428 protein-coding genes, 25 tRNA genes, 6 rRNA genes, 1 other RNA gene, 8 pseudogenes, 2 riboswitches and 2 other annotated features (2 of these 472 running past the window's edge) are annotated in these 461,373 nt (G+C 39.6%); of the genes and pseudogenes, 275 read left to right on the top strand and 193 right to left on the bottom strand.

Going from position 1 to position 461,373, the window contains the following annotated elements; genetic code table 11:
- The 3 genes from HV560_RS03120 to HV560_RS03130 all read left to right on the top strand — a co-directional run.
- A protein-coding gene (locus HV560_RS03120; protein WP_176812127.1) for an alpha-L-fucosidase crosses the window boundary here: on the top strand, nt 1-465 show its end. The gene continues 876 nt to the left of window position 1, outside the view; the window shows 465 of its 1,341 coding nt (coding positions 877-1,341); the start codon falls outside the window, past its left edge; its stop codon occupies nt 463-465.
- Between the two features lie 2 nt (nt 466-467).
- Complete coding sequence (locus tag HV560_RS03125) at nt 468-1,808, top strand: PTS sugar transporter subunit IIC (protein ID WP_176812128.1); 1,341 nt, start codon at nt 468-470, stop codon at nt 1,806-1,808.
- Between the two features lie 137 nt (nt 1,809-1,945).
- The gene (locus HV560_RS03130; protein ID WP_176807911.1) at nt 1,946-2,767 is read left to right on the top strand and encodes a MurR/RpiR family transcriptional regulator; all 822 of its coding nucleotides are present in this window, start codon (nt 1,946-1,948) and stop codon (nt 2,765-2,767) included.
- A gap of 47 nt (nt 2,768-2,814) precedes the next feature.
- Here the strand turns inward: HV560_RS03130 and HV560_RS03135 are convergent, their stop codons facing one another.
- The 3 genes from HV560_RS03135 to def are packed head-to-tail and all read right to left on the bottom strand — an operon-like array spanning nt 2,815 to nt 4,598.
- Nucleotides 2,815-3,057 carry a PTS sugar transporter subunit IIB gene (locus HV560_RS03135; RefSeq protein WP_159628937.1) on the bottom strand — a complete coding sequence of 81 codons (243 nt, stop codon included), beginning with the start codon at nt 3,055-3,057 and terminating at the stop codon, nt 2,815-2,817.
- Nucleotides 3,058-3,092: 35 nt separating this feature from the next.
- Nucleotides 3,093-4,019, bottom strand: a complete 927-nt coding sequence (gene rfaD / locus HV560_RS03140; protein WP_176809347.1) for an ADP-glyceromanno-heptose 6-epimerase — start codon at nt 4,017-4,019, stop codon at nt 3,093-3,095.
- Between the two features lie 39 nt (nt 4,020-4,058).
- Nucleotides 4,059-4,598 carry a peptide deformylase gene (def, locus tag HV560_RS03145; protein WP_176812129.1) on the bottom strand — a complete coding sequence of 180 codons (540 nt, stop codon included), beginning with the start codon at nt 4,596-4,598 and terminating at the stop codon, nt 4,059-4,061.
- A gap of 88 nt (nt 4,599-4,686) precedes the next feature.
- Here def and dprA point away from each other — a divergent pair, with 88 nt between their 5' ends.
- From dprA to HV560_RS03190, 9 genes are all read left to right on the top strand, one after another.
- Nucleotides 4,687-5,826 (top strand): DNA-processing protein DprA, encoded by a 1,140-nt coding sequence (gene dprA, locus HV560_RS03150; RefSeq protein WP_176812130.1) that lies wholly within the window; start codon nt 4,687-4,689, stop codon nt 5,824-5,826.
- 122 nt (nt 5,827-5,948) lie between these two features.
- A complete protein-coding gene (gene secE, locus HV560_RS03155; protein WP_176807919.1) occupies nt 5,949-6,362 on the top strand; it encodes a preprotein translocase subunit SecE in 414 nt (137 codons plus the stop codon).
- Nucleotide 6,363: 1 nt separating this feature from the next.
- The gene (gene nusG, locus HV560_RS03160) at nt 6,364-6,927 is read left to right on the top strand and encodes a transcription termination/antitermination protein NusG (RefSeq protein WP_176807920.1); all 564 of its coding nucleotides are present in this window, start codon (nt 6,364-6,366) and stop codon (nt 6,925-6,927) included.
- A gap of 145 nt (nt 6,928-7,072) precedes the next feature.
- Nucleotides 7,073-7,501, top strand: coding sequence for a 50S ribosomal protein L11 (gene rplK, locus HV560_RS03165; RefSeq protein ID WP_159628945.1), 429 nt, complete (start codon nt 7,073-7,075; stop codon nt 7,499-7,501).
- 4 nt (nt 7,502-7,505) lie between these two features.
- Complete coding sequence (gene rplA, locus HV560_RS03170; RefSeq protein WP_176807921.1) at nt 7,506-8,195, top strand: 50S ribosomal protein L1; 690 nt, start codon at nt 7,506-7,508, stop codon at nt 8,193-8,195.
- A 279-nt stretch (nt 8,196-8,474) separates the two neighbouring features.
- Nucleotides 8,475-8,966 (top strand): 50S ribosomal protein L10, encoded by a 492-nt coding sequence (gene rplJ / locus HV560_RS03175; protein ID WP_159628947.1) that lies wholly within the window; start codon nt 8,475-8,477, stop codon nt 8,964-8,966.
- A 58-nt stretch (nt 8,967-9,024) separates the two neighbouring features.
- Nucleotides 9,025-9,390, top strand: coding sequence for a 50S ribosomal protein L7/L12 (gene rplL / locus HV560_RS03180; protein WP_005621166.1), 366 nt, complete (start codon nt 9,025-9,027; stop codon nt 9,388-9,390).
- Between the two features lie 254 nt (nt 9,391-9,644).
- A complete protein-coding gene (locus HV560_RS03185; RefSeq protein WP_025235144.1) occupies nt 9,645-9,884 on the top strand; it encodes an antitoxin in 240 nt (79 codons plus the stop codon).
- Entirely contained in the window at nt 9,881-10,285 is a 405-nt protein-coding gene (locus HV560_RS03190; RefSeq protein WP_176809344.1) for a type II toxin-antitoxin system VapC family toxin, read from the top strand. Before HV560_RS03185 ends, HV560_RS03190 begins: the two co-directional genes overlap by 4 nt.
- 176 nt (nt 10,286-10,461) lie before the next feature.
- Here HV560_RS03190 and HV560_RS03195 read toward each other — a convergent pair whose 3' ends face one another.
- Entirely contained in the window at nt 10,462-10,722 is a 261-nt protein-coding gene (locus HV560_RS03195; protein ID WP_176807923.1) for a helix-turn-helix domain-containing protein, read from the bottom strand.
- 214 nt (nt 10,723-10,936) lie between these two features.
- On the opposite strand from HV560_RS03195, the gene HV560_RS03200 reads away from it, so the two are divergent.
- The 4 genes from HV560_RS03200 to rpoC all read left to right on the top strand — a co-directional run bounded on the left by HV560_RS03200 (nt 10,937) and on the right by rpoC (nt 20,501).
- Nucleotides 10,937-11,374 carry a hypothetical protein gene (locus tag HV560_RS03200; protein WP_176812131.1) on the top strand — a complete coding sequence of 146 codons (438 nt, stop codon included), beginning with the start codon at nt 10,937-10,939 and terminating at the stop codon, nt 11,372-11,374.
- Between the two features lie 14 nt (nt 11,375-11,388).
- Nucleotides 11,389-11,691, top strand: coding sequence for a hypothetical protein (locus HV560_RS03205; protein WP_176812132.1), 303 nt, complete (start codon nt 11,389-11,391; stop codon nt 11,689-11,691).
- A 326-nt stretch (nt 11,692-12,017) separates the two neighbouring features.
- On the top strand, nt 12,018-16,043 hold the full coding sequence (gene rpoB / locus HV560_RS03210) for a DNA-directed RNA polymerase subunit beta (RefSeq protein WP_176812133.1): 4,026 nt from the start codon (nt 12,018-12,020) through the stop codon (nt 16,041-16,043).
- Nucleotides 16,044-16,217: 174 nt separating this feature from the next.
- Nucleotides 16,218-20,501 (top strand): DNA-directed RNA polymerase subunit beta', encoded by a 4,284-nt coding sequence (gene rpoC, locus HV560_RS03215; RefSeq protein ID WP_176812824.1) that lies wholly within the window; start codon nt 16,218-16,220, stop codon nt 20,499-20,501.
- A gap of 57 nt (nt 20,502-20,558) precedes the next feature.
- Here the strand turns inward: rpoC and HV560_RS03220 are convergent, their stop codons facing one another.
- On the bottom strand, nt 20,559-22,142 hold the full coding sequence (locus tag HV560_RS03220; protein WP_176812134.1) for a DUF6119 family protein: 1,584 nt from the start codon (nt 22,140-22,142) through the stop codon (nt 20,559-20,561).
- A gap of 237 nt (nt 22,143-22,379) precedes the next feature.
- A complete protein-coding gene (gene hemL, locus HV560_RS03225; protein ID WP_176812135.1) occupies nt 22,380-23,660 on the bottom strand; it encodes a glutamate-1-semialdehyde 2,1-aminomutase in 1,281 nt (426 codons plus the stop codon).
- Between the two features lie 141 nt (nt 23,661-23,801).
- On the opposite strand from hemL, the gene wecA reads away from it, so the two are divergent.
- Nucleotides 23,802-24,884, top strand: a complete 1,083-nt coding sequence (wecA, locus tag HV560_RS03230; RefSeq protein ID WP_176812136.1) for a UDP-N-acetylglucosamine--undecaprenyl-phosphate N-acetylglucosaminephosphotransferase — start codon at nt 23,802-23,804, stop codon at nt 24,882-24,884.
- 105 nt (nt 24,885-24,989) lie between these two features.
- Here the strand turns inward: wecA and glnA are convergent, their stop codons facing one another.
- A complete protein-coding gene (gene glnA, locus HV560_RS03235) occupies nt 24,990-26,411 on the bottom strand; it encodes a type I glutamate--ammonia ligase (RefSeq protein ID WP_159628951.1) in 1,422 nt (473 codons plus the stop codon).
- 389 nt (nt 26,412-26,800) lie between these two features.
- On the opposite strand from glnA, the gene HV560_RS03240 reads away from it, so the two are divergent.
- The 8 genes from HV560_RS03240 (at nt 26,801) to rrf (HV560_RS03275) (ending at nt 32,629) form a co-directional block, all read left to right on the top strand.
- Nucleotides 26,801-26,877, top strand: a tRNA-Arg gene (locus HV560_RS03240).
- A gap of 28 nt (nt 26,878-26,905) precedes the next feature.
- A tRNA-His gene (locus HV560_RS03245) sits at nt 26,906-26,981 on the top strand.
- Nucleotides 26,982-27,008: 27 nt separating this feature from the next.
- A tRNA-Pro gene (locus HV560_RS03250) sits at nt 27,009-27,085 on the top strand.
- 201 nt (nt 27,086-27,286) lie between these two features.
- Nucleotides 27,287-28,827 (top strand): 16S ribosomal RNA (locus HV560_RS03255).
- Between the two features lie 106 nt (nt 28,828-28,933).
- Nucleotides 28,934-29,010 (top strand) — tRNA-Ile (locus tag HV560_RS03260).
- A 79-nt stretch (nt 29,011-29,089) separates the two neighbouring features.
- Nucleotides 29,090-29,165 (top strand) — tRNA-Ala (locus HV560_RS03265).
- Nucleotides 29,166-29,486: 321 nt separating this feature from the next.
- Nucleotides 29,487-32,387, top strand: a 23S ribosomal RNA gene (locus tag HV560_RS03270).
- Nucleotides 32,388-32,513: 126 nt separating this feature from the next.
- Nucleotides 32,514-32,629, top strand: a 5S ribosomal RNA gene (rrf, locus tag HV560_RS03275).
- Together the 16S, 23S and 5S rRNA genes with 5 tRNA genes alongside form the textbook arrangement of a ribosomal RNA operon.
- A 179-nt stretch (nt 32,630-32,808) precedes the next feature.
- Here the strand turns inward: rrf (HV560_RS03275) and lpxH are convergent.
- The 9 genes from lpxH to HV560_RS03320 form a co-directional block, all read right to left on the bottom strand.
- Complete coding sequence (lpxH, locus tag HV560_RS03280) at nt 32,809-33,510, bottom strand: UDP-2,3-diacylglucosamine diphosphatase (protein WP_176807661.1); 702 nt, start codon at nt 33,508-33,510, stop codon at nt 32,809-32,811.
- Nucleotides 33,511-33,585: 75 nt separating this feature from the next.
- Nucleotides 33,586-34,107 (bottom strand): DUF1523 family protein, encoded by a 522-nt coding sequence (locus tag HV560_RS03285; RefSeq protein ID WP_176812137.1) that lies wholly within the window; start codon nt 34,105-34,107, stop codon nt 33,586-33,588.
- A gap of 10 nt (nt 34,108-34,117) precedes the next feature.
- Nucleotides 34,118-34,906 (bottom strand): TatD family hydrolase, encoded by a 789-nt coding sequence (locus tag HV560_RS03290; protein ID WP_176812138.1) that lies wholly within the window; start codon nt 34,904-34,906, stop codon nt 34,118-34,120.
- 16 nt (nt 34,907-34,922) lie between these two features.
- Entirely contained in the window at nt 34,923-35,900 is a 978-nt protein-coding gene (locus tag HV560_RS03295) for a DNA polymerase III subunit delta' (protein ID WP_176812139.1), read from the bottom strand.
- Nucleotides 35,900-36,520, bottom strand: coding sequence for a dTMP kinase (tmk, locus tag HV560_RS03300; RefSeq protein ID WP_159628956.1), 621 nt, complete (start codon nt 36,518-36,520; stop codon nt 35,900-35,902). The genes HV560_RS03295 and tmk overlap by 1 nt, the downstream gene beginning before the upstream one ends.
- 10 nt (nt 36,521-36,530) lie before the next feature.
- Nucleotides 36,531-37,580, bottom strand: coding sequence for an endolytic transglycosylase MltG (mltG, locus tag HV560_RS03305; protein ID WP_176812140.1), 1,050 nt, complete (start codon nt 37,578-37,580; stop codon nt 36,531-36,533).
- Between the two features lie 88 nt (nt 37,581-37,668).
- Nucleotides 37,669-37,744: transfer RNA gene (locus tag HV560_RS03310), tRNA-Lys, on the bottom strand.
- A gap of 23 nt (nt 37,745-37,767) precedes the next feature.
- A tRNA-Lys gene (locus HV560_RS03315) sits at nt 37,768-37,843 on the bottom strand.
- 22 nt (nt 37,844-37,865) lie between these two features.
- Nucleotides 37,866-37,941, bottom strand: a tRNA-Lys gene (locus HV560_RS03320).
- A gap of 215 nt (nt 37,942-38,156) precedes the next feature.
- On the opposite strand from HV560_RS03320, the gene ppa reads away from it, so the two are divergent.
- Nucleotides 38,157-38,684: an inorganic diphosphatase gene (gene ppa, locus HV560_RS03325; RefSeq protein WP_159628958.1), complete on the top strand. Its 528-nt coding sequence runs from the start codon at nt 38,157-38,159 to the stop codon at nt 38,682-38,684.
- A 55-nt stretch (nt 38,685-38,739) separates the two neighbouring features.
- The gene (locus HV560_RS03330) at nt 38,740-39,495 is read left to right on the top strand and encodes a M48 family metallopeptidase (protein ID WP_176812141.1); all 756 of its coding nucleotides are present in this window, start codon (nt 38,740-38,742) and stop codon (nt 39,493-39,495) included.
- Nucleotides 39,496-39,583: 88 nt separating this feature from the next.
- On the opposite strand, the gene trpS is transcribed toward HV560_RS03330, so the two are convergent.
- From trpS to HV560_RS03360, 6 genes are all read right to left on the bottom strand, one after another.
- Nucleotides 39,584-40,615: a tryptophan--tRNA ligase gene (trpS, locus tag HV560_RS03335; RefSeq protein ID WP_176807655.1), complete on the bottom strand. Its 1,032-nt coding sequence runs from the start codon at nt 40,613-40,615 to the stop codon at nt 39,584-39,586.
- 54 nt (nt 40,616-40,669) lie between these two features.
- Nucleotides 40,670-41,338, bottom strand: coding sequence for a phosphoglycolate phosphatase (locus HV560_RS03340; RefSeq protein ID WP_176807654.1), 669 nt, complete (start codon nt 41,336-41,338; stop codon nt 40,670-40,672).
- Nucleotides 41,339-41,407: 69 nt separating this feature from the next.
- Nucleotides 41,408-42,205 carry a prolipoprotein diacylglyceryl transferase gene (gene lgt / locus HV560_RS03345; RefSeq protein ID WP_176807653.1) on the bottom strand — a complete coding sequence of 266 codons (798 nt, stop codon included), beginning with the start codon at nt 42,203-42,205 and terminating at the stop codon, nt 41,408-41,410.
- Nucleotides 42,206-42,212: 7 nt separating this feature from the next.
- Complete coding sequence (locus HV560_RS03350) at nt 42,213-43,001, bottom strand: sulfite exporter TauE/SafE family protein (protein ID WP_176807652.1); 789 nt, start codon at nt 42,999-43,001, stop codon at nt 42,213-42,215.
- Nucleotides 43,001-43,636 (bottom strand): RNA pyrophosphohydrolase, encoded by a 636-nt coding sequence (gene rppH, locus HV560_RS03355; protein ID WP_176812142.1) that lies wholly within the window; start codon nt 43,634-43,636, stop codon nt 43,001-43,003. Before rppH ends, HV560_RS03350 begins: the two co-directional genes overlap by 1 nt.
- Nucleotides 43,637-44,160: 524 nt before the next feature.
- Complete coding sequence (locus HV560_RS03360; RefSeq protein WP_176807650.1) at nt 44,161-44,712, bottom strand: NADPH-dependent FMN reductase; 552 nt, start codon at nt 44,710-44,712, stop codon at nt 44,161-44,163.
- A 179-nt stretch (nt 44,713-44,891) separates the two neighbouring features.
- Here HV560_RS03360 and menB point away from each other — a divergent pair, with 179 nt between their 5' ends.
- From menB to HV560_RS03380, 4 genes are all read left to right on the top strand, one after another.
- Nucleotides 44,892-45,749 carry a 1,4-dihydroxy-2-naphthoyl-CoA synthase gene (menB, locus tag HV560_RS03365; RefSeq protein WP_176812143.1) on the top strand — a complete coding sequence of 286 codons (858 nt, stop codon included), beginning with the start codon at nt 44,892-44,894 and terminating at the stop codon, nt 45,747-45,749.
- A 107-nt stretch (nt 45,750-45,856) separates the two neighbouring features.
- Nucleotides 45,857-48,259, top strand: coding sequence for a penicillin-binding protein 1B (gene mrcB, locus HV560_RS03370; RefSeq protein ID WP_176812144.1), 2,403 nt, complete (start codon nt 45,857-45,859; stop codon nt 48,257-48,259).
- A 175-nt stretch (nt 48,260-48,434) separates the two neighbouring features.
- Nucleotides 48,435-48,944 (top strand): Dps family protein, encoded by a 510-nt coding sequence (locus HV560_RS03375; RefSeq protein ID WP_176807647.1) that lies wholly within the window; start codon nt 48,435-48,437, stop codon nt 48,942-48,944.
- 48 nt (nt 48,945-48,992) lie between these two features.
- The gene (locus tag HV560_RS03380; protein WP_176812825.1) at nt 48,993-49,706 is read left to right on the top strand and encodes a tRNA1(Val) (adenine(37)-N6)-methyltransferase; all 714 of its coding nucleotides are present in this window, start codon (nt 48,993-48,995) and stop codon (nt 49,704-49,706) included.
- 58 nt (nt 49,707-49,764) lie between these two features.
- Here the strand turns inward: HV560_RS03380 and rraA are convergent, their stop codons facing one another.
- Together rraA and HV560_RS03390 are read right to left on the bottom strand one after the other, a co-directional pair.
- Nucleotides 49,765-50,262 (bottom strand): ribonuclease E activity regulator RraA, encoded by a 498-nt coding sequence (gene rraA, locus HV560_RS03385; RefSeq protein WP_176807646.1) that lies wholly within the window; start codon nt 50,260-50,262, stop codon nt 49,765-49,767.
- An 83-nt stretch (nt 50,263-50,345) separates the two neighbouring features.
- Nucleotides 50,346-51,263 carry a mechanosensitive ion channel family protein gene (locus HV560_RS03390; protein ID WP_176812145.1) on the bottom strand — a complete coding sequence of 306 codons (918 nt, stop codon included), beginning with the start codon at nt 51,261-51,263 and terminating at the stop codon, nt 50,346-50,348.
- A 107-nt stretch (nt 51,264-51,370) separates the two neighbouring features.
- Here HV560_RS03390 and rluC point away from each other — a divergent pair, with 107 nt between their 5' ends.
- From rluC to HV560_RS10445, 6 genes are all read left to right on the top strand, one after another.
- Nucleotides 51,371-52,333 (top strand): 23S rRNA pseudouridine(955/2504/2580) synthase RluC, encoded by a 963-nt coding sequence (gene rluC / locus HV560_RS03395; protein WP_176812146.1) that lies wholly within the window; start codon nt 51,371-51,373, stop codon nt 52,331-52,333.
- Nucleotide 52,334: 1 nt separating this feature from the next.
- A complete protein-coding gene (gene folP / locus HV560_RS03400; RefSeq protein ID WP_176812147.1) occupies nt 52,335-53,183 on the top strand; it encodes a dihydropteroate synthase in 849 nt (282 codons plus the stop codon).
- A gap of 15 nt (nt 53,184-53,198) precedes the next feature.
- The gene (locus HV560_RS03405; protein ID WP_159628974.1) at nt 53,199-53,555 is read left to right on the top strand and encodes an ArsC family reductase; all 357 of its coding nucleotides are present in this window, start codon (nt 53,199-53,201) and stop codon (nt 53,553-53,555) included.
- 21 nt (nt 53,556-53,576) lie between these two features.
- Entirely contained in the window at nt 53,577-54,719 is a 1,143-nt protein-coding gene (gene dapE / locus HV560_RS03410; RefSeq protein ID WP_176807641.1) for a succinyl-diaminopimelate desuccinylase, read from the top strand.
- A 120-nt stretch (nt 54,720-54,839) separates the two neighbouring features.
- Complete coding sequence (locus tag HV560_RS03415; protein WP_159628976.1) at nt 54,840-56,174, top strand: cation:proton antiporter; 1,335 nt, start codon at nt 54,840-54,842, stop codon at nt 56,172-56,174.
- A 103-nt stretch (nt 56,175-56,277) separates the two neighbouring features.
- A complete protein-coding gene (locus HV560_RS10445) occupies nt 56,278-56,403 on the top strand; it encodes a hypothetical protein (protein ID WP_272955347.1) in 126 nt (41 codons plus the stop codon).
- A gap of 3 nt (nt 56,404-56,406) precedes the next feature.
- Here HV560_RS10445 and HV560_RS03420 read toward each other — a convergent pair whose 3' ends face one another.
- The 6 genes from HV560_RS03420 to dnaK form a co-directional block, all read right to left on the bottom strand.
- On the bottom strand, nt 56,407-57,915 hold the full coding sequence (locus tag HV560_RS03420) for a catalase (protein WP_176807640.1): 1,509 nt from the start codon (nt 57,913-57,915) through the stop codon (nt 56,407-56,409).
- A gap of 249 nt (nt 57,916-58,164) precedes the next feature.
- Nucleotides 58,165-59,304: a molecular chaperone DnaJ gene (gene dnaJ, locus HV560_RS03425; RefSeq protein WP_176812148.1), complete on the bottom strand. Its 1,140-nt coding sequence runs from the start codon at nt 59,302-59,304 to the stop codon at nt 58,165-58,167.
- 93 nt (nt 59,305-59,397) lie between these two features.
- Complete coding sequence (locus HV560_RS03430) at nt 59,398-59,700, bottom strand: hypothetical protein (RefSeq protein WP_159628979.1); 303 nt, start codon at nt 59,698-59,700, stop codon at nt 59,398-59,400.
- A gap of 31 nt (nt 59,701-59,731) precedes the next feature.
- A complete protein-coding gene (locus tag HV560_RS03435) occupies nt 59,732-60,157 on the bottom strand; it encodes a VapD (RefSeq protein ID WP_176809559.1) in 426 nt (141 codons plus the stop codon).
- A gap of 18 nt (nt 60,158-60,175) precedes the next feature.
- Nucleotides 60,176-60,703, bottom strand: a complete 528-nt coding sequence (locus HV560_RS03440) for a hypothetical protein (RefSeq protein WP_238348729.1) — start codon at nt 60,701-60,703, stop codon at nt 60,176-60,178.
- 49 nt (nt 60,704-60,752) lie between these two features.
- Complete coding sequence (gene dnaK, locus HV560_RS03445; RefSeq protein WP_176812150.1) at nt 60,753-62,651, bottom strand: molecular chaperone DnaK; 1,899 nt, start codon at nt 62,649-62,651, stop codon at nt 60,753-60,755.
- A 231-nt stretch (nt 62,652-62,882) separates the two neighbouring features.
- Between dnaK and HV560_RS03450 the strand changes: the two genes are divergently transcribed.
- A complete protein-coding gene (locus HV560_RS03450) occupies nt 62,883-63,221 on the top strand; it encodes a P-II family nitrogen regulator (RefSeq protein WP_159628982.1) in 339 nt (112 codons plus the stop codon).
- Nucleotides 63,222-63,302: 81 nt separating this feature from the next.
- On the opposite strand, the gene panF is transcribed toward HV560_RS03450, so the two are convergent.
- The 3 genes from panF to metJ are packed head-to-tail and all read right to left on the bottom strand — an operon-like array spanning nt 63,303 to nt 65,331.
- Nucleotides 63,303-64,736: a sodium/pantothenate symporter gene (gene panF, locus HV560_RS03455; RefSeq protein WP_176812151.1), complete on the bottom strand. Its 1,434-nt coding sequence runs from the start codon at nt 64,734-64,736 to the stop codon at nt 63,303-63,305.
- Complete coding sequence (locus HV560_RS03460; protein WP_371739913.1) at nt 64,733-64,960, bottom strand: YhdT family protein; 228 nt, start codon at nt 64,958-64,960, stop codon at nt 64,733-64,735. The genes panF and HV560_RS03460 overlap by 4 nt, the downstream gene beginning before the upstream one ends.
- 53 nt (nt 64,961-65,013) lie before the next feature.
- The gene (gene metJ, locus HV560_RS03465; protein ID WP_159628985.1) at nt 65,014-65,331 is read right to left on the bottom strand and encodes a met regulon transcriptional regulator MetJ; all 318 of its coding nucleotides are present in this window, start codon (nt 65,329-65,331) and stop codon (nt 65,014-65,016) included.
- 157 nt (nt 65,332-65,488) lie between these two features.
- Between metJ and HV560_RS03470 the strand changes: the two genes are divergently transcribed.
- From HV560_RS03470 to HV560_RS03485, 4 genes are all read left to right on the top strand, one after another.
- Nucleotides 65,489-66,247 carry an MlaA family lipoprotein gene (locus HV560_RS03470; protein WP_159628986.1) on the top strand — a complete coding sequence of 253 codons (759 nt, stop codon included), beginning with the start codon at nt 65,489-65,491 and terminating at the stop codon, nt 66,245-66,247.
- Between the two features lie 71 nt (nt 66,248-66,318).
- Nucleotides 66,319-67,686: a UDP-N-acetylmuramate:L-alanyl-gamma-D-glutamyl-meso-diaminopimelate ligase gene (gene mpl, locus HV560_RS03475; protein WP_176812152.1), complete on the top strand. Its 1,368-nt coding sequence runs from the start codon at nt 66,319-66,321 to the stop codon at nt 67,684-67,686.
- A gap of 270 nt (nt 67,687-67,956) precedes the next feature.
- Nucleotides 67,957-73,377 carry a YadA-like family protein gene (locus HV560_RS03480; RefSeq protein WP_176812153.1) on the top strand — a complete coding sequence of 1,807 codons (5,421 nt, stop codon included), beginning with the start codon at nt 67,957-67,959 and terminating at the stop codon, nt 73,375-73,377.
- A 153-nt stretch (nt 73,378-73,530) separates the two neighbouring features.
- Nucleotides 73,531-73,830 (top strand): DUF4298 domain-containing protein, encoded by a 300-nt coding sequence (locus HV560_RS03485; RefSeq protein WP_176807633.1) that lies wholly within the window; start codon nt 73,531-73,533, stop codon nt 73,828-73,830.
- A 33-nt stretch (nt 73,831-73,863) separates the two neighbouring features.
- Here HV560_RS03485 and fabR read toward each other — a convergent pair whose 3' ends face one another.
- The 3 genes from fabR to thrC form a co-directional block, all read right to left on the bottom strand.
- Nucleotides 73,864-74,496 (bottom strand): HTH-type transcriptional repressor FabR, encoded by a 633-nt coding sequence (gene fabR, locus HV560_RS03490; protein ID WP_176812154.1) that lies wholly within the window; start codon nt 74,494-74,496, stop codon nt 73,864-73,866.
- Between the two features lies 1 nt (nt 74,497).
- Nucleotides 74,498-75,382 carry a DNA-binding transcriptional regulator OxyR gene (oxyR, locus tag HV560_RS03495; RefSeq protein ID WP_176807631.1) on the bottom strand — a complete coding sequence of 295 codons (885 nt, stop codon included), beginning with the start codon at nt 75,380-75,382 and terminating at the stop codon, nt 74,498-74,500.
- Nucleotides 75,383-75,597: 215 nt separating this feature from the next.
- A complete protein-coding gene (gene thrC / locus HV560_RS03500) occupies nt 75,598-76,872 on the bottom strand; it encodes a threonine synthase (RefSeq protein WP_176807630.1) in 1,275 nt (424 codons plus the stop codon).
- Nucleotides 76,873-76,993: 121 nt separating this feature from the next.
- On the opposite strand from thrC, the gene HV560_RS03505 reads away from it, so the two are divergent.
- Entirely contained in the window at nt 76,994-77,452 is a 459-nt protein-coding gene (locus HV560_RS03505) for a methylglyoxal synthase (protein WP_159628992.1), read from the top strand.
- Between the two features lie 83 nt (nt 77,453-77,535).
- Here HV560_RS03505 and HV560_RS03510 read toward each other — a convergent pair whose 3' ends face one another.
- Nucleotides 77,536-78,780 carry a paraquat-inducible protein A gene (locus HV560_RS03510; protein ID WP_176809567.1) on the bottom strand — a complete coding sequence of 415 codons (1,245 nt, stop codon included), beginning with the start codon at nt 78,778-78,780 and terminating at the stop codon, nt 77,536-77,538.
- 270 nt (nt 78,781-79,050) lie between these two features.
- Here HV560_RS03510 and ilvC point away from each other — a divergent pair, with 270 nt between their 5' ends.
- Complete coding sequence (gene ilvC, locus HV560_RS03515) at nt 79,051-80,532, top strand: ketol-acid reductoisomerase (protein ID WP_176807628.1); 1,482 nt, start codon at nt 79,051-79,053, stop codon at nt 80,530-80,532.
- Nucleotides 80,533-80,668: 136 nt separating this feature from the next.
- Here the strand turns inward: ilvC and HV560_RS03520 are convergent, their stop codons facing one another.
- Nucleotides 80,669-81,526 (bottom strand): phosphoribosylaminoimidazolesuccinocarboxamide synthase, encoded by an 858-nt coding sequence (locus HV560_RS03520; RefSeq protein WP_176809569.1) that lies wholly within the window; start codon nt 81,524-81,526, stop codon nt 80,669-80,671.
- 198 nt (nt 81,527-81,724) lie between these two features.
- Nucleotides 81,725-81,850 (top strand) — a sequence feature (His leader region).
- Between the two features lie 21 nt (nt 81,851-81,871).
- On the opposite strand from HV560_RS03520, the gene hisG reads away from it, so the two are divergent.
- Nucleotides 81,872-82,771, top strand: coding sequence for an ATP phosphoribosyltransferase (hisG, locus tag HV560_RS03525; RefSeq protein ID WP_176812155.1), 900 nt, complete (start codon nt 81,872-81,874; stop codon nt 82,769-82,771).
- 126 nt (nt 82,772-82,897) lie between these two features.
- The gene (hisD, locus tag HV560_RS03530; protein ID WP_176812156.1) at nt 82,898-84,181 is read left to right on the top strand and encodes a histidinol dehydrogenase; all 1,284 of its coding nucleotides are present in this window, start codon (nt 82,898-82,900) and stop codon (nt 84,179-84,181) included.
- 26 nt (nt 84,182-84,207) lie between these two features.
- On the opposite strand, the gene plsX is transcribed toward hisD, so the two are convergent.
- From plsX to yceD, 3 genes are read right to left on the bottom strand one after another with little or no spacing between them, the layout of a single operon-like run.
- Nucleotides 84,208-85,239: a phosphate acyltransferase PlsX gene (plsX, locus tag HV560_RS03535; RefSeq protein ID WP_176807624.1), complete on the bottom strand. Its 1,032-nt coding sequence runs from the start codon at nt 85,237-85,239 to the stop codon at nt 84,208-84,210.
- 19 nt (nt 85,240-85,258) lie between these two features.
- Entirely contained in the window at nt 85,259-85,429 is a 171-nt protein-coding gene (rpmF, locus tag HV560_RS03540; RefSeq protein WP_159628999.1) for a 50S ribosomal protein L32, read from the bottom strand.
- Between the two features lie 16 nt (nt 85,430-85,445).
- Nucleotides 85,446-85,970, bottom strand: a complete 525-nt coding sequence (gene yceD / locus HV560_RS03545) for a 23S rRNA accumulation protein YceD (RefSeq protein ID WP_176812157.1) — start codon at nt 85,968-85,970, stop codon at nt 85,446-85,448.
- 210 nt (nt 85,971-86,180) lie between these two features.
- Between yceD and HV560_RS03550 the strand changes: the two genes are divergently transcribed.
- The 4 genes from HV560_RS03550 to HV560_RS03565 all read left to right on the top strand — a co-directional run bounded on the left by HV560_RS03550 (nt 86,181) and on the right by HV560_RS03565 (nt 90,334).
- Nucleotides 86,181-86,978 carry a cytochrome C assembly family protein gene (locus tag HV560_RS03550; protein WP_176807623.1) on the top strand — a complete coding sequence of 266 codons (798 nt, stop codon included), beginning with the start codon at nt 86,181-86,183 and terminating at the stop codon, nt 86,976-86,978.
- A gap of 120 nt (nt 86,979-87,098) precedes the next feature.
- Nucleotides 87,099-88,394: an HlyC/CorC family transporter gene (locus HV560_RS03555; protein ID WP_176812158.1), complete on the top strand. Its 1,296-nt coding sequence runs from the start codon at nt 87,099-87,101 to the stop codon at nt 88,392-88,394.
- Nucleotides 88,395-88,787: 393 nt separating this feature from the next.
- On the top strand, nt 88,788-90,233 hold the full coding sequence (locus tag HV560_RS03560; protein WP_420371385.1) for a sodium-dependent transporter: 1,446 nt from the start codon (nt 88,788-88,790) through the stop codon (nt 90,231-90,233).
- The gene (locus tag HV560_RS03565) at nt 90,233-90,334 is read left to right on the top strand and encodes a methionine/alanine import family NSS transporter small subunit (protein ID WP_176809572.1); all 102 of its coding nucleotides are present in this window, start codon (nt 90,233-90,235) and stop codon (nt 90,332-90,334) included. Before HV560_RS03560 ends, HV560_RS03565 begins: the two co-directional genes overlap by 1 nt.
- 36 nt (nt 90,335-90,370) lie before the next feature.
- Here the strand turns inward: HV560_RS03565 and HV560_RS03570 are convergent, their stop codons facing one another.
- Complete coding sequence (locus tag HV560_RS03570) at nt 90,371-90,631, bottom strand: GrxA family glutaredoxin (protein WP_176807620.1); 261 nt, start codon at nt 90,629-90,631, stop codon at nt 90,371-90,373.
- Between the two features lie 148 nt (nt 90,632-90,779).
- On the opposite strand from HV560_RS03570, the gene srmB reads away from it, so the two are divergent.
- Nucleotides 90,780-92,102, top strand: a complete 1,323-nt coding sequence (srmB, locus tag HV560_RS03575; protein ID WP_176812159.1) for an ATP-dependent RNA helicase SrmB — start codon at nt 90,780-90,782, stop codon at nt 92,100-92,102.
- Nucleotides 92,103-92,184: 82 nt separating this feature from the next.
- On the opposite strand, the gene dsbA is transcribed toward srmB, so the two are convergent.
- Both dsbA and HV560_RS03585 read right to left on the bottom strand, forming a co-directional pair.
- Nucleotides 92,185-92,823, bottom strand: coding sequence for a thiol:disulfide interchange protein DsbA (gene dsbA / locus HV560_RS03580; RefSeq protein WP_176812160.1), 639 nt, complete (start codon nt 92,821-92,823; stop codon nt 92,185-92,187).
- Between the two features lie 63 nt (nt 92,824-92,886).
- On the bottom strand, nt 92,887-93,156 hold the full coding sequence (locus HV560_RS03585) for a YihD family protein (protein ID WP_159629008.1): 270 nt from the start codon (nt 93,154-93,156) through the stop codon (nt 92,887-92,889).
- An 84-nt stretch (nt 93,157-93,240) separates the two neighbouring features.
- Here HV560_RS03585 and mobA point away from each other — a divergent pair, with 84 nt between their 5' ends.
- Nucleotides 93,241-94,323, top strand: coding sequence for a molybdenum cofactor guanylyltransferase MobA (gene mobA, locus HV560_RS03590; protein ID WP_176812161.1), 1,083 nt, complete (start codon nt 93,241-93,243; stop codon nt 94,321-94,323).
- A gap of 55 nt (nt 94,324-94,378) precedes the next feature.
- Here mobA and HV560_RS03595 read toward each other — a convergent pair whose 3' ends face one another.
- A complete protein-coding gene (locus HV560_RS03595) occupies nt 94,379-98,575 on the bottom strand; it encodes a S6 family peptidase (protein WP_176809575.1) in 4,197 nt (1,398 codons plus the stop codon).
- A 158-nt stretch (nt 98,576-98,733) separates the two neighbouring features.
- On the opposite strand from HV560_RS03595, the gene HV560_RS03600 reads away from it, so the two are divergent.
- From HV560_RS03600 to HV560_RS03620, 5 genes are all read left to right on the top strand, one after another.
- Nucleotides 98,734-99,507 carry a D-hexose-6-phosphate mutarotase gene (locus tag HV560_RS03600; protein ID WP_176812162.1) on the top strand — a complete coding sequence of 258 codons (774 nt, stop codon included), beginning with the start codon at nt 98,734-98,736 and terminating at the stop codon, nt 99,505-99,507.
- Between the two features lie 127 nt (nt 99,508-99,634).
- Complete coding sequence (locus HV560_RS03605; protein ID WP_176812163.1) at nt 99,635-100,585, top strand: beta-ketoacyl-ACP synthase III; 951 nt, start codon at nt 99,635-99,637, stop codon at nt 100,583-100,585.
- 9 nt (nt 100,586-100,594) lie between these two features.
- The gene (gene trmB / locus HV560_RS03610) at nt 100,595-101,344 is read left to right on the top strand and encodes a tRNA (guanosine(46)-N7)-methyltransferase TrmB (RefSeq protein ID WP_176812164.1); all 750 of its coding nucleotides are present in this window, start codon (nt 100,595-100,597) and stop codon (nt 101,342-101,344) included.
- A 27-nt stretch (nt 101,345-101,371) separates the two neighbouring features.
- Nucleotides 101,372-101,713: a YggL family protein gene (locus HV560_RS03615; protein ID WP_159629014.1), complete on the top strand. Its 342-nt coding sequence runs from the start codon at nt 101,372-101,374 to the stop codon at nt 101,711-101,713.
- Between the two features lie 105 nt (nt 101,714-101,818).
- Complete coding sequence (locus HV560_RS03620; protein WP_176812165.1) at nt 101,819-102,352, top strand: YggT family protein; 534 nt, start codon at nt 101,819-101,821, stop codon at nt 102,350-102,352.
- A gap of 134 nt (nt 102,353-102,486) precedes the next feature.
- Here HV560_RS03620 and HV560_RS03625 read toward each other — a convergent pair whose 3' ends face one another.
- From HV560_RS03625 to HV560_RS03645, 5 genes are all read right to left on the bottom strand, one after another.
- Nucleotides 102,487-103,239, bottom strand: a complete 753-nt coding sequence (locus HV560_RS03625) for an amino acid ABC transporter ATP-binding protein (protein WP_176807611.1) — start codon at nt 103,237-103,239, stop codon at nt 102,487-102,489.
- Between the two features lie 24 nt (nt 103,240-103,263).
- Nucleotides 103,264-103,980: an amino acid ABC transporter permease gene (locus tag HV560_RS03630; protein WP_176812166.1), complete on the bottom strand. Its 717-nt coding sequence runs from the start codon at nt 103,978-103,980 to the stop codon at nt 103,264-103,266.
- Between the two features lie 101 nt (nt 103,981-104,081).
- The gene (locus tag HV560_RS03635; RefSeq protein ID WP_159629018.1) at nt 104,082-104,855 is read right to left on the bottom strand and encodes an amino acid ABC transporter substrate-binding protein; all 774 of its coding nucleotides are present in this window, start codon (nt 104,853-104,855) and stop codon (nt 104,082-104,084) included.
- A 236-nt stretch (nt 104,856-105,091) separates the two neighbouring features.
- A complete protein-coding gene (ykgO, locus tag HV560_RS03640; RefSeq protein WP_025218041.1) occupies nt 105,092-105,217 on the bottom strand; it encodes a type B 50S ribosomal protein L36 in 126 nt (41 codons plus the stop codon).
- Between the two features lie 11 nt (nt 105,218-105,228).
- Nucleotides 105,229-105,501, bottom strand: coding sequence for a type B 50S ribosomal protein L31 (locus tag HV560_RS03645; protein WP_159629019.1), 273 nt, complete (start codon nt 105,499-105,501; stop codon nt 105,229-105,231).
- Nucleotides 105,502-105,720: 219 nt separating this feature from the next.
- On the opposite strand from HV560_RS03645, the gene rpe reads away from it, so the two are divergent.
- Together rpe and acpP are read left to right on the top strand one after the other, a co-directional pair.
- Nucleotides 105,721-106,398: a ribulose-phosphate 3-epimerase gene (rpe, locus tag HV560_RS03650; RefSeq protein WP_176807608.1), complete on the top strand. Its 678-nt coding sequence runs from the start codon at nt 105,721-105,723 to the stop codon at nt 106,396-106,398.
- 195 nt (nt 106,399-106,593) lie between these two features.
- Nucleotides 106,594-106,824, top strand: a complete 231-nt coding sequence (acpP, locus tag HV560_RS03655; RefSeq protein ID WP_159629021.1) for an acyl carrier protein — start codon at nt 106,594-106,596, stop codon at nt 106,822-106,824.
- Nucleotides 106,825-106,855: 31 nt separating this feature from the next.
- Here acpP and HV560_RS03660 read toward each other — a convergent pair whose 3' ends face one another.
- The 8 genes from HV560_RS03660 to HV560_RS03695 form a co-directional block, all read right to left on the bottom strand.
- On the bottom strand, nt 106,856-107,431 hold the full coding sequence (locus HV560_RS03660) for a DNA-3-methyladenine glycosylase I (RefSeq protein ID WP_176812167.1): 576 nt from the start codon (nt 107,429-107,431) through the stop codon (nt 106,856-106,858).
- Between the two features lie 79 nt (nt 107,432-107,510).
- A complete protein-coding gene (locus HV560_RS03665; RefSeq protein ID WP_176807606.1) occupies nt 107,511-108,734 on the bottom strand; it encodes a peptidoglycan DD-metalloendopeptidase family protein in 1,224 nt (407 codons plus the stop codon).
- Between the two features lie 18 nt (nt 108,735-108,752).
- Nucleotides 108,753-108,956: a hypothetical protein gene (locus tag HV560_RS03670; protein WP_159629024.1), complete on the bottom strand. Its 204-nt coding sequence runs from the start codon at nt 108,954-108,956 to the stop codon at nt 108,753-108,755.
- A 12-nt stretch (nt 108,957-108,968) separates the two neighbouring features.
- Complete coding sequence (locus tag HV560_RS03675; protein WP_176812168.1) at nt 108,969-109,460, bottom strand: LysM peptidoglycan-binding domain-containing protein; 492 nt, start codon at nt 109,458-109,460, stop codon at nt 108,969-108,971.
- A gap of 19 nt (nt 109,461-109,479) precedes the next feature.
- On the bottom strand, nt 109,480-110,064 hold the full coding sequence (locus HV560_RS03680; protein ID WP_176812169.1) for a YqaA family protein: 585 nt from the start codon (nt 110,062-110,064) through the stop codon (nt 109,480-109,482).
- Nucleotides 110,051-110,839: a 5'/3'-nucleotidase SurE gene (surE, locus tag HV560_RS03685; protein WP_176812170.1), complete on the bottom strand. Its 789-nt coding sequence runs from the start codon at nt 110,837-110,839 to the stop codon at nt 110,051-110,053. The genes HV560_RS03680 and surE overlap by 14 nt, the downstream gene beginning before the upstream one ends.
- Nucleotides 110,840-110,998: 159 nt before the next feature.
- Nucleotides 110,999-112,018, bottom strand: coding sequence for a tRNA pseudouridine(13) synthase TruD (truD, locus tag HV560_RS03690; RefSeq protein WP_176812171.1), 1,020 nt, complete (start codon nt 112,016-112,018; stop codon nt 110,999-111,001).
- Between the two features lie 18 nt (nt 112,019-112,036).
- The gene (locus HV560_RS03695; protein ID WP_176812172.1) at nt 112,037-117,058 is read right to left on the bottom strand and encodes a S6 family peptidase; all 5,022 of its coding nucleotides are present in this window, start codon (nt 117,056-117,058) and stop codon (nt 112,037-112,039) included.
- Between the two features lie 185 nt (nt 117,059-117,243).
- Between HV560_RS03695 and tpiA the strand changes: the two genes are divergently transcribed.
- Complete coding sequence (tpiA, locus tag HV560_RS03700) at nt 117,244-118,035, top strand: triose-phosphate isomerase (RefSeq protein ID WP_159629030.1); 792 nt, start codon at nt 117,244-117,246, stop codon at nt 118,033-118,035.
- A 107-nt stretch (nt 118,036-118,142) separates the two neighbouring features.
- Here tpiA and HV560_RS03705 read toward each other — a convergent pair whose 3' ends face one another.
- The 5 genes from HV560_RS03705 to gshAB form a co-directional block, all read right to left on the bottom strand.
- Nucleotides 118,143-118,604, bottom strand: coding sequence for a DUF986 family protein (locus HV560_RS03705; RefSeq protein WP_176812173.1), 462 nt, complete (start codon nt 118,602-118,604; stop codon nt 118,143-118,145).
- An 89-nt stretch (nt 118,605-118,693) separates the two neighbouring features.
- Nucleotides 118,694-119,530 (bottom strand): PTS mannose transporter subunit IID, encoded by an 837-nt coding sequence (locus tag HV560_RS03710; RefSeq protein ID WP_176812174.1) that lies wholly within the window; start codon nt 119,528-119,530, stop codon nt 118,694-118,696.
- Between the two features lie 13 nt (nt 119,531-119,543).
- Nucleotides 119,544-120,344: a PTS mannose/fructose/sorbose transporter subunit IIC gene (locus HV560_RS03715; RefSeq protein ID WP_176807598.1), complete on the bottom strand. Its 801-nt coding sequence runs from the start codon at nt 120,342-120,344 to the stop codon at nt 119,544-119,546.
- A gap of 11 nt (nt 120,345-120,355) precedes the next feature.
- Nucleotides 120,356-121,333, bottom strand: a complete 978-nt coding sequence (gene manX / locus HV560_RS03720; protein WP_176807597.1) for a PTS mannose transporter subunit IIAB — start codon at nt 121,331-121,333, stop codon at nt 120,356-120,358.
- A 249-nt stretch (nt 121,334-121,582) separates the two neighbouring features.
- Nucleotides 121,583-123,859 carry a bifunctional glutamate--cysteine ligase GshA/glutathione synthetase GshB gene (gene gshAB, locus HV560_RS03725; RefSeq protein WP_176812175.1) on the bottom strand — a complete coding sequence of 759 codons (2,277 nt, stop codon included), beginning with the start codon at nt 123,857-123,859 and terminating at the stop codon, nt 121,583-121,585.
- A gap of 206 nt (nt 123,860-124,065) precedes the next feature.
- On the opposite strand from gshAB, the gene HV560_RS03730 reads away from it, so the two are divergent.
- A complete protein-coding gene (locus HV560_RS03730) occupies nt 124,066-124,869 on the top strand; it encodes a tyrosine-type recombinase/integrase (RefSeq protein ID WP_176807595.1) in 804 nt (267 codons plus the stop codon).
- A 59-nt stretch (nt 124,870-124,928) separates the two neighbouring features.
- Here HV560_RS03730 and asd read toward each other — a convergent pair whose 3' ends face one another.
- Together asd and HV560_RS03740 are read right to left on the bottom strand one after the other, a co-directional pair.
- Nucleotides 124,929-125,825, bottom strand: coding sequence for an archaetidylserine decarboxylase (gene asd, locus HV560_RS03735; RefSeq protein ID WP_176809588.1), 897 nt, complete (start codon nt 125,823-125,825; stop codon nt 124,929-124,931).
- 161 nt (nt 125,826-125,986) lie between these two features.
- Nucleotides 125,987-126,313, bottom strand: coding sequence for a ComEA family DNA-binding protein (locus HV560_RS03740; protein WP_176812176.1), 327 nt, complete (start codon nt 126,311-126,313; stop codon nt 125,987-125,989).
- Between the two features lie 279 nt (nt 126,314-126,592).
- On the opposite strand from HV560_RS03740, the gene HV560_RS03745 reads away from it, so the two are divergent.
- From HV560_RS03745 to HV560_RS03810, 14 genes and pseudogenes are all read left to right on the top strand, one after another.
- On the top strand, nt 126,593-127,765 hold the full coding sequence (locus HV560_RS03745) for a LysM-like peptidoglycan-binding domain-containing protein (protein ID WP_176809589.1): 1,173 nt from the start codon (nt 126,593-126,595) through the stop codon (nt 127,763-127,765).
- A gap of 61 nt (nt 127,766-127,826) precedes the next feature.
- Nucleotides 127,827-128,246, top strand: coding sequence for an MliC family protein (locus HV560_RS03750; protein ID WP_176807593.1), 420 nt, complete (start codon nt 127,827-127,829; stop codon nt 128,244-128,246).
- Nucleotides 128,247-128,314: 68 nt separating this feature from the next.
- Nucleotides 128,315-129,352 (top strand): lipopolysaccharide heptosyltransferase II, encoded by a 1,038-nt coding sequence (gene waaF, locus HV560_RS03755; RefSeq protein ID WP_176812177.1) that lies wholly within the window; start codon nt 128,315-128,317, stop codon nt 129,350-129,352.
- 62 nt (nt 129,353-129,414) lie between these two features.
- Nucleotides 129,415-130,374 carry a lipopolysaccharide heptosyltransferase RfaC gene (rfaC, locus tag HV560_RS03760; RefSeq protein WP_176807591.1) on the top strand — a complete coding sequence of 320 codons (960 nt, stop codon included), beginning with the start codon at nt 129,415-129,417 and terminating at the stop codon, nt 130,372-130,374.
- A gap of 119 nt (nt 130,375-130,493) precedes the next feature.
- Nucleotides 130,494-130,868 carry a 30S ribosomal protein S12 gene (gene rpsL / locus HV560_RS03765; protein WP_005708967.1) on the top strand — a complete coding sequence of 125 codons (375 nt, stop codon included), beginning with the start codon at nt 130,494-130,496 and terminating at the stop codon, nt 130,866-130,868.
- Nucleotides 130,869-130,997: 129 nt separating this feature from the next.
- The gene (gene rpsG, locus HV560_RS03770) at nt 130,998-131,468 is read left to right on the top strand and encodes a 30S ribosomal protein S7 (RefSeq protein WP_159629043.1); all 471 of its coding nucleotides are present in this window, start codon (nt 130,998-131,000) and stop codon (nt 131,466-131,468) included.
- Between the two features lie 93 nt (nt 131,469-131,561).
- Complete coding sequence (fusA, locus tag HV560_RS03775) at nt 131,562-133,664, top strand: elongation factor G (protein WP_176807590.1); 2,103 nt, start codon at nt 131,562-131,564, stop codon at nt 133,662-133,664.
- 59 nt (nt 133,665-133,723) lie between these two features.
- Nucleotides 133,724-134,908 (top strand): elongation factor Tu, encoded by a 1,185-nt coding sequence (tuf, locus tag HV560_RS03780; protein WP_176807589.1) that lies wholly within the window; start codon nt 133,724-133,726, stop codon nt 134,906-134,908.
- A 278-nt stretch (nt 134,909-135,186) separates the two neighbouring features.
- Entirely contained in the window at nt 135,187-136,485 is a 1,299-nt protein-coding gene (gene tig / locus HV560_RS03785) for a trigger factor (RefSeq protein ID WP_176807588.1), read from the top strand.
- 94 nt (nt 136,486-136,579) lie between these two features.
- Nucleotides 136,580-137,032 carry a rhodanese-like domain-containing protein gene (locus tag HV560_RS03790; RefSeq protein WP_159629047.1) on the top strand — a complete coding sequence of 151 codons (453 nt, stop codon included), beginning with the start codon at nt 136,580-136,582 and terminating at the stop codon, nt 137,030-137,032.
- Nucleotides 137,033-137,053: 21 nt separating this feature from the next.
- Complete coding sequence (gene secB, locus HV560_RS03795) at nt 137,054-137,557, top strand: protein-export chaperone SecB (RefSeq protein ID WP_159629048.1); 504 nt, start codon at nt 137,054-137,056, stop codon at nt 137,555-137,557.
- Between the two features lie 107 nt (nt 137,558-137,664).
- The gene (gene gpsA / locus HV560_RS03800; RefSeq protein ID WP_176812178.1) at nt 137,665-138,675 is read left to right on the top strand and encodes an NAD(P)H-dependent glycerol-3-phosphate dehydrogenase; all 1,011 of its coding nucleotides are present in this window, start codon (nt 137,665-137,667) and stop codon (nt 138,673-138,675) included.
- A gap of 1 nt (nt 138,676) precedes the next feature.
- A complete protein-coding gene (cysE, locus tag HV560_RS03805; RefSeq protein WP_176812179.1) occupies nt 138,677-139,492 on the top strand; it encodes a serine O-acetyltransferase in 816 nt (271 codons plus the stop codon).
- Between the two features lie 115 nt (nt 139,493-139,607).
- Nucleotides 139,608-140,929 (top strand): annotated as a pseudogene (locus HV560_RS03810) (IS3 family transposase).
- 475 nt (nt 140,930-141,404) lie between these two features.
- Here the strand turns inward: HV560_RS03810 and HV560_RS03815 are convergent.
- The 18 genes from HV560_RS03815 to HV560_RS03900 all read right to left on the bottom strand — a co-directional run bounded on the left by HV560_RS03815 (nt 141,405) and on the right by HV560_RS03900 (nt 151,642).
- Nucleotides 141,405-141,803, bottom strand: a complete 399-nt coding sequence (locus HV560_RS03815) for a helix-turn-helix domain-containing protein (RefSeq protein WP_176812180.1) — start codon at nt 141,801-141,803, stop codon at nt 141,405-141,407.
- 42 nt (nt 141,804-141,845) lie between these two features.
- On the bottom strand, nt 141,846-142,112 hold the full coding sequence (locus tag HV560_RS03820; RefSeq protein ID WP_176812181.1) for a type II toxin-antitoxin system RelE family toxin: 267 nt from the start codon (nt 142,110-142,112) through the stop codon (nt 141,846-141,848).
- 134 nt (nt 142,113-142,246) lie between these two features.
- Nucleotides 142,247-144,010 carry a DNA primase family protein gene (locus tag HV560_RS03825; RefSeq protein ID WP_176812182.1) on the bottom strand — a complete coding sequence of 588 codons (1,764 nt, stop codon included), beginning with the start codon at nt 144,008-144,010 and terminating at the stop codon, nt 142,247-142,249.
- On the bottom strand, nt 144,003-144,272 hold the full coding sequence (locus tag HV560_RS03830) for a hypothetical protein (RefSeq protein ID WP_238348730.1): 270 nt from the start codon (nt 144,270-144,272) through the stop codon (nt 144,003-144,005). The genes HV560_RS03825 and HV560_RS03830 overlap by 8 nt, the downstream gene beginning before the upstream one ends.
- A 10-nt stretch (nt 144,273-144,282) precedes the next feature.
- Complete coding sequence (locus tag HV560_RS03835; RefSeq protein WP_176812183.1) at nt 144,283-144,483, bottom strand: hypothetical protein; 201 nt, start codon at nt 144,481-144,483, stop codon at nt 144,283-144,285.
- Nucleotides 144,476-145,405 (bottom strand): ash family protein, encoded by a 930-nt coding sequence (locus tag HV560_RS03840; RefSeq protein WP_176812826.1) that lies wholly within the window; start codon nt 145,403-145,405, stop codon nt 144,476-144,478. The genes HV560_RS03835 and HV560_RS03840 overlap by 8 nt, the downstream gene beginning before the upstream one ends.
- Before the next feature lie 316 nt (nt 145,406-145,721).
- On the bottom strand, nt 145,722-146,336 hold the full coding sequence (locus HV560_RS03845; protein WP_176812184.1) for a hypothetical protein: 615 nt from the start codon (nt 146,334-146,336) through the stop codon (nt 145,722-145,724).
- A 10-nt stretch (nt 146,337-146,346) separates the two neighbouring features.
- Nucleotides 146,347-146,793 carry a hypothetical protein gene (locus HV560_RS03850; protein ID WP_176812185.1) on the bottom strand — a complete coding sequence of 149 codons (447 nt, stop codon included), beginning with the start codon at nt 146,791-146,793 and terminating at the stop codon, nt 146,347-146,349.
- Between the two features lie 47 nt (nt 146,794-146,840).
- Complete coding sequence (locus HV560_RS03855) at nt 146,841-147,194, bottom strand: hypothetical protein (RefSeq protein WP_176812186.1); 354 nt, start codon at nt 147,192-147,194, stop codon at nt 146,841-146,843.
- Nucleotides 147,195-147,477: 283 nt separating this feature from the next.
- Complete coding sequence (locus HV560_RS03860; RefSeq protein ID WP_176812187.1) at nt 147,478-147,768, bottom strand: terminase small subunit; 291 nt, start codon at nt 147,766-147,768, stop codon at nt 147,478-147,480.
- 52 nt (nt 147,769-147,820) lie between these two features.
- Nucleotides 147,821-148,153 (bottom strand): hypothetical protein, encoded by a 333-nt coding sequence (locus tag HV560_RS03865; protein WP_176812188.1) that lies wholly within the window; start codon nt 148,151-148,153, stop codon nt 147,821-147,823.
- Nucleotides 148,150-148,512 (bottom strand): hypothetical protein, encoded by a 363-nt coding sequence (locus tag HV560_RS03870; protein ID WP_238348731.1) that lies wholly within the window; start codon nt 148,510-148,512, stop codon nt 148,150-148,152. Before HV560_RS03870 ends, HV560_RS03865 begins: the two co-directional genes overlap by 4 nt.
- A 5-nt stretch (nt 148,513-148,517) precedes the next feature.
- A complete protein-coding gene (locus HV560_RS03875; RefSeq protein ID WP_176812189.1) occupies nt 148,518-148,937 on the bottom strand; it encodes a terminase small subunit in 420 nt (139 codons plus the stop codon).
- Nucleotides 148,934-149,377: a hypothetical protein gene (locus HV560_RS03880; RefSeq protein WP_176812190.1), complete on the bottom strand. Its 444-nt coding sequence runs from the start codon at nt 149,375-149,377 to the stop codon at nt 148,934-148,936. The genes HV560_RS03875 and HV560_RS03880 overlap by 4 nt, the downstream gene beginning before the upstream one ends.
- Before the next feature lie 5 nt (nt 149,378-149,382).
- The gene (locus HV560_RS03885; protein WP_238348732.1) at nt 149,383-149,670 is read right to left on the bottom strand and encodes a hypothetical protein; all 288 of its coding nucleotides are present in this window, start codon (nt 149,668-149,670) and stop codon (nt 149,383-149,385) included.
- Entirely contained in the window at nt 149,667-150,419 is a 753-nt protein-coding gene (locus HV560_RS03890) for an antA/AntB antirepressor family protein (protein ID WP_176812191.1), read from the bottom strand. Before HV560_RS03890 ends, HV560_RS03885 begins: the two co-directional genes overlap by 4 nt.
- Nucleotides 150,420-150,430: 11 nt before the next feature.
- Nucleotides 150,431-150,667, bottom strand: coding sequence for a helix-turn-helix transcriptional regulator (locus HV560_RS03895; protein ID WP_238348733.1), 237 nt, complete (start codon nt 150,665-150,667; stop codon nt 150,431-150,433).
- A gap of 222 nt (nt 150,668-150,889) precedes the next feature.
- Complete coding sequence (locus HV560_RS03900; protein WP_176812192.1) at nt 150,890-151,642, bottom strand: hypothetical protein; 753 nt, start codon at nt 151,640-151,642, stop codon at nt 150,890-150,892.
- A gap of 246 nt (nt 151,643-151,888) precedes the next feature.
- Between HV560_RS03900 and HV560_RS03905 the strand changes: the two genes are divergently transcribed.
- The 24 genes and pseudogenes from HV560_RS03905 to qatD all read left to right on the top strand — a co-directional run bounded on the left by HV560_RS03905 (nt 151,889) and on the right by qatD (nt 191,403).
- Nucleotides 151,889-153,637: a ShlB/FhaC/HecB family hemolysin secretion/activation protein gene (locus HV560_RS03905; protein ID WP_176812193.1), complete on the top strand. Its 1,749-nt coding sequence runs from the start codon at nt 151,889-151,891 to the stop codon at nt 153,635-153,637.
- A 69-nt stretch (nt 153,638-153,706) separates the two neighbouring features.
- Nucleotides 153,707-163,549, top strand: coding sequence for a two-partner secretion domain-containing protein (locus tag HV560_RS03910; protein WP_238348734.1), 9,843 nt, complete (start codon nt 153,707-153,709; stop codon nt 163,547-163,549).
- Nucleotides 163,549-163,932 (top strand): hypothetical protein, encoded by a 384-nt coding sequence (locus HV560_RS03915; RefSeq protein ID WP_176812194.1) that lies wholly within the window; start codon nt 163,549-163,551, stop codon nt 163,930-163,932. The genes HV560_RS03910 and HV560_RS03915 overlap by 1 nt, the downstream gene beginning before the upstream one ends.
- A gap of 64 nt (nt 163,933-163,996) precedes the next feature.
- Nucleotides 163,997-166,780, top strand: a complete 2,784-nt coding sequence (locus HV560_RS10340; RefSeq protein ID WP_238348735.1) for a hemagglutinin repeat-containing protein — start codon at nt 163,997-163,999, stop codon at nt 166,778-166,780.
- 7 nt (nt 166,781-166,787) lie between these two features.
- On the top strand, nt 166,788-167,141 hold the full coding sequence (locus HV560_RS03925; protein WP_176812195.1) for a hypothetical protein: 354 nt from the start codon (nt 166,788-166,790) through the stop codon (nt 167,139-167,141).
- Nucleotides 167,142-167,346: 205 nt separating this feature from the next.
- Nucleotides 167,347-168,942, top strand: coding sequence for a VENN motif pre-toxin domain-containing protein (locus HV560_RS10345; protein WP_238348736.1), 1,596 nt, complete (start codon nt 167,347-167,349; stop codon nt 168,940-168,942).
- A complete protein-coding gene (locus HV560_RS03935; RefSeq protein WP_176808843.1) occupies nt 168,926-169,183 on the top strand; it encodes a hypothetical protein in 258 nt (85 codons plus the stop codon). The genes HV560_RS10345 and HV560_RS03935 overlap by 17 nt, the downstream gene beginning before the upstream one ends.
- 105 nt (nt 169,184-169,288) lie before the next feature.
- Complete coding sequence (locus tag HV560_RS03945; RefSeq protein WP_176812196.1) at nt 169,289-175,162, top strand: hemagglutinin repeat-containing protein; 5,874 nt, start codon at nt 169,289-169,291, stop codon at nt 175,160-175,162.
- Nucleotides 175,163-175,174: 12 nt separating this feature from the next.
- Nucleotides 175,175-175,564, top strand: a complete 390-nt coding sequence (locus HV560_RS03950; RefSeq protein ID WP_176812197.1) for a CDI toxin immunity protein — start codon at nt 175,175-175,177, stop codon at nt 175,562-175,564.
- 41 nt (nt 175,565-175,605) lie between these two features.
- Nucleotides 175,606-175,698 (top strand): annotated as a pseudogene (locus tag HV560_RS10495) (hypothetical protein); the annotation flags it as partial.
- A gap of 31 nt (nt 175,699-175,729) precedes the next feature.
- A complete protein-coding gene (locus HV560_RS10470) occupies nt 175,730-175,891 on the top strand; it encodes a hypothetical protein (RefSeq protein WP_337790814.1) in 162 nt (53 codons plus the stop codon).
- Between the two features lie 21 nt (nt 175,892-175,912).
- A complete protein-coding gene (locus HV560_RS03960) occupies nt 175,913-176,254 on the top strand; it encodes an ankyrin repeat domain-containing protein (protein WP_337790815.1) in 342 nt (113 codons plus the stop codon).
- 86 nt (nt 176,255-176,340) lie between these two features.
- A complete protein-coding gene (locus HV560_RS03965) occupies nt 176,341-179,907 on the top strand; it encodes an endonuclease toxin domain-containing protein (RefSeq protein WP_272955348.1) in 3,567 nt (1,188 codons plus the stop codon).
- A gap of 2 nt (nt 179,908-179,909) precedes the next feature.
- Nucleotides 179,910-180,416, top strand: a complete 507-nt coding sequence (locus HV560_RS03970; protein WP_176812199.1) for a contact-dependent growth inhibition system immunity protein — start codon at nt 179,910-179,912, stop codon at nt 180,414-180,416.
- A gap of 62 nt (nt 180,417-180,478) precedes the next feature.
- The gene (locus HV560_RS03975; protein ID WP_176812200.1) at nt 180,479-183,814 is read left to right on the top strand and encodes a hemagglutinin repeat-containing protein; all 3,336 of its coding nucleotides are present in this window, start codon (nt 180,479-180,481) and stop codon (nt 183,812-183,814) included.
- The gene (locus HV560_RS03980) at nt 183,811-184,023 is read left to right on the top strand and encodes a hypothetical protein (RefSeq protein WP_176812201.1); all 213 of its coding nucleotides are present in this window, start codon (nt 183,811-183,813) and stop codon (nt 184,021-184,023) included. Before HV560_RS03975 ends, HV560_RS03980 begins: the two co-directional genes overlap by 4 nt.
- A 150-nt stretch (nt 184,024-184,173) precedes the next feature.
- Nucleotides 184,174-185,106 (top strand): VENN motif pre-toxin domain-containing protein, encoded by a 933-nt coding sequence (locus HV560_RS03985; RefSeq protein ID WP_272955349.1) that lies wholly within the window; start codon nt 184,174-184,176, stop codon nt 185,104-185,106.
- Entirely contained in the window at nt 185,075-185,662 is a 588-nt protein-coding gene (locus tag HV560_RS03990) for a hypothetical protein (protein WP_176808836.1), read from the top strand. Before HV560_RS03985 ends, HV560_RS03990 begins: the two co-directional genes overlap by 32 nt.
- A gap of 203 nt (nt 185,663-185,865) precedes the next feature.
- Nucleotides 185,866-186,105: a hypothetical protein gene (locus tag HV560_RS03995; RefSeq protein WP_176808835.1), complete on the top strand. Its 240-nt coding sequence runs from the start codon at nt 185,866-185,868 to the stop codon at nt 186,103-186,105.
- A 328-nt stretch (nt 186,106-186,433) separates the two neighbouring features.
- Complete coding sequence (locus tag HV560_RS04000; RefSeq protein WP_176808834.1) at nt 186,434-186,640, top strand: hypothetical protein; 207 nt, start codon at nt 186,434-186,436, stop codon at nt 186,638-186,640.
- 208 nt (nt 186,641-186,848) lie between these two features.
- On the top strand, nt 186,849-188,615 hold the full coding sequence (locus HV560_RS04005) for a KAP family P-loop NTPase fold protein (RefSeq protein ID WP_176812203.1): 1,767 nt from the start codon (nt 186,849-186,851) through the stop codon (nt 188,613-188,615).
- A gap of 3 nt (nt 188,616-188,618) precedes the next feature.
- Nucleotides 188,619-189,359, top strand: coding sequence for a hypothetical protein (locus HV560_RS04010; protein ID WP_040080882.1), 741 nt, complete (start codon nt 188,619-188,621; stop codon nt 189,357-189,359).
- Complete coding sequence (gene qatC / locus HV560_RS04015; RefSeq protein ID WP_176808832.1) at nt 189,359-190,675, top strand: Qat anti-phage system QueC-like protein QatC; 1,317 nt, start codon at nt 189,359-189,361, stop codon at nt 190,673-190,675. The genes HV560_RS04010 and qatC overlap by 1 nt, the downstream gene beginning before the upstream one ends.
- Nucleotides 190,672-191,403, top strand: coding sequence for a Qat anti-phage system TatD family nuclease QatD (gene qatD / locus HV560_RS04020; protein WP_176812204.1), 732 nt, complete (start codon nt 190,672-190,674; stop codon nt 191,401-191,403). The genes qatC and qatD overlap by 4 nt, the downstream gene beginning before the upstream one ends.
- A gap of 59 nt (nt 191,404-191,462) precedes the next feature.
- Here qatD and HV560_RS04025 read toward each other — a convergent pair.
- Together HV560_RS04025 and HV560_RS04030 are read right to left on the bottom strand one after the other, a co-directional pair.
- Nucleotides 191,463-192,545, bottom strand: a pseudogene (locus HV560_RS04025) (IS481 family transposase).
- Nucleotides 192,546-192,588: 43 nt separating this feature from the next.
- Nucleotides 192,589-193,005, bottom strand: coding sequence for a helix-turn-helix domain-containing protein (locus HV560_RS04030; RefSeq protein ID WP_111313030.1), 417 nt, complete (start codon nt 193,003-193,005; stop codon nt 192,589-192,591).
- Between the two features lie 154 nt (nt 193,006-193,159).
- On the opposite strand from HV560_RS04030, the gene HV560_RS04035 reads away from it, so the two are divergent.
- From HV560_RS04035 to HV560_RS04045, 3 genes are all read left to right on the top strand, one after another.
- The gene (locus HV560_RS04035; RefSeq protein WP_176812205.1) at nt 193,160-193,804 is read left to right on the top strand and encodes a hypothetical protein; all 645 of its coding nucleotides are present in this window, start codon (nt 193,160-193,162) and stop codon (nt 193,802-193,804) included.
- Nucleotides 193,805-193,891: 87 nt separating this feature from the next.
- Complete coding sequence (locus HV560_RS04040) at nt 193,892-194,521, top strand: hypothetical protein (RefSeq protein ID WP_176812206.1); 630 nt, start codon at nt 193,892-193,894, stop codon at nt 194,519-194,521.
- Between the two features lie 32 nt (nt 194,522-194,553).
- On the top strand, nt 194,554-194,997 hold the full coding sequence (locus HV560_RS04045; protein WP_176669973.1) for a hypothetical protein: 444 nt from the start codon (nt 194,554-194,556) through the stop codon (nt 194,995-194,997).
- 59 nt (nt 194,998-195,056) lie between these two features.
- Here HV560_RS04045 and HV560_RS04050 read toward each other — a convergent pair whose 3' ends face one another.
- The 11 genes and pseudogenes from HV560_RS04050 to ssrA form a co-directional block, all read right to left on the bottom strand.
- Nucleotides 195,057-195,461 carry a hypothetical protein gene (locus HV560_RS04050; RefSeq protein ID WP_040080879.1) on the bottom strand — a complete coding sequence of 135 codons (405 nt, stop codon included), beginning with the start codon at nt 195,459-195,461 and terminating at the stop codon, nt 195,057-195,059.
- Nucleotide 195,462: 1 nt separating this feature from the next.
- On the bottom strand, nt 195,463-197,502 hold the full coding sequence (locus tag HV560_RS04055; protein WP_176812207.1) for an integrase: 2,040 nt from the start codon (nt 197,500-197,502) through the stop codon (nt 195,463-195,465).
- Between the two features lies 1 nt (nt 197,503).
- On the bottom strand, nt 197,504-199,024 hold the full coding sequence (locus tag HV560_RS04060) for a site-specific integrase (protein WP_176812208.1): 1,521 nt from the start codon (nt 199,022-199,024) through the stop codon (nt 197,504-197,506).
- Complete coding sequence (locus tag HV560_RS04065) at nt 199,017-200,288, bottom strand: site-specific integrase (RefSeq protein WP_176812209.1); 1,272 nt, start codon at nt 200,286-200,288, stop codon at nt 199,017-199,019. Before HV560_RS04065 ends, HV560_RS04060 begins: the two co-directional genes overlap by 8 nt.
- A gap of 150 nt (nt 200,289-200,438) precedes the next feature.
- Nucleotides 200,439-201,125: a hypothetical protein gene (locus HV560_RS04070; RefSeq protein ID WP_176812210.1), complete on the bottom strand. Its 687-nt coding sequence runs from the start codon at nt 201,123-201,125 to the stop codon at nt 200,439-200,441.
- Nucleotides 201,126-201,439: 314 nt separating this feature from the next.
- The gene (locus tag HV560_RS04075) at nt 201,440-201,895 is read right to left on the bottom strand and encodes a terminase (RefSeq protein ID WP_176812211.1); all 456 of its coding nucleotides are present in this window, start codon (nt 201,893-201,895) and stop codon (nt 201,440-201,442) included.
- Complete coding sequence (locus HV560_RS04080) at nt 201,888-202,475, bottom strand: Panacea domain-containing protein (RefSeq protein ID WP_176812212.1); 588 nt, start codon at nt 202,473-202,475, stop codon at nt 201,888-201,890. Before HV560_RS04080 ends, HV560_RS04075 begins: the two co-directional genes overlap by 8 nt.
- Nucleotides 202,476-202,637: 162 nt before the next feature.
- The gene (locus HV560_RS04085) at nt 202,638-202,943 is read right to left on the bottom strand and encodes a helix-turn-helix domain-containing protein (RefSeq protein WP_176812213.1); all 306 of its coding nucleotides are present in this window, start codon (nt 202,941-202,943) and stop codon (nt 202,638-202,640) included.
- Nucleotides 202,944-202,951: 8 nt separating this feature from the next.
- On the bottom strand, nt 202,952-203,275 hold the full coding sequence (locus HV560_RS04090) for an addiction module antidote protein (protein WP_176812214.1): 324 nt from the start codon (nt 203,273-203,275) through the stop codon (nt 202,952-202,954).
- A gap of 307 nt (nt 203,276-203,582) precedes the next feature.
- Nucleotides 203,583-204,809, bottom strand: a pseudogene (locus HV560_RS04095) (integrase arm-type DNA-binding domain-containing protein).
- Between the two features lie 256 nt (nt 204,810-205,065).
- Nucleotides 205,066-205,432, bottom strand: a transfer-messenger RNA (tmRNA) gene (ssrA, locus tag HV560_RS04100).
- 236 nt (nt 205,433-205,668) lie between these two features.
- Here ssrA and rpoH point away from each other — a divergent pair.
- From rpoH to HV560_RS04115, 3 genes are all read left to right on the top strand, one after another.
- Nucleotides 205,669-206,625 (top strand): RNA polymerase sigma factor RpoH, encoded by a 957-nt coding sequence (gene rpoH / locus HV560_RS04105; protein ID WP_176812215.1) that lies wholly within the window; start codon nt 205,669-205,671, stop codon nt 206,623-206,625.
- A gap of 28 nt (nt 206,626-206,653) precedes the next feature.
- Nucleotides 206,654-207,007 (top strand): fluoride efflux transporter FluC, encoded by a 354-nt coding sequence (locus HV560_RS04110; RefSeq protein ID WP_176812216.1) that lies wholly within the window; start codon nt 206,654-206,656, stop codon nt 207,005-207,007.
- 84 nt (nt 207,008-207,091) lie between these two features.
- Entirely contained in the window at nt 207,092-207,400 is a 309-nt protein-coding gene (locus HV560_RS04115; protein WP_159629062.1) for a DUF3144 domain-containing protein, read from the top strand.
- A gap of 18 nt (nt 207,401-207,418) precedes the next feature.
- On the opposite strand, the gene HV560_RS04120 is transcribed toward HV560_RS04115, so the two are convergent.
- Entirely contained in the window at nt 207,419-207,958 is a 540-nt protein-coding gene (locus tag HV560_RS04120; protein ID WP_176812217.1) for a KdsC family phosphatase, read from the bottom strand.
- Nucleotides 207,959-208,028: 70 nt separating this feature from the next.
- Between HV560_RS04120 and HV560_RS04125 the strand changes: the two genes are divergently transcribed.
- Both HV560_RS04125 and typA read left to right on the top strand, forming a co-directional pair.
- Complete coding sequence (locus HV560_RS04125) at nt 208,029-208,706, top strand: YggS family pyridoxal phosphate-dependent enzyme (RefSeq protein WP_176809595.1); 678 nt, start codon at nt 208,029-208,031, stop codon at nt 208,704-208,706.
- Between the two features lie 184 nt (nt 208,707-208,890).
- Nucleotides 208,891-210,738, top strand: coding sequence for a translational GTPase TypA (gene typA, locus HV560_RS04130; RefSeq protein ID WP_176812218.1), 1,848 nt, complete (start codon nt 208,891-208,893; stop codon nt 210,736-210,738).
- 46 nt (nt 210,739-210,784) lie between these two features.
- On the opposite strand, the gene rimI is transcribed toward typA, so the two are convergent.
- Together rimI and HV560_RS04140 are read right to left on the bottom strand one after the other, a co-directional pair.
- Nucleotides 210,785-211,222 carry a ribosomal protein S18-alanine N-acetyltransferase gene (gene rimI, locus HV560_RS04135; protein ID WP_159629066.1) on the bottom strand — a complete coding sequence of 146 codons (438 nt, stop codon included), beginning with the start codon at nt 211,220-211,222 and terminating at the stop codon, nt 210,785-210,787.
- On the bottom strand, nt 211,215-211,637 hold the full coding sequence (locus tag HV560_RS04140) for a DNA polymerase III subunit psi (RefSeq protein WP_176812219.1): 423 nt from the start codon (nt 211,635-211,637) through the stop codon (nt 211,215-211,217). Before HV560_RS04140 ends, rimI begins: the two co-directional genes overlap by 8 nt.
- Before the next feature lie 140 nt (nt 211,638-211,777).
- Here HV560_RS04140 and rsmC point away from each other — a divergent pair, with 140 nt between their 5' ends.
- The 11 genes from rsmC (at nt 211,778) to hisIE (ending at nt 221,524) form a co-directional block, all read left to right on the top strand.
- Nucleotides 211,778-212,767: a 16S rRNA (guanine(1207)-N(2))-methyltransferase RsmC gene (gene rsmC / locus HV560_RS04145; RefSeq protein ID WP_176812220.1), complete on the top strand. Its 990-nt coding sequence runs from the start codon at nt 211,778-211,780 to the stop codon at nt 212,765-212,767.
- A 128-nt stretch (nt 212,768-212,895) separates the two neighbouring features.
- Nucleotides 212,896-213,016, top strand: a sequence feature (His leader region).
- Between the two features lie 22 nt (nt 213,017-213,038).
- On the top strand, nt 213,039-214,013 hold the full coding sequence (locus HV560_RS04150) for a virulence RhuM family protein/type II toxin-antitoxin system death-on-curing family toxin (RefSeq protein WP_176812221.1): 975 nt from the start codon (nt 213,039-213,041) through the stop codon (nt 214,011-214,013).
- Between the two features lie 11 nt (nt 214,014-214,024).
- Nucleotides 214,025-214,465: a GNAT family N-acetyltransferase gene (locus HV560_RS04155; protein WP_176812222.1), complete on the top strand. Its 441-nt coding sequence runs from the start codon at nt 214,025-214,027 to the stop codon at nt 214,463-214,465.
- A 28-nt stretch (nt 214,466-214,493) separates the two neighbouring features.
- Nucleotides 214,494-215,546, top strand: a complete 1,053-nt coding sequence (hisC, locus tag HV560_RS04160) for a histidinol-phosphate transaminase (RefSeq protein ID WP_176812223.1) — start codon at nt 214,494-214,496, stop codon at nt 215,544-215,546.
- Between the two features lie 158 nt (nt 215,547-215,704).
- On the top strand, nt 215,705-216,793 hold the full coding sequence (gene hisB, locus HV560_RS04165; RefSeq protein WP_176812224.1) for a bifunctional histidinol-phosphatase/imidazoleglycerol-phosphate dehydratase HisB: 1,089 nt from the start codon (nt 215,705-215,707) through the stop codon (nt 216,791-216,793).
- Nucleotides 216,794-216,943: 150 nt separating this feature from the next.
- The gene (locus HV560_RS04170; RefSeq protein ID WP_176812225.1) at nt 216,944-217,777 is read left to right on the top strand and encodes a hypothetical protein; all 834 of its coding nucleotides are present in this window, start codon (nt 216,944-216,946) and stop codon (nt 217,775-217,777) included.
- 7 nt (nt 217,778-217,784) lie between these two features.
- On the top strand, nt 217,785-218,378 hold the full coding sequence (hisH, locus tag HV560_RS04175; protein WP_176812226.1) for an imidazole glycerol phosphate synthase subunit HisH: 594 nt from the start codon (nt 217,785-217,787) through the stop codon (nt 218,376-218,378).
- A 154-nt stretch (nt 218,379-218,532) separates the two neighbouring features.
- Nucleotides 218,533-219,282 (top strand): 1-(5-phosphoribosyl)-5-[(5-phosphoribosylamino)methylideneamino]imidazole-4-carboxamide isomerase, encoded by a 750-nt coding sequence (hisA, locus tag HV560_RS04180; protein ID WP_176812227.1) that lies wholly within the window; start codon nt 218,533-218,535, stop codon nt 219,280-219,282.
- A complete protein-coding gene (gene hisF / locus HV560_RS04185) occupies nt 219,264-220,037 on the top strand; it encodes an imidazole glycerol phosphate synthase subunit HisF (RefSeq protein WP_176809606.1) in 774 nt (257 codons plus the stop codon). The genes hisA and hisF overlap by 19 nt, the downstream gene beginning before the upstream one ends.
- A gap of 148 nt (nt 220,038-220,185) precedes the next feature.
- Nucleotides 220,186-220,866 (top strand): methylated-DNA--[protein]-cysteine S-methyltransferase, encoded by a 681-nt coding sequence (locus HV560_RS04190; protein WP_202880336.1) that lies wholly within the window; start codon nt 220,186-220,188, stop codon nt 220,864-220,866.
- Between the two features lie 22 nt (nt 220,867-220,888).
- Nucleotides 220,889-221,524: a bifunctional phosphoribosyl-AMP cyclohydrolase/phosphoribosyl-ATP diphosphatase HisIE gene (hisIE, locus tag HV560_RS04195; RefSeq protein WP_176807513.1), complete on the top strand. Its 636-nt coding sequence runs from the start codon at nt 220,889-220,891 to the stop codon at nt 221,522-221,524.
- An 81-nt stretch (nt 221,525-221,605) separates the two neighbouring features.
- Here the strand turns inward: hisIE and hslO are convergent, their stop codons facing one another.
- Both hslO and hslR read right to left on the bottom strand, forming a co-directional pair.
- Entirely contained in the window at nt 221,606-222,499 is an 894-nt protein-coding gene (hslO, locus tag HV560_RS04200; RefSeq protein WP_176812829.1) for an Hsp33 family molecular chaperone HslO, read from the bottom strand.
- A gap of 164 nt (nt 222,500-222,663) precedes the next feature.
- Complete coding sequence (gene hslR / locus HV560_RS04205) at nt 222,664-223,074, bottom strand: ribosome-associated heat shock protein Hsp15 (RefSeq protein WP_159629079.1); 411 nt, start codon at nt 223,072-223,074, stop codon at nt 222,664-222,666.
- A 99-nt stretch (nt 223,075-223,173) separates the two neighbouring features.
- On the opposite strand from hslR, the gene nudE reads away from it, so the two are divergent.
- From nudE to HV560_RS04245, 8 genes and pseudogenes are all read left to right on the top strand, one after another.
- Nucleotides 223,174-223,719, top strand: coding sequence for an ADP compounds hydrolase NudE (gene nudE / locus HV560_RS04210; RefSeq protein WP_159629080.1), 546 nt, complete (start codon nt 223,174-223,176; stop codon nt 223,717-223,719).
- 30 nt (nt 223,720-223,749) lie between these two features.
- Nucleotides 223,750-224,568, top strand: a complete 819-nt coding sequence (cysQ, locus tag HV560_RS04215; RefSeq protein WP_176807510.1) for a 3'(2'),5'-bisphosphate nucleotidase CysQ — start codon at nt 223,750-223,752, stop codon at nt 224,566-224,568.
- Between the two features lie 78 nt (nt 224,569-224,646).
- Nucleotides 224,647-226,137: a glucose-6-phosphate dehydrogenase gene (gene zwf, locus HV560_RS04220; RefSeq protein ID WP_176812229.1), complete on the top strand. Its 1,491-nt coding sequence runs from the start codon at nt 224,647-224,649 to the stop codon at nt 226,135-226,137.
- An 82-nt stretch (nt 226,138-226,219) separates the two neighbouring features.
- Nucleotides 226,220-226,918, top strand: coding sequence for a 6-phosphogluconolactonase (gene pgl / locus HV560_RS04225; RefSeq protein ID WP_176812230.1), 699 nt, complete (start codon nt 226,220-226,222; stop codon nt 226,916-226,918).
- A gap of 14 nt (nt 226,919-226,932) precedes the next feature.
- A pseudogene (locus HV560_RS04230) lies at nt 226,933-227,268 on the top strand (avidin-fold protein).
- 10 nt (nt 227,269-227,278) lie between these two features.
- Entirely contained in the window at nt 227,279-227,971 is a 693-nt protein-coding gene (locus HV560_RS04235) for an aspartate/glutamate racemase family protein (RefSeq protein ID WP_176812231.1), read from the top strand.
- A gap of 108 nt (nt 227,972-228,079) precedes the next feature.
- On the top strand, nt 228,080-229,534 hold the full coding sequence (gnd, locus tag HV560_RS04240) for a decarboxylating NADP(+)-dependent phosphogluconate dehydrogenase (RefSeq protein WP_176812232.1): 1,455 nt from the start codon (nt 228,080-228,082) through the stop codon (nt 229,532-229,534).
- A gap of 135 nt (nt 229,535-229,669) precedes the next feature.
- Complete coding sequence (locus HV560_RS04245; RefSeq protein WP_176807505.1) at nt 229,670-230,263, top strand: SGNH/GDSL hydrolase family protein; 594 nt, start codon at nt 229,670-229,672, stop codon at nt 230,261-230,263.
- 69 nt (nt 230,264-230,332) lie between these two features.
- Here the strand turns inward: HV560_RS04245 and HV560_RS04250 are convergent, their stop codons facing one another.
- From HV560_RS04250 to HV560_RS04290, 10 genes are all read right to left on the bottom strand, one after another.
- Entirely contained in the window at nt 230,333-233,197 is a 2,865-nt protein-coding gene (locus tag HV560_RS04250; protein WP_176812233.1) for a valine--tRNA ligase, read from the bottom strand.
- A 16-nt stretch (nt 233,198-233,213) separates the two neighbouring features.
- Nucleotides 233,214-234,287, bottom strand: a complete 1,074-nt coding sequence (locus tag HV560_RS04255) for a hypothetical protein (RefSeq protein ID WP_176812234.1) — start codon at nt 234,285-234,287, stop codon at nt 233,214-233,216.
- A gap of 81 nt (nt 234,288-234,368) precedes the next feature.
- Nucleotides 234,369-234,539: a hypothetical protein gene (locus tag HV560_RS04260; protein ID WP_167325175.1), complete on the bottom strand. Its 171-nt coding sequence runs from the start codon at nt 234,537-234,539 to the stop codon at nt 234,369-234,371.
- A gap of 1 nt (nt 234,540) precedes the next feature.
- Nucleotides 234,541-234,858: a Fic family protein gene (locus HV560_RS10350; RefSeq protein ID WP_238348737.1), complete on the bottom strand. Its 318-nt coding sequence runs from the start codon at nt 234,856-234,858 to the stop codon at nt 234,541-234,543.
- Complete coding sequence (locus HV560_RS10355; protein WP_238348738.1) at nt 234,803-235,189, bottom strand: Fic family protein; 387 nt, start codon at nt 235,187-235,189, stop codon at nt 234,803-234,805. Before HV560_RS10355 ends, HV560_RS10350 begins: the two co-directional genes overlap by 56 nt.
- Before the next feature lie 34 nt (nt 235,190-235,223).
- Nucleotides 235,224-235,817, bottom strand: a complete 594-nt coding sequence (locus HV560_RS04270; RefSeq protein ID WP_176807501.1) for an ATPase — start codon at nt 235,815-235,817, stop codon at nt 235,224-235,226.
- Complete coding sequence (locus HV560_RS04275) at nt 235,807-235,977, bottom strand: hypothetical protein (RefSeq protein WP_176812235.1); 171 nt, start codon at nt 235,975-235,977, stop codon at nt 235,807-235,809. Before HV560_RS04275 ends, HV560_RS04270 begins: the two co-directional genes overlap by 11 nt.
- A gap of 38 nt (nt 235,978-236,015) precedes the next feature.
- Complete coding sequence (locus tag HV560_RS04280) at nt 236,016-236,942, bottom strand: restriction endonuclease (protein ID WP_176812236.1); 927 nt, start codon at nt 236,940-236,942, stop codon at nt 236,016-236,018.
- A 2-nt stretch (nt 236,943-236,944) separates the two neighbouring features.
- Nucleotides 236,945-237,394 carry a GNAT family N-acetyltransferase gene (locus HV560_RS04285; RefSeq protein ID WP_176812237.1) on the bottom strand — a complete coding sequence of 150 codons (450 nt, stop codon included), beginning with the start codon at nt 237,392-237,394 and terminating at the stop codon, nt 236,945-236,947.
- A complete protein-coding gene (locus HV560_RS04290) occupies nt 237,388-237,825 on the bottom strand; it encodes a DNA polymerase III subunit chi (protein WP_159629092.1) in 438 nt (145 codons plus the stop codon). Before HV560_RS04290 ends, HV560_RS04285 begins: the two co-directional genes overlap by 7 nt.
- Before the next feature lie 236 nt (nt 237,826-238,061).
- Here HV560_RS04290 and lysM point away from each other — a divergent pair, with 236 nt between their 5' ends.
- Nucleotides 238,062-238,505: a peptidoglycan-binding protein LysM gene (gene lysM / locus HV560_RS04295; RefSeq protein WP_159629093.1), complete on the top strand. Its 444-nt coding sequence runs from the start codon at nt 238,062-238,064 to the stop codon at nt 238,503-238,505.
- Between the two features lie 67 nt (nt 238,506-238,572).
- Here lysM and HV560_RS04300 read toward each other — a convergent pair whose 3' ends face one another.
- From HV560_RS04300 to HV560_RS04310, 3 genes are all read right to left on the bottom strand, one after another.
- Complete coding sequence (locus HV560_RS04300) at nt 238,573-239,100, bottom strand: hypothetical protein (RefSeq protein WP_176812238.1); 528 nt, start codon at nt 239,098-239,100, stop codon at nt 238,573-238,575.
- Nucleotides 239,101-239,198: 98 nt separating this feature from the next.
- On the bottom strand, nt 239,199-242,132 hold the full coding sequence (gene rne / locus HV560_RS04305; RefSeq protein WP_176812239.1) for a ribonuclease E: 2,934 nt from the start codon (nt 242,130-242,132) through the stop codon (nt 239,199-239,201).
- Nucleotides 242,133-242,586: 454 nt separating this feature from the next.
- On the bottom strand, nt 242,587-243,432 hold the full coding sequence (locus HV560_RS04310) for a cysteine hydrolase family protein (protein WP_176812240.1): 846 nt from the start codon (nt 243,430-243,432) through the stop codon (nt 242,587-242,589).
- Between the two features lie 133 nt (nt 243,433-243,565).
- Here HV560_RS04310 and HV560_RS04315 point away from each other — a divergent pair, with 133 nt between their 5' ends.
- Nucleotides 243,566-244,390 carry a helix-turn-helix transcriptional regulator gene (locus HV560_RS04315; RefSeq protein WP_176807493.1) on the top strand — a complete coding sequence of 275 codons (825 nt, stop codon included), beginning with the start codon at nt 243,566-243,568 and terminating at the stop codon, nt 244,388-244,390.
- An 89-nt stretch (nt 244,391-244,479) separates the two neighbouring features.
- Here the strand turns inward: HV560_RS04315 and ubiD are convergent, their stop codons facing one another.
- Entirely contained in the window at nt 244,480-245,943 is a 1,464-nt protein-coding gene (ubiD, locus tag HV560_RS04320; RefSeq protein ID WP_176812830.1) for a 4-hydroxy-3-polyprenylbenzoate decarboxylase, read from the bottom strand.
- 136 nt (nt 245,944-246,079) lie between these two features.
- Between ubiD and znuA the strand changes: the two genes are divergently transcribed.
- The gene (znuA, locus tag HV560_RS04325; protein WP_176807491.1) at nt 246,080-247,042 is read left to right on the top strand and encodes a zinc ABC transporter substrate-binding protein ZnuA; all 963 of its coding nucleotides are present in this window, start codon (nt 246,080-246,082) and stop codon (nt 247,040-247,042) included.
- A 102-nt stretch (nt 247,043-247,144) separates the two neighbouring features.
- Here znuA and HV560_RS04330 read toward each other — a convergent pair whose 3' ends face one another.
- On the bottom strand, nt 247,145-247,462 hold the full coding sequence (locus HV560_RS04330) for a zinc ribbon domain-containing protein YjdM (RefSeq protein WP_159629097.1): 318 nt from the start codon (nt 247,460-247,462) through the stop codon (nt 247,145-247,147).
- A gap of 204 nt (nt 247,463-247,666) precedes the next feature.
- On the opposite strand from HV560_RS04330, the gene rnr reads away from it, so the two are divergent.
- The 19 genes from rnr to recN all read left to right on the top strand — a co-directional run bounded on the left by rnr (nt 247,667) and on the right by recN (nt 270,647).
- Complete coding sequence (gene rnr / locus HV560_RS04335) at nt 247,667-250,030, top strand: ribonuclease R (RefSeq protein ID WP_176812241.1); 2,364 nt, start codon at nt 247,667-247,669, stop codon at nt 250,028-250,030.
- A 50-nt stretch (nt 250,031-250,080) separates the two neighbouring features.
- Nucleotides 250,081-250,299 (top strand): hypothetical protein, encoded by a 219-nt coding sequence (locus HV560_RS04340; RefSeq protein ID WP_238348739.1) that lies wholly within the window; start codon nt 250,081-250,083, stop codon nt 250,297-250,299.
- Between the two features lie 213 nt (nt 250,300-250,512).
- Nucleotides 250,513-250,971 (top strand): division/cell wall cluster transcriptional repressor MraZ, encoded by a 459-nt coding sequence (mraZ, locus tag HV560_RS04345; protein WP_159629100.1) that lies wholly within the window; start codon nt 250,513-250,515, stop codon nt 250,969-250,971.
- 19 nt (nt 250,972-250,990) lie between these two features.
- Nucleotides 250,991-251,932 carry a 16S rRNA (cytosine(1402)-N(4))-methyltransferase RsmH gene (gene rsmH / locus HV560_RS04350; protein WP_159629101.1) on the top strand — a complete coding sequence of 314 codons (942 nt, stop codon included), beginning with the start codon at nt 250,991-250,993 and terminating at the stop codon, nt 251,930-251,932.
- A gap of 11 nt (nt 251,933-251,943) precedes the next feature.
- Entirely contained in the window at nt 251,944-252,255 is a 312-nt protein-coding gene (gene ftsL / locus HV560_RS04355; RefSeq protein WP_176807487.1) for a cell division protein FtsL, read from the top strand.
- Nucleotides 252,256-252,258: 3 nt separating this feature from the next.
- Nucleotides 252,259-254,319, top strand: a complete 2,061-nt coding sequence (locus tag HV560_RS04360; protein ID WP_176807486.1) for a penicillin-binding transpeptidase domain-containing protein — start codon at nt 252,259-252,261, stop codon at nt 254,317-254,319.
- A gap of 8 nt (nt 254,320-254,327) precedes the next feature.
- Nucleotides 254,328-255,827 (top strand): UDP-N-acetylmuramoyl-L-alanyl-D-glutamate--2,6-diaminopimelate ligase, encoded by a 1,500-nt coding sequence (gene murE, locus HV560_RS04365; protein WP_176812242.1) that lies wholly within the window; start codon nt 254,328-254,330, stop codon nt 255,825-255,827.
- Between the two features lie 38 nt (nt 255,828-255,865).
- The gene (gene murF / locus HV560_RS04370) at nt 255,866-257,260 is read left to right on the top strand and encodes a UDP-N-acetylmuramoyl-tripeptide--D-alanyl-D-alanine ligase (RefSeq protein WP_176812243.1); all 1,395 of its coding nucleotides are present in this window, start codon (nt 255,866-255,868) and stop codon (nt 257,258-257,260) included.
- Between the two features lie 23 nt (nt 257,261-257,283).
- A complete protein-coding gene (gene mraY, locus HV560_RS04375; protein ID WP_176807483.1) occupies nt 257,284-258,366 on the top strand; it encodes a phospho-N-acetylmuramoyl-pentapeptide-transferase in 1,083 nt (360 codons plus the stop codon).
- A 57-nt stretch (nt 258,367-258,423) separates the two neighbouring features.
- Complete coding sequence (gene murD, locus HV560_RS04380) at nt 258,424-259,725, top strand: UDP-N-acetylmuramoyl-L-alanine--D-glutamate ligase (protein WP_176812244.1); 1,302 nt, start codon at nt 258,424-258,426, stop codon at nt 259,723-259,725.
- Nucleotides 259,725-260,903 (top strand): putative lipid II flippase FtsW, encoded by a 1,179-nt coding sequence (gene ftsW / locus HV560_RS04385; RefSeq protein WP_176809626.1) that lies wholly within the window; start codon nt 259,725-259,727, stop codon nt 260,901-260,903. Before murD ends, ftsW begins: the two co-directional genes overlap by 1 nt.
- A gap of 119 nt (nt 260,904-261,022) precedes the next feature.
- Nucleotides 261,023-262,078: an undecaprenyldiphospho-muramoylpentapeptide beta-N-acetylglucosaminyltransferase gene (gene murG, locus HV560_RS04390; protein ID WP_176807480.1), complete on the top strand. Its 1,056-nt coding sequence runs from the start codon at nt 261,023-261,025 to the stop codon at nt 262,076-262,078.
- Between the two features lie 86 nt (nt 262,079-262,164).
- On the top strand, nt 262,165-263,592 hold the full coding sequence (murC, locus tag HV560_RS04395) for a UDP-N-acetylmuramate--L-alanine ligase (RefSeq protein WP_176809627.1): 1,428 nt from the start codon (nt 262,165-262,167) through the stop codon (nt 263,590-263,592).
- Between the two features lie 37 nt (nt 263,593-263,629).
- Nucleotides 263,630-264,541 (top strand): D-alanine--D-alanine ligase, encoded by a 912-nt coding sequence (locus tag HV560_RS04400; protein ID WP_176807478.1) that lies wholly within the window; start codon nt 263,630-263,632, stop codon nt 264,539-264,541.
- Nucleotides 264,541-265,332, top strand: coding sequence for a cell division protein FtsQ/DivIB (locus HV560_RS04405; RefSeq protein ID WP_176812831.1), 792 nt, complete (start codon nt 264,541-264,543; stop codon nt 265,330-265,332). The genes HV560_RS04400 and HV560_RS04405 overlap by 1 nt, the downstream gene beginning before the upstream one ends.
- Before the next feature lie 13 nt (nt 265,333-265,345).
- The gene (gene ftsA / locus HV560_RS04410) at nt 265,346-266,605 is read left to right on the top strand and encodes a cell division protein FtsA (protein ID WP_176807477.1); all 1,260 of its coding nucleotides are present in this window, start codon (nt 265,346-265,348) and stop codon (nt 266,603-266,605) included.
- Between the two features lie 30 nt (nt 266,606-266,635).
- Complete coding sequence (ftsZ, locus tag HV560_RS04415) at nt 266,636-267,835, top strand: cell division protein FtsZ (protein WP_176812245.1); 1,200 nt, start codon at nt 266,636-266,638, stop codon at nt 267,833-267,835.
- A 37-nt stretch (nt 267,836-267,872) separates the two neighbouring features.
- Nucleotides 267,873-268,793, top strand: a complete 921-nt coding sequence (lpxC, locus tag HV560_RS04420) for a UDP-3-O-acyl-N-acetylglucosamine deacetylase (RefSeq protein WP_176807475.1) — start codon at nt 267,873-267,875, stop codon at nt 268,791-268,793.
- 174 nt (nt 268,794-268,967) lie between these two features.
- Nucleotides 268,968-270,647: a DNA repair protein RecN gene (recN, locus tag HV560_RS04425; protein ID WP_159629115.1), complete on the top strand. Its 1,680-nt coding sequence runs from the start codon at nt 268,968-268,970 to the stop codon at nt 270,645-270,647.
- A gap of 241 nt (nt 270,648-270,888) precedes the next feature.
- Here recN and HV560_RS04430 read toward each other — a convergent pair.
- Nucleotides 270,889-270,964, bottom strand: a tRNA-Ala gene (locus HV560_RS04430).
- 77 nt (nt 270,965-271,041) lie between these two features.
- Nucleotides 271,042-272,481 (bottom strand): glutamate--tRNA ligase, encoded by a 1,440-nt coding sequence (gltX, locus tag HV560_RS04435; RefSeq protein ID WP_176812246.1) that lies wholly within the window; start codon nt 272,479-272,481, stop codon nt 271,042-271,044.
- A 182-nt stretch (nt 272,482-272,663) separates the two neighbouring features.
- On the opposite strand from gltX, the gene HV560_RS04440 reads away from it, so the two are divergent.
- The 6 genes from HV560_RS04440 to HV560_RS10505 all read left to right on the top strand — a co-directional run bounded on the left by HV560_RS04440 (nt 272,664) and on the right by HV560_RS10505 (nt 274,296).
- Nucleotides 272,664-272,739: transfer RNA gene (locus HV560_RS04440), tRNA-Val, on the top strand.
- Between the two features lie 48 nt (nt 272,740-272,787).
- Nucleotides 272,788-272,863: transfer RNA gene (locus HV560_RS04445), tRNA-Val, on the top strand.
- Nucleotides 272,864-272,940: 77 nt separating this feature from the next.
- Nucleotides 272,941-273,016 (top strand) — tRNA-Val (locus HV560_RS04450).
- 47 nt (nt 273,017-273,063) lie between these two features.
- Nucleotides 273,064-273,139 (top strand) — tRNA-Val (locus HV560_RS04455).
- A 181-nt stretch (nt 273,140-273,320) separates the two neighbouring features.
- Nucleotides 273,321-273,623, top strand: a complete 303-nt coding sequence (locus HV560_RS10500) for a transposase-like zinc-binding domain-containing protein (RefSeq protein ID WP_420371386.1) — start codon at nt 273,321-273,323, stop codon at nt 273,621-273,623.
- Nucleotides 273,624-273,807: 184 nt separating this feature from the next.
- The gene (locus tag HV560_RS10505) at nt 273,808-274,296 is read left to right on the top strand and encodes a transposase (protein WP_176812248.1); all 489 of its coding nucleotides are present in this window, start codon (nt 273,808-273,810) and stop codon (nt 274,294-274,296) included.
- A gap of 90 nt (nt 274,297-274,386) precedes the next feature.
- Here HV560_RS10505 and rph read toward each other — a convergent pair whose 3' ends face one another.
- On the bottom strand, nt 274,387-275,103 hold the full coding sequence (gene rph, locus HV560_RS04470; RefSeq protein ID WP_176809631.1) for a ribonuclease PH: 717 nt from the start codon (nt 275,101-275,103) through the stop codon (nt 274,387-274,389).
- Between the two features lie 286 nt (nt 275,104-275,389).
- Here rph and HV560_RS04475 point away from each other — a divergent pair, with 286 nt between their 5' ends.
- Nucleotides 275,390-276,253, top strand: coding sequence for a YicC/YloC family endoribonuclease (locus HV560_RS04475; RefSeq protein WP_176809632.1), 864 nt, complete (start codon nt 275,390-275,392; stop codon nt 276,251-276,253).
- Between the two features lie 8 nt (nt 276,254-276,261).
- A complete protein-coding gene (ygfZ, locus tag HV560_RS04480; RefSeq protein ID WP_176807469.1) occupies nt 276,262-277,152 on the top strand; it encodes a CAF17-like 4Fe-4S cluster assembly/insertion protein YgfZ in 891 nt (296 codons plus the stop codon).
- Between the two features lie 28 nt (nt 277,153-277,180).
- Here ygfZ and HV560_RS04485 read toward each other — a convergent pair whose 3' ends face one another.
- On the bottom strand, nt 277,181-277,441 hold the full coding sequence (locus HV560_RS04485; protein ID WP_159629122.1) for a YfhL family 4Fe-4S dicluster ferredoxin: 261 nt from the start codon (nt 277,439-277,441) through the stop codon (nt 277,181-277,183).
- 293 nt (nt 277,442-277,734) lie between these two features.
- On the opposite strand from HV560_RS04485, the gene rbsD reads away from it, so the two are divergent.
- The 6 genes from rbsD to HV560_RS04515 all read left to right on the top strand — a co-directional run bounded on the left by rbsD (nt 277,735) and on the right by HV560_RS04515 (nt 283,586).
- On the top strand, nt 277,735-278,154 hold the full coding sequence (gene rbsD / locus HV560_RS04490) for a D-ribose pyranase (protein ID WP_176807468.1): 420 nt from the start codon (nt 277,735-277,737) through the stop codon (nt 278,152-278,154).
- Nucleotides 278,155-278,163: 9 nt separating this feature from the next.
- Nucleotides 278,164-279,660 (top strand): ribose ABC transporter ATP-binding protein RbsA, encoded by a 1,497-nt coding sequence (gene rbsA / locus HV560_RS04495; RefSeq protein WP_176812832.1) that lies wholly within the window; start codon nt 278,164-278,166, stop codon nt 279,658-279,660.
- Between the two features lie 9 nt (nt 279,661-279,669).
- Nucleotides 279,670-280,638, top strand: a complete 969-nt coding sequence (gene rbsC, locus HV560_RS04500; RefSeq protein WP_176807467.1) for a ribose ABC transporter permease — start codon at nt 279,670-279,672, stop codon at nt 280,636-280,638.
- A gap of 21 nt (nt 280,639-280,659) precedes the next feature.
- Complete coding sequence (gene rbsB / locus HV560_RS04505) at nt 280,660-281,538, top strand: ribose ABC transporter substrate-binding protein RbsB (RefSeq protein ID WP_176807466.1); 879 nt, start codon at nt 280,660-280,662, stop codon at nt 281,536-281,538.
- A gap of 84 nt (nt 281,539-281,622) precedes the next feature.
- Entirely contained in the window at nt 281,623-282,543 is a 921-nt protein-coding gene (gene rbsK / locus HV560_RS04510) for a ribokinase (RefSeq protein WP_176812249.1), read from the top strand.
- A 32-nt stretch (nt 282,544-282,575) separates the two neighbouring features.
- Nucleotides 282,576-283,586, top strand: coding sequence for a substrate-binding domain-containing protein (locus HV560_RS04515; protein WP_176812250.1), 1,011 nt, complete (start codon nt 282,576-282,578; stop codon nt 283,584-283,586).
- 31 nt (nt 283,587-283,617) lie between these two features.
- On the opposite strand, the gene narL is transcribed toward HV560_RS04515, so the two are convergent.
- On the bottom strand, nt 283,618-284,247 hold the full coding sequence (gene narL / locus HV560_RS04520) for a two-component system response regulator NarL (protein ID WP_176807463.1): 630 nt from the start codon (nt 284,245-284,247) through the stop codon (nt 283,618-283,620).
- A gap of 193 nt (nt 284,248-284,440) precedes the next feature.
- On the opposite strand from narL, the gene rlmKL reads away from it, so the two are divergent.
- The 5 genes from rlmKL to HV560_RS04545 all read left to right on the top strand — a co-directional run bounded on the left by rlmKL (nt 284,441) and on the right by HV560_RS04545 (nt 289,729).
- Nucleotides 284,441-286,576, top strand: a complete 2,136-nt coding sequence (rlmKL, locus tag HV560_RS04525; RefSeq protein WP_176812251.1) for a bifunctional 23S rRNA (guanine(2069)-N(7))-methyltransferase RlmK/23S rRNA (guanine(2445)-N(2))-methyltransferase RlmL — start codon at nt 284,441-284,443, stop codon at nt 286,574-286,576.
- A gap of 13 nt (nt 286,577-286,589) precedes the next feature.
- Nucleotides 286,590-287,069, top strand: a complete 480-nt coding sequence (trmL, locus tag HV560_RS04530; protein ID WP_159629131.1) for a tRNA (uridine(34)/cytosine(34)/5-carboxymethylaminomethyluridine(34)-2'-O)-methyltransferase TrmL — start codon at nt 286,590-286,592, stop codon at nt 287,067-287,069.
- A 161-nt stretch (nt 287,070-287,230) separates the two neighbouring features.
- A complete protein-coding gene (gene nagB, locus HV560_RS04535; protein ID WP_176812252.1) occupies nt 287,231-288,025 on the top strand; it encodes a glucosamine-6-phosphate deaminase in 795 nt (264 codons plus the stop codon).
- Nucleotides 288,026-288,102: 77 nt separating this feature from the next.
- A complete protein-coding gene (nagA, locus tag HV560_RS04540; RefSeq protein WP_176812253.1) occupies nt 288,103-289,245 on the top strand; it encodes an N-acetylglucosamine-6-phosphate deacetylase in 1,143 nt (380 codons plus the stop codon).
- A gap of 160 nt (nt 289,246-289,405) precedes the next feature.
- Nucleotides 289,406-289,729, top strand: coding sequence for a DUF2322 family protein (locus HV560_RS04545; protein WP_176812254.1), 324 nt, complete (start codon nt 289,406-289,408; stop codon nt 289,727-289,729).
- 54 nt (nt 289,730-289,783) lie between these two features.
- Here the strand turns inward: HV560_RS04545 and tal are convergent, their stop codons facing one another.
- The 3 genes from tal to pdxS all read right to left on the bottom strand — a co-directional run bounded on the left by tal (nt 289,784) and on the right by pdxS (nt 292,324).
- Nucleotides 289,784-290,731, bottom strand: a complete 948-nt coding sequence (tal, locus tag HV560_RS04550) for a transaldolase (RefSeq protein ID WP_159629135.1) — start codon at nt 290,729-290,731, stop codon at nt 289,784-289,786.
- A gap of 148 nt (nt 290,732-290,879) precedes the next feature.
- Nucleotides 290,880-291,452: a pyridoxal 5'-phosphate synthase glutaminase subunit PdxT gene (pdxT, locus tag HV560_RS04555; protein WP_006248501.1), complete on the bottom strand. Its 573-nt coding sequence runs from the start codon at nt 291,450-291,452 to the stop codon at nt 290,880-290,882.
- Nucleotides 291,452-292,324, bottom strand: coding sequence for a pyridoxal 5'-phosphate synthase lyase subunit PdxS (gene pdxS, locus HV560_RS04560; protein ID WP_006248502.1), 873 nt, complete (start codon nt 292,322-292,324; stop codon nt 291,452-291,454). The genes pdxT and pdxS overlap by 1 nt, the downstream gene beginning before the upstream one ends.
- Before the next feature lie 235 nt (nt 292,325-292,559).
- Here pdxS and pdxR point away from each other — a divergent pair, with 235 nt between their 5' ends.
- From pdxR to rraB, 8 genes are all read left to right on the top strand, one after another.
- The gene (gene pdxR / locus HV560_RS04565; protein WP_176812255.1) at nt 292,560-293,963 is read left to right on the top strand and encodes a MocR-like pyridoxine biosynthesis transcription factor PdxR; all 1,404 of its coding nucleotides are present in this window, start codon (nt 292,560-292,562) and stop codon (nt 293,961-293,963) included.
- Between the two features lie 382 nt (nt 293,964-294,345).
- Nucleotides 294,346-295,886 (top strand): 16S ribosomal RNA (locus HV560_RS04570).
- A 199-nt stretch (nt 295,887-296,085) separates the two neighbouring features.
- A tRNA-Glu gene (locus HV560_RS04575) sits at nt 296,086-296,161 on the top strand.
- A gap of 221 nt (nt 296,162-296,382) precedes the next feature.
- Nucleotides 296,383-299,283: ribosomal RNA gene (locus tag HV560_RS04580) — 23S ribosomal RNA — on the top strand.
- 160 nt (nt 299,284-299,443) lie between these two features.
- Nucleotides 299,444-299,559: ribosomal RNA gene (rrf, locus tag HV560_RS04585) — 5S ribosomal RNA — on the top strand.
- Nucleotides 299,560-299,874: 315 nt separating this feature from the next.
- Nucleotides 299,875-300,294, top strand: a complete 420-nt coding sequence (locus HV560_RS04590) for a DUF805 domain-containing protein (RefSeq protein ID WP_176809641.1) — start codon at nt 299,875-299,877, stop codon at nt 300,292-300,294.
- 1 nt (nt 300,295) lies between these two features.
- Nucleotides 300,296-300,907 carry a ribosome biogenesis GTP-binding protein YihA/YsxC gene (gene yihA, locus HV560_RS04595; protein WP_176812256.1) on the top strand — a complete coding sequence of 204 codons (612 nt, stop codon included), beginning with the start codon at nt 300,296-300,298 and terminating at the stop codon, nt 300,905-300,907.
- A 14-nt stretch (nt 300,908-300,921) separates the two neighbouring features.
- Entirely contained in the window at nt 300,922-301,344 is a 423-nt protein-coding gene (rraB, locus tag HV560_RS04600; RefSeq protein WP_159630944.1) for a ribonuclease E inhibitor RraB, read from the top strand.
- A gap of 56 nt (nt 301,345-301,400) precedes the next feature.
- Here the strand turns inward: rraB and tusA are convergent, their stop codons facing one another.
- Nucleotides 301,401-301,643 carry a sulfurtransferase TusA gene (gene tusA / locus HV560_RS04605; RefSeq protein WP_176807935.1) on the bottom strand — a complete coding sequence of 81 codons (243 nt, stop codon included), beginning with the start codon at nt 301,641-301,643 and terminating at the stop codon, nt 301,401-301,403.
- A 10-nt stretch (nt 301,644-301,653) separates the two neighbouring features.
- Here tusA and pepQ point away from each other — a divergent pair, with 10 nt between their 5' ends.
- From pepQ to nudC, 5 genes are read left to right on the top strand one after another with little or no spacing between them, the layout of a single operon-like run.
- A complete protein-coding gene (pepQ, locus tag HV560_RS04610; RefSeq protein ID WP_176812257.1) occupies nt 301,654-302,970 on the top strand; it encodes a Xaa-Pro dipeptidase in 1,317 nt (438 codons plus the stop codon).
- Between the two features lie 7 nt (nt 302,971-302,977).
- Nucleotides 302,978-303,463 (top strand): FxsA family protein, encoded by a 486-nt coding sequence (locus HV560_RS04615; RefSeq protein WP_176812258.1) that lies wholly within the window; start codon nt 302,978-302,980, stop codon nt 303,461-303,463.
- Nucleotides 303,463-304,311, top strand: coding sequence for a DMT family transporter (locus HV560_RS04620; protein ID WP_176812259.1), 849 nt, complete (start codon nt 303,463-303,465; stop codon nt 304,309-304,311). The genes HV560_RS04615 and HV560_RS04620 overlap by 1 nt, the downstream gene beginning before the upstream one ends.
- Nucleotides 304,308-305,027, top strand: a complete 720-nt coding sequence (locus HV560_RS04625) for a pseudouridine synthase (protein WP_176812260.1) — start codon at nt 304,308-304,310, stop codon at nt 305,025-305,027. The genes HV560_RS04620 and HV560_RS04625 overlap by 4 nt, the downstream gene beginning before the upstream one ends.
- Nucleotides 305,020-305,778 (top strand): NAD(+) diphosphatase, encoded by a 759-nt coding sequence (gene nudC, locus HV560_RS04630; RefSeq protein ID WP_176812261.1) that lies wholly within the window; start codon nt 305,020-305,022, stop codon nt 305,776-305,778. The genes HV560_RS04625 and nudC overlap by 8 nt, the downstream gene beginning before the upstream one ends.
- Before the next feature lie 81 nt (nt 305,779-305,859).
- Here nudC and HV560_RS04635 read toward each other — a convergent pair whose 3' ends face one another.
- Both HV560_RS04635 and HV560_RS04640 read right to left on the bottom strand, forming a co-directional pair.
- Nucleotides 305,860-307,527 (bottom strand): ribonucleoside-diphosphate reductase subunit alpha, encoded by a 1,668-nt coding sequence (locus tag HV560_RS04635; RefSeq protein ID WP_176807941.1) that lies wholly within the window; start codon nt 307,525-307,527, stop codon nt 305,860-305,862.
- Entirely contained in the window at nt 307,514-308,491 is a 978-nt protein-coding gene (locus HV560_RS04640) for a ribonucleotide-diphosphate reductase subunit beta (RefSeq protein ID WP_176807942.1), read from the bottom strand. The genes HV560_RS04635 and HV560_RS04640 overlap by 14 nt, the downstream gene beginning before the upstream one ends.
- Nucleotides 308,492-308,845: 354 nt before the next feature.
- On the opposite strand from HV560_RS04640, the gene dusA reads away from it, so the two are divergent.
- The 3 genes from dusA to HV560_RS04655 are packed head-to-tail and all read left to right on the top strand — an operon-like array spanning nt 308,846 to nt 310,841.
- The gene (gene dusA / locus HV560_RS04645; protein ID WP_176812262.1) at nt 308,846-309,823 is read left to right on the top strand and encodes a tRNA dihydrouridine(20/20a) synthase DusA; all 978 of its coding nucleotides are present in this window, start codon (nt 308,846-308,848) and stop codon (nt 309,821-309,823) included.
- An 18-nt stretch (nt 309,824-309,841) separates the two neighbouring features.
- A complete protein-coding gene (locus HV560_RS04650) occupies nt 309,842-310,348 on the top strand; it encodes a DUF2301 domain-containing membrane protein (RefSeq protein WP_176809647.1) in 507 nt (168 codons plus the stop codon).
- Between the two features lie 28 nt (nt 310,349-310,376).
- Nucleotides 310,377-310,841, top strand: coding sequence for a hypothetical protein (locus tag HV560_RS04655; RefSeq protein WP_176807944.1), 465 nt, complete (start codon nt 310,377-310,379; stop codon nt 310,839-310,841).
- A 61-nt stretch (nt 310,842-310,902) separates the two neighbouring features.
- Here HV560_RS04655 and leuD read toward each other — a convergent pair whose 3' ends face one another.
- From leuD to hutZ, 4 genes are all read right to left on the bottom strand, one after another.
- A complete protein-coding gene (gene leuD / locus HV560_RS04660) occupies nt 310,903-311,505 on the bottom strand; it encodes a 3-isopropylmalate dehydratase small subunit (RefSeq protein WP_176812263.1) in 603 nt (200 codons plus the stop codon).
- Between the two features lie 13 nt (nt 311,506-311,518).
- A complete protein-coding gene (gene leuC, locus HV560_RS04665; protein ID WP_159630920.1) occupies nt 311,519-312,937 on the bottom strand; it encodes a 3-isopropylmalate dehydratase large subunit in 1,419 nt (472 codons plus the stop codon).
- 392 nt (nt 312,938-313,329) lie between these two features.
- A complete protein-coding gene (gene pepN, locus HV560_RS04670) occupies nt 313,330-315,942 on the bottom strand; it encodes an aminopeptidase N (protein WP_176812264.1) in 2,613 nt (870 codons plus the stop codon).
- A 150-nt stretch (nt 315,943-316,092) separates the two neighbouring features.
- The gene (hutZ, locus tag HV560_RS04675; RefSeq protein ID WP_176807946.1) at nt 316,093-316,611 is read right to left on the bottom strand and encodes a heme utilization protein HutZ; all 519 of its coding nucleotides are present in this window, start codon (nt 316,609-316,611) and stop codon (nt 316,093-316,095) included.
- A gap of 158 nt (nt 316,612-316,769) precedes the next feature.
- Here hutZ and HV560_RS04680 point away from each other — a divergent pair, with 158 nt between their 5' ends.
- Nucleotides 316,770-319,190, top strand: coding sequence for a TonB-dependent hemoglobin/transferrin/lactoferrin family receptor (locus HV560_RS04680; RefSeq protein WP_238348741.1), 2,421 nt, complete (start codon nt 316,770-316,772; stop codon nt 319,188-319,190).
- Nucleotides 319,191-319,247: 57 nt separating this feature from the next.
- Complete coding sequence (gene hutX, locus HV560_RS04685) at nt 319,248-319,754, top strand: heme utilization cystosolic carrier protein HutX (protein WP_176807948.1); 507 nt, start codon at nt 319,248-319,250, stop codon at nt 319,752-319,754.
- Nucleotides 319,755-319,829: 75 nt separating this feature from the next.
- On the opposite strand, the gene HV560_RS04690 is transcribed toward hutX, so the two are convergent.
- Nucleotides 319,830-321,047 (bottom strand): aromatic amino acid transport family protein, encoded by a 1,218-nt coding sequence (locus HV560_RS04690; RefSeq protein WP_176812833.1) that lies wholly within the window; start codon nt 321,045-321,047, stop codon nt 319,830-319,832.
- 162 nt (nt 321,048-321,209) lie between these two features.
- Here HV560_RS04690 and mfd point away from each other — a divergent pair, with 162 nt between their 5' ends.
- From mfd to HV560_RS04725, 7 genes are all read left to right on the top strand, one after another.
- Complete coding sequence (mfd, locus tag HV560_RS04695; RefSeq protein WP_176812266.1) at nt 321,210-324,656, top strand: transcription-repair coupling factor; 3,447 nt, start codon at nt 321,210-321,212, stop codon at nt 324,654-324,656.
- A 346-nt stretch (nt 324,657-325,002) separates the two neighbouring features.
- A tRNA-Gly gene (locus HV560_RS04700) sits at nt 325,003-325,078 on the top strand.
- A 16-nt stretch (nt 325,079-325,094) separates the two neighbouring features.
- A tRNA-Leu gene (locus HV560_RS04705) sits at nt 325,095-325,181 on the top strand.
- Nucleotides 325,182-325,211: 30 nt separating this feature from the next.
- Nucleotides 325,212-325,287, top strand: a tRNA-Gly gene (locus tag HV560_RS04710).
- An 18-nt stretch (nt 325,288-325,305) separates the two neighbouring features.
- Nucleotides 325,306-325,392, top strand: a tRNA-Leu gene (locus HV560_RS04715).
- 38 nt (nt 325,393-325,430) lie between these two features.
- A tRNA-Leu gene (locus HV560_RS04720) sits at nt 325,431-325,517 on the top strand.
- Nucleotides 325,518-325,536: 19 nt separating this feature from the next.
- Nucleotides 325,537-325,612: transfer RNA gene (locus tag HV560_RS04725), tRNA-Gly, on the top strand.
- Between the two features lie 102 nt (nt 325,613-325,714).
- Here the strand turns inward: HV560_RS04725 and HV560_RS04730 are convergent.
- The gene (locus HV560_RS04730) at nt 325,715-326,005 is read right to left on the bottom strand and encodes a hypothetical protein (protein ID WP_159629163.1); all 291 of its coding nucleotides are present in this window, start codon (nt 326,003-326,005) and stop codon (nt 325,715-325,717) included.
- Between the two features lie 179 nt (nt 326,006-326,184).
- On the opposite strand from HV560_RS04730, the gene HV560_RS04735 reads away from it, so the two are divergent.
- From HV560_RS04735 to HV560_RS04745, 3 genes are all read left to right on the top strand, one after another.
- Nucleotides 326,185-326,970 (top strand): Rossmann-fold NAD(P)-binding domain-containing protein, encoded by a 786-nt coding sequence (locus HV560_RS04735; RefSeq protein ID WP_176809653.1) that lies wholly within the window; start codon nt 326,185-326,187, stop codon nt 326,968-326,970.
- 69 nt (nt 326,971-327,039) lie between these two features.
- On the top strand, nt 327,040-327,900 hold the full coding sequence (locus tag HV560_RS04740; RefSeq protein ID WP_159629165.1) for a metal ABC transporter permease: 861 nt from the start codon (nt 327,040-327,042) through the stop codon (nt 327,898-327,900).
- Nucleotides 327,893-328,717 (top strand): metal ABC transporter permease, encoded by an 825-nt coding sequence (locus HV560_RS04745; protein ID WP_176807951.1) that lies wholly within the window; start codon nt 327,893-327,895, stop codon nt 328,715-328,717. Before HV560_RS04740 ends, HV560_RS04745 begins: the two co-directional genes overlap by 8 nt.
- Before the next feature lie 73 nt (nt 328,718-328,790).
- Here the strand turns inward: HV560_RS04745 and HV560_RS04750 are convergent, their stop codons facing one another.
- Nucleotides 328,791-329,534: a metal ABC transporter ATP-binding protein gene (locus HV560_RS04750; protein ID WP_176812267.1), complete on the bottom strand. Its 744-nt coding sequence runs from the start codon at nt 329,532-329,534 to the stop codon at nt 328,791-328,793.
- 7 nt (nt 329,535-329,541) lie between these two features.
- Nucleotides 329,542-330,441 carry a metal ABC transporter substrate-binding protein gene (locus HV560_RS04755; protein ID WP_176807953.1) on the bottom strand — a complete coding sequence of 300 codons (900 nt, stop codon included), beginning with the start codon at nt 330,439-330,441 and terminating at the stop codon, nt 329,542-329,544.
- A gap of 253 nt (nt 330,442-330,694) precedes the next feature.
- On the opposite strand from HV560_RS04755, the gene rlmN reads away from it, so the two are divergent.
- The 3 genes from rlmN to HV560_RS04770 all read left to right on the top strand — a co-directional run bounded on the left by rlmN (nt 330,695) and on the right by HV560_RS04770 (nt 334,903).
- Nucleotides 330,695-331,855 carry a dual-specificity RNA methyltransferase RlmN gene (gene rlmN / locus HV560_RS04760; RefSeq protein WP_159629169.1) on the top strand — a complete coding sequence of 387 codons (1,161 nt, stop codon included), beginning with the start codon at nt 330,695-330,697 and terminating at the stop codon, nt 331,853-331,855.
- A gap of 156 nt (nt 331,856-332,011) precedes the next feature.
- A complete protein-coding gene (pilW, locus tag HV560_RS04765) occupies nt 332,012-332,566 on the top strand; it encodes a type IV pilus biogenesis/stability protein PilW (protein WP_159629170.1) in 555 nt (184 codons plus the stop codon).
- Entirely contained in the window at nt 332,567-334,903 is a 2,337-nt protein-coding gene (locus tag HV560_RS04770) for a Tex family protein (RefSeq protein WP_176812268.1), read from the top strand. It begins immediately after the preceding gene.
- Nucleotides 334,904-334,943: 40 nt separating this feature from the next.
- Here the strand turns inward: HV560_RS04770 and HV560_RS04775 are convergent, their stop codons facing one another.
- Nucleotides 334,944-335,765 carry an SDR family NAD(P)-dependent oxidoreductase gene (locus HV560_RS04775; protein ID WP_176812269.1) on the bottom strand — a complete coding sequence of 274 codons (822 nt, stop codon included), beginning with the start codon at nt 335,763-335,765 and terminating at the stop codon, nt 334,944-334,946.
- A 1-nt stretch (nt 335,766) separates the two neighbouring features.
- The gene (locus HV560_RS04780) at nt 335,767-336,330 is read right to left on the bottom strand and encodes a nitroreductase family protein (protein WP_176812270.1); all 564 of its coding nucleotides are present in this window, start codon (nt 336,328-336,330) and stop codon (nt 335,767-335,769) included.
- A 103-nt stretch (nt 336,331-336,433) separates the two neighbouring features.
- On the opposite strand from HV560_RS04780, the gene sppA reads away from it, so the two are divergent.
- From sppA to cytX, 3 genes are all read left to right on the top strand, one after another.
- Nucleotides 336,434-338,290 carry a signal peptide peptidase SppA gene (gene sppA, locus HV560_RS04785; protein WP_176812271.1) on the top strand — a complete coding sequence of 619 codons (1,857 nt, stop codon included), beginning with the start codon at nt 336,434-336,436 and terminating at the stop codon, nt 338,288-338,290.
- A gap of 79 nt (nt 338,291-338,369) precedes the next feature.
- A riboswitch (TPP riboswitch) is annotated at nt 338,370-338,466 on the top strand.
- A gap of 60 nt (nt 338,467-338,526) precedes the next feature.
- Nucleotides 338,527-340,056 carry a thiamine phosphate synthase gene (gene thiE, locus HV560_RS04790; RefSeq protein ID WP_176812272.1) on the top strand — a complete coding sequence of 510 codons (1,530 nt, stop codon included), beginning with the start codon at nt 338,527-338,529 and terminating at the stop codon, nt 340,054-340,056.
- A complete protein-coding gene (gene cytX, locus HV560_RS04795; protein ID WP_176812273.1) occupies nt 340,049-341,221 on the top strand; it encodes a putative hydroxymethylpyrimidine transporter CytX in 1,173 nt (390 codons plus the stop codon). Before thiE ends, cytX begins: the two co-directional genes overlap by 8 nt.
- A gap of 78 nt (nt 341,222-341,299) precedes the next feature.
- On the opposite strand, the gene HV560_RS04800 is transcribed toward cytX, so the two are convergent.
- The 4 genes from HV560_RS04800 to ilvG all read right to left on the bottom strand — a co-directional run bounded on the left by HV560_RS04800 (nt 341,300) and on the right by ilvG (nt 345,636).
- Complete coding sequence (locus HV560_RS04800) at nt 341,300-342,622, bottom strand: MFS transporter (protein ID WP_176812274.1); 1,323 nt, start codon at nt 342,620-342,622, stop codon at nt 341,300-341,302.
- Complete coding sequence (gene thiM / locus HV560_RS04805; RefSeq protein WP_159629178.1) at nt 342,615-343,427, bottom strand: hydroxyethylthiazole kinase; 813 nt, start codon at nt 343,425-343,427, stop codon at nt 342,615-342,617. The genes HV560_RS04800 and thiM overlap by 8 nt, the downstream gene beginning before the upstream one ends.
- Before the next feature lie 63 nt (nt 343,428-343,490).
- Nucleotides 343,491-343,595, bottom strand: a riboswitch (TPP riboswitch).
- A 160-nt stretch (nt 343,596-343,755) separates the two neighbouring features.
- A complete protein-coding gene (gene ilvM / locus HV560_RS04810) occupies nt 343,756-343,974 on the bottom strand; it encodes an acetolactate synthase 2 small subunit (RefSeq protein ID WP_159629179.1) in 219 nt (72 codons plus the stop codon).
- A 9-nt stretch (nt 343,975-343,983) separates the two neighbouring features.
- On the bottom strand, nt 343,984-345,636 hold the full coding sequence (gene ilvG, locus HV560_RS04815) for an acetolactate synthase 2 catalytic subunit (protein ID WP_176812834.1): 1,653 nt from the start codon (nt 345,634-345,636) through the stop codon (nt 343,984-343,986).
- A 301-nt stretch (nt 345,637-345,937) separates the two neighbouring features.
- On the opposite strand from ilvG, the gene nrfA reads away from it, so the two are divergent.
- The 8 genes from nrfA to HV560_RS04855 all read left to right on the top strand — a co-directional run bounded on the left by nrfA (nt 345,938) and on the right by HV560_RS04855 (nt 353,528).
- Nucleotides 345,938-347,422 (top strand): ammonia-forming nitrite reductase cytochrome c552 subunit, encoded by a 1,485-nt coding sequence (gene nrfA / locus HV560_RS04820; protein ID WP_176807962.1) that lies wholly within the window; start codon nt 345,938-345,940, stop codon nt 347,420-347,422.
- 18 nt (nt 347,423-347,440) lie between these two features.
- Nucleotides 347,441-348,097 carry a cytochrome c nitrite reductase pentaheme subunit gene (nrfB, locus tag HV560_RS04825; protein ID WP_176812275.1) on the top strand — a complete coding sequence of 219 codons (657 nt, stop codon included), beginning with the start codon at nt 347,441-347,443 and terminating at the stop codon, nt 348,095-348,097.
- Nucleotides 348,097-348,774 carry a cytochrome c nitrite reductase Fe-S protein gene (gene nrfC / locus HV560_RS04830; protein WP_159629183.1) on the top strand — a complete coding sequence of 226 codons (678 nt, stop codon included), beginning with the start codon at nt 348,097-348,099 and terminating at the stop codon, nt 348,772-348,774. The genes nrfB and nrfC overlap by 1 nt, the downstream gene beginning before the upstream one ends.
- Nucleotides 348,774-349,742, top strand: coding sequence for a cytochrome c nitrite reductase subunit NrfD (gene nrfD / locus HV560_RS04835; protein WP_176812276.1), 969 nt, complete (start codon nt 348,774-348,776; stop codon nt 349,740-349,742). Before nrfC ends, nrfD begins: the two co-directional genes overlap by 1 nt.
- Before the next feature lie 147 nt (nt 349,743-349,889).
- Nucleotides 349,890-351,803: a heme lyase NrfEFG subunit NrfE gene (gene nrfE / locus HV560_RS04840; RefSeq protein WP_176812277.1), complete on the top strand. Its 1,914-nt coding sequence runs from the start codon at nt 349,890-349,892 to the stop codon at nt 351,801-351,803.
- A gap of 3 nt (nt 351,804-351,806) precedes the next feature.
- A complete protein-coding gene (locus tag HV560_RS04845; RefSeq protein ID WP_176812278.1) occupies nt 351,807-352,340 on the top strand; it encodes a redoxin family protein in 534 nt (177 codons plus the stop codon).
- Nucleotides 352,330-352,749 (top strand): heme lyase NrfEFG subunit NrfF, encoded by a 420-nt coding sequence (gene nrfF, locus HV560_RS04850; protein WP_176812279.1) that lies wholly within the window; start codon nt 352,330-352,332, stop codon nt 352,747-352,749. Before HV560_RS04845 ends, nrfF begins: the two co-directional genes overlap by 11 nt.
- A gap of 11 nt (nt 352,750-352,760) precedes the next feature.
- Nucleotides 352,761-353,528, top strand: a complete 768-nt coding sequence (locus tag HV560_RS04855; protein ID WP_176812280.1) for a TPR domain-containing protein — start codon at nt 352,761-352,763, stop codon at nt 353,526-353,528.
- A 105-nt stretch (nt 353,529-353,633) separates the two neighbouring features.
- Here HV560_RS04855 and HV560_RS04860 read toward each other — a convergent pair whose 3' ends face one another.
- The gene (locus HV560_RS04860) at nt 353,634-354,581 is read right to left on the bottom strand and encodes an NAD(P)H-dependent flavin oxidoreductase (protein WP_176812281.1); all 948 of its coding nucleotides are present in this window, start codon (nt 354,579-354,581) and stop codon (nt 353,634-353,636) included.
- A 174-nt stretch (nt 354,582-354,755) separates the two neighbouring features.
- Entirely contained in the window at nt 354,756-355,499 is a 744-nt protein-coding gene (gene copM / locus HV560_RS04865; RefSeq protein WP_176812282.1) for a CopM family metallochaperone, read from the bottom strand.
- A gap of 59 nt (nt 355,500-355,558) precedes the next feature.
- Between copM and HV560_RS04870 the strand changes: the two genes are divergently transcribed.
- Complete coding sequence (locus HV560_RS04870) at nt 355,559-355,738, top strand: hypothetical protein (protein ID WP_010787307.1); 180 nt, start codon at nt 355,559-355,561, stop codon at nt 355,736-355,738.
- A 48-nt stretch (nt 355,739-355,786) separates the two neighbouring features.
- Complete coding sequence (locus tag HV560_RS04875) at nt 355,787-356,305, top strand: diacylglycerol kinase catalytic domain-containing protein (protein ID WP_006248869.1); 519 nt, start codon at nt 355,787-355,789, stop codon at nt 356,303-356,305.
- Nucleotides 356,306-356,307: 2 nt separating this feature from the next.
- Here the strand turns inward: HV560_RS04875 and tetR(H) are convergent, their stop codons facing one another.
- On the bottom strand, nt 356,308-356,931 hold the full coding sequence (tetR(H), locus tag HV560_RS04880; protein ID WP_006248868.1) for a tetracycline resistance transcriptional repressor TetR(H): 624 nt from the start codon (nt 356,929-356,931) through the stop codon (nt 356,308-356,310).
- A 91-nt stretch (nt 356,932-357,022) separates the two neighbouring features.
- Between tetR(H) and tet(H) the strand changes: the two genes are divergently transcribed.
- Nucleotides 357,023-358,225, top strand: coding sequence for a tetracycline efflux MFS transporter Tet(H) (gene tet(H), locus HV560_RS04885; RefSeq protein ID WP_006248867.1), 1,203 nt, complete (start codon nt 357,023-357,025; stop codon nt 358,223-358,225).
- 100 nt (nt 358,226-358,325) lie between these two features.
- Here tet(H) and HV560_RS04890 read toward each other — a convergent pair whose 3' ends face one another.
- From HV560_RS04890 to HV560_RS04900, 3 genes are all read right to left on the bottom strand, one after another.
- A complete protein-coding gene (locus tag HV560_RS04890; protein ID WP_176812283.1) occupies nt 358,326-358,658 on the bottom strand; it encodes a DMT family transporter in 333 nt (110 codons plus the stop codon).
- A gap of 28 nt (nt 358,659-358,686) precedes the next feature.
- On the bottom strand, nt 358,687-359,130 hold the full coding sequence (locus tag HV560_RS04895; RefSeq protein ID WP_176812284.1) for a MarR family transcriptional regulator: 444 nt from the start codon (nt 359,128-359,130) through the stop codon (nt 358,687-358,689).
- 151 nt (nt 359,131-359,281) lie between these two features.
- Complete coding sequence (locus HV560_RS04900; protein WP_176812285.1) at nt 359,282-359,896, bottom strand: cation diffusion facilitator family transporter; 615 nt, start codon at nt 359,894-359,896, stop codon at nt 359,282-359,284.
- 70 nt (nt 359,897-359,966) lie between these two features.
- Between HV560_RS04900 and HV560_RS04905 the strand changes: the two genes are divergently transcribed.
- Nucleotides 359,967-360,365, top strand: coding sequence for a Cd(II)/Pb(II)-responsive transcriptional regulator (locus HV560_RS04905; RefSeq protein WP_176812286.1), 399 nt, complete (start codon nt 359,967-359,969; stop codon nt 360,363-360,365).
- Nucleotides 360,366-360,459: 94 nt separating this feature from the next.
- Here HV560_RS04905 and HV560_RS10290 read toward each other — a convergent pair whose 3' ends face one another.
- Entirely contained in the window at nt 360,460-360,759 is a 300-nt protein-coding gene (locus HV560_RS10290; protein ID WP_202880337.1) for a hypothetical protein, read from the bottom strand.
- A gap of 146 nt (nt 360,760-360,905) precedes the next feature.
- Between HV560_RS10290 and HV560_RS04915 the strand changes: the two genes are divergently transcribed.
- Complete coding sequence (locus HV560_RS04915; RefSeq protein ID WP_176812287.1) at nt 360,906-361,775, top strand: LysR family transcriptional regulator; 870 nt, start codon at nt 360,906-360,908, stop codon at nt 361,773-361,775.
- A gap of 72 nt (nt 361,776-361,847) precedes the next feature.
- On the opposite strand, the gene HV560_RS04920 is transcribed toward HV560_RS04915, so the two are convergent.
- Nucleotides 361,848-363,368 (bottom strand): SulP family inorganic anion transporter, encoded by a 1,521-nt coding sequence (locus HV560_RS04920; protein ID WP_475440379.1) that lies wholly within the window; start codon nt 363,366-363,368, stop codon nt 361,848-361,850.
- A gap of 620 nt (nt 363,369-363,988) precedes the next feature.
- On the opposite strand from HV560_RS04920, the gene HV560_RS04925 reads away from it, so the two are divergent.
- Nucleotides 363,989-364,147, top strand: a complete 159-nt coding sequence (locus tag HV560_RS04925) for a hypothetical protein (RefSeq protein WP_176812288.1) — start codon at nt 363,989-363,991, stop codon at nt 364,145-364,147.
- A gap of 131 nt (nt 364,148-364,278) precedes the next feature.
- On the opposite strand, the gene HV560_RS04930 is transcribed toward HV560_RS04925, so the two are convergent.
- Nucleotides 364,279-365,673, bottom strand: a complete 1,395-nt coding sequence (locus tag HV560_RS04930; RefSeq protein WP_176812289.1) for a Do family serine endopeptidase — start codon at nt 365,671-365,673, stop codon at nt 364,279-364,281.
- Nucleotides 365,674-365,900: 227 nt separating this feature from the next.
- Between HV560_RS04930 and HV560_RS04935 the strand changes: the two genes are divergently transcribed.
- From HV560_RS04935 to murA, 7 genes are all read left to right on the top strand, one after another.
- On the top strand, nt 365,901-366,701 hold the full coding sequence (locus tag HV560_RS04935) for an ATP-binding cassette domain-containing protein (RefSeq protein WP_420371379.1): 801 nt from the start codon (nt 365,901-365,903) through the stop codon (nt 366,699-366,701).
- On the top strand, nt 366,694-367,470 hold the full coding sequence (gene mlaE / locus HV560_RS04940; RefSeq protein WP_176807974.1) for a lipid asymmetry maintenance ABC transporter permease subunit MlaE: 777 nt from the start codon (nt 366,694-366,696) through the stop codon (nt 367,468-367,470). The genes HV560_RS04935 and mlaE overlap by 8 nt, the downstream gene beginning before the upstream one ends.
- Nucleotides 367,471-367,491: 21 nt before the next feature.
- The gene (gene mlaD, locus HV560_RS04945) at nt 367,492-368,010 is read left to right on the top strand and encodes an outer membrane lipid asymmetry maintenance protein MlaD (RefSeq protein ID WP_159629195.1); all 519 of its coding nucleotides are present in this window, start codon (nt 367,492-367,494) and stop codon (nt 368,008-368,010) included.
- Between the two features lie 49 nt (nt 368,011-368,059).
- A complete protein-coding gene (gene mlaC / locus HV560_RS04950; RefSeq protein WP_176809673.1) occupies nt 368,060-368,695 on the top strand; it encodes a phospholipid-binding protein MlaC in 636 nt (211 codons plus the stop codon).
- 11 nt (nt 368,696-368,706) lie between these two features.
- Nucleotides 368,707-369,030: an STAS domain-containing protein gene (locus HV560_RS04955; protein WP_176807976.1), complete on the top strand. Its 324-nt coding sequence runs from the start codon at nt 368,707-368,709 to the stop codon at nt 369,028-369,030.
- 24 nt (nt 369,031-369,054) lie between these two features.
- Nucleotides 369,055-369,315 (top strand): BolA family protein, encoded by a 261-nt coding sequence (locus HV560_RS04960; RefSeq protein ID WP_159629198.1) that lies wholly within the window; start codon nt 369,055-369,057, stop codon nt 369,313-369,315.
- 113 nt (nt 369,316-369,428) lie between these two features.
- Entirely contained in the window at nt 369,429-370,706 is a 1,278-nt protein-coding gene (murA, locus tag HV560_RS04965; RefSeq protein ID WP_176807978.1) for a UDP-N-acetylglucosamine 1-carboxyvinyltransferase, read from the top strand.
- Nucleotides 370,707-370,763: 57 nt separating this feature from the next.
- On the opposite strand, the gene ruvC is transcribed toward murA, so the two are convergent.
- Both ruvC and HV560_RS04975 read right to left on the bottom strand, forming a co-directional pair.
- The gene (gene ruvC / locus HV560_RS04970; RefSeq protein ID WP_159629200.1) at nt 370,764-371,342 is read right to left on the bottom strand and encodes a crossover junction endodeoxyribonuclease RuvC; all 579 of its coding nucleotides are present in this window, start codon (nt 371,340-371,342) and stop codon (nt 370,764-370,766) included.
- Between the two features lie 64 nt (nt 371,343-371,406).
- Nucleotides 371,407-371,940 carry a hypothetical protein gene (locus HV560_RS04975; protein ID WP_176807979.1) on the bottom strand — a complete coding sequence of 178 codons (534 nt, stop codon included), beginning with the start codon at nt 371,938-371,940 and terminating at the stop codon, nt 371,407-371,409.
- A gap of 412 nt (nt 371,941-372,352) precedes the next feature.
- On the opposite strand from HV560_RS04975, the gene ugpB reads away from it, so the two are divergent.
- The 5 genes from ugpB (at nt 372,353) to HV560_RS05000 (ending at nt 377,339) form a co-directional block, all read left to right on the top strand.
- Nucleotides 372,353-373,660 carry a sn-glycerol-3-phosphate ABC transporter substrate-binding protein UgpB gene (gene ugpB, locus HV560_RS04980; protein WP_176812290.1) on the top strand — a complete coding sequence of 436 codons (1,308 nt, stop codon included), beginning with the start codon at nt 372,353-372,355 and terminating at the stop codon, nt 373,658-373,660.
- Nucleotides 373,661-373,725: 65 nt separating this feature from the next.
- The gene (ugpA, locus tag HV560_RS04985; RefSeq protein WP_176812291.1) at nt 373,726-374,601 is read left to right on the top strand and encodes a sn-glycerol-3-phosphate ABC transporter permease UgpA; all 876 of its coding nucleotides are present in this window, start codon (nt 373,726-373,728) and stop codon (nt 374,599-374,601) included.
- A 2-nt stretch (nt 374,602-374,603) separates the two neighbouring features.
- Complete coding sequence (gene ugpE, locus HV560_RS04990; RefSeq protein ID WP_176812292.1) at nt 374,604-375,452, top strand: sn-glycerol-3-phosphate ABC transporter permease UgpE; 849 nt, start codon at nt 374,604-374,606, stop codon at nt 375,450-375,452.
- A gap of 17 nt (nt 375,453-375,469) precedes the next feature.
- Nucleotides 375,470-376,570 carry an ABC transporter ATP-binding protein gene (locus tag HV560_RS04995; RefSeq protein ID WP_176812293.1) on the top strand — a complete coding sequence of 367 codons (1,101 nt, stop codon included), beginning with the start codon at nt 375,470-375,472 and terminating at the stop codon, nt 376,568-376,570.
- Nucleotides 376,571-376,589: 19 nt separating this feature from the next.
- Nucleotides 376,590-377,339 carry a glycerophosphodiester phosphodiesterase family protein gene (locus tag HV560_RS05000; protein WP_176812294.1) on the top strand — a complete coding sequence of 250 codons (750 nt, stop codon included), beginning with the start codon at nt 376,590-376,592 and terminating at the stop codon, nt 377,337-377,339.
- A gap of 49 nt (nt 377,340-377,388) precedes the next feature.
- Here HV560_RS05000 and HV560_RS05005 read toward each other — a convergent pair whose 3' ends face one another.
- From HV560_RS05005 to HV560_RS05015, 3 genes are read right to left on the bottom strand one after another with little or no spacing between them, the layout of a single operon-like run.
- On the bottom strand, nt 377,389-378,129 hold the full coding sequence (locus tag HV560_RS05005; RefSeq protein WP_176807980.1) for a YebC/PmpR family DNA-binding transcriptional regulator: 741 nt from the start codon (nt 378,127-378,129) through the stop codon (nt 377,389-377,391).
- A 10-nt stretch (nt 378,130-378,139) separates the two neighbouring features.
- A complete protein-coding gene (nudB, locus tag HV560_RS05010; protein WP_176812836.1) occupies nt 378,140-378,598 on the bottom strand; it encodes a dihydroneopterin triphosphate diphosphatase in 459 nt (152 codons plus the stop codon).
- Between the two features lie 39 nt (nt 378,599-378,637).
- On the bottom strand, nt 378,638-379,543 hold the full coding sequence (locus HV560_RS05015; protein WP_236650880.1) for a DMT family transporter: 906 nt from the start codon (nt 379,541-379,543) through the stop codon (nt 378,638-378,640).
- Nucleotides 379,544-379,622: 79 nt separating this feature from the next.
- On the opposite strand from HV560_RS05015, the gene HV560_RS05020 reads away from it, so the two are divergent.
- Nucleotides 379,623-380,462: a DUF72 domain-containing protein gene (locus HV560_RS05020; RefSeq protein WP_176812837.1), complete on the top strand. Its 840-nt coding sequence runs from the start codon at nt 379,623-379,625 to the stop codon at nt 380,460-380,462.
- A gap of 83 nt (nt 380,463-380,545) precedes the next feature.
- On the opposite strand, the gene aspS is transcribed toward HV560_RS05020, so the two are convergent.
- Nucleotides 380,546-382,321, bottom strand: a complete 1,776-nt coding sequence (aspS, locus tag HV560_RS05025) for an aspartate--tRNA ligase (protein WP_176812295.1) — start codon at nt 382,319-382,321, stop codon at nt 380,546-380,548.
- A gap of 152 nt (nt 382,322-382,473) precedes the next feature.
- Nucleotides 382,474-383,385, bottom strand: a complete 912-nt coding sequence (locus HV560_RS05030; protein WP_176807982.1) for a LysO family transporter — start codon at nt 383,383-383,385, stop codon at nt 382,474-382,476.
- A gap of 296 nt (nt 383,386-383,681) precedes the next feature.
- Here HV560_RS05030 and htpX point away from each other — a divergent pair, with 296 nt between their 5' ends.
- On the top strand, nt 383,682-384,551 hold the full coding sequence (htpX, locus tag HV560_RS05035; RefSeq protein ID WP_176809676.1) for a protease HtpX: 870 nt from the start codon (nt 383,682-383,684) through the stop codon (nt 384,549-384,551).
- Between the two features lie 51 nt (nt 384,552-384,602).
- On the opposite strand, the gene HV560_RS05040 is transcribed toward htpX, so the two are convergent.
- On the bottom strand, nt 384,603-385,097 hold the full coding sequence (locus HV560_RS05040; RefSeq protein ID WP_176809677.1) for a YqaA family protein: 495 nt from the start codon (nt 385,095-385,097) through the stop codon (nt 384,603-384,605).
- A 198-nt stretch (nt 385,098-385,295) separates the two neighbouring features.
- Between HV560_RS05040 and focA the strand changes: the two genes are divergently transcribed.
- The 4 genes from focA (at nt 385,296) to HV560_RS05060 (ending at nt 390,938) form a co-directional block, all read left to right on the top strand.
- Nucleotides 385,296-386,120 carry a formate transporter FocA gene (focA, locus tag HV560_RS05045; RefSeq protein ID WP_176807984.1) on the top strand — a complete coding sequence of 275 codons (825 nt, stop codon included), beginning with the start codon at nt 385,296-385,298 and terminating at the stop codon, nt 386,118-386,120.
- A gap of 85 nt (nt 386,121-386,205) precedes the next feature.
- Nucleotides 386,206-388,530 (top strand): formate C-acetyltransferase, encoded by a 2,325-nt coding sequence (gene pflB / locus HV560_RS05050; RefSeq protein ID WP_176812296.1) that lies wholly within the window; start codon nt 386,206-386,208, stop codon nt 388,528-388,530.
- Nucleotides 388,531-388,683: 153 nt separating this feature from the next.
- Nucleotides 388,684-389,709: a virulence RhuM family protein gene (locus tag HV560_RS05055; protein WP_176812297.1), complete on the top strand. Its 1,026-nt coding sequence runs from the start codon at nt 388,684-388,686 to the stop codon at nt 389,707-389,709.
- A gap of 125 nt (nt 389,710-389,834) precedes the next feature.
- Complete coding sequence (locus HV560_RS05060; protein ID WP_176812298.1) at nt 389,835-390,938, top strand: adenosylhomocysteinase; 1,104 nt, start codon at nt 389,835-389,837, stop codon at nt 390,936-390,938.
- Between the two features lie 76 nt (nt 390,939-391,014).
- Here HV560_RS05060 and HV560_RS05065 read toward each other — a convergent pair whose 3' ends face one another.
- A complete protein-coding gene (locus HV560_RS05065; protein WP_176812299.1) occupies nt 391,015-391,668 on the bottom strand; it encodes an IS1595 family transposase in 654 nt (217 codons plus the stop codon).
- Between the two features lie 21 nt (nt 391,669-391,689).
- Nucleotides 391,690-392,142: a DUF805 domain-containing protein gene (locus tag HV560_RS05070; protein ID WP_176812300.1), complete on the bottom strand. Its 453-nt coding sequence runs from the start codon at nt 392,140-392,142 to the stop codon at nt 391,690-391,692.
- Between the two features lie 161 nt (nt 392,143-392,303).
- Between HV560_RS05070 and HV560_RS05075 the strand changes: the two genes are divergently transcribed.
- From HV560_RS05075 to prlC, 3 genes are all read left to right on the top strand, one after another.
- The gene (locus tag HV560_RS05075; protein WP_176812301.1) at nt 392,304-392,636 is read left to right on the top strand and encodes a helix-turn-helix domain-containing protein; all 333 of its coding nucleotides are present in this window, start codon (nt 392,304-392,306) and stop codon (nt 392,634-392,636) included.
- Between the two features lie 105 nt (nt 392,637-392,741).
- Entirely contained in the window at nt 392,742-393,482 is a 741-nt protein-coding gene (gene pflA, locus HV560_RS05080; protein WP_176807992.1) for a pyruvate formate lyase 1-activating protein, read from the top strand.
- 69 nt (nt 393,483-393,551) lie between these two features.
- Entirely contained in the window at nt 393,552-395,594 is a 2,043-nt protein-coding gene (gene prlC / locus HV560_RS05085; RefSeq protein WP_176812302.1) for an oligopeptidase A, read from the top strand.
- Nucleotides 395,595-395,725: 131 nt separating this feature from the next.
- Here prlC and HV560_RS05090 read toward each other — a convergent pair whose 3' ends face one another.
- Nucleotides 395,726-397,318, bottom strand: a complete 1,593-nt coding sequence (locus HV560_RS05090) for an ABC transporter substrate-binding protein (RefSeq protein WP_176812303.1) — start codon at nt 397,316-397,318, stop codon at nt 395,726-395,728.
- A gap of 421 nt (nt 397,319-397,739) precedes the next feature.
- Here HV560_RS05090 and HV560_RS05095 point away from each other — a divergent pair, with 421 nt between their 5' ends.
- Nucleotides 397,740-398,897, top strand: coding sequence for a chorismate mutase (locus HV560_RS05095; RefSeq protein WP_176809686.1), 1,158 nt, complete (start codon nt 397,740-397,742; stop codon nt 398,895-398,897).
- Nucleotides 398,898-398,943: 46 nt separating this feature from the next.
- Here HV560_RS05095 and HV560_RS05100 read toward each other — a convergent pair whose 3' ends face one another.
- Nucleotides 398,944-401,487, bottom strand: a complete 2,544-nt coding sequence (locus HV560_RS05100) for a class I adenylate cyclase (RefSeq protein WP_176807996.1) — start codon at nt 401,485-401,487, stop codon at nt 398,944-398,946.
- Nucleotides 401,488-401,708: 221 nt separating this feature from the next.
- On the opposite strand from HV560_RS05100, the gene fabB reads away from it, so the two are divergent.
- Entirely contained in the window at nt 401,709-402,926 is a 1,218-nt protein-coding gene (fabB, locus tag HV560_RS05105; protein ID WP_176807997.1) for a beta-ketoacyl-ACP synthase I, read from the top strand.
- Nucleotides 402,927-403,262: 336 nt separating this feature from the next.
- Nucleotides 403,263-404,531: an NRAMP family divalent metal transporter gene (locus tag HV560_RS05110; RefSeq protein ID WP_159629224.1), complete on the top strand. Its 1,269-nt coding sequence runs from the start codon at nt 403,263-403,265 to the stop codon at nt 404,529-404,531.
- 73 nt (nt 404,532-404,604) lie between these two features.
- On the opposite strand, the gene glyA is transcribed toward HV560_RS05110, so the two are convergent.
- Nucleotides 404,605-405,867 (bottom strand): serine hydroxymethyltransferase, encoded by a 1,263-nt coding sequence (gene glyA / locus HV560_RS05115; RefSeq protein ID WP_176807998.1) that lies wholly within the window; start codon nt 405,865-405,867, stop codon nt 404,605-404,607.
- A gap of 558 nt (nt 405,868-406,425) precedes the next feature.
- Here glyA and HV560_RS10510 point away from each other — a divergent pair.
- The 3 genes and pseudogenes from HV560_RS10510 to HV560_RS10520 all read left to right on the top strand — a co-directional run.
- Nucleotides 406,426-406,599: pseudogene (locus HV560_RS10510) on the top strand (left-handed beta-roll domain-containing protein); the annotation flags it as partial.
- Between the two features lie 303 nt (nt 406,600-406,902).
- Nucleotides 406,903-407,007, top strand: a pseudogene (locus HV560_RS10515) (hypothetical protein); the annotation flags it as partial.
- Nucleotides 407,005-408,066, top strand: a complete 1,062-nt coding sequence (locus HV560_RS10520; RefSeq protein ID WP_420371387.1) for a YadA-like family protein — start codon at nt 407,005-407,007, stop codon at nt 408,064-408,066. The pseudogene HV560_RS10515 and the gene HV560_RS10520, both read left to right, overlap by 3 nt.
- 149 nt (nt 408,067-408,215) lie before the next feature.
- Here the strand turns inward: HV560_RS10520 and HV560_RS05125 are convergent, their stop codons facing one another.
- The 4 genes from HV560_RS05125 to HV560_RS05140 all read right to left on the bottom strand — a co-directional run bounded on the left by HV560_RS05125 (nt 408,216) and on the right by HV560_RS05140 (nt 412,449).
- A complete protein-coding gene (locus tag HV560_RS05125) occupies nt 408,216-409,247 on the bottom strand; it encodes a methionine synthase (protein WP_176812305.1) in 1,032 nt (343 codons plus the stop codon).
- A gap of 68 nt (nt 409,248-409,315) precedes the next feature.
- Entirely contained in the window at nt 409,316-410,293 is a 978-nt protein-coding gene (locus HV560_RS05130) for a DUF1852 domain-containing protein (RefSeq protein ID WP_176812306.1), read from the bottom strand.
- 195 nt (nt 410,294-410,488) lie between these two features.
- Nucleotides 410,489-411,373 (bottom strand): NAD(+) kinase, encoded by an 885-nt coding sequence (locus HV560_RS05135; protein WP_159629230.1) that lies wholly within the window; start codon nt 411,371-411,373, stop codon nt 410,489-410,491.
- A gap of 20 nt (nt 411,374-411,393) precedes the next feature.
- On the bottom strand, nt 411,394-412,449 hold the full coding sequence (locus tag HV560_RS05140) for a TrmH family RNA methyltransferase (RefSeq protein WP_176812838.1): 1,056 nt from the start codon (nt 412,447-412,449) through the stop codon (nt 411,394-411,396).
- A 173-nt stretch (nt 412,450-412,622) separates the two neighbouring features.
- Here HV560_RS05140 and suhB point away from each other — a divergent pair, with 173 nt between their 5' ends.
- The 5 genes from suhB (at nt 412,623) to HV560_RS05165 (ending at nt 419,378) form a co-directional block, all read left to right on the top strand.
- Nucleotides 412,623-413,435 carry an inositol-1-monophosphatase gene (suhB, locus tag HV560_RS05145; protein ID WP_159629232.1) on the top strand — a complete coding sequence of 271 codons (813 nt, stop codon included), beginning with the start codon at nt 412,623-412,625 and terminating at the stop codon, nt 413,433-413,435.
- 52 nt (nt 413,436-413,487) lie between these two features.
- Nucleotides 413,488-415,353, top strand: coding sequence for a 1-deoxy-D-xylulose-5-phosphate synthase (dxs, locus tag HV560_RS05150; RefSeq protein WP_176812839.1), 1,866 nt, complete (start codon nt 413,488-413,490; stop codon nt 415,351-415,353).
- Nucleotides 415,354-415,655: 302 nt separating this feature from the next.
- Entirely contained in the window at nt 415,656-416,564 is a 909-nt protein-coding gene (locus tag HV560_RS05155) for a DMT family transporter (RefSeq protein WP_176812307.1), read from the top strand.
- Nucleotides 416,565-416,937: 373 nt separating this feature from the next.
- Complete coding sequence (locus HV560_RS05160; protein ID WP_176808003.1) at nt 416,938-418,524, top strand: carbon starvation CstA family protein; 1,587 nt, start codon at nt 416,938-416,940, stop codon at nt 418,522-418,524.
- 65 nt (nt 418,525-418,589) lie between these two features.
- On the top strand, nt 418,590-419,378 hold the full coding sequence (locus HV560_RS05165) for a TatD family hydrolase (protein WP_176812308.1): 789 nt from the start codon (nt 418,590-418,592) through the stop codon (nt 419,376-419,378).
- A gap of 2 nt (nt 419,379-419,380) precedes the next feature.
- Here HV560_RS05165 and HV560_RS05170 read toward each other — a convergent pair whose 3' ends face one another.
- A complete protein-coding gene (locus HV560_RS05170) occupies nt 419,381-420,130 on the bottom strand; it encodes a BPL-N domain-containing protein (RefSeq protein WP_176808998.1) in 750 nt (249 codons plus the stop codon).
- A gap of 82 nt (nt 420,131-420,212) precedes the next feature.
- Between HV560_RS05170 and HV560_RS05175 the strand changes: the two genes are divergently transcribed.
- From HV560_RS05175 to thrS, 3 genes are all read left to right on the top strand, one after another.
- On the top strand, nt 420,213-420,779 hold the full coding sequence (locus HV560_RS05175) for a biotin transporter BioY (protein WP_176808005.1): 567 nt from the start codon (nt 420,213-420,215) through the stop codon (nt 420,777-420,779).
- 228 nt (nt 420,780-421,007) lie between these two features.
- Nucleotides 421,008-422,336 carry an MFS transporter gene (locus tag HV560_RS05180; RefSeq protein WP_159629237.1) on the top strand — a complete coding sequence of 443 codons (1,329 nt, stop codon included), beginning with the start codon at nt 421,008-421,010 and terminating at the stop codon, nt 422,334-422,336.
- A 166-nt stretch (nt 422,337-422,502) separates the two neighbouring features.
- Nucleotides 422,503-424,434 carry a threonine--tRNA ligase gene (gene thrS / locus HV560_RS05185; protein ID WP_176812309.1) on the top strand — a complete coding sequence of 644 codons (1,932 nt, stop codon included), beginning with the start codon at nt 422,503-422,505 and terminating at the stop codon, nt 424,432-424,434.
- Nucleotides 424,435-424,499: 65 nt separating this feature from the next.
- Here thrS and HV560_RS05190 read toward each other — a convergent pair whose 3' ends face one another.
- From HV560_RS05190 to exbB, 3 genes are read right to left on the bottom strand one after another with little or no spacing between them, the layout of a single operon-like run.
- On the bottom strand, nt 424,500-425,312 hold the full coding sequence (locus tag HV560_RS05190) for a TonB family protein (protein ID WP_176812310.1): 813 nt from the start codon (nt 425,310-425,312) through the stop codon (nt 424,500-424,502).
- Nucleotides 425,313-425,325: 13 nt separating this feature from the next.
- A complete protein-coding gene (exbD, locus tag HV560_RS05195; protein WP_176808009.1) occupies nt 425,326-425,751 on the bottom strand; it encodes a TonB system transport protein ExbD in 426 nt (141 codons plus the stop codon).
- Between the two features lie 30 nt (nt 425,752-425,781).
- The gene (gene exbB / locus HV560_RS05200) at nt 425,782-426,228 is read right to left on the bottom strand and encodes a TonB-system energizer ExbB (RefSeq protein ID WP_176808010.1); all 447 of its coding nucleotides are present in this window, start codon (nt 426,226-426,228) and stop codon (nt 425,782-425,784) included.
- 155 nt (nt 426,229-426,383) lie between these two features.
- Between exbB and glpE the strand changes: the two genes are divergently transcribed.
- The 4 genes from glpE to kdsB all read left to right on the top strand — a co-directional run bounded on the left by glpE (nt 426,384) and on the right by kdsB (nt 429,383).
- Nucleotides 426,384-426,713, top strand: coding sequence for a thiosulfate sulfurtransferase GlpE (gene glpE / locus HV560_RS05205; RefSeq protein ID WP_159629242.1), 330 nt, complete (start codon nt 426,384-426,386; stop codon nt 426,711-426,713).
- A gap of 38 nt (nt 426,714-426,751) precedes the next feature.
- Nucleotides 426,752-427,597, top strand: a complete 846-nt coding sequence (locus tag HV560_RS05210; protein ID WP_176809698.1) for a co-chaperone YbbN — start codon at nt 426,752-426,754, stop codon at nt 427,595-427,597.
- Between the two features lie 67 nt (nt 427,598-427,664).
- Nucleotides 427,665-428,618, top strand: a complete 954-nt coding sequence (trxB, locus tag HV560_RS05215) for a thioredoxin-disulfide reductase (RefSeq protein WP_159629244.1) — start codon at nt 427,665-427,667, stop codon at nt 428,616-428,618.
- 9 nt (nt 428,619-428,627) lie between these two features.
- Complete coding sequence (kdsB, locus tag HV560_RS05220) at nt 428,628-429,383, top strand: 3-deoxy-manno-octulosonate cytidylyltransferase (RefSeq protein WP_176812311.1); 756 nt, start codon at nt 428,628-428,630, stop codon at nt 429,381-429,383.
- A gap of 78 nt (nt 429,384-429,461) precedes the next feature.
- Here kdsB and HV560_RS05225 read toward each other — a convergent pair whose 3' ends face one another.
- From HV560_RS05225 to HV560_RS05235, 3 genes are read right to left on the bottom strand one after another with little or no spacing between them, the layout of a single operon-like run.
- Nucleotides 429,462-429,623 carry a Trm112 family protein gene (locus tag HV560_RS05225; protein WP_176808015.1) on the bottom strand — a complete coding sequence of 54 codons (162 nt, stop codon included), beginning with the start codon at nt 429,621-429,623 and terminating at the stop codon, nt 429,462-429,464.
- Between the two features lies 1 nt (nt 429,624).
- Nucleotides 429,625-430,602 carry a tetraacyldisaccharide 4'-kinase gene (lpxK, locus tag HV560_RS05230; protein WP_176812312.1) on the bottom strand — a complete coding sequence of 326 codons (978 nt, stop codon included), beginning with the start codon at nt 430,600-430,602 and terminating at the stop codon, nt 429,625-429,627.
- Between the two features lie 5 nt (nt 430,603-430,607).
- Complete coding sequence (locus tag HV560_RS05235) at nt 430,608-431,009, bottom strand: helix-turn-helix domain-containing protein (RefSeq protein WP_176808017.1); 402 nt, start codon at nt 431,007-431,009, stop codon at nt 430,608-430,610.
- A gap of 145 nt (nt 431,010-431,154) precedes the next feature.
- Here HV560_RS05235 and HV560_RS05240 point away from each other — a divergent pair, with 145 nt between their 5' ends.
- On the top strand, nt 431,155-431,523 hold the full coding sequence (locus HV560_RS05240; protein ID WP_176808018.1) for a DUF805 domain-containing protein: 369 nt from the start codon (nt 431,155-431,157) through the stop codon (nt 431,521-431,523).
- A 30-nt stretch (nt 431,524-431,553) separates the two neighbouring features.
- Nucleotides 431,554-431,694, top strand: a pseudogene (locus HV560_RS05245) (hypothetical protein); the annotation flags it as partial.
- 81 nt (nt 431,695-431,775) lie between these two features.
- Here the strand turns inward: HV560_RS05245 and HV560_RS05250 are convergent.
- Genes HV560_RS05250 through clpP form a run of 3 tightly spaced genes read right to left on the bottom strand, consistent with a single transcriptional unit; the run spans nt 431,776 to nt 434,407 of the window.
- A complete protein-coding gene (locus tag HV560_RS05250; protein WP_176812313.1) occupies nt 431,776-432,528 on the bottom strand; it encodes a Fic family protein in 753 nt (250 codons plus the stop codon).
- A 38-nt stretch (nt 432,529-432,566) separates the two neighbouring features.
- Nucleotides 432,567-433,814, bottom strand: a complete 1,248-nt coding sequence (gene clpX / locus HV560_RS05255; RefSeq protein WP_176809704.1) for an ATP-dependent protease ATP-binding subunit ClpX — start codon at nt 433,812-433,814, stop codon at nt 432,567-432,569.
- Nucleotides 433,814-434,407 carry an ATP-dependent Clp endopeptidase proteolytic subunit ClpP gene (gene clpP, locus HV560_RS05260; RefSeq protein ID WP_159629253.1) on the bottom strand — a complete coding sequence of 198 codons (594 nt, stop codon included), beginning with the start codon at nt 434,405-434,407 and terminating at the stop codon, nt 433,814-433,816. The genes clpX and clpP overlap by 1 nt, the downstream gene beginning before the upstream one ends.
- 114 nt (nt 434,408-434,521) lie before the next feature.
- Here clpP and HV560_RS05265 point away from each other — a divergent pair, with 114 nt between their 5' ends.
- Nucleotides 434,522-434,899, top strand: coding sequence for a SufE family protein (locus tag HV560_RS05265; RefSeq protein WP_176808021.1), 378 nt, complete (start codon nt 434,522-434,524; stop codon nt 434,897-434,899).
- Nucleotides 434,900-434,942: 43 nt separating this feature from the next.
- Here the strand turns inward: HV560_RS05265 and HV560_RS05270 are convergent.
- The 6 genes from HV560_RS05270 to trpE form a co-directional block, all read right to left on the bottom strand.
- Nucleotides 434,943-435,019: transfer RNA gene (locus tag HV560_RS05270), tRNA-Asp, on the bottom strand.
- 87 nt (nt 435,020-435,106) lie between these two features.
- Nucleotides 435,107-435,859: a class I SAM-dependent methyltransferase gene (locus HV560_RS05275; protein ID WP_176812840.1), complete on the bottom strand. Its 753-nt coding sequence runs from the start codon at nt 435,857-435,859 to the stop codon at nt 435,107-435,109.
- 8 nt (nt 435,860-435,867) lie between these two features.
- On the bottom strand, nt 435,868-436,476 hold the full coding sequence (locus HV560_RS05280; RefSeq protein WP_176812314.1) for a glutathione S-transferase N-terminal domain-containing protein: 609 nt from the start codon (nt 436,474-436,476) through the stop codon (nt 435,868-435,870).
- An 18-nt stretch (nt 436,477-436,494) separates the two neighbouring features.
- Entirely contained in the window at nt 436,495-437,496 is a 1,002-nt protein-coding gene (gene trpD, locus HV560_RS05285) for an anthranilate phosphoribosyltransferase (RefSeq protein ID WP_176809707.1), read from the bottom strand.
- Nucleotides 437,497-437,560: 64 nt separating this feature from the next.
- Complete coding sequence (locus HV560_RS05290) at nt 437,561-438,172, bottom strand: aminodeoxychorismate/anthranilate synthase component II (RefSeq protein WP_159629258.1); 612 nt, start codon at nt 438,170-438,172, stop codon at nt 437,561-437,563.
- A 9-nt stretch (nt 438,173-438,181) separates the two neighbouring features.
- Nucleotides 438,182-439,750 carry an anthranilate synthase component I gene (gene trpE / locus HV560_RS05295; RefSeq protein ID WP_176812315.1) on the bottom strand — a complete coding sequence of 523 codons (1,569 nt, stop codon included), beginning with the start codon at nt 439,748-439,750 and terminating at the stop codon, nt 438,182-438,184.
- A 156-nt stretch (nt 439,751-439,906) separates the two neighbouring features.
- On the opposite strand from trpE, the gene HV560_RS05300 reads away from it, so the two are divergent.
- The 3 genes from HV560_RS05300 to HV560_RS05310 all read left to right on the top strand — a co-directional run bounded on the left by HV560_RS05300 (nt 439,907) and on the right by HV560_RS05310 (nt 443,590).
- Complete coding sequence (locus HV560_RS05300) at nt 439,907-440,524, top strand: L-threonylcarbamoyladenylate synthase (protein ID WP_159629260.1); 618 nt, start codon at nt 439,907-439,909, stop codon at nt 440,522-440,524.
- A gap of 71 nt (nt 440,525-440,595) precedes the next feature.
- A complete protein-coding gene (rluB, locus tag HV560_RS05305) occupies nt 440,596-441,687 on the top strand; it encodes a 23S rRNA pseudouridine(2605) synthase RluB (RefSeq protein ID WP_176812316.1) in 1,092 nt (363 codons plus the stop codon).
- A gap of 133 nt (nt 441,688-441,820) precedes the next feature.
- The gene (locus HV560_RS05310; RefSeq protein ID WP_176809710.1) at nt 441,821-443,590 is read left to right on the top strand and encodes an SLC13 family permease; all 1,770 of its coding nucleotides are present in this window, start codon (nt 441,821-441,823) and stop codon (nt 443,588-443,590) included.
- A gap of 65 nt (nt 443,591-443,655) precedes the next feature.
- Here HV560_RS05310 and lolE read toward each other — a convergent pair whose 3' ends face one another.
- The 10 genes from lolE to HV560_RS05360 form a co-directional block, all read right to left on the bottom strand.
- On the bottom strand, nt 443,656-444,921 hold the full coding sequence (gene lolE / locus HV560_RS05315; protein WP_176812317.1) for a lipoprotein-releasing ABC transporter permease subunit LolE: 1,266 nt from the start codon (nt 444,919-444,921) through the stop codon (nt 443,656-443,658).
- Nucleotides 444,918-445,601, bottom strand: a complete 684-nt coding sequence (gene lolD / locus HV560_RS05320) for a lipoprotein-releasing ABC transporter ATP-binding protein LolD (RefSeq protein ID WP_176812318.1) — start codon at nt 445,599-445,601, stop codon at nt 444,918-444,920. The genes lolE and lolD overlap by 4 nt, the downstream gene beginning before the upstream one ends.
- 15 nt (nt 445,602-445,616) lie before the next feature.
- Nucleotides 445,617-446,789: a lipoprotein-releasing ABC transporter permease subunit gene (locus HV560_RS05325; protein ID WP_176812319.1), complete on the bottom strand. Its 1,173-nt coding sequence runs from the start codon at nt 446,787-446,789 to the stop codon at nt 445,617-445,619.
- Nucleotides 446,790-447,008: 219 nt separating this feature from the next.
- A complete protein-coding gene (gene kdsA, locus HV560_RS05330) occupies nt 447,009-447,863 on the bottom strand; it encodes a 3-deoxy-8-phosphooctulonate synthase (RefSeq protein ID WP_176812320.1) in 855 nt (284 codons plus the stop codon).
- A gap of 10 nt (nt 447,864-447,873) precedes the next feature.
- A complete protein-coding gene (locus tag HV560_RS05335) occupies nt 447,874-448,227 on the bottom strand; it encodes a Fic family protein (RefSeq protein ID WP_159629264.1) in 354 nt (117 codons plus the stop codon).
- A 37-nt stretch (nt 448,228-448,264) separates the two neighbouring features.
- Entirely contained in the window at nt 448,265-449,131 is an 867-nt protein-coding gene (locus tag HV560_RS05340) for a SirB1 family protein (protein WP_176808032.1), read from the bottom strand.
- A gap of 9 nt (nt 449,132-449,140) precedes the next feature.
- Complete coding sequence (gene prmC, locus HV560_RS05345; protein ID WP_176812321.1) at nt 449,141-450,007, bottom strand: peptide chain release factor N(5)-glutamine methyltransferase; 867 nt, start codon at nt 450,005-450,007, stop codon at nt 449,141-449,143.
- Nucleotides 450,008-450,023: 16 nt separating this feature from the next.
- Entirely contained in the window at nt 450,024-451,106 is a 1,083-nt protein-coding gene (gene prfA, locus HV560_RS05350; protein WP_176808034.1) for a peptide chain release factor 1, read from the bottom strand.
- 100 nt (nt 451,107-451,206) lie between these two features.
- Nucleotides 451,207-451,791, bottom strand: coding sequence for an anthranilate synthase component II (locus tag HV560_RS05355; protein WP_176808035.1), 585 nt, complete (start codon nt 451,789-451,791; stop codon nt 451,207-451,209).
- Nucleotides 451,792-451,851: 60 nt separating this feature from the next.
- The gene (locus HV560_RS05360) at nt 451,852-453,471 is read right to left on the bottom strand and encodes a DNA recombination protein RmuC (protein ID WP_236650884.1); all 1,620 of its coding nucleotides are present in this window, start codon (nt 453,469-453,471) and stop codon (nt 451,852-451,854) included.
- 84 nt (nt 453,472-453,555) lie between these two features.
- Between HV560_RS05360 and HV560_RS05365 the strand changes: the two genes are divergently transcribed.
- From HV560_RS05365 to HV560_RS05435, 15 genes are all read left to right on the top strand, one after another.
- Nucleotides 453,556-454,530: an aminodeoxychorismate synthase component I gene (locus HV560_RS05365; RefSeq protein ID WP_159629270.1), complete on the top strand. Its 975-nt coding sequence runs from the start codon at nt 453,556-453,558 to the stop codon at nt 454,528-454,530.
- Entirely contained in the window at nt 454,508-455,128 is a 621-nt protein-coding gene (locus HV560_RS05370) for an aminotransferase class IV family protein (RefSeq protein WP_176812322.1), read from the top strand. The genes HV560_RS05365 and HV560_RS05370 overlap by 23 nt, the downstream gene beginning before the upstream one ends.
- A gap of 86 nt (nt 455,129-455,214) precedes the next feature.
- Nucleotides 455,215-456,318, top strand: coding sequence for a recombinase RecA (recA, locus tag HV560_RS05375; RefSeq protein WP_159629272.1), 1,104 nt, complete (start codon nt 455,215-455,217; stop codon nt 456,316-456,318).
- Between the two features lie 57 nt (nt 456,319-456,375).
- A complete protein-coding gene (recX, locus tag HV560_RS05380) occupies nt 456,376-456,855 on the top strand; it encodes a recombination regulator RecX (protein ID WP_176812323.1) in 480 nt (159 codons plus the stop codon).
- Entirely contained in the window at nt 456,848-457,159 is a 312-nt protein-coding gene (gene yqfB / locus HV560_RS05385; protein WP_176809717.1) for a N(4)-acetylcytidine aminohydrolase, read from the top strand. Before recX ends, yqfB begins: the two co-directional genes overlap by 8 nt.
- 9 nt (nt 457,160-457,168) lie before the next feature.
- Nucleotides 457,169-457,705, top strand: coding sequence for a DNA topoisomerase family protein (locus HV560_RS05390; protein WP_176809718.1), 537 nt, complete (start codon nt 457,169-457,171; stop codon nt 457,703-457,705).
- Nucleotides 457,706-458,260: an L-threonylcarbamoyladenylate synthase type 1 TsaC gene (tsaC, locus tag HV560_RS05395; RefSeq protein ID WP_176812324.1), complete on the top strand. Its 555-nt coding sequence runs from the start codon at nt 457,706-457,708 to the stop codon at nt 458,258-458,260.
- A 6-nt stretch (nt 458,261-458,266) separates the two neighbouring features.
- On the top strand, nt 458,267-459,091 hold the full coding sequence (gene aroE / locus HV560_RS05400) for a shikimate dehydrogenase (RefSeq protein ID WP_176812325.1): 825 nt from the start codon (nt 458,267-458,269) through the stop codon (nt 459,089-459,091).
- A gap of 163 nt (nt 459,092-459,254) precedes the next feature.
- Nucleotides 459,255-459,331, top strand: a tRNA-Met gene (locus HV560_RS05405).
- A gap of 2 nt (nt 459,332-459,333) precedes the next feature.
- Nucleotides 459,334-459,418 (top strand) — tRNA-Leu (locus HV560_RS05410).
- Between the two features lie 25 nt (nt 459,419-459,443).
- A tRNA-Gln gene (locus tag HV560_RS05415) sits at nt 459,444-459,518 on the top strand.
- Nucleotides 459,519-459,576: 58 nt separating this feature from the next.
- A tRNA-Gln gene (locus tag HV560_RS05420) sits at nt 459,577-459,651 on the top strand.
- A 91-nt stretch (nt 459,652-459,742) separates the two neighbouring features.
- Nucleotides 459,743-460,381, top strand: a complete 639-nt coding sequence (gene purN, locus HV560_RS05425; protein WP_176808043.1) for a phosphoribosylglycinamide formyltransferase — start codon at nt 459,743-459,745, stop codon at nt 460,379-460,381.
- 138 nt (nt 460,382-460,519) lie between these two features.
- Nucleotides 460,520-461,188 carry a CDP-alcohol phosphatidyltransferase family protein gene (locus HV560_RS05430; protein ID WP_176812326.1) on the top strand — a complete coding sequence of 223 codons (669 nt, stop codon included), beginning with the start codon at nt 460,520-460,522 and terminating at the stop codon, nt 461,186-461,188.
- A protein-coding gene (locus tag HV560_RS05435; RefSeq protein WP_176808044.1) for a lysophospholipid acyltransferase family protein crosses the window boundary here: on the top strand, nt 461,169-461,373 show its 5' end (the start). 422 nt of this gene lie beyond the right edge of the window; the window shows 205 of its 627 coding nt (coding positions 1-205); its start codon is at nt 461,169-461,171; the stop codon falls past the right edge of the window. The genes HV560_RS05430 and HV560_RS05435 overlap by 20 nt, the downstream gene beginning before the upstream one ends.

The following is a 461,373-nucleotide window of genomic DNA, read 5'->3' on the forward strand; positions in this document are numbered from 1 at the left end:
TATAACCAAGTAGAAGATGAAAGCCATCTAATTTCAGTGAAAGATCTAATTTCATTGTTGGTTGAAACAGTTGCAGATAATGGCAACTTATTGCTGAATATAGGTCCGAAAGCGGATGGTACAATCCCAGAGGAGCAGGTTGAACGTTTGTTAGCCTTAGGAGCTTGGTTAGATATTAACGGAGAGGGTATTTATAAATCCCGTTGTAGCCAACAGCCAACTGAGAAAGTGGGTGATGTAACTTATCGCTATACTAATGTCGGACAAGATCTCTACCTCTATATTGATGGTTTAACCGAGAGGGAGGCTAAGTTGCCGTTATCGGTATATGGCGAGCTGCACGCTCTTAATCCTGAATTACAGTTTGAAGTAGAACTAGGTCTACAAGGTCGAGTACTACATATTCAAAATTACCAACCAGATTGGTATGTATTGGGCTTTAAAATTGCTAATGAGGGAAAATAACTATGAGCATTTCACAACGTTTTATTGATTTTATGAATACGCACGTTGCCCCAGTAGCACGCCGTATGGAAAATCAACCGCACATTTCCGCCATTCGTGACGGCTTTATTGTTGTGCTACCATTTTTGATTGTTGGTAGCTTTATTATGATTTTGCTGATTCCTCCGTTTGATGAAAATACAACTAATGCATTCGGTCAAGCTTGGTGGAGGTTCTCTAATTGGGCAAGTCCTTATGGTTGGAATTTCTTCCAAATGTCCTTTAATGCTATTTCGCTTTTTACCTCAGCCAGTATTGCTTATAACCTTGCTAAAGCCTATAAACGGGAACCTCTACCTGCTGCATTCCTCTCTGTGATGGCATTTTTATTAGTAGCAACGCCAGTGAAAGATGGAATGATGGACATCAAATTCTTTGGCGGCATCGGGCTTTTCTCTGCAATCTTTATTGCCATTTATTCAGTGGAAATGACCCGCTTGTTAGAGTTCTTAAAAATTAAGATAAGCTTACCAAAAGAAGTGCCACACGCAGTGGCTGAATCACTTAATATTGTAATTCCAATTTTAGCCATTTTACTTACGCTCTACCCGTTCTCAATTTGGGTAGAAAGTGAAACTGGTAGAAATATTCCACAGTTGATTATGGACTTTATGGCTCCGCTTATTGCTGTGAGTGATTCCTTAGGAGCAATTTGTCTCTTTGTTATTGCAACACACTTGCTCTGGTTCTTGGGGATTAATGGTTCGCTAGTATTAATGCAACTCTGGACACCATTCTTATTACAAAATATGGCGGCAAATTTAGCAGCATTCCAAGCAGGAGAGCCATTACCGTTTATCATCACTAACTCATTCTGGGATTTTTATATTGTCCATGGCGCATCAGGTGGAGTAATTGCGTTAGCCTTCTTACTTGTTCGTAGTAAATCTGTACACTTGCGTTCAATTGGTAAAATTGGTTTGGTACCGTCATTCTTCTCTATCGGTGAGCCAATTGTGTACGGCGTGCCAATGGTGGTGAACCCGCTATTTTTTATCCCGTTGATTTTAGCTCCATTAGCAAATGCAGTAATTGCTTATCTCATTTTAGATTTTGACCTAATCCATCGCATTTACTTGATGGCTCCTTGGACAACACCAGCACCCATCGGAGCATACTTAGTTTCCGCGGGTGATATTTGGGCACCAATTTTAAGTATCGCTTTGATTATTTTGGATATTTTCATCTACTACCCATTCTTCAAAATGTATGAAAAAATTTGTGTAGAGAAAGAAAAATCACAAACTCTGAGCGAAGAAGAGCAAAAAGAGTTGATTGAAAAAGCAAAATTAGCGGCACAATAACGTTTAAAAAGCAAAAAATGAAATGGCTATTCCAAGTGAATAGTCATTTTTTTGCAAATTTTTTCGAAATTTCAACCGCTTGTTGCTAAAATAGTGCGGTGCATTTAGCCAATTATTTTAATAACTAGGAAAAAGAAATGAATGAACCTACCCAACTTGCCCATTTTCAAGAGGAGATCCGTAAGCAGTATGACGGTTTGAGTAAACGCCTTAAGCAAGTGGCACAATATATTTTAGATAACGGAAATAGTGTAGTATTTGATACAGTTTCTGTCATTGCTGAGCGAGCTGGCGTTCCGCCATCAACGCTTATTCGCTTTGCGAATGCGATGGGATTTAGTGGGTTTAATGAAATCAAACAGCTTTATCGTCAAAATATGATGGAAGGTACCTCTCGTTACACCGAGAGAGTGCAACTTTTTCGTCAAATTGAACCGCTTGATGAGGATAATGAACTTAATCATATTCTTGATGTGTTTGTACAAGGCAATACTCAAGCGATGCAACAATTGTCTGAACAAATTAGCCAAGAGCAATTAGCACAAACAGTAGAGATTTTGCATAATGCCAATCGCATTTTTATTGTTGGCTTAAAGCGATCGTTTAGTATTGCTAACTATTTAAATTATGCGTTGCATCATTTAGATTATGATGTATTTATGATCGATGGTTCTGGTGGAATGTTTGATGAGCAACTTAGCCGAATTCGTGAGGGCGATACCGTTATAGCGGTAAGTTTTTCACCTTATGCTAATGAGACATTAAACATTGTGACAGCAACTTCACGCTCTGGTGTAAAGCATATTGCAATTACAGATAGCCAGCTTAGCCCACTACTTTCTTTTAGTGATGTTTCTTTTATTATTAAAGAAGCCCAAGTCAGTGGCTTTCGCTCTCAGTGTGCCACTATGACTTTAGCTCAAACAATAGCGGTTTCACTTGCACTGAAAAAAGCTTAATAACTCAATAAAAATAGACCTGTAGAGTGCAGGTCTATTTTTATTTATTAGCTAATTAGAGCTTTGATCTCATCACAATATTCGGCAGATTTCGTACCAAAAATAATTTGTTGAGTATTGCCAACTTTTACCACATCTATCGCCCCCATCTTTTTTAATGCGGGTTTATTAAGTAAATTGTTGTTATTTAATACCACCCTCAAGCGAGTTAAACAGGCATCTAAGGTTCTAATATTCTCTTTATTACCAAGAGCAGTTATGATTTTAGTGATAATATCTGTATTAGACATCTCTCCTCCTTTTGGAAAGAACATTTTAGAAAAAATTATCCATTCAGCCAAGCCATATACTCGGCGGTTCCTTCTGCGACCGTTTTAAAGTTATCTGTATAGCCTGCCGCTCTTAGCTTAGTTAAATCGGCTTGAGTAAAGGTTTGGTAGCGAGATTTTAAATGATCTGGGAATGGAATGGTTTCTATTTCCCCTTTACCGTGATATTTAATTACTGCATTTGCAACTTCTTGGAAAGATTCTGCTTGACCTGTGCCAAGATTAAAAATGCCTGAAATGTTGTGTTGCCATGCCCAAATGTTTACTTTTGCTACATCTTCTACATAGATAAAATCGCGTAAAAATTGTTCTGATCCTGCAAATAATTTTGGGTTTTCGCCTTTTAGCATTTGGTTGTTGAGATGGAAAGCCACACTTGCCATTGAGCCTTTGTGCTGTTCACGCGGACCATAAACGTTAAAGTATTTGAAGCCACAAACTGGAGATTCCGCTTCTGGCAGAATACGTCTAATATATTCATCAAACAAGAACTTGGAGTAGCCGTAAGCATTTAATGGGCTTTCAAATTCACGTTTTTCGATAAAATTATCAGAGCGTCCGCCATAGGTTGCCGCACTAGACGCGTAGAAAAATGGAATTTGGCGATCTAAGCAGAAATGCAATAACTCTTTTGAATATTCGTAGTTATTTTGCATTAAGTATTTTCCGTCCCATTCAGTTGTTGCAGAGCAAGCCCCTTGATGGAAAACAGCATCAATATTGCCAAAATCATCGCCAGCAATAATTGAGGCGATAAAGTCTTCTTTATCGCAGTAGTCGGCAATATTTAAATCAACTAGGTTGATAAATTTTTCGCCGTTTTTTAGGTTATCTACCACTAAAATATCAGTACGGCCAATTTCATTTAACGCTTTGACAATATTACTGCCAATCATTCCAGCGCCACCAGTTACAATAATCATTTTTCTATCCTTTCTTTGTTGTGTTGAATTTGCAAATTTTTATGCTTTTTTAACCGCTTGTAATTGGTTGCTTTGCTTTTTCATCTGCTTTTTCAGCTTCTGCATTTTTTCTTTAATGCGTTGGCGTTTGAGAGCTGAGATATGATCTACAAATAACACACCATTTAGGTGGTCGATTTCGTGCTGAATACAGATAGCGAAAAGTTCATCTGCCTCAAAGGTAATTTCTTCGCCTTTTCGGTTAAGGGCTTTGACTTTTAATTTTGCTTTGCGTGGCACTAATGCCCTGTGTCCTGGAATAGAAAGGCAGCCCTCTTCAATGCCTGCTTCGCCGCTACTTTCTAAAATTTCTGGGTTGATTAGCACCACTTGGTTGGTTTTATCGCCCTCAATATCAATGGTAATCACACGTTTTAATACGCCTACTTGCGGGGCTGCAAGCCCAATGCCTTCGTGTTCGTACATTGTTTCAAACATATCATCAATGAAACGATTTAATTTTTCATCAACCTGTTCTACAGGTTCACACATCGTTGCTAACCCCTCATCAGGATAGAGTACAACATCTAATACTGCCATTTTTGTGATCTCTCTCGAAAAGTTTAAAAAATTCGTTTGGCTATTTTAAACCTTTTCTTATTATTAGGGAAATTTTGAGGATGAAAATATGGCATATCACTACGATTTATTACGATTATTACAAGTGCCGCAAATGGGGGCTCAACGTATAGGGCGATTATTGGCGGAACTCAATTTTGCTGAATTTTGCCACTATGACAAACTTCAACTCAAACAAATAGGTTGGAATGAAAAGCAAATTCAACGTTGGTTTAATCCTGATCAAAAATGGATTGATCAGGCGATGACTTGGTCAGAATTGCCAAATCAGCAAATTGTGACACTCTTTGATGAAAATTATCCGTTTCTCTTAAAACAAATTTCGACTGCGCCACCGTTAATTTATGTAAAGGGAAATGTGGAAAGCCTTTCTCTGCCACAAATTGCGATTGTTGGCAGCCGAGACTATTCTCATTATGGTGAATATTGGGCTGGGCAATTTGCTGCCGAATTAGCTCGCCATAATATTATCATTACCAGCGGTTTAGCCATTGGTATTGACGGTTTTGCCCATCAAAAAATCGTTATGGAACAAGGCATAACGATTGCCGTGTTAGGGAGTGGATTAAATCAAGTCTATCCTGCTCGCCATAAAAAATTAGCCGAACAAATTGTTGATTTAGGTGGTGCATTGGTGTCGGAGTTTTCGCCTAATCAGCCGCCGGTGGCAGAAAATTTTCCTCGTCGTAATCGAATTATTAGTGGTTTGTCGCTCGGCACTTTAGTTATTGAAGCAACGCTTAATAGTGGCTCACTGATTACCGCTCGTTATGCGTTGGAACAAGGCAGAGAGGTTTTTGCCTTACCGAATGCAGTGCAAAATCCGTATGCTCAAGGCTGTCACAAATTAATTAAAGAAGGGGCGTTGTTAGTTGAAACTGTTGAGGATATTTTAGAAGCTGTTGCTCACCAATACCAACCCCAGCAAATCCCTTTGTTTAAAGCGTCTCAAACAGTGGTAAGCAAACCTTTACAAGCGGTGAAAAAAGAGCATTTTTTTGCAAAAAATACGCCAAATTTAACCGCTTGTCAGCAGAGCATTTATCAACATATTAGCTTAGATCCAATTTCTATTGATGATCTAGCAAAGGTAACAGAAATGCCAGTAGAAACATTATTAGTGGAATTGCTCGGGTTAGAATTATTAGGCGTGATTAAGCAGATAAGTGGAGGGTATGTGGTAAACTAATCGCTGTTTATAAAGAAATTTAGCGAAAATATATAAAAGATCGTGGCAACTTTTGTAGAAAATGATAGAATTTAACGCTTTAAAAATAAATGTTCGATTTTTTATTCATTTCTAGGTTATATATGGCTACTGAGATTAAAACAAAGTCCCTTGAACAAGTTGAACACAAAGGGTTAAAAAGTAAAGGCGTGAATACAGTATTATGGGTATTATCGATTGCTCTTTTAGTTGTAGCAGCGGTAGGAAATACTTATTTTGCATCACACTTTTCATTAATTGTTCGAGTGCTTTTATTGGTGGTTTTATTGATTGGGGCAGTAGCACTAGCAGCTATGACTAATCAAGGTCAAAAAGCAATTCATTTTATAAAAGATTCTCGTACAGAGCTTCGCAAAATTATTTGGCCAACTCGCTCTGAGGCAACCCAAACCACGTTAATCGTACTTGCAATGTGCGTGGTGGTAGCATTAGTGCTATGGGGTATTGATTCAATTATTGTAGCATTGATTACATTTTTAACAAATTTAAGGTTCTAAAATGAGTGAAGTAGAAGTAAACGAAAGCAGCTCAAAACGTTGGTATGTATTACAAGCATTTTCAGGTTTTGAAAACCGTGTGGCAGTAACATTACGCGAATACATCAAACTTCATAAAATGGAAGAGCAATTTGGCGAAGTATTAGTGCCAACAGAAGAAGTTGTAGAAAATGTGGGTGGCAAACGCCGTAAAACTGAGCGTAAATTCTTTCCAGGCTATGTGTTAGTTGAAATGGAAATGAATGATGACACCTGGCACTTAGTAAAAAGCGTGCCTCGTGTAATGGGCTTTATTGGCGGAACAGCAGATCGTCCTGCGCCCATTACCAAGCGTGAAGCAGATCGCATTCTAAACCGTGTTCAAGAAACGGCAGAAAAACCACGTCATAGAAAAGAGTTCCAACCAGGTGAAAGCATTCGAGTCACGGAAGGTCCATTTGCAGATTTTGCTGGAACCGTGGAAGAAGTCGATTACGAAAAAGGCCGCTTGAAAGTGTCTGTGTCTATTTTCGGTCGTGCAACACCCGTTGAGCTTGAGTTCGGTCAGGTTGAAAAACAGAGTTAATTAGCGATAAATAGTGCTTGAAAAACGAACGTTAGTTCTTTATAATCCCGACTTCATACGAGCTGTTTAATTTAGCTCGTATTTTTTATGTAAAACACAGGGGAGCTGATTTTCAGCGTTATAACCCACAACAAAGGAAACTAAAATGGCAAAAAAAGTCCAAGCCTACGTTAAACTGCAAGTTGCAGCGGGTATGGCTAACCCATCACCACCAGTTGGTCCTGCATTAGGTCAACAAGGTGTTAACATTATGGAATTCTGTAAAGCATTCAACGCTCGTACTGAGAGCTTAGAAAAAGGTTTACCAATTCCTGTTGTGATTACCGTTTACGCTGATAAATCTTTCACATTCGTTACCAAAACACCTCCTGCAGCAGTATTACTGAAAAAAGCGGTAGGTATCAAATCAGGTTCTGGTAAACCGAATAAAGATAAAGTAGGTACAGTAACTCAAGATCAAATCCGTCAAATTGCTGAAACTAAAGCAGCAGATATGACAGGTTCAACTATCGAAACGAAAATGAAATCAATCGCTGGTACTGCTCGTTCAATGGGCTTAATCGTAGAGGAATAATACAATGGCTAAATTGACTAAAAAAATGAAAGCAATTAAAGCTGGCGTAGATTCTACTAAAGCGTACGAAATCAACGAAGCGATTGCAGTATTAAAACAATTCGCAACCGCTAAATTCGTTGAAAGTGTTGATGTTGCAGTAAACTTAGGTATCGACCCTCGTAAATCAGACCAAAATGTGCGTGGTGCAACTGTGTTACCACACGGTACAGGTCGTACAGCTCGTGTTGCAGTGTTTACACAAGGTGCAAATGCAGACGCAGCGAAAGCAGCTGGTGCAGATTTAGTGGGTATGGAAGATCTTGCAGAGCAAATCAAAAAAGGCGAAATGAACTTTGATGTTGTTATCGCTTCTCCAGATGCAATGCGTGTTGTAGGTCAATTAGGTCAAGTATTAGGTCCACGTGGCTTGATGCCAAACCCAAAAGTGGGTACAGTGACTCCAAACGTGGCTGACGCCGTTAAAAATGCTAAATCAGGTCAGATCCGCTACCGTAACGACAAAAATGGTATTATCCATACGACTATTGGTAAAGCAGATTTCTCACCTGAGCAATTAACAGAAAACCTTCAAGCGTTATTAGCTGCATTAACTAAAGCTAAACCAACAACGGCAAAAGGTATCTTCATCAAGAAAGTAAGCATTTCTACTACTATGGGTGCGGGTGTTGCAGTTGATCAGGCATCACTTTAATTTCTGACAGAAGTTAAAACTTTACAGGGTCGCAGATTATCTGTATAATTTGCGACCTTAACTTGCGAGAGCAAGCTGATGGTGCTTAGCCTATCTAAGCCCCGTCTAAGACTGTAGGGGTGAAAACTTAATAATCCTACATAGATGGTGAACAGACAGAATTTTCTGCTTCTGTACACCTTAGGCTCAGAAGATTGCCGCTTATTACAAGCGGTGATATTTTTGGGATTTTTTGTAAATTCTGCTTGAAAAGGCAGAGTGTATCAGGAGCTAAAACCAATGGCATTAAATCTTCAAGACAAACAAGCGATTGTTGCTGAAGTAAACGAAGCTGCCAAAGGTGCACTTTCAGCTGTTGTTGCGGATTCTCGTGGCGTGACAGTTGAAAAAATGACTGAGTTACGTAAATCAGCACGTGAAGCTGGCGTTACAATGCAGGTAGTGCGTAATACTTTATTACGTCGTGCAGTGGAAGGCACAGATTTCGAATGCTTAAAAGATACGTTTACAGGTCCAACTCTTATCGCATTCTCGAATGAACATCCAGGTGCAGCAGCACGTTTATTCACTGAATTTGCGAAAACAAACAAAGAGTTTGAAGTTAAAGGTGCAGCCTTTGAAGGTAAAACACAAGATGTTGCATTCTTAGCAACCTTACCAACTTACGAAGAAGCAATTGCACGTTTAATGGGCACAATGAAAGAAGCTGCGGCAGGCAAACTTGTTCGCACTCTTGCAGCATTACGCGATCAAATGGAAGCAGCAGCTTAATTTTAAGCACTCTTCTTTATTCGTTTAACAACTTATTTTACTTTAGGAATCGATTGTTATGTCATTAACTAACGAACAAATCATTGAAGCGATTGCTTCTAAATCAGTATCAGAAATCGTTGAATTAATCACAGCGATGGAAGAAAAATTCGGCGTTTCAGCAGCGGCAGCAGTTGCAGCAGCAGCTCCAGCAGCAGCGGCAGCAGAAGAGAAAACTGAGTTTGATGTAATCTTAGCAGAAGCTGGTGCTAACAAAGTTGCAGTAATCAAAGCAGTACGTGGTGCAACAGGTTTAGGCTTAAAAGAAGCTAAAGACTTAGTTGAATCTGCACCTGCAGCCTTAAAAGAAGGCATCTCTAAAGGTGAAGCTGAAGCACTTAAGAAAGAATTAGAAGAAGCTGGTGCGAAAGTAGAAATCAAATAATTTTTGATTTAACTTTCCCCGAACTTCAAGTTCAACAAACCCCGATGGAAACATCGGGGTTTTGTTTTTGTAAGCGGTGATTTTTATCCGATTTTTTGCAAAAAATGGCAGAAAAACGACTGCTTGTTATTAGATTTCAATAGATATGTTTATTGTATAAACATATCTATTGTGCATAAAACCGGCTATTGCAATCAATGAAAAATAAGCATAGTATATACTCTCGATATTTAATGTATATATTGAGGTGTGGTATGCGAACAAAAGTCTTCCAAAGTGGTAATAGCCAAGCGGTGAGGATTCCGTTTGATTTCCGTTTTGATGTAGATACCGTCGAGATTCTACAGGGGCAGAATGGTGATGTTATTTTGCGTCCGGTGAAACCTCAAGCCGATATGGAGTTTCTGGCTTTATTTTCCGATTTTGATGATGATTTTATTCAGGCATTGGAAGATCGTGATACATCTCCACCACAAGAGCGAGATGATTTATGATCTATATGCTTGATACCAATATTTTGATTTATTTAATGAAAAATCGACCGCTTGCAGTGGCAGAACGTGTGGCACAACTTACGCCAAGTGATCAATTAGTTATGAGCTTTATTACCTACGCTGAGTTACTTAAAGGAGCAAATGGCAGTGCTAATCCGGAAAAAGCCTTAGCGAATATCGAAAAGTTGAAACAACGTATTTCAGTTGTTTACCCAAATGAAAAAATCTGTGAATTTTATGGTGTTTGGGCAAATAAATTGAAGTTACAAGGCAAGCCCATTGGTGGAAATGATTTATGGATTGCTTGTCACGCTTTAGCTTGTAATGCGATATTAGTAACGCATAATGTCAAAGAGTCCGAGCGAATTGAAGCATTAAATTGGCAAGATTGGACGTGTTAAAAATGTAGGGGCAAAATATTTTTTGCCCTTTTTGGTATTTGATATTTGAATAGGGCGAAAGATGTTTCGCCCCTACGTTGTCGCAATGATTTAATTAAAATCGCAGTGGTGGGGCAAGCCCCAGTCTACGTTGGGATTATTTGCAAAAAATGGTAGAAAAACGACCGCTTGTTTTTTTATTTTTGAATTAAATCATCTACTGAATAGTCGCTTTTCAGTAGGTCAATTAGGCTGACGTTTAGAGCGTCGGCTATTTTCCCCATCGCATCAATTGAGATGGCTCTTTTCCCTCTTTCGACATCACTTATATAAGCTCGGCTCAGTTCGGCGTCAAATGCTAATGCCTCTTGAGAAATATCCTTTAATCGGCGGATTTTTCTAAGATTATTGGCGAAAGTATGTCGAATCGGGTGGCTGGTCAGCGTTTCATTTTTCATTCTCCTAGTATTGTTTTTAGGGATAAACCTATCAATCTACTAATGAATACTAAATGTAGCCTATCGTTTATATCATTATTCTAATTTCTCGCTAGAATATTTTAAGGAAAATTGAACAAATAAAAATCAATTTTTCAAGGGAGTATACTCCCTTTACTTCCTATTGACATAGGAAGTAAAACATCTCTAATTAAACCATTTCTAAGGATTTATTATGTACAAACAATTTCTTAAATCTATTTTATTAGTTACCGTTGCAACCTTTTCTCTTTCGACTGTGGTGAGTGCTAAGCCAATTCCTAAGAATGCAACATATAATCAAATTTATGATGGTCTTGAAACTATGACTTATACTGTTGACGATTTAATTGCAGCAGTAAAAAAAGGACAGCCTAGTTCTCTAGGATATGTGGCTTATACGTATTTTGAATCCAAGCAACTTGATGATGCGTATAATTATGCTCAAAGAGCGGTTGCTAAAAATGATACTTTAGGTAAGTTTGTTACAGGATACTTATATGCGTTAGGTCATAAAGGTAATTTCCATGAAGGAATACCTTTGATAAAAAAGGCTTGTGTAGATGGTAAGTTGGGACAAAAATTTTCTAAATCAGATTTGATCGTTAACGCATGTAAAACTGCTAAAAACTAATAGGATTAGTCATTATGGTGTTTTTTGTTATTTTAGCTGGATTATTTATTATCGCTGGATTTGGATTGTATTTAGCTCAAGGTAAAATATCTGACTTTGAAATCAGCTCAGTGCAAGTCGGAAAAGTGATTGTTGTTTTATGTATTAGTGGTGGATATGCTCTTACTTTGGGAAATGTAGTGAATATCCAAGGTTTAGAAGCAACCATTAATTATGTTGAATGGGGCTATTATTTCTTAATTTCTATCTTCGCTATCGGTTTTGCAAGCCTATTTTTTGGTAGTAAATTAGCCCAAGATGAAGAGAAAACCCAATAATTTTCCCCATAAAAACAAGCGGTCAAATTGTTGTCAAATTTTGTAAAATCCGCTATAATTCCTAACCTTTTTTAGCAAAAATTGGCTGACGGCTTGACCGGTCAGCCTTTTATGCTTGAACGCAATGGCTGATTTTGTCATTTTAATCAGCAAAAATTGCAAATTTCCTGCCCAATTTGACCGCTTGCAGTAGTGATTTTTGACTGCTTGATTGGCGATTGGAAAATGACATCTCGTACAGTTTTTATAATGCCACTTCCAACCGAGTCTTTCGTGTCGGATTGTGTAATCTCAACCAAAATATATTTCAGAGGCTATCTTAAAAAATGGCATATTCATATTCCGAGAAAAAGCGTATTCGTAAGAGCTTTGGTAAGCGTCCACAAGTTCTGAATGTACCTTATCTATTAACAATTCAGCTTGATTCTTTTGCAAAATTTATCGAAAAAGATCCTGAAGGGCAACAAGGTTTAGAAGCGGCATTCCGTTCAGTTTTCCCGATTGTGAGCAACAACGGTGCAACTGAATTACAATACGTTTCTTATGAATTAGGCGAGCCAGTGTTTGATGTGCGTGAATGTCAAATTCGTGGTACAACCTATGCTGCACCATTACGCGTGAAATTGCGTTTAGTGTCTTACGATCGTGAAGCTGCGGCTGGTACAATCAAAGATATTAAAGAGCAAAACGTGTATATGGGCGAAATCCCATTAATGACCGATAACGGTACTTTTGTAATCAACGGTACTGAGCGTGTTATCGTTTCACAATTACACCGTAGCCCAGGCGTATTCTTCGATTCTGACAAAGGTAAAACCCATTCTTCAGGTAAAGTGCTTTATAACGCACGTATTATTCCTTATCGTGGTTCTTGGTTAGATTTTGAGTTCGATCCGAAAGATAACTTATTTGCTCGTATTGACCGCCGCCGTAAATTGCCAGCAACTATCATTTTACGTGCATTAGGCTACACCACCGAAGAAATCTTAAATTTATTCTTTGAGAAAACTAAATTTACAATTGCCGATAATAAATTATTAATGACGTTAGTGCCTGAGCGTTTAAGAGGCGAAACGGCAACATTTGATATTTCAGCAAATGGCAAAGTATATATTGAAATGGGGCGTCGTATTACTGCTCGCCATATTCGTGCATTAGAGAAAGACAACGTTAGTCAAATTGAAGTGCCTGTGGAATATATCGTAGGTAAAGTAGCAGCCCAAGATTACGTTGATTTATCATCAGGTGAGTTGATTTGCCCTGCGAATATGGAAATGTCAATGGAGATGCTTGCGAACCTTTCAGCGGCAGGCTACAAAGAGATTGACGTATTATTTACCAATGATTTAGATCACGGCCCATACATTTCTGAAACTTTACGTGTTGATCCAACCTATGACCGTTTAAGTGCATTAGTTGAAATTTATCGAATGATGCGTCCAGGTGAGCCACCAACAAAAGAGGCAGCAGAGGCGTTATTTGACAATATGTTCTTCTCAGCAGAGCGTTATGATTTATCTGCTGTAGGACGTATGAAATTTAATCGCTCTTTAGAAATTGCAGAGGGCGTGGGTACAGGCATTTTAAGCAACGATGACATCATCGGTGTAATGAAAAAATTAATTGAAATCCGTAACGGTCGTGGTGAAGTAGATGATATCGATCACTTAGGTAACCGCCGTATTCGTAGCGTAGGTGAGATGGCAGAAAACCAATTCCGTATTGGTTTAGTGCGTGTTGAGCGTGCGGTGCGTGAGCGTTTATCGTTAGGCGATTTAGATGGCGTAACACCACAAGATTTAATTAATGCGAAACCAATTTCTGCGGCAGTGAAAGAATTCTTTGGTTCTTCACAACTTTCGCAATTTATGGATCAAAATAACCCGCTTTCAGAAGTAACGCACAAACGCCGTATTTCTGCATTAGGCCCAGGTGGTTTAACGCGTGAACGTGCAGGCTTTGAGGTGCGTGACGTACACCCAACTCACTATGGGCGTTTATGTCCGATTGAAACCCCTGAAGGTCCAAATATCGGTTTAATTAACTCGCTTTCTGTTTATGCACGTACCAACAATTACGGTTTCTTAGAAACGCCATTCCGTAAAGTAGTAAATGGTCAAGTAACAGAAGAGATTGAATATTTATCAGCGATCGAAGAAAGCAACAATGTTATCGCACAGGCGAACTCAGATTTAGATGAGAACTTCTACTTTACTGACACTTATGTAACTTGTCGTCAGCAAGGTGAATCAGGTTTATTCAAGCCTGAGGAAGTGCAATATATGGATATTTCAACACAGCAAGTCGTATCTGTTGCAGCTGCACTAATTCCATTCTTAGAACACGATGATGCGAACCGTGCATTAATGGGTGCGAATATGCAACGTCAAGCAGTGCCAACATTACGTGCCGATAAGCCATTAGTTGGTACGGGTATGGAAAAACCAATTGCACTTGACTCTGGTGTAGCTATTGTTGCAAAACGTGGTGGTGTGGTTCAGTATGTTGATGCTTCTCGTATCGTGGTTAGAGTAAATGAAGATGAAACTGTTTCAGGCGAAGCAGGTATTGATATTTATAACTTAATCAAATATACCCGTTCTAACCAAAATACTTGTATTAACCAAGTACCTTGTGTGAACCTAGGCGAGCCAGTGGCACGTGGTGAAATCTTAGCAGATGGTCCTTCAACAGACTTGGGTGAATTAGCGTTAGGTCAAAATATCCGAGTGGCATTTATGCCTTGGAACGGTTATAACTTTGAAGACTCAATGTTAGTGTCTGAACGTGTTGTTCAAGAAGATCGTTTCACCACAATTCACATTCAAGAGTTATCTTGTGTCGCTCGTGATACCAAATTAGGGGCAGAAGAGATCACGGCGGATATTCCAAATGTAGGTGAATCTGCATTAAGCAAATTAGATGAATCAGGTATTGTTTATATTGGTGCTGAGGTAAAAGGTGGCGATATCTTAGTTGGTAAAGTCACCCCTAAAGGTGAAACTCAATTAACACCAGAAGAGAAATTATTGCGTGCAATCTTTGGTGAAAAAGCCTCTGATGTTAAAGATTCATCTCTTCGTGTGCCAAACGGTACTTCAGGTACGGTTATTGATGTTCAGGTATTTACCCGTGATGGCGTAGAGAAAGATAAACGTGCGAAAGAAATCGAAGAAATGCAACTTCGTGAAGCGAAGAAAGACCTCGCGGAAGAGCTAGAAATCTTAGAAGCTGGTTTATTCACTCGTGTTCGTAGCCTTTTAATTGAATGTGGTGTGAAAGAGTCTTCATTAGATGGCGTTGCCCGTGAAAAATGGTTAGAGCAAACTCTTGAAAACGAAGCGAAACAAAATCAATTAGAGCAGTTAGCAGAACAGTACGAAGAGTTACGCAAAGAATTTGAACGCAAACTTGAAATTAAACGTAACAAGATCATTCAAGGCGATGATTTAGCACCAGGCGTGTTAAAAGTAGTTAAAGTTTATCTTGCGGTGAAACGTCAAATTCAGCCAGGTGATAAGATGGCAGGTCGTCACGGTAACAAAGGTGTTATTTCGAAGATCAATCCTGTTGAAGATATGCCATATGACGAAAACGGTCAGCCAGTTGAGATCGTATTAAACCCGCTAGGCGTACCGTCTCGTATGAATATCGGTCAGATCTTAGAAACCCACTTAGGCTTAGCGGCTCGTGGTATTGGTGATCAAATTGATAAAATGATCAAACAACAGCAAGAAGTAGCAAAATTGCGTGAGTATATGCAAAAAGCCTACGATTTAGGCCACGGATCACAGGTTGTTGATTTAAGTACTTTCTCTGATGAAGAAGTGATGCGTTTAGCTGAAAATTTACGTAAAGGTTTACCGCTTGCAACCCCAGTATTCGATGGTGCTGTTGAGACTGAAATCAAAGGCTTATTAGAATTAGGTGGATTACCAACTTCAGGTCAAATCACGCTTTATGATGGCCGCACAGGGGAGAAATTTGAGCGTCCAGTAACCGTCGGTTATATGTATATGCTCAAATTAAACCACTTAGTGGATGACAAAATGCACGCACGTTCAACTGGTTCTTATAGCCTAGTTACTCAGCAACCGTTGGGTGGTAAAGCTCAGTTCGGTGGTCAGCGTTTCGGTGAGATGGAGGTTTGGGCATTAGAAGCATACGGTGCGGCTTACACACTTCAAGAAATGCTTACAGTGAAATCCGATGATGTGAACGGTCGTACGAAGATGTACAAAAATATCGTAGATGGCACACATTATATGGAGCCAGGTATTCCTGAGTCATTTAATGTAATTACCAAAGAGATCCGTGCATTAGCGATTGATATGGAGTTAGACGAAGCGTAGTTTCGTTATTCGCAAAATGTGTAATGGCGTGGGTATGCTATTACAGATGATTTTGAGACAAACTCCAAGCGGTCAATTTTGCAAAATTTTTTACAAATTAGACCGCTTGCACACAAATTTACTCGCTTTGCTTTAAGCGAGGCGAACTTAAAAACCTACCCTAGGGGCAAAAAAGTGAAAGACTTAGTGAAGTTTTTAAAAGCACAAACAAAATCAAACGATGATTTCGATGTGATTAAAATTGGCTTAGCATCACCAGATAAGATCCGTTCTTGGTCTTTTGGTGAAGTGAAAAAACCAGAAACCATTAACTACCGCACCTTCAAACCAGAACGCGACGGTTTATTTTGTGCACGTATTTTCGGGCCAGTAAAAGACTACGAGTGTCTGTGTGGTAAATATAAACGTTTAAAACACCGCGGTGTAATCTGTGAAAAATGTGGTGTTGAAGTGACACAAACTAAAGTACGTCGTGAGCGTATGGGGCATATTGAATTAGCTTGCCCAGTTGCACACATTTGGTTCTTAAAATCACTGCCGTCCCGTATTGGTTTAATTTTAGATATGCCATTGCGTGATATTGAACGTGTGCTTTACTTTGAAAGCTATGTAGTAACTGAGCCAGGAATGACTGATTTAGAAAAAAATCAGCTATTAACCGAAGAGCAGTTTATGGAAGCTGAAGAGCGTTGGGGTGATGAGTTTGAAGCGAAAATGGGTGCAGAAGGTATTCAGGCATTGCTTCGTGACTTAGATTTAGAACACCAATGTGAAATTTTGCGTGAAGAATTACAAGAAACCAATTCAGAAACTAAACGTAAAAAAATTACTAAGCGTTTAAAAACCTTGGAAGCATTCTTACAATCGGGTAACAAGCCAGAATGGATGGTAATGACCGTTCTTCCAGTATTACCGCCAGATTTACGTCCATTAGTACCGCTTGATGGTGGTCGCTTTGCAACCTCTGATTTAAACGATTTATACCGCCGTGTAATTAACCGTAACAACCGTTTAAAACGCTTGTTAGACTTAGTTGCACCAGACATTATCGTACGTAACGAAAAACGTATGTTACAAGAATCTGTGGATGCGTTATTAGACAATGGTCGTCGTGGTCGTGCAATTACGGGTTCTAACAAACGTCCGTTAAAATCACTTGCGGATATGATAAAAGGTAAACAAGGTCGTTTCCGTCAAAACCTATTAGGTAAACGTGTGGATTATTCAGGCCGTTCTGTAATCACCGTAGGTCCATATTTACGCTTACATCAATGTGGTTTACCGAAGAAAATGGCATTGGAGTTATTCCGCCCATTTATCTACTCTAAATTAGAATCTCGTGGCATTGCATCAACTATTAAAGCAGCGAAGAAAATGGTTGAGCGTGAAGAGCCGATTGTATGGGATATTCTTGCAGAAGTTATCCGTGAACATCCAATCCTACTTAACCGTGCACCAACGCTTCACCGTTTAGGTATCCAAGCGTTTGAGCCATTATTGATTGAAGGTAAAGCGATCCAATTACATCCACTTGTTTGTGCAGCATTCAATGCGGACTTCGATGGTGACCAAATGGCGGTACACGTTCCATTAACCCTTGAAGCTCAGTTAGAAGCTCGTGCGTTAATGATGTCTACCAATAACGTACTTTCTCCTGCAAGTGGTGATCCGATCATCGTTCCATCTCAGGACGTTGTACTCGGTCTTTACTATATGACTCGTGAGAAAGTAAACGGCAAAGGTGAAGGAATGTATTTCCTTGACCCACGTGAAGCGGAAAAAGCATACCGCACTGGTCAAGCAGAATTACACTCTCGTGTAAAAGTGCGTGTGACTGAATATGAGAAAAATGAAGCGGGCGAATTTGTTGCTAAAACTGCATTAGTGGATACTACCATCGGTCGTGCAATTTTATGGATGATCGCACCAAAAGGTATGCCATTTAGCTTGTTCAATCAAACTTTAGGTAAAAAAGCGATCTCAAAATTAATTAATGAGAGCTATCGCCGTTTAGGCTTGAAAGAGTCTGTCGTTTTAGCTGACCAGATTATGTACACGGGCTTCGCTTACGCTGCTCGTTCAGGTGTGTCTGTTGGTATTGATGATATGGTTATTCCAGAACAAAAATACTCCATCATTGAGGCGGCTGAAGCAGAGGTTGCAGAAATTCAAGAACAGTTCAATGGCGGTTTAGTTACTGCAGGCGAGCGTTATAACAAAGTAATTGATATTTGGGCAGCAGCAAACGAACGCGTTGCAAAAGCAATGATGGAAAACCTCTCAACGGAAGAAGTGGTTAACCGTGAAGGTAATCAAGAAAAACAAGCATCATTTAACAGTATCTTTATGATGGCAGACTCCGGTGCACGTGGTTCTGCAGCACAGATTCGTCAGTTAGCGGGTATGCGTGGCTTGATGGCACGTCCAGACGGCTCAATTATTGAAACCCCAATCACGGCAAACTTCCGTGAAGGCTTAAACGTTTTACAGTACTTTATTTCAACCCACGGTGCACGTAAAGGTCTTGCCGATACAGCATTAAAAACAGCGAACTCAGGTTACTTAACTCGCCGTTTAGTAGATGTCGCACAAGATTTAGTGATCATCGAAGATGACTGTGGTACACACGAAGGTATCGTGATGACCCCATTAATTGAGGGTGGTGATGTAAAAGAAGCTCTGCGTGATCGTGTATTAGGTCGTGTGGTAGCGGAAGATGTGTTAAAACCAGGTACAGATGAAGTATTAATTCCACGTAATACCTTATTAGATGAAAAATGGTGTGATGTGGTTGATCGTGAATCTGTTGATGTGATCAAAGTACGTTCTGTTGTAACCTGTAACACAGACTACGGTGTGTGTGCAAAATGTTACGGTCGTGATTTAGCTCGCGGACACTTAATTAATCAAGGTGAAGCAGTAGGTGTTATTGCGGCACAATCAATTGGTGAACCAGGTACACAGTTAACGATGCGTACGTTCCATATCGGTGGTGCGGCATCTGCGGCAGCGAAAGAATCTAGCATTCAAGTGAAAAATGCAGGTACGATTAAGCTTACCAACGCGAAATTCGTAACTAACAAAGACGGCAAAATCGTATTAACTTCACGTAACACAGAATTAACCGTTATCGACACCTTTGGTCGTACCAAAGAGAACTACAAGGTGCCTTACGGTGCAGTGTTATCGAAAAATGATGGTGCAGAAGTAAATGCAGGTGAAGTAGTAGCAAACTGGGATCCGCATACAATGCCAGTTATCTCAGAGGTATCAGGTCGTATCCAATTTAGCGACATCGTTGATGGCTTAACCGTAACGCGTCAAACTGACGAATTAACTGGTTTATCATCAATCGTAGTACAAGATGTGGGTGAACGTGCAACCGCAGGTAAAGATTTACGTCCAGCACTACGTTTAGTTGATAGCAACGGTAACGATATCTTAATTCCAGGTACAGACGTTCCAGCACAATACTTCTTACCAGGTAAAGCAATCGTAACCTTAGATGACGGTGCAGAAATCGCAGTGGGTGAAGCATTAGCTCGTATTCCACAAGAATCTGTGGGTACGAAAGATATTACTGGTGGTCTTCCACGTGTTGCAGACTTATTTGAAGCACGTAAACCGAAAGATCCAGCGATCTTGGCGGAAATTTCAGGTATCGTCTCATTTGGTAAAGAAACCAAAGGTAAACGCCGCTTGGTAATTACCCCAGCTGAAGGCGAAGCGTTTGAAGAAATGATTCCAAAATGGCGTCAATTAAACGTATTCGAAGGCGAAATGGTACAACGTGGTGATGTAATCTCTGATGGTGCAGAAACTCCACACGATATCTTACGCTTACGTGGCGTACACGCAGTAACAGACTATATTGTAAACGAAGTACAAGAAGTTTACCGCTTACAAGGGGTAAAAATTAACGATAAACACATCGAAGTTATCGTTCGCCAAATGTTGCGTAAAGCAACCATTACGAATGCTTACGACTCTGAATTCCTAGACGGAGAGCAAGTTGAAGTCGCTCGTGTGAAAATTGCTAACCGCAAACGTGAAGCTGAAGGCAAACCACTTGTTGAATTTGAACGTGAATTGCTTGGTATTACCAAAGCATCTCTTGCAACGGAAAGCTTCATTTCTGCGGCATCGTTCCAAGAAACCACTCGTGTGCTTACCGAAGCAGCAGTGGCAGGTAAACAAGATGAGTTACGTGGCTTAAAAGAAAACGTAATTGTTGGTCGCTTAATCCCAGCAGGTACTGGTTTTGCTTACCACCAAGCTCGTGTGAAAAAACGTGCACAACTTGAAGCAGGCATCGCAGTAGCTCCTGAATACGAAGCTCCAGCTGCAAAAGAAAACTCATTTGTTACTGACGCAGACATCGAAGCCGAATTTGAATTTATTGCAGATGACGCAACCCAAAGTTTAGCTGCGTTGTTAAATGCGGGTGAGGAAGAGTAATTCGTAGCGTATAGATAAAAAGCCCCCAGAACGAATGATCTGGGGGCTTTTTGTTTATTATATGATTTCTATTGGAGTTAAAATAACATCATATCCATCATTCCTTATATTATTTATAGTATTAAATAAACTTATCTTCGAGAAAGAACTCATATTAAGAGGAAAACCACTAATTTTATTAGATTCTATTGCAATAGCAATTACAACAGTTTTCTTTGTTTCTTCTGAAATAGTGAAGGCTCTTGTACATTTTTCTCTAAATTCTTTTGAGTTTGCATATAAAGTAGATGCTATATATGCTTGTGAAAATAGGTATGAGGATTTTGCTCCCCAGACATTTTTAATGTGAATAAAACGATGTTTACTATGATCATAAAGGTCGGCAAGTTCAATTTTTGACTTTTCATCAGTCTTAATTAAATTTCGATCAAGTAATAAGAAACCTTTCTGTTTAGAAACCTCATCATTATATATCTGTTCAGCATAAGTTTTTCTATCCTCATTTTTTTCTATGGAAATAATTTTGTTTTTTATGTCATCAGCATTCCATTTTGGTAGATAATCATTTTCAATGGTAATATTTCTTATTTTATCATCTATAAAAGAAATGATATTATCTAAAATATTAAACCATTTGCCATCTAATTTCACGTAATGTTGATTATTTAAAGAAGCTTCGCAAACAATAAGCCTTTCTAGTGAGTTATTGTGATAAAAATCTTTTTCTCCCTCAGTTGTTATTCCCATAATATGTATATTTAATAGTTCTTTAAGAGATAGATTCATTTGAAAATTTTCTTGAATACGGACTTTGATTTCATCTATATCAAGCTCCTTTATTTCGAATTTATTATTTTTAATAGATAATTCATATTCAGAATAATCAAATCGTTTGAATGGATCTGGTAAGTCTAAGTACAAGGTAGAGTGGCTGCTATTGATATTTTTATAGAACTTATATAGTTTCCTATAACAATTTAAATTTAACTTGTGTATTAATTCCTTATTTTTAACTTGTTTATACGATTTTGGCATCTTAATTTTTTCTTCTTGTCCTAGAATTTTATTAATTTCATCAAGCACCTTCTCTATATTTCTAATATCTTTTTCTGTGCGGAGAACAATGGAGGATTTACCTTGCACTACAAAGTGTTTTCCTGAGAATTCCCCTTTTCCTGATATACTTTTTAATATTTTATTATAGTTTTCATTGTCGAAGTTAGGGTTATAATTCGCTACACTTCTTTGTATTTGCCTTGTTTGGCTCTTTATAGAAAACTGATGGATAGAAGAAATAGATAAATTATCTATTAATCGCAAGGCAACATCTAATCCAAATTCATCTTCAATATACTCTTGAATAATCTTAAACCCATATCCCCCAGTAAGGGCATAAAGGTTATTTTTATAGTTTATTAGATAGATAAAACTATTTGAATAATTCTCGAATGATATTCCAGGTGCTAACGGTGTTATAAAATTACTCCATTCAGGAGTGCTTCTTTTATTTTTTTGTATAAATAAACTACTTTTTTCGTCTGAGAAAATCTTTTCGTATTCATTTATAGAAGAGAAATTATCGAGAGTAAAATGTGATCTTAATTTAAAGATATTTATACGATTTGTTTTAGTTCTAGCCATAATAATCTATCCTTTAAATATAGGTATATATACCTAAATTTACTAACCTAACTTGCTTCTGATAATACAAGAATTAGCACTTGTACCATCTGATAAATGGTATCTTTAATACAAGCGGTTAAATTCCCTCAAAAATCTGCAAATTTCCCTCAACAAACGCTTGCGTTTGAACGTTGGCTTTGCCAACGGCTCCGAAGGAGCGAGCGTAGCGAGTAAATCCAACCGCTTGTACCTTCACTATAACTCCCCAAACGCCTTATCCGCCGCTTCCAACGTGCGAGCAATATCTTCATCACTATGTGCTAACGACATAAATCCTGCCTCAAATGCAGATGGTGCTAAATAGACGCCCTGTTCTAACATTAAGTGGAAGAAACGGTTGAATTTAGCCGCATCGCATTTCATCACTTCTTGGAAGTTGGTTACTGCTTTTTGTTCGGTGAAGAATAAGCCGAACATACCGCCAACGTATTGCACGGTAAGTGGTACATTATGTTTATCGGCAAGGGCTTTAAAGCCTTCAGCGAGGGTTTTGGTTTTTTCCGCTAAAATGGTTTCATTGCCTGCTTTCGATAATTCCGTTAAGCAAGCCAAGCCAGCCGCCATTGCAATCGGGTTGCCTGAAAGCGTGCCTGCTTGGTAAACCGGACCGGTTGGGGCGATGTGTTCCATAATTTCTTTTTTACCGCCGAATGCTCCCACCGGCATACCGCCGCCGATAATTTTGCCGAGCGTAGTTAAATCAGGTGTAACGCCGTAGTAAGATTGAGCCCCACCAAGTGCGACACGAAAGCCAGTCATCACTTCATCAATAATAAACACTGCACCGTATTGCGTGCAAAGTTCACGCAAGCCTTGTAAAAAGCCCTCTTGTGGAGGAATACAGTTCATATTGCCTGCAACAGGTTCAACAATTAAGCAAGCTATGTCATTTGGATATTGTTCAAACGCCGCTTTTACTGAATCTAAATCGTTGTAAGTGCAGGTAAGTGTGTGCTTAGCGAAATCCGCAGGCACGCCTGGCCCACTTGGCTGGCCAAGTGTTAAAGCTCCAGAACCTGCTTTTACTAATAGTGAATCTGAATGCCCGTGATAGCAACCTTCAAATTTGATAATTTTATCTCGCCCTGTGTAGCCACGAGCTAAGCGAATGGCAGACATTGTTGCTTCTGTACCAGAGCTTACCATTCTCACCATTTCAATAGATGGCACTAATTTGCAGACTAATTCTGCAAGGGTGATTTCAGCAGACGTTGGGGCTCCAAAGCTCAAGCCATTTGGCACTGCTTTTAATACCGCATCAATAATCGCTGGGTGGTTATGCCCCAATACCATCGGGCCCCAAGAGCCAACGTAGTCAATATATTGCTTGTCGTCGCTGTCGATAATATACGCACCTGTTGCTTTCTTAATAAAAATAGGCGTACCCCCTACCCCTTTGAAAGCTCGAACAGGAGAGTTTACACCGCCTGGAATCACTTTTTGGGCTTGTTCAAACAGTTTTTCTGACATTGACATAATAATTCCTTTTCAGTTGTAAAAAATTAGCCTCTATTTTACTGAAAAGCCCCCATTTTCGCTAAAAAATTTTGTGACTTTGTTGCCTTATGCTATGCTTCTTACCTAATTTTGGACTGATTTTTTTGAGGTAATCCCACTATGTGGCTTACTTTTTTAACAGTATTTATTGTCTCTTTTCTAGCCTTAATCGTAATGCGTCCAGTGGCGAAATTTGTAAATTTGGTAGATAAACCTAATTTCCGCAAACGTCATCAAGGTTTGATCCCATTAATTGGCGGCATCGCTTTATTTATTGGGAATCTCACGTTTTATTTTATGCAATGGCAAGATATGCGACTACCTGGGCTTTATCTCACTGCGGTGACGATTTTGCTGATTATCGGTGTGCTAGATGACAGATTTGACATAAGTCCACTTCTACGAGCAGGTATTCAGGCTGGATTAGCTGGAGCGATGATTTACAGTGGCTTATCATTAAATAGTTTAGGTCAGATTATTGCTCCATTTAGTATTGAGTTAGGCTGGCTAGGCATTGTGTTTACTATCTTCGTCACGATTGGCGTGATTAATGCCTTTAATATGGTAGATGGGATTGATGGCTTATTGGCAGGGCTCTCGAGCGTTAGTTTTGCTGGGCTTGGCACATTGATGTTTATTAAAGATGAGCCTGCTTTAGGCTATTGGTGTTTTGCCCTTATATTTGTTTTATTGCCTTATGCAATGTTTAATTTAAGCCTGTTTGGTACAAAATGGAAAGTGTTTATGGGCGACTCTGGTAGTATGCTGATTGGCTTTACCATTATTTGGATTTTGCTATTAAGTACGCAAGGTCAGGGCTCGCCGATTAGCCCGATTACAGGTTTATGGCTGATTGCTGTGCCGTTAATTGATATGGTGGCGGTTATTATTCGTCGTTTGAAAAAAGGTAAAAGTCCGTTCAAACCTGACCGCTTGCACTTACATCATTTAATGATGCGGGCAGGTTTGAGCTCTCGCCAAGCATTGTTAGTTATTGTACTTTGGGCGGGTTTCTGTTCAAGTATTGGTGTATTAGGTGAGATTTATTACTGGAACCAATGGGTAATGATGCTGATGTTTATCGGCTTATTCTTCTTATATGTGTATTCCGTTACCCACGCTTGGCGTATTACCCGTTTTGTCCGTCGTTTAAAACGTCGTGCAAAACGAAGTAAACAAAGCAACTTTAATAACAGTAAATGAGTTGGCTAACGATTGTTTATCTGGCTTATAATATTGGTGATTTGCGGAAAGTGCCGCGGTGGAATAAATGGCTGAGATTTGAAGTTCTCAGCCATTTTTTATCAATTATGCGTAATAAAGTTCAAACTCTACAGGATGTGGAATTGAGTTTACACGCTCAACTTCTTTACGACGAATACCGATATAAGCGTCAATGAAGTCTTTGCTAAATACGCCACCTTGTGTTAAAAATTCAAAATCGTTGCTTAACGCATTAAGGGCATCATCTAAAGAAGACGCAACAGTTGGGATATCTTTTAACTCTTCTGGCGGCAAGTCGTATAAGTTTTTATCCATTGCATCGCCTGGGTGGATTTTATTAATTACGCCATCAAGACCAGCCATTAATAACGCTGCAAAGCAAATATAAGGGTTTGCCATTGGGTCTGGGAAGCGAGCTTCCACACGGGTAGCTTTCGGGCTAGTGACTGCTGGAATACGAATTGATGCCGAGCGATTACTTGCTGAATAGGCTAACAATACAGGAGCTTCAAAGCCTGGCACTAAACGTTTATATGAGTTTGTGGTTGGGTTAGTAAAAGCATTTAATGCTTTAGCATGTTTTATGATACCACCAATATAATAAAGAGCAGTTTCAGATAAACCTGCATATTTATCACCCATAAAGACATTTTGACCATTTTTGCTTAATGACATATTACAGTGCATTCCAGAACCATTATCGCCAGCGATTGGCTTTGGCATAAAGCAAGCGGTTTTTCCGTGTTCAATAGCTACGTTTTGCACAATGTATTTATAGATTTGAGTTTCATCTGCTTTTAACGTTAAGCTATTGAAGCGTGTTGCGATCTCATTTTGACCTGCAGTCGCAACCTCATGGTGGTGAGCTTCAATCACTAAGCCCATCTTTTCCATTAACAAACACATTTCAGAACGGATATCGTGAGCGGAATCAATCGGGGTAACTGCACAATAACCGCCTTTTTTTAACGGACGATAACCATTATTACCATTTTCAAATTTACGATTAGTATTCCAAGCTGCCTCTACATCATCAATTTTATACGAAACATTGTTCATTTCAGTGCTGAAACGAACATCATCGAATAAGAAAAACTCTGGCTCAGGCCCGAACATTACGTTATCGGCAACACCAGTTGATTTTAAATAATTCTCGGCACGAATTGCGATAGAACGAGGGTCACGATCGTAAGACTGCATTGTGTTAGGTTCAAAGATTGAACAACGGATAGTGAGGGTAGGAATACGAGCGAAAGGATCAACTACAGCAGTTTCAGCAATTGGGATTAAAAGCATATCGGCTTTATTAATTGCCTTCCAGCCTTCAACGGATGAGCCGTCGAACATTTTACCTTCCTCAAAAAAGTCTTCAAGATCATTTGCAACTAAACTAACTGGCAGCGACACACCATGTTCTTTACCTTTAATATCAGTAAATTTTAATAAGACAAATTTGATATCATTATCTTGAATCAACTTAGATACGTTATCGATTGCGTTTGACATAGTAAAATAAGTCCTTGTCGAGAAAAATTAGGGGAATCATACATAAGAAAAAACTTGGCTATCATAGCATTTTTAATAGAGTTTACACAAAAGAAGTTTGAGTAATATTGAAAATTGTTGTCAAAATCCAACTGTTAATCTTTTTTAAATTTTAGAGTAATGAAATTACTATTTAGCTAAGTAAAATGAGTGCTACACTTATCGATTAGGTATAATAAAAGCAGAATACAAGCGGTTATTTTTAGTGATATTTTTGCTATTTTATAAACATTTTGAATAAAATAAATCCAAACAATAGATTTTTTATGTTTTTTTGAAAAAAAATCTAGACAAGGCAGTTGGAAGTCTATAATATACGCCTCCGTTGCGACGCATTAGCTGAAATCAAAGCGTTCGTAGCTCAGTTGGATAGAGCGTTGGCCTCCGGAGCCAAAGGTCGCAAGTTCGAATCTTGTCGAGCGCGCCAGAGTCAATGTGGTACTATCAACATAATGGTGGCTATAGCTCAGTTGGTAGAGCCCTGGATTGTGATTCCAGTTGTCGTGGGTTCGAATCCCATTAGCCACCCCATTTAATTAATACTCTTTGAGTAACTGACGGCGAGTAGCGCAGCTTGGTAGCGCAACTGGTTTGGGACCAGTGGGTCGTAGGTTCAAATCCTATCTCGCCGACCAATTTTTTGTTCTTTAACAATTTATCAGACAATCTGTGTGGGCACTTGTTGATAGACTTGATTTAAAAAAATATTTTAAAACTTGAAGTCTTAATAGGTGCTTATAACTAGAAATTCATTATTTTTGATTTCTTGACTTAAGTTAAGTTTAGAAGTTGAAGTGAACTTTAGCTAAGCAGTTTATTGAGCGATTGAACTTTTTGAATTGAAGAGTTTGATCATGGCTCAGATTGAACGCTGGCGGCAGGCTTAACACATGCAAGTCGAACGGTAGCAGGTTAGTACTTGTACTAATGCTGACGAGTGGCGGACGGGTGAGTAATGCTTGGGAATCTGGCTTATGGAGGGGGATAACGACTGGAAACGGTCGCTAATACCGCGTAATCTCTAAGGAGGAAAGGGTGGGACTTTCGGGCCACCTGCCATAAGATGAGCCCAAGTGAGATTAGGTAGTTGGTGAGGTAATGGCTCACCAAGCCGTCGATCTCTAGCTGGTCTGAGAGGATGACCAGCCACACTGGAACTGAGACACGGTCCAGACTCCTACGGGAGGCAGCAGTGGGGAATATTGCACAATGGGGGGAACCCTGATGCAGCCATGCCGCGTGAATGAAGAAGGCCTTCGGGTTGTAAAGTTCTTTCGGTCGCGAGGAAGGCGTTGATTTTAATAGAATCGGCGATTGACGTTAACGACAGAAGAAGCACCGGCTAACTCCGTGCCAGCAGCCGCGGTAATACGGGGGGTGCAAGCGTTAATCGGAATAACTGGGCGTAAAGGGCACGCAGGCGGACTTTTAAGTGAGATGTGAAAGCCCCGGGCTTAACCTGGGAATTGCATTTCAGACTGGGGGTCTAGAGTACTTTAGGGAGGGGTAGAATTCCACGTGTAGCGGTGAAATGCGTAGAGATGTGGAGGAATACCGAAGGCGAAGGCAGCCCCTTGGGAATGTACTGACGCTCATGTGCGAAAGCGTGGGGAGCAAACAGGATTAGATACCCTGGTAGTCCACGCTGTAAACGCTGTCGATTTGGGGATTGGGCTTTAAGCTTGGTGCCCGTAGCTAACGTGATAAATCGACCGCCTGGGGAGTACGGCCGCAAGGTTAAAACTCAAATGAATTGACGGGGGCCCGCACAAGCGGTGGAGCATGTGGTTTAATTCGATGCAACGCGAAGAACCTTACCTACTCTTGACATCCAGAGAATCCTGTAGAGATATGGGAGTGCCTTCGGGAGCTCTGAGACAGGTGCTGCATGGCTGTCGTCAGCTCGTGTTGTGAAATGTTGGGTTAAGTCCCGCAACGAGCGCAACCCTTATCCTTTGTTGCCAGCACGTTATGGTGGGAACTCAAAGGAGACTGCCGGTGATAAACCGGAGGAAGGTGGGGATGACGTCAAGTCATCATGGCCCTTACGAGTAGGGCTACACACGTGCTACAATGGCGTATACAGAGGGCGGCGAGCCAGCGATGGTGAGCGAATCTCACAAAGTACGTCTAAGTCCGGATTGGAGTCTGCAACTCGACTCCATGAAGTCGGAATCGCTAGTAATCGCAAATCAGAATGTTGCGGTGAATACGTTCCCGGGCCTTGTACACACCGCCCGTCACACCATGGGAGTGGGTTGTACCAGAAGTAGATAGCTTAACCTTCGGGGGGGCGTTTACCACGGTATGATTCATGACTGGGGTGAAGTCGTAACAAGGTAACCGTAGGGGAACCTGCGGTTGGATCACCTCCTTACCAAAAAAATCAAGTGCGAGGCTAGGCGAGAGTTTAGCGTCGCGACGACAGCAAGTGTTCACACAGATTGTTTGATAGAAAGTAGAATAAACAGAAACATCCTTTTGGGTCTGTAGCTCAGGTGGTTAGAGCGCACCCCTGATAAGGGTGAGGTCGGTGGTTCAAGTCCACTCAGACCCACCACTCAATGACGTGAGTAAGCGAAAGCGAAAGCACAGAATGTGAGTGAAAACTAAAAGGAAGTGGTAAGTCAATGATGTCTGGGGATATAGCTCAGCTGGGAGAGCGCCTGCCTTGCACGCAGGAGGTCAGCGGTTCGATCCCGCTTATCTCCACCAAGCATCGTGAGTCGTCATACCTAAGGTAGCAAGCGGTTGAATTTGAGCAAAGATTTGCAATATTCAATAAAAAAGAGACCGCTTGTTAATTTAGGTATGATGAGAGTCGAAAGACATTATCATCGTTGTTCTTTAAAAATTTAGAAACAAGCTGAAAAACTGAGAGATTTTCGAAAGAAAGTCTGAGTATGTAATAAAATCTTAGCTGAACAAAAGCAGCTAAGTGTTTAGTTTAAAACAGACTTTAAATGTGTTGTTATGTTGTTTTTTCTTTCCTTTGATTGAATTGAAATACAAAAACAAAAACATTTGAGGTTGTATAGTTAAGTGACTAAGCGCACAAGGTGGATGCCTTGGCAATCAGAGGCGATGAAGGACGTGCTAATCTGCGAAAAGCTTGGATGAGTCGATAAGAGGCGTTTAATCCAAGATGTCCGAATGGGGAAACCCAGTAGATGAAGAATCTACTATCACTTGCTGAATACATAGGCAAGTGAAGCAAACCGGGAGAACTGAAACATCTAAGTACCCCGAGGAAAAGAAATCAACCGAGATTTCGTTAGTAGCGGCGAGCGAACGCGAAAGAGCCAGTGAGTAATAGCGGATTTATTAGAGGAATGAGCTGGGAAGCTCAATCATAGAGGGTGATAATCCCGTACTCGAAAATATTTCCGTGGTACTAAGCTCACAACAAGTAGGGCGGGACACGTGATATCCTGTTTGAAGATGGGGGGACCATCCTCCAAGGCTAAATACTCCTGATTGACCGATAGTGAACCAGTACTGTGAAGGAAAGGCGAAAAGAACCCCGGCGAGGGGAGTGAAATAGAACCTGAAACCTTGTGCGTACAAGCAGTGGGAGCAGATTTATTCTGTGACTGCGTACCTTTTGTATAATGGGTCAGCGACTTATATTTTGTAGCAAGGTTAACTGAATAAGGGAGCCGTAGGGAAACCGAGTCTTAACTGGGCGTATAGTTGCAAGGTATAGACCCGAAACCCGGTGATCTAGCCATGGGCAGGTTGAAGGTTGGGTAACACTAACTGGAGGACCGAACCGACTAATGTTGAAAAATTAGCGGATGACTTGTGGCTGGGGGTGAAAGGCCAATCAAACCGGGAGATAGCTGGTTCTCCCCGAAATCTATTTAGGTAGAGCCTTATGTGAATACCTTCGGGGGTAGAGCACTGTTTCGGCTAGGGGTCCATCCCGGATTACCAACCCGATGCAAACTGCGAATACCGAAGAGTAATGCATAGGAGACACACGGTGGGTGCTAACGTTCATCGTGGAGAGGGAAACAACCCAGACCGCCAGCTAAGGTCCCCAAGTACTAGTTAAGTGGGAAACGAAGTGGGAAGGCTTAGACAGCTAGGATGTTGGCTTAGAAGCAGCCATCATTTAAAGAAAGCGTAATAGCTCACTAGTCGAGTCGGCCTGCGCGGAAGATGTAACGGGGCTAAAACTAGTCACCGAAGCTGCGGCATCAATGGAAACATTGTTGGGTAGGGGAGCGTTCTGTAAGCGGAAGAAGGTGAGTCGAGAGGCTTGCTGGACGTATCAGAAGTGCGAATGCTGACATAAGTAACGATAAAACGAGTGAAAAACTCGTTCGCCGGAAGACCAAGGGTTCCTGTCCAACGTTAATCGGGGCAGGGTGAGTCGGCCCCTAAGGCGAGGCTGAAAAGCGTAGTCGATGGGAAACGGGTTAATATTCCCGTACTTGGTGTAATTGCGATGTGGGGACGGAGAAGGTTAGGTTATCAGGGTGTTGGATTACCCTGTTTAAGCAGGTAGTTGGGAAGATTAGGCAAATCCGGTCTTCTATTAACAACGAGAAGTGATGACGAGACTCTACGGAGTTGAAGTAACCGATACCACGCTTCCAGGAAAAGCCACTAAGCGTCAGATTACACTAAACCGTACTATAAACCGACACAGGTGGTCAGGTAGAGAATACTCAGGCGCTTGAGAGAACTCGGGTGAAGGAACTAGGCAAAATAGCACCGTAACTTCGGGAGAAGGTGCGCCGGCGTAGATTGTAATCCCTCGCGGATGAAGGTTGAACCGGTCGAAGATACCAGCTGGCTGCAACTGTTTATTAAAAACACAGCACTCTGCAAACACGAAAGTGGACGTATAGGGTGTGATGCCTGCCCGGTGCTGGAAGGTTAATTGATGGTGTTATCGAAAGAGAAGCTCCTGATCGAAGCCCCAGTAAACGGCGGCCGTAACTATAACGGTCCTAAGGTAGCGAAATTCCTTGTCGGGTAAGTTCCGACCTGCACGAATGGCATAATGATGGCCAGGCTGTCTCCACCCGAGACTCAGTGAAATTGAAATCGCCGTGAAGATGCGGTGTACCCGCGGCTAGACGGAAAGACCCCGTGAACCTTTACTATAGCTTGACACTGAACATTGAATTTTGATGTGTAGGATAGGTGGGAGCCTTTGAAGATGACACGCTAGTGTTGTTGGAGGCGTCCTTGAAATACCACCCTTTAACGTTTGATGTTCTAACGAAGTACTCGGAACGAGTACTCGGACAGTGTCTGGTGGGTAGTTTGACTGGGGCGGTCTCCTCCCAAAGAGTAACGGAGGAGCACGAAGGTTTGCTAATGACGGTCGGACATCGTCAGGTTAGTGCAATGGTAGAAGCAAGCTTAACTGCGAGACAGACAAGTCGAGCAGGTGCGAAAGCAGGTCATAGTGATCCGGTGGTTCTGAATGGAAGGGCCATCGCTCAACGGATAAAAGGTACTCCGGGGATAACAGGCTGATACCGCCCAAGAGTTCATATCGACGGCGGTGTTTGGCACCTCGATGTCGGCTCATCACATCCTGGGGCTGAAGTAGGTCCCAAGGGTATGGCTGTTCGCCATTTAAAGTGGTACGCGAGCTGGGTTTAGAACGTCGTGAGACAGTTCGGTCCCTATCTGCCGTGGGCGTTGGAGAATTGGTTGGGGCTGCTCCTAGTACGAGAGGACCGGAGTGGACGCACCGCTGGTGTTTCGGTTGTGTCGCCAGACGCATTGCCGAGTAGCTACGTGCGGAAGAGATAAGTGCTGAAAGCATCTAAGCACGAAACTTGCCAAGAGATGAGTTCTCCCAGTCTATAAGACTGTAAGGGTTGTTGGAGACTACGACGTAGATAGGCACAATGTGTAAGCGTAGCGATACGTTGAGCTAATGTGTACTAATTGCCCGAGAGGCTTAACTATACAACGCTCAAGTGTTTTTGAGGACACGGAAGCGAGATAAACGAAGAAGAATACTTAAGTTGACAGCTTGTTTTTAGATTAGAGAACGAAAAGACAAAAGAGAAGACAGAAAATCAACAAGATTTTCCCGACGACAATAGTGCTGTGGTTCTACCTGATTCCATACCGAACTCAGAAGTAAAACGCAGTGACGCCGATGGTAGTGTGGTGATTCGCCATGTGAGAGTAGGGCATCGTCGGGGCTTATTTTAAATCTCAAACAAAGCAAAAACCTCAAGCTTAGTGATAGGCTTGAGGTTTTTGCTTTTTTTTATTTTTAAAAAGCCAAAAAGCGAAAATTGCAAAAAATATAACTAAAATGACCGCTTGTACTTGTAGAATACTTGCGGTCTGGGTGTGTGAGATTGAAATAGCAGACAAATTATATAAACCGAGTTCCTTGTTTTTTAACTTCTAAAATAGACGCATAATCGGCTTTCCAATCTCCTAATACAATACGGGTAAAATGATTGTGATTATGGATCGCTTGGCGATGTGTATGTCCGTGTATAAGTTGTTCTACTTTAAATTTTGTTACAATTTGAGCCGTAAATTCAGTGTTTACGTCCATAATTTCGGCAGATTTACCACGCTTTTCTTGCTTACTTTTGGCACGAATTTTCTCCGCAATCCGAATTCGCCAAGAAAGTGGAAACATCAAAAAGATAGCTTGTCGCCATTTTTGATGGACTTTTTTACGGAATTGTTGATATTTCTTATCATCAGTACAAAGTGTGTCGCCGTGACAAAGTAATGTGGGCGTGCCAAATAAATTAATAATATGATAATCAGGCAAAAGAGCCATTCCTGTTTGCTGACTAAAACGTTTACCAATTAAGAAATCACGGTTTCCGCAAATAAAATAGCATTTTGTACCGCTTGTAGTAAGGGTTTTTATTGCATTTTTCACGTTTGAAATAAGTTCAGACTCTTCATCATCGCCAATCCAGAAATCAAATAGATCGCCTAATATATAAACTGCTTGTGCAAGCGGTGCTTTTTCTTGCATAAATTGCAAAAAAAGTCTGGTTATTTCAGGTTGATTTTCGTTTAAGTGGAGATCTGCAATAAAATAGTATGTCATTTTGATATTGGTGATAAAAAGAAAACGGTTCAATTTTTTACAAAATCGAACCGTTTGTCAAAGGTTTAATTAGCATTAATCTTTGAAGATGCCTCGAATAAATTGCACGGAGAGGAAGAATAAGAAAGCTAATACCGCATAGAGTACATAGCTCATAATTGGTTTGCTTATAGTTTCCGCTTCGGGTAGTGGTTTAATAGACACAATATTTCTGAACTCATTTAGCCAGTTAATACGCCAGCCGTAATATTTAATTTGAACCCGTTGTTTTTCGTTAGCATAAGCTTGTGCTTTTGCTTGAATATCGGCGGAATCAAATTTGAAGTAAGGTGGTAAACTCCAACCAGTATCTTCGTTACGATATACCATTACTTTTTTGGTGTTAGGATCTTCAGTAAATAGGAAATAAACATCACGTATTTGACCATCAGCAGGATTAGACTTGCTAATTATACCGTCTTTATCCATACGGCGGACTTCCATTCCTGTTACTAATGTTTCTTCGTAGCTTGGCATTGCGTAATTGATTGCGCCGCCTAGCACAATAAAAAGGGCAAGGGAGACTAAAAATAGAAAATATTTAAGTATTGTTCTCATATTTTATTCCTTATAATTGGATGTTAAATAATTTTTGCACATTTTCAGTTGTAATGCGAGCTAATTCTTCTGTTGAAACCCCTTTTAATGTCGCAACATATTCACAAGTTTCTCTCACATAAGCGGGCTGATTTGGCTTTCCTCGATAAGGAATGGGTGCTAAATAAGGTGAATCGGTTTCAATCAATAAGCGATCTAGTGGGATTTTTCGCACTACATCTCGTAATTCTTCGGCATTACGGAAAGTTATAATGCCTGAAATTGAAATATAAAAACCAATCTCTAATGCACGCTTTGCCATAGTCCAATCTTCCGTAAAACAGTGCAACACACCCCCGCATTTTTCCGCTCCGTTTTGTTCTAGCATATTCATTGTATCTTCACGCGCTGAACGTGTGTGGATAATAAGCGGTTTATTGAGCTTATTTGCAATCTCAATTTGTTGCACAAAAAGTGATTGTTGCAATGTTTTAGTTTCTGGTGTGTAGTGATAATCTAAACCAGTTTCGCCAATGGCAACCACTTTTGGATCTTGAGCAAATTGAAATAGTTTATCGTAATCAAATGGCTCATCTTCTACATTCAATGGGTGAACGCCACAAGAAAGAGAAACATCGTTACGATGAGCGGTTAGATTTTTCATTGCCTCAAAACGTCCAATAGTAGTGCAAACTGAAAGAAAATGATGTACACCACGTGCTTTCGCATTTTGAATCACTTCATCCACATTTTTGTGTCGGTTTTCGTAGTCTAAAGAGTCTAAATGACAGTGTGAGTCGATAATAAATAAGTCTTTCATTTGTTCCTTTTATGATTTATTCAAAAATCAAAACCAGCTTTGTTAAACAATCCAGCAACATCAATTCCTGATTTACGGCATTAATCTCCACTAGATCCTGTTGAGTTTGTTGAAGAATTTGCTGTCCTTGTAGTAAGCCATAGGCGGTGAGCTGTTGGCTAAATGGAATAATGCCGTTTTGGAGGTCTGGATTGAGCCAGCCTTGTGTAATGTTCATTTTAGCTTTGAGGGCATCGCTAAAGAAACTTTCTAACCATTCAAGTTGTTGTAATACATTCCCTTTTTCTTTGTCGAAAGCTTGAAAAAGCAATACAACATCTCGATTTTTGTAAAAACGCCAGAAGGTTTGTAGAAATGTTTTTCGCTTTAACAAGCGGTCATTTTCGAGAAAATTTTTGCAAATAAGCGGGCGAGAGCGGCAAATACGCAGTGCAATTTCCAACTCAGACATTGAGGTTGTAGGAAATTGTGTGTGAAGCCATTGCATTACCTCGTTCGCTTGTGGGGCATAAATCACCCAGGTTTGGCTTCGGCTCTGAATGGTAGCTAACACGGTTGATTGCAATGGAGCTTCAAGTAAGAAATAGACATTCTCACGTGGCTCTTCAAGGGTTTTGAGAAGTGCGTTGCTACTTGCTTCGGTTAATCGATCTACGCCTCGAATATACACGACGGTGTTACCGCCTTGTTGAGCGAAATTTTGTAGGTTAGCGATCAATTCTCGCACCTGATCGATGCCAATATCTTTACCTTCAATCGGTTCTAAAATATGGAAATCTGGGTGGTTTTTGCTTTGCGTAAGTTGGCAACTTTTGCATTGACAGCAAGGGGTATTGCTCGTTTTTTCTGTGCAGAGTAACCACTTAGCCACTTTTTCGATTAACGTATTTGTGCCAAGCCCAACATCGGTTTTAAACAGCAGAGAGTGATGCCCTCGTCCGTGTAAAAAGGAGTCGATGAGTTTTTGGTAAGTGCTTGTAAGCCAACTATACATTATTTCAGCCAATTTCTGATTGCGTGTTGAATATCGGCAGTAACTTTTTCAATCGATTGCTCTGCATTGATTATGACTGCTTTGTTATTATTTTTTGTAAGCTCTAAGTAACGTTCTCGTGTGCGATAAAAAAAGTCTAAACTTTGTTGCTCAATACGATCTAACTCACCTCTGCCTCTAGCACGCGCTAGTCCGATGACAGGATCGAGATCGAGGTATATCGTTAAATCAGGCTCAAAAGTGCCAAGCACCGATTCTTTTAAAGTTTCGAGTAATTTGCGATCGAGTTTACGTCCCCCACCTTGATAGGCTTGGGAAGACATATCGTGCCTGTCGCCTAGCACCCATTTACCTTCGGCAAGTGCTGGTTTGATCACATTTTCCACCAGTTGAACACGGGCGGCATAGAGCATTAATAATTCCGCTTTATCTGTTACAGGCTCTTCGGTTTCGTGTTTAATTAAATGACGGAGTTTTTCGGCAAGAGGAGTGCCACCCGGTTCACGAGTCATCACGATATTACTAATGCCTGCTTGCTCTAACTCTTTTAAAATCACTTGGTGAGCAGTTGTTTTGCCTGCACCTTCTAAGCCTTCAATCACAATAAATTTTCCACGCATAGATTTCTCGCTATTTTTTCTGTTCGTTACTTTGATTATTTTTGCGTTTACGTTCAATTTGAATCCACTCTTGCACCGCTTTATTATGATCTTTTAATGTTTTACTAAATTTGTGTCCGCCTGTACCATCTGCGACAAAGTATAAATAGGGTGTGTAATCAGGATTGGAGACCGCTTTAATAGAAGCCTCACTTGGCATAGCGATCGGTGTAGGCGGTAAGCCGTCAATTTGGTAAGTATTATATAGTGTTACTTCTTCTAAATCTTTACGGCGAATATTTCCATCATAGCGATTGCCCATACCGTAAATCACGGTTGGATCGGTTTGCAGACGCATTTTAATGCGTAAGCGGTTAATAAAAACAGAAGCAATTTTAGGGCGTTCGCTCGCAATGCCCGTCTCTTTTTCGACAATCGATGCAAGAATTAACATCTCATAAGGATTGGCAAGCGGTAGATTTTCTGCTCTATTTTGCCAAGCATTCTCTAAGATGGTTTTTTGCCGTTGATAAGCACGTTTGAGTAAAGCTAAATCGGTAGAGTTTGGTGTGTAGCGATAAGTATCTGGTGCAATCCAACCCTCGATTTTTGTATATGGAATACCGAGTAATTCAGCAATTTCTTTTTCCGATTTATCTTGGAGAGTTTGTTGCAAATAGTTCGCTTTAGATAATTGCTCGTACCCATTTTGGAAGGTTCTACCCTCAATAAATTGCACATTTAATTGCACTTCTTTGCCTGAATTTAAATGAGCCAGCAAATCTTTTACGGTAGCTAAGTTATTTAATGAATAAGCTCCAGCTTTAAATTTGCTTAACTCTGGATGTAATCGCATTAAGTAGGGGAGAAGATCCGCATCATTATGGGTAATAATACCTTGTTCTTTTAAAAGACCTGCTAATCGGTGGCTAGAAATCCCTTTTTCCAGTATAAAAAGTTGATCTGGTTGGGCGGTGATTTGATGCTCTGCTAAGGAATTAAGTTTTTGGTAGCCATAAAATAATCCACCACAAGCAATAACACCAGCTAAACTTAATGCAATAAGGATTTTTTTTAACATTGAATTTGAATAATGGTTAAGAAGAAACGCGTTAAATTTTACTATAAAGCGGTTGTTTTTTCAGAAAAATTTGTAAATAAGAAATAAGTGGTGGGTCATGAAAGATTCGAACTTTCGACCAACGGATTAAAAGTCCGCTGCTCTACCGACTGAGCTAATGACCCAAATAGGTGTTTTTGAAGATTAGTGGTGGGTCATGAAAGATTCGAACTTTCGACCAACGGATTAAAAGTCCGCTGCTCTACCGACTGAGCTAATGACCCAAATAGGTGTTTTGAAGATTAGTGGTGGGTCATGAAAGATTCGAACTTTCGACCAACGGATTAAAAGTCCGCTGCTCTACCGACTGAGCTAATGACCCAAATCTTGTGTAACGAGGGCATATCATACGGATTTTTGAAGGTTTGGCAAGTATTTTTTATTTAAATAATGTTGAGTGTGTGGTTTATAAACAATTTTACGGAAATTTAAGCATATTTTATTCAGTCTATAAACGGGCTTTTATCTTTTTCTGAAAATAGGCTATAATCACGCCGTTTATTAAACTCTCGATTTTAATTTAGAAGGAAACCAAAAATGGGCTTAGAATTAGTGCCAGCTGGTAAAGCGTTACCAGATGATATTTATGTTGTTATTGAAATCCCTGCAAATTCAGATCCAATCAAATATGAAGTGGATAAAGAAACGGGGGCATTATTCGTTGATCGTTTTATGGCAACGGCAATGTTTTATCCAGCAAACTATGGTTATGTAAATAATACTTTATCATCAGATGGCGACCCAGTAGATGTATTGGTGCCGACACCATACCCATTACAACCAGGCTCAGTGATTCGTTGTCGCCCAGTAGGGGTATTAAAAATGACTGATGAAGCGGGCGGCGATGCAAAAGTAGTTGCAGTACCACACACTAAATTAAGCAAAGAGTACGATCATATTAAAGATGTTGGTGATTTACCTGCATTATTAAAAGCACAAATTCAACACTTTTTTGAAAGCTATAAAGCACTAGAAGCAGGTAAATGGGTGAAAGTTGAAGGTTGGGGAGATGTAAATGAAGCTCGCCAAGAAATTCTAGAATCTTTCGAGCGTGCTAAAAAGTAATTTTTTTCTCTGAATGCCAAGCAGATTTGTTTGGCATTTTTTGTGGGATATCAATATGAACTTTATTAAAAAACTAGGCCTTTCTATTTTTTTATCTATCATCGTGGTTTCTTGTGCAACAACAGAAAGTATTAACCAAGAAGCAGCTCATCATTATTCACAGGTGAAATCGCAAGCTCGTCAACAAAATGCGATTGATGCATCATCGCCTACCGCAAAACGTGTGCATACCGTATTTAATAAAATGAAACCTTACGCTGAAAAAGCAAACCAAACAAGCGTCCCTTTCCAGTGGGAAATTACCGTTTTAAAATCTGATGAGCTCAATGCGTGGGCAATGCCTGGTGGTAAAATGGCGTTCTATACAGGTTTAGTGGAAAAACTTAATTTATCTAACGATGAAATTGCTGTTGTGATGGGCCATGAGATGGCTCACGCTTTAAAAGAGCATGGTAAATCAGGGCGTACGGTCACGATGATTGGTGGCATTGTAGGCGCGATTGCAGATATTGCAGTAACGGCTTCAACGGGTGTAAATACCGAGGGTTTATTAAGTTCTGGCGTAGATTTAATTGCCACTAAGCCATTTTCTCGCAGCCAAGAAACAGAAGCAGATGAAGTGGGCTTAATGTTGATGGCAGAAGCGGGCTATAATCCATCGGCTGCTCCGAATGTATGGATTAAAATGAGCAAGGCAAACGGAGATTCAGGTTTATCGATTTTTTCAACCCACCCGTCAAATGCGGATCGCCAAGAAAATTTAGCTCGTCTAGTACCTGAAGCGATGAAAGTTTATAACGCTCGTAAATAAGATGATGACAAGCGGTGGATTTTTACTAATTTTTTGCAAAAATGCTCTTGATGATTCAAGAGCATTTTTGTTTTTGGTTTCTACTCAATTAGTAACGCACAAAGCCGACCAATTCGTAAACCTTACCTAAAGTCTCTTTGGCTCTCGCTCTGGCTTTGTCTGCACCTTCACGGTAGATTTTTTCAAGCAAGGCTTCGTTTTGGCGGTAGTGATGGTAACGCTCTTGAAGGTTGATTAAGAACGCAGAAACCTGATCCGCTACTTCGGTTTTTAAATGACCATACATTTTGCCTTCAAACTCTGCTTCTAATTCCGCAATGGTTTTGCCTGTAATCGCTGAAAGAATATCTAACAAGTTAGACACGCCCGCCTTATTTTGCACATCGTAACGTACTACAGGTGGCTCATCGCCATCGGTCATTGCACGTTTGATTTTCTTTGCCACTGCTTTAGGATCTTCGAGTAAACCAATGACGTTATTGCGGTTGTCATCTGATTTTGACATTTTTTTTGTTGGTTCCAGTAACGACATCACTCTTGCCCCTGACTTCGCAATAAATACTTCAGGCACAGCGAATACAGGCTCAATAAGATTTCCTTCGGCGTCTTTTTTGCCATATAACGCATTGAAGCGGTTGGCAATATCACGAGTGATTTCCAAATGTTGCTTCTGATCATCGCCTACTGGCACTTGGTTTGCTTGATAGAGAAGAATATCTGCCGCCATTAACACTGGGTAAGTGAATAAGCCAACATTCACATTTTCTTCATAGCGAGCGGATTTATCTTTAAATTGCGTCATACGCCCCATCTCGCCAAAATAGGTGTAACAGTTTAATATCCAAGCTAATTGAGCGTGTTCAGGCACCTGGGATTGAATAAAAATCGTACTTTTGTTTGGATCAATGCCACAAGCTAAATAAAGGGCTAATACATCTAAAGTAGATTTACGCAGTGCTTCTGGATCTTGACGCACAGTAATAGCATGTTGATCGACAATGCAATAAACACAATCATAATCATCTTGCATTTTTACCCAGTTGCGTAACGCCCCTAAGTAGTTACCAATGGTCAGTTCCCCAGACGGCTGAACGCCACTAAATACGATAGGTTTGGTCATTTTATCATCTCGTTTTGATTGCAAAAAATTGTGGAAATTATACCGCTTGTCGTCTTATTCGCCTACAATTTTCAACACATCTTTAAATTCAGCGGTGACAAAAGTAGGCTCAGATTGCTCAATTGGCACATTGTAGTTATAGCCATAAGTTAAACCAACTACATCACAGCCTGCGGCTTTGGCGGCGATGACGTCATTTTCTGAATCGCCCACAAATAGGAATTCTTGTGGAGCGATATTGAATTTTTCACAAATAAAGAACATTGGGTCTGGGTGGGGTTTAATTTTAGGGAGTGATTGTCCTCCTAAGGTTTCGTCGAATAAGTGGTAGATGTCAAAGGCAGAAAGCACGGGTTCGACTAATTTAGTTGGTTTGTTTGTGATAACAACCAGCGGATAGCCTTTGGCTTTTAAGGCTTCTAAGGTTTCTTTAACATTTGGGAATAGCGTGCTTTTCTCACACACATAGGTTGCGTAGTATTTATCAAAGTGCATTCGCATTGTGGTTAATTCATCGGCTTGGAAAATTTTGCCTGTGTGAGCAACCGCATTTTGGAAGAAAATGTCAGCCCCTTTGCCAATCCAAGTTAGCACTTTTTCCTGTGTCACGGTTGGCAAGCCTGCTTCTAAGAACATTGAGTTTACGACTAAGGTTAGGTCAGGTAGGGTGTTAATGAGGGTTCCATCTAAGTCAAAACCAATTACTTTGTATTTATTGCTCATTGTTTTTCCTTAAAAATGTAAGCGGTCATTTTTTGCAAATTTTTTGCTATTTTCGACCGCTTGTTATCATTATTTTACTTTATTGGCTTGATACGCCCACAGCATAATCAAGGTTCCGACGATAATCATTGGTAAAGAGAGCAATTGACCTCGTGTGATTAAATCTGCGGTGGTGTTTACGTTGTGGTCGATTTCTCGGAAGTATTCCACAATAAAGCGGAAAGTGCCGTAGCCGATTAAAAATAAGCCTGCTACAGAGCCTGTTGGGCGAGGTTTTTTGATAAACCCGTTTAGAATGAGTAGCAATATGACGCCTTCTAAAAAGGCTTCATAGAGTTGTGATGGGTGGCGAGGCAAATAGCCTCCACTTGGGAATAAAACTGCCCAAGGTACATCAGTTACACGCCCCCAAAGTTCGTCATTGATAAAATTACCAATACGCCCCATTCCTAATCCGAATGGTACAAGCGGAGCAATAAAATCAGCCGTTTGCCAGAAACTACGGTTTTGACGGTAGGAAACCCAAACCATTGCTATAATTACGCCAATTAAGCCTCCATGAAATGACATTCCGCCTTCCCAAATGCGGAAAAGATAGAGTGGTTCTTGCAAGAAGCGATCGAAATTATAAAAGAAGACATCACCAATCCGCCCGCCTAATACCACGCCCCAGAAGCCAGTATAGATTAAGCTATCAACTTGCTCGGTTGTCCAAACGCCATTTGAGTTTTTTGCTCTTCTCATTCCCAGCCAGTAAGCAAAAGCAAAACCTGCTAAATACATTAATCCATACCAACGTAGGGCAATGGGTCCGATTTCAAATACGATAGGGTTAATTTGTGGAAATTGAATAAATTGTTCGTTCATAGTTTCCTTATTTTAAAAACATATTGATAGCGATACAGACCAAGAGTACCGCGAAGGCTTTTTTGAGTATTGGCACAGGTAAGGCATTTGCTGCACTTGCTCCTATTTTTGAAGTGAAAAATGAGGTTGAGGTGATGCCTATCAGTGCTGGTAAATAGATATAGCCTAATGAGTAATCAGGCATTCCCTTTAAGCCTAAGCCACTTACAATAAAGCTGATTGTGCCAGATAAACCTAAAAATGCACCACAAAATGACGAAGTACCGATTGCTCGTTTAATATCTAAGCCTCGATCGCTTAAAAACGGCACAATAAATGCACCGCCTGCGATGCCTGCCATACTAGATAAGGTGCCAATTACGCTTCCGCCAAGCAATGTAGCTTTGAACGTAAGCGGTTTATTTTTCGGTGCTCTTTTCAAGCTGAAAAGCATTTTGCCCGCAAGATATAACACCATTATAGCAAAAATTTTAGACATAATTTGCGGATCTAGTCGACTTACTACTAAACCAGATAAGAATACCGAAATCATTAACGCAGGAATAAAGGATTTACTCGTTTGTATATCAACATTGCCCAACTTATGGTGGCGTTGAGCCGATGAAAAAGCGGTAATAATAATAGTTGAGAACGACGTGCCTAATGCGGTAGACATCACATATTCAGGGGGGACACCTGCCATTGGCAGTAAAAATACCAAACTCGGGACAATAATCAGACCACCCCCAATGCCGAATAATCCAGCTAAAAAGCCGACAAATACTCCTAAAAAAAGGCAGATTAACAAAATAGTCATTATTGTTTTCCCTTTTGGTTATGTTGATGCCAAGCCCGATATGGTTTACGGCTTTCCCACTTATAAGATTTGGTGGTATCTTGAAAGGATTGTCTTGATGTATGAGAAAATTTGTCATCTCGCTCGGTACGGGGCCTTTCAAGCGGTTTATCTTCGGCATTTTTTTGCAGAACGTGTGCAAACTCTTTCATTGCTTTTCGGTAAACATCACGTTTGAAAGAAACAACCTGACGAACAGGATACCAAAAACTCACCCATCGCCAGTTATCGAATTCTGGGTTTTTCGTGATTTTTAAATTAATCAGACTTTCATCACTCACTAATTGTAATAAAAACCAACGCTGTTTTTGCCCGATACAGACAGGCCCTGTTCCTTCATTACGCACCAAACGTTTTGGTAGTTTATATTTTAGCCAATATTTAGACGCCCAAAGCAATCGTACATCTTTTTTGCTTAAGCCAACTTCTTCATAAAGCTCACGGTACATTGCTGTTTCAATGTTTTCCCCCTCGTTAATTCCACCTTGTGGAAATTGCCAAGAGTTTTGACCAAACCGTTTTGCCCACAGAACTTGTCCGTGCTTATTACAGATAACGATGCCAACATTTGGGCGGTAGCCATCGAAATCGATCACTCGACCACCTAATTTGTACAATTTTAGAATGTAGAGATTGTTTCATACTTTGGCAGGATTTGCAAAAAATCGATCGATTTCGACCGCTTGTGTATAACTTTGTGGATAACTTTTGAATGTTAGCAGTATAACTTGAGGATAACTATATTGAGCGTTGTAAATTAGAGCCACGAATGAGATCCTAAAATAGGATCTTTTTCTTGCACAATGATCTGGATAAAGATCAAGTAGTTGACTTTTTTCTCATCAAAATAAGTTGAAAGATTAACATCAAGAAACAGAAAAAGGTGATTTTGGTAAAGTCTGTTGAGTTATCCCCACCATTTGTGGATAAAGATGTGATAGTTTTTCAAAATCAGGGTGAATAACTTAGAATAAGCATTTAAACTTTTAAAAATATATAATTAAATCAATGTGTTAGCGTAATTATTAAAAGTGATAAATAGATGTGTATTTTATTGGTTGTTTTTTGTACTAAAAAGCCGTTTATCTGGCAAAGATAAACGGCTTTATCATTTGGAATATTAAAATTTCTCTACAAAGTCAGCATAAGCATTGATGAAGCTTTGCATTGAAAGTGCGAGAGCTTTTTTGGTAATTTCGCCTTGTTCGTTAAATACGCCATCAAATAAATTACCTACGCTTAAAGCAAATGGGAGTGTTGGCATATTTACAAATGAGCCAGAGGTAATTGCTCGAATTTGATCTGCGACACGGACACCGCCCCCTGCACTTGCTCCAACCGTGACGATGCCTGCAGGTTTGCCAATCCATTTGCTTTCACCCATTGGGCGAGAAACCACATCAATGGCATTTTTTAACATTGCTGAAATACCCGCATTGTGTTCTGGTGTAACAAATAAAATGCCGTCTGCGTTTTCTACAGCCTCGCGTACACGAGTGTATTGTGCTGGGCTATTTTCGTCTAAATCACGATCATAAAGTGGTAAATCTGCAATTTCTACAATATTTAATTGAATGCTAGTTGGGGCCATTTTTTGTAAATGGCGAACGGTTAATTGGCTAAATGAAGTTTTGCTGTTGCTGCCGATTAATACTGCGATTTGTTTTGTCATTTTATAGATTCCTTTTATAGTCCATAAGATTAATGGTCTGCTTATTTTACAGCTTTCTTTTTAGTGAATAAACCTCACATTGTAATTGCAAAAGAGATTATTTATAACCAAATTTTCTTTTTCTACCGATTCCGTTATAATCGCAACAATTTTTTGACTATTTTTGAAGGAATTGAGCAATGTTATATCCAAGTGAAGATTTTTTGTATGCTCCCGTTGAATGGGTAGATCACAGCGAAGGTTATACTGATATTCGCTACCATAAATCAAAAGATGGTATTGCAAAAATTACGATTAACCGCCCTGAAGTGCGTAACGCTTTCCGCCCTCATACAATAAAAGAGATGATTGACGCTTTTGCTGATGCACGTTTTGATGAAAAGATTGGCGTGATCGTATTAACTGGAGAAGGTGAATATGCATTTTGTGCTGGTGGCGATCAGAAAGTGCGTGGTGACTACGGCGGCTATAAAGATGAAAGCGGTGTACATCATTTAAACGTGTTGGATTTTCAGCGTGATATTCGTACTTGCCCGAAACCAGTTGTAGCAATGGTCGCAGGGTATGCGATTGGCGGCGGTCACGTTTTGCATATGTTATGCGATTTAACGATTGCGGCAGATAATGCAAAATTTGGTCAAACTGGTCCGAAAGTAGGTTCATTTGATGGCGGCTGGGGGGCAAGCTATATGGCACGTCTTGTTGGTCAGAAAAAAGCCCGTGAAATTTGGTTTTTATGTCGTCAGTACGACGCACAAGAAGCCTTAGATATGGGCTTAGTGAATACTGTTGTGCCTTATGCAAATTTAGAAAAAGAGACGGTGCGTTGGTGTCGTGAAATGTTGCAAAACAGTCCAATTGCCTTACGTTGCTTGAAAGCTGCCTTGAATGCCGACTGCGATGGTCAAGCAGGTCTTCAAGAATTAGCAGGCAATGCTACAATGTTGTTCTATATGACGGAAGAAGGGCAAGAAGGGCGTAATGCGTTTAATGAAAAGCGTGAGCCTGATTTCAGTAAGTTCCGCCGTAATCCGTAGTATTTCCAAGAAAAAGCCTAGCGCAGTAAGCTGTGTTGGAGTAAAGGCATCATTTGCAAATTTTTTTATAAATTTGACCGCTTACCTTTCTAATTTAAGTTAATGTTATGTCAGACGTTGAGCTAAACGATCAGAATCAAGCGCAGAGCCAAGATCCTGAGTCAAAACCGAAAAGGAGAAGTTATATTCTCTCCACTTTATTTAAGCTTGGGCTGATTGGAGCTTGTAGTGTCGCTTTCTATGGGATTTACCTAGACGGCAAGATTCGTCGCAAAATGGACGGGCAAGTTTGGGCGTTACCTGCTGAGGTTTATGCCCGTATTGAAAGCATTAAAATTGAGGATCATTTAGGGCTTGAACAAACTAAACAGGCTTTGTTGGATAACGGTTATCGTCAAGTTTCACAGGTGGCTACACCAGGTGATTTTAAAATAGAAGAGAATCGTTTAGTTTTGCTACGTCGTGCTTTCCCATTTCCTGAAACGCCTGAATCGCAACGTGTTCTACGTTTAACGTTCAAAGATGATAAATTAACCTATATCGAAGATCTTGTGCAGGGAAAGTTGATCGAGGAATTTCGTTTAGATCCGAAATTGCTTGCGATGTTGCACTCCGATAGTGATGAAGAACGTCAAGCGTTACGTTTACAAGAATATCCTCGTTTGTTGATTGAATCGTTGATTTTAACTGAAGATCGTCGCTTTTATCAGCACGATGGAATCAGCCCGATTGGAATTGCACGAGCATTAATGACGAATTATCAAGCAGGCAGAACTGTGCAAGGTGGAAGTACCTTAACACAACAGCTGGTTAAAAACCTGTTTTTAACGAATGAACGATCGTTGGGGCGTAAAATTAACGAAGCCTTGATGTCGGTTATTTTAGATTTTAGATATGAGAAAAATCGTATTCTAGAAACGTACCTCAATGAAATTTATTTAGGACAAAATGGTAGCTATCAAATTCACGGCTTTGCATTAGCAAGTAAATTCTATTTTGGTCGCCCAATTCAAGAAATCAGCCTTGACCAAATTGCTTTATTAGTGGGAATGGTAAAAGGTCCATCACTTTATAATCCGTGGCGAAACCCACAAGGTGCGACAGAACGCCGTAATGTCGTACTGCGTTTATTACGTGATCATCAAGTGATTAATCAAGAACTTTATGATTTGTTGAGTAGGCGTCCATTAAATGTGCGTGAAAAAGGCACGATTTACCGCGAACAACCTGCGTTTATGCAGGCATTAACGATTGATTTAAAAAATGAATTAGGAGAAGTTAGAGCCGCACAACTTTCAGGCACAAAAATCTTTACTACGCTAGATCGCAAGCAGCAGCGTTCAGCAGAACAAGCCGTTATTACTGGCTTGGAAGATTTAGAGAGCAATAATAAGAAGGTAACAGATCTGCAATCTGCAATTGTCGTGGTGGAATATCGTACAGGCAAAGTGAGAGCTATTGTTGGCGATCGTTTAACTCAATTTGCAGGTTTTAACCGTGCTATACAGTCAAAACGTCAGATAGGTTCTTTAGTTAAGCCGTCTATCTATGCAATTGCTTTAGCTCAGCCTGATCTGTTTCGTTTAAATACACCTGTTCCAAACAGACAAATTTCAATTAAAGTAGGCTCAACTTATTGGACCCCTCGTAACTACGACCGTAGCTTCAGCGGTTCAGTAATGTTTATGGACGCATTGGTTCGCTCGCTTAATATTCCAACTGTGAATATTGGTATGAAAGTGGGCTTGAAAAAAGTGATCGCTAAACAAAAAGAGATGGGCTGGAATACCACTGAAATTCCGTTATATCCTTCAACTTTGTTAGGTTCTTATTCTATTTCTCCTTACGATGTAACGCGTTCTTATCAAGTGATTGCGAATGAAGGCTTAAAAATACCATTAACGACGATTGAGACCATTATTTCTCATAATGGTGAAATATTCTACCAGCGAGATAATAGTAAAATCGGTGATCAGGTGCTTCCTCCAGAAGCTGCCGTACAAACGATGTATGCAATGCAACAAGTAGTAGAGCGAGGTACTGCTCGTAGCCTGCAAGGTAATTTTGCTAAGTTAAAATTAGCAGGCAAAACAGGTACAACCAATAATGCTCGTGATACCTGGTTTGTTGGTGTTGATGGCGAACATATTACAACGGTTTGGCTCGGGAAAGATAATAATGGTGATACCCATTTAACTGGCTCAAGCGGAGCATTATATGTTTATAAGCAATATCTTGAACGTGCTTTACCACAGGCTTATAAATTACCTAAACTCAATACGATGCAATGGGTTGGCATTAATAGCTACGGTAGCTGGACCTGCGATAGCAGCAGACAAATTCCTGTTTGGCGTGATAATGGGCAGAGTTATTGTACCAGCACAGGCACTGTTGCCGCTCAATCAAGTGTATGGGATGCTCTTTCATTGAAAGAGGATAATAATCCAAAAGCTGAAGAGGCGGAAGACAACCAATTTATTCCAAATGAAGAGGTTGCTCCGAAGGAATAAGAATAGTTTTGATAGTTATTATTATTTGAATTTGAATTCTTGATAGGTTATATCTATGATAAGTATATATTATAACCATTTGCCACGTTGTTATTTGAGTAGTAATATAACTATAAATTAAATGAGCAGTATGTATTTAATTTGAAAGATAATTACCAATAAAAAGGAGCATATTATGGCAATGTCAAATATCGGTTTAAATAAAGAAGTCGCAAAAAAATTAGCAGATGAATTAAATGATTTATTAGCAACGTATCAAGTATTTTACACGAATGTGCGTGGCTATCACTGGAACGTGCGTGGTGTAAATTTCTTTGAATTACACGCAAAATTTGAAGAAATTTATGATGATTTAGTTTCTAAAGTAGATGAAATTGCAGAGCGTATTTTAACTTTAGGTCATACGCCAAATAACGCATTTAGCCAATATTTAACACGTTCTCAAATTAAAGAACATATTGGTGTTTCAGCGGCACAAGAGTGTTTAAGAGGCACATTAGATGGCTTTAAAACACTCTTAGCTCAGCAACGTGAAATTTTAACGTTAGCCAATGAGGCTGATGATGAAGGTACAGCTTCTCAAATGAGTGACTACATCAAAGAGCAAGAAAAATTAGTATGGATGTTCACCGCTGCTTGTGCAGAATGTTCAGATTACGCACAAGGTTGTTCTTGCAACTCATAACAGTTTTTATGATTTTAACCCCGATACTCATCGGGGTTTTATTTTTTAATCACTATGTCGAACGGTTTTCAATTTAAACAGTTTTTTATTCAGCATAATAAATGTGCGATGAAGGTTAATACTGATGGTATTTTGCTTGGTGCCATCGCTTATATCGAAAATGCTCAGCAAATTTTAGATTTAGGCACGGGCTCAGGTTTGGTTGCCCTTATGCTTGCTCAACGAACCAGTGAGACTTGCCAGATTACTGCATTAGAGCTTGAACCAAATGCTTGCCGACAAGCGGGTGAAAATGTAAAAAAATCTGTATGGGCAAATCGTATTTCTGTTTTACAGGGCGATGTGATGCAACAACAATTTGAACAGAAATTCGATTTAATTGTAAGTAACCCGCCCTATTTTGAACACTCGCTTGCCAGCCAAACTGAACAACGAGATCTTGCTCGTGCCATCAAAACTTTTAGCCATTTTGACTGGCTAACACAAGCCCAAAAATGGTTAGCCGAAAATGGCATAATTACGATGATTTTACCCACGGAAGCGGCAGAGAAATTAATTTCCCAAAGTCTAGAAATTGATTTGCATTGCATTGAGCAATGGACGATTTTTACTAAATTAGAGAAAGCACCTAAGCGAAGCATAGTGAGTTTTCGTTTGCAGGAGAGGCGATGTGTACAAAGAAAGTTGGTCATTTATGATCGGAATAACTGTTACACTGCGGAATTTAAACGGATCACTCGCGATTTTTATTTGAATTTTTGATCTGCTATACAGACTAAAAAACCGACCAAGCGGTCGGTTTTTGTGAATTTTTTGCAAATTATTCGCTAATATCGTTTAAATCCAACAATTCTTGCGAAAGAATAATGCCTGTTAAATCGGCATAGACATAATCTTCAGGGAAAAACGTTACACCGCCAAAATTAACAGGGGTATCTACCTCGCCAATATCGGTATTATCTGCCCCGACTGGAATAGGAGCAAGTGCGTGAATGCCAATCTCTAGTCTTTCCAAAATATCTAACTGGCGAACAGCACCATAAACGATGATTCCTTCCCAGCCATTATCCACAGCGAGTTGAGCCAGCTCTGCATCAATTAATGCTCGGCGAACAGCACCGCCACCATCAACCAATAACACACGCCCTTCGCCTTCTTCTTCCAGCACTTCAGCAATTAAGCCATTGCTTTCAAAACATTTGACGGTAGTGATTTTGCCAAAGAAGGAAGAGGCACCCCCAAAACTTGAGAAAATCGGTTCAACAACATCAATTTGGTCAGAATAAAGATCGCAAAGCTCAGAGGTATCAATACGCATAATATGCTCCTGTTTAAATCATATAGCGAGAGTATAAACTGTAGCTCTCAATTTGCAAAATTTTATTAGAAAAAGACCGCTTGTTAGATTTGAGATTCTCCTTTGGGATCTAAAGTACCGCTTTTAAGATGTAAATCTGTTTGATCGTCTTCTGTAGTAGAAATACTTAAGTTATCAAATTCTAATTGAATTTTTTCAAGAATATCCCAATAAGCTACCCAGTAGTTTGTCGTTTGTACCCAAGGGCGAGCAATTAACTGTACGCTATCTGAGCCTAGCGTACCTACAGCAACGACAGGAGCAGGATCTTTTAATACATAATCGTTATTTTCTAAAATACGTTGAATAACCTCTTTTGCATTTTTTAAGTTAGCACCGTAAGCAATATCAAACGTAAAATCAATGCGACGAGTTGGGTTATTCGAGTAATTAACAATTTTATCTGAGAATACTTTACCATTTGGTAAAAGTACGGTTTTGTTATCACCGGTACGAAGCTCTAAAACGAGTAAACCCATTTTTTCAACCACACCGCTCATGCCACTCGTTTCTATCAAATCACCTTTACGAAATGGCTCAAAAATGAGAAGCATCACACCTGCTGCGAAGTTTTGTAATGAGTTTTGCAGTGATAAACCAATAGCTAAACCTGCTGCACCGATTAATGCGACTAATGAACTGGTATTAATACCCACTTGTGAAAGTGAGGCAATCACCACAATTAATAGTAGTAAGAAATAGCTGATCGAAGTAATAAAACTTTGCAACATTTCATTTCTGGTTGATGTTAATGCAGCTTTTCCTAGTAAAGTGCTAATGATGCGAGCAAGAAATCTACCGATGACAAAAATCGCAATTGCAAGTAGGATTTTTGTACCATAAGGAATAATCCACTCATAAAGAATAGTATTAAAATCCATCGAACTCATTTTATTGATCATTTTCCCTGTTTGTGCAACGACATCAATCTTTGGAGCTATTTCTGTAGCTTTATCTGTCATATCTGTTCCTTTAAAATAAAAATTAAAAATTTAACCCATCGACTCACTAATAGGTTGGCGGTTTTGTGTTAGAATTCAAAAGAGTATTTTCTCTAAAAGACAACATAATGACAACAGAAAAAGTAATTTGTGCCAGCGTTAAATTTTTGACTATTGGTGAAGATGAAGCAGGGCAGCGTTTAGATAATTTTTTATTGGCAAAACTCAAAGGCGTACCGAAAAGCTTGATTTACCGTATAGTCCGTAAAGGCGAAGTGCGGGTAAACAAAGGACGAACTAAGCCTGAATACAAACTGCACGCTGATGATATAGTACGTGTTCCACCTGTGCGTGTGACAGAGAAAAATGAGCCACAGATTTCTACCAAATTGAATAAAGTCGCCGAGCTGGAAAGCCAAATCTTGTATGAAGATGATTCTATGCTTGTTATCAACAAGCCATCAGGCATTGCAGTTCATGGCGGTAGTGGCTTGAGTTTTGGGGTAATTGAGGCGTTAAGAGCGTTACGTTCTCAAGCTCGCTTTTTAGAGCTTGTTCATCGTATAGACCGCGATACTTCGGGCATTTTGCTGGTGGCTAAAAAACGCTCTGCATTGCGTTCATTACACGAGCAACTGCGTGAAAAAGTCGTACAAAAAGAGTATTTGGCGTTGGTGCGTGGGCAATGGCAGGCTCATACTAAAGTGATTAAAGCCCCGTTGCTTAAAAGTGAGTTAGCAAGTGGTGAGCGAATTGTGCGAGTCAGTGAAGAAGGTAAACCCTCTGAAACTCGCTTTAGCATTGAAGAGCGTTACGCTAATGCCTCGCTGATTAAAGCTTCTCCCGTTACGGGTAGAACGCATCAAATCCGAGTGCATACTCAATATGCAGGACACCCGATTGCTTTAGATGATAAATATGGCGACAGCGATTTCGACATTAAAATGAAAGAAGCTGGGTTACACCGCCTGTTCTTACACGCCTATTCTATTCGTTTTGAACATCCGAAAACTGGTGAGGAAATGGTGATTACTGCACCGCTGGATAAAAAGCTTAAAGGTGTGTTGGCGAAGTTGAGGACAGAGAAATAAGATGAAAATCTATTTCAAAAATTTTCAAAAAAATGACCGCTTGTTAGATTTGACTAAGCCACACATTATGGGCATTTTAAATTTCACGCCCGATTCATTTTCTGATTCAGGTCAGTTTTTCTCCCTTGATAAAGCGTTGTTCCACGTCGAGAAAATGCTAAATGAAGGAGCAACTATTATTGATGTCGGTGGCGAATCGACTCGCCCGAATGCAGCGATTGTGACTTTAGAAGAAGAGCTTGAGCGTGTGGTGCCAGTAGTAGAAGCCATTCATAATCGTTTTGACTGTTTAATTTCAGTGGATAGCTCCAAGGCTGAGGTATTCAAACAAGCTGCAAAAGTGGGTATGGATATGATTAATGATGTTCGAGCTTTAACTGAGCAAAACGCATTAGAAACCGTTGCTGAGCTGGGGTTGCCGGTTTGTTTAATGCATATGCAAGGTAATCCGCAAAATATGCAGCAAAATCCAGAATATGATGATGTGTTAGAAGAAGTGGCGGATTTCTTAAATCAACGTATTTTCGAGTGCGTTACAGCAGGCATTCCTAAAGAGCATATTATTTTAGATCCTGGTTTTGGCTTTGGAAAAACGGTTAAGCATAATTATCAACTACTAAAACATTTAAAAGCCTTTGCCGATTCGGGATTTCCTGTGCTTGCAGGGCTTTCTCGGAAATCGATGATTGGTGCAGTGTTAGATAAACCCGTAGAGCAAAGGCTAGCGGGTTCAATTGCTGCGGCTCTTATTGCTGTGCAACATGGGGCAAAGATTTTACGTGTTCACGATGTTGCCGAAACTGCCGATATGCTAAAAATTTGGCAGGCAACCGTTGAATCAGATAATTAATATTTAGGAGTAAAAATGATTACCTTAGTTTACGGTATTAAAAATTGCGATACCGTCAAAAAAGCCTTGAAATGGTTAGAAGAGAATCAGCAAAACCCAATACTTCACGATTACCGTGCCGATGGTTTAGATTCTGACTGGTTAGTGAAAATGGCAGCGAAATTTGGTTGGGAAAATCTGGTAAACAAACGTAGCACTACTTGGCGTAATTTGGATGAAGCGATCAAACATAATCTTAATAGTGAAACTGCATTAAAGGTGTTAATAGAACAGCCTACGTTAATTAAACGTCCAATTGTTATTCAAAATGATATTGCGTTGCTTGGTTTTAATAAGAACGAGTACCAAGCTATATTTGCAAAAAATAAGTAAAAAATAACCGCTTGTAATCTTATGAAAAATGAAATTATCTCCCTTGCACAAAACTTAATTCGCCGTGATTCTATCAGCCCTGATGATAAAGGCTGCCAACAAGAAATTGCTGAACGCTTAAGTGAAGTTGGCTTTGATATTGAATGGCTACCATTTGGCGACACATTAAATATGTGGGCAACACACGGTACGGAAAACGGCAAAGATGAACCTTGTGTTGCTTTTGCAGGGCATACTGATGTTGTGCCTGTAGGCGAAGAAAACCAATGGCAATATCCGCCATTTTCTGCTGAAATTGTAGATGGAATGCTTTATGGGCGTGGTTGTGCAGATATGAAAGGCTCGCTTTCTGCATTAGTGATTGCAGCAGAAACTTTTGTAAAAAATAATCCGAACCACAAGGGAAAAGTAGCATTACTGATTACCTCCGATGAAGAAGCTGCTGCAAAAGATGGTACGGTAAAAGTAGTGGAAACCTTGATGGCTCGTAATGAATCTGTACATTATTGTGTAGTAGGCGAGCCATCAAGTAGTCAAGTATTGGGCGATGTAATTAAAAATGGCAGACGTGGCTCCATAACTGCTGATTTGTATATTGAAGGCATTCAAGGGCACGTTGCTTATCCTCATTTGGCTGAAAACCCTGTGCATACTTCACTGGGCTTTTTAACTGAATTGACTCAATATAAATGGGATAACGGTAATGATTTTTTCCCACCCACTAGCTTGCAAATAGCCAATATTAAAGCAGGTACGGGTAGCAATAATGTTATTCCAGGCGAGCTTTATGTGCAGTTTAATTTACGTTACTGTACTGAAGTGAGTGATGAAATCATTAAAGCGGTTGTTGCTGAAATGTTGGAGAAATATGGCTTAAAATATCGTATTAGTTGGCATTTATCAGGTAAGCCCTTCCTTGCAGGTAAGGGAAAATTGGTGGAGGCAGCGGTGCAAGCGGTTGAAAATGTAGCAAAAATCACCCCTCGTTTAGATACTAGCGGTGGCACATCAGACGGTAGATTCATCGCCTTAATGGGTACTGAAGTAGTGGAATTTGGGCCGTTAAATGCAACTATTCATAAAGTGAATGAATGTGTGAGTGTAGATGATTTAGCAAAATGCGGTGAGATTTATTACCAAATTTTAGATAACTTACTTAATTAAAGCATAGCATAGCGGAAATAGAGGGAGGGTAATAAATAATCACTTTGTTTATTTTTTATATAGCCATTACTTAATATAAAGTTTACACTATCCTAGTTTTATATTTACAGGAAAACCTTTATGCAACTCTACTTCTATATTTGTTTATTATTTGGGCTTGCAATGTTCATTTCTTTTTTTACAAGAAAACTGAACGAAAATATTCAAATAACCATTGCAATTACAGCCTCCGCCTTGATTGGTTCTCTTCTTATTCTTACTTTCGGCTATTTCGGTTGGTTTAATGTTGATAAACTGGCCATTTCCATTTTTGAACAGCTTGATTTCAACAGTTTCTTATTAAACGGCATGCTTGGCTTTTTGTTATTCGCAGGTTCACTTGGTATCAAACTCCCTTTAATGAAAGATCAACGTCGAGAAATTGCTGTTTATGCTTTATTTTCTACATTAATCTCCACTTTTTTGATCGGAGCATTAATTTATGGTGTAGCAATAATGTGTGGATTAGAGATTGGCTTTGTTTATTGTCTATTATTTGGCTCGCTAATTTCTCCAACCGACCCAATTGCTGTACTGGCGATTATCAAAAGTTTAAAAGCCCCAAAACGTCTTTCTATGAATGTTGAAGGGGAATCTCTATTTAATGATGGTATTGGCCTAGTGATTTTTACAACTATTTTTGCGGTGGCATTCGGTGGGCAATCCCCAACAGTGAGTGGGGTAATGATGTTATTCTTGCAAGAAGCAGTTGGTGGCATTTTATTTGGCTTATTAACTGGTTTTGTTGCCCATAAATTTATTTCTGCAACTAATGATGGTAGCCTGGAAATTTTAATTACACTAACCATTCCAACTGTCGGATTTGTAATGGCAAACTACTTACATGTTTCTGGTGCATTAGCGATGGTAGTTGCAGGGATTATGATTGGTAACTGGACACGCCGCTCAGGCTTTTCTGAACAGAGCCAGAAATACCTCGATCATTTTTGGGAAATGATTGATCACTCCCTCAACTATCTGTTATTCCTGCTTATTGGATTAAGTACGTTATTGGTTGATTTTACTTTTATCGGTGGTGTATTGATGATTGCTGCTATTCCAATATGCTTGCTGTCTCGCTATGTGAGTTTATGGATTCCATATCAAGTGTTAAAACGTTTCCGTACTTATAATCCTTATACATTAAGAATTATGACGTGGGGTGGTTTACGTGGAGGATTAGGTTTAGCGATGGCTTTATCCGTGCCTTCAGGCGTTGCTATGATTTCAAGTTCAGCTGGTAATCTTGATGTGCGTGATTTAATTTTGTTGATGACTTATGCAGTAGTAACATTCTCTATTCTAGTACAAGGTTCAACTATCGAACCAATGATTAAAAAGGCGAAATTAGTTGATCCAAGACGAATAGCCTTTAACAAACTTGGTGGTAAAGACGATTTTATTCCGCATATTTAGTATGTGTAATATAAAAAAATACATACTATTTCGCTAGAAATTATTAGTAGCTATCTACTTATACTTTAATACCTCTCAGATTTTGTTTTGAGAGGTATTTTTTATGCAAATTGCAGCACAGAAGCCATTTAAAATTGGGCTAAAGAAGATGGTAAAGAAGATGGTTGTGAGGGAATTATTAAATGAAAAAAGCTCTACTTTCGTAGAGCTTTTTTTGCGTTTTACCTAAGAATTATAGTAAACCTGGCTGACCTAACGCTGGGTCTGTTGCACGAGCTGCAATGGCATCTTCAACCGTCATGCCTAATGCTTTAGCAACACCTTCGCCGTATGCTGGATCGCAAGCATAGCAGTTGCGGATATGGCGGTATTTGATGAAGTCTAATGCATCACCCATACCAGCTGCCGTATTGTTGAATAATGCTTGTTTTTGTTCATCATTCATATTATTGAACAATACGCGTGGTTGGCTGAAATAGTCTGAATCATCTTCACGGAAATCCCAATGTGCTGCATCGCCGTTAATTTTGAGTGGTGGTTCAGCATATTGAGCTTGCTCTTGCCATTTGCCGAAGCTATTTGGTTCGTAATGGATGGTACTACCGTAGTTACCATCCACACGGCCTTGACCATCACGAGCATTGCTATGCACTGGGCAACGTGGTGCGTTTACAGGGATTTGGTGGTGGTTTACACCTAAACGGTAACGTTGAGCGTCTGCATAGTTGAATAAACGAGCTTGTAACATACGGTCTGGAGATACGCTGATACCTGGAACTAAGTTGCTTGGTGCGAAAGCAGATTGCTCAACATCAGCAAAGAAGTTTTCAGGATTACGGTTTAATTCAAATTCACCTACTTCGATTAATGGATAATCAGATTTCGGCCATACTTTTGTCAAATCAAACGGGTGGTATGGTACTTTGCCTGCATCAGTTTCAGGCATAATTTGTACATACATTTTCCATTTCGGGAAATCACCACGTTCAATTGCATCATATAAATCACGCTGGTGGCTTTCACGATCGTTTGCAATGATTGCAGCGGCTTCTTCGTTTGTTAAGTTTTTGATACCTTGTTGTGTACGGAAATGGAATTTCACCCAGAAACGCTCATTTTCAGCATTGATAAAGCTATAAGTGTGTGAACCAAAACCGTGCATATGGCGGTAAGAAGCGGGAATACCACGCTCACTCATTACGATAGTCACTTGGTGGAATGCTTCAGGTAACAATGTCCAGAAATCCCAGTTGTTTGTTGCAGAACGCATATTGGTACGTGGGTCACGTTTAACTGCTTTGTTTAAATCTGGGAATTTACGTGGATCACGTAAGAAGAATACGGGTGTGTTGTTACCCACCATATCCCAGTTACCTTCCTCGGTATAGAATTTTAATGCGAAACCACGAATATCACGCTCAGCATCTGCAGCACCACGCTCACCCGCAACGGTGGTAAAACGTGCAAACATTTCAGTTTTTTTACCCACTTGACTGAAGATCGCCGCACGAGTGTATTTAGTGATATCGTTAGTAACAGTGAAAGTACCAAATGCACCAGAACCTTTAGCGTGCATACGACGCTCAGGAATAACTTCACGTACGAAGTTAGCTAATTTTTCGTGTAACCATAAATCTTGAGATAATAATGGACCACGTGGGCCTGCAGTTAAGCTGTTTTGGTTATCAACAACAGGTGCACCGTTGTTTCTTGTTAAGTGTATAACAGGACATTTTGACATAATAGAATCCTCATAAAAAGTAAGATAGGTAATCAATTCGAGTATTGATTATAGAGATCAGGCTTTTTTTCGCAATCTATTAATTTGATAATTTATGACTATTAAAATTTGCTGTTTAATAGCTGATTATAATTGTCAACTATTTATAGGTGTGATACAAGCGGCTGATTTTAGTAAATTTTTTGCAAATGTATAAAGAAAAAAGTACCTATCTGAGACAGGTACTTTTTAATCAATAAGATGGTGGATTTATTTCCCTAAATTATCAAAAAATTTCTTCACGCCATCAAAAAAGCCTTCGTGTTTTGGGCGGTGTTGTGCTTTACCCTCTAAACTTTCCTCAAATTGACGTAATAGTGCTTTTTGTTCTTCGCTTAAATTAATTGGTGTTTCAACAACTACTTTGCAAATTAAGTCGCCAGTATAGCCTCCACGTGCACTTGCCACGCCTTTACCACGAACTCGGAATAGTTTACCCGTCTGGGTTTCAGCTGGGATTTTTAATTTGAGTTTGCCATCTAAAGTAGGTACTTCAATTTCGCCACCTAATGCTGCAAGCGTAAAGCTGATTGGCACTTCACAATATAAATTTGAGCCATCACGTTCAAAAATATCGTGTTCTTTAACGTGAATAACAACGTATAAATCGCCTGCTGGTGCCCCATTTTCACCCGCTGCTCCTTCGCCTGATAAACGAAGTTGGTTACCAGTGTCCACTCCTGCTGGAATGGTAACTGACAGATTTTTCGCTTTTTGTACACGACCATCGCCGTGGCAAGAACGACAAGGTTTTTCAATGCGTTTCCCTGTGCCGTGACAGCTTGGGCAAACCGCTTCGGTCACAAAGAAACCTTGCTGACGGCGAACACGCCCTGTGCCGTGGCAGTGGGAACAGGTTTCCACTTTACTACCTGCTTCTGCCCCTGAGCCGTGGCAAGTATCGCATTCAGCCAAGGTTTGAATGCGAATATCTTTTTTACAGCCTTTCACCGCTTCTTCTAACGTGATTTCGATGTCGTAACGTAAATCATCGCCACGCACTACACGTTGGCGACGACCACCACCTCCGAAGCCCCCACCAAACATTTCACTGAAAATATCTTCAAAGCCGCCGAAGCCACCGCCGCTAAAGCCACCGAATCCGCCCGAGCCGCTACCGCCTTGCTCAAAAGCGGCGTGACCATATTGGTCGTACATCGCTTTTTTCTCTTGGTCTGTTAAGACCTCATAGGCTTCGGTAATCTCTTTAAATTTCTCTTCCGAATCTTTGCTGCCTTGGTTCTTGTCTGGGTGATGCTTTGCCGCCAAACGTTTATAGGCTCGTTTGATCTCTTTCTCATCTGCCCCTTTCGACAAGCCAAGGACTTCGTAATAATCTCTTTTTGCCATAGTTTTTCCGTATTTTTGCAAAATTTTTATAAAAAATGACCGCTTGTTTTACTCCCCTCTTTTCTAAAGAGGGGGATCAGATCTCTAGTTATATTAACAATGCGGATTCACCGCAATATAAATTTCGACTTTGCCGCCAGGTAAATGCTTTTCAAAATCCACCGTGTAGGCTCGTTTTAACAAGCCTTGCTTGGAACGGTTTTCAATGCTTTCCCAAGTTTCTGAAAGCAGAGCTTCTGTGGTGGGAATTTTTTCAAACCAGATAAAATCTTCCATCAAAATCGGCTCATTGCCGTTTTCGGTTTCCGTTGCAATCACCGTTTGGTTCGTTTTGTGATTGTAGATTTTATAGAACGGAATTTGCACTTTTTCAGTTGTAGTGTAAAGTTTGAGCATTTGCAACATTTCCTTAAAATTTGACCGCTTGTTAAGATTGATTTTCTAAACTAAACCGCTGTTTTTTCAGAATTTCATCTATTTGAATACGACTTAAGCCGCTATCAACTAATGTTTGTTCTAAAACCTGCAACTGTTTTTCAAATTTTTCACGAGCTTTATGTACGTTGTAAGCGATAAAATCTGCGTTCAAGTCACTTTCAATCCGATAAAATTTGATATTCGAGACACAAGGGTAAAACCACTTAAATTTTGCGGTAAGCTCTTGAATTGCAATCGTGCCGTGCGCTTCGCTTACCCCTTCATTTCCTAAGTAAACGCTTCCTTGCAAATTTTCAAAGCCGTGCTGCTTCAATACATTATGAATATCGTAATAAGCGTTGTTAAACGTATTGCCGTGATAGTGTTCTTTTAGACAGTTGGTGTCCATATCGAAAGTAATGAGGTATCTGCTCATTTTAGGAATCTAGCTCCTCTAAGAAGTTGCACTTAATTTTACAGTGAAATATAACAATAAAAGGACTCCATAAAAAACACCATATTTTTTCTGAACATTATCATTGGTTGATTCATCAATATCCTTTCCCCAAAAAGAAAGAAAATAAGTAAAACATGAATACACAAATGCAAGAAAAATGATTAATTTTGATAGTCTCCAATATTCTTTTAGTTCTGTAGTATCATCGATTAAATATGATTTCAATTCATAAGATAATAATGGAACTATGAAGATAGCTAAAAAACCAAAAATATGCCAACTTCTTCTTAAGAAAGAAAAAATAGATATATTTACAGCCAATTTATCCTGAATAAGTTTTATCTCATTTACTTTTAAATTTTGTAGCATTAATGAAGATAGAGTGATTATAGTGATAATAGACTCAATAGAAAATATAGTATTTTTTCTTGTTTCTTCAACGATAAATATCATCCCACACCAACTAGCACAAGTTATTGTGTACAATAATATTTCTATAATGAGTTTAATGAATATATTTTTCATATTATAAAAGGGGCGAAACATTTTTCGCCCCTACGGTTATGGTGGAAGATTATTTATTGTCTTTCACTTCTTCAAATTCCGCATCAACCACACCGTCATCTTTTGGAGCTTGTTGTGGTTGCTCGCCAGCTTGGGCTTTTGCTTGAGCGGCTTGCATTAGCGGTTCTGAGGCTTTGATTAATGCTTCGATTTTTGCTTCGATCTCCGCTTTGTCTTCGCCTTTTGCAGCGGTTTCTAATTCTGCAATGGCTGCGTCGATTTTCGCTTTGTCGTCTGCATTTAACGCATCGCCTGCTTCAGTAATTTGCTTACGGGTTGCGTGAGCAATACCATCTGCTTGGTTGCGGGTTTGAACTAACTCTTCAAATTTTTTGTCTGCTTCAGCGTTCGCTTCCGCATCACGCACCATTTGTTCTACTTCTTCATCGCTTAAGCCTGAAGATGCTTGGATTTTGATTTGTTGTTCTTTGCCAGTGTTTTTGTCTTTCGCAGACACGTTGATGATACCGTTCGCGTCAATATCGAAAGTGACTTCAATTTGTGGCATACCGCGTGGAGCTGGGTTGATGCCTTCAAGATTGAATTGACCTAACGATTTGTTATCCGCTGCACGTTTACGCTCACCTTGTAACACGTGGATGGTTACCGCAGCTTGGTTGTCTTCCGCTGTTGAGAACACTTGCGATTTTTTGGTTGGAATCGTGGTGTTTTTCTCAATTAAGGTCGTCATCACGCCGCCCATTGTTTCGATACCCAATGAAAGTGGGGTTACGTCTAATAACAATACGTCTGTTACCGAGCCGCTTAATACGCCACCTTGCACTGCTGCACCGATTGCTACCGCTTCGTCTGGGTTCACGTCTTTGCGTGGTTCTTTGCCGAAGAAGTCTGCCACTTTTTTCTGTACTAATGGCATACGGGTTTGACCGCCCACTAAGATTACATCGTTGATGTCGCTAACTGATAAACCAGCGTCAGATAAAGCCGTTTTTAATGGCTCTAATGAACGGTTTACTAAATCTTCAACTAAAGATTCTAATTTCGCACGAGTCACTTTGATGTTTAAGTGTTTCGGACCACTTGCATCTGCTGTGATGTACGGAAGATTTACTTCAGTTTCTTGTGCCGAAGAAAGCTCAATTTTCGCTTTTTCCGCTGCTTCTTTCACACGTTGCATTGCCATTGGATCGTTGCGTAAATCAACGGCTTGTTCTTTTTTGAATTCTTCTACTAGGTAGTTAATGACTCGGTTGTCGAAGTCTTCACCACCTAAGTGGGTGTCACCATTGGTTGCACGCACTTCAAAGGTTTGCTCGCCGTCAAAGTTGTCGATTTCGATAATTGAAATATCGAATGTACCACCACCTAAGTCGTAAACGGCGATAGTTTGGTTCTCTTTCTTAGAATCTAAACCGTAGGCAAGTGCCGCCGCTGTTGGTTCGTTGATGATACGTTTTACATCTAAACCTGCAATACGACCCGCATCTTTAGTGGCTTGGCGTTGTGCATCGTTAAAGTATGCAGGAACCGTGATGACGGCTTCAGTTACTGGTTCGCCTAAGAAATCTTCCGCTGTTTTCTTCATTTTTTTCAAGATTTCTGCAGAGATTTGTGGCGGTGCTAATTTTTCGCCTTTTACGCTTACCCACGCATCGCCGTTGTCTGCTTTGCTGATTTCAAACGGCATAATTTCGATATCACGTTGCACTTCTGCATCAGTAAAACGACGACCAATTAAACGTTTTATAGCGAATAATGTATTTTTTGGGTTAGTGATCGCCTGACGTTTTGCTGGCTGACCGACTAAAGTTTCTTTATCTGTATAAGCAATAATTGATGGGGTTGTGCGAGCACCTTCTGCGTTTTCAATTACACGAGGTTTGTCGCCGTCCATTACCGCTACACAAGAGTTTGTTGTACCTAAGTCAATACCAATGATTTTACCCATATTTGATTCCTCTAGTTATAAATTCAGTTTTAAATAAACGGGATTTTGCTTTCCCGTTCAGACGAAACCATAAATAGGGGCAAAATTTAAAGCTTCAAGAGCAAAATAAAAAAAATTGCAAATTTTTCGAAAAAAGTGACCGCTTGTAGATGAATAAAATACAGTAAATAGATTTACAAACGGTTCTTCAAAACGCTATTATTCAACAAACTATCTATAGTAGGAAATAAGATGAAACTCATTACAACCATTATTCAACCTTCAAGATTAGACCAAGTGCGAGATGCACTTTTAGAAATGGGCGTGCAAGGTATGACGATTACCGAAGTGAAAGGTTTTGGGCGGCAATATGGGCACAGTGAGGAAGAGCTTACACAAATCAAAGGGATTGATTTTCGCCCGAAAGTAAAGATTGAAATATTGGTTTCAAATTATCAAACCGATGCGGTTATTGATGCCATTTTAAGTGCATCTTACTCAGGGCAGGTAGGCGATGGAAAAATTTATGTTGCCAATATTGAGCAGGTGATTCGCACGCGTACGGGTGAAACAGACGATGAAGCACTTTAAATGGAAACAAGACTTTTAGCTTAATGGTGGAGGTAATTAAAACCAGCTAGTAAATTACTCGCTGGTTTTAATATTAATGGCTTATTTAATTAGGTTTCTAGCCCCAAATTGATTGCCGATAATAAAGGCAATTAACCCAATTATGAGAGAGGGAACTATGGCGTGGAAGTTGAAAATTGAGAATTTAAATATCGTCATTAAAACATAGCTGCTTAGCCCCGCTAATATCGAGAAAATTGCCCCTGTGGCATTGGCTTTTTTCCAGTAGAGCCCAAGTATAATTACCCAGAGAAATGTTGCTTCTAAGCCGCCTAAAGAGAGTAGGTTTAGCCAAATTAACATATCAGGCGGATTCATTGCCGCAAACACTAAAAACACGGTGAATGTGAGTGTCGTAATGGTGGAGAATAATTTGATTTTTTTTTCGTTGTTGATGGCATTGGGTTTAACGGCTAAATAAAGATCTTTAATTAACGTTGAGGAAGATTGAATCAACATAGAATCAATAGATGACATAATGGCAGCCATTGGGGCAGCTAAGAAAATACCCGCCACAACAGGTGGAAGCACTTGAACCATTAACGTTGGGATCACTTGATCGGGTACTTTAAGATCAGGCACAATCGCTCTGCCTAATACGCCTGAAAGGTGCATACCCAACATTAAAATAGCTATCATAATCGTACCAATAATCATTGCTTGATGTAATGCTTGGCTATTTTTATATGCCATACTTCTCACTGCAATATGCGGTAAACCTATTAAGCCAAAACAGACCAAAACCCAAAATGATGTCATAAACGTGAAATCCAGTGGGCGTTCATCAATACCGTAGGGGCTGGTTAGCTGCGGGTTAATCGCTTCAAGCGTATTCATTGCATTTTCTACGCCGCCTGCGGCATACACAATACCACCAAACAAAATGGTGGTACCAACTATCATCACTAAGCCTTGAATAGTATCGGTGAGCACAACTGCTCTAAACCCACCAATAAACGTATAAAGCCCTACAGTAGCTGCAAAAACAATTACGGCCATTTGGTAAGGAATGCCGAGTGTCGTTTCAAGCAGGCGTCCTGCCCCAATAAATTGCACCGCCATCATAGCAAAAAATGAGAGCAACAAGGCGAAACTGGCAAGCCATACAACAACTTTATTTTGATAGCGGGCAAGCAACATATCATTAATGGTTACGCTATTATGTTTACGGGCGAGCAAGGCAAATTTTTTGCCTAATGCACCTAAAGAAAGTAACACCGCAGGTACTTGAATCATTGCAAGTAAAACCCAGCCTAAGCCATATTTATAAGCCGCACCTGGTCCGCCGATAAACGAACTTGCTCCCACATAGGTTGCAGCGGTTGTCATAGCCAGAACAAAGCCTGACATTGAACGTCCGCCGATATAATATTCTGATATAAAACTGCCACCTTGACGTTTTCGATACGCGTAGAAAGCGACACCAAATACGAAAAAGAGATAGGCAAGGAGGGGCAAGATCATTTCATTATTCATTCATTTACTTCCAGATCGATATTTTTATATACTTTTTTAATCACAATAGTGGCGATAAGCGTAAAAATAATAGGTAAAAAAATACAAGAAAGCTCAAACCAAATTGGAAAGCCAAAAATGCCTCTACCTTGTGGCGAAAAATAAGCAAAGCCTACCCAACCACACATATAAATCAGAGTGAGCCAAACTGCCCAACGTGCTTCTTTTTTTAATTGTGGAGACATAATGTACCTTGATATTAGAGAGATAAAAATAACATTTGCTAATCTAAGATGTTTTAATATTGCCAATTGTCAGGATCAATACCCAACTCACGCATTTTTTTCTTTGCTTCTTCAGGGATTTCATCAGCTCTCTCTTTCATCAGATCTTCATCATTAGGTAAAGGCTGTCCAGTAAATGCGTGTAAAAATGCCTCGCATAATAATTCGCTATTTGTTGCGTGGCGAAGATTTTTGATTTGGCGACGTGTACGTTCATTAGTTAAAATTTCCAATACTTTAATTGGAATAGAAACCGTGACTTTCTTTACTTGTTCGCTTTTTTTACCGTGTTCTGCATAGGGGCTGATATATTCACCGTTCCAGTCTGCCATTATTGATTACTCCTCAAATTTTGTGCGTATTGTAATTAAAAGTGAAGTACATAACAATCTAGACGTCTGGATTTCTAGGATTAAAAATGGCTTTTTGTTTTGTATTTTTAATTAACTTCGTTAAAATGGCTAAAATTTATTTCTAAAAGGAAAATTTATGAAATTATCCTCATTAAAGCAACTTTTTGTTGTATTCAGCGTCGTGCTGTTAGCGGCTTGTTCTTCCAGTATTAACCCTCAAACAGGTGTGCGTGATGACCCTCTTGAAGGCTTTAACCGAGCAATGTGGAAGGTCAATTATGATTATCTCGATCCTTATGTGCTAAAACCTGTAGCAAAAGGCTGGAAAGATTATGTTCCTAGCCCAGTAAAAACAGGCTTAGTCAATGTAGCGAATAATCTTGATGAGCCAGTGAGCTTTATTAACCGCCTACTTGAAGGGGAAGGCAAGAAAGCAATGGTTCACTTCAACCGTTTTTGGATCAACACCGTCTTTGGACTTGGCGGATTAATTGACTGGGCAAGCTTAGATGAAGACTTGCGTCTAAATAATGGGCAACGTGGTTTAGGCGAAAGTTTAGGTGCAAACGGTGTGCCTGCTGGTGCTTATATTATGATGCCTGCTTATGGTGCCACCACGCCACGCCAAGGCGTTGGCAGTGCGGTGGAAGCAGGTTATTCTGTCTTAACTTATGTAGGTACAACACCTTGGTCGATTGCTAAATACGTTGTACAAGGCATTGACACCCGCTCTAAATTATTAGAACAAGAGGCATTGTTAACGCAAGCACAAGACCCTTATGTCACCTTCCGCGAAGCCTACTTTCAAAACTTAGAATTTAAAGTGAAAGATGGCAATGTTGAGCCAAGCCAACAAGAACAACTCTCTGAAGAAGAATTGAAAAATATTGATTAATCATACAAGCGGTGGTTTTTTACCATTTTTTTTGCAAAAAAACACCGCTTGTTCTCTCTACTCAAAACGAAATGAAAAAACATATCCATATTTTAGGTATTTGTGGCACTTTTATGGGCGGTATCGCGATGATTGCCCGAGAGCTTGGCTACAAAGTAACTGGCTCAGATATTAACGTTTACCCCCCAATGAGCACTTTTTTAGCTTCTCACGGCATTGAAATTATTCCGCATTATGATGTTAGCCAGCTCCACCCTGCACCTGATTTGGTGGTTATTGGTAATGCGATGAGCCGTGGTAACCCGTGCGTAGAGTATGTGCTAGATAATCAACTTCATTACACCTCAGGCCCACAATGGCTACACGATCATTTATTAAAAGACAAATGGGTGCTCGCGGTGTCTGGCACACACGGCAAAACGACAACCACAGGAATGCTTGCCTGGATTTTAGACCAAAACGGCATTCACACAGGATTTTTAATTGGCGGATTGGCAGGTAATTTCGGTATTTCTGCCAGAGCAGGCAACAGCCCATTCTTTGTGATTGAAGCTGATGAATACGATTCCGCCTTCTTCGACAAACGCTCTAAATTTGTGCATTACAGCCCAAAAACGCTGATTATCAACAATATGGAGTTTGACCACGCCGATATTTTTGCGGATTTAAACGCCATTCAACGCCAATTTCATCACCTTATCCGCACCATACCCCAAAGCGGCTGTATTTTATCCGCCCTTTCTGATGAAAACGTACAAGCAACGCTCAAAATGGGCAGCTACAGCCAATTACAATTTATTGGCGAACAAAAAGAATGGTTTGCAAAGCCACTCAACGCCGACTGCTCACAATTTGAAGTCTTTCATTTAAGCAATAAAAAAGGCGAAGTGCATTGGTCTCTCATTGGCAAACACAATATGCACAACGCCCTAATGGCAATTGCAGCCGCCCACCACGCAGGCGTTGAAGTAGAAAATGCCTGCCACGCATTAGGCACATTTATTAACGCCAACCGCCGTTTAGAAGTCAAAGGCGAAATAAACGGCATTACGGTGTATGATGATTTTGCCCACCACCCAACCGCAATTGAAGCCACCATTGATGCCTTACGTGGCAAAGTAGGGCAACATCAACGGATTTTAGCGGTGCTAGAGCCACGTTCAAATACGATGAAAATGGGCATACATAAAGACGAGATTGCTCCCAGCCTGCACGATGCCCAAGCGGTATTTATCTATCAGCCCGAAATGCTTACCTGGAACGTGAGTGAGATTACCAATGCTTTATCGCAACCTGCCTCCTACTGGTCGGAAAATCTAGATGATTTAGTCGCCCTAATCGCCAAACAAGCCAAACCAACTGACCATATTTTAGTGATGAGCAACGGGGCATTTGGTGGGATTCATCAAAAACTACTCACTAAATTAGCCGAAAAATAAATCTCACAAGCGGTAAATTTTTCACAAAATATGACCGCTTGTGCCTTTATGCACTATCATCCTTTTCGTGAACGAATTTACTGGATTTTTAAATAAATCAACAAGACAAATTATAAGCAATTTGATAATATACACTGCTTTTTTTAAATAATGAAAATTACCTATATAAAGAGGACAATATGAATAAAATCTATCGTGTAGTTTTTACCCCCCCCCCCCCCCCCCCACACACACACACACACACACACACCTTTCAAGCTGTATGTGAAAATGCTAAATCAAGGAAAGTGCCGTAGCACTGTCAAAATATTAACGCTGAGTGCATTGGCTGCTTCGGTCATCCTTTCTATTCCAAATGCAGTTGCTCAGCTTACGCCTGTACCTCCTCCAACAAACGCCACTCATCGCATAACAGGGAACGCGATCGATTACACTTGTATTTCCAACTTAGGAGAATTGCAAGGAGGGGATTTTAATGATGACTTTGATAGGTTAATGGAAAGATGTGGCGGCAATGATGTTTATAAAAACAATATGACCTATCTTTTTGATCCGATATATGGGAGATTGTCATTAGGATATGGTGCTTGGGCTGATCGTGAATATGGCGTAGCAATTGGCTATGACACAAAAGCAAATGCTAAATATAGTACAGCAGTGGGCAGCAAGGCAAAAGCTGATGGCGTGAATGCATCAGCATTTGGTGCAGATGCTCAAGCGAGCGAAATTGCTGCAACCGCATTAGGTACGGCTGCCAAAGCTATGAGTGGTGCAAGTATCGCTGTCGGTACTTCTGTTGCTGTGGCTACAGAAAGCATTGCTGTTGGTACAGGTGCTATTGCAGGTACTGATGATTATTATGAGAGGATTATAAATAATGACTTACAAATTGACGAGTTTCGAAATTTAGCTTATTTGGAGGAACTAAAAAAACAAAACAAGGCGGAAGATGAGCTTACTTTAGAGGAAAAAAAAGAGATTTTGAATGCTGCTGCTACAAAAGCCAACGAAGAGATGAAAAAGCTAAAAGACAATGCTCAAAAAGTTAAAGCTGGGTTCCAAAGCATTGCCATTGGTTCGCATGCATCAACCAATGGAGACGACAGCATTGCGTTAGGCCACTCTGCAATCGCTTACAAACATAATGCAATGGCATTGGGTCTTGAATCCGAGGCCTTCGGCGAGAGTAGCATTGCCTTTGGTGTAGACTCAGAAGCGGGGGGCTTGTACTCCACCGCTTTAGGGCATCGTACACATGCATATGCCAGAGGTGCCACCGCTTTGGGTGAAAGGGCAGAAGTAGCCTTCGGTGCTACAGTTGGCACCGCATTGGGTGCGGGTGCTTATGTTTCAGTTTTAGGCGAATCTGGTACTGCCATCGGTACAGCAGCACAAGTTTATGCACAGTATAGCACGGCGGTTGGTTCAAATGCTCAAGCAAGAAAACAAGGTGCGGTCGCATTGGGTGCAAACTCTTTGGCAGATCGTGCTGGACTGCCAGAAGGTGCAACCACCGCCAGCACCACACCGAATGCTGCCCAAAACAGCGTGTATTCGCCAACCAATACCGCAGAAGATAACGCAGAGATTTTGGCAACCGTCAAAGGCACTGAAAATGGTGCAGTGTCGGTAGGTGCAACAGATGAAACCACTCGCCAAATCATCAATGTGGCCGCAGGGAGTGCCGACTCTGATGCGGTCAATGTGGCACAGTTAAAAGCCACGGCCGCCAAATACTTTGCCGATAAAGATTTGTCTGCTGACAAGCCTGCCATTGATACAGCCACCGCCAAAACTATGCCTAATCGTGTGCTAGGAATTAAGGGTAAAGAGACAGCTGCTCAAACAGACACAAAAACAGAAAAAAAAGATACAGATGCTAAAAATCGTGCTGATACCCAAAATATCATCACCACCATTGACACTGTCACCAACACTGTATCGGTGGAGCTAAGTTCGCATGTGAAGGGTTTGTCTAGCTTGCAGTTTGACGCCCAGCAAGGGGTTAAAATTGGTGATAAAGATACCAGTGCTGTAGCTAATTCTGTGGCGATTGGTAGGGGGGCTACTGTTGCAAGTGGTCAGAATCCAGGCATTGGGTATAGACAAAATCCTAATTTTTCAACCGACCATAACACCGTAGCACCCACGCAGGTTTCCCAAAATATCAAAGTATTTCAATCTATAAATGGTGTGGCATTGGGCGATAAAGCCACCGCAGGAAAAGGGGCAACTGCTATCGGTGGATATGCCCAAGCTAAAGGCACTTATGCAGTAGGCGTGGGTTCAGCAGTATCCGCCAAAGGTTATAATAGTGTCGCTATCGGTCAGGGGGCGCAGGCAACAGGCAATAGCACGCTCTCTATGGGGCGTGAATCGGTAGCATCTGGTAGTTATGCGACCGCTATCGGCAATGTGGCATCTGCCATAGCAGATGGTGCATTTGCAGTAGGGCATTCAGCACAAGCCACAGGTAAGCGTACGATTGCCATTGGGGCGGTAGAAACTGATGGCAAGAATACCGATGGCGTGCATAATCCGAATGGTACTCGTGCCACTGCAGACGATGCGATTGCGTTAGGTACAGGTGCGTATGCTAGTAAGATAAATGCTATTGCCATCGGTACAGGTGCAAAAGCACTTGGCGACAATGCGATTTCTATCGGTAAGGGCAATACCGTTAATGGCAACAATTCAGGTGCTTTGGGTGATCCAAGCACTATTGATGCCAATAATTCCTATTCGGTGGGTAATGATAATAACTTGGTACAAGGACAAAACGATGTCTTTGCCTTAGGTAATAGTATTACCCAGACTACTAATAACTCTGTATTTTTAGGTTCAAATTCAGCCTATACCGTAGGTAATAATACTGCAGGTTTGGTAAAAGCAGCAGATGCTACTATTAATAATGTTACCTATGGCAATTTTGTAGGCAATGCAGATATCACCACAGGTGTGATCTCGGTGGGTGATAAAGACAAAGAACGCCGTATCCAAAATGTGGCGGCTGGTGCTATTACCGAGAGCTCAACCGATGCGATTAACGGATCGCAGCTATACTTTGTGGCAAAAGGTACTTTGGACCAAATTCCTGTCATCTATGTCAACAAAGACGGTAAGAAAGTGTACAAAAAGCCTGATGGCACTTTTGTTGATGAAGATGGTGCTACAGTAACAGTCACCGGAGACAATCCGCTCAGCGTTGCGTTGAAAAATCATGATGGCTCTACCAAAACGCCAATGATTTTAAACAATCTGAAAAGTGGTTTGACTAAGGTAGATGGTACAGGGCTTTTGAATCTTAATGATCCGAAAATCAAAGATGACACGGCAGCCACAGTGGGCGATTTGCGTGCGATGGCTTGGGCGATTGGTACTGGCAATGTGGGTGCTCCTGTGAATGACTTTACATTTAGTAAGGTCATTCAAAACGGTGGTATGGTAAAGTTTGTCGGTGATAATGGCGTACAGGTATCAGGCAAAACTACTGCTGACGGTGTGCAGCTTATCACTGTTAAGGGTACCAGTATCAGCAAACAAGAGCGCGATTATGGCTATGATTTAACCATCATCAAGCCAGACGGCACCCAAGAAGTACTAACGATCAAAAACGGTGCCAAAGGCGACCGTGGTGAAGCGGGTCCTAAAGGTGAAGCAGGTGCTGTAGGGCCAACAGGGCCTATCGGTCCACAGGGGCCAGCGGGTGCCAAAGGTGACCGTGGTGAAGTGGGTCCTAAAGGTGAAGCAGGTGCTGTAGGGCCAACAGGGCCTATCGGTCCACAGGGGCCAGCGGGTGCCAAAGGTGACCGTGGTGAAGCGGGTCCTAAAGGTGAAGCAGGTGCTGTAGGGCCAACAGGGCCTATCGGTCCACAGGGGCCAGCGGGTGCCAAAGGTGACCGTGGTGAAGCGGGTCCTAAAGGTGAAACAGGTGCTGTAGGGCCAACAGGGCCTATCGGTCCACAGGGGCCAGCGGGTGCCAAAGGTGACCGTGGTGAAGCGGGTCCTAAAGGTGAAACAGGTGCTGTAGGGCCAACAGGGCCTATCGGTCCACAGGGGCCAGAGGGTGCTAAAGGCGACCGTGGTGAAGTGGGTCCTAAAGGTGAAACAGGTGCTGTAGGGCCAACAGGGCCTATCGGTCCACAGGGGCCAGCGGGTGCCAAAGGTGACCGTGGTGAAGCGGGTCCTAAAGGTGAAACAGGTGCTGTAGGGCCAACAGGGCCTATCGGTCCACAGGGGCCAGCGGGTGCCAAAGGTGACCGTGGTGAAGCGGGTCCTAAAGGTGAAGCAGGTGCTGTAGGGCCAACAGGGCCTATCGGTCCACAGGGGCCAGCGGGTGCCAAAGGTGACCGTGGTGAAGCGGGTCCTAAAGGTGAAACAGGTGCTGTAGGGCCAACAGGGCCTATCGGTCCACAGGGGCCAGCGGGTGCCAAAGGTGACCGTGGTGAAGCGGGTCCTAAAGGTGAAACAGGTGCTGTAGGGCCAACAGGGCCTATCGGTCCACAGGGGCCAGAGGGTGCTAAAGGCGACCGTGGTGAAGTGGGTCCTAAAGGTGAAACAGGTGCTGTAGGGCCAACAGGGCCTATCGGTCCACAGGGGCCAGCGGGTGCCAAAGGTGACCGTGGTGAAGCGGGTCCTAAAGGTGAAACAGGTGCTGTAGGGCCAACAGGGCCTATCGGTCCACAGGGGCCAGCGGGTGCCAAAGGTGACCGTGGTGAAGCGGGTCCTAAAGGTGAAACAGGTGCTGTAGGGCCAACAGGGCCTATCGGTCCACAGGGGCCAGCGGGTGCCAAAGGTGACCGTGGTGAAGCGGGTCCTAAAGGTGAAGCAGGTGCTGTAGGGCCAACAGGGCCTATCGGTCCACAGGGGCCAGCGGGTGCTAAAGGCGACCGTGGTGAAGTGGGTCCTAAAGGTGAAACAGGTGCTGTAGGGCCAACAGGGCCTATCGGTCCACAGGGGCCAGCGGGTGCCAAAGGTGACCGTGGTGAAGCGGGTCCTAAAGGTGAAGCAGGTGCTGTAGGGCCAACAGGGCCTATCGGTCCACAGGGGCCACAAGGCCCAGGCGGTCAATTACAGAGTGAATTAGATAACATCGGTTGGGAGCTAACTGTTGTAGGCAATACGGCTAAAGATTCAGAACAGGGATCTAAAAAGGTGAAAAATAAGGGGAACGTAACGGTTTCTGGTGGTAAAAATATGGTTGTTTCACGTAAAGATTCAACAGTTGAAGTTGCCACTTCAAGTACTCCTGAATTTGATACCGTGAAAGTAGGCAATACCACTATCAGTTCATCTATTGCACAAGATGGTGTAAATGAAGTGAACTTGGTGGGGGCGAATAATGCACCAACACGCATTACAAATGTTGCTCCAGGTGTGAAAGGCACAGATGCAGTGAATGTAAACCAGTTAAAAGGTGCGGTAAGTCATCTTGATAATAAGATCAACCGTAACAATCGTAACTTGCGAGCAGGCATTGCAGGGGCGAATGCCGCAGCAGGCTTACCACAGGTTTACATTCCAGGTAAATCAATGATTGCTGCATCAGCAGGCACTTTCAAAGGTGAAAATGCAGTTGCAGTGGGTTACTCTCGCTCAAGCAATAACGGCAAACTTATCTTGAAATTACAAGGTAATGCGAATACTAGCGGAGACTTCGGTGGCTCTATGGGAGTTGGTTACCAGTGGTAATTTATTTATAGTGGTTTAAATCCCTTTCTTTGGAAAGGGATTTTTACTTGGTATAGAGCAATCAGCACAAGCGGTTAAATTTTGTTAAAATTTTGCTATTATGTAGCAGTTGCAAAAAATTGCTAAAATTCAACCGCTTGTAATGGAGGAATAATGAAAAAAGAAGACATCCAAAAAATGCAAGATCGTTATAACGAATGGGCGGAATTACTGCCTGAGTTGGAAAAAAGCCTTGAACAGTGGAAGAAAGCCGTCGAGCTTTTAGAGCCATTAAGCCAATTTTATGATGGTCCGAAATGGCGTAAATTGCATGAAAGTTTTAATGAAGAGTTAGAGACAAAGGGCAATTATAGTGTGTTGTCTGAAGATGCGCTGTGGAATGCGTTATCAGAACAACATCAATTAGCGTTAGAGTGGTTGAAATTATCAACCGCATATATTACGAAAGAATAAAATAAAAACAGATGCTAAAGTGAGCATCTGTTTTTATTCGTGAGGGACTTGTTTGTTAGCGTAATAAGCAGAACCACGAATTAACATTCTAAGCTGCATAATCACACGTTGTTTGAGCTTTTCTCGTTCTTGGTTATTCATATCTAGTGCGTGAGAGCCAGCAGTAAATACTAAAGTCACCAATCCTTCCGCTTGAATATAGGCGAGTGCTCGCTTGCTGTGGTTATCTTTTCCCATAATGTAATCAGCTAATTCGGCAACAAAGTGCTGGATTTCTCGTGAAGCGGCAGTTCTAAAGGCTTGTGATGTACCCGAGCTTTCTCGTAGCAGTAATCGGAATACATTCGGTCTATCGGCAATTAATTCAAAAAAAGTATCAACAGATACAATCACAACGCTACCGCCACTAGCAATTCGTTTGCGTGCCTGACGCATTAATTGTCGGAGAAGTAAACCAGACTCATCAACCATTGCTAAGCCTAGCTCGTCCATATCTTTGAAATGGCGATAAAACGACGTTGGGGCAACGCCTGCTTCACGGGCAACTTCTCTTAGGCTGAGGTTGGAAAAGCTTTTTTCTGGACTTAATTGGTTAAACGCAGCCTCAACTAATGCTCTGCGTGTTTTTTCTTTTTGAATGGCTCGTATGCTGACTACATTTGCCATTTTAAACCTCAGCTTTGGTAATCTGTGTGATTGCTTGAGCTAAACGCTCATAGCGAACACGTAATGGTGAACCTGGTCGGTAAACCATACCCACTGTACGGAAGGGTTTGGGATTATTAAAAGGTATATAGCAAATGCCCTCTGTTGGCTTGGCTGCTAGTTTAGGCATCAGTGCTATACCGATATTTGCTGCAACCATATTGCGTAAAGTTTCTAAATTAGTTGCTTTAAAATGCGGATTTTCTTTTGCACCAATAGATAAACAGTAATCAAGCGTATGGGTTCGTAAGCAATGCCCACCATCAAGGAATAGTAACTCTTTGTTCTTTAATAAACCGATATCTAATTTATCTAGCTTCGCCCATTCGTGATTTTCTGGCACAACTAAATAAATTTCTTCATCAAAAATAGGTACTTCGATAAAAGGTTCACTTTCTTTGACAAATGAGATAATTCCGCAATCTAATTGCCCTGATTCAAGATGATCTAATAGTTGATTGGTTTGTAATTCGTAAAGATAAAGCTCTAAATCAGTAAACTCTTTTTTCAATGCAGGAATAATGATGGGAGAAAGATAAGGCCCGAGTGTAGGGATGACCCCAATATGAAGTGGGCCAGACATCTCTTTACCTTGATTGCTTGCCATTTCTTTTAGAATCTTCACTTCTCTTAATACGACTTTTGCTTGTTCCACTAGCGTTAAGCCTGCTTGCGTAAAAAGCACTTTTCGGCTGGTGCGTTCTAGTAAAATTGTGCCTAGCTCCTGTTCTAATTTACGGATTTGCCCACTTAATGTTGGCTGGCTAACATTACAAGACTCCGCTGCGCGGCGGAAATGTTTATAGTCTGCTAGGGCAATTAGGTATTCTAAATCTCGAATATTCAATTTATTTCTCCAATTTGATATTTTCCTATTCATCCGATGGGTGGATTATGCCATATTTGCAAGGTTAATGTTGAGCATTTTACAATATAACTTTGTTAGTTGATAGGATTTGACGATAAGTTTTGATTTTTAATTCGGTTAAATAAATTAATAAGAGACGAGGAGAATTTTCTCAATAACAGAAAATGGGGCTTAATGCCCCATTTAGACGCGATTTATTTTAATAAATAAGCACGTAAGGTGGCAAAATCTGCGGGCATTTCATCAGATAACAGCGGTAATTTATTGTGTTTATCTAATGCTTCTGGAAGTGGTAATTCAATGTCTAAAATACGCTCAACAGATTCTTTAAATTTAGCTGGGTGAGCGGTACATAAGAAAATACCTGTTTCGCCTGCTTGTAGTTGGTCTTTTAAGCTTTGGTAAGCAATTGCACCGTGTGGCTCGCATAAATAACCTTCTGCATATTGGGCTTTTAAGGCTGCTTCGGTTTCTTCATCATTTAATGTGGCTGAGCCTAAATTTGATAAGCTCCAGTTATTACGTTTAAATAATTCTTCAACACGTGGCCAGTTATTTGGACGACTTACATCCATTGCATTAGAAAGGGTTGCAATGGTTGCATTTGGCTCCCATTTGCCTGATTGTAAATAGCGTGGAACGGTATCGTTAGCATTCGTTGAGGCAATAAAGCGTTTAATAGGTAAGCCCATTGACTTGGCAATTAAACCAGCGGTTAAGTTACCAAAGTTACCACTTGGCACAGATATTATAACGTTATCACGTTTTTCTTTAGGTAGCTGTGCTACTGCTTCAAAGTAATAACAAACTTGAGCCAATAGGCGGCTGATGTTAATAGAGTTTGCCGAGTTCAAACCGATTGCTTGGCGAAGTTCTACATCATCAAAGGCTTGTTTTACTAATGCTTGGCACGCATCAAAATCTGACTCAATCGCCACCGTGCGAATATTACCGCCTAATGTACAGAATAATTTTTCTTGTAATCGGCTGATTTTACCTTTTGGATAAAGAATCACCACATTGATATTCTCTAAGCCATAGAATGCGTGAGCCACTGCCGCTCCAGTATCACCTGAAGTTGCGGTTAAAATAGTAATTTTGCCATCGCCACGCACATTCGCTAACGCTTGAGCCATAAAACGTCCACCAAAGTCTTTAAAGGCTAGGGTTGGACCATGAAATAATTCTAACGCATAAATATTATCATTTACTTTGGCAAGCGGTGCAGGGAACGTAAACGCATTTTTTACCATTGCATTTAACGTTTCTGTGGGTAATTCTTCCCCGATTAATGCGGAAAGAATTTTTTGGCTACGTTCTACTAAAGGTAAATCAAGTAATTCGTCAATATTGTCTAATTTGGGTAAAATGTCAGGGAAAAATAATCCTTGATTTGTGCCTAAACCTTGGCGTACGGCTTGGGCGAAATTGACTTGCTCTTGAGGATGTTTGATGTTGTATAAGTTCATTGAGGGGTCCTTGTTTAAAATAGCCATTTTTAACTGATTTTAGCTATAAGCAGTGATTAGTCAATGCAAAAGCGAGAAATAAGCGGTATGATTTCGTAAAAATGTTGCAAAGGAGATAAAAATGGAAACCACAACACGAAAAATTGCAAAACAAAAACAGATTGCTTTGGTTGCTCACGACAGCTGCAAGCTTGATTTAATTCGTTGGGCACAAGCGCATAAATCGCAGCTTATCTCTCATAAACTCTATGCAACGGGGACGACAGGGCATTTGCTTGCCAGAGAAATAGGGTTTGAAATTACCTCGTTAATGAGCGGACCAATGGGCGGAGATCAACAATTAGGCGGGCTGATTGCAGAAAAGAAAATTGATATGTTAATTTTCTTTTGGGATCCAATGAATGCCGCCCCGCACGACCCAGATGTTAAAGCCTTAATGCGAATTGCAACGGTGTGGAATATTCCTGTGGCAATTAATGAAACTTCTGCCAATTTTCTGTTAAATGCTGATTTATTTAACCAAGAAGTTGAGGTCATTGTGCCAGATTATGATGGTTATTTAGCTGATCGTTTGGGTTAGCATTATCGCTGATAACAAGCGGTCATATTTTTATAAAAATTGACCGCTTGTCATTACACATTTACCTAATTTGCAATCTCAACTTAATTATGCGTTTTTGCGTGATGATCAAAATGAATCTTCCACAGCATTCTAGCGTCCAAATTGGCGGAGGCAAACATTGTTAGGAAAACCGCTGCACCAAAATAGAAAGCAGCTTCGCCTACCGAAAAACTTAAAATTTGCCCACGTTCAAGTAGCGACATCATCAATGAAAGTACAAATAAATCAAGCATTGACCAACGCCCTATAAAGTGAACGTAATGGAGTAATTTCATTTGTAAGTGTATTGGGTGCTGCCATTTGTAGTGAATCGCGAGTAATAGATACAAAATAATCGTTATTTTACTCACAGGCACAGCAATACTTGCGACAAATACAATAGCAGCCACAAGATAACTGCCCATTTCAACAAATAAAATCACTCCTGACATTAATGAATCTGCTGACACTTTGCCGGCCATTTCGGTAATTGAAATTGGGAAAATATTGGCAGGAATCATCATAATCGTGCCAGCAATCAAAGATGCCCATATACGCTGAATTTTAATATTATCGGCAATCGATAAATTGCTCTCACAACGAGGGCAGCGTTGTTGTCCCTTCAAGTCTAAAATGGTTTCATCAAAACAGTATTCGCAAGTTGGGCAAAGCGTTGGCTTACTATTGTGATCAAAAGGTAGCGAGTGATATTCAGGGTAAAATTGCTCCCAGGCTTGTTTAGGTTCTATTTTGATAAAAAGGAGCGTGTTTAGTATCGCAACCAATACGAAAGCGATTAAATTGCTATCAAATTGTAAATTGGCATAATCCCGAATTTTAAAAGCGGCAACGGCAAGTGCAATTAAATAAACGTCAAGCATTACCCACTCTTGAATTTTAGTGAGAAATATTAATGTATAACGAGGGCGCTGGCGGGTGATTTGTTGGATTTGAATAGTTAAAATCAACAAAACGAAAACAACAGGCATAATTACAGCACAGACTAATACCATAAATGCGGTGTAATGATAGCCTGCAGTTGCCATTTTCCAAATGCCGTCCCAGACTGTTGCATTAATTTTTACGCCAAGTAAATCAATGCTGAGTAGCGGAAAGCCAAGAGCAAACGGCAATAAAATCAAAATCGCTAATGCGAGAAATGCACTGCGATGTAAGCTCCAGGTATTGCCTTTTCGTATAATATGATTGCAAGTCGGGCAGAGGGAGTCTCCTTTCTCTGCTAAAGAAACTCGCACTGCTTGACCACATTCAAGGCAGGTTTGTAGAACAATGCTTTTGATCTTCATTTTTATCTTTTATCTTGTGGGGTGGGTATATCGACCTGCCCTACGCATTATTAAATATAAGATAGTTAAAGTGCCATCTTATCTATTGCCAATTTAAATCGCTATTTTCTACTTTATCTAGAAGATTGCAAGCGGTTAAATTTTCAAAAAAATGTACAAATAAAAAATAATTGCGTATTTTGCAACATAAAATGTTAATATTTTCAATTTACGCAATAATACGTTAATGTATAATCACTTCACAACCTCATTTAATTAAGGAGACAAACAATGTCTAACTATTTTAATACATTAAATTTACGTCAAACATTAGATCAACTAGGTCGCTGCCGTTTTATGGATAGAAACGAATTCGTAGATGGTTGCGATGTCTTAAAAGGCAAAAAAGTGGTTATTGTAGGCTGTGGGGCACAAGGTTTAAACCAAGGTTTAAATATGCGTGATAGCGGCTTAGACATCGCTTACGCATTGCGTGCTGAAGCAATTGCTGAAAAACGTGCATCATTTAAGCGTGCTTCAGAAAACGGCTTCGTGGTGGGTACTTACGAACAATTAATTCCTGAAGCAGATTTAGTGATCAACTTAACCCCAGACAAACAGCATTCAAAAGTAGTTGCAGATGTAATGCCATTAATGAAACAGGGGGCAGCCTTTGGTTATTCACACGGTTTCAACATTGTGGAAGAAGGCGAGCAAATCCGCCCAGACATCACCGTTGTGATGACAGCCCCAAAATGCCCAGGTACAGAAGTGCGTGAAGAGTACAAGCGTGGCTTTGGCGTGCCGACTTTAATTGCAGTTCACCCAGAAAATGACCCGAAAGGCGAGGGATTAGCGATTGCGAAAGCCTGGGCAAGTGCAACGGGTGGTGACCGTGCAGGCGTATTAGAATCTTCATTCGTAGCAGAAGTGAAATCTGACTTAATGGGTGAGCAAACTATTCTTTGCGGTATGCTACAAGCAGGTTCAATTGTATGTTATGACAAGCTAGTGGCAGAAGGTAAAGATCCAGCATACGCAGGTAAATTGATCCAATTTGGTTGGGAAGCGATTACGGAAGCATTAAAACAAGGTGGTATCACCTTAATGATGGATCGCTTGTCTAACAGTGCAAAATTACGTGCATTTGAGCTTTCTGAGCAAATCAAAGAAGAATTAGCGTTCTTATTTGAAAAACATATGGACGATATTATTAGCGGTGAGTTCTCATCAACGATGATGGCAGACTGGAAAAACGGTGATGCAAACTTATTAAAATGGCGTGAAGAAACCGGCAAAACTGCCTTTGAAAACGCACCACAAGCAGACGGCATTAAAATTGCGGAACAAGAATATTTTGATAACGGCGTGTTAATGGTTGCAATGGTAAAAGCAGGGGTTGAATTAGCGTTTGACACAATGGTTTCAGCGGGTATTTACGAAGAGTCTGCGTACTACGAATCGCTACACGAGTTACCGTTAATCGCAAATACCATTGCTCGTAAACGTTTATATGAAATGAATGTGGTTATTTCCGATACCGCAGAATACGGCAACTACCTATTCTCTCACGTTGCAACCCCAATTTTAGCGGAGAAAATTATTCCAACCTTAGAAAAAGGTGATTTAGGCGAACCAACACCGGCAGTTGAAATTGACAACGTTACATTGCGTGACGTAAATGATGCCATCCGTAACCACCCAATTGAGTTAATTGGTCAAGAATTACGTGGTTATATGACGGATATGAAACGTATTTCTTCACAAAATTAATGGTGATTTGATATGGAAGGGGCAAATGATAATTGCCCCTACAAGCGGTCGAAAAAACGAAATTTTTTGCAAAAGTGCGGTAGTAATATTGCACTTTTTCTTTTGCAAAATATCATTAAAAAACAACCGCTTGTTATTATTTAGTCAATAAATCAAGCGCTTCTTGGTATTTTGCGACAGTTTTTTCAATCACCTCAGTGGGTACTTGTGGGGCAGGGGCTTGCTTGTTCCAACCGCTGCTTTCTAGCCAATCACGTACGAATTGTTTATCAAATGAAGGTGGATTTGTGCCTGCTTGGTAAGTATCAATTGACCAGAATCGGCTAGAATCTGGCGTGAGTACTTCGTCCATTAAGGTTAATACGTTATTTTCATCTAGCCCAAACTCAAATTTAGTATCACAAATAATTATTCCTTTGGTCAGTGCATATTCTGCCGCTTCTGTATAGAGTTTGAGTGCGGCATCACGCACTTTGGCTGCTAATTCTATACCGATTTGGCGTTCGCATTCTTCATAACTGATGTTAATGTCGTGATCGCCTACTTCTGCTTTGCTAGAGGGGGTAAAAATGGGCTGTGGCAACTTGCTTGCTTCAACCAAACCATTTGGTAATTTCAAGCCACAAATTGTGCCCGTTTGTTGATAATCTTTCAGCCCCGAACCTGTTAAATAACCACGCACGATAGACTCAATTTTCACAGGCGTTAAGCGTTTACATACCACGGCACGGTGTTGGACTGCTTGTGCTTCTTCTTTGGGTAAAACATCAAAGACGCTATCGCCAGTAAAATGATTTGGCATAATATGGGATAATTTATCAAACCAGAAATTAGAAATTTGGGTAAGAATTTCGCCTTTACGAGGAATGGGATCATCTAAGATTACATCAAATGCGGATAAGCGATCGGTTGCCACCATTAGCATTCGTTTTTCATCAATTTCGTAGAGATCACGCACTTTACCTGAGTAGATTTTTTTTAAGCTGATTTGCATTTTCACATTCCTATATATTCGTCTGATTTGTAAAAAATTGTCAAAATTATACCGCTTTACGCAAACGTTTGCTATTGATTGTTTATGCTTAAATAAAGCACAAAAAATTTATGAAAAAAGACTTGCTATTGCCAAAATTTAGGCGTATCTTTTAAGCCATTCATTTGGAGAACAAAAAATGACATTTATTCGTACGCATCATCACCATCATTTCCCTGGATAATCTTTCGGGCATTTGGTGTGTGCGGAAGATAGAAACTTCCGAGTACGCATAAAAAGCAAAATTTAACCCTCTCGGAAGCTATTTCGATAGGGTTTTTTCATATTTAAAAGAAGGAAACAACAATGACAACAAAAAATCGATTAAGAATTGCTATGCAGAAAAAGGGGCGTTTAAGTCAGGAATGTAGTGAGTTGCTCAAGCAATGTGGTGTCAAAATTATTTGGAACGATCAACGCCTCATCGCTTACTCAGAAAATATGCCGATTGAGATTTTGCGTGTGCGTGATGATGATATTCCTGGTTTAGTGTTCGATGGCGTAGTTGATCTTGGCATTATTGGGGAAAATGTTTTAGAGGAAGAAGAGCTAGGGCGTTTGAGTTCAGGTGAAGACGTTAATTATAAAAAACTTTGCCAGTTAGACTTTGGCGGTTGTCGATTATCACTGGCTATAGATCGTGATAAAAATTATAGTAATGTGAAAGACTTAGAAAATGCAGTCATTGCAACCTCTTATCCAAACCTTTTAAAACGCTATATGAAAGAACAGGGCGTATCATTTAAAAGTATTTTATTAACAGGCTCTGTAGAGGTTGCACCAAGTGCTGGTATTGCGAATGCAATTTGTGATTTGGTGTCATCAGGGGCTACATTAGAAGCGAACGGATTAAAAGAAGTTGAAGCTATTTACCATTCAACTGCTTGTGTCATTCAGCGTAAAGAACCACTATCAGCAGAAAAACAGGCGTTGGTGAATAAATTACTGGCTCGTATTCGAGGCATACAACAAGCTACAGAATCGAAATATATTATGTTACACGCACCAAAAGATAAATTAGCTGAAATTACGGCATTGCTACCAGGAGTGGAAAACCCAACTATTCTCCCATTAGCGAATGATCAAACCCGTGTTGCAATGCACGTGGTAAGTCAAGAAAATTTATTCTGGGAAACAATGGAAAAGCTTAAAGAGACGGGCGCAAGCTCAGTTTTAGTATTGCCGATTGAAAAAATGCTCGCTTAGTCTCTTAGTATAATGCTCCTTTCTAAGCCGTTTAAATGGCTTGGAGCTTAGCATTTTAAAAAGTTAACTTGTAATAAATGGAGTTCGTTATGAAACTATCCGATAGACATAAAAAAGGACAGCAATATGCAAACCCTAATTTGGAATAACCTTACTGATACCGAAAAACAAGACTACCTCGATCGCCCTGCACAAGTTATTGGCGAGAGTATTAAAGCAGCCGTTGATAATATTAAAGCGAATGTGTTAGCGAATGGCGACAAAGCCTTGTTTGAATTAAGTGAGCAGTTTGACAAAATTAAATTAGACAGCCTTATTGTTTCAAAAGAGCAAATTCAGCAGGCAGAGAGCCGTATTTCCCCAGAGCTTAAAAAAGCGATTCAAAATGCTAAAGTGAATATTCAAACTTTTCACAAAGCTCAACAAAATCAAGAAGTGGATATTGAAACTCAGCCAGGTGTGCGTTGCCAAGTGATTACTCGCCCAATTAATGCCGTGGGGCTTTATATTCCTGGTGGTTCAGCACCACTTTTTTCTACTGTGCTTATGCTTGCAGTGCCTGCTAAAATTGCAGGCTGTAAGAAAATAGTGCTTTGTTCCCCTCCGCCAATTGCAGATGAAATTCTTTACACTGCGAATTTGTGTGGAGTTGAGACTATTTATGCTATTGGTGGCGCTCAAGCCATTATTGCAATGGCAAATGGCACAGAAACAGTAGCCAAAGTGGATAAAATTTTTGGGCCAGGTAATAGTTTTGTGACAGAAGCCAAGCGACAGGTTATGCAACAGGGAACGGCAATTGATATGCCAGCGGGTCCAAGCGAGGTGTTAGTTATTGCAGATGAATTTGCTGATCCTGCTTTTGTGGCAAGTGATTTACTCTCGCAAGCAGAGCACGGGGCAGACTCTCAAGTGATTTTAGTCACCCCAAGTGCTGCTTTAGCTAAAGCGGTGGATAAAGAGTTGGAAAAACAGGTTGAGGTTTTGCCCCGTGGTGAGACTGCACGGAAAGCACTGGCTCACAGCCGTACTTTTATTGCAGAGAATTTACAACAAGCGGTCGAAATTAGTAATAAATATGCACCTGAACATTTAATTGTTCAAACAGAAGATCCTCGTTCACTTTTGGACGATTTAGATAATGCAGGCTCAATTTTCTTAGGTGCTTACTCACCAGAAAGTATGGGCGATTATGCCAGCGGGACAAACCATGTTCTGCCAACTTATGGTTACACTAAAACCTATTCCAGCTTAGGATTGGCGGATTTCAGTAAGCGAATGACAGTTCAGGAGCTTACTCAGCAAGGATTTTTAGCATTAGCAGAAACAGTTGAGAAAATGGCGAGTGCAGAGTTGTTAGACGCTCATCGTAATGCAGTAAGTCTTAGGGTTGCAAAATTAAAGCGCTAGCTCACACAAGCGAACAACTTGTTCGCTTATTTTGTGTAAGACTGGTTTAAACCTTGTAGAATTTTATTCGGAATATCACTCTGAATTTGCTGAACAGCATAATCAATTGCATAGTAAAACGCATTAGCATTTGCTCCGCCGTGACTTTTCACAATCACTTTTGATAAGCCCAGTAATGTTGCTCCATTATGGCGATCAGGATTGATTTCTTGTAGTTTTCGGTAGTAACGATAAAAAATGAGTTTGAGTAAATAGCGTTTGGTATTACGACAAATGTTAAAATCTGCTTTCTCCTTTTTAAATAGAGAAAGCAGATTTTTTGCTGCCCCTTCTAACGCTTTTAAGGCAATATTACCAGTGAATCCATCACAAATAATAACATCTGTGAGATTATTGGTTAATTTATCGCTTTCAATAAAACCGATGTAGTTTATATCTTGTCTATGTTTGAGTAATTGGTGGACTGCTTGAAGTTGTGCCTTACCTTTGTTTTCTTCTGTGCCAATATTTAATAAAGAAAGGCGAGGGTAAACGAGGTCCAGCATCACCTGAGCAAATAGATTTCCCATTTCTGCAAATTGTTGTAGCTGGTAGTTACTCACTTCAATATTTGCACCTAAATCTAGCATTACACTAGATTTACCATTTGTTGTTGGTATCAGAGAGGTGAGTGCAGGGCGTTCAATATTAGGTAATGGCTCAATGAGTAATTTTGCTAATCCCATTAATGCTCCTGTATTACCGCCACTTATGCAGCCTAGTGCTTTTCCTTCTTTCACCGCTTCAATTGCTAAACGCATAGAGCTGTTCTTACTTTGACGGATTGCTTTGGAAAAAGGAATATCGCTATCAATTACTTGTTCAGTATGATGAAGTTGGATTTTAGGGTGATTTAGCAGAGAATATTTTTGTAATAATGGCGTAATTTGGTTTTCATCACCAAATAGTAAAAATGAGAGATTTGACTTTTGCGTTAAGGCTTTTGCGATAGCAGGAATAGTAACACGGGGACCGAAGTCCCCGCCCATCACATCTAATGCAAGAGTGATATCATTCAAAATAAAACCTCAAGAGGAATTACTTGTTGATTACTTTACGACCACGGTAGTAACCGTCTGCAGTTACGTGGTGACGGAAGTGAGTTTCGCCACTTGTTTTATCTACTGAAATTGCTGCAGTTGTTAATGCATCGTGTGAACGACGCATATCACGACGTGAACGAGATTTCTTATTTTGTTGAACAGCCACGGGCTTTCTCCTAGATCTAGTTTTTCTTTAAATTAGCTAATATTGCGAACGGATTTGGTTTACTTGCCAGTTCTTCAGGCAACTGACCGAATACCTGTTCGGTTGCGGACACTTCACAGTGTTCTTCACTATGCATCGGGACTAAAGGTAATTCAAGAATAAATTCATCTTCAATCATTTCTAGCAAATTTACTTCACCGAACTCGTTTACTTCGATAGGTTCATAAATTTCGGGCAAGTTGTCCGCCTGATCCATATTGGACACTGGACTGAAAAAAAATGAACAGTCTAGCGTTTGTGTAAACGTGTTACTACAACGTTGGCAATCAAATCCCACATTAACTATTGCCGTGCCTTTAATGACGGTTAAGCGTTGTGGATCAACATACAACGAAAGAGTAACTTGTGCATCATTTAGCACATTACATACTGATTCACCCAAGCGTTTTAGAAGTTTACCAGGAATGTAGCCTTCATAATCCACTCGACGCTGAGCGTCTTTGTAAGGGTCAATCGTAAGGGGTAGTTTTACCTTTTGCATAGGGTGTGCATATTACAGATAGAAAGCAAATTAGTCAAAAGAAAATTTATTTTTTACCAAATTATTCGCAGACTTATTATCTAGCAAAAAATTGAGGTAAAAGTCATTATTTTTCAAGTAAATTTTTATCTAATCATAGTAAAAACTAGCGAAAGCGGTCACTTTTGATTAGAATTCTGAAAATTATTCTTATTTAACGGATGAGAGAAAATGTTACTTTCTATTTTAGCTATTCTTGCCTACTCGTTGAGCTTGCTTTCGGTTGCGCCAACTTTGGTAAATTTGGAGCGTACTACGGCTACAGACAAAAATCCTAATATTACCTTAGTATTTGGATTGGGATTATTGTCGATGATTTTGCATTCAGCAACGTTATATAACGATTTTATATTAGTCATCGGGCAAAACTTTACTGTTGCCAACGTCGTCTCACTTATGAGTTTTATTATGGCGATATGTGTGACATTTGCGCTACTTAAATGGAAAACAGTGTGGTTCCCACTGATTATTGTTTATGCTTTTGCAATTTGTAGCATAGCGGTGGCAAGTCTAACTCAAGGCAGTTTTATCCGTAACTTGGAAGAGAATGCGGGTTTTTTATTTCATCTCGGCATTGCTCTTTTCTCTTATGCTTTATTTTTCCTCGCTTTAATTTACGCATTCCAACTAAAATGGCTAGATAAAAAGCTCAAAAGCAAAAAAATGTTTTTCTGTTCGGTTTTGCCACCACTAATGACCGTGGAGCGTCATTTTTTTACACTAACTCTGGCTGCACAAGCCATGCTCACTGTAACGCTTATCTCAGGAATGGTGTATTTACATAACTTTTTTTCTTCAGAACATATTCACAAAGCGATTTTCTCATTCTTGGCGTGGGTTATCTATAACATACAAATTCTAGGTCAGTGGAAATTACGCTGGCGTGGAAAACGGGTGCTTATTTATTCGATTTCAGGTATGATGCTACTCACAATCGGCTATTTCGGTAGCCGTTTGATCGTCCACTAATCGCAACAAGCGGTTAAAAAAGCCCGATTTTTGCAAATCGGGCTTTTGAGATGAAAGCGAGTTATAACCACAACGTGACTAGGTTATAACTTTACGATTAATTTATATAGGAATTTAATTTTGGACAGTATTCCCCTGAGTAGTTTATTTATTACCTTAGCTATTCTTTTAGTACTCTCTGCTTTTTTTTCAGGCTCTGAAACAGGCCTGATGTCTTTAAACCGCTATAAAATGCGACACCTTGCAGCCAGTGGGCATAAAGGCGCAAAATTGGCGGAAAAACTGTTGGCACGTACCGATGTGCTACTTAGCCTTATTTTAATTTGTAACAACCTTGTTAATATTGCTGCCTCAGCAATTGCCACAATGATTGGTATGAAGCTTTCAGGTGAAGCTGGCATTGCAATTTCAACGGGGTTACTCACTTTTGTTATGTTGGTGTTTTCTGAAATTTTACCGAAAACCATTGCCGCCATTTATCCTGAAAAAGTGGGTTTTTTTGCTAGTTTTATCTTAACGCCACTGAAAAAAATGTTAAGCCCTATCGTCTTTTTGATGAATATGATTATTGCTGGATTAATGAGATTATTGCGTATTCAGAAACATGACAAGCAGGGGTTAAGTGCCGAAGAACTTCGTAGCGTGGTGCTTGAAGCGGGTAAATTTATCCCAGAAGAGCATCGAGAAATGCTGGTTTCTATTCTCGATATGGAAAAAGTGACGGTAGATGACATTATGGTACCTCGAAACGATATCAGCGGTATTGATATTGATGATGATTGGAAAGCAATTATGCGTCAGCTTAACCATGCCCCCCACGCACGAGTAATTATCTACAAAGGTGATATGGATAATAATATTGTTGGTATTTTACGTGTGCGAGAAGCATTTCGCTTAATGCTTGAGAAAAACGAGTTCAGAAAAGAGATGTTGGTGCGAGCGATAGATGAAGTATATTTTATTCCTCAGGGTACGCCGCTTACTACTCAATTAATAAATTTCAAAGCGAATAAAGAGCGAATTGGTTTAGTGGTGGATGAATATGGCGATATTAAAGGTTTAGTCACGCTCGCTGATATTTTAGAAGAAATCGTGGGGGAATTTACTACTTCATCTGCCCCAACGCTTGAGCAAGAAGTCCAGAAACAGTTAGATGGCACAGTAATTATTGAAGGCTCAGCGAACTTACGTGATCTGAATAAATTATTTGATTGGGATTTACCCCTTGATGAGGTCAGAACCTTTAATGGTTTAATTCTAGAACATTTGGAAAAAATTCCTGACGAAGGAATGGAGTTCGAACTTTATAATCTTAAAGTGATCATTCTTGAAGTTGCAGAGAATATGGTAAAACAAGCGAAAGTAGAATATTTACCAGAAAAAAATACGCAAGATAATAGAGATACAAGCGGTTAGAAAATTAAATTTTTTGCAAATCGGCATTTTGAAATAACATATTATTTGTAAATAATATGTTATTTTTTTTATAAAAAATCATAAAATAATTATGCTAAATTTCTCTCGCTCTATCTTTATATTCCTCTTTTTTCTGATATATTTTAGTTATATGTTCTTAATTATCGTTTTTTTATGGATTTATAATCTATCAGATATAATATTTACCTCCTTTTGTTTTTATTTTTTTCTATTTACTTTTCTATTAATTTTCGGCATATTTCGCCTCGTCAATACAGTTTATTTACACAAACAATGATGATTAAATAATTTTTACTTGAGGTATTTTTCGTGTCTAATCAAAAATATGAAGCATCTACCAGAGAAACTTTCGCTGGTCGTGGTGCATTTATTATGGCAGCGATTGGTTCTGCTGTTGGCTTGGGGAATATTTGGCGTTTCCCATATACTACTTATGAAAATGGTGGTGGTGCGTTTATTTTGCCATATATTATCGCACTACTGACGGCGGGTATTCCATTGTTATTCTTAGATTACGCTATCGGTCATAAATACCGTGCTGGTGCACCACTTTCATTCCGCCGTTTCAGCTCAAAATTTGAAACCTTCGGTTGGTGGCAAGTGCTTATCAACGCTATTATCGGTATTTACTATGCGGTTGTTCTTGGCTGGGCAGCAAGCTATACCTACTTTTCATTAAATGGGGCCTGGGGAGAAAAGCCTGTTGATTTCTTCATCGGCGAGTTTTTAAAAATGGGTGATGTAAGTCAAGGTGTAAGTTTTGAATTTGTTGGAATGGTTACAGGGCCGTTAATTGCTGTATGGTTAGTGGCAATTGCAGTGCTTGCTCTTGGAATCAAAAAAGGGATTTCCGCCTCCTCTAACATTTTAATGCCATTACTTGTGGTGATGTTCTTAGTGTTAGTTGGATACTCTTTGACGCTGCCAGGAGCGATGAAAGGCTTAGATGCGTTGTTTACTCCAAACTGGGAAAAACTGTCTGATCCGAGTGTGTGGATTGCTGCATACGGACAAATTTTCTTCTCACTCTCAATTTGCTTCGGAATTATGATTACCTATTCATCGTATCTGAAAAAGGACACAGACCTAACAGGCTCGGGTTTAGTTGTCGGTTTTGCAAACAGTGGTTTTGAATTATTAGCGGGTATCGGTGTATTTGCTGCACTTGGTTTTATGGCAACGGCAGCAGGTCAAGAGGTCAATGAGGTGGCAAAAGGCGGTATCGGCTTAGCGTTCTTTGCTTTCCCAACTATTATTAACCAGGCTCCAATGGGCTCCCTTGTTGGTGTATTATTCTTCGGTTCATTAACATTTGCTGCTTTAACTTCATTCATCTCTGTGGTAGAGGTAATTGTTGCAGCAGTGCAAGATAAGCTCAATGCAAGTCGTGTAAAAGCCACGTTATTAGTGGGTATTCCAATGATGATCGTTTCTGTGTTGTTATTTGGTACAACAACAGGCTTACCAATGCTTGATGTAATGGATAAATTTGTGAACCAATTTGGTATTGTAGCTGTGGCATTTGTATCTTTAATTGCAATTGTAACTAGCGAAAAACTCAGCATATTGGAGAGGCATTTAAATGAAGTTTCTTCATTCAAAGTAGGTTTTATCTGGCGTTTATGTATCATAATTACTGCAGGTGTATTAGCTTTTATGTTGTTTAGTGAAATTGCCAAAGTGTACCGAGAAGGCTATGAAGGTTACCCAAGCTGGTTTATAAATACCTTTGGTTGGGGTATGGCGATTGCATTAATTGTAGTGGCATATTTATTGTCAAAACTAGCTTGGAAAAATGAACCAAAAGGAGAGCTATAATGAGTACAGCAGCAATTATTACAATGGTGGTGGCGATTGTGATCATTTGGGGTGGATTAATTTTCTCAATTAAGCATCTACCAAAAGAAAAGCAAAAATAAACAAAAATATGACCGCTTGCAAGCGGCCATATTTCATTAAACAATTCCAAATTTCTCTTTTACAAAAGCTTGGAAATCGGTACTACCGCCTATGTGAGTGTTATCGACAAAAATTTGAGGTACGGTAGCAACAGGCTTACCAACTCGAGGGGCTAAGTCTTCTTTCGAAATGCCTTCTGCAACCATATCCACAAACTTAAAATCAAAACCGTTTAATTCATTTTTCATTTTTTCTGCTAATGCTTTTGCACGGACGCAATATGGGCAAGATAAACGACCATAAATTTCAACAAACATAAAATATTCCTTCTATAAAAATCAAAAATTACGCTTTACAAGCAGTATCATTGTAACAATTTTTTACAACTTTACGTAAGATTTATTCCCCATCATCGTACCCTTTAATATGATATACTCTATCTTAAAATAATATACCGAGGAAAGTATGACCGAATTAATAACTTTTAAAGAGTTTGATTTAAGCCCTCAACTACTCAAGGCCTTAGCAAAAAAAGGTTACAGTCGTCCAACAGCTATTCAACAAGCGACGATTCCAATTGCACTTGAAGGGCGTGATTTGCTAGGCTCTGCCCCCACAGGAACGGGAAAAACAGCCGCATTTTTATTACCCGCCATTCAGCATTTATTAGATTATCCACGCCGTAAGCCGGGTGCCCCTCGTATTTTAATCCTAACACCAACCCGAGAATTAGCAATGCAGGTGGCAGAACAAGCAAAAGAATTTGCTCAATTTACTAAATTAAGCATTGCAACTATTACGGGGGGCGTGGCGTATCAAAATCACGGAGAAGTATTTAACAGCAATCAAGATATTGTAGTGGCAACACCTGGGCGTTTAATGCAATACATTAAGGAAGAGAATTTTGACTGCCGTGCGGTGGAAGTGCTTATTTTTGACGAAGCCGATCGAATGTTGCAAATGGGTTTTGGACAAGATGCGGAGAAAATCGCAGCTGAAACTCGCTGGCGTAAACATACTTGGCTATTTTCAGCAACCCTTGAAGGGGAATCGCTGGAAGATTTTTCTACGCGGTTATTAAACGATCCTGTTAAAGTTGATGCCGAACCAAGCCGCCGTGAGCGTAAAAAAATTCAGCAATGGTATTATCATTCGGATAATGTGGAACATAAAACTAAATTATTGGCTCGATTGCTTGGGGATTTTTCAATTGAAAAAGCGATTGTGTTTGTTCGCCGTCGTGAAGATGTGCGAGAGCTGAGCGAAACGCTGCGTAAACGAGGTCTGCGTTCTACCTATCTTGAAGGCGAGATGGCACAAACTAAGCGTAATCAGGCGATTTCTCGCTTAAAAGAGGGGGTTGTGAATGTGTTGGTCTCAACCGATGTAGCAGCACGCGGTATTGATATTGATGATGTGGATTTTGTCATCAATTATGATTTGCCTTACAGTGCTGATACTTACCTCCACCGTATCGGGCGTACTGCACGTGCAGGCAAAAAAGGCTCTGCGGTTTCGTTAGTAGAGGCTCACGATTACAAGCTGCTCGGTAAAATTAAACGCTACACAGAAGAAGCATTAAAACCTCGTGTTATCGACGGTTTAGAACCTCGTACTAAAGCCCCGAAGGATGGCGAGCTAAATGTGATTAGCAAAAAAGAAAAAGCACGTATCAAAAAGAAAAAAGAAGTGAAAAAAGAAGCGGTGATGCAAAAAGTCAAAGTTCGTCATAAAGATACAAAGAACATTGGTAAACGCCGTAAGCCTAGTAGTAAAGAAGTTTCTTAATTGAATGGGTGTGAAAATAAAATATGCTGAATAGGATTTACCTATTCAGCATTTGCTAAAACAATACCCCGATACCAAGCAACTATTTTTTAATCAGGAATATAACCGCATCAACATAACGTTTGATAAAATCGTTGGTTGATGCAGAATCTGCAAAGCCCTCTAAGTTTAGTTGGTATTGCCCGTTTACGAAAAACGCAGGCACGCCACGAATATTAAAATCTTCCGCTAATTGAACTTGCTTATTTACTAATCCGTTTACCGCAAAGCTATTAATGCCGCTATCAAACTGTTCACCGGTAACGCCGTTTGCTAAAAATACGGAACGAATATCATCCATTGATTTGAACGCATCTTTTTGTGCACCTTCAAATAAAGCAGTTTTTACCTTATCTTCCGCACCTAATGCCATCGCTAATGCCCAAGCACGGGTTAAATTTTCAGATTGACGCCCTAAGAAATTAACGTGATATTGCACTAATTTACTATCACTTGGTAATTTTTCCTTAATCTGATTTGGGATTTTGTAGCTTAATTCAAAATTATAACAATGTGGGCAGTAGAATGAGAAAAATTCCACGACTTCTTTTTGTGCAGAAGGTGCTTTACGCACCTCGGTATATTCTTTGCCTGCTGTTAACTCTGCTGCGATTGCTGTTGAGCTAAAGGCAAAAAGAGCAGAAAGTGCAACAAAAGTTGTTTTTAATACTAATTTTTTCATAATGATTCCTTCAAAAAATGTTGATAGGTGCTAACTGTTAAATGAGTGATGAATAAGACAGTCTTAATCGTTTAAAATTCCACGTGCACGTAATAAAGCCGTTTTAAAATCATCTTCATAATCTTTTTTAATGCCTGGAATGGGTTCGTGTTTATTGGCATTTCGCATTTTTAGTTGATAAATTAACACCTCATCTCTCAAGGCATTAAAATTATTTGGCTCGCCTACCTCAATGGAAAGTTGCTGCAAAATGTCAATTAAATGTAAATCGGGATTCTTACGCCAATGTGCGCCGAGCAGTGTTAATAATTCCTCTAAGCGTTTGCATTTCATTATTTGCCCCTTAAAAATCTTGTTGGAAGTTCACTGAAATAATATACTTTTGCTTTAGTTTTTGCAAAATTTTAAGGGATAAGAATGGAAGAGTGCGTTTCAGCTGTAATTTTAGCCGGTGGATTAGCTCGTCGAATGAATGGAGTAGAAAAAGGATTACAACTTTTTGAAGACAAACCATTGATTTCACACATTTTAAAGCGGCTTTCACCGCAAGTAAGCGATATTTGGCTTAATGTCAATCGCTCTATTGAGCAATATCAGCAGCTTTATCCTGATTTTCCTTACTATCAAGATAGCTTGCCTGATTTTCAAGGTCCACTCAGTGGAATGCTGGCAGGATTTGAGCAAATTGAAAGTGACTATTTGCTTTTTGTGCCTTGCGATACGCCCTTTATGCCTGAGCTGTTATTGCAAAAATTAAAAACTGCTTTGCGGATAAATAACGCACAAATTGCATATGCCCATGATGGTGAGCGTCCACATCCCACTTTTGCGTTGATTCATCGTTCGGTACAAGAAGATTTGAAAGCCTATTTAGGCTCAAACCAACAGCGATTGCTTGCATTCTTCCAATCACAAAAAAGCGTGGCAGTTGATTTTTCCGAACAAAAATTAGCATTCACCAACTTTAATACACTTGAGGATTTAAGTCGACCAAGCCCGTTTCCTGTTAAAACCCTTGCCATTACTGGTTACAGTGGCACAGGTAAAACAACCTTATTGGAAAAATTAATGCCGAAATTGACCGCTTGTGGCATTCGAGTTGGGCTAATTAAGCACTCTCATCACAATGTTGATGTGGATAAAAAAGGCAAGGATAGCTACAGACTGCGTGAGGCAGGGGCAAACCCTACGATGATTGTGTGCGATGAACGCTGGGCATTAATGGTGGAAACCAAACAAGCGGTCGAATTTTCGCAATTAATTGCAAAATTCAATCCGCAAGAAATTGATTTAATTTTTGTGGAAGGCTTTAAGCACGAAACTTTGCCCAAAATTCAGCTACACCGTAAGGGCATTGTTCAGCCGTTGCCTGATTTAGATCAATGGACAATTGCGACAGCAACAGATTATTCGCTTGATAGAGAAAATTGGTTAGATATTAATAATATTGGGGAAATAGCAGATTTTATTAAGAATTGGTTAGAAAATAAGGCAAGTTAGATACTCTTTTTAAGAGTAGAAAAAGCCCCTAGAAATAGTTCTAGGGGCTAATTTCTTACCAGCTATATCCTAGCTTAACACCAGAAAAACGTTGTTTTTTGATTTCGTTGCCATTGATGAAACCAGTATGTAAGTCGAATTGCCATTCGTTATGTTCAAATCGGATACCAGCTTCGGTTTTCAGATAGCGACCGAAACGTTGGTTGATATTGTTATTATTGACGTTTACTGCTAAGCGTTTGTTACTTGCATCCACATAGTGGGTTGTAATGCTTGGTTCAACTTTCCAGTCATCCAATGAAAAGGTTTTACTAGCTTTTAGTCCCGCTTGGTATGTCATAAAGTGGGTATTTGGTGAGCTGATTTTCGCTCCTCCTAGTGTATAGTCTTGGCCGCTGAAATGGTAGTATCTTGCTCCTATTGTTGGCTGAATTTGAACTCCTGCGAGGTCAAATTGATGTCCAATGTTAGCACCAATAGAGGAAATTCGGCGGGTAAAGTGGTTTTCACCAAATAGGTAGAGTTGGTTTTTTGCTTTACCGTAGCTGCCATCAAGGCTGATAAAAGTGCCTTGTTGAGATTGCCACTTACCATATAGGCTTGCCATTAGTAGATTCGATTTACCGTTTACACCCTCGTTAAATTCCGCGTTAGCGTGGTTTTTAGATAATGCAACTCCAAACATTAAACCGTTATCTATCGGCATTTGTATGCCCAGTTGGGTCAGGTTGGTTTGTTGTTTATACGGGCGGTATAAATCTGATTTATGCTCGGTTTTCTGATGTTCGACGCTGCTCCATACGTTGAATTTATCGCTTTGCTTGAAGAGTTGGCGATCTAAGCTATTACTGATTTGCAGAGCAGAATTAGCCTGTGCCGAGAGTTCAGAAAGTGCTGTGTTAGCGTATTGGCTTATCCAATCTGCTTGAATAATATTCATCATACTCGTATCTTGATTAGTTGCTTGCATTGCTGGAGCAGAGGCTTTTATTAATACAAGATCGTTTACAGAGCCTAGAGCTAATTTGGCTTCTTCTAGCTTTTGATCTGTGAGTTTTACAGTTGCATTAGCGTCATTAAATATTGTTTGTGTTTGTTTAATTTTATTTTGAATAATGCCAATTTGTTCTAAAACTGCCTGCTGAGTATAGTAACCTAAGCGACGAGAATTCACATATTTTTGCAATACATTCAGTTGTGAATTGAGTCGTTTTAGCTCAGATTGAGCATTTATCATAGATTGTTTTGCTTTTTGATTTTCTAATTGGTGTGCTGAAAAATCTTTTTGTAGTTGAGTAAGATTTTGTTCAGTTTCTTTCTTATCTAAAGTAGGAACATTAGTAACAGATTCCTTTTTTGGAATAGAGGATACAGATGTAGCATTCATCTCTTTAGAGGTTGAATTTGGTATTAATGGATTAAATAAATGGTAATTGTGATTACGATTTTCTAATACATAACGATAAGTACCTAGATCAACATAATTATTTTCTAGAGAAATAGAAACTTTATTGCCTTCTTGGTTACTATTTTTTAAGCTTAGTAGGTTTAATGAGCTTTTTGGATTTGCTTCAGCTGTGCTATTTCTAACGGCAAGGACAAAATTTCCTTCAGCAATACCGTCAACTTGGAGATGATCAGATTCGCCCTTGGCTAAATTTGCGGTATAGTTAATTCGTCCATTACCTTTTAGATTACCTTGGATGATCATCTTGTTGAATCGGACTGGGATTTCCGTGGTAGCAAATTTATCGTTTAGGCTAAGGATCGACCCTTTTTCCATTGTAAGATGCCCAATCTGGCTCGTACCATTGTTTAACCAGTGACTGTGATTTGCTAAAGTGATATGAGTTGTTTGATCAGCTTGTACAGAACCAGTGAGGTTTGCTTTGCCTAAATTTAATTGGCTATGGTTTTGTAATTTAACATTACCTTTAATGGCGGTTGTTGCTAGATTTGCAAAAATATTATCGGAAATGACCGCTTGCACTTCACAATGTGTAGTGCCTGTGTATTCAGAATCATAGCAACTTGGCGTTGAACGATTAATAAATCCTAAATTGAGTTTGGCTTTATCAGTCGCAGTAAAGTGACTATTTACTTCATTGACATTTCTCCCGATATAGAGTTGTGCCATTTTATTTACCGTGATATTTTTAGCAGTAAAATGGCTGTCTTGCCAATCGTTTTCACGCACAACATCATGCTTATTCTTAATATCATAAGCGTGTGGCGTTGGGTGACCAGAAAGCAACAATGTACCACCTTTAACGGTGAGTTCACCATTAAGGTTAAATCCTCCCGACATTGTGTAGATATTCTTTAATTTATCTTGTTCTGTATTTACTTCTGTTTTTGTATCAAACACGACATTTAATATCCCATTAGTTTTATTGGAAGCATCTTCCCCTATAAAACCATTAAACGTGTCATAGCGCTGTCTTAAGTTTTTGGCATCTAGGATTTTCTGTATTGCTTGCTCGCGGTTACTGGAAAGAAATTCCCAGTGATCGTTACTTGTAGCATTCGTTGGATAATATACTCTCGAATTACCTTTCAGACGGAAGTAATCTTTGCGTTTATTTTGATAAGGATTGGTATATTCGTAAATGTCTGCTGGGCTATTACTTGCCCATTTTCCCCATATAAGATCATTACTAGTGAGAGGATCTTGACCTTGTATTATTAAGGTAGAAATGTGATCGCGATTGTGGTTTACAATACGAGCATGTTTATCGCTGTTTTGAATACGTTTAAAGGCGATGCTGTTACCGTTTAGGTCTAAACGACCTCCGCGAAATCCAAAGTAAATATTATCGGGATTAACTTGATCTGCACTACCTAGCACAACAGTGGGGCGACCACTTACGATTCCTACTGTATTAAAGGCCTGTTTTCTTCCTTGGTGATCGGCTTGCTGGTTAAGTATTACAATACCATCACCTACACTGATATCGCCAAGATTCTGTCCACGTCCATTTACATAGAGTGTTCCTTCCCCGAGTTTAGATAAACGATCGCCTTGTGGATTTTTTACTTGCCAATTCACTTTTTTATCTTTACCGACGATAATACCTGCACCTTGCCAAGTTTGGTCTGTTTCAGGACGAATAGTGAGATTAGCGTTCAGATTTAATGCACCTGCACCTTGGTCAATATCCTGTTTTAGTACAATAGTTGCATCTTTACCATTAAAATTAATGGTTTTACCGTGATTTTCTTGTGGCAGAGAAGTGTTTTGGTTTGCAATGCTACTATCTTTTAGATCAACGTTGAGTTTTTGCACATTATTTGATTGACTAAGAGAGCTGGATTTACCTTGAGCAGTCCAATTGAATTGTGCATTTTGTACGGTATTATTGATTGTTCCTGCAATATCTTCGGCAAATTTTTTCTCGTGGAAATCTTTACGGATAATCGCAGAGCGGTTGAATTGATTATCCATACCATTATAGAAATTGAGCACACCCACTAATACCCATCGTTTTTCGTTCATATCATAGGCGTAAGAACCTGAACCACTATCACCAGGTAATCCATAGGTTGAAAGTGGTCCATAGCTTACTTGATAAAGGTTACTTGAATAATCTAACCAGTGATCAGGGGAGCTTTTAGATAATTGTAATGTGGTACCGCCTGTAAGGTATTCATAAGCACCAGCGATTCCAGTTGTTTTATTACTTTCTTTTCCTCTTAGCGCTTGTGTCCCTGAACCAGCACGAAGAAACATAGGGAAGCGTTCTTCATTTAAGTAGGGTTTAATAGATGTACCTGCATTGGTAACTGCGGCAGGCACAACTTCTGTTACTAATTTATTTAATCGAGGAGTATGATAGTCTGGGTGCAACCCTCCTTGAACCTTTTCATAATCATTGCGGTCAACAATTTTATAAGTATAGTGATGTGAATCAGGGTTATAACCTGCAGCGCCAAATTGAACATTTTTATATCCAGTATTATGTGCAACACTAACTAAATATTGTGGTGCAATTAAAGTAGAATATCCACCTCTTACCATAGCACTAAAATCAACCATTGGTAAATTATGAAGCATCGTGCCTACAAGTTGTCCATTGTTGTCTTTAATATCAATATTCATTGAACCAACTGAAAATGGTCCTTTATTTTCGGCAAAATCGCGGAAGTATTGATAGTCCACATCATTACGTACAACAGATGCTACAGCAGGTAAACTTAATACGATTGTTACAAAAGAAGCAAGATAAGAACGAGTAAATGTTTTGGTCTTCATAAATGAGAAGTTTATCCTTATAAGTAATAAAAAATTCTGGCTATTCTGTCTTATAACTGATAGTTTGGCAAGCAGTCTTACCTCTTTATATAAATTTATACTACCAAGTTTCATTTGGTGTTTGCTTTCAATTATTTTAGTCATCAAAGGAATAAATTATGAACTTGAGCAATCCATTAAAATTAATCAAATATAATGAATTAGACGTGCTAGAAGTTAATCACAATAAATGCAAAGCTAAAATTGCATTACAAGGCGCACAATTGCTAAGTTGGCAGCCGTATAATGCAGAGCAAGATGTACTGTGGTTAAGTGAGATAGAATCGTTTAGAATTGGCTCTGCGATTCGTGGCGGTATACCAATTTGTTATCCGTGGTTTGGTTCAATAAAAGAGCCTGCTCACGGCACCGCTCGCATTCAAGAATGGTGTTTAGTTGAGCATACTTGTTCTGATGAAAATGTCCGTTTAGTATTCTCCTTAGAGAATAAAGCGAAAATGGAAATGATGTTAGGCGAAACTTGTGAGTTATATTTTACCCATTTAGATCCAGAACCAGCACAACTTGCTTTGCACTCTTATTTTAATATTGGTGATATTGAAAACGTGGAAGTGCAAGGTTTGCCAACGCGTTGTTTTGATAAATTAACGAATCAAGAAGTTGATGTGCCTTCTCCCCGCCGTATAGATAAAAATATAGATTGTATTTATGCCGCTAGACCAACAAATGTGATTCAAGACTCTGTCTATCAGAGATCAATTGTGATTGAGCATAATAATGCAACGGAAACAGTTTTGTGGAACCCTTGGCATAAATCAACAAGCGGAATGAGCGAAAACGCCTATCAAAAAATGGTTTGTGTAGAAACTGCGCGGTTGAATACATTACTCCAGCCAAACGAAGTGGTAAGCGTCAAAATTGCTATTCAATAAGTTTTGCAAGCGGTTGTTTTTAGTAAAAAATTTGCAAAAAACGACCGCTTGTTAAGTCTATGTATTTCTACATTTTCAAGCTATAATGGCGGATTACTATTTTAATCGATTGAGAATAATCAAATATATGAACAGCAAAATTTTAGCAACGGGAAGCTATTTACCAAGCCAGATACGCACCAATGCTGATTTAGAAAAAATGGTGGATACGTCTGATGAGTGGATTGTTACTCGTTCAGGCATTCGTGAACGCCGTATTGCCACAGCTGAGGAAACTGTTGCTACAATGGGGGCGAAAGCAGCTCAACAAGCCTTAGAAATGGCAAAAATGGATGCTAATGAAATTGGTTTAATTGTGGTGGGAACTACCACCAATTCGCACGCTTTCCCGAGTGCGGCGTGCCAAATTCAAGGTTTACTGAACATTCAAGATGCTATTGCGTTTGATGTGGCAGCAGCTTGTACGGGGTTTGTATATGCGTTAAGCATTGCCGATCAATTTATGCGTAATGGACAAGTAAAAAAAGCGTTAGTCATTGGTTCAGACATCAATTCCAGAATGCTAGACGAAACGGACCGTAGCACAGTTGTATTATTTGGTGATGGAGCGGGTGCAATCATTTTAGAAGCAAGTGAAGAGCAGGGGGTTATTTCAACCCACTTACACGCTTCGCCAGATTTAGAAAATAATCTTACGTTAAAAAGTCAAAAACGAGGTGAAGAGCGTTCAGGCTTTATTGAAATGCAAGGCAATTCAACTTTTAAAATTGCAGTGAACCAGCTTTCAAGTGTAGTAGAAGAAACCTTAGAAGCAAATAATTTACAAAAGTCAGATCTGGATTGGCTTATTCCACATCAAGCAAATTTACGCATTATTACCGCCACAGCGAAAAAATTAGAGATGGAAATGAATCAAGTCGTTGTCACCTTGGATAAATACGCGAATACCAGTGCGGCAACAGTGCCTGTTGCACTTGATGAAGCCGTGCGTGATGGCCGCATAAAACGTGGTCAATTATTACTCCTCGAGGCTTTCGGTGGCGGTTGGACTTGGGGTTCTGCATTAGTTAAGTTTTAAGGCGATAGAATGGAACAACAAACCTTTGCAGATAAAAAACGTAAAACAGTGGAACAGGCTGAGTTTACCGAAGATGGTCGTTATTTAAGAAAAGTGCGTAGTTTTGTGTTACGTACAGGTCGTTTAAGCGATTATCAGCGTGATATGATGAATAATAATTGGGCTAATTTAGGGCTAGATTATCAACCAACGCCTTTTGATTTTGAGCAGATTTTTGGTAATAATAATCCTGTTGTGCTAGAAATTGGTTTTGGTATGGGCAAATCGCTTGTGGAAATGGCAGCACAAAATCCGTTGCGAAACTATATTGGGATTGAAGTTCACACACCAGGTGTTGGTGCTTGTATTGCTTACGCTTTAGAAAAAGGAATAAAAAATTTAAGGGTGATTTGCCACGATGCAACTGAAATTCTACGAGATAGTATCGCAGATGGCTCATTGGGTGGTCTACAGCTCTATTTTCCAGACCCTTGGCAGAAGGCAAAACACCACAAGCGTCGTATTGTTCAGCCTGAGTTTATCACAAAAGTTATTCAGAAATTGGGCCCGAATGGCTTTATTCATTTTGCAACAGATTGGGAAAATTACGCTGAGCATATGCTTGAGGTATTACGCCAATTTGACGATAAATTGCAAAATACATCAGCAACGAATGATTTTATACCACGTCCAGATTTCCGTCCTTTAACTAAGTTTGAAGAGCGAGGACACAAGCTTGGTCATAGTGTATGGGATCTATATTTTATTAAAAAAGAGTGACAGTTTACTTAATAGAGGAGAGAAAAAATGGCAGTTCAGCGTAATGCACGTCAGCGTAAAAAAATGCACTTGGGCGAATACCAAGAGCTAGGTTTTTTAATTAAATTCAGCTTTGCTGAAAGCACAGGTATTGATCAAATTGATGAAACTGTTGATCGTTTCATTGATGAGGTGATTAGACCAAACGGCCTAGCGTTAGAAGCAAACGGCTACTTAAATTGGGAAGGTTTAATCTGCTTAGAAAAATTAGGCAAATGTGATGAATCTCACCGCCAATTAGTTAAAACTTGGTTAGAAAACAACGGCTTACAAAATGTTCAAGTAAGCGAGTTATTTGATATCTGGTGGGATTACCCAGCACAAGCTTAATTAATTTATACAGATACAAGCGGTCATATTTTTCTGAAAATTTGCCAATTTTTTCTTAAAAACGACCGCTTGTTTTTTTAACTAAAGTATAAAAGAGATAAATAGATGGAATTTTTAGCCCCTGTTATTTCGTTAATTGTTGGTTTCCTTAGTTTTATTTTAGTCTTAAGAACTTGGCTACAATTTTGCCGAGTTGATCCACGTTTGCCTATTTCGCAAACCTTACTTAAAATGACGGAGCCTTTCGTTTTTCCCGTTGGAAAGCTTATTCCAACGGTCAGAAATATCTGCTTTCCTGCGCTTTTCATTGCGGCAACTTTAGTTGCCTTGCAGTTTATTTTATTTGGTGTTGATGTGCCGAGAGCTGTTTTAATTGGATTATTAAGTTTAGTGAAAACCTTTGGACAAATTCTCTTTTTCACGACTTTAATCCGAGCATTAATGAGTTGGGTAACCCAGGGAAATCATCCGCTAGATTATACAATTGCCCAAATTACCGAACCTGTTTTAGGCATTATTCGTAAATTTTTACCAAGAACAGGTGTGTTAGATTTCTCTGTAATGATTTTAGGTTTCGGATTATTACTGTTAAACAGTTTGTTCTATCAAATTTTTGGCGGGCTATGGGCTGCAGCTTAAATTAAAACATTAAGATTTATACGTTATTTAAGGGCTAATTCTAGTTATTAATTAGAATTAGCCCTTGATTTTTTATTGAGTAATGTAGTGCACATCACATTTTGATAAAAACGCTACTTTGGCGACATTTTACTTTATTTATCCGCACGAATTTGATGTAGGAAACGTTTTGTTCGCTCGTGTTGTGGGTTTTTAAATAATTGTTGTGGTGAGGCTTGTTCGACAATTTCACCGCCATCCATTACCACAACGATATCTGCGACATCAAGGGCAAATTTTATTTCGTGGGTAACTACAACCATTGTCCAGCCTTCATTGGCCAGTTCTTTCATTGTGTTTAATACATCTTGCACTAATTCAGGATCAAGGGCGGAAGTGGGCTCATCAAATAGCATTAAATCTGGCTGAATGGCTAATGCACGAGCAATACCGACTCGCTGTTGTTGTCCGCCAGATAACTGGAATGGGTAGAGATCAGCTTTATCTGATAGCCCAACTTTTGCGAGTAAGCGTTTTGCATTTTGTTTAGCAATTTCGACCGCTTGTTGTTGTACAAAGACAGGGCCTTCCATCACATTTTCCAGAGAGGTTTTGTGTGGGAAGAGGTTATAGTTTTGGAATACCATACCTGATTTACGCCGTAGTGCTAAAATATCTTTTTTACTTGGTTTTTTCGCAAAATCAACTACTAGCGGCGTATTATCGGTAAATGTTATGGTGCCTTGTTCTGGCATTTCTAAGGCATTTAAACAGCGTAGAAAAGTTGTTTTTCCTGAGCCAGATGGGCCCAGAATGACCACCACTTGCCCTTTTTGAATATCTAAATCAATGCCTCGCAAAATAGTATTTTGCCCGAAGGTTTTGTGAATATTACGGATTTTTATCATAGTTTTCCCTTACTTCGCCTTATTTTACTTTGCTACGAAGCGGTTAAAGCGAACTTCTAATTTTGCCTGAATTAAGAATAGCACCCAACAGAAGCACCAGTAGATAATTGCAGCTTCAATATAAACGGGTAAAAAATCATACGACATATTTGCCACTTGTTGTGCAACGCGGAACATTTCAGTTACAGTTACGATTGAGGCAAGTGAGGTATCTTTAAATAGTCCAATAAAAGAATTGCTTAAAGGTGGAACGGCAACTCGGAATGCTTGAGGAGCAATAATGCGGCGGAAAGTTTGCATATAGCTCATACCGATGGTGTAGCCTGCCTCCCATTGACCTTTTGGTACAGACAAAATTGAGGCACGAATAGTTTCTGAACCATAAGCACCAATGTTCAGCGAGAAGCCTATAATTGCTGCTGGAATAGGATCGATAAAAATGCCAATCGCAGGTAAGCCGTAAAATACGATACAGATCTGTACCAACATAGGTGTGCCTCGAATAATCGAGATATAGCTTTTTACAAACAAAAGTAGTAGGCTGTGTAAAATGCTTGTAGAAGGGCTAATTCGTACCAATGCTACGCTCACTGCAATAAGCATACCGATGATAAATGAGGCAATCGCCAGCGGAATAGAGACCAAAAATGCAGCTTTTACCATTGGCCAGAAGCCACTGAGTACTAAATCTACACGGGCTTGAGTCATAAAGGGAATAGAGAGTAACAGATCGTTTAACATCTAAAAAACCTAAAATCGTCCTTACTTTTTCAGGTAGCAGGCTGATTTAAAACTTAAAAAAACAAAAGGGGCGAATCCGCCCCAACCAAATTCAATATGGATTATTGTACACTAATATCTTTACCGAAAAACTGTTCGCTTAATTTTTTTAGTGTGCCATCTTCTCGTAATGCTACGATCGCTTCATTGATTTTTACTAATGCTTCATTATTGCCCTTGTTAGCAACTAAGCCAGCACCAACTTTTTCTGCTTTTTCCCAAACGATTTTCAAGCCTGAATTTGGGTTCTTTTTCAGATAATCTAATAGCGATAGATGGCTATTGAAGGTTGCATCAGCACGCTTTTGTTGGATTAATAGCAAACCTTGTGCCATACCGTCAATTGGAACAATATCTGCACCACTTTCACGAGCTAATTCACCGTAATTAGAACTTAAAGTTTGTGCTGTTTTCACACCTTTCACATCATCGGGTGTTTTGATTTTGGTTTCGTCTTCACGCACTAATAATGCTGCACCGTCCCAGCTATATGGTTCCGATTTATCAAATGTTGCTTGACGTTCTGGGCTAGTTAATGCCACTTGGTTTGCGACTAAGTCAAAACGTTCGCTTTTTAAGCCAGCTAACATTGCGTCCCATTGCGTTTCTTTGAATTCAACTTTTACCCCTAACTTCTCTGCAACCGCCCTGGTAACTTCCACGTCATAGCCTGTTAATTTACCTTTCTCATCGTGGTAAGTATAAGGTGCATAAGTTCCTTCTGTCCCAACGGTAATTGTGCCTTTGTTATTGATACGCTCAAGTAGACTATCTTTAGCAAAGGTAGAGATAGAAAGCGTAAGTGCTAATGCGGTAACTGATAATTTTTTAAACATAATAAACCCCTTTTCCATAGATAAAACTGATGTTTTGCAAATTTAAAGGGAAAATTGACCGCTTACAAATAACTAAATCGAATAAGAAAGAAGAAAATGGTTTATTTAGCCTAAACGGGAGTCAGAGGTAGAGAATAATGAAGAAAATGACGAATAAAGTTCGTTATTGGAAATATTTGGTTATAAAAAATCGCACCCTAATCGTGGGTGAATTTCACAGATTGGGTGCGGATATTTTAACGTTGGCGAGCTTTAAATCTCGGATTGGTTTTGCAGATCACATATAGTTTACCTTTTCGTCTGACAATTTGACAATCAGGGTGGCGTGTCTTTGCAGATTTTAATGAGTTTAAAATTTTCATTTTCTTTACTTCTATTTTTTATTTGAAAGTGTGGATGCAAAGCCTTTAAATCTATCTTTAAATTGACTTGCACGCCCTTCGTTATTTACTTCACGACGTTTACCTGTGTAAACAGGGTGTGAGGCTGATGAAGTATCTAAGGTGTAAAGTGGATACTCTTTCCCATCTTCCCATACCATTGTTTTGTTAGTTGAGGCACAAGAGCGGATAACCCAGCCTTGTTGTACAGAGGCATCATAAAATAGCACTTCGCGATAATTTTCAGGGTGAATCCCTTTTTTCATAATATTTTCTCCAGAATGTTGATCTAAGATAGATTATATAGCCATAATTAAATTATGGAATATATGTTATATGAAATTCAACTTTAATTCCATAACTTTTTTATGGAATTTTCAACATCTCTTTGAGAAAGGAAAGAAAGCCAATTTTTAGATTTAGATCTGTTTTTCACTTTTAGAATTATGGTAATCTAATAGCAGTTTTTTAAATTGTGAGGAAATATGAGCAAAAATCCTTATTTGATTGCTCCTTCTATTTTATCAGCAGATTTGGCTAGATTGGGCGACGATGTGGTAGATGTGCTAAAAGCGGGTGCTGATTTAATTCATTTTGATGTAATGGATAATCACTATGTGCCGAACTTGACGTTCGGTCCGGCTATCTGTCAAGCATTGAGAGATTATGGTATTCAGTGTCCGATAGATGTACATTTAATGGTAAAACCCGTTGAGCGTTTAATTGCCGATTTCGCAAAAGCAGGGGCAGATTATATTACGTTCCATCCTGAGGCAACAGAGCATATCGATCGTAATTTACAGCTTGTGCGTGATTTAGGTTGTAAATCGGGCTTGGTTTTTAATCCTGCAACGCCTTTACACTATTTGGATTATGTGATGGATAAAGTGGATGTGATTTTATTGATGTCAGTGAATCCAGGTTTTGGTGGGCAATCTTTTATTCCATCAACTTTGGATAAATTGCGTGCAGTACGCCACTATATTGATGAGAGTGGTTATAACATTCGATTAGAGGTTGATGGCGGTGTAAAAGTCAATAACATTGCGGAAATTGCAGCAGCTGGTGCAGATATGTTTGTAGCGGGTTCAGCTATTTTTGACCAGCCTAACTACCAAGTTGTGATTGAGCAAATGAGAAGTGAATTAGCTAAAGTTAGTTAATCACATTGGAAATTTGAATTCTCGCTATGGATTAAAGGCAAACATAATGATAGAATGGCGAAACATATAATGTTTTATTCTTGTGTGTTGAAGTAGTCTGGTTTGACCTTTTTATAAAAAGGTTGTATCAAAAATTATTTCAATTACACTAATTAACTCTCGCACTTATGCGATATTCACTATAGGAAAAACAAAATGAGCATTGAAGAACGCGTAAAAAAAATCATTGTTGATCAACTTGGCGCGAAAGCAGAAGACGTTAAACCAGAAGCTTCATTCATTGAAGATTTAGGTGCTGACTCTTTAGATACAGTTGAATTAGTAATGGCTTTAGAAGAAGAATTCGATATTGAAATTCCAGATGAAGAAGCTGAAAAAATTACTACAGTTCAATCAGCGATTGATTACGTTCAAAGCAATCAATAATTTGAGTTAATATTAGGCGACCATTGGTCGCCTAGTTTTTATCTTTACTTCCTTTAGAAATGCAGTCATTTAGATGATCATCAACTAATCCCATAGATTGCATAAATGCGTAGCAAGTGGTTTCGCCTACAAAAACAAATCCTCTTTTTTTCAACGCTTGGGACATTGCTTTCGATGTTGCTGTTTTAGCAGGAATAGTGTGAAGTGTTGGTACATCATTAATTTGTGGTTGATGATGAACAAATCCCCAAATAAATTCACTAAAATCTTCACTATTTTCCTGCATTGTAAGGTAGGCTTTTGCATTTTGTACAATCGCTTCTAGTTTTTTCCGATGGCGAATTAAACCTGTATTTTGCATTAATTGGTCGAGATCTGTTTTTGTCATTTGTGCGATTTTTAAAGGATCAAACTGATGAAATGCTTGGCGATAGGCCTCGCGTTTTTTTAATACCGTAATCCAAGAAAGCCCTGCTTGTTGTCCTTCAAGACAAATTTTTTCAAACAGTTTTAGGCTGTCAAACTCGGGTTTTCCCCACTCGTCATCGTGATATTTCATATAAATATCACTTGTTTCGCACCAATTACAACGCATAGTTTTTGTCATTTGTAAAATTCCGATAAAAATTAACCGCTTGTAATCAATTAAAGAATACAAGCGGTCTAAAAACGTTAAAATATTGCCATTATTTTTGGGGTAGATAACGAGTAGGATCGACAGACTTGCCTTTGTAGCGAATTTCAAAGTGAAGCTTGTTGGTATTTGTGCCGGTGCTGCCTAAAGTTGCAATTTTCTGACCTGCTTGAATAATGTCTTGTTCATCAACATCAATAGTATTGTTATGTGCATAAGCACTTAAGAAATCATCGGTGTGCTTGATGATAATTAAGTTACCATAACCTTGTAATGCGTTGCCTGCATAGACGACTTTACCCGCCGCCGCCGCATTTACATCTTGACCTTTCGTGCCTGCGATATCTAAACCTTTATTACCGCCTTCCGTTGATGAGAAGCCCGAAATAACACGGCCATTCGTTGGCCATTGCCATTTAATTGATGAGGTAGGAATTGCGGTAGTATTTGTAGATGATGGGTTTGCCGTCGCCGTGGTTGCACGGATCGTTGAAGCGGTACGATTTTCTACCGAGCTTGCTGGGTTGGCAGAGGCTGTTTGTTCTAGAGTTGTGCCAGCGGTTGCTTGAATGCCTTTATCGGCGGTAACGGGTGTTTCCACATTGCCAACTTCTGCTTTAACTGGGCCTGTAATATTGCCATCAGAAGCATAAGTTGTGCCATTTGCACCTTGCTGATATGTAATTTGCGGCTCAACAGGTACGGTGACTTTTTCCTCAACAGTGATAGTTTCGGTGGCTGATTTACCCGTTTTAATTTTTTGCCCAATATTTAATTGATAAGGTTCTTTCATATTATTCAGGGCTGCGATTTCTTTTACATCTTTGCCAACAATATAAGCAATGAGGAACATAGTATCGCCTTTGCGAACCGTGTAAGTTGAGCCATCATAGAACCCTTTTTGAATTTGGTTATACATCGGGGCATTATTGGCATCTCGTGGGATCTTAAAATCCTGATCTACTTTTTTCTCTACGGTTTTCGTTTTTTTAACGATTTTCGTTGTGGTTGTTGGCTGTGGTGGCTGTTCTTTAATTACGGGCTGAGGAGTCGTTTGTACAGGCGTATTCATTGAACTTGGCATTGGCGCTGATCGAATATCAGATTGCCAGCCACCATTTGAGTTAATTGCTCCCATATTAGTGTCTACAGGTTGCATTATGCCTGGACTAAGTTCATTATTGCCTGAAGCATTCACTACAGGCGCAGGATTGCTAGAGGAGCAGGCAGTTAAAATCGTGGAGACTAAAGGTAAAAGAATAAATTGCTTTTTCATTAAATGGTTATCCTAAAATTATTTCATCGTATCAGGCATAGAGGTTGATTTAATATCTGACGGCCAGCTATAACTATCTTTGCTTGCACCTGATGCTGCAACGGGCTCTAACGTACCTGAAGGTAACAGGTTAGGATCATCAACTTGCTCCTGTTTTGAGCCTGCTCCGCAAGCGGTCAGAAATGCACAATAAATTGTAAAAAATAAGTGTGATTTCTTCATTCCATCCGCCTATTAACGTACACGCAATACTTGACCAACTTTTAATGCAGCGTTTACGTTTAACCCATTTAAGCTAGCAATTTTGTTAGCACTTGTACCGGTTAAATAACCAACTAAATAAAGGGTATCGCTTTTGCCTACGGTGTAAGAGTTATTGGTATAACAGCCTTTGCTAATTTGTGAATAGATAGGGGCATTGTTGCTATCTCGTACTACTTTGCAGTGACCAACCATTTCTACTTGCGAAACATCACTATTAGTTGAAACAGGCATCGGAGCTGGTGCTGCAGAGATAGGTTGTGCTGGCGAGTAAACGGGTTGTGCTACCGCAACTGGTTGATTCATCGAATCTGGCATTGGTGCTGCTTGAATGTTATCTGCTGATTGCCAAGTTGCGTCAACATCGGTAGTTTCAACACTTGATACGCTAGACTCGCTTGAGCTAGTAGAACAGCCCACTAAAGCGAAAGAAGCGAGAGATAAAACAAAAAATGATTTTTTCATTATTTTCTATCCTTAAAATTTAGTTTAATAATTTGTAAATAAGATAAGCAACTACCGCAAGTACGATAGTTCCCCAGCCAATTAATTCAATAGAGTGGTGAATTCTGGCTTCATATTTTTTACCACCCCAAGCGGAAAGTTTTGCCACTAGAATAAAACGGGCAAAACGAGAAATTGCAGCGGTAATGACGAACGGAAAAAACGCCATTTGTAATATACCCGCACACACAGTAAACACTTTAAACGGAATAGGCGAGAAACCCGCTAAAAACACGACTGCCACTCCCCAGGTTTCAAACCACATTTTGGCTCTATCAAAGTTTGCTTGCATTCCCCAGTTGGCAATGATGCCTTGTACCCAATCAGTGGCATATACACCGATAAAATAACCGACGATACCGCCTAATACAGAAGCAATAGTGGTATAAACCGCATATTTAAACGTATTCTCTGGTCTTGACATTGACATCGGAATGAGCATTACATCAGGCAGAATTGGGAAGAAAATTGCCTCAATAAAACTTACAAAACTCAGCCAAAATGCTGCTAAGCGGTGTTTTGATAACTCAATGGTTTTGTCATAAATTTTTTCAAACAGTTTCATTAAAAATGCCTTTTAACGCCGCAATTGCTTTATGTGCGGTCATATCGACTTGAATAGGCGTGATAGAAACACAATCCCGATTTAACGCATAAAAATCCGTGCCATCACTTTCATCTATCGGATCGCCTGTTATGCCAATCCAATACACATCAGCATTGCGAGGATCTTTCTGTTTTACAATTTCCGCCGCCGTTGAACGTTCCCCTAAGCGGGTAATCATTGTGCCTTTTAGTTCTGAATAAGGTAAGTTTGGCACATTCACATTTAAAACGTGGTTGGCTGGAAACATCTGATTTTCCATTTTTGCCAGTAAATCTAATACGACTTGTGCTGCGGTATCAAAATAATTTTCGCCATCTAAAAACGAAGAATGTTTCCGTCCAACAAGAGAAACGGCAATGCTAGGCAAGGGTAAATGGCGACCTTCTAACGCGGCGGCAACTGTCCCTGAATAAACCACATCATCTCCTAGATTTGCACCGTGATTAATACCTGAAATGACTAAATCAAATTGTGCTGCAAATTTACCGTTAAATAATCCATTTAAGGCTAAATGTACGCAGTCTGCGGGTGTGCCAGCAATTACAGCATAATTATATTCATCAAAACGGTGAACTCTCAATGGATCGGCAAGTGTTAAGCAGCTTGAAGCAGCACTGCGGTTACGATCTGGGGCAATGATCGTTACGGTATGCCCTGTATTTCTCAATGTTTTCGCTAAAGTTTGAAGGCCGATTGCGTGAAATCCATCGTCATTACTGATTAAAATTTTCATAGTTTCTTTTAGATCTTAAATTGGGTGCTGAATATAAAGTTTGCCATTCTAACAATTTTTCGACAATTTTTTTAGCTTAAAAGTGTAAAAAGCGGTAAGATTTTGTAGATGTTTTGCAAATTGCAAAAAATCTTGTAAATCTAACCGCTTGTCATAGTGCTAAATTGCATTTTCATCTGATAACTTAATTAGCTCTCTTACTAATCCTGTTGCATAACTCCCTGAATTTAAAAAGAATTTAAGTCTTAAACCAGATTCTTCAAATATCCATTCTAGATGTTGTGGCTTGCAAAGCATTGCTCGGCGAGCGGTGTTCATTTGCTCTTTTTTCATTAATTTAACCAAGTCTGCGTGCTGTTCAATCATTATTTTTTCTTTTGCATTACTTTCTATTTCAAGGGATTTCTCACCAATTAACGGAGCGGTGAGTTGCACGTCAAAAGACGCTAAACGATGTTGCGTTTCGGCAATGTCTTCTTGTTTTACACAGAAAAAACTATTTGAGCCAGCAAGTTGAACGTAATCGTTCTCTAGCACTTGATTCATCAAGCCATCAGCAATACGTTGTGAAACGACTAAATTAAATACTTCGGCACGAGCGGCTGAGAGATAAAAACTACGTTTTTTGCGATCTTTGACCGTAATTTCGCCTTTTGCCCAACGCAGGGCTTGAGTTAAGTTATGCCCATCTCGTCCGAAGCGCTGTTCGGTAAAATAATTAGGAAATCCGACCGCTTGTATTTGCTGTAAGCGATGAATGAGATCATCGCTTTTTTTAACATCACGTAGTAATAATTCAAAGTGATTGCCAGCTAAAGATCCCACTCGAATTTTGCGATTATGCCGAGTCACATCTAAAATCTCCACGCCTTCACATTCAAAAGTCGAGAAATCAGGCGTCTCTTTACCTGCTAAGTGGAGGCTGAACCATTGTTCAGTTACTGCGTGGCGGTCTTTTAAACCAGCATAGCTCATATTTCGCTCTGGAATGCCTGCAAATTTTGCCAATTTTTCACCAACAAAAAGGGTATTCGCATTCGTTTTACGGATTTTAACCGCAACAAATTCGCCTTCGCCAGAGAGTTCATAGCCTAATTCTTCACGCACAATAAAGTCGATGAATTCGGATTTTAAATGTCCGCTTTGTAATGGTGTACCCCAAATATATGCTAAATTCACTTTCACCTCGATAAAAATTTACCATTCATAGCCTATTTTAAAAGACAGATATTTTTGATTTTGTCTTTTATTGCCTTTTAAAATGCCTGCATTAATGCGGGTATTCCAGTTATGGAACGATAAGGAAATGCCCATTTCTTGTTTGAATTGATTTCCTATTCCCTGTTCCAAATTCCGTGCGTTTATTTGGGTTTTCAATTTTCCGTGATTAACATTTAAGATATAACTGCTGATCTCAGGTGTAATTTTCACTTTGTTAATATCGAACGTTTTACTGATTGATAATCCTGCTTGATAGCTTACTAAATCCACTGAAGGCGTGTTTATGTTTGCCATAGGTAATGGGTAATTTACACTTGATAGATGGTAGTAGCGTACGCCCATAGTTGGTTTAATATTAAAACCTTGAACCGCCCAATACTTACTAATATTGACTCCAACTACTATAATATCACGATTAAATTTAGTGGATTTATCCATATAAGTAACGGTATTTTGGGTTTTACCTAAACTTGTATCAATACCAATAGATATGCCGTTTTTCCACTCTTTTTTACCATAAAGAGATAACATTGTTGTTGTCCCTTTACCATTGAATGATTGTTTAAAATCATTTTTTGATTGGGATTTTGATAGTATCGCCCCGATAACAATGTTGTTATTCAATACGCTCTCTACTCCTAGATGAGTTTGAGTTAGTCTCTGATTAAAATTGTTTATAGTTGAACGATAGGTGCTATCTGTTGTGCCAATATTTGCCCATACTTTCTGGTTGTTTGTACTTGGGGAAATAATGGCTTTATCTACCTCAGTAGTTAAGCTGAGCAGGGCATTGATTTGTGCTGCTGGCTCAGAAACAAAAATCGTACTATCTTTGTATTCAGGCAGAGGCTCAGCAGTAACACTCTCACCTTTTTGTGTGGTTTCTACCAAACCTGTATATTCAGGTAGAGGGTCAGCGGTGACGCTTTCGCCTTTTTGTGTGGTTTCTACCAAACCTGTATATTCAGGTAGAGGGTCAGCGGTGACGCTTTCGCCTTTTTGTGTGGTTTCTACCAAACCTGTATATTCAGGTAGAGGATCGGCGGTGACGCTTTCGCCTTTTTTTGTAATTTCCACCAAACCTGTATATTCAGGTAGAGGATCGGCGGTGACGCTTTCGCCTTTTTTTGTAATTTCCACCAAACCTGTATATTCAGGTAGAGGATCGGCGGTGACGCTTTCACCTTTTTTTGTAATTTCTACCGTACCTGTATATTCAGGTAGAGGGTCAGCAGTAACGCTTTCACCTTTTTTTGTAATTTCTACCGTACCTGTATATTCAGGCAGAGGGTCTGCAGTAACGCTCTCGCCTTTTTGTGTGGTTTCTACCAAACCTGTATATTCAGGTAGAGGGTCAGCGGTGACGCTTTCGCCTTTTTTTGTAATTTCTACCAAACCTTTATATTCAGGTAGAGGCTCAGCAGTAACGCTTTCACCTTTTTTTGTGGTTTCTACCAAACCTGTATATTCAGGCAGAGGCTCGGCAGTAACACTTTCGCCTTTTTTTGTAATTTCTACCAAACCTGTATATTCAGGCAGAGGCTCGGCAGTAACACTTTCACCTTTTTTTGTAATTTCTACCGTACCAGTGTATTCAGGCAGAGGCTCGGCAGTAACACTTTCGCCTTTTTTTGTAATTTCTACCGTACCAGTGTATTCAGGCAGAGGCTCGGCAGTAACACTTTCGCCTTTTTTTGTAATTTCTACCGTACCAGTGTATTCAGGCAGAGGATCGGCGGTGACGCTTTCACCTTTTTGAGTGATTTTTGGCTCTTCCTTTTTTGTTGGTTTTAGGTAGTATGCCATTCCCACCTTTTCTAAGTCGTATGTATATTCACCAGATTCCATTGGCTCTTTTAGTGTTAGAGAAAAGTTATTTTCACCGCTTATTTCTAATAATTTAATTTTGTCTAGAGAATTCGCCTCCTTTATTGGGGAAATTTCAGCAGTAAATTGACCGCTTGCAGAGCCAATAATTTTCACAACGTTACTTGTAGTTTGAGCTAAATCGGTTGTGAATTTAAATACACCATTACCAGATAAGGTATTAGCTGTTAACGTACCGCGTAGCTCTAAAGTTCCACTTGCCATATTTAAAACATCTAATACGGTTGATGTGAGTATTGTTAATGTACTACTTAGATTTACTGTTGAGCCTGTATCGGCAGTAAAATGGCCTGTTTTGCTTATACCTGTGAGATTTAGAACACTTCCATTATCAAGCTGTAAATGAGTTGTTTCTTCCGCTGTAATTGAACCAGACATTGTAGCTTTACTGCCTAGGCGGAAAGTTGAATTATCATTTAATGTTGCATTACCATTGACGATCGTTCTTTCCCAGCTATTTAAATCGGCATCGGAAAGCGTCGCAACATTACAGGTGGTCATACCAGTTCTATCAGAGCGAATACATTGTTGTGATTTGCTTTGGCTAAAGCCTATTTGGGCAGTAGCATTATTAGCTAAATTAAAGTGACCTGTTACATTTGATACGTTGCGAGAAACTTCAATTTTTCCATTATCTTTAGCGACAAAGGTTGTCGCAATAAATTCACGATTGAGCCAATCTCCTTCCACAATGACTTCTTTCCTCTTTAGGTGATCGTAAGCGTGTGGTGTTGGGCGACCAGATAAAATGATCTCGCTTGTACCTTCAGCAATTAAATTACCGTTAAGATTTGTGCCACCTGTGATGAGTAATTTTCCATTTGCAACTTCAGTATTAACAATGACATCTAATATACCCTTGTTATTGGCATCACGTTCGCCAAAGTAACCACTATATGGGAGAAAGGAGCCTTCAGCTGATTTTACTTTTTCAGCAAGTACTTTATTTTTAGCTAAATCTTCATTTGTACCTAATGTTTCAAAGTATTCGTTATCTCTGATTAACCCTGTACGGATGTCAATGTCAACAAAAAGTTTGCGGGCATTAAAAATTTCTGTGATTTGTTTCACCGTTAATGGTTTTTTCAAACGAATATAATTGGTCGGTTGATTTGGTAAACGCTGGAAGGCAAAAATATCGGTTGTTGCCATATTTGGCGATATTTGATCTGGGCGTGAAATTGCCGTGACTTTTACCTGTTCAGCCGTTGGGCTAGCGATGCCTGTTAAGTGTAACTTTGCTGCTTTTTGAGCATTATTATTCACAATAACTGCACCGTCATCTGAATTTTGAATACGGTGCATAGTAATGCTATGTCCATTTAAATCTAATTTACCGCCACGATAACCAAAATAGATATTGTTGGGATTGACTTGATTAGCACTATTAAGTATGACTGTTGGGCGACCACTTACAATTCCCACTTCAGAAAATGCAGATTTTTCGCCATTTTCATCCGCTTGTTGATCGAGAATGAGCGTGCCATCTCCAACGCTGATTGAACCTAGGTTTTTCCCTTTGCCGTTAACGAGTAAGGTACCTTTACCAATTTTGGATAGGCGGTCTCCATTTGGATTGTGAAGTTTCCAGGTAACGGTTTTATCTTTATCAATATCTAAGCCAGCACCTAGCCAAGAGATATTATCGGTTTCTCCTTGAAATGTAGCGTTACTATGAATATGGATAGCCCCAGCTCCTTGGTTAACATCACCAGTTAAAATGAAGGTATTATTTTCACCGTTGATATGGAATGTTTTACCGTGGTGTAATTGTGGGTTCCAAGGATTATCGTTTATATTGCCGTTATGTCCTTTCAATGTAGGCAGTGCAGTATCGGCTAAATCTACTTTAAGAGAAGTTGTGCCATCTGAAATGGTGCTACTATTGCCTTGTGTCTTCCAAGTAAGTGTTGCTCCAGTTGTTGTGATGGTACCTGCAGTATTTTCTTTTTCTAATGCACGAACGTAGTGTGGGTGATGATAGTTCCAGTAAGATTTAAATACATCTCCGCCAGGAATATTCCCTTCAGAGAAATAATCACTATAAACGCCCAGTACCACCCATTCTTTTTTCTTAAGGTTGTATCCCCAGATTGCGGAGCCACTATCACCAGGTAAGCCAATAGTTGTTAATGGGCCATAGCCGTGATCTTGGAATACATCATTTGTTTTGTTTGATAAAGCAACTAAAATTTTGCTTAAGCCGTTATCAGTATCGCTACTTACAGGGAGTACACTTCCACCAATTAAAAATGTACCGCTACCTACCTCAATACGTCCCTTCTTTAAACGATCTGTAATGTTATTAACTATAGCTTGTTTGCCTGAACCCGCACGAATAAACATAGGGAATAAGGTGCGGTCGCCAAACTGCTCGTAATAGTCATAAAGACTCTGACCATTTTCAGGCTCGATCTGTTTTGCTGGCACGACTTCGGTAACGAGTTTCGCTAGGCGAGGTGCGTGATAATCCCAGCGATCAGTGGGTTTATTGGATATATCATAAATGATTTTTTCACCATTATCATTTCGTTCACGAGATTCACCATTTTTACCTTTATCCGCTTTGAGTTTAGCAGGATCTGGCTGGTAGTTATTTCGTTTTACTAACCGATAATCGTAATGGTGATCGTCTAGCTTATTGCTACTTGAATCGCCAAATTGTACGGAGTTATAACTTTGATTATGATTAACACTGATAACATATTGTGGGTTTACTAAGGTGGCAAATCCCAATGTACGGTTAATTGATGAGAAATCGATCATTGGAATTTCAACTGGATCAAGTATAACTTCTTTATAGCGAGGAGGCTCTTCTCCATTGCACTGTGGTGGAGGATTGTCACTAAAACAGAGACTAACATCAAAACGAGGTGGCTCAATTTCAATAAGTTTTTTAGGTGTTACATTTAAGAATGTGCCAATTTGCTGATCTTTGTTATTCAGTACAGGAATATTAGTCGCACCAACAAAAAATTTTCCTTTGTTTTCAGCGAGATCGCGAAAGTATTGATAATCTACATCGCCACGCACAATAGCGGCGTATGTTGAAAGGGGAAGAATAGACGCTAATGTAGTGGCTAAAAATGAGAGAGTGAACGCTTTTTTCATAAGTAATATATTTTCTCGTTTATATCGTCAAAGTTGGGCATTATAGACTTTGTAAAATAAGAGTTAAAGCAAGTTATGCTTTTAGAGGAAATTTTAGGAAAAATGACATAAAAAATGATTAAACTAATAAAATTTGGTATAGTTCACACCAGTTGATACTTAATTTAACTTATAGGAGAAACAATATGGCACGTCGTCCACTGGTAATGGGTAACTGGAAATTAAATGGCGATAAAGCGTTTACTAAAACCTTAATTGCAGATTTAAAAGCAGAATTATACGGCGTTGAAGGCTGTGATGTGGCTATTGCCCCGCCAGTAATGTATTTGGCTTATGCTGAAGCATCATTAGCAGGTTGTGGCTGTGGTTGTAGCGACAAAGGCTTAATTACGTTAGGTTCACAAAACGTTGATGTAAATGTAAAAGGGGCTTTTACTGGTGAGATTTCCCCGGATATGTTAAAAGAATTTGGAGCGAAATATATCATCATCGGGCATTCCGAACGCCGTACTTACCATAAAGAGAGTGATGAGTTTATCGCACAAAAATTTAAAGTATTAAAAGATGCAGGATTAGTGCCAGTGTTGTGTATTGGTGAAACTGAAGCAGAAAATGAAGCGGGCAAAACAGAAGAAGTCTGTGCAAAACAAATTGATGCCGTGATCAATGCTCTTGGTGTTGAGGCATTTAATGGTGCAGTAATTGCTTACGAACCTGTTTGGGCAATCGGCACAGGTAAATCAGCAACGCCAGCACAAGCACAAGCGGTTCACGCATTCATTCGTGGTCATATTGCGGCGAAATCACAAGCAGTTGCAGATCAAGTGATTATTCAATACGGTGGCTCAGTAAATGAGGCTAATGCAGCAGAATTATTTGCTCAGCCAGATATTGATGGTGCATTAGTCGGCGGTGCTTCACTTAAAGCACCTGCATTTGCGGTAATTGTAAAAGCAGCGGCAGACGCGAAAGCATAATTTAATTAGTATTTTACAAGCGGTTGTTTTTCTTTAAGAATTTGCAAAATTGTTGAGAAAAATAACCGCTTGATCTTTTTATTGATAAAGCCGTTATATTTTGTTTTTTATTTCTCGAAAAAATTAACGACAGATTGAAGATCTTCTTCGTTTTCAGGCTGGGCAAGTAGCCTTCTTCCTCCGTGTAAATCAATGACTAGTACTTTTTCATTTGTGTTTATCTCTGCAATATTTATTTGATAAATTTTAGCGTAATTAAAGTAAATATTCGCAAAGAAGACCCCCTCTTGCTTTAATAAAAGACGTGGTGAACGAAAAAATGCTAAATAGACGGCTAAAATAACACAAGTGCTAAGCAGATAGAGTGTAAATGCTGAAATTTGGTTTTGAACGCCATAGCCAATCGACAATATGATTAAGCCTATTAATAGCCAAGTATCAATAGTTTTTTGTTTTTTAAGTATGATAGTGAGTTTTGTTCGTCCTTTAAGTCTATCCATGAGGATTTGGTCGTAAACAGCAAAAAGTAAGCTAAGTAAGATAAAGAGAAAAAGAATAGTATTTGTCATAATTCTAGGTAAAAGATAAGTAGAGAAGCTATAAAAAACCGCTTGAACGTTCAAGCGGTCATTTTTGAGAGAGATTTTACATATCGGTTTTAAGCTAATGCACCTGTTGCAGCACCTAAAATACCAATGACAAAGAATCCTAAGATAATCCAAATTGCATTAACACGATGACGAAGTAGCCACATACAAGCAAAAGTAAGTAGTAATGGTAATAAACCTGGCATTAAACTATCTAAAATGCTTTGTACCGTGGTGATTTCAGTGGTGCCATCTTGTTTTTGAATAGTAGAAAGTACAAGAGGAACATTGATACTAGTCCATTTTTGGACTAATGCTCCCATAATAAACAGACCTAAAATGGATGCACCTTCGGTTAATTTTTGTAATAGGCCTCCGCTCATATCTTGTACAACATCTAATCCTTTTTTATAACCATAAACAACGCCATAATAGCGAGTGGCTAAACGGACAAGATTGAATAAGACAAAGAATAAAATTGGACCTAAAAGCTCGCCTTTTAATGCTAAACCTGCACCTAATGCTGCGAAGACTGGGCGAACGGTTCCCCAGAAGATTGGATCACCCACACCGGCTAATGGTCCCATTAAACCAACTTTAATACCGTTAATTGCAGCATTATCAATTTCTTTACCATTGGCACGTTCTTCTTCCATCGCAATAGTTACACCTAAAATAGGGGCACCAACAAATGGCTGAGTGTTAAAGAATTCAGAGTGGCGTTTAATAGCTTCTTTACGAGCAGGGTCATTTGGATCGGGATATAAGCGTTTGATGACCGGTACCATCGCATAAGCAAAGCCTAAAGCCTGCATACGTTCAAAGTTCCACGATCCTTGAAATAAGTTTGAACGACGTACAACGGCATTCAAATCGCTTTTTGTTACTTTTTTGATTTCGGTTGTCATATTGAATGCCCTCTTAGTCTAAACGGTTGTCTAAATCATTTTTTGGTGCCGAAGTTACTACGACTTGCTGGCTTTTATTGTATTTTGGATGCATATGGATATAGACCATCGCGATTACAGTACCTAATACGCCGAGTGCTACAAGGTTGAAATTGGTAAATCCAGCAATCACAAAACCCGCAAAAAAGAACGGCATTAAATGACCTGCACGCATCATATTAATCACCATCGCATAACCAACAACCGCAATAAAGCCACCAGCAATTTTAAGTCCTGTTGTTACCACTTCTGGAATAGCATTTAACATTGTTTGTACAGCATCTGTACCTGCCGTTAAGGCAACAATTAAAGCAGGAATAGCAATACGCATTGCTTGTAGGAGTAAAGCACCACGATGTAGCCAATCTAGACGGTTTAAGTTACCATCTTCTATTGATTTATCTGCTGCGTGTTGGAAGCCAACTGTGATAGCTCGCACAATATAAGTTAGTACTTGACCTGCAGCAGCAAGCGGGATTGCAATAGCAATACCTGTTGAAATATCTTGGCGACCGACGATAACAAGGATAGTTGAAACGATAGAGGCAAGGGCTGCATCAGGTGCAACTGCCGCACCGATATTCATCCAACCTAATGCTAATAGCTCTAATGAACCACCCACGATGATACCAGTCGTCACATCACCTAACACTGCACCTATCATAGTACAAGCAATTAATGGACGGTGAGTTTGCCATTCATCTAGAATTGAACCCATACCAGAGATACAGGCAACGAGGAATAAAAGCACAATTTGTAATGCTGAGAGTTCCATATTGATTTCCTTTAGATTAAATTATGTTTTTTCAATAAATCCATCATATATTGACGGCTATCACTTGATACTTTGCGTACTTCCAACTCGACACCTTTAGCGTCCATCGCTTTGAAAGCCTCAATATCTTTCTGATCAACGGCAACAGCATGGCTGATCATTTGTTTTCCTTCTTTATGTGAGATCCCCCCTACATTAATTGAATTAAGAGGAATGCCTCCTTCAATCAGTGCTAACACATCGCTAGGGTTAGTGAAAAGCAGCATCACTCTATCATCGGCGTATTCAGGATTGTTATAGACACGAATCATTTTAGGTACATCAACAACGTGTGCCGTAACACCAAGTGGCGCTACACTTTTTAACATTGTCGTGCGAATGCTGTCTTTTGCAACCCCCTCATTGACGACAATAATACGATTTACCTTGCTTTCTTTTGTCCAGACCGTTGCGACTTGACCGTGAATTAAACGATCATCAATACGGGCAAGAGCAATCGTCATTCGGCGACCATCATCGACAATTTCAGGTTGTTGGGTAACAGATGTTTCTTGTTCTGGAGCTGCTGTAGTTGCTTGAGCAACCTCAGGTTGATGGTTTAAAGAACGAATACCTGTTGTGCCAGCCTCTAATGCAACTTCAACAAGTTCTTCTAATGATTCAACATCATCTCTGGCCATACAGGTATTGACTAACATAGGGATATTCACTCCAGCAACAACATCCATACCAGACTTTCCATCTTGGAATCTGTTAGCTGCATTGAAAGGGCTTCCTCCCCACATATCTACAAGAAACAGTACTTGATCACAATGTGACAATGGGCCATCAACCAATAATTGATATTTCCCCATAATAGTTTCTGCATTTTCACCAGGAACAAAATCAATGTAGGCGACATCTTCTTGCTCGCCAATCAACATTTCTGTTGTCTTGAGAAGTTGCTCTGCAGCGACACCATGGGTTGCTACGATAATAGCAATACTCATATATTACTCCTATAGAGGTATTTTAAGTTATTAATCGGGGTGTGATTTTAATATGATAATTATTTCACACAATGTAATAATTACAGAAGTGTGATCTATATCACATATCACGCTATTTTTTGTCTATAAATTAGACTAACATTCTTTATTTGGAGTGCTATTGTATGAAAGAAAATTTAATTTGAGTGATAAAGAAAAGCCATTGATCATCAGTGGTTCCTCATAATATAAACAGAATAAGCATAAATTTTAATGATTTATTTCTGGAAATAACATTTTAATCACTGCTTTGGTTAGACGGCGAGATTTTCCTTGATAGGGGAAAATATGCATCATCATCATTGGATTGAAGTTTGCTTCAATCACTCCCCAAGAGCTTAAATTTGGCTCGGCAGCTTGAGTGAGATCGGGAATAATTAAATCCACGCCACACACTTTCGCTCCCATAGTACGAGCAATGCTGGCAGCAATTTGTTTATAGCTTTCGTGCATTTGGTCGGTCATATCAATCGAATCGCCCCCTGTGCTGATATTAGAATTGGCACGCAGTTGCACGGTTTGACCTCTCTCAGGCACAGCATCGACAGTTAAGCCTTGCTCTTTTAGTTGTAACTGTTCGATTTCGCCTAAGGTGATTTTTTTAAGAGGGCTGCGAGAGCCATCGCCTCTGAGTGGATCGTCATTTTTCATTTCAACCAATTCTTTAATGGTATGAACGCCATCTCCGACTACATTGGCAGGCACACGCAGAAGCACGGCAAGGGTTTCACTGCCTAACACAAAGAAGCGGTATTCGGTGCCAGTCAAATAATCTTCTACCATCACTTCTTTGTCTTCACGGAACGCAATTTCTACCGCTTTTGCAAAATCTTCCCGATTTTTGACCGCTTGTTGGAAAATCGTGATGCCTAATCCGTAGTTGGTGGATTTCGGCTTGATCACCACAGCCTTGCCCTCAAACAGCGGATAGTGAGCGACTGCCTCTTCAAGTGTGGTAAATTCGACACTTTTCGGCACATTGAAACCTGCTTTTGCCAGTACTTTTTTCGTCACCACTTTATTTTCCATAATCAATGGCGAAATGTATTGATCGTGGCTGGTCATATTGCCATTTTTTACATATTCCAAATGATTGCCAAATTTCAGGGAGAGAAATTGATCGTTTTCATCGAGCAATTCCACCCCAATTCCTTGTTGGATTAAATCAAAGAATAACGCCTGAGTAGAAAGCTCCATATTGTCAAAAGCAGACAGGGCATAAAAACGATCAAACGCTTGATTTTTATAATCTTGAGCGAGTTTTGCACCTAGTGCTTTATAGCTACCGAATTGATCGATAGCTTTAAGTAAGCGTCCATTAATGGTTTTTGTGGGATCGGCAAACTGAGCGATTTTTTCACGCACGAGCTCTAGATTCTCTTCGCTTGTTCCTAACGCTTCAAGCATCGCTAAAATGTGATTTAAGATGGCTTCTCCTTCAGTACGGAAGGCGGTTTCAGTTCTGGGATCTTCAAGTGCGACTTGGTAAAGTTTCTGTTTGCCAATTTCTACTTCTTTTTGACCGCTTGTTTCTTCCAGCCAAAGCATACCAAGCAAGAAATAGTGGATAAATTTCGCATCACTTAATTCAATACCATAAGGTGCAAATGGATTGAGATCGAACAGGCGGAATTCCACGTATTGTACGCCTTTTTCCAGTAAGTCTCGTGCCTTTTTACCGCCACGCAAACGCACGTTAGAATAGAACTCTTTTTCTGCAATGAGTAAGCCTTTTGAAACCTGTGTTTCAAGGGTTTCGACATAGCTTTCTAAACTGTCGTGATTCACCACAACTTGCTCTGAATTGACATAACCATAAGGACTAGAGCGTAAACTACGCACTAATTGCCCTTCTGCAAGCGGTGATTTATGATAAAAATATTGCGATTCCACTGTTGGGGTGGCGGCCAATAAATAAATGAAAATCCATTGATAACGCAGGAAGTTATTCGATAACTTCATATAAAGAGCATTTTGGAATGTTTTCAAATTAGGGTATTCAGTTTGCAAAGCAAATGCTTTTTCAACAAACTCAGGCGAAAGCTGGAAGTTATAATGTATGCCGCTTACCATTTGTTTGTATTTACCATAGTTAGCCGAGAGGTATTTGCGGTAGTTTACATCTTCAGGGTTATCAAATTGTGCTTCTAAGATTAACTCTTCAGGCGGTAAACCCGCGGGCATACTGAGTGGGAAGAGGTATTCATCTTCTGGTAAAGAGCGTAAAACCACCTCGTGTATTGCGGATAACCAGCGGAAACTGTCTTCCAATTTCGCATTCGCAGGAGTAATTAGTTCTAGCTGACTTTCGGCAAAATCAGTCTGGATATAAGGGTGATAAGCGCGATTTCCAAATACGGCTGGGTGTGGGGTTGTCACAATATTACCTTCTTTATCAATACGTTGACTCTCTTTTTCTAACCCAAAATTTCCTTGTTGAAATAGTAATCCTAAATGATTTTCTTGGATAATTTGTTGTAGTTTCATTATCTATCCTTATTTGTCGATAAATTTGATGCACAATATCATAAATGAAATACTTAGTGAAACAATAGGTCTTATTTATTGGAATGGTTTAGATGATTGGGTTATAGCCATTATTAATATGGTATCAATATGATTAAGGTAAAATATAGTAACCCGTAGATCTATAATTATTATATTGATTTTCAACCAACAATAAGGAAATCAATATGTTTATTTTATTTGAAAAACATCTCCATCAATCTAATCTTGCTGAGAATACTCAAACAGCTTATATTTTTGCTATAAAGCAGTATCACAAAAAGTTTTCTGAGTTGTCCAAAATTAATTTACAGCGGTATAAAGTGTTCTTAATTGAAAACTATAAGCCGCAAACGGTTAATTTAAGGCTAAGAGCCATAAATTATTACTTGGAATTTGTTAAAAAAGAGAAATGGAAATTGTCATTTATCAAAGTGCAACAAAAACCATTTTTAGAGAATGTGATTAGTGAGGCAGATTACGCTTACTTTAAACAATCCTTAAAAGAAGATAGGGAGTTTTATTGGTATTTTGTGATTAGATTTATGGCTGCAACAGGTGCAAGGGTGAGTGAGTTAATCCAGATAAAATGTGAACATATTAAAATTGGCTATTTAGATCTCTACTCCAAGGGTGGTAAATTAAGACGAATTTATATCCCAGTAGCTCTACAACAAGAGTGTTTAGAATGGTTAAGGTTAAATAATAAACAAAATGGATTTATTTTTCTTAATAAATATGGGGATAGAATTACGACGCGTGGAATTGCTGGTCAATTAAAAGTATTCGCCAAACGCTATAAATTAGACCCTAAAATTGTTTATCCTCACTCATTTCGTCATCGTTTTGCAAAAAGTTTTTTGGAGCGCTTTAATGATATTGCATTTCTTGCCGATTTAATGGGGCATGAAAGTATAGAAACCACCAGGATTTATTTGCGTAAAACAAGTACTGAGCAGCAAGACATTGTGAATAAAATTATTGACTGGTAATAAATAAAGGGCAGATCAGATCTGCCCTTTAATTTAATGTAGCAAGGAATTTGATTAGGTTAGTGAGTAATTACTTTGCCTAATTCTTCTCCCATTCGGGTTTTTGTTCCAGCAATGAGAGCTGGATTTAAGTTTATTTTACCTTTTGGAAAAAGGTTAATGACAGTAGAACCTAAACGGAAAGCACCCATTTCTTCCCCTTTTTGTAATCTAATTGCTTTTTCGCCGTCTGTATCGTAGTTCCAAATAACCACTTCATCAGCTCGTGGCGGATTGATTACGCCTGCCCAAACGGTGCTCATACTTGCGGTAATCGTTGCACCGACTAAAATTTGTATCATCGGACCGAATGCGGTATCAAATTCACAAATTACACGCTCATTACGTGCGAATAAATTTGGAACGTGTTCAGCTAAAAATGGATTGACAGAATATAGCTCACCTGGCACATAAATCATTTTACGCAATGTGGCATCATATGGCATATGCACACGGTGGTAATCACTTGGTGACAAATAAGTAGTAATAAAGGTACCATTTTTAAATTTCGCAGCCATTTCTTCATCATTTGCTAATAAAGTGGCTAACGTAAAATGATGACCTTTTGCTTGTAGTAAACGGTCATCAGAAATTTCACCAGATTCGCTTACCTTACCGTCTGCGGGCAAACAAAGCGTATTTAATTCATTATTAATTGGGCGAGCGCCCTCTTTTAATTCACGAATAAAAAACTCATTGAAAGTTGCGTAGTCTGAAGGCTCAGTCTTTGCTGCTTCAGATAAATCTACTTTGTATTGCTTAGCAAATAGTTTAATAATGAAATGAGTAACAATTCCCCACTTTTGTTCCGCTAACCAACCAGCAGCTCTAGTTATTGCTAATTGTGGCAATAGGTAGTGCAGAGCGATTTTTACACGCTGTAAATAAGTTGAAATAGGATATGGTTTTAATTGCATTGCGTTTTCCTTTTTGATTAAAAACAGAAGTCCGTTTCTAAATGGGGACAAATATAGGAAATGCAATACGAAAGAGAAAAAATTAAAAATGTTGAGATGGCCACATAAAAGATAAGAGATAGCACTTTTATAAGTTTGCCCACCTCAACAATATTTTCGTCTTATTCTAAAACGATATTTCCTCGGTTTTTCTCTAAGGTAGCTTGCCCGATTCCAGAAACTTCAGTAAGTTGTTCAATACTTTTGAAATTACCGTTTTGGGTACGATAATCCACAATGGCTTGGGCTTTTTTCTCACCTATACCTACGAGCTTATCTTGCAGTTCGGCTGCACTCGCTGTATTGATATTTACCGCACTAAGGTTTTTTTGCATACTTTGTTGTGCTTTTAGCGTATTATTTTGCTCAATTTGTGGTGTTTTTTGAGCGAAAGCCAGGGTGTTTAAGCCGATTAATAGACTGAGTGCGAGAGTTTTCATCTTGTTCATAGTATTTCCTTTTGGGTTGAGTAAATGTATTGGCAAGCTTAAAAGCGAGTAATATTTACCTCAAGTAGCAAAAGTAAATTTTTCGACACAGATCGAAAAAATAAAAAAAGATAAACTTATTGGCTTGTATTTAGTCTGAAATTAAGTGAAATTAGAAAAATTTGCAAAGAATCTTGAAAAAACGACCGCTATTTATTCAAATTATTTTAAATAAACTGTGAATTGATTTAAAATATTAGCCATTTTATATGAATTAACCCGATTATTTTTGGAAGAAATATGACACAAAATAACTTTCGTAAAGAGCCTGTTTTTGGTGAGCCTTTAACCTCTCAAGAATCTCAAGAAAAGGTCGAGCAAGCTCAAGCAGATATACAAAATAAAAACAAAACTTACTTTTCATTGCATTCAACAAAAGTACCTCACCATACCTTTACTCCAACTATGGAAAGATCCGAACCAGCAACAGATGGTCCTGTAGATGTATTTGCAAGTAAATCAAAAAAAGAATTTCAATTTACACCAAGTTCAGATAATGCGGAGTCTGTAGTGAAAAATATCGAAGAAAATCTATCGGCAGAAGTGCCTGCTGAAGGGAATGAGAACGTAGAGCTAGAAGTTCAAGAACGTTTTACGACTGAGCGTATTATTCCAAATGTCGCAGTAACAGGTGCGGGCTCAGTCGTTGAAGGAACTAAAACACCAGATATTAACGCTAAAATTCCACCTAAAACTCGCCGTTTATTATTGCTTGCATTGTTAGGTTTAGCATTATTAGTACTGTTTTTTTTATTAAAACCAAGCACACCTGAAACAGTAGAGGAGTTGCAATCACAGCACGGTGGCAGCTTACCGATCGAATTTCGTCCAGTAGATGAAGCTGAAGCAAAACGTGCAGAAGAGCAAGCTCGTGCAGAACAAGAAATTGTTGTTCAAACCCAAGAGAAAGCACAACAAGATCTACCTAATCCTTCAGCAGTCTCTCATACGGAACAACTTATATCAGAGAAGCCTGTTCAAAATAAACCTGTAGTTGAGCAGCCTGCAATCAAACCAAAAACAGAAGGCAGTGTTGTATTTCAGCCTGAAAGTACACCAAAGTCACAGCCTAAAACAGAGCGTGTGGCACCACCAGCACCAAAGGTAGCGGTGAGACCCGTGGAAAAACCACTTGTAAAAGCGGAAGCATCAAAAACGAATACGACTTCAGCAATTGCCACCAAAACTATGACTGTGCCAAAAGGTGTGTCATTAATGCAGGTGTTTCGTGATAACAATTTAAATATCTCCGATGTTAATTCAATGAGTAAAGCAAATAATATTGTGAGTAATTTAAAAGTAGGTGAGCGAGTAACGGTTCGTTTAGATAAAAATAACCGTGTTGTTGAAATGAGTATCGGCTCGGGTGGTAAGTTTATTCGTCAACCAAACGGCAGCTATACTTTTAAATAATCAAATTAAATAAAGGCAATGCTACAAGTATTGCTTTTTTCTATTTCAAAAGGAGAGAAGAATGAGTATCTTACTCAAGCAACATAGAGTTGTATGTGTAGCAGTGTTAGCATTTCTATTAGGTGCCTGTTCCTCAGTTGTTACTCCACCAGTTGAACAAATTCATCAGATCCATAAAACCAAAACCCCTGTAAAAATGGTAGAGAAGAAAGTTGAGGGAACACACAAGGTGAATATATATCGTTGTGATAATGGTAAAAGAGTCGAAGTTGATCGACAGAAAAAAGATAGAAAATTAGATAAAAAAGAGAGTGTAAAGATTACATTTCAAGGCACATCACACTTACTTTCTTCTACAGTCACCAGAAATGGTAGAAAATATACTAATATTCGTTGGACGTGGAATGAACTGCGTAATGGCAAAGCCTTTTTGTATGATAATACGAAAAGAAATCTAGCAGTAAATTGTGTAAAACAATAATAATCGATTGGGCAATTTGGGCATTAGATTTACCCATACGTACAAAAAGAGTTAAGAGAATATTACAAATGAATATTTTAGTTATTGGGCCTTCTTGGGTTGGCGATATGATGATGTCTCATTCACTTTATCAGCAGCTTAAAGTGCAATATCCGAGTTGTCAAATTGATGTGATGGCACCTGATTGGTGCCGTCCGCTTTTAGCTAGAATGCCTGAGGTACGTAATGCAATCTCAATGCCAATTGGGCACGGCTCGTTTCGTTTGTGTGAACGTTATAAACTTGGAAAATCATTGAGACATCAGTATGAAATGGCAATTATATTGCCTAATTCCTTGAAGTCTGCGTTGATTCCATTTTTTGCTCAAATTGCAACACGTCGTGGTTGGAAAGGCGAAAGTCGATATTTTTTCTTAAATGATCTTCGCACTAATAAAAATGCTTATCCAATGATGGTGCAGCGTTACGTTGCCTTAGCCTTTGAGCAAGGAAGAGTTCCTCAAGCAGAACGGTTACCGATTGCTTATCCTTACCTGCAAACGGATAGCCAAGAAATTGAGCAAACCAAAGCAAAATTTGAGAAACAATTAAGTTATGCAGAAGATCGCCTAGCGATTGGTTTCTGCCCAGGGGCTGAATTTGGCCCTGCAAAACGTTGGCCGCATTACCACTATGCGAATTTAGCTAAAATGTTAATTGAACAAGGCTATTCTGTCAGATTATTTGGCTCGAAAAAAGATCAAGAAGTTGGTGAACAAATTTGTCTATCATTACCTGAAAATCTACAGCGATATTGCTTAAACTTAGCAGGGCAAACCGACTTAAATCAGGCCGTGGATTTAATTGCCGATTGTAAAGCACTCGTAAGCAATGATTCAGGTTTAATGCATATTGCGGCGGCACTCAATAAACCATTAGTTGCTTTATATGGGCCGACAAGCCCTGAATATACGCCGCCGCTTTCCAAAAACGCGGTTATTATTCGTTTAATTGACGGTGGATTAATTAAAATCCGCAAAGGTGACGGGGCGGAAGGTTATCACCAAAGTTTGATTGACATTGAGCCTCAAATGGTAATAGAAAAACTCAATCAGTTATTAGCATAAACGCACTACAAGCGGTCGTTTTTGTCAATTTTTTTGCAAAAATAACCGCTTGTTATATAAAAATGAAAATTCTAATCGTAAAAACCTCCTCTATGGGTGATGTGTTACACACTTTGCCTGCCTTAACTGATATGCAAAATGCGATACCTAATTTAACGGTAGATTGGGTAGTTGAAGAAAGTTTTACAGACATTCCGACTTGGCATTCTGCGGTTAATAAAGTGATTCCTGTCGCGATTCGCCGTTGGCGGAAGAATTTATGCAAACGCCAGACTTGGATAGAATGGCAAAATTTCTTAAAAGAGTTGAAACGTGAGCAATATGATGTGGTCATTGATGCACAAGGACTAATCAAAAGTGCAGTATTGGTTACCTACCCAGCAAAAGGGCAAAAATTTGGCTATGATAAAAATTCAGCTCGCGAAGGTTTAAGCAGCTTATTTTATGACTATAGGTTTGATATTCCTTATCAACAGCACGCAGTCCAGCGAATGAGAAAATTATTTGCAAAATCATTGGGTTATGCTTTACCTGCGACACGGGGTAATTACAATATTGCACAACATTTTGCAAAAAATCAGTCAAAAATGACCGCTTACGTTATGCTCATTTACGCGACAACTCGAGCAGATAAGCATTGGAAAGAAGAATATTGGGCAGAGGTGATACAAGAACTCGCCAAGTGGGATCTTGAAGTTCGATTAACTTGGGGAAACTTAATTGAAAAAGAAAGAGCGGAGCGTTTAGCTAAGTCAGCAAATAATGTGATTATTTTGCCTAAAATGGGATTAACAGAATTGGCGGCTCAACTTGAGGGAGCTAAAGTCGTGGTATCGGTAGATACTGGTCTGAGCCATTTAGCTGCTGCTTTAGATAAATCTAATGTGATTTTGTACGGTGCAACAGATCCCAAATTAATCGGGGCTTATGGTCACAATCAGTATTATGTAACAGCCGACAAAATGGAAAATATTACCCCAGCCCAAGTATTGGCAAAATTAATACCTTTGGTTAGGAAATAATCATTTCAATTTTCGGTCTGTACTTGACTTTGATTCGTGATCAATTTAGAATTCAACGTCCTTTTCTTAAAAGGATATTTTTAATTTTATTTTTAATAATTTTAACTGGAGCTTTTTTAATGGCAACTATCAACCAGCTAGTACGCAAACCGCGTGTGAAAAAGGTTGTAAAAAGTAACGTTCCTGCATTAGAGGCTTGCCCGCAGAAACGTGGCGTGTGTACTCGTGTATACACTACTACACCTAAAAAACCGAACTCAGCATTACGTAAAGTATGCCGTATTCGTTTAACAAATGGCTTTGAAGTAACTTCATACATCGGTGGTGAAGGTCATAACCTTCAAGAACACAGTGTTGTATTAATCCGTGGTGGTCGTGTAAAAGACTTACCAGGTGTTCGTTACCATACTGTACGTGGTGCACTTGACTGTGCAGGCGTTAAAGATCGTAAACAAGGTCGTTCTAAATACGGCGTTAAACGTCCTAAATCTTAATGGATCTCCGTTGAGTAAGGCCAAACGTCTAAATTTTAATATTTAAACCATAAACTCCAGTCAATATGCCTTAGGCAGATTAGATGAGTTTTGGATATCCTGAAGATTTAATATACGGAGAAATTTCCAATGCCACGTCGTCGTAGTATTGAACCACGCAAAATTCTTCCAGATCCGAAATTTGGTTCGGAATTACTTGCAAAATTTATTAACGTGTTAATGGTAGATGGTAAAAAATCTACTGCAGAAAAAATCGTTTATGGTGCATTAGAAGCTTTAGCACAACGTTCTGGTAAAGAAGCGTTAGAAGCTTTTGAAATTGCATTAGAAAACGTACGTCCAACCGTTGAGGTTAAATCTCGCCGTGTGGGTGGTTCTACATACCAAGTACCAGTAGAAGTTCGCCCAACTCGTCGTAATGCTTTAGCTATGCGTTGGATCGTAGAAGCAGCTCGTAAACGTGGTGACAAATCAATGGCATTACGTTTAGCTAACGAATTATCAGACGCAGCAGACAACAAAGGCTCAGCAGTGAAGAAACGTGAAGATGTTCACCGTATGGCTGAAGCTAACAAAGCGTTTGCTCACTTCCGTTGGTAATCGTTTAAGTAAGCTTTTTCAAGGCTTCATCTTATGTGGTGAAGCCTTACCCTTATTAAGAATTTCAATTTAAACCCAAAAGGTAAGAAATAAATGGCTCGTCAAACCCCTATTGAAAGATACCGTAATATCGGTATCAGTGCACACATCGACGCGGGTAAAACAACGACTTCTGAACGTATCCTTTTCTATACAGGTGTAAGCCACAAGATCGGTGAAGTTCACGATGGTGCTGCAACAATGGACTGGATGGAACAAGAGCAAGAGCGTGGTATTACGATCACCTCTGCGGCAACAACTGCGTTCTGGTCTGGTATGTCACAACAATACCCACAACATCGTATTAACGTTATCGATACTCCGGGACACGTTGACTTTACTATCGAAGTAGAGCGTTCAATGCGTGTTCTTGACGGTGCGGTAATGGTTTACTGTGCGGTAGGTGGCGTTCAACCACAGTCTGAAACAGTATGGCGTCAAGCTAACAAATATAAAGTACCACGTATTGCGTTCGTAAATAAAATGGACCGTACTGGTGCAAACTTCCTACGCGTTGTTGAGCAAATCAAAACTCGTTTAGGTGGTAATGCAGTTGCATTGCAACTTCCAATCGGTGCAGAAGATAGCTTCAAAGGTGTTATTGACCTTATCAAAATGAAAGCAATCAACTGGAACGAAGCTGACCAAGGTATGACTTTTACTTACGAAGATGTTCCAGCAGAAATGCTAGACGCTTGTGAAGAACGTCGTGCAATGTTAGTGGAAGCAGCAGCGGAAGCTTCTGAAGAATTAATGGAAAAATTCTTCTCTGGTGAAGAGTTAACTGAAGAAGAAATTAAATCAGCATTACGTCAACGTGTATTGGCAGGTGAAGTAATTCCTGTTTGCTGTGGTTCTGCATTCAAAAACAAAGGTGTTCAAGCGATGCTTGATGCGGTAATTGATTACTTACCAGCACCAACTGATATTCCAGCGATTAAAGGTATTAATGAAGATGAAACTGAAGGCGAGCGTCACCCAAGTGATGATGAACCATTCTCTTCATTAGCATTTAAAATTGCAACTGACCCATTCGTAGGTAACTTAACGTTCTTCCGTGTGTACTCAGGTGTAATTAACTCTGGTGATACAGTTTACAACTCGGTAAAACAGAAACGTGAACGTTTCGGTCGTATCGTACAGATGCACGCAAATAAACGTGAAGAGATCAAAGAGGTTCGTGCGGGTGATATCGCTGCAGCAATCGGCTTAAAAGATGTTGGTACAGGTGATACATTATGTGCATTGGATGCACCGATCATTCTAGAACGTATGGAATTCCCAGAGCCAGTAATCTCTGTTGCGGTAGAGCCAAAAACTAAAGCTGACCAAGAAAAAATGGGCTTAGCGTTAGGTCGTTTAGCACAAGAAGACCCTTCATTCCGTGTTCACACGGATGAAGAATCTGGAGAAACTATTATCTCTGGTATGGGTGAGTTACACTTAGATATCATCGTTGACCGTATGAAACGTGAATTTAAAGTGGAAGCGAACATTGGTAAACCACAAGTATCTTACCGTGAAACTATTCGCACTCGTGTTAACGATGTGGAAGGTAAACACGCAAAACAATCTGGTGGTCGTGGTCAATATGGTCACGTTGTAATCGACTTGTACCCATTAGATGCGGAAGGTCCAGGTTACGAATTCGTGAACGAAATCAAAGGTGGTGTAATTCCTGGTGAATACATTCCTGCGGTTGATAAAGGTATCCAAGAGCAACTTAAATCTGGTCCATTAGCGGGCTACCCAGTAGTGGATTTAGGTGCTCGTTTACACTTCGGTTCATACCACGATGTTGACTCATCTGAGTTAGCGTTTAAACTTGCAGCGTCATTAGCATTTAAGTCAGCGTTTGCAAAAGCAAACCCGGTATTACTTGAACCAATTATGAAAGTTGAAGTGGAAACTCCACCAGACTACGTTGGTGATGTAATCGGTGACTTAAGTCGTCGTCGTGCAATGGTAAACGGTCAGGAAGCGAATGAGTTTGTTGTTAAAATCAATGCGGAAGTTCCACTTTCAGAAATGTTTGGTTATGCAACAGACCTACGTTCACAGACTCAAGGTCGTGCATCATACTCAATGGAACCTTTAAAATATGCTGAAGCACCAAAAAATGTTGCTGATGCTATTATTGAAGCTCGTAGAAAATAATTTGTTTAACCTGAGCCAGAGCAATAGGGCTGTGGCTCATTTTTTAGGAAGATATTAAAGTGTCTAAAGAAAAATTTGAACGTACAAAACCGCACGTTAATGTGGGTACAATAGGCCACGTTGACCATGGTAAAACAACTTTAACAGCAGCGATCACAACGGTATTATCAAAACACTTTGGTGGTGCAGCTCGTGCATTTGACCAAATTGATAACGCACCGGAAGAGAAAGCGCGTGGTATCACCATCAACACTTCACACGTTGAGTACGATACAGAGACCCGTCACTACGCACACGTTGACTGCCCAGGACACGCGGACTATGTTAAAAACATGATTACGGGTGCAGCGCAGATGGACGGCGCAATCTTAGTAGTAGCAGCGACAGACGGTCCAATGCCACAAACTCGTGAGCACATCTTATTAGGTCGCCAAGTAGGTGTTCCATATATCATCGTATTCTTAAACAAATGCGATATGGTAGATGACGAAGAGTTATTAGAATTAGTTGAAATGGAAGTTCGTGAACTTCTTTCACAATATGACTTCCCAGGTGATGACACACCAATCGTACGTGGTTCAGCGTTACAAGCGTTAAACGGCGTAGCGGAGTGGGAAGAAAAAATCCTTGAATTAGCGGGTCACTTAGACAGCTACATCCCAGAGCCAGAGCGTGCGATTGATAAACCATTCTTATTACCAATCGAAGACGTATTCTCAATTTCAGGCCGTGGTACAGTAGTAACAGGTCGTGTAGAGCGTGGTATTGTTCGTACTGGTGATGAAGTTGAAATCGTAGGTATCAAAGATACAACGAAAACGACGGTAACGGGTGTTGAGATGTTCCGTAAATTATTAGACGAAGGTCGTGCAGGTGAAAACGTTGGTGCATTATTACGTGGAACCAAACGTGAAGAAATCGAACGTGGTCAAGTATTAGCTAAACCGGGTTCAATCACACCACACACAGACTTTGAATCAGAAGTTTACGTGTTATCAAAAGAAGAAGGTGGTCGTCACACGCCATTCTTCAAAGGCTACCGTCCACAGTTCTACTTCCGTACAACGGATGTAACAGGTACTATCGAATTACCAGAAGGTGTTGAGATGGTAATGCCAGGCGATAACATCAAAATGGTGGTAAGCTTAATTCACCCAATCGCGATGGACGAAGGTTTACGTTTTGCGATTCGTGAGGGTGGTCGTACAGTAGGTGCGGGCGTTGTTGCGAAAATCATCAAATAATAGAACGGATGTTCTGATTTGATAGCAAATAGCTAGCAGAGAGAGGTATATTGAAAGATATGCCTCTTTTTTGTTTGTGTGATTTGCAAAAAATTGATGAAAAAAGACCGCTTGTAGAGAGTCAAATTTACAAGCGGTTAGATTTTGAGATTTTTTTGCAAAAACAATTCTATTTTCCTTATCTACCAATGAGTTTCTTCTCGACAGTTTAGTGATAGAACGCTACAATAGTTCCCTATTTATGTATCTTTTTTATATCCCTAAACTGAGGTTTAAGAATGTCATTCTCAATTGAAACATTAGAAGGCTTACAACGCCGTGTAAAAATAACCGTTCCAGCTGATAAAATCGAAGCAGGCTACAAAGAACAATTAAAAGGCTATGCGAAAAATGCTCGTGTGGATGGCTTCCGCAAAGGTAAAGTGCCACACTCAATTATTGAACAACGTTTTGGTGTCGCAGCTCGTCAAGATGTATTATCTGATGAAATGCAGCGTGCATTCTTTGAAACTGTAATTGCTGAAAAGATCAATCTTGCAGGTCGCCCAACTTTTACACCGAACAACTATCAACCAGGTCAGGATTTCGATTTTACTGCTGAATTTGAAGTATTTCCAGAAGTGGAATTAAAAGGCTTAGAAAACATTGAAGTGGAAAAACCAGTTGTTGAAATTACAGATGCAGATTTAGACAAAATGGTTGATGTGTTACGTAAACAACAAGCAACGTGGGTAGAAACTCAAGACGTTGCAAAAGAAGATGCTCGTGTAACTATTGACTTTGTAGGCTCGGTAGATGGAGAAGAATTCGAAGGCGGTAAAGCGTCTGACTTCGTATTATTTATGGGCCAAGGTCGTATGATCCCTGGTTTTGAAGACGGTATCGTAGGCCACAAAGCAGGCGAGCAATTCGACATTGATGTAACTTTCCCAGAAGAGTACCATTCTGAAAACTTAAAAGGTAAAGCAGCAAAATTTGCGATTACTTTGAAGAAAGTAGAAGAAATGGTATTACCTGAATTAACAGAAGAGTTTGTAAAAAAATTCGGTAATGCAAAATCTGTTGAAGAGTTACGTTCAGAAATTAAGAAAAATATGCAACGTGAACTTAAAAATGCAGTAACTTCACGTATTAAAACACAAGTGATCAACGGATTGATTGCTCAAAACGATGTTGAAGTGCCAGCTGCTGCTGTGGAAGAAGAAATTAATGTGTTACGCCAGCAAGCCGTTCAACGTTTTGGCGGTAAGCCTGATATGGTTGCACAACTACCAGCGGAATTATTTGAAGCAGAAGCTAAGCGTCGTGTACAAGTTGGCTTATTACTTTCTTCAATCATTGGTTCTAATGAATTAAAAGTTGATGAAAAACGTGTTGAAGATATGGTTGCTGATATCGCTTCAGCTTATGAGCAACCAGAAGAAGTAGTTGCTCACTATGCAAAAAATCGCCAATTAACGGAAAATATTCGAAATGTGGTTTTAGAAGAGCAAGCGGTTGATACTGTATTAGCGAAAGCGAAGGTGACAGAAAAAGCAATGTCATTTGACGAAGTAATGTCACAACAAGCTCAGTAATTTCCTTAGGGTGGGCTTATGCCTACCTTTTATTACTTTTAGAGGCGGTCATAAAAGCAGCCGCTTATTTTTTTAATTCTAAGGAAATTAAATTATGGAACAACTTACTTTTGCTCAACAATTTCAGCAATTCTTTGCAAATCATACAATTATGGTATTCGCATGGGTTGCATTATTTGTCGCGGTGGTTTTCAGTTTTTATAAAAATGCGAACCGCAAATACAATATTGTGGATAATGCACAAGCCACTCAGTTGATTAATAAAGAAGAAGCGATAGTGATTGATTTACGTTCAGATGATGAGTTCCGTGCAGGTCATATTATTGATAGTATTCACGTTTTACCTTCAGAATTAAAAGCAGGAAAAACACATCAGATTGATAAATACAAAGCTCGCCCTATGATTTTAGTTGATGTTAATGGGTTTACATCAGGCGGTGTTGCAGATGCTATTGCTAAACAAGGTTTTAGCAAGCTATATGTATTAAAAGAGGGAATTGCAGGCTGGCGTGCAGCAAGCCTCCCAACAGTTAAGAAACATAAATAATCTATTTGTTAAGGAAATTTTATGTCAGAAGAAAATCAAGTTGCTTCAACAGAAGAGGCTACACAAGCGCCTTTCGAACTTCAAATTCAACGTGTTTATGTGAAAGATGTTTCATTTGAAGCGCCGAATTTGCCTACTATTTTCCATCAAGAATGGAAGCCACAGTTAGGTTTTGAGTTAGATACTGAAACCAAAGAGATCGGTGAAGATTTATACGAAGTAACATTGCACATTACTGTACAAACTACTTTGGAAGATAGCAATGATGTTGCGTTTATCTGCGAGGTGAAACAAGCAGGTGTCTTTACCATTAAAGGTCTAGAAGGCATTCAGCTTGCTCATTGTTTAGCGTCGCAATGTCCAAATGTGCTTTATCCTTATGCACGTGAATTAATCGCAAGCTTGGTTAATCGGGGTACATTCCCTGCGCTCAATCTTTCCCCAGTAAATTTTGATGCGTTATTTATGGATTACCTCCAAAGCCAGCAGCAAGAAGAAAGCTCAGAGCAGTCATTAGCTAACTAAGCATTTTAGAGAAATAGGTATGCACTGCATACCTATTTTTTTATCTTACAAGCGGTCGTTTTTTACGAATTTTTTGCAACTTTATTTGAGAATTAAACAGAGGCTCTATGAGTGAAGTTTATTCAGCACCAATCGCCGTGTTGGGTGCAGGCTCTTACGGTACGGCACTCGCAATTGCTCTTTCTCGCAATGGTCATAAAACCTACTTATGGGGACATAACCCAGTAAAAATGGCGGAACTTGCTAAAGTTAGGATGAACCAAGCTTTTTTGCCAGATATTATTTTTCCAGAAGCGTTGGAAGTGGTTTCAGATTTATCAACGGTATTGCAAAAAGTTAAAGATTTGCTCATTGTTGTGCCAAGCCACGTATTTTCTGATGTTTTGATGCAAATTAAGCCGATTTTGTCTAAAGAGCACCGCATTATGTGGGCAACTAAAGGGCTCGAACGAGATACAGGACGATTATTACAAACGGTAACGCAAGAAATTCTAGGCGAATCTTACCCACTCGCTGTGCTTTCTGGTCCAACTTTTGCAAAAGAGCTTGCTTTAGGCCTACCAACTGCTATTGCTCTTGCTTCAACGGATCCTATTTTTGCTGATGAAATGCAACAACGTATTCACTGCTCAAAGGCATTCCGTGTTTACCTCAACAGCGATATTGTTGGGGTGCAACTGGGCGGTGCAATTAAAAATGTGATTGCCATTGGTGCTGGTATTTCAGATGGAATGGGGTTTGGAGCAAATGCTAGAACTGCCTTAATAACTAGAGGGCTTGCTGAAATTAGCCGCTTAGGTGCCTCTTTAGGCGCTGATCCAAAAACCTTTACAGGAATGGCGGGTCTAGCTGACCTAGTGCTGACTTGTACCGATAATCAATCTAGAAATCGCCGCTTTGGACTCGCTCTTGGACAAGGAAAATCGGCAGAAGCCGCTATCGGTGAAATTAAGCAAGTAGTGGAAGGTTTTTACAATACCAAAGAAGCGTATTTACTTGCACAAAAACAAAGTGTTGAAATGCCTATAGTCGAGCAGATTTATCAAATCCTCTTTTGTGGGAAAAATGCTTCGGATGCAGTTAAAGATTTGTTAGGGCGTGAGCGAAAAGAGGAATAATATGCAACGAGATGAAATTAATCAGATTTGGCAATCTATTAGAGAAGAGGCAAAAGATCTTGCTAACAGTGAGCCGATGTTAGCGAGTTTTTTCCATGCAACTATTTTAAAACACCATAATTTGGGTGATGCGTTAAGTTATATTTTAGCAAATAAGCTGGAAAATCCGATTATGCCAGCAATTGCATTAAAAGAGATTATTGAAGAAGCCTATAGAGCAGAGCCCGAAATTATTGCGAGTGCTGCCTGTGATATTAATGCAGTTCGCACACGCGATCCTGCAGTCGATAAATGGAGTACGCCATTACTTTATCTAAAAGGCTTCCATGCTCTACAAAGCTACCGAGTCACGCACTATTTATGGAATCAAGGCAGAAAGGCACTTGCGGTTTATTTACAAAATGAAATTTCAGTTGCTTTTGATGTGGATATTCACCCTGCTGCAAAAGTGGGCTGTGGCATAATGTTTGACCACGCTACGGGCATTGTAATAGGCGAAACCTCGGTTATTGAAAATGACGTTTCAATTTTGCAAGGCGTCACACTAGGTGGAACAGGTAAAGAAAATGGCGACCGCCATCCGAAAATTCGAGAAGGTGTAATGATTGGTGCTGGTACGAAAATTCTGGGTAATATTGAAATTGGTCGTTATTCAAAAATTGGTGCAAATTCGGTGGTACTACAACCTGTTCCAGAATATGCTACCGCCGCTGGCGTACCTGCTCGCATTATAGGCAAGTCCTCAGAACAAAAACCAGCATTCGATATGAACCAATATTTCGGAGACGAACAGCGATTGTTTGGCGATGGAATTTAGCTACTTTAGATTTCTTCATAGGTACGCATAGGACAATAAAAAAGCCCTGTAAGTTTTTTGATCTGCCCCCCAAAAGTTGGACTCACTTTCCAACTGATTAAGGTGCAGATTTTTTATGACTAAATACCCCCAAATTTTTAAACAACAAGTCGTGGATTTCTATGTTGAACATCACGAAAATCTTCCTATAACACTTCATCATTTTGATTTATCTAGTAAAACAGTGAGACGTTGGATTGCTCAATATAAATATTCAGGTATCAATGGGTTAGCTGTCCTCCATTGTAAAAGAGCTTACTCTCCAGAATTTAAGTTTCAGGTGATTAAATCAATCCTTGATGGTTTATTTTCTGCTGAAGAGGCGACTCTTCATTTTGGTATTTCCAATAGCGGGGTAATCAGCCAATGGTTGAAAGCCTTTCGGAAAAGCGGTATAAATGGACTCCAACCAAAATCCAAAGGTCGCCCGAGTATGAAGCCTCACTATGCGAAAATGCCGCCACCGCCTAAAACAGAAGAAGACCGCCTACGCTTGCGTATTTTAGAACTAGAAGCAGAGGTAGCCTATCTAAAAAAGTTAGACGAGATAATCAAAAGGGGCGAAGCCAAACGGCAGAAACAATCCAAAAGTTAAGAGAACACTATCCGTTAGCTATTCTTCTGCGAATAGCAAAGCTGGCTCGAAGTACATTCTTTTATCATCAACCCCCTAAATTAGACAAAGACAGTGAGCTCAAAAAACGGATTTGTGAAATTAAGCAGAAAGAGCCTCACTATGGTTATCGCCGAGTCACCGCAAAATTAGGCGATGTGAATCACAAACGAGTTCAACGCTTGATTCAAGTAATGGGCTGACAAGTTAGGTCGAAGAAACAACGTAAATATAACGCTTATAAAGGAGAACAAGGCAAAGTCGCGCCAAATCTGTTACAAAGAAACTTTAGTGCAACTAAGCCGAATGAGAAATGGCTGACAGACATTACCGAATTTAAAGTGAAAGAAGAGAAGCTCTATTTTTCGCCGATTTTAGATTGCTTTAACAATGAATTGGTCGCTTATCAAATGAGCCGTAGCCCAAATGGCATGCTTGTACAGAAAATGTTATGACAAGCGGTCGAAAAGCTCCCGAAAAATGCAAATCTGATATGACATTCAGACCAAGGTTTTCATTATCAAATGCATCGTTATCAGAGTCTATTAGCTAAAAATGGTATTCAGCAAAGTATGTCTGGGAAAGGGAATTGTTTAGATAATGCGGCGATGGAAAGCTTTTTTGGGCGAATGAAAACAGAATGCTTTTACGAAAAAACGTTTGAGAGTATTGATGAACTGGAACAAGTCATCAATGAATATGTTCGTTACTATAATGAAGAACGAATCCAACTAAAACTAAAAGGACTGAGTCCGATACAATATCGACATCAGTCCTTTAAATAACAGTCTAACTTTTTGGGGGCAGATCATTGATTTTCAAGGCTTTTTAGGTATCTATAGAACGCTATAGGTTTATAATTTGGTGGGCTGGGGTCATCTGAATTGAGTGTCATCAAGCCTTGATAAATAAGGGTTTTGGTTAATTCAAATTTTATTTGTACTCCTAAATATACTCCTAAAATTCAAAGTGCCTCATTAAATAGATTATTTTGTAATCGGTGATATGTAGCTTATTTTACCTTTGCCATTCTTTTTTCAAAGTTTAGAAAAATAGTTTTGAAAAAAATATCACCATTATCACCAAAAATAGGCTTAAAGTATTGATATATAAGGCTTTGTAGAGTGGTGATGTTTTGGTGAAATTGGTGATATTTGGGTAAAATAGGTGATATTTAGGGGGCGTTTTTAATGTAATAGGAATTTTAAAGCCGTCAATTTCTCAATCAACGGCTTTTTAATGTAGTAATATGTAGTAGGTTTAAATTGCCAACTGTTCAGGGGTGCAGTTGTAGATTTTAGCTAGTTTTTCCCTTGTGCGTTTCTGTGGTCGGTTGCCTTTGCGTTCAGCTTGTGAAATAGCAGATTGTGAAAGCCCTGTTTTTTCCGCCACGTCTTGCTGTGATAGGTTGCGGTAAATCCGCCACGCTCCTAATGAATTGATGTTTTGTTCTAGTTTGATCTTCACTACTTCAAAAGGTAGTGTTACATCGTCAAATTCATCATTATCTACTTCAATCTCTACAAGGTCTTGTTCGGTTTCGTCATCATAAGGGAAGTTATATTTACCCGCCCCAGTTAGCTCTTCAAATTCAGCCACCGGCACAAGCACAAATAAATCCTTGCCGTTGGTGTCTTTAATTGTTTGATATGGTTTCATTTCGCATTCTCCGCTTATTTGAGGGGCTTTCGCCCCTATTCTTTAATGTGTATAGGTTTGCTCGTCTCGTTTTGCTATCGTTTGAATTTCGATGATTTTTGGCTCTCCATCCTGCACCTCGAAAATCACTCTATACCGTCCAACTCTTAGCCTAAACCTATTTATATAGCCCTTTAGTTTTTTAATATCGAGTTGAACATCAGGGAATAAAACAAGTGCTTCAATTGCATCCAAAATAGCTTGTATATATCGACTATCAATTTTTGAGAGTTGCTTATCCGCTTTCCCTGTGAATGTGATTTTATTCATTGTGTAGCATTCTCTTATTATTTAACAATAGATGTATTATAAAGACTTATATTTGTCTAATCAATTATATTATAAGTAAATTATAAATAAAAAGCCTAGCATATTTCAGCTAGGCTTATGATGTGGCGGTAGGGCTAACCGTCTCGCCATTCGTCCATAGTGCTTTGATAGTCTTTATAAGAGATGTTTAACGTTTTATTTCCTGTTTTCATTACTTCAATAATCTGTGCTTGTTCTCTGCTTGCTTTTAAGGCTTCAGGGAATGCCCTTTTAAAGTGTTGGAGTGATAACGGCTTTTGTCCGATACAATCACAAAAGAATAGATAGGCTTTATAGAGTGCTTTACTTTCGTTTAGTGATGTTCTCGTTGAACCCCATCGCATAGAGATTGGCTTGCTATTGTCTATCTTGAAATGTGTAGCAAAACTGATTAAGTGATTACTCTCTCGCTGCATTTCTATCGCTTCGCCTTGCTTTTGATGTGATAGCAATACTTCTCTTGCCTGTTCGGGGTTTGGGAAAGTGTTTAGCAAGCGGTGAATAATACCGTAAATTTCCCCTTTGACCTTTTCAATGAAATCATCATCACGTACATCATCAGGAATTTTACGCCCAAAGTAGAAAGTAACCTTGCGTCTTAAGTGTCCGCTGTTTTGGTTGCCGTCTCTGCCGTCAGTAAACGTGATAACGTTATTTGTCGCATACATAAAAATGATTTTAGGGTAGTAGTCTATGCCTTGCTTGTATAGCAATCTAACGCCGACTGCTTCGCCTCCTGTTGCTCGTTTCAATCCATCTGCATTTCCGCAGTAGTATGGCTGTTCAGGTGATAGCACAAGCGATTTACCGATAATCTTTGCTAACTCGGTTTGTTCATCAAATCCGCCAATATCAAGAATAGTGGTATTGCCTCGCCCATTAATTACTTTGGCGATTTCACCAAAGATTGATTTACCTGCACCGGCTACGCCTACTACCTCAAAATAGAGCTGCCATTTATAGCGGTTAGTTAAGACTGCGTATAACGCCCCGAATAGGGCTTCTCGCTTGTTTTTGTTGCCATTAGAAGCAAAGTCTAACCATTGCTCAAAGTACGGTGTATCGGTGCTATTTGGGTTTATTTCGTAGTCCTCAATCTCTCGTAAATAATCCTCTTTTGTGATGGCGGTAAATTCGCCTGTATGTTTGTTTAGCTTACCATTCGCAAACCCGATTATATCGGGCGAACCGTCAGGCATTTGGGGGATTTTACGCTCTACCAGTTTAGCTAGGCTTGTAATTTTTCGGTCTGAAAAATCAATATCCACTTCTTCAAAAAATGCCATTATCTGCCGTTCAAGCATTTCATTATCGAGCGATTGCCAGTAAATGCCGTTGTAAAGGTAGTTTATGCCTAACTTAGTGTCTCGGGCTAGTGGTTGTGGTTGCCATTTCAAAAAGGCGTGTAATAGCTCCTTTTGTGTTGGGTTATCGGATATGCTTATATCGCTTTCCGCTTTCACTCTTCCGCCATCTTTCCCCATTTCCGCACGCAATCGGGCAATGTATTCACTTACATTTTCTTCAAGCTGTAGAGCTTCATCATAGAAAGCTACCGTTTCAGCCGTTGAATGTTTGGCAAGGTTTTGACAGATAGCCGATTTCTCGGCTTCTGTGAGTGTTCCTGCTCGATAGATTGAGGTTGTTCCTACCTCTACCGCCAATTTCAAGCGGTCGATTTCTCGCAATTCTTTACCACCTAGAATGATAGGTTGATAGTCGCTTTCTGATTTCGTCCACTCTAGCACGGTTTGCTTTTTGGTTTTATCCCACGCATTGCTACCGGCTATGATGTAGGCTTCGTATGGTTTGCCTTTCGGTTGCTTGTTTACGTTCGGGGCATTCTTGAGTTTAGTCATATTTGCCCCCTGTTGCTAATCGTTGCTTTTCAATGCGGTTTATCTTGGTGGCGGTGTGAGGTGTAAAGGCTTGTTGATTAAAATCAAGTCCTTCCATTTCGCTTAATGCACCGATCAAAATGCTATGTACGCCCTCTAAAGCCACGGATATAGCGACTCCGTCCATATCTTGTAGGCGAGATTTCATCATTGCTTCAAGAATATTGGCTGCTTGCCAACACTTAAAAATGCCGTTGTTAAATTGCTCTTGCTGATTAGTCATACCCGCCCCCTTAAATCTCTTCCAAACGTGTTACGCTGTCATCAATCATCTTGACCACGCCTCTTAAAGCCGTGCCTATATTGATAGTATCTTCGTTAGCAAGTAGGTTATCCTTAATCATTTCAAGCATACATAGAGCTTCCCATAGGGTGCATTTGGCTGTGTCAAAATCCTCTAATTCTTGGGCATTGATTTCTTGAGATTTATACATATTGCACCCCCTCAAAACGTGAAGAAAGGGCAATAGGGGAGCGAATGCTATTCAACTTCCACCATTGGTGGAAGTTAATAAAACGTGTAGAGCGAACGATAGGCGTAGTTTTGGCGGTGTTGCCGGTTTGGGTTGGTTTTTTCATAGTGTCGTATGTTTTAGTTAGTTGATAAAATGACTTATCGCTTTGTGAAAGGTGCGATAAGGGTTCAACTGCTACATACGAATAGCCCCCCTTATTCGTGCTTAAAGCCTTATTTCGGGGTGTCGCCCTTACCGCTAATTCTGAATAGATCTTGGGTGTAGTAATCCCGTGATTGTGAATTTGAGGTAAAAAAAGACCGCTTGTATCACGCTTGCGGTTAGCGTCGTATGTAGTAGTGAGGTCATTATGACCGCAACCATCCACACTTGGCAAGCTGTTATTTTGTTCAGTATCGCAAGCGGTCATATTTGCTGAATTATTTACAAGTGGATTGCGTAAACGTGCCACTAGAAGCGGTTTAGAGGCAAATTGAACACGGCTCAAGGCTTCGGCTTTGTTGTTGGCGTGTACGGTGATTTTCAGGCGTTGTGAGCCTAGTAAGAGGAATTTGTAGATCATTGATGATAGCTCCGTGTTTGATTTTTCAGGGGCTACCGCTAAACTTCTGACGATTTGGGCGGTAACGTGTAACGGGGTCAGAAACTGCGATACACGGAACACAGCAAAGGGCGAACCTTTCCCATTACACGCTACCATAGAGAGAAAGGCAATCTGCCCAAAAGTGGGGAGATTGTTTTCTTTGGGTGTGTGTGTGCTACAAACAAAAATAGCACGATTGAATGGCATGCTTTTGTTCGCCGTGTATAAATCGTTCGAGTTCTGACGCTCGGTTGTAGATTTTGCTACAACGTGAGCAGAATAAATCTCACTTAGGATTTTGTAAAGTGATCTCGTTCACATTTTTTAATTTTTTCATCAGAAAGCCAATCTACACATTTTCAGAATGTACGAATTGTTAATCTTCATTTTTGGCTTTTTTTGTGCGTGGTCTGCAAAAATTTTTTTGCGGACAATCACTCTATTTATATTCTACGCTCTACTTATATATTTACGATCTACGTATATATTTACGTTCTACTTATATGTCTTCCCATTACTTTTTTTGTGGTTATTTTGGGTAAATTAATCCCATTTTTTACGGGACATTTATCCCATTTTTTATGGGATTTCATACAAAAAAATTTGGTCAAACTCACAAATTGTCATCTACTTCATCAATGAAATTAGAGATGTTTTCGTCTTCTGTTTTTTGCCAAAGAGCTATATCAGGGTGAGAAAAGCGGAAGCGTGGACGATAAATCGTTAAAATTTCATATTCTCTATTTGGGTGGCAAGGGATAACGAGGCGAATTACTTTATTGCCTGTGGTGCTGTTCTTCAGGCTCATTTCTTCATCGTACAACTCATCTACATCATAGTTAAAATCCCTGTTACCGTAGTAAGCAATACTGCTATCGATTGCTGAACTAACATACGATAAATCGGCATTATCTGCGTGATAGTCGTTAATTCTTATCGTGAATATCAGCTTAGGTTGCTTGGGTGGTTGCTTCTCTAGCAATACAATAACCTCATAAATCAATCCTAACCGTTTTAGTTGCTGAAGCGTTTTCCAAAATAGAGAGCTGTTTTCTTCGCTGATTACTTCGTCTTGTGAAAATAAAAAATCTCGAATAAATGATTTATAGGCTTCCTCTTTATTCGTGTTAGAAGCAGAAAGTCTTATTAGAAAGTCAGTAGCATCAAAATGCTTTGTTTCTATATCCCATTTTTGAAATACGCCATTAAAACCGCCTAAATCGCTCATAGAGAGATTTTTATAAAAAGTTAGCAGTAGCTAGGGTATTTAGTTTTTCGCTTTCTGTGGCGTTTTCAGCGTGATTTATGCGATATATAACAGAACTAACTTGATTGATACTATCGACAAATGCAACGGGCAAATTGATGTTTAATGTCGTGTAGTTAATTTTAAATAATGTCCCTTTTGCCTGTCTTAGTTTAGAAATGTAACCATTTAAAAGAAGCTCAGACTGAAGTTGTTTGCCTGTTTCCCAACGGCAATTTAGGTGTTCACTGATTGCTTTTGCTCCTGCGTAGGTAATGCTGAAGGGTTGTTCTTTCGGGGTTTTAGGAATGCCATTAGCAAAACGATTTAAGACAAGCATAGCGGATAGAAGTCTAAAATCGCCTTTACTTGCAACGGATTTCAATAGAGAGAAGTCAGCTTGGAAATACTGACTATTATTTTTGATTTTTTTCTTCATACCTTTTAGCCTTTGCTTTTTGGTGATGTGGAGAGTGTAGTCACTGGCTAGATGATTTGCTCAATATGGCTGTAGTAAAAGCCGTTTTTGCTTTCTCGTTGTGTAACTTTAATTTGATATTCGTTGCCTTGAAATTGAGATACATCAATACCGTTATAAATCTGCTCAGGTGATAGCGGTTTGTGATTTAGACTTTGGACGATCTCAGTTAAGTTGCTATTAGGTTTTAGTATCGGGGTACAAGTTCGGGTTAATTTAACGCCTTGATATACTCCCCCGATGATTTCAAAGATGAACGCCATTCTTTCACCATATCCGCTTTGAATGGTCTTAATTTCAGCTAGTTTGGCGGGGTATCTACCGCTTTTGACAATATGATTTTTATTGCCTTTTACAATCATAGAAACGCTCCTGTAAGTATTTGAAAATGGTTAATATTTTACCATAAGTTCATATTTATTCGGTGTGAGATTTATAGATGGTTAGAGATTGATTTTTAGATGAAAGAGAGTAATATCAATGTTGAAGTTAAGAAGATAGTTTTTCATAAGAAGTCACTCCATTACCCCTAGTTGTGTATGGCTAGGGGTTTTTGTTTGACTGAATTAGTAAAAGTTTGCCTGTTTTGGGGTAAGTTTTCTTACCTGTTTTGGGTAAAAATGACTGAATAAAAGTCAACTTTTATCAGGGATCGTTTTTTAAGTTATTGCTTTCTAGCCATTCCGCCATTAGTGAGCCTTTTCTAAACTTCGGCAAGTGTTCGCCTCTTGCCTTGTGTGCTTGGACAAGCTGTTTCAGCCGATTAAATACCCTGTAATCATTCATCATTTCGCTTGCCCTTGCTCGCATTGAATGCGGTTTCATTGTGCCGGTATTCACTGCTTGATAGGCTTTTAGAATGTTGCCGCATTTCAGGTAAGCTAAGCAAAAGGCTTCTTGTTTTTCGGTTAGGGTTTCTGTTCGTATTCTTGGCATAGTGATTTCCTCAGTAGTGTTTCCCTACTTTTTCGGGAGTGCTTGCACCTTGCTACACATCAAAACGGCTTAAAATCTGCTGTGCTTGTTCGCTCGTGATAGCAATTTCATTTCTTAGCCCTGCTTTATGATTTAGCCACTCAATAACTTTTCGGGCTGTATGGCGGTCGGGTAGTTGGTAACGTGTGTAATATTTGCCGTTATCCGATATTGTGTTGTTATGCCATAGTTTCAGCCCTGTCTCTTGCTCAAATTGGCTGATATAGGTTCTTGGGCTAACAATGAAATGCTTAAACGTGCATTCGAGTTCAGACGTGCCATTCTCATTTAAAGCAACCTCTAACATCACTTTTTCGCCGTTGGTTTGTGTATGGTGTTTCTTCATTTTCCTGCCTTAATGTAGTGTTTAGTCCGCTTGTTTAATCGGCTTGTAGGGTGTCGGCTCAAATTCGCCTTTATCCACGTTAGCAACGTGTAGAGCAAATACTTTGCCCCATTTCTAAACGCTTTAAATTGCGTGTTTTGGTCGCTTGTTAGCGTTGTGCCGTTGGCTTTTAATTCCGCCATTAGCACTAAGCCCATTTTCAAACGGTCGGCTAGTTCGGTGCATTCTTCCGCCAGCACTTTTTTGAAGTGATAGCAGTCGGGGAAATCTTGCTTACAATGCTCAATAGCGATTTTGTTTAACGCAAATAAGCGGTTGGTTTGTGGGTAGGTTTTAAAGTTGGGTTTTAGGGTTTTCATTATGTTTATCCTGTTATCTGCAGCTCTGGTTCATCTGTAAAAATAATATTGATTTTTGAGGGTAGCTCTCGCAAATCGGCTTTTACCTCGTGAATTTGTTTATCTAGCCCTAAAATCTTTGCTTTCCCCATTGTTGCTTGTGTCATTGCGTTAGGGTTTTCTTTAGCTTTAGCAAGTGTTCTCGCTTCTTCAAGCTCAGTTAATAAGTCATCAACGGTTAATTTATGGCGTTCTGCGTGTTCGGCTTTCAATTCCTCAATTCTTGCCGTAATCTTGCCGTTGTCTAATAATTCTTTTGCTTTGCGGTTGATAGTTTCGGGTTTCATTCCCTCCGCTTCGTATGCTTGGCGATATGCCTCGCTTGCGTTACCTGTTTCAATATAGGTAAGGCAAAAAGCCTCTTGTTTTGGTGTGAGTTCTGTCATTCTTTCCCCTCCGCCATTCGTTTTTCAGCAAAGGCATAATCAACTTGCTTTCTGTAATCTTTGCTCATCATTTCTTTTGTGATTTCATTGCCGTGCCGGTCGATAAATGGGTTTGTTCGCTGTGGGTAGGGTAGTTTGTTGATTTCGCTCAATAGGTCATCATTCACTAATAAAGGCGTTGCCGTTAGTTGTTGATGATAGGCAATAACCGCTAGGGCTTCTAAAAAGCCTGTTGCCCCCGCCATTTCAATATTGATATGATCTTCAAGGTCAAGAGAAAGCACCCCAATAAAAAATGGGTTGCCGTTATCGTGGTATAGTCGTTCAATTCGGATATGCGGAAAATCTAAAAAGCTCAATGTTGCTTTGATAGGCTCATTCATTAGGGCAGTAATACCCGGTAAATTTAATTCGTGCTTTAATGTGTTTTTTGTTTTCATCTTGTTTAATTCTCCAGTCTGCCCGCCACTTTTCGCAGTTGTGCGAGCTGTTTTCTTAAAATACCTAGTGTGATTAAATCGTTTTCTATTGGCATTGTCTTATATTGCTTCTCTAGTGCCTCTATTCGCCTACCTAGCATTATTAAAAGCTCGGGCAAGGGGTAAGGCTCATTATCTGAATACAGGCTTAAAAACGTGAATAATGGCGTTTTAGTGCCTTTGTCATTATCTAGGTAGTGCCGGATAGCTAACCGCATTAAAACTGGATTTTGCTTGGCTGTAATGCACTTCATAGAACCGCCATTATTTTTTTATTGAATTTAGTAGATAAAATTTCAGTTAGTTTGGCTTTGCGTTGTTGGTAATTTAACAAGCCCATATCAAGCAATAGGCTGTTTGCTTGTTCTAAATATTCCAGCTTGAGTAGTTGCTCTGCATTAAGTGCGTTTCTTGTATCGCCTATGATGTTGTGAGCCTGTCGCCAGTGATGAACATTCATACCTAGTAACACTTCCATCAGCATTTTTGCTTCATTGGTGTAGTGGAATTTGCTTGTTGCCTTACCCTTTCTTTCTCTTGCTTGTTCAAGTGCGTTACACATTCGTTTGAATGGGGTTTTTACTGCTTCTCGGTCTTTATGCCATTGTTGGCGGTATTGAATAACATCATTGGGGGCAAGTTGTGATAGTCGTTCTTCGCATTGAATAAAGTATCTTCTAGCTAATTTCCCTTGCTCATTTTGCTCTAACATTGCTAATTCTTTAGCCATTGATACGGTCAGCAAATACTCATTGCGTTTACTTGCACCTCTAACGCCTTGTTTACGATTCATAATTTTATGAAATGTAAAATAATCCTTATTTTTCTCAAAGAACCCTGCTTCAATCGCTTTTACAATCCAGTCCGCAAAGTGCTGTTTGCTTTCTAAGAATTGCCATAATTGGCGACCATCAACTAATTGCTTGATTTCTCCTTGATGTTGTTGCGTAACAATCGGTAAGAATTCGGTTAATTGAGTGGCTGAATAATTTTCTGCTGTCATTGGCAACCTCCCTATACTGTTCTGCTATTCGCTAGCGATTGAATAAACGCATTAATTTCACTTTCGAGATAGCCGACCGAATTAGCCCCTAGCTGAATTTTCTTCGGGAAGTCAGGGCGATAGCGTTTTGATTTCGGGTTTTGCCAGTCTGAAAAGGTGGTTTTGCCTACGCCTAACTTTTGGCGAGCGATAAATGGGCGGATAATGCGAACATCATCAGCTAAGTGTGTGATAGTGCTTTCGGTCATTTATATTCCCCTATGCTGTTAAATTGAAATGCTTAAACCTTGAAAGGGTGTAAGCGGTTGCTATGGGAATATTTTGGGAATTTTGAGGAATGAAAATAGATTGAAAGGGTTTTAAAGGGGGGAGGGGTTTATCATAGAAAAAGGGTTAAACCCTTTTAGAATTTAACCCTTATATATTTGTTATTGCCTTGTGCTATAAGGTTTTAAAAGGGGTTGCCCCTTTTATGATTTTCTACCTATATAGCGAGCTTGTTCTGGTCTAGTGATTTTTTGAATAGCCTCTCTTATCGTCTTACTAACCTTTACATTATCGAAATTGTCTTCTATCCATTTTTCTATATGTTCCGCATTTGCTATCGTGTCAGGTTGAGATAAATCCGCATTTACCCAAAATCGATTAATTACATCAAAAATAGCTTTGATTGGCTCGGTTGTGTGTCCATAGATTGAGCGTTGCTCATAATCTACTATTTGAGTTTTTTGCATTTGAGCCTGTTTCAAGCTCTCAATTTCCGCTTTTAATCTTGCTATTTCCTCATCCTTGGAGGTGAGTTGTTGTATTAGTTCGCTGTTGTCTGCTGTTTGGGTGTTAATTTCTACCGCCTTATACGGTGGAACATTCCATAGTAAATTATAGGTTTGAGCATATCGTCTGATCGTATCGTGATTTAAAAAAATCTGGTTAAATCCATTTCTGTCCTTTTCTATTCTTGCTGTGATGTTTCCTGTTTCAGCAGATTGTTTGATGGCATTAAAAATAGTGTTGTATCTCGGATGTTCGTGAGCATTCCAGTCTTCAGGGTGCAAATCTAAAAATATGCATACAACATCGTGTAAATTTATTTCTGAATACATCGCATAATCATCTAAATGTGTTGTGCTGTTGTTTAGATTGATTTTAATACCTAAAGCCTGCTCTAATTCAGCTTTATTTAGTAGCGTTGTCTCAAAATCATTCTGATTAAATTGTGCCATTCTTACCTCCTAGAACGGTTGTTTGCATATATCTATAAAATGCAAATAAAAAACATCTTTTAAATCAATTGTTTATTAAAAATATTTAAATTTAAAAAATAAATTTGTAAATATAAACAGCAATTTGCATAGTTTTTTACACTCTATTTTGACACTTTTATTTGTTGATATTTTATACTTAAATTTGCAAAAATGTGAGGAATTTTATACACTCTTTCAAACTGAATAACAGCTTCTATTGACCTTATGAGATACCATCAAACCTTCATTTTAAGCTTCATTTCTTCAGCGATAGCAACCACCGCTTTCGCTAATACGCTTGATACTCAATTAAGCGGCATAGATGCTGCTCAACAACAACGCCAGCAACAGCATCAACAGGCACAAGCCGAACAATTACAAGCTCAACCCGATATTCGTCTCGATACATCTTCCTCTGAATCACTTTTACTCTCTCATACTGAATCACCCTGCTATCCTATCCATCAAATCACACTAACTGATTACGGTTCTTCTACCCTACAAAGTCAATTCCAATGGGCCTTTGATAAGGCTGCTCAAACATTAAAGCTTACGCTACCACACTGTTTTGGTGGTGAAGGTTTAGGCGTATTAATGAAACAAGTTCAAAACGAAATTATTGGCCGTGGTTATGTGACGACTCGTGTGGTGACTGAAGAACAAGATTTGAGAGGTGGAAAATTAGTTTTAACAGTTATTCCGGGTAAAGTGCGTAATACGATTGTAGCGGATAGTGGCAATGTACCTCGTTTTACGCGCTTACATGCTCTTACGGCTTTAACCTTTGATTCGGGTGACTTACTTAACATCCGAGATATTGAGCAATCTCTTGAAAATTTAAAACGTGTCCCCACAGCAGAAGCCAATATTGAGATTTTACCGAGTGAAGGGGATTTAGCCTCAGTCGGTGACAGTGATTTAAAAATCAGCTATGCACAAGCCTTTCCGTTTAGGCTGAATTTAGGGCTGGATGACGCTGGCTCAACATCCACAGGGAAATTACAAGCTTCTGCAACCCTTTCTGTAGATAATATTTTTTCAGCCAACGACCTGTTTTACACCTCATTTACCCACAGCCTCAAGCAAAAAGGCGATGATAAAGGTAGTCGTGCCAGCAAAAATCTAACATTGTATTACTCTATTCCGTTTGGCTATTGGAGTTTAGCTTTCTCTCACAACAAAAACCGTTATCACCAAGAAGTGTTTGGTGCTTTTGATAATAGCTATCGTTATTCAGGTGTAAGTGATAACGACAAACTCACGCTGTCTTATTTGCTTTATCGTGATAGCGTGCGTAAAACGACGATTTCCGCGTCACTTTGGTCTCGCCAATCGCAAAACTATATTGATGGTGCTGAAGTGGGCGTGCAAAAACGCCGAATGGCAGGGTGGGAAGGGGGTTTTTCTCACAAAGAATATTTAGGCAACGGCACGTTAGTGCTATCCGCTAATTATAAACGCGGAACGGGGGCACGCGGGCAGTTACAAGCGCCAGAAGAATTACGGGGAGAAGGCACATCTCGACCACAGATTATCACGGTATCAATTTCTTATGACAAACCGTTTATGTGGGGCAAACAACCGTGGCAATTTAACTCCAGTTGGCAGGCTCAATGGAATAAAACCCCTCTCATTTTGCAAGACCGCTTTTCGCTTGGTGGACGTTATACCGTGCGTGGTTTTGATGGCGAATTAACCCTTACAGGCGAACGCGGTTGGTTGTGGCGTAATGAATTAGCGTGGCAGGTCAATCGCCTAGGTCATCAACTTTATTTTGCTTTAGACAGCGGGCGGGTAATGGGTTGGTCAACTAAAAATCAGTTGGGGCATCATTTAATGGGGTCAGCATTAGGCTTGCGAGGCAATATCAAAGGGATGTCTTATGATGTTTTTGTGGGTAAACCTGTGCGTAAACCAGAAGGGTTTAGCACCTCCGATACCGTGGCAGGTTTTAATTTAAATTACCCTTTTTAATGACATAGGGTTTTATGTTTCTCGTAGGGTGGATTTACCCACTATTTCTACAACATAAAGGAATTGAATATGAACAAACAATGCTTTCGTGTGATTTTCAGCAAAACCTTACAACGCGTAGTGGTGACCTCTGAACTCGCAAAGTCTGAGGGTAAATCAACTGAAAAATCCCCTTTCACGTTTTTGCAACTTTTTGCCCATATCCGACCGCTTGTCTTTAGCTTATTTTGTGCCTTGGGCTTTGTGGCATTTTCAGATTCAGCGCTGGCGAATCTCATTATTCAAGCGGATAAATCCGCCCCTAAAAGTGAGCAACCCATTATTCTGCAAACCGCAAATGGTCTGCCTCAAATCAATATCCAAACCCCAAACGATAAAGGGCTTTCGCATAATAAATATTCAAAATTCGATGTCGATACCCGAGGGGTGATTCTCAACAACAGCCACACACACACTCAAACTCAATTGGCAGGCTATATTACCGGCAACCCTTACCTGGCACGCGGTGAGGCGAAAGTGATTTTAAATGAGGTGAATTCGTCCGACCCTTCTGTGTTAAAAGGCTATGTGGAAGTGGCAGGTAAAAAGGCGGAAGTGATTATTGCCAACCCGTCAGGCTTACATTGTGAGGGCTGCGGCATTATCCATTCAAACCGAGCAATCTTTACCACTGGCAAGCCACAGATTGTGAGTGGCAACCTTGAAAGTTTTGTGGTGGAAAAAGGCAAGGTAAGCGTCTCAGGCAAAGGAATGGATAATAGCCGTGTGGATTACACTGAAATTCTCGCCCGAGAAGCCGAGGTTAATGCAGGCATTTGGTCGAAAAAAGAGACTAACGTTATCACGGGTAAAAATACCATCAAGCGGTCAGAAAACGACAAAAATTTGCAAATTATCCACACAAAACAACCGCTTGCAGAAGAGGCTAAGCCACAATGGGCGATTGACGTGGGTGAGCTGGGCGGTATGTATGCGGGCAAAATTCATCTTATCGGCACGGAAAATGGCGTGGGTGTACGTAATGCGGGGCATATTGGTGCGAGTGCCGACACCCTGCAAATTGATAGCCAAGGGCGAATTGTCAATACCGGTACACTTAATGCAGCTAAACCAGTGACTTTAACTGCAAGTAATGGGATTGAAAACAAAGGCAAGATTGAAAATAAACAAGGCGATATCAAACTGAACAGTACTGCTAATATTAAGCAAGATGGCTCGATTGTTGCTCGTCATGGTAATATCCATAAAACAGCATCCTCTCAAATTACCCAGAATGGAGAATCTGTCGCTAAAGGTAGCATTACCTATCAAGCACCTAAAGTGAGAGCTTCAACCCAATCACTCATTGCAGCTGGTGTAGAAGTCAAAGATACTGCACAAGGTGAAGTGCGTTCTCTTGAACCCCATTCTGCTCAGGGAAAAGATATTACGGTTTCGGCCACGATAAAAGCAGCCTTACAGGGAAAAAATATTGCTTCAGGTAAGATCAATGTTCAAGGTTCAGAAATCGATCTTGATAATAGCCAAGCTTACGCTTACTCTGTGAATGTGTCCGCTCATCAAGGTCACATTCAAGCGAATAATGCAACGTTGATTGCAGATAAAACCCTATCATTAAGTACACCAACCGAACTCCAAACGCAACAAAGCTACCTTAAAGCAGAAAAAATCACTTCTCATCAAGGTTCGCTCAATACACAAAATGCAGTTTGGGAACAGACGGGCACGGATGAGCTGAAACTCTCGGTCAATGATCAACTTAAAAACCAAGGTGGTACCTTTAAAACACAAGGTGATTTAACCATTCATTCCCAGGGAATGGATAATCGACAAGGTCGATTATTGGCAAATGGTAAATTATTTGTTAATGCTGGAACAAGTCAAATTGATACGACAAATGGCGTAATGCTATCTAATCATAGTCTTTCGATTAATTCTGGTGAGGTCATTAATGATGAAGGTTTAATTCAATCTAATCAAAATGTTGCTATTAATACTCAGGGACAAAACCTATCTAATAAGCAGACGTTAACAGACACTCAAGATAAAGGGATTGTAGCACTTGGTAAGCTGAATATTCAGTCTGCAAATATTACCAACCAACAAGGGCGTATTGTCAGTGTAGGGAATCAAACTCTTAATGTTACAAATATCGATAATCAACAAGGCTTGATTTACTCTCAAGAAAATTTGGCTTTAAATGCTAAAAACCTCACTAATGATCAAGGGGGCATTCGTTCTGCTAAGCAGGCAGATATGACATTATCAGGTAATTTCAATCAGCAAAATGGTACTCTCCAAGCAGAGAGATTAAACTTAACTGCAAACTCACTGAGTTCAACCAATCAAAGTTTAATTTTTGCTGATAATCTGGATATTACAACATCAGCAGAATTAAGTAATAAAGATAGCCGAATTATTTCGAAGTTTGATGGCAATATTAAAGCAGGAAGTACGTTAGATAATACGAGTGGAACTATTGGTAGCAAGCAAAGCTCTTTAAAGATTGATACTAATAATCATAGTCTAGAAAATGAAAAAGGACGTATTGTTGCTGCTAAAAATATTATTATTAACAGCGGAGTTATTGAAAATAGTCAGGGCTTAATCTCTGCAAATAACATTACGCTTAATAGCAATAGTCAATCAATTAACAATCAAGATACACTATTGGAAAATCAGAGTGATAGAGGAATTATCGCTCAGAATGCATTGACGATAAATACAGGCTCTCTGAATAACAATAATGGCAATATTCTTTCACGAAAAAATAGTACAGTAAATACTACGTCACTCGTTAATAATCAGGGTGAAATGCGTACACAATCACAGCTTAATTTAAATACCAATACACTCTTACAGAATACAGGTTTAATTACTGCGAATATTGTCAATTTAGTTGCTGATTCCATTAAATCAAACAAACAGAGTGAAATCAGTGGTAATCAAGTGAATGTGACTGCACAAACCCTTAACAATCAAGGGAGTAAATTGATTGCACAACACTCCGCACACGTTGATGTAAAACAGGGGATTCAGAACCAAAATGGTGTACTTGCTAGCCTCGGGGAAAGACTGACTATTAATAGTCACCAATCTGATCTCAATAATGTAAAAGGTCTTATTTCAGCACAAAATGGTACACTGAACTTAGACACTAATACTCTTAATAATCAACAGGGTGCTATTCGTGCAAAAACAGCAGGGGTTACAACATTACAAACCTTAGATAATCGCAATACGCTTTCAGATAAGCATCAAGGTATTGTAGTAACAGATTTAACCTTGAATGCTAAACAACTTGATAACCAAGACGGGCGAGTTGCAGTATTGAATCATGCTACACTTCAAGTCTCTGATATCCAAAATCAGTCAGGTGAAATTCTAGTGGTTAATGATGGTTTGTTGAAGGCAAATAAAATCAATAACCAAATAGGTCAAATTGTTTCTACATCTGCTAATTTAACTATTACTACACAAACAGCACTAAATAATCGACAAGGAATAATTGGTGCAGAGAACCAGCTTACATTGACGAGCAAAGGCTTGGACAACCAACAAGGTAATATCACCTCATCAAATCAGTTAGTAATTAATACTGCTCAACAACAGATTGATAACCAATATGGTCTAATCTTCTCTAAAAATCAGGCTAGTATTCGTTCAGGTGAAATGAATAATCAGAACGGTCTTATTCGTGCAGATAATTCACTTTTAATTGATGTTAACCAAAATTTAATTGATAACCGGAATACTCAAGATGTCGCAAAAGGGATTATTGGATTGGGTCGTGTGGTTTTACAAGGCGTAACCACTCTGCTTAATCAACAAGGTAAGCTCTATGGTGGAAGCGAGCTTAACATTACTGCTGTAGAGAGTTCACAAAATCAACAAGGCATTATTCAAAGTAACGGTAAGTTAACCTTATCAACCAAAGTACTTGATAACCAAGAAGGTAAACTCTCTTCTTCTAGTGCAAATATTAATGCACAAACAATCAATAACCGTGCGACATCTCATAATGGTTCACTCATTTATGCAGATAAATTAACACTTAGCACGGAACAACTTGATAACCAAGGCACAAAAGCAAAAGGTAATACTCCGACACAAGGTATTCAAGGGAAAGATATTACTTTAAAAGCCTCATTATTCAATAACCAACAGGGGGGCGTTTATAGTTCGAATAATGTCTCTATAACTTCAAATAATCGTTTAGATAATCAGGAAGGGGAATTATTAGCTGTTAATACAGTAAATGTATTAAATCGTGGTAATTTAACAGTAAATAATGATAAAGGGCTAATTCAAGGTAATAAAACCGTTAATTTAAATGCAAAAAGCTTGGAATCTGAAGGAAATATTAGAACTAAAGGTGACTTAAATATTACTTTAAAAGATAGCTTTATTTTAAATAATGCTTTTGAAGCTGGCAATCTCACTCTTAAAACAGATGGGAATTTCACTAATAATACTGAGCAGACAATTGCGAATAAAATGACAATTTCAGCAAATAACATTGTGAATAACGCCAATTCAGAACTTTCATCAAATGAGACAACGCTTAATTCAAACGCTTTAACGAACCGAGGTTTAATTGACGGGGTAAAAACCTTAATCAATAGTATTGCTGTAACCAATATCGGTACAGGAAAAATCTATGGCGATCATGTGGCATTTAATTCCTCTACGGTCGAAAATTTAGCTGAAACGGTAGATGGGGAAACTAAAGCGGGTACGATTGCTGCAAGAGAAAGATTAGATTTTGGTGTTGAAAAACTGATTAACCGTGATCACTCACTGATTCTTAGCTTAGATAAACTTTCAATTGGTGGACAATTAGATGAAAACCATCACGCAACAGGTAAAGCAGATTTTGTAGATAATGGGAGTGCAACTATTGAGGCTTTTGGAGACGGTAAAATCAATACAACTCATTTATTAAATCAAGATCTCTATGTAAAAACAGGGATTGATACTCAAGTTGAAAATATTGTTGAGCATGCATTAGGCAAGAATTCCAACCGTTATCGAGAAGGACGAGATGGTTATTATAATATTAATAATGGCTCTAGAAACCCAAATTCTTATTTTCAATTAAAGAATGGTACGAGAATTGAGGGATTTGGTTGGTATTCTTGGTTTTATAATCAAACAACGAATACAACAACATTAGAATATACGGATCCAGCTAAAATCGCTATAGGTGGTTCATTGGAATTAGATGGGGAAGATCTTCATAATAAATATAGTCATTTATTAGTAGGTAAACAACTTTGGCTAGGAGATACGGTTTTTGATAAAAATCGTCAAAATAGTCCATTAGATGGAGGTAGAGTAAAACTGCATAATGAAGATATTATAGGTGAAATTAATCGTCAAGATAATGGCACTTATAGAATTGAATACCGTGTTCGTAAGAAAAAAGGAAGAAAAGGTCATTACCACTACCACCATAATGGATTGGAATATGGACCTTATGATCACCCAGTTGAACATTTTTCATTTAATCGCGTACTTAATACTATTGGTACTCCAATTACATCTAATGCAGCTGTTGATGGTAAAACAAAAGTAAAAGATATTCAGCTAGATACCGTATCGGTCGTGTCGAATAATGTAGATAAACCGAATGCGATTTCTATTGGGAAGGCTTCATTAGACTCTTCTATTGGTACTACTACAGAAATTACGTTTACTCCGACTATTGATAACCATAATATTATCAGTTCAGGACAAGTCATAGCTAAATTACAAACAACTATTGATAAATTTGGCGCTGAGGATATCTCTAATATGACTATGCCGATGGTAAAAACTCATCTTCCAGATGTTCGTTTACCACAAGCCAGCCTTTATAAAATCAATCCAGATTCACCAAACGGTTATCTGGTCGAAACCGATCCTAAATTTACCGACCGCAAACAATGGCTGAGTTCAGACTATATGTTTGAACAGCTCCGTCACAACCACGATAATGTACATAAACGCTTGGGCGATGGTTTCTATGAACAGCGTTTAATTAACGAACAAATTAACCAACTGACTGGTCGCCGTTTTATTCAAGGCTATAACAATGATTTAGAGCAATACAAAGCGTTAATGAACAGTGGCGTAAAATATGCCAAAGCGTTTAATTTATCTGTGGGGGTCGGTTTAACGGCGAAACAGATGTCAGAATTGACAACAGATATGGTGTGGTTGGTCAATAAAGAAATCACACTGGCTGATGGACGAAAAGTAACAGCCCTTGTGCCACAAGTGTATTTGGTTGCCCGCAATAGTGACATTACTTCCCGAGGTGCAGTGATTTCAGCCAATCAAATTATCGGTAATGTTGATAATCTCCAAAATAGTGGCGTGATTGCCGGCTTAGATTTAACTCGCTTACACAGTAATCAACTGGAAAATCGAGGCACGATTTTGGGTGATACGGTGGATTTATCGGCTAAACAAAACCTGGTTAACTTAAGTGGTAAGATTGAAGCGGTGAAAGATTTATCCCTTTATGCAGGCAAAAATCTCGAAATCAGCTCTACCCTCTCATCAAGTCAAAGTGCTGACGGCAATTTTGCCCGCACGGTGTTAGACCAACTCGCTTCGGTCAAAGTCACCGGTGAAGGTGGACGTTTAATTTTACACAGTGGCGATAACCTCACGATAAAAGCCGCTAATATTGAAAGCCAAGGCAACTTAAAAGCGATAGCGGATAAGGCGTTGAGTATTACTACGCTGAACGTAAGCAACAAAGAACACTACAACGGCAATGCGGATAACTACTATCGTTTAGACCAACAAGGTGAAATTGGCTCAACCCTGAGAGGTAAAGACGGTGTTCGCCTAGTCGGAATAGAAAATACTACGCTTCGCCAAGCCACGGTGAGCAGCGAAAGCGGTGAAACCTTTGTTGGCTCAAAAGGTGATGTGCGTATTGAATCAGGCGAGCAATCCGAGCAATTAGCCAGCAGTTCGAAAGGCAGTACCAAAGGTTGGTTTAGTAAAACCACTGAAACCCGCCGTCATTACCACGATACCACGGAAAATATCGGCAGTAAGATAGACGGCAATCATGTCACGCTCTACTCGGAAACTGGCAAAGTTGATATTCACGGCTCTGCGGTGGTGGCCGATAAACAGCTAGTGATTGATAGTAAAGAAGGGGTAAATATTACCTCTGCCACCAATACGCATTATGCGGAAGATGAACACATTAAAACGAAAAGCGGTTTAATGGGGACAGGTGGAATTGGTGTTAGTGTGGGCAAGAAGAAAGAACAGATTGAACAAGACTATATCCAAGAAAGTGCGGCACGCAGTCAGGTGGGGAGTTTATCGGGCGATACAATAATCCGCACAGACGGACATTACCAACAAACCGGCAGCGTCGTGACCTCCCGAGACGGTGATGTAGATATTACCGCCAAATCAGCCAACATTACGGCAGCACGTTCAGATTACGAGAGTAACTACAAACACACAATGGAGCAGAAAGGATTAACGATAGCCTTAACTGGTGCAGTTGCTTCAGCAATACAAGCGGTTGATTCTACGCTGAAATCTGCAAAAACGGTTGGTGATAGCAAAAACAACCGTATTAATGCAATGGCGGCAGCAAATACAGGGTTTGAGGCAATGCGAGCGGCGGATCAAATAATGAAAATCAATGAAGCCCTATCTAACGGCTCTGCTACAGGAGGAGCGGTTGGAATAAGCATTACTTACGGACAGCAAAAATCGGTACAAACGCAACACAGCGAGGGCAATACGGCGGAAAAAAGTCAAATTAATGCAGGAGGTAAAGTGAATATTCAAACGACAGGAGCAGGTAAAGATTCGCATATCACTATTGCAGGTTCAGATGTTGCTGGTTTAGGTGGTACGCATTTAAAAGCGGACGGCAAAGTCAGTATTGAAGCGGCAGATGAAAACCATCTTGAACGCAGTAAAAACAAATCAAGCGGCTTTAATGTAGGCGTTGCGATTCAATTCGGTAATGGGGTATCGGCAGGGATAACCGCAGGTGGAAACGTAGCAAAAGGCTACGGTAACGGCGAAAGTCAGGCTTGGGTTGCAAGTAAAGTGGGCGATAAAAACAGCACGACCACGATAGAAAGCGGAAGTGATACCAATATTATCGGTTCACAGGTACAAGGCAAAAGAGTAACTGTTAATGCAGAAAATCTGAATATCCAAAGTTTGCAAGATACAGCGAAATATGAAGGCAAACAGGAAAGTATGCAAGGGCAAGTAACCGTAGGCTATGGTTTTTCAGCGAGCGGTAGTTACAATAAATCGAAAGCTAACTCAAATTATGCGGGAGTAAAAACGCAAGCAGGGATATTTGCCGGAGATGAGGGCTATGATGTCGATATTCGTAACCATACCGATTTAAAAGGTGGAACAATCACTTCCACAGAACAAGCTGAGCAAAACGGAAAAAATCAATTTGCTACGAATACACTGACTTATCAGGATATTTATAATCATTCGGATTATTCGGCAAAAGGTTTTGGCTTGAATGGAGGATTTAGCGTAAGCGGAGGGGAAGCCCCGAAAGAGATTGCAGGGGTTAAACTTCAAGAAATCGGCACAAACCACAGCGACGGCTCATCAAAAGTAGAGATGAGCGGTGTTGCCGGAGCTGTTTCACAAGGCAACTGGGGCGTTGCGAAACTGGCAACGGCATTCTTAGGGCAAGTGAGTGATAAAGGTAGTGAAAGCGGTATCACAACGGCTTCAATTAATACGAAAAACATTACCATTCGAGATGAACAAGCTCAACAGCAATTAACCGGCAAAACAGCGGAAGAAGCTGTAAAAGAAATTAATAAAACCAATATTCATCAAGAAGTAAATAAAGTGGATATTGAACAAATAAAAGCTGATGTCGAGCGGGATTTAAAAACGGCAACGGATTTTGTGAAAAATCTTCATAAGACGGGTGATGATATTTATTACAACATTGAGAAAAAAGAAGACAATATTTTCGTAAAAGAAAAAAGAGCGGCTAATTGTGAAAGTGTTGAATGTATTCAATACAGAGAGCTTGATGTCAATAATCTTGAAGTACCCAAAACAAAAGAAGAAGCAGAGCAATTAGCAAGAATGTATGCTCACGGCATTATGAATAAAAATGATGATGACCGCTTGCAAGGTGCAATTCAGTATGGCGGAAAAGATTATTTAGAAAATGATGTATTAGTGGTAAGAAAACCTTATACATCACTTCAATCAGAACTGACTTATACTGTGTTTGAACGCCTAAGAGCGGGATTAGATATGCCTAGTATCTTCGGAGCTTCAAATGCCAGCAGAGAACAAGCAAAAGTTTGGGGATTATTGGAAGAATACAACCGAAATAATCCTAATGATCAAGTTGATCTCAAACATCTCTCACACAGTTTGGGCGTGTCAAGCAGTAAAAATGCGATGAACTGGGCAAATTATAAAGGGATGAAATTTAATAATACGACATTAACCGCTAACACAGTAGGTACATCCTACCCGATGATAAATAAAACCATTGGAGGTAGATTATCTTTTGGTTTATATGATCAAGGTTATACAGAGAAAGCATCCTCTCTATTTAGAGATGGGAAAGTCGAATATGCGGTAGCACCGGGAGATATTGTTGGTACAGGACTAGGATTACCATATTTACCAGGCAGTTGGAGTATTGGAATAGGTAACACTAATACAACTGGAGATAATTTTTCAAGAGTACCAGGTGGAATTTTAACTGGGGATCATAATACTGCTTATTATAAAGATGAAACAGTAATTAATTTCTTAAATACTGGTGATAAAGAAAAAGAAATAAAAGAAATAAAAGATTATCACTATAAGATATGGGGAGGAATTGGACCTAAGACAGAAAGTATCAATTTGAATAGAAATAAGGATAGCAAGTAATGAAAAATAAAATTCTTTTACTATCTTTCCTATTATCTGGTTGTTATTTGGCAAATGGCTCTCCAAATGAAAGCAATTATTGGGTTAAAGATAACAATAAAATTTCATATACAGATAAGAAAAAATGTAAAGATGAAGTTCATGGAACATTTGATGAAAGATTTTTTTATTTATTAAATAAATTTGATAATGATTATCTTAACCTAAGAAAAAATGTTGAGGAATATAAGGAGTTTGAAGTATATCTAGAAAAAGAAAGTCAGCTTATTAGTCAGTGTTATTATGCTCTTGGTTATCGCTTTAAAGCTCCACTATATTGGTGTATGGCACAGGACGGAGATAATACTAAGACTTGTATGGAAAATATGAAGTATAGGAATTAGGAATGATTTTTCTTATGAGATCACCGCAGCACGTTCAGATTATGAGAGTAATTATAAACGGGCGATGGAGCAGAAAGGTGTGACGATTGCGGTCAATATTCCTGTGGTACAGGCAATACAAGCGGTCGAAAAAACCGTAAATTCTGCAAAATCGGTGGGTAGCAGTAAAAACGACCGAATCAACGCATTAGGGGCGGTGAATGCCGGTTTTGAGGCGTGGCGAACCGCAGAGCAAGTGGGCAAGTTAGCCGAAGCCATGGGGCAAAACCCAGCACAAGCCCTCAGCCAAGATGTGAGCGTATCGATAACCTATGGCGAGCAAAAAAGTGTCGAAACCCAACATAGCGAAGGGAACAAGGCAGAGAAAAGCCAAATTAACGCCGGCGGTAAGGTCAATATCAAAACCGAAGGCGGCGGTAAAAACTCAACCTTAACGATTGCAGGTAGCGATGTCTCAGGCAAAGGCGGTACACATCTGAAAGCTGAAGGCGATGTGAATATTTTAGCCGTGGATGAAAATCACCTTGAACGAAGTAAAAACAAATCTAGCGGCTTTAATGCCGGTGTTGCAATCAGCTACGGCTCAAGCGGTTTTGCGTTTGGTGTCACGGCAGGTGGCAATGTGGCGAAAGGTTATGGCAATGGCGAAAGCCAAGCGTGGGTGGGTAGCCAAGTGGGCAGCCTAGATAGCCGCACTACGATTGAAAGCGGAGGCGATGGCAAAATTATCGGCTCACAGGTGAAAGGCAAGTCGGTCAAAGTGAATGCGAAAAACCTGAATATCCAAAGCCTGCAAGATACAATGAAGTATGAAGGCAAGCAGGAAAGTGCCAGCGGACAAGTGACGGTGGGCTATGGGGCTTCAGGCAGTGCGAGTTACAGCAAATCGAAAATGAGTGCAGATATGGCAACAGTCGGTCAGCAGGCAGGGATATTTGCCGGGGATGAGGGGTATGATATTGATATCCAAAACCATACGGAACTGACGGCAGGTTTAGTGACATCAACAGAAAAAGCCGAAGCGGAAGGTAAAAATCGTTTTAGTACAGGCACGCTGAATGTCACGAACTTGGACAATCACGCTAACTACAAAGGCAGTAGCGTGGGAGTCAGTGCGAGTGTGGCAGCAAATTTTGATACGCCGTTAGGGGATAAAGGACAAGTACAGAGTTCTAAAACAGTCAAAGATGAAAGCGGCAACCCGGTTTTAGCCACGGGTGCAGAGTCATTACAAGCCGGGGTGAATGTAGGTTACGGTTCGGATAAAGACAGCCAATCAAGCCAAACAACATCCGGCATTAACACACAAAACCTGATAATTCGAGGCGAGCAAGCCCAGCTTGAGAAGACAGGGAAAACAGCAGCACAAATGAAAGAGGAGGTAAAAACCGATATTACAACAGATAGTGCTGAAAGCCATTCAGGTAAACTTGAAAACCGTTTTGACAAAGATAAGTTGCAAAAAGAGCTGGATTATCAGGTTAAAGCGACACAAGAGTTTCAAACCATCACGCTGGCAACTATCAATGAAAAAGTGGCGACTCACGCTGAAAGTAAACGAGCAGAGGCAGAAAAAGCCAAAGCCGCAGGCAATCTTGCCAAAGCCAAAATACTGGAAAACGAAGCGGAGAAATGGGAAACCGGTGGAGCTTACCGACAAGGAGTCGATGCGATAACGAATGCAATCGGCTTAGCCTTAGGCGGCAGCCCAACAGCAGGGGTAATCGCAGGGGCAGCATCTCCGTACATCAACACACAAATCAAACAGGCAACAGAGGGCAATGAACAAGCGAACTTGATAGCTCACGCAATATGGGGAGCGGTGGAAGCTTACACGCAAGGCGGTAAAGCCGGTACAGGTGCTGCGGCAGCGGTGACGGGCGAAGTGGGGGCGAAACTGATTTCAGAACAGGTGTTTGGTAAATCTCCTGAAAATCTAACGGAAGCAGAAAAACGGACAGTATCGGAACTAAGCCAAGTTGCAGCAGGATTGGCTGGTGGATTATCGTCAAGTGGAGGAAGTTCATTATCTACAGCCCAAGCAGTGAAAACCGGGCAAGGGATTGGGAAAAATGCGGTCGAGAATAATACTTTTGGTGATATTCATCCTTCAGATGATAGAAAACAAAGTATTGAATCTATAGCAAAGGCAATGTTTAAGGGCGATGAAGAAAAAGCAGAAGCCTATTATGATGGGACGAAACGAGGTGAAGCAAAAGCCTTAGTTGAAGGAGTGAAAGGCACAATAGAGGCAATTCAACACTTTGACGAAACAATGGTAACGATTGCCGATGCCTTGAGTAATCTAAAGGAAACTGTTCAGAAAGTAGTGATTTCTCTTGAAGAGTTAAATGCCCGTATCAATTCAGCATTAGAGACTAATCCGGCAGAGGCTGGTGAATTGATGGGATATTTACAATCTCAAGGGAAAGCAATACAAGCTCCAACTGTGATTTTAACTGGTGAGATCGCTAATAAGCTTATAAGGTTAAAAAAATCAAATATAGGATATTTACCTAATAATTTTGCTGACAGCAAGAAATTAAATGATCATTTTAATAAACATCATGCAGAATTTGGAAAGTTATATTCTTCTCCTGAGGAGTATTTAGAAGGAGCAAAGACGGTAATTAAAAATGGTTATAAAGTATCTTATGAATATAAAGGAGAAAATAGATATGGCTATGTATTATATATAGGCAATACTAAAAAAGGAGACTCCAAGTTCGCATTTGTTGGGACAAACAATAAAAATGAAATTACCACATATCATATCGAAAGTGGAAAAGACTTTTGGAAAATGATAAATAATGATAAAAATCTTAAGTTGATTAATCCTGTAAAGTGAGATTATTATGAATTACGAAGTGATTATTAAAGAAAATAATGATTACGATGTTATTATTGAAGTGAACAATGTAGAGATCATTTGTTTTTCCAGTAAAGGATTAAAAGCTAAGGAAGGAGATATTATTTTTGTTGAGATAACTCCTTTTTGTGATTTTGAAATTTACTTATCAAGTAGTGTAAATAGAACAATAGAACATATATCGGGTTATCAATATAAAATAACAGGAATTTTAGATATTGATAAAGGAGGAGTTGATTCATTATTCTTTATTGAGCTAGAAGAGCTATATGATTATGGCTTTTTAGATAAAAAAATGGTAGAGGTACATATATTAAGATTTAATATATATCAATCATAATCTATGACAATAGAAAAATTTCTCCCGATAGCACTAGCGTCCATGCTAGTACTATGCCGGCACGCTCACAACTAGCTCGTAGGTTGGGTTGAGCCTGCGAAAACCCAACGTAATGAATAAATACTTGTTGGGTTACGTTTTACTAACCCTGATAGTGCTATCGTCCACACTAGTGCTATTTAATATAAGTTACAAGCGGTTAATTATGCTGAATATTTTGCAAATTTTAGCGGTAAATCTAGTTTTTGCTTTTGGGTGTAACAACTTTGATAAAACCAAGTTACAAAACGAGTTGAATTATCAAGCCAAAGCTATGGCTGAGCTCCAAGCCATCACCATGGCAACCATCAATGAAAAAGTTGCCACTCATGCTGAAAGCAAACGAGCAGAGGCTGAACAGGCGAAAGCCGCAGGCAATACAACCAAAGCCCAAGAGCTAGAACAAGAAGCGGAGAAATGGGAAACAGGTGGAGCTTACCGACAAGGGGTGGATGCGATAACCTATGCGGTAGGGTTAGCTTTAGGAGGAAGCCCAACCGCAGGCGTAGTGGCAGGGGCAATCTCGCCTTACATCAATACAGAAATCAAAAAAGCAACCGAAGGCAACGAAGCGACTAACTTGGTTGCCCACGCCCTTTGGGGAGCGGTGGAGGCTTACACACAAGGCGGTAAGGCTGGCACAGGAGCAGTTGCAGCGGTAACAGGCGAAGTGGGTGCAAATATTATCGCTAAAAATCTCTTCGGCAAAGAGCCTGAAAACCTGACGGAGGCGGAGAAACGGACGGTGTCGGAGCTGAGCCAAGTAGCGGCTGGGTTGGCTGGTGGGTTATCGGCAAGCTCAGGCAGTTCGCTGTCCACAGTTCAAGCAGTGAAAACAGGGCAGGGAATTGGGAAAAATGCGGTGGAGAATAACTATCTAACCTCTAATGAAGCCCTTAAATTTGAAAAAGAGCTAGTTGAGTGTAGGAAAAACAACCAAGATTGTTCGCATGTCGTACAAAAATACCTAGATATTAGCAATAAAAGAAGTCAAGAGTTAAGACGTAAATGCTCAGAGGGTGGTATTAGGTGTGCTGGTATTGAGGAAATAATAGATGCTCATACAAATGTTGCCAGAGTAAAAGATGATACGACAGGTAGAATTTATTTAAACATACCGTTACAAGATAATGAAACAATAAAAATAGTTAGCTACTTAAATAATAATGATTTGTCATATCTGAATAATAATGTCTCCACAATGGATAGAGTTATTTATTATGGAGCAGATCCTACAAATTGGCCGTTTCTCTTGATAGGAGGAAGAGGTTTATTAACTGACAATTCTAAATCAGCAGCATTATCTACTTCAGCAGCTATGGCAATCAATGCAGGAGGGCAATATGTTTTATCAGATGATATAAAAATGTCCGATTTAATAATGACTGGTATTATTGCTAAATCTACAACTAATGGTAGTTTTTCTCAGACAGTAAATGCAAATATACTAGGAGGGTATTATTCATCTCAAATAAATAATAATGATAACCCTGCTCTTTCTGCTCTATCTTCAGGAGGTGCTTCAGCAGTTGGATACAAAGTAACTGACAGAGTTGTTAATAAACTAAATCCAATTATCAATCCAAATTATAAAAAATATGAGTGGAAAGATACGGGGTATTTAGGTGTGTCTTATCAGCCAAAATTAAGTAATGCTCCTCAGGTCTCAGGATCTATTGTAGGCTCTTTAGCTTATGAAGCTCTCAATAATTATTTACCTAATGTAGAATTCAAAGGGAGAGATAATGAGAGTGAAAAATAGATATATTCGCAACTTTATTATTTGGCTTGCTATCTGTTTAGTAAATTTAAATGGTTTTGCATTGATTTTGGGTATATATGTATATGTTGAAAAAGGTTTTTTAGATACTGAAATGATATTTAGAATGTTTATTCTTTCAATAGCATCACCGCTTTTTGTTGTTTTTATTGAAATTTTATTTGACATTTTTATTTTTCTTTATAGAAAATTTGTGAGAAATATTAAGCAAGATGGTGTGTAAAAAACAAACATCACCCTCAAGGTTATTTTCAACAAAACTACTCAACAATTCGTTGTAGTTCCTGGGTTAGTCAAAACAGCCCCCGATGGCGCTCATCTCTGACGAGTGTCAATACTTATCTATTACAAGCGGTTAATTATGTTGAGTATTTTGCAAATTCTGGCGGTAAATCAACCGCTTGTTTTGGCACGAGTGAAACACTCGCGCCATCGGGGGGTAATTAACGAACAAATTAACCAACTGACTGGTCGCCGTTTTATTCAAGGCTATAACAACGATTTAGAGCAATACAAAGCCTTAATGAATAACGGAGTGAAATACGCTAAACAATTTAACCTTGCTGTTGGGGTTGGTTTAACCGCAAAACAGATGTCCGAATTGACAACAGATATGGTGTGGTTAGTGAATAAAGAAATCACACTGACTGATGGGCGAAAAGTAACAGCCCTTGTGCCACAAGTGTATTTGGTTGCTCGTAATAGTGACATTACTTCCCGAGGTGCAGTGATTTCAGCCAATCAAATTATCGGTAATGTTGATAATCTCCAAAATAGTGGCGTGATTGCAGGACGGGATTTAACCCGAATTCACTCAAATCAACTGGAAAATCGAGGCACGATTTTGGGTGATACGGTGGATTTATCGGCTAAGCAAAACCTCATCAACTTAGGCGGTAAGATTGAAGCGGTGAAAGATTTATCCCTTTATGCAGGCAAAAATCTCGAAATCAGCTCTACCCTCTCATCAAGTCAAAGTGCAGACGGCAATTTTGCCCGCACGGTGTTAGACCAACTCGCTTCGGTCAAAGTTACCGGTGAAGGTGGACGTTTAACTTTACATAGTGACGATAACCTTACGATAAAAGCCGCTAATATTGAAAGCCAAGGTGCCTTAAACGCCAGTGCAGACAAGAGCTTACAAATTACCACCTTAAAAACTCAAAACAGAGAGCATTACAATGGTAACGCAGATAACTACTACCGTTTAGCTCAAGAAGCAGAGGTCGGTACACGTCTTTCGGGCAAAGATGGAGTGAAATTATTTGGTGTTGATGGTGTAACGCTCCGTCAAGTTGATGTAAGAGGTGATGGCGATGTTTCGGTTATCTCTCAGAAAGGTAATATCACTTTAGAATCAGGGCGTGCAAAAGAGTCATTAGCAACATCGGTTAAATCAACCTCAAAAGGATTATTTTCTAAAAGCAGTAGACTTTCTGAGCATGAGCACCAAACTGATGTCGCGGTTGTTAATTCATTGCAGGGACAAAATATTACGTTTTATGCAGGTAATAAGATAACTGATGAAGGCTCAGTAGTTAAGGGGGTTGAGCATATTTACCTTGAAGGTAAAAATGGGGTGGAATTAAATACCGCACAAAATACGCATAGTGAACGTAATTATACAGAATTGAAAAAAGCAGGCTTAACAGCAAGCCTCTCTAGTGGTACTGCGCGTATAGGTGTGGGTAAAAACAAACAGAAAGATGCGAATACAGAGCGCCAAATAAGCCATATTGGTACACAATTAAATGCGGAGAATAGCAATATTACTGTGGTTTCAACCCAAGGTGATGTAACTGCTAATGCGGCTCAATTTGATGCTAAAAAAGATATCGTGATTGAAGGTCAGCATGTTTATCTCAATGCAGAAATAGATAAACAGGATAACCAAGAAAGCCACTCTTCTAAATCTGCCGGATTTGGAATAGGCGTGGTTTACAATCCGGTAGCAAAATTAAAAGACTACTATGGCGAGCAATCCAGCCAAGGCTCAGCCAAAGGTATTGTTGGTAAGGTTGTGACTACCGGAGAGGCGATTGATAAAACCTCACAGCAACTTCTCAATGGCGTAGGATCATATTTTACCGCCAATAAAAAGCAAGAAGAGCGTTTTAACCAGACAGAAAAAGCCAATGTGGTTGAAATGAATGCTGGCGGTAACCTTGCTATTCATGCGAATAAAGGCAGTATCGTAAGTCAAGGTGCGCATATTTCAGCGAAGGGCGATGGCACATTTTGGGCAAAAGAGAACGTGCATTTTGATGTAGCCACCACAGAACAATCACAAAGCGGTAAACTTAAACAAAAAGGGGTAGATATTGATTCTTCTCGCCGCCTGACAGACATTGTTGGGGTTTACTCCGGCAAAGAAAAAGGTGATGGGGAGCTAGTTCAAGAGCAAGCGGGTGTACTTTCCTTTGGTGGTGCAACGACAGTGGTTGCGGAAAAAGGGGATATCACTTTAGCCGGCACGCAGTTGGTTAGCGATGGTAAGGTAAAATTATCCGCAGGGAATAATGTGAACATTACGACAGCTAAAACCACACAAAGGCAAGATGAAGCAGGCAAAAGCCATGGTTTTGGCGAAGCGGTGATTTCAGAAACAGAGCGTTTTTCCGGTTATAACCGTCAGTTGAATAGTCAAAATGGTCATGCGGTTTCGCATCAAGGCAGTATGATAGCTAGCCTAAAAGATGATGTTGAAATTTATGCAGGCAAAGATTTCCACTCGACAAGCGGTCAAATTTTAGCAAAAAATCGCATAGCGTTAAGTGCGGAGAAAGTGACATTCGACACGGCACACAATACGGCGAATAACCATCATCACAGCAGTGATTTAAAATTTGGTCAGTTTACGCGGGTGATTTCACCGATTATTGACTTAGTACAGTCAGTGGAAAGCACATTGAAAGACAAAGAGGCCTCAGACCGAGTGAAGGCAGCACAAGTGCTGGGTTTAGCGGCACAGGGTTATATTTTAAACAACACCGTAAATAACGCCTTAAATCACAAAGATAACTCGGTATTATTCCGAGTAGAAACGGGGACAGGCTTAGCACACTCTCGCCAAAGTGGTGAAAACCGAGTGTCTGAAAGCTTAGGCAACCAAGTGAATGCACAGCATATCCATATTGAAGCCCGCAGTGGTAAATTAAGCGCCATCCAAACGGACTTCACTTCAAAAGACGAGCAAGGCAAACGGCTGGCAAACAGCAGTGTGACGCTATCAGGCAGGGAAGGTGTTGAGCTACTTGCCGGAGAAAGTACGGGCTATCAACGTCATAAGAACCAAAGCTATGGTACGGAAGTCGGCACGGCATTAAGTGTGGGGGCGAAAACCGGCTGGTCGTTCTATGCCAAAGAGGGTTTCCAAAAAGGTAAGCAAACCTCAGAAAGCACGACATACCACAACAGCCATATAGACAGCGAGACCTTCAGGCTAAATAGTGGTGGTGATGTGACAATGAAAGGGACAACCGCCCACGCGAATAGCATTCACGCCGATATTGACGGTAAGCTGCATATTGAGAGCTTACAAGACAGCCATCACTCGAAAAGCACTCAAGGTGGGCTAAACACCAAAGTGGAGTTTGGTTTTGGTAGCAGTTGGGAATTTAGCGGGAATGCCAACCTTTCCGGTGGTAAATCGAATGCCGGTGGTGTGACGAAGCAAAGCGGTTTATTTGCCCAATCAGGCGGCTATCACATTACTGCCGATGAAGTCGAATTAAACGCAGGAGCAATCGCTTCAACCAATCCTGATAACAGCGAGCTGACGACTAACGCTATTACCTTTAGTGATATACAGAACCACAGCCAACACCAAGCGACAAGTGGTTCACTATCGGGCGGATATTCACAATCAAATGGAGTGAGTGGCAGCCCTGGAATGCCGATGCACAGCCAAGGTAATGACAATAGCACAACCAAAGCGACGCTGACGGAAGGGAAAATCACGCTGAACAAAGACAGCACGCCAACGCAAACCACAGCGAAAGCGTTGGGGATTAACACGGAGTTAAGCCAAGCCCACCGAGCAGTTGAACAGCCGAAAGATATCAATCAGGTGTTGAAAGAGCAACAAATCTTATCACAATCTGCCGGACAGGTTTCCGGTGCGGTAATAAGTTATGCGGATAAACAGCGTGAGGAGATAAAACAAGCGGAAGAAAAAGCACGGAAATCTGCTAAAGAAGCGGAGCAAGCAGGAGATATTGTCACAGCTCAAGTGAAATATCACGAGGCACAAATGCTTGAACGAGAAGCGGCTCGCTGGGAAACCGGGGGGGATAAAAAACGTCAAGTTAATGCAGTTGCGGCAGCATTAAGCCTTGCGGTGGCAGGCAAGCCGGCGGAAGCGATTGCCGCGGGCGCAGCATCGCCTTACATTAATGAGATCATTAAAGATATTACGGATAATGAAAACCTTAAAGCCCTTAATATACCGCTGCATATTCTATGGGGAGCGGTAGAAGCTGAACTGGCAGGCGGCAATGCCAAAGTAGGAGCAGTAGCAGCGGGTGTTGGAGAAGTTGGTGCAACAGTATTAGCACAGTCGGTATATGGTAAAGTTGCGTCGGATTTAACCACAGAAGAAAAAGCTAACCTATTGGCTTCAGCAAAATTACTGGCGGGGATTGCAAGTGGCGCAGTAAATACAGGCAATGGAGCTGAAACTTTAGCGAATGCAAGTGTTGGAATGACGGTGGCTGAAAATGCGGTAGAAAGCAATTATCTTTCAGATTGGCAAAAGGCACAGCGAGCGAAAGAGCTGAAAGCGTGTGATGGAAGCGGCTATTGTGAATTTAAAATCAATGCCTATTGGACGGCTGTCGATTTAGGGCAAGATACTTCTTTTGTCAGTGGTTTAGCTTCGGGTATACCGGTAGCGATTGTGGAGGGCGTATCAGATGTTATAAATATGGCATTGAGCCCGATAGAAACACTTGAAGCCATCAAAGTGATGATTACCCAAGATGATGCCTTTAATAAATGGGCAGAGGCAACGAAACAGTCTTATGTTGAACGGATTGAAAAATTACAATCTGAATATGAAAAAGCTGGTGCTTCAGGTTCATTTAATGCGGGGCTGGAAACCGGTCGTTTATTGACTGATATTGCCGGTATTGTCGCTGGTGGTGCGGGAGTGGCTAAGGTTGGTGTATCAGCAGTGAATAAAGGTATTAAATCAGCAGCGAAAAATGTAAAAGCACTGAATATAGATAGACCTAAATTTGCAACTTGTTCATTCCATGGCGATATGGAAGTTAAAACAGATAAAGGCTATCGACCGATTTCATCAATTAAAGTGGGCGATAAGGTACTGGCGAAAAATGAAATAACCGGTATAACCACCTATCAGAAAGTTCAAGCTCACTACAGCAATCCGTATGATTATACGGTGTATGTAGAAGTTATAGATAATAGAGGAAAATACCAAACTATTGTGTCAAATAAAATTCACCCGTTCTTTGCACAAGTGTTATCAGGTATCGCCCCAATCTCTTCAGAGGGACATCACTACAAAGGAGAGATAGCAAAAGCCCAATGGGTTGATGCTCAGTATCTGCAAAAAGGTTATCGTTTGTTATCAGCAAACGGCGAGTGGCAGACGGTGTCGAACGTGACGCAAAAAGCAGAAGAACTTAAAGCCTATAATATGACGGTGGATAAAGACCACACTTACTTTATTAAAGGAGCAAAAGCCGATAATGAAGGGGTATGGGTGCATAATGATTGTTGGTATGCTTTACCGGATGGTGCAAAACAGATTGCCAATATAGATGGGTATAAAGCTTATCAGTTTAACGATCATAGTGGTAATTTTGTAACCGTTATTCAAAAAGATAAAAATCGTTTTGAAACACTCGATCACCGAGGAAGTGAAATTATTCTGCCTAAGCAAGGAGGATGGGATAGTGCTAGAAATTTAGCAATAGAAAAATTAGGTAGCTTAGGTTATGACGCTATGCCTTTAATTGGAAATTTAGAAATTAGTGATGGATATGGAAAAGTTGTTGGTCGTATATCTTCAGATGGGAAAAAAGGTTGGCGATTAGATTATGACCCAGAAATCGGAATGCATATAAACATTTTTGATTATACCAATGGCAAAGGAGCTAAAGCAGTCAAAGAAGTAATTCCATTCGAAGGTAATAAAGATGATTTTAATCGTTACCTTAAACATTTAAATAGATAAAGAGAAAACTGTATGCCAACATTATTTGATGAATGTAGAGAAGTATTATCTGAATACTTTACCCTTCTTTCCCTAGAAGAGGAAGAATTAGTTTTGAATGAATTTAATAAATATCCGTTTAAATATGGCAGCATAGAGAATGATATGAATATTGTTGAGAGCATAGATTTCTTTTCTTTTCTTAAGCTTATAAGTAAAAAAGAACTTAATGAGGATGTTTGTATACTTTCTGACACAAAAGGGATTCCTTTTTTTAAAACTAAATTATTGTTAGCATTAGATAATATAGATGACATCTCTGCGTTATCAAAAAATGTGTTTTTTTTAGGGGATGGTTATTTGGCTCAAGTTGTAGATAAAAATCCTCCCATTAGTATTTTTAGGCTAAAACAAAAGAATTAAATTGGAGTCAAAATCAATTTAATGATTATGTCAATGCGAGACCGGATAATTTTAGGCTGGAAAATATGTCAGAAAATAGAAGTCATAAGAATGAGATGCCCGGAAGGGATAATATTGAACCTATTATTTCGTGATATGAAAAAATTTGAGAGAAGGAATAAGTAAATGGATAAATACACTACATTGGGAGTTAATATTCTGGAAGCAATTGCTACAGATGATTTTGAGTTATTAGAAGAGCTATTCCGAACAGGAGAAAGAAATTATTTGGAAATTTCACCTAAAGAAGGATGGAGTTGGTTGCATAAATCGTTATTAGGATTTTAATCTGAAGAACCTTCCAGAAAAATGATTGAGCATTTAATTAGTAAGGGGCTTGATGTCAATGCCCAAGATTGCTATGGAATGACGCCATTACATTATGCAATGAGGTCAAGGAATGTTGATGCGGTAATTGCATTATTAAATGCAGGGGCAGATCCTAATATTGAAAATAAAGATCAAGTTATTCCATTATCTATGATTGGAGCGGTTCCAAAAGAATTGGAACTAATCGAGTTGATGTTGAAAAAGGGAGGAAATGTTCATTATTTCAATGGTCAGTTTGAATTGATAGAAGGTATGAAAAAATATAATGGAAATAAACCTGAATTTAAAGCAGTTATTGAATTATTAGAGAAGTATTCTTAGCCTGTATATAGATTTTTGCAATTCCAATACATATACGACTGGAAACCCCGATGGCGCTCGTCTCCTGACGAGGTGCCAATTCTTATCTGTTACAAGCGGTTAATTATGTTAAGTATTTTGCAAATTTTAGTGATAAATCAACCGCTTGTTTTGGCACGAATGAGACACTCGCGCCATCGGGGGAAAAAGGTGATGGAGAGCTAGTTCAAGAGCAAGAGGGTGTACTTTCCTTTGGTGGTGCAACGACAGTGGTTGCGGAAAAAGGGGATATCACTTTAGCCGGCACGCAGTTGGTTAGCGATGGTAAGGTAAAATTATCCGCAGGGAATAATGTGAACATTACGACAGCTAAAACCACACAAAGGCAAGATGAAGCAGGCAAAAGCCATGGTTTTGGCGAAGCGGTGATTTCAGAAACAGAGCGTTTTTCCGGTTATAACCGTCAGTTGAATAGTCAAAATGGTCATGCGGTTTCGCATCAAGGCAGTATGATAGCTAGCCTAAAAGATGATGTTGAAATTTATGCAGGCAAAGATTTCCACTCGACAAGCGGTCAAATTTTAGCAAAAAATCGCATAGCGTTAAGTGCGGAGAAAGTGACATTCGACACGGCACACAATACGGCGAATAACCATCATCACAGCAGTGATTTAAAATTTGGTCAGTTTACGCGGGTGATTTCACCGATTATTGACTTAGTACAGTCAGTGGAAAGCACATTGAAAGACAAAGAGGCCTCAGACCGAGTGAAGGCAGCACAAGTGCTGGGTTTAGCGGCACAGGGTTATATTTTAAACAACACCGTAAATAACGCCTTAAATCACAAAGATAACTCGGTATTATTCCGAGTAGAAACGGGGACAGGCTTAGCACACTCTCGCCAAAGTGGTGAAAACCGAGTGTCTGAAAGCTTAGGCAACCAAGTGAATGCACAGCATATCCATATTGAAGCCCGCAGTGGTAAATTAAGCGCCATCCAAACGGACTTCACTTCAAAAGACGAGCAAGGCAAACGGCTGGCAAACAGCAGTGTGACGCTATCAGGCAGGGAAGGTGTTGAGCTACTTGCCGGAGAAAGTACGGGCTATCAACGTCATAAGAACCAAAGCTATGGTACGGAAGTCGGCACGGCATTAAGTGTGGGGGCGAAAACCGGCTGGTCGTTCTATGCCAAAGAGGGTTTCCAAAAAGGTAAGCAAACCTCAGAAAGCACGACATACCACAACAGCCATATAGACAGCGAGACCTTCAGGCTAAATAGTGGTGGTGATGTGACAATGAAAGGGACAACCGCCCACGCGAATAGCATTCACGCCGATATTGACGGTAAGCTGCATATTGAGAGCTTACAAGACAGCCATCACTCGAAAAGCACTCAAGGTGGGCTAAACACCAAAGTGGAGTTTGGTTTTGGTAGCAGTTGGGAATTTAGCGGGAATGCCAACCTTTCCGGTGGTAAATCGAATGCCGGTGGTGTGACGAAGCAAAGCGGTTTATTTGCCCAATCAGGCGGCTATCACATTACTGCCGATGAAGTCGAATTAAACGCAGGAGCAATCGCTTCAACCAATCCTGATAACAGCGAGCTGACGACTAACGCTATTACCTTTAGTGATATACAGAACCACAGCCAACACCAAGCGACAAGTGGTTCACTATCGGGCGGATATTCACAATCAAATGGAGTGAGCGGCAGCGCAGGAATGCCGATGCACAGCCAAGGTAATGACAATAGCACAACCAAAGCGATGCTGACGGAAGGGAAAATCACGCTGAACAAAGACAGCACGCCAACGCAAACCACAGCGAAAGCGTTGGGGATTAATACGGAGTTAAGCCAAGCCCACCGAGCAGTTGAACAACCGAAAGATATCAATCAGGTATTGAAAGAGCAACAAACGGTAAGCCAATCGGTGGGGCAAATGGCGGGGGCAGCAAATGTTTACGCCAGCCAAAAAGCGCAAGAAGCGGCAGAAGTGGTAAAACGGGCGGAAACTGAGTTACAAGCGGCAGAAAAAGAGAAAAATCTTGCAAAAATTGATGAAAAACGCACCGCTTACCTTGAAGCCAAAGCGCAACAAGAAAGCTGGAGTGAAGGTGGTTCAAACAAACGCAAAGTGGATGCAGCGGTTGCTACGCTTGGTACGATTTTAGGCGGAGGCAGTGCCGGACAAGCTGCGGTTGCAGCGCTTTCTCCGGAGCTCAATGCCCAAATCCACGAGCTGACAAAAGACAGCAAAACTGCCAACCTACTGGCACACGCCGCTTTATCAGCATTAGAAGCCAAAGTGAGTGGAACAAGTGCCACAGCAGGAGCGATAGCCGGTGCGGCAGGCGAAGCCACGGCAATGCTACTGGCTGAAACGGTGTTCAACAAACAGCCGAATGAACTTACTGCGGAAGAGAAAAACCTACTCAAAGTCGCAGGACAACTTGCGGGAGCGGTGGCTGGACAAGCCAGTGGAGGCACAACGGCGGATATGGTGTTTGGGAGTGAGACAGCGAATAGGGCGGTGGAGAATAACTATTTATTCAGACACGAAGCTGAGGAATTAGCTCGTTTAAGTAAAGAGCGTGATCAATGCTTAGCTCAAGGGGGAGATTGTTCCGCATTACAAGCAAGAATTAACGAATTAGGAGCGTTAGATCGAGAAAGAAATAAGAGATTAGATGAAGCTTGTCGCAATAAAATGACGGCTGAATGTGCAAAAGAGCTTGTTACGCTTTCTTCCGCACATTCTAGCTTCAAAGGATATAGCCCTCGAGAAAATTTTGATCACTGGGTAGATGCCAAATTCCGAGAAGTTTCTGGGCTTCACAGTGAAATGCAAAGTCAAAGAATGGAAAATATTGCAAAACAGGCATTAATGGAAATTTCTGTAAAAGAGCCTGTAGAAAATGCGGCTATCTTGAGACAAATTACTGTGGATGCTTTAAAAGGAGATGAAACGGCTAAAGAGCAATTAAGACAAATAGGCGGTGAAATTAAAAAGGCGGTTTTATCACCGATTGATACTATCTCAGAAAATACTCGTGCGGAATTAAAACAAGCCGATGAATTAGAAGCGGCAGGTTATCGAGATGAAGCCGATTTAATTCGGATGAAAGTTTATTTATCAAATGAATTGACAGCAATTAGTGCTCTTTCAGGTATTGCTGGATTAGCTCATTCAGGTATAAGAAATGTTGGTAAATTAGCACTTAAAGAGGGCGTATTATCAAATAAAGAAGTCAATATTGAATGGGGAAAAGGTATTCAAAAACAAGGAAAGACTTGGGAAGAATATTTACAAAAAATCTTACCTGAAGGAACTCTAGATCTTAACGAAATAAAACCTAATTTCAAAACATTTGATAGATTACTTCCCGATGGAACAGCGATTAGTGCAAAAACGATGGATACGGTAGGTTCAAAAACCTATCAAGATCCAAAACGGATTACTTATCAGTTGAATAGGTATGTTGATGATATGGTTAATTTTAAAGGAGACGGTAGAGGGAAGGAATTTATAACTAGTAGAGATATATCATCTAGAGAAATGTATTTGGCAATACCTTACTCAACTACTAAACAACAAATGGAAGCAATTAATAAATCAATTGATTATGCAAGATCACAGGGTGTTAAAATTATTGTTAAAGAGGTTAAATGATTATGAAAAAACACGTTTTTTTAGATGTAACAAGTAAATATATTTCTATTCAAAGCTATTTAATTGGAAGGGTAAGGCTTGCTGATATAAATAGACAACCAATATTTTTGGATAGAGAAGTATGTTTTGAAGAGTTAGGTAAAGCTATTTTTTTAGAATTAGAAAAAAGTAGAGAGATTCCTGAAAAAGAATTTATGTATTATTGGGAGAATGGTGAGTTATTTACTTCTTTTGAAAAAAAAATAGATGAACAAATTATTAAAACCTATGGGTATAAAAATCATAGAGATATATGTAAAGATAGTTTGTATCTCAGTGTACAAATCTATAACAATATTCTATATGTTACCCCATATCATCAAGATGGATTAAGATCATATGGTACTGTAAGAGACAAATCAGGAAAAGGAATAGAGTTTGAATATCCTGTTGGTTTATCTGATGAAGAACTTGGTAAGGCAGTAATGGAAGCGTTTGAATATTGTACAAGTATTTATAAGAAAAAATGATAAACCAAACCGCACAAATCCAAGAACAATCCCCCGATGGCGCTCGTCTCTGACGAGTGTCAATGCTTATCTGCTTCAAACGGTTAATTATGTTGAGGATTTTGCAAATTTTAGCGGTAAATCAACCGCTTGTTTTGGCACGAGTGGGACACTCGCGCCATCGGGGAGTTTACTCCGGCAAAGAAAAAGGTGATGGAGAGCTAGTTCAAGAGCAAGAGGGGGTGCTTTCTTTTGGTGGCGCAACGACAGTGATTGCGGAAAAAGGGGATATCACTTTAGCCGGCACGCAGTTGGTTAGCGATGGTAAGGTAAAATTATCCTCAGGGAATAATGTGAACATTACGACAGCTAAAACCACACAAGGGCAAGATGAAGCAGGCAAAAGCCATGGTTTTGGCGAAGCGGTGATTTCAGAAACAGAGCGTTTTTCCGGTTATAACCGTCAGTTGAATAGTCAAAATGGTCATGCGGTTTCGCATCAAGGCAGTATGATAGCTAGCCTAAAAGATGATGTTGAAATTTATGCAGGCAAAGATTTCCACGCTACAAGCGGTCAAATTTTAGCAAAAAATCGCATAGAGTTAAGTGCGGAGAAAGTGACATTCGACACGGCACACAATACGGCGAATAACCATCATCACAGCAGTGATTTAAAATTTGGTCAGTTTACGCGGGTGATTTCACCGATTATTGACTTAGTACAGTCAGTGGAAAGCACATTGAAAGACAAAGAGGCCTCAGACCGAGTGAAGGCAGCACAAGTGCTGGGTTTAGCGGCACAGGGTTATATTTTAAACAACACCGTAAATAACGCCTTAAATCACAAAGATAACTCGGTATTATTCCGAGTAGAAACGGGGACAGGCTTAGCACACTCTCGCCAAAGTGGTGAAAACCGAGTGTCTGAAAGCTTAGGCAACCAAGTGAATGCACAGCATATCCATATTGAAGCCCGCAGTGGTAAATTAAGCGCCATCCAAACGGACTTCACTTCAAAAGACGAGCAAGGCAAACGGCTGGCAAACAGCAGTGTGACGCTATCAGGCAGGGAAGGTGTTGAGCTACTTGCCGGAGAAAGTACGGGCTATCAACGTCATAAGAACCAAAGCTATGGTACGGAAGTCGGCACGGCATTAAGTGTGGGGGCGAAAACCGGCTGGTCGTTCTATGCCAAAGAGGGTTTCCAAAAAGGTAAGCAAACCTCAGAAAGCACGACATACCACAACAGCCATATAGACAGCGAGACCTTCACGCTAAATAGTGGTGGTGATGTGACAATGAAAGGGGCAACCGCCCACGCGAATAGCATTCACGCCGATATTAAAGGTAAGCTGCATATTGAGAGCTTACAAGACAGCCATCAATCGAAAAGCACTCAAGGTGGGCTAAACACCAAAGTGGAGTTTGGTTTTGGTAGCAGTTGGGAATTTAGCGGGAATGCCAACCTTTCCGGTGGTAAATCGAATGCCGGTGGTGTGGCGGAGCAAAGCGGTTTATTTGCGAAATCAGGCGGCTATCACATTACGGCTGATAAGGTTGAGCTAAAAGGCGGAGCAATCGCTTCAACCAATCCTGATAACAGCGAGCTGACGACTAACGCTATTATCTTTAGTGATATACAGAACCACAGCCAACACCAAGCGACAAGTGGTTCACTATCGGGCGGATATTCACAATCAAATGGAGTGAGCGGCAGCGCAGGAATGCCGATGCACAGCCAAGGTAATGACAATAGCACAACCAAAGCGATGCTGACGGAAGGGAAAATCACGCTGAACAAAGACAGCACGCCAACGCAAACCACAGCGAAAGCGTTGGGGATTAATACGGAGTTAAGCCAAGCCCACCGAGCAGTTGAACAACCGAAAGATATCAATCAGGTATTGAAAGAGCAACAAACGGTAAGCCAATCGGTGGGGCAAATGGCGGGGGCAGCAAATGTTTACGCCAGCCAAAAAGCGCAAGAAGCGGCAGAAGTGGTAAAACGGGCGGAAACTGAGTTACAAGCGGCAGAAAAAGAGAAAAATCTTGCAAAAATTGATGAAAAACGCACCGCTTACCTTGAAGCCAAAGCGCAACAAGAAAGCTGGAGTGAAGGTGGTTCAAACAAACGTAAAGTGGATGCAGCGGTTGCTACGCTTGGTACGATTTTAGGCGGAGGCAGTGCCGGACAAGCTGCGGTTGCAGCGCTTTCTCCGGAGCTCAATGCCCAAATCCACGAGCTGACAAAAGACAGCAAAACTGCCAACCTACTGGCACACGCTGCTTTATCAGCACTTGAAGCCCAAGTATCGGGCAGCAGTGCAACTGCAGGTGCAGTGGCAGGCTTAGTGGGCGAAGGCAGTGCGATGTTGTTAGCAGAAACTGTTTTCAACAAACAACCGAGCGAGCTGACAGAAGAAGAACGAAACCTATTGAAAGTTGCGGGGCAACTTGCAGGAGCGGTATCAGGCAACCTTGTAGGCGGTACAACAGCAGATACGGTGTTTGGGGCTGAGACAGCGAATAGGGCGGTGGAGAATAACTTCTTATCTCAAGCTGAATACGCTGAATTAGATAGATTAATGAAGAAAAAAGTATTAACACCTGAAGAAGCTTTTAGAGCGCAATATTTACTGGAAAAAGACAAAGCTTCCGACAGGTTATTAAATGCTTATCAGACTAATCCAGACAGCTTATCGCAAAGAGATAGAGAAGTATTATTCAAATGGGTAAGAGAATATGGCAATGTTCCAATGCAATTAAAATTATTGGAAACACCAGTATCTTCTCCACAAATAAAACCAGATTACTCAGAACTGAAGTCAAAAGCTAAACAAGTATATAACTATTCAGGAAGTGTTGAGGGGCGTTTGAGTGATTCACTTGCAACAGGGCTTTCTGTTGTAGGAACAGGAGGAAATAGTGTAGTTATAAAAGGTATTCAATATGTAGAAAAAGCGGCAAAAGTCACTTCATCAACCGCCCAAACCGCAGCTAATACATTGGGAGCATTTGCGGCAAAATATCCTAAAACTACAGAAGGAATTTTAGTTGGAACTGTTTCCACTGGATATGACTTGTATAATGGAGAAGCTACGCCTGAAGGAACGATGATGAATTATATCTTAGGTTTGGGATTAGCAGGCAGAAGTTGGGATCAGCAATTATCGGTTAATGCGATTTACAAAGGGGTTACTGCAGTAAATGAAAACAAATCAAATAAAGAAATTGCAACAGAGCAAATAGCAAACGTAGCATCTGTAGGTTCTGGAGAGCTTATTGGATCTTTGGTGGATATGGCTGGAAAAGACGGAATATTCAAGCAAATTATATCTAATATTGCTTCAGGGTATGTTGAAAATAGAATAGAAAAAGTATCAGGAGAAAAATCAGGAAATGAGGGGGATAAAAAATGAAAAAACTTTACATTACTCTAGCTTATATTGTTTCATATCTGAATTTTTTATTTTTAGAATTTCTTGTCTTATTGATTTTTGAGCAAGATACAAACTCCCTTTGGACAATAGATCATTTTCTAGACCCGATTTTTCCTTCCTTTCTAGTTGTTATATTAGGATTGTGGCTGGGAAAGGCAACTAAATCTAAAGATGTTAATAATAAATAGCTTGCGTATTCCTCCGATAGCGCTAGCGTCCACGCTAGTGCTATTTAATATAAGTTACAAGCGGTGAATTATGTTAGGTATTTTGCAAATTTTATTGGCAAATCCACCGCTCGGTTGGTACGGGCGAGGACGCTCGCACCATAGGGAGAACTGGGAGCTGCGGTACTAGCACAGGCGGTATACGGCAAAGCTGCGTCGGATTTAACCACAGAAGAAAAAGCTAACCTATTGGCTTCAGCAAAATTACTAGCTGGGATTGCAAGTGGCGCAGTAAGTACAGGCAATGGCGCTGAAACACTAGCAAATGCAAGTGTTGGAATGACGGTGGCAGAGAATGCGGTGGAGAATAATGCTTTTTTAGATTCTCAAGTGTCAGATCTTTTCAAAGATTTAGAGAAAGCTGAAAAAGAAGGGAGTTCTCTTGAAGAAGTTTTCCGTAAGTATAAAGAACTAAGTGATAAGCAACTACAAGATATTCAAGAAAATTGCCAATCTGCATGGTGTCGATATGGAGTGGAGAAAAATGATGAGGAAGCTAATCAAAGGGCATTGGAATTAGTTGGTTTCTTTAATTCTCAGTTATCGACATTATCAAACGCTACCCAAGAGAGATTTATCGAATTTGTTATTTCAGAAAATGCAAAAGAAATAGATTTTATTAATGGAGCAAGAACCCCATTAGAAAAAGCGATTGTTTTTTTAGTAAATAACTTTGTTGAAGATAGAGAAAATAAAGGGATAAAGATTTCACCCCAAATTGCTTCTTTTGCAAAGAAAACAACATTGGCAAAACCTATTGAATATTTATCTAAACCAAAACAAAAAGTAAATTCTTCTTCAATAGGAGATATTGTTCGCACTCCTACAACCCATGCTGAAGATTTTGAACGAAAAAGAGATAGCAAAGGTAATGCTGTTTATGTAAATAAACACACTGGAGAAATTTGGTCGAAAAGTAACACGAGACATTCAGATAAAGCTGGTGAGTGGAAAGTTGGTTTAAACGGAAAAGAACCAACAGCCTCTAAGAAAATTACTATAGGAGATTCAGATGGAAAAATCATTAAAAAAGATGATAAATAAGAGTGTTTCATTAGATAGATTTAATTTTTCAGGTTTTAGTTCGAGTAGTCTATGGGTTGGGTATTTTGAGTCCCAAAATGCTCATAATTTAACTTTAATAAAAGAAGCCTTAAATCTTGCCTATGATTTTTTTAAAGATGGTTTAAATGAATTTATTGCTGTAAGTTCATTAAAATATTCTAAAGAATATGATTTTAAAAATGAGGGGGAGTATTATTTCAATCTATTGAGGAGAGCTAAAAAATATAATCTTATACAAGAATCCACAGAGGTGTTTGAGGATTATTTATATGGGGATATTCCGTTACCAGCAGATTGTTTGACTATATCTTTGGATAAAAAACTTTTTCCTTGTTTGGCAAAGCTAGTTATGGGTTGCAATGCAGTGCTAGGGAATATCTGTTTTTTCATTTCACCTAAATTAAATATTGCGATATATCCACATGAAGATCTTGGATTTGGAGTAATCTCTTTATCTGAGGATAGGAGTTTATGTATTGAGTTTCTAGAATTTTGTTCAAAAAATAAAAATTTTATAGTTCATATTGAAAATTAATAATATATGCAATTTATTTTATTCTTAGCTAAATTTTAGTCTTCGATAGCACTAGCATCTATAGCTAGTGCTACTTAATCTAAATTAGGTAGCTATGGGAATAATCTTATTAGACCTACCATTAATGCTGCTTGGGGAGAATGGTCAAATCAAAAAATATCAAATACTTTTGATAGCCTTAATAAAAGTAGCGAGGAGGAAAAATGATGAAAAGCTTTTTTACTATTTTAATCCCATCTGTATTAGGTTTTTTTATGACATTTGCATTGAGTGTATTTTTTGATTTTATATTGTTTTTATCTTTTTTAAAGATAAAAAATATAGATTTTAAGTTGACAATTAACTACCAGGAGACTTTTGTTTTTTCAGTAAAAATTATGGCATTGATTTTCCTTACTTCATTATTATATGTTCTTGTTCTCAAAGAAAAGGCTGTAGATTGATATTATATAGAAGTCAGAATAGGTATTAAAAATATGTTCTGTAACTTAGATGGCAATAGCGTTCACGCTAGCAACCCTTATATTCATAATTTTATTAAACCTACAACAAATGCTATTTTTAGTGAGAAAATACCAAAAGTACTGAATGAAGTAGAGGGTTCTATGAACAAGACTATGGAGAGTAAATAAAATGAAGTAGTCGGGCTAATTACTGATATGTTATCTAATAACAAGCTAAATTCTATAAATAAACAAATTTTGTCTACGATATCATCTAAATTTTCAGAAGACGAAGTAATTGAACGTTCAAAAGAAACAAGGAAGTAAAATGAAAAGATTTATTTATTTATGTTTTCTCGTTTATATATCAGTTTTTTCAGCTAATTTAGCAATAGAATTAGCTATGAATTTATCTATAAATATTGACTCTATCTTAGATTTTGCTTTAGAAGGGATTGGTTATGGTTTTCTTGGCGGTGTTATTTTGAAAGTGTTTGATAGATTTCCTGATACTACAGATCAGGAAGATGAATAATTTATAGTTTAATTGTATTCGCACTAACTGGTGCTACTTACAAGCGATTAATTATATTGAATATTTTGCAAATTTTAGCGGTAAATCAACCGCTTGTTTTGGCACGAGTGGGACACTCGCGCCATCGGGGAGATACTCAGGTTATCGGGAGCTTCAAAAATGTGTTAGTATTATAAAGGTCTATATTTTTATAAATCAGGGTGATTTAATGTGGTCAGATACTGAGTCTAAAGAAGACTATCTTAATTTTGGTGAGGTATCCCAAATTGTTACTGAAATATTGGAAACTGAGGCTATGTTACCAGTTTCAATAGGTATTTTTGGTAACTGGGGAGCAGGTAAGTCCTCTTTGTTAAATTTAATTGAGCAACAAATCAAGCCCGATGAGTGGATTGTGATTAAATTTGATGCTTGGCTTTATCAAGGATTCGACGATGCCAGGGCAGCACTTTTAGAAGTGATTGCTAGTCATTTGATTCAGGCTGCCAAAGATGACGAAACCATTTGGAAAAAATCTAAAAATTTATTTGCAAGAATTGATGGATTGCGTTTGTTTGGTTTAATGGCTGACGGGGCTGCTTTAGTAGCAGGAATACCAACTTTTGGTTTAATTTCCAGAACATTTGAAACAGCCCAAAATTCATTGGATGGTATTCAGGATGAAGCAGAAAGCAAACAAGTTGTGGAGGTAGGAAAAGAAATTGTTGATTCAGGCAGAAATCTGATTAAATCCAAAGAAAAACAAACACCACCACAGCAAATTGATGCATTTAGAAAAGAATATGGCGAAATATTACAGGATTTAGGCAAAAAGCTAGTTATTGTGATTGATAATCTTGACCGTTGCCTGCCTGCTAATGCTATTCAAACATTGGAGGCGATTCGTTTATTTTTATTCTTAAATCGTACTGCTTTTATCATAGCCGCTGATGAGGAAATGATTCGCCATTCTGTTGCCGAACATTATAAAGATTTGTCATATCGTCATCAAATTGATTATTTGGATAAACTCATTCAAATTCCTATTCGTGTACCTAAAGCTGGTGTTCTTGAAATTCGCGCATATTTGTATATGCTATACGCCATTCATCAAAAATTATCTACCGAAAAATTAGAAAACTTACGCCGATTTTTAGAAGCTCATTTGCAACAATCTTGGAAAAATCAATCTTTAAAGCCAGAAGAGGTAACCCACATGATTGGAGAGCAAAATAACCAAGCTCTATTGGCAGATTTTGAACGAGCAAATAGAATATCCCCTTTATTGGCAAATTCCCCTAATATTCACGGTAATCCCCGAATTGTAAAACGCATTTTAAATACCATTAAAATGCGCACCAAAATCGCAGACAAGCGTCAAATTCCACTAAACGAACCAGTTATTACCAAGTTGGTGATTTTTGAGCGATGTGTGGATTCTGATGTAGTAATAAAATTTTATCAGCTTATCAATGAAAAAGAGGGTAAACTTGAATTATTAAAAGAGCTGGAAAATAACCATGAGCAAAATTTATCAACACTCTCTGAAAATAAATCTATTCAAGAATTTATCAAAGAATGGGTAAAATTAGAGCCAAAATTATCCGATGTTGATTTGCGAGCGGCGATTTATTTATCCAGAGAAACCATACCATTAAATACTTATACCGCCCAACTTTCTCAAAAAGCACAAGATGCTTTAAGTATTTTACTTACAACCACAGCAAGAACAGGTTCACAAAACACCCAAAATGTTATTCAGGGATTAACAATGGATGAACAAATCTCTGTTATGGAAACTTTAATTGAACAATTAAGAAAAGTGGATAATTGGGATAAAAGCCCAAATGGTTTTATGGGAGCTTGTTTGCTAGCGGAAAATTCAGAAGACGGTGCAAAAATTTTAAATCGTTTTATTGTTGAATTAAAAAAGAAAGGTATTAATTATCCGTGGCTTAAAACAAGATTAACAAGCGAAACTTGGTATAAGGAGTAATCAATGGGCACTTCACAATCTAGCGTAGGACCAAATGGTCGCTCCCCTCTATTACCTGCTTGGGTTGATGGTAGTCAAACACAACCACAGACACCAGACCCACAAAGAACAAAAGGATTGCGTCAAGCAATCGGTAGGGCTGTGAGAGGTGGTGGGCGTGAGGAAGTGCGTAAAGCACTCGGTCATTATGCCCGAAAAGCCAGTGGCGGTAAGCATATTGCTGTACAAAAATCAGGAAAAATCACCCAAGCCGGTGCTGGCTTATTTGGTATTTTTTCAGGTAGCCAGCAGCAACAATATTTGGTTAATTTACACAGTTTAAATGGTCAGCCTTGCGATGCAGTCATCAACCAAATTACCGAACTTTTGGCGGGTCATCACGGAGATTCAGACAAAATTCGTTATGCAATGAATATTGCTTTATCAGAAGCATTGGAAGGAATGACAACATTTGATGAAAATAGCGTTACCATTGAAGTCATCGGTAAAATGATGATTTGTTATTTAACTGAAAGTATTTTCCTACAAATTGCACACGATGCTGGTAAAGCGTGGAAGAAAGGCGATAATCCTGTGCAAATTGCCGAAGTGGAAAATGCTTTACGACAACTCATTCGTGAAGTGGTGGATATTACGCTTGCCCCTAAGTTTACTGATGATATTTGCCAGCTAACAACTGAACAAATGCAAGAAATTCAAAATCAAGCTATTTTGGAAATTTGGGAAGAATGGGAGGATTACTGATGACCCAATTGGTTTTTCATCACGACATTGAACAATTAAAAAATCTACCAAACGGTGTAATACCTGTTCATTTGTATGGAGTAGGCAACAAAAAACTACAAATTGCTAACATTGGTAATAAGGTTTTGGATGAAGTAAAAAGATTGAGTATTGAGCCCAGTGATGTCGTAATGGATTTTTTGACGATTGCTTTGGCAGTTACGGCAGCAGATACTTTTGTTTTGCGAAAAGATACTGCAAATGGTTGGTGTCGTTCTTTATCCATTACTTTACCTTTGTGCCAGCCTGATATTTGGCAAGCAAACAAAACTCATTTAGAGCAAATTTTACATTTTCTAAGTGGTGATATTTGGCAATTTAATTTTCAGGCAGGAGGGAAATTACCACCGCAGCCCCATAAATTAAATAGCAGAGCTAAATTGGTGGATCTGAGAAATAAAGGCTGCGTTTGCTTATTTTCTGGTGGTTTGGATTCAGCGATTGGGGCGATTGATTTATTAGAACAGGGTTATTCACCTGTATTGGTTAGTCATTCTTATAAAGGCGATAAATCACGCCAGCAAATGATTGTTGAAAAATTTAACCAAAGTCGTTATGCCAATCAATTTTCCCAATTTAATGCAATTGCACAGCCACATTTAAACAATGGCGGGGCAACTGAAATTACAATGCGAACCAGAAGTTTAAATTTCTTGGCATTTGCAGTTGTATCAGCTTATGCATTACAGGAAGTTATTCAAAAAGAGATTGATATTTTCGTACCTGAAAATGGGGTTATTTCAATCAATGCCCCTTTAACCTCACTCAGAGTTGGTACTTTGAGTACCCGTACCACGCATCCTTATTTTATTCAAGAAATACAAAAATTATTCACTGCGGTCAACATTCCTTTTACTTTAAAAAATCCTTATCAATTTAAAACGAAAGGTCAAATGATAGCAGAATGTAAAAATTTACCATTATTGCGACAAATTATCCCTGATACCGTGTCGTGTAGCCATTGGAAACGCAAAAACCAACAATGTGGGGTTTGCGTTCCCTGTTTGATTCGTAGAGCCTCATTGCATTATGCTGGGATTACCAATGATGCTCAATATGAATTTAATGATATTCGGCAAATTTTAATAAATCAGGATAGAAAAGATGATTTGTTTGCTTTAATAAGAGCTATTCATCAAAAAAATGATCGCAATATAAATCAATGGGTTTTACAAAGTGGCCGATTACCTATTCAACAATTAAATCAGTTTGCAAATGTTTTTGTGGATGGATTGAACGAAGTAGAACAACTTTTAATAGCGAACCAAATATTATGATGGATATGCATTGTCATTTGGATTTATATTCCAATCCACAATATGTAGTGGAACGATGTCAAGATGAGAATCTGTATGTCTTATCTGTTACAACTACACCAAAAGCGTGGTATGGCACAAGTTTATTAGCAAAAGATTGTTCTCGTATTCGTACCGCTTTGGGATTACATCCCCAATTAGCTCACGAACGTTGGCAAGAATTAGAATTGTTTGATGCTTTGTTAAACCAAACTCGCTATGTGGGTGAAATTGGCTTAGATGGTGGAAGAGAGTTTAAGCCATATTGGGAAACCCAATTAAAGGTTTTTCGTCATATTTTAAGAAGCTCAGCAAAAGCTGGTGGTAAAATATTAAGCATACACTCTAGAATGAGTGCTAGTGCTGTACTAGATGAATTGAGTCAAATAAATGACAATTTACCAATTCTTCATTGGTTTTCGGGTACCAAACAGCAGTTAAAGCGAGCAGTTGAAATAGGCTGTTATTTCTCGGTTGGACCTGCAATGTTGAGTAGTAAAAAGGGATATGGTTTAGCTCAACTTATGCCAATAGAAAAAATATTAATTGAAACTGATGGACCTTTTGGGAATTTTAAAACACAAGCTTTATTCCCTTGGAATGCTAATATTGCCATTGCAATATTGGCAGATATGTGGAGGATGAATATTTTAGAAACTGAAAATATATTGAGACAAAATCTCTTTAGCTTAGTTTCAAAACATATATAAACTGTAGAAGATCAAACCTAATCTGACAGTTCCCGTTTAAAATTATAGTGTCTGTCAGATTAATTTGAGCTTAAATGCTTTTCCGCCCAAATCCGTTTTCCATCAAGTAATGTGTCCATTGGTGTTCTGCCGCAGCACATTTTTCCTTGATGAGTTCGATGATGATTATAATACATTAACCATTCATCTAAATCCGCTTGTAATGTCGCTAAATCCATATAAATTGTCTTCCTAAATACGACTTGGTAAAACTCTTGTAAAATCGTCTTATGGAAGCGTTCGCAGATACCATTCGTCTGGGGATGCTTCACTTTCGTTTTCGTATGCTCTATGTCATTTATCGCTAAATAAAGCTCATAATCGTGATTTTCCACCTTGCCACAGTACTCACTGCCTCGGTCGGTAAGAATACGCCACATCGGTAATCCTTAGGACTCAAAGAACGGTAGGACTTTATCATTGAGCATATCTGCTGCACTAATTACTGTCTTCATCGTATACAGTTTTGCAAATGCGACTTTACTATAAGTATCAATAAAGGTCTGTTGATAAATGCGTCCAACCCCCTTAAGATTCCCCACATAGAAGGTATCTTGTGAACCTAGATAGCCCGGATGAGCCGTTTCAATTTCGCCACAAGCCACATCGTCTTCTTTTTTACGCTCCAAGGCTTGAACTTGGTTTTCACTCAGAATTATGCCTTTCTCAGCCACTGCTTTTTCTAACGCCTTTAAACGCTGTTTAAAGTTAGCGAGATTATGGCGTAGCTAAATAGAACGCACACCACCTGCTGAAATAAAAATACCTTGTTTACGGAGTTCGTTACTGACTCGTACCTGCCCAAATGCCGGATTATCGAATGCAAACTTCACAACAGCTTGCTCTGTTGCCTCATCCACACGATTTTTTAGATTAGGAATACGCCGATTTTGATTAAGTAAGGCATCCACCCCACCTTGCTCAACCGCTTGTTGATAGCGATAGAATGTATCTGGACTCATCCCCATCACCTTACAGGCTTGAGAGATATTGCCCAGTTCTTCTGCTAAATTTAATAAACCGGTCTTGTGTTTAATAAGGGGATTGTAAGTAATAAAACATGAGAGTTTCCTTTTTTGTTTAGATTGAATTTGGACACTCATATTCTAAACGGGAAACTCTCACTTTTTAGAGTGAATTGTCAGATCAAGTCTGATCTTCTACAGGAAGAACCGTTTTGATTAAATCTTTCAAGGCCTTAATTTCACTATCCTTCTGCTCAAGCAACCTATTCAATAGACATTCCTTTTCATTTGCATGAGAAAGTGCTAGCTTTAAGCGTTCAATCTCAATAAGTAACTGAGTCTCTCCACCACCTTGATATACAGAGCCTAAGGGTGATTCAATTTGAAAACAGATATTTTTACCATCAGATTGCATAAGTTCAACAATATCAATATCAAACACTTGGGCTATTTGCTCAAGTTTCTCTAGGTAGATTTTACTCTCACCTCGTTCAATCTTGGCATAGCCATTTAAAGACATATTTAGCTTCTCAGCCATTTGCTCTTGTGACCACGAGTTACTTTCTCGTAGCTTACGAATTTTCTCGTTGATATCCATGTTTTTTAGTTATTGATTGTTGGTGATACACACTTGTAGTGGTAATGAATAACTACTACAAGTGGCTACATTATATGAGCATAATTCAATAGAATTGATTATTGAATTCTCCCATATTTTAACTTGACATTCAACAAACTTTAGGGTTTTAAACATGAAAAAGCATCTTATTTTATTACCATTTACCCTTGCTCTAACATCTTGTGCAGAGCTTCAATCTCTTGCAACAAACCTTGCGACATCTAATAATCAGATGCCACCTCTCACATTTTATGAGCAATATGCCATTACAGATAATGCAGCTACGGTATTACCTCTCTTGAGACAGAATCTTACTATCTTCGTTGATGAAGATGGTACACACCAAGTATTTAAGTTTTCATCAAGTCTTGTAAATGAGACTACATTTAATTATTACGATCCAGCCTTATCTTGGAACTTTACAAATGTCGTACGCCCTAGTGTAGAAGTAGTGAATAACAAGGTGAAAGATGTAAGCCTATCATTTAGATCCGTCGTTAATTTTTCTCACTCAAATTTCTATAAAATCTTCAACTTGAATCCTAATGACATCAAAATCTCTCAGTTAAAACAACATTGTTCTGATTATAGAAGAACTCTCCCATTCTATAAATTGACAACTAAGGACAGTTCTTCTCTGTATATGATAGAAAATTCCGAGAGTGGTTCTGCTGATTCAAGTACAAACGTTACCTTTTTTAATAAATTGCCAACTTGTAAAAGTTTAGGGTATGAGAAAACGATTAAAGACTATGGGAATGATTCATTTAATGACTGATTCTCTATGAGGAAAGTAGGCTCAGATTTACAAAAGTAGATAAAGAGTACACATAATAATTGAATATTATTAAGTAATGAGGTTTTTATGAATCAACTAATTAAAGAACTAAAACAATTACGGGAAGGGCTTTCAAAAGCTATTATAATTCTACTGAAGATATTAGTTTTTATCTTTACAAAATTTAACTTAACTCATATACCTATTATAGCTAAATTTCTTAAGTTCTCTCATAACACCACAGGAACATTAGAGCAATATCTTCCTAAAGTAGATGAAAAACTAAAATCTTTACGTCAGGAAAATAGTAAAAATAGACATTTTAGAGTATGTATCGGAATTGCTTTCTTCTTTATTGGAGCAGTTGCTGGATTTAGTGCCTTATTCGCTAGTAATGATAACTTTTTCTTCCAATTATTCGATGGCAATGTTTTTTATGTACTCGGTTTTTCTATTATATTTTGCATAATTGGTATTCATTTATGCTCTCGCAGATATTTCTGCCCTGTTTGTTATTGTGAAAAGGCTATCGTTTTAGATAGTAAAAATACTGGTTCAAAATCACATTATGAAAATTGGTCTATAAAACATGGTAATGGTTTGCGTGAAGAATATAGTAATAAGGTCGGTACAACTAATTATTATAGATATCTTTTAAAATGTACCTGTTGTGGACACATCTCAGAATTTAATCGCAAAGAATTTTCGAGAAAATAAAAACTCTTATATTATCAGATTAAGGACTTTATATGAAAAAACATTTTAAATTGATATCTGTATTGGCTGTTAGCAGTATGTTATCTGCTTGTGCTAATTTAGATTTAGGTACTATACTCAAACCACAACAAAATCAGCAGGTAGCACCAACTATCCCTGATGGTTTTGCAGGTAAATGGGTAAACAAGAAAAAATCATCTTATCAATATTGCAACCCAAGTTCGGGAAATTTTGAGCAAGTGATATGGATTATTACCCCACAGCAAAACCATTTAGAACTACTTACTTGGTCGAGCTATAAAGTGATTAAATTTAATTCATTAACAGAGAATACTTTTAATGCACAAGTAGAAGTGACTTCACAAGATGTCGATCCTGATTCTACGAACAATATTACTCAAGAAACACTCAATGCAAAATTAGTAAACCCAAATACGCTTGTTATTGATGGTAAACGGTACTATCGTTGTCCTTAAATATTTAGCAAGATACTCCTAATCATTAGCCACCTTAAATGGTGGCTAATCATAATAATTTATTGTCTATTTACTGCTACTAATGGCTTATTCAAATCATTCTCTGTCATACCTTTCATATAAGCATTATATTGCCATATAATAAATGTTTTTTTATATCTATCATTAATCTCCTCTAAGCGTTGAACTTGAGCCTTTAAATTATTTACCTGCTTTTTTAGATAATCTATAGTTACATTTTTTTCAGGAATAGCAGCTTCCTGTTCTTTTATTTTTTGTTTTCGTTTACTAAATGCTTTTTGAATGTCTGGATAATTTGCCAAAGATTGTCTCTCAATACTTCTAACATTTAATAATTCTGCAACTTTATGGCAAAGTAAGTCCCATGTTAATTTACTATCCCACGTATTAATGAGTAATAAAATTTCTTCTAAATTTTCTTCTGTAATAAGAATCTTCGGCATATTAAAACTCCATCAATCTATATAAATCATCATCTAATTTGGCTGTTTCTTCTTTTTGAATATCCACATCCATTCCTTTTTCTAGCAAAGATAATTTCACTGGTGATGGATCATACTCGTCAGGCATTCTCAATAATGCCCCATTCGGGATATCATTATTTTCTAAAAACTTAATTTTTGTTCTTATATGTGTTAGTCGCCACCCTAAATTACTTATCCATCTATCAGCTCCAAAATCCCCCATTTTATGATGTTTTTTAGCTCTAGTGAATTGTTCCATAAGTAGTTGTTCTCTCTCTTTTAAGATTTCTAAAGATGATTCTAGACCTTTTATACAAACAAGTTCTTTACATGTTTCACATTCACCATGACGTGAGCATGGAGACATTGCATAATCATGCTCGCAAACACCTATTTCTGTTATGATCGCAACTCCAACTCTATCTTTTCCTAAATCTTCATAGGTAATAGGAAGTTTTAAATGAATTTTATCTAAAATTGAAATATCTTCCGAAATTAGTAAATCTCTAGCCTCTTCACTTTTTTCCTTTTCTGTTCTATGGTCATAAAATTTATTATCAGCAACTCTTGCTCTTCCTGCCCAATTAGCTAAAGTTAGTTCATCCATACCTCCTCTTTCCGCTTTTGTACTTAGCCAATGTCTTGCATTATGTGATGGTAATTTGATGAATTCACCTTTTGATGTTCCTATGCAATGTTTTTCCCATAATGATGTTTTAGGTCTGGTCTCTGAATAGCAGAATCTATCATTAATTTGATTAACAGTCGGTAAAATAAAGGAAAAATTTTTAGGTGAAAAATCATCATGAAACTCGTTTTCCCTAAATAGTAATAATGTTTCGGAGACTTTAACCTTTTTATTTTTATCTGCGTATGGCCAAAAATTAAATTTTGAAGTATATTTTCTATATAAAAACCTCCCTAGGGTATCATAAGTTATAATTCCATTATTTTCATTCATTAGCTTTTTAAACCATTTAGTATTAATTCCATTTCTTCCATCAATTCCTAAGATATTACCTATTTCAATCTCAGTTAAAGATTTCATTAATAAAGAAGAGTCTGACTGGATGTTGGTATCCAAAAACATCAACTTATTAGGATTCTCCTCAGCAAACCTTGCAGCTTTCCTAGCAAGGTAACTAATATCCGTTAAACGTTTAACAGCTTCTACAATGACACCTTGCATACTACTAGGAACCCATTTTAACCCCTCCTTGCCATTTTTAGCCGGTATCCAGCGAATACCCAATTGTTTATTTCCTAGGCTATCTTCTTCCCATTCTAAACAATTAATAGAAAGAGATATTAACTCTGAACAACGAGATGGTGCAACCATAAGTAATGCCATAATAGCTGTATAGTATTCTGTTTCCTTGTCCAAATTAGGGGCATCATGAAACAATTTTGCTACCAACATCATCTCCTCATCTGTTGGCATTTTTTGAGAGCGATATTCTTTTCCCTTTTCATCAAGCAGTATAGTTAAGTCTCTCGGGCGCTTATAAGGATTGTTCCATATGGGTAAATTAGGAGTAATATAATTTATTCGACAAAAATCGAATAATTTTTCAAGTTGATATCCCAATTTATTAATTGAGTCTGAGCCTTTTTCATATTTTTTCATAGCTAAAGACTCAACTTCTCTAATGACTAAATAATCTAAGAGTAATATGTCTGCACTAGATTTTACATTGTAAAGAGCCATTTCAACTAAACGTAATGCTTCAATGTGTCTTGCTAATTGTCTAATTGGTTGTAGAGAATATGTATAAAGAATATATGCCTTTGCGAAATCAATAAATGGCTCTGATAATGGCTCATATTTATAGGCTGTCGACTTAATTCTATCTGTAGAAAAACGAACTTGAACCGAATATATACCAAACTTTGCCTTCCATTGATTATTTTCCCAGCAGTCATTCCCAAAGGCAGTAAGTCTATTTTTACAAAAATCAATAAATTGGGCTAAATTTAATTCAGGATTATTATGTATTGGAGTAAAAATTGGATTATTCATATTAATGTTTCCCCCTAACTCTTTTCATCTCATTACAAGCTTGAACTACATATTCGACAGCCAAAATAATACGATCTTTAGAAGAAGCATAATCTATATTCTTAGTTTTTTTAAAGCGCTCTTCCTTCTCCTTATAGAGTTTATCTAAAATTTCTTGATGTGGGCCATTAAGTAATGGTCTAAATTTCGGGCATAAATAGCAATTCTCATAGCTACTTATACAAAATTTATTTGTACCACATGCTCCAATTGTATCTGAACCATTATTGGTTATAAATGATTGAGGGTCATGTCCTCTTTCACTCTCATATAAATTCTCTATAATTTTTCCTGCGAACGCTTGGGCTAACTTTCCCATATCTTTCCCTATAGTACGATCGATGTATTGAACGGTATCTGCTGTATTTTCAGTATAAACTTTGACATTTTGTGTATCAGAATGGTCTAAAAGTTCTGCAATGATATGAGCACCGACACCTTTTCGTCCCAAATTTGTTCCTCGGGTATAACGAAACCTTCTAGCACTAACATGAATAATTTCACCAGTTCGCTCTGAAATAGCTTTTTGTAGGATACAGAATTTACGCAATACACGAAATTCTAATTCGGAAGAGGAATAATGGAAAATATCTTTATCTAATAAAGATAAATCAAACTTCTTATTTTCTATATTTCCTAATAGACATTTCCAATCTATGAACATGGGTAATTTCATTTTGTGATTAACAATAAATTTCTCATCTATAATTTTTAGTAATTTATTATATTGTTGCTCTATAAAATTCAACAAAATTAGGTATAAATCCTCTGTTATAGCCAGTTTTTTAAAACTCTCTCTAAATAGAGCACCTCTTTTTTTAGCACTAGGTATATATAGATAATAATTCCAAGTACCTTCTGATATTTCCTTTCTTAGATCTTCAAATTTCAAATGACGTATTTGTATTGGTCGTCTTGCAGTAGCTTGTAATAAATGAATATAGGCATATGTTTCAAATGAAATAAGATCTTCTTTCCAGAGCCTAGACAGCTCAAACATTAAAGCTAAAATTTCATTTTGAGTAAATGCGCCAGTGTAAGGGCACCTTGTTAATACTGATATTCCTTTATCATTTCCACTTAAGGTAAAACTTTCAAGTAAGGAGACTACAGATTTATCAATCCCATCATATCCATATTCATACCAAGAGAGTAAAAATCCTTTTAATGCGCCTAAATACCATTCATTCTTTTTTCCTAAGATAGCTTTCCAATTTAATATCGCTGGGACATCAATTACTTTTAAATTAGTATCTATTACTAGCTCTTTAAATCTCTTATACATATTAATGGTATGATAACTAGAGTATTTTTCAGCATATATAGCCAATGTTTTCTTAAAACCATTTAGTGTTTTCTTATCTATATCTAATACAATTTGAGAAAAGTTAATTATAATGTCTTTACTGATATGCCAGGAATTTTCATGCTCATAAAATTCATATCCATCTCTTGATTTTCTTGGAAATTTATTTTTACTCATAATTATTGACCTTTTCTTGGAAATCTTTCTGTATCTCTAATAAAATTTTATCAGCTTTTTCGCGAATATAACGTTGGTTATAAACATGTGCCGATCTTTCTGATGTATGTCCCATCAGGTGTTGCCTCATTTTGATTTCTTTTTCAGGGGAAATAAAGTCTTTATGAGAAATATTATGTTTTAATTCAGCATTATTTTTATCTATTTTTCTTGAAAATTCTAGATTCCATTCATGGCGAAATATATGAGGATGAATAATAGAAAATTTTTGATTTACTTTTTTCATTGTCGGTACAATAACATTGTCAAAAGAACTTGTACTAATAGGGTGGCCTAATGTTTTTCCTTTACGATGAGTTACAAATAGATAAGGATGCTTATTGGCATAAGGGATTTTAGAGCGATAATTCATAATATAATCATCTATAAGCTGAGCTATATGATTTGAAATAGGTAATCTACGCTCTTTTGTCTTAGCTACAGCCTGATTCCTCCTTGTATCATATTTGTCATCATGTGTTCTTTTAATAAGAATTGAAGGTCTAGCTGTTGCTATATCAATACAATCTATTTTGATTGATAGTAACTCACCTCTTCTAATACCAAGATCTTTTAGTAAAATAAACATTAAGTGATTTCGTTTTCTAATGCCAATATCTCGAAATGGATTATTCGGATTTGAAAAATTTGCAATAGACATAAACTCATCCAAAAGTCCATCAGGTAATTCACTCTCTAATTTTATTAAGGGTACTTTATGATTTTTAGGTCTATGAGCTTTAATTAATGAGATAATTTCCATTAAATTTTTCCTGTATCCGTCGGAGATTTTTATGCTTTTAGATAGAAATAAAATATAGTCTGAAAGAGTAGTTAGCCTATTATATTTATGACTAAGCGATACAGATGGATAGCTATCAATAAACTGAGTGCGTCCCTTTGTAACAAAACGCTTCTTTACATAGTTAGTCTTTTTCTGTTTAGCAGCATTTATTTGCATGTGCCTAAAAAGAGATTCTAATTCACTTTCAGTCAGCAGTTTTTCGTTTTTAACTAAATCACTGATTATTAAGTGGTTATTATTTTCCCACTCCATTAACCATTGTAAGGTCACTAATTTGTTTCTAATTGTATTTACGGCAGAATATCGTAATTCTAGAGTAACCCACAAAGTGGAATAGAAATCAGGTAGTTCTGTTTTTTTATTAACCAATAAAGGAAAGCGTTCCCCATTCGTAAAAAGGATTGTTTCTAATCTATGCATATGACTTTAATTTTACAAACAAATATATATAAATACTAACAACAAAGATATAACTAGTCAAAATAAATGTAAAAAAAGTAGAGCCTTGTTTTACAAGGCTCTACCTAGATACTCTATGATTTATTTTGACAGTTTAGATATATACGTATCTCAAAAAGGAATATCATCAAAATTTATTTCGTTGTAGCCGTTATTTTGAAAAGCGAAAAGTAGTAATTTGCCAATCTGTTTATCTGAATAAGTGATTTTTTCTGTAAGAATGGAGCGTTTATAGGTTTGAATGTGTTTCCCTGTTAGCTCTAACAATAATTGATTAGCTGAAAAACCAACATCTTTTTTACTCTTTTCTCTAGCCCATTCGATAAGCTCATAAACAGAAATATAATCGCTTTGATTTTGGCTCATTGTTTCTATTTTTGTTTGAGGAACTTTATCTAATAATTCAGGCATTTTGGATTTAATCAGTTTTGCTATTTCAGATCCTCTTACCGTAAATCGGGTAAGTTCTAAGGTATTGAAGGCATTATCTGCTATCACTTCATTCAAATAACCTTTGATATGATCAAAAGTGTCTTTGAAATGATTGCTCATAGGTTCGTAGCTATGCCTTTCCCCTCTTTGATCAATTTCAAAGACCGTACAATAAACAAAAGCATTATCATACTGATTATGTGAGCCTCCTTTACGAAAACCAAAAATAAGCCCCTCTAGCTTGTCGGCAATAGATGCCGGCGTTCTATTCGTGTAACTAACTAATTTTTCAATCAAGTCTTTTAGGGAAATTACGGGATTAGAAAGATTTTCAAGTATTGAAATAAATTGACTATGATCAGCCATAAAACGCCCCTTTAACGCTGCCCTTTACTGTGAGAGCGTGGAAAGAGAAATAAAGGGCTTTCTCCTTTCGTTTTGGTAGCTACTCCGCCACTATCCACACTAATTTGAATAAATCCGTATAGTTACGGATTGAACTTGATAGGCTGTATTTTATTACAGTAAAAGAGGCTGTTCAAGCGGTCATTTCCCTGTAAAAAAATTTCTTACGTTATCGAACCGCAATCGGGGCGTGATTGGTACCGAATTGGTACGGATACGGAACTGATTTGGAATATCTAGGAGCAAATAAAAAGCCGTCAATTTTCATCAACGGCTTAAGGTTCATTTTGAGTCACAATATCAGGGCAAGCATTTTGGCGGATAGCATTCTTTAGAAAGCGTTTATATCTAGCTGCTACCGATTTAGACGATAGAACGCCTTTCAATATAGCGTGATAGATTTCATCATTGATTAAGGCTTTCTGAATGAAATAACCTTGTTCTATGTTTGAACGTATATCTGCTAAGGTGTCAATTCTTAAATGGCGGTAGAAAATAAAGCTGTCTCTAGTGATAAATTCGTGTATGCCGGCTTTTAAAATACAAGTTTCATCTAGTGCTTTGTCGCCCTTAATACTAGAGCAGCTTACATTTAAAATCATATCTTCTTTGCCGGTTTCACCATCAAAACAGGGGTCAGTCAGCAAGATATAAAGGTGCTTGTAGTTGTTTTCTTCCTTACCGTAATTTGTGGGGCGTAGAATAGTAACCTGTCTTTGTATTTTAGGCATTATTTGAACCATTCAAGAGTTTATCCACTGCCATTTGTTCTTCTTGCTGTTCTAATATGCTTTCGATTTCGCTTTCTGTTTTACCTAAATTAGCAAGTAGTGTTTTTAAATAAATAGGCTTGCTTCTTCCCTGCGGATCTTCCCATTCGGGGATATATTTCGGATTATGCGTATATTCTACTAGGGCGAAAGGCTTATAGCTTCCGAAAGTCGCAAAGACTTCATCTAAAATTTCGGTGTCACTTTCTGATAGGCAATCAAAAAAGTATTCATCTGTAGTATCTACGGCTTTTTTTAGGCTGATTTTATGATCTTCTTTATCGGCTATCCAATCACCCCAAATGCTGCCTTTTTGGTAAAGGCTCGCTTCTTCGCCTCGCATTAGGTTTAGCGTGTTGCTTAATACCGGTCCATACGGCAAAGAGTAATATTCATCGTTAGAAATAGAGTAGCTATATCTTTGCCAAGAGAGGCGGTCAGCAAGATAAAGCAATTTCATTACCTTAATATGCTCCATTGTGCCGCCAGCCTTATTTAATAAATAAGCCGTTGCCTGTGCTACTTTTAATTCATCAAACATAATTGCCCCTTTGCCTCATAAATTAGGCTTTCATTTATGGGTATTATAAAGATAAATGGCTATCGAATAAAGCCGTATAGTCTTTAGTAGTGTTTTATAGGTGCATAGTAAACACAAGGTAGAAAATAAAAAGCCGCCAATCATCAGATCAACGGCTCATTTTTAAAGTCGGGCAATTTGTTCAAATACCTGTGGAGATTGTTCCACTAATCGCAAAAGGATAGTTGCCTGTGGGTTTGGGGTACTTTTCCCTTGCTCCCACCCTTGATAGGTTTTTACGCTTGTTCGTAAACGTTGAGCAAATACCGCTTGAGAGAGGTTTAATCTTGCTCTAATAGCTTTTACCTCATCGGCTGAAATCTGTAATGGCTCAGGGCGTGATAGCGTTTCAGTGCGTAATGTTCGTTTGCCCTCGAGGTGTTCTTTCATTGCTGTTAAGCCCTCCATTAAGTCATTGTAAAAGCTCATTGTTACCCTTAAATGTTTTTAACCTGTGGAATAAGCACTAAATTGAAAGCCCCTAAAATCTTTTGAATGGTGTCAAATCGTGGCTTGCTACCTTTGGCTAGGGTTTTATATAGGCTCTCTCTTCCTAGCCCTGTTTGCTTCGCAAGTTCCGCCATTCCTCTAGCCCTTGCTATATCGTTTAAGGCTTCTAGAAATTCGTCTTGGTCTCCCTCTTTCAACACTTCGGCTAAATAGGCTTGTATAGTTTCCTCGTCAGTTAGAAATTCCGCTACATCAAAAGGGCGTAAGCCGTGTTTATCTGCCATTTCTTCGTTAATTTGTACTGCTTCCATTACTGCCCTCTTAAATTTGCCTATAAAAGTATCCTATTAGATACACATTATCAAGCATTACCCTCAATTTAGGTGATGTTTTGGTGAAGTTGGTGATATTTTGGTGATGTTTTTTTAAAAAATATCACCACTCTTAGAGCCTTGATATATAAGGGTTTATATTAATTTTGGTGATAATGGTGATATTTTTTTTAAAAGTTTGGCTGTAAAAAAATATATATAGAAGAACGGCAATAAAAAAGCCGTCAGGCGATAACCTAACGGCATTACAAGCGGTCATATTTGGCGGAAAATTTACTAAGTTTTACTAAGCTACTTTTAAATGATATTGAGGCAAGCTACCTTGTGAACATTCTTCTACAAAATCCGCCCATACTTGGAGCAGTTTAAAACGTTGTTCTAGGCGTTCGCCCCTGTCATAAGCCGCCTTTACTCTGTTGCTGTTTATATGAGATAGAGCCACTTCGATTAAATCACTGTTATATCCTTTCTCATTGAGATAAGTAGAGGCAATAGACCGCAAGCCGTGAGCTACTAATTTGCCTTTGTAGCCCATTCATTTGATCGCACTGTTGGCGGTTTGTGTATTAACGTGCGTTTGAGGGTTCTTCACACTTGGGAAGATGTATTCTTTGCCGCCACTTAGTTTCTTAATTTCTCGCAAGAGGGCGATTGTTTGCCGTGATAATGTGATTTTATGCTCAATACCTCGCTTCATATTTTCCGCCGGTATCGTCCACAGTTTCGCACGTTCGTCTATATCCGCCCATTTCGCCTTAGCCGCTTCGTTAGGGCGTGTCATTGTGAGTAACTGCCACAGAATTAAATAGCGTGTCTGTAGATGAATTTGGGCGTTCTGTAGCGTGTATAAGAACTCGCCTAAATCTTCAGGCTTGATTGTCTTAAAATGCGCTACCGTTGGGCTATCGAACTCTTTCGCAATGTTGGCGGTGGGGTTAGCCGGTATCATTTCACGATGTACGGCAAAAGTCATTATTTCATTATGCTTCTGAATAGTACGCTTTAACTTCTCTAGCTTGCCCTCGTCTTGATATTGTTTAAAAGCCTTAATCGCCATCGGAGCGGTTATCTGCGTGATAGGCATTTGCCCGGAATGCGACAATAGGTTGTTTTTGATAAGGGCGATCACATCTTTTTGGTAGTTATCCGAAAAATTCTTCTTCGTCTTGCGGTGTTCAAGCCACGCCCACGCCACTTTCTCATAAACATTGGTAAGCTCATTTGCTTTCGCCTGTTCTTGCTGTTGGCGGTGGTGTTGCGGATCGATATTCTGAGCAAGCAAGGCCCTATATTCCTCTCGAGTTTCCCTCGCTTGTGCTAAAGATATATCAGGGTAAGCTCCAATGCTTAGATCATTTCGTTTTTTTGTGAACGGTCTCTCATATCTAAACCGCCAAAATTTGGAATTTTGAGTAATAACCAGCAATAAGCCGTTGCCATCTCTCAATGGGCTATCTTCGGGCTTCGCTTTTCTTATCTGTGTGTCATTCAAAGGTATGATTTTTCTCGCCATAGTAAGCCTTTAGGAGTATAAGAACCAACGTTTAGGAGTATAAAACTAAAAGCGATAAAGCCTTATCTAGTCAGGCTTTAACGTGATTTTAGGAGTGCGAAAATTTATAAGTGTTTGCTCGTACTCCTAAATATACTCCTAAAATCTTCGGATTTGATTGTATCGTATAGAGGTACGCAACGGACAATAAAAAAGCCTTGAAGTATTGATTTTCAAGGCTTTTTAGGTATCTATAGAACGCTATAGGTTTATAATTTGGTGGAGCTGGCGGGAGTTGAACCCGCGTCCGAAATTTCTCTACCTTCAGTACTACATGTTTAGTCTAGTCTTTAATTTCGCTTACACACAGCGGACAGACACGCAATGTATAAACTAGCTTTATTCAATTTAGTGTTTCGATCCTAAAGCGGCGGCGTCCACACGATCTCGTTTTGGGTGACTTATCTTTATCCTCGTCTTACGAGCGGAAGCTGAGGAGATAAGGCTTTAAAGCAGGTTATTAAGCTGCTAAAGCGTATTGTTCGTCGTTTGCGACTATTATTTTGCGGTTTGTTTACGAGGCCTACCGCACCTCGACATGCACCTTGGGCTTCGCTAATCCCGTCGAATCCAAAATCAGCCCCAAAAGAGGCACTATTCTAAAGGAAAGCGGTTAAATTTGCAAAATATTTTGCAAATGGTAGTCATTAAAATGAGATTCAGCCTCTTTTTTCGGGTAAATGCTTATGTGCTAATCTGGTTGTTACTGAAAAGAAAAAGTTGAGTTTCTAGTGAACTCAACTTTTTTATGTCTCTCTAATAAAAGATTAGGATAACACTGCTATAATGTTTAAATTGGCTTAGGGTTAAGAGAAGTAGAATGAAAAAATTTGAAGAAAATGATATTGAAGATGCAGAAATTATAGAAGCTGAACCTATGGAGGTTGATGATATAGAGGAAGCATATACATCAGAAGCTATCCACCCTGCATTAGTGTCTGGCTCAATGTCTGTACCACAAGGGAACTTAGATAGCTATATCCGTATGGCAAATCAGTATCCGATTCTCACTGCTGAGCAAGAAAAAGCGTTGGCGGAGCGTTACTATTATGATGAAGATGTTGAAGCAGCCAAGCAGCTCATTCTTTCTCATATGCGTTTTGTCATTCATATCGCTCGCGGCTATTTGGGTTATGGCCTGCCGCTGGCAGATTTAATTCAAGAAGGTAATATTGGCCTGATGAAAGCGGTAAAACGTTTTGATCCGAATGTGGGTGTGCGATTGGTTTCTTTTGCGGTACATTGGGTAAAGGCAGAAATTCACGAATATGTGCTGAAAAATTGGCGAATTGTGAAAGTGGCAACGACTAAAGCGCAGCGTAAGCTATTTTTCAATCTGCGTAAAAATAAAAACCGCTTGGCGTGGTTTAATGAAGAAGAGATCAAAAAAGTAGCGGACGATTTAGGGGTTTCAGTTGCAGAAGTCCGAGAGATGGAATCTCGTATGACAGGACAAGATTTAGGCTTCGATTTGCCAGCAGGAGATGACGATGAAGGTACTTATGTCCCTTCAATGTACATTGAAGATGATAGCTCTAATTTTGCTGATGATTTGGAATACGAACAACACAATGGGCAAGCTACCGCTCAACTAGCTTATGCTCTCGCTACTCTTGATGAACGCAGCCAAGATATTATCAAAACCCGTTGGTTAGACGATAACAAAGCGACCTTGCAAGATTTGGCGGATAAATACAGTATCTCTGCTGAACGTGTTCGCCAACTAGAAAATGCCGCATTAAAGAAAATTAAAGAGGCGATCACGCTAGAGGTTTAGGCTGCAAGCGGTAATTTTGGGCGTAAAAATGGCAACTTTTCTCTTGATTTCTATTGGTGCTATCGTAGGCGGATTTACTCGTTGGCTGATGGGGCTTTGGCTCAATCCATTGTTCGGCTCCTTAGCATTTGGTACATTGCTTATCAATTGGCTAGGTTGTTTTTTAATGGGGCTCACGATGGGGATCTCATTATCTGAGCAGACCAAACTTTGCTTTGTGACTGGTTTTCTGGGCTGTTTTACCACATTTTCAGCCTTTTCAGCGGAAGTGAGCAAAAATCTGCTTGAAAGCAAGTGGCTTACCGCTTTTGCTATTTTCGGATTACATACGCTAGGTGGTTTTGCTTGCACCCTATTTGCTGTTTACTTAATGAAAAAATAATCTCCATTGATAATGGCGTGAAATTGCAAAACTTTGCAAGAAAAAGACCGCTTGTTTAAATAGAGATAATAAGGATTGAACATTATGATCAACATCAGTAACAAACACATTGACCCCACTTTCTACCAGCGGGCAGACGGCTTTATTAACATCGCCAACGCCCATTTGCAGAATATTGCCCCAAACCAAGTGAGTAACGCAATGCTATTCGCCTGTGCCAGATTTAACGCCTACGTAGCCTCCAGCAAAGCAGAATACAAACAGCAACTGGTGGATTCCAAACAAGAGGTGATTCAATATTTTGTGGAACAATACAAAGAGATGTTGATGGCAAATTTGGACGAATATATCCAAAATTTCGAGCGTTATATTGAAGGGAAAAAGGCGGATTAACCGCCTTTGTTTTTTTGACTACTGTGCCATTTTCTCTGCAATTTTCAAAAAACCATCTGCGGTTTTAAAAATTTCACCGAAGCCTTGAGCCTCTAAGATTTTGTCAGACACTTCACGGAATGCCCCCTCGCCGCCCGCTTTTTGTAAAACCCAATCCGCTTGAGTTTTGATGTAATCGTGAGCATTACGAGTGGCGATTGCTAAACCGCACACCTCAAAGGCTGGCAGGTCTAACGTGTCATCGCCAATATAGGCAGTTTGCTCGGGCGTTACGCTGGCTTGTTGCATTAATTCAAAACAGGCGGAACGTTTTTCCAGTTTACCGAGCAGGGCTAAATCAATTTTCAACACCTTTAAGCGTTTGCGAAGTAAGGGGGTATCGCCACCTGACAGCACCGCCACTTTAATGCCACAACTTTGCAACATTTTTACCCCTAAACCATCGTGAACGTGGAAACGTTTCATCACTTCACCTTGCTCGGTGTAATACATTCCGCCGTCGGTTAAAACGCCATCAACATCGGTAATCACTAATTTAATCTTGGTTAGGTCTAACATTTTTCTGCCTCAAATATGATATGATTCGCCATTATAGCGTTTTTAACCTCTTTTTACTAAAGGAACTAAAATGTCGATTGCAGTAAATTTATCGCACATTCACCAACAAATTCAGCAAATTTCCGAACAATATCAACGAGATAACGTGCGTTTGTTAGCCGTCTCCAAAACTAAACCAGTTGAGGCGATTCAAGCGGCGATTGAGGCAGGGCAGCGTGCATTTGGCGAAAATTATGTGCAGGAAGCGGTCGAAAAAATTGAATTTTTTGCAAATTGCCCTGAATTGGAATGGCATTTTATCGGACCGCTGCAATCGAATAAAACCAAGTTGGTGGCAACGCATTTTGATTGGATTCAAACGGTGGATAGATTAAAAATTGCCGAGCGTTTAAACGAACAACGCCCAGCGGATAAAGCCCCGCTCAACGTGCTGATTCAAATTAATATCAGCGATGAAGCCTCGAAATCGGGCATTGAACCAGATGAAATGCTACCACTCGCCCAAGCGATTTCGCAATTACCGAATTTGAAATTGCGGGGCTTAATGGCAATTCCCAAACCAGAAAGTGAGCCAGAGCAACAAAAAATCGCGCTTTGCAAAATGCAACAACTTTTCAACCGCTTGCAAACCGAATTTGACGGCATTGATACGCTTTCAATGGGAATGTCGGATGATATGCAAGCTGCGATTGAATGTGGTTCAACAATGGTGCGGATTGGGACTGCGATTTTTGGGGCGAGACGTTAGCCAGCTGAGTTTTTACATAAAGCTGATACAAGCGGTCAAATTCGCCAAAAACTTTGCAAATTCCACCGCTTGTTTTGTAGCCAACAGCGGAAAAAGTCTGTATAATCACGCCTCCTAATTTCTTGACTCTCGCCAGTTTTGATGGGCGAGAGTTTTTATTTTGACTTAACTTAAAGATATTCCAATGCAAAATGTAGATATTTCAAAATTGCGTAACATTGCAATTATTGCCCACGTTGACCACGGTAAAACCACCTTGGTTGATAAACTTTTACAACAATCAGGCACCTTTGGTGAAACTCGTGGTGACGTTGATGAGCGTGTAATGGATTCCAACGATCTTGAAAAAGAGCGTGGCATTACCATTCTTGCAAAAAATACGGCAATTAACTGGAATGGTTATCACATCAACATCGTAGATACTCCAGGGCATGCTGACTTCGGTGGTGAGGTTGAGCGTGTACTTTCAATGGTAGATTCTGTTCTGTTAGTGGTTGATGCCTTTGATGGCCCGATGCCGCAAACCCGTTTCGTCACGCAAAAAGCGTTCGCTCACGGTTTAAAACCAATCGTAGTGATCAATAAAGTTGACCGCCCAGGTGCTCGCCCTGATTGGGTGGTGGATCAAGTGTTCGACTTGTTTGTAAATTTAGGTGCAAGTGATGAGCAGTTAGATTTCCCAATTATCTACGCTTCAGCCTTAAATGGTGTAGCAGGCTTAGAACACGAAGACCTAGCGGTAGATATGACCCCACTTTATGAAGCGATTGTCAAACACGTTCAACCACCACAAGTGGAATTAGATGCACCGTTCCAAATGCAGATTTCACAATTAGACTACAACAACTATGTGGGCGTTATCGGTATTGGACGTATCAAACGTGGTTCGGTGAAACCTAACCAAGCGGTAACGATTGTAGATAGCGAAGGCAAAACTCGCCAAGGTCGTATCGGTCAGGTGTTGGGGCATTTAGGTTTACAACGTTTTGAAGCAACAGAAGCCTTTGCTGGCGATATTGTTGCGATTACTGGTTTAGGCGAATTAAATATTTCAGATACTATTTGTGATATTAACGCAGTAGAGGCTTTACCGGCATTAAGCGTTGATGAACCAACGGTAACGATGTTCTTCTGCGTAAACACCTCGCCATTCTGCGGTCAAGAAGGTAAATTTGTGACTTCACGCCAAATTCTTGAGCGTTTAAACAAAGAATTAGTCCACAACGTGGCATTGCGTGTGGAAGAAACCTCGAACCCAGACGAATTCCGTGTGTCAGGTCGTGGCGAATTACACTTATCGGTATTAATCGAAAATATGCGTCGTGAAGGTTACGAGTTAGCAGTGTCTCGCCCGAAAGTAATCTACCGTGAAGAAGACGGCAAAAAACAAGAGCCGTTTGAGCAAGTGACGATTGATATCGAAGAGCAACACCAAGGTTCAGTGATGGAAGCACTTGGTATCCGTAAAGGTGAAGTGCGTGATATGATCCCGGACGGCAAAGGTCGTACCCGTTTAGAGTATGTGATCCCAAGCCGTGGCTTAATCGGTTTCCGTAACGAATTTATGACGATGACCTCAGGTACTGGTTTACTTTACTCTACATTCAGCCACTATGATGACGTAAAACCGGGCGAAATCGGTCAGCGTAAAAACGGCGTGTTAATTTCAAACGCAACGGGTAAAGCGTTAGCATACGCATTATTTGGTTTACAAGAGCGTGGTAAATTAATGATCGACCACGGTGTGGATGTTTACGAAGGTCAAATCATTGGTATTCATAGCCGTTCAAACGACTTAACCGTAAACTGTTTACAAGGTAAAAAATTAACCAATATGCGTGCATCAGGCAAAGACGATGCGATTGTGCTAACCACGCCAGTTCGTTTTTCATTGGAACAAGCATTAGAGTTCATTGATGATGACGAATTAGTTGAAGTTACGCCACAATCGGTGCGTATCCGTAAACGTTTATTAACGGAAAACGACCGCAAACGTGCAAGCCGTACTACAACGAGCACTAGCACACATTAATACGAAAAAGAGCGACCTAGGTCGCTCTTTTTTCTTGCATTTTAGGTTATAAATACAACGCCATCACCACTGCATTTTCTTTGCCGCCGTTTAGCGTAGGGTAGTAATTTTTACGGATTGTGACCTCATTAAACCCGAGAGAATTATATAATTTCTGGGCGGTGAGGTTAGATTCTCTTACTTCCAGCCAAAGGGTAGCGACATTTCTCTGTTGCAGTTGCAAAATGAGGGCAGAAAGTAACCGCTTGCCAAAGCCTTTGCCTTGAAATTCGGGGGCGACAGCAATGTTGAACAACGTGGCTTCGTCTAACACAATTTGGCTAATAGCGAAGGCGACAATTTGATTCTTTTCCATTAATTTTAAGTTGAGATATTTCTCGCCTTGATTATTTAACAGCGTGCCTTTGCTCCACGGCACTAAATGGGCTTTTTGCTCAATTTCAAACAATCGCTCAAAATCGGGTGTTTCTACTGGTTTAATCATCCTGTTTTTCCAATTGTGCGAAATAGGTTTCTATTTGTTGCCAAAGTTGGCGTTTTGGTGATGATTTTGCGAGATCTTGCCAAGACGCATTTTTCCAAGCGGTCTGATTTGCAATATTTTTTGCAATTTTAACCGCTTGTTCTTCCGCTTGAATCAGCCAAATGAGGGGAGAATGTTCAAATACTAAGCGTTGTGATTGTTCCGCATCGAGCCATTGATACTCGCTTTTTTGTAAGTTTAATGCAATTAAGAGATCAGCAAACAGCCCACTGCTTTGGTGATCTTCCTCACACACCACAACGAATTTAATTTTTTTATCTAAACGAATTTGTGCATCGCCTTTTAGCACTTGGGGTTTGGCTAAAACCCATTGCGAAATGCCCATTTCATTTAACAGTAAATCACGACGATTCATCTAATACCTCATCAAATTTTGCAAATAGTACCAAAACTGCGACTAATCAGAAACTTTTTTCAAAAAATTGATAGGTTTAGCAAGATTTCTCCGCCTAAATTCGGTATATTCACGTTAAATTTTTTAGATAAGGTAAGAAAATGCTCTCTTTAGAAAGCGAAGTGCTTGGACGTCATTTAGCGTTATTTGAACAAAAATCAGTGTTATTGTTTGGTGATATACGAGATGATTTTGCCCAACAGTTGCAATCTCGTGCTAAAAATGTGGCGGTATTTAGTAGCTATTTTAACTATACTCGCCATCATCAAAATGTGGAATTTGGTTTGGAATGTGGGCTATCTGCGGAGTTTGCGGTTTTTTATTGGACAAAAAACAAACAAGAGTGCCGATTCCAACTATTGCAATGGCTTTCGCAATGCAAAGTGGGGCAGGAAATGCTGATTATTGGTGAAAACCGTGCTGGCGTGCGTTCGGCGGAAAAATTGCTTGAGCCGTTTGGCAATATCGCTAAAATTGATTCCGCTCGCCGTTGTGGTTTATATCATTTTGAGCTACAAACTATACCTGAATTTGATTGCAAAAAATTCTGGAAATCTTACCGCTTGCAAGATCTAGACGTGTTTACCTTACCTGCCGTCTTTAGTTCGTCAGAATTGGATAACGGCACGAAATTATTACTCTCAACTTTTCGCAAAGAAGATCGTCTTAAAGGCAAAGTGCTTGATTTAGGCTGCGGAGCAGGCGTAATTGGGGCAACGCTGAAACAGCAATTCCCAAAAATCAAACTTACAATGAGCGATATTCACGCAATGGCGATCGAATCTAGCCACCGTACTCTAGCGGAAAATCAGCTGGAGGGAGAAGTGCTGGCAAGCGATGTATTTTCCCATATTAATGATCGTTTTGATTTGATTGTTTCAAATCCACCGTTCCACGATGGTGTGGATACTGCCTATCGAGCAGTAGAAGAACTGATTTTTCAAGCTAAGAACCATTTAACTAAAGGCGGTGAATTACGTATTGTGGCAAATGCGTTCTTGCCTTATCCTGATTTGCTAAATAAAACCTTTGGCAAACACGAAGTGTTGGCAAAATCGACAAAGTTTAAGGTGTATTCAGCGAGAGCTTAATGGAATATTAGGCGGATAGAAAAAAAAGCAAAATTTGGCTAAAAAATACTTGCTATTTATTTTTTGTTGGCGTAAATTCGTTCCAACAATGTTTGGAGAAACACAATGAATTTTAACCGCACTTCACATCATCATCACCATCTTTCCTGATATCTTTCGGGCATTTGGTGCATACGGAAGATAGATCTTCCGAGCAAGTGTGGCAATAAAAAGGATCTCTCGGAAGGCAACTTTCGGGAGATTTTTTTATGGTTAAATTTAGGTAGTAATAATGACAAATCCGATTGAAATTTATCAAAGCCAAGATGGCACAACGAATATTGAAGTTCAATTTAATCAAGATACGGTTTGGCTTTCGCAGGCACAAATGGTGGAATTATTTGGGCGTAATCAATCTGTGATTTCACGCCATATTCGTAATGCTTTAGAAGAGGGTGAAATTACAGAAAAAAGCAATATGCAAAAAATGCATATTGCTTTTTCAGACCGTCCAGTCACCTTTTATGACTTAGAAACTATTATTTCTGTGGGCTACCGTATTAAATCTCCTCAAGGTGTTGCTTTTCGCCGTTGGGCAACTGCTCGATTAAAGGATTATCTTGTGAAAGGCTATGCTCTCAATGAACGCCGTTTGCAGGAAAAAGGGATTGAATTTGAGCAGGTTATCGGATTGTTGAGCCAAACTTTAGCTAATCAAGCACTAGTAACGTCTGACGGGCAAGCAGTGTTGAACGTGGTACAAGATTACGCTCGCAGTTGGAGCTTGCTCCAAGCCTACGATGAACAGAGTTTGCAAGCCAATCCGCATAAACAATCAGAGATGATTTCGCTTGAAATGGAACAAGTGTGGTCGGCGATTTCACAACTAAAGCAAACCTTGATTGACAAAGGCGAAGCGACAGAATTGTTCGGCAATCCTCGAAATGATGGCTTGGCTTCTGCGGTAGCGACGATTGAGCAAGGCTTTGGCGATGAACTGTTTTACCCGAATGTTGCCAGCCGTGCGGCGAATTTGCTCTATTTTGTGATTAAAAACCACCCACTCACGGATGGCAATAAACGCACAGGCTCGTTCTTGTTTTTATGGTATTTACGCCTGAATCAGCATTTGCTCGCCAAGCCTGTAGAGCAACTGATTAATGACAATACGTTAGTTGCATTGGCGTTGCTGGTGGCGGAAAGTCTGCCCGAACAAAAAGAGTTGATGATTAAATTAATTGAGCATTTTATTTTATTAAAAGAATAACAGGAAAATATATGAGTATTAATATTTCGCCGTTAGCATCTCAAAATTTCACAGAGTGGAGATTATTATGGCAAGGCTATTTAGATTTTTATCAAGTTAATTTATCGGATGATATTATTCAATCAACTTGGCAGAAGGTTTCAAATAGTGAAAATGTTAAAGGATTTGGGGCATTTGTTGACAATAAGATGATCGGTTTTGTGCATGTTGTTATCCATCCAAATACTTGGAATTTAACAGACTGTTGTTATTTAGAGGATTTATTTGTTTTACCTGAATATCGAAATCAAGGAATAGGCAAAAAATTGATTGAATATATTTACCAATATGCAAAAGAACATAAATATAATCGTGTTTATTGGGTTACAGATAAAAATAATCACCAAGCACAACAACTTTATAATAAATTGGCTAATGATAGCGGTGTTATTCAATATCGTAAGAATTTTTAAATTAATTATAAATTAACAGGAACACAATATGACAATCTCACAACTTTCCCGAAAAAACATTCAAGCCCTCACGCCCTACCAATCCGCCCGCCGATTGGGTGGCAGTGGTGATGTGTGGCTGAATGCCAATGAATATGCGGTGTCGCCAAACTTTGGCTTAACCGACCACACGTTTAACCGCTACCCTGAGCCGCAGCCGCTGGCAGTAATTGAGGGCTATGCCCGTTATGCAGGCGTTGCCCCTGAAAATGTGCTGGTTTCTCGTGGCGGCGATGAGAGCATTGAGCTGCTGATTCGTGCCTTTTGTGAGCCAAGTGATCAAATTCTTTACTGCCCGCCAACTTACGGAATGTACGCCGTGAGTGCGGATACTTGTGGCATCAACACCAAAACCGTGCCGCTGACCACGGATTTTCAACTCAATCTGCCTGAAATTAAACGCAATTTGGACGGCGTAAAAATCGTCTTCGTCTGTAGCCCGAACAATCCGACGGGCAATCTTATCAAGCGGTCAGATTTACTCGAACTTTTGCAAATCACTGCTGGCAAAGCGATTGTGGTGGTTGATGAAGCCTACATCGAATTCTGCCCTGAAGCGACGTTGGCAAACGAACTGCCGAGTTATCCGCACTTGGCGATTATCCGCACGCTTTCCAAAGCCTTTGCGTTGGCTGGCTTACGTTGTGGTTTTACTTTGGCGAATGCGGAGTTGATCGGCGTGCTGCAAAAAGTCATCGCCCCCTATCCGCTGCCTGTGCCAGTTTCCGACATTGCCGCCCAAGCCCTTTCTCCACAAGGCATTGAACAAATGCGTGAGCGCGTGGCAGAAGTGATTACCCTGCGTACCGATTTGCAAAAAAATCTCGAAAACCTACCGCTTGTAGAAAAAGTTTTTGACAGCGAAGCCAACTATCTCTTGTTCAAATGCCAAGACGGGCAGAAAGTGTTCAAAGCGCTTTGGGATCAGGGGATTATTTTGCGGGATCAGCACAAGGCGTTGGGCTTACAAAACTGCATTCGGATTACGATTGGTACAGCAGAAGAAAATCAAAGAGTGATTGAAGCAGTCAAACAAGTGTGATGCGGAGCATCAGCACGATGCGTAACCACGGACATCGTCCGTGGATTTGCCTTGGAAATAAACGAACAATTTTTTGAAAAAGACTTATAACCCGATGTAGAGCATCGATATTATGCGTAACCTAGCACGAGGGTGCTAGGCAATTACAGGAGAAAAATATGCAACCCACTCTTTTCATCGACCGTGACGGCACGTTAATTGACGAGCCGAAAACTGATTTTCAAATTGACAGCTTGGAAAAACTCAAATTCGAGAAAAACGTTATTCCTGCCTTGCTAAAACTAAAAGGCAAATACCGTTTTGTGATGGTGTCGAACCAAGACGGCTTAGGCACCAGCTCATTCCCACAGGACGATTTTGACAAACCGCATAACGCAATGATGGCGGTGTTCAATTCACAAGGCATTGAATTTGATGAGGTATTGATTTGCCCTCACAAGCCTGAAGACGGCTGCGATTGCCGTAAACCACACACCAAACTGCTGCAAAAATACATTGACCGCCAACTGTTCGAGCCAGCCAACAGCTTTGTGATTGGCGACCGTGCTACCGATGTGCAACTGGCGGAAAATCTCGGCATTCGTGCCTTGCAATATCACCCTGAAAAGCTGAACTGGGATTTAATCACCGAAAAACTGTTGGGCGAAGCCGTTACCAACATTGGCGACCGCACGCCACGTTATGCGGAAGTCGTGCGTAAAACCAAAGAGACTGACATCAAAGTGCAAGTCTGGCTGGACGAAACCGGCACGAACGAAATCAGCACGGGCGTGGGCTTTTTCGACCATATGCTCGACCAAATCGCCACCCACGGCGGCTTCCGAATGAACATCACCACCAAAGGCGACCTCTGGATTGACGAACACCACACCGTCGAAGACACCGCCCTCGCCCTCGGCACGGCGTTAAAACAAGCCATCGGCGACAAACGTGGCATCGCCCGCTTCGGCTTCGTGCTGCCGATGGACGAATGCAAAGCGGAATGTACGATGGATTTATCGGGCAGACCGTTCATCAAATTCAAAGCCGATTTCAAACGTGACAAAGTGGGTGATTTCAGCACTGAACTGACCGAACATTTCTTCCAATCCATCGCTTTTACCCTGCTCGCCACGCTCCACATCAAAGCAAAAGGCGACAACGACCACCACAAAATCGAAAGTTTGTTCAAAGTGTTTGGCAGAACGCTAAGACAGTGTATCCGCATTGAAGGGAATGAATTACCGAGTTCAAAAGGGGTGTTGTAATTTCTCGCTTTTCCCTCTCCCATTTATGGAACAGGGTGGAGAAAATCCGCAGGATTTTCGGAGGGATAGGGCAAAATTGCGGTTGATTTTTGCAAAGTTTTTGGGAGAATTTGACCGCTTGTATTCAGTATAAGTAGGGTGAGATATAAGATGAAACATGAAACTCTTATCATTTATAGGACAGATAGAAAATTTGATACAAGTAGCCCTAATCAACTCAAAATTGGAGGGAAGATCGGTTTTTTGAGAGAGATTCTATTAGTTAATTCTGATTTTTTAGAGGATGAAAAAGGGAGTTGGATTCTTAATTTTTTTAAAGGTAAGCCTTATGAGCAACATATTTATGTTAGTAGGGATGAGCTAGATTTTAAAGTATTCAAAAAGCTAACGACGGCTAGTTTTATTTGTAATAATGAATTTGGTGATGTTGATGCTGAAAAGCTATCTATATCTATCCGAGGATCTAAGTCAATTAAGAAATGTGATTTTATAGAATATCCTTCACATTATGCACATATTGATGGCAGAGGTCTTTCATTTTTTTCGAAAATTGAAAATCAAAAAGATAACTTTTATAGACAAGTTATTTTATTATCTTTGGCTTATGCTTATCTTGGTGCGATCGAATATATTTCCAATAATTTGTCTCAGAAAGTAAATTGTGCAAATTGCGATATTGATGAGCTTAATAAGCTGTACATTGAAGCTGCTAAATTTAACTCTATTTTCTTATTTCATCAACCAGTATTGATAGATAAAGCCAGTTTAACTGAGACATGGAAAGAAATAGATAGAGTATTTGAGATTGATGTTTCATCAAAAGAATTATTAGAACAACTATCTAATGTTCATTATATTTTAAATTTAGATTCAGAAAATAAAAGAGTGACACAAGAAAAAGAAAAGCAATCTAAACAAGAAAAATGGAATTTATGTTTTGCCATTATAGGTATTGCTCTTGCTGTTATTGAATTATTTACATAGGATTAAAATGACAAACTTAGTAATCATCGACACAGGCTGTGCCAACCTGTCTTCGGTCAAATTTGCGTTTGACCGTCTTGGCATTCAAGCGGAGATCTCTCGTGATCTCAATAAAATCCAATCCGCCGATAAACTGTTGCTCCCCGGTGTGGGAACGGCAATCGCGGCGATGAAAAATCTGCATGATCGTCAGTTGATTGAAACGATCCAAAACGCCACCCAGCCAATGCTAGGCATCTGTTTGGGTATGCAGCTGATGACTGAATTTTCGAGCGAAGGCGATGTGGCAACGCTCGGCTTGATGAGTGGCAACACCGAACGCTTACCAAACACCGGCTTGCCCTTGCCGCATATGGGCTGGAACAAGGTCAATTACGCTAAAGATCACCCGCTTTTCCACGGCATTGAGCAAGGCAACCATTTTTATTTTGTGCATAGCTATGCGGTCAGCCCGAACGCCCACACCATCGCCACCTGCGACTACGGCGTGCCGTTTTCAGCGGCGATTGCCAATAAAAACTTCTACGGCGTACAGTTTCACCCCGAGCGTTCAGGAGCAGCAGGGACGACGTTGCTAAGGAATTTTGTGGAGAATGTCTAATTTTGCAAGTTTTTGGAAGAATTTGATCGCTTGCACCCCATACGAGCCGTATGGGGCTAGATAAACCAAGCTACTCCGTAGCTTAGACAGACAGTCGCAGAGCGACTGGGATTATTCAGCCCAGCACGGCTCGTGCTGGGGACAGGAAAACAATATGAAACACTCTCAAATCATCCCCGCCCTCGATCTTATCGACGGGCAAGTGGTGCGGTTGCACCAAGGCGATTATGCCAAACAGACCACTTACAGCGATGACCCTATCGCTCAATTTGCTGATTATCTTGACCAAGGGGCGGAGCAGCTGCATTTGGTAGATTTGACCGGGGCGAAAGATCCAGCCAAACGCCAAACTGCCTTAATCGGCAACATCATTAATGCCACAAACTGCAAAATTCAAGTCGGTGGCGGTATTCGTAGCGAGCAAGATGTGGCAGATTTGCTTGCCGTTGGAGCGAACCGTGTGGTGATTGGCTCGACTGCGGTTAAACAGACTGAAATGGTGAAAGGCTGGTTTAAAAAATATGGGGCGGAAAAATTCGTGCTTGCCCTTGATGTGAATATTGACGCAAGCGGTCAAAAAATCATCGCAATTAGCGGATGGCAAGAGGCGAGTGGTGTGTTGCTCGAAGAGCTGATCGAAGACTTTCAAACGGTTGGTTTGCAGCACGTGCTTTGCACCGACATCTCTCGGGACGGCACGCTGGCTGGCTCGAATGTGGACTTATACAAAGAAATTTGTGCCAAATATCCTGAAATTCAGTTCCAATCCTCAGGCGGTATTGGCTCGCTTGCCGACATTGAAGCCTTAAAAGGCACAGGTGTGGCGGGCGTGATTGTGGGGCGAGCGTTGCTTGAAGGAAAATTTAATGTAGCGGAGGCAATAGAATGTTGGCAAAACGGATAATTCCTTGTTTGGACGTGCGTGACGGACAGGTCGTCAAAGGCGTGCAGTTTCGCAATCATGAAATTATTGGTGACATTGTGCCGCTCGCCCAGCGTTATGCAGACGAGGGTGCAGACGAGCTGGTGTTTTATGACATCACCGCATCAAGCGACGGTCGCACGGTGGATAAAAGCTGGGTGGAGCGTGTGGCACAGGTGATTGACATTCCGTTTTGCGTGGCGGGTGGGATTAAAACCATTGCTGATGCTGAGCAAATTTTTGCATTCGGGGCGGATAAAATTTCGATCAATTCACCAGCCCTTGCTGATCCTGATTTGATTAGCCGTTTGGCAGATCGTTTTGGCGTGCAAGCAATCGTGGTTGGCATTGATAGCTGGTTCGAGCAAGAAACGGGCAAATACTGGGTCAATCAATACACCGGCGATGAAAAACGCACTCGCCAAACCAACTGGCAGTTGCTTGACTGGGTGGCAGAAGTGCAAAAACGTGGAGCAGGTGAAATCGTGCTGAATATGATGAACCAAGACGGTGTACGTAATGGCTACGATTTGGTGCAGCTGAAAAAAGTGCGTGAAGTTTGCCAAGTCCCACTCATCGCCTCAGGCGGTGCAGGCGAAATGGTGCATTTCCGTGATGCTTTTATTGATGCAAAAGTTGATGGAGCCTTGGCGGCAAGTGTGTTTCATAAGCGGATTATTGATATTGGTGAGCTGAAGGCGTATTTGGCGGCGGAAGGGGTTGAGGTTCGTAGATAATCGTAGGCGAGGGTTTTAACCCTCCCGATAGGCGAGTTGAAACTTGCCCCTACGCAAATTTTGTAAGCGGTCAAAAAAGGAGTAAAAAATGCAAATATGGGATATAGTTTCCGCTTTACCAAGTCAGTGGAAAACGATAGCCGATTGGTTGGTTACCCAAAATAATCCGCCAAAATCTTATTCTCTTTTTCCCTTTAATTCAGAGGCTGAATTATTGGTATTTAAAAAAGATTTTCAAAAAGCACTTGGCATATCTTTAGGAAAATATGTGCGTTTAAGACGTGTTGATTATTTATTACATCAAATCAACGAAAAGTTTAAACAAACCTTAAGTGCTAATTATATTGAGACTCCTTTGGGTGAAATGTTAGCCATATTCTCGGAAAAAGGCTTGTGTTTATTAGAGTTCTGCGATAGAAAAATGTTAGAAAGCGAGCTGTTGGCTTTACAAAAAAATCTCAAAGCGAATTTTATTTTTCAAACCACCGAACAAAGTATTCAACTTACGCAAGAGCTTAGTGAATATTTTGCTGGAGAAAGAAAAAATTTTAGCATTCCTCTTGATATTATTGGCACAGAATTTCAAAAAAGTGTTTGGCAAGCGTTACTGAATATTCCTTATGGGTCAACCAGCAGCTATAAATTGCAAGCAGAGTCTATGGGTAAACTCAGTGCGATTAGAGCCATAGCTGCAGCTAATGGGCGAAATCAAATTTCTATTATTATTCCTTGCCATCGTGTGATAGGTAGCGATGGTGATTTAGTAGGTTATGGCGGTGGAGTTGATCGAAAGAGAGCCTTATTGAAATTAGAAAAGACTTTTAATTAATGACCAATAGAGAGAAGTGAACATGCAAAATATTGATTGGCAAAAAGTGGACGGTTTATTGCCCGTTATCGTCCAAAATGCCCAAACCTGCGAAGTGTTAATGCTTGGCTATATGAACGCCGAAGCCCTAGAAAAAACGCTCAATGAAAAACGAGTGACGTTCTACTCTCGCACCAAGCAACGCTTATGGACAAAAGGTGAAACCTCGGGCAATTTTTTGAATGTGGTGGATTTCAGCCTTGATTGCGACAACGATACCCTGCTCATTCTTGCTAATCCGATTGGTGAAACTTGTCACACCGGGGCAGAGAGCTGTTTTCATCAATTTGAACAAGAACAGCCCGATTGGATCTTTTTCTCTAAATTCGAGCGAATGATCGCAGAGCGTAAAAATGCGGATCCAGATAGTTCTTATACGGCTAAACTTTACGCCAAAGGCACGCCGAAAATTGCTCAAAAAGTGGGAGAAGAAGCGGTGGAGAGCGTGATTGCAGCAATGAAAAATGATCGGGAAGAGTTAGTAAGCGAAGTGGCGGATCTGGCTTACCATTTAACGGTGTTATTGCACAACGCAGATCTCTCTTGGGCGGAAGTGAATGCAAAATTGAAAGAACGCCATAAAGGGATTGGCTTGCACCCTGAGGGTTCAAATAAATAAAGCACAAGCGGTCGAATTTCTTCTATTTTTTACAAATTGCAAAAAATCATCGGAATTTGACCGCTTGTTTTAGTAGAGAGATTAATTTAAGCCTAATTGACTTAATTTTTCTGCTTCTTCTTTAAAGCCTTCAATCGCTGTTTTATCAAAGAAATATTGGGTGCCGCAGCATTCGCATTGCATATCGATCACGCCTTGTTTTTCCGCTAACATCTCGTCGATTTCGTCTGCTGGCACGAGCAGTAATGCCGAGCCTGAACGCTCTCTTGAGCAGCCGCATTTGAACTCGGTATCTTGTGGCGGATAGATTTCCACTTGTTCTTCGTGGTAGAGGCGGTAAAGCAATTCCTCTGCTTCCAAGCCGAATAATTCTTCGTCTTTTACCGTTTCAGTTAAGGTGGCTAAATGCTCGAAATCATCACGAGTTCCTGTGCCATCTGGCATAATTTGTAGCAACATTCCAGCCGCCACTGCTTTGCCATCATATTCGCCGTTGCGAATAATTAGGTGCGTTTGTAGCTGTTCTGAACGCTCAAAATAATCTTCCAAACATTCACGAATCGTGGGTTTATCTAAGGCAATTACGCCTTGATAGCGTTCGCCATCTGTTGGGATAATCGAAATGACCAACACGCCGTTGCCTAGCATCTCTGCTAATGTGGCATTGTCTGGAATGTCTGCTTGAACACGGGCTAAAGCACGTAGTTGTTGATTATCGTTGCCGTTTACCACCGCTAATTTTAACGGGCCATCGCCTTGAATTTGCACGGTGATCGTGCCGTTAAATTTCATTGTGGCGGTTAAAAGGCTGGTGGCAACGAGCATTTCGCCGAGCAAATTTTGCACGGCTTTGGGATAGGCGTGGGTGTTGAGCGTTTCCGTGAACGTATTATTTAAACGCACCCATTCGCCACGCACCGCACGATCTTTGAATAAATAGCGATAGAGTTTGTCGTTGTCTTTGGTGTAGTTCATTGTGATTCCTCGTTGCAAGCGGTCGATTTTGGCTGAAAATTTGCACATTTTTGTGGAAATGTAACCGCTTGTAAAAATAAAAGGTGAGCCAACTGCTCACCGCTGTAAGATGCTCTCAATATAAGGATTATTTTTTTGATTGCAAGGGCAAATTCATTCGGTAATTAGCCAAATTCTTGTTCTTTGAATTTGATTAACTCTCTCCGCTCTTTTTTGTTTGGACGGCGATCTGGGTGTGGCATAGAAAGGGCATTTGCTTTACGGGCAAATGCCATTGCCTCACGGTGCTTGACGCTTTTTTCCGTTTCTTGATAGAGCAGTTGTGCCTCTAAGGCTCCGCGTCGTTGGTCGTTTAATGCCAACACTTCGATCTCTTTTTCTTCGTTGCCTTGACGGAGTTTGATGGTTGCACCAATTTCTACCGCTTTACTTACTTTCGCTCGTTGCCCGTTATAATGCACTTTTCCACCTTCAATCATCGCCTTTGCAATGGTGCGTGTTTTGTAAAAGCGAGCTGCCCAAAGCCATTTGTCTAAACGGATTTCCTGTTTTTCTTTTTCGTTTTTATTTTTCATTTTCTGCCTTAAAATCAAAACAATAGTTGAAATATTAGAGCAAAAATGTGTTTTTTCAACTAAAATGAAAACACACCCTAATAAAAAGGTGAGAGAAAAATGAGAAAACAGCTTCCTGACATTCTAAAAATTACCACGCTTGCGAAAACACGTATTTTCGAGGTGCAATCTATTGATCTGCGTTTTTCTAATGGAGAAGAGCGGGTTTACGAACGTTTAACACCACAGCGTCGTTCTGCGGTGCTGGTAATGCCAATTCAAGATAATGAATTGATTATGATTAAAGAGTATGCCGTTGGCTCTGAGCGTTATGAGTTAAGTTTTCCAAAAGGTATTGTTGATGCAGGCGAGGAGCCAATTGAGAGTGCTAACCGAGAATTGCAGGAAGAGATAGGTTTTGGGGCGAAAAAATTAGATTTTTTGCGTTCACTTTACAGTTCTCCAAGCCATATGTATGGTTTAATGCACGTTTTTGTGGCAGAAGATCTTTACCTTTCTAAATTAGAGGGTGATGAGCCTGAACCATTGGAAATAGTACGTTATCCGTTAGATAAAATTGATGATTTATTAGCAGATCCCTGTTTTGCAGAATCACGTAATTTATCTGCGTTGTTTATGTTAAGAGATTATTTGAAAAATAAATAAGCGAAAAAGAACAAGCCTTTCGGGGGCAAAATGCAAACGTTAAACCAACAACTACTTGATAATATTATCGCCATTGCGAAAGAGGCTGGTGAGCACTTAATACAGTTCTACACTCGTTCGGTAGCGGTGAAAATTAAGCCAGATGATACCCCAGTGACAGAAGCAGATCTGTTTATTAGCCAATTATTAACCGAACGTTTAACACAACTTACGCCAGATATTCCTGTTTTGTCTGAGGAAAGTTGCAATATTGCCTTGTCTGAGCGTAATCAATGGCAGGAATATTGGATTATCGATCCGTTAGATGGCACTCAGCAATTTATTAACCGTACAGATCAGTTTTCGATTGTGATTGGTTTGGTGCAGAAAAGAGGCGAGAAAAATCAGCCTGTGTTGGGTGTAATTTACGCGCCAATCGTGGAGAAACTCTATTTTGCTATGGAAGCAAGCGGTGCATTTTTGCAAGAAAATGGCAAAACTCGACCGCTTGTAAGCACGCCTTACTGTGAGGAAAAACCGTTAGTGATTACTGTTGGTAGCCAAATTCAAGCCGATAAAGCCTTGCAAACTGTAGGTGGGCGTGAGGTTCAGTTTTTGCAATATGGTTCAAGTAGTTTAAAAGCAGGCTTGGTGGCGGAAGGTAAAGCGGATTGTTATATTCGTTTTGGTGATACTGGCGAGTGGGATACCGCTGTGGCAGAAGTGTTGCTTAAAGAAGTGGGGGGAGCTGTGTTCGACTTTGATTTCTCGCCATTAACTTATAACCTGCGTGAAACCTTTATTAATCCTTACTTTGTGATGGTTAAAAACAGCTCACTAAATTGGGATAAAATATTTTTATTCAAATAGGTAGTTCCCATTAGCAATTTTTATGATAATCTTGCACTCAACAATATTTTAACAATTAGAATTAATAGGATTATATAAATGAATAATGCTGAAAATAGTTGCGTGGTCATTTTTGGTGCGTCTGGCGATTTAACCTTTCGTAAACTGATTCCTGCACTTTATAATTTATACAAAATTGGAAGATTGGGCGAACATTTCTCGGTATTAGGCGTTTCTCGTTCTGATTTAACCGATAAAACCTTTCGTAAAAAAATGCGTGATGCGTTAGTAAAATTTGAGAAAGCAGAAGGAGATGAATTAGATTCATTTTGTGAACATCTCTATTATCAAGCATTAAATACTTCTGATGCGGCAGATTATGCCAAATTACTTCCTCGTCTTGGTGAATTACACGAAAAATATCAAACCGCAGGTAACACGCTTTACTATCTCTCAACACCACCGAGCTTATACGGTACGATTCCTGAATGTTTAGCCGCTCACGATTTGACGACTGAAGAAACTGGCTGGAAGCGTATTATTGTTGAAAAACCGTTTGGCTATGATATTGAAACCGCAAAAAAATTAGATGTTCAAATTCATAAATACTTTGCAGAACATCAAATCTACCGTATTGACCACTATTTAGGTAAAGAAACGGTACAAAACTTGCTTGTGTTACGCTTTTCAAATGGTTTATTTGAGCCGCTTTGGAATCGCAACTTTATTGATTATGTGGAAATTACTGGTGCGGAATCTATAGGCGTAGAAGATCGTGGCGGTTATTATGATGATTCGGGGGCAATGCGTGATATGTTCCAAAATCATCTATTGCAAGTGTTAGCAATGGTAGCAATGGAACCGCCTGCGATTATTAACGCCAACTCAATGCGTGATGAAGTCGCGAAAGTGTTGCACTGTTTGCATCCATTAACCGAAGAAGATGTTAAAAATAACGTGGTGTTAGGGCAGTATGCACGTGCCACGGTTGATGGTAAAGAGTTACCTGCTTATGTAGAAGAAAATGGCGTGCCTCCAGATTCAAACACGGAAACGTTTATGGCGGTAAAATGTGAGATTGATAACTGGCGTTGGGCTGGCGTGCCTTTCTATGTGCGTACGGGTAAGCGTTTACCAACGCGTATTACTGAAATTGTAATTCACTTTAAAACTACGCCACATCCAGTATTTAGCCAAAATGCACCAGAGAATAAACTCATTATTCGTGTTCAACCTGATGAAGGTATTTCAATGCGTTTTGGCTTAAAAAAACCAGGGGCTGGTTTTGAGGCGAAGGAAGTGTCGATGGATTTCCGCTATTCAGATCTAAGCTCTTCTTCAAGCCTATTAACGGCTTATGAACGCTTATTGTTAGATGCGTTAAAAGGCGATGCAACACTTTTTGCTCGTACCGATGCAGTTCACGCTTGCTGGCGATTTGTGCAGCCGATTTTGGAATACAAAGCAAATCGTGGTCGTGTTTATGAATATGAATCTGGCACTTGGGGTCCGACAGAAGCGGATAAGCTCATTGCAAAACACGGCAGAGTATGGCGTAAACCATCAGGAATGATGAAGAAAAAGGTTTAATAAATAATCAATATAGCGGCGTGCATCGCATGCCCGAAATATTGTAATGGGTGTATGACATACACCTTACAAGGAAATGATGATGCAAACTAAGATTTTCCCAACAGCACAATCTGCAGTCGAGCAAATCGCTAAAGAGTTTAAAGCCTACAGCGAACAAAACCGCCCAGTGCATATTTCACTTTCTGGTGGTTCAACGCCGAAATTATTATTTAAAACGTTGGCTCAAGCTCCATTTAACACCGAAATTCAGTGGCAAAATCTCCATTTTTGGTGGGGTGATGATCGTATGGTTCATCCAACCGATCCAGAAAGTAACTACGGCGAAGTACAAAAATTATTGTTCGACCATATTCAAATTCCAGCAGAAAATATTCATCGCATTCGTGGTGAAGAAAACGTAGAGCTAGAACTTGCAAGATTTTCGGTAGAATTGACCGCTTGTGTGCCAAATTTAGCCTTTGATTGGATTATTTTAGGTATGGGAACAGACGGCCACACCGCCTCGCTTTTTCCACACCAAACTGATTTTAACGATCCCGCTGTTGCTGTAATTGCGAAGCACCCAGAAACAGGGCAAATCCGCATTTCTAAAACCGCCACACTTATTGAAAAAGCAAAACGGATTACTTACTTAGTAACAGGCAGTTCAAAAGCGGAAATTGTAAAAGAAATCCAAACCACACTGGCAGAAAATTTACCTTACCCAGCAGCAAAAATTAAAGCGAAAAATGGCGTAACGGAGTGGGTGTTGGATAGCGATGCGGCGAAATATCTTTAGCGGGAGCTTTAGTGATGTTTAACCTTAATAACAAAATCTTTACTGCCGTGCAAAATAGTGAAAGTGGTGAGGTCAATGATCAAACTTGTTTCCACTATTTTCAACAAGATAAAATGATCTGGGCGGAATATCAAGGCGGTGAGATTTTAAAAGGATTTTTAATTGGTAAATGGATTTCAGATTGCTAAATTGAGTTTAGCTACCAGCATTTAAATCAGAGATTGGAAAATCGTCTTGGGCGTTGTGTAACAACTTTTTCTTTAGATAATGGAAGATTGGTAGGTCATGAACATTGGCAATGGCTAGATACATTAGAAGTGGGGCATTCCCAAATTATGAATATAAATTAAGAGAGATTTTATGAAAACACTTGGTATTTTGGGTGGAATGAGTGCAGAAAGCACAGTTTCTTATTATATAAATATTAACCGTGCTGTTAATCAAGCATTGGGTGGTAACTCTAGTGCTAAAATTCTCATCTCAAGTGTGAATTTTGAAGAAATTGTACAATATCAGAAGCAAGGTAATTGGCAACGCTCAGGAGAAGTGCTTGCAGAGCAAGCTAGATTATTAGAACAAGCAGGAGCTGAGGGGATTTTATTAGCAACTAATACAATGCATAAAATAGCTGATCAAATTAGCAATCCTATTTCGGTTCCATTTCTGCATATTTTAGATTGTGTTGCAGATAGCATTCAAGCAAAAGGATTGAGCAAAGTCGCTCTACTTGGCACACAGTTTACAATGAGCGATAATTTTTATCGTGATGGTTTACTTGAGCGGGGTATTACGCCTATTGTGCCAGACGAAAGCACGCAAAAAGAGATTCATCGGATTATTTTTGATGAATTATGCTTAGGGAAAATTGAAGAAAGTTCAAAATCGTTTTATCTTGAAACCATTAAGAAGCTGCAGGAACAAGGGGCAGAAGGTGTTATTTTAGGCTGTACTGAAATTGGTTTATTGATTAAACAATCAGACAGCGAATTACCGTTTTTTGATACCGCAGAATTGCATAGCCAAATGGCGGTGCAGTTTATTTTAGGTCACTAAATAAGAGATAGTTTGATATTTACAAGCGGTCAAATTGATTAAATTTTTTGCAAAATGTTAATCAAATCCAACCGCTTGTACAGAATTAAAAACCAACAGGAGCAAAGAATGTCACAAAAAGGCGATATCGGCGTGATTGGACTCGCCGTAATGGGTCAAAACCTTATTTTAAATATGAACGATAACGGCTTTAAAGTCGTTGCCTATAACCGCACGACCTCAAAAGTCGATGAGTTTTTAGCTGGTCCTGCAAAAGACACCAACATCATCGGGGCGTATTCGTTAGAAGATTTAGTGTCTAAGCTTGAGAAGCCACGTCGGGTAATGTTAATGGTTCGAGCTGGTGAGGTAGTAGATCAATTTATTGAGGCGTTGGTACCCCATTTAGAAGAGGGCGACATTATTATTGATGGCGGTAACTCAAATTATCCAGATACTAACCGTCGTGTCCAAGATTTGGCAGAAAAAGGCATTCGTTTTATCGGTTCTGGTGTTTCAGGCGGTGAAGAAGGTGCACGTCACGGACCATCAATTATGCCAGGTGGTGATGAATCTGCGTGGCAATATGTAAAACCGATTTTCCAAGCAATTTCAGCAAAAACTGAGCAAGGTGAGCCTTGTTGTGACTGGGTTGGCCGTGATGGTTCTGGTCATTTCGTGAAAATGGTTCACAATGGTATCGAATATGGTGATATGCAATTAATCTGTGAAGCCTATCAGTTCTTAAAAGATGGTTTAGGTTTATCGTATTCTGAAATGCACGACATTTTCAAAGAGTGGCAAAACACGGAATTAGACAGTTATTTAGTGGACATCACCACAGAAATTCTTGCTTATAAAGATGAAGATGGTGAGCCATTAGTGGAAAAAATTCTTGATACGGCAGGTCAAAAAGGGACAGGTAAATGGACGGGTATCAATGCCCTTGATTTTGGTATTCCATTAACTTTGATTACCGAATCGGTATTTGCTCGTTGTGTATCGGCATTTAAAGATCAGCGTGTGGCAGCTTCAAGATTATTCAACAAAGAGATTGGCAAAGTTGAAGGTGCTAAAAAAGAGTGGGTGGAAGCCGTTCGCCGTGCGTTATTAGCTTCAAAAATTATTTCTTACGCACAAGGCTTTATGTTAATTCGTGAGGCATCTGAGCAATTCGGTTGGGACATCAACTACGGTGGCACAGCCTTATTATGGCGTGAAGGTTGTATTATTCGTAGCCGTTTTTTAGGCAATATCCGTGATGCGTATGAAGCAAATCCATACTTAGTGTTCTTAGGCTCAGATCCATATTTCAAAGAAATTTTAGAAAATTGCTTAGCGGATTGGCGTAAAGTGGTAGCAAAATCAATTGAAATTGGTTTACCAGTGCCTTGTATGGCATCTGCAATTACGTTCTTAGATGGCTATACTTCAGAGCGTGTGCCAGCGAACTTGCTACAAGCTCAACGTGACTATTTCGGAGCTCATACTTATGAACGCACCGACAAACCTCGTGGTGAGTTCTTCCACACTAACTGGACAGGCCGTGGTGGTAATACTGCATCAACCACTTATGACGTGTAATTAATTTTCCAAGCCATTTGATGTAAACATTAAGTGGCTTTTTTATGGTGAATTGTTGTTAATATATCTTGGAGTAAATATTTTCAAAGGTGTATAATAATGGAGTAATATTTCAAGACTATATAAGGAGAACCTATGCTAACCGATCAAGATATTTTTAATCGTTATCAAACTAAACAAGCCGAATTTGAGAAGCAAGCGGATATTACGCTTATCGGACACTCTTTGTTCGATATGTGGGACGATATGGAACAAGGTACGCCAAGTTTGGCAGGACAGAGCGTGGCGAATTTAGGTTTGTCTGGTACCAGCACCCGCCAATATTTAGATGTGATTATTAAGCCAAACCGTATTCAATATGTAGGCAAAAACGTCTTTATTTTTCTTGGTGTGAACGACATCGTTAAAGAGCCAGACTATTCACCAAAACAAGTGTTAGATTGGATTGAGGAAATTGTGGCAAGCCTAAAAGCTATTTCACCAGGTTCCCGCTATTTCTTGTTAGAGGCAACACCAGTTAATAATATCGCCACTACCGATAACCCAGCAATTAAAGAGATGAACGCCTATTTTGAGGCAAATTGCCCGTCTTATCTCACTTATGTGAAAAGCTGGACACATTTTGAAAATGAAGAAGGCAAGCTTGACCTGAACTTATGCCACGATGGCTTGCATTTTACTCAGGCGGGATATGATCGCTTAAAAGCGATTTTGGAAGCTAATTTATAGTTTTTAATAAAAGATCAAGCGGTCCAGATTTTTGCAAAATTTGATAAAATCCTGACCGCTTGTTATCAATTACAGTGCCTCAATTTCTTGATATTGCACCTGCAATTTCTCTAAACCACTCAGATACTCTTGCATTTTTTCACGCTCTTTGGCAATCACTTGCTCTGGGGCTTTCGCGACGAAGGCGTCGTTTGCGAGTTTGCCTTCAATACGAGCCACTTCACCTTTGAGTTTATCCATCTCTTTGGTTAAACGTGCCAGTTCGGCTTCTTTGTTGATAAAGCCTGCCATTGGGATCAAGATTTCGCCATTTGCCACTAATTTCGCGACAGATAGCGGTGCGTTTTCACCATTTTCCAGCACTTTCACGCTATCCAGTTTCGCCATTGATTTAAGCAAGACTTCATTGGCGTTGAGAATGGTGACTTCATCATTCGAGAAGTTACGAGCAATCAGATCTAAGCCTTTGCTTGGGGCGATGTTGCTTTCTGCACGAATATTACGCACTGCCACAATCACTTCTTTAATGAAGTTGATTTGGTTTTCGGCTTGTTCGTCAATCGCAAGCGGGTCAAATTGTGGGAATTTTTGCAACATAATAGTATCCGCTTCAATGCCCACAAAGCCTTTCACTTTCTGCCAGATTTCTTCGGTGATGAACGGCATTACTGGGTGGATTAAACGCAGTAATTTTTCCAACACATTTACCAATGTACGGCTTGCCCCACGGCGTTGTGCGTCGTTGCCTTTGAAGAAGATCGGTTTGGTTAGCTCTAAGTACCAGTCGCAGAATTGATCCCAGGTAAATTCGTAGATCGCATTCGCCACCAAGTCAAAACGGTATTGCGAAAGTCCTAAACGAACAGCTTCTACTGTTCTATTAAATTGGCTTTGAATCCAACGATCTGCGAGGCTACATTCCACTTCGCCTTCGCTTAAATCGAGCTTGTCATTGGTTAGCACATAGCGGCTTGCATTCCATAATTTGTTACAGAAGTTACGATAGCCTTCAAGGCGTTTCATATCCCAGTTGATGTCACGACCGTTACTTGCTAGAGCTGCAAGCGTGAAACGCAGAGCGTCCGTACCGTGTGCCACGATGCCGTCAGAGAACTCTTTGCGAGTCGCTTTGGCGATTTTTTCAGCAAGTTGTGGCTGCATCATATTACCAGTGCGTTTTTCGAGTAGGTCGTCCAGCGAAATACCGTCAATCATATCAATCGGATCAAGTACGTTGCCTTTCGATTTCGACATTTTTTGCCCTTGCTCGTCACGGATCAAGCCCGTCACATACACTGTTTTGAACGGCACTTGCGGTTTGCCATTTTCATCTTTAATGAAGTGCATTGTGAACATAATCATTCGAGCAACCCAGAAGAAGATGATGTCAAAGCCCGTGATTAACACATCGGTCGGGTGGAACATTTTCAATTCTTTGGTTTGTTCTGGCCAGCCGAGGGTTGAGAACGTCCATAAACCAGAGGAAAACCAAGTATCCAGCACGTCTTCATCTTGTTTTAAGGCTAAATCCGCAGGTAAGTTGTGTTTTGTACGCACTTCGGCTTCATCACGAGCGACATAGACGTTACCTTGCTCGTCATACCACGCTGGAATGCGGTGTCCCCACCAAAGTTGGCGAGAGATACACCAGTCTTGAATATCACGCATCCACGAGAAATAAAGGTTTTCGTACTGTTTCGGCACGAATTGGATTTCGCCGTCTTCCACCGCTTTGGTGGCGACTTCCGCAAGCGGTTTCACGCTAACATACCATTGGTCGGTCAGCATCGGCTCAATCGGCACGCCGCCACGGTCGCCATAAGGCACTTTTAAGTCGTGCGGTTTGATTTGATCGAGCAAGCCTAAGGCTTCAAAATCCGCCACGATTTTTTTACGAGCCGCAAAACGCTCTAAGCCTTGATAATCAAGCGGTATGTTTGCGGTGTAATTTTGCAAAGGTTTGCCGTCTGTGCCGATAATTTCTGCTGTATCACGAATATCCGCATTTAAGGTGAGGATATTCACCATCGGCAAGCCGTGGCGTTTGCCCACTTCATAGTCGTTGAAATCGTGTGCTGGGGTAATTTTCACCACGCCGGTACCAAATTCACGATCCACATACTCATCGGCAATAATCGGAATTTCACGGTTGGCAAGTGGTAACACGACAGTTTTACCAATCAGCGATTGATAACGCTCATCTTCTGGGTGAACGGCAACCGCAGTATCGCCCAGCATTGTTTCAGGACGAGTAGTCGCTACCACCAAATAATCCAAGCCCTCAGCAGTTTTCGCTCCGTTAGCGAGCGGATAGCGGAAATGCCAAAGCGAGCCTTTGCTCTCTTTGTTTTCCACTTCCAAATCAGAAATGGCGGTGTGCAGTTTTGGATCCCAGTTTACCAAGCGTTTGCCACGGTAAATTAGGCCCTCTTCGTGCAGGCGAACGAACACCTCTTTCACCGCATTAGACAAGCCTTCGTCCATCGTAAAACGCTCACGATCCCAGTCAATCGAGTTACCGAGACGACGCATTTGCTGGCTGATCGTCCCGCCTGAATAGGCTTTCCAATCCCAAATTTTATTGATAAACGCCTCACGCCCATAATCGTGGCGGGTTTTACCCTCTTCAGCAGCGATTTTACGCTCCACCACCATTTGGGTTGCAATTCCCGCGTGGTCAGTGCCCGCCTGCCAAAGGGTATTGTTACCCTCCATACGGTTAAAGCGGATCAGCGTATCCATTAAGGTTTGCTGGAACGCGTGCCCCATATGTAAGCTACCTGTCACATTCGGCGGCGGAATAGCGATACAGTAGCTTGGTGCATTAACATCTTCGCTCGGTTTGAAATAGCCTTGCGATTCCCAGTGTTGGTAGAGCGCTTGCTCTACGGCGGAAGGGTTAAAACGGTCTTCCATTGTGAATTGTTTTGTCATTGGGGTTTCTCTATAATTAATTACTACCTAAATTTTTTAATTTATCTGCTAGCTCATCCATCCTTGTGTATGTATGATCTAAATATTTTTTATAGGTAAGAGAGATCAAATCTATAATGGAAATTTCTTTTATTGAAATAGATATCTCATTTTCTTTCACTTTGATCTGCTCTTTGGAAATAGTTCTACTTTTATTCTTTGTTACAACCCAAATTTGTTTATCGGCATTACTACTTAATAAGATTTTTTCTTTAATATTCTTATCAATACTATGCGATTGATATGTATATTCGATTTGTATATATTCATTACAGATCTGATTAACATAATTTTTTAATTGAACTTCTTTGATCTTTTTCCATTCAGTATTGAGAGTGCAATCATATATTACCTCTAATCTTGGGGTATTAGTTGAAGCGTTATATACTTTAAACATTCCATCAGGTTTGCCTGCAGCATTATTTCGAGGTATTGCATAGAGTTCTGAAACACCTAATAATCTAAAAATAAATAAACAGAAATCTTCAAATTCATCGCCTTTTTTAATATGTTCAAAGCTATCTAAAATTTTACTATTGAGTTCATCTGCCAGTGCTTTTGTATTGATTGCTTTTAGTACAACTTTAGATACGTCTTCAATGGGATTACTAGGTTTGCTATGAATTACTAAATTTTGTGCAAAATATCCTTTTTCATTAACAATAGGTTTAAAAGAAACTGTATCACCTATTTTAAGTTTACTGATTTGTTCCTCAGTCAGGGTTTTCTCATAATATGATGCTGAACAAACAAAATCTTTCTCTTGCTGTTCATTGACTTTGTTGATAATTAAATTTTCCTTTATGCTTTTGATTGTTGAAGTAACACTTATTATTTCTAAACTATTTGCATAAAGGTAATTTCCTTTTTTTGTGATATTAAATCTAACTTTAGTACCAACAGTTAAAATTTCTAACTCTTTTGCTGAGAAACATTGTTCATAAAAATACTTTTTACAATAGATGTCTTGGTTATTATTAATGCCATTAATAATAATTTCACCCTTTATAAGATCTATTGATTTTATTGTTGATTCTAAATTTTCAGACATAACCCCTCCAGTTAATGCTTTTTCACAAAAATCTCTCAAAATTTATCTGTGCTATGCGTTCCATAGTAGAAAATTCTTAGATTATTGTGCATATTTAATCACTTTTTCTGTACCGTCCGGATAATGCTGGATTAAATCTCCATTTTCTCGGCGATACGTCAGCACTTCGTGCTTTTTCTTTTCTTCAAACCACGCGGTAAAGAGAATATCCAGCTCTCGTTGTTTTTTGAGTAATTCTTCACGGCTTGTCATTTTATGTCCTATGTTTCAAAATCGCCAAATACCTTTCCAATTCAGTTAATTCATACCGACTAATCAATTCAACCAAACTACTGATATCTTGCTGATTTTTATGGAAATCATCAAAACATTGGTAATAGTTTGCTCGATGGGTAAATTTTATATCCACAGGCAAATAGCCGTGTTTCAATAATTCAAAGTTAATCAGTAATCGCCCAGTTCGCCCATTGCCGTTAATAAATGGATGAATGCTTTCAAAGGCTAAATGTAACCAACTAATCGCCTCTAATTCGCACCGGAATTTTGCGATAAACACCTCGGCTTTCAGCATTATTCATTAATACCAACGAATGAATATCTTTAATCGTTCGCTTGCTCAACGGTTCATTATTGGCAACTAACTCATAAATATAATTAAACGCATCTTTAAAGCCGATAATATCCAAATGTTCCCGCAGCGATTTTTCCGCAATCGTCATTCCCTCTTTTAAAATCAGCACGGTTTCACGCAAGGTAATCGTATTACCTTCAATCGCATTGGAATTATATGAACTTTCGATAATAAATTCTTCACGCAAACGCTTTACTTCGGATTCAGAAAGCGGGCGATATTGCGTAAGCTGATTTTTTAGCTGATCGATTTGGGCTAATTTATGATTCATTTTGCAAATTTTCCTAGAAATTTAACCGCTTGTGCTACATAATCTTAAATCCTAAGTCTGATAACTCATCACAAAGTTCACCACACCATTTTGGCAATTTTACTGAAATTTGAATAATCTGTTTATTTGTAATCTGCAAAATCAAATTCGGCTTGGTTTCTGAATTATCATAAATCAGCGTTTCATCATTGATGAAAATCGCATCAATTAAATTTTCACGGCTAATGTGGTAGCGTTTTCTAATGGTTTCTTCATCAATAAAATGTCCGCCAGCTCTGACTCTGGCTTTTACCCGTGCGATGTTAATTTTATAGCTATCAACACCAATGTAATTTAATCGAGTTCTGAAATTTTCTGCTTTGGCATTTTCCATTCTTTTTAAAATAGACTTGCCAGAAAGCGTGGATTCCATTGAAAACGCAATCTGATTTTTTACCGCAAATTGAAATAACTCAATCGCTTTTCTGCCGGCTTCAATATCGGCTAATCTTGGATTATTCGGGTTAATCTGCATCGCAATATTATCGGAATCAATCACAATTTCGACTTTATCTTGATTAAAAAATCGTAAAGTAGATTTTCCAGCCCCGTTTGTGCCACAGTAAAAAATTGCCAGATTATTGTGCATATTCAATCACGTTTTCCGTACCATCTGGATAATGTTCAATCAAATCCCCATTTTCACGACGATAAGTCAGCACTTCGTGCTTTTTCTTTTCTTCAAACCACGCAGTAAAGAGAATATCCAGCTCACGTTGTTTTTTGAGTAATTGTTCACGACTTGTCATTTATATCCTCCTAAATAAAAGTGGCTATCTAAAACTATTTATAATTCAGTATAAAAACTTTCTAATTGGAAAGTCGTTATAGGCTTAATATAAAGTTGATATTTTTCAACTAAGTCAATAATTTTATCGCCATTGATAAGTGTAATTGGGCGTTGTCCGCTTCTTGCTCGTTCTATTCCATCTCGGGTAAAGTCTGCGGTAGTAATAAAAATACCGAACTCAGCATTGCTATATGACATTGCTCCTGCAAATTTATCAATTTCGGGGGTGCCAATTTTAGTATTATCATTCCAACGTTTAGCCTGAATAGCTACTCGAGTAGTGCGAAACTCGTCAGAAGTGATGTAACCATATCCATCCAAGCCTCCATCTCTACTAGCGGATACACCTTTACTTTCATCAATATCTACACCCATTTTCTTGACTAAGGCACGGCAGAAAATTTCAAACTTTTGTGGAGGCATTGAAAAGAGAAGCTGTTTTAATTGAGCTTTCCATTGTTCAGAACTATTAATGATCTCACTATCATCATCTTCATCAAACTCTTCATTTGGAATAGAAATATTTATTTTAGCTTGATTAATTTTACTTCTGGCTTTCCAGGCTAAATTGGAAATTGCATAAACGTCTCGATCAAGATTATTTTTAAGATGATCTATATTACAAGTGAGTCCCTTTTGTGTTAAAACAAGCACACCTCTTTGTGGACGAGTTAAGAAGCCTGCCATTTCTAAATTAGTAATACTAAAATTTAATACAAAGTAAAAAGGGCGATAAGTACCATCTCTTTTATTTCTTGGTTTTGTTTCTTCAATAATATACTCGGGAATTTGATTGACGGATTCTTTCAGCTCTTTAATCAACTCTTTCTTTTGTGCTTCGCCACCAAGATTTTGAAGTATTTTAACAAGAATAGGCATTAGAAATGCTTCTTGCTGTTTTCTGTTCATTGCTTCAAATTTCATTTCTATTCCTTTGCTAGAATCATATCCAAATGCTCAATCCCATCTTCCAAATATACGCCCGAAATTGCCCGAAAACCAAAGCTCTCATAAAACTCTTGCAGGTAGCTTTGGGCTTGGGCGTGAATTGGTAGGTCTGAGAAATGCTTTCGGCTGTAATCCATCGCTTTTTGTACTAATTCCCTTGCTAAGCCTGCTCTACGATATTCTTTCACTACTAATACTCTGCCGAGGTGAATGCCATCTGAATCGGGGATTAGGCGACAGTAAGCGGTTAGATTTTTTACATTTTTTGCAAAGAAATGCACCGCTTGCAAATCTTTATCATCAACCTCTTGATACGGGCAATGTTGCTCTACCACAAAAACTGCTGTGCGAGCTTGGTAGATTTCAAACAGCTCTTGAGTAGAAAGTTGCTTAAAAGTCTTAATTTGCCAATTTAGGGTGTTTAACATTGCACCGTTTCCAACTGCCAGCCTAGTTGGCGATATTGTTTATAGCGTTCACGAGCTTGTGCTTTAGCGGTTTCTTCAACTGGCACAAAATCAATAATGTGATGGAAGCTGTTAATAAAATCGGGGAGATCTGTTTGTAGCGAGATGAGTAAGTCTCGATGTTGTGCGTTGCGTTTGCCTTTCCAAGAAATTTCAATCGGTGTTGGGTAAGCCGTGATTTCTCCCGATAAATTATGTGGCACAAAGGAATCAGGATCTCTTGCCCAAAGTGCTTCGTCAATATTCAGTGCTTGTTGTTCTGTTTCACAGGCAATAAGCACGCGCTTACCTAATCGCCAAGCTTTAGCTGCCAGTTCGCAAGCCTGATCTTCAGCGGCTGAAATGTTGGCTGAATCGGTTTGGCTTAAAAGATAAAATTGCACTTGTTTCACAGAATATTCCTAGAAAATCTAAAAGCTATTTATGCCTTAGATTTTAGCTGAAAATCGAGGAAATATAAAATCTAAGCCGCTATTTTTGCAAAAAATATCCGAAAACGCACCGCTTGTATTAGGATTAAAGGTGGAACTAATTACATTTTGTTTGTTCTAAATAGGTAATACACTATTTCAATGGTAGGAAATGTGTAGAATGTTACTCTTATTCAATATTTTATAAGGAATTTACTATGGGTTTATTTGATTTTGTGGGCGACATCGGTCGTAAATTATTTAACAAAGAAGAAGATGCGTCAAAAGCGGTAACTGAGCATATAAGCCAAGATAATCCAGGCGTTGAAAATATGAACGTAACGGTTGAAAATGGTGTGGCGAAGATTTCTGGTATAGCCTCAACGGCAGCTGCTGTGGAAAAAGCGGTATTAATGGCAGGAAATGTGGCAGGTATTACTAATGTAAATATCGATGCTATACAACTTGCAAGAGAAGCGCAGTTAGCTGGCGATGATGAGTTCTATGTGATTCAAAAAGGCGATACATTATGGGAAATCGCAGCAAAAGCATACGGCAATGGTGCAAAATATAAGGCGATTGTTGAGGCAAATAAAGAAGTGATTAAAGATGAAAACAAAATCTTCCCAGGTCAGAAAATTCGTATTCCGAAAAATCTATAAATAAGAAAAGAGCTAAACTTATTAGAGTTTAGCTCTTTTTTATCAAAACAGAAATGTATAAATAAGATTATTTATTTTCTATAGCTTGTTTCACTTCTTCTATTTTCTCTTTTGTTGTTTCTTTTAACTCGGCAGCTTTTTCAATGACTGTATTTTTTGCTGCTTCAGCTTTTTCCGCGGTAGCTTGTGTGGCATCTTGGGCTGCTTGTTTTAATTCAGCTGCTTTAGTGTCTGTCGCGGCTTTTGCTTCTGCTGCTTTTTCAACAATTGCATTTTTTGTTTCTTCAGTTTTATCTGAAGCAGTTTGTGTAGCATCTTGTACGGCTTCTTTTAATTCTGCCATTTTAGCATCCGCCTCTATTTTTGCTTCTGCTGCTTTTTCAACAACTGCATTTTTAGTTTCTTCTGTCTTATTAGCGGTTGATTGAATAACTTCTTTCGTTGCATCTTTAACTTCAGTTGCTTTTTCAGTTACCGCTGCTTTAACTTCATCTGCTTTATCTGATGTTGTTTTTGCTGATTCTTTTGCTTGATCGCAAGCTGCAAGTGCCAATGTGGCACTTAACACTAATAAAGATAAAAAGGTTTTTTTCATTCCGAATTCCTTAAATTAAAAGTAAACACATTTTGTTAATGTATTTGCTTAGTTTAATTAAACTATAAAAAGTTCAATATTAAAAAATGGCTAAATGTTTATTCAACACCCGTTGAGCGAGGAGCGGACTGCACTTGGCTCACTGCACCGCTGTAGCCACCGAAACCTTTACCGTAGAAATAGTATTTAGAATTTTGCCATTCGGTGATAGCAAAAGTGTCTAAATTTTCGGTTGGTAGTGTGGTCACTGTCATTTCTGCTTTGGTGTGTTCAGCACGAGAGAATGTGCCTAATCGACCATTAAAACTATAGCTACCTTCATAGTTTGAAACTGGTATTTCAATCGCTTGTTGTGGATCTGCTTCAATGGCTGGTGCAATAGTTGCCTTTGATTGGAACTTGCCAACACGCTCATTCTTTTCTTTAACTAAATCACGCTCAGAAAGTTGGGTGACCACATTGCCAAATGGTGCAATATGTTCTTTTACTTCTGCTTTTTGCACGTCTAGTTCAGACGTTTTTTCTGCTGGTGGATTGGCTTGTTCTGCTTGCTTTTCCTTAACCAAATCACGGTGAGTTGGCTGTGTTACAAATCCACCTAGCGGGCTCACAGAATGGGCTTTCTTTTCGGTTACTTTTTGCTTTTCTTCAAGAATAGATTTTTTCTCTTGTTGTTCAAGCATCTGATCAACGGATAAAAATTGTGCTTTTTCTTCTGTTTTTACGGGGGTTGCAAATTGTATCCAAACTTTACCGCTAGCAAGTTCAGGGGAAGCAACTGCTGCCACTAATGGTATTGACGGAGCTAGGTTGCTAGGCTGATTTTCACGGCGACGCTGATTACCTACACGTAAGTGGCGAGGTAAACGACGCTGGCGGTTGTTATCACGAGTTTCTGTGACTGTTTCTGTTGTTGCTACAAGCGGTTGAATTTCCATATTTTTTTGCACTTGTTCAACATCATTCACTTTAACGGTGGAAGTGTCTGTTTTTGAAAGTGCTACATTTTCACTTGAGGCATCTGCCGTTTCTACTCGGACTTTTTTGCGTAACTCACGGCGTTGGCGACGCTCAGTTTGATTTTGCTGATGATTCGTACGGCTTGTTTGAGTTTCAGTTACAGCTGTGATTTCTTCTACCACTGCACGGCGTTGTTTTTTCTCAGTACGAGCTGGTTTTTCTTCTTGTACAACTGTTTGAGTCTGTTGTTTACGCTCTTGATTTTCAGCCTTAGTCTGACGGCTAGGGCGTTCACGGCGTTGGCGACGATCACGATGGTTGCGTGTTTTCGCTTTTGGTTTTTTCTCTTCTTCTTCCTCTTTGAACCAGGCTTTAATTTTTGTCATTAAACGGCTTAGTAACGATGGCTTAGTCGGTTTTGCTGGCGTTGGAGCTGATTGGAGATTTAATTCCGTGCTTTGTAATACAGATTCAACGGTAATAACGGGCTCATTACGAGTCACTAAAACATCATCTTGTTGGTGATGGTGATGACAGTGTTCTTCTTCAGAATGATCTTCGTAATGTTTAGTTAAATCATAACTTAGAGTTGGCGTTACTTCATTTTCACGCAGACGATACACTGCAAAGTGCGGGGTTTCCATACTTTCAGATGGCACAACCATAATTTGAACATCGTGGCGTTTTTCAATGCTTGAAATCGTTTTACGTTTTTCATTTAACAAATACGTTGCAATTTGTACTGGCACAATTGTATGAACTTGAGCCGTGTTTTCTTTAATTGCCTCCTCTTCCAATAAACGTAAGATAGAAAGCGCGATAGATTCATTATCACGGACTTTACCTGTTCCCCGGCAGCGAGGGCAGATATGCGATGATGCCTCACTTAACGAAGGGCTTAAACGCTGACGGCTCATTTCAAGTAAGCCGAAACGAGAAATGCGAGCAAATTGGATTCTTGCACGGTCTTGGCGAGTCGCTTCACGAATGCGGTTTTCTACTTCACGCTGGTGGCGAATAGGTGTCATATCAATGAAATCAATGACAATTAACCCGCCTAAGTCTCGCAAACGTAATTGACGAGCAATTTCATCTGCCGCTTCTAAATTGGTATTAAGTGCTGTTTCTTCAATATCGCCACCACGGGTTGAACGTGAAGAGTTAATGTCAATGGCTGTCAGTGCCTCAGTGACATCAATCACAATTGAACCGCCAGACGGTAAACGGACCTCACGTTGGAAAGCTGATTCGATTTGTGATTCGATTTGATAGTGACTGAAAAGCGGTACTTCGCCTTCATACAAACGAACTCTGTTGATGAAATCTGGGCGAACCAAGCGGATGTGGTTTTTTGCTTTTTCAAACACTTTTTTGTTATCGATGAGTATTTCGCCAATATCACGGCGTAGGTAATCACGAATGGCACGTACAATCACATCACTTTCTTGATGGATTAAGAACGGAGCAGGGCGAGATTCTGCTGCTTTTTTAATTGCATCCCAGTGATGCAATAGCACTTTTAAGTCCCATTGTAACTCTTCTGGCGATTTGCCTACACCAGCGGTACGTACGATTAAGCCAACATCTTCAGGCACATCTAGGCAGTCTAAAGCCTCTTTTAATTCTAAACGCTCATCGCCTTCAATACGACGAGAAATACCACCCGCACGAGGATTGTTTGGCATTAACACTAAGTAGCTGCCAGCAAGTGAGATAAAAGTAGTTAGGGCTGCACCTTTATTACCACGCTCTTCTTTGCTGACTTGAATGATAACTTCCTGCCCTTCTTGGATAATATCTTTGATATTTGGACGACCATTAAACACATAGCCTGATGGGAAGTATTCACGGGAAATTTCTTTTAAAGGTAGGAAGCCGTGGCGTTCTGCACCATAATCTACGAATGCTGCTTCAAGGCTTGGTTCAACACGGGTAATTTTACCTTTGTAGATATTTGATTTTTTCTGTTCGTGGCCTGGACTTTCAATATCCAAGTCAAATAAACGTTGCCCATCAACAAGGGCAACACGCAACTCCTCTTTTTGAGTTGCATTGATTAACATTCTTTTCATTGTGTTTTCTCATTATTTTGATTTTTATACGGGCTTTTACCCATTTCACAGGAATTATTTTTTGCGTCTATCTCACGACTGTCTAAATTCCCAATAAAAAGTGCGGATATTTGTCTTACGTTTACTTTTTCTTGTCTCAAAGAAACTGCAAAATCAATCACTTATAGTTGGTAAAACGCTTTTACAAGCGGTTATTTTCACTTAAATTTTTGCAATTGTTCTGTTGCTTTTTGCAGGCAAAAATAACGGTGTATTATCGCATTTTACGCCTTTTAAAAGCAAGGTAATTATTCAATGGTAGCTGTTATTTTATGGGTATGAATATAGCAAAAGTCGAAATAGGAGAATTAAAGGAAAAATGAGATTTGTTGTAAATATTGGGAGATAAGAATGATATAAAAGCGGTTAAATTTGCAAAAAAAGAGCGAAATTCAACCGCTTGTAAGGCATAATATTATGCTTTTTCTGTCATTTTTTTCACTGCATCTTCAGTGGTCCATAGGTCATTAGCGATAATGCGATAGTTAGTTAATGCGGCAAGATAGCCGTCACCTTCAGGAATACGGGGACCTGCTGTTGCATCTTTCACAACTGTGACTTCAAAACCTTGTTCAATTAACTCACGCAAATGTGAATCAATACATAAGTTTGCAGCCATACCAGCTAAAATAACTTGGTCTATCTTACGTTTACGAAGCTGTAATACTAAGTCATTAGTTTCTGGGCCAAAGACTTTATGTGGAGAGGTAATCACCGTTTTGCCATCAAAAATGTATGGTTTATACTCAGGCATAAAATCCGCACCTGAGTTTTCGAAGCCCTCCATCGTGTATTGTCCTTTTCTTGCAAACATTCCGCTATCGTGCATAAAATGTTCGCCTGGCGAACCAAATTCCCATTTGTGGTCGGTTGGGTAATAATAGTGTGGCGAAACAAATGTTGGCATATCTACCGCTTTTGCTGTTTTGAATAAACTTTCAATGTTGGCTACTGTGTTATTCTCTTTGATAGAATCACCTAACACGCCCCACATAATACCTTTCGGACTTAGGAAATCAATTTGTGGATCAACGATGACTAATGCCACGCGTGTTGGATCAATCGTCATTCCATGACGTTTTAAACCATATTGTTCTGGCTCGGCATAAGGTGATTTTTCTACAGTGGCTTGTTTGGCATTTGCACTTGAGGCAATCCCTAATGCACCTAATACGCCAGCTGCCATTGCAATACGAGAGCCGTGGTTAAGTGCTTGACGGCGTGCTTGGTTGATTTCTTGAAATTGTGCTTGTGACATCATTACTCTCCCAATTAAATTAAATAGATATACAAATTGTAACGATAACTTGTGTTATCGAACGGATTGCTATTATAGTGGCTACATATATTTTGTTTTAACCATTCGTCTTGATTGTTTACCCAAGGAGCTTAATGTGGATAGTTTGACACACCTTTTTACCCAATTTCAGTTTCGTACGGATTTATTTCATCTTGGTCAGTTATGTCAAATTGGGACTTTTAATGAAGAGAATAAGGGCTATTTACATTTTGTGCGTCAAGGGCGTTTTATGTTAAATCAAGCTGCTGAACGTCCTCTTGCGATTGAACGTCCAGCGATTATTTTTTCACCGACCAATATTTTGCACAGTTTGCACCCCTTAGATGATAGTGGGTTAGATATCTTCTGCATTAATTTTGATTTTGGGAAAGGGATTCGAAATCCATTAACGCATACCTTGCATAATATTGTGATCTTAGATTTGGTAGAGTACCCTGAATTAGGCGTTTTAGCCGATCAAATTTTTAGTGAAGTGAATCAGAAAGGCTGTGGTTATCAGGCAATAATCCACCATTTGTGTGCTTATTTTACGTTGAAAGTCGCCCGTCAATGTTTAGAAAAAGGGTATATTCAGACTGGTTTGTTAAAAGGTTTGGCTGATAAGCAACTAGGGAAAGTGCTCTTAGCCATTCATAATGCACCAGCACAAGATTGGAATGTTGAGGATTTAGCAAATGTTGCATTGATGTCTCGCTCACGATTTGCAGCTTATTTTAAACAAATTATGGGTATTTCACCGATGGATTACCTCACCAACTGGCGACTTGCAGTGGCACAACATTTATTAAAAAAAGGTATGCCAGTGGCGTTAGTGGCAGAGCAGGTTGGATACAGCCATAACGCTGCACTCAGCCGTGTTTTTATGCGAGAATTAGGACTTTCGCCAACCGAATGGCTGGCACAAAATAAAGAGACGTAACATTATTCGAATCGAATGCAGAGCAGAAGGGTAAAAATCTTAAAAAATTTAACCGCTTGTTTATGTTTAAAAAGCGGTTAAATATTGCCCTAAATACCAAGGGAATCCCAAATCTCATCAACGCGTTTTACCACATTGTCATCTTTTTCGATGGGTGTTCCCCATTCTCGGGTGGTTTCTCCGGTCCATTTATTAGTAGCATCGATGCCCATTTTGGATCCTAAACCAGCAACTGGAGAGGCAAAATCGAGGTAATCAATTGGCGTGTGTTCAATCATTGTGGTATCTCGAGCGGGGTCGCAGCGGGTAGTTATTGCCCAAATCACATCTTTCCAATCACGAGCGTTCACATCGTCATCGCATACAATCACAAATTTGGTGTACATAAACTGGCGAAGGAACGACCAAACCCCCATCATTACTCTTTTAGCGTGCCCTGCGTATTGCTTTTTCATCGTAACGACAGCCAAGCGATAGGAGCAGCCTTCAGGTGGCAGATAAAAATCCACAATTTCAGGGAATTGTTTCTGCAAAATTGGAATAAACACTTCATTCAACGCTTCGCCCAATACCGCTGGTTCATCAGGCGGTCTGCCTGTGTAGGTGCTGTGGTAAATGGCATCTTTTCGCATTGTGATATGCGTAACAGTAAATACGGGGAAATATTCCTGTTCGTTGTAGTAGCCCGTGTGGTCGCCATAAGGGCCTTCAAGGGCGGTTTCATTGAGATCAATATAACCTTCTAGCACAATTTCCGCACTTGCTGGCACGTCTAAATCGTTAGAAATGGATTTCACCACTTCCGTTTTATGCCCACGCAAGAGCCCTGCAAACGCATATTCCGAAAGCGTATCGGGAATTGGCGTGACCGCTGCCAGAATGGTTGCAGGATCTGCCCCAATTGCTACTGAAACAGGAAAGGGTTTATCAGGGTTTTCTGCTTTCCATTCTTGGAAATCCAATGCTCCGCCACGGTGAGAGAGCCAACGCATAATCAGCTTGTTTTTGCTGATCAACTGCTGGCGATAAATACCTAGATTTTGCCGTTTTTTGTAAGGGCCTTGCGTGATCGTTAAGCCCCAGGTGACCAGTGGGGCAACATCGCCTTTCCAGCAGTGCATAATAGGCAATGTGGTTAGATCGACCTCATCGCCCGTAATCACTATTTGCTGACATTCCGCTCTGTTTAACACTTTAGGTGGCATATTGAGAATTTGTTTCCATTGCGGTAATTGCCCGATTAAATCTTTAAAGCCTTTTGGTGGTTCGGGCTCTTTTAAAAAGGCGAGCAGTTTGCCTAGCTCACGCAGGGCTTTGGTATCTTCTTGCCCCATTCCCATCGCCACACGCTTTGGTGTGCCGAATAAATTGCATAACACAGGAATTTGGCTCCCTTTCGGGTTTTCAAAAAGTAATGCAGGCCCGCCTTTGCGTAAGGTACGGTCTGCAATTTCCGTCATTTCTAAATAAGGATCAATTTCTTGTGTAATACGAACCAAATCGCCTTGTGCCTCAAGTAAATCTAGGAATTCTCGTAAGTTTTTATATTTCATAGCGGTCATATTTCTGAATTTTTTTGCAAGTATATAAAAAAAAGCTGATGAAAAATACCCATAAAAAAATTATAGAAATTTTGTTTGGTTTTGTTAGAATAGCGGCACTTTGACTTAATAACAAAAGAGGAATTTTATGTTTAAGAAAACATTAATTGGTTTAGCCGTTTTAGGTGCTAGTGTTGCTCAAGCGGACGTATTAACCAGTATCAGACCTTTAGGTTTTATTGCCAATGCGATTACTGATGGCGTAACTGAAACTAAAGTATTATTACCCGTAACGGCTTCTCCGCATGATTACAGCTTGAAGCCATCAGATGTGAGCCAGCTGCAATCTGCTCAATTAGTGGTTTGGGTAGGTGAGGAATTAGAAGGTTTTTTAGAGAAAAGTATCGATAAATTACCGAAAGAGAAAGTATTAACGCTTGAGAATGTGGACGCGATCGAAGAGCTAGTAGAAAAAGCGAGCGATAAAAAAGAAGATGATCACGACCACGATCATAAGCATTCGCACGGCCATAAACACGAACACAAAGGACATAGCCACAAGCACGATCACGATGATCACCACGGTCACAGCCATGATGAAGACTGGCACATTTGGTTATCTGGTGAGGCAAGCGAGTTAATTGCTGAACAAATTGCAGAGCGTTTAAGTGAGCAGTTGCCAGAACAAAAAGCGAAAATTGCGGAAAATCTTGCAAAATTTAAAGCAAATTTAACCGCTAAAAAAGCAGAAATTGCGAAGCAACTTGAGCCAGTTAAAGCAAAAGGCTATTACACTTTCCACGATGCTTATGGCTATTTTGAAAGAGAGTATGGCTTAAATTCATTCGGTTCGTTTACGATTAATCCAACCGTTGCACCAGGTGCGAAAACGTTGGCAGCAATTAAGAAAAATATTGCTAAAAACAAAGCACAATGTTTATTTGCTGAGCCTCAATTTACGCCGAAAGTGATTGAAACTCTAGCAAGAGAAGCAAAAGTGAGCGTAGGTCAGCTAGACCCGCTAGGTGCTAAAGTTCAGTTAAGTGCAAATGCGTACCCTGAGTTTTTGCAATCTTTAGCCGATGAATTCAGCCAATGTTTATCAAAATAAGCTAAAACAAACCCCATTTAAGCTCATTTAAATGGGGTTGTTTTTTATACCATAGGTAAATGCAAAATGTTAACGAAAAAAGACCGCTTGTCGCGAAATAGATTAGGCTTTTTTCAAGAATTCAGATTTTAGCATAATTTTACCACAATCTACGTTATGATCGCCTTGTACTAAACGTATCCCTTTGAATTTGCTTCCTTTTTTTAGAACTTCTGAGGAGCCTTTTAATTTTAAATCTTTAATTAAGAGTACATCGTCTCCATCAGATAATAAGTTACCATTACTATCTTTTACAATTAATGCCTCTTCTTCAGCGGTTTCCTTGCCGTTCCATTCATACGCACAATCTGGGCAAACAAATTGAATAGAGTCGTGATAAGTATTTTGGCTTTTGCATTCTGGGCATACAGGATATGTCATAATATTTCCTTAAATAATGATTAGAGACGTTATTATATAGTAAAAAAGCGTGAAAAGATAAGCGGTCGATTTTTATTAAAAATTTGCAATTTTTGATGTGATTAGCTAAAGAATACCTTTAAATATTAGGGTTTATGTTGATTTTTTAGCACAGGAGCGATAAAGTCGGTCAGTCATAAAGATTAAGTCATAAAGGAGGCCGCTATGATAGTCGATCCTAATTATCAACAAGAATTAGAAAAATATGAAAACCCAGTACCGAGCCGAGAGCTTATTTTAAATACCATTCGTGGGCATAACGCCCCAATGAGCCGTGATGAGCTATTGAACGTTTTCCATATTTATGATGAGGAGCGTATTGAAGGCATTCGTCGCCGTTTACGGGCAATGGAAAATGAGGGGGAGCTGGTTTTTACCAAAGGTAAACGTTATGCCTTACCTGAAAAGATGGATTTATTGAAAGGTACAGTAATAGGTCATCGTGATGGCTATGGTTTTCTACAAGTTGAAGGCCACGAAAAACTGGCTACAAAAAGTGAGGATTGGTTTATTTCTAACTCACAAATGGCCAAAGTAATGCACGGTGATTTTATACTCGCACAACCTAATGGCACAGACAGACGCGGGCGTAAAGAGGTACGGATTGTGCGTGTGCTTGAAGCGCGTAAAAAACAGATTGTTGGTCGCTTTTTCCTTGAAAGTGGTATTGGCTTTGTTGTGCCAGATGATAGTCGTATTAATCAAGATATCTTAATTCCTGAAGAACACCGTATGGGTGCAAGAATGGGGCAGGTTGTGGTTGTACAATTGCAAGAACGCAAAGCAAGTTTTAACCGTCCTGTTGGTTTTATTACCGAAATTCTTGGTGATAACCTAGCACCAGGTATGGAAGTTGAAATTGCCTTACGCAACCACGATATTCCACATATTTGGCCTGAAGGCGTAGAAAAACAAATTCGTCAATTTACTCGTGAAGAGGTGCCAGAAGAAGCCAAACAAGGGCGTATTGATTTACGCAACTTACCGTTGATGACAATTGATGGTGAAGATGCACGTGATTTTGATGATGCGGTTTTTGCGAAAAAAGAGGATAACGGTTGGCGTTTATGGGTGGCGATTGCTGATGTAAGTTACTATGTTCGCCCGAAAACGGCGTTAGATTTGGAAGCGTTCAATCGGGGTAACTCGGTTTATTTCCCAAATCGAGTGATTCCAATGTTGCCAGAGGTGCTTTCAAATGGTTTATGTTCATTAAACCCGCAAGTTGATCGCCTTTGCTTGGTTGCGGAAATGTTGGTTTCGCATAACGGAGAGCTGCTAGATTATAAGTTCTACGAAGCAGTAATGAATTCACACGCTCGTCTCACTTACACCAAAGTCTGGAAAATTTTAGAGGGTGATGAAGCCCTGCGTGAGCGTTATGCTTTATTAGTGCCGCATATTGAAGAGCTTTATGCGATGTTCCAAACCTTAATTAAAGCACGCCAACAACGTGGTGCGATAGAATTTGAAACCATTGAAAATAAATTTATTTTCAATCCACAAGGACGAATTGAACGCATTGAGCCACTTATTCGTAATGATGCTCACAAATTGATTGAAGAGTGTATGATTTTAGCCAATATTGCGGCGGCACGTTTTGTCGAACAAGCTAATGAGCCTGCTTTATACCGTATTCACGATAAACCGAGCGAAGAAAAATTACTGAGCTTTAAATCGTTTGTGCGTGAATGTGGATTAACGTGGGAGGTAGGGTTAGATCCACAACCTAAAGATTATGGTATATTGTTAGATCAGATTGCTGAGCGTGCCGATAAAGAGTTAATTCAAACAATGTTACTTCGCTCGCTTAAACAAGCGGTTTATGCCGCAGATAACATCGGGCATTTTGGTTTGGCATTAACTGAGTATGCCCACTTTACCTCACCCATTCGTCGTTATCCCGATTTATTGTTGCATCGAGGGATTAAGTATTTAATTGAAAAAGGCAAAGGTAATACACGTCATTATACCGATGGCGGTGGCTATCACTACCAGTTAGATGATATAGATGAATTTGGCGATAAATGTTCAGCAACCGAACGTCGTGCTGATGGGGCCACTCGTGATGTAGCAGATTGGCTAAAATGTGAATTTATGCAAGATCACATCGGCGAAGAGTTTGATGGGGTCATTTCAAGCGTAACAGGCTTTGGTTTATTTGTGAAACTTAACGAACTGTTTATTGATGGATTAGTTCATATTTCAACTTTAGATAACGATTACTACCATTATGATGCAGATAGACAGCGTTTAGTTGGCGGAAGCGGTATGATTTATCGTTTAGGTGATGCCGTTCGAGTTAAAGTTATCAGCGTGAATTTAGACGAAAAGAAAATTGATTTTGAGTTACTTACCGAATATAACCGTAACGGTAAAACGGCTAAGAAAAAGTCGAAAGCGGCAGCCAAACCCATTTTTAAAGAACCGAAAACGTTAAGAAAATCTAAGAAAGTTACAGGGAAAAAGGCATCAAAATCTGCAAAAGAACCAAAGAAAACAACCGCTAGTAAGCCAGCTAAGAAGTAAAAATGGATTATAAAAAACAGATTTTATACAGCATTTTGTTTGCACTGTTTATGGCAATGATCAGTTATGTTGTGTTCACTTATCAGCCTTATGATTGTAGTGATTTGACTAAATTGACCGATTATCAGCGTTTGGACTGTCGCACCGAGGAAGTTTTAGGTGTTTATTACTGGCTACCTCATACTACGACTTTGTTTTTTTGTTCTATCCTATTTTACTGGGCTGCATATGGTTTGCTAGCGGTGATGAAGTCACTATTAAAACGCTAACAAGCGGTTTAATTTGATCAAAAATTTGCAACTCATTATATAAGACCTATCTTCTCGGTAGGTCTTTTGTTTTGCTCCGTTTGTAAAAGAAGATAAAACTCCTTGATAGATGTACCACTAATAGATAAAATCACTCAATTAAAGTGGGAAAAAGTGGTGAATTGTGGATCTTTTTCTTATATTTGATATTATTTGGCGGAGAGAATCATTAAAATGTTTCGTGGCGTAAGTTCAATTAGCATTGATAATAAAGGGCGAATAACCATTCCGACCCGTTATCGTGCACAGCTGCTTGAAAAACATCACGGTATTTTAGTTTGCACCGTTGATATCCGTCAGCCCTGTTTGTTACTTTACCCATTATATGAATGGGAAATTGTTGAGCAAAAATTATTGGCCTTATCTAATTTTGACCCTGTTCAACGCCGTATTCAGCGAGTAATGCAAGGTTTTGCAACCGAATGTGAAATGGATTCTGCAGGTCGCATTTTACTCAGCCCTACTCTCCGCCAACATGCCCAATTAGAACAACAAATTATGCTAGTGGGGCAATTAAATAAATTTGAAATTTGGCAAGATAAGCAATGGCAAACTCAAATTGCTGAAGATCTTGCTTTTGGTAGTTCAATTGAAATGCTTAATTGTGATGCCTTAAAAAATTTATCGCTATAGTAATTGGATAATAATAAAAATGAGCGACACCTCAAAACATATTACAGTATTATTGCACGAAGCCGTTGATGGCTTGGCAATTAAGCCTAACGGCATCTATATTGACGGCACTTTTGGGCGAGGTGGCCATTCTCGTTTAATTCTATCTAAACTTAGTGAAAATGGGCGTTTAATTGCGACAGATCGTGACCTACGAGCGATTGCAGAGGCGAAAACTATCAATGATCCTCGTTTTCAAATTGAACATACTGCTTTTTCTGCCATTCCTGAAATATGTGAGCGAATGGGGCTTGTTGGAAAAATTGACGGAATTTTATTAGATTTAGGCGTATCTTCTCCTCAGTTAAATGAGGCAGAACGTGGCTTTAGTTTTATGCGTGATGGGCCGTTGGATATGCGTATGGACACAACAAAAGGATTATCTGCAGCAGAGTGGCTATCACAAGTGTCCGTTGAAGATCTGGCTTGGGTTCTTAAGGAGTTTGGCGAAGAACGTTTTGCCAAACGTATTGCACAAGCGGTCGTTTTTTATAATAAATCTGCAAGTGAAAAGATCTCTCGCACCTTACATCTGGCTCAAATTATTAGCGATGCTGTGCCGTTTAAAGATAAACACAAACATCCCGCAACACGCTCTTTTCAAGCGATTAGGATTTTTATCAACAGTGAATTAGACGAACTGGAAAAAGCACTTAGTTCAGCATTAACAGTATTAGCTCCAGAAGGGCGTTTGTCGATTATCAGTTTCCATTCGCTTGAAGATCGTATGGTAAAACAGTTTATGCGTAAACACAGTAAAGGTATGGAAGTACCTAGAGGTTTACCTATTTTAGAATCTGAACTTAATAAGAATATTCCTCTTAAAACGATTGGAAAAGCAATAATGCCAAGTGAGGCAGAAATTGAAGCCAATCCTCGCTCACGTAGTGCCGTACTGCGGATTGCTGAGAAACGCTCATAATAGGATTTAGTATGTCAAATGAACGTTATCCGTTACATCAAATTATTCTTGATGATATTTTTAGCTATAATAAAGTAGCACTTTTATTACTTATTGGCATTGTTATTTCGGCTATTACCACAATTTGGATAACTCACCAAACCCGACTCTCTGTGAGCGAGCGAGGACAGTTAATTCAAGAAAATCAAAAACTTGAGAATCAATATACTAATTTACAATTGGAAGAAAACAGTAGAAGTAGTAGAGCAAGAATAGATGCCGCTGCAACATCTTTTGGGCTCCAGCCAATTGAAAAAGAACAAGAAATTATTTTAGTTGAATAAAAAATGGTTAAGTCAGTTAAATTAAAACGCAAACAAGAAACTCGCGTAAAAAAATCAGAACCTCAAAAGACAGAGAGTAAAAAATTACCGAGTTTTTTACCTGGACGCTTTTGGGTTGTTGCTTTTTTTATGATTTTAATGGTTGCAGGCTTATTAGCACAAACTGCTTATATTCAACTTATTGATTCTGAAAGATTAATTAAAGAAGCAAATAATCGTTCACTTCGAACTCAAGAATTACAATTCACGCGTGGCAGAATCCTCGATCGTAATGGTCGTTTCCTTTCTATTAGCGTGCCTATGTATTCTCTAACACTTGATCCAAGGGAATATTTCGATACTAAGTTACGTCGTTCCAATGCAAGCTGGCGTGCGTTAGCTATCGAAATGGGCACTTCAAAAAGTAAAATTGAAGCCAGTGTGAATAAATTTATTGAAAGAAAAAATGTGTCAAAAGAGAAAGTTGATTTTGACCCCCGCTCTATTCTCAATACCCAAAGCGAGGGTTATTGGACTCAACTTGCACAAGTAACGGGTTTAGATTACAACACGTTAATTGAAAAAGTGCGTAATAATCCAAACTCTGTTTTTGTGCATTTAGATGATGAAACTGCAATGTTAGAACGTGAGAAATTCCAAGCATTAAGTAAGGAAATTGGGCAGTCTTATAATGATTTAATGAGCGAGCTTTATAATAAAAATCGCCAACGATTCGTCTATTTATCCCGCCATCAATCAGAAGCAATTAGTACATATGCGAAACAATTAGATATAGATGCACTTGTTATTAAAGTGGAATCTCGCCGTTTTTATCCTCTAGCAGAAGAGGCCTCTCAACTTATTGGCTTTACTGATAAAGATGATATGACAGGCTCGGAAGGTTTAGAGCGTAGTTTTAATTCTTTACTGGTAGGTAAAAACGGTAAACAAATTATCCGTAAAGATGCTAAGGGAAATACAGTAGAAAATATTCGTTCGGAAAAACAATACGACCCTCAAGATGTTATGCTCAGTATTGATGAAGAGCTGCAATCTATGGTTTATGGCGAAATTAAAAAAGCGGTACAAGAGAATAATGCTGAATCAGGTACAGCGGTATTAGTAGATGTCCAAACGGGTGAAATTTTAGCGATAGCAAATGCCCCCTCATTCAATCCGAACAAGCGTGATAGCTTTAAACCAGAACTAATGCGTAATCGTGCAATTACAGATACTTTTGAACCAGGTTCAACGGTTAAACCTTTTACTGTCTTAACAGCCCTGCATCATAAAGTTACTGACAAAGAGGAAGTCATTAACACACGGCCTTTTGTAGTTAATGGCTATACAATCAAAGACGTTGCACCACGAGATAGCTTAACGCTTACTGGTATTTTGCAGAAATCCAGTAATATTGGTGTGAGTAAATTAGCACTCAGAATGCCTGCTACTAAATTAGTAGATACCTACACCAAAGTTGGTTTTGGCAAAGATACTGGTTTAGGTTTAGGCGAACAGCGAGGTACAAACGGAGACCGTAAACGCTGGGCTGATATTGAACGAGCAACACTTTCTTATGGCTACGGCTTGAATGTTACCCCCCTTCAGCTTGCTCGTGCTTATGCAACGCTAGGTAGCTTTGGGATTTATCGCCCACTTTCTATCACAAAAGTTGATCCGCCTGTGATTGGCGAACGAGTATTGCCTGAAAAAACTACTCGTGATGTAGTACAAATGATGGAAAGTGTTGCTGCAAAAGGCGAAGGTGGGCATCGAGCAGCCGTTGATGGCTACCGTGTGGCAATTAAAACAGGTACAGCTCGTAAGCTCGAAAATGGTAAATATGTAGAGAAATATATTGCGTATACTGCAGGGCTTGCTCCAGCGAGTGATCCACGTTTCGCGTTAGTGGTACTTATTAATGAACCCAAAGCGGGCAACTATTATGGTGGTTTTGTTTCGGCACCGCTATTCTCTCGCATTATGGGTTATACGCTTAAACAACGTAATGTTAAGCCAGATAACTTAACGTCAGACACCCAAAGTGCCGTGCGTGAAATCAAATTAGAACGTAGTATGAATTAAGGTCAGTTATGAAACGTTTATTCCCTTTCATTACAACACTTGATGCTTGGGTTGAAGAGCTTACCGAGCTAAAGCAAATGACATTAGACAGCCGCCAAATACAACAAGGCGACTTATTTATTGCCCTTAAAGGTCATCAAGTTGATGGCAGAAAATTTATCCTAAATGCGATTGAGAAAGGGGCAAAAATTGTTTTAGCCGAAGCGGAAGAAGATCAAATCGAAGTAGAGCTTGATCCACAATTTGCAAAATTTAACCTAGATCGTACCGCTTGTTGTAAAGTCATTTCGGTGCCTCAGCTGCCAAAATGGCTTTCTGCTATTGCAGGGGCTTTTTACGATAATCCCTCACAAAAATTAGTTTTAGCAGGCATTACTGGCACGAATGGTAAAACGACGACAGCCCAACTGCTTGCACAATGGCGTAATTTATTCGGTGGAAAATCAGCAGTAATGGGCACGATTGGCAACGGCTTATACGGCAAAGTACAAGAAGCGGTAAATACCACAGGCTCAGCAATTGAGATTCAACGTAATCTTGCTGATTTTGTAGAGCTTGGAGCAGATTTCTGCGCAATGGAAGTGAGCTCTCACGGTTTGGCACAATTTCGAGCGGAAGCCTTAGAATTTGATTTAGCCATTTTTACTAATTTAAGCCGAGATCACCTCGATTACCACAACACAATGGAAGAATACGCCGAAGCAAAATTCCGTTTGTTTCGTGAATTTGAAACTAAAGTACAGGTAATTAATGCCGATGACGAAATTGGCGCTAAATGGCTTTCAAAATTACCGAATGCAGTGGCTGTAAGTGCTAAGCCAAATTTCAATAGTAATCATAAATTTGTAAAAGCAACTGCTGTAAAATTTACCTTACAAGGTGCCGTTATTCATTTTGAATCAAGCTGGGGAAATGGCGAATTACACAGCCGCTTAATTGGTGCTTTCAACGTAAGCAATATTTTGACCGCTTTTGCAGGTTTACTTGCATTAGGTTTTGATATTCAAACGCTCATCAAAACAGCTCCGCAATTAGTTGGTGTGGCGGGCAGAATGGAATGTATAACAAGCCCAAATAAACCTATGATAATTGTGGACTACGCTCACACACCTGATGCATTAGAAAAAGCATTAGAGGCAGCACGTTTACATTGCGAAGGTGAACTGTATTGTATTTTTGGCTGTGGAGGCGACCGTGATGCAGGAAAACGCGCTCTGATGGCAGCTATTGCGGAAAAATTAGCAGATAAAGTAATTGCGACAGACGATAATCCAAGAACCGAAAACAATCAAAAAATTATGTCGGATATTCTTAAAGGTTTTGAAAACCAATCTGCGGTACAAGTGATCCATAGCCGTGAACAAGCCATTAAAACCGCGATTAAGCAGGCAAAAGCAAGCGATGTGATTTTAATTGCAGGCAAAGGACACGAAGATTATCAGATTATTGGCACGGAAAAATTGCATTTTTCGGATCAGGAAACAGCAAGGAAGTATTTAGCATCTTAATCTACGCTCATACTTAATGATTTATATAAGAAAACAAAATGATAAAACTAACCACCCAACAAATCGCTGACATTCTTAATGCCAAACTTATCGGCAGCGGTGATATTATGGTTGAAACCACCAGCACCGACACACGTCAAGCGGTCGAAAATGGTTTATTTTTTGCATTAAAAGGTGAACATTTTGATGCACATCATTATCTTAAAAGTGCCGTGAAGCAAGGTTGTGTGGCAGTTGTCGTTGAGCGTGAGAGTGATATTGATGTGCCACAAATTGTGGTGGCAGATACTCGCCCTGCATTCGGTGAATTGGCGAAGTGGTTAAAAGCAAAACTGAATCCGAAAACGGTAGCAATGACAGGTTCTTCTGGCAAAACTACCGTAAAAGAGATGACTGCAAAAATTTTGCAAAAAATGACCGCTTGTGAAGAGGACGTTTTATATACTTTTGGTAATTTAAACAATGACTTAGGTGTGCCGATGACCCTAATGCGTTTAACGGAACAGCATAAATATGCGGTAATTGAGTTAGGGGCAAATCACATCGGTGAAATTGCTTATACCACTGAAATAGTGAAGCCAGATGCTTGTTTAGTGAATAATGTGGCAGCTGCTCACTTAGCTGGTTTTGGTTCGTTAGACGGTGTTGCAAAGGCGAAAGGGGAAATTTATCGTGGTTTAAAAGACGGCGGCAAAGCGATTGTGAATTTAGCCTTTTATTATCCGCAGTGGCAGAAAGAGATAGGTTCAAATGAAATTCAATCTTTCTCGTATATTGGTTCAGATTCTGATTCTTACGCCGATTATTGGGCAGATGAGGTTGAATTGTTGTTAAATGGCTCACGCTTCACAATCCATACACCACAAGGAGACATCAAGGTCGAACTCCCTTATTTGGGTCGCCATAATGTGAGTAATGCGTTAGCAGCAACCTCACTGGCAATGTCAGTTGGGGCAACATTAGCCGCAGTTAAAGCAGGGCTTGAGCAACGTTTAATGGTAAAAGGGCGTTTGTATCCTTTACAAATTAATGAGAACTGCTTATTTATTGATGATACTTATAATGCCAATGTGGATTCAATGAGGTCAGCCATTTCCGTATTACAACACTATCCTGCATATCGAATTTTCGTCGTAGGCGATATGGCTGAATTAGGCGAAGAAAGTACTCAATGTCATCAAGACGTGGCGGATTTTGCTCAACAAGCGGAGTTAGATTTAATTGTCAGTTTTGGTAAAGAGAGTGCGGTTATCAGCCAAAATCCACAACATCATTTTATTGATAAACAACAAATGGTTGAATTTTTAATGACGATTATTTTGCAAAAAATTGAACAAAAACAACCGCTTGTATTATTAGCAAAAGGCTCTCGTAGTCAAAAAATGGAAACCGTGATTTCCGAGCTTTGTCATCAGTTTCATATCAATTTTTAATTTAATTTTTTAAGGACTAAACAATGTTGGTTTGGCTTGCTGAATATTTGGTGCAATATAATACAGCGTTTAACGTTGTCTCTTATATTACTTTTCGTGCCATTATGGCGTTATTAACAGCAATGGGAATTGGTCTTTGGATTGGACCGAAAGTGATTCGCCGTTTGCAGATCTTAAAATTTGGTCAAGAAGTGCGTAACGATGGTCCAGAAAGCCATTTTAAAAAACGCGGCACCCCAACAATGGGGGGCGTGATGATTCTTGCTGCTATCGGTGTAAGTACATTGCTTTGGGCGGATCTGCGAAACGCTTATATTTGGTTTACTTTATTCGTCTTATTTGGTTATGGTGCGATTGGCTTTGTGGATGATTATCGTAAAATTGTTCGTAAAAATACGGATGGTTTAATTGCCCGCTGGAAATATTTTTGGTTATCAGCCATCGCATTAGTAGCTGTATTTGGTATGTACGCCATTGGGAAAGGCACCGCAGCAACACAATTAGTTGTCCCATTTTTTAAAGATGTGATGCCACAATTAGGTCTATTTTATATTATTTTAGCTTACTTCGTGATTGTTGGTACCAGTAATGCGGTTAATTTGACCGATGGTCTAGATGGGCTGGCGATTATGCCAATTATTCTAGTCGCCTCAGCGTTTGCATTAATTGCTTGGGCAACCGGTAATTTTAACTTTGCACAATATTTGCATATTCCGTTTATTCCAAAAACATCTGAATTAGTTATTTTATGTACTGCAATTGTAGGCGCTGGCTTAGGCTTTCTATGGTATAACACTTACCCTGCTCAAGTCTTTATGGGCGACGTAGGTTCACTTTCATTAGGTGGAGCATTAGGGGTTATTGCGGTATTGGTTCGCCAAGAATTATTATTAGTAGTGATGGGCGGTGTGTTTGTAGTGGAAGCTCTCTCAGTCATTTTACAGGTAGGCTCTTACAAATTACGCCAAAAACGCATTTTCCGAATGGCTCCGATTCACCATCACTTTGAACTAAAAGGTTGGCCTGAGCCTCGAGTGATTGTCCGATTCTGGATCATTACATTGATGTTGGTGCTAGTCGGTTTAGTCACACTAAAATTACGTTAATTGATAAGGTGCATTTTATGAATGTACCTTATGCTGTTTTAAAATTTAGAGAAAAATATGCAAAACCTATATAAAGATAAAATTATAACGGTGATTGGATTAGGCAAAACAGGGTTGTCTTGTGTTGATTTTTTTAGGCAAAAAGAAGCAACCGTACAGGTGATCGACACACGAGAAAATCCGACAGGTGCAGAGCAATTAGATAAGAATATTCCGTTATATACAGGTAGTTTAAAGAGCGAATGGTTACTCAATTCTGATTTGATTGTAATTAGCCCAGGTTTAGCCGTGGCTAGACCAGAAATCCAGCAAGCCATGCAAGCGGGTATTGAAGTTGTCGGCGATGTAGAATTATTCTGCCGTGAAGCTAAAGCCCCAATTATTGCGATCACTGGTTCAAATGGTAAAAGCACGGTGACAACATTAACCACTGAAATGGCAAAACAAGCAGGGCTCAAAGTTGGAATGGGCGGTAACATTGGTGTGCCTGTTTTAAGCTTATTAGAAGAAGATTATGATCTTTTCGTGCTGGAATTATCAAGTTTTCAGCTTGAAACCACCTACTCACTTAAAGCAAAAGCCGCGACTATTTTAAACATCAGCGAAGATCATATGGATCGCTACCGTTCTCTCGCAGATTATCGCAACGCTAAATTGCGTATTTATGAAAATGCGGAACACATCATTGTAAATGGTGAAGATGCTCAAACTTACCCTGAACAAGCGGTTAAAAATGTAATTCGTTTTGCAGAACAAAATGCAGAATATTCAATACGTAATGGCATAATTTATTCAGGAGATACTGCCATTATTAGCACCAACAAAATGTTAATTAGTGGTCGTCATAATGAGACGAATGCACTCGCTGCAATCGCCTTGGCAGAGGCGGCACATATACCACGTGAAGGCATTGTGAAAGGTTTGCAAGTTTACGGAGGGCTACCTCATCGTTTTCAAATAGTTGCCACAAATGATGGAGTGCGTTGGATAAACGACTCCAAAGCAACCAATGTTGGGAGTACCGTAGCGGCATTAAATGGGCTGAGAGTGGCGGGTAAACTATATTTATTACTAGGCGGTGATGGCAAATCCGCTGATTTTTCAGCGCTTAAACCATTAATTAATAAGCCAAATATTTTTTGCTATTGCTTTGGGAAAGATGGTCAAGAGCTAGCTAAATTAAGTGAGCAGAGTGTGTTAAGGGAAACGATGCAAGAAGCGATTGCCGCTATTCGTCCACAGCTTAAAAAAGGTGATATGGTTTTACTCTCTCCTGCCTGTGCAAGCTTAGATCAGTTTAAAAACTTTGAACAGCGTGGTGAGGTATTTGTTTCGTTGGCACAAGAGCAAGACGTGTAATGTTAGAGAAATTTAAAACAGAATGGGATAAATGGGTCAGATTAACGCCTTCTAATTCACTGTATGACAGAACCCTAATTTGGCTATTTTTAGGGTTACTTGTTATCGGATTTATTATGGTTACGTCCGCTTCTATTCCCATCAGTACAAGATTAAATGATGATCCGTTCTACTTTGCGGTTCGTGATGGCTTATATATTATTGTCTCCATTATTTTTTGCTATGTTTTTGTACAGATTCCCGTCGAAAAATGGGAAAAATATAATGTCGTGCTATTTTTTATCTCCATTAGTTTTTTGATCGCCGTACTGATTTTTGGTCGATCGATTAATGGGGCTGTGCGTTGGATCCCATTAGGCATTCTTAATTTCCAGCCAGCAGAGTTAGCTAAATTAGCCGTAATTTGCTATTTTGCGAGTTTTTATGTGCGTAAATATGATGAAATCCGTAAGGAAAAAGCCAGTTTCTGGCGGCCAGCAGTGATTTTATTTGTATTTGGTTTTCTACTCATTTTACAGCCCGATTTGGGCAGTACTTTTGTATTATTTGTACTTACATTTTCAATGCTCTTTATAGTCGGAGCGAAAATTATGCAATTTATGTTTTTAGGGGTAGTCGGAACGGTATTATTTGCTGTGCTGATATTAACTTCTGAATATCGCCTAAAACGCGTTACCTCATTTATGGATCCTTTCGCAGATGCTTATGGGGATGGTTTCCAGCTTTCTAATTCCCAAATGGCATTTGGACAAGGTCAATTTTGGGGACAAGGCTTAGGAAATTCAGTACAAAAATTGGAATATTTACCTGAAGCTCACACTGACTTTGTAATGGCTGTAGCGGGGGAAGAATTTGGCTTCTTTGGTATTATTTGCATCGTGCTTTTATTATTACTATTGACGATGAGAGCATTAAAAATCAGCCGAGAATCCTTAATTTTAGAAGAGCGTTTCAAAGGCTATATGGCATTTGGTATTGCGATTTGGATTTTCTTGCAAGGATTTGTGAATTTGGGCGTAGCATCAGGATTATTGCCTACTAAAGGTTTAACTTTCCCGTTAGTGAGCTATGGTGGCTCAAGCTTGGTGATTATGTCCACTGCTATTGCGGTATTGTTGAGAATAGATCATGAAAATCGGGCTGAGCGAATTGGTCATGCCAAAATAAAAACCCTATAGTACAAGCGGTCTATTTTTACTTAAAAATTGCAAAAAATCGGAAATTTTAACCGCTTGTATTTACTTAAGAAGAGGTAAATCAAGTAGAATAATGCGTTTTCATATTAAAAGAATTAAAAATGGCTAAAAAATTATTAGTGATGGCAGGTGGTACAGGCGGACACGTTTTTCCTGCAATAGCTGTCGCACGAGAGTTGCAAAAACAGGGCTGGCAAATTCGTTGGCTAGGTACGAAAGACAGAATGGAAGCCACTCTTGTTCCAAAATATGGCATAGAAATTGACTTTATTGAAATTTCAGGCTTGCGAGGTAAAGGGCTCGGTGCATTACTGAAATCTCCTTTTGCGATCTGTAAAGCGGTGATGCAGGCTCGTAAAATCATTAAAAACTATCAGCCAGATGCAGTGCTAGGTATGGGTGGGTATGTTTCTGGACCAGGTGGTATTGCAGCGAAATTATGCGGTGTACCCGTAATTTTACACGAGCAAAATGCCGTAGCAGGTTTAACGAATGTATGGCTTTCAAAAATTGCTCGCAAGGTGTTGCAAGCCTTTCCAACCGCTTTTAATAATGCAGAAGTAGTAGGCAATCCTGTGCGTGAAGATTTATTGTCTTTGCCTTTACCAAATGAGCGTTTTGCCAAACGAGACTATCCTATCAATATTTTAGTAATGGGCGGCAGCCAAGGGGCGAGAGTGATGAATCAAACCGTGCCAGAAGTAGCGAAAGTGTTGGGTAGCAATGTGTTTATTAGCCACCAAGTTGGTAAAGGTAATTTAGTTGGTATCAAAGAAATATATCAACAAACGGGCAACGGCATTGCCTCAGAATTTATTGATGAGATGAAAGTGGCGTATGAATGGGCAGATTTAGTTATTTGCCGTTCAGGAGCTTTAACGGTTTGTGAAATTGCTGCCGTTGGCTTGCCTGCTATTTTCGTCCCATTCCAACATAAAGATAGACAACAATTTTTAAATGCGAATTATTTGGCGGAATCTGGAGCTGCAGTGATTATTGAGCAAGAGGAGTTTAATGCCCAATCATTATTGAACACGTTACAGCCATTAATTGCCGATCGCCAAAAATTATTAGATATGGCAATCAAAGCCAGAGCCAAAGCAATGCCATACGCGGCACAACGTGTGGCAGAAGTGATTATTCAAGAAGCGAATTAATGAGAGATAAGCGGTCAAATTTTTACTGTTTTTTGCAAAAATTTTGAAAAAAATCACCGCTTGTCAGGTAACGAGTAGGGTTAGAAATGAAAAATTTCCAAGATAAGATAAAGAAATTAGTGCCAGAAATGCGTCGTGTAAGCCAGATTCACTTTATTGGCATTGGTGGTGCAGGGATGAGCGGAATTGCAGAAGTACTACTTAACGAGGGCTATCAAATTTCAGGTTCGGATATTGCTGAGAGTACTGTCACTCAACGCCTGTCGGCTGCTGGTGCCAAGGTGTTTATTGGGCATCGAGCAGAAAATATTGTAAATGCAAGTGTGGTTGTGGTTTCAACTGCAATTGATGAAACGAATCCAGAAATTATTGCTGCTCGTGAAGTGAGAATCCCTGTTATCCGCCGAGCAGAAATGTTGGCAGAAATTATGCGTTTCCGTCATGGTATTGCAATTTCTGGCACACATGGAAAAACAACTACAACAGCAATGATTTCAATGATTTATACCGAGGCAAAATTAGATCCGACCTTTGTAAATGGCGGTTTGGTTAAATCAGCTGGTAAAAATGCCCATTTAGGGGCAAGCCGTTATTTAATTGCTGAGGCGGATGAAAGCGATGCTTCTTTTCTGCATTTGCAGCCAATGGTATCGGTTGTAACAAATATTGAGCCGGATCATATGGATACTTACGGCGGTGATTTTGAAAAAATGAAAGATACCTATGTTCGTTTTTTGCGTAATCTGCCTTTCTACGGTTTAGCGGTGATGTGTGCCGATGATGAAACGGTAATGGAGATTGCTCCGGGCGTTGGTCGTCAAGTGATTACTTATGGCTTTAGCGAAAAAGCAGATTATCGTATTGAAGATTATCAGCAAACAGGTTTTCAGGGGCATTATACGGTGATTTGCCCAACGGGCGAGCGTATTGATGTATTGCTCAACGTGCCAGGTAAGCATAATGCGTTAAATGCAACTGCCGCTTTAGCCGTTGCTAAAGAAGAAGGTATTGAAAATAAAGCAATTTTGGCAGCATTAGCTGATTTCCAAGGTGCAGGTCGTCGCTTTGATCCACTAGGTTCATTTATTCGCCCGAATGGTAAAATTATGTTGGTTGATGATTATGGTCATCATCCGACAGAAGTAGATGTGACTATTCAAGCCGCCCGTCAAGGGTGGGAGGGGAAGCGTGTCGTGATGATTTTCCAACCGCATCGTTACTCACGTACGCGTGATTTATTCGATGAGTTTGTTCAGGTGCTTTCTAAAGTTGATGCGTTAGTTTTATTAGATGTTTATGCGGCTGGTGAATCCCCGATTGTTGGTGCAGACAGTAAAGCTTTGGCACGTTCTATACGCAATCTGGGGAAAGTGGATCCGATTTTAGTTTCAGATACAGATCAACTTGGCGAGGTGCTAGATCAAATTATTCAAGATGGTGATTTAATTTTAGCTCAAGGTGCAGGTAGCGTGAGCCGCCTTTCTCGTGGTTTAGCAGAAAGTTGGAAAAAATAGCCTTTCTCTGGCAAGAGAGTATATCGAAGGATTCAAAATGAGCATTAAAAACGAAAAAATTGCAGTATTATTTGGTGGTGTTTCTCAAGAGCGTGAAGTTTCCCTCAATTCAGGTGCTGCGGTAACAACCGCTTTAAAAAGCTTAGGTTATGATGTGCAAGGGATTGATACCAAAGCATTTCCTATTGAAAAATTAAAAGAAAAAGGCATTCAGCGAGTATTTAATATTTTACATGGCGGTATTGGCGAAAACGGCGTATTACAAGGTGCATTAGAGCAAATGGGCATTCCTTATACGGGTTGTGGCGTAATGGCATCAGCGATAACGTTGGATAAATTTCGTACTAAATTGTTATGGAATGCAGTAGGCTTGCCAACCGCTGATATGGTGGTTGTACAGCGTGGACAAGCGGTCGATTTTGATGAAATTATTGCAAAATTGGGCTTGCCTGTATTTGTAAAGCCTTCTTGCGAAGGTTCAAGCGTGGGCGTTTTTAAAGTAAAAACCCAAGAAGAGCTAGAACCTGCAATTTGTGAGGCATTAAAATTTGACTCTATTGTTTTAGTGGAAGAATTTTTAGCGGGTAAAGAGTATTCAGTGCCTGTTCTAGATGGTGAAGTTTTGCCAGCGGTGCAAATTATTCCAGATGGTGAATTTTATGATTATCACGCAAAATATGTATCAGATAATACTCAATATGTTGTGCCTGTATTAAATGATGACCGCCAAGCTGAAGTGGCGCGATTAGTAAAAGCTGCTTACGATGTGGTAGGTTGTCGAGGCTGGAGCCGTATTGATGTGATGGAAGATGGAGAGGGTAAATTCCGTTTAGTAGAAGTAAATACTAACCCAGGTATGACAAGCCATAGTATTTTTCCTAAATCGGCAGCAACGGTGGGTATTTCATTTGAAAAATTAGTTGAGCGTGTATTGGAGTTAAGTGCTTGATAGCGATTTTCCGTAAGAAAAACAGCACGAATGTGCGTTTAAACGTTTTGAAGCAAAATACCTCGGCTTCTTCACGTAAAGGGCTAGTATTCATAAAGCCATTAATTGTGTTATTATGTGCACTATTTTTATTTAGTGTATATAGTAATTGGCAAAATACGCTTGAAAGTTGGGATAAGACGCCAATTCGAGCTTATGCTTTAACTCATAAAACGCAATTTACAACAAATGCAGATATCCGTAATGCTTTATCTAAAGGCGAGCCTCTCAAAGGATATTTTGGACAAAATATTCAAGAGGTCAAAAATAGGATTTTATCTATTCCTTGGGTAAAAGAAGTGGTTGTTCGTAAACTTTATCCAGATCGTTTAAGTATTACCTTGATTGAGCATAAGCCGTTTGCGATATGGAATGACAATTATTTTGTGTCAGATCAAGGGACAATTTTTGCTTTACCAAAAGAAAGATTAGGCAAAATGGAACTTCCCTTGTTGTATGGCCCAGATACTGAAGGTAAAAAAGTATTGGGGGCTTGGAATAAAATTCGTGCAGACCTAAATGCTCGTAAGCTTGATTTGACCTCTGTGTCTGTAGATAGTCGGGGTTCTTGGACAATTAGGCTATCTAATCAAGTGGAATTAAGATTAGGCAGGGGAGGGTGGACCTCAAAAATTGATCGTTTTGTAACAATTTTCCCTGAAATTAATGTGCCAGAGGGCAATAGATTATCTTATGTCGACTTACGTTATCCTCACGGTGCGGCAGTTGGTTTTAGCCCTATAAAAAATTAAAAAGTAAAAAAGTATGACAAAAGCAGCAGAATCAAAAATCATTGTGGGTCTTGATATTGGTACATCAAAAGTTGTGGCAGTAGTAGGCGAAGTATTGCCTGATGGTGTTATTAATGTAATGGGGGCAGGAGTTTGTCCTTCTAAGGGTGTTGATCGTGGTGGTGTTATTGATCTTGAGGCTGCTGTAAATTCGATTCAGCGTGCAATCGAGCAAGCTGAATCAATTGCTGATTGCCAAATTATGGGTGTGACCTTAGCGATTTCAGGGCAGCATATTGTTGGTTTAAATGAGTTTGGTTCATCCACATTATCGGCTGGAATTGTGACTCAGGAAAATATTAACAGTGCTGTAGATATGGCAAGAGCAATTAAGTTACAAGATGGTTTAGAAACGTTACATACGATGCCTCAGGAATACCATGTTGATAGACTGCCTGCAACGAAAAATCCGCTTGGCTTATCTGGTATGCGTTTACAAGTTCAAGCTCATTTAATTGCGTGCAATCAAGCGTGGCTTAAAAATTTAAAAAATGCAGTTGAGCATGCAAAATTAAAAGTGGATCAAGTTATATTTTCAGGTCTTGCATCAAGTGATTCAGTATTAACAGAAGATGAAAAAGAGCTAGGTGTTTGCTTAATTGATATTGGTGGCGGCACGATGGATATGTTGGTCTATACCGACGGAGTTTTGAGATACAGTAAAGTTATTCCATTTGGCGGAAATAATATTACTGATTATTTAGCTGGCGTATTTACCACTTCTCGTCCAGAAGCTGAAATCCTTAAAGTAACTTATGGTAGTGCAATTTCGCCACCAACTCATAATCCAGATAAAAAAATTGAAGTACCAGGATTAGGTGGTCGTATGGCTAGAACCTTCACACGAACTCAAGTTGCAACGGTAACATCACAATGTTATAACGATTTATTGAAAATGGTGGAAGATGAACTGGCACAATTACGCAATGAATTATTTCAAAAAGGCATAAGACAAGAATTAATTGCAGGTGTTGTTATTACAGGTGGTGGTTCACAAATTGAAGATATTGTAGAATGTGCTAAATCCATTTTTGGCTCACAGGTGCGTGTTGGTTATCCGCTAAATATTACAGGTTTAACAGATTATGTTAATAAACCACAGTATGCAACAGCATTGGGTCTTCTACAGTATAGCCATTATAATGATACTGAACAGAGTACAAAAGCAGATCTTAACGAAGATATCTTTGCTGGAGCTAAGAAAATTATAAACTTCATAAAATCAAAATTTTAATAGTGTTAATAAACACGCAGGGAGATAAAAATGTTTGAACCTATTTATGAACAACCTCAACAAATTGTAAATATTAAGGTTGTTGGCGTTGGCGGCGGTGGCGGTAATGCTGTTAATAGTATGTGCCGTTCAGCAGAAGGGATTAATGGTGTTGAATTTTACGACATTAATACTGATGCTCAAGTATTAAGAACGAGAACAGTCAGCCAGACTATTCAAATCGGTGGTAACTTAACTGGTGGTCGCGGTGCTGGTGGCAGACCTGAAATTGGTCAAAAATCTGCATTAGAAGATAAAGATGCTATTGCAAATGCACTAAGTGGTGCACATATGGTATTTATTGCTGCTGGTATGGGAGGCGGTACAGGAACTGGAGCTGCCCCTATTGTTGCTCAGATAGCAAAAGAGCAAGGTGCATTAACAGTAGGCGTGGTAACTAAGCCATTTCGTTTTGAACAAGGAAAGCGTATGCGTAATGCTGAAGAGGGTATTCGCCAACTTTCGCAATATGTAGATTCTTTGATTGTCATTCCAAATGATAAATTACGTACTTTAGGTAAAGGCATTTCAATGGTTGAAGCTTTTGCTGCCGCTGATGATGTACTAAGTAATTGCGTATTAGGTATTAGTAATATGATTACTAGCTCAGGCGGATCAACGGGTATTGATATTAATGTTGATTTTGCAGATGTTGAAAATGTAATGTCTGACAAAGGTATCGCGATGATTGGTACAGGTTTTGCTGAAGGGGCAGTTGGAGAGGGCAGAGCTGAAGCAGCTATGGAAGCGGCTATTTCAAGTCCATTGCTTGAAAATGTAGATATTACTGGTGCAACAGGAATGTTGATTAATATTAGTGCAGGTACTGATTTCGCCTTAGACGAAGTTTATGCTATGATGGATCTAATTGAAGGGCGTGCTTCTGAAGATGCAGATGTTATTTTTGGGTGTAACTATTATCCTGAAATGGATGGTAAAGTAAGTGTTACACTTGTTGCAACTGGTATTGGGCAGCTTGAAGAACCACTAAATCTTGCTCATAAAGAGCGTCAAAAACATTCTCCGTTTGTTCAGCAAACGCACCCAGACTTTACAAAACCATTAGGCTATAATCAATCTAATCAATTTGAGCAGCCACAAGTTCAAAAACCTGTAGCACCAAAGCCACAATCTGTGGACTCAGCACAGATTTTTAATCCAAGCTCAATGCCAGGTTTTATGAGAAAATAGTCAATAGCTTCCAACATTTGGAAAGTAAGGACAAACAATGATTAAACAAAGAACATTAAAACAAGCAGCAAAAGTAACAGGTATTGGCTTGCACAGTGGTAAAAAAGTAACTTTAGTGTTACGCCCTGCGCCCGCTAATACTGGCGTTATTTATGCCCGTACTGATTTAGAGCCTGCAGTTTATTTCCCTGCAAGTGCAGACTCTATTCGTGATACACAATTATGTACATGTATGGTAAATGATGATGGCGTGCGTATCTCAACAGTAGAACATTTGAATGCAGCAATATCAGCGTTAGGCTTAGACAATTTAATTGTTGAAGTAGATGCTCCTGAAATCCCAATTATGGACGGCAGTTCTAGCCCATTTATTTATTTATTATTAGATGCGGGCATTGAAGAGCAAGATGCCCCGAAAAAATTCATTCGTATAAAGGAAATAGTTCGAGTGGAAGAGGGCGACAAATGGGCAGAATTAAAACCCTACGATAAAGGGTTTAAATTAAACTTTACGATTGATTTTAAGCACCCACTAATTTCTAATAATGTATGTAGCTATTCAATGGACTTCTCTGCTCAGAACTTTATTCAGCAGTTAAGTCGTGCAAGAACTTTCACATTTATGAAAGATGTTGAATATCTTCAATCTATTGGTCTAGCATTAGGTGGTAGTTTAGATAATGCAATTGTGTTGGATGATTATCGAATTCTCAATGAAAACGGCTTACGTTTTAAAGATGAGCTTGTACGCCATAAAATGTTAGATTCAATCGGTGATTTATATATGTGTGGCTACAATATCCTTGGTGAGCTTACCGCTTATAAATCAGGACACGGCTTGAATAACAAATTATTACGTGCCTTGCTTGCAAATAAAAATGCTTGGGAATTTGTAACGTTTGAAGATAAGCAGCAAATTCCACAAGGTTATCAAGTTCAGCAAGAAATTTTTATCTAATAGATTAATAATAAAGACGAGCAGTGATGCTCGTCTTTTTTCTTTTGCAAATTTTTGTAAAAATTCGACCGCTTGTAAGTGGTGTAAATTTACAATTTTTTCCCTTCCCTATTTACTGTTCAAAAAAACAGTTGTACTATACGCCTATACAGTTAATTCGTGTGGGGATTTAGTATGCTAACTCAACTTACTATCAATAATTTTGCGATTGTCCGGCATCTTGTTCTTGAATTAAATGAAGGGATGTCAGTCATTACAGGAGAAACAGGGGCGGGAAAATCTATTGCAATTGATGCTTTAGGTTTATGCTTAGGTTATCGTTCAGAAAGTGGAATGATTCGTAACGGGGCAGATAGGGCGGATATTACGGCCACTTTTATTATGCAAAAAAATAGCCCGGCTTATTTGTGGTTAGATGAACACGAGCTTCTTGATGAAGATAATCCACAAGAGTGCATTTTACGCCGTATGATTAATGTTGATGGACGCTCAAAAGCTTTTGTAAATAATAGAGCGTTGCCTGTTGCACAGCTCAGGGAGCTAGGTCAATATCTTATTCACTTAAATGGTCAGCACGCCCCTCAATTATTACTAAAACAGGAATATCAGCTTGAAATCGTAGATAATTATGCTGCTATACAGCCTCTATTAGCTAAAATGGCAAAACAATATGGGAGCTGGAAAGAACTGAATAAACGAGTGAAAAACTTCAGACAGCAATGTCAAGAAAATGAAGCTCGTAAGCAACTATTACAATATCAAGTTGAAGAATTAGATGAGTTTGCGATTAAAGAAAATGAATTTGAAGAGATGGAAGAAAAATATAATGTTCTATCTTCTTCAGAAGAGCTAACTGAGGTTTCAGATGAGATAATGAGCTTGCTAAGCAATAATGACATTAATGCAAATGATCTTATTTATAAAGCTCTACGCAATACAGAAAGCTTAGTTGAGGTAGATGGGCACTATCAAGGTGTGTTGGATATGCTCAATGAAGCGCTGATTCAAGTTCAAGAAGCCAGCTCTGAGCTAGCACAATTGGCCAATAAAATTGAGCAAGATCCAGAATTATTGCACGAATTAGATAATCGTATTGCTCAAGCAATCTCGCTTGCCCGCAAGCATCATATTCAACCTAATCAATTATGGCAGTATCACTCAAAATTAAAAAATGAGTTACAAGGATTGCTTGATTTTGAAGATAATGAAGAACAACTTATTCAAGATGAGAAACAAGCATATGAACAGTGCTTATTCTTAGCAGAAGAAATCTATCAAAAGCGAATAGATGCAGCCAATAAACTTGCTCAGCAAGTTACGAAGCAAATAAAATATTTAGCAATGGAAAATGGTGAATTTTTCATTAAAGTAGAGCATGATATTGAAAAAATATCACCAAGCGGTGCAGATTCTGTTGAATTTAACTTACAAAGCAATCTGGGGCAACAAGCCCAACCTCTAGCAAAAATAGCTTCAGGGGGCGAGCTTTCGCGTATTTCCTTGGCAGTTCAGGTATTAACAGCTAATAAACTTTCTACTCCAACGATTATTTTTGATGAAGTAGACGTTGGTATTAGTGGAGCTGCAGCAACAACTGTAGGTAAATTGTTACGTGAATTAGGCAAAAAATGCCAAGTATTATGTGTTACGCATTTACCACAAGTTGCAAGTTACGGAAATCAACATTTCAATGTACAAAAATATGTTGAAAATAACCAGACTGAAACACAAATGCTTCTCCTCTCAGAGGATGAGCGTGTTCAAGCATTAGCTCAATTACTCGGTGGAAGTAAAATTACAGAAACAGTATTAGCAAATGCCGAAGAAATGTTAAAGCTATCAGAGAATACCTGAACGCTAAGAAGTGACTAAAAGAATCGCTTCATCTGCATTTATCAAGAGCCTTTTTCTTTCATTTTTGTAAATGCACTTACTTAAGGGTTTATCTATTAAGCCAACAAGTTGGGTTTGATTTGGATACTACTTTACATCGTCAACTGAATGCAAACGAACGCATTAGAAATGAAAAAAGCCTTGAAAATCAAGGCTTCTGAAGTGGTTTCAGTTCAAATGAATTTAACTGAATTTATTTATTTGGTGGAGGTAAACGGGATCGAACCGATGACCTCTTGCATGCCATGCAAGCGCTCTCCCAACTGAGCTATACCCCCAATATGGGCGGAATAATATGCTTTCTGTTCTAATATGTCAATGGCTTTAAATAACGATAAAGCCAATTGATTAAAAACTAACTATTTGCTTGAATGAAGCTAATTGCTTTTTCAATACGAGCCAAGGTTTTCTCTTTACCCACTAATTTTGCTGTAATATCCATAGAAGGAGATTGTGCTGACCCTGTTACTGCTAAGCGCAACGGCATACCAACTTTGCCCATACCGATTTCCAATTCAGCTGCGGTTTCATTCATTGCATCGTGAATATTTTCTACCGTCCAATCCGTGCAAGCGGTCAGTTTTTCCAATAATTTTGCAAGTGGCGCAACCGCTTCGGCTTTGAAGTTTTTGGCTACCGCTTTTTCATCATAAGCCTCGAACTCTTCATAGAAATAACGACTGTTGGCGGCTAATTCTTTCAATGTTTTTGCACGCTCGCCTAAAACAGGAATGATTTCTTCTAACGCCACACCATTTTGGTAATCAATACCTTGATTTTGCATATGCCACTCAAGGTGTTTCGCCACATAGCTCGGCTCTAATGAGCGGATGTAGTGGTGGTTTAGCCATTGCAATTTTTCGGTGTTGAACGCACTGGCTGATTTGCTTACAGAGTGAATATCAAATAATTCGATCATCTCTTCACGAGAGAAAATTTCTTGGTCGCCGTGTCCCCAGCCTAGACGAACTAAATAGTTGATTAATGCTTCAGGTAAATAACCATCATCACGATATTGCATTACGCTCACTGCACCGTGGCGTTTGGATAATTTCTGACCGTCATCACCGTTGATCATAGAAACGTGAGCATAGGTCGGTACTGGAGCACCTAACGCTTTTAAAATGTTGATTTGGCGAGGGGTGTTGTTGATGTGATCTTCGCCTCTAACCACGTGAGTAATTCCCATATCCCAGTCATCGACTACTACGCAGAAGTTGTAGGTTGGTGAGCCATCGGTGCGGCGAATAATTAGGTCATCTAATTCGCTATTGCTGATTTCGATACGACCACGAACGGCATCATCAAATACAACGGAACCTTCTTGAGGATTTTTAAAACGCACAACGTGTGGGGTATCAACTGAATGTGAATGCTCTTCTAAACAGCGACGGTCATAACGAGGTTTCTCTTTATTGGTTTCTTGAGTATTACGTAATTCTTCTAGGCGCTCTTTTGAGCAGTAGCAGCGATATGCTGTACCTGCTTCAATCATTTGATCGATTACTTGATTGTAACGGTCAAAACGTTTTGTTTGGAAATATGGGCCGTGCTCCCAGGCTAAATTCAACCATTCCATTCCTTTAAGAATAGCTGCTGTTGCCTCAGGAGTAGAGCGTTCTAAATCGGTATCTTCAATGCGAAGCACAAACTCACCCTGATTATGTTTTGCGTATAGCCAAGAGTAAAGAGCGGTTCTTGCACCGCCCACGTGTAAGTAGCCTGTTGGACTTGGTGCAAAACGAGTACGGACTTTTATGTTTGAATCTAAAGGGAAAAGGGTTTCAATTTTCATTTTATATTGCCTAATTTATTATTTGTAAATTTTGAAGAAAAACTTGTCTATTCTACTACGCTTGAGGGTGAATAATAGTAAAAAATTAATTTTCTGGGGTAAAAAATCAGCAAACAAGGAAAAAAGCGTAAAAAGCGTTTGACGAAAGAGCAAAAATCTCTATAATTCACTTCCACAACAGCGGGCGATTAGCTCAGTTGGGAGAGCACCTCCCTTACAAGGAGGGGGTCACTGGTTCGAGACCGGTATCGCCCACCACTTTAATTTTAAGTGTTCCGATGTTGTGACAATCTAATTTTTGAAAACGGGCGATTAGCTCAGTTGGGAGAGCACCTCCCTTACAAGGAGGGGGTCACTGGTTCGAGACCGGTATCGCCCACCACTTCAACTTTAAGTGTTCTGTTTTCAAATTCCCTTATGATTTTAAGTCTTCCATAAGCATGCTTTTATGTTTAAAGTGGGCGATTAGCTCAGTTGGGAGAGCACCTCCCTTACAAGGAGGGGGTCACTGGTTCGAGACCGGTATCGCCCACCACTTAAGACTAAAATCATAAACCTCACATTACGATTTTCGTATCTGAAGGGCGATTAGCTCAGTTGGGAGAGCACCTCCCTTACAAGGAGGGGGTCACTGGTTCGAGACCGGTATCGCCCACCAATTTAGTCTTATTTTACTAGATTAAATAGATATCTCTTTTAAGTTACCACCCAAAAGAAAATAAATTGGCATATAGGAAAAATAGTTGGTAAAAAGTGGCTTAAAGCCTTATAGTACAAGGCTTTAAGCCCTGTTTTTTGAAAAATGAACAAAAAACTGTCCTTTTTGCCACTATTCCCCAATCCAGAAATATGGCACTCAAAATAATACTCAACGCTACAAATGTTTAAACTGTAATAAATCATTTACCTTCAAACAAAAATTAAATGCTGAATTAATTTGGTATGATTATTCTGTTGGAAAACAAACGCAACAACAATTAGCCGATAAATATCATTGTTCCACTCGAACAATACGCCGATATTTAGAGAAAGCCCCTACCTCTTTATTAAATTCCCCTGGGCATAAATATCTCAATTTAATTATAGATACCACATTTTTCCATCGAGATTTTGGTGTGATTATTTGTCGATTCGCGGTCTAAAAAAGTGATTTATCATCAAATTGTGAAAACAGAAAAAGACATTTACTACAAGAAAGCAATAAATCAACTCAGAGAAAAAGGCTATATAATTCAATCAATTACTTGTGATGGTAGGCGTGGTTTGTTAAGGGATATGCTAAATACACCAACATAAATGTGTCAATTTCACTTAGTCGCGATTGTAATGAGAGCGTTAAGGAAAAAACATCAATTTCACGCTGGTAGAGAATTGAAATCAATTATTAAAACGTTAAAAACAAGCTCAAAAAATGAATTTTATTTAAAAATCCATTATTGGAAAATAAAACATCAAGATTTTTTAAATGCACGTTCAGACAAAGTGAATGAAAAAGGAAAATATCCCTATAAACATCGGAATGTAAGGAGTGCATTGGCGAGTATTAATCGTTATTTTGATTATCTATTTACCTATGAAAAACACCTTGAGCTTCATATAGAAAAGACCACAAATCGGATAGAAGGGTTATTTAAAGAGTTAAAAGATAAATTGTGTCCATATAGTGGTTTAACGAGGAAGCATAAGATATTGTTTATTAAGGATTTTTTAAATAAAAGAGTTGGTAAGAATAATCAAAAATATTCATTACCAACTGTTTTGTCCTATTGGCATATAAAGTGGAGAAAAACCAACTATTTTGTCCTATATGCCTAAAAAATCTGCACCTTAATCAGTTGGTTTGGTTGTCCAACTTTTGGGGAGCAGATCAACAAGCGGTTATTTTTTGCCGAATATTTGCAAATATTATTTTGCCAACGCTTTACGTTGAGCATCAACGAGCTGGCTAATCCCTTGCTTCGCTAAATCTAATAAAGTGAGTAATTCTTCGTGAGAGAACGGCTCGCCCTCTGCGGTGCCTTGTACTTCTACTAAACGACCGTCTTCTACCATCACCACATTCATATCGGTTTCGGCGTTGGAGTCTTCCACATATTCTAAATCGCATACCGCTTCGCTCTCGACAATGCCGACGGAAATTGCGGCGACTAAGCCTTTCATTGGATTGGTTTTGAGTGTGCCGTTCGCCACTAATTTGTTCATTGCATCGTGTAACGCTACGCACGCCCCGGTGATTGATGCGGTGCGAGTGCCGCCGTCTGCTTGGATAACGTCACAATCAACCGTGACTGTGCGTTCGCCTAAAGTTTTTAAATCTACTACCGCACGCAAAGAACGGGCGATTAAGCGTTGAATTTCCATTGTGCGTCCGCCTTGTTTGCCTTTTGCGGCTTCACGTTGGGTGCGGGAATGGGTTGCTCGTGGCAACATACCATATTCTGCGGTTACCCAACCTTGTTGCTGACCTTTTAAAAAGCGAGGAACAGTTTCCTCCACCGTTGCGTTACATAGCACTTTGGTTTCACCAAATTCAATTAAGACTGAACCTTCAGCGTAACGAGTGTAGTTACGGGTAATTTTAATCTCTCTCACTTGGTTATTTGCTCGATTATTTGGACGCATTTCCTTTTCCTTTTTGCTAAAATTTTTACCATTTTAACAAAGAAAACAGTAGAATGTGAGTTTTCTTTATCAAGTCTATTTTGCTCTCTCCTCTTGTGGGAGAGAGACCGCTTGTTGAGGCGTTCAGTGAAACGAGCAGAGAGAGGGGAAAGCGGTTATTTTTGTTCACTTTTTTGCAAATTTCCCCCTCTCCCAGATTTTTCTTCTGAACCTTTTCTTTACTAATTAGAGAAAAATCTATCCCTCCCCCACAAGGAGAGAGGGTTATACCATATGAGGAATAATAATGATTTATAGTATGACAGCCTTTGCTCATTTAGAGATCAAAAAAGAGTGGGGCAATGCAGTGTGGGAGCTTCGCTCGGTAAATCAACGTTTTTTAGAAACCTATTTTCGCTTGCCAGAGCAGTTTCGCAATTTAGAAATGACTTTGCGTGAGCGTTTACGTGCAGCCTTAACTCGTGGCAAAGTTGAATGTAGCTTGCGTATTGATTTAAGCAAAACGCAAAATAGTGAAATTGCGTTAAATAAAGCCTATGCAACGCAAGTGGTTCAATCATTAAAATGGCTAAAAGACACCGCAAATGAAGGTGAGATAAACTTAGTTGATGTGCTTCGTTTTCCAGGTGTGGTAGATAATGAAAGTCAAGATTTAGATCAAATTGCACAAGACTTATTAGTCGGTTTTGAGCAGATTTTGGCGGATTTTATCGCAATGCGTGCAAGAGAAGGTGAGAACGTACAAGCCCTGATTTTGCAACGTTTGCAAGCAATTTCAGCTGAAGCAGCCAAAGTACAAGCGTTAATGCCTGAAATTCTGCAATGGCAAAAAGATCGCTTACAGCAGCGTTTTGATGAGTTGAATTTACAGCTCGAACCGCAACGCTTAGAGCAAGAAATGGTGTTGCTTGCCCAGCGTGTTGATGTGGCGGAAGAATTAGACCGCTTGCAACTGCACGTGAAAGAGACCTCGAACGTCCTGAAGAAAGGCGGAGCCGTGGGGCGTAAATTAGATTTTATGATGCAAGAACTCAACCGTGAATCGAATACCCTCGCTTCAAAATCGATTAATGCGGAAGTGACTAATTCGGCGGTAGAGCTTAAAGTGTTAATTGAACAAATGCGTGAGCAAATTCAGAATTTGGAGTAGGAAAATCGATGAAATTGAGTTGTAACCAAGTTAGTCACGCTTATCCAAATCTCTGCGTGCAACTTTCCCAATATCGCTTAATAGACATTGCAGGAGCAGATGCGGAGAAATATCTCCAAGGGCAACTAACCTGCGATGTGGCAAAAATTGCAGTAGGCAGCCACACTTTAACCTGCCATTGCGATCCGAAAGGCAAAATGAGTGCGTTATTGCGATTATACCGTGCTAAAAGCGATAAATTTGTGGCGATTATTCACATCAGCTTATTGCCCGAAGCACTTACTCAATTAAAAAAATATGCTGTGTTCTCTAAAGTGACTTTCACCGAGCTAGATACCCCAATTTACGGCATTGTCGGCGAAGAAGCATTTGCAAAATTATCTGAAAATATGACCGCTTTAACGCTTAGTCAAGGGCAAAAGCGAGCCTTTGTTTGGGGTGAAAACCTTGAGCCAAATGGCGATGAAAACCTCTGGGCATTAATGGACATTCAAGATGGTATTCCTGTTTTGTTGAAAGAAAATCAGTTTGAACTTATTCCTCAAGCGGCCAATTTACAGTTGCTGGAAAATGCGATTTCTTTCACTAAAGGTTGCTATATCGGGCAGGAAACGGTAGCCCGAGCCAAATATCGTGGGGCGAATAAACGAGCGTTATTTACCCTTGCGGGCAAGTTTGAAGGCGATGTGGATTTGCCTGAACCGAGTTCGGCAGTGGAAATGCAATTAGGCGAAAACTGGAAAAGCACAGGAACGATATTAGACAGTGCAATACACGATAATATTTTATGGGTTCAAGCTGTGCTGAATAAAGATGTAGAACCCGACGCTCAATTTAGAGTAAAGGGTGTGAATTTGCAGGTGGTAAAATTGCCGTATAGTTTAGAAGAAAGCGAGTAAAAGAGGCGGTCATAGTAATATGACCGTTTTATATTTTGTCTGGGTGATGAATCATTACAAATCGTTCCCAAAGCTGTTCTTCAGTTTCCTGATTGTCGGGATCTTTCACAATACAATTTGTAATTGGGCAAACTTTTTGGCAGGTTGGCTTATCGTAATGCCCAACGCACTCTGTACAAAGTATGGGGTCGATCACATAGATATCATTGCCTACCGAAATGGCATCATTCGGGCATTCGGGCAAGCACATATCGCAGTTGGTACATTTGTGGGTAATCAGTAAAGCCATAAGTTTGTGTTGAGAAAATAAAAATCAAACAAGCGGTTAGATTTACTCGCTTCGCTCGCACTTCGTGCCATCGGCAAAAGCCGATGTTCAAACGCAAGCGTTTGTGCAAAAAAATTTACAAAGTTGACCGCTTGTCATTCAAGGTTGCCTATTATAAAGCAAAAAAATTTGAACTACTTCACATTTTTGCAATTTGGTTGTTTATTGCGGAGAAAAAATTTTTTATGATGTTATCGAAACGTTTCGATGGACTGTTTTCCAAGCATAATCAAGCGAGATAAAGGAAGGTTGAGATGAAAAAAACGATAAATCTTAATGCACCGCTTTCACATAGCATTGCTACACTTGGGCATACTGATAGTTTAACTATTTGTGATGCAGGCTTACCTATTCCAAATGGTGTGGAGAGAATAGATCTCGCTTTAACCGCAGGTGTACCGAGTTTTTTACAGACTTTTGATGTGGTAGTTAGCGAACTTTTCGTCGAGAGAGTGCTGATTGCGGAAGAAATTAAGCAGAAAAATCCACAAATTTTAGACGCTTTATTAGCTCGTTTAAACCAATTGGAGCAAGCTCAAAACAATCAAATTCAAATTGATTATGTAGATCACGAGATGTTCAAAGAACAGACACACTATAGTAAAGCCGTTGTGCGTACAGGGGAATGTTCACCTTATGCCAACATCATTTTATATTCGGGCGTACCGTTTTAAGGTGGAATGATGGAAACCTTGTTAAAAATGAGCGGGATTGATAAATCTTTCCCTGGGGTGAAAGCGTTAAGCAATGCTTGTTTGTCGGTGTATGCTGGCAGAGTGATGGCATTGATGGGTGAAAACGGAGCGGGTAAATCCACGTTAATGAAAGTCTTAACGGGTATTTATAGCAAAGATGCAGGCACACTTCATTATTTAGGCAATGAGGTTGCTTTTAAAGGCCCTAAAAATTCGCAGGAAGCAGGCATTAGCATTATTCATCAAGAACTGAATTTAGTGGGCAATTTAACTATTGCAGAAAATATTTTCCTCGGGCGTGAATTTAGGCACGCGTGGGGAGCAATTGACTGGAAGAAAATGTACGCAGAAGCGGACAAATTACTTGCTCGACTTGGCGTGAAACATAGTGGCCATCAGCTTTGCTCGGAATTATCGATTGGTGAGCAGCAAATGGTTGAAATTGCTAAAGCCCTTAGTTTTGAATCTCAAGTGATTATTATGGATGAGCCGACCGATGCTTTAACTGACACCGAAACCGAAGCGTTATTTAAAGTCATTCGTGAGCTTAAAGCGGAAAATCGTGGAATTGTTTATATTTCTCACCGCTTGAAAGAGATTTTTGAGATTTGTGATGATGTAACGGTACTTCGTGATGGGCAATTTATCGGCGAGGAGAGAGTTGTTGATCTTGATGAAGATAAATTAATTGAAATGATGGTTGGACGTCGTTTAGAAGAACAATATCCTCATTTGGAGCAACCTCGTGGTGAGTTATTACTCAATGTGAAAAATTTAACGGGCGGTGGCGTGAACGAGGTGTCGTTCCAACTACATAAAGGTGAAATTGTGGGTATTTCTGGCTTAATGGGAGCAGGGCGTACTGAGTTAATGAAGGTGCTTTATGGTGCGTTATCTAAAACCGCTGGCACGATTGAGTTAAACTGCAAGGCAATTTCAAATAGCTGTCCGCAAGATGGACTGAATAACGGCATTGTGTATATTTCTGAAGATCGCAAAGGCGATGGGCTGATTTTGGGAATGTCGGTGAAAGAAAATATGTCTTTAACCTCTTTAGATCATTTTTCAAAAGGGGCTTCTATCCGACAGGATGCAGAAAAACGGGCAGTGGATGATTTTATCGAGATGTTTAATATCAAAACGCCAAGCCAAGATCAACAAATTGGGTTGCTATCTGGCGGTAATCAGCAAAAAGTTGCAATAGCCAAAGGTTTGATGACTCGCCCAAATGTATTGATTTTAGATGAGCCTACTCGAGGTGTTGATGTTGGTGCGAAAAAAGAGATTTACCAATTAATCAATGAGTTTAAAAAAGATGGATTAAGTATTTTGATGGTCTCGTCTGATATGCCTGAAGTGCTTGGTATGAGCGATCGCATATTAGTGATGCGTGAAGGTAGGATTAGTGCAGAATTTACTCGTGAAGAAGCAAGCCAAGAAAAATTATTGGCAGCAGCTATCGGCAAAAATATAGCGTTAAATTAAGGTGTTTTTATGACAACTCAAACAAATAAATTTCAATTAAGTAGATTTTTAATAGAGCAACGTTCTTTTGTCGCGTTATTTATTTTAATCATCATTGTTTCAATGATTAACCCTGATTTCTTCAGCGTGGACAATATTTTAAATATTCTACGTCAAACTTCTGTGAATGCGATTATTGCGGTGGGAATGACGTTTGTCATCTTAATTGCAGGGATTGATTTATCAGTAGGTTCGGTTTTGGCATTAACAGGTGCAGTGGCAGCCTCATTAGTGGGGTCGGAAATGCCGATTTTCCTTGTCATTCCATTAGTTTTATTACTAGGAACAGCCTTTGGCGGTATGAGTGGCGTGATTGTGGCAAAAGGCAAAGTGCAAGCCTTTATTGCTACCTTAGTGACAATGACGTTATTACGTGGTTTAACAATGGTTTATACAGACGGACGACCAATCAGCACCGGTTTTTCTGACCAAGCAGACGCGTTTTCTTTCATTGGCACAGGGTATTTATTTGGCATTCCTTTTCCTATTTGGATTATGGCAGTTGTATTTACTGTGGCTTGGTATATTTTAAAACACACACCGATAGGTCGTTATATTTACGCTTTAGGTGGTAATGAATCTGCTACCCGACTTTCTGGCATTAACGTGAATAAAATCAAGATTTTCGTATTTGCTGTAAGTGGTTTCTTATCTGCACTAGCAGGCTTAATTATCACTTCGCGTCTTTCTTCTGCTCAGCCAACTGCAGGTGTCTCTTATGAGCTTGATGCTATTGCTGCGGTTGTTGTAGGTGGAACCAGCCTAATGGGTGGTAAGGGACGTGTAATGGGAACATTAGTTGGGGCATTGATTATCGGTTTCTTAAATAATGCACTCAATTTATTGGATATTTCTTCGTATTATCAGATGATTGCTAAAGCATTGGTTATTTTAGCAGCAGTATTAGCTGATAATTATTTAGGCACTAAAAAAGTATAATCATCTTCAAAGGAGATTTCTATGAAAAAATTAACAACGCTCGCTTCAGCTATTATGTTGAGTTTCTCTGTAGCGGCAACTGCTTCAGCGAAAGAGACAATCGCATTAGCGGTATCAACTTTAGATAATCCATTTTTCGTGAGCCTTAAAGATGGGGCTCAAAAGAAAGCGGATGAATTAGGCTACACATTAGTGGTGCTGGATTCTCAAAATGACCCAGCAAAAGAGCTTTCTAACGTGGAAGATTTAACCGTGCGTGGGGCTAAAGTGTTATTGATTAACCCAACAGATTCAGAAGCGGTTGGAAATGCAGTGAGAATTGCAAATCGTAATAACATCCCTGTAATTACATTAGATCGTGGTGCAGCCAAAGGAGATGTAGTCAGCCACATCGCATCAGATAACGTAGCAGGTGGTAAAATGGCAGGTGATTTTATCGCACAAAAATTGGGTGCAGGCGCAAAAGTTATCCAATTAGAAGGAATTGCGGGTACATCAGCTGCACGTGAGCGTGGAGAGGGCTTTAAACAAGCGATTGATGCGCATAAATTCAATGTATTAGCATCTCAACCCGCTGATTTTGATCGTACAAAAGGCTTGAATGTAACGGAAAATTTATTATCAAGCAAAGGCGATGTACAAGCGATTTTCGCACAAAATGATGAAATGGCATTAGGTGCATTACGTGCAGTGAGTGCAGCTAAGAAAGATGTGTTAATCGTTGGTTTTGATGGTACAGATGATGGTGTGAAAGCAGTAGAAAGTGGTAAATTAGCCGCCACTATTGCTCAACAACCAGAATTAATTGGTGCATTAGGTGTGGAAACTGCCAATAAAGTGATTAAAGGCGAAAAAGTGGAAGCAAAAATTCCTGTTGATTTAAAAGTTATTGCAAAATAATTGCTTAGCCTAGCGGGGCTGAATTATGCGTAACCCAGTACGGCTTTGCCGTGCTGGGCAAATATTGGCAACTAAGGACTTACTATGAAAAAACTCACCGTTCTCGGTAGCATTAACGCTGATCACGTGATTTCCGTTCCCTACTTTGCTAAACCAGGGGAAACGCTCACGGGGCATAGTTACCACATTGCTTACGGCGGTAAAGGGGCGAATCAAGCAGTGGCGGCAGCTCGGCTTGGGGCAAAAGTGTCTTTTATTGGCTGTATTGGCGATGATGACATCGGTAAAGCAATGAAAACTGAGTTCGAGAAAGACGGTATTAATACTCGCCCGATCAAATCGATAGCAAATGAAATGACAGGTATTGCGATGATTCAAGTTGCGGAATCTGGTGAAAATAGCATTGTGATTTCAGCTGGAGCGAACGGTTATTTAGACGAAGCGGTTGTGGCTGAATTTGAATCGGAAATTGCACAAGCTGATTATTTATTAATGCAGTTAGAAACGCCTTTATTAGCTATTATTCAAGCTGCAAAAATCGCTAAAAACAGCAACACGCAAGTTGTGCTTAATCCTGCACCAGCCAGAGAATTACCTGATGAATTATTAAGCCTTTTAGATATGATTACCCCAAATGAAACAGAGGCGGAAATTTTAACGGGTATAAAAGTCGTTGATGAAGCAAGTGCGAAACAAGCTGCTCAAATATTTCATCAAAAAGGCATTCAAAAAGTGCTGATTACACTGGGTTCAAAAGGCGTGTTCGTTAGCGAAAATGGGCAAGGGGAAATCGTTGCGGGTTTTCGTGTAAATGCAGTAGATACTACCGCCGCAGGCGATACGTTTAACGGTGGATTGGTTACCGCAATGTTGGAAGATAAGCCACTTGATGAGGCGATTCGTTTTGCACACGCAGCAGCAGCTATCAGTGTCACGCGAAAAGGTGCTCAGTCATCGATTCCAACTCGCCAAGAAACCTTAGATTTTCTCAGCCAGCAACACTAACAAGCGGTTGTTTTTTTAGGAAATTTTTGCAAATGGCAACAATGAAAGATATTGCTCGGCTAGCGAAAGTTTCAACTTCGACGGTTTCTCACGTAATTAACAACAGCCGCTTTGTGAGTGAGGAAATTCGAGAAAAAGTTCAAACGATAGTAAAAGAGCTAAATTATATGCCCTCTGCATTGGCTCGTAGCTTAAAAGTTAATCAGACCAAAACGATAGGTATGTTAGTCACCACAACTAGCAACCCTTTCTTTGCGGAGGTGATGGCTGGCGTTGAGCGTTATTGCCAGCAACATCACTATAATTTGATTATTGCTACTACTAATGGAGATGCTGAGCGTTTACAGCACCATATACAAACGCTAATTCAACGCAAAGTAGATGGCTTATTGCTAATGTGTGGTGATGCGAGATCAAATAATAGCGAACGGCTAAATATCCCGCTGCCACTTGTGGTGGTGGACTGGTGGTTTACTGAACTAAATGCCGATAAAATCTTTGAAAATTCTATATCTGGTGGCTATCTTGCAACAAAAACCTTGATTGAGGCTGGGCATGAAAAAATTGGCATTATCACGGGTAATATCAAAAAATCCCTCGCCCAAAACCGTTTAGAGGGCTACAAAAAAGCCTTAATGGAAGCGGATATTCCGCTGAATCCAAATTGGATTATTGGGGGGCATTTTGATTTTGCCAGTGGCATTGAGGCAATGAATCAATTACTTGATCAAGCAGAAAAACCGACCGCAGTTTTCGCTTGTAGTGATACGATTGCTGTGGGAGCTTACCAAGCTATTTGGCAGCACGGTTTAAGCGTACCGCAAGATATTTCAATTATCGGCTACGATGATATTGAGCTGGCGAAATACCTTTCTCCACCATTGAGTACGATTAGTCAGCCTAAGGCGGAATTAGGGCAACTTGCGGTTGAAACGTTGTTAAAGCGGATCGGCTCACCATCTAGCGATTTTCAAACCATTATGTTAGAGCCTAAATTGGTGTTAAGAGACTCAATTCTTACTATAAATAAAAATACTGCATAATTTATCTTATGCAGTATTTTTATCATCTATTTTAGCCTTTCTGTTGCTCTAAATAGAGAACGGTTGCCGCTACACGAGAGTGAACATTCAGTTTACGTAATAAGTTGCGAATATGTACTTTTACTGTTTCTTCCGAAATAAAGAGTTGGGCTGCAATTTGTTTGTTTGACATACCTGTTGCTATCCATTGTAAAACATCAAGTTCACGGTCGGTTAAGCAACTAAGAGGATCATTTTCTGGTTGGCGGTTTAATAAATGCTGACGAACAGTTTCGCTTAATACCACTTCGCCTGCGGTAGCTCTGCGGATATTATCTAGCAATTCTGGCGTATCGGTATCTTTTAATAAGTAGCCATCAACACCAGCGTCCATTAACGCAAATATGTCTGATTGCTCGTCAGAAACTGTTAGCACGATAATACGAGCATCTACGCCTTGTGCTCTTAATGAGCGTAAGGTGTCTAATCCAGACATTCCTTTCATATTTAAATCTAAGATAATCACATCTGGCTCAAGCTGTAATGCCAGTTCAATGCCATCTGTGCCGTTGCTGGCTTCGCCTATTACTGTAAACTGATCGTCTAGTTCTAATAATTGACGCATACCTTGACGCATAAGTGGATGGTCGTCAATTAATAAAATATTCGTTGGAGTTGTCATTTCTTTCTCCTTTCTTTCCATAATCGGCTCATTCTGCAATTATTACTCTAAAATAGCAAGGTTATGATTTTAAAAAAACGCTCTTTTTTGATCTTGGCTAAGTTTTAATTCATCAAGAAATTGCAAAACTTTGCAAGAAAAAGACCGCTTGTTCGGCTATAATGTGGCGATATTTTTATTTGAGTAACCAAAAATGACAAATCAAACAACTTATTTTGCGACCGCTGCACGAGGTTTTGAAGAAATGCTCAAAACCGAGCTAGAGCAAATTTGCAATGCGGAATGCAAAGTAGCTCAAGGCGGGGTGCATTTTACCACCAGTCTAAAAGGGGCTTATCAGGCATTGCTACATAGCCGCCTTGCCTCTCGTATTTTATTGCCGTTAATCAATACGAAAATTTTTAGCGATAGTGATTTATATGCCTCCATCGTTTCATTTAGTTGGGCAGATCTATTCGACCCTCGTGATACTTTTTATATTGACTTTAATGGCACGAATCGAGAAATCCGCAATACCCAATTTGGTGCAATGCGTGTAAAAGATGGTATTGTGGATTATTTTGAGCGTAAGGGTTTTGCTCGCCCAACGGTGGATAAAGTTCACCCCGATGTACGGATTCACGTTTATTTGGATCGTGAGAATGTGGTGATCTCACTGGATCTCAGTGGCGATGCTTTACATATTCGTGGCTACCGTGAAGAGACGGGTAAAGCCCCCTTGCGTGAAACTTTGGCTGCTGCGATTGTGCTACGTTCGGGCTGGAAAAAAGATACGCCGTTAGTTGATCCAATGTGTGGTTCTGGCACGTTATTAATTGAAGCGGCACAAATGGCGGGGAATATTGCACCGCAACTTCACCGTAAACATTGGGGCTTTAACGCGTGGAAAGGGCATAATTTAGCACTATGGCGTGAGGTTTTAGATGAGGCATTTTTGCAAAAAAATGATGAAATTCAACCGCTATTCTATGGTTTTGATTTAGATCACCGTGTTCTTGTCAAAGCTAAACAAAACGCTAAAAATGCAGGGGTGGATCATTTAATTCACTGGCAAAAAGGTGATGTAGCGGCATTGAAAAATCCAATTCCAGATCAAATTGGCACCGTGATTTGTAACCCACCGTACGGCGAACGTTTAGGCACAACCCCTGCGTTAATTGCCCTCTATTCGGTATTCGGGCAGCGTTTAAAACAGCAATTCGGCGGTTGGAATGCTTCGATTTTTAGTGGTGAGCCAGAGTTACTTAACTGCTTGCGTTTGCGTTCTGCGCGTCAATTTAAAGCGAAAAACGGACCTTTGGATTGCATTCAGAAAAATTATCTGATCAGTGAAAACACTCACAAGCGGTCAGATTTTGATGAAAATATGCAATCTGAACAAAATGTGCAAGTTGCACCAGATTTTGCAAATCGCCTTACCAAAAACATCAAAAAAATCGAAAAATGGGCAAAGCAGCAGGGTATTGATGCCTACCGTTTGTATGACGCAGATTTACCTGAATATAATTTAGCAGTAGATAGATATGGCGATCACATTGTGGTACAAGAGTATCAAGCCCCGAAAAATATTGATGAGCAAAAGGCACGCCAACGCTTGCTTGATGCGGTTTCAGCAACGCTTTATGTAACCGGTGTGGAAACAAACAAATTGGTACTGAAAGTTCGCCAAAAACAAAAAGGCACAAACCAGTATGAAAAATTAGCGAACAAAGGCGACTATTTCTATGTAAATGAGTATGGTGCGAAACTGTGGGTGAACTTAACCGATTATTTGGATACAGGCTTGTTCCTCGATCATCGATTCACTCGCAAAATGGTCGGCGAAATGGCAAAAGGAAAAACTTTCCTCAATCTATTTGCCTACACTGGCTCGGTAACGGTTCACGCAGCATTAAATGGAGCAATATCTACCACCACGGTAGATATGTCGAAAACCTATTTGAATTGGGCAGAACAGAATTTAGAGCTGAATAACCTGTCGCTTCGCCATAATCATTTATATCAAGCGGATTGTTTGCAATGGCTTGCACAATGTCGTGAGCGATTTGAGCTGATTTTCGTGGATCCGCCCACTTTTTCTAACTCAAAACGAATGGAAAACAGTTGGGACGTACAACGAGATCACATCAATCTGATGACGCAGCTCAAACGCATTTTAACCGCAGATGGTACTATCGTGTTCTCGAACAACAAACGTGGTTTCAAAATGGATTTTGACGGCTTGGCGGAATTAGGTTTAACGGCAGAAAACATTTCTTATAAAACCTTACCGCTCGATTTTGAACGCAATCCGCAGATTCATAATTGTTGGATTGTGAAGCATTTATAAGACTGAATTTAAAATGTTAGACATTGTTTTATACGAACCTGAAATCCCACAAAACAGCGGGAATATTATTCGCCTTTGTGCAAATTGTGGCTTTCGTTTACATATGATTGAGCCGTTCGGATTTGGCTGGGATGATAAAAAATTACGCCGTTCGGGCTTGGATTATCACGAATTTGTTGATATTCAAAAATATAAAAATTTTGAAGACTTTTTAGCACGGGCTAAGCCAAAACGCCTATTTGCACTCACTACGCGTGGAGAGCAAAACCACAGCGATGTGAAATATGAATTGGGTGATTTCTTAATGTTCGGGCCAGAAAGCCGAGGCATTCCAAAACCGTTGCTAGCAGAAATGCCGATGTCACAAAAAATCCGCATTCCAATGTGTAAAGACAGTCGCAGTATGAATTTATCGAACTCAGTTGCGGTAGTGGTTTATGAGGCGTGGCGACAATTTGGTTATCAGAATGCGGTGGCGGCACAGTCAATTTAATTATGACAAGCGGTTTAATTTTTGCAAAATTTTGTAGAAATTAAACCGCTTAAATTTTATGTGATCTGGATCACAAAAAACAGATAAAAAATAGAATTTGAAGCGATATTTCATTAAAATGATAAAAAATGAAGTGTTAATTTAAAAATCAAGGAGATACTATGCGTTTAATACCACTAGAAACGGATCGTGATGTCAGCGTTTGGGCTGCTCGTTATATTGTTGATCGTATAAATGCTTTTAAACCAACTAAAGAGAAACCTTTCGTACTTGGCTTACCAACGGGTGGTACACCTGAAAAAACGTATAAAGAGTTAATTAAACTTTACCAAGCAGGTGAAGTGAGTTTCAAAAATGTGGTTACTTTTAATATGGATGAATATGTTGGCTTACCGAAAGAGCATCCTGAAAGCTATCACAGTTTTATGTTTAAGCATTTCTTCGATCACGTGGATATCCCACTTGAAAATATCAATATCCTCAACGGTATGGCTGAAGATGTGAATGCAGAATGTGAGCGTTATGAAGAAAAAATCCGTTCTTACGGTAAAATTCATCTCTTTATGGGCGGAGTCGGAGTAGATGGTCATATTGCATTTAATGAGCCTGCATCATCACTTTCTTCTCGTACTCGTATCAAAACATTAACGGAAGATACTCGTATTGCCAACTCTCGCTTTTTTGATAATGATGTAAGCCAAGTGCCAAAATTTGCTTTAACAGTGGGTGTAGGCACATTGCTTGATGCAGAAGAAGTCATGATTTTAGTTACAGGTCATCACAAAGCGTTAGCATTGCAGGCTTGTGTGGAAGGTGCGGTAAATCATCTTTGGACTATTAGCTGCTTACAGTTACATCGTCGTGGTATTGTGGTGTGTGATGAGCCAGCAACCCAAGAGCTGAAAGTAAAAACAGTTAAATATTTCAAAGAGTTAGAGAAAAATGTAGTGCGTTAATTATTTTTACAAGCGGTTGTTTTTGCAAAAAATTTTGCGAAAATAACCGCTTGTTATCATTTAAAGGAATACAAAATATGAATCATTATGCCTTAACAAATTGTGTGATTTACACTGGCGAACAGGTATTGTATCAACACGCTCTGGTGGTAAAAGACGATAAAATTGAAGCGATTACTCTTGAGGCTGATTTGCCCCAATATTTAGAAAAAATTGATTTAGGTGGCGTAAATTTATCGGCAGGTTTTATTGATTTGCAACTCAATGGCTGTGGTGGTGTGATGTTTAATGAGGAGATTACTATTCTTACTCTTGAAATTATGCAGGAGACCAATTTGCGTTCAGGTACAACCAGCTACTTGCCCACTTTTATTACTTCACCTGATGAAGGTATGAAGCAAGCGGTGGTTATTATGAGAGAGTATTTATCCAAACATAAAAACCAGGCGTTAGGCTTACACTTTGAGGGACCTTATCTAAGTGTAGAGAAGAAAGGGGTCCACCGTCCAGAATTTATTCGTGATATCAGCCCTGAAATGCTCGATTTTCTTTGTGCCAATGGTGATGTGATTACCAAAATTACGATTGCGGCGGAAAACCCAGCGGCTGATTATATCAAACGCTTTAATGAGGCAGGTATTATCGTTTCACTTGGGCATTCAAACGCTACTTATGCTAAAGCCAAAGAGCGTATTGCTGAGGGAGCTGCTTTTGCTACACACTTGCATAATGCGATGTCGCCAGTTAGCTCTGGGCGTGAAGGTGGTGTTGTAGGTGCAGTGCTTGATAGCGATATTTATGCAGGCATTATTTGCGATGGTTTACACGTTGAATGGGGCAATATTCGCATTGCGAAAAAAGCAAAAGGCGATAAATTATTAATTGTGAGCGATGCGGTGGCAGCAGCAGGGAGCAATATTGACTCATTCATCTTTATCGGTAAAAAAATAACGGTAAAAGATGGAAAATGCTACGACGAATTTGGGGCTTTAGGCGGTGCAGCCATTACCATGATTGAGTCAATCCGTAATGTTGTTCAACATTGTAACATCAGTCTTAATGAAGCCATTCGAATGAGTACACTTTATCCAGCAAGAGCGATTGGCGTTGAAGATACACTTGGCTCATTGAGTGTAGGTAAGATCGCTAATTTAGCTATTTTTGATAATCAGTTCAGTGTGAAAGGTACTGCCGTAAATGGCAAGTTACATTGGAATTAATGTTAAGTGCTAATAAAATTAGTGGAACTTTTACAAAAAATTGAACAAATTCGACCGCTTGTATAATTAACGGATCTTTAAGCTATAAACTTTAATCATAATAGCATATAATCAAAAGGCAGATGTAGTATCTGCCTTTATCTTTATCAGGGAGAACCAAATGCAATTTAAAGATTACTTAGCGACTTTTCCGACCATCGATCATCTTTCAGGCTTAGATGTTATTAATAGTGGTGAGGTGATGCAACATATTCCAGCCATTGAAGGAAAACTAGGCTCACTAAGACTCTATTACGCACTTTACGAAAAATTTGAAGGAAAGTTAGATGTGAATGCAGCACAGCAAGGTCTTGAATGGTTTGCAGAGCATACTGAAGAGGCGAGAACCCATATAGGCAAACATCCAAATATTGATTTATTATTCAAGGTTATTGATAACGATTTACAGCTGGTTTTAGAGCCAGTTGTAGAACAAAAAATTTAATTAAATATAAACCCCGCTTTAACATTTATTTAAAGCGGGGTTTATATTTACATATTACAGTTTTTCAGCAAGCATTGCTTCTAACTTCTCTTGGTCAATCGCAAATTTACGAATGCCTTCAGCTAATTTTTCCACTGCCATTGGGTCTTGGTTATGCTCCCAGTAGAATTCTGCTTCTGTCATTTTTTCTGGACGAGGCTTGATTTCACCTTTGTAATCTAGCTTGCAAACTAATTTTTCATCGCTCTCTTGTAGCTCTTTTAATAACGGTGGTGAGATGGTTAAACGGTCGCAACCAGCTAACTCAATGATCTCTCCTACATTACGGAAACTTGCACCCATTACAATAGTGTCATAACCGTGTTGTTTGTAGTAATTGTAGATATTGGTTACTGAAATTACACCTGGATCTTCAGCTGGAGCATACTCTTTACTTTCGTGAGCTTTGTACCAGTCTAAAATACGACCAACAAATGGAGAGATTAAGTAAACCCCTGCTTCTGCACACGCACGAGCTTGAGCTTGAGAGAATAATAACGTTAAGTTACAGTTAATGCCTTCTTTTTCTAACTGTTCTGCTGCCTTTATACCTTGCCAAGTAGAGGCAATTTTAATTAAAATGCGATCATTACTGATGCCTGCATCGTTATATAATCCAATTAATTTACGTGCTTTAGCGATGGTTTTTTCAGTATCATAAGAAAAACGAGCATCTACCTCTGTAGAAATACGTCCAGGTACAAGTTTTAAGATTTCTAAACCAATATTTACCGCTAATTTATCTTCAGCATCAACTAACTGTTGATCTTTATCGCTACTTTGTGCTTTTGCGTAATTAATCGCTTCTTCAATTAATGGAGCATATTGCGGTAATGCCGATGCACTTAAAATTAAAGACGGATTTGTTGTTGCATCTTTTGGCTTATAAAGTTTGATTGCTTCAATATCACCAGTGTCAGCAACGATAACGGTCATTTTGCTTAAGGTGTCAAGTTGGCTCATAGTCTGATTCCTTTTTTGATTGTGAAATAAATAGTAGTAAAAGTTACTATAATAATAACATAAGGGAAATAGAGTTTTAGTATTTTTTTATTCAAAACTACTTTTTCTAAAAAAGTATAAAAAATAAGAGGCAATAGCCCCTTTTCTTTTACTTATTTTTTCGGCACATTTCCACAAAATAGCGGTGAAAACTTAAATCATTATTCACTTCGGGATGGAAGGAAATACCTATCTGATTTTGGTATTTTACTCCGACAATCTTACCGCTTATCTTGGCTAAAATTTCCACATCTTTTCCAGTACTTTCTATATAAGGCGCACGAATGAATGTGAGCGGAATTTTACCGAGATATTTAACTTCTTCTTCTACTAAAAACGAGCCTAATTGCCTTCCGTAAGCATTACGTTTCACTGTTACAGGCAAAGTAGCCAAATGTTTTTTATCGTCGTTTACCAAATTTTCCGCAAGCAAAATTAAACCCGCACAAGTTCCAAGCGTTGGCAAGCCATTTAAAATTTTTTGACGAAGCGGCTCAAGCAAGCCTAATTCACGTAATAATTTACCTTGAACAGTCGATTCGCCACCAGGTAAAATCAGACCATCAAAATCTTGGTTTAAATCAGCAAGTTGACGAATTTCCATACTTTCTACCCCTAGTTGCTGGAGTTTATCAGTATGCTCGCTAAATGCACCTTGCAGAGCAAGAATAGCAATTTTCATTAGACACCTCTTGCTGCCATTAGCAATTCAATCTCTTGCTCATTAATTCCTACCATTGCTTCACCTAAATCTTCAGAAAGCTCCGCAAGTAATTTAGGATCGTTGTAGTTGGTAACAGCTTGTACAATAGCTCGTGCTCGTTTAGCAGGATCGCCTGACTTGAAAATACCTGAGCCAACGAAGACTCCTTCTGCACCTAACTGCATCATCAATGCAGCATCGGCAGGGGTTGCAACACCTCCAGCAGCAAAGGTGACAACAGGCAATTTTTGGTACTGATGTACATATTGTACTAAATCAAATGGTACTTGGAGCTCTTTAGCTACGTGATAAAGTTCATCTGTGGTATGTGAAACCAAGCGGGCAATTTCTTGTTTCATTTTGCGAAGATGATGTACTGCTTGCACCACATTGCCTGTTCCTGGCTCGCCCTTACTACGGATCATAGCAGCGCCTTCATTAATACGACGTAGGGCTTCGCCTAAATTTTTTGCACCACATACAAATGGCACTTCAAATTTACGCTTGTTAATGTGGAAGGTATCATCTGCAGGAGAAAGCACCTCACTTTCGTCAATATAGTCAATTTCGATCGCTTGCAGGATTTGTGCTTCTGTAACGTGTCCAATACGTACTTTCGCCATTACAGGAATGGATACCGCTGCTTGGATACTCTTTATCATCTTGGGATCACTCATACGAGAAACGCCACCAGCTGCACGAATATCTGCAGGAATTCTCTCTAGTGCCATTACTGCACAAGCTCCAGCTTCTTCCGCAATGCAGGCTTGCTCAGGGGTAGTTACATCCATAATTACACCGCCTTTTAACATTTGAGCAAGTTGTCTGTTTAAATCATAGCGATTAGTCATTGTACTTTTTCCTTCTAATTGTTGAATAATTGAACAAGATTGCTGAATTTTTTCGTAGTTTCGATTAGCTCGGCATTAAGTTTATTTTTATATTCGCTGGATGCGAGTGTTCAATAAAAATACATCTACCAATTTAAATACACTCAGCCAATTTGAGTGAGGAAACAGTATGTATTGTAATTTAATCTGAACTGTTTAGAATGACCATTTTATGTTTTTCTTATCATGTCAGATTATGCTTACCTACACTTTTAACACACAAGAAGGCACAGCTCTCTATGAGCAACTTTACCGTTTTCTAAAAAACGACATTGAAAGCAACATACTTATAGCAGGGGATAAACTGCCATCTAAACGTGTTTTTGCAAAGCATTTAGGCATTTCAGTAATGACAGTAGAAACCTCTTATCAGCAGTTAGTAGCAGAAGGTTATGTGAATGCTCAGCCTAAAAAAGGCTTTTTTGTAAATGCCTTAAATTTACCAAAGAAAAAGGAAGACATATCAGTTCAGCTACAAAAAATCAGTTCAGAACAGTATGAGAAAAATAAAAAATGGCAGGCAGATTTAACTAATCGACAGACTTTAGCAGAAAATTTTCCGTTTTCGGTTTGGACAAAATTAGTACGCGAAGTGCTGAAAACACACCAAAGTGAGCTAATGGAGCGTGCTGAGAGTGGGGGCGTATGGGCATTAAAATGTGCGATAACCAATCATCTGCGAGCTTTTAGAGGAATGATCGTTAATCCAGTACAGATTATTATTGGAGCGGGTACGGAGTCTCTTTACGGTTTGCTCATTCAGCTTCTAGGCTTAGATAAACATTATGCACTAACTGAGCCCAGTTATGATAAATTACGTAGAATTTATCACAGCTATCGCTTATCAACAGACACGGTGTCAATGCCGTTTTCAATTGATGAGTTAAATTCAAAGAATGTGGACGTGATACATACCTCGCCATCACACCATTTTCCGACAGGACACGTAATGCCGATTGCCAAACGTTATGAGTTGTTAGCTTGGGCTGCACAAAAAGCTGAAAGATATATTGTAGAAGACGACTACGACAGCGAATTTCGTTTTGTAGGACAACCAATTCCTGCATTGAAATCTATTGATATGCTCGGGCGAGTTATCTATATGAATACTTTTTCTAAAACGCTCTCTTCAACTGTACGAATTGCCTATATGGTTTTGCCACCAGAATTACTGAATCGTTTTCAGCAGGAATTAGGGTTTTATGCTTCTACCGTTTCCAATTTTGAGCAATATATTTTGGCAGAATTTATTCAACAAGGCTATTTTGAAAAGCATATCAATCGAATGCGAGCGTATTATCAAAAAAAGAGGGATAAATTACTAAAAGCTTTCAAGCAAGGCAATTTAGCAGAAAAGATTGCAATAAAAGAAGAACATTCAGGCTTGCATTTCATTGTACAGCTAAATACAACATTAACAGAAAGGCAAATTTTGCAGGCAGCAGAAGAACAAGGTATAAAATTTGTCGCATTGTCTGCTTATTATCAAGATAAATCTCAAATTCAGCAAAATGCTTTTATAATTGGGTACTCTAACTTAAAAGATGATCAGATTAATTATGTAGCGGAGAGCCTGAAAAAAATTTTGGACAACGAATAACAAGCATCAAAACTGCTTTAATTTTTAGCAAATTGGCTTAAAAACACGCAGGCGGTAATTATTTTAGTGATTTTTGCAAAAAATTACCAAATTCTCCTTGCAAGGTATTTTGTTTTGCGTTATAATGCACGGCACACAACGACGCGCTGTTGTGAATGATTAGATGTTGATTACGGTGCGTCGTTTTGTTTTGTTCTTTAACAAATTATCAGACAATCTGTGTGGGCACTTGTTGATAGGCTTGATTTAAAAATATTTTAAAACTTGAAGTCTTAATAGGTGCTTATAACTAGAAATTCATTATGTTTGATTTCTTGACTTAAGTTAAGTTTAGAAGTTGAAGTGAACTTTAGCTAAGCAGTTTATTGAGCGATTGAACTTTTAATTGAAGAGTTTGATCATGGCTCAGATTGAACGCTGGCGGCAGGCTTAACACATGCAAGTCGAACGGTAGCAGGTTAGTACTTGTACTAATGCTGACGAGTGGCGGACGGGTGAGTAATGCTTGGGAATCTGGCTTATGGAGGGGGATAACGACTGGAAACGGTCGCTAATACCGCGTAATCTCTAAGGAGGAAAGGGTGGGACTTTCGGGCCACCTGCCATAAGATGAGCCCAAGTGAGATTAGGTAGTTGGTGAGGTAATGGCTCACCAAGCCGTCGATCTCTAGCTGGTCTGAGAGGATGACCAGCCACACTGGAACTGAGACACGGTCCAGACTCCTACGGGAGGCAGCAGTGGGGAATATTGCACAATGGGGGGAACCCTGATGCAGCCATGCCGCGTGAATGAAGAAGGCCTTCGGGTTGTAAAGTTCTTTCGGTCGCGAGGAAGGCGTTGATTTTAATAGAATCGGCGATTGACGTTAACGACAGAAGAAGCACCGGCTAACTCCGTGCCAGCAGCCGCGGTAATACGGGGGGTGCAAGCGTTAATCGGAATAACTGGGCGTAAAGGGCACGCAGGCGGACTTTTAAGTGAGATGTGAAAGCCCCGGGCTTAACCTGGGAATTGCATTTCAGACTGGGGGTCTAGAGTACTTTAGGGAGGGGTAGAATTCCACGTGTAGCGGTGAAATGCGTAGAGATGTGGAGGAATACCGAAGGCGAAGGCAGCCCCTTGGGAATGTACTGACGCTCATGTGCGAAAGCGTGGGGAGCAAACAGGATTAGATACCCTGGTAGTCCACGCTGTAAACGCTGTCGATTTGGGGATTGGGCTTTAAGCTTGGTGCCCGTAGCTAACGTGATAAATCGACCGCCTGGGGAGTACGGCCGCAAGGTTAAAACTCAAATGAATTGACGGGGGCCCGCACAAGCGGTGGAGCATGTGGTTTAATTCGATGCAACGCGAAGAACCTTACCTACTCTTGACATCCAGAGAATCCTGTAGAGATATGGGAGTGCCTTCGGGAGCTCTGAGACAGGTGCTGCATGGCTGTCGTCAGCTCGTGTTGTGAAATGTTGGGTTAAGTCCCGCAACGAGCGCAACCCTTATCCTTTGTTGCCAGCACGTTATGGTGGGAACTCAAAGGAGACTGCCGGTGATAAACCGGAGGAAGGTGGGGATGACGTCAAGTCATCATGGCCCTTACGAGTAGGGCTACACACGTGCTACAATGGCGTATACAGAGGGCGGCGAGCCAGCGATGGTGAGCGAATCTCACAAAGTACGTCTAAGTCCGGATTGGAGTCTGCAACTCGACTCCATGAAGTCGGAATCGCTAGTAATCGCAAATCAGAATGTTGCGGTGAATACGTTCCCGGGCCTTGTACACACCGCCCGTCACACCATGGGAGTGGGTTGTACCAGAAGTAGATAGCTTAACCTTCGGGGGGGCGTTTACCACGGTATGATTCATGACTGGGGTGAAGTCGTAACAAGGTAACCGTAGGGGAACCTGCGGTTGGATCACCTCCTTACCAAAAAAATCAAGTGCGAGGCTAGGCGAGAGTTTAGCGTCGCGACGACAGCAAGTGTTCACACAGATTGTTTGATAGAGTAGACAGGACAGAGATGAATGAAAGTTAGGCATTCAAGCGGTTAAAATATTGCAGAAATTTGCAAAATCGCTAAAATACCTAACGCTCAACTGGCAAAAGGAAAGCATCTTTAAATGATGTCCCCATCGTCTAGAGGCCTAGGACATCGCCCTTTCACGGCGGTAACCGGGGTTCGAATCCCCGTGGGGACGCCATTTAAAGATGATTTTTATTGTCTTAATGTTCTTTAAAAATTTAGAAACAAGCTGAAAAACTGAGAGATTTTCGAAAGAAAGTCTGAGTATGTAATAAAATCTTAGCTGAACAAAAGCAGCTAAGTGTTTAGTTTAAAACAGACTTTAAATGTGTTGTTATGTTGTTTTTTCTTTCCTTTGATTGAATTGAAATACAAAAACAAAAACATTTGAGGTTGTATAGTTAAGTGACTAAGCGCACAAGGTGGATGCCTTGGCAATCAGAGGCGATGAAGGACGTGCTAATCTGCGAAAAGCTTGGATGAGTCGATAAGAGGCGTTTAATCCAAGATGTCCGAATGGGGAAACCCAGTAGATGAAGAATCTACTATCACTTGCTGAATACATAGGCAAGTGAAGCAAACCGGGAGAACTGAAACATCTAAGTACCCCGAGGAAAAGAAATCAACCGAGATTTCGTTAGTAGCGGCGAGCGAACGCGAAAGAGCCAGTGAGTAATAGCGGATTTATTAGAGGAATGAGCTGGGAAGCTCAATCATAGAGGGTGATAATCCCGTACTCGAAAATATTTCCGTGGTACTAAGCTCACAACAAGTAGGGCGGGACACGTGATATCCTGTTTGAAGATGGGGGGACCATCCTCCAAGGCTAAATACTCCTGATTGACCGATAGTGAACCAGTACTGTGAAGGAAAGGCGAAAAGAACCCCGGCGAGGGGAGTGAAATAGAACCTGAAACCTTGTGCGTACAAGCAGTGGGAGCAGATTTATTCTGTGACTGCGTACCTTTTGTATAATGGGTCAGCGACTTATATTTTGTAGCAAGGTTAACTGAATAAGGGAGCCGTAGGGAAACCGAGTCTTAACTGGGCGTATAGTTGCAAGGTATAGACCCGAAACCCGGTGATCTAGCCATGGGCAGGTTGAAGGTTGGGTAACACTAACTGGAGGACCGAACCGACTAATGTTGAAAAATTAGCGGATGACTTGTGGCTGGGGGTGAAAGGCCAATCAAACCGGGAGATAGCTGGTTCTCCCCGAAATCTATTTAGGTAGAGCCTTATGTGAATACCTTCGGGGGTAGAGCACTGTTTCGGCTAGGGGTCCATCCCGGATTACCAACCCGATGCAAACTGCGAATACCGAAGAGTAATGCATAGGAGACACACGGTGGGTGCTAACGTTCATCGTGGAGAGGGAAACAACCCAGACCGCCAGCTAAGGTCCCCAAGTACTAGTTAAGTGGGAAACGAAGTGGGAAGGCTTAGACAGCTAGGATGTTGGCTTAGAAGCAGCCATCATTTAAAGAAAGCGTAATAGCTCACTAGTCGAGTCGGCCTGCGCGGAAGATGTAACGGGGCTAAAACTAGTCACCGAAGCTGCGGCATCAATGGAAACATTGTTGGGTAGGGGAGCGTTCTGTAAGCGGAAGAAGGTGAGTCGAGAGGCTTGCTGGACGTATCAGAAGTGCGAATGCTGACATAAGTAACGATAAAACGAGTGAAAAACTCGTTCGCCGGAAGACCAAGGGTTCCTGTCCAACGTTAATCGGGGCAGGGTGAGTCGGCCCCTAAGGCGAGGCTGAAAAGCGTAGTCGATGGGAAACGGGTTAATATTCCCGTACTTGGTGTAATTGCGATGTGGGGACGGAGAAGGTTAGGTTATCAGGGTGTTGGATTACCCTGTTTAAGCAGGTAGTTGGGAAGATTAGGCAAATCCGGTCTTCTATTAACAACGAGAAGTGATGACGAGACTCTACGGAGTTGAAGTAACCGATACCACGCTTCCAGGAAAAGCCACTAAGCGTCAGATTACACTAAACCGTACTATAAACCGACACAGGTGGTCAGGTAGAGAATACTCAGGCGCTTGAGAGAACTCGGGTGAAGGAACTAGGCAAAATAGCACCGTAACTTCGGGAGAAGGTGCGCCGGCGTAGATTGTAATCCCTCGCGGATGAAGGTTGAACCGGTCGAAGATACCAGCTGGCTGCAACTGTTTATTAAAAACACAGCACTCTGCAAACACGAAAGTGGACGTATAGGGTGTGATGCCTGCCCGGTGCTGGAAGGTTAATTGATGGTGTTATCGAAAGAGAAGCTCCTGATCGAAGCCCCAGTAAACGGCGGCCGTAACTATAACGGTCCTAAGGTAGCGAAATTCCTTGTCGGGTAAGTTCCGACCTGCACGAATGGCATAATGATGGCCAGGCTGTCTCCACCCGAGACTCAGTGAAATTGAAATCGCCGTGAAGATGCGGTGTACCCGCGGCTAGACGGAAAGACCCCGTGAACCTTTACTATAGCTTGACACTGAACATTGAATTTTGATGTGTAGGATAGGTGGGAGCCTTTGAAGATGACACGCTAGTGTTGTTGGAGGCGTCCTTGAAATACCACCCTTTAACGTTTGATGTTCTAACGAAGTACTCGGAACGAGTACTCGGACAGTGTCTGGTGGGTAGTTTGACTGGGGCGGTCTCCTCCCAAAGAGTAACGGAGGAGCACGAAGGTTTGCTAATGACGGTCGGACATCGTCAGGTTAGTGCAATGGTAGAAGCAAGCTTAACTGCGAGACAGACAAGTCGAGCAGGTGCGAAAGCAGGTCATAGTGATCCGGTGGTTCTGAATGGAAGGGCCATCGCTCAACGGATAAAAGGTACTCCGGGGATAACAGGCTGATACCGCCCAAGAGTTCATATCGACGGCGGTGTTTGGCACCTCGATGTCGGCTCATCACATCCTGGGGCTGAAGTAGGTCCCAAGGGTATGGCTGTTCGCCATTTAAAGTGGTACGCGAGCTGGGTTTAGAACGTCGTGAGACAGTTCGGTCCCTATCTGCCGTGGGCGTTGGAGAATTGGTTGGGGCTGCTCCTAGTACGAGAGGACCGGAGTGGACGCACCGCTGGTGTTTCGGTTGTGTCGCCAGACGCATTGCCGAGTAGCTACGTGCGGAAGAGATAAGTGCTGAAAGCATCTAAGCACGAAACTTGCCAAGAGATGAGTTCTCCCAGTCTATAAGACTGTAAGGGTTGTTGGAGACTACGACGTAGATAGGCACAATGTGTAAGCGTAGCGATACGTTGAGCTAATGTGTACTAATTGCCCGAGAGGCTTAACTATACAACGCTCAAGTGTTTTTATAGAAAAAATAAGAAAGCACGAAGCGAAGTAACGTAAAGTAAAGACTAAACAAAAAAGGCAAACAAATAAACTCAGAATCAACAGCTTGTTTTTAGATTAAAGAACAAAAAATAGAAAAGACAGAAAATCAACAGATTTTCCCGACGACCATAGTGCTGTGGTTCTACCTGACTCCATACCGAACTCAGAAGTAAAACGCAGTGACGCCGATGGTAGTGTGGTGATTCGCCATGTGAGAGTAGGGCATCGTCGGGGCTTATTTTAAATCTCAAACAAAGCAAAAACCTCAAGCTTAGTGATAGGCTTGAGGTTTTTGCTTTTTCATTTTTAAAAAAGCAAAAAAGCAAAAAAGCAAAAAAGCAAAAAAGCAAAAAAGCTAAAATGGCAAAAAATATAAGTAAAATGACCGCTTGTAGCAATACTTGCGGTCTGGGCGTGTGAGATTGAAAATGCAAATTTAGAGATGTAACGCTATATTAAAGAAAGTGAATATTTGATAGAATGAAGCCGTATTTTTGACTCCAATATATTGATTTTGTTTGAATAATTAGATTTCTCTTTAGGATAAATATGCTTTGGTATAATGTACTTTTTGGCTTTAAAGGTAGATTAAACAGACGAGGTTTTTGGATAGGTTTGTTAATTAACTTTGTTTTTTTATTAATAGCCGTTATTTTTATGGTTGATTTAGCTAATTTTACCTTTTTAAGTTTTCTTCCTCTGTGGATTTCAGTTTTTAGTTTATCTGCAATTATTGTTAAACGCTTACATGATAGAGATCGTTCAGGCCAAGCTCTTTTAATGGTGCTTGTACCAATTATCTGTTATTTAGCATCACTCTATACACAAGGCATAATGCAGATATTGTTGGGGAATGTAATGCCTGCCGTTATTACTATGATCCTCCTATTAGAATGGGGTGTTTTTAAAGGAAATCGAAATCCCAATAAATACGGTGAGCGAGGCTTATCGTTTAAATTAAGAGAATAAAATGAAATTAAATTATCATAAAACCCATTTTTTAACTTCAGCACCAGATATTCGTCATTTGCCTGAAGATGTAGGGGTAGAAATTGCCTTTGCAGGACGTTCAAATGCAGGCAAATCAACGGCATTAAATGCTTTAACCAACCAAAAAAGTTTAGCTAGAACTTCAAAAACACCAGGAAGAACTCAACTAATTAATTTATTTGGAGTTGAACCAAACTGTAAATTAGTGGATTTACCAGGCTATGGTTATGCGGCTGTTCCAGAGCAGATGAAAATTCAATGGCAAAAAGCTTTGGGCGAGTATTTACAAAAGCGAGAATGCTTAGGTGGTGTGGTGATTTTGATGGATATTCGTCACCCGTTGAAAGATCTGGATCAACAAATGATTGAATGGGCAGTTTCGGCAGATTTACCGGTTCTATTACTATTAACTAAAGCGGATAAATTAAGCCAATCTGCTCGCTCGAAACAAGTTAAAATGGTACGAGAAGCAATCTTACCTTTCCAAGGGGATATTCAAGTTGAGGCTTACTCAGCATTAAGTAAAATTGGTGTGGATAAACTCTCTGCTAAATTAGATAGCTGGTTTGCTCCTGTACTAAGCATAGAATAATTGAGGAATTGAGTATGTATAATTTAGAACAATTACAAGCTGAAACTAATGAAATTATTCAGAATTTATTAAAAGATGGCTCAGATCCTGATGCTTTATATATTATTGAGCATCACGTTGCACACCGTGATTTTGATAAATTAGAGAAATTAGTCGTTGATGCCTATAAACTTGGTTATGAAATTTCGGAAGCTGAAGAGGTGGAAGAAGAGAATGGAAAAGTCATTTTTGTCTGCGATATTGTGAGTGAAATTAACTTAAATGCGGATTTAATTACTGCACAGCAAAAAGAATTGCTGCCATTAATTCAAAAAGCAGGTGCGGAATATGAAGGCTGGGGCACTTACTTTGAAGATCCAAATGCTGATGAAGATGAGTATGGTGATGATGGCGAGTTTTTCGATGACGAAGACGATGATGAGCTGAATCTTCATTAAAATAATAAGCGGTAAAATAATGTAAATTTTTTGCATAATTTCACCGCTTGTATTTTTTATTCTAATCCTTTTTTTATCCAATAGTGATAGGGAGAAGACGAAATCTCTTTTTGAAGAAGTTGGTGATCCATAAATTCGCAAAAGCTTGGAATATCACGGGTAGTTGCTGGGTCATCAGCGATAATATGCAGAACCTCACCATCTTTCATCATACGGATTGTTTTTCGGGTGAGCATAACTGGCTCAGGGCAACGTAGCCCCAAGGTATCCAATTCTCTATTTACAATTAACTTATTCATTCTATTTCCTATGAAAACATTATTCTCTGAACATATCTCTCGCTTGCAACATGTGGTGCAAGGCTTATTAGAAAAATCTTTTTTAGACGGTTTATGGATTTATTCGGGTAAAGCCAAAAATTGGTTTTTAGATGATCAAACCGCCCCATTTAAAATTAACCCTTATTTTAATTACTTTTTCCCTTATCCCCAAGCTGAAAATTGTTGGTTATGCCTAGATGGTAAAAATAAGCCGAAAATTTACTTTTATTGCCCTGAAGATTATTGGGTTTCTACGCCTACAGTGCCAACTGAGGCATTTTTTGCAGAGGAATTTGAGTGGATTTTACTTAAATCTGAAAATGAAATTGCAAAATTTATCCCAAATCCGACCGCTTGTGCCTTTATTGGAGAAGATGTTGGATTGGCAAATTCACTCGGTTTTAGCCAAATTAATCCGCAGAAAATATTGAATATACTCAATTTCGAGCGTTCGATTAAAACTGAATTTGAGATTGAAAGCATTTACCAAGCCCAATTTTCTGCGTTGAAAGGCCATCAAGCGGCAAAAGAAGCCTTTTTTGCAGGCAAAAGTGAGTTTGAAATTAACCTTGAATATTTGAAGACGACGAAGCAGTCAGAGTTAAATGTTCCTTATGGCAATATTATGGCGATTAATTATCACAGTGCGGTATTGCATTATACTGCTTTGGATTTTGATACCAACACAAAACGCTATAGTTTTTTAATTGATGCAGGTACAACGGTAAATGGTTATGCTTCAGATTTGACTAGAACTTATGCCTTTGATAGTTCATCAGAATTTGCCGAATTAGTCGCTAAAATGGACAAATTCAAGTTAGATATCATTGCTGAGTTATCTATTGGTATCAATTACTTGCATTACCATACTCGAATGCAGCAGATGATTTCTCAGCTTTTAGCTGAACATCAATTTATTCATTTATCGGCACAACAGATTTTTGAAGAAGGTATCAGCCGAACCTTTTTCCCGCATGGTTTAGGGCATTTATTAGGTATTCAGGTTCACGATGTTGGTGGCTTTCAACAAAATCTGAGAGGCAGCCACAAAGCACCACCAGAAGCTTATCCAAGTCTGCGTTGCACTCGTGATTTACAAGAAAATATGGTGTTGACGATTGAGCCTGGTTTCTATTTTATTGATATGTTGCTTAATAGCTGGAAAAATAGTCGTTATTCGTCAGCCTTTAACTGGCAGAAAATTGAAGATTTTAAACGCTTCGGTGGAATTCGTACTGAAGATAATATTGTAATAAGAGCCTCAGGTGCGGAAAACCTAACCGCAAAAGCAGAATTAAAAGTGTGAGGAAATAATGCCTATTTTAATCATCCTTTTGGGTGTTTTCTTTTATATCTATGGTGAAATTTCACTTCTAGTTAGTATAGGTTCAGAAATTGGCGTGCTACCTACTATTTTATTGTTAGTCGCCATCTCTTTTCTGGGCTTATGGTTTGTGAAATTAAGAGGTATTTACACCCTCTATTCAATTAAGCAGGATCTTAGCCAAGGCAAAATGCCAACGCAGGCGGTGAGTAATTCGATAATGTTTGTTTTTGCGGGTATTTTATTGATTATTCCTGGATTTTTAAGTGATATTTTGGCAATTTTATGCGTTTTGCCATTTAGTCGAAAACTGATTCAAGACTTTGTAATTAATCGAGTGAAAAATAAACTTTTTATGCGTTTTACCTCACAAAACACTCATTTTCATTCACAATCGAGCCCAGATAACAACACGTTCGATGCCGAATTTGAACGTAAACCAGAACCGCAAGATGAAAATAAAAGGATCAAATAATGGATAAAAAAACACTTGCTCTTTTAAAAGTACATTGCACAGCGGTATTTTTTGGTGCTTCAGGTATTTTTGGTGCATTAATTCAAAGCTCTGCGGAAACGATTGTACTAGGGCGAGTGATGATTGCATTTGCTATGATCTCTTTGTATTTTTTATGGAAAAAACAACCGCTTGTAAAGTTAAATCTCAAGCAAATTGGACAACAAGCCGTATCGGGTGGCTTGCTAGCTGCCCACTGGGTTACTTTTTTTACTGCGGTTAAAGTTGGTGGAGTTGCTGTAGCAACGCTTGGTTTTGCCAGTTTTCCTGCTTTTGTTGCCTTATTTGAAAGTTTATTTTTCCGTGAGAAATTACGTTTTCGTGAGGTGGTGCTACTGATTGCGATCACTATCGGCTTGATTTTAGTCACTCCTGAATTTACCTTTGGTAATGAAGCAACGCAAGGCTTGCTCTGGGGCATCTTATCGGCATTGGTTTATGGTATTTTAGCGGTATTTAACCGTAATACGATGAGTAAAATTTCGGGCGTACAGTCAAGTTGGTGGCAATATATTTTTGCAACGCTTTTGCTGTTTCCTTTTTCTATCACTGAATTTCCTCAGGTTTCTGCCCAAGATTGGTTTTGGATTTTTTGTGTCGGTTTTTTATGTACCACGTTTGCTTATACGCTCTTTATTTCAAGCCTTGACACTATTAATGCTCGTACGGCTTCAATGATTATTTCGTTGGAACCAGTTTATGCTATTGTGATTGCGTGGATTTGTTTCGGTGAAATGCCAACGTTTAAAATGATTATCGGTGGTGCGATTATTTTACTTTCTGTTGCTTGGGCAAATTTGAAAAAATGAAGCAACCCACTTTTAAAAGAGCAATAAACAAGCGGTCAAATTTTGCTAAAAATTTGCAAAATCATTTTGCTCAAACACCAAGAAAAAATTTACAAAAAAATGCTAAAAAACGACCGATTACCTTTGCCGAAACCATTGTCGTGTTATTTAATAAACCCTATGACGTGCTAACTCAATTTACCGATGAGCAGGGGCGAAAAACGTTAAAGGATTTTATTCCAATTCCAACTATTTACCCCGTTGGTCGGTTAGATAGAGATAGCGAAGGTTTATTGATGTTAACCAATAATGGAGAACTTCAACATCGTTTATCACACCCAAAATTTGAGAAACAGAAAATCTATTGGGTGCAAGTAGAAGGCGTGCCAACCTTAGCAGATTTAGCTAAATTAGAAAAAGGTGTGGCCCTAAAAGATGGTTTAACGCAGCCCGCTAAAGCAAAAACAATAGCCAAGCCTCACTATAATTGGCAAACCGCCCCTAAAATTCGTGAGCGGAAAACGATTCCAACCAGTTGGATAGAGCTGAGTATTTATGAGGGTAAAAATCGTCAGGTCAGACGAATGACGGCACATATCGGTTTTCCAACTTTACGTTTAATTCGTGTTGGATTAGGCAATTTTGAATTAGCGGATTTAAACAGCGGAGAATACCGCATTCTATCGGAAAGCGAAAAACGTAAATTATTCAAGCAATTAGGATTGAAAGATGAATAAAGGGTATTGGGTTATTGTTAAAGATTTTGATATTGCTTTGGTTAAAGGTGAAATTCCTTGTGGTTTTGCAGAAGAGTTTGGCTTGAGTGAGCGTGAGAAATTAGCGATAGGATTTTATCAAAATCTGCCTGTTTATTTAGTTAAAGCATTAGAAATAGATAGTGAAAGAGAATTTGCCTATTTAAGAACACAAATTGGGCGAGAGATTGAGCTGGGGCATTTATTGCATAGGGCTGCTTCGTTAAATCATTTTTTTCATACCCATCAATTTTGTGGTAAATGTGGGGAGAAGGCGGTATTGGCAGAGGATGAAATTGCTATTTGTTGTAATACTTGCGGTAATCGGGTTTATCCAACTATTAGCCCTTCCATTATTGTCGCTATACGTAAAGGCAGACAAATTCTACTGGCAAATCATTTGCGGCATAAAGGCACTATTTATACGACGTTAGCTGGCTTTGTTGAGGCTGGAGAGTCTGTGGAAAATGCGGTTCATCGAGAAATATTTGAAGAAACAGGTTTGAAAGTCAAAAATGTGCGTTATTTTGGTAGCCAGCCTTGGGCGTTTCCTAATTCGTTGATGCTTGGTTTTTTAGCAGACTATGAGAGTGGTGAAATTATCTTACAAGAGGAAGAGATTTGTGATGCGAAATGGTTTGACTGCGATGAGTTATTACCTGAAATTCCACAAAAAGGCACAATTGCTTTTGAGTTAATTCAAGCAACATTGAAGTTGTGTAGAGAAGAGTAAAGTAGGAAAAATTATTATTTGCACTGTGGTAAAAAATGCTGAATAACTTTCATTATTCAGCATTTCTTTTTCTAAGTTTAATTACCCTTCACAACTTGAGCAGCTTAGTAAGTTGCGGTTAAACACTTGAGCTGCACTCATTGAGTTTTGGTAGTAAATGGATTTTAGGCCTAACTCTTCAGCGGTTAAGTATAGTTGATTCAGATCGCGTGCTGGTGTTGCGGGGTGAATCATCAGATTAATACTTTGACCCTGATCGATATATTGTTGGCGTTGAGCGGCTTGCTGAATAATGCTTAATTGGCTGATTTCAGCAAAAGTTTTAAACACCTCTTTTTCATGATCGGAAAGCTGTGCTAAATGTTGAACAGATCCATCATTACGTAAAATCGATTCCCAAATTTCTTCCGTATCTAGCCCTTTTTCTTGTAGTAATTTTTCTAAGAACGGATTTTTATAGACGGTTTTGATCTTCGCTAAATCTTTTACATAGTAATTTGATTTAAATGGCTCAACCGAAGGAGAAACACTGCCTAAAATAAAACTGCTTGATTTAGTTGGGGCGATACTCATTAATGTTGTATTGCGACGACCATAACCTTCTAAAATTTCTGGTTCTCCAAACCGTTGTGCAAGTTCTTGTGACGCTTTTAAGGTTTTTTCTTGCAGCGTTTTGAAAATTTCATTATTTTTTTGCATTGCTTGGAAGCTATCAAAGGCAATATTATTAGCTTGTAAATAGCTGTGCCAGCCCAGAACGCCTAACCCTAACGCGCGGTGGCGAACTGCAAAGCGATTTGCACGATCTAAGAATGGAACCGATTTACTTTTCTCAATAAATTCGCTCATTACCACATCTAAGAAGTAAGTTAATACTTCTGGTGCATCAGTATCTTTCCACTCATCAAAATAGAGTAGGTTCATTGAAGATAAACAGCATACAAAACTCTCATCGTTACTTGATGGTAACATAATTTCAGTACATAAGTTTGATGCGTGAATGGTCATATTTTTATCTTTATAGACATCAGGTCTGCCTGCGTTTGCATTGTCTTTAAAGAATAAATAGGGGATACCGGTTTCAGTTTTACGTTGCAATAATTTTGCCCAAAGCTGACGTTTGTATGGATCGCCTGCTTTCATAGATTCTAACCAATCGTGGCCAACGCACACACCGTAGTACATTAATTGGATAGGATTACCTTCAGTGTGAATATCTAACCATTCATCAATATCGCCATGCTCAATATCAATATAACCAGCAAATTGACCTTTGCGAGAGGTGCCTTGAGAAATAACATCAATTACCGTATCGAATAATTTACTGAAGTTAAATGAACCGTCGGACTTACCGTTATTTTTAATTAAAGAACCACGTGGACGAATATCCCCAAAGTAGGCTGATGTACCGCCACCGATTTTGCTCATCATCCCTACTTCAGCGGTTGTTACCATAATTTCGTGGATAGAGTCGCCAATGTAGCTGCCAAAACAAGAGATAGGTAAGCCACGATCTAAACCGAAGTTTGACCAAATGGGTGACGAAAGAGAAAAGTACCCTTTTGCCATATAGTGATAAAATTTATCGGCATAGCCTTCAATGCCAAGTTTTCGTTCTGCGTGTTCGGCAATAAAACGAATACGATCTAATGCGGTCGTGCCTTCCAATAAATAGCCACGTTGTAAGAATAAACGGCTGTCTTCATTAAGCCAATCGAAGTCTGGGCGGTCGGTATTAAAATAAGTCATCTGCTGTAATCTGCTTCATTTTTTTAGAATAATCGGTACTACGTTTATTAAAGAAATCCGTTTCTTTGGTTGAAAGAATTTCGATATCAAACCATTCAGTTTCTTTTAACAATTCAGGATCGATATTATGTGGCGGTTCTAAACCTAAAATACTGAGAGAATTGTTGTAGCGATTTTTAATGTAGTTTTCTACCGTTGCTTTGGTGATAAAGCTTAAATCGCCTTCTTCAAAAATCCAATCTAAAATACTACGCTCAGCTTCAAATGCTTGAGTAGCAAGGATTTCTAAATCTTTAAAAAATTCTGGTGTGAAAAGTTCATTATGTTCATCGCGTAAAATTTCGTATAACGCAATACCAAATTTTCCGTGAATTTCTTCTTCTTTTGAGGTTGCTTCAACAGCATTTGAGATGCCTTTAAAGAGATTTTTATGCTTGTTAAAAGACATCATAATAATGAACTGTCCGAATAATGATATATGCTCGACAAATAAAGAAAATAGCACCAACGATAAAACAAATTCGCCTTTGCCTGCATCTTTATCTTTCATAAAACTTTCCATATAACGAATACGATTCATTAATGGCTCAATTTCGTGAATTTGGCTAAACATATCGTTTAAGCCTAGCTTTTCCAATAAGAATGAGTAAGCATCTTTATGACGCACTTCACTTTCTGCAAAAGTACCACCTACATCATCCATTTCTGGTTTAGGGAAATAACGGTATAACTCACCCCAGAAACGTTTTACATTTACTTCTACTTGGGAAATGGCAAGCATTGCACGCGTGAGTACGTGACGCTCGTGATCATTAATAGTCGTACGATAATCTTGAATATCGCCAGTAAAGTTAAACTCGGTATGTAACCAATAAGAGTGGCGAATAGCATCTTTAAATTCAAGAAGCTCAGGATACTCATACGGCTTAATATTTAAGCGTTTTTGGAAAAGATTTCTAGACATATTCTTAGGCTCTATCTTAAATTTTAATCATCAATCTGAGAGATGATTGTATGCAAAAAAAGTTAGAAGACAAGACTTGACAATTGAGCTTTTTAGTTTGTTTTTGTTAGTTGGTTGATTTATAAAGGAAAATAGTTTTGTAAATTTTCTTGTCAATATATTGTGTCTAAATTGTGGTCTAACTACTATATGTTGTGTTTTATTCTCTTTTAAAATGGCATAGTTAAATTCAATAAGCTTTGGTGAAGCTATGTTTAGTGGGTTTTTTAGAGTATGATAGCTGCCTGTTTTTATTGGTTACAAGCGGTCATTTTTCTAGAAAATTTTACTCTTTTTAACCGCTTTTTTGATTTTATGAATATGAATACCGAACAATTTTATCGTGGACGCTTTTCGGTTGCACCAATGTTGGATTGGACAACTCGCCACTGCCGTTATTTCCATCGTCAATTTAGTCAATATGCGTTACTTTATACGGAAATGGTTACTGCTCCTGCGATTATTCACGCTAAATATGATTTACTCGAATACGATAGAAATGAAAATCCTGTTGCATTGCAATTAGGTGGAAGCGATCCTGCACAACTTGCTCATTGTGCGAGGTTGGCGGAAGAACGAGGCTATGCGGAAGTGAATTTGAATGTAGGTTGCCCATCTGACCGTGTGCAAAATGGTATGTTTGGGGCTTGTCTAATGGCAAAAGCAGATTTAGTCGCGGATTGCATTAAGGCAATGCAAGATGCGGTAGAAATTCCTGTTACCGTTAAACATCGTATTGGGATTGATGAGCTAGATAGTTATGAATTTCTCTGTGATTTCATTGAAAAAATACAACCTTATAGCAATGATTTCATTGTTCACGCCCGTAAAGCATGGCTTACAGGCTTAAGCCCAAAGGAGAACCGTGAAATTCCACCGCTGGATTATGAACGTGTTTATCAGCTTAAACGTGATTTTCCGCATCTCAATATTACTATTAATGGTGGGATCAAAACGATTGCAGAAATTAAGCACCATCTGCAATTTGCTGATGGAGTAATGATTGGGCGTGAGGCGTATCAAAATCCATCCATATTAGGCGAAATTGATTCGCAAATTTTTGGTGAAAATCGACCGCTTGTCACCGCGAAAGAAGCTGTGGAAAGAATGTTCCCTTATATTGAGCGAGAACTGTCTAAAGGCGTTTATTTGAACCACATTGTTCGCCATATGCTCGGAGCATTTCAAAATTGTAAAGGTGCAAGGCAATGGCGGCGACATCTCAGTGAAAATGCCACTAAACAAGGTGCTGGCGTAGAAGTGGTTGAGCAAGCTCTTGCGTTTATTAGCTAACTTTTTAAAGGAGATATTATGGCAGATCCACATATTAAATCGCCTATGGATTTTTGGGATTATTTGACCGTTATTATTTACCGTAGCGGTTTTGTGTTAGCGACATTAATGTTGTTTTCGTTGCCTTATTACACATCCACGGCGCAATTGGGTTTATTGATGGCTGGTACAATGCTGGCTTCATCATTACATCTTTATGACAAAACATTCCGTCTGATTTTTCAATTTTCAGCGTGGTTAGGGTTACTTTGTTATATCACTAATTTACCGCTATTAGCCCTAGGGGCAATGCTGTTGGTTATTGGTGGATTAAGTTATAAAGAGTATTTCTGCTTTAGAATATTTGGCTTGAATTTTCAGCCAATATTAGTTACCGCTTTGTGGGTAGCATTTATGTTAGAGTGGTCTTTATTAGTTCAAATTCTTAGCATTACTTGTGGGGTATTACTTTTAGTATTGAGCGTTCAGAAATGGCGAATGCCGCTGCATTTTGATATTGGCGATAAAAGCAAATATCAGGTGTAAGTTTTTATATGATTTTAGTGGAATTTTTATGCACAAATTTAAAATTGCCTTAATAACAGCCGCGGTAGTTGGCTTATTTGCTTGTACGCCATCACAGCAACAAAAAACAACGCAACAAAAGCCACAGGTAAGTTATTTAAAAGAGAATATCAGCCAAGCAGAGTTAAATAATCCGAAAAACTATAAGCGATATAGCTATTACTGTAAGAATTTTGCGACAGGTGGCAATTCTTATCTAGCGACTTATTTTCCACTTTGGTCTGAGAGCCGTAAGCAAGAGAATTTTGGGATCTATTTCCAACTTGATGGCGGAAAAGCATATCCTTTTGATCATATTGCGAATATCAGCTTGAATGCGAGATCAACCAAGTTTGAGGTGCGTTATCGCTCTTATCAGCCAATTGAAGGGAGCTATGTAGATCTAGTCGCTCATAAGTTTAAGTCAATTTATTATAAAAATAGTTTGCCTTGGCTGGAGTGTCGAGAAAGATAGAAGTTAGCAAAAGAAGAAAATGGCTAGCGTAGAAAATGCTAGCCATTTTTTATGGTTTAAACTAGCGTAAAAACGCTGGAATGTTTTGCTCGTAAGCAGAAATTGCCGCTTCGTGTTGGAGTGTTAAACCAATATTATCTAAACCGTTTAGCAAACAGTGGCGACGGAATTCGTCTAGTTCAAAAGTATAAACTTTTTCGCCAACGGTCACTGTCATTGCTTCTAAATCGACGTGGATTTTCTCGCCCTCGTTTGCCCACACCCATTGGAAGATTTCTTCCACTTCTTCTTCCGTTAATTTGATTGGAAGCATATGGTTGTTTAAGCTGTTGTTATAGAAAATATCTGCAAAACTTGGGGCAATCATCACTTTAAAGCCATAATCTGCTAATGCCCAAGGGGCGTGTTCACGCGAAGATCCACAGCCTAAGTTTTTACGCGCAAGTAAAATGGTTGCACCTTGATATTGTGGGTAATTCAGCACAAAATCAGGGTTTGGTTGTGTCTCTTCTGCATCTAAATAACGCCATTCGTGGAAAAGGTGTTTACCAAATCCAATACGGGTAATTGCTTGTAAAAACTGTTTTGGAATGATTGCATCAGTATCCACGTTCGCTATATCAAGAGGAACGACTAAGCCTGAATGTTGTTTAATACCTGCCATTTTTTCCTCCTATTTATGCGTTTAATGAAACGTTACGAATATCAACAAATTTACCGAATACAGCAGCAGCTGCAGCCATTGCTGGGCTAACTAAGTGGGTGCGACCATTACGCCCCTGACGGCCTTCAAAGTTGCGGTTTGACGTCGAAGCACAACGCTCCCATTCGCCTAAACGGTCATCATTCATACCTAAGCACATAGAGCAACCTGGATTACGCCATTCTGCCCCTGCTTCAATAAAGATTTTGTCTAATCCTTCTTTTTCAGCTTGCTCTTTCACTAAGCCAGAGCCTGGTACAACAAGAATACGTTTTACATTATCTGCTTTTTTGCGTCCTTTCATCACCGCAGCCGCAGCACGTAAATCTTCAATACGAGCATTGGTGCAAGAGCCGATAAACACTTGATCAACAGCAACATCTTTCATATCTGTATAAGCATCTAAACCAATATAAGCCAATGCTTTTTCTGCTGAAGCACGAGTAACAGGATCTGCCATTTCTTCAGGGTTAGGAATGACTTCATTGATCCCGATAACTTGTCCTGGGTTTGTTCCCCAAGTGACTTGTGGTGCAATATCTTTGGCTTCTAAAATCACCTCCGCATCATAAACGGCACCCTCATCGGTTTTCAAGGTTTTCCAATATTCGACGGCATCGTCCCAATCTTTGCCTTTTGGTGCATTGGGACGATCTTTTAAGTAAGCAAAAGTGGTTTCATCTGGGGCAACAATCCCCGCTTTTGCACCAAACTCAATTGCCATATTACATACCGTCATTCTACCTTCCATTGAAAGATCTCGAATGGCTTCGCCACAGAACTCAACCACATAGCCTGTACCACCTGCCATTGTCGTTTTGCCGATAATCGCAAGTACGATGTCTTTTGCGGTAATACCTGGGTTGACTTTGCCACGCACTTCTACTTTCATACTTTTCGCACGGGTTTGCTTTAAGGTTTGGGTCGCTAAAACGTGCTCTACTTCAGAGGTTCCGATACCAAATGCTAATGCACCGAAAGCACCGTGAGTCGCTGTGTGAGAATCGCCACATACAATGGTCATACCTGGTAAGGTTAAGCCTTGTTCAGGTCCCATAACATGCACAATACCTTGCTGTTTTTTGGTAATGTCGAATAATGAAATCCCTGTTTCTTCACAGTTTTTTTCTAATTCTAATACTTGGATTTTTGCTTGCCCTTCAAGCTGCTGCACATCACGCACTTGGGTAGAAATACTGTGATCCATCGTACCAAATGTTTTGCTGACTTGGCGAACTTGACGCCCAGCAACACGTAAGCCATCAAAAGCTTGAGGGCTGGTCACTTCGTGAATGAGATGGCGGTTGATATAGATAATTGGCGTTTCGCCTTCAGCTTCATACACAACGTGTGAATCGAAAAGCTTTTGATATAGTGTTCTGGCTTGTTGCATAAAATGTTCCCACTTAAAAGGATAATTTTGTAATACAAGCGGTGATTTTTGTAAAAAATTTAGCAAAATCGACCGCTTGTTAATGATGAATATGAATATAGCGACTAAAAAAACGAAAGTAAAACAGTATTTTGACAAAAATTAAGGATTTTTATTCTGCTAGATAAAGCTAAAAATAGCTTTAATGAGTAATTTTTAGCATTTTATGCTAAATGATTGAGTGATTGTAGTAAGTTATCTAGTTATTATGAGAGTTTATAGTGCTATTTTCTTTGGTGTTTTTTAGCCAATTTTTATATTAGATGAGAGATGAATAAGTAAGCGGTTAAATTTATTCAAAAAGTTGCAAACTTTTTTAGAAATTTAACCGCTTGTATTATGGTATTGCTGATTTAATCTAATGCCTTGTCGATTTTTTCAAATAAATCACGAGCGAGATTGTCCATCTCACGTAAACGTTCTAACCCACGACGCATTAGGGTTTGGCGTTGATTATCATAGCGAGAGAGTTTAATGAGTGGCTCAATTAAACGTGCTGCCACTTGCGGGTTGCTTTCATTGAGTTTAATCAGCGTATCTACCAAGAAGCGGTAGCCTGAACCATCAATTGCGTGGAAGGCTTTCGGGTTTTGGCTGCAGAATGCTCCTACCAATGAACGCAAGCGATTAGGATTGTTAAAATTAAAACTTGGGTGTTTCATTAAATCTTGCACAATCGCTAATACGTTTTTATCTGGCCGAGTAGCTTGAATCATAAACCATTTGTCCATTACTAAGCTGTCGTGTTTCCATTTTTCCTCAAAGTCAGTTAATAATGTGTCACGGCAACTAAGCTGAGCTTTACTCGCAGCTTGTAGTGCAGCTAGGGTATCGGTCATATTATTGGCATTACGGTAGTGTTTATGTACAAGGGGATTGCCTAAGTCGGTAAAGGCTAAATAGCTTAAGCAAACATTATTTAAGGCTCGTTTAGCAATATCTTTGGCAACCACTTGGTAATCGCTACATTTGTTTTGGTTGTACACGGCTAATAATTTATCTTGTAGTGCTTGAGCAATCGAATGTTGCATAAACTCACGCACAAGAGCAATACCTATAGGGTCAATGTTTTTAAATGATTCTGCAAATTCGGTTTCTTTTGGCAGTGTCAGTGTTAGTGCGGTTAATTCAGGCGAAGTTGCTGAATTATCTAACACGAAAGTGAGGGCATCCACTAAACCCTCCGAGAAGCTAAACGGCTGACTTTGCTGATAACGGCTTAAATTTTCACGCAGCTCGTTAGTGTAGAGCATTTGTGCAGCGTCCCAACGAACAAAATCATTTTCAGCATATTTGAGTAAAGTTAAAAGTTGTTCAGTAGTATAGTTATAATCTAAACGTACTGGAGCGGAGAAGTCGCATAATAATGCAGGCACAGGACGTTGTGTGACATGATGAAACTCAAAGGTTTGATGTTCTGCAATGATATCTAACACATTACTTATTTTTAATAGTTCATTTTGTAATGGAATGGGTTTTCCATCATTTTCGCCATATAATGCTACTTTCAGTGGAATATGTAAGTTTAATTTTTCCAGCTGATCGTGCGTTGGCGGTGTCATTTGCGAAATATGTAAGCGATAGGTTTTATGTGTTTCATCATATTCATCCGAAATAGTTAATTCGGGTGTACCTGATTGGCTATACCAACGGCGGAATTGTGCTAAATTAATGCCTGAAGCCTCTTCCATTGCTTTCACAAAATCTTCACAAGTTGCGGCTGAACCATCGTGTCTTTCCACATATAGCTTCATTCCTTTTTGGAAATTGTCTTCGCCTAGTAGTGTGTGGATCATACGAATAATTTCTGCGCCTTTTTCATACACGGTTACGGTATAAAAATTATTCATTTCAATGACTTTTTCTGGGCGAATTGGGTGTGCCATTGGGCTGGCATCTTCTGCAAATTGTACGGTACGCAGTAAACGCACATCTTCAATACGTTTTGCTGAGCGATCCCATAAATCAGAGGTAAATTCCTGATCACGGAAGACGGTTAATCCCTCTTTTAGGCTTAATTGGAACCAATCACGGCAAGTAATGCGGTTGCCTGTCCAGTTATGGAAATATTCGTGGGCAATGACAGCCTCAATATCTAAATAATCACTATCCGTTGCAGTTTCTGGTTTGGCTAATACGAATTTAGAGTTGAAAATATTCAAGCCTTTATTTTCCATTGCTCCCATATTAAAGAAATCAACGGCAACAATCATATAAATATCTAAATCGTATTCTAAACCAAAGCGGTCTTCGTCCCATTTCATTGAGCGTTTTAGGCTCTCCATCGCCCAAGGGGCACGATCTAAATTGCCACGATCCACATAAATTTCTAATTTAACCTCACGCCCGCTTTTGGTAATAAATTTATCTTCTAGAAGATCGAAATCACCTGCCACTAATGCAAATAAATAGCTTGGTTTAAAAAATGGATCTTGCCATTCTACCCAATGTTTACCGTCTTCTAGCTCGCCTTGTGCGATGCGGTTACCATTTGAAAGTAGGTAGGGATATTTACTCTTACTAGCGGTAATTTTTGTTGTATATTTTGCAAGTACATCCGGGCGGTCAAGCATATAAGTAATTTGTCTAAAACCCTCAGCCTCACATTGTGTACAAAGCCCATCGCCCGATTGATATAAACCTTGTAGAGAGGTATTTTGTGCAGGATTTAAGGCTGTTTCAATTTGTAGCTCGAAACGGTCAGAAGGCATATCTGCTAAATTTAGCGTTAAAGATTCATCATCTTTTTGGTAACAAGAAAACGGCTTGCCATTAAATTTGATAGAAAGGAAATCAAAACTATGTCCGTCTAATTTAAGCATAGTTGCTTCAACATTTTTACGTTCAATGGTTAATGTTGAGGTGACTAATGTGCGTTCAGGATCTAACTGAAAGTCGAGATAAATATCAGTAATGGTGAAATCTGGTGCTCTGTAATCTTTTCTGAATTTTGCTTTAGGTTGCATAGGATTTCCTTTTTGATTGGCATTTTTGCCGATAAAGTTGTGTGGGCTATTGTACTAAAATCATTGCAAATTTTCCAAGAAATATGACCGCTTGTATAAAATGAAACGGCTATAAATATTGATTTATAGCCGTTTGGGAGAATATGAGTATTATATGTTTTGATGCCCTTGATCGAGATGTACTAAGTTGATTAAATCATCAGCTCCCACATCAAATGCTTTGCCGAAGCCTTTTACAAATAATCCTGAGATAGGCTTAAAACTAAATAAGGTAAAGTCTTGCATCTTGGCTAGCTCATCAACTAAATGACCGTGGCGGTTTTTTAATGCTTCAATTGCTGTTTGCCATTCCGTTTCTTGACGTGTAATCATTCTGGCTGTTGCCTCAAAGGTTAAACGGCGACGAGCAAATATTTCGCGGCTTTTGCTCTCATCATCAATGAGCATAAGAGACACTTTTGGTACTTCAAGTAAATTACGTGCGTGACGAGCAATGGTAGAAATAAGCACTTGATATTCGCCGTTATGAATGACAAAAGGTGCGTAGCTTACATTTGGTGTGCCATCTTTATCTAGTGTTGCCATTACAATGGTCTTAATTTGCTGTTTTAAATCTTCGATTTCAGGTCCTAAGCGATTTTGTAATACTTCTTGACGGTTTGTTGTCATTATGTCTCCTTATTAAGTCTTTTAACTATTTTGAGGAATTATAAATTAACTTAAACCTATAAAGCAATATGATAATCATTATTGACTGCAAGATTGATGTCGTTGATAATATATTTAATAATCAAAAATTGATTAATATTTACTTAAGGAGAACGATTTTGTTTATTCATTATTCTGCGAACCAACATAAATTAAAGTTAAGTCTGTTAGCTTTAAGCATAAATAGTATTTTGATATCGCATACGTTGTATGCTAAAGAGGTTGCGGAATTATCTGAAATCCGTGTTGTAGCTCAAGGAGACGTTAAAGCGTCATTAGAGAGAAAAGCGAAAGAAGCAATTCAACAAGAACTTATTCAAAATAATCGAGATATAGTTCGCTATAGCCCTGATGTTGGGGTTGTCAATCAAGGTAGGCATCAAAAAGGATTTGCTATTCGCGGAGTTGAGGATAATCGTATTGGAATAAGTATTGATGGAGTAGCACTGCCTGATTCTGAGGAAAATTCTCTTTATAAACGTTATGGTAATTTAAATACGTCTCGTCAATCTATTGATCCAGAGTTAGTTCGTACTATTGAAGTATCAAAAGGAGCAGATTCTTTTAATCAAGGTAGCGGACACTTGGGAGGCGGGGTTAATTATCGGACACTTGAGGCTGATGATATTGTACGTCATAGCAATAAATTTGGTGCTTTTTATCGTACAGGTTATGCCACTCGTAATAATGAATGGATAAATACGTTCGGTGTTGGGTATTTAGGTGAGCAAGCAGAAGCTGTATTATTATACTCAAATCGTTATGGTCATGAAATGGAAAGTGCTGGCGGCTATACAATTCCTGAAGATTCGTTATACACCAGAACTATTGGTAGAAGTAAACAAACGCCTGATGATTCTACTCATAAAAATCATAGTTACTTGGCAAAATTTGCTTACCGTTTTAACGATAAACATCGTATTGGTATTTCGTATAGTGGTCAAAATAACAATAATTATATTATTGAGGATTCTGCCGTTTATTTAAGTTCATATTGGCGTGAGGCGGAAGATCGTAGTAAGCGTAATACTGTCAATGTATTTTATGAATTTTTCCCAGAGTCTAAGTGGATTGCTTCCGTAAAAGCTGATATAGATTATCAAGATACAGAAACATCAGCTTATAACTATGAAGGAAAGCGAGCAGAGCCTGCAACTAAATGGACGCCAGCTCAAGAACGAATGCCTAGTGATACGAATATTCGTATTTTTAGTACAGAATTAAAACGTTTAAACTTCCGTATAGACAGCCAAGTTTTAGAATTGGGTAAATCAACTCATCAATTCTCATTCAAATCCTCAACAGCACAAAGAAATTTTGATGTGCTACATAAAGACTCAGTTTATGTATCTGGTGCTTGGTCGCATTTGCCGAATTCAACAATGATGCACCCAATTAAAAGCAAGCAAGATTATTTATTATTACAAGACATTATAGACTTAACCAATAATTGGGAAGCGAAAGTCGGTATTCGTTATGACTGGGCGAAATACGAACAAAAGGAACTTGCCGGCTTAAAATGTCAAAATTGTGTCAAAACAGAGAATGCTAAATTTAACCAGATAACTTGGACTGCAGGCTTAGAAAAGCAAGTTAATGATATTTGGAAAGTGGCTTATAATATTGGCACTGGCTTTCGTATACCAAATGCATCAGAAATGTATTTCGATTATCGAAATAATGCTGCTGGAGCGTGGATGTCAAACCCCAACTTAAAAGCGGAACATAGTTTAACCCAAAATTTAAGCCTGCAAGGGCAAGGTAATGCAGGGCAATTTTCCGTGAATTTGCACCATACAAAGTATAAAGATTTTTTATGGGAGCAAGAAACTTGGGATGTTTATCAGGCTTATGGCAAAGAGTTTTGGCGACCTGTTCAACAAATGCAAAATATAGACGCTGCGAAAATCTATGGTCTAGAAGTAACGGGTAAATGGAATTTGAATTCTGCTATATCTATTCCTGAGGGTTGGAAGCTATTTGGCTCATTAGGTTATAGCAAGGGAAATATGTCAAATGGAGCCGATTTACTCTCTATTCAGCCGATCAAAGCTGTTATTGGTTTAGATTATGAGCAACCAGAGGGTAAGTGGGGCATCTTCTCGCGTTTAACGTTTTTAGGTGCGAAAAAAGCGAAAGAGGCAAAATATTTTAAAACATTACCAGAAAAATGTGTGAAAGAGCAGAAAACCCCAAATCCTTACTATCCATATTGGGGGAATGAATATGAGGTTCGCTGTACCGAATATGCTCACGAAACAAGTTTAGATAAATGGAAGCATTTAAACGCAAAAGCTTTTATCGTTGATTTATATGGTTTTTATAAACCAACAGAAAATATTACTTTGCGTGCGGGTGTTTACAATTTATTTAACCGTAAATATCACACTTGGGATACATTACGTGGTTTAAATACAACGGGTGGTGCGGTTAATTCTGTCGGCGTTCGTGAAAACCACAAATATGGTGGTTATCCAGGTTTGCAACGCTACTACGAGCCAGGACGGAATTTCTCAGCAAGTTTTGAGTATCGTTTCTAATTATTTATTTTATAAAGGGAGCTTTAGGTTAAGGCTCTCTTTTCTTAGGGAGAATTTATGTTATTACCAGAACAACAAATAGCTTTACGTAATGAATTAAAAGAAAATCCAGCTCAAATTTTAGAGATGGTTGCCTCGAAATATCAATGCTCGCTGGAAGAGGTAATGCTTAGCCTACCATCGGATATGCTTAAAGTAACAGGTGGAGAGCGTTTTGCTGAAATTCTACAAGACATTCACGAGTGGGACGATTCAATCACTTTTATTGTGCATACGGAAGATGCGATTGTAGAGTTTGTTGGTAAGCTTCCAAGTGGTTCAATTTCGCGTGGATTTTACAATTTTGAACATAAAGAAAGCGGTGGCTTACAAGGGCATTTACGTTATGAAAATTGTGCCAAAATCTACTTGCTTGATAGACAATTTATGGGCAAGCGTACCGTTTCCCTGATTTTTATTAACAAGAAAGGCAATGCGATGTTTAAGATTTTTGTTGGTAGAGAAAAAGTAGGCGGTGCATTAAAAGAAGAACAAATCAGGGCTTTATATAAATTAATTGGCTAAATTTGCAAAAAATTAATGAAATTTGACCGCTTGTCATTGTTAAAAAGGCTGCAACTTCGCAGCCTTTCTCATTGGTTAGCCGATAGCTTGTGGTAAATAACCTAACTGAATTAAAAATGGAATAATCATAATGATGATACCAGCAATTAATGCAACCACTAAGGCTAAATTACCACCGATTACTCGATAAGGTAGATTTGGGTGCTGGCTGCGTGCTTTCCACGCCAAACCGATGGGTAAAATCATACCGTAGAATGCAAAGAGTAGCCCAGCATAACCTAATGCCATAATAAAACCATCTGGGTAGAACAGTGCAAATAACAGCGGTGGGGTGAAAGTGGCAATAGTTAACCATAAACGGTTAGCCGGTAAATTTAATCGTTTTAATAAATCGCTCATACCTTCAAAAATACCCATAGATACGCCTAAGAATGAGGTAATGAGAGCAAGTACAGAGAATAGTCGAACCATTTCGCCTAAAACTGTGCTATCTGTAATTTGGCTGGTTGCGGTAACTAATCCATTTAATGTCGGGTCTTGCATAAGAATGGTGGTAAATTCATTTTGACTTAATACACCGTGTGTGGCGAATTGCCACAATAAATAGGCAACTAATGGAATAGCTGTACCGATATAAATTGATTTACGAATTTTACCGATATCTGCATCTAAATAGGTGTTAATTGTTGCCATAATGACGTGGAAACCAAATGCTGTAAAGAAAATAGGCACAGCAGAAATCACCAGTAAATTATCTAACGGAATGGCAGTTAAGTTTTCTAATTGAGCTTTTGGCAGCATCATCATTAATACGGCGATAAAAGCGACGATCTTTCCAAGAAATAATACCCTGGTTAAACCATCAACGGATTTTACCCCGATAACCACAAAAGCACCTAATACGACAGTAAAGGCTAAAATACTGATTTTAAGTTTCATGTCAGCATCTGCTATTTCAGGCATAATACCCGCAAGTAACGAACCACCACCTGTAATATAAGCAGAAAGTAACGCGTATAGTAAAACTAATAAACTAAAGGTTGCCAGCACACGTCCCATTATGCCGAAGTATTGCTCAGCAAGGCTTGCCACGCCAGCATCTTTTTGTGGAGCGGTTTGATACACTTCCATAAACAATAAACCAGTGTAAGCCAATAATGCCCAAAGCCCAATTAGTAATAAAGCCGTTGCACCGAACCCCATACCCGCAGAGGTGAGTGGCATTGCAAGCATACCTGCACCAATGGTTGTGCCCGCAATCATTAATGCACTGCCTAAGATTTTATTTTTCATCATTGTGTTTAATATAATTAAAAAGGAACGTATTTTATCAGAAATTTTAAGCAATGCTATTGGGCAAGATAGAATAATTATTCAGCTTATTTTTGCACAATCAAGCTTGCTTTAGTAAACTAACGCCAATTTACAATTTTTTAGCAAAAATAGACCGTTTGTATGTCTCTAATTTCATTTTCTTTGCCAAAATCAGATGGCAATTTTCAAGATCATCAAACGCTTGGCAATTTGGTCGGGCATTCTGATACATTAGCTATTAGCCAAGCTGCTCAAGCCTTTAACGGCTTAACGGTAGTCGTGACGCCAGATACTCGCACTGCGTTGCGTTTAGAGAAGTCGTTGCCACAGTTTGCAGAATTACCTGTGCAACTTTTCCCTGATTGGGAAACGCTACCGTACGATAATTTCTCACCGCATCAAGACATTATTTCTACTCGCTTATCAGCATTGTTTGAATTACAACAGGGTAAAAAGCAGATTTTCCTTTTGCCAATCAATACCTTAATGCAGAAAGTCTGTCCGCCGAGCTACTTAAGCAACAATGTGCTGCTAATTAAAAAAGGCGACCGCTTTTCGATTCAACATCTCCGTTTACAACTGGAAAATGCAGGTTATCGTGCGGTGGATCAAGTATTGGAATATGGTGAATATGCGGTTCGGGGTGCCATTTTAGATTTGTATCCGATGGGGGCAGACGAGCCATTTCGGCTTGATTTTTTCGATGATGAAATTGATTCAATCCGTACTTTTGATGTGGATAATCAACGCACTAAAGCAGAAATCGCCGAAATCAATTTATTACCTGCCCACGAATTCCCAACAGATAGTAATGGGATCGAGCATTTTAGAACCAAATTCCGAGAAACTTTCGGTGAAATACGCCGTGAGCCAGAGCATATCTATCAGCAGGTAAGTAAAGGTATTTTGAATGCAGGAATCGAATATTGGCAACCACTATTTTTTGCTGAAATGGCAAGCCTGTTTGACTATTTTTCTAGCAATACGCTCTTGATCACTTTTGCTGATATTCAACAAAAAGCGGAGCAATTTCAACAAGATACGCAAAATCGTTATGAGAGCCGCCGTGTGGATCCAATGCGTCCGTTACTGCCACCGAGCGATCTTTGGTTTACGATTGATGAGATAAATCGTAGGTTGAAAGGATATCCACGACTTACGATAACAGCAGAAAAAATCCGTCAATCTGCAGCGAAAATGAATGCAAATGTAGCTAATTTGCCAGAGCTCGCCATTCAATCGGGAGCGAAAGAGCCGTTTGCGGCGTTCCAACAATTCCGCGAGAAATTCAACGGCAATATTCTGTTTTCGGTGGAGAGCGAGGGGCGGCGGGAAACTTTACTCGAATTGCTCGCACCGATTGGGGTGAAGCCGCAACAAATTTCGCAAATTTCCAATGAAATTCCACCGCTTGCATTGATGATTTCGCCGTTGGATCAAGGATTTATGGTCGAAACAAGCGGTCAACATTTAGCAATAATTTGCGAAACGGATCTTCTTGGCGAAAAAGTCCAACAGAATCGCCGTGAGAAGAACCGCAAAACCGTTAATCCTGACACGCTGATTCGCAACTTGGCAGAACTCAAAATCGGGCAAGCAGTCGTGCATTTAGAAAACGGCGTAGGTCGCTATGGCGGTTTGACCGTGTTAGAAGCTGGCGGGATGAAAGCGGAATATTTGGTATTGCATTACGCCAATGATGCCAAACTCTATGTGCCCGTTGCCTCCCTGCATTTAATTAGCCGTTATATCGGCGGAACTGAGGAAACTGCTCCGTTGCACAAATTAGGCAGTGAGGCTTGGGTGAAGACTCGCCAGAAAGTGGCGGAGAAAATTCGTGATGTGGCAGCCGATCTGCTTGATATTTATGCCAAGCGTGAGAGCCAAACAGGCTTTGCTTTCCAATACGATAAAACGGAATTCGACCAGTTCAGTGCTTCTTTCCCGTATGAAGAAACGGACGATCAAAAAATGGCTATCAACGCTGTGATTAGCGATATGTGCCAAGCGAAAGCAATGGATAGGCTGGTGTGTGGTGACGTTGGTTTTGGTAAAACTGAAGTGGCGATTCGTGCTACTTTCTTGGCTGTGATGAACCATAAACAGGTTGCCATTCTTGCCCCAACCACGTTACTTGCTCAACAACATTACGAGAATTTTAAAAATCGGTTTGCTAATTATCCAGTAAATGTTGAGGTGTTGTCTCGCTTTAAGACCGCTAAAGAGCAGAAAGTGATTTTGCAAAAAGTAGCGGAAGGTAAGGTTGATATTCTAGTTGGTACACATAAGCTACTGCAAGATGATGTGGCATTTTATGATCTCGGATTGTTGGTGATTGATGAGGAGCACCGTTTCGGTGTGCGTCAAAAAGAGAAGATTAAGCAGCTGAGAGCAAATGTCGATATTCTAACGCTGACCGCTACGCCAATTCCGAGAACCTTGAATATGGCGTTAAATGGAATGCGAGATCTGTCGATTATTGCCAGCCCGCCTGCTCGCAGACTTTCGATTAAGACCTTTGTTCGCCAAAACGATGAATCCATAATCCGTGAAGCAATCTTGCGGGAAATCTTACGCGGTGGGCAGGTTTATTATCTGCATAACGATGTGGCAACGATAGAGAACTGTGCAGAGAAATTATCCGAATTAGTGCCAGAGGCACGAGTGGTTATCGGGCACGGTCAAATGCGAGAAAGAGAGTTGGAGAGAGTGATGAGTGATTTTTATCATCAACGCTTTAACCTGCTTGTCTGCTCAACTATTATTGAAACAGGGATTGATGTACCAACCGCCAATACTATTATTATCGAACGGGCAGATAAATTTGGTTTGGCACAGCTTCACCAACTGCGTGGACGAGTTGGCAGATCGCATCACCAAGCCTATGCGTATATGCTCACGCCGCCGCCTAAGTTGATTACCAAAGATGCGATGCAACGTTTGGAGGCGATGAGTACTATTGATAATCTCGGTGCTGGTTTTGCGCTTGCCACCCACGATTTAGAAATCCGTGGGGCAGGTGAGTTGTTAGGTAGTGAGCAGAGTGGGCAGATTGAAAGCATTGGTTTTTCGCTCTATATGGACTTGCTCGAAAATGCAGTCAAAGCCTTGCAGGAAGGGCGTGAGCCAAGCCTAGACGAAATCACCCAAAATCAAGTGGATATTGAGTTACGCGTACCAGCGTTAATTCCTGATGATTACTTGCCAGATGTGAATATGCGACTTTCATTCTACAAGCGGATCGCAAGTTCAGAAAATCGGCAAAATCTCAACGATCTCAGAGTGGAGTTAATTGACCGCTTCGGTTTGCTGCCTGAGGCAACCAAAAACCTGTTTGCGATCACCCAGCTCAGGCTCGCTGCCCAACCTCTTGGTTTGAAGAAAATTGATGCAGGCATCAACGGTGGCTACCTTGAGTTTAAACCAACGGCACAACCCGATCCGATGAAATTTTTACAGTTAATTCAATCAGATAAAGGCAGCTATAAATTTGACGGTCCACTAAAATTTAGGTTTAGCAAATCATTAGAAGATAACGCTGAACGTTTGGCATTCGTGGCGGAACTGTTAGCAAAAGTCGCTGAGTAACAACAAGCGGTGATTTTTCACTAAAATTTTGCAACTGTGAAAATAAAAAGTCAGTGAAAAATAATGAAGCCATAAATAAGAGGTATGTTTCGCACCAAAATCTAGCCATCTCAGATCCGAAAAGTGAAAGAGAACGCCATAATGCTAAATTCAGCGTCAATGCGTGCTAGTTGGCATATTGAGAGTTGCAAGCGGTCAAATTTCGTAAAAATTTTACAAAAAAGCACTATTTTTCGCCACTTAAACCATTTTTTACAGATTTCCACTAAATTTATTTGACATTAAATCGGAAATCCATAGAATATGCACCAGTTGAGACGCTACGAAGTTCGTAGCGTTTTTAAATGCGGGAATAGCTCAGTTGGTAGAGCACGACCTTGCCAAGGTCGGGGTCGCGAGTTCGAGCCTCGTTTCCCGCTCCAATTTTCTATATTGTGCGCCCGAGTGGCGGAATCGGTAGACGCAAGGGATTTAAAATCCCTCGCCTTTCGGGGCGTGCCAGTTCAAGTCTGGCCTCGGGCACCATTTAGAAAATCAACAATTTAAACTAAATTTGCGGGAATAGCTCAGTTGGTAGAGCACGACCTTGCCAAGGTCGGGGTCGCGAGTTCGAGCCTCGTTTCCCGCTCCAATTTTTCTATATCGTGTCGCCCGAGTGGCGAAATCGGTAGACGCAAGGGATTTAAAATCCCTCGCCTTTCGGGGCGTGCCAGTTCAAGTCTGGCCTCGGGCACCATTTAGAAAAACAAAATTAAAAAATAACTTATTATCGGAGCCCGAGTGGCGGAATCGGTAGACGCAAGGGATTTAAAATCCCTCGCCTTTCGGGGCGTGCCAGTTCAAGTCTGGCCTCGGGCACCATTTCGATAATAGTCAATATGCGGGAATAGCTCAGTTGGTAGAGCACGACCTTGCCAAGGTCGGGGTCGCGAGTTCGAGCCTCGTTTCCCGCTCCAATCCTAAAAAGAACAGATAGCACCGTGAGGTGCTTTTTTTGTAGCTCAATTTTATTGAGAAATAAAAAAAACCATGCCGTAGCATGGTTTTGATTTGAAATATTATTTCTTCTGAGCTTTTAATGCTTCAATAACTTGTTTTTGTTGCCCAGCAGCAGCTTTACAGCCTGCAAGTGCAGATTGTTTGTCTGCATCGCTCATCGTTTTCCAAGCATCTTCAGATACTTTTAACATATCTTCTTTAGTCATACCTAATTGTGCTTTGATTTCTGGCTGTAGTTCAGCCGCTTCAAAAGTTAAGTCAATTAATTCTTTACATTCAGCAGGATATTCACTTGCTTGTGCTGATAATGCAAAACCAGAGATAAAGAGTGCGAGTGTTAATTTTTTCATAAAATCCTCATATTAATTTGTAAAATTAAGCAAAATAGCCGATGATTGGCTGATAGCTTATGAAGTAACGCTATTTCTAAGTTACGGAAGCATTATACATGATTGTTTTTTTTTTGAGCAATTTTGTGTTTGCTAATTAACTGGTATTACCTGTTTGGATTTTAAATAAATACGTAAAAATGAAAAAACTGACAATTATTGGTTTAGGCTGGCTTGGGTTGCCATTAGCAGAACAGATGAAAAAAGAGGGCTGGCACGTGGTTGGCTCGAAAAGAGTCGTGTCTGATATGCTAATTGAATGTTATCCGCTTGATTTGAATAATCTGATCATTGGTAATGACCTTGAGCCTTTGTTAGCGACTGAGGCTATGTTAATTGCGTTACCTCCTTCAAAAATAGCACCTGAAAATTATCTTTCAGGGATTCAAAAATTAGTTTCGGTTGCAATAGAAAATGGTTTAAAGCATATCCTTTTTACCAGCTCAACCTCTGTGTTGCCAATGGAGTCGGGCATTTTTGATGAAAACTCAGAAATTGCTCTAAGTTCTCTTTTAGCTAGAGTGGAAAAGTGGTTGCTCAGTTTGCCGATTCATTGCGATATTTTGAGGCTAGCAGGGCTTGTTGGTAAGACGCGACATCCTGTTTTTTATTTAGCGGGCAAACAAAATTTAAGTGGTGCGGAACAGCCAGTGAATTTAGTGCATTTGGACGATTGCATTGCGGCTATTTCTTTGCTTTTGGCAAAGCCAAATGGTAAACGTCTTTTTCATCTGTGTGCTGAGCAGCATCCAACTCGTCAGGCGTATTATAGCGAAATGGCGAAGCGTTTTGATTTGGGTGATTTGCAATTTTCTCAAGAAAATCGACCGCTTGTAAGAATTGTTAAGGCAGAAAAGATTTGTGCGGAGTTAGGGTTTGTTTATCGTTATCCGAATCCTTACGATTTTAAGCTGGATATTGAGTAAAACTCATACATAAAAAGTGGTTTATGTGTTAGGATATGCGAACTATTATCAACAACTTTTTAGGATGTTATGCTTGATGTTTTATTAGAACCTTTTGCCTACAATTATATGCAAAAAGCGATTTTTGTTAGTGTGGGTGTCGGACTTGTGTGTGCGTTTCTCTCCGCCTTTTTAATGTTAAAAGGCTGGTCTTTGATTGGTGATGCCTTATCTCACGCTGTAGTGCCAGGTGTTGCGATTGCTTATGCACTGAAATTACCTTATGCCGTTGGCGCGTTTTTTTCAGGGATTTTGGCTGCATTATCCATTCTTTGGGTAAAAAGCCTCACGAAAATTAAAGAAGATGCGGTTATCGGGTTTATTTTTACTACTTTTTTTGCATTAGGGATGTTTATTGTCTCGCTTAACCCAACTTCGGTTGATGTGAATTCAATTGTAATGGGGAATATTTTGGGCATTGCGGATGAGGATTTATGGCAAGTTGTATTCATTATTGCATTATCCCTGCTTGGTCTGGTGCTGTTTTGGAAAGATTTATTATTGGTCTTTTTTGATGAGCATCACGCACTTTCGGTAGGGCTTTCTCCGCTTCGCTATAAAGTGATTTTCTTTACATTATTAAGTGCTTGCGTTGTGGTTGCTCTGCAAACCGTTGGGGCAATTTTAGTGATTGCTATGGTAGTTACGCCAGGGGCGACAGCGTATTTATTAACGGATCGCTTTCCAAGATTGATGATGATTTCAATGCTAATCGGTTCACTTACTTCAGGTTTTGGTGCTTATTTAAGTTATTTTTTAGATGGTGCAACAGGAGCGGTGATTGTTTGTTTGCAAACGTTGATTTTCCTAGTGGCATTTTGCTTTGCTCCGAAATATGGCTTAATCACACAAAAGCGTAAATTATTAAATGTAGAGGTAAAAAATGCTTAATTGGATTTTAGAACCTTTGCAATTTGAGTTTATGCAAACTGCGTTAATTACTGCGATTTTAGTGGCGAGTGTGAGTGCGGTACTTTCTTGTTATTTAGTGCTCAAAGGTTGGTCGTTAATGGGCGATGCAATCTCTCACGCGGTGCTTCCTGGTGTTGTGATTGCCTCACTTGTAGGGTTGCCGCTATCTATCGGCGCTTTTTCTTCAGGTTTATTTTGTGCATTATCGGTTGGTTATTTAAAGGAAAATAGCCGTTTAAAAGAAGATACGGTAATGGGCATTGTTTTCTCAGGAATGTTTGCCGTTGGGATTATTTTATTTACTGGATTCAACACTGGTGAGCATTTAACCCATATCTTATTTGGAAATTTATTAGGGGTAACCACAAGCGATTTAATCCAAACTTTCGTGATTACATTGCTCACTTTCAGTGTGATGCTAATTAAACGCAAAGACTTCTTACTCTATTGCTTTGATATGAATCAGGCAAAAGTGGTTGGTTTACCAGTGAAATTATTACATTATGGATTATTATCGCTACTTGCTTTAACCATTATCAGTGCGATGCAAGTAGTTGGGGTAATTTTAGTGGTTGCTATGCTTATCACGCCAGGAATTACGGCGTATTTGCTGACAAAGCGGTTTGATAAAATGCTGATGATTGCATTATTGATTTCGGTTGGTTCATCGGTATTTGGCACGTTGCTAAGCTATCATATTGATGCTGCCACAGGCCCAACAATTATTTTAGTGCAAGCGATTATTTTTTTATTAAGTTTTGCTCTCTACTCTCGATCTTCCCGAGTTGTTGGCTAAGTCAAGTTAATATAACGTATAAAAAAATAGGGAGTGCATTGTTATCTGCCTCCCTATTTTTTATTTATCTGTGTTATTTTTGATAATGCAATAAACCGCCAAATACTTTTTCCAAATTGTGATTGTTAAATGTTTCTTCAATTTTACCGCTTGCAAGTAGCGTGCGGTTAATCATTAACACCTGATCGCAAAAGCTCGGTACGCTTGCAAGATTATGGGTGGAGACCAAAATCAAGTGCCCTTCACTTTTTAGTTGTTTAAGAAGTTCAACAATCGCATTTTCAGTTTTTACATCAACGCCCGTAAAGGGTTCGTCTAACAAAATGATTTTACTTTCTTGAGCTAGGGCTCGAGCGAGAAATACACGCTTTTTCTGCCCACCAGAAAGTTCGCCAATTTGTCGTGCTTTAAGATGTAAAACGCCGACGCGCTCCATTGCGTGTTCTGCTTTTTGTTTATCAATTTCACGAGGAATACGCAAAAAATTCATATAGCCGTATCGCCCCATCATCACGACATCATAAACAGAAACAGGAAATTGCCAATCAACCTCTTCGCTTTGTGGCACATAAGAGACTAAATTTCGCTTTAAGGCTTTGGAAATAGGTAATTGACCAAGTTTAATGGAGCCTGTAAGCGGTTTTACTAGCCCCATTAAACTCTTAAAAAGAGTGGATTTACCCCCTCCATTTACACCGATTAATGCACAAATAGTACCATCTTCAAGATGGAATGAAACATTGTGCAAAGCAATATGCCCGTTGTTGTAGCGGACAGATAAATTTTCGACGGAAATGGAGGTTGAATGTGTTGTCATTTTAACTCTAGTTATTTTTACTGCGTTCAAAACCTTCAACAATCGTACTGATGGTCACATTCAGCAAATCTAAGTAGGTTGGTACAGGGCCGTCTTTTTCTGAAAGCGAATCCACATAAATTACGCCACCATATAATGCGCCAGTTTCTTTTGCCACTTGTTTAGCGGGTTTATCTGAAACAGTACTTTCACTAAAGACAACAGGAATTTTATTTGCTTTTACGCCATCAATGACTTTTTTAACTTGTTTTGGTGAGCCTTGCTCTTCGGCGTTGATTGCCCATAAATAAAGCTCTTTTAAGTTATAGTCTTTGGCAAGATAGCTAAATGCACCTTCGCTAGTCACTAACCAGCGTTGTTGCTCTGGAATAAAAGCCAAACGCTGGCGAAGTGGTTCGGCGATGCCTTTTACTTTTTGAGCATAAGCTGCTGCATTCGCATTGTAAGTTTCGGCATTTTTAGGGTCGTATTTGACTAAAGCTGCACGAATGTTTTCAATGTAAATAAGCGCATTGTCAGTAGACATCCAAGCGTGTGGATTTGGTAAGTTTTTGTATTCGCCCTCTGTAATTGGCATTGGAACGATACCTTCTGTGACTACAACAGCTGGCTTACCTTTCACATTTTCAAAAAAACGCTCGAACCAACGCTCAAGGTTCATTCCGTTCCATAAGACTAAGTCCGCTTTTTGGGCTTTTACAATATCTTTAGGTGTGGGTTGATAATCGTGAATTTCCGCTCCAGGTTTGGTAATGGATTCTACCACTGCTTTGTCGCCCGCAACATTTTGGGCAATATCTTGAATTACGGTAAATGTGGTCACAACTTTGAATGGTTCAGCCATTGCAATGGCTGAGCTAAATCCTAAAGTTAATACGAGAGCTTTTTTGATTTTTGATAATTTCATCTTCAGCCTCCTTATTTTGTTGAGAATGATTATTATCGTGGCATATTCTATAGATCATTGGCTTGAATGTAAATAGGCTTGTTTTTTATAAGGTTATATTTTTCCTGTTTAACAAGCGTATATTCGCTGTTGCGTTAAGAAAAAATAACTAGCCTAAATTGGCAAGAATCAGTAGAATTAACACCCTTTGAAATTATTCTCGCAAAACTAACCTTTTGCCACAAACCGTGTAATAACGAGGCTTTCAAACTTTATGTCAGAACAAATCACTAATCCTGATTGTGGCTCAGTAGAGCAACCAAAAGAGAAAATTAATTTATTAGATTTAAATCGCCAAGAAATGCGCGAGCTGTTTGCTGAAATGGGTGAAAAGCCGTTTCGGGCCGATCAGCTGATGAAATGGATTTATCATTTTGGCGAAGAAAATTTCGACAATATGAGTAATATCAATAAAGTATTACGTGAAAAGTTAAAATGTATTGCTGAAATTAAAGCACCAGAGGTGGCGGTAGAACAACGCTCGGCAGACGGAACAATTAAATGGGCAATGCAAGTGGGGGAGCAGCAAATCGAAACTGTTTATATCCCAGAAGATGATCGTGCAACCCTTTGTGTTTCTTCACAAGTGGGCTGTGCATTGGCTTGTACTTTCTGCTCAACTGCTCAGCAAGGTTTTAACCGCAACTTAACTGTCTCAGAAATTATTGGGCAGGTATGGCGTGCTTCTAAAATCATCGGCAATTTTGGTGTGACGGGTGTTCGCCCTATTACTAATGTCGTAATGATGGGTATGGGTGAGCCATTATTGAATATGAATAATGTGATTCCAGCAATGGAAATTATGTTAGATGATTTCGCTTACGGTCTATCAAAACGCCGTGTAACGCTTTCAACTTCAGGGGTTGTGCCAGCATTAGATAAAATGCGTGAGCAAATAGATGTGGCGTTAGCGATTTCACTCCACGCACCAAACGATGAATTGCGTGATGTTTTAGTACCAATTAATAAAAAATATAACATCAAAATGTTGATGGAGTCAGTGAACAAATACCTTGAGGTATCAAATGCTAACCACGGTAAAGTCACTATTGAGTATGTAATGTTAGATCATATCAACGACAGCACCGACCATGCTCATCAGCTTGCGGAGGTGTTAAAAAATACGCCGTGTAAAATTAACTTGATTCCTTGGAATCCATTTCCAGAAGCGCCGTACGGCAAGAGTTCAAACTCTCGTGTAGATCGCTTCCAAAAAACATTGATGGAATACGGCTTTACTGTCACTGTGCGTAAAACTCGAGGCGATGATATTGATGCGGCTTGTGGACAGCTGGCTGGTGATGTTATTGACCGCACCAAACGCACCCTTGAAAAACGTAAATTTGGACAAGGAATTGAGGTCAGAACGCAATAAATTTGCATTTAAAATGAAAGGCAGGTTTTCCTGCCTTCGTTCTTTTTGTGATCTGCGTCGAAAAAGTCATATAAAAAATTTCCTTTCTTGAAGAAAATCGCTAGTCTTAGCTTTTGTGGAACAGTAAAATTAACCCCTTTGTTGTAGGAGAACACTATGTTTGCAAAATTTTTCTCAAAAATAACCGCTTGTATAATACTATTTTTATTAGCAGCTTGTTCTTCTCGCTTTCAGCCTTCCTCTGACGCAGAATTTAATCGATCGGAAGCGGTGAAAGCTCGCATTAATCTTGCTTTGGCTTATTTAGAGCAGAGCAATTTCCCCAAAGCGAAACAAAATATTGATAAAGCCCTGATTCACGATGAAAAGGATTATCTACCTTATTCGGTATTGGCGTACTATTATCAAAAAACAGGGGATACTGAAAATGCTGAAAAATCCTATCAAACTGCCCTAAATTTAAGTAAAAATCGACCTGATGTTTTAAATAATTACGGTACTTTTTTATGTAAGCAAGGTCAATTTCAGCAAGCTTATCATCAATTTGAACAAGCAGTTGAAAGCGAAGCACCTTATTATCATCAGGCAGATACTTTAGAAAACATCATTTTATGTGCGAAAAAAGAGCCGAATCTGAATAAAATAACGGAAACCTTAACTAAGCTCGAAAAATTAGACAAACAACGAGCAATTTTATTGAAAGGAAAGTAAATGACCGAAATAACCAATGAGCTAAATACTCAAATTAGCCATATTATTGCTAATGAGCTGAATGTTGGATCTCATCAAATTTTAGCCGCCATTCGTCTATTAGATGAAGGGAATACCATTCCATTTATTGCCCGCTATCGTAAAGAGGTCACTGGTGGTTTAGACGACACCCAGCTTCGCCATTTTGAAACTCGCTTAATTTATTTGCGTGAAATGGATGACCGCCGTCAAACCATTCTCAAATCGATTGACGAGCAAGGTAAACTCACTGATGCGTTGCGTGACAAAATCCTGCATTGTGAAAGCAAAACGGAGCTAGAAGATCTCTATTTGCCTTACAAACCAAAACGCCGTACTCGTGGGCAGATTGCAATTGAAGCGGGGCTCGAGCCATTGGCAGAAACCTTATGGAACGATCCGAAACAAGATCCTGAAACCTTAGCGGTAAACTTTGTGGATGCTGAAAAAGGCGTAGCTGATACGAAAGCAGCGTTAGATGGGGCGAGATATATTTTAATGGAACGTTTTGCAGAAGATGCTGAGCTACTTGCAAAACTCCGCCAATATTTGACCGCTTACGCTACGCTTGAATCTAAATTGATTGAGGGGAAAGCGCAAGAGGGCGAGAAATTCCGTGACTATTTCGCCCATAGCGAGCCGTTTAAAACGGTACCCTCTCACCGAGCGTTAGCGATGTTCCGTGGGAGAAATGAAGGCATTTTATCGCTAACGTTAAATGCGGATCCTGACGCTGAAGAGGGGAGCAAAACCAGCCATTGTGAAACAATTATCCGTGAACATTTAGGCGTTATTTTCAATAATCAACCTGCTGACAAATGGCGTGAGCAGGTGATTGCGTGGACGTGGAAAATCAAAGCCGCTCTGCATTTAGAAACTGAACTGATGGGCAGTTTGCGTGAAAAAGCTGAAGAGGAAGCGATTGATGTCTTTGCTCGCAATCTTTCTGCTCTGCTGATGGCAGCACCAGCTGGGGCAAGAAATACAATGGGGCTAGACCCAGGTTTGCGTACGGGAGTGAAAGTGGCCGTTGTGGATAATACGGGTAAATTATTAGATACTGCAACCGTTTATCCACACACTGGGCGAGAGGCAGAAGCTCAAATGGCAATTTTCACGCTCATTAACAAGCACAATGTGGAATTAATTGCGATTGGTAATGGTACGGCTTCCCGAGAAACCGAGCGTTTCGCCAAAGAGGTGATTAAGGAAATTAAAGAAAACAAACCACAAACTGTGGTGGTGAGTGAGGCAGGTGCTTCCGTTTATTCTGCTTCTGAATTTGCAGCAAATGAGTTTCCGAACCTCGATGTTTCTTTGCGAGGTGCGGTATCGATTGCTCGCCGTTTGCAAGATCCATTGGCTGAATTGGTAAAAATTGAGCCGAAAGCGATTGGCGTTGGGCAGTATCAGCACGATGTGAACCAATCCCAGCTGGCTCGTAAATTAGATGCTGTGGTGGAAGATTGCGTCAATGCGGTAGGCGTAGATCTCAATACCGCTTCCGCTCCGCTATTAGCCCGTGTAGCTGGAATGACAAAAACGCTGGCTCAAAATATTGTGGCGTTCCGTGATGAAAACGGACGTTTCAATAGCCGTTCTGAGTTGAAAAAAGTCCCTCGTTTAGGGCCTAAAGCCTTTGAGCAGTGTGCTGGTTTTATGCGAATTATTGGTGGAAAAAATGCGTTAGATGCCTCAAGCGTTCATCCAGAGGCTTACCCAATTGTGGAAAAAATCTTACAGGCGACTACGTCCACCTTGGCAGAATTAATGGGTAACGGCTCGAAAATCCACTCGCTGAATGCGAAAGATTTTGTAGATGAACAGTTTGGCTTGCCAACCGTGAACGATATTTTCAAAGAGCTGGAAAAACCAGGGCGTGACCCTCGTGGAGAGTTTAAAACCGCTGTGTTTATGGACGGTGTGGAAGACATTTCCGACCTAAAAGCAGGAATGATTTTAGAAGGCACAGTAACTAACGTGGCAAACTTCGGTGCCTTTGTGGATATTGGTGTCCACCAAGATGGTTTGGTGCATATTTCAATGCTCTCCAACTCGTTTGTGGAAGATCCGCACTCGGTGGTGAAGGCAGGCGATGTGGTGAAAGTTAAAGTGATAGAGGTTGATGTGGCTCGAAAACGTATTGCACTTACAATGCGTTTAGATGATAAACCAACCGAGAGGGTAGAACCTACAAGCGGTCGAAATTCCCCCGAAATTGGCAAAAAACCGCAAAAAAATGACCGCTTGCGAAGTGATAGCAGCAGTCCTTTTGGCAACAATGCCTTTGCCGATGCGTTGAAAGGCTGGAAGAAGTAAGGAAGTTGATTAGGCTGAAATGCTATTGGGCGATGATAAGTTATCCCCCAAACTTCCGATTCATATAATCAAAAGCCGCTGTGGGTAAAATTCGTCGTAACCACCAGAAAAGCTTGGTGGGAAAGGTGATTTGATAGCGTGCTTTTGGTTTTTTAGCATTTAAGGCTTTTAAGCAAGCCTCGGCACAGGCAGAGGCTGGTAGCGTGAATGGATTAGCATTGCCCTTTGTGGTTAAGCGTTGGTATTGAGTTTGGTTTAGCGTTTTGTGATAGGAATTTTCCACATCAATATATTGTTTGAGCTTTTCCACCGAATTTGGGCGGAAATTGCTTTGAATCGGGCCAGGTTCGATTAGCGACACATAAATATTTGAGCCGTGTAGTTCACATCTGAGCGTATCCGCTAGCCCCTCCAAGGCGAATTTTGTGGCGTTGTAAGCTCCACGATAGTGCATTGCGGCAAAGCCTAAAATGCTGCTGTTGATTAAAATTCTGCCGTGGTTTTGTAAGCGGAAAATTTTCATCGCCTGATTAATTATTTCCCACGTTCCGAATACGTTCGTTTCAAAAATTTCACGCAACGCCTCTCGTGGCACATCTTCTGCACAGCCAGGCTGACCATAGCCAGCATTGCAAAAAATGGCATCTAATTGACCGCTTGCACGCACATAATCAAAAGCATTTTGGATATGCGCTGAATTGGTTACATCAAGCAAAAGGCAATCGAAGCCTTCTGCTTGTAGGCGAGCCACATCTTCAGGCTTGCGACAACTGGCAATCACTCGCCAGCCTAATTTTTTGAGGTGCTGTGCTGTAGCATATCCAATACCAGAAGAGCATCCTGTGATTAAAATTGTTTTCATCTTATTTAATATAGCTTACAAAACCATCTAAATTATCACTTTCTGGTGCCAGAGAAATCTGCCCATCTTCTTCAGGTGAGCCAATCATAATTAAGGCAATGACTTTGTCTTGTTCTTGGCAGCCAAAAGCAGAGCGAAGAGCCGATCCGTTTACCCATTTGTTCGTAATCCAAACGGTATCAAAGCCTAATGAATTTGCTGCCAATTGAATGGCATAACCGCTACATCCTGCAGTTATCATTTGCTCCCAAGCTGGGACTTTGGCAATGTTATGATCCAGTTTTGCGATCACGCCAATTATTACAGGGGCTTGATTAGACAATTTTTCTGCTTTTTTTAGGCGATCTTCGCCCATTTCAAATTCTGCTACGGCATCTTTGAAAAGCTCACAGAGTTGAGGCATACCGCTTTTTTCTATGACGACAAAATGATAAGGCTTTAAATGACCGTGATCGGGAACTCGTAGCCCAGCTTTTAAAATTTGCTTGAGTTGCTCTGGTGTTGGCGCTTTATTGCCAAATTTTTTACTAGAGCGACGACGATGTAATAAATCTAAGATTTGCATAAAGATCACCTTTTATGAACTTCTTTTGCTCAAGAATAGCATATTTTATTCATTCCGTGATTGCTTTATACTGTGCAGACTGTTTTATTTTTAGGAATTTCCGATGTTAAATGTTCTAAAAGCGATTTATCGAATGTTTCTCTGCGTTAGAGAGTGTGTTATTAATCTCTTTTTTATCTTATTTATTCTATTATTAATCCCAATCGTAGGCTTTATGGCCTCTTCTCAAAATATACAGAAGCCGGTTTTTACTCAAGGGGCATTACGTTTAAATTTAGATGGCTACTTGGCGGATAATCGTGAAGAATTTGCCGATTTTTACCGCTTGATCCGCTATGAATTAGGTGGAACAGAATCTGTTAAAATTTCAACCTTTGATGTGGTTCAAGCGATTAGAAAAGCAAAAAATGATCCGCAAATTACAGGTTTGGTATTAGATTTACACAATTTGAGAAATGCTGATTTTTCTTCTTTGGATTTTATCGGTAATGAGATTAATGCTTTCAAAGAATCGGGTAAGCCAGTGATTGCAATTGGCGAGCAGTATTCACAAAAGCAATATTATTTAGCTACTTTTGCTGATGAGATTTATTTAAACAAGGTTGGGGCTGTTGCATTACAAGGTTTGAGTTACTCCAATACTTACTTCAAAGCCTTGTTAGACAAGATTGAAGCTGAGCCGCATATTTTCCGTGTTGGCACTTATAAATCAGCGGTTGAGCCTTTTATTCGTGATGATATGTCTGAAGAAGCGAAGCAAAATGCACGTGGCTGGTTAAATGGCACTTGGCAGCAAATGGTAGATATGATCGCTCAAAATCGAAAAGTGGAGTCACAAGAAATTAATTTATCGCCTGACACTTATATTGAAAAATATAAGGCAGCGAAAGGTGATGATGCACAGTTTGCTTTACAGCAAAAATGGGTAACGCACTTAGTGTCTAATCAAGAGCGTAAATCAAAATTGATTGAACATTTTGGAGAAAATAATGAAGGGGATTATAACCACATTGAATTTCTGGATTACTTCCTTGAGCTGAACGACCGATTTGAAGAGATAAACGTGCCTAAAATTGCGGTAGTGAATGTTGAAGGCTCAATTATGACGGGTGAGAGCGATCAAATGAGCGTAGGCAGTGAAACTATCGTTAAATTACTGCAAGACGCTAGAGCAGATAAAAACGTAGAGGGCTTGATTTTGCGTATAAATAGCCCAGGTGGTAGTGCAGTGGCATCGGAACTTATTCGTCAAGAGGTTGAGGAATTCCAAAAAGCAGGAAAACCAGTTGTAGCTTCAATGGGCGGAGTTGCGGCTTCAGGTGGTTATTGGATTGCTGCAACCAGCGATAAAATTATCGCCAGCCCGAATACAATTACAGGCTCAATTGGTATTTTTGGTTTAGCTGTAACTTTTGAGAAAACGGCTAAAAAATTAGGTGTAAATGAAGATGGCATTGCAACGTCACCACTGGCAGAGCCAATCGGCTTAAAACGTTTACCGAAAGCACAAGGCGAAGTGCTGCAAATAGCCATTGAAAACGGCTACGACCGCTTTTTAGAACTTGTTTCTCGTGGCAGAAAAATGTCAAAAGAAGCGGTGGATAAAGTTGCTCAAGGGCAAGTTTGGTTAGGCGTTGATGCAAAAAAATACGGCTTAGTTGATGAATTAGGCAATTTTAATGTTGCTTTTGATACATTATCCGAGTTAATCAACCAAAAACGTGAAGCGCAAAGCAAAGCGAAAGTTGAGCAATTTGGCGTGCAATGGTTTGCAGAGCAAGATGAAAGTTTGTTTGGTACTTTAGCAAGAGATTTTAAAACGCAGTTACAAGTTAGCCTAACCAGCTGGCTCGATGTGCCGGTGCTGAAACAATCACAACACCAAGTCGAGATGCTTTCACGCTTTAATGATCCAACACAGATGTATCTCTATTGTTTAAATTGCGGGAAGATAAATTAACTGCTAATTACAAGCGGTTCATTTTCCAGATAATTTTGCAAATTTTTTGTGGAAAATCACCGCTTGTAAGCTATACTAAAAACTCTTGTCGGAGTGCCGTAAGGCTGAGATCGCAAAAGCGAGATCCGTGGAACCTGTAGGTTAGAACCTGCGTAGGGAACAAGTTTCAACATCAATTTTTTGCCTATTGCCACATCTCTGACAAGCAAACCCTAACGTTAAAAGAGGATTTTGCGATGTCTATTTCTAATCATTTCCATCAACAATCAAAGGTTATCTGGACGGTTGCAGGCTCAGACAGCTGTGCTGGGGCTGGGCTTCAGACTGATTTACACACTTTTCACGATTTCAATTTAGTCGGCTGTTCGGTGGTGACCTCTGTGACCGCTCAGCATCCACACGGTGTGCTTTGTGTGACGCCAGTTGATGATTATACTTTTCGCCAGCAGTTTGAGGCGTTGCTCATTCAAGGCTATCCAAATGCGATTAAAATTGGCTTGCTTTGCTCACAATCTCAAGTAGAGATTTTGTGTGAGTATATTCAAAAAATTAGGAAGGAAAGTGAAAGTTATTGCTTTATAGTTTATGATCCTGTGGCGGTGGCGAGCAGTGGACAAGCTTTGTCGGAAAGCCTTTTACTGCCCGTGGTGCAACAACAACTTTATCCATTGGTCGATTTAATTACTCCAAACGGTACGGAGTTATCTTTACTCAGCGAAACGGAAATTACTACTTTTGAGGATGTAAAAACTGCTGCTCAAACCCTCTTCCAACAAGGCATAAAAGCGGTGTTGGCAAAAGGCGGTCACTTTGAATGGCAGAACGAGAGGGTGAGCGATTATCTGCTCACACCAAAGGAAATTTATGTATTTCATCACCCTCGTTTAGAAAGTGTAAACAATCACGGAACAGGTTGCACTTTTGCTTCAGCGATTGGTGCGATGCTAGCAAAAGGCTTTGATTTGCCTGATTCCATCACTGTTGCCACCGCTTATCTGCAAAAAGGTTTATCAGAAAAAGAAGGCAAAGGGCAAACAGCATTAAGTTCACTATGCCACACGGGCTATCCAACCGATGTTCATTTCTTCCCACAAACTGAACTGCTTTATGCCCCGTTAGCATTGCCAAAAAATGGGTTTGCCCCGACGGATTATCAGCTTGGGCTTTATCCTGTTGTTGAGAGCTTTGAGTGGATTGAACGCTTGATTTTAGAGGGGGTAAAAACTTTACAAATTCGAGTGAAAAATCAACCGCTTGCAGACGTTGAAAAGGAGATTGCTCGCTCTGTCGCACTTGCCACACAACATAATGTGCGGCTGTTTGTGAATGATTACTGGCAGCTTGCGGTGAAATATCAGGCTTATGGCGTGCATTTGGGGCAGGAAGATTTGGCCGTTGCAGACCTTGATGCAATTCAACAAGCTGGGTTGCGACTTGGCGTTTCCACCCACGGCTATTTTGAAATTATGCGAGCCTTAGCAGTGAGGCCTTCTTATATCGCTTTTGGGCACGTTTTCCCAACCCAAACTAAAGCGATGTATTCACAACCACAGGGCTTGAAAAACTTGGTGAATTATGTCGATTTGGTTGCTCCACTTCGGATGCCAACGGTAGCGATTGGTGGTATTACTGAAAAAAATATCAAACAGGTGATGAGCTGTGGTGTTGGCAGTGCGGCGGTGGTGAGTGCGATTACCAAGGCGGAAGCGTGGCAACAAGCGGTCAAAAATCTAGAAAAATTTGCAAATGGAGGTGTCAATGAGTAGAACTCTTAGCTCGCTTAACAGCGGATTAATTTGGGCTGGGGCAGGCATTAGTGCCAGTGCAATTGTGGTTGGCACTTGGATTGCACCGCTCGGCTGGCGGCAAGGCTTGCTAGCAATTATACTTGGGCATTTGCTAGGCGGTATTTTATTTTTTGCGGCTGGCTTTATCGGGGCGAAAACGGGAAAAAATGCGATGCAAACGGTACAAATTTCCTTTGGTAAAGGCTCAGTGTTTTTCTCGCTTGCCAATGTGTTGCAACTTGTTGGCTGGACGGCAATTATGATTTACACAGGAGCTGAAATCAGCAATGCGTTAAGTTTGGCGTTATGGGGATTTTCCGCTTTTAGCCTTTGGGCTGTCTTGCTTGGTGTGCTGATTATTTTATGGTTATTCACAGGCTCAAATCAGCTGGGAAAATCTAAACTCGCCACACTCATCGCAATGTTTGGATTGACGTTATGGCTAAGCGTGAAAGTGCTAAATGGGCAACCCAATTCCACTATTTCAGGCGAAATGCCATTTAGCACAGCAGTAGAACTTGCTACTATTATGCCGCTTTCTTGGTTGCCACTGGTTTCTGACTATACCAGCAAGGCGAAAAAGCCATTTTCCGCTACCTTTTTCGCAAGCGTAGGCTATTTGCTGACCAGTGGGTGGATGTACGCTCTTGGTTTGGGAATGGTGCTGTTTACTGGGCAAAGCGAAATTGCGCCAATGCTTTTGCTGACAGGAATGAGCTTGGTAGGTATTGTGGTGATGATTTTATCTACAGTAACGACTACTTTTCTTGATGCCTACTCCGCAGGGGTGAGTACTAGCAATATCAGTGCGAAGCTGAAAGAAACGCCGACAGCCATTGCAGTGACGCTCATTGGCACGCTGTTAGCCTTGAGTTTACCCGTTACGCAATATGAGAATTTTCTGCTGCTGATTGGCTCTGTTTTTGCTCCAATGATTGCCGTGCAAATTGCGGATTTCTTCGTACTAAAACGTACCGAATTACAGGCAAAAATGGATTGGATAGCTTGGGGATTATGGTTTACAGGCTTTTTGCTCTATCACATTCTCTCTTACAATCACGTACATTTGCCGCTTGGCTTAACAATTCCTGTGATGTTAGTGATTTTTATGGCAACCATTATTGTACGAAAGCGAATAAAATAGCGATACAAGCGGTTAAATTTAGCTAAATTTTTGCAAATTATGAGGGCAAACAGATGAGTTTGCCCTTATTTTTGTGGGTTAAATTTCCGCTAATTCCAAATCTTTGGTTTCGTGAACTTGCCACAATGCCCAGAAGCTGAGTAATGAAGCGGCGGCTAAATAGCCTCCAACCCCAAATAAGCCGAAGTTTTCGTTAATTTTCACTGCCACAATGGTGAATACGCTTGCCCCTAAAATACCCGCGGTGGTATAAGCAAGCGATGCCCCTGTGTAGCGGACTTCAGTGGGGAATAATTCAGGTAAGATGACTGCCATTGGACCGAAGCTTAAGCCGATTAAGATCATTCCGATGCTCAAGAAAATGAAGATCGAGATTGGTGTGCCGTTTTCTAAGAAGAAGGGCATACTGAGACCGTAAATTACTGTTGCCCCAGTGGCAATCAGTAGTAATAATCGGCGACCAATGCGGTCGGAATATAAGCCAGAGAAGAAAATGGCGATACCAAAAATTACCGAAGTAATCAGTAAATATTTGGTGTAGAGATTGGCAGGCAAGCCTAAGCCTGTTGCATAGCCAGCCTTAGAAATTGCCACAGGACTTTTCACGAAAATGGGAGTAAAGGCAACCAAAATATAGAATAGAACATAGCCAGCAGTCGCAATCAGTACGCCGATAATAAAGGGTTTGAAATGCTTGCTAAATAATGTTTTCAGCGGTGTGTGGTGATTTTTTCCTTGTTGCTCCGCTTTCAGAAAAATTGGGCTTTCGCTGATTTTAATACGGATGTATAAGCCGATAAAAATCATCACAATAGACGCTACAAATGGAATCCGCCACGCCCAGTCGAGGAAGGCTTGCTCGCCATAAATTAGGTTTACGAGATAAAACGCTCCGTTGGCTAACAATAAGCCGATTGGCGCTCCCATTTGCGGAAAAATGCCAAAAAATGCCCGCTTGTGTTTCGGTGCGTGTTCAGTTGCAACTAAGGCTGCACCGCCCCATTCGCCACCTAAGCCCAAACCTTGCCCTATACGGCACAAACAGAGCAGCACCGTTGCCCAAATACCAATTGCAGCATAGTTTGGTAGCAAGCCGATAGCTACAGTGGATAATCCCATTAACAGGAGCGAGGCGATAAGTGTTTGTTTTCTGCCATATTTATCGCCAAAATGTCCAAAAAGAATTGATCCCATCGGGCGAGTGAAAAAGGCAAGAGCTAGCACAGAAAGTGACATTAATTGGTTTGATACAGGGTCATCACTATTGAAAAACTGTACATTAAATACCAGTACGGCTGCCATTGTGTAAATATAATTGTCAAAATATTCAATCGCGGTACCGACCATTGAGGCAATTGCTACTTTTGCTGGGCTTGATTGTGTGTGATGAGTATTAGACATATTCCACCTTTGCATATTGTGTGATGGCTTCTGTTGTTAAAGCGCCTAATTCATTTAAAAGATTAACGGCAAATTGTCCATACTCGGTTGATTTGAGAGATTGGGCGGCAATTTCGCCAGAAACGGCATAAGCAGTGCAAGCCTCAATCAGTGAATTAAAGTATTGATCTTTTTCTGCTACGGCTAAAAATGCTCCGCATACTGCACTGAGTAAGCAGCCAGAAGCCGTAATTTGTGGGAACATTGGGCTGCCATTTTTCACTAAAACTGTGCGTAAGCCATCGCTTACTACATCGGCTTCACCACTGATGGCGATTAGGGTTTGGTAGCGTTTAGCAACTTGTTTGGCGATTTCTACCATATTGTGTGAGCCTTCTCCAGCATCAACCCCCTTGGCTTGCCAATCTACTCCTGCGATAGTTGCTAGCTCCCCGGCATTACCTCGAATAGCGGTAAATTGAATTTCGTTTAGTAACGTTTCAACGGTTTGGCGACGAAATGATGTTGCCCCAACGCCCACAGGGTCGAGTAGAACAGGGATACCTAAATGGTTGGCCGTTTTGCCAGCAAGCACCATTGCATCGATTTCTTTTCCGATTAATGTGCCGATATTGATTACCAAGGCAGAACTTAGTTTAGGCATATCTTCCATTTCTTCAATGGCTGCAGCCATAATTGGCGAAGCACCGAGAGCCAATAAGCCATTGGCGGAAAAATTGGCTGCAACAATATTAGTAATGTTGTGAACAAGCGGTCGATTTTGCCGAATTTTTTGCAAAAAGCGTGGTTGAAATGATTTGGTCATCGTTTATTCCTCAAGGTTGAAAAAAGAAACGCACCAACACAAACGGGGAATGAACAGCGGAGATTTGGCTTGCTTTTAGTTTCCTACGTCAGTGCTAACTGCATCAGGTTCAACGGGTATTTCTCAGCTTGCATTATGGGTATAAGGCAAGCACCCCGACTAAATGAGTGGCTAATATAATCTTTAAAAAAAGGGTTGTAAAGTAGATTATCGCTACTTTGTTTCTAAGCCATTTTTCGGCACGGCTTGCTAAACAATTTGTTCTGAGGAGAGAATGGTCAGTTTTTAGCGAAAAAAACCGTGTATTTTCTACACGGTATTAAAAAGATTAGTTGATTTCGATCACATCAAACAATTTGTCTAATTGATGAGTTAATAGTGAAAGCGGGCGTTGGCTGGTTAGGGTGAGTTTTAAGTCAAATACGGTATCATTTTCTTCCACATTCAAACTTTTCACCTCAAATCCACGGTGGCGGATCACACGCAAAATACGCTCTAAGGTTTCTGGGCGTTTGTTCGCTTTAATCGTTAATTGGTAGTGTGCCATTTGGTTCTCCTATATATCATCATCTAGCATATCGGCATTACAAGCACCAGGTGGAACAAGTGGCCAAACGTTTTCTTCTTGTGGAATGCAAACGTGAAGTAAATATGCCCCTTTGGCATTTAACAAGCGGTCAATTCCGTCCGAAACTTCGCAAGCCTTTTCAATACGTTCGCCCTCAATATCAAAGGCTTTAGCGAGCATAACGAAATCGGGATTGTCGTCTAAAATTGTTTGGCTGTGGCGACCGAGGAAGAAGAGCGATTGCCATTGACGAACCATACCTAAGCGTTGGTTATCTAACAGTAAAATTTTAACAGGTAAATTGGCTCGCTTGATTGTACCAAGTTCTTGGATATTCATCATAATTGAGCCATCACCTGTAATGACAATCACTTGGTCATTAGGGCGAGCAACTTGGGCTCCAATTGCAGCAGGTAAACCAAATCCCATTGAACCAAAACCAGCTGAGGTGATATAGTTTTTCGGATCATTATAAGTGAGGTGTTGTGCCGACCACATTTGGTGCTGCCCTACGTCTGTTGTGACTACACTATTTGGAGATTTACGCTCTGAAAGAGTGTGCAACAACGCCGTAGAATCAATATGTCCTTCACCACTATTTTCTTGATATTGGAAATCAAACTGCTGCTTGAGATTACGCACATTGTCACGCCATAAATCAATGTTTAATGGCTGAGCTAAGCTATTTACAGCCTCAATTAGATCACCTTTTAACGCAATTTGTGCTTGGCGTAGTTTATTGATTTCCGCATTATCAATATCAATATGAATGACTTTTGCGTGTGGGGCAAAAGTATCTAATTTACCTGTTACACGGTCGTCAAAACGTGCACCGCAGGCAATCAGTAAATCACACTCTTGTACTGCATAGTTTGCAGCTTTTGTGCCGTGCATTCCGATCATTCCCATATAAAGCGGATCGGTTGGATCAATTGTGCCTAAGCCTTTTAGGGTGGAAACAGAGGGGATATTTGCAATTTTTGCAAAATTTCTGACCGCTTGTACGCCTTCTGCCATACCCACACCACCACCAACGTAAAGTACAGGTTTTTTTGCCTCTAGCAATAGTTGCTTAGCTTGTGCTAATTGTGCTTTATTTTGTGCAGAGGCTTTTTCTTTGGCATAGACAATAGGCTTAGCATTCGTTGTGGCTAATTGTATATCACGTGGTACATCAACTAGAACTGGGCCAGGTCTGCCACTTTGGGCAATTTGAAAGGCAAGGGCTAAAATTTCAGGTAGTTCTTCGATATTCTGTACGATGAAGCTGTGTTTGGTGCAAGCAAGTGATAAGCCTAACACATCGGCTTCTTGGAAAGCGTCGGTACCGATTAAGTGGCTGGCAACCTGCCCTGTAATTGCAACGACAGGAATGGAGTCTAAGGCTGCATCACCTAAGCCAGTAATTAGATTGGTTGCACCTGGTCCTGAAGTGGCAATACAAACGCCTACTTTGCCAGTTGAGCGTGCGTAACCAATCGCCGCCATTGCTGCACCTTGTTCATTGCGACAGAGCAGATGATCTAAACCTGAGTCGTAGATGGCATCGTAGGTGGGCATAATTGCACCACCTGGGTAGCCAAAAATCGTGGTCACAGCGTGAGCTTTTAGGCTTTCAGTAATTAATCTTGCACCATTCATTATGTTGTGTCCTTGAGATTTTTTATTATGTAAAAATGAGCTGTATAGATACCATAAATTTATCATTTTTTAAACTCTATTTTTGCACTAAATAAAAGTGCTTTTTAGATTTCAAATTAACCATTAAGAGGTATTTTTTCAGGGTTTTATTGATTTAATTCAATAAATCTTCACTTTGAGATAGTCGAGTTGATTTAAATTGAATATTCTCCCAAATGAGTTATAGGATTTCCTTATTAATTTAATAGGCAAAATCCTTATTTATATTTTTGATGATTTTTATCTGAGTGGGAGAACCAAAATGAAATTTTTAGCAAAAAGCCTAATAACGGTGACAATTTCAATATTGGGGTGTTTACAACCAGCTTTAGCTGAAGAAGCAAAAAAAGAGTCTTTAACAGATAAAGCACTTAAACACGAAAAATTAGGGGTAACAATTAATTCTGCAAACCATACTTTTGCAGAAAAATATCCGTTGCAATATAACTCTTGGAAAGCAACTTCCGAATCAACAGATCGTGGTAGTGCATTAGCAGCAGATCCACGTTATGTGGTGTTATGGGCAGGCTATGCCTTCTCTAAAGACTATAACAAACCCCGTGGTCACTATTATGCGATTACTGATGTGCGTGATATTTTGCGTACTGGTGCACCAAAAGATGAAAATGATGGTCCACAGCCAATGGCTTGCTGGACGTGTAAAGGCCCTGATGTCGCCCGCTTAATTGAAGAGAAAGGTGAGCGTGGTTATTTTGATCCTAAATGGGCAAAATATGGTTCAGAAATCGTGAACTCTATCGGTTGTGCTGACTGCCACGATACTAACTCAGAAGAATTTAAACAAGGTAAACCAGCGTTACAAGTAGCTCGTCCTCACGTATTGCGTGCCTTAAATACTATCGGCTGGAAATTTGAAGAGTTAGACAAACACGGCAAACGCCCAGCAGTCTGTGCGAACTGCCACGTGGAATACTATTTTAAAGATAAGAAAGATGTTACTTTCCCTTGGAAAAACGGCGTAGATGTGGATAGCATCGAGAAATATTATGATGAAATCAATTTTACCGACTGGACTCACGCTTTATCTAAAGCTCCGATGTTAAAAACACAGCATCCAGATTTTGAAGTTTGGTCACAAGGTACTCACGGCAAAAACGGCGTAACTTGTATTGACTGCCATATGCCTAAAGTGAAAGATAAAGAGGGTAACGTTTATACTGATCATAAAATCGGTAATCCATTTGATAACTTTGAATCAACCTGTAAGACTTGTCACGAGCAAAGTAAGGAAACATTACAAAAACGTGTTAAAGAGTATAAACACGATGTTAAAGAGGCAATGATCCGTTTAGAAGATCAATTAGTGAAAGCTCATTTTGAAGCGAAAGCAGCTTGGGACGCAGGGGCAACACAAGATGAGATGAAAGACATTTTAACTGCAATTCGTCATGCCCAATGGCGTTGGGACTATTCAGCTGCAGGTCACGGTAATCACTTCCACGCACCAGATGTTATGTTACGCACTATTGCAACGGGTATTGATCGTGCAGCAGATGCGCGTGCGGCACTTGGTGTGGTACTAGCGAAACACGGTGTAGCAACGCCTGTTGCAATTCCTGATATTTCAACTAAAGAGAAAGCTCAAAAAGCAATTGGTTTAGATATTCCTAAAGATCAAGCCGCGAAAGATGAATTCTTAAAAACTGTTGTTCCACAATGGGAAAAAGAAGCTCGTGCGAAAGGCTTGTTGCCAGCAGAAGATGCACCAAAAGCAGATACAAAATAATGTAGCTTGAGGTGAACTATGAAAAATGTAATCTTAAAAACGGGGCGATTAATTGCCCCAGTACAAGCGGTCATATTTGCAGTTTTTTTTGCAATTTCTAGTGCAAATGCGGTAATGCCTGAACAACCAAAGCCACTTTGGCAATCAGAAAAAGTAGATGATGCACAAATTGCGACTGATGCAAGACGTGACCCAAACAAATATTGTACTCAGTGCCACGAATCTGCTAATGCAACGGGTAAACCTTTCCATCACGCAGGAAAACATTTCCAAAAAGAGGTGAAAAGCCCGAATACTGGCGAGCAACTCACTTGTGTGAGCTGCCACGGCAATATGTCTGAAAGCCACCGTAAAGGAGTAAAAGATGTAATGCGTTTTAACCCTCACGGTAAAGCAAGTAATGCAGATCTTGAGCGTTCTATTAATGAACAAAACCAAGTTTGTGTAGCTTGCCATACTCCAGAGAAATTACGTGAGAAATTCTGGGCTCACGACACACACGCAACTAAAATTACTTGTACAAACTGTCACGAGATTCACCCAGAAAAAGATCCAATGAAAGGCATTCCTGAAAAAGATCGCATTAAACTTTGTACGGATTGTCATACCAAAATTCATTCAGGCGAATTCAAAAATCCTGAAATGAAAGCTAGAGAAGCAAAAGGAGCGAAATAATGACTTGCACCCGTAGAGATTTCGTCTCAGGGGCTAGTGCTATCGCAGTTGTGGCAAGCACAGGGCTTGCCACCTCTATAACTCTTGCTACTGAGAAAGAACAAAAGAAAATTCGCTATGCGATGGTACACGATGAAACTGCTTGCATTGGTTGTACCGCTTGTATGGACGCTTGCCGTACTACGAATAAGGTGCCTGAAGGTGTATCTCGTTTAGAAATTATTCGTAGCGAGCCATTTGGTGAATTTCCAAATGTACAATATGAATTTTTCCGTCAATCTTGCCAACATTGTACTCATGCCCCTTGTGTGAGTGTTTGCCCAACAGGTGCATCATTCATTGATTCTGAAACTGGGATTGTTGATGTAAATGCAGATTTGTGCGTAGGTTGTCAATATTGTATTGCGGTTTGCCCGTACCGTGTTCGTTTTATTCATCCTGAGAAAAAATCTGCCGATAAATGTAACTTTTGCCGTGATACTAACTTAGCAGAGGGTAAACAACCAGCCTGTGTTGAGGTTTGTCCGACTAAAGCCTTAACTTTTGGTGATATGAATGATCCAAATAGCGATATTTTCCATAAAGTGAAACATAATTTTGTTTATCGTACCAAGATCTCATTAGGCACAGAGCCTAACTTATATCACATTCCATTTGGTAAAGGAGAGCGTAGATAATGAATGAATATGTCCCTTTCCAAACCCCAAACCTTGTTTGGGATGGCACAATTGCTATTTACTTGTTCTTACTGGGTATTTCATCAGGAGCAGTTCAGTTAGCGATTGCTTACCGTAATAGTGGAGCCAAACTTGAAAAACCGAGCCAGAACTGGATTATTCGTAGTGGCGCAATACTTGGCATATTGCCAACATTAATTGGTTTAACGTTATTAATTTTTCATTTAACAAAGCCTTGGACCTTCTGGAAGTTAATGTTTAACTACAGTGGTACATCGGTAATGTCTATGGGGGTAATGTTATTCCAACTTTATATGGCCGTCTTGCTTGTTTGGATTGCTATTATGTTTAAAGATTGGGTGGCTGTTTTTATCAATCGTTATCTTCCATCATTAAAATTATTGTTAGGTTGGATTGATACGCTTGAGGCAAAACTCCTAAAACCGATTGAATTTATCTTATTTGTATTAGCCGCTGTACTCGGGGCGTATACAGGTTTCCTACTTTCAGCGTTAATTAGTTACCCAATGTTAAATAACCCTGTATTGCCAGCGTTATTCTTAGCTTCTGGTGCATCATCGGGTATTGCAGCAACATTCTTAATGGTGCTACTGGCTGGCAAATTATCAGGTGAAAGCCACGAAATTTACTTTATGCACAAATTTGAAGTGCCTATTATGGTAACGGAACTCGGCTTAATTGTTGCGTTCTTCGTAGGATTACACTTTGGTGGAGCAGATAAATCACTTGCTTTAACGAATGCACTTAGTGGCTTTTGGGGAACGCTTTTCTGGATTGGGGTAATGCTCATCGGTATTGCCATTCCGCTGATTGCCAATATTTTTGGCAGCCATCGCTTAAAGCATAACGTAAAATTTATTATCTTGATTTCTGTTTTCGATTTAATCGGTGTACTCTGTTTACGTTACTTTATTCTTTACGCAGGGCAGCTTACTGTGGCAAGCTAAAGGCAACATTGAATAAAATCATTGTTATGGGAGCTAGTTCTTTTTTGAGATCTCGCTCCCCTCTTTGCTAAAGAGGGAAATCTACTTGAGTGTATATTATATTCTTTGCTAATTTTTCTTCACAAGCGGTTATTTTTTGGATAATTTATGCTACCTGAACTGGGCTATTTTTCACTTTTATTGGCAGCGATTACAGCCATTTTTCAAGTCAGTTTTGCGATATGGGGCGAAGTTCGTAAGCAATATCATTGGCTGGCGTTATCGTCTTTGTTTACCTATTTGCAAGCTGCTTTCATAAGCATTTCCTTTTTTGCCTTAGTTTGTGCTTTTTTAACTGATGATTTCTCCGTGATTTATGTTGCTGCTCACTCTAATATCCAACTTCCTCACTTTTTTAAATTTGCAGCCTCTTGGGGTGGACATGAAGGTTCAATGCTGTTTTGGCTTATGGCGTTAGTGCTTTGGTCAGCCGTATTTTGTACATTTTCCTCGAAAATTGACCGCTTGTTTGCTCATCGAACCTTAGTAATGCTTGGGCTAATTTCACTTGGTTTTTTGCTTTTTATTTTATTTGTCTCTAATCCTTTTGAACGAGGCTTTCCACCGCCGCCAGAAGGACGAGATCTCAACCCAATGTTGCAAGATATTGGCTTGATTTTCCATCCTCCGTTGCTTTATTTAGGCTATGTTGGCTTTGCAGTGAGCTTTGCGATGATTGTCGCTGCGTTGATTTCAGGTGGAATGGATGCTGCCATAATGCGTTGGATTCGCCCGTGGGCGATGATTTCGTGGGGATTTCTTACTGCGGGAATCCTTTTAGGGGCTTGGTGGGCGTATTATGAACTAGGATGGGGTGGCTGGTGGTTCTGGGATCCTGTTGAAAATGCTTCATTAATGCCCTGGTTGTTAGGTACTGCCCTTGTGCATAGTTTAATTGTAAGCCAGCAGCGTGGGGTGTTCTATTACTGGACGATTTTACTCGCTATTTTTGCCTTTGCATTGAGCTTATTAGGCACATTTATTGTTCGCTCTGGTGTTTTAACGTCTGTTCACGCATTTGCCATTGATCCTGATCGTGGAATGGCGTTGCTGATATTATTTTTCAGCCTCAGCTTTATCGCCTTAGCACTTTTTGCATTTAGAGCAACGTTATGGCAAGGCAAAGTTCAGTTTAATTTGCTGTCAAAAGAAACCGCCTTTCTGATGATTAACGGTTTATTCAGTGTAGCTGCTTGCGTCGTGTTATTGGGCACATTCTACCCAATGATCTTCACTATGATGAACTGGGGCGCAATTTCAGTTGGAGCACCTTATTTCAATAGTGTGTTTGCCCCTCTTGCTTTATTGCTGATGATTATGATGAGCTTGGCGACTACGTTACGTTGGAAGCAGCTCCCAATCAAACAAATTTTAGTGAAATTATGGCTATTTCCAGTAGCATTTGCTATCGCTATAGGGCTGATTTATCATTCTATTTCCACCCGACCGCATTTTGAGTTGGTGTTATTGCCAATTGTGTTTATAAGCCTTGCGATCTGGATTATTCTAACTCACATTCCCTATTTGCGATTTATGTTTAACATCCGCCCGCTTGCAATGCGATTAGCTCACATTGGCTTTGCAGTAGGCGTGGTTGGCGCAATGATGAACAGTTATTACGGCGATGAAATCGGCGTTCGCTTAAAAGTAGGTGAGCAGGCTGAATTAGCAGGTTATACTTTCAAATATGAAGATTACAATGATTTAATTGGCCCAAACTACACGGCTGAGCAAGCCGTTTTCTCGATTAGTAAAGAAGGTGAAACTCTCGCTAATGTGATGCCAGAAAGACGATATTATGATGTTCGTACGATGACAATGGCAGAAGTAGGGCTATACCACCACTATTTGGACGACATTTACATTGTAATGGGCGATAAATTTGGTCACCTAGAATATGCTTTCCGCCTACACTACAAGCCTTATGTACAAGCCCTGTGGCTTGGTGGGCTGATTATGATTTTAGGTGCATTGCTGGCGTTGTTGGGGTATTGCAGACCCTCTTTTTCAAATAAAGACTAAAAAATGAAGAAAATATTTTTACTGATTCCGCTGTGTCTCCTGATTGCCATTGTAGGCTTTCTTTCTGTTCCACTCATAAATAAAGATGCCCTTTCTCCAACGGAAGATTGGCAGGGCAAGCCATTTCCAGAATTTGTGGGCAAGAATTTGCTCGATAGCAACGCCCATTTGAACAATAACAGCCTACCGAAAGAGCCTTATATTCTCAATGTGTGGGCGAGCTGGTGTACTTGGTGCATTAAAGAATTTCCAATTTTGTTAGAACTAAAACAGCGAGGCGTACCGATTGTCGGCTTAACCTACAGCGATCGCCCAAATGATGCACTGAAAGCGTTAGAAAATTGGGGAAATCCGTTTAGCCTAATTATTGATGACTACGAAAAAGGCGTTTTAATTCAAATGCTTAAGGTTTCTTCAGCACCTTCAACTTATTTGATAGATCGTAACGGCATTGTGCGTTACCAGCAAAAAGGCTACAACCCTGATTTTGCCCAAGATTTTTTGCCAAAGTTAGAGGTGCTACGTAATGAAAAGTAAGCGGTCATTTTTGCAAAAAATTTGGCTAATTCTACCGCTTGTATTTGGTATGGCTGCCATAGTTCAAGCGGATATGGTGGATACCTTTCAATTTAAAAATGAGGCAGACCGAGTGAGGGCAATCTCACTTGCTCGCGCTTTACGCTGCTTACAGTGCCAAAACCAAAATTTGGTTGAATCGAACGCGACTGCAGCTTATAACTTGCGGATTGAAGTTTATGAAATGGTGAGTGAGGGGAAAAGCAATGAGGAAATTATCCGCATTATGACGGACCGCTTCGGTAATTTTGTAAATTATAACCCACCACTTACGTCACAAACTTGGGTACTTTGGGGTTTACCTGTTGGGCTATTTAGTTTGTTATTTCTTGCCATTTTATGGCGAACCCGAAAAAAAGAAATGAAATAAGAGTAAATATAATGGAAAGTCGCGATCAATTAAGCAGAGAAAATTACCAACAAGCGGTCAAATTTGCTCAACAGTTTGCAGATGATGTGAAGCAAGAATATGAGCGTGAGGCAGAGCAGCGTTACCAGTTCGAGAAAGCTCAATTTGAACAAAGTGAGTTGCAAAATAATGCTAAAAAGCGACCGCTTGCTAGAATGACAACACTTTCACTTCTTGCAATTTTATTGTTAGGCGTTGCTTACTATAGTTTCTCAGGGCGTTATCAAGTTGTACAAGAAGGCTTGAACGTCCACAAAGATTTTCAGCAACAAATGAGTGAAGCTCACGGCACGTCAAAAAATGAACGCTACATTATCAGCCTACAAAATCAGTTAAGAGAGAACCCCAATAATGGCGACTTGTGGTATGAGCTAGGGCAGGCTTATGTGTTAAGTAATGACTTCGATTCAGCCTTAGTTTGCTATGACAATGCTCAAAAACTACTCGGTAAAAAAGCGGCGATTTTAGGCGCAATCGCAACGGCTCGTTATTATGATAATGGGCAGAAAATGAACAAAGAAATCAGTGCAATGATTGATGAAGCATTGAGCTTAGATAAGAATGAAAGTGCCAGTTTGTTGTTACGAGCTTCAGATGGCTTTTTAAATAATAACTACCAACAAGCACTAGATTATTGGCGAAAAGTGTTAGATGGAAACGATAATGCAATTAATCGCCGAGCCATCATTCAAAGTATGGAGATGACGAGGCAGATCTTGGAAGGGCAACAAGGAAAATAAATATAAGTGGTATTTTTCTAGAGATGTTGAACATGACGAACAAAAAGCAGCGTCTAAATTCCTATTTAAACGATGTTTTATTTTGAAAATCAATTCATCAATTCATCAATTCATCAATTCATCAATCAATTCTTGTACGCTTTTGATTTTGTCAATTTGTGATATGCCTGTACCCACCGACACATAGCCATTATCAAAATCGCCTTCTAGCATACCCAAACGCATTCCCGTGCCTGCATTCATAACGACTGCAATCTCGCTACGGCTCGCCCCATTTTCACTAAGTTCAAAGCATTTTTGGGCAAGTGTGGTTGGCAATGAGCGGTAATAATACGGCTCGGTGCGAAACAATAACAAATCATTAGCCGTTGAATTGACAATCCATTCTTTGACTTTTTGATGGCTTCGGCACTCGGTTGTGGCGATAAACGCTGTGCCAACCCACACACCTTCTGCCCCTAGTACCAAACTTGCTTGCACCGCTTTTTTGTCGCCAATGCCCCCTGCAAGCATTATGGGCAAATCCACCTTACCGACAAACTCTGCCAAAACGCTAAAACTGCCCACTTCTTTCATCGGCAAAGTTCCGCCTTCGTCAAAGCCTGTCAAAACCAAAATATCCGCCCCAAGTTTTTGGGCTTTTAGGGCATCGGTCAAATTGGGATTGGGCAGACGGCAGATGATTTTGATGCCCGCAGTTTTGAGTTTGGCGTAAATGGCAGGGTCAAGCCAGCCGTTGTCCAGCACCACAGGCACACTCTCGTCAATCAGCAAATCCACCATTAAGGGAATGAGCGACAAATCATAAGACAGCATAAACGGCACGCCAAAGGGCTTATCGGTCAAGGCTTTGACCTTATGGATTTCGTTACGCATACGCTCTAAAACTTCTTCGTTGGAGCTTGGGTTGGTCGTCTGCCCTGCGTGTGGGGCTAAAAAGCCCAGTCCGCCAGCGTCCGCCACGCTTGCCACCAGATGAGCGTCCGTCAGCCACGACATTGGGGCTTGGACAATGGGGTGTTTGATGTTTAAGATTTGGCTAATGCGGTTCATAAAATTGCTCTGTTTGGTTGGAATGGGGGTATTATAAGATTTAAAAACTGGTAAGGGAATGGCGGTTTTTGGAAAGGTGGTTTTCGTTTTTGGAAATATTATTTTCAGACTGCCTGAAAGTTTTTAAAATAAAAACACCGCTTTATCAAAAACGGTGCTTTTGCCTTATTGCCCCTACTGTTTTAGCCAATCTTCCATCAGCTTAATTTCAGGCTCTTGGGCATTGATGATTTGCTTTGCTAAATCTTGCATTGCTTTATCTTTGCCGTATTCTAATTGCACTTTTGCCATATTGACCGCTCCCTTGTGGTGGGGAATCATCGCTTTGGCAAAGGCGACATCAGGGTCGGTCTCATAAATTGCCGTCATCATTTCGCTGTGTGAATTGTCCAAGGCATAGGCTTTGGCGTGTGGGGCGTTGGCGTTTTGGGTGGTCGTGTCTTTGCCATTCAGCCAGCCATTCATCAAGTCAATTTCGGCTTGTTGCCCATCAATAATCGCTTGGGCAAGTTTTCTCATTGTTTCATCTTTACCATATTCAAGCTGTACTTTTGCCATCTCAACTGCTCCGATATGGTGCGGAATCATACCTTTGGCAAAAGCAGTATCAGCATCGGCAAGATTGCCCGCTTTGCTCATCTCATCGCCCATCTTGTTCATCATTGCAAGATAGGCTTGGGTATGGGGCGGAGCATTTTGAGTGTCCATCGCCATAGCAGAGTGGTTCATATTAGCGTGGTTCATCTCTGCGTGCCCGTTTTGGTTATTTGGGCTGTCGTGGGTGGTTTGGGTGTGGTTATTGTCGCCTACCATCGAGTGCGTCGGCACTTCGTTTTTGCCGTCGGCACAAGCGGTTAAAGTCGCCAAAATAAGGGCAAGGGCAGATAATTGTACGGCACGGTTTTTAAACATTTTCATTACAGTTTTCCTTATCAAAATGGGATTTGGCAAACATTGGGCAAACATAAGTCCGCCCAATGTTTTTAGCTAATCAATTACTTGCAATCACAATCGCCACAAGTGCAGTTTTGACAAATGCACGGCTCGCCATTTTGGCAGTTGCATTTTGGATTGCAATTTTGCCCTGTGCAAGATTGGCAACCGCAGTGGGCGTTTGGGTTTTTGATGATGTCGTTCATAACAATTCTCCAAATTAAAGGTTGATTATCAAAACAAAAACCGTTTTTAAACCCATTAATAAAAAAATGCCATTTAAAACGGTCACTTTTGCACAAGCAACAACCAATGATGGTCAATCCTTATTAGCGGTTAATGACTTATTTATTGGCCCTAAAAGCCACACTTCCGCACAGTATATTTTGCAATGGAATGGCGCTGAAGAAGTGCAATCTTCATCAGGCATTATTGTATCAACAGGATTGGGATCAACGGGGTGGTTTCAATCTATTCTTGCTGGTGCGATGGCAATTACAGGAGAAGCTTCGCACCCTCTATTACAAGGCTTTAGCTGGAGTGATCGAAAGCTACAATTTAGTGTAAGAGAGCCATTTCCAAGTAGAACAACAGGTGTTGCACTGACTTTTGGCACTATTGAGCCTGACTCACCACTGCAATTAGGATCTTTGATGCCAGAGAATGGCGTAATTTTCTCTGATGGCATCGAAGATGACTATTTACAATTTAATGCAGGTTGTATTGCTCACATTGGTATCGCTGACATACAAGGGCAACTAATTAGCCAAAAAGGGCGTCAGCGAATTTAGATTTATTTAGCGCTCTTTAATACTGTTTCAAGTCCAGAGATCATCACATCAAGGACAAACAAAAATGCAGCATCACCATTATCACTATCCATAATTGCAACGGCTTGGGTTAATAATGGCGGATAGGCAACAGTATCCGTCTCTACTTTTTCACGCTCTTTTTGGCTTTCTTGATGCTCTTGAGTTTCCAGTACGGAGCCTAATGTAAAATGCGCAATAGAGCTTAATGCATACACGGCTTGAGATAGACTAAACCCAGCATCACACAAAAACTGTAGTTGCTGTTCTGATGTCTCAAATTGACTTTCAGAGGGGCGTGTTCCCGCATGAATTTTGCCACCATCACGATACATTAATAAGGCTTGGCGGAAGCTTTTCGCGTTATTTCGCAAAAAGTCCTGCCATGTTTCATTCGGCAATGGCAAAACATGATGATGGTGCTTTTGCAAAATAGTTTCTGCTAATGCATCTAACAAAGCGCGTTTATTTTTTACATGCCAATACAATGTGGGTTGTTCCACACCTATTTTTTGCGCCAGCTTACGCGTTGTTAATCCTTCAATACCAACTTCATTAAGTAAAATCAACGCATTATCAATAACTTGTTCTTTATCTAGCTTTGCCATTACCTACCTCAAAATAAAATAGCCTTGACAATCTATCACTGATAGAGATATATTACACCCACTCCATCACTGATAGATTTTTAGGATCTCAATGAATAAATCAATTATTATTATACTGCTGATCACCGTATTAGATGCCATTGGTATCGGGCTTATCATGCCAGTACTCCCTACTCTATTAAATGAATTTGTCAGTGAAAATTCACTGGCAACCCATTACGGTGTGCTATTAGCGCTCTATGCTACCATGCAGGTTATTTTTGCTCCTATTCTAGGACGACTGTCTGATAAATACGGCAGAAAACCCATCTTGCTGTTTTCCCTTTTAGGCGCGGCACTCGACTATCTTTTAATGGCATTCTCAACCACACTTTGGATGCTCTATATTGGGCGCATCATTGCGGGGATCACAGGCGCAACAGGTGCCGTATGTGCATCAGCGATGAGTGATGTGACTCCCGCTAAAAATCGAACTCGCTATTTTGGTTTCTTAGGTGGTGCTTTTGGTGTTGGCCTTATTATCGGCCCAATGCTAGGGGGATTATTAGGTGATATCAGTGCTCATATGCCATTTATTTTTGCCGCTATTTCACACTCGATATTATTAATACTCTCTTTGCTCTTTTTCCGAGAAACACAAAAAAGAGAAGCGCTTGTTGCCAATAGGACACCTGAAAACCAAACTGCCTCAAATACAGTCACTGTTTTTTTTAAGAAAAGCCTCTACTTTTGGTTAGCAACCTATTTTATTATCCAGCTTATCGGGCAAATTCCTGCCACCATCTGGGTGCTGTTTACACAATATCGTTTTGATTGGAACACAACTTCTATCGGTATGTCTTTGGCGGTTCTGGGTGTATTACATATTTTCTTTCAGGCGATTGTCGCTGGGAAATTGGCACAAAAATGGGGCGAAAAAACCACCATTATGATCAGTATGTCTATTGATATGATGGGCTGTTTATTATTAGCGTGGATAGGCCACGTTTGGGTCATCTTACCAGCATTAATTTGCTTAGCGGCAGGAGGTATGGGGCAACCCGCATTACAAGGTTATTTATCAAAATCTGTCGATGATAATGCGCAAGGGAAATTACAAGGTACTCTGGTGAGCCTAACCAATATTACCGGGATCATTGGTCCCCTTTTATTTGCCTTTATTTATAGTTATAGCGTCGCTTATTGGGATGGTCTGTTATGGCTGATGGGGGCAATACTTTATGCTATGTTGCTTATTACCGCTTATTTTCACCAAAGAAAAACCACACCTAAAGCTGTTATTTCAACCCCTTAATACTAGAAATTATAAAGATCATAAAAGTCCTGTCCGCTCTTAATAACGTTGATAGGACTTTATTTTTATCGCTTGAATTTTCCCCCAAGCGGTGTTTTTTTTAATGCCCACCCATTTTGGACAGCGTATTCATCATTATCACACCTGCCAAAATCAAGCCAATGCTCGCAATTCCCCAAAAATCGACCTTTTCGCCAAACACCACCACGCCCACAATCGCCGTCAAAACCAAGCCCACGCCAGACCAAATCGCATACGCCATTCCCAAAGGAATGCTTTTTAACGCCAATGACAGCAAATAAAACGCCAAGCCAAAACCCAGCACAAAACCAATACTCGGCAAAGGCTTACTAAACCCTTGTGATAATTTTAGCATCGTAGAGCCAAATACTTCGCAAACAATGGCAATCGCCAAAAAAACAGACCAATGCATAAAAATCTCCAAAATAAAAAGTTAAAAATTAATTTTCCAAACGCTGTGCCAGCATTTTTTGCAACGCATTCATTTCATTGAGCAAAAATACAAGTCGTTCAATGCCAAATTCATCAATCACTTGCCCTTCCTGCCTTAATAAAGGGGCGATAATCGGGCGGGCAAACGCTTTGCCTTTATCGGTCAAAGAAATGACTTTTTCTCGTTTGTTATTTTCTTTGACATCGCTTGCGATGAAACCGTCCGTTTCAAGGCGTTTGCACAAGCTGTTAATGGTTTGTTTGGCAAGATGATATTTGTCGGCAATGTATTTTTGCGTGGCTTGTTCTTGCGTCCAGAGTGTATAAAATATGGCAAGTTCATTGGCGTTCATCTGATGATTTTTGGCAAAAACTGCATAACTTAAATTGACCTGCGTGCAAACATCGCCAATTTGTTCCAACAGATTGGGGGAATGGTTAAAAGTTGTCATAAAAATAGTCCGAAAATTGACCTTGAAACTATTATAGTCAATTTTCAGACTGTATGCAAGTTTTTTTTGTAAAGAAATGTTATTTTCAGGCTGTCTGAAAGTTTTTAAAATAAAAACACCGCTTGAACATCAATCCAAACGGTGTTTTAAATCAACTGACTTTTAATTCCGCCCAAGCCCTTTTGATGATTTCTTGACTGGCTTGTAATGCCAAAAATGCCAAAACAAACGCCACAATTAAATCAGGATATTTTGATTGAAAAAAATAAACTGCCATACCCGCCAAAATTACCGCCACATTACCAATCGCATCGTTTCGGGAACACACCCACACACTGCGGACATTGCTGTCGCCATCACGAAATTTTAATAATATCAACACTGCCGACACATTGACCAATAACGCCAAAAATCCCACAATGCTCATTTCAGAAGAACTGGGCATTTCCCCATAAAACACACGATAAATGGTCGTCATTAAAATAAATAAACCAAAACCGCCCATCGTTAGCCCCTTAACCATAGATGCTTTGGCTCGGTAACTTAACGCCATTGGCAAAACAATCAAACTTATCAAATAATTGGCACTGTCGCCCAAGAAATCCAAACTGTCCGACAACAGCGAAGTTGAACCCGATTTAACCCCCATCACAATTTCCACAAAAAACATTGATAAATTTAATATCAAGACAATCCACAAGGCTTTTTTGTACTTGGGCGATTGATGAATGGGCTGATTTGAAGTGCAACAATTTTGGCACGCCATTTTTTGCTCCTGTTTTAAGATGAAATTTGCTACACTATAAACTCCGTAGTCATTACAGGGTCAAGCCAAAATGTCAAAATTTTTTAAAATAAAACAAGCCAGTGAACAAACAGGCGTGCATTTGGAAACCATTCGTTATTATGAAAAACAAGGCTTAATCGCCCCCACACATCAACAAAATGGCTATCGTGTGTTTGACGAACAAACCCTTGCTCAATTACGCTTTATTAAAGCCTGTCGCAATATCGGTTTTTCTTTAAATGACATCAAAACGCTGTTGCAATTACAACAAACGCCTAACAAACAATGCAATGAAATCAATGCACTTGCCGAACAACATTTGGCATATTTGGACGAACAAATTAAAGAATTACAACAAGTTAAAACTTTTTTAATGCAATTTGTGGGTTGTGAAAATAAAACGGTTGATAAGTGTCAGATTATTCAAGGTATTAAAGAAAAAGAATAGCGGAATATTTTTCAGGCTGCCTGAAAGTTTATTTTTCAAAATTCCAATCAAAAAAACACCGCTTGCCTTTCCCCAAGCGGTGTTTCCCTTTCCCTTAACCTTTCAACCCATACTGATACGGCACGCCCAAATGCTCCCTTAGTGTATCGCCTTCATAATCGGTATGATAAATCCCACGCTCCTGCAAAATCGGCACGACTTTTTCCACAAATTCACGCACGCCCATTTGACTGTCAGGGGCAAGTGAAAAACCGTCTTGGGTTTTGATTGTTTGCACAAGCGATTTTGATAGACTGACCTTAACAAGCGGTTTTGGCGTTTTGGCAACTGCCACAGAACCAAAAGACAAAGACAATGCCAAGGCAATGGCGGTTGATTTTAATAAGGTTTTCATAAACTTCTCTTGTTTGATTGGAATGGGGATATTATAAAATTTAAAAATTGGTAAGGGAATGGCGGTTTTTGGAAAGGTGGTTTTTAAAAATGAAAATGTAAATTAAAACCTGCTAAAATAACCCAAATGTTTAAACAGTCAAACCAATGAATCTCAACACCCTACATCTATTTGTTGCCATTGTCCAAACAGGCTCGCTTTCCAAAGCGTCCGAACGCACAGGCGTACCGATTGCCACCATCAGCCGTCAAATCAGTGAGCTTGAAAAATCCTTGCAAATTCAACTGTTTGACCGCCAAAAATCAGGCGTTAAGCCCACAATGGCAGGGCAAAAACTCTATGACGAAGTGCATTTGTCTATTGACAATTTATTAAATGCCAAACAAGTGCTTCTTGACGATGAGAAAAATTTAAAAGGCGTGTTACGCATTTCAGCACCGCCTGCTTTTGAGCCTTCGCTTTGGTGGATTGGCAAATTTCAACAGCAATTTGCCCACATTCACATTCATTGTACGCTGACCGAACGCTATTTGGATTTGGCAAATGACGGTATTGATGTGGCGTTTCGCATTGGCGACTTGCACGGCGATGATTTTATTGCCAAAAAAGTATTGACGCTTGGCACCAAATGGGTGGCAAGTCCTGATTTATTGGCACGACTTGGCACACCAAAAACCATATCCGATTTGGCAAATTATCCCATTGCCAGTTGGGCAAAAAATGGCGAAAGCGAAATGGTCATTCAAATGAACAAAGAAAAAATTGCCTTGCCGATAGCATTTGCCAGCAATGACAGCTATGCGGTGGAATATATGATTTTGCAAGGCTTATATATTGGACAAATGTCTGCTGTTACCGCTGATAAATGGATAGCCAAAAAGCGTTTGGTGGAGATTTTGCCCCAATTTGATGCCCCTACTTTTGAAGTGTTTATGTTATACGCTGCTCATCGTTATCGCTCTGCCATTGTCAAAGCCTTTGTGGAATTTGTATTGGATGAAATTCAGACTGACTGAACATAAAATACCATCCAAATGAAAGTTTGGGCGGTATTTATTTTTTAAAGCAACCCATCATCAAAATAGGCATTAATGCGTATCTAAAATATCCACATCGTCTTTGTCTGATTTGCCAAAATTATCCACCAGCGTTTTGCTGGCTTCGTTTAAGCCAAAAACTTGCACGCTTGCCCCTTGTTTTTTGTAGCGTGTTACCACTTTATCCAAGGCACTGACCGCCGAAATGTCCCAAAAATGGGCGAGACTGACATCAATGCTCACGGTTTTGACGGTTTTTTTATCAAAATCAAAACTGGCGATAAAATCATCGGTTGATGCAAAAAACACCTGCCCTGTTACCCCATACGCCAAATCGCTCTCATCTGCGGTAGGCAAATTTAGCACCTTCATGTAACGCCCAATTTTATTGGCAAAAAACAACGCCGACAACAACACCCCAAAAAACACCCCCAAAGCCAAATTATGACTGTACACCACAATAGCAACGGTGGTTATCATCACCACATTAAAGCCCAAAGGGTGCGTTTTTAGCTCTTTGATGGACTGCCATTTAAAGGTGCTAAGAGCCACCATAATCATAATGGCAACTAGTGCAGGCATTGGAATAATTTTAATCCAATCACCCAAAAACACCACCAAAATCAACAAAAATATGCCTGCCATCAGCGTAGAAAGTCGGGTGCGTCCGCCAGATTTGATGTTAATTACCGATTGCCCAATCATCGCACAGCCTGCCATACCGCCAAACAGACCGCTGACAATGTTGGCGATGCCTTGCCCTTGGCATTCTTGGTTTTTGTTACTGTCGCTTTCGGTCATTTCATCAAGCAAATTGGCGGTCAATAACGATTCTAACAATCCCACCGCTGCAAGGCTCAATGAATAGGGCAAAATAATCCACAAAGTGTTCAAATTAAACGGCACATTCGGCAACAAAAACGCAGGCAAGCTGTCTGGCAACTGCCCCATATCGCCCACCGTGCGAACATCAAAGCCAAGCCCTACCGCCACTAAAGTAACCAGCACCACCGTTGCCAATGGCGACGGTATTAATTTGCCAATTTTGGGTAAATAACCAAAACCATACACCACTAACAACCCCAAGGCGGTTAAGGCGTAAGTTTGCCACGACACGCCTGCTAAATTGGGGTTTAATTCGGGCAACTGTGCCAAAAAAATCAAAATCGCTAAAGCATTGATAAAACCAATCATCACCGCCTGCGAGATAAACCGCATCAAACTGCCTAGTTTCATCCAGCCTGCTACAATCTGAATCATGCCTGTTAAAAGTGTAGCGGCAAGCATATAGTCCACACCGTGATTTTTAACCAGACTTGCCAGCACTAATGCCATTGCCCCTGTAGCGGCACTAATCATCGCAGGGCGACCGCCAAAAAAGGCAATCACAATGGCAATGCAAAAAGACGCATACAAGCCCACCTGTGGCGAAACCCCTGCAATGATAGAAAAAGCAATAGCTTCTGGAATCAACGCCAACGCCACCGAAAGTCCTGATAAAATATCTGCTCTAGGATTGGCAAGCCAGTTTTGCGAGAAATGTTTAATAGAAAAAGCAGAAAATGCTGTCAAAATAGATGTCCAAATTGTCAAAAAAATCGATTGTAACACAGCTTTTGGTTTGATTTAAATGATAAAAAACACCACTTACCTTTTTGCAAATGATGTTTTAAATCGTCATTATTTTACTTCAAAATATGCTATTTTATCGCGATAAAAAGAGTTTAAATAAGTCATACCTCGATGCAATACGGTAGAGACGTCACTCAAATCTTACGTATATTTGCCTTAAGTAAACGGGTGTTGCTGCCAAATTGTCGGGGTTGATGGTGGTGATGTGATAATTTGTCTTAACAGCTTGTCATCCGCCCAGTGCAAACTTTCAAATACGCCATAGCAAATAGCAATGTGGTTTGCTTAGTCAAGTGATGGCCAGCGTGGCAGCATTGGCATTCACTTCAAAAAATCTCAATGGTTACACGGATGATTTTTTTCAAAGACATTGTGATTGACCGTATAAAGTAGCGATTTTCTCCCGCCAATCACACTAATGCTAATGGCGTGAATTTGTATTTTGTCAGCATGTGGCGGTGTCAGATGTGCTTGTGGTAAACGTATTCCAGACCATACTCCCTTTGGATAAGTTGTTTAGTGTTTTTAATTGGCGAGCCAAATTATAAGGTTAGTTGTAAGTGGTTAGAAATTACACTTTTGTCATTAATGATGTGTATATCATTGAAAAATACGGTAAAAATGAACGAGGTATTGGAGTGGCTTTCGTGCTTTCACACTCAATGGAACATTGTTTGATTGGTGAATATGGCTTGGTAGAGGAGGCACGTCTAATTTAGACGTGGTTTGCTGTCTATTAAGGATCGCGAACAATCGGTATTTATGTGGGAGTTTTTGGATTTTATGAATAGTAAATTACTTTAAGCAAAAAATAAGGTGGGATAAGCCCACCTTATAAGTTCACTATGATTTATTGTAAAATCACATAGAAATTGCCACCGTCACGCAAGATGTTTAGTGCAACTACGGATGGTTTAGCATCTAAAATTTTACGTAAATCAGCGATGTTTTCGACTGAATGACGGTTTATGCCAATGATAATGTCACCTTTTTTCAAGCTACGCATTTCAGCAATAGAACCTTTTTCTACGCTTGAGATTTCAACGCCTTTAACCCCTTTTGAGTTATAGTTGTTAAACTTAGCCCCTTTTAATGCAGGAATAATGTTTTCTGCTGTGGTTTTCACTTCTGAGTCTGATTGTAGGGTAACTTTTGTTTTGGCTTGTTTTCCGTCACGTAAATAGGTTAGTTCGAGTTCCTTGCCAACACCAGAGGTTGCCACTTTAGCCCGCAATTCGCTGAAGCTATGGATTTTTTGACCGTTAATTTCAGTAATCACATCGCCAGCTTTAAAGCCAGCTTTGGCTGCGGCAGAGTCTGGTAATACTTCACTAATGAAAGCACCTTGTTGCGTTGAAATATTAAACTCTTTCGCTAGATTCGCATTTAGCTCCCCGCCTTTAATACCCAGCATACCGCGTTTCACTTCACCAAATTCGATAATTTGGCTCACAAGACTACTTGCCATATTGCTAGGGATTGCGAAAGCAATACCAGCATTACCGCCACTTGGCGAAATAATTGCCGTGTTGATACCGATTAATTCACCATTTAAGTTAATGAGCGGACCACCTGAGTTACCTTGATTGACTGCAGCATCAGTTTGGATATAGTTTTCATATCCTTCATCGGATTTGCCAGTTGAGCGACCCAGTGCAGAAACAATGCCTGATGTTACGGTTTGTCCTAAGCCAAATGGGTTACCAATGGCTACAGTAAAATCGCCCACCTGTAATTTGTCAGAATCAGCAAATTTAATTTCAGTGAGGTATTTTGGATTTTCAATCTGAACTAATGCGACATCTGAAAGTGGATCGCTGCCGACTAATTTTGCGTTAAATTCACGACCATCTTCGAGTTTTACGGTCATTTTATCTGCGTTATCAATAACGTGGTTATTCGTAATGATATAACCTTTTTCTGCATTGATGATAACACCTGAGCCTACACCACGAAAGTGACGAGGAGCAGATGAACGGTTACCGAATAGATCGGCATTCGGTCCGAAGAAAAATTCAAATTCGGGTGGAATTTCACGTGTGTAGCGAGAATCTTCTTGTGTTTTACCTTCAACTGCAATGCTTACCACGGCAGGGCGAACTTTTTCTAACATTGGCGCAAGGCTAGGCAGTGCTTGTCCATTTACTTGTATTGGTAATGTAGCCTGTGCAGCCATTGGTATGGCGGTAATACTTGAACCTAAAATTATGGCGCTGAAAAATGAATTTTTGAGAGTGTTATTCATATTGTATATGTTCCTCATATCTATTTATTGCGTTTTTATAATCTACGAGTGAAATAGCTCGTGTTTACTAAGACAAAGCTTTTTTTTTTCAGTTCATCAATTTGCAAAATTTTTATGAAAATCGACCGCTTGTCAGAATAATTTTGCAAGCTTATTTAAAAGTTTTTTGACATTCGGTTAAATTTAATAGACCATACACCAATTTTGTTAATTTGAGTCCTATTTTGATGTCTAGAGAAAATTTGGTTGAAGTAAAGCATCTGACCTTTAAACGAGGGAGCCGAGTGATTTATGACAATCTCAATTTGCAAGTGCAAAAAGGTAAAGTAACTGCCATTATGGGGCCGTCTGGAATAGGTAAAACTACGTTGTTACGCTTAATTAGCGGTCAAATTTTACCTGAATCAGGCGAAATATTGTTTGATGGCAGAGATATTTGTAAAGCAAATAATAAAGAGCTTTATGAAATTCGCCAGAGAATGGGGATGCTGTTCCAATCAGGTGCGTTATTTACCGATATTTCTACATTTGATAATGTGGCTTTCCCTATTCGTGAGCACACTTGTTTGCCCGAAGAGCTAATTAGAAAATTAGTGCTGTTGAAACTAGAAGCCGTTGGGCTTCGGGGCGCGGCAAGTCTAATGCCTTCCGAATTATCTGGTGGTATGGCGCGTCGTGTCGCACTTGCTCGTGCGATAGCACTAGATCCTGATTTGATAATGTATGATGAACCCTTTGCAGGACAGGATCCGATTAGTATGGGTGTGATTGTAGAGTTAATTAAAGAGTTAAATCAGGCATTAAATCTCACCTCTATTGTTGTATCTCACGATGTAAAAGAGGTGCTAAGTATTGCGGATTATGCTTATATTGTGGCGGATAAACGCATTATTGCAGAAGGAACACCAGAAATGTTACTCGAAAGCCAGGATCCACAAGTAGTGCAATTCTTAGCAGGTAAATCTGACGGCCCCGTGCGTTTCCACTACCCGGCTAAAGATTATACGGAGGAGCTATTTAATGGTTAATTTTATTAGCTCTGTTGGGATTTGTGTTATTAATTTTATCCGTACGTTTGGGCGTTCCGCTTTTATGTTATGGGGAGCATTAATTGGTAAACCTGAATTTAGAAAACACAAACCGTTATTGATTAAGCAGCTTTATGTGCTAGGGGTACAATCGCTTTTAATTATTATGCTTTCAGGCTTATTTATCGGTATGGTGTTAGGTTTACAAGGTTATGTGGTATTAACAGATTTTGCCGCTGAAAGCAGTTTGGGGACGTTAGTATCGCTTTCGCTATTGCGTGAATTAGGGCCTGTAGTTACCGCTTTATTATTTGCAGGGCGAGCTGGCTCAGCATTAACAGCAGAAATTGGTTTAATGAAAGCGACAGAGCAACTTTCCAGCCTTGAAATGATGGCCGTTGATCCATTAAGAAGAATTATTGCACCTCGCTTTTGGGCTGGAGTAATCTCAATGCCTATTTTGGCAGCCATTTTTACCGCAATTGGTATTTGGGGAAGCTCGCTTGTTGGCGTCGACTGGAAAGGTGTTGATAGTGGAAGTTTTTGGTCTGTAATGCAAAGTTCTGTTAATGCTAGCGATTTAGTTAATGGTTTCATTAAAAGTATTATTTTTGCCTTTGCTATAGTGTGGATTGCTTTATTTAATGGTTATGATTGTATACCTACTTCAGAAGGTATTAGCCAAGCAACAACAAAAACCGTGGTAAATGCATCACTTGTGATTTTAGGATTAGATTTTATTTTAACTGCGATTATGTTCGGTGGTTGATTTTAGTAAAAGGAATAGACAATGCGTCAATCAATTAAATATGAATTCTGGGTAGGGTTATTTGTGCTACTAGGGTTAGCAGCTCTTGTCTTTTTAGGTTTAAGAGTGGCCAATGTGCAAGGGTTCGCTAGTGAGAAAACCTACACGCTTTATGCAACTTTTGACAATATTGGTGGACTAAAGGTACGTTCGCCAATAAAAGTGGGTGGCGTAGTAGTAGGGAGAGTTACAGATATTTCTCTTGACAAGAAAAGCTATACGCCTAAAGTTGCCTTAGCTGTGAATGAGAATTTTAACCAAATTCCAGATACCAGCACGCTTTCAATTAAAACCTCTGGCTTATTAGGCGAACAATATATTGCGTTAAATGTCGGCTTTATGATTGAAGGCGAAACGGCAATAATGAAAGAGGGGGATACTTTTGTAGATACTAATTCTGCAATGGTGTTGGAAGATTTAATCGGTCAGTTTTTATATGGCGATAAAAAGTCAGATAAAATTGAAGGTGAAAAAGCGGTTGATTCTGTCACGGCAGAATAATCAACCTAACAACAATAACCTCTAATTTAGAGTTTGGAGATTATCAATAATGTTAAAAAACATTAAAAAAATTATCGTAACAGGTTTAGTGGCAGTTTCTGCCTTATTCTCAACTTCTGCATTTGCGGAAACAAGTCCTTATGTATTAATGCAACAAACAGCAGATAAACTATTTGGTAATATCAAAAGCAATCAAAGTAAAATTAAATCAAATCCTGAATATTTGCGTACTATCGTGCGTAACGATTTAATGCCATACGTCCACGTTAAATATGCAGGTCAGTTAGTATTAGGTAAAAATTTATCTTCTGCAACGGACGCACAAAAAGAAGCCTTTTTTAACGCATTTGGTCAATTTGTCGAGCAATCTTATGCACAAGTATTAACTCAATATCAAGGTCAAAATGTACAAATTGAAAGCCCAAAATCAGTTGATGGTAAATCAATTGTAAGCATTCGTGTGAATGTAGCAGGAAAAGGTGCTGCACAGCCAATTAAATTAGATTTTAAATGGCGTAAAAACAGTAGAACAGGTGAATGGCAAGCATACGATATGGCTGCTGAAGGCGTGAGTATGGTTGCAACTAAACAAAATGAATGGGCAGGTGTTATTCGTCAAAAAGGTATTGATGCTTTAACTGCTCAAGTTGCTCAATCAGCAAAACAGCCTATTATCTTAAAATAAGTCGCTTAGTTATGCCGCAAAAAAAATTACAATGGGATGTTCAGCAAAACAATGAAAGTCTTTTTGTGAAACTATCGGGCGAATTAACTCGTGACACGTTGCTTCCATTGTGGGAGCAACGTGCTTCTTTTTTATCTCCTAAAACTACTCAAAGATTGTATTGGGATTTAAAAGAGATCACGCGTGTTGATTCTGCTGGTTTTACATTACTTGCTGAATTATTAAATCACTATCATAAAATCATACCAAATAGCTTAATCCATACACCAGATTCTGTGAGAACATTAGCAGAACTGTACGATTTAAACGATTGGTTTGAGCAATTTATTATTTAGAGAACTAGAAATTAGGACTTAATAATGACCCCATCACAAATTGAAGAAATTTTAAAACAAAGCTTAACCGATGTTGCGGAAGTGTATGCACAAGGCGAAAATGCACATTTTGGCGTTATTGTCGTCAGTGATAGCATCGCTTCACTTTCAAAAGTAAAACAGCAGCAAGCTGTTTATGCACCATTATCAGACTATTTCACTACAAATGAAATTCACGCATTAACGATCAAAGTATTCAGTACAGAAAAATGGAAAACTGAGCGTTTACTAAATATGGTAGGATAATGGATAATATTTTGACAAGCGGTTAAAAAATTCATCTTTTTTGCAAATTTCTAGACAAAAATGACCGCTTGTATTTCGTTACCACTTACATATTCTTAATTTAGGACTCCCAAATGGAAAAATTTCGTGTGTACGGGCCATTCTCTCTGAGTGGAACGGTAGATATTTCAGGTGCCAAAAATGCAGCCCTGCCTATTTTATTTGCATCTATTTTAGCTGAAAAACCGGTGACATTAAAAAATGTACCTGATTTAAAAGACGTTGATACCACTTTTAAAATTTTACGCCAATTAGGCGTGATGGTTGAGAAAGCAGAAAAAGGCGTTGTATATATTGATGCAAGTAACATTAATAACTACGTTGCACCATACGAATTAGTCAAAACAATGAGAGCTTCTATTTGGGCATTAGCACCGTTGGTTGCACGTTTCCAAGTTGGACAAGTTTCATTGCCAGGTGGCTGTACTATTGGTGCTAGACCTGTTGATATGCACATTTCTGGCTTAGAGAAAATGGGCGCTAGAATTGAATTAGATGAAGGCTATGTAAAAGCAACCTCTCGTGGGCGTTTAAACGGTGCCAGAGTTTATATGGATAAAGTAAGCGTAGGGGCAACCTTATCAGTGATGATGGCTGCAACCCTTGCAAAAGGGACTACTGTAATTGAAAATGCCGCACGTGAGCCAGAAATTGTGGATACTGCCGATTTCTTAAATGCAATGGGTGCAAAAATTTCTGGTGCAGGTAGCGATATGATCACGATTGAAGGCGTTGAACATTTAGGCGGCTGTGAGCATAGCGTAGTGCCAGATCGTATCGAAACGGGTACTTTTTTAGTGGCAGCAGCAGTATCGGGCGGCCACATTACTTGTCGCGGTACTAAAGCAGATACGCTTGATGCAGTAATTGAAAAATTACGTGAGGCGGGTATGCAAATTGATGTGACTGAAGATACCATCACACTAGATTCATTTGGTCGTCGCCCGAAAGCAGTGAATATCCGTACAATGCCACATCCAGGTTTTCCAACAGATATGCAAGCTCAATTTACGTTGTTAAATGCGGTAGCAGATGGTACAAGTCGTATTACTGAAACGATTTTTGAGAACCGTTTTATGCATATTCCAGAGCTTATTCGTATGGGAGCTAAAGCTGAAATTGAAGGCAACTCCGCGATTTGCTATGGTGTAGATCGATTAAAATCAGCAGAAGTGATGGCAACCGATCTTCGTGCTTCAATTAGTTTAGTATTGGCAGGTTGTATTGCAAATGGTGAAACTATTGTTGATCGCATTTATCATATCGATCGGGGTTATGAACATATTGAAGAAAAATTACGCAGACTTGGGGCAAGAATAGAACGATTTTCCACGCCATCTGAAGATGAGTAATTGCAACATTTCCTGAAAAGAAGACCGCTTGTTAGTATTTTTTCAAGCGGTTTTTAATTATGCTTTCAACCTAAATCTTCCTCTACTATAACGAGTTTTTATTAGAGCCAAAATTTGCTCTTTCTCACTATTTACACGTTGTTGGCTTTGTTTTGCCACAATTAATGAGTGCTGTATAGAATGAGCGTGAGTAATAGCAATTGCTAACGCATCAGCGGCATCAGCTTGTGGCTGGGCAGAAAGTTGTAGCATTCGCGTTACCATATCTTGAACCTGCACTTTATCTGCTGAACCAATCCCTGTAACTGTTTGTTTCACGAGTCTTGCTGCATATTCAAAGACTGGCAAATCGTGATTAACTGCCGCTACAATCGCAGTGCCCCGTGCTTGCCCAAGTTTTAAAGCTGAATCGGGGTTTTTCGCCATAAAGACTTGCTCAATTGCAAACATATCTGGGTGAAATTGGGTGATAATTTCGCTCACGCCAGCATAAATACGTTTAAGGCGGGTAGGTAAATCGTCAGCTGTTGTGCGAATTGCACCGCTTCCAAGATATTCTAGATGCCGCCCCTTTTGGCGAATGACACCATAACCTGTTACCCGAGAGCCAGGATCAATTCCTAAAATAATAGACATTTCTGTTATAAATAAAATAAGCGAGAAGGTATATCTTCTCGCTTATGGTTGAATTAATCAATTCTTATTTATTTAATTTTTTCGTTAATTTGCTATCAACATCGCAAAGTTTTGCAAGGATTTCATCTGTTTCTTTTCCTAGCTTCGTGAGCATACCAGTAGTTTCGTCGGTTGCATTTGATAGCATAAATCCAGTTGAAACATTCCAAATATAACGATCAGACTTAAATGATGTAAAGTCTTTATTTGCAACATCACGTGTTAACGTAGGGATTTTTTGTATTTTTTGACCGTTCTGTAACAGAATGTTTACGGCTTTAGCTTCTTCGCCTTGGAAAACATAATTTGCTGTTACCCATTTACCACTTTGGCAACGATATACAATTGATTTTGAGGAATCAGTTGCTTTTTCTACTTTAACAGCTGCAACTCCATGAGTGACATTACCTGCAATATCATTTACTTGTTGAATTGCTTGATCTGCTACTTTTGCTACAGGATCTACTGTTGGTTGAGGAACTACCTGGTTATTCGCATTAGAGCAAGCGGCTAATACTAAAGTTGCTGCTAGAGCAGGAACGAATTTGACTAATTTCATAGTTTTCTCCTTAAGTAATTTTAATATATAGAAGCAACAAGTAATTTTAATATATAGAAGCAACAGCTTCGTTTAATTAGTATAGATTTTTTTATAAAAGTTCATTTATTTTATCGCTAAACATAAACCTAATTTCGCATATAAGTTATAACTATTTGATTTTATTATTTTTATTTTATGGATTTATAAATAATTTCTTTTGCAAAAAATTTTACTTTTTTAACCGCTTGTAGATCTTCAATTAAAAAAATAAATGAATATTTTGTATTGTCATAAAACTGTCATAAAACTGTCATAAAACTGTCATAAAACTGTCATAAAACTGTCATAAAACTGTCATAAATCTTTGCTATTTTCCTGGTGTGCGAAATGCACAATGCTTAATTAACCTATCAACCATAGCGAGGTTTAAATGAAACGCTTATTGACTAAAACAGCATTAATCACTGCAATCACATTAGGAACCCCAGCGTATGCTGCGACAGAAATTCAATGGTGGCATTCAATGGGAGGGGCATTAAATGATTGGGTAAATGGTTTAGCACAAGAATTTAATGATAGCCAAAAAGAGTATAAAGTTGTGCCTGTTTTTAAAGGCTCTTACCCTGAGGCGATGGCGGCGGGAATTGCTGCAGTAAGAGCTGGTAATGCACCGGATATTCTACAAGTGTATGAAGTCGGTACTGCATCAATGATCTATGCAAAAGGGGTGACAAAATCTGTTACACAAATTATGAAAGATGCCGACCTGAAGTTTAGCCCGTCAGATTATATTCCAGCTATAAGTAGCTATTACACTGCCCCAAATGGCGAAATGCTCTCTCTCCCTTTTAACAGTTCGACAGCTGTGCTTTATTACAATAAAGATGCTTTCCAAAAAGCAGGGTTAGACCCTGAAACAGCACCAAAAACGTGGAAAGATGTTCGTGCGGTCACCGAAAAATTAAAACAGTCTGGTAGCACTTGTCCTTTAACCGTGTCTTGGATGGGCTGGACGCAATTAGAAAACTTCTCTGCGTGGCACGATGTTCCTTTTGCAACTAAAAATAATGGTTTTGACGCTTTAGATGCAGAATTAACCTTTAACTCTGAATTACACGTTCGCCATATTGATAACTTAGCGGATATGGCAAAAAACAACTTGTTTGTTTATAAAGGGCGTGAAAGTAGCTCTCAACCTGCATTTGCTTCAGGCGAATGTGCGATTTTCATCGGTTCGTCAGGCTCTTATTCAGGCATTAAACGTGATGCCAAATTTGCTTTCGGTGAATCAACTCTACCATATTACGATGATGTTGCAGCCGCTCCTCAAAATACAATGATTGGTGGTGCAAGTTTGTGGGTATTGGCAGGTAAGCCAGACTCTAACTACAAAGGTATTGCACAATTCTTTGACTTCCTTTCTAAACCTGAAGTACAAGCCAAAAGCCATATGACTACAGGTTATTTGCCAGTTACGTTGAAAGCCTATGAAATCACAGAAAAATCAGGGTATTACACACAAAACCCAGGGACAGATGTGCCTGTAGAACAAATGGTTCGTAAAACAACTGAGCGTACTCGTGGTATCCGTTTAGGTAATATGCCGCAAATTCGTACGATTGTTGATGAAGAGCTAGAACAAGTCTGGACGGGTAAGAAAACCGCTCAACAAGCACTGGATAATGCCGTTAAGCGTGGTAATGAGCTACTAGAAAGATTTAGAAATGTAAATAAATAATATCGACTATTGCTCTTCCATCGATATTGGGTGGGAGAGTATATTTATTTCTAGGAATAATAACTATGACAAGATATACAGGATATCGTTTTTTATCGTGGTTACTGTTATTGCCCCAATTATTGATTATTGGCATTTTTTTCTACTGGCCTGCAATACAGGCGTTATACCAATCATTTCAAATGCAAGATATGTTTGGTATAACCAGTTACTGGGTAGGGTTCGATAATTTCAAACGTTTATGGAATGATCCAACCTATTGGGAATCAGTTTATACCACCATTTACTTTTCCTTTTGGGTCACCTTACTTGCGTTAGTACTTTCCTTGCTGCTCGCCTTTTTTATGTATCGCATCACAACAGGTGCTGTTTATTACCGCACTTTTTTAATTTTACCTTATGCGGTTTCACCTATTGTTGTGGGTGTTTTATGGGCATTTATGTTTTCTCCCTCTTTTGGTGTGATTGCTTATGCATTAAAGCAAATCGGCATTGAGTGGAACCACCAAATGAATGATTCACAGGCGATGTGGCTTGTGATTTTAGCCTCAGTCTGGAAACAAATTTCTTATAATTTCCTATTCTTCTATGCAGGCTTACAAGCGATTCCTAAATCACTGATTGAAGCCGCTGCGATAGACGGTGCAGGCCCTTGGCGACGCTTTTTTACCATTCAATTTCCGCTACTTTGGCCAACAACCTTTTTTCTTTGTGTCATTAATATTGTTTATGTGTTCTTTGATACTTTCGCCATTATTGATTCTTTAACAGAAGGCGGACCGGGTAAATCCACATCGACACTCGTATATCGTATTTATGTAGAGGGTTTTAAATCGATGGATTACGGCAGTTCCGCAGCACAATCGGTGATTTTAATGACAGCTGTATTATTGCTGACCTTGGTGCAATTTAAATATATGGATAAAAAGGGAGGGCATTAAAAATGGTTGAAAATCGTCCTTGGTTGAATTTCTTTTCCCATTGCAGTTTATGGATTGCGGTATTACTTATCTGTTTTCCGATTTATTTGGCATTTGTAGCTTCTACGCATACGGAAACGGATGTGATTTCCGTACCGATTTCACTTCTGCCGGGCGATCAAATTATTCAGAACTATACGACCGCCCTTTGGGGGAGCGAATTTTCAGCCACCGCATTGCCGGTTTCTCGAATGCTTTGGGTCACCTTTGTGATGACAATGCTCATCGCTGTGGGGAAAATCACGATTTCTTTGCTCTCTGCTTTTGCAATCGTTTACTTCCGTTTCCCATTGAGAGGGTTAATTTTTATCCTGATTTTCGTCACGCTGATGTTACCAGTTGAGGTTCGAATTATCCCAACTTATGAAGTGGTGGTGAATTTGCATTTAATTAATAGTTATGCAGGTTTAACCATACCGTTAATTGCTTCTGCTACCGCAACATTTTTATTCCGCCAATTCTTTGCTACCGTGCCGCAAGAGTTATTGGAAGCGTCAAAAATGGACGGAGCAAAGGCAATGACATTCTTTAAAGATATTCTTGTGCCACTTTCTATTCCAAGTATTGCAGCATTGTTTGTGATCCAATTTATTTATGGCTGGAACCAATATTTATGGCCACTATTAATGACCACCAGCGAAGATATGTTCTCGTTGGGTATCGGCGTGCGAAAAATGCTGGATACAGGCGGCGGGCCTATTAGCTGGAATGTAGTGATGGCAAGCGTGATATTGATGCTTATCCCACCAACCCTTGTGATCTTATTGATGCAAAAATGGTTAGTGAAAGGACTAATTGATTCAGAAAAATAATAATTTAAGGAAATTTTATGGCAACACTTGAATTAAAAAATATTACCAAACATTATGGAACGGCAAAAAAACCGCAAGATTTGATTTTAAAAGGTATCAATATAGAAGTAGAGGCAGGGGAATTTATTGTCGTGGTTGGTCCGTCTGGCTGTGGGAAATCTACGCTATTACGCCTTATTGCCGGTTTAGAAACGCCTACAAGCGATGATATTTTGATTGGAAATTGCAATGTTACGCAATTAGAGCCTTCACAACGCAATATCGCAATGGTGTTTCAAAACTACGCCCTTTATCCACATATGACAGTGCGTGAAAATATGGCTTATGGCATTAAACTTGCCAAAATGCCTACCACTGAAATTGAACAACGCATCAACGAGGCTGCCAAAATGTTAGAGCTCGAGGCTTATTTAGATAAAAAACCGAAAGAGTTATCCGGTGGTCAAAGACAGCGTGTTGCAATGGGGCGAGCCATTGTACGTAAACCCATTCTCTTTTTATTTGATGAGCCACTCTCAAATTTAGATGCGAAATTACGCACATCAACCCGTTTGGAAATTCGCCGTCGTCATAATCGAATTGGGGTGACCTCACTCTATGTTACCCACGATCAAACAGAGGCAATGACACTGGCGGATCGCATTATTGTGATGAATAAAGGCAAAATTGAGCAATTTGATACACCAGAAAATATCTTCTCTCGCCCAGCTTCAATTTTTGTCGCTAACTTTATTGGTTTACCTGCAATGAATTTATTAAATGTTGAAGTGAAAGGCAACGATGTTTACTGTGATAGGCAATTACTAAAAGGTGTATCTGCGCCAAGTAGTATTAAAGCACAAGGTGGCGGGAATTGGATTTTAGGCATTCGACCAGAGTATATTACTTTGGTGGAAAACAAAACAGAACATAGTTGGGACGCTTTAATTTCTATTAGTGAATTATTAGGTTCTGAGCAGTTAATTTACGGCAAATTAGGGCAGCAGCCGATAATTATTCGCTACAATCAAATTCGTACAGATTTATTACATCACGAAATTTCTGACACATTCCATATTGAAGCTGATTTATCACAACTACATTGGTTTAATTCGATAACGGGTTTACGCCAAGAATAAAAAAATAGAGAAGGATTTTATGTCATACCCATATCCAAAACTGATTGCCCATCGAGGTGGTGGCAACCAAGCACCTGAAAATACACTCGCTGCTTTCCAACTTGGCTTGCAACACGGCTATAAGATGTTTGAATGCGATGCCAAATTATCTGCAGATGAACAGCTATTTTTATTACACGACGATACTTTAGACAGAACTACTTCAGGAAAAGGCAGTGCAAAAATTGAGTGGCAAACCTTAAATCAGCTTGATGCTGGCAGTTGGTTTAGCCGTGAATTTCAGCAAGAATCAATCCCATTATTAGAGAAAATAGTGCCATTTGTATTGGAAAATAACTGTTTTTTGAATGTAGAAATTAAGCCAAATCCTAACCAAGATTATAAAACAGGTATGGCGTGTGCCAAATTTCTTGAGCAATTTGTAAATGCTGAAAGCAAAGAACATTGCCCGCTTTTGCTCTCCTCATTTAGTGAAGATGCCCTCAAAGGGGCTTATGATGCACACACTTCTATTCCAAGAGCATTGCTATTGGAGAAGTGGCGAGATTCTGCTTGGGAAACGGTAAGTGAATTGGCGTGTAGTGGTTTTGTGCTAAATTATAAAATTGTGACCAAAGAGCTTGTTGAAAAATGCCATAAAATTCAACGGTTTGTAATGGTTTATACGGCAAATGAAGAGAAAGAAGTGGCAACATTATTTGAAAACGGGGTAGATAGTATTATTACGGATAATATGCAATTGGCGAAATTATATCTCGATAAAAATTAGTTTGAAAAATAAGGGCTAATCTAGATTAGCCCTTATTTTTTATATTTGATTAAAGCAACGCCGCTACTTCATCGCTGATTTCGCCGTTGTGGTATACGTTTTGCACATCATCACAATCTTCAAGGCGGTTGATTAAATCAAGTAGTTTTGGGGCAGTTTCCGCATCAAGTTCAACGGTGGTTGATGGAATCATTGTGACTTCTGCAGATTCAATTTTAAAACCTGCTTGCTCAATGCCATCACGCACATCGCCTAAATCTTCCCAAGCGGTGTAGATTTCAAATGAACCGTCTTCTTGAACTTGAATATCATCAGCTCCAGATTCGATTGCCGCTTCCGTTAAAGCATCTTCATCGCCAGAAGCAATTAAAATTAAGCCTTTTTTGCTGAACAGATAACCTACAGAACCTTCGGTGCCTAAGTTGCCGCCGCACTTGGTAAAACTTGGGCGAACTTGTGAAATGGTGCGGTTGGCGTTATCGCTTAAACACTCCACCATCACCGCTGTGCCGCCTGGACCGTAACCTTCGTAGATTTTGGTTTCCATATTGGTGTCATCGCCACCGCCTACACCACGTTCAATTGCACGGTTGATGGTATCACGCGTCATATTGCTTGATAACGCTTTATCAACGGCTGAACGTAAGCGAGGGTTTGCATTCACATCACCTCCGCCTAATTTTGCAGCTGTTACTAATTCACGAATTAATTTTGTGAAAATTTTACCGCGTTGTGCATCTTGTGCTGCTTTGCGGTGTTTAATATTTGCCCACTTACTATGGCCTGCCATTTTGTTTTCCTTATTTTAATGTTGTTAGATATTGTTTGATCGCCTGTGCGTTGTTCGGGGATTTCGTCATTTCGACCGCTTCCTCAACCGAAACCCAACGGTAAGCCAAATGCTCGCTTAAAATCGGCTCTTGTTCACTTTCAAGCAGTAACAAAAACCAATGCTCGACACAATGTGTGATATTCGGTGCGTATTTATACCGAAAATGCGGAAAAATTTCAAATTCTATCTGCTTTTGGCAATCAACAAGCGGTTGTTTTTTCTCTGAATTTTGCAAATGGGAAACTGGCAAGCCAATCTCTTCAAAAACTTCACGCTCGGCGGCTTCAATCGGTTTTTCGCCTATTTCGATAGAGCCTGTTACGGATTGCCAAAATTCAGGATCGTCTTTACGTTGTAGCATCAATACTCGATGAGTATTTTTAGCATAAACGACAACTAACACGCTATTAGGATTTTTATAATTCATCATTTACAAAATATTTAGTGATTTTAACCGCTTGTAATATTACCCAAGAACAACAAGAACCGCCGCGAAAACGACTAGCACCAGCCCGACAAAATCTTGAATTTTCAGCCGCTCTTTAAAAATAAAGTAGGAAATGCCTAAAATAAAGAAAATTTCCACTTGCCCGAGGGTTTTTACAAAGGCAACGTGGTTTAAGCTCATTGCATTAAACCAGCCGAAAGATCCCAGAAAGGAAAATAGGCTAGTGAGTATGCCCAGTTTAGGCAAGCGGAAAAATTTAGCGAGTGTATCTCGTTGGAAAAGTGCTAAATAGATCACAAGTACCACCGCCTCAAACGTAATAACAGCAAAAAGTACCCAAGCGGCAGAAAATAAATAGTGGCTATGAAGTTGTAAGCTAGCTTCTCGTACCCAAAGGGAGGTGAGAGCAAAGCATAAACCGCTACCAATGCCGAGCAACGGCGTTTTCCACGAAAGCTGGCGTAAATTGCTACTGCCTGTCATTAAAAAGATTGCGACACCGCCGAGAATGACGCCAAACCACCCAATACCACTGATTGTGACGCCAAAAAATATTACGCCAAGTAAGGCTGCCCAAACTGCCTCACTTTTCGCAAGCCCAACGCCGATAGCATAATTTTTTAAGTGAAAGAGCTTAACCATTAGAGAGGTTGCCATAATTTGGGCTAGCCCTGCGGCTATCGCATACACAAAAAACAGTGGCGGAAAGTCAGGAATATTGAGCGTTTCATCATATTGGTACAAAAAATATAAATAGCCACTTGCTAAAGGCACGGCATAGAAAAAACGAGCCAGCGTGACGCCCAATACAGGCACATTTAGGCTAAGTTGCTTTTGAAAAGCATTGCGAACCGCTTGTGCGATAGCTGCCAGTAAGGTAAAGCAAATCCACATAACAATGATAAAATAAGAACAGATAGCCAAATCTTACTCCTTTATTAGCGGTTTGCAAGCGGTCTAAAAAGCTCTAAAATTTGCCAAAACAATTTTGGCAAGAATAATGATGACTTTACCTCATATTTACATCGGCACAGGCGGCTATGCCGACACCGATCTGCTTGGCACGCTTTATCCTTTCGGCACGAAAAAAGAGGATTTTCTGGCGGTTTACAGCCAGCATTACGATACGCTTGAAATCAATAGCACCTTCCACGCTCCTATCGGGCAGAAAGCCTTTGAGGGAATGGTGCAAAAAGCGGAAGGGCGGCTGAATTTTTCAGTGAAATTACACCAAGATTTCAGCCACCAACGCACGGCAACTTTAGAGCAGGCTCAAGCCTTTTTGAATGCGTTGCAACCGCTTATGGAGCAAAATGTGTTGGCGAATTTGTTTATTCAATTTCCAACCCAATTTGAACGCACGCCACCCAATCGCCGTTATTTGGGCGAATTGATAAAATGGTTTGAAAATCAACCGCTTGCAATTGAGTTCCGACACCCAAGTTGGCATATTTCGCCTGTGTTTGACACTTTCGCAAACAGCTCAAATCTGATTTGGTGCAATGTGGATTATCCGCAGAATATTGGCTTGCCAGCGTTTCATTTTTTCGCCAACCAACGCACTGCTTATTTACGGCTGCACGGACGCAACCCTGATTGGTGGAAAGGGCAAAGTGCTTCAGAACGCCACGATTATCGTTATTCGGACGAAGAGTTGAACGGTTTGGCGGATTTGCTGTTTCATCGAAAAGCCGAGTTCGACAGGCTCTATCTCTACTTTGAAAACACCACTAAAAGCCACGCATTTTATAATATCCAAACGCTAAAAGGCTTTTTGGCGGAGAAAGGATTTCAGATAAAACCTGTGCCAGAAATATTGCTAGGACAACAGAGTTTGTTTTAACCCAAAAAGAAAAAAGAGCAGCAAAGCTGCTCAATGATGCGTAACCCAGCACGGCTCGTGCTGGGTAATAAACAATTTGCAAATTATTGTGCTTTTTCGACCGCTTTTACCGTAATTGCCAACTCTTCCAACGCTTTCGGATTTGCGTAGCTTGGCGCTTCGGTCATTAAGCACGCTGCTGCGGTGGTTTTCGGGAAAGCGATCACATCACGAATGTTGTCGGTGCCGGTAATTAGCATTGTTAAACGGTCTAAACCGAACGCTAAACCTGCGTGTGGCGGGGTGCCGAATTTTAACGCATCTAATAAGAAGCCGAATTTCTCTTGTTGCTCTTCTTCGTTAATGCCTAAAATGTTGAACACGGTTTGTTGCATTTGTTGGCTGAAAATACGCACTGAGCCGCCGCCCACTTCGTAGCCGTTGATCACCATATCGTACGCATTTGCCACTGCATTTTCAGGATCTTTTACCAGTTCTTCTGGGCTTAAATCTTTCGGCGAGGTGAATGGGTGGTGCATTGCAGATAAATTGCCTTCGTCATCACGCTCAAACATTGGGAAATCAACTACCCACAGCGGTTTCCACGCTTTGGTGTCGGTTAAGCCTAAGTCGTTGCCCACTTTCAAACGTAATGCCCCGATGGCGTTGGTTGCCACGTTCCAGCTGTCTGCACCGAAGAACACGATGTCATCTTTTTGCAGATTTAAACGTTCAAATAAGGCTTTTAACACCTCTTCGTTTAAGAATTTCGCAACCGGGCTTTGAATGCCTTCTAAGCCAGCGTTTACGTCATTCACTTTCAACCACGCCAAGCCTTTTGCCCCGTAAATGCCAACAAATTGGGTATAATCATCAATGTTTTTACGCGTAAGCGATGCCCCATTTGGTACACGAAGAGCGACAACACGCCCTTTCGGATCGTTCGCTGGGCCGCTAAATACTTTGAAATCGACCGATTTTAAAATATCCGCCACATCGACCATTTCTAATGGGTTACGCAAATCTGGTTTGTCTGAACCGAAACGCTGCATCGCTTCCGCCCACGTCATCATTGGGAATTTGCCTAAATCCACGTTCAAGCGGTCTAACCACAAGCCACGAATCATCTCTTCCATTAATTCACGCACTTCTTCGGCTGTGAGGAATGAGGTTTCCACATCGATTTGGGTAAATTCCGGCTGGCGGTCTGCACGCAAATCTTCGTCACGGAAACATTTTACGATTTGGTAGTAGCGGTCAAAGCCTGACATCATCAGCAACTGTTTGAAAAGCTGTGGCGATTGTGGCAAGGCATAGAATTTGCCTTTATGCACACGGCTTGGCACAAGGTAATCTCTCGCACCTTCAGGGGTGGCTTTGGTGAGCATTGGGGTTTCTATATCTAAGAAACCGTGGTCGTCCATAAAGCGGCGAACGAAACTCGTGATTTTGGCACGGGTTTTGAGTTTTTCTGCCATTTCAGGGCGACGTAAATCCAAATAGCGGTATTTCAAACGCTGTTCTTCGGTATTGGTTTGGTTGAAGTCAAGCGGTAACACTTCAGCGTTGTTATACACTACTAAATTTTTTACCAAGACTTCAATTTCACCCGTCGCCATTTCTTTGTTAATTTGCGATTCATCACGAGCGATCACTTCACCTTGAATTTGTACGCAAGCCTCTGACCGTAACGCTGAGGCTTGTTTGAAAAGTGCCTCGTCTTTCTCATCGAAAAATACCTGCACAATGCCTTCACGATCACGAATTTGCATAAAAATAAAACGACCAAGGTTACGAACACGGTGAACCCAACCGCTTAATGTTACGGCTTGCCCAACGTGAGTGCGGTTTAGGTTGCCGCAGTAGTGAGAACGCATCATATAAATTATCCTTTTGAAAATGGTTGCCCGAATATCGGAGAAAACCTGAGAATTATAGCGGAAATTAGTGTGAAAAGGAGAAATAAAAACATACAAGCGGTGATTTTTCATAGAAATTTTGCAATTTTTTAGTGAAAAACAACCGCTTGTTGCTATCCTTCCAGCCCGATAAAAATCGCCAGTAGGAGCGGTGCAGCAAGATTCACAATAAACCCAAAGCTAATCGCCAATGGCACAATTTGAATGCCGCCTGATTTTTGAATAATTGGGAGCATACAATCCAGCGAGGTTGCACCGCCAATGCCAACTGCCGTGGAGGGGAATTGTCGCATAAAAAGTGGCACTAAAAACAGGCATAAAATCTCACGCGAAATATCGTTAAAAAAGGCGATACTGCCGTAAATCGGGCCCCAAGCATCATTGACTAATACGCTTGAAAGGGAATACCAGCCAAATGCAGAAGCAAAGGTTAAGCCTTTCGCGAGTGAAATATTGAGTAAAAATGAGGCAATAACCCCACCAATGATAGAGCTTAGGATCATCACCATTGAAGTGTAAATGCCGCGTTTGTTGAAAAATACTTCACGCAGTGGGATGCCACTGTTACGGAGCTGAATCCCTACCCCGAAAATCATCACTTCTAAAACGTAAGTACTTGCATATAAAGGAAAATTGACTAAGCCTTTTGTGAAATAGCCAATAATGCCGCCTAATAAGGTGACGCCAATTAATTTAAAGGAGTCGAATAATAAATGCAGGCGAGATGGAAGTTGATCCTGATTGACTTGCACTCTTTGCATTGGTTGAAGTTTGTCATAAATCACTAAACCGACGATGTTTGAAAATAGTAATATTGCGACTAAACTAAATGCTATTGTGCCAATTTGTGGGAGTTCGGTTAATATGTTATCTATTTGACCGAGCGAGATGCCCATTACCAATAAAATAAGGTAAAGGCAGATATTTACCACTTTATTGACGAAAGTTAAATAGCTAGGATTTTTAAGTGTAACCAGGTAACCAAGGAAAAGTGGAATCAGCACAATCGCTAAACCGTAGAGCATTTTTTTATCCTTATTTTTAAATTGAAAGCTCGGAATTGTAACAATAAGACCATAAAATAAAACTGTTTTTATATACAATACTTAGGCTGCAAGCGGTTATTTTTGCAGAAATTTTTACCAATACTTTTTGATAAATCGGTATTTAGAATTGAACTAAATATTAGTGTTAAATTTCATTAACTAACGTTAAAGATGAGGAAAATTATGAACAATTGCTTGAAACTGCTGACAAAATCATTATCTTAGTTAGGCAATATTGCACCATATATTTAATTATTTCGGAGATTTAACACATTATGGCAAAACGTGTCATTCTATTTTTATTAACTAACTTAGCAATTACCTTAGTTTTAGGGATTGTGTTAAATATTATTTTTAATGCTACAGGCATTCAAGGGCAAAGCATTGCTGGGATTTTAGTGCTTTCTCTAGTCTTTGGTTTTAGTGGGTCTTTAATTTCGTTATTTCTGTCTAAATCAATGGCATTGCGTTCAGTTGGGGCTGAGGTGATTACACAGCCTCGTAATGAAGCAGAGCAATGGTTATTCAATACTGTTCAACGTCAAGCACAACAAGTGAATATTCCGATGCCAGATATTGCGATTTACCATTCCTTAGATGTAAACGCATTCGCAACAGGTGCGACAAAAAAGAGCTCATTAGTTGCAGTCAGTACTGGCTTGCTTAATTCAATGACCCAAGACGAAGCAGAAGCAGTGGTGGCACACGAGGTGGCACATATTGCGAACGGCGATATGGTAACAATGACGCTGTTACAAGGCGTGTTAAATACATTCGTGATTTTTTTAGCGCGTATTATTTCCACTGCTGCGGCAAGCTCTCGTGATGAAAATGGCAACTCAAGTACCAACACTCTAGTGTTTTGGGTGGTAGATATTGCATTACAGATGGTGTTTGGTGTACTTGCAACAATGATTGCAATGTGGTTCTCTCGCTATCGTGAATTCCGAGCAGATGCAGGCTCTGCACAATTAGTGGGTAAAGAGAAAATGATTGCTGCTTTACAACGCTTGCAACGTATTCACGAGCCACAAGAATTACAGGGTTCTCTCGCAGCGTTTATGATTAATGGCGTGCGTGGTAAAGAATTATTTATGAGCCACCCACCATTAGAAAAACGTATTGAAGCGTTAAGAGGCTTATAAATACAAGCGGTTGTTTTTAGTAAAATTTTTGCAAAAAACAACCGCTTTGCTTTATAAAACATACGTCAAAATATGGCGAAGCGTTGCCAGTAGAAACAGATAACGCAGTAGTTTACCCATCGTAATCAAAATGATGCTTTGCCAAAGGTTAAACCGTAGCCAACCTGCAATGCCACAGAAAATATCTCCTACAATCGGAAGCCAACTAAAAAGCAGAACTAAAACACCATATTTCTTGCATTTTTCTAATGCCCATTGTGTATAAAAATTGTCTGCTTTTTTCGGATAGGGAAGCTGCAATCCCATTACATAAGTAATTAGGCTGCCTAAGCTATTTCCTACTGTTGCAACACTCAATAGAGCAAATAGTGAAGATGAATAAATAGTTTGATTTGCTAAAATGTGCTGGCTTGCAATAGTCGTAAAAATAATTTCAGAGTTTCCTGGTAAGAGTGTTGAGCTAAGTAATCCGCTGAAAAACATTGTGATTAACTGATTTTGCTCAGAAAAAAAGAAACTAAAAAATGAAGTTAAGTATCCTGTCATAAATTTATTGTTAATTTGTTAAGAAATTGTTTGTTTAAAATTGATTAAATGTTGTACTTTTAAAGAATTTTGTTCTATATCAAAAAAAGAGGTGGAAATACCTCTGATTGCGTAAGATTTTATTTAAAGAACAACTGAAGACGTCTATAATTCTTGCAAAATATATCCGTTTTTAATTCTCGTATTTAAGGTTGTCTGATGTTTTCTCCTGCTGAAATGGCAAAAATCGCAGAAGATGGTGCGGTTTATAAAGCAACAAAAAATCAATTATATTCCTTTCTTTCTGCGATTACCGCAGGCGGTTTTATTGCAATAGCTTTTGTATTTTATACCACAACCCAAGTAGGTGCGAGTGAAATGCCGTGGGGTATGGCTAAACTGATTGGCGGTTTGGTGTTTTCACTTGGTGTGATTATGTGCGTAGTATTTGGAGCAGAATTATTTACCTCTTCAACGCTTACCATTGTGGCGAGAGCAAGTAAAAGAATCAATTGGCTGCAAATGTTCAAAAACTGGGTAGTTGTTTATTTTGGTAACTTTATTGGTGCTATTTCTATTGTCTTGCTTATTTGGTTTAGCGGCCAGATTATGGTGGCGAAAGGGCAATGGGGATTGGTAATTTTAAATACCGCACAGCATAAAATTCATCATTTATGGTTTGAAACATTTTGTTTGGGTGTTTTCTGTAACATTATGGTGTGTATTGCGGTATGGATGTCTTATGCAGGTAAAAGCCTAACCGATAAAGCCTTTATTATGATGTTGCCAATTGCAATGTTCGTGGCCTCAGGCTTTGAGCATTGTGTGGCGAATATGTTTATGATTCCAATGGGAATGGCGATTTCTCACTTTGCAAGCCCAGAGTTTTGGGCGGCAATTAATGTTGATCCAGTACAATTTGCTGATTTGGATTGGCACCACTTTGTATTTAAAAATCTCATTCCTGCCACGTTAGGTAATATTGTTGGTGGTGTATGCTTTATCGGTTTAATGCAATGGTTTTTGTACATTAGAAAACACTAGGATTTTAGAATCAAGCGGTTGATTTTGGAGAAAAATTTGCAAATCAGCCGTTACCCATTTTTACTTACTAATAAGAGGACTTAAAATGACTCAATTAACAGACGCTCAACAAAAAGCCTGGGAAGGTTTTACGGGTGGCGATTGGCAAACTGAAGTAAACGTTCGTGATTTTATCCAAAAAAACTATACGCCTTATGAAGGCGATGAATCTTTTCTTGCAGAAGTAACGCCCGCAACTGAGAAATTGTGGGCAGATGTAATGGAAATGATCAAAGTTGAAAACAAAACACACGAACCGTATGACATTGACTGCGATACACCCTCTACCATTACTTCTCACGCAGCAGGTTATATCGACAAAGATTTAGAGAAAATCGTGGGTCTTCAAACAGATGCTCCTTTAAAGCGTGCGATTATGCCATTTGGTGGTATCAATATGGTGAAAGGCTCGTGCAAAGTTTATCGTCGTGAATTAAAGCCAGAAGTAGAGAAAATTTTTACTGAGTATCGTAAAACCCATAACCAAGGCGTATTTGATGTTTACACTCCAGATATTTTACGCTGCCGTAAATCAGGTGTAATTACTGGTTTACCTGATGCTTATGGTCGCGGTCGTATCATTGGTGACTATCGTCGTATGGCACTTTACGGTGCAGATTTCTTAATGAAAGATAAACAGCGTCAGTTTGCATCATTACAAGCTCGCCTAGAAGCGGGCGAAGATATTCAAGCAACCATTCAACTTCGTGAAGAAATTGCTGAACAACATCGTGCATTAGGCAAAATGAAAGAAATGGCGGCAAGCTATGGTTTTGATATTTCAGGCCCTGCAACGAATGCACAAGAAGCGGTGCAATGGACATATTTTGCGTACCTTGCAGCGGTGAAGTCGCAAAACGGTGCGGCAATGTCGTTCGGTCGTGTATCTTCGTTCTTAGATATTTTCATTGAGCGTGATTTAAAAGCAGGCAAAATCACCGAACAAGAAGCTCAAGAATTAATTGATCACTTAGTGATGAAATTGCGTATGGTGCGTTTCTTACGTACTCCTGAATATGATCAACTATTCTCAGGCGATCCTATGTGGGCAACGGAAACGTTAGCTGGTATGGGCTTAGATGGCCGTACATTAGTCACGAAAAATAGCTTCCGTATATTACACACCCTTTACACAATGGGGCCTTCACCAGAGCCAAATTTAACCATTCTTTGGTCTGAGCAATTACCTGAAGGGTTCAAACGCTATTGTGCGAAAGTGTCTATTGATACCTCATCGGTGCAATATGAAAATGATGATTTAATGCGTCCGGATTTTCAAAATGACGACTATGCAATTGCGTGCTGTGTAAGCCCAATGATTGTGGGTAAAATGATGCAATTTTTCGGTGCACGAGCAAACTTAGCGAAAACATTGCTATATGCAATCAATGGCGGTATTGATGAGAAATCGGGTGAACAAATTGGTCCGAAATCGGAAGCAATTACAAGTGAATATTTAGATTATGATGACGTGATGACTCGTCTAGACAGCTTTATGGACTGGTTAGCAACCCAATATGTGACGGCGTTAAATATCATTCACTTTATGCACGATAAATATGCATACGAAGCAGCATTAATGGCACTTCACGATCGTGATGTATTCCGTACGATGGCGTGTGGTATTGCTGGATTATCGGTTGCGGCAGACTCACTTTCAGCGATTAAATATGCGAAAGTCAAACCAATTCGCAGTGATATTGAAATTAAAAACAAAGCGGGTGAAGTGGTTGGTGTGACGAAAAACGTGGCGACTGACTTTGAAATTGAAGGCGAATATCCACAATTTGGTAACAACGATAACCGTGTAGACGAAATTGCTGTCGATTTAGTTGAGCGTTTTATGAAGAAAATTCAAAAACTCAACACATACCGCAATGCAACGCCAACTCAATCTGTACTTACTATCACATCTAATGTGGTTTATGGTAAGAAAACAGGTAATACCCCAGATGGTCGTCGCAGCGGTGCACCATTTGGACCAGGTGCGAATCCAATGCACGGACGTGACCAAAAAGGTGCGGTTGCTTCACTGACTTCTGTGGCTAAATTGCCATTTGCGTATGCAAAAGATGGTATCTCTTATACCTTCTCAATCGTACCAAATGCGTTAGGTAAAGATTACGAAGCACAAAAACGTAACCTTGCAGGCTTAATGGACGGCTACTTCCACCACGAAGCAACAGTAGAAGGTGGTCAGCACTTAAATGTGAACGTATTAAATCGTGACACATTATTAGATGCGGTTGAAAATCCTGAAAAATACCCGCAATTAACGATTCGTGTATCAGGTTACGCGGTACGTTTCAACTCTTTAACTAAAGAGCAACAAATGGACGTAATTACCCGTACCTTTACTGAAAGTATGTAATAGCAATTTGCAAAACTTTTAGAAAAATCAACCGCTTGTGGTATTTATGCCACAAGCGGTTTTTTTGTGATCTCGCTCGAAAAAAATAGTTATTCATTTACACAGCTTTAGAAATATTGTTTATAATTACAGTGTTCTATATGGGAGAAAGAGATGTCTAAGCAAGATTTAATTCGTTCCTCTGTGGCAGAATATCTGACCTTTATCACGGCAACAGGGGAAAGCCAAGTTGATGCTATTTACTCTGATGAAAATGTTTGGCTAAGACAAAAAATGATGGGAGTACTTTATGAGGTAGAGTCTCATACTATTACTTACCATTTACAAAAAATATTTTTTGATAAGGAATTAGATGAAAATTCAGTTACTCGAAAATTTCGAGTAACTGCCCAAGACGGAAAAAACTACCAGACGAAGCACTATAATTTATCTGCCATTATCGCAGTAGGTTATAAAGTTAATTCCGAGCGAGCAGTGCAGTTTCGCAAATGGGCGACTGAAATTGTACAGAGCTTTGCGATTAAAGGCTTTGCGATGGACGATGAACGGCTAAAAAATGACGGCACAATTTTAGGCAAGAAATACTTTGAAGAACAGCTTGCCCGCATTCGGGAAATTCGATTATCCGAACGCAAGTTCTACCAAAAAATCACCGACATTTACGCAACCTCAGTGGATTACGACCGCACCGCCACTGCCACCAAACGCTTTTTTGCTACAGTACAAAATAAATTGCACTGGGCAATTCACGGACATACTGCTGCTGAGCTGATTATGGCAAGAGCCAATGCTGAAAAACCGAATATGGGGCTAACGAATTGGAAAGACGCTCCGCAGGGTAAAATTTATCTGTTTGATGTAGTCGTTGCCAAAAATTACCTGTCTGACAATGAGCTTGCACAATTACAACGGCTGGTATCGGCTTATTTAGATATGGCGGAAGATATGGCAGAACGCCAAATTCCTATGACAATGGCAGATTGGGAAACCCGCCTCAATCGCTTTCTTGCCGCCACAGACCGAGAAATTTTACAAGATGCTGGCAAAGTTACTGCTGAAATCGCTAAATCGTTTGCCTTAAGCGAATTTGAAAAATACCGAGTGAAACAAGATTTGAGTTATGAAAGTGATTTTGACTTACTGGTAAAAGAGATGGCAGCTAAATACCACGCAGGTTAGGTTTGCAAATTTTTACGGAAAACTGACCGCTTACAAGCGGTGAAAATAGGTTTAAAAAATGCAAAAATTTAAATATAGCGTATAATTCCAATATGTTATTAATTTGTTTATATAAGGTTTCTTTAATGTATCAAAATTTTTCTGCTGAATTAAATTGGGCAACACTACATATGACCCGTACGCGTGCAGCTGTTGAGGCTTTACCTGATTTATCCCACGTGCGTTTAGCGTGCAATATGCACTTAGATTTGAAAATGGCTCCGTTAGTGAAAGGCTTGCTAGATAAAGGGGCAAAAGTGTTTTTAACCACTTGCAACCCAACCACCGTACAAGATGATGTGGTGGCGTATTTAGTTGAACACGGTGCAGGTGCCCATGCTTGGCGTGATATGTCCAATGCCGACTGGTACGAAAGTTTTCAAAAAGCAGTAGATTGGCAGCCAACCCATTTATGCGAAATGGGGTCAGATTTAACCTCGCTGATTCATTCAAAAGGCTTACAAACAGGCGTGAAAGCAGGATTGGAGGCAACAGGTTCTGGCGTGAATCGCTTAAATGGTTTGAAACCTTATTACCCGATTTTCAACTGGGACGATTTGCCGGTGAAAGAGGGCTTGCACAACCGCTATATGGTCGGCTTAACCGCTTGGCATACTTTCTTACAAACCACCCACTTAAGTCTGCACGAAAAAACGGTAGTTGTTATTGGCTATGGTTTGGTAGGGCAAGGCGTGGCAGCCTCAGCAAAAGCCTACGGCGGTAAAGTGATTGTGGCTGAATTAGATCGTGCCAGAGCGTTACAAGCCGAATATGACGGTTGGATGGTAATGCCGCTTGCTGAAGCCATTAAAATTGCCGATGTAGTTGCCACAGCAACAGGGGCAAAAAACGTGCTCTCAGGCAAGATGATTGAACAAGCGAAATCAGGCTTATTTATTTTAAATGTCGGACACGTTGCCGAAGAAATTGATGTGCCGTTTTTAAAACAACACCCAATGAGCGTGCCGATGCCCTATGTCAATGCTTACCAAGTAGGCGAGAAAACCGTTTATCTGCTGGCAGACGGCTCAATGTTTAACCTCACAGCAGGTTATGGCGACAGTATTAATGCTTTTGATGTTACTCTTGCGGTTATGGCAAGTGGTATCGGGCATATTGTTGGCGAAGGCGAAAAGGCAGAAAAAGATGTTTACTTACTGCCGAAAGCTGTTTGGCAAAAAGTGTTATAAAATCGACCGCTTGTAAGCAGTGGAATAGCCTTAAAACAACATATTTTAAAAAAATAGGGGCTGTAGTAGATTAGCCCTAAATCTCACACCATTTTCGCAACGTTTTGAGCTGTTCTTTTGGTGTACCAAAGTTAAACCGAAATTCACATTCCTTCAAGAATAAAGGGAAATTTTTTCGGTTAATTCCGTTATATTTTCGGAGTACTCGCTTCGCTTGATTCCAAAAATTTTCAATGCCATTGATATGGTTTTGTTTCTTCGCAAACAGTTCGGAATGGTTGATTCGCTCGTGATGAAATTCGCTCACATCAAGGGCATCATAGCTACGATAGGTATCCGTATAAACCCAGCTGTCAGGCTTGATTTTCCTTGTAATAACCGGCACTAGCGTTTCTGATTTGGTATTTTCTACCACTACGGTAAACACCTTTCCTTGACGCTTCAACAAACCGAATACAGCGACTTTCCCAGCCGCACCTCGCCCTCGTTTTCCTTTGCGATGACCACCAAAATAGCTTTCATCTACCTCAATTTTTCCCTCAAAAATTTCATGAGCTTCAAGGGCTAAATGGTGTTCAATGACCAGCCTAATTTTGTGGTAAAACAGGGCTGCCGTATTGGGTTGAATACCTAATAAATCAGCAGCGGTTCTAGCGGTCACTTCAGCAACAAAAAATTCAAGAAGCTTTTTCTGCAAAGATTTCTTTAATTTACAATGGGTTATCTTCATTTTTGTAGTATGGCAGTGATGCTAATCTACTACAGCCCCTTCTTTTATATCACCTTTTTTAAATGCAAGAATAATAAGGCAACTAATAGAAATCACTGTCATTGCCAAATTAACAAAATGTTTCATTTCATAAGTAATAGATAAGTTAAACAGTGAAAGAATATCTGCCCATAAAATAGCTTGGAATAACTTATTGCCTGTCGCTTTTTCATTGAAATCGTGTATACGTCTAATAATAAGGGAATATTTGAGCACAATAAGTAATGCAAAAATTGCAGATAAATATACAAGATACTCGGTATATCTCGTTGTGGGATTATTATAGAGAACTCGCCCTATATTCATGAGTTCTAAAATCATACTAGCAAATAGATAACTTACAGCCAAGACTAGCAAGAATAAAGCATAGTGAAGTCTCCCTATTCGTCCTTTAAATCCAAAGAAAAAACCGAAAAAATTTTTTAAGCTATTCATTTTTTATCTCCTATAAAGAAATTTTAGTTAGTAGGTGAATAATTTTTGCTAATTGTATTCCTCTACTGGTATTCCTCTACTGGTATTCCTCTACTGGTATTCAGTCAATGCACAAAATCACAAAAAATTATGCCATAAACGCATAATTTTATGAGATAACTATGGCACAGCTGATTTCAACAGACATCGACCGTCTTGTCGGTCAACGCATTCAACAAAAACGCAGAGAAATGGGATATTCGGCGGAGAGGTTGTCGGAGTATGTAGATATTTCCCAACCACAGCTTTCACGCTATGAACGAGGGGCGAATAAGATCAACGTGGCACATTTGGTGGCGATTGCCACTTTTTTGAAAACACCGATTAGCTACTTTTTTTCCGATTGTATGGAAGGGTTTGATTGGAATAGCGATGACGCCGACCGATATTGGCAGGAATTAACCCAAACGCAAAAATCGCTATTCGTTGATTTTCTGAAAGAGATCAAAAAATAGTTGGGATTTCTCGCCGAGTAAAGTTTAATGGCTTGATTTATTTCTGCGAACAATCTAAAAATTTGCTACAATTTGTCAAAATTTTTTGAGGTTCGAAGTAAGCAAATGTCTGTTGTTGGATGTATCCATTCTTATGAATCCTGTGGCACGGTAGATGGTCCGGGGATTCGTTTTATTCTTTTTTTACAAGGTTGTTTAATGCGTTGTAAGTACTGCCATAATCGTGATACTTGGGATCTCGATGGTGGCAAAGAGATCAGCGTGGAAGAATTGATGAAAGAAGTCACCACTTATAAGCATTTTATGAAAGCCACAGGCGGTGGTGTGACGGCTTCAGGTGGTGAGGCGGTGCTGCAAATGGAATTTGTACGAGATTGGTTTCGGGCCTGTAAAGCAGAGGGCATCAACACCTGTTTAGACACCAATGGCTTTGTGCGTAACTACAGCCCTGTAGTGGATGAAATGCTAGAGGTGACCGATCTTGTTTTGCTTGATTTAAAACAACTGAACGATGAAGTCCACCAAGATTTGATCGGCGTATCTAATAAGCGAACGTTAGATTTTGCTCGTTATTTACACAAAATGAATAAGCCAACTTGGGTTCGTTATGTGGTAGTTCCAGGCTACACGGACGATGACGATTCTGCCCACCGTTTAGGGCAGTTTATTCAAGGAATGGACAACATCGAAAAAGTCGAGCTTCTGCCATACCACCGTCTTGGGGCTCACAAATGGGAAACTTTGGGCTATAAATATGAGCTTGATGGCATACTTCCACCGCCAAAAGAAGATTTAGAACGTATCCAAAAAATTATTGAAAGTTATGGGCATACGGTGAAATTCTAACTGGGCTTTACGCCCTTAAAAATTTAATCATAAAGGTGTATTTATACGCCTAAAATGTAAGGAAAAATAATGTCTAACCCTCTTTTAAATTACACGGGCTTGCCAGCCTTTTCGCAAATTAAACCTGAACATATCAAGCCTGCAGTTGAAACGGTAATTAAAAAATGTCGTGAAACGGTTGAGATGGTTGCCAAAATTGAGCATCCAACTTGGGAAAATTTCTATTTGCCACAAGTAATCGCAGGTGATCAATTCTCTCGTGCCTGGTCGCCAGTGAGTCATTTGAATGCGGTAAAAAATTCCCCTGAATTGCGTGAAGAATACCAAGCCTGCTTGCCGTTATTATCGGAATACAGTACTTGGGCAGGGCAACATCAGGGGCTTTATCAAGGCTACTTAAAATTAAAAAACAGCCCTGAATTTGCTAACTATTCACCTGCACAGAAAAAAGCGATTGAAAACAGCCTACAAGATTTTGAATTATCTGGCATCTCTTTACCCGCTGATAAACAAAAACGTTATGGAGAAATTTCCGCCCGCTTATCTGAACTTAGTTCACAATTTAGCAATAACGTGCTAGATGCCACAATGGGCTGGGACATCGTAATTACTGACGAGGCACAATTAAAAGGCTTGCCAGAATCTGCACTTGAAGCCGCAAAATTATCCGCAGAAAGCAAAGGCAAAAAGGGCTACCGTTTCACCCTTGAAATCCCAAGCTATTTGCCTGTGCTAACGTATTGTGAAAACAAGGCATTGCGTGAGGAAATGTATAGAGCATTTGTAACGCGTGCTTCTGATCAAGGCCCGAATGCAGGCAAATGGGATAATAGCCTCATTATTGAGGAGATCTTAAAACTTCGCCACGAAAGATCGCAACTGCTCGGTTTTAACACCTATTCTGATTATTCATTAGCGACAAAAATGGCAGAAAATCCGCAGCAAGTGCTAGGTTTTTTAAATGATTTAGCCGAACGCTCAAAAGCTCAAGGTAAAAATGAATTATGTGAGTTGAAGAAGTTTGCCAAAGAACATTTTGGTGTGGAACATCTTGATTTATGGGATATTACATTCTACAGCGAAAAACAGAAACAAGCGTTATATTCAGTCAATGATGAAGAACTTCGCCCTTATTTTCCAGAAAATCGTGTGCTTTCAGGCTTATTTGAGGTGATGAAACGCATTTTTGCAATGCGTGTGGAAGAGCAAAAAGGTGTGGACGTTTGGCACAAAGACGTGCGTTTTTTCAATATTTTTGACAAAAACGACCGCTTACGTGGATCGTTCTACCTTGACTTATATGCTCGAGAAAACAAACGGGGCGGAGCTTGGATGGACGACTGCATCAACCAAAAACGCCTAGCAGATGGCACCTTGCAAAAACCAGTAGCATATTTAACCTGTAACTTCAACAAGCCGATTGGTGACAAACCCGCGTTATTCACTCACGATGAAGTCACCACCCTATTCCACGAATTTGGGCACGGCATCCACCATATGCTCACGGAAATTGATGTGGGTGATGTTGCGGGTATTAACGGCGTGCCGTGGGATGCTGTTGAGCTGCCAAGCCAATTCTTAGAGAACTGGTGCTGGGAAGAGGAGGCTCTCGCCTTTATTTCAGGGCATTATGAAACGGGCGAACCGTTGCCGAAAGCGAAGTTAGATCAGCTCTTAGCGGCGAAAAATTTCCAAGCGGCAATGTTTGTGCTTCGTCAGTTAGAGTTTGGCTTGTTTGACTTCCGCCTGCACACCGAATATGACCCGAACAAACAAGGGCAAGTGTTGGCGTTGCTTAAAGAAGTAAAAGATCAAGTTGCGGTGGCAAAAGGTGTGGAATGGGCAAGAACGCCACATAGCTTCTCGCATATTTTCGCTGGCGGCTATGCGGCAGGCTACTACAGCTACTTATGGGCAGAAGTGCTTTCAGCCGATGCTTACTCACGCTTTGAAGAAGAGGGCATATTCAACGCCGAAACTGGGCAATCTTTCTTAGATAACATCTTAACCCGTGGCGGTTCAGAAGAGCCGATGGTGCTATTTGAACGCTTCCGTGGCAGAAAACCAACCCTTGATGCGTTGCTACGCCATAAAGGAATTTCGGGGAATTAAAGGCAGGTAGTTTAACGTGCTAAGACAAGCGGTCAAATTTGCAAAATTTTTTGCAGATTTGACCGCTTTGTGATTTGCCCCTCAAATTAGGTATCCAGGTTTTGGGGAAGAATCAAGGTTGCGTTATTGGCTTACTTAGCTAAAGAAACTCGATAAAACGAAGTATAACCGAATGGATTTGGTACAAAACCTTGCACTCGTTGGCTGAGTGGAACATAGTTAATTGAATGGGCAAGCGGAATAAATGGAGTTTGCTCATTCACAATATGCACCGCCTCTTGATAAAGTTTTGCTCGCTCTTCACGATTTTGAGTTTGCACAGCTTTGGCAAGTAAAGCCTCAAAATTTTCATCCGTCCAACGTCCATAGTTTGTCCCAGGAATATTGGCTTTACTCAGTAATGGGAACAAGAAATTATCAGGATCACCATTACGACTTGTCCAACCATAAGTACCAGCAGAAAATTCACCTTCACGGGTGCGTTTATTAAAATCAGCCCATTCATGGGTCACCAGTTTCGCTTTTACACCGATTTTTGCCCAATCTGCCTGAATAATTTCCGCAGTGCGACGTGGGTTTGGGTTGGAAGGACGAACCACTGGTTGTACCCAAATTTCCGTTTCAAAACCATCTGCAAAACCAGCTTCAACCAGCAATGCTTTTGCTTTTTCTAAGTTAAACTCATACTGCGGTAGGTTATCGTTATAGCCTAAAACTGCATTTGGGAAAGGATTAGTCGCAACCGAACCACTGCCTTGGTAAACAGCCTCTACAATGCTTTTCTTATCTGTAGCATAGTGTAAAGCTTGGCGTACTTTGGCATTATTTAACGCTGGTTTCGTGCTGTTTAGTCCGATATAAGCTAAATTCAGTCCATCTCGTTGTAATAGATTTACCTTCGGATCTTGTTTCATTTGTGCAATATCGGAAATATTCGGGAAATCAATCACATCACATTCGCCTGCCCTTAATTTGGCATAGCGAGTTCCTGCATCTGGTGTAATGCTAAAAATGAGGCGTTCAAATTTTGCCTTTCCTTGAAAGTAATCAGGGTTAGCAATGTAACGAACCGCGTGGTCGGTCTGATAGGTTTGAAAAATAAATGGCCCAGTGCCGATAGGCTCTTGATCTAATACTTCCGGATTGCCTTCTGCCAACAATTTATCTGCATATTCTTTAGAATAAATGGATAAAAAATCCATTGCTACCGTTGTTAAAAATGGGGTATTTGGTTGTTGTAAAGTAATTTTTACCGTGTAATCATCCGCTTTTTCGATAGATTTAACGATTTTCGGTAAATTCATCCACTGGTAGTAGAAATAAGTTCCACCCGAAACTTTATGGTAGGAATGTTTTGAATCCATTTGGCGTTGGAATGAAAAAATCACATCATCTGCATTTAGCCCACGACTTGGAGTAAAGTTTTTATTGCTATGGAATTTCACATCTTTTCTTAAATGAAAAGTATAGGTCAAACCATCTTCTGAAACTTCCCATTTTTCCGCCAAACTCGGCTCAATGTTCAACTCCCCTGATTTAAAATCTAATAATCGATTATAAACTTGCTGGGAGCTAGCATTGAAATCGTTTGCATCATTGGTAATCGCAGGGCTTAATTTTCCTGGGGGTGTGGCAACACAGCTAATCAGTGTATTAGCTGGAGCCGCATAGGCGATAGCGGTAGAAAATAAAGTAAGGCTTAAAGCTAAGTTGGAAAGACGCATAAAAACTCCTTCAGTTAATATTTAGCTATAACTTACCTAGCATTTCATCGTTTGCAAAATAACCAAAGATTATGTTTTATATAAATTAGTGATGAGCTTTCACTTTCGGGTGGTTTGTTGGTTTTTCAAAGCCTTTTTCTTTTAAGCAGGCTTCAAATTTAGCACGGTCTTTTTTGCTTTTTACTGCAAAGTGCTAGTAATTTTTTCATAAAAACTCCATTTGGTTAGCCATTACTCGGCGAGTGCCGAGTTCGAGGCTATTCTAACAAAAAATCGGTGAAAGAAATGCTTTTCTATACTATAGCAAGCGGTAGAAAAATCCGAATTTTTTGCAAATTTTATTGCAAAATCAACCGCTTGTCTTTCCTTTATTTTTGAACAGGTTATAATTTCAGGCAAGCTATTATTGAGAGAATGCACAATGTCTTTAGATTTATCCGATATTCGAACACAAATCACCAACCTTGATCGCAATTTATTAAAACTACTTGCTGAGCGTCATCGCTTAGCGTTTGATGTGGTGCGAAGCAAAGAGATTACCCAAAAACCATTGCGAGATTTAGAGCGTGAAAAAGTATTACTTCAAGAGTTGGTTAATTTTGCTGAGGCGGAAAATTATCAGCTTGACCCGCAATATGTGACTCAAATTTTCCAACGTATTATTGAAGATTCGGTGCTCACTCAGCAAAATTATTTACAAAATAAACTGAATGAACAGAAAGAGCAGCAGGTTTCTATCGCATTCTTGGGAATGCGTGGTTCTTATTCCAATATGGCCTCTCGCCAATTTGCGAAAAAATATCAAGGTTCGATAGTGGAATTAAGCTGCGGATCTTTTGATGAAGTTTTTTCAAAAGTTAGCCTTGGTGAAGCGGATTTTGGTGTGTTACCGCTTGAAAATACCACTTCAGGTTCGATCAATGAAGTGTATGATTTATTGCAACACACGGATCTCACATTAGTGGGTGAGTTGGCGTATCCAATTAAACATTGTGTGTTAGCCAACGGCAATGTGGATTTAGCGGAGGTGGACACCGTTTACACCCACCCACAGCCAGCTCAACAATGCAGCCAGTTCTTGGCAACGCTAGATAAGGTGCACATCAAATATTGTGAGAGCAGCTCACACGCAATGCAAATGGTGGCTCGTTTAAATAAACCGAACATTGTTGCGTTAGGCAATGAGGATGGCGGTAAATTATACGGTTTAACTAATATTAAAACCGATATTGCTAATCAGCCGAATAATATTACCCGTTTTATTGTGTTGTCGAAAAACGCAGTTCAAGTTTCGCCGCAAGTGCAAACTAAAACTTTACTGCTAATGACCACGACTCAACAAGCGGGTGCGTTGGTTGATGCGTTGATCGTGTTTAAAAATCATCATATCCGAATGTTAAAATTGGAATCTCGCCCTATTTATGGTAAGCCTTGGGAAGAAATGTTTTATGTAGAACTTGAGGCGAATATTCACTCAGAAAATACACAGAATGCTTTAGCACAATTAGAGCAAGTAACAAGTTATCTTAAAGTATTAGGCTGTTACCCAAGTGAAATTATTGAACCGGTAAAGCTTTAATATAGAAATTAAGGGTTGCTTTCAGTGAGGGCAGCCCTTTATGTTTTTAGCAACTTTGTGTTTGTTTGCTTTCTTGTGTTGCTAGGTAGTCTAAATGTTGACGGCTTTGAAATGGCACAATAGACAATTCGCCATTAGGAGAAATCAGCTGATAAAATTGTGGGTGGTTAAAACTACCAAATGCAACTTCAGTTTCTGTTTTTAGTCGCTTATTATGTTGTAATTTATTGATTTTTCTGATTTTTTCTTCTTTATTGCCAGAGCAGTTATAGTAACTTTCCACACTATTTTTCTCATCAACAACATACACATTAAAACTGTTGTCTTGGTTATCTTCAAAGAAAAATTGCAAGAAGCCCTCGCTGGCAAATTCGCTGATTTTTTGAGGAAATGCTTTTTTTTCTTTTGTTATATTCAAGGCTGGATTTGCAATATTTTCACGATTTTCGACCGCTTGTTCTTCAATCTGCTTAATACCAACAGTCTGTTTACGGAATATAACCTGCCACGTTTTTCCTGCAATTTTTAAGTGGCGTAGCTCATCAGCGTGCAATAAACAGCCTGTTTGGATCGTAATACATTTATGGACTAAGTCGGCGACAAACTCACGCAAATCACTGCGTAAATATTTGCTATAACAAAAAATATTGACAGAATTGGGTGATGCTGCACCTTGATAAATACGGTTAGAAACCAATTTAAGGGCTTTTAAAATCGCATCTTCGCCGTCAAAATGTTGGGTGCGAATTTCATTCCAAACATTGCGATAAATAATACTTACACTGCCAACTAATGTTTTTTGGGCATTGCCGAAGTTGAATAGATCGCTTGGATAAACTTTTTTAGGCAATTCGGTAATGGTTTCTGTTGGATCTTGCACTAAATTAATCGCAATAGCTAAATTGCGGATTTTATTTGGGTGGTGCATATCCTCCTGTGTCATTTCTGATGCTTGAATTGGGAAAGTTAAGCGTAAATCGGTAATAAATTGGCGTAGTTTCTGCGTATTTAAGTTATCGCTTACGGTATGTAAATGGGTGTTGACATTAATAATGCCGTTAAAGTATCCCCAAGCAATCAGTTTGATTGGGCTTTTATTGTACTGAACATAGCGAAGATTTGAATCATATTGACTTTTAGGAGCTTGGTTGACTAAATACCAACCTGCTTGCATTAAGCTACCCGCTTTTACTTCAATAAAGGTTACGGCACTTTCAGCTAAATTAGAAGATATTTTGGGGTTAATCAGTGACACTTTACCTGGTAGAACTTCAAATACAGAATACAGTCTTCGCATTAAAATATCGGTGTCATTGGTCATAATACTTGGATTAAGGTGGTATTTTCGGGCAAAGTGAATTAAGTTTCGATAACTTTGCAGTAGGTGATCAATCAGCATATTTTCGTGATTCATCACTTGTTTAATTTTCCAATGCTGGCGGTTTTGCAACAAAGTTGTTTGAGCTTCGCTCCAACACCATTCTTCTACCAATAATTGCAAGGCTTCTGTACGCCAGTTTTTTCTGATTTCCCCTTCAATTGCTTTGGCATAAAAACAGATACGCAAGCGGTCTAATTTTATCCATTCTTTGCGAATAATGAGATGTTCGGTAACCAGTTCAAGCATTGCTTGATAAGGGTCAAAGTGATATTCAATCGCCTCATCGCTAAGTATTCTTTTCTTAAACTCTTTCGAAATGAGCTTTGTTTTCGGGTAAGTGTGGGCGTAGCATTCTAATAGAAAAATCTTAATTGCGGATTTGTAAGGATTATTAATACCTTTATAAAGTTGCCACAGGCTAGCACCAAAAAATTCGCTGGTTGAAAGGCTAGAGAAGTCGCCAAAATCTATCCATTCATTTAAATCAATTTCAGGGTTGTTATGAGCATTTTGATATTCGTTTTTATGCAGATGTAGCCATAATAAGCGTTTACCCGCAAGTAATATTGCAGAACGATAAAATTCGTCAAGCAGGAAAAAATGTTGGGCAGAGCCACTGTGTTCATCCGTTACACCGCTACTATAGGTTTGGGTTTTAAACTGCTCTGGATTCATTAAAAAAATATTAATATCAACGTCAAAGGTTTTTGCCCATTCTTGTAGCTTGGTGATTTTAAGCTCCATTAATTTATATTGTTCAATGGTGAGTGTGTTTGAATAGCATAACCATAAATCTAAATCGGATAGGCTGGTTTGGGTAATGGAGCCAGTGCTGCCCATACAGTAGAGGGCATCAAAATGAGTTTGGTTTTTTATATGATGATCGGAAATTGCTTCTTGGAAGCTATAAGACATCAACGAATGCTTTTGGTAGTCAGATAGCTTAAAATTCCAAATTCCTCGCGGTGCATTTTCTACATAAGCAGGCAGGCTTGGATAATTAAGATGAATGAGTAAAGGAAGTAATGAAAATACGTGTACAAAGCTTTGGTTATTTGCATTAATAGCTCGCTCAATCCGATAGGTATTGAGTTTATCTATTCTTTTTTTAGTGAATTCTAATTTTTGGTAAAAACTTCCCTCGTTTACCTTAGTAGCTTTTTCTTCCACTATTGTTGCTGTATTAGCTTTAAGGGTTAGTGATTTCACGTCAATTTCCTTTAAAAATGTGAGCTATTTAGCATTCTAGCTTAAAAGTAACTATTGTGTAAGGCAATAGCCTAAAAAAGTAGAAATACAATCTTGTATTAAAAGAGTTCAGACCAGTCAGGATTTTTTGTAAAATAATCAAGTTTTAGTAGCTTATTTGAGCGAACAAGTGTAAGCTCAACCAACTATTTTTTTCAGAACAAAATGATGAAGGAAACAAAATGAAAAGAGTTGTTATTACAGGTTTAGGCGTTATTTCAAGTATTGGTAACAATAAAGATGAAGTGTTAGCCTCATTAAAAGAAGGTAAATCAGGCATAGAATTTGTTCCTGATTTTGCTGAAGTAGGGATGCGTAGCCAAGTTGCGGGTACAATTAAATTAAACCCTGCAGAGTTAATTGACCGCAAAGTTTATCGCTTTATGGGCGATGCAGCAGCTTATGCCTACATTTGTATGAGAGAAGCTATTGAAGATTCTGGCCTAACCGAAGAGCATATTTCTAATGAGCGTACTGGTTTGGTTATGGGGTCTGGTATTGGTTCAGCTCGTGGTCAAGTAGCAGCAACAGATGCAGTGCGTGGTCCTCGAGGTGTGAAAGGGGTTGGTCCTTATGCGGTAACTAAAACAATGGCATCAAGTGTGTCAGCTTGTTTAGCAACACCATTTAAAATTAAAGGTGTGAACTATAGTATTAGTTCAGCTTGTGCAACGTCAGCTCATGCAATCGGTAATGCAATGGAGTTAATCCAATTAGGTAAGCAAGATGTGATTTTTGCTGGTGGAGCAGAAGAACTTTGCTGGGAAGGAGCAACTCAATTTGATGCAATGGGAGCAGTTTCTTCTAAATATAATGATACTCCAACTAAAGCTAGTCGTGCTTATGATGCAAACCGCGATGGCTTTGTGATCTCTGGCGGTGGTGCAGTTTTAGTGATTGAAGAGTTAGAGCATGCTCTTGCTCGTGGTGCGAAAATATATGCTGAAATCGTTGGTTATGGTGCCACTTCTGATGGTTACGATATGGTTGCACCAAGCGGCGAAGGTGCAGAACGTTGTATGAAACAAGCAATGGCAACGGTAAATGGCGATATTGAATACATCAATGTACACGGCACATCAACTCCAGTAGGCGATGTGAAGGAGTTAGGTGCGATCCGTAATGTGTTTGGTGATAAAAAACCTGCAATTTCTTCAACTAAATCAATGACTGGACATTCACTTGGTGCAGCAGGTGCACATGAAGCTATTTATTCACTATTGATGTTAGATAACAACTTTATCGCTCCAAGTATTAATATTGAGACTCTTGATGAACAAGCAGAGGGCATGAATATAGTCACAGAGCGTCAAGACACAGTCTTGACTACCGTAATGTCTAACAGCTTTGGTTTTGGTGGTACGAATGCTTGCTTAGTGTTCCAACGGTATTCAAAATAATCTTATGTGAATATAAAAAGTGCGGAAACGCACTTTTTTATTGTCTCAAGCGGTCAGAATTTGGCTAAAAATTTACAAATTTAACCGCAGGCTCTCCTAATTCTTGAATGTTCATAAAAAATAAAAAATTTATTTTTATCTAAAAATTGCTATTTTCATAGTGTTAAATACTAATTTTTTATTTGTATATTTGTTATATATGAAAATTTCAATCTGCTAAGTAGAATAAAAAAATTAGCATTTTTTTGACATTGAATTAAGTGATCTATTTTTCTATCTATTTTATGAGTAGAATGGTGACTAATTTAAGATCTTATACATAATCTTGGGGAATATATGACAGAACAAGTAGAACGTTCAACGTGGCAGAGTAAATTTGCCGCAATGGGTCCTGGTATTTTAATGGCGTCAGCTGCTGTGGGGGGCTCTCATATTATTGCCTCTACTCAGGCGGGAGCAATTTATGGCTGGCAATTAGCCATTATCATTGTTTTAGCAAACTTATTTAAGTATCCGTTTTTTCGTTTTGGCGTGCAATACACGCTATCAAGTAGTAAAAGTTTATTAGAAGGTTATAAAGATAAAGGCAATATTTATCTCGTCATTTTCTTTATTTTGAATGTCATTGCAGCAATGATTAATACGGCTGCAGTGGGAATCGTTTGTGCAGCAATCTTGAAATTTCTTTTTTCGGCTTTAGGACTACCTTTTGATTTAAGTATTCCAATAGCAGGCACAATTGTGATTGTAGTAACTTGGGGCATGTTACTTTTAGGTAAATATCGCTTCTTAGACTCCCTCTCTAAGTGGATTATGATTGCTTTAACCATTTCTACCGTTACTGCTGTCATTATTGCAGCATTAAAAGGGGGGATTACAGTTGCTCCTGATTTTATTGAGACATCACCTTGGAACTTAGCCTCACTTGGTTTTATTGTGGCGTTAATGGGCTGGATGCCAGCACCAATTGAGATTTCAGCGATTAACTCTATGTGGGTTATTGCCAAAAAACGCTTCAGCAAAATTAGCTATCAAGATGGTATTTTTGACTTTAATGTAGGTTATATCGGCACAGCAATTCTAGCGATTGTATTTTTGGCACTTGGTGCTTTAGTTCAATATGGCTCAGCTGAACAAGTTGAGCAAGCTGGCGTAAAATATATTGCTCAACTAATCAAAATGTATGCTTTTGCAATTGGTGATTGGTCTAAATTATTAATTGCATTTATTGCCTTTATGTGTATGTTCGGTACAACGATTACGGTTGTTGATGGTTACTCTCGTGCGAATGCAGAAGGATTGCGTATTTTAACTGGGCGTAAAGAGTACTCTCAAGTGGAGCTGGCAATTTGGCTAACAGTAACATCAGCAATTGGTATTTTGATTATTAGTGTATTTATGAGTGATGTAGCGAAAATGTTAAAGTTTGCAATGATTTCATCATTTGTTTCAACGCCAATTTTCGCTTGGTTGAACTTTTCATTGGTGTTAAAAGGTGAGCATCGTGTAACTGGAGGATTGTTCTGGCTTGCGGTAGTTGGTTTGATTTATTTGACTGCGTTTGCTTTATTATTCTTAGCACAGCAGTTTGGCATTATTGGTTAGTCATAAATAAAGAAATAAAAAGGCGAATTTAATTCGCCTTTTTATTTGCTCTTTTTAAGTTATTAATGTTGTTTTATGCATAAACAGGTAGACGTTTACAGATATCTAGTACTTTTGCTTTTGTTTCTGCAATTACTTGTTCGTGGTTATCTTTACCAATGCTTTCTAACACATCACACATCCAGCTTGCTAGTGCTACTACATCTTGTTCTTTAAAGCCACGACGAGTAACAGATGGTGAACCTACACGAATACCTGAGGTAATAAATGGTTTTTGTGGATCATTTGGCACAGAGTTTTTATTAACTGTAATATTAGCTGCACCTAAAGCTGCATCAGCAGCTTTACCTGTTAAGCCCTGTTTTACGAAGCTAACAAGAAATAAATGATTTTCTGTCCCGTTTGAAACCACATCAAAACCACGTTGTTTAAACACTTCTACCATCGCTTTCGCATTTTTTACAACTTGTTGTTGGTAAGCTTTAAATTCAGGTTCCAAAGCTTCTTTAAAGCAAACAGCTTTTGCCGCAATAACGTGCATTAATGGACCGCCTTGACCTGCGGGGAATACCGCAGATTGCAATTTTTTATACATTTCTTCATCGCCAGATGCCGATAAAATTAAACCACCACGAGGACCAGCTAATGTTTTATGCGTTGTAGTGGTAACAACGTGTGCATATGGAAGCGGGTTTGGATAAACACCAGCCGCAATTAAGCCTGCAACATGTGCCATATCCACAAATAAGTAAGCCCCTACTTCATCAGCAATCTCACGCATTTTTGCCCAATCAATCAATTGGGAATACGCAGAGAAACCTGCCACAATCATTTTAGGTTTAACTTCTTGTGCTTGTTTACGCAAAGCATCGTAATCGATGAAACCTTCAGCAGTAATGCCATATTGCTCTGCTTTATAGACTTTACCAGAGAAACTAACGGAAGCTCCGTGGGTTAAATGACCACCATGAGCTAAACTCATACCTAAAATGGTATCGCCTGGATTTAATAATGCCATATATACAGCAGCATTTGCTTGTGAGCCAGAATGTGGCTGTACGTTAGCATAATCTGCACCAAATAATTCTTTTGCACGGTCAATTGCTAACTGTTCAATAATATCTACATATTCACAACCGCCATAATAACGTTTATTAGGATAACCTTCTGCATATTTATTGGTTAATTGTGAGCCTTGAGCTTGCATTACACGTGGGCTTGCGTAGTTTTCTGACGCAATTAACTCAATATGCTCTTCTTGACGGCGATCTTCATTTTGAATAGCCTGCCATAAAACAGCATCATAATCTGCGATATTCATATCACGTTTTAACATTGTTGGACTCCTTTAAAGCTTAAGTAAACGTTTGCGTAAGTTAAATTGCTATTATTTTACGCATTTTTAAGGCTAATGGATAGTATTTATTTCCGCAGTCAGGTGAATTATAAAGCTAATGGAGTTAGTAGCATATTTACCAATTTTTTGAAAAAATGACCGCTTGTTAGAGTGATACTATTAAGTCATCTCTTTTTTTAAAAGTAGAATTTAACTATTTTTTATTTATATTATTCCATCGCTAATTTATACTAGTATAATAAGAATTAATGAATAATTGGAATATTAAATTTCAATAAAAACTTTGACTTGTCTGGAGTAATTGTGAACCATAATCAATCAATCAATCAATCAATCAATCAATCAATCAATCAATCAATCAATCAATCAATCAATCAATCAATCAATCAATCAATCAATCAATCAATCAATCAATCAATCAATCAATCAATCAATCAATCAATCAATCAATCTAAACCAATTTCTCTCAAACTATTAACTGTTTTGGTTAGTGGTATTATTTTGTCTTTGTCATCAGCTTCTTATGCTAATGAGTATGTGAATGTAGATTCTTTTTCTAAATATAATAAAAATAAAGAGAGTAGTGGGGCTCTTGCTGTTCGAAGTATTGCTATTGGAGGAAATGCCTATGTCGATAATATTTATGGAGCAGGTTCAATAGCTATTGGTGAAAATGCCTGGGCTAGTGCGGAAAACTCTGTTGCGTTAGGACAAAACGCTATTTCTGAAAATGCTGTTAGTACATCTGAAATAGAGATTAACGGAAAGGTTTATAAATTTGCTGGTGGCGTAGCTTCTGGTACTGTAAGTATTGGTGGCAAATCAACGGTAAGTTATCCTGATGCTACTGGGACTGTAAGCTCTACTATTTATAACGTTGATGCTGTCCCTGTTCCTTTTGTTGTTGATGATAGCTCCGTAGATGTGCCTACCTATAGGCCAGAGATTCTTTCTTTTGATGGTGAACTACCACCAGTTGTTCATGTGTTGCCGAACGATGATGCTAATAAAGAAACTCGCACTATTACTAACGTTGCTGCTGGTCGAATTTCTGCCACCAGTACCGATGCTGTAAATGGAAGCCAGCTCTATGCTGTAATTGATAGTCTCTCTTCGATTACAGCCTCATCTGGAAGGCGGGGAGAAAAAGGCGAGCAAGGTTTACAAGGTTTGAAAGGTGATAAGGGAGAGCGAGGAGAGCAAGGTTTACAGGGTTTGAAAGGTGATAAGGGGGAGCGAGGAGAGCAAGGTTTACAAGGTTTGAAAGGTGATAAGGGAGAGCGAGGAGAGCAAGGTTTACAAGGTTTGAAAGGTGATAAGGGAGAGCGAGGAGAGCAAGGTTTACAAGGTTTGAAAGGTGATAAGGGAGAGCGAGGAGAGCAAGGTTTACAGGGTTTGAAAGGTGATAAGGGGGAGCGAGGAGAGCAAGGTTTACAGGGTTTGAAAGGTGATAAGGGGGAGCGAGGAGAGCAAGGTTTACAGGGTTTGAAAGGTGATAAGGGGGAGCGAGGAGAGCAAGGTTTACAGGGTTTGAAAGGTGATAAGGGGGAGCGAGGAGAGCAAGGTTTACAGGGTTTGAAAGGTGATAAGGGGGAGCGAGGAGAGCAAGGTTTACAAGGTTTGAAAGGTGATAAAGGTGATCCTGCTTTAGTAGATGTAAAAGCAGGAAAGAATATTAGTGTGAAAGAAGAAAATCACCCAAATGGATATCGTTCTTTTACCATTTCAACGGCTGATAATGTTTCATTCAACAGTGTAAAAGTGAATGATTTAGAGATTAATCAGGCTGGCATTAATGCAGGTAGCCAAAGGATTGCTCAAGTTGTTGATGGTATTAATGATACCGATGTAGTGAATGTTCGTCAGCTCAAGCGGGTTAAAAATTATGTTGAAGAAACTGCTCAAGAAATTCGCAATGTTAAAGGTCAATTAAACCAAATGAATCAAGAGTTAAGAGCAGGTATTGCGGGTGCATCGGCACTAGGGATGTTACAAGTCTCAAGTGGTGCTGGGAAAAGTGCGTTATCAGCTTCATTAGCCAACTATAAAGGACAATCAGCAGTTGCAGTAGGTTATGCTCGCTCTTCTGATAATAACCAAGTTCATATTAAATTAGGTGCCGGTATTAATACTGCGAGTGATGTGACCTTGGGTGGTAGTGTAGGCTTGCATTGGTAATTGCTATTAGTATTTTAGACTAAGTAAAAATTAAGGAGTATCCTCCATTTGTTGAGAATGCTCCTTTAATTTTATTTACTAAAGTCAGCCTAGAAATTGCAACTTTATAAGAAAATATGACCGCTTGTAAGATAGTAAGTTTTGCTTTTCTAGCCCACCAATTCTGCTCTAATTATCGCTGCACCTTGACTAAGTGCATTGAGCTTGCCACGAGCGACTTCACGAGAAAGTGGTGCCATACCGCAGTTAGTACAAGGGTATAGTTTATCTGCATCAACAAATTGCAATGCTTTACGCAATGTGTCTGCCACTTGCTCTGGCGTTTCGATAACATTGGTGGCGACATCAATTGCACCTAACATCACTTTTTTACCACGTACTAACTCAATTAAATCCATTGGCACACGTGAGTTTTGACATTCAAGTGAGATAATATCGATTTTTGATTGTTGCAGTTTTGGAAAGCTCTCCTCGTATTGACGCCACTCTGAACCAAGCGTTTGTTTCCAATCAGTGTTCGCTTTAATACCGTAACCATAGCAGATATGTACAGCAGTTTCGCATTTTAAGCCCTCAATAGCTCGTTCCAGTGTGCGAACGCCCCAATCGTTTAATTCTTCAAAAAATACGTTAAATGCAGGCTCGTCAAATTGAATAATATCTACCCCTGCTGCTTCTAGCTCTTTAGCTTCTTCATTGAGAATTTTGGCAAATTCCCAAGCTAATTTTTCACGGCTTTTATAATGTGCATCATATAAGGTGTCAATCATTGTCATTGGTCCTGGTAGTGCCCATTTAATTGGCTTATTGGTATGTGCACGCAGGAATTTTGCATCTTCAACAAATACTGATTTAGGGCGAGAAACTGCACCAACTACAGTGGGTACACTGGCATCGTAACGGTTGCGAATACGGACGGTTTCACGTTTGTTAAAATCTACGCCGTCTAAATGTTCAATGAAGGTGGTTACAAAATGCTGACGAGTTTGTTCGCCATCACTTACAATATCAATACCTGCTGCCGTTTGCTCAGCAAGTGAAACTAAAAGTGCATCTCTTTTTGCTTGTCGTAATTCACTGCCGCTGAATTTCCATTCAGACCAGAGTTTTTCAGGCTCAGCAAGCCAAGCTGGTTTTGGTAAGCTGCCTGCAGTAGAAGTGGGTAATAAAATTTTGCTCATATGTTCTTCCTATATAAAAATGCGTATGGGCGGGTCCTGTACCCGCCCACATACGATGGCTAATCGTACTATTTTTCGTTCATCCAAGCATCTAAAATTGTTTTATATGGTTTGATGAAATGCTCTTCGGTATATTTACCTTGCTTAATTGCTAATTGAGTACGCTCTTCACGATCATACTCTACTTTTGTGACTGAGTAATCATTATAAGTTAAGCTTGCTTTGTAAACTTGTCCTGCAACTGAGTTTGCATTATATACTTCTGGACGATAAATTTTTTGAAATGCTTCCATTGTTGCTATTGTGCTTATCAATTCCAGATTAGTGTAATCATTTAACAGATCGGCATTACTATCAAAATAGAAAGCATACGGAGCAACTGATTTTGGTGGCATAAAGTAGCGCACCGATAAGCCCATTTTAGCAAAGTAGTCATCAGTTAATGAATAGTCATTTTGCACATATTCTACGCCTAAAATTGGATGAATATTCGTGGTTTTGTGGTAAGTGCGAATGGTTGCCACGCTTAAACAGATTACTGGTGGTTTCTGGAATTTGGCTTTGTACTCTGGTGAATTAAGCAAATGCTTATACAATTTGCCATGTAATTCACCATAGCCTTCTGGCACGCTGAAACTTGGTTTATCTTTATTGTAATCGTTGAGTAAAACGCTGAAATCGTAATCACGTACATGGGAAGAGAAGTTATTACCCACGATGCCATCAATTTTCTTTCCTGTTTTATGATCGATCACATAAGTTTTTAACCATTCAATAGCAGGGAAAAATTGCCCCTTGCCTTCAACATCAATATCCATTGATACAATATCTAATTTTACTGAATAGCGATCAGCATTTGGGTTGTCCCAGTTCGCCAAATCATTAAAACGATTGTTGATCATTGCAATAGCATTTTGCAAATTTTGTTTGCGGTTTTTACCACGTGCAAGGTTAGCAAAGTTGGTTGTTAAACGAGTGCTGTGAGCTGGCTCATAGTTTTCATCGAATTCGATTGTGTGAACTTGGCATTTAAAATCTGTAGTCATCTTACATTTTCCTTGTGTTATTATTGTTTTGAGATGAGCTTATTGAACCATAAATTTTTCTTGAAGAAAAATGATATGTTTTTGAGAAGATTATGAATAAAATTCATATTGATTTGCAAATTTTCCCGCAAAAAGAACCGCTTGTACCAATTTGTATCAATAAACCCACAACGTAATAGAATATTATTTGGGGCTTCAAAACAATTTGCTCGCCCAGCCTAATTTAGAGCTTAACACAGTAAAGTAATTATAATCTTTCAAATGTAATAATTGTAACTTGTCTGCACTTTTTCTTACCAATACCCGATCTTCGGGGGTAAAACTCATCTTTACTTGCCCATCACAAATCACTTCTAAATCAGGGGTATTATATTTAGCAAAACGGAGTGAAATTTGGCTGTCACCATCTATCACTAAAGGACGAGCCGACAGCGTATGGGGGTGCATTGGGACAAGTGCGATTGCGTTCATATTTGGGGTAAGAATTGGGCCTCCTGCAGAAAGCGAGTAAGCGGTTGAGCCAGTTGGTGTTGCAACAATTAACCCATCTGCTCGTTGTGAAAAAGCAAATTTACCATCAATATAAACTTCAAATTCAATAATGCGAGCAACTTGTGTTGGGTGAACGACAATTTCATTTAATGCATTATTTAACGAAATAATCTTACCATTACGCTCAATATAAGCCTCTAACAAGAAGCGTTCTTCAATCACATATTCATTTTTAACCAAGCAACTATAAAGTTGCTCAAAAGCCGTTTGAGGGGCAATATCGGTTAAAAAACCTAAATTGCCACGATTAATGCCAATGAGCGGCACTTGATATTTCGCCAAAGCACGTGCAATACCAAGCATATTGCCATCTCCCCCAATCACAATCACTAATTCGGCACGTTGCCCGATTTCATCTAAAGTGTAGCTCTCTTCGAGAGCTATCTGTTTTGCTACATTCTTTTCAACCAAGATCTTATACTCACGATCTTTTAGCCAATTATAAACGGCCAAATGGGTTTCAAAAGCACTATCGTGGCGAGGAGTACCAACAATGGCAATTACTTCAAATGGTTTTTGTTGGTTCATTTTCTATTCCTATTATCAGCTTAGAGAATATGGGTTTGATACCATTGGTTAAGCAAAATACCAGTATTGACAGCGACATTCAAGCCGCTATTTAACGGATTACTAAAGGAAAGCTGAATAGTGGTATCGTCTGCATAAGCAATTTCACTCGCTGTTGTTTCGCTTAATACAAATACCACTTTCTCTGCCAATTTCGTTTTAGTTAAAGAGGGAGCTTGCTTATGACGAGTTAAATGCACAATTTGATAACCTGCTTGGCGAAGTTGCACCAAAGCAATCTGCTTGTTTTTAGTTTCTAACGCTCGCACAAACTCTAAACCGCCCTCTGCTACACGAGCGGTAGCACTTGAATTCAGGCTATCTACATTTTCTGTGATTATTCCTTTCACACCATAAAACGCACAGGTACGAATAATTCCCCCAACATTTTGTGCATTATTTACACCATCTAACAATACCAAACAATCTTGTTTTTTCGGTACTTGTAAATACCCCTCTAACACGAATGAGGGCGATTTTTTCACTAACAAACACATATCGCCGTGGTGTTCTGTGCTGGTGACTCGCTCCATTTCTTCACGATCGATAACGTGGTAGGCTTTTTTGTTTTCCGCCAAATAGCTCATCATTTCGCCAAGCTTTTTCGCCCCTTCCACCGTTGCCCATAAACGCACAATCGCGTCAGGACGCTGCTGGAACAAGGTAAGGCAAGCATTTTCGCCATAAACTTTCATCTCTTCTAAGCGGTTTTTCTTAATTTTTTCTGGAGCACGTGGAGAAAGTGGACCTGTTTTTTTCTCTTTGCTTGAATTATTGCCACCTTTTACCCAAATTTTTACACTGCCTTCGCCATACGGTTTTCTGCCTTCGCCATACGGTTTTCTGCCTTCGGTTGGATAGGTCTGCTCAGGGCGTTCACGTTGAAAGTGAGCTTTGCGGTTATCATTTCGTTCGTTCTTATGTTCAAAGCCTTGCGCTTTTCCTTTTTCTGAAAAGCGAGGGTTGCGTTCATTTGTTCTCTTCTCCTCTCTAGTTTTAAAGCGAGGTGCATTATTTTCTTTAAATTTCATTTTTATGCCTAAACAGTGGTTAAAATTGAGCTTATTATAGCGAATCCGAATTGCAAGCGGTTAGAAAATGCGAGTTTTTTGCAAATTTTTTCTCAGAAACGACCGCTTGTTATTTCTTTATGAAGCTACTTTCTTTATAATCCTGAGTTCTTAATTGTTCTTTAAAATCTGGTGGAAATATGAACCCAATGTTAAATATTGCTATTCGTGCTGCACGAAAAGCAGGCAATATTATTGCCAAAGGCTATGAGCAATCGCCTCAAGATACGCAAGTGTCACAAAAAAATACAAATGATTATGTCACAGAAATTGATAAAGTCGCAGAAGCTGCAATTATTGATGTGATCCGCAAATCTTACCCTGATCACTCAATCGTAACAGAAGAGTCTGGCGTGCTAAACGGTAGCAATGAAAACGTGCAATGGGTAATTGATCCATTAGATGGTACAACCAACTTCGTAAAACGCTTACCGCATTTCTCGGTTTCTATTGCCATTCGTGAAAATGGCCGTACAACCGTAGGGGTGGTTTACGATCCTATCCGTAATGAACTTTTCACTGCCGTGCGTGGCGAAGGGGCAAAATTAAACGAGTTCCGTTTACGTATTGATGCAGAACGCCGTGATTTAAAAGGTGCGGTATTAGCCACAGGCTTTCCTTTTAAAGTGTTAAGACACCGTGCGGCTCATTTAAATATGCTTGAAGCGTTAATGAACAATGGTGTTGCTGATTTTCGCCGTACTGGCTCGGCTGCACTAGATATAGCGTATGTTGCTGCAGGCAGAGTAGATGGTTTTTTTGAAATTGGTTTAAAACCTTGGGATTGTGCTGCAGGTGAGCTAATTGCACGTGAGTCTGGTGCAATTGTGACTAACTTTGTTGGTGGAACGGATTATTTAAAATCAGGCAACTTAGTGGTTGGTAATGGCCGTGTTGTAAAAGAAATTTTAAACAGTATTCAGCCAACTTTAACTGAAGAGCTAAAAGCTTAATTTATAACAATATCATTGAGTTATTGTAAATAGCATTGTGGGAATAAATATGATGGAAAAGAAGTATCCTCTGTTAAATGAAATCAACTCCCCTGAAGACTTACGTTTGCTCCCGACAGACAAACTGCAAGAGGTGGTTGATGAACTGCGTGCCTATTTGCTGGAGTCTGTGAGCCGAACAAGCGGTCATTTAGCCTCTGGTTTAGGCGTGGTCGAGCTTACAGTTGCTTTACATTATGTTTATCAGACCCCGTTTGACCAACTAATTTGGGACGTGGGTCATCAGGCTTATCCTCACAAAATCTTAACGGGTCGCCGTGAGCAAATGCATACTATTCGCCAAAAAAATGGTATTCACCCTTTCCCTTGGCGAGAAGAAAGTCCGTATGATGTGCTAAGTGTGGGGCATTCTTCTACTTCCATTAGTGCTGGCTTGGGTATCGCAGTTGTGGCTGAAAAGGAAAATGCAGGACGAAAAACGGTTTGTGTAATTGGTGATGGTGCTATTACTGCTGGTATGGCATTTGAAGCATTAAATCACGCAGGTTCATTGCATACTGATATGTTAGTTATCTTAAATGATAATGAAATGTCAATTTCAGAGAATGTTGGGGCATTAAATAATCATCTTGCTCGCATTTTCTCTAGCTCACTTTATACCTCTGTGCGTGATGGCAGTAAAAAAATTCTTGATAAAGTACCCACTATCAAAAATTTTATGAAAAAAAGTGAAGAGCATATGAAAGGTGTTATCTTCTCACCAGAAAGCACGTTATTTGAAGAATTGGGCTTTAACTATATTGGGCCTATTGATGGTCATAATATTGAAGAATTAGTGAAAACGCTAAGCAATATGCGTGAGTTGAAAGGGCCACAATTTTTGCATATTCGTACGAAAAAAGGTAAAGGTTATAGTCCTGCGGAAAATGATCCAATTGGCTACCACGGTGTGCCAAAGTTCGATCCAACTATTGATGAACTACCAAAATTGAAAGCATTACCAACATATTCTAATATTTTTGGTAATTGGTTATGCGAAATGGCAGAACGTGATGAAAAGGTGATCGGCATTACTCCAGCAATGCGTGAAGGCTCTGGTATGGTGGAGTTTTCTAGACGTTTTCCAGAACAATATTTTGATGTAGCAATTGCCGAACAACACGCCGTTACCTTTGCGGCAGGTTTGGCGATTGCAGGCTATAAGCCCGTTGTCGCAATTTATTCCAGTTTTTTGCAACGGGCTTACGATCAACTTATTCATGATGTGGCAATTCAAAACTTGCCAGTGATTTTTGCCATCGACCGAGCCGGTATTGTGGGGGCAGATGGGCAAACCCACCAGGGGGCGTTCGATTTGAGCTTTATGCGTTGTATTCCGAATATGACGATTATGGCACCGAGCGATGAAAATGAAATGCGTCAAATGCTTTATACTGCCTACACAATGAATACACCAACCGCTATTCGCTATCCTCGTGGTAATGCAAAAGGGGTAGAATTGCACTCAATGCAAAAATTGGAAGTGGGTAAAGGCAGAGTAATCTATGAAGGAGAAAAAGTCGCCATTCTAAACTTTGGATCATTATTAGACGAAGCAAAAATCGTGGCAGAAAAACACAACTATACCCTTGTAGATATGCGTTTTGTTAAGCCACTTGATGAAGAGTTACTCCAAAAAATGGCAGACTCATATGAGCTTCTCGTTACGCTTGAAGAAAATGCCATTCAGGGTGGGGCAGGCAGTTCTGTGAATGAATATTTGCAAAATATTTGCAAAATTCGACCGCTTGTAATGCTTGGTATTCCTGATTTCTTCGTACCACAATCGACGCAAGCAGAGGCTTATGCCGATCTCGGTTTAGATGCAAAAGGTATTGAAACGAAGATCCTACAATTTATGTCTTCATCAAAACTGTAAAGTAGAATTTCTCTTTCTTGTAATCTTTATCTATATTTATTGCCTCTGCTGCTTATGAATAGTAGAGGCGATAATTTTCTTGCTTTTCGCTTCTTTATTCTGATTTACTTGGAAAAGTAAAAATTTTGTGATCATCATCTCTCTTTCGAAAAAGTAAAATTGATTTGTTTTTTACATCATTTATACTTTTAATTTGAAAGTAATCGTAGCTGAGTGAGATTTCTTATATAGAAGTTCAACTCAATCTCCTGATGTATGAGGCAAATTAATTCCAAATAACCTTTAATCTCTAGGGATAGAATATGAATGCAAGAATTATATTGGCTATAACATATATATTATTGATGGGATTAGGTTTTCCTATAATGAGATATATGAGTATACATTTTGAAACAATTAATAATAATGCAGTTAGATTTTTATCTGGTGGATTAGTGTTCGTTTTCATATGTATATTAAGATTTAGGAATGAGATAAGAAAAATCATAATAAATCCCAAAATAATATCTTGGCTAATTATTCTTGGTTTTTTTATGACTTTAAATATGTTCTTTTTTATTAATGGAATAAAATATACTTCAGCATTAGCTGGAAGTATTTTTGGAATAATTGCTATGCCTCTTGCCGTAAGTATGGCTGCAATTTTCTACAAGGATGAGCGTGAAAAAGTAAAAAGTTGGTGGTTTGTATTAGGTGCGATACTTTCAATTTTAGGTTCATTGATCTTTGTTTTTAATAATGGCAGCTCTTTGGATGGAAATGATTTTATCAAAGGTAGTCTATTTCTGAGCATAGCTATACTTATACAATCTGTCCAAAATCTTATTGTAAAAAAAGTATCAAAAAACCTGCACGCAATTGTGATAAGTGCTTCTACTGCTACTTTATCAGGACTTATTTATCTTATAATATCTATTGAAACTAACACTATACTGGAACTTAATAGTGTTCCCTCTAGCCTTCTGATTGGCTTAAGCCTTGCTGGAATATATGGTATGTTAACAGGAATGTTAATGGCTTTTTATATTGTCCAAAAAGAAGGGGTTGTGACATTTAATATAATACAATTACTGATACCATTATCTACCGCATTTATAGGATATATCACATTAGGAGAAACAATAACCCTATTACAAGTATTTGGAGCAATCATCGTAATAATTGGATGTACTATATCATTAAAAAAATCTACTTTAAATAGAAGAGAATAGTTGTATCAAGTTGGAATATAGGCAGATAGTTTACCATATTTGTTATTCTATGTGTTAATTATATACAAAGATGGGACGACTTTAATAATCAAATCAAATTTCTCTTAGAAAACAATGTGATGAGAAAGACTATTTATAACCTTTCAAACCAGAGGAAAAGATTTTCTTTTACACGGTAAGTGGTTCAAAGTGTCGTATTAATGTCAAAGTATGCAGGGAATTTTTGACATAGTTCACATTTCTGACAAAATATTTCACACAAATCTCACAATTTATTTTACTTTAATCATACTCCTACTTAAAATGGCACGACTTTTTAGTATTTATACTAAAAATCTTTCTTCATTCATTTATAGGTTATAGGATTTCTATTATGTTATGGTTCTTTTTCTGTGTAGCCGTACTTGTACTTGGCTATTTTACTTACGGAAAAATCATTGAAAAAATCTTCGTGATTAATCCAAGTAAGGTAACACCTGCTAACTCAATGAGAGATGGTGTGGACTATATGCCAATGTCTAAAACGAAAATTTGGCTCATTCAATTATTAAATATTGCAGGTACAGGCCCGATTTTTGGTCCGATTTTAGGTGCGTTATACGGACCAGTCGCAATGCTTTGGATTGTGCTTGGCTGTATTTTTGCAGGTGCCGTGCACGATTATTTCTGTGGTATGTTAAGTATCCGCAATGGTGGTGCAACTATGCCAAATCTTGCTGGTCAATTCTTAGGCCGTCCAGTAAAATTCTTCATTAACGTGATGGCATTAGTTTTACTTTTATTAGTAGGGGTAGTATTTGTTGCAAGCCCAGCCCAATTATTATCAACGATTACAATGGATATTGCGGGTGCAACTCAAGGTGCAATGGAATTAGGCAATGTTGAGGCTATGCAAGAAGCTGTTGCGTCAGGTGGTGTAACAGTTTGGGGAATGGATAAAGCAGCGGTAATCTCTGTTTGGACCATCATTATTTTTGCTTACTACATCTTAGCAACATTATTACCTGTGGATAAAATTATTGGTCGTATCTACCCAATCTTTGGCGCGTTATTACTCTTTATGTCTGTTGGGATGGTGTATGGTTTAGTCAGTGCCCATTTAAGTGTAGCAGATCCAATTGACTTCTTCCGTACTGTAAATGCTGATGGTCAAGGCTTAACGTGGGAAAAATTCACGCAAAATTTCCAAGTAAAAGGTGATGTACCAATTTGGCCTTTATTATTCTTAACGATTTCTTGTGGTGCGTTATCAGGTTTTCACGCAACACAAACTCCATTAATGGCACGTTGTGCACAAAATGAAAAAGAAGGTCGCTTTATTTTCTATGGTGCAATGATTACTGAAGGTGTAATTGCATTAGTATGGTGTGCAGTAGGTCTTTCATTCTATGAAAATCCGCAAGCATTACAAGATGCAATTTCTGCAGGTTCTCCTTCTAAAGTGGTATATGACAGTTCATTACACTTCTTAGGCTTTATCGGTGGTATCTTCGCAGTATTAGGTGTGGTTGTATTACCAATTACTTCAGGCGATACCGCATTCCGTGCAGCACGTTTACAATTAGCAGAAATCTTTAACTTAGAGCAACGTACGTTTGCAAAACGTTTATACATTGCTATTCCATTATTTGTGCTTGGCTTTATTGTATCAAAATTGGATTTTAGCGTGTTATGGCGTTACTTCACTTGGGCAAACCAAATGACAGCAATGGTAATGTTATGGACAGCCGCAGGTTACTTATATCGTTATAACAAATTCCACTGGGTATGTTCGATTCCTGCGTGGTTTATCACAGCCGTCTGTGCAACTTACCTAGCCTATAACAAAATCGGCTTCGGTTTAGATTACCAATTATCGGTGTACATTGGCTTAGTGATTACGGTGGTGTGTATCATCTGCTTCTTCACGTTACTTAAACCATATAATGTAAGTGATAAAGATGAGTTAGCAACCAGTTAAACTTGATTAAAAATGCAAAAGTGGGGACAATAAGTCCCCACTTTTTTGGTTATACGACTTTGATTATGCGATTTTTTGATACTCACACTCACTTGGATTATCTTGCAGAAAGCCTTAATTTAAGTATTTCTACGTTGGTAGAAAATGCTCAAAAATATCAAGTGGAAAAAATATTAGTAGTTTCTGTGTTTGCAAAAAATTTTGAAAAAGTAACCGCTTGTGCTAATGAAAAGCCAGAAAATATTGTTTATGGTTTAGGTTTGCATCCGCTCTATATTCAAGAACATTGCCTTTCAGATTTAGATTTATTGGAAAATGCGTTGAGTCTAAAAGAGCCGCAATGTACTGCGATTGGCGAAATTGGCTTAGAAAAAGCCGTGGCAGAAGTTTCTTCCCCTGAATTATGGAAAAAACAGTGCTCATTTTTAGAGGCACAGCTCTCATTTGCTCAAAAATTCAAGTTACCTGTGAACCTCCATTCACGAAAAAGCCACGACCAATTATTTGTATTTTTGAAAAAAGCTCAGCTCTCAAAAAATGGAGTGGTTCACGGTTTTGCTGGTAGCTATGAGCAGGCAAAACGCTTTGTGGATCTTGGCTATAAAATAGGAGTTGGGGGAACAATAACTTATCAACGAGCAAACAAAACACGTGAAGCAATCCGAAAATTACCGTTAAACAGCTTGCTGCTTGAAACCGATTCTCCTGATATGCCTGTCTTTGGTTTTCAAGGTCAGCCTAATCGACCTGAGCGACTTATCGAAATTTTTTCTAGCTTATGCCAATTAAGACACGAGTCGCCAACTGTTATTGCAGAAACCATTTGGCAAAATAGCGAAGGTTTATTTTCTTAATCTTAATTGAGCTTGTTGTGTAGATATTGCCAAATTTGCTCTCCGTAATTGGTATTAAAATAAGCATAAATTGCTTCTTCTTGTGCTTTTATTTCAAGATTTTCACAACAATTTACCATTTTTTGCTGATAAATGACCGCTTGTAACTCAAAATGCACCCCCGATAATAAGTAATAGCCTTTTCCTAGTTGGCCCTCTATTATTGCTAATGAACCATCAGGATAGTAAGCTAATGGGCGGTAAGCGGCTGTTGGGTTTGGTTTGAAGCAGCAACCACCATGATAATAAAAAGGGGTTTTTCCACCTTCTGCAAGTGTTATTTCAACCATCGACTTGCTTTGAATTCCTTCATCATACAGCTGCCCGTGGGTAAATTGGGGTAGACTGCCTTTTGCCATACCGTCAAATAAAGCAAGCTCTCGGCTGCCTTTTACGCTATAGTTAAGCCCTTTGAAATCTAATTCAGCACAGCCATAATAGGCTCCAGCACAGATGCCGAGATAAGCTCCACCTTGCTCAATAAAATGGCGAATATAGCGATTGCCTTCTCCGTTTAATTTTTGGCAGTAAGGTAAATCGGCGCCGCCGGGCATAATCAATAAACAGCTATTGGCTAATTTGCCTTGAATAATTTGCTCAGCGTTGATAAGACGAGTTGGGCGTTGTAAATGCTGTTCTACCGCTAATAGCAATGATTGAACACCCATTTCGCTAACGCCATCATCAGAATAAATATAAACTGGTTTTACCATTTCAAATTTACATTTGCTCAAAATATATCTTCCTATATAATCCCTTGCGAACATTCCATCATATTTCATTTAAGGAGACATTATGTTCGCCACTCAATTAACTCAAACCAAACGTTGGCTAGAAGCTAATAGTACAACGGCATTTTGGTTGAAAACCTTTATTGGTGCAACCTTGCTTGCCATTTTTGCTCAAATTTCTGTGCCGATGTACCCTGTGCCAATTACCGGTCAAACACTTGCGTTAACGGTTGTTGGTTTTGCTATGGGGCGTAAAGCCGCAACCGCAGCGGTTCTACTTTATCTCTTTGAAGGTGCTATTGGCTTACCTGTTTTTGCAGGCGGTGCATCAGGTTTCCATCACTTCTTTGGCCCAACTGGCGGTTATTTATTAGGCTATATCCCAACTGCATATTTTTTAGGTTATTATAGTGATAAAGGTGTATTAAACTCGTTCTGGAAAAGCTTATTTGTGGCGTTAATTGCTAGTGTAATTACCTTTGCTTTTGGCTTAGCTCAGCTTTCTTTCTTTGTACCAGAAGGTACGGTGTTACAAGCTGGCTTATATCCATTTATTTTAGGCGGTGTGATTAAGGCTTTGCTGGCAAGTGTTTTAGTCAGCCCAAGCTATAAATTTTTCTCTAAACTCTAATCGTTATAAAGGCTTTGTTTGTGGCAAAGCCTTTTCTGATAAATTTTGATTGTCCTATTTTTGATATTCACATTTCTTCATTATTTTTCAAAACTCTGAATTTAAGCATCTTAGCAAAATAGCAAAAAGTTATTTTCTCTTTCTATATTATCACTTTTTTGCTTAAAATCTGCTAACTCGGTACAATAATGGGCTGCACAATAGCAAATTGCTTTTAAGGAGAATTCATTGAATAGCACTAAATTTTACTCCCTTTATTCAGGTATCTTTTTTCTATTTTTCGGTTATGGTTTATTTCTAAACTCAGCGGGGATCAAACTTGCCGAAATGGGGGTGACGGATATTGTTATCGGTTTACTCAATGCTGCTTTCTTTATTGGGGCAGCTTTAAGTACGATTTTTGCTCACCGTATTGTGTCAAGTGTTGGGCATATACGCTCATTTAGCGTGTTTTGTGCTATTTTTGCTATTGCTGCATTAAGCCATATGATGGTAGATAATTTATGGAGCTGGGGTGTATTACGCATCATTTTAGGATTTTGTCATTATAGTTTATTGTTATTGGTTGAAAGCTGGCTGAGCGAAAAAACCAATCTGGATACCAGAGGTAGAGTGCTTGCTACCTATAATATCATTTTCTATTTTGCTTTTATTTTAGGGGTAAGCTTATTAAGCTTGGAACTTAGTAGCCAAAATATTTTTACCTTATCGACCATTTTAGTTGTGATCTCGATGATTCCAATCGCACTGACTAAAATGGTTCAGCCCGATATTCCAGCTCGTGAACGCATCAGCATTCCTAAATTGTTTGCAATTTCGCCGTTAGCCCTAGCTACGAGTTTTATTAGCGGAATGTTGGTAAATGGTTTTTTTACGATGGTGTCAGTATTTTTGCTGAAATTTAGCTTTTCGTTAAGCGAAATTTCACTCTATTTAATGATATCAATGATAGGTGGTTTTATTAGCCAGATTCCAATGGCAATGTTATCAAACCGTATTGGCAGACGTAATATCATTTTATCTTGTGCAATAATTGCAACTATAACCTCACTCGCAGGGCTATTTGCAATTTTTCAAGAAAATATGACCGCTTGGGTACAATACATCATCGCTTTTTTATTTGGCTGTAGTTTATTTAGTTTATATGCGTTAAGTATTGCTCGTGCCAACGATGAGCTACCCAATAATATGAACACCGTTGAGGTAAGCAGAGGCTTGCTATTTTGTTATGGTATGGGAGCATTAGCCGCACCACCACTTATCGGTTTTGCAATGGCACTTTCTGCTGAATATGGTTTTTATTCACTCTTTGGACTGTGTTCGTTGATGTTATTAATCTGTGCTTTCTTAACTAAACCCATTCCAAAAGCGGAACGTGCAGAGATGCAATATGCCACCCCAATTGCAACAGCAAGCCCGTTGGAAGAGATTGAAACAGTTGAAGAAGAGCTTATTCCATTTGATGAAGAAGTGGTGCAGGAATACCAAGCTCAGTTGGAGACACTTGAAGAAGAGCAAGAAACAGAGCAAGAAAAATCTGAAAATAGCAAAATTTAATTTTGATTTGTTTTATGCTAGAATGCCAGTGCTTTTATTCCCCACTTGTAAGGGAAATAATAAGCACTGCAAAAGTTCACAAAAATCAAACCGCTTGCAAGCGGTTTTTTCATTATCAAACTCAACAAGTAATCTCTCGTATGGGTTACCACTGTAAGGATTTATTATGCCAATTATTACTCTACCAGATGGTTCACAACGTTCATTTGAGAACTCGGTTTCCGTAATGGAAGTTGCTCAATCTATCGGTGCAGGTCTTGCGAAAGCAACGATTGCAGGGCGTGTAAACGGTGAGCGTCGTGATGCGTGCGATATTATCAGTGAAGACAGCACTCTTGAAATCATCACAGCAAAAGATGAAGATGGTTTAGAGATCATTCGTCATTCAACTGCTCACTTATTAGGCCACGCTATCAAACAATTATTTCCCGATGTCAAAATGGCTATTGGCCCGACTATCGAGAACGGTTTCTACTATGATGTTGATCTAGACCGTTCTTTAACACAAGAAGATATTACTGCTCTTGAAAAACGTATGTTAGATCTGGCGAAAACTAACTATGATGTTGTTAAACGTCCAGTAAGTTGGCAAGAAGCTCGTGATACATTTGAAAGCCGTGGCGAGCCATATAAAATGGCTATTTTAGATGAAAATATCGATCGCACAGAGACGCCAGCGTTATATCATCACGAAGAATATATTGATATGTGCCGTGGTCCTCACGTGCCAAATATGCGTTTCTGCCAACATTTCAAACTACAAAAAGTAGCAGGGGCTTATTGGCGTGGCGATAGTAAAAACAAAATGCTTCAACGTATTTACGGCACAGCTTGGGCGGATAAAAAACAGTTGAGCGAATACTTAACGCGTTTAGAAGAGGCGGCAAAACGTGACCATCGCCGTATCGGTAAGGCATTAGATTTGTACCATATGCAAGAAGAAGCACCTGGTATGGTGTTTTGGCATAATGATGGTTGGACAATTTTCCGTGAATTAGAAACTTTCGTACGCACCAAATTAAAAGAGTACGATTACCAAGAAGTAAAGGGTCCATTTATGATGGATAGAGTACTTTGGGAAAAAACAGGCCACTGGCAAAACTATGCAGATTTAATGTTCACTACTCAATCTGAAAACCGTGAGTATGCGATTAAGCCGATGAATTGCCCAGGTCACGTTCAAATTTTTAATCAAGGTTTGAAATCTTACCGTGATTTACCGATTCGTATGGCGGAATTCGGTTCTTGTCATCGTAACGAGCCTTCAGGCTCTTTACACGGTTTAATGCGTGTGCGTGGATTTACGCAAGATGATGCCCACATTTTCTGTACGGAAGATCAAATTGAATCTGAAGTAACTTCGTGCATTAGAATGGTGTATGACATTTACAGTACCTTTGGCTTTACTAACATTGCTGTGAAACTTTCAACTCGTCCAGAAAATCGTATTGGTGATGATGCAATGTGGGATAGGGCGGAAGAAGGGTTAGCGAATGCACTTCGCAATAACGGTTTAGAATACCAAATTCAAGAAGGTGAGGGGGCGTTCTACGGTCCGAAAATTGAGTTTGCATTACGCGATTGTTTAGGTCGTGAGTGGCAATGTGGTACGGTACAGCTAGACTTTGCCTTACCTGGTCGTTTAGAGGCTTCTTATGTGGCGGAAGATAATGCTCGTCGTACACCAGTAATGATCCATCGTGCAATTCTTGGCTCAATTGAGCGTTTTATTGGTATCATCACCGAAGAGTACGCGGGTTTCTTCCCAACGTGGCTTGCTCCAACTCAAGCGGTAGTGATGAATATTACCGATAGCCAAGCAGATTATGTACAACAAGTGGTAAAACAACTTTCGGATGCAGGTATTCGTGTAAAAGCAGACCTTCGTAATGAGAAAGTTGGCTTTAAAGTGCGTGAACACACTCTACGTCGTGTACCTTATATGTTGGTTTGTGGAGATAAAGAGATCGCAGAGGGAAAAGTTTCTGTGCGTACTCGTACAGGAACTGATTTAGGCGTTTATGCGGTAGCTGAATTAGTTGAAATTCTAAAGAACCAAGTCAAATTGCGTGAGCTTAAATTATTAGGCGAAAGCTAGTCTTTTAAACGTGAATAAAAATGCCCTCAAAATTATTTGAGGGCATTTGTTTTAGAGGGTAATTATTATTGAATTTCAAACTTAATGGGTACAGTAATGTTTGATGGGAAGCCAGCTGGTGGTGCGGATACACTTAAACCTTCTGCACTTTTAACGGCCGCTGCATCTAAATTACTATTGCCTGATGAATTAACAACAGAGACATTTGAAACTGAACCAGAGGGCGAAATATTAAATTTGATCGTGACTGTTCCTGTTCTACGCATCATCTTTTCGCGTTGCGGGTAAGAGTTGTTTGCTCTACGCTGTAATGCTCGCTGTAATAAGACTTTATAAGCAGAAATCTCACTCGCATTTCCTCCATTTGCTCTATTATTTGCAGTGGTGGAAGTTGAGTTGAGAGAGCCATTTTTTTGCCCACCAACAGCACCGTTAACCTCTTTTTCACCTTGAACTTCACTAGGAATTGCTTTAGCTACAATACCTTTTTGTGCCTCGGGAGCTCGTTCTAATGCTTTAATTGGTTTAGGTTTCTTTTTAGGTGATTCTTTACGTTTTTCTTGTTTTTTGGGCTTTTCTTTCTTTGGTTCTTCTTTAGGTTTTAAGGTTGGATCTGGAATAGCTTCGGGCTCTGGCTCAGGAGCGATTTTTTCTTCCTCAGCCTCTTTCACCTCTTCCTTTACCTCTTCGAGCGTTTCTGGTGCAGTGGCTACCTGTGGTTGTTCTAAAAGAGCTGCGACCATTTCCATAGATAACACATTTTGTTCTGCCATTTTTTCTTGTTGATGTTCTTTCAACCAAAAAAAGCCACCACCAAGCAATATGGCGTGAAGAGCTAAAGAAACGATAAGACCAATATGGGAATGTTTTTTTCTCATTCTTGTGTCCTATTTAAGGTATCTTTTCTGGTTCTGCTTGAGCAGGTGTAGTTTTGGGAGAACTCTCTTTTTGGGTGACAATTGCCACATTTTTAATTTCATGCGTAGATAATAAATCAGTTAATTCAACAAATTTCTCAAATGCTACTGCACCATCTACTTTTAATGAAACTTTTTGGGTTTTATCCCAAGTGGAAACCTCTGTAGTGAGTTGCTCTTTAGTGATAGGTTGATCATTAAAGAAAAATTGATTATCTGCTGTAATAGTTAAGAGTTTTGCTAAATCATCCGCTTTCATTGGCTTAGTAGAGGTTGCTTTAGGCACATTTACTTGAATTTTACCTTGAGAGATAAAAGAAGCGGTGACTAAAACAATTGCCAGTAGCACCAACATAATGTCAATAAAAGGGATAATATTGATTTCATCAAATTTCTTCATTGGTTACGCCTTATTCGTTATAAAAATAAACTAAGCTTTTTTAGCTTGTTGTGCTAACCATTTCAATTTTTTTTCTTCTACTTTACGACCAAAACCGTTGTAGAAAACCATTGCAATAATTGCGACTAAAATACCTACAGCCGTTGCTTTTAAAGCCAAAGAAAGATTTACCATAATTGAGGCTGCATCAATATCGCCACCAGATTGCCCTAAATGGTAGAATGTTAAAAGAATACCAATTACTGTTCCTAATAAACCAATATAAGGGGCATTTGAGCCTATAGTTGAAATAGTGGTGAGATTATGGGTTAAATCAATTTCTAACTCTTCTAATGTAGTGTATTGAGTGATATCAACTTTGGAATAAAACATAATACGTTCAATTGCTTTCCACACACAAATAATACTGAGTAAGCCCAATAATCCTAAGATAACAAGATCGGTATAGTTTTCTAAAAATTGAAATAATTGATTCATTTTGTAAGCCTCAAAAGGTAATTTTAATACGCTGTGCATTTGAAAATAGTTCTTAATTATATATAGAAAACATTGAATTTTCAACTTGAAATAATAGCCATTCCTTTTGGGATTTTATGATATAGTCACCATTTTAGTGAGATTGAGGATAACTTATGCCAGAAGTTACGTTTAAAGAAATTACCCCGCAACAAGCGTGGGAATTAATGGAAACCGAAGGAGCCGTGCTTGCTGATGTTCGTGATGCACGTCGTTATGTTTACAGCCACCCACAAGATGCGTTTCATTTAACAAACCAAAGTTACGGCAAGTTTTTAGATGAAGTTGATTATGATGAGCCTGTTTTAGTCATTTGCTATCACGGTGTGAGTAGCCAGAGTACCGCTCAATTTTTGATTGAACAGGGCTTTGAAAATGTTTATAGCGTAAAAGGTGGTTTTGAAGCGTGGGAACGAAACGGACTGCCTATTGAAACTTCTTATTAATAGATAAAGCGTCATTTTTTAGCTCAAGAAGGTTTTGTATGGATTATTTTGTCAATGTAAATGAACAGAATTTTAGTGAAGTTTGGAGTATGGCTGGGCAAATGCCGACCGTATTTCTTTTTATTTCGCCTCGTGAGATTGCCTCACTGGAAATGGAGGCTACACTTCGACGTATTGCTGATGAAAATCCTCAGCAATTTTTGTTAGCAACCATCAACAGTGATGAACAACAGGCGTTAGCAGCACAGTTTCGTATTCAACAAATTCCAACGCTTTATTTATTCTCGGATGGTCAGCCGATTGATGCTATTCAAGGCGTCATAAGCGAGCAAGAATTGCGTATTCGTCTTGCTAATATTTTGCCGAAACAGGAAGATCTTAAATTTAATCAAGCTTTGGAGCTACTGCAAGATGAGCGTTATAAAGAAGCGTTACCTCTTTTGAAATCTGCTTGGGAAATGACAGATAAGAAAAACAGTGATTTTGGCTTGCTTTATGCTGAAACCTATATTGCAATGAAAAGCATTGAACCTGCACGCGACATTCTAAACGCAATTCCAATTCAAGATAGAGATAGCCGTTGGTATGGTTTACAAGCTCAGATTGAGTTGTTAGAGCAAGCAAATGATTCACCCGAATTACAACAACTTCAAGCAGATTATACTCAACACAAAACCCCTGAAATTGCGATAAAATTAGCGAACCAATTACATCAATCTCATAAAAATGAAGAAGCACTCACGCTCTTATTGGATTGGTTAAAATCAGACTTAAATGTGGCGAATGGCGAGGTAAAAACGCAATTTTTAGCGATATTATCTGCACTTGGTACAGATCCTATTGTACCGAAATTTAGAAGACAGCTTTATTCACTTTTATATTAATTTGCAAAATTTTGGCAAAAAATAACCGCTTGTTGTAAAGCTAAAGCGGTAAAAATAAGGATTTATTATGACAACTAAATATGCAAAATTATTAATTTTAGGCTCAGGCCCAGCAGGCTATACGGCGGCAGTTTATGCGGCTCGTGCTAATTTAAAACCAGTATTAGTAACAGGTATGCAACAAGGTGGGCAATTAACCACAACGGATGAAATTGAGAACTGGCCAGGTGAATTTGAACAAATTACGGGCACAGAATTAATGAATAAAATGCTTAAACACGCAGAAAAATTTGATACTGAAATTGTGTTCGATCATATCCATAGCGTTGATCTCTCTAAACGCCCATTCACGTTAAAAGGGGATCTAAATACCTTTACTTGTGATGCGTTGATTATTGCGACAGGGGCCTCTGCAAAATATTTAGGCTTGCCATCTGAAGAGCAATTTAAAGGCAGAGGTGTGTCTGCTTGTGCTACTTGTGATGGTTTCTTCTATCGCAACAAGCCTGTTGCGGTAGTCGGTGGAGGCAATACCGCGGTGGAAGAGGCACTTTATTTAGCGAATTTAGCCAGTGAAGTGCATTTAGTGCATCGTCGTGATAGTTTCCGTGCGGAGAAAATTTTACTTGGCCGCCTACAAAAACGTATCGAAGAAGGCAAAATCATTTTACACACTGACCGCACGGTAGAAGAAGTGCTAGGCGATAATATGGGCGTAACAGGCTTACGTTTAAAATCGACTAAAGCAGAACTTATGGAAGAAATTAGGGTAGATGGCTTCTTTGTGGCGATTGGGCACGCACCAAATACTGCGATGTTTGATGGTCAATTAGAGCTTGAAAATGGTTATATCAAAGTAAAATCAGGCTTAGAAGGCAATGCCACAGCAACTTCTGTTGAAGGCGTATTTGCAGCGGGTGATGTGATGGATCACAACTACCGTCAAGCAATTACATCAGCTGGCACAGGGTGTATGGCAGCCCTTGATGCAGAACGTTTCTTAGATGCTCAAGAAGCATAAGGCAGAATTATGAAATTTACCGTAATTATTCCAGCCCGTTACGCCTCTAGCCGCTTACCTGGCAAACCACTATTGGATATTGCTGGCAAGCCAATGATTCAACGCGTGTGGGAAAAGGCTCAACAAGCAGGAGCAAGTCGTGTAATTATTGCCACAGATCATCCCGAAATTGAAGCTACTGCAAAAGCCTTTGGGGCTGAAGTTTGTATGACTTCAGACAAACATCATTCAGGCACAGAGCGTTTGGCGGAAGTAATTGAAAAAATGCAGATTGCGGATAATGAAATCATCGTCAATATTCAAGGCGATGAGCCGTTAGTTCCCCCCGTGATTGTTGAGCAAGTCGCTCGCAATTTAGATGCTTATCAAGTTAATATGGCAACCCTTGGTGTGAAGCTAGAAACCTGCGAGGAATTATTCAACCCTAATGTAGTAAAGGCTGTATCAGATAAAAATGGTATGGCACTCTATTTTTCTCGTGCTGCTATCCCATTTGCCCGAGATAGTTTTCCTGATTGTGATGATGCTTTTGTGGTCACTTATGGCTACTTACGCCATATTGGTATTTACGCTTACCGTGCAGGTTTTGTGAAACAATATGTTTCTTGGCAGCCCACGGCGTTGGAACAGCTTGAATCGTTAGAACAGTTGCGTGCGTTATGGTATGGCGAGAAAATTCACCTCGAATTAGCCATTGAGGCACCACAAGTAGGCGTAGATACGCCAGACGATTTGGAAAAAGTGCGAGCCATTTTTGCTTCTTAATATGATAGCAAGCGGCTTAATTTTTACGTTTTTTTGTAAATGTTGAAAAACAGGGCTGATATAACATCAGCCCTATTTTTATAAAGATTTTCCTGCCTCAGGGAGTAATTCAGGAATGCCATTTTTAATCGGGTAAGCAATATTGAGCTTACGGTTGATTAATTGGTTGCTCTCTTTGTCCCATTCTAATTTTTCATTAGAGATAGGGCAGACAAGGCCACGGAGTAGGTTTTCATTCATTTTATTTTCCTAGTTTTTGTAGAATGGGAGCTAATAAACAAGCGGTCGAATTTTCCGAAAATGTTGCAGAAACAGGCACATACCACCAATTTTCTTGCGCAAACGCTTTACATTTTACGGCATCTTTTTCGGTCATAAATAATGGCGTTTGGTTATCGGCTAATTCGAGAAGTTGAGCTTTATCAAAGGTTTGATGATCGGCAAAAGTGTGTGTTTTAGCAAGCTCAATACCTAATTTTTCCAACATCGTAAAAAAGCGAGGAGGGTGCCCGATACCCGCAATCGCAACACAAGGCTGTTTAAATTCGTTTAAAGGTTTGTGTTCATTGGTAAGCAGATTAATGGCATCAGAGGGTTCAAGTGTCATTAAATGCTCATTTGGTTTGGCTTGCCCACCATTACAGATTATTGCATCAACTGATTTTAAACGATGCGGCAGCTCACGCAAACCACCTGCAGGTAACACGAAATTGTTGCCAAAACGCCTTACTCCATCAACTACCACCCATTCCATATCACGCCGCAGTGCATAATGCTGTAAACCATCATCGGTAATAATGATGTCTAGTTCAAACTGATTTAACAGCAATTCAATGCTTTGTTGACGATTTGGCGAAATGGCCAATGGTACATTTGTACGTTGCACAATTAATACAGGCTCATCACCTACCATTTCAGCTGAGCTTTGGTGAGTAACTAATTGCGGAAAATTTTTCATCTTACCACCATAGCCGCGAGAAATTACGCCCACTTTCACACCACGTTGCTGAAGTTGTTCCACTAGCCAAACTACCACAGGGGTTTTACCGTTACCGCCCACAGAAATATTTCCCACCACCAACACAGGCACAGGTGAGTGGTACGATTGCAAAATATTCCAAGAATATAACCGCTTGCGAACGTGGCTAATCAACCAAAACAGCAACGAGAATGGTGCAAGTAGCCAAGTAATAAGGGATTTTGTTTGCCAGATTTTCATATTATTTATTTTTTTAGTGTTTCAACTAAATCTCGCAATAAGGCTAATTCACGTTTTTGGTTTTCGATGATTTCTTCTTTGTGGGCTAATAATTCATCTTTGTGAGAAATAATTAATTTTAAATTTTCAGTATATTCATTTCCATTTCCCAATGAAACAAAAGAATGAGTGAGATTATTAGCTGAGTGATTGATATAAATTTTACCTTCTTCCCCATAAGCTAACAATTCACAAATATCCATATTAAAGACTTCTGCAATTTGCTCTATTCTTGGTAGATTAGAAATAGTCTCACCACGTTCAATTTTTGCATATCCTTTGGTTGTCATACTTAATTTTTGAGCCATTTCTTCTTGTGTCCAATGATTATTTTCTCGCAATAATTTGATTTTTTCGTGTACTTTCATATGGTGCCTATAAAGTGTGGGGGTTATGGGTATTATGTCGGGTGGTAAGGGGTAAATGCTGTGGATTGTAACATTTCTTAGCCTAAATTAGAATCTTCAACGGTTTTTAACCATTAATTTAATTTTTTAACTTAAGGAAACGATTATGAATTGGTATCTTGATGTACTTAAAAAATATGCAACATTCTCCGGCAGAGCAAGACGAAAAGAATATTGGATGTTCTCATTATTTAATGTTATTTTCGCATCCGTATGCGGCTTTCTAGATGGACTTCTTGGTTTTATTAGTTATGAAACAGGTCTAGGTATTCTTGGCTCACTTTATATCTTAGCTACATTTTTACCAAGCCTTGCCGTATTGGTTAGACGGTTGCACGATACAGATCGTAGCGGATGGTGGGTATTAATAGGCATTATTCCTCTTATAGGTGCAATTGTTTTATTAGTCTTTGCTTGTTTAGATAGTAAAGTTGGTGAAAATAGATTTGGTCCAAATCCTAAGGAATTATCATGATAAGATTTTTACTTACTTCTATTTAATAAGTTTCCATATTTGAGAAAGCATAAACTCTGGGACAATCATTTTTGGTCGAGAGGTTACTGCGAGGACACCGTAGGTGTCAATGCAGAGAAAATATGTGAAATTGAATTAGAAGATAAACAATCAAGGTTATCGGATATGTAAAAATTCGGTTTCTAATAATTCGAATTTTAATTGCCCCTTCTTGGGGGCTGAAACAAAGCCACCTTCTATGAAGGTGGATTTTTACTTAAGCCCACTTAAAGTTTCCAAAATCATCTCCAACATAAACTCAATAAAGCCGGTAGAATCATTTTGGCTGTCTGCGAGTGAAAGCATTTGATAATAACGTTGTTGATTTTCGTAAACCATTGTTTCAATCGGCAACCACGCAAAAATCGGATTCCATTTGGTTAAAACAACATTTTGCCAAAGTCTGCCAATTCTACCGTTTCCATCGCTAAACGGATGGATCATTTCAATTTCATAGTGAATAACCGAGCTTTTGATAAGAGCTGGCGTATCATCTTGTTTTGCCCAAATAAAAAGCTCACGCACTAAATTCTCTACAAATTGTGGGCGAGCGCCCATATGGATTAGCTGCCCATTTGAATTATAGATTCCTACATCTTTTGAGCGAAATTCACCTGCTTCATTAACTAAATTTGCTGTTAAAAATTGATGAGCCTTGAGAAAATCTTTGATCGAATAAGGATCGTAATTCATCATTTCATCGTAGGCATCATAGGCATTTTGAACTTCCCTAATATCTTTGGGGTGTCCGAGTACTCGTTTTCCCTCAATAATATCAGTAACCTGCTCAAGTGTTAATGAATTGGCTTCAATCGCTAATGAGGCTTGAATGGATCTCAAGCGGTTATTCTTTCTCAGGTGCAAGTTACGCTCAAAATCCAATTGTAGCGTTCCCAATTTATGAGAAATTTCTACAACCAGATTCAGCATTTTAGTGGTAACTGTAAAAGGTGGTTTATAAGCCATTTTGCAATAATCCTAAAAAATTAAACCGCTTGTCATCGTTACTCCACCTTCGGCTTATCACCGTTTTCCACACAACCTTTGCCGATAGTGACTTTTTTCGCATTTAAGGTTGGGAGATCGTACATTGTCTCGAGCAGTAAGTTTTCCACAATGGAGCGTAAACCACGTGCACCCGTTTTACGGGCAATGGCTTTGCCTGCAATGGCGATTAATGCTTCTTTAGTAAAGTGCAATTCAACGCCCTCCATTTGGAATAAGGCTTGATATTGCTTGATGATCGCATTTTTCGGTTCGGTTAAAATTTGAATTAAGGCTTCTTCGTCTAACTCTTGTAGTGGCGTCACTACAGGTAAACGACCGATCAATTCAGGAATTAAGCCGAATTTCACCAAATCTTCTGGTTCAACTTGTTTGAATAATTCCGTTAAATCTTGGCGTTCTTTATCTTTTTTCAATGCCGCACCGAAGCCAATTCCGCCTTGGGTATTGGTGCGAGATTCCACAATTTTATCTAAGCCTGCAAAGGCACCACCACAAATAAATAAGATTTTTGACGTATCAACTGGAATAGTTTCGCCTTTGGGGTGTTTGCGTCCGCCTTGTGGGTTGATGTTTGCCACCGTGCCTTCAAGCAGTTTTAATAAGGCTTGTTGAACGCCTTCGCCTGAAACATCTCGGGTAATTGAAGCACTTTCCGATTTGCGGGTGATTTTGTCTATTTCATCAATAAAAACGATGCCTCGCTCAGCTTGTTCTGCTTCAAAATCGCATTTCATTAACAGTTTTTGGATAACGTTTTCTACATCTTCGCCTACATAACCAGCTTGGGTGAGTGTGGTTGCATCAGCCACCGCAAATGGCACATTTAAACGGCGAGCAAGCGTTTCTGCGAGCAGGGTTTTACCGCTTCCTGTTGGTCCGATGAGTAAAATGTTACTTTTACCTAACTCTACGCCATTTGTGATTTCATGGTTTGATAAGGCACTTCTTAAGCGTTTGTAATGATTGTAAACCGCCACAGAAAGGACTTTTTTAGCGTGTTCTTGCCCAATGACATAATCATCTAAATGTTGATGTAATTCGTGTGGCGTTGGTACATTGGTAAAAAAGTTCGCATCATCTTCTTGGTTTTCCTCAATTAAAGATGCTTCTTCACCACGTAATAATGCGTAAGATTCCTCAACACATTCATTACAAATATGGCTTTCTGTGCCTTCAACTAACTGATCGACTTCCGTGCGTTTTTTGCCGCAAAAACTGCAATGGGGTTCTTTTTCAAATGCCATTATGCCACCTCGCTGCGAGAGGTTAATACTTTGTCGATTAAGCCATATTCAGCGGCTTCTTCAGCAGACATAAAATTATCACGTTCAGTATCCGCTAACACTTTTTCATAATCTTGCCCGCTGTGTTCTGCCATACGGCGGGTAAGCGTTGCTTTTAAGCGTAAAATTTCTTCTGCTTGGATTTGAATATCGGTTGCTTGCCCTCTAGCACCGCCTAAAGGTTGATGAATCATTATACGAGCGTGTGGAAGAGCAAAACGTTTACCTTTTGTTCCAGCAGAGAGTAAAAACGCTCCCATTGAGGCAGCCTGTCCTGTACAAAGCGTTGCTACATCGGGCTTGATAAAGTTCATTGTGTCGTAAATCGCAAGCCCTGCTGTTACCACACCACCTGGTGAGTTAATATATAAATAAATATCTTTTTCTGGATCTTCTGCTTCTAAAAAGAGCAACTGAGCCACAATTAAATTCGCCATCTGGTCTTCAACTTGACCGTTTAAAAAAATAATACGCTCTTTCAATAAACGTGAATAAATGTCGTAAGAACGTTCACCTTTTGAGGTTTGTTCTACCACCATTGGGACTAATGCCATTATTATTTCCTCTATCGTAATACGAAAAACACCCTATTCTAACAAATTTTCAGAAAATCATTAACAACAAGCGGTCAGATTGTTAAAATCTTTTGCAAATTTATTGAGGATACTATGACATTATCAGACATTTATCAAAAATTTGAACATTGCAAATCGTGGGAAGAAAGATACCGCTTGTTAATTCAACTCAGCCGTGAGCTTCCCAAACCAAGCGAAGCAGAACTCGCTGCGTTGCCCGAAATTGAAGGCTGTGAAAGCCGATTATGGTTTGAATTTCAGCTTGAACCAAGAAAGGTGATCGCCTACAGCGATGCCAGACTAATGCAGGGGATTTTGATGATTGTGCAAACTGCGTTAATGGAAAAGTCGATGGATGAATTGAAAAGTTTCGATTTAAAAGCGATGTTCGATGAATTGAAAATTTCCCCTAATTTGACCAGTACGAGATTGAATGGTTTGGGTAGATTGCAAACATTAATCACGGCGTGATAGACAAGAAAAAACCTCTGATTTCTCAGAGGTTTAAATTTAGTGGCGGAACGGACGGGACTCGAACCCGCGACCCCCTGCGTGACAGGCAGGTATTCTAACCAGCTGAACTACCGCTCCGTACTGGTGCGTGAATGATAGTGCTTTCGCTTAAATTAAGCAAATATTTTTTGGCAAAAAATAATCAAATGATTGCAAAATAAACACTTAAGCGTTGGTTGCTTTTACAAAAAGCAGGGGAGGGCGGTGCTGCAAATCTTTAAATTCATTGTGCCATTCAGGTTTTTCTGTAAGCATTGGCTCTTCAATTTGCTCAATACGAAATCCACATTGAATCAGATTATTCAAAATGGTTGCCATTGTACGGTGGTAGGTTTTAAATGATTGTTGAAACCAGCTGCGATCTCGCTCACCTTCGTCTCGATAATAATTTAACCGATATGCAACTTGTTGTTTTGCTTCATTTTTCTCCCAACGGTAGCCCTCTTTGTAGCAAGTCACAATCGGATGTTCTTGTGAGAAAACCAGTGTGCTACAAGCGGTCATTTTTGCCGAAATTTTTGCAAGTAAGTCGGGAAAGTTCTCAATATAGTGGAACGCAAAGGAGCTTGTTATGACATCAAAATCGCTTTCTGCGATCTCATTTAAACGCTCCATCGGCAAGCAGTAGAGCGAAAAATCTTGCCCTTTTTTCCAACGAGCGGAAAGATCCGTTTCTGCTTGTTGCAGCATTAATGCTGAAAGATCCAACCCGACCACTTTTTTCGCCCCTAGTTCTAAATAGCGAGTCAAATGCACGCCAGTGCCGCAGCCGAGATCCAGCACTTTTTTGCCTGTTAAATCAGGTAAGAGTGAAAACATAATAGGCTTTTCCACTACTTCATTTATGCTAATTGGATTTTGGCGGAGTTGTTGGTATCGCTCGAAAAAAATCGGGGTGTCGTAAATGCTTTTTTTTATTAGTATTCCTAACTTTGCAACCATATTTTTAACTCGGGTAACGTTAATAAACGGCGTTGGTAAGCCAGAGATTTTTCGCTGAAATAGCGATGCAAGCTGTAGGTTTCAATGCGTAATGCGATGGGCAGGAAAAAGGCATCAACAGCGGTGAACTGCTCGCTGGCTAAAAAGTTGCTTGCAAAACGGTTCAATCCCTCTTGCCATAAGTCATTAAGACGAGCAAGTTCGTGGACTAATTCGTCAGGAATATCAGCTAACGTGATGCGATCAAGCGGTCGAAAATCACAAATTTCTCGTAATACGTGAAAGCCAGAGTGCATTTCCGCACACGCACTTCGGCTCCACGCTCGTGCAGTCTTATCTTCTGCCCAAACTTGTGGGTAGCTTTCTGCCACATATTCGGTAATGGCTAAACTGTCCCAAATGGTATGGTCGTTATCCACCAAAACAGGGATTTTTGCGGTGGGAGAAAACTGCTGAAATTGTTGACGTTGTGCGTTTAAATTAGATTGGTAGCGGACGATTTTTGGCTCAAACGGAATATTCAGTGTTTTGAGCAAAATCCAAACTCTGAGCGACCACGATGATTTCGGCGGATTAAAGTAGAGTTGTAGCATAGGTTTCCTTAATGGTGACTAAGCGTTATATTGAGACAATTTCACCAACGTTTCAAACGCTTTTTCGCTAGCGAGTGTTTCTTTTACTTTTTGTACGTTGGCTTTTAAATCGTTTTCGCCGAATGTCTTCATAAGTAAAGCAACATTTACGGCTACCGCATCAATTTGGGCTGGTTCGCCTTTGCCTTGTAAGATAGCGGTCACTTTTTTCGCATTTTCTGCAGGTTCACCCCCTTTCAGTGCGTCTAAAGCGTGGCGTTTAATACCAAAATCTTCGGGGGTTAATGTGTAGTATTCAATCTGCCCATTTTGGATTTCAGCAACCTGCGTGTTGCCGTGAACTGCAACTTCATCCAATCCTGCTCCGTGTACTACAATAGTATGAGTGTAGTTTAAGGCTTTGGCCGCTTCAGCATAGATTTCGATTAACTCGGGAGAATAAACCCCAAGTAGTTGGCGTTTTGCATAAGCCGGGTTTACTAAAGGCCCGAGAATATTGAATAGGGTACGCGTTTTTAACGCTTGGCGAACTGGAGCGGCATATTTAAAACCGCCGTGGTAGGTAGGGGCGAATAAAAAACAGATATTGGTTTCATCAAGGGCAAGGCGAGCAGTTTCTGGTGAAATGCCAATATGAATACCTAAATGGCTTAATACATCGCTGGAGCCCGTTTTACTGGATACGCTACGGTTGCCGTGTTTAGCCATTTTATAGCCCATTGTGGCGGCAACAATCGCACTTGTGGTTGAAATATTGATAGTGTTATGTCCATCGCCACCTGTGCCGACAATATCTGCAAATGGATAATTGGGCGTTGGGAAAGGGGCTGCATTTTTAAGGGCTGCTTTGGCTGCCCCTACAATTTCTGCAACGGTTTCACCGCGTAATTTTAAGGCAATTAACGCACCAGCAAGTTGTTCGTTAGACACATTACCTTTAATCACTTGATTAAAAAAAGTATTAGATTCCGTTTCAGTTAAGGCTTGGTTGGAGAATAATTTATCTAAAAGTGCTTGCATACGGTATTCCTTTTTAACTTGTTTATTTTCTGGCAATGTGCTTGATATTCCAGAGCGGCTTGTCTTAGTCTAAGTAAGACTCAGCAGTTTTCGGGTTATTTTTTAATAGCCATTCAACGGATTGTTTTAATAATTTTGTGCCTTGTACGGTTAAAATAGATTCAGGGTGGAACTGAAAGCCACAAATTGGTAATGTTTTATGACGAATTGCCATAACAATATGTTCAAATTTCGCATTAACGACAAACTCATCAGGTAATTCATCTCCCATTAATGAGTGGTAACGTGCTACGGACATTGGGGTGTGGATGCCTGCAAACATCGCTTGATTATCGTGTTCAATGCGAGATACTTTGCCGTGTAGAACCGTTCCTGTATGTATTACTTTTCCGCCAAAGGCTTCGATCAATGCTTGATGCCCTAAACAGATACCAATCATCGGTACTTTGTCTTTCAGATGGCGAATAATTTCTAGCATATTCCCTGCTTCAGCAGGGGTACCTGGACCAGGAGAAAGTGCCACCAAACAGTTTGGGGTATTTTGTGCTTTGGCTAAGAAATCCTCAAGTGGATAGTTGTTACGGAAAATAGTTACTTGATGACCCAACTCACGGAATTGATCGACCAAGTTATAAGTAAAAGAGTCGAAATTATCAATAAAAAGAATATTTGCCATAGTTTATCCTTACGCTTTTGTATTCGTTTTTGTATTTACTTGCCCAATCGCTTTTAACACTGCTCGTGCTTTATGGCGTGTTTCGTCTGCTTCTGCTTGTGGGGCGGAATCTAATACTTCGCCACAGCCAGCTTGTACATAAGCAATACGATTTTGAACAAAAGCAGAGCGGATCACAATACAGGTGTCTAAATTGCCCTCTGAGGTTAAATAACCTACTGCACCGCCGTAGCTATGACGTTTTTGCTGCTCTACTTGATAAATTAGCTGCATCGCTTTAATTTTAGGTGCACCAGTTAAAGTACCCATATTCATACAGGCTTGATAAGCGTGAAGTGCGTCTAAATCGTGACGAAGGGTACCGATTACACGTGAAACCAGGTGCATAATTTGCGAATAGCGGTCAATTTGCATTAAATCGACCACTCGGCGACTGCCCGATTCACTGACTCGCGCTACATCATTTCGAGCAAGATCGACTAACATTAAATGCTCGGCGAGCTCTTTTTGGTCTAAGCGAAGTTCAAGTTCTAAGCGAGAATCTAATTCAGGATCGATATTGCCTTGTTCATCAAAACCACGAGGGCGAGAGCCGGCGATGGGGTAGATCTCTAATTGGCGGTTGTTTTGCGAATATTTCAACGCACTTTCTGGCGAAGCACCAAACAGAGTGAAATTTTCCCCTTGCATATAGAACATATAAGGGCTTGGATTATTTATTTTAAGCTGTTTATAGCTAGCAAGTGTGTTTGGGCAAGGCAAACTAAAGCGACGAGATGGCACAATTTGAAATACATCACCGATGTTAATATGATGCTTGAGCTTGCGGATAATCGCTTTAAATTCCTCATCTTCAATATGAGTGGTGGACGCATCGCTTGCTTCTTCGATGTCTAATGAAAGTTCAGCTTCTGAAATAGTTGCAATTTTTTGGGAAAATTCGACCGCTTGTTGATGGAGATTAGCTTGTTCGTTCGGTTCAAAACAGAAGGTATTTAATACAGCTTTTTGCGTTTGGTGATCGATTGTGACGAGCTGTTCGGCTAAATAGAAACTGTAGTCAGGGCAGCTTAGCCCATCATCTTGTAAGTGGATATTATCCATCGGGATAAAATTTGCCACTAAATCGTAACTAAATAACCCTCCTAAATAGATTGGCGATGAGGCGTTTGCAAACAGTCGGCTTACGGTACGTAAGCCATCGAAAACGGTGGTGGTTTTGAGTTTACTGTCTTCGTCTAAATGGTTACTGATAGTGGGAAAGACTGCTTGCAAGCGGTTATTTTTTTCTAACATTTTACAAGTGGGCGCTGGCGAGAGTTGGTTTAATGCTTTTTCAATCAATGGTAATACCGACTCACCGTTTTTGGTTAATGCCTGAAAGGTAACATATTGATCTTCACAAAAAATATGCACAGCGGATTTAGCAAACAACAGGCTTTTTAAACTGTTTTTACTCTGAATTTCAGCGGAGTCTAGTAATAATGTATGTGGGCGATCTTCACATAAGGCATAATAAATGCAGGTTGTATCTGAAAAATAAGGGAGCTCTTTTTGAGTAATAGTTAAGTAAGACATTGATAATTCCTATAGAAAATCTATTTGCACTATTAAACTAGTACAAAAAAGATAAGTCAAGCAATTATTATAGATATTTATAGAGCTTCAAGCATATTGGTGTATAATTAGCCCAATTTTTTATAAAGCTTTTTGTAAAGCAAAGACTTGGAGACTATGACGCAATTTTTTTATATTCACCCTGATAATCCGCAGCAACGCTTAATTAATCAAGCGGTGGATATTATTAAAAATGGTGGTGTAATTGTTTACCCAACTGATTCAGGTTACGCCTTAGGTTGTGCAATCGGGGATAAGCACGCGATGGATAGAATTGTAGCTATTCGTAAATTGCCAGAAAATCATAATTTTACTTTAGTTTGTAGTGATTTATCTGAGCTTTCTATCTATGCGTTAGTGAATAACCAAGCCTATCGTCTCATTAAAAATAATACACCAAATCCCTACACATTTATTTTGCCAGCAACCAAAGAGCTGCCACGCCGACTGCTCACAAAACGTAAAACAGTGGGGATTCGTGTGCCAAATAATGCGATTGCATTAGCCTTAATTGCAACATTAGGCGAGCCGATTCTTTCTTGCTCATTAATGTTACCTGATACTGAAATAACCGAGTCTGACCCTGATGATATTCGTGAACAATTAGAACATCGTGTTGATTTAATTATTCACGGTGGCTACTTAGGGCAGCAACCTACAACCGTGATTGACTTAACAGATAATTCACCCGCAGTAATTCGAGAAGGCTCGGGCGATCCGACGCCTTTTAATTAATCATTTCGCCCCCTCTAAAAAGGGAGAGCAATAAAAATTCAGACGCTTGTGAAAGCGACAAAAGGAACTTTATGACAACTTTTCAAAAGAAACCAACCAACACATTCCGAACAGAGAAAAATGCGGATACTCGCTCTTTTTTTAAAAAAGGTGAACCAAAATCAAATAATAACGCTGAACGTAAATTTGGAAAAAAAACAGATCAGCTACAAGGAAAGCCGCAACGCTCAAACGCTCATCTCTTAAACTCTAGAATTGCAAAAAAAGTCGTAAAAACGACCGCTAGCGATGCTAGCCTTCAAGAGAAAAAAGCGAAGGTAATGGGTGAAAAACTGCAAAAAGTATTAGCACGAGCAGGTCAAGGGTCTCGCCGTGAATTGGAAGAAATCATTGCAAATGGACGTGTGAGTGTGGACGGAAAAATGGCAACATTAGGCGATCGTGTGCAGGTAAATTCATCTACTAAAATTCGTATTGATGGGCATTTAATTAACTTGCAGCCAGCTCAAAAAGAAATTTGCCGAGTGTTGATGTATTACAAACCAGAGGGTGAGTTATGTACACGCTCAGATCCAGAAGGTCGAGCAACGGTATTCGACCGCTTACCTCGCTTAACCGGTGCACGTTGGATTGCGGTAGGGCGTTTAGATATTAACACCTCAGGCTTATTACTTTTTACGACAGATGGTGAGTTAGCAAACCGTTTAATGCACCCAAGCCGTGAGGTGGAGCGTGAATATTCTGTGCGTGTATTTGGCAATATTGATGATGCAATGTTACAACGGTTACGCAAAGGTGTTCAGTTAGAAGATGGTCCAGCAAACTTTAAACAAATAAAAACCGTTGGTGGTACAGGGTTAAACCAATGGTTTGATGTGACTTTAACCGAAGGGCGTAATCGAGAGGTTCGCCGTTTATGGGAATCACAAGGTGTGGAAGTAAGTCGCCTAATACGTATTCGCTACGGTAATATCAAATTAGATAAAGGTTTACCACGTGGTGGTTGGGAAGAAATGGGGCTTGAGCAAGTGAACTATTTGCGTGAATTAGTCGGATTGCCTGCTGAAACGGAAACGAAAGTTGATGTCACTGCAAATCGTCGTCGTACTAATATTAGGCAAATTCGTAAGGCTGTTAAGCAACATCAGAAATATCGTAGTTAATTGATGAGAAAATAGAGAGCTGATTATAGTTGTGTAATCAGCTCTTTTTGTATTTTTAAGTTAAATTTAGAGACAAACACAGAGCCTTAATTTATTATTGCTACCCGAATTATAGTTAAAATTGGAGTAAAAAATGTCTTTGGATATACTGGCAACACTCGCAGTAACATTTATTGCGGTGTTTTTATTTGCAACCGAAAAAATTCGTATGGATGCAGTTGCCATTTTAGTATTATCTTCTTTGGTTCTATTAGGACAAGTTGATGCGAAATCAGCGTTAAGTGGATTTTCAAATTCCGCAACAGTGACTGTTACTGCAATGTTTGTGTTGGCGGCTGGCTTACAAAACAGCGGAGCACTAGATAGCATAGGTAGTTTTCTGTCAAAGGTTAAAACGCCTTGGGTCTTTATTTTAGTTTTATGCGGGGTGAATGCAGCTATTTCTCCTTTTGTAAATAATACCGCGGTAGTTGCAGTATTAATTCCGATTGTGATTGCTGCGACTCAAAATATTAATTTAGCCCCTTCCAAAGCATTAATCCCTTTATCGTTTGCCTCTCAAATGGCAGGTGTTTGTACTCTTATTGGAACATCAACTAACTTATTAGTAAACTCTATTGCACAGAGTCAAGGGCATTCTGGCTTCGGTATGTTTGAGTTTGCTCCTTTAGGTATTATTTTCTTCCTAGTGGGTGTCGTTTATTTACTATTTACGAGCCGTTTCTTACTACCTGAATCTCATTTACAGCTTGAAGAAGGTGTAGGATTTGGCAAATATGTATCTGAATTAAGGGTCAATAAAAATTCACCATTAATTGGTAAAAGTTTAGCAGAATTAGGCTTAACAGAAGAATTTAGCTTATTTGCTGTTGGATTGTTGCGTAATGGTACACGCCTCTCTACTCCGAGCCATCAAGTGCTACAAAAACACGATATCTTATTGCTGCGTGGAGAGTCCGATGATTTAGCGAGAGTGCGTGAAAAATATAGCTTACATCATGTTGTTTATGGTCGCCGTGATATTCCTGAAGAAGAGTTTGATGATTTAATGATGGTAGAAGTGATGATTTCGCCAACTTCACGTTGGGCAGGTGGAACAATTCCAATTTTACAGCAACGTTGGAATAAAGATGCTACTGTATTAGGTTTACAGCGTCGCAGCCGAGTTGTTAGAGAGCGTTTACGTGGCATTAGTCTTAAAATGGGTGATATTTTGTTATTAACCTTACCTAAAGAAGATATGGAGGATTTACGTAAAGATAAAGATTTTATTGTACTCTCTTCTGGTGAGTTTAAAGCTGAAGAATCTTTGCGTGCTAAATTTGCCTTGTGGGTGATGATGGGTGTCGTTGCTACAGCTGCATTAGGTATTGTTCCTATTGCTATAAGTGCTTTAGTTGGTGCAGTTATAATGTGTTTATCTGGCTGTTTAACGGCAGATGAAGCTTACCAATCAATTGATTGGAAAATTATTTTAGTGATTGCTGGTTTACTGCCTTTAGGTGAGGCAATGGCAAATAGTGGTGCGGCACAATTTATTGTAGATAATACACTTGGCAAAGTAGGGCATTTTGGTCCATTAGCGGTGCTTGCCGTACTTTACTTAATGACGTCTATATTAACAGAATTTATGAGCAACGCTGGAACCGCTGTATTACTGACACCTATTGCTATCTCAACGGCTCAAATGTTAGGCGTTGATGCATCGCCATTTATTATTGCTGTAATGTTCGCAGCAGCAACGAGCTTTATGACTCCAGTAGGCTATCAAACCAATACAATGGTTTATGGTGCAGGGGGCTATAAATTTACGGATTTCATTAAGATTGGATTACCGTTAAATATTATATTCTGGATTTTAGGGATTATTTTCATCCCAGTCTTCTTCCCATTTAACCCCTAAGTAAAAATAAATCGGCTAATCAATGATTTCCCCAAAAAATTAGCCGATTTATTATTTCAATGAGATTAATGGCCACTTAATACTTTCGCTGGTTCTAATTTCGTGGCTCGCTGAGCAGGATAAAGACTAGCCAAAAGACTTAAGATAATAGTGGCGACTAATACATAGCCCACATCTTGCCAATGTAACTCGCTTGGTAAGAAATCAACAAAATAAACCCCGTCTGAAAGTAGTTTTATTCCCAGAAAGCCTTCAATAACTTTAATAATAGCGGTCAAATTTAGTGATAAAATGACGCCTAAAGCAATTCCAAATAATGCTCCTTTCATACCTGAAAGCAAACCATACCATAAGAATATACGGCGAATAAAGCGATTGTTTGCCCCTAATGTTCGTAAAATAGCGATATCGCTTTGTTTATCTTTTACCGCCATAATCAATGTGGAAATAATATTAAAACAAGCTACGCTAATGACAAGTACCATTGCGATATACATTACAGTACGAACTAATTGAATATCGTTATACATATAGCCAAATTTTTCGATCCAAGTATTCAAATAAAGTGGCTGCGGATAACCATTAAGCTGTGGCATAGCAAGGCTTTGCACAGCAAATGGATTGCTCAAATTTATTTCGATACCTGAAATTTGATTCGGTGGGTACCCCATCAACTCTTGGGCTTTATTTAAAGGAATTAAGGCATAACTATGATCTAATTGCCCATCTAAGCGTAGCATACCTGTTATAGGCATATTAAAACGCAATGGCTGATTTAGTTTCCCATCTTTTGTTGATTGGGGAATAAGCAGGCTAACCTCATCGCCTACGGTGACGCCTAAAGCTTTTGCAATACCTGCCCCTAGAATTAACCCATCGTCATTCGCTTTAAATTGTTCTCTGAAAGCTCGCCATTGTTCTAATGGAATAAATTGGCTGAGTTTACTGACCCTATCTTGCTTATACGGATCAACCCCACGCACTTGTGCGATTTTTAACTGTGAGCCGTTTTCAATTAAGGCGGTAAAGCTGACAAAAGGGGAGCTAGCGGTCACATTTTCCGATTTTTTTACCAATGCCTCTAGTTTTTGGCTATCGGCAATTGGCTGAACTTGATTGTCCCGAAACGAAATCAATTCTGCGTGAGGTACAACTGAAAGTACTCGGTTGTTTAGTTCTCGCTCAAAACCGTTCATTGCACTTAGACCAATAATTAACACCGTCACTCCCAGTGCAATGCCAATGCTTGAAAACAGCGAAATCAATGAAACCAGTCTATTTTTTTGCTTTCCCCGTTGATAACGCCAGCTAATAAAAAAGGGCGTATTCATAGGCTTTCCTCGCTTAACACCCCATCTCGCATCACAAGATTGCGTGAGAGTTTATTTGCAAGGTTCAAATCGTGTGTAACCAATAAAAATGCAATATTTTGCTCTTGGTTAAGTTGTTGAATCAGCTCAAAAATACTTTCTGTGGTTTTTTGATCTAAATTGCCTGTAGGCTCATCAGCAAGTACTAAGGCGGGATTATTGACTAACGCACGAGCTATTGCCACTCGTTGGCGTTCTCCCCCTGATAATGCAGAAGGGCGATGTGCGATTCGATGAGCTAATCCGACCGCTTGTAACATTTTTTCAGCTCGATGTGCCGCCTCCGTTCTGTTTTGTTTACCGATTAACATCGGCATCATTACATTTTCGAGAGCGGAAAAATCTGCCATTAAGTGATGAAATTGATAAATAAAGCCTAGGTTTTGGTTACGAAGTAACGCCAATTTATCAGCGCTCAACTGCTGTAATGATTGCCCTCGTATCCAAACTTCGCCACTGCTTGGCTGATCTAGCCCGCCAAGTGTGTGTAATAAGGTACTTTTGCCAGAACCTGAGCTACCAATAATGGCTATTAATTCACCTTCGTTCATTGAAAATGAAACATTATTTAGCACTTGAACTTTCTGTTCGCCTTCATCATAAAATTTGCTGATATTTTCACAGCGAAGTAATTCTGTCATTTTATTTCCGTTTATTTATTCGTATCTTAATGCTTGTGCAGGCTCAATTTTTGAAGCGCTATAGGCGGGGTAAATTGTGCAAAGCAATGAAAGTAAAATTGAAACACCTACAATCATCGCAATTTGTGTGCTTGAAATCAGGGTTGGTAAATGGATTTCAGGGTTGAATAGAAAAATAATCTGATCTAAGTTAGAAACTACTGATACGCCCAATAAACCACCCATAATCGAACCAATAACCCCAATAATTACCCCTTGAAACATAAAAATCTGCATAACTTGTTTTTTAGTTAAACCTTGGGTTTGTAAAATGGCAATTTCGCCTTGTTTGTCCACCACCATTAAGCTTAAGGAAGTGACAATATTTGAAATAGCCACCACAATAATCAGGCTAATCAATAAGCTCATCATATTTTTTTCCATTTTTACCGCTTGGAAAAATTCACCTTTTTGCTCACGCCAATCACTGATCTGGTAGCGTTCTTCATCGAAATAGCGACTAAGTTCAGTGACTTGGAAAGGATCTTGCAGGTATAAACGTATGCCTTGTACCTGATCTTCTGTAATTCTCAATAACCGCCCAACATCGGCTAAATTTGCAAATAGGGTAAATTCACTGGCCTCTTGATTAGAATGATAAATGCCTGAAATCTCAAATAAACGCTGCACAGGCACACGCCCCATTGGCGTATATTGGCTATTTTCTGTGATCATTAAACGCAATTTATCGCCTTCGTTTACGTTCAGTTTATCAGCTAGTCGAGAACCCACTAATACTTTAAATTTGCCAGCAGGCAAAAGCTGAGAAATATTTTTGTCTGCCAATAAAGGATTATCGGTAGTATGTTCAACACCAATGAGTTGTCCCGTATTAATTCCCCCAGTACTTTGAATAACCACATTTGTACTGTTGATTAGTACGCTCTGAGTAACAAATTCAGGTAATGTCAGTTTTTCTGCTTTGGAAAAATGTCCTTCCTGAGGGGTAATAATGGCGTGGGGTAAGGCGGAAAGCAGGTTGTTTTTCTGCATATTTTCCAGCCCATTCATAATGGATAATACAATAACCAGTGCCATTACGCCAAGTACTATGCCAAGACTCGCGAGATGAGTCACTAATCGCCCAAAACGATCTGCACTTTTCGATCTAAAGTAACGGAAAGCAATAAAAAGAGGAGTTAAATTCATCTGTTTCTTCTAAAAATATATGTGATACAAGCGGTCTTTTTTTGAGAAAAATTTGCAAATCTCTGATAAAAAATGACCGCTTGTTATCCTATTTGTATTATTTACCTTAGCTAGCGAAACCTCTCCATATTTTGTGTAATCTGATTGATTAGCACCGTTAGAGCATCGCTCATTCAAATTAGGTTAAGAAACGTAGCACGGTATTTAATACGCAGAGAGTTATTTTGAAGTATCGATTTCTTCAAATCCCTTAACCAAATCATCAATCGCTTTCATTTGAGAAACAAATGCTTCTAATGTTGAAAGCGGTAATGCTGACGGGCCATCGCATTTTGCTGAATTTGGATCTGGGTGAGCTTCTAGGAAAAGCCCTGCTAAGCCAACAGCCATACCCGAGCGAGCAAGTTCAGTTACTTGGTCTCTACGACCGCCTGAAGCAGCCCCGAATGGATCTCGGCATTGTAAAGAGTGGGTAACATCAAAAATGACAGGGCAACCTTTGGAGGCTTTTTTCATAATCCCGAAACCTAGCATATCAACAACTAAGTTGTCGTAGCCAAAATTTGTACCACGATCACAAAGAATGACTTGATCGTTGCCACATTCAGCAATTTTCTCCACAATATTGCCCATTTGACCTGGACTTAAAAATTGAGGTTTTTTTACATTAATCACGGCACCTGTGCGAGCCATTGCCTCTACTAAATCTGTTTGGCGAGCTAAAAATGCAGGTAGCTGAATCACATCAACCACTTCCGCGACAGGTTTACATTGATAAATTTCGTGTACATCAGTAATAATATTCACACCAAAAGTCTGCTTTAGCTCTTGGAAGATTTTTAAGCCTTCTTCCATTCCTGGTCCACGATAGGAGTGGATCGAAGAACGATTCGCTTTATCGAATGATGCTTTAAATACATAAGGCACGTTGAGCTTATTCGTTACTTCAACATATTGTTCACATACTCTAAGTGCCATATCACGATTTTCTAGTACGTTCATACCACCAAATAGCGTAAATGGCTTGTTATTTGCCACTTCAATATTACCAATTTTTACGATTTTATCTGCCATAGATTTTTCCTTATTTGATAAATTCTAATCTGTCAAAAATGATTTTTTCAAACAATGTGTTATCCACATAAAGTGAAGAACGCTCCGATGCTCTAATCATCTCTTGCTGAGTTACATTTTGAAAATGTAAGCGATAGTTAAATTTTAATGCGAATTGAATAATAAACTCTCGTTGAGTTCGCCCATTGCCCTCTCTGAAAGCATGCAAAATATTGATTTCACCGAGATAATAAGCTAATTTCTTTGCAAAAGTTGCTTTATCATAATGTTCAAAATCATCTAATTCGTCATCAGATGTTGCCCCAAGTTTATTACGCAAAACACCGTTTTTATCAGTGTAACGGTCGAATTCCGCATATTTCATATATGCTCCGCTTCAACTCATCAAAACTCATTTCATATCAATGCACCACACTCTCTTGGCTTTTTTGCTCTAAGCCTTTTACTTCCATTTTTAAAATTTCGGTAGAAGGATCTTCTGGGCATTGGTCAATGAAATAATTAATATCTTCTAATGCGGCTTGGTAGCAATCCATACTGGCTAATACCATTCCACGATCGCGAATTTCATATGGATCTTCAGGACTACAGGCAAGGCGGTATTCAATTAATCGCAAGGTTTCTTCATATTTTCCCTCACGAGTGAGTGCCATTTTAAACACCGTTTCAACCCGCTCAAGCAGTTCTTGTGCTTCTGCTCGTCTTAATAGATCTGGGGTTACTTCTACGCCAAAGCCCATTTCGCCTTCAAGCCATTTGTTAAGCATTTCAATGCTGATAAACTCACCATTCCACGGATTAATAAAACGCACTTTAGTTGCTCGGTTTGGTTGTTTAATTTCTGCTCTTATCACTAATTGAGTTGGAAAATTTACTGGATAAAGCGGTAAATCTAATACAGACGCTAAATAAAGTACCACCGCCCCTAATGAAACTGGCATTCCACGACGCTTTTTGAGCACCTGATTGAGCAATAAATTTTCTGTGTGGAAATAATCCTCATAGTAGCAATGAAAGCCCCACTCTTTATAGACCAAATTGAGCAGCTGATTAATCCGCTCTTCGTCCCCTTCGCCATTTACGTTGTAGCGCGCTTTTTTCGTTAATGCGGACATCTGTCCAAATATTCGCTGCTCGTTTACATTATCATCAATAAGCTTCGTTAGCCGTAAGATTTCACGATAGAGATATTTTTGTAATTCTATATCGCTTATCGTGATTTTGGGCTCTGCCAACTCTTTCAATAATTCTTCAATAATATCGTCCATTTACTGCCTTTATTTTAGGATTGCTTGGGTTACTCTATCATTACCGCCGTAATCTTGAGCGGTTTCAATCGCTTCCCACACATTCAAATCAAATAAATTTCTTACTTGCTCGCCCTGCTGCCAACCGTGTTCGAGCATTAACGCCCCTTGTGGTTTTAAGTAAAGCGGTGCATTTTTAATAATGTTTTGCAAATCGCTCAAACCATTATTATCGGCAACTAATGCGGTTAAAGGTTCAAAACGCACATCGCCCACCGTTAAATTTTCATCTTCCGCATCAATGTAGGGCGGGTTAGAGACAATCAAATCAAACCGTTGATTGGCAAGTGCAGAGAACCAATCGCTTTGCAAAAACTGCACATTGCTAAAGCCTAAATTTTCACGATTTTCTTCCGCCAATTTCACCGCTTCAGCTTGAAAATCCACCCCGATAATCTGGGCTTTTTCACCCAGTTCACTCGCTAACGCCAAAGCAATCGCCCCCGTTCCCGTGCCTAAATCTAAAATTTGCAAATTTTTCTGATTTTCTAACCGCTTGTAGGCAAAATCTAAAGCCAGCTCAACCAGACGTTCTGTATCAGGGCGAGGAATAAGGGTGGCGGTAGAAACCTTTAACGGCAAAGACCAAAACTCTCGTTGCCCCAAAATATACGCCATTGGCTCGCCTTTCACTCGGCGAGCCAATTTCTCCGCTAATTCCACTAATTCACTTTCTGAAAGCATTGTTTCCGAAAAGGCGAAAATCGCAGATTTCGAGCGTTTTGTGACCGCTTGCAGCAGTAAGTTTGCATCAAATTTCGCATTTAAAAACGGATCGCTTTCTGCATTTTTAAGAAGTTGCTGTTCGGCGAAAGAAAGCCATTGTTGGTAGTTCATTTGCTCATTTTCAACATCACGCGTTTTCCGACAACGCCGCTAGCTGATCCGCTTGATATTCCGTAATAATTGGCTGAATCAATTCATCAATTTTTCCGTTCATTACTTCATCTAAACGGTAAACAGTTAAGTTGATGCGGTGGTCGGTGACACGCCCTTGTGGGTAATTGTAAGTACGGATTTTGTCCGAACGGTCGCCCGAGCCAAGTAAGTTACGGCGAGTGTCTGCCTGTTCTGCTGCTTGGCGTTCTTGTTCCACTTGCACAATGCGAGAGGCAAGCACGGCTAAGGCTTTCGCTTTGTTTTTGTGTTGTGAACGTTCGTCTTGGCACTCCACCACAATGCCGGTTGGAATGTGGGTGATACGCACCGCAGAGTCGGTAGTATTAACGTGCTGACCACCTGCACCCGATGAACGGTAAGTGTCAATGCGTAAGTCAGATGGATTAATTTCTGGCATTTCGCTTTCAGGTAATTCTGGCATTACTGCAACGGTACAAGCTGAGGTGTGAATACGCCCTTGTGATTCAGTTTTTGGCACACGTTGAACACGGTGTCCGCCCGACTCAAATTTAAGCTGTCCATATACGCCTTCGCCACTAATTTTAACGATGATCTCTTTGTATCCACCTTGCTCGCTTTCGTTGGCAGACATTTCTTCAATTCTCCAACGTTTGTTCTCACAATAGCGACTGTACATACGATATAAATCGCCTGCGAAAATCCCTGCTTCATCACCACCTGTGCCGGCACGAATTTCTAGGAATGCATTATATTCATCGTTCGGATCTTTTGGCAGTAATAAAATTTGTAAATGTTGCTCAAGGTTCTCAATTTCTGCTTTGTTTTCGGCAATTTCTTCTGCTGCCATCTCTTTCATATCGGGGTCGTCTAACAATAATTGAGCGTCTTCAATATCATTGTTTAGCTTTTTCCAATGGTTAAAAGTGCCAACTACTTCTTCTAATTGGGAATATTCTTTGGAATAAGCACGGAATTTTTCTTGATCGGAAATCACCGAGGCATCACCTAAAAGTGCCTGTAACTCTTCGTGACGTTCGCTTAAACTTTCTAATTTATTAATAATAGAATCTTTCATTGAAAATATCTCTTTACTAGCGAAAATATTTCGCTTCTATAAATTTAAAAAAACAAAGGTTTGAATAGGGAATAACTGGCGAATTATAGCGGATTTTTCGTTAAAAATCTTGTTCAATCGCAAGCCAATTTTCTAGCATTTCTTTTCCATATTCGGTGATAAAGGATTCGGGGTGGAATTGCACGCCGAAAATCGGTAAATCCTTGTGCTTAAAAGCCACTAGCACATTTTGTTCGCAAATTGCTGTTGCCACAAGCGGTGTATTTTCGAGAGAATTTTGCAAAATGCCCCAAGAGTGATATAGCCCGATTTGAAACTGCTTCGGCAAGCCGTTAAACATCGGGTTGGGCTCAATTTGGGTAAGTGTGCGTTGTTGCCCGTGGCGGACATTCTCCAAATTGTATAGCGTACCACCGAAAAATTCGCAAAGGGTTTGATGCCCAAGGCAAACGCCCAAAATTGATTTAGTTTGATGATAGCGTTCGAGCATCACAAAAGTCTGCGGATAAGCCTTAGGCACATCAGGGCCAGGAGAAATCAGAATATGGCTGAAGCTTTCTACTTCATCTAAGTTTAGTTCTTCGACTAAAACGACTTTCGCAGATATATTGATTTTGCGAAGTAAATCTACCAAATTGAAGGTAAAAGAGTCGTGGTTATCGATGATTAATAGTTTTTTTTGCATTTGGTTAGTTCTTTGTTATTTCAAATCTCCCCTTCTTTAAAAAAGAAGGGGAGATTTGATCTATTCTTCCAATAATTCCTTTGATACCATTTCCAGTTTGATAGTATCTACTTCGTTTTCAATCAATTCTACCTGTGGGACAAGTTGGCTTGCTTTACTGGAAAGATGCTGAAAACGCTCCACTTTGCCAAGTAATCCCCTTCGCCCAACAAGCGATGTAACGGCTTGATTATATTGATTATTTGCTGTGTTTAGCGTGTTCCCTAATTTGGCTAAACGATCCGCTACAACACACACTTGATTATAAATTTCACCCGCTTTTTCGCTGATTTCTCGGGCTTCATTATTACCTCGTTCAATACGCCATAAGTTTGCCACTGTACGTAAAATCGGCATTAACGTCGTGTGAGAAACTAAAATCACGTTGCGTTCATAACCGAAGTTAAATAGTTGCGGATCGTGCTTCATCGCTTCAATATACGCAGCCTCAATCGAGACAAACATCAGCACAAAATCGGGGCTTTTAATGCCAAGCAAGGCACTGTAATTTTTCTTTGATAAGCCCTCAATATGATTTCTCAAAGAGCGACAATGCTCGTCCAATGCTTGTGAAATTGCAAAATTTTCCTTAGATCTGACCGCTTGATCGTACGCCAATAGCGACACTTTACTGTCAAGAATCAGATGTTTTTGATCGGGCAGATGTACTACGAAATCAGGCGCAAAGCGTCTGCCTTCTTCATCACGAAAACTTTCTTGAGATTGGTAGTGTTCACCCGCTAGCAAACCTGCTGATTGTAACGCCGTTTCAAGCTGTACTTCGCCCCAGTTGCCTGCAACTTTGTTATTCCCTTTCAGGGCATTTGTGAGGTTTTGTGCCTCTTCTGACATCGACACCCCAATTTGTAACACTCGCTTAATTTCCGCCTCCAAATTTGCTGAGCCTTTGAGCGATTCACTATGCACTTCATTCACACGTTTTTGAAACCCCTCAATTTGCTCTTTGAATGGTTTGAGCAAAGCTTCAAGCGAACTTTGATTCGTTTCGCTAAATCGCTTGCTTTTTTCATCTAGAATTTGCTGTGCCAGATGTTGAAACTCCACATTAAGTTGTTGTTTTACTTCAATAAAATTACGTTGTTGCTGTTCAAAATTTGCTTGCTTTTCCGAAAGCATAGTACGTACTGCGGTCAGCTCGTTTTGCATTTCATTTAAACGACTAGAAATTGATTGATTTTCCTTCTCTTTTTGAGAAAGTGAACTCTGACTAAATTGTAGCTGTTCTTCCAAATTTTCTACTTTAGTTTGTGAAGACCCCATACGTTCTTTGAGTTCATTGATATAGCGTTCCAACTCACTGTGTTGCTGTTCGGCGATCTCAATTTTTTGTTGAAAACGTTGTAATTGTTCATTTCGTTCACTTAAATTTTCGCTTATAGCTTCATATTTTGTTTGTTGCTGTACTGCCCATTGCTCAAGCTGATTTTTCTCTTGAACTAAAACCTCATATTTTTGTTGAATTTGAGTGAAATCTGTGTTGGTTCTGTTAAGATCTTGGTTTAACTCATAAGCATCTCGCTGATAACGAGATTTTAAGAAAAAAAGATAAATGCTAATCAGCATACAGATAGCGAGGGCAATATAGCTCCAAATGTCTTGAAAATTAATTGGTGTATTCATCGGTAAAACCTTTTTTAAAAAATGCTTTTCAAAATGATTGCTTTGCATTATAACAGAGCTTTTACATATTAAGCATTTCACCTTATGCAAGATTTTATAAACAAAGCTAATCAATATGGCAAAGTTAAACGCCCCTTTTTCTTCGTTATTGATTTTGAGCAGGAAAAGCCTCTCCTTTTTCCGCTTGAAGAAGCACAGGCAAGCGGTCTTTTTTTTGACTTTTTTTGTAAATCTAATATACAAAAGCGTTTTGAAAAAGCCTCTCAACTTTTCGAATTCTCAACAAATCCAATTACTTTTAGCGAATACCAAAAAGGATTTGAGCGAGTCAAAAAGGAGATTCAGGCTGGCAATAGCTATTTGCTGAATTTAAGCTATCCAACAGCGATTGAAACTAATTATTCGTTGTCTGAGATTTTTGCGAATAGCCAGGCAAAATATAAATGTTATTTGCAAAATGAGTTTGTTTGTTTTTCGCCAGAATGCTTTGTACGGATTGAACAGAACCGCATTTTTTCTTACCCAATGAAAGGCACAATGAATGCAGATGAAGAAAATGCGGAACAGAAATTAATGGCATCAGAAAAAGAGTTTACGGAACATAACACCATTGTGGATTTGATCCGAAACGATCTGGCCTTAGTTGCAAAAAACATTGAAGTCACGAAATATCGTTATGTAGAGAAAATTCAAACTCATCGTGGCGCCATTTTGCAGACAAGTTCAGAAATCTGTGGCGAACTTGCCGAAAATTGGCAAGAAAATATCGGATCTATTTTAGCTATGTTACTACCTGCAGGCTCAATTAGTGGCGCGCCAAAAGAGAAAACCGTTTCTATTATTCAGCTGGCAGAACGAGGCAAACGTGGTTATTACACGGGCATTTTTGGCTATTTCGATGGCGAAAGTTTAGAAAGTGCGGTAGCAATTCGCTACATAGCCAAAACGCCAAACGGACTGGTATTCCATAGTGGTGGCGGCATTACCTCACAAAGCGTGCTAGAAGAGGAATATAATGAGATTTTAGAGAAAGTGTATGTGCCAATTTCCACTTTTTGAAACCGTTTCGATTATTGATGGGCAAATACAGAATCTGCCTTATCACCAACAACGTTTTCAACAGGCTGTTCGAGAGTACTTTGGTTGCGAGCCTAAATTTACCCTTTTACAGATTTTGCTTGTACCAAACACTTATCAGAAAGGTAAAGTGCGGTGTCGAATTGATTATAATGCCACAGAATTTGAGATAAAATTTTTTGATTATTCACCAAAACAGGTACAGCGTTTTCGCTGTGTAGAGGTAGAAAATTGGGATTATCACTTAAAATTTAGTGATCGTAAGCAGTTTGATTTTCTCAATATTTTGCAAAATGAGGAAGTGATTATTATCAATAACGGCAATGTAAGTGATTGCTCAATGGGTAATTTGCTCTTTCTGAAAGCAGGTATTTGGTATAGTTCACAAGATTATCTGTTAAAAGGCACTCAATTAACCCGATTGCTAGAGCAACAAAAGGTGCATTTAATTAAAATAATCAAAGCTGATTTGGGAGAATATGAAAAAATTATGCTCATCAATGCTCTTAATCCATTTGATGAATCAAGGGCATTACTTTGTTCACAAATTTATTTTTGTGATCTCGATCGTAAATCTTAAAAAAAGACTTGCAACTGGATAAGTATATACTATAATAATATACAGTTGTTTTACGCATAAACGTTTATCATTTCAAAGGACAAAATATGGCAGAGAAGAAAAGTCAAAAAAGTACACCTGTAAAACAGGTTGAACCAGAACAAAAAGAGAAGGCACTTGCTGCTGCATTAGCTCAAATTGAGAAACAGTTCGGCAAAGGCTCAATTATGAAGCTAGGTGATACTCAAACATTAGATATTGAGGCTGTTTCAACAGGTTCTTTAGGTTTAGACTCCGCATTAGGTATCGGTGGTTTGCCAATGGGGCGTATTGTTGAGATTTACGGTCCAGAATCTTCAGGTAAAACAACTTTGACTTTATCTGTTGTGGCTCAAGCACAGAAAAATGGTAAAACTTGTGCTTTTATTGATGCGGAACACGCACTTGATCCTGTTTATGCTCGTAAATTAGGAGTAGATACAGATGGGTTATTAATTTCACAACCAGATAACGGTGAGCAAGCATTAGAAATCTGTGATGCATTAGTTAGGTCTGGTGCGGTGGATGTAATTATTGTCGATTCTGTTGCAGCCCTTACGCCTAAAGCAGAAATTGAAGGTGATATGGGCGATTCACATATGGGATTGCAAGCACGTTTAATGTCACAAGCATTACGTAAATTAACGGCAAATATTAAGGCTACAAATTGTTTAGTTATCTTTATTAACCAAATTCGTATGAAAATTGGTGTGATGTTTGGTAACCCAGAAACCACAACAGGTGGTAACGCGTTAAAATTCTATGCTTCTGTACGTTTAGATATTCGCCGCTCTGGTGCAGTAAAAGATGGCGATGAAGTTATTGGTAGTGAAACCAAAGTGAAAGTAGTGAAAAACAAAGTTGCACCACCATTCCGTGAGGTTCATTTTGATATTATGTATGGTGAAGGGATTGCACGAACCAATGAATTATTGATTCTTGCAGAAGCAAATGGCTTTATCAAAAAAGCTGGCGCTTGGTTCTCTTATGAGGGCGAGAAAATTGGTCAGGGTAAAAACAATGCAATCAAATGGTTGAAAGAACACCCTGAAATAGCAGAAAAAATAGAAAAAGATGTTAGAGATTTATTGATTGCTAATCCAAATTTGGTTTCTACTCAAGAATCTGAAAACTCAGATGATAGTGAAGAATTTAACGAAGAAGAACTATAATTAATCAGATTTATGCGGTTTTCACATTCAGAGAAAATCGCATTTTTATTTCAATTTATGGAAACAATTTCTACAACTAAAACAAATAAATACACAGCGGCTAACTATTTATTATATTTACTGTCAAAACGTGATTATAGTGAGCAAGAGCTTCGCCAAAAACTTAAGCAAAAAGAGTATGATCTTGATGAGGTTGAGAATGCGATTAAAAAAGCACAAGCTAATAATTGGCAAAGTGATGAACGTTTTTGTGTGGCTTTTATTCGATACCGCTCAATGCAAGGGATTGGTCCCCGTCGGTTGAAACAAGAATTAAAGCTCAAAGGCGTTAAAGATTGGTTAATTAGCCAAGAACTTGAAAAGGCAGAAGTAGATTGGTTTGAGTTAGCTGAGCAAATTTTTGAGAAAAAACGACCGCTAGTATGGAATTTGAAAGCAAAACAGAAAATGTGGCGTTTTATGTTAAGTCGTGGTTTTTATAATGACCATTTCAGCCATTTGATGCATTTGGACTATGAGAATAGTGAATATGAGTAGAGATAAAATTACCTTTTTTAGTCGATTTGAAGCGGATATTTTAAGCGGTAAAAAAAACATTACAATTCGAGATAAATCGGAATCCTACTTTCGTCGGAATCAAGAATTAGCGGTCTTTACTAACGAAACGGATAGATTTTTTGCTAATATCAAGATACTTTCTGTGACACCTATTCAATATGATGAGTTAAACGAACAGTATGCTCAGCAAGAGAATATGAGCTTAGCGGAGTTGAAAACGGTTATTCGAGAGATTTACCCGAATGATAATGCATTTTTTGTGATCCACTTTGAATTGATTTAGCTTAAAACTATGACACTTTTTAAATCCACCAAGCAAGTTGAGCTATGTCCACAGTGTAATTCTCCTCTACAACTTAAGCAGGGTAAGAAGGGCTTGTTTCTTGGGTGTTCTATTTACCCAGAGTGCGATTATATTAAGCCATTACACCAAGCTAATCATATTATTAAAGAGCTAGATGAATGTTGTTCTGAATGTGGGCATCATCTCCAATTAAAGCAAGGTATCTATGGTATTTTTATTGGTTGCAGCAATTATCCTGAATGTAATTTTATCGTTCAGGAAGAAGCAGATGTGGCAGAAGAATTTAGTTGCCCTGAATGCAAACAACACAAATTACTGGTCAGAAAAGGACGTTCAGGTAGAACTTTTTATGGCTGTGCTGGTTTTCCAAATTGCAAATTTACCTTAAATACAAAGCCGATTAAATATGAATGTGAAAAATGCGATTATGAATTAGCAATTATCAAAAAAATTAAAGGTAAGCAATATTATATTTGTGCTAATAAAAATTGCGAAGCAAGAACACAAAAAGAAGTAGAATTTTAGATGAATAATTTTTTAGAGATAGTCAATCAATTAAGGCAAGAAGAAGTTGTTGCTTATCCTACTGAAGCTGTTTTTGGCTTAGGCTGTAATCCACAAAGTGAAAAAGCGGTGAGAAAATTACTTGATTTGAAACAACGATCCGAAGAAAAAGGCTTAATCTTATTAGCCTCAGATTTAAAATATCTACTGCCTTATATTGATGAAACACGAATGACAGAACATTCTTGGCAACAGCTAAAGCAAATAAGCAAGCAAGCTATTACTTGGATTGTGCCAGTGAAAAATAGTGTGCCGAGTTATCTCACCGGTAAATTTGATTCTATTGCAGTACGTTTATGTTATGTACCCGCAGTAATGGAATTGTGCGAAGCTACGGGGTTTGCCTTGACTTCCACTAGTGCTAATTTGACTGGTCAACCATCTTGTCGAACCGTTCAAGAAGTGAAAGCACGGTTTGGAGAAGATTTTCCAGTATTGAGAGCAGACACGTTAGGCAGAGAAAAAGCCTCTGAAATTCGAGATATTTTCACCCAACAGATTTTTAGACAAGGATAATCTAAGATGAATCAATACGCCGTTTGGGGTAACCCAATTGCTCAAAGTAAATCGCCTCGAATCCATCAACTTTTCGGCTTACAAACGCAACGCAATATTGAATATGTGGCTAAGTTGGGAGACGAAATTACCTTTGAGCAACAATTAGCGGAGTTTTTTCAATTAGGGGCGAAAGGCTGTAATATTACGTCTCCGTTTAAGGAGCGAGCATTTGCTCTGGCGGATAAATATAGCGATAGCTGTTTATTGGCTGAGTCGTGTAATACACTTAAACGCTTGGAAGATGGCAGTTTATATGCAGATAATACGGATGGAAAAGGTTTGGTTGCTGATTTGAAGCGTTTAGGTTGGTTAAAAGTAGGGCAAAAAACCTTAATTTTAGGAGCTGGTGGTGCAACCAAAGGTGTGCTTCTTCCACTCCTTCAAGCTGGATTAGAAATTAGTATTTATAATCGTACAGAAGATAAAGCGGTGATTTTAGCTGAAAAATTTACAAAATTTGGCAGAATTCAGACCGCTTGTTTAGAAGAGATAGCAGAGCAGCAGTTTGATTTAATTATTAATGCCACTTCGTTAGGTTTGCAAGGTAAATATGTAGAGTTGCCGAAAAGTCTAATGGCGTCAGCAAAAATTTACGATATGCAATATGCTGTTGGTATGAAAACCCCTTTTCTCAATTATGCGAGAAATTGTGGTTCCACAGAATATCAAGATGGATTAGGTATGCTTGTTGGGCAGGCGGCTTTTGCGTTTGCGTTGTGGGAAGATGAATTCCCAGATATTGAACCAGTGCTAATGCAATTAAAACAAGAGATGCAATCTGCTAAATAGTAGATAAGCTATTATTTTATAAACAAAAATTGTTTGATTCTAATTAAAATGATGAATATGTATACAAGCGAGCTAAAAAATCAAATTTTTTAAGAAAAAGTATTTGACGGAAAGCACTAAAATTAGCATAATGCACTCCGTTAACCGAATGGTGAACGCAAATGGCTACATAGCTCAGCTGGTTAGAGCACAACACTCATAATGTTGGGGTCGCAAGTTCGAATCTCGCTGTAGCCACCATTGCGGGACTGGCGAAATTGGTAGACGCACCAGATTTAGGTTCTGGCGCCGAGAGGTGTGTGGGTTCAAGTCCCTCGTCCCGCACCATTTATCGATTAACAAAAATTAGTGTTGGGGTATCGCCAAGCGGTAAGGCACCGGGTTTTGATCTCGGCATCCCTAGGTTCGAATCCTAGTACCCCAGCCATCTAATTTCAATTTTTCCAATCTAATAGTTAGGCTAACGTAAGTTAGTTTTTTTCATTTGGGGTATCGCCAAGCGGTAAGGCACCGGGTTTTGATCTCGGCATCCCTAGGTTCGAATCCTAGTACCCCAGCCATCTTATTTTCCTTCTTTATTTTTAATTTCTGTACTGAAAATTTAATTCAAGGCATAATATAGCCATAATTAATTTTGAATAAGTAATGAAAATGAAAAAATTTGTGGTATTAATTTCAGGTAATGGTTCTAATTTACAGGCAATTATTGATAGTCAGAAATCAGCTAATGCAAGCGGTCAAATTTGCGGTGTAATTTGCAATAAGGCAGATGCGTATGGTTTAGTGCGAGCTAAAAAGGCAGGTATTCCAACCTTTGTATTTTCTCGTAAAGATTATGAAAGTAATTTAGCAATGGATTTCGCTATTGCAGAACAAATTGAGAAGCTAGGGGCGGAGTTAATTGTTCTGGCAGGCTATATGAAAATTTTAACACCTGAGTTTACCCAGCGTTTTGAGGGGAAAATTCTGAATATTCACCCTTCATTATTGCCAAAATATCCAGGATTAAATACATATCAAAGAGCGATCGAGGCTGGTGATTCTGAACACGGTACAACCATTCATTTTGTTAATGAGGAAGTTGATGCTGGAGCAATTGTGTTGCAAGCCAAAGTACCTATTTACCCTGATGATGAAGTTGAAGATGTGGTAGCTCGTGTGGTTGAGCAGGAGCATCAATATTATCCGTTGGTAGTTGAGTGGTTTTGTTCGGGACGTTTACTTGCTGAAAACGGAAAAGCTTATTTAGATGGGAAAGAGCTCTCTTCAACAGGTTATGCCGAGGAGTAATTGTCCGATCATTAGCCAAGAATAAAAGAGGCTAGAAATGCAGTTTCTTGTTATATATTTTACAAATTAGAGGTTAAAATCAACCGCTTTGTAAATAGAGGTTAATCTTGAATCGTTTTATGTTAAAAAGGAAAAATGATGTCAGAGCATTTTGAAAATAGGGCAGAAAATCGTCGCCCGCTAAGCTCTCGCAACAATAGATGGCTTGCAGAATTTGCCGCTTGGCTTGCCCGTAAAAGCTTCCCAACACCTAATCAAATTTCGTGTTTAAGTATGTTGTTTGCGTTATTTGGGGCAGCCGCTTTATTTTTTAGCCAATCTATTTCGGCTCTGATTTTCTGTGCTTTGATGGTGCAAATGCGTCTGCTATGTAACCTGTTTGATGGAATGGTAGCAGTAGAAGGCGGAAAGAAAACCGCAAATGGGGCAATTTTTAATGAATTTCCAGACAGGGTGGCAGACAGTCTATTCTTAATTGCATTAGGCTATGCTACACCATTTTTCTGGTTAGGCTGGCTGGCAGCATTGTTGGCGGCTTTAACTGCCTATATTCGTATCTTTGGCGGAAGTTTAGGATTACCGCAACGTTTTCAAGGTCCGATGGCAAAACAACAAAGAATGGCAGCAATCACGGTGGGTTGTTTGCTTGCTGCGGTAGAAATCTATTTTAATTTAACCGCTTATACACTTTCTGCAACCTTAATTATTATCACACTTGGCACCGCTTATACTTGCTATGTTCGTACAATGGCGATTTCAGCCGAACTTAATTCTTTGGAGAAACAGAATGAAAAGGTTACTCGCTAAATTTATTGACCATATTATTTGCTTTTTTGCCTCTTTTATTACAGGTGTTCGTCCTCAACAATTAACTAAAAATAGCGTACCGACGGTTTATTACGCAAATCATCATAGCCACGGTGATTTTATCTTAGTTTGGATTTCATTACCGCAACATTTACGCCTAAAAACCCGCCCTGTTGCTGGGGCGG

The organism is Mannheimia pernigra (assembly GCF_013377995.1).
Classification (GTDB): Bacteria; Pseudomonadota; Gammaproteobacteria; order Enterobacterales; family Pasteurellaceae; genus Mannheimia; species Mannheimia pernigra.

Coding starts and splice junctions, on each gene's coding strand:
- HV560_RS05135 (WP_159629230.1), bottom strand. CDS start 411,373: ATGAACCAACAAAAACCATTTGAAGTAATTGCCATTGTTGGTACTCCT.
- HV560_RS03550 (WP_176807623.1), top strand. CDS start 86,181: ATGTTACTTTCTATTTTAGCTATTCTTGCCTACTCGTTGAGCTTGCTT.
- rluC (WP_176812146.1), top strand. CDS start 51,371: ATGACAACAGAAAAAGTAATTTGTGCCAGCGTTAAATTTTTGACTATT.
- trmB (WP_176812164.1), top strand. CDS start 100,595: ATGGAACAACAAACCTTTGCAGATAAAAAACGTAAAACAGTGGAACAG.
- HV560_RS05235 (WP_176808017.1), bottom strand. CDS start 431,009: ATGAAAGTACACGAAAAAATCAAATTATTGCGAGAAAATAATCATTGG.
- HV560_RS04235 (WP_176812231.1), top strand. CDS start 227,279: ATGAAAACACTTGGTATTTTGGGTGGAATGAGTGCAGAAAGCACAGTT.
- HV560_RS05250 (WP_176812313.1), bottom strand. CDS start 432,528: ATGGCTTATAAACCACCTTTTACAGTTACCACTAAAATGCTGAATCTG.
- suhB (WP_159629232.1), top strand. CDS start 412,623: ATGAACCCAATGTTAAATATTGCTATTCGTGCTGCACGAAAAGCAGGC.
- HV560_RS10340 (WP_238348735.1), top strand. CDS start 163,997: ATGGAGCAGAAAGGTGTGACGATTGCGGTCAATATTCCTGTGGTACAG.
- clpP (WP_159629253.1), bottom strand. CDS start 434,407: ATGGCATTAGTCCCAATGGTGGTAGAACAAACCTCAAAAGGTGAACGT.
- HV560_RS05225 (WP_176808015.1), bottom strand. CDS start 429,623: ATGAATGAAAACCTACTCCGTGGCCTTGTCTGCCCTATCTCTAATGAA.
- HV560_RS04260 (WP_167325175.1), bottom strand. CDS start 234,539: ATGACAAGCCGTGAAGAATTACTCAAAAAACAACGAGAGCTGGATATT.
- rph (WP_176809631.1), bottom strand. CDS start 275,103: ATGCGTCCAAATAATCGAGCAAATAACCAAGTGAGAGAGATTAAAATT.
- fabR (WP_176812154.1), bottom strand. CDS start 74,496: ATGGCAAATGTAGTCAGCATACGAGCCATTCAAAAAGAAAAAACACGC.
- lolE (WP_176812317.1), bottom strand. CDS start 444,921: ATGAATACGCCCTTTTTTATTAGCTGGCGTTATCAACGGGGAAAGCAA.
- HV560_RS03295 (WP_176812139.1), bottom strand. CDS start 35,900: ATGTATAGTTGGCTTACAAGCACTTACCAAAAACTCATCGACTCCTTT.
- rfaC (WP_176807591.1), top strand. CDS start 129,415: ATGAAAATTCTAATCGTAAAAACCTCCTCTATGGGTGATGTGTTACAC.
- HV560_RS05160 (WP_176808003.1), top strand. CDS start 416,938: ATGTTATGGTTCTTTTTCTGTGTAGCCGTACTTGTACTTGGCTATTTT.
- thrS (WP_176812309.1), top strand. CDS start 422,503: ATGCCAATTATTACTCTACCAGATGGTTCACAACGTTCATTTGAGAAC.
- copM (WP_176812282.1), bottom strand. CDS start 355,499: ATGAAAATGTTTAAAAACCGTGCCGTACAATTATCTGCCCTTGCCCTT.
- HV560_RS05165 (WP_176812308.1), top strand. CDS start 418,590: ATGCGATTTTTTGATACTCACACTCACTTGGATTATCTTGCAGAAAGC.
- HV560_RS04995 (WP_176812293.1), top strand. CDS start 375,470: ATGGCAACACTTGAATTAAAAAATATTACCAAACATTATGGAACGGCA.
- cytX (WP_176812273.1), top strand. CDS start 340,049: ATGAGTAGAACTCTTAGCTCGCTTAACAGCGGATTAATTTGGGCTGGG.
- HV560_RS03875 (WP_176812189.1), bottom strand. CDS start 148,937: ATGACAGAACTCACACCAAAACAAGAGGCTTTTTGCCTTACCTATATT.
- HV560_RS03890 (WP_176812191.1), bottom strand. CDS start 150,419: ATGACAGCAGAAAATTATTCAGCCACTCAATTAACCGAATTCTTACCG.
- HV560_RS05365 (WP_159629270.1), top strand. CDS start 453,556: ATGCAAGATTTTATAAACAAAGCTAATCAATATGGCAAAGTTAAACGC.
- HV560_RS10355 (WP_238348738.1), bottom strand. CDS start 235,189: ATGAATCATAAATTAGCCCAAATCGATCAGCTAAAAAATCAGCTTACG.
- aspS (WP_176812295.1), bottom strand. CDS start 382,321: ATGATGCGTTCTCACTACTGCGGCAACCTAAACCGCACTCACGTTGGG.
- HV560_RS04045 (WP_176669973.1), top strand. CDS start 194,554: ATGAAAAAACATTTTAAATTGATATCTGTATTGGCTGTTAGCAGTATG.
- waaF (WP_176812177.1), top strand. CDS start 128,315: ATGAATATTTTAGTTATTGGGCCTTCTTGGGTTGGCGATATGATGATG.
- manX (WP_176807597.1), bottom strand. CDS start 121,333: ATGAGTATTGCTATTATCGTAGCAACCCATGGTGTCGCTGCAGAGCAA.
- tpiA (WP_159629030.1), top strand. CDS start 117,244: ATGGCACGTCGTCCACTGGTAATGGGTAACTGGAAATTAAATGGCGAT.
- HV560_RS04875 (WP_006248869.1), top strand. CDS start 355,787: ATGCCATTTAAAACGGTCACTTTTGCACAAGCAACAACCAATGATGGT.
- hisA (WP_176812227.1), top strand. CDS start 218,533: ATGAAACACTCTCAAATCATCCCCGCCCTCGATCTTATCGACGGGCAA.
- HV560_RS04905 (WP_176812286.1), top strand. CDS start 359,967: ATGTCAAAATTTTTTAAAATAAAACAAGCCAGTGAACAAACAGGCGTG.
- rbsC (WP_176807467.1), top strand. CDS start 279,670: ATGACAACTCAAACAAATAAATTTCAATTAAGTAGATTTTTAATAGAG.
- HV560_RS03485 (WP_176807633.1), top strand. CDS start 73,531: ATGAAAAAAGAAGACATCCAAAAAATGCAAGATCGTTATAACGAATGG.
- exbD (WP_176808009.1), bottom strand. CDS start 425,751: ATGAAGAAATTTGATGAAATCAATATTATCCCTTTTATTGACATTATG.
- HV560_RS03680 (WP_176812169.1), bottom strand. CDS start 110,064: ATGAAACTGTTTGAAAAAATTTATGACAAAACCATTGAGTTATCAAAA.
- HV560_RS05155 (WP_176812307.1), top strand. CDS start 415,656: ATGAATGCAAGAATTATATTGGCTATAACATATATATTATTGATGGGA.
- ruvC (WP_159629200.1), bottom strand. CDS start 371,342: ATGTCTATTATTTTAGGAATTGATCCTGGCTCTCGGGTAACAGGTTAT.
- secE (WP_176807919.1), top strand. CDS start 5,949: ATGGCTACTGAGATTAAAACAAAGTCCCTTGAACAAGTTGAACACAAA.
- lgt (WP_176807653.1), bottom strand. CDS start 42,205: ATGAACGAACAATTTATTCAATTTCCACAAATTAACCCTATCGTATTT.
- rraA (WP_176807646.1), bottom strand. CDS start 50,262: ATGCGTATTGATACCTCTGAGCTTTGCGATCTTTATTCTGACCAAATT.
- HV560_RS03565 (WP_176809572.1), top strand. CDS start 90,233: ATGAGTACAGCAGCAATTATTACAATGGTGGTGGCGATTGTGATCATT.
- acpP (WP_159629021.1), top strand. CDS start 106,594: ATGAGCATTGAAGAACGCGTAAAAAAAATCATTGTTGATCAACTTGGC.
- HV560_RS04735 (WP_176809653.1), top strand. CDS start 326,185: ATGAAAAAACTGACAATTATTGGTTTAGGCTGGCTTGGGTTGCCATTA.
- HV560_RS05020 (WP_176812837.1), top strand. CDS start 379,623: ATGACTTTACCTCATATTTACATCGGCACAGGCGGCTATGCCGACACC.
- rsmH (WP_159629101.1), top strand. CDS start 250,991: ATGAGCGACACCTCAAAACATATTACAGTATTATTGCACGAAGCCGTT.
- lolD (WP_176812318.1), bottom strand. CDS start 445,601: ATGACAGAATTACTTCGCTGTGAAAATATCAGCAAATTTTATGATGAA.
- folP (WP_176812147.1), top strand. CDS start 52,335: ATGAAAATCTATTTCAAAAATTTTCAAAAAAATGACCGCTTGTTAGAT.
- glpE (WP_159629242.1), top strand. CDS start 426,384: ATGCCAGAAGTTACGTTTAAAGAAATTACCCCGCAACAAGCGTGGGAA.
- HV560_RS05370 (WP_176812322.1), top strand. CDS start 454,508: ATGTGCCAATTTCCACTTTTTGAAACCGTTTCGATTATTGATGGGCAA.
- HV560_RS03935 (WP_176808843.1), top strand. CDS start 168,926: ATGAGAGTGAAAAATAGATATATTCGCAACTTTATTATTTGGCTTGCT.
- panF (WP_176812151.1), bottom strand. CDS start 64,736: ATGAATAATGAAATGATCTTGCCCCTCCTTGCCTATCTCTTTTTCGTA.
- HV560_RS04640 (WP_176807942.1), bottom strand. CDS start 308,491: ATGTCTAGAAATCTTTTCCAAAAACGCTTAAATATTAAGCCGTATGAG.
- HV560_RS03450 (WP_159628982.1), top strand. CDS start 62,883: ATGAAACTCATTACAACCATTATTCAACCTTCAAGATTAGACCAAGTG.
- HV560_RS05125 (WP_176812305.1), bottom strand. CDS start 409,247: ATGAGCAAAATTTTATTACCCACTTCTACTGCAGGCAGCTTACCAAAA.
- thiE (WP_176812272.1), top strand. CDS start 338,527: ATGTCTATTTCTAATCATTTCCATCAACAATCAAAGGTTATCTGGACG.
- fabB (WP_176807997.1), top strand. CDS start 401,709: ATGAAAAGAGTTGTTATTACAGGTTTAGGCGTTATTTCAAGTATTGGT.
- HV560_RS03460 (WP_371739913.1), bottom strand. CDS start 64,960: ATGTCTCCACAATTAAAAAAAGAAGCACGTTGGGCAGTTTGGCTCACT.
- HV560_RS04005 (WP_176812203.1), top strand. CDS start 186,849: ATGTGGTCAGATACTGAGTCTAAAGAAGACTATCTTAATTTTGGTGAG.
- HV560_RS05170 (WP_176808998.1), bottom strand. CDS start 420,130: ATGGTAAAACCAGTTTATATTTATTCTGATGATGGCGTTAGCGAAATG.
- HV560_RS03900 (WP_176812192.1), bottom strand. CDS start 151,642: ATGGCACAATTTAATCAGAATGATTTTGAGACAACGCTACTAAATAAA.
- dapE (WP_176807641.1), top strand. CDS start 53,577: ATGAAAAATGAAATTATCTCCCTTGCACAAAACTTAATTCGCCGTGAT.
- dnaJ (WP_176812148.1), bottom strand. CDS start 59,304: ATGGCAAAAAGAGATTATTACGAAGTCCTTGGCTTGTCGAAAGGGGCA.
- HV560_RS03470 (WP_159628986.1), top strand. CDS start 65,489: ATGAAATTATCCTCATTAAAGCAACTTTTTGTTGTATTCAGCGTCGTG.
- HV560_RS03630 (WP_176812166.1), bottom strand. CDS start 103,980: ATGTTAAACGATCTGTTACTCTCTATTCCCTTTATGACTCAAGCCCGT.
- rplA (WP_176807921.1), top strand. CDS start 7,506: ATGGCTAAATTGACTAAAAAAATGAAAGCAATTAAAGCTGGCGTAGAT.
- rimI (WP_159629066.1), bottom strand. CDS start 211,222: ATGATTAAACCAGTAGAAACACCCGATTTTGAGCGATTGTTTGAAATT.
- HV560_RS03695 (WP_176812172.1), bottom strand. CDS start 117,058: ATGAAAAAAGCGTTCACTCTCTCATTTTTAGCCACTACATTAGCGTCT.
- HV560_RS04360 (WP_176807486.1), top strand. CDS start 252,259: ATGGTTAAGTCAGTTAAATTAAAACGCAAACAAGAAACTCGCGTAAAA.
- qatC (WP_176808832.1), top strand. CDS start 189,359: ATGACCCAATTGGTTTTTCATCACGACATTGAACAATTAAAAAATCTA.
- HV560_RS04895 (WP_176812284.1), bottom strand. CDS start 359,130: ATGACAACTTTTAACCATTCCCCCAATCTGTTGGAACAAATTGGCGAT.
- fusA (WP_176807590.1), top strand. CDS start 131,562: ATGGCTCGTCAAACCCCTATTGAAAGATACCGTAATATCGGTATCAGT.
- HV560_RS03925 (WP_176812195.1), top strand. CDS start 166,788: ATGAATTACGAAGTGATTATTAAAGAAAATAATGATTACGATGTTATT.
- HV560_RS04285 (WP_176812237.1), bottom strand. CDS start 237,394: ATGTTAAACACCCTAAATTGGCAAATTAAGACTTTTAAGCAACTTTCT.
- HV560_RS03480 (WP_176812153.1), top strand. CDS start 67,957: ATGCTAAATCAAGGAAAGTGCCGTAGCACTGTCAAAATATTAACGCTG.
- HV560_RS04400 (WP_176807478.1), top strand. CDS start 263,630: ATGAGCATTAAAAACGAAAAAATTGCAGTATTATTTGGTGGTGTTTCT.
- HV560_RS04010 (WP_040080882.1), top strand. CDS start 188,619: ATGGGCACTTCACAATCTAGCGTAGGACCAAATGGTCGCTCCCCTCTA.
- HV560_RS05055 (WP_176812297.1), top strand. CDS start 388,684: ATGTCTAAGCAAGATTTAATTCGTTCCTCTGTGGCAGAATATCTGACC.
- cysQ (WP_176807510.1), top strand. CDS start 223,750: ATGCAAACGTTAAACCAACAACTACTTGATAATATTATCGCCATTGCG.
- rpsG (WP_159629043.1), top strand. CDS start 130,998: ATGCCACGTCGTCGTAGTATTGAACCACGCAAAATTCTTCCAGATCCG.
- HV560_RS05095 (WP_176809686.1), top strand. CDS start 397,740: ATGTCTTTAGATTTATCCGATATTCGAACACAAATCACCAACCTTGAT.
- HV560_RS05040 (WP_176809677.1), bottom strand. CDS start 385,097: ATGACAGGATACTTAACTTCATTTTTTAGTTTCTTTTTTTCTGAGCAA.
- HV560_RS03870 (WP_238348731.1), bottom strand. CDS start 148,512: ATGAAAACCCTAAAACCCAACTTTAAAACCTACCCACAAACCAACCGC.
- mpl (WP_176812152.1), top strand. CDS start 66,319: ATGAAAAAACATATCCATATTTTAGGTATTTGTGGCACTTTTATGGGC.
- HV560_RS04080 (WP_176812212.1), bottom strand. CDS start 202,475: ATGTTTGATGAATTAAAAGTAGCACAGGCAACGGCTTATTTATTAAAT.
- rbsK (WP_176812249.1), top strand. CDS start 281,623: ATGAAAAAACTCACCGTTCTCGGTAGCATTAACGCTGATCACGTGATT.
- lysM (WP_159629093.1), top strand. CDS start 238,062: ATGGGTTTATTTGATTTTGTGGGCGACATCGGTCGTAAATTATTTAAC.
- pdxT (WP_006248501.1), bottom strand. CDS start 291,452: ATGAAAATTGCTATTCTTGCTCTGCAAGGTGCATTTAGCGAGCATACT.
- HV560_RS05005 (WP_176807980.1), bottom strand. CDS start 378,129: ATGGCAGGCCATAGTAAGTGGGCAAATATTAAACACCGCAAAGCAGCA.
- HV560_RS03860 (WP_176812187.1), bottom strand. CDS start 147,768: ATGCCAAGAATACGAACAGAAACCCTAACCGAAAAACAAGAAGCCTTT.
- trpS (WP_176807655.1), bottom strand. CDS start 40,615: ATGACCAAACCTATCGTATTTAGTGGCGTTCAGCCGTCTGGGGAACTG.
- HV560_RS03660 (WP_176812167.1), bottom strand. CDS start 107,431: ATGACAAAAACTATGCGTTGTAATTGGTGCGAAACAAGTGATATTTAT.
- HV560_RS04740 (WP_159629165.1), top strand. CDS start 327,040: ATGCTTGATGTTTTATTAGAACCTTTTGCCTACAATTATATGCAAAAA.
- lpxH (WP_176807661.1), bottom strand. CDS start 33,510: ATGACATACTATTTTATTGCAGATCTCCACTTAAACGAAAATCAACCT.
- HV560_RS04930 (WP_176812289.1), bottom strand. CDS start 365,673: ATGAATAACACTCTCAAAAATTCATTTTTCAGCGCCATAATTTTAGGT.
- mrcB (WP_176812144.1), top strand. CDS start 45,857: ATGTCAGACGTTGAGCTAAACGATCAGAATCAAGCGCAGAGCCAAGAT.
- thrC (WP_176807630.1), bottom strand. CDS start 76,872: ATGAACTTATACAACATCAAACATCCTCAAGAGCAAGTCAATTTCGCC.
- HV560_RS03420 (WP_176807640.1), bottom strand. CDS start 57,915: ATGTCAAAATGTCCTGTTATACACTTAACAAGAAACAACGGTGCACCT.
- HV560_RS05065 (WP_176812299.1), bottom strand. CDS start 391,668: ATGAAGATAACCCATTGTAAATTAAAGAAATCTTTGCAGAAAAAGCTT.
- nudB (WP_176812836.1), bottom strand. CDS start 378,598: ATGAATTATAAAAATCCTAATAGCGTGTTAGTTGTCGTTTATGCTAAA.
- HV560_RS04340 (WP_238348739.1), top strand. CDS start 250,081: ATGGCAATGATCAGTTATGTTGTGTTCACTTATCAGCCTTATGATTGT.
- dprA (WP_176812130.1), top strand. CDS start 4,687: ATGGCATATCACTACGATTTATTACGATTATTACAAGTGCCGCAAATG.
- rpoB (WP_176812133.1), top strand. CDS start 12,018: ATGGCATATTCATATTCCGAGAAAAAGCGTATTCGTAAGAGCTTTGGT.
- HV560_RS03595 (WP_176809575.1), bottom strand. CDS start 98,575: ATGAAGACCAAAACATTTACTCGTTCTTATCTTGCTTCTTTTGTAACA.
- HV560_RS03830 (WP_238348730.1), bottom strand. CDS start 144,272: ATGACTAATCAGCAAGAGCAATTTAACAACGGCATTTTTAAGTGTTGG.
- HV560_RS03990 (WP_176808836.1), top strand. CDS start 185,075: ATGGAAAAATCATTAAAAAAGATGATAAATAAGAGTGTTTCATTAGAT.
- dxs (WP_176812839.1), top strand. CDS start 413,488: ATGGAAAAGAAGTATCCTCTGTTAAATGAAATCAACTCCCCTGAAGAC.
- HV560_RS03845 (WP_176812184.1), bottom strand. CDS start 146,336: ATGAGCGATTTAGGCGGTTTTAATGGCGTATTTCAAAAATGGGATATA.
- leuC (WP_159630920.1), bottom strand. CDS start 312,937: ATGCAACAAGCCAGAACACTATATCAAAAGCTTTTCGATTCACACGTT.
- yihA (WP_176812256.1), top strand. CDS start 300,296: ATGAAATTAAATTATCATAAAACCCATTTTTTAACTTCAGCACCAGAT.
- HV560_RS04030 (WP_111313030.1), bottom strand. CDS start 193,005: ATGGATATCAACGAGAAAATTCGTAAGCTACGAGAAAGTAACTCGTGG.
- clpX (WP_176809704.1), bottom strand. CDS start 433,814: ATGGCATTTGAAAAAGAACCCCATTGCAGTTTTTGCGGCAAAAAACGC.
- qatD (WP_176812204.1), top strand. CDS start 190,672: ATGATGGATATGCATTGTCATTTGGATTTATATTCCAATCCACAATAT.
- mlaE (WP_176807974.1), top strand. CDS start 366,694: ATGGTTAATTTTATTAGCTCTGTTGGGATTTGTGTTATTAATTTTATC.
- ugpA (WP_176812291.1), top strand. CDS start 373,726: ATGACAAGATATACAGGATATCGTTTTTTATCGTGGTTACTGTTATTG.
- nagB (WP_176812252.1), top strand. CDS start 287,231: ATGCGTTTAATACCACTAGAAACGGATCGTGATGTCAGCGTTTGGGCT.
- recX (WP_176812323.1), top strand. CDS start 456,376: ATGGAAACAATTTCTACAACTAAAACAAATAAATACACAGCGGCTAAC.
- ugpE (WP_176812292.1), top strand. CDS start 374,604: ATGGTTGAAAATCGTCCTTGGTTGAATTTCTTTTCCCATTGCAGTTTA.
- rplJ (WP_159628947.1), top strand. CDS start 8,475: ATGGCATTAAATCTTCAAGACAAACAAGCGATTGTTGCTGAAGTAAAC.
- HV560_RS04855 (WP_176812280.1), top strand. CDS start 352,761: ATGGAAAGTCGCGATCAATTAAGCAGAGAAAATTACCAACAAGCGGTC.
- typA (WP_176812218.1), top strand. CDS start 208,891: ATGCAAAATGTAGATATTTCAAAATTGCGTAACATTGCAATTATTGCC.
- rnr (WP_176812241.1), top strand. CDS start 247,667: ATGATAGTCGATCCTAATTATCAACAAGAATTAGAAAAATATGAAAAC.
- murD (WP_176812244.1), top strand. CDS start 258,424: ATGCAAAACCTATATAAAGATAAAATTATAACGGTGATTGGATTAGGC.
- HV560_RS05190 (WP_176812310.1), bottom strand. CDS start 425,312: ATGAGAAAAAAACATTCCCATATTGGTCTTATCGTTTCTTTAGCTCTT.
- rpoH (WP_176812215.1), top strand. CDS start 205,669: ATGAAAAAATTTGAAGAAAATGATATTGAAGATGCAGAAATTATAGAA.
- HV560_RS03915 (WP_176812194.1), top strand. CDS start 163,549: ATGAAAAATAAAATTCTTTTACTATCTTTCCTATTATCTGGTTGTTAT.
- HV560_RS03350 (WP_176807652.1), bottom strand. CDS start 43,001: ATGACTATTTTGTTAATCTGCCTTTTTTTAGGAGTATTTGTCGGCTTT.
- HV560_RS03635 (WP_159629018.1), bottom strand. CDS start 104,855: ATGTTTAAAAAATTATCAGTTACCGCATTAGCACTTACGCTTTCTATC.
- HV560_RS10470 (WP_337790814.1), top strand. CDS start 175,730: ATGGATAAATACACTACATTGGGAGTTAATATTCTGGAAGCAATTGCT.
- hisG (WP_176812155.1), top strand. CDS start 81,872: ATGACAACAAAAAATCGATTAAGAATTGCTATGCAGAAAAAGGGGCGT.
- HV560_RS05075 (WP_176812301.1), top strand. CDS start 392,304: ATGGCACAGCTGATTTCAACAGACATCGACCGTCTTGTCGGTCAACGC.
- HV560_RS05070 (WP_176812300.1), bottom strand. CDS start 392,142: ATGAATAGCTTAAAAAATTTTTTCGGTTTTTTCTTTGGATTTAAAGGA.
- HV560_RS04475 (WP_176809632.1), top strand. CDS start 275,390: ATGATTTATAGTATGACAGCCTTTGCTCATTTAGAGATCAAAAAAGAG.
- HV560_RS03835 (WP_176812183.1), bottom strand. CDS start 144,483: ATGTATAAATCTCAAGAAATCAATGCCCAAGAATTAGAGGATTTTGAC.
- HV560_RS05110 (WP_159629224.1), top strand. CDS start 403,263: ATGACAGAACAAGTAGAACGTTCAACGTGGCAGAGTAAATTTGCCGCA.
- trmL (WP_159629131.1), top strand. CDS start 286,590: ATGTTAGACATTGTTTTATACGAACCTGAAATCCCACAAAACAGCGGG.
- HV560_RS03560 (WP_420371385.1), top strand. CDS start 88,788: ATGGCAGCGATTGGTTCTGCTGTTGGCTTGGGGAATATTTGGCGTTTC.
- HV560_RS04745 (WP_176807951.1), top strand. CDS start 327,893: ATGCTTAATTGGATTTTAGAACCTTTGCAATTTGAGTTTATGCAAACT.
- rsmC (WP_176812220.1), top strand. CDS start 211,778: ATGCTCTCTTTAGAAAGCGAAGTGCTTGGACGTCATTTAGCGTTATTT.
- HV560_RS03195 (WP_176807923.1), bottom strand. CDS start 10,722: ATGAAAAATGAAACGCTGACCAGCCACCCGATTCGACATACTTTCGCC.
- HV560_RS04750 (WP_176812267.1), bottom strand. CDS start 329,534: ATGACAACACATTCAACCTCCATTTCCGTCGAAAATTTATCTGTCCGC.
- murA (WP_176807978.1), top strand. CDS start 369,429: ATGGAAAAATTTCGTGTGTACGGGCCATTCTCTCTGAGTGGAACGGTA.
- HV560_RS04590 (WP_176809641.1), top strand. CDS start 299,875: ATGCTTTGGTATAATGTACTTTTTGGCTTTAAAGGTAGATTAAACAGA.
- HV560_RS03880 (WP_176812190.1), bottom strand. CDS start 149,377: ATGAAAACAAAAAACACATTAAAGCACGAATTAAATTTACCGGGTATT.
- HV560_RS03885 (WP_238348732.1), bottom strand. CDS start 149,670: ATGAAGTGCATTACAGCCAAGCAAAATCCAGTTTTAATGCGGTTAGCT.
- HV560_RS04770 (WP_176812268.1), top strand. CDS start 332,567: ATGACCGAAATAACCAATGAGCTAAATACTCAAATTAGCCATATTATT.
- HV560_RS10505 (WP_176812248.1), top strand. CDS start 273,808: ATGAGAGCGTTAAGGAAAAAACATCAATTTCACGCTGGTAGAGAATTG.
- hslO (WP_176812829.1), bottom strand. CDS start 222,499: ATGAACTACACCAAAGACAACGACAAACTCTATCGCTATTTATTCAAA.
- HV560_RS03750 (WP_176807593.1), top strand. CDS start 127,827: ATGAGTATCTTACTCAAGCAACATAGAGTTGTATGTGTAGCAGTGTTA.
- HV560_RS03895 (WP_238348733.1), bottom strand. CDS start 150,667: ATGACCGAAAGCACTATCACACACTTAGCTGATGATGTTCGCATTATC.
- HV560_RS05060 (WP_176812298.1), top strand. CDS start 389,835: ATGTATCAAAATTTTTCTGCTGAATTAAATTGGGCAACACTACATATG.
- murG (WP_176807480.1), top strand. CDS start 261,023: ATGGCTAAAAAATTATTAGTGATGGCAGGTGGTACAGGCGGACACGTT.
- rne (WP_176812239.1), bottom strand. CDS start 242,132: ATGAAAAGAATGTTAATCAATGCAACTCAAAAAGAGGAGTTGCGTGTT.
- pepN (WP_176812264.1), bottom strand. CDS start 315,942: ATGCAACCTAAAGCAAAATTCAGAAAAGATTACAGAGCACCAGATTTC.
- HV560_RS10290 (WP_202880337.1), bottom strand. CDS start 360,759: ATGAAAACCTTATTAAAATCAACCGCCATTGCCTTGGCATTGTCTTTG.
- nrfC (WP_159629183.1), top strand. CDS start 348,097: ATGACTTGCACCCGTAGAGATTTCGTCTCAGGGGCTAGTGCTATCGCA.
- mlaD (WP_159629195.1), top strand. CDS start 367,492: ATGCGTCAATCAATTAAATATGAATTCTGGGTAGGGTTATTTGTGCTA.
- pflA (WP_176807992.1), top strand. CDS start 392,742: ATGTCTGTTGTTGGATGTATCCATTCTTATGAATCCTGTGGCACGGTA.
- HV560_RS04845 (WP_176812278.1), top strand. CDS start 351,807: ATGAAGAAAATATTTTTACTGATTCCGCTGTGTCTCCTGATTGCCATT.
- HV560_RS04780 (WP_176812270.1), bottom strand. CDS start 336,330: ATGCAAATCTTAGATTTATTACATCGTCGTCGCTCTAGTAAAAAATTT.
- ilvG (WP_176812834.1), bottom strand. CDS start 345,636: ATGAATGGTGCAAGATTAATTACTGAAAGCCTAAAAGCTCACGCTGTG.
- asd (WP_176809588.1), bottom strand. CDS start 125,825: ATGCAATTAAAACCATATCCTATTTCAACTTATTTACAGCGTGTAAAA.
- HV560_RS03715 (WP_176807598.1), bottom strand. CDS start 120,344: ATGGAACTCTCAGCATTACAAATTGTGCTTTTATTCCTCGTTGCCTGT.
- pilW (WP_159629170.1), top strand. CDS start 332,012: ATGTTTGCAAAATTTTTCTCAAAAATAACCGCTTGTATAATACTATTT.
- HV560_RS04090 (WP_176812214.1), bottom strand. CDS start 203,275: ATGGAAGCAGTACAAATTAACGAAGAAATGGCAGATAAACACGGCTTA.
- ftsL (WP_176807487.1), top strand. CDS start 251,944: ATGTCAAATGAACGTTATCCGTTACATCAAATTATTCTTGATGATATT.
- rlmKL (WP_176812251.1), top strand. CDS start 284,441: ATGACAAATCAAACAACTTATTTTGCGACCGCTGCACGAGGTTTTGAA.
- glyA (WP_176807998.1), bottom strand. CDS start 405,867: ATGTTAAAACGTGATATGAATATCGCAGATTATGATGCTGTTTTATGG.
- sppA (WP_176812271.1), top strand. CDS start 336,434: ATGTTAAATGTTCTAAAAGCGATTTATCGAATGTTTCTCTGCGTTAGA.
- mlaC (WP_176809673.1), top strand. CDS start 368,060: ATGTTAAAAAACATTAAAAAAATTATCGTAACAGGTTTAGTGGCAGTT.
- hutZ (WP_176807946.1), bottom strand. CDS start 316,611: ATGACAACAAACCGTCAAGAAGTATTACAAAATCGCTTAGGACCTGAA.
- narL (WP_176807463.1), bottom strand. CDS start 284,247: ATGACAACTCCAACGAATATTTTATTAATTGACGACCATCCACTTATG.
- HV560_RS04915 (WP_176812287.1), top strand. CDS start 360,906: ATGAATCTCAACACCCTACATCTATTTGTTGCCATTGTCCAAACAGGC.
- HV560_RS03390 (WP_176812145.1), bottom strand. CDS start 51,263: ATGACAGATAAAGCTACAGAAATAGCTCCAAAGATTGATGTCGTTGCA.
- HV560_RS05090 (WP_176812303.1), bottom strand. CDS start 397,318: ATGCGTCTTTCCAACTTAGCTTTAAGCCTTACTTTATTTTCTACCGCT.
- HV560_RS03665 (WP_176807606.1), bottom strand. CDS start 108,734: ATGAAAAAGCAATTTATTCTTTTACCTTTAGTCTCCACGATTTTAACT.
- rpe (WP_176807608.1), top strand. CDS start 105,721: ATGAGCAAAAATCCTTATTTGATTGCTCCTTCTATTTTATCAGCAGAT.
- HV560_RS03980 (WP_176812201.1), top strand. CDS start 183,811: ATGAAAAAACTTTACATTACTCTAGCTTATATTGTTTCATATCTGAAT.
- HV560_RS10345 (WP_238348736.1), top strand. CDS start 167,347: ATGCTGAATATTTTGCAAATTTTAGCGGTAAATCTAGTTTTTGCTTTT.
- HV560_RS03285 (WP_176812137.1), bottom strand. CDS start 34,107: ATGAGAACAATACTTAAATATTTTCTATTTTTAGTCTCCCTTGCCCTT.
- HV560_RS03125 (WP_176812128.1), top strand. CDS start 468: ATGAGCATTTCACAACGTTTTATTGATTTTATGAATACGCACGTTGCC.
- HV560_RS05280 (WP_176812314.1), bottom strand. CDS start 436,476: ATGCTACAACTCTACTTTAATCCGCCGAAATCATCGTGGTCGCTCAGA.
- HV560_RS04085 (WP_176812213.1), bottom strand. CDS start 202,943: ATGAGCTTTTACAATGACTTAATGGAGGGCTTAACAGCAATGAAAGAA.
- HV560_RS03705 (WP_176812173.1), bottom strand. CDS start 118,604: ATGACAAATACTATTCTTTTTCTCTTTATCTTACTTAGCTTACTTTTT.
- HV560_RS04275 (WP_176812235.1), bottom strand. CDS start 235,977: ATGACAAGTCGTGAACAATTACTCAAAAAACAACGTGAGCTGGATATT.
- nrfA (WP_176807962.1), top strand. CDS start 345,938: ATGAAATTTTTAGCAAAAAGCCTAATAACGGTGACAATTTCAATATTG.
- tmk (WP_159628956.1), bottom strand. CDS start 36,520: ATGCGTGGAAAATTTATTGTGATTGAAGGCTTAGAAGGTGCAGGCAAA.
- htpX (WP_176809676.1), top strand. CDS start 383,682: ATGGCAAAACGTGTCATTCTATTTTTATTAACTAACTTAGCAATTACC.
- recA (WP_159629272.1), top strand. CDS start 455,215: ATGGCAGAGAAGAAAAGTCAAAAAAGTACACCTGTAAAACAGGTTGAA.
- ilvM (WP_159629179.1), bottom strand. CDS start 343,974: ATGGCACACTACCAATTAACGATTAAAGCGAACAAACGCCCAGAAACC.
- HV560_RS05355 (WP_176808035.1), bottom strand. CDS start 451,791: ATGCAAAAAAAACTATTAATCATCGATAACCACGACTCTTTTACCTTC.
- HV560_RS03440 (WP_238348729.1), bottom strand. CDS start 60,703: ATGAAAAATATATTCATTAAACTCATTATAGAAATATTATTGTACACA.
- menB (WP_176812143.1), top strand. CDS start 44,892: ATGTTATATCCAAGTGAAGATTTTTTGTATGCTCCCGTTGAATGGGTA.
- HV560_RS05290 (WP_159629258.1), bottom strand. CDS start 438,172: ATGGCAAATATTCTTTTTATTGATAATTTCGACTCTTTTACTTATAAC.
- gpsA (WP_176812178.1), top strand. CDS start 137,665: ATGAGTGAAGTTTATTCAGCACCAATCGCCGTGTTGGGTGCAGGCTCT.
- HV560_RS03430 (WP_159628979.1), bottom strand. CDS start 59,700: ATGCTCAAACTTTACACTACAACTGAAAAAGTGCAAATTCCGTTCTAT.
- focA (WP_176807984.1), top strand. CDS start 385,296: ATGTTTTCTCCTGCTGAAATGGCAAAAATCGCAGAAGATGGTGCGGTT.
- HV560_RS03995 (WP_176808835.1), top strand. CDS start 185,866: ATGATGAAAAGCTTTTTTACTATTTTAATCCCATCTGTATTAGGTTTT.
- HV560_RS03820 (WP_176812181.1), bottom strand. CDS start 142,112: ATGAATAAAATCACATTCACAGGGAAAGCGGATAAGCAACTCTCAAAA.
- mfd (WP_176812266.1), top strand. CDS start 321,210: ATGTCTCTAATTTCATTTTCTTTGCCAAAATCAGATGGCAATTTTCAA.
- HV560_RS03910 (WP_238348734.1), top strand. CDS start 153,707: ATGAACAAACAATGCTTTCGTGTGATTTTCAGCAAAACCTTACAACGC.
- HV560_RS04055 (WP_176812207.1), bottom strand. CDS start 197,502: ATGAATAATCCAATTTTTACTCCAATACATAATAATCCTGAATTAAAT.
- lpxC (WP_176807475.1), top strand. CDS start 267,873: ATGATTAAACAAAGAACATTAAAACAAGCAGCAAAAGTAACAGGTATT.
- HV560_RS04060 (WP_176812208.1), bottom strand. CDS start 199,024: ATGAGTAAAAATAAATTTCCAAGAAAATCAAGAGATGGATATGAATTT.
- prfA (WP_176808034.1), bottom strand. CDS start 451,106: ATGAAAGATTCTATTATTAATAAATTAGAAAGTTTAAGCGAACGTCAC.
- HV560_RS03615 (WP_159629014.1), top strand. CDS start 101,372: ATGGCAGTTCAGCGTAATGCACGTCAGCGTAAAAAAATGCACTTGGGC.
- leuD (WP_176812263.1), bottom strand. CDS start 311,505: ATGGCAGGTATTAAACAACATTCAGGCTTAGTCGTTCCTCTTGATATA.
- HV560_RS05325 (WP_176812319.1), bottom strand. CDS start 446,789: ATGAATTTAACTCCTCTTTTTATTGCTTTCCGTTACTTTAGATCGAAA.
- HV560_RS04140 (WP_176812219.1), bottom strand. CDS start 211,637: ATGAATCGTCGTGATTTACTGTTAAATGAAATGGGCATTTCGCAATGG.
- HV560_RS05390 (WP_176809718.1), top strand. CDS start 457,169: ATGACACTTTTTAAATCCACCAAGCAAGTTGAGCTATGTCCACAGTGT.
- HV560_RS04250 (WP_176812233.1), bottom strand. CDS start 233,197: ATGACAAAACAATTCACAATGGAAGACCGTTTTAACCCTTCCGCCGTA.
- rraB (WP_159630944.1), top strand. CDS start 300,922: ATGTATAATTTAGAACAATTACAAGCTGAAACTAATGAAATTATTCAG.
- HV560_RS04870 (WP_010787307.1), top strand. CDS start 355,559: ATGTTTTTAGCTAATCAATTACTTGCAATCACAATCGCCACAAGTGCA.
- ilvC (WP_176807628.1), top strand. CDS start 79,051: ATGTCTAACTATTTTAATACATTAAATTTACGTCAAACATTAGATCAA.
- HV560_RS04000 (WP_176808834.1), top strand. CDS start 186,434: ATGAAAAGATTTATTTATTTATGTTTTCTCGTTTATATATCAGTTTTT.
- rlmN (WP_159629169.1), top strand. CDS start 330,695: ATGTCAGAACAAATCACTAATCCTGATTGTGGCTCAGTAGAGCAACCA.
- hisH (WP_176812226.1), top strand. CDS start 217,785: ATGACAAACTTAGTAATCATCGACACAGGCTGTGCCAACCTGTCTTCG.
- HV560_RS04515 (WP_176812250.1), top strand. CDS start 282,576: ATGGCAACAATGAAAGATATTGCTCGGCTAGCGAAAGTTTCAACTTCG.
- gshAB (WP_176812175.1), bottom strand. CDS start 123,859: ATGAAACTACAACAAATTATCCAAGAAAATCATTTAGGATTACTATTT.
- mraY (WP_176807483.1), top strand. CDS start 257,284: ATGTTGGTTTGGCTTGCTGAATATTTGGTGCAATATAATACAGCGTTT.
- mltG (WP_176812140.1), bottom strand. CDS start 37,580: ATGTTAAAAAAAATCCTTATTGCATTAAGTTTAGCTGGTGTTATTGCT.
- gnd (WP_176812232.1), top strand. CDS start 228,080: ATGTCACAAAAAGGCGATATCGGCGTGATTGGACTCGCCGTAATGGGT.
- HV560_RS03435 (WP_176809559.1), bottom strand. CDS start 60,157: ATGAGCAGATACCTCATTACTTTCGATATGGACACCAACTGTCTAAAA.
- pflB (WP_176812296.1), top strand. CDS start 386,206: ATGACTCAATTAACAGACGCTCAACAAAAAGCCTGGGAAGGTTTTACG.
- HV560_RS05310 (WP_176809710.1), top strand. CDS start 441,821: ATGTCTTTGGATATACTGGCAACACTCGCAGTAACATTTATTGCGGTG.
- hslR (WP_159629079.1), bottom strand. CDS start 223,074: ATGAAAAATAAAAACGAAAAAGAAAAACAGGAAATCCGTTTAGACAAA.
- hisF (WP_176809606.1), top strand. CDS start 219,264: ATGTTGGCAAAACGGATAATTCCTTGTTTGGACGTGCGTGACGGACAG.
- kdsA (WP_176812320.1), bottom strand. CDS start 447,863: ATGGCAGATAAAATCGTAAAAATTGGTAATATTGAAGTGGCAAATAAC.
- rpsL (WP_005708967.1), top strand. CDS start 130,494: ATGGCAACTATCAACCAGCTAGTACGCAAACCGCGTGTGAAAAAGGTT.
- HV560_RS04075 (WP_176812211.1), bottom strand. CDS start 201,895: ATGCCTAAAATACAAAGACAGGTTACTATTCTACGCCCCACAAATTAC.
- HV560_RS04690 (WP_176812833.1), bottom strand. CDS start 321,047: ATGAAAAATAAAATCTTAGGCAGTGCATTAATGATTGCGGGCACAACC.
- hisD (WP_176812156.1), top strand. CDS start 82,898: ATGCAAACCCTAATTTGGAATAACCTTACTGATACCGAAAAACAAGAC.
- dsbA (WP_176812160.1), bottom strand. CDS start 92,823: ATGAAAAAATTAGTATTAAAAACAACTTTTGTTGCACTTTCTGCTCTT.
- HV560_RS04635 (WP_176807941.1), bottom strand. CDS start 307,527: ATGACTTATTTTAATACCGACCGCCCAGACTTCGATTGGCTTAATGAA.
- HV560_RS03360 (WP_176807650.1), bottom strand. CDS start 44,712: ATGACAAAACAAATCGCAGTATTAATCGGCAGCAACAGCAAAACTTCA.
- HV560_RS04730 (WP_159629163.1), bottom strand. CDS start 326,005: ATGAAAAAATTAACACTCGCACTCTTTATCTCTGGTTTTGCATTATCA.
- trxB (WP_159629244.1), top strand. CDS start 427,665: ATGACAACTAAATATGCAAAATTATTAATTTTAGGCTCAGGCCCAGCA.
- HV560_RS05030 (WP_176807982.1), bottom strand. CDS start 383,385: ATGCTCTACGGTTTAGCGATTGTGCTGATTCCACTTTTCCTTGGTTAC.
- HV560_RS03510 (WP_176809567.1), bottom strand. CDS start 78,780: ATGAAGATCAAAAGCATTGTTCTACAAACCTGCCTTGAATGTGGTCAA.
- hisC (WP_176812223.1), top strand. CDS start 214,494: ATGACAATCTCACAACTTTCCCGAAAAAACATTCAAGCCCTCACGCCC.
- HV560_RS04775 (WP_176812269.1), bottom strand. CDS start 335,765: ATGAAAACAATTTTAATCACAGGATGCTCTTCTGGTATTGGATATGCT.
- gltX (WP_176812246.1), bottom strand. CDS start 272,481: ATGAAAATTGAAACCCTTTTCCCTTTAGATTCAAACATAAAAGTCCGT.
- pdxR (WP_176812255.1), top strand. CDS start 292,560: ATGCTTACCTACACTTTTAACACACAAGAAGGCACAGCTCTCTATGAG.
- HV560_RS10350 (WP_238348737.1), bottom strand. CDS start 234,858: ATGCTGAAAGCCGAGGTGTTTATCGCAAAATTCCGGTGCGAATTAGAG.
- lpxK (WP_176812312.1), bottom strand. CDS start 430,602: ATGAAAATCTGGCAAACAAAATCCCTTATTACTTGGCTACTTGCACCA.
- HV560_RS03960 (WP_337790815.1), top strand. CDS start 175,913: ATGATTGAGCATTTAATTAGTAAGGGGCTTGATGTCAATGCCCAAGAT.
- HV560_RS04975 (WP_176807979.1), bottom strand. CDS start 371,940: ATGAAATTAGTCAAATTCGTTCCTGCTCTAGCAGCAACTTTAGTATTA.
- HV560_RS03710 (WP_176812174.1), bottom strand. CDS start 119,530: ATGACAACCGAAATCAAAAAAGTAACAAAAAGCGATTTGAATGCCGTT.
- HV560_RS10445 (WP_272955347.1), top strand. CDS start 56,278: ATGCAAATTGCAGCACAGAAGCCATTTAAAATTGGGCTAAAGAAGATG.
- HV560_RS03505 (WP_159628992.1), top strand. CDS start 76,994: ATGGAAACCACAACACGAAAAATTGCAAAACAAAAACAGATTGCTTTG.
- nudE (WP_159629080.1), top strand. CDS start 223,174: ATGAGAAAACAGCTTCCTGACATTCTAAAAATTACCACGCTTGCGAAA.
- yqfB (WP_176809717.1), top strand. CDS start 456,848: ATGAGTAGAGATAAAATTACCTTTTTTAGTCGATTTGAAGCGGATATT.
- HV560_RS03185 (WP_025235144.1), top strand. CDS start 9,645: ATGCGAACAAAAGTCTTCCAAAGTGGTAATAGCCAAGCGGTGAGGATT.
- HV560_RS04120 (WP_176812217.1), bottom strand. CDS start 207,958: ATGTTAGACCTAACCAAGATTAAATTAGTGATTACCGATGTTGATGGC.
- HV560_RS03190 (WP_176809344.1), top strand. CDS start 9,881: ATGATCTATATGCTTGATACCAATATTTTGATTTATTTAATGAAAAAT.
- trpE (WP_176812315.1), bottom strand. CDS start 439,750: ATGTCTTACTTAACTATTACTCAAAAAGAGCTCCCTTATTTTTCAGAT.
- HV560_RS04625 (WP_176812260.1), top strand. CDS start 304,308: ATGAAGCAACCCACTTTTAAAAGAGCAATAAACAAGCGGTCAAATTTT.
- HV560_RS05000 (WP_176812294.1), top strand. CDS start 376,590: ATGTCATACCCATATCCAAAACTGATTGCCCATCGAGGTGGTGGCAAC.
- nusG (WP_176807920.1), top strand. CDS start 6,364: ATGAGTGAAGTAGAAGTAAACGAAAGCAGCTCAAAACGTTGGTATGTA.
- HV560_RS03290 (WP_176812138.1), bottom strand. CDS start 34,906: ATGAAAGACTTATTTATTATCGACTCACACTGTCATTTAGACTCTTTA.
- HV560_RS04860 (WP_176812281.1), bottom strand. CDS start 354,581: ATGAACCGCATTAGCCAAATCTTAAACATCAAACACCCCATTGTCCAA.
- dnaK (WP_176812150.1), bottom strand. CDS start 62,651: ATGGGTAAAATCATTGGTATTGACTTAGGTACAACAAACTCTTGTGTA.
- HV560_RS03745 (WP_176809589.1), top strand. CDS start 126,593: ATGACACAAAATAACTTTCGTAAAGAGCCTGTTTTTGGTGAGCCTTTA.
- tusA (WP_176807935.1), bottom strand. CDS start 301,643: ATGAATAAGTTAATTGTAAATAGAGAATTGGATACCTTGGGGCTACGT.
- HV560_RS04245 (WP_176807505.1), top strand. CDS start 229,670: ATGCTAACCGATCAAGATATTTTTAATCGTTATCAAACTAAACAAGCC.
- HV560_RS04035 (WP_176812205.1), top strand. CDS start 193,160: ATGAAAAAGCATCTTATTTTATTACCATTTACCCTTGCTCTAACATCT.
- exbB (WP_176808010.1), bottom strand. CDS start 426,228: ATGAATCAATTATTTCAATTTTTAGAAAACTATACCGATCTTGTTATC.
- HV560_RS03730 (WP_176807595.1), top strand. CDS start 124,066: ATGTTTATTTTATTTGAAAAACATCTCCATCAATCTAATCTTGCTGAG.
- ubiD (WP_176812830.1), bottom strand. CDS start 245,943: ATGAAATATAAAAACTTACGAGAATTCCTAGATTTACTTGAGGCACAA.
- HV560_RS04050 (WP_040080879.1), bottom strand. CDS start 195,461: ATGCCGAAGATTCTTATTACAGAAGAAAATTTAGAAGAAATTTTATTA.
- ppa (WP_159628958.1), top strand. CDS start 38,157: ATGGGCTTAGAATTAGTGCCAGCTGGTAAAGCGTTACCAGATGATATT.
- HV560_RS04955 (WP_176807976.1), top strand. CDS start 368,707: ATGCCGCAAAAAAAATTACAATGGGATGTTCAGCAAAACAATGAAAGT.
- rbsB (WP_176807466.1), top strand. CDS start 280,660: ATGAAAAAATTAACAACGCTCGCTTCAGCTATTATGTTGAGTTTCTCT.
- def (WP_176812129.1), bottom strand. CDS start 4,598: ATGGCAGTATTAGATGTTGTACTCTATCCTGATGAGGGGTTAGCAACG.
- HV560_RS05210 (WP_176809698.1), top strand. CDS start 426,752: ATGGATTATTTTGTCAATGTAAATGAACAGAATTTTAGTGAAGTTTGG.
- hisIE (WP_176807513.1), top strand. CDS start 220,889: ATGCAAAATATTGATTGGCAAAAAGTGGACGGTTTATTGCCCGTTATC.
- HV560_RS03620 (WP_176812165.1), top strand. CDS start 101,819: ATGGAATTTTTAGCCCCTGTTATTTCGTTAATTGTTGGTTTCCTTAGT.
- HV560_RS05335 (WP_159629264.1), bottom strand. CDS start 448,227: ATGAAATATGCGGAATTCGACCGTTACACTGATAAAAACGGTGTTTTG.
- purN (WP_176808043.1), top strand. CDS start 459,743: ATGAAAAAATTTGTGGTATTAATTTCAGGTAATGGTTCTAATTTACAG.
- HV560_RS04040 (WP_176812206.1), top strand. CDS start 193,892: ATGAATCAACTAATTAAAGAACTAAAACAATTACGGGAAGGGCTTTCA.
- HV560_RS04615 (WP_176812258.1), top strand. CDS start 302,978: ATGCCTATTTTAATCATCCTTTTGGGTGTTTTCTTTTATATCTATGGT.
- dusA (WP_176812262.1), top strand. CDS start 308,846: ATGAATATGAATACCGAACAATTTTATCGTGGACGCTTTTCGGTTGCA.
- rbsA (WP_176812832.1), top strand. CDS start 278,164: ATGGAAACCTTGTTAAAAATGAGCGGGATTGATAAATCTTTCCCTGGG.
- nudC (WP_176812261.1), top strand. CDS start 305,020: ATGAATAAAGGGTATTGGGTTATTGTTAAAGATTTTGATATTGCTTTG.
- HV560_RS03790 (WP_159629047.1), top strand. CDS start 136,580: ATGGAACAACTTACTTTTGCTCAACAATTTCAGCAATTCTTTGCAAAT.
- HV560_RS03200 (WP_176812131.1), top strand. CDS start 10,937: ATGTACAAACAATTTCTTAAATCTATTTTATTAGTTACCGTTGCAACC.
- HV560_RS04255 (WP_176812234.1), bottom strand. CDS start 234,287: ATGTCTGAAAATTTAGAATCAACAATAAAATCAATAGATCTTATAAAG.
- tal (WP_159629135.1), bottom strand. CDS start 290,731: ATGAGCCAACTTGACACCTTAAGCAAAATGACCGTTATCGTTGCTGAC.
- hutX (WP_176807948.1), top strand. CDS start 319,248: ATGTTATTACCAGAACAACAAATAGCTTTACGTAATGAATTAAAAGAA.
- HV560_RS03905 (WP_176812193.1), top strand. CDS start 151,889: ATGAGATACCATCAAACCTTCATTTTAAGCTTCATTTCTTCAGCGATA.
- yceD (WP_176812157.1), bottom strand. CDS start 85,970: ATGCAAAAGGTAAAACTACCCCTTACGATTGACCCTTACAAAGACGCT.
- HV560_RS04650 (WP_176809647.1), top strand. CDS start 309,842: ATGGCAGATCCACATATTAAATCGCCTATGGATTTTTGGGATTATTTG.
- HV560_RS03970 (WP_176812199.1), top strand. CDS start 179,910: ATGAAAAAACACGTTTTTTTAGATGTAACAAGTAAATATATTTCTATT.
- pgl (WP_176812230.1), top strand. CDS start 226,220: ATGCAAACTAAGATTTTCCCAACAGCACAATCTGCAGTCGAGCAAATC.
- HV560_RS04110 (WP_176812216.1), top strand. CDS start 206,654: ATGGCAACTTTTCTCTTGATTTCTATTGGTGCTATCGTAGGCGGATTT.
- HV560_RS04900 (WP_176812285.1), bottom strand. CDS start 359,896: ATGGCGTGCCAAAATTGTTGCACTTCAAATCAGCCCATTCATCAATCG.
- ykgO (WP_025218041.1), bottom strand. CDS start 105,217: ATGAAAATTTTAAACTCATTAAAATCTGCAAAGACACGCCACCCTGAT.
- HV560_RS03135 (WP_159628937.1), bottom strand. CDS start 3,057: ATGTCTAATACAGATATTATCACTAAAATCATAACTGCTCTTGGTAAT.
- cysE (WP_176812179.1), top strand. CDS start 138,677: ATGCAACGAGATGAAATTAATCAGATTTGGCAATCTATTAGAGAAGAG.
- HV560_RS05360 (WP_236650884.1), bottom strand. CDS start 453,471: ATGAATACACCAATTAATTTTCAAGACATTTGGAGCTATATTGCCCTC.
- HV560_RS03625 (WP_176807611.1), bottom strand. CDS start 103,239: ATGATAAAAATCCGTAATATTCACAAAACCTTCGGGCAAAATACTATT.
- HV560_RS03570 (WP_176807620.1), bottom strand. CDS start 90,631: ATGTTTGTTGAAATTTATGGTCGTTTATCTTGCCCATATTGCGTCCGT.
- HV560_RS05175 (WP_176808005.1), top strand. CDS start 420,213: ATGTTCGCCACTCAATTAACTCAAACCAAACGTTGGCTAGAAGCTAAT.
- mraZ (WP_159629100.1), top strand. CDS start 250,513: ATGTTTCGTGGCGTAAGTTCAATTAGCATTGATAATAAAGGGCGAATA.
- HV560_RS03130 (WP_176807911.1), top strand. CDS start 1,946: ATGAATGAACCTACCCAACTTGCCCATTTTCAAGAGGAGATCCGTAAG.
- rplL (WP_005621166.1), top strand. CDS start 9,025: ATGTCATTAACTAACGAACAAATCATTGAAGCGATTGCTTCTAAATCA.
- HV560_RS03855 (WP_176812186.1), bottom strand. CDS start 147,194: ATGATTGTAAAAGGCAATAAAAATCATATTGTCAAAAGCGGTAGATAC.
- nagA (WP_176812253.1), top strand. CDS start 288,103: ATGAATCATTATGCCTTAACAAATTGTGTGATTTACACTGGCGAACAG.
- HV560_RS04170 (WP_176812225.1), top strand. CDS start 216,944: ATGAAACATGAAACTCTTATCATTTATAGGACAGATAGAAAATTTGAT.
- HV560_RS04655 (WP_176807944.1), top strand. CDS start 310,377: ATGCACAAATTTAAAATTGCCTTAATAACAGCCGCGGTAGTTGGCTTA.
- rplK (WP_159628945.1), top strand. CDS start 7,073: ATGGCAAAAAAAGTCCAAGCCTACGTTAAACTGCAAGTTGCAGCGGGT.
- metJ (WP_159628985.1), bottom strand. CDS start 65,331: ATGGCAGACTGGAACGGTGAATATATCAGCCCCTATGCAGAACACGGT.
- HV560_RS03205 (WP_176812132.1), top strand. CDS start 11,389: ATGGTGTTTTTTGTTATTTTAGCTGGATTATTTATTATCGCTGGATTT.
- mobA (WP_176812161.1), top strand. CDS start 93,241: ATGGAAGAGTGCGTTTCAGCTGTAATTTTAGCCGGTGGATTAGCTCGT.
- hemL (WP_176812135.1), bottom strand. CDS start 23,660: ATGTCAATGTCAGAAAAACTGTTTGAACAAGCCCAAAAAGTGATTCCA.
- nrfD (WP_176812276.1), top strand. CDS start 348,774: ATGAATGAATATGTCCCTTTCCAAACCCCAAACCTTGTTTGGGATGGC.
- HV560_RS04485 (WP_159629122.1), bottom strand. CDS start 277,441: ATGGCTTTACTGATTACCCACAAATGTACCAACTGCGATATGTGCTTG.
- secB (WP_159629048.1), top strand. CDS start 137,054: ATGTCAGAAGAAAATCAAGTTGCTTCAACAGAAGAGGCTACACAAGCG.
- HV560_RS04115 (WP_159629062.1), top strand. CDS start 207,092: ATGATCAACATCAGTAACAAACACATTGACCCCACTTTCTACCAGCGG.
- aroE (WP_176812325.1), top strand. CDS start 458,267: ATGAATCAATACGCCGTTTGGGGTAACCCAATTGCTCAAAGTAAATCG.
- prmC (WP_176812321.1), bottom strand. CDS start 450,007: ATGAACTACCAACAATGGCTTTCTTTCGCCGAACAGCAACTTCTTAAA.
- HV560_RS04300 (WP_176812238.1), bottom strand. CDS start 239,100: ATGAAAAAAACCTTTTTATCTTTATTAGTGTTAAGTGCCACATTGGCA.
- murE (WP_176812242.1), top strand. CDS start 254,328: ATGAAACGTTTATTCCCTTTCATTACAACACTTGATGCTTGGGTTGAA.
- HV560_RS05430 (WP_176812326.1), top strand. CDS start 460,520: ATGTCAGAGCATTTTGAAAATAGGGCAGAAAATCGTCGCCCGCTAAGC.
- HV560_RS03585 (WP_159629008.1), bottom strand. CDS start 93,156: ATGAAATGCAAACGCTTAGAGGAATTATTAACACTGCTCGGCGCACAT.
- murF (WP_176812243.1), top strand. CDS start 255,866: ATGATAAAACTAACCACCCAACAAATCGCTGACATTCTTAATGCCAAA.
- srmB (WP_176812159.1), top strand. CDS start 90,780: ATGACCGAATTAATAACTTTTAAAGAGTTTGATTTAAGCCCTCAACTA.
- HV560_RS05265 (WP_176808021.1), top strand. CDS start 434,522: ATGACATTATCAGACATTTATCAAAAATTTGAACATTGCAAATCGTGG.
- hisB (WP_176812224.1), top strand. CDS start 215,705: ATGCAACCCACTCTTTTCATCGACCGTGACGGCACGTTAATTGACGAG.
- HV560_RS03865 (WP_176812188.1), bottom strand. CDS start 148,153: ATGAAGAAACACCATACACAAACCAACGGCGAAAAAGTGATGTTAGAG.
- HV560_RS03740 (WP_176812176.1), bottom strand. CDS start 126,313: ATGAACAAGATGAAAACTCTCGCACTCAGTCTATTAATCGGCTTAAAC.
- tsaC (WP_176812324.1), top strand. CDS start 457,706: ATGAATAATTTTTTAGAGATAGTCAATCAATTAAGGCAAGAAGAAGTT.
- ugpB (WP_176812290.1), top strand. CDS start 372,353: ATGAAACGCTTATTGACTAAAACAGCATTAATCACTGCAATCACATTA.
- HV560_RS03815 (WP_176812180.1), bottom strand. CDS start 141,803: ATGAAACCATATCAAACAATTAAAGACACCAACGGCAAGGATTTATTT.
- HV560_RS03220 (WP_176812134.1), bottom strand. CDS start 22,142: ATGGCTAGAACTAAAACAAATCGTATAAATATCTTTAAATTAAGATCA.
- HV560_RS04070 (WP_176812210.1), bottom strand. CDS start 201,125: ATGGCTGATCATAGTCAATTTATTTCAATACTTGAAAATCTTTCTAAT.
- rbsD (WP_176807468.1), top strand. CDS start 277,735: ATGAAAAAAACGATAAATCTTAATGCACCGCTTTCACATAGCATTGCT.
- HV560_RS05340 (WP_176808032.1), bottom strand. CDS start 449,131: ATGGACGATATTATTGAAGAATTATTGAAAGAGTTGGCAGAGCCCAAA.
- HV560_RS04545 (WP_176812254.1), top strand. CDS start 289,406: ATGCAATTTAAAGATTACTTAGCGACTTTTCCGACCATCGATCATCTT.
- HV560_RS03600 (WP_176812162.1), top strand. CDS start 98,734: ATGAACTTGAGCAATCCATTAAAATTAATCAAATATAATGAATTAGAC.
- HV560_RS05130 (WP_176812306.1), bottom strand. CDS start 410,293: ATGACTACAGATTTTAAATGCCAAGTTCACACAATCGAATTCGATGAA.
- pdxS (WP_006248502.1), bottom strand. CDS start 292,324: ATGACTAATCGCTATGATTTAAACAGACAACTTGCTCAAATGTTAAAA.
- HV560_RS03340 (WP_176807654.1), bottom strand. CDS start 41,338: ATGAGCAATAAATACAAAGTAATTGGTTTTGACTTAGATGGAACCCTC.
- HV560_RS04150 (WP_176812221.1), top strand. CDS start 213,039: ATGACAAATCCGATTGAAATTTATCAAAGCCAAGATGGCACAACGAAT.
- HV560_RS04280 (WP_176812236.1), bottom strand. CDS start 236,942: ATGAAATTTGAAGCAATGAACAGAAAACAGCAAGAAGCATTTCTAATG.
- HV560_RS03675 (WP_176812168.1), bottom strand. CDS start 109,460: ATGAAAAAATCATTTTTTGTTTTATCTCTCGCTTCTTTCGCTTTAGTG.
- zwf (WP_176812229.1), top strand. CDS start 224,647: ATGAATAATGCTGAAAATAGTTGCGTGGTCATTTTTGGTGCGTCTGGC.
- nrfB (WP_176812275.1), top strand. CDS start 347,441: ATGAAAAATGTAATCTTAAAAACGGGGCGATTAATTGCCCCAGTACAA.
- nrfE (WP_176812277.1), top strand. CDS start 349,890: ATGCTACCTGAACTGGGCTATTTTTCACTTTTATTGGCAGCGATTACA.
- HV560_RS04935 (WP_420371379.1), top strand. CDS start 365,901: ATGTCTAGAGAAAATTTGGTTGAAGTAAAGCATCTGACCTTTAAACGA.
- rluB (WP_176812316.1), top strand. CDS start 440,596: ATGACAACTTTTCAAAAGAAACCAACCAACACATTCCGAACAGAGAAA.
- ftsW (WP_176809626.1), top strand. CDS start 259,725: ATGTTAGAGAAATTTAAAACAGAATGGGATAAATGGGTCAGATTAACG.
- HV560_RS03825 (WP_176812182.1), bottom strand. CDS start 144,010: ATGACTAAACTCAAGAATGCCCCGAACGTAAACAAGCAACCGAAAGGC.
- HV560_RS03670 (WP_159629024.1), bottom strand. CDS start 108,956: ATGAAGAAATCACACTTATTTTTTACAATTTATTGTGCATTTCTGACC.
- HV560_RS03975 (WP_176812200.1), top strand. CDS start 180,479: ATGCTTATCTGCTTCAAACGGTTAATTATGTTGAGGATTTTGCAAATT.
- HV560_RS03645 (WP_159629019.1), bottom strand. CDS start 105,501: ATGAAAAAAGGGATTCACCCTGAAAATTATCGCGAAGTGCTATTTTAT.
- wecA (WP_176812136.1), top strand. CDS start 23,802: ATGTGGCTTACTTTTTTAACAGTATTTATTGTCTCTTTTCTAGCCTTA.
- HV560_RS04155 (WP_176812222.1), top strand. CDS start 214,025: ATGAGTATTAATATTTCGCCGTTAGCATCTCAAAATTTCACAGAGTGG.
- HV560_RS05300 (WP_159629260.1), top strand. CDS start 439,907: ATGACGCAATTTTTTTATATTCACCCTGATAATCCGCAGCAACGCTTA.
- ygfZ (WP_176807469.1), top strand. CDS start 276,262: ATGAAATTGAGTTGTAACCAAGTTAGTCACGCTTATCCAAATCTCTGC.
- HV560_RS04125 (WP_176809595.1), top strand. CDS start 208,029: ATGTCGATTGCAGTAAATTTATCGCACATTCACCAACAAATTCAGCAA.
- HV560_RS03850 (WP_176812185.1), bottom strand. CDS start 146,793: ATGAAGAAAAAAATCAAAAATAATAGTCAGTATTTCCAAGCTGACTTC.
- ftsZ (WP_176812245.1), top strand. CDS start 266,636: ATGTTTGAACCTATTTATGAACAACCTCAACAAATTGTAAATATTAAG.
- trpD (WP_176809707.1), bottom strand. CDS start 437,496: ATGCAAGCACTTTTAGATAAATTATTCTCCAACCAAGCCTTAACTGAA.
- HV560_RS04800 (WP_176812274.1), bottom strand. CDS start 342,622: ATGTCTAATACTCATCACACACAATCAAGCCCAGCAAAAGTAGCAATT.
- surE (WP_176812170.1), bottom strand. CDS start 110,839: ATGAAAATTTTAATCAGTAATGACGATGGATTTCACGCAATCGGCCTT.
- thiM (WP_159629178.1), bottom strand. CDS start 343,427: ATGACCAAATCATTTCAACCACGCTTTTTGCAAAAAATTCGGCAAAAT.
- HV560_RS03415 (WP_159628976.1), top strand. CDS start 54,840: ATGCAACTCTACTTCTATATTTGTTTATTATTTGGGCTTGCAATGTTC.
- HV560_RS05240 (WP_176808018.1), top strand. CDS start 431,155: ATGAATTGGTATCTTGATGTACTTAAAAAATATGCAACATTCTCCGGC.
- HV560_RS04890 (WP_176812283.1), bottom strand. CDS start 358,658: ATGCATTGGTCTGTTTTTTTGGCGATTGCCATTGTTTGCGAAGTATTT.
- pepQ (WP_176812257.1), top strand. CDS start 301,654: ATGAAAACATTATTCTCTGAACATATCTCTCGCTTGCAACATGTGGTG.
- kdsB (WP_176812311.1), top strand. CDS start 428,628: ATGAAATTTACCGTAATTATTCCAGCCCGTTACGCCTCTAGCCGCTTA.
- HV560_RS03330 (WP_176812141.1), top strand. CDS start 38,740: ATGAACTTTATTAAAAAACTAGGCCTTTCTATTTTTTTATCTATCATC.
- recN (WP_159629115.1), top strand. CDS start 268,968: ATGCTAACTCAACTTACTATCAATAATTTTGCGATTGTCCGGCATCTT.
- HV560_RS03950 (WP_176812197.1), top strand. CDS start 175,175: ATGCCAACATTATTTGATGAATGTAGAGAAGTATTATCTGAATACTTT.
- HV560_RS03405 (WP_159628974.1), top strand. CDS start 53,199: ATGATTACCTTAGTTTACGGTATTAAAAATTGCGATACCGTCAAAAAA.
- HV560_RS04755 (WP_176807953.1), bottom strand. CDS start 330,441: ATGAAATTATCAAAAATCAAAAAAGCTCTCGTATTAACTTTAGGATTT.
- tig (WP_176807588.1), top strand. CDS start 135,187: ATGTCATTCTCAATTGAAACATTAGAAGGCTTACAACGCCGTGTAAAA.
- ftsA (WP_176807477.1), top strand. CDS start 265,346: ATGACAAAAGCAGCAGAATCAAAAATCATTGTGGGTCTTGATATTGGT.
- murC (WP_176809627.1), top strand. CDS start 262,165: ATGAAAAATTTCCAAGATAAGATAAAGAAATTAGTGCCAGAAATGCGT.
- HV560_RS03520 (WP_176809569.1), bottom strand. CDS start 81,526: ATGCAAATCAGCTTAAAAAAAATCTACTCAGGTAAAGTGCGTGATCTC.
- prlC (WP_176812302.1), top strand. CDS start 393,552: ATGTCTAACCCTCTTTTAAATTACACGGGCTTGCCAGCCTTTTCGCAA.
- rfaD (WP_176809347.1), bottom strand. CDS start 4,019: ATGATTATTGTAACTGGTGGCGCTGGAATGATTGGCAGTAATATTGTC.
- HV560_RS04310 (WP_176812240.1), bottom strand. CDS start 243,432: ATGATGTCACAAGCACAATTTCAAGAAATCAACCAAGCACGCCGTCAA.
- HV560_RS04270 (WP_176807501.1), bottom strand. CDS start 235,817: ATGCACAATAATCTGGCAATTTTTTACTGTGGCACAAACGGGGCTGGA.
- znuA (WP_176807491.1), top strand. CDS start 246,080: ATGTTTAAGAAAACATTAATTGGTTTAGCCGTTTTAGGTGCTAGTGTT.
- HV560_RS03375 (WP_176807647.1), top strand. CDS start 48,435: ATGGCAATGTCAAATATCGGTTTAAATAAAGAAGTCGCAAAAAAATTA.
- HV560_RS04330 (WP_159629097.1), bottom strand. CDS start 247,462: ATGACATATCCTGTATGCCCAGAATGCAAAAGCCAAAATACTTATCAC.
- HV560_RS04620 (WP_176812259.1), top strand. CDS start 303,463: ATGGATAAAAAAACACTTGCTCTTTTAAAAGTACATTGCACAGCGGTA.
- HV560_RS04960 (WP_159629198.1), top strand. CDS start 369,055: ATGACCCCATCACAAATTGAAGAAATTTTAAAACAAAGCTTAACCGAT.
- glnA (WP_159628951.1), bottom strand. CDS start 26,411: ATGTCAAACGCAATCGATAACGTATCTAAGTTGATTCAAGATAATGAT.
- HV560_RS03605 (WP_176812163.1), top strand. CDS start 99,635: ATGAACAGCAAAATTTTAGCAACGGGAAGCTATTTACCAAGCCAGATA.
- nrfF (WP_176812279.1), top strand. CDS start 352,330: ATGAAAAGTAAGCGGTCATTTTTGCAAAAAATTTGGCTAATTCTACCG.
- HV560_RS04065 (WP_176812209.1), bottom strand. CDS start 200,288: ATGCATAGATTAGAAACAATCCTTTTTACGAATGGGGAACGCTTTCCT.